We start from the raw sequence: 337,860 nt of genomic DNA on the forward strand, positions 1-337,860 counted from the left end.
GACGACGTGGCGCCCTGGTACAGCTATGTCGAAAAATATATCGGCGTGTCGGGTTCGCGCGAGAATCTGCCGTACCTGCCCGACAGCGAATTCCAGCCGCCGATGCCGATGAACGTCGCGGAGAAATGGCTGAAGCAGAAGCTGGAGACGCAGTTTCCGGGGCGCAAGCTGATCCACACCCGCCTGTCGAACATGACCGAGGACAAACCCGACCAGAACCGCAGCAAGTGCCAGTTCCGCAACCAGTGCGGCAATGGCTGTTCGTTCGGTGCCTATTTCTCGACGCAGGCGGTGACGCTGCCCGCCGCGCGGGCGACGGGGCGGTTGACGCTGCAATCCGATGCGGTCGTGACGAACCTCGAATATGACGCCGCGCGTAAGAAGGTGACCGGTGTCCGCTTCATCGATGCCAAGACCGGGCAGGCGCAGGTGGTGCAGGCCGGCATGGTGTTCCTGTGCGCGTCGGCGATGGCGTCGACCCAGATCCTGATGAATTCGCGGATGGCGGGCGGCGGCCGCAGCCATTTCGACAGCAGCGGGACGCTGGGCCGCTATGTCATGGACCATATCTTCCGCGTCGGCGCGTCGGGCGAGATTCCGGGCATGACCGACCTGATCGAGTTCGGTCGGCGGCCGGGCGGCGTCTATGTCCCGCGCTTCCGCAATCTGAACGGCGAAGAAGGCGTCGGCTTCCGCCGGGGCTATGGCTATCAGGGGAGCGCGCGGCGCGATCCGGCCGGCCCGGTCGGCTTCGGAAAGGACATGAAGCACGGGATGCGGCAATATGGCCCGTGGCAGTTCAACATGGGCGCTTTCGGCGAATGCCTGCCCTATGCCGACAACCGCGTATCGCTGCACGCGAACAAGGTCGACCGCTTTGGGGTGCCGCTGATGCGGTTCGACGTCACCTTCCGCGACAACGAACTGAAGATGATGGCCGATGCTCGGGTCGAGGGCGAAAAGATGCTGAAGGCCGCCGGACTGGTGAATGTCCACAGCTACGAAGGGGCGCATATCCCCGGCGACGCGATCCACGAAATGGGCGGCGCGCGCATGGGGGCGGACCCGCGCAAATCGGTGCTGAACCAGTGGAGCCAGGCGCATGATGCGTCGAACCTCTACGTCACCGATGGCGCGCAGATGGCGTCGGTATCGTGCGTCAATCCGTCGCTGACCTTCATGGCACTGACCGCGCGCGCGGCCGACCATGCGGTGCGGACGAAGGCCTGGGCGTGACGGCTTTGGGGTAACGGTGGGGCGCGCTCCACCGTTGCCCCACGCCCCCGTGGAGGCGGGGGTTCAGGGTTCCGCCGGTAACCGCTTGTTCTGCTTGGCTCTGGACCCCCGCCTGCGCGGGGGTACGGTTTGAGCGGTTTCGCAGAGGTCTGCAGTGTTAGAGCATGATGACTTCATGCTTACCCGTTTGTCCTGATTAGCCACTGAGCTTGTCGAACGGACGTATCGAAGGATCGTTGGCGGCAGATGCTTCGATACGGGTCTTCGACAAGCTCAGCCCCTACTGAGCACGAACGGGCAAGTTTCATTTCGTCATGGTCTAGCGATCAGTCGGCGTCGCTCGCTACGGACGGGCTGCTATCGGGCCGCAGGCCGAGCAGGATCAGCAGCGCCCCCGCAACACTTTCGCCATCGTCGGCCGCGACCTTTCGTACTTCGCCATCCCGCGCTTCGAAGCCGTTGTTTGCGCCCAGATTGTCGAACGGCATCAGCGTGACCGCTCCATCGCGGCGCTCCAGATCGACCCGTTTCGCATCGCGCATGAACGTCTTGAAGTTCTTGACCGCCGCCGCGTCCTGAAACGGGATGAATTGGCGCTTCCACTGATCGGGCGTCGGATCGGTCACATTGTCGCGGGATGCCGACAGGGCCTCGGTGATCGCCTGTGCGATGACGGCCTTCTTCGCGGACTTGCCGAACCATTTCGGATCGGTGGCGATGGTGTCGCCCGCTGCGGTGCGCGACACGGCCGCGATGATGATCCGGCCGTTGGTGAAATAGGCGACTGCCGATTGCTGCATCGCGCCGCTTTGCCCCCGAAGTCGGTCGGGGGCAAGTCGGCGTCAGGCGCCGCTCAGGTTTGCATCGCCGTCGGGCAGCGGGGTGTGAATGCCGCATTCCACCTTGTCGAACCCGGCCCAGCGTCCCGAACGCGGGTCTTCGCCCGGCTTCACCTGCTTGGTGCAGGGCTGGCAGCCGATCGAGGGAAACCTCCGTTCGACCAGCGGGTGGCGCGGCAGATCGTGTTCGGCGAAGTAGGCGTCGATATCCGCCGGGGTCCAGGTGATGAGCGGATTGACCTTCAACCGACCGATCGCATCCGACGTGTCGATTTCGAAGCGGGGGAGCGCGGTGCGCGTCGCGGACTGAAACGCCTTGCGCCCGGTGAAGCTCGCATCGAAGCCGAGCAGCCCGCGCGCCAGCGGTTCGACCTTGCGCAGATCGCAGCAGCCATCGGGGTCGTAGGACCAGCGCTCGCCCGTCGCGTCCCGCGCCGCCAGCAGGTCGGCATCGGGTGTCAGGTTGCGAAAATCGGTCAGCCCCAGCCTACGAACCAGCAGGTCGCGATAGGCGAGCGTTTCGGGGAAATGCTTGCCCGTTTCGAGGAACAGGACCGGCACCGAGCAATCGACGGAGGCGATCAGGTGCAGCAGCACCGCCGATTCCGCACCGAACGACGACACAGCCGCAACGCGGCCGAGCAGCCCTTCACCAAGCGCGCTCGCCAGCATCGCCTGCGTCGGCACGCCGTCGAAGCGTGCGTTCAGCGCCTCGGCATCGGCAGCGGTGAAACGTGGCGCGATATCGATCCGGTCGCGCAGGCGCAGGTCGGGATCGGCATCAGCCATGGCGCAGTTTCCACACCGGAACGTGCCCGTCCCCCGCCGATTGATAGACGTGATCGTAGCGGTCGAGCGCGCGGGTCAGTGCCGCCGGATCGACCGGCGCGGCGGGTGCGAAGCTGTCGAAACCGCAGCGGCGCATCAGCGGAATCTGATCGACCAGCACGTCGCCTTCCGCGCGTAGTTCGCCGGTATAGCCCGCTTCCCGCAGGATGCTTGCCGAGGAATAGCCGCGCCCGTCGCGGAACTTGGGAAAGCTGACCTCGACCAACGCCAGCCGGTCGATGTGCGGCAACAGCAGGCGGGCATCGTCGCCTGCCTCGATCCGCACCGCGGTCGCGTTCGATTGGCCGAGGAAAGCGTCGAGCGTCACGGCGGGTTCGTCATGCGCGGCATCGTCGCGCAGGCGTAGCGGCTCGCTCATGTGGCGGCTCCTTCGTTGGGAATGCGCGCGATAACCTTGATCTCGAACCGGAAGCCGGCGAGCCAGGTGACGCCGGCGGCGGTCAGCGCAGGCAGCGGGCCTTCGCCCCAGTACGCGGGGTGATGGGCGAACAGGAGCGGGAAAACGGCTTCGGGATCGGTCGTGAACAGCTGCACGTCGATCACGTCCGCCGGGGTGCAGCCTGCGCCGGCTAGCACATCACGCAGATTGGCAAAGGCCAAGGCGATCTCATCGGCCAGATCGGGCTCGGGCGTGCCATCGGCGCGGGCGCCGACCTGTCCGGATACGAACAGCAGGTCGCCAGCACGAACCGCGGGCGAATAGCCATGATCGGCGTAAAGCGTGTGGGGGTTCGCCGGGAAAACGGCGTTTCGCTTACCCATAAATGGCCTCCTTGAACGGTTCCATGCCGATCCGGCGATAGGTGTCGACGAAGCGCTCGCCCTCGGTCCGTTCGGTGAGATAGCGGTCGGTTACCCGCTCGATCGCGTCGACCACGCCGTCTTCGGAAAAGCCGGGGCCGGTGATCTTGCCAAGCGAGACGTCCTGCGCCCCCGATCCGCCGAGCAGCAGCTGGAAATTCTCGGTGCCCTTCCGGTCGACGCCCAGGATACCGATGTGCCCGGCATGATGGTGGCCGCAGGCGTTGATGCAGCCGCTGATCTTGAGCTTCAATTCGCCGAGATCACGCTGGCGCACCGGATCGGCGAAGCGGGTGGCGATCTTTTGTGCGAGCGGGATCGAGCGTGCATTGGCGAGGCTGCAATAATCGAGGCCGGGGCAGGCGATGATGTCGGTGATGAGGTCGAGATTCGCCTCGGCCAGCCCGATCGCGACCAGCCGGTCGTACACGGCGCGCAGATCGGTCGAGCGGACATGCGGCAGGACGATGTTCTGCGCATGGGTCACGCGCAGTTCGGCAAAGCTATATGCTTCGGCGAGGTCGGCCATCGCGTCGATCTGATCGGCTGACGCATCGCCGGGGATGCCGCCGGCGGGCTTCAGGCTGATCGTGACGATCGTGTAGCCGGCGCGCTTATGGGCATGGGTGTTCTGGTCGAGCCATGCCGCAAAGCCTGCATCGCCGCGGTCGACGGGCGCATCGCTTGTCGTGTCGGCAAAGGCGGGATCGGCGAAGAAGGCGGCGATGCGGTCGAATTCTGCCTGCGGCGGATCGATGCCCAGCGTCTTGATATGCGCGAATTCCTCGGCGACCTCGGCGCGATATTTATCGACGCCGATCTCGTGGATGAGGATCTTGATCCGCGCCTTGTACATATTGTCGCGCCGGCCGTAGCGGTTGTAGACGCGCAGGCACGCTTCGAGATAGCTCATCAGGTCACCGAGCGGCACGAAGTCGTTGACCAGCGGCGCGATCATCGGCGTGCGGCCCATGCCGCCGCCGACATAGACCTGCGCACCTGCCACGCCGTTCTGTTCGACGATGCGTAGGCCGATGTCGTGGAGGCGCATCGCGGCGCGGTCCTCGTCGGCGGCGATGACGGCGATCTTAAACTTGCGCGGCAGGTAGCTGAATTCAGGGTGGAAGGTGCTCCACTGGCGCAACAGCTCGGCCCATGGACGCGGATCGGTCAGCTCGTCGGCAGCGGCACCGGCGAACTGGTCGGAGCTGATGTTGCGGATGCAGTTGCCGCTGGTCTGGATGGCGTGCATCTCGACCTTGGCCAGCTTTTCGAGGATGTCGGGCGTGTCGGCCAGCTTGATCCAGTTGAACTGCAGGTTCTGGCGCGTGGTGAAATGGCCGTAATCGCGGTCATAGGTCCGCGCGATATCGCCCAGTACGCGCATCTGCGTCGACGAGAGCGTGCCGTAGGGGATCGCGACCCGCAGCATGTACGCATGCAGCTGGAGATACAGGCCGTTCATCAGCCGCAGCGGCTTGAACTGATCCTCGGTCAGATGGCCCGACAGGCGGCGTTCGACCTGATCGCGGAACTCGGCCACGCGGGCATCGACGATCGACTGGTCGTAGGTGTCGTACTGGTACATTGCTTCTTCCTAAATCCTCCCCGCCACGCGGGGAGGGGGACCGGCCGAAGGCTGGTGGAGGGGGAGTGCCGCACAACGCAGCCGTGGTGAAGCCGGACAGCCCCCTCCACCATGCTGCGCATGGTCCCCCTCCCCGTGCCGGGGAGGATCTATATCACCCATGCCCCTGCATCGGGGTCGGCGGGCTTTAGCGTCAGGTCGGCGCGAACCGTTGGACCCAGGGCCCGGATGCGGTCCTTGATATGCGCCGGGCGGGGGCCTTCGGGGGTCGCCACCGCGTCGATCACATAGGGCACGTTGACCCGCCGCGCCGCTTCCTCGACCAGCGCGATGCGGTCGCCGTCCGCGCCGACGTCGGCCGCATCCTCGACATGGCGCGACCAGTCGCTGCCGGTCCACCAGGTCACGTCGCCGCTGGCGAGGTCGTTTCCGGTCAGCAATTTCACGCCAGTACCTCCGCCGCCTTGGCCCATGCGCCCAATTTGTCCTCGGCATCGGCCAGCTGGACCACTTCGCCGACGACGATCACCGCCGGGCTTTTGACATCCTCCCGCGCGACCATCGGGCCCAAGTCGGCGAGCAGGGTACGCAGCGCGCGGGCGTCGGCATAGGTGCCGCGCTCCAGCACGGCAACCGGCATGTCGGGGGCGACACCATCGGCCATCAGCTTGTCGGCGATCGCCTCTGCCGTCGCGACGCCCATGTAGATCACCAGCGTGCGGCCATGCCCGGCGAGGCCCGACCAGTCCTGTTCGGAGAGGCCCTTGCACTGGCCGGCGACGAAGCTGACCGCCGAAGACCAGTCGCGGTGGGTCAGCGGCAGCATCGCGCCGGCGGCACAGCCAAGCGCGGCCGACACGCCCGGGATGACCTCGACCGGCAGTCCGGCGGCGCGCACCGCTTCGACTTCCTCGCCACCGCGGCCAAAAATGAACGGATCGCCACCCTTCAGCCGGACGACGATCGCGCCGGTCTTGACGTGCGCGACGATCAGCGCGTTGATCGATTCCTGCGGCAGCGTGTGGCGCGCGCGCTGCTTGGCGACCGAGATGCGCTGGGCACCGGCGGGGGCGAGGTCGAGCACGCGGCGGTCGATCAGCCCGTCATGGACGACGACATCGGCGGTCTTGAGCGCCTCCACCGCGCGCACGGTCAGCAGTCCCGGATCGCCCGGACCAGCACCGACAAGGATGACGCGCCCGCGCGCGGTCGGATCGAGTAGCGTAGCCATGCGACGCTAGATGCGACCGCGCCGGTGTTCAGGCAACCGACGCTTGCTTGGGCGCGGGGTAGGGATTGTTTAGGGCAGGGGCGCTATTCGTTGCGCAGCCCGATGCCGATCGAAGCGCGCGCCTGTTCCGCCTCGGCCGACACCACCGGATAGGCGCAGTAATCGGCGGCATAATAGGCCGACGGGCGGTGATTGCCCGACAGGCCGATCCCGCCGAACGGCGCACCGGAAGAAGCGCCGTTGGTCGGGCGGTTCCAGTTGACGATGCCGGCGCGGATATTGGCCCAGAACCGGTCGTAGAGCTGCGGGTCCTGCGACACGAGCGAGGCGGACAGGCCGTAGCGGGTGTTGTTGGCCTCTGCGATGGCGTCGTCGAAACTGTCGACGCGGAATACCTGCAGCAGCGGCCCGAACAGCTCGACATCGGCGCGTTCGGTCGCATCGGTCATGTCGATGATGCCGGGCGTCAGGAACGGCCGCCCCTCCACCAACCGCTGCATGAAGCGCAGCGGCCGTCCGCCATGCGCCGACAGCGACAGGAAGCTTTCGGTCAGCTGGTCGGCGGCTTCGTTGTCGATCACCGGCCCCATAAAGGGTGCCGGGTCGGCATGCGGTTCGCCGATGATAAGCCGTTCGCACAGCCGGTTGATCTCGGCCAGCAGCGGTTCGGCCAGGCGCCGCTCGACGATCAGGCGGCGCGCGGCGGTGCAGCGCTGTCCAGCCGAGGTGAAGGCGGACTGCACGACCAGCACGGCGGCGGAATAGACGTCGGGCGTGGACCACACGACGATCGGGTTGTTGCCGCCCATTTCAAGCGCGAGGATCTTGTCGGGGGTATCGGCGAACTGCCGGTTGAGCGCGATGCCGGTGCGCGCCGATCCGGTGAACAGCAACCCGTCGATATCGGGATGCGCGGCAAGGGCACGCCCCTCCTGCGCGCCGCCGATCAGCAGGCGGACGCAATCCTCGGGCACGCCGCTCGCGCGGTAGCAGTCGACGAGGAAGGCGCCGCTGGCCGGGGTCTTTTCCGAAGGCTTGAACACCACGGCATTGCCCGCGATCAGTGCGGGGATGATGTGGCCGTTGGGCAGGTGTGCCGGGAAATTATAAGGCCCGAGCACCGCCAGCACGCCGTGCGGCTTGTGCCGGAGCGCGGTGCGGGCGTTGAGCGGCGATTCCAGCCGGCGCTGGCTGGTGCGTTCGGCATAGGCGGTGACCGAAATGTCGACCTTGTTGACGACCGTTTCAACCTCGGTGCGCGCTTCCCATAGCGGCTTGCCGGTTTCGCGGGCGATGATGTCGGCAAAGGCTTCCGACCGGCTGCGCACGACATTGGCGAAGCGGCGCATCGCTTCGATGCGATAGGCGAGCGGCCGCGATGCCCAGCCGGCCCATCCCGCGCGGGCGGCGGCGACCTCGGTATCCACATCGCCGATCGGGCCGCGCCACAGCGTCGCGCCGGTGGCGGGTTCGGTCGAGACAAGTTCGGGCATGCTGATGGTCGTCCGGTTCCTGCTTTGCCGCTACCTTGAACCAGAATGCGGCACGATGCCAGTTTGCCGGCAAGAGGGTTGATATCAGGTAAGCGCCGCGCCCATCCGCCGGATTGCCGCTACCTTTGTGTCGAACAACGACCAATCGTCGCGATCGGCGATCGCCGCCCATATCGCCTCCACCTCGTCGATCAGCAGCGAACAGGGGGCGGCGTCGGACCAATAGGGGTGGCTGCGGTCGGAACGCGGGCGATAGTCGGACAGGCGGGCGCGCACCTCCTCGAACGCCGCCCATTCCTCTCCCTCGGGCAGCCAGCCGCCAGAGGCCTGGTGATAAAAGGCATCGATCGGCATCCGCGAGCGTGCCAATGCCGTCGTCACCGCATCGGCGAGGGCACGGTCGTCGGCATCGGTACGGGGCGTTACGCCCAGCCGCCACAGCACCGCTTCGGCCGCCGCCTTCGCATAGCGTTCGGGGAAGGTTTCGAGGATCGCGATCAGCGGCGGGGCATCGACGACGGTGCGCAGCGCGACCGCAAGCTGCATGGCGTTCCAGTGCATCGCGTCGGGCTGCCGGCCATAGGCATAGAGGCCGTGATGGTCGAAATAGGCTGCGGTGAACCCGGCGTCCCAAGTCGGCGCGAACCGCCACGGACCATAGTCGAAGCTCTCGCCGGTCAGGTTGATATTGTCAGTGTTCAGCACGCCGTGAACGAACCCGGCGGCCATGAACCGCGCGGCCAGCGTCGCGATGCGCCCGACCGCCTCGTCAAACAAGGCGATCGCAGGGTCGCTGCCGGGGGTTTGGTCGTAAAGGCGCGTCAGGACATAGTCGACCAGCCGCCGCATCGCGTCCGCGTCGCGTTCATAGGCCAGTCGCTGGAACGTACCGATGCGGACATGGCTGTGGTTCAGCCGGACCAGCACTGCCGACCGGGTGGGCGAGGGTTCATCTCCGCGCGTCAATGCCTCCCCCGTTTCGATCAGCGAGAAGCTGCGCGAGGTGGGCACGTTCAGCGCCTCCAGCATCTCGGTCGCCAGCACCTCGCGCACGCCGCCCTTCAGCGTCAGGCGGCCGTCGCCGAAGCGGCTGTACGGTGTTTGGCCCGACCCCTTGGTGCCGAGGTCGAGCAAACGGTCACGATGGTCGGTGACCTGCGCATAGAGAAATCCGCGCCCATCGCCGATATCGGGATTGTACGACTGGAACTGATGCCCGTGATAGCGCAATGCCAGCGGCTCGGGGAGGCTGGCGGGGAGGGGGGTGAAGCGGCCGAAATGGTCGATCCATTCGGCGTCGGAGAGGGAGATGCTTCGTTCCGTATCCCCGCGCAGGCGGGGATCCAGAGCCACAGACGCGGCCGCCGGTCCTACCCGGCGCTGGACCCCCGCCTGCGCGGGGGTACGGTCGGCTGCCGCGACGATGCCTACCTCCGCCGCCGCCCGATCGTTGCGGAAGCGCAGGATGTGTTCAGGAAACGCCGCCGCCGGCACGGCATCGTAGAACGCGTCTCCCAAATCAAGAATATCGGTGCGGGGACGGTAGCGAGCGGGTTGCGGGTTTTCGGCCATGCGGCGATATGGGGTGCGATGGCGCTTTTGGACAAGCAACGCTTCACCGATGGCTATTGGTGGTCGAACGACGGCCTCCGACTGCATTATCGCGACTATGGTGGGCCGGGGTGCGGGCAGGGGGGCGGCCCGGCGGATCGTCCGGCGATCCTGTGCCTGCATGGCCTCACCCGCAATGCGCGCGACTGGGAGGATGTCGCCGACCGGCTGGCCGGGCAGTGGCGGCTGATCGTGCCGGAGATGCGCGGGCGCGGCGAGAGCGGCTATGCCCGCGATCCGATGACCTATGTCCCGCTGGTCTATCTGCAGGATGTCGAGGCGCTGCTGAACCAGCTGGAACTGCCGCGCGTCGTCGCGTTCGGGACGTCGCTGGGCGGTATCCTGACCATGCTGCTGGCGGCGACCGATCGCGATCGGATTGCGGCCGCCCTGCTGAACGATGTCGGACCGGAACTGGACCCGGCGGGGCTGGGGCGGATTCGCGGCTATGTCGGCAAACAGGTCAGCCACCCGACCTGGATGCACGCTGCCCGCGCGCTGGCCGAGGGAAATGGCGATGCCTATCCCGCCTATGAGGTACAGGACTGGCTGCATATGGCGAAGCGCCTCCACCGGCTGAATTCGGCCGGGCGGATCATGCTCGACTACGACATGAAGATCGCCGAGCCGTTCCGCGTGCCGGGCAACGAGGCAGGTCCCGACATGTGGCGTGCCTATGACGCGCTGGCGGGCAAGCCGGTCGCGATCCTGCGCGGCGGCCTGTCCGACATCCTGCCTGCGCGGGTGGCCGACGCGATGGTCGAGCGGATCGACGGTGCGGAACTGACCACCGTCGCCGATGTCGGCCACGCGCCGATCCTGACCGAACCGGCATCGGTTGCGGCGATCGACCGGCTGCTGGCGCGGGTGGCGGCGGCGTGAGCGCACCGGTTCGCATCCTCCACCTCCATTCGTCGTTCGCGTACGGGGGTAAGGAAGCGCGCGCGATCCGGCTGATGCACGCCTGGGGCGACCGCGCGGTGCACACCATCGTGTCGGGCGTGCCGGAACGAACCGAGGCACGCTCGGCGATTGCCGACTATATCCGCTACGAAATCGCGCAGAACCCGCCGCCGCTGACCGGCAAGCCGTCGGTCGCGCGGTACGAGGCGATCGCGAAGTACATGCGCCGGTTCGACCTGGTGCTGACCTACAACTGGGGTGCGATCGACGGGGTGATGGCGAAGCGCGTCTTCGCCAAGGGCGCGCCCCCGGTCGTCCACCACGAGGACGGCTTCAACGAGGACGAGGCGACCCGGCTGAACCCGGTGCGTAACCTCTATCGCCGCTTTGCCCTGGGCGCGGCGGAGGCGCTGGTGGTGCCGTCGCAGCGGCTGATGCATGTCGCGCGCGGGCCGTGGAAGCAGCCGGAGCATCGCCTGCACCTGATCGGCAACGGCATCCCGGTCGACCGCTATGCCGAACCGGTCGCGGCGGATGCGATCCCCGGCCTGAAGCGCAAGCCGGGCGAGGTCGTGATCGGTACCGTTGCGGGACTGCGCGAGGTCAAGGATCTGCCGCTGCTGGTCCGCGCGGTCGGTGGAATCGCGGTGAAGGTCCGGCTGGTCATCGTCGGCGAGGGGCCGGAGCGGCAGGCGATCCTCGACGCGGCCGAGGCGATGGGCATCGACGACCGCGTGGTGCTGCCCGGCTTCTTGCCCGAACCCTATCGCTACATGGGGCTGTTCGACATCTTCGCGCTGTCGTCGCGGAGCGAGCAACAGCCGATTTCGGTGATGGAGGCGATGGCGACCGGCCTGCCGGTAGTGGCCCCGCCGGTCGGCGACATCATGGCGATGGTGGCCGAAGAGAACCACCCGTATATGGGCATCGACCGGCACGAGGTGCACCTGCGCGATCGGTTGCAGACGCTGGCGGTCGACGCCGCCGCCCGGCAGCGGGTGGGTGAGGCGAATCTGGCAAAGGCGCGCGCGGAGTTCGACGAGGCGAAGATGATCGCGGCGTACAAAGCGCTGTACGAGCGCGCGTTGCGACGGCCTGGAGCGTTGGGTTAGGACGTTGACCGCGGCACCTCGCCGTTACAGCCGGCCATCCGAAAGCGCTTGGCCGCGACGTCATACAGGATGCTGATCTGATCGCACCCGCCGTCGCTCATGATCGGAAAGACGTCCGGCGTGGAATGCCAGTATCGCTTGCCCGCTTCGCCCCATTGCTCCCGTGACAGGGCATCCAACGCCTCCGTTTCCGCAATTTCCTGCGGCGTGGCAGGACGGGAGCCGCTGACTGTCATCACTTCCATCCCGTCGCGCCAGTCGGTTGGGACGGAGGGAATGACATAGACCGCCTCCACCATCGTCGGGCCGCGAAAGGCATAGTGGCGCGCATAGTTTCGCAGGGGGGTGGCGTCGTTTGGCAACGGGATCGTCCGCTCGATCTCCTCCATCAATACCTGCTCACGGTTCGGCGGAGCGGCGCAACTTGCCGTGATGATGGTGAGGGAGGCGAGGCAAAGTCCGATCCGCATCGCGCACGGTAACGTGCTACCCAAAGGTGCGCACGCAATTTGCTCGCGTTCGGGCGCGGGTGGGATTAATGACGGCCTGATGCGGTGGCGCGGTGCGCCGGTTCCGCTGCGAAGTTCCCGTTGGAGGTCATGTTGTTCAAAGGTCTGTCGCCCATCGTCTATAACGGCCGCGAAGTCTGGCCGCTGATCGAAGGGGGCAAGGGCGTTGCCGCTACCAACCACGCATCGGCCGGCGCTTGGGCGGCGGCGGGCGGGATCGGCACCGTGTCGGCGGTCAATGCTGACAGCTATGATGCCGAGGGCAAGATCATTCCGCAGGTGTACAAGGCGCTGACCCGCCGCGAACGCCACGAAGAGCTGATCGAATATGCGATCGAGGGCGCGGTGCAGCAGGTGCGGCGCGCATGGGAGATCGCCGGCGGCAACGGCGCGATCAACATCAACGTCCTGTGGGAAATGGGCGGTGCCCAGCGCATCCTGCACGGCGTGCTGGAGCGGACGCGGGGACTCGTGTCGGGCGTCACCTGCGGCGCGGGGATGCCGTACAAGCTGTCGGAAATCACCGCTTCCTACGGCGTCAGCTACCTCCCGATCGTGTCGTCGGGCCGGGCGTTCCGCGCGCTGTGGAAGCGCGCCTATTCGAAGGCGTCGGAATGGCTGGCGGCGGTCGTCTACGAAGACCCGTGGCTGGCCGGTGGGCATAACGGCCTGTCCAATGCCGAAAACCCGCTGGAGCCGCAGGACCCCTATCCCCGCGTCCGCGACCTGCGCGCGACGATGCGCGAGGGCGGCATTTCCGACGATGTGCCGATCGTGATGGCCGGCGGCGTGTGGTACCTGCGCGACTGGAACGACTGGATCGACAACCCGGAGCTGGGCAAGATCGCGTTCCAGTTCGGCACCCGCCCGCTGCTGACGCAGGAAAGCCCGATCCCCGAGGAGTGGAAGGCGAAGCTGATGGAGATCGAGGAGGGCGAGGTGCTGCTGCACCGGTTCAGCCCGACCGGTTTCTATTCGTCGGCGGTGCGCAATCCGTTCCTGCGCAACCTGGAAGCGCGGTCTGAACGGCAGATCGCGTTTTCGACGCAAGAAGCGGGCGACCATGTGTTCCAGCTGGACGTGGGCGTGAAGGGCAAGAATTTCTGGGTGACGCAGGGCGACCTGCTGCGCGCGCGCGAGTGGTTCGGCGCGGGCTTCACCGATGCACTGAAGACCCCGGACAACACGCTGGTATTCGTGACACCCGAGGAAAAGGGCATCATTCGCAAGGATCAGGCGGATTGCATGGGTTGCCTGTCGCAGTGCAGCTTTTCGAGCTGGGCCGACAGCGAGACGAACTCGACCGGGCGGCTGGCCGATCCGCGCAGCTTCTGCATTCAGAAGACGTTGCAGGACATCGCCCATGGTGGCCCGACCGACCAGAACCTGATGTTCGCCGGCCACGCCGCCTACAACTTCAAGCGCGATCCGTTCTATTCCAACGGGTTCGTGCCGAGCGTGAAGCAGCTGGTCGATCGCATCCTGACCGGGGACTGATCGGCGACCCGCGCCGTCAGGGCACGAAGGTGACAGGCCGGGGTGGCGGATGCGCTGCCCCGGCCCTTTTTGCATCAGTCATCGACGACGGTGCCGACCACCGCGCCACCGACGCCGCCGACTGCCGCGCCCTTTTCGACATTGCCGCCGGTCGCCGCCGCGATGCCGGCGCCGCCCGCCGCACCGATGCCTGCGCCGCGCAGCGTCGAGCAGGCGGCAAGCGAGCTGCCAGCGGCGAGGGCGAGGACGATGGTTGCGAGCTTTTTCATAAGGTTACTCCGGTTTACGCTACGGCAGGCAAATGGTTTTGGCGCGGCCGGGGTTCCAAAGCATCGCCACGGCAATACAAAGAAACATTGCAGGTGCCATTCAGCTTGCGCAGGATAGACTGTGCCCATGAAGTCCGCGCTGATTGTCCGCCACGTCCCGTATGAAGGCTGCGCCGGGTACCGCGTGCCCGTCGAGGCGGCGGGATATGCCATCGACCGGATCGACGTGACCGATCCGGCGTTCGCCACCGCCGACCTGACCCGTCCCGACCTGCTGATCGTGATGGGCGGGCCGATGGGGGTCTATGACGTTGTCGACAACCCGTGGATACCGGGCGAGATCGCGGCGCTGTCGCGGCGGCTGGAGGCGGATCGGCCGACGCTAGGCATCTGTCTGGGGGCGCAGATGGTCGCGGCGGCGCTGGGGTCGCCGGTGTACAAGGGTACCGGTTGCGAGATCGGGTTCGGCGCCGTCGACCTGACGCCGGGTATCGAATCGCCGCTGGCGCATGTCGCGGGCGTGCCGGTGCTGCACTGGCATGGCGACACGTTCGATTTGCCCGAAGGGGCCGAGCTGCTGGCGACGACCGCGCGCTACCGGCAAGGGTTCCGGCGGGGTGCCAACCTGCTGGCGCTGCAATTCCATGCCGAGATGGGCGAGGATGCGCGGTTCGAGGCGTGGCTGGATTATCTCGACTGCCCGAAGCATCGGGACACGCTGACCGAGGAATATCGCACGCTGGGACCGGCGGCGGTGCGCGCGGGTCAGGCGATGATCGGCGAATGGCTAAGCGGCTTGGAAGGCTGAGCTTTTCGGCCAAAGTTTACTAAGTTCACACTCGTGCGCTGTTTGTGTGGCGTTTGGAATGGCGATGTCAAAGGGCGGGGTACAACCTTCTCAACCCCAAACACTGACAGGCTAACATTTTGTAGGAAAGTACTTCGTCAGTAGTCGGGTTGCATATCTTTGGCGAGTTCGACCGCGTATTTTGCCTGTCCCAGCGAGGGAGCGATTGCTGCCAGTTTTATCCCGCCAAGACGTTCGATTTCACGCAGCCCGATTTCGATGCCTTCGACCGCGCTGACGGCAGGCCCGATAACCCATTCAGGGCCGTAACTAATTTTTCGTTCATCGCTTTTGAAGAGTTTGGGAAGATGGCCAGTGGCCGCTTCGTAATCAGAATAAAATCTGGTCACAGGCAAAAGCATATCAGGATTCAGTAGTCCTAACTTTGGCGCGAGTGCGTTATAAAGTGTCGGTTCCCGGATGGGAAATATTTCTCGATAATATTCTGGAAGGTCATCGCCATATACGCCTCGTTCGATGAACCACCTACCGAGGCCACTTGCAATGGCTGCAATATTCTCTCTCAAAAGCAGGATCTCACCGTAAAGCGAGAGCGCAAGTGTGATAGCCTCTGCGTCGCGCAGTCTGTCGTCCCGTTTACGATTTAGATGCGCATTAAAAAGAGCGCCCGCAATAAGGCCTGCGAAGCCGAGGACCGATCCGATGACCGACTGCCAGCCTCTCAGTTCTTGATAAATCGACCAAGAGGTCATCGTAGCACCTACCGCAACCCATCCAGCACCTGATCCGGCGGCCTGTGTCCGTCCGCCCAGACGCGGATGTTGGTAATCACCTTTTCCCCCATCGCCACGCGGCCCTCCAGCGTGGCCGATCCCATGTGCGGGGTCATCACCACATTGGGCAGCGCCAGCAAACGGGGGTCGATGGCGGGTTCGTGCGCCCACACGTCCAGCCCGGCACCCGCCAACCGTCCACGCTCAAGCGCGTCGACCAGCGCCTCTTCGTCGACGATGCCGCCGCGCGAGGCGTTGATGAGGTAGACGTGGCGGCGCAGGCGGTCGATGCGGCGCGCGTCGAGCAGGTTTTCGCTATCGGCGTTGCGCGGTGTGTGGATCGTCAGCAGGTCGATGACGCCCAGCATTTCGTCGAGATCGCCGTGCCAGGTCGCGCCCAGTTCCGCCTCGACCGTTTCGGGCAGGCGGTGGCGGTTGTGGTAATGGATCGACAGGCCGAAGGCACGGGCGCGGCGGGCGACCGCCTGGCCGATGCGGCCCATGCCGATGATGCCCAGCGCCTTGCCGCCGATGCGGTGACCGAGCATCCCGCTGGGGCTCCACCCCTTCCATTCGCCCGAGCGGACCAGCTTTTCGCCCTCGGCCAGCCGGCGCGGTACGGCGAGGATCAGCGCCATCACCATGTCGGCGGTGTCTTCGGTCAGGACGCCGGGCGTGTTGGTGACCAGGATGCGGCGGGCATGTGCCGCCTTCAGGTCGATATGGTTCACGCCCGCGCCGTAATTGGCGATCAGGCGCAGGCGATCGGGCGCGGCGGCGATCAGGTCGGCATCGATCACGTCGGTGACGGCGGGGACCAGCACGTCGCAATCGGCCATGGCGGCGGCCAGTTCATCGCGCGACAGGGCGTGGTCGTCGGCGCTGAAGACCGTGTCGAACAGCGTCGCCATCCGCCCCTCGGTCGCGGCCGGCAGCCGCCGGGTCACCTGGACTTTGGGGGTGCGGGGCGGGGGGGATGCTGGGGCCATGGCATAGGGATTGGCGGTTGGGTCGCGCGGCGTCAACGGCTTGCCGTGGGGGCGTGGTTGCCGATAGAGGCAAGGGACGGACATTCGGGGAAAATATCATGCGCTTGGGCGGGCGGTCGGTCGTGGTGGCGACGATGCTGACGATAATGGCGGCAGGAGCTGCCGAGGCGCAGCGCCGCAAGACGCCCTATTATGCATCGATCGCGGCAGGCGAGGCGCGGATGCGCAGCGGGCCGGGCAAGAATTATCCGACGCAATGGGTCTATCGCCGCGCCGACATGCCGATCAAGGTGCTCGACATCTATCAGGACTGGCGCCGGGTCGAGGACCCCGACGGCACGCGCGGGTGGTTGCAGGTCGGGCTACTGAGCGACCGGCGCACCGGGTTCGTCGGGCGCGAGGTGATCGAGCTGCGCGCATCGCCGCAGGCGGGCGCGGCGGTGGTGTGGCGTGCCGCGCCGGGCGTCGTCGGGCGGCTGTCGCGGTGCAATGGCGCGTGGTGCTTCTTCGATGTGAAGGGGCGTGGCGGCTATGTCGAGCAGGCGCGGCTGTGGGGCGTCGATCCGGGCGAGACGATGTAGGGTCGCCTCGAGTATCCCCGCGCAGGCGGGGATTCAGGGTCGAGTCAACCGAGGCTTGCGCCTGTGGCCCTGGACACCCGCCTGCGCGGGGGTACGGCATCGGTGGGCTGGACCGGTTCGCAACTTGCCGAACTCAACCATTGTCCTCTGCCCCGCCCCAAGCGATAACAACGGTTACTACCGGCGCGAAGTGGCCGGATGAGGATACGGGGCACTATGGTAAAATGGTTGATGGGTGCGGCGTTGCTGGCGATGGGAACGGCCGGGATGGCGAGTGAACCGGTAAAGCCCGGCGATCTCACGCTGGAGCGGGTGTTCGCCAGCCCCGACCTGAACGGCAGCCAGCCGCAGAGCCTGAAGCTGTCGCCCGATGGCAAGTACGTCACGCTGCTGCGCAACCGCGCCGACGAACGCGAGCGGTTCGACCTGTGGGCGATGGACACGACCACCCGCGAATGGCGGATGTTGGTCGATTCGAAGAAGGTCGGCACCGGTGCCGCGCTGTCCGAAGCGGAAAAGATGCAGCGCGAGCGCGACCGTTCGCTGACCGGCAAGCGCGGTATCCTCGCCTATGACTGGGCGCCCGATGGCAAGTCGATCCTCGTCCCGCTGGACGGCGACCTGTATCTCGCGTCGATCGACGGCGAGGTCCGTCGCCTGACCAACAGCACCAGCGGCGAGCTGAACCCGGTGGTCAGCCCCAAGGGGAATTTCGTCAGCTTCGTGCGCGACCAGAACCTCGTCGCGCTCGACCTGAAGAGCGGCAAGGAAATCGCGCTCACCACCGAGGGCAAGGACAACGTCCATTTCGGCGAGGCGGAGTTCGTCGCGCAGGAAGAGATGAGCCGCCGCACCGGCTATTGGTGGTCGCCGAACGACCGGCTGGTCGCGGTCGAGCGCTTCGATGAATCGCCGGTCGGCATCGTCACCCGTTCGGCGATCGGCGCCGAGGGGACGAGCATCTACCAGCAGCGTTATCCCAAGGCCGGCACGCCCAACGTTCTCGTCGAGCTGTATGTGATGAAGCCGGACGGGTCGGGCAAGGTGAAGGTCGACCTTGGCCCCGATCCCGACATTTATCTGGCACGGGTCGACTGGACGCCGGATGGCAAGGCGCTGCTGGTCCAGCGGCAGGACCGAGCGCAGACGAAGCTCGACATGCTGAAGGTCGATCCGGCGACCGGTCGGTCGAGCGTGCTGTTCACCGAGGAGTCCGGCCCCAGGAGCTGGGTCAATTTGTCCGACGCCTATCATCTGATGAAGGACGGTAGCCTTGTCTGGTGGTCGGAGCGTGACGGGTACGGCCATCTGTACCGCTGGCAGGCGGGCAAGTGGACGCAGCTGACGAGCGGCAAGTGGATGGTCGCCGACCTGGCGGGGGTCGATGAGGCGAAGGGCCGCGTCTATTTCCTGGCGAACAAGGACGATGCGCTGGAGCGGCAGCTATACCGCGTCGACCTGAACAAGCCGGGCAGCGTCACACGGATGACCGAGGCCGGCTGGTCGTACGGCGCGTCGATGGATGGGAAGGCGTCGCGGCTGATCGTCACCCGCTCCAACCCCGACCAGCCGGCGCAGACCTATCTGGCGGATACGTCGGCGAAGCGGATCGCGTGGATCAACGAGAATGCGCTGACCGGCGACCAGCCCTATGCGCCCTATGTTGCCAGCCATCGCCCGACCCAGTTCGGTGAGATCAAGGCCGCCGACGGGTCGGTGCTGCACTGGAACATGATTACCCCGAAGCTGGAGCCGGGGAAGCGCTATCCGGTGTTCTTCTCGCACTATGGCGGCCCCGGCAGCCAGGTCGTGCGCCGGGCCTGGGGCGGGGCACTCAGGCAGTATCTGGTCGATCAGGGATGGATCTGGTTCGAGATCGACAATCGCGGGTCGCCCGAACGCGGCAAGGCGTTCGAGAACCAGATCTATCGCGCGATGGGCACGGTCGAGGTCGAGGATCAGATCGCCGGCGCGAACTATCTGAAGACGCTGCCGTTCGTCGCGCCGGACAAGATCGCGACCTATGGCTGGTCCTATGGCGGCTATATGACGCTGAAGATGCTGGAGAAGGCGCCGGGCGTGTTCGCCGCCGGCGTGGCTGGTGCGCCGGTGTCGCGCTGGGAACTGTACGACACCCATTATACCGAGCGGTATATGGGCGATCCGCGCACCGTGCCCGAAGCCTATGCTGCATCGGCGGCGGTGGCGGATGCGGCGAAGATCCGCGACCCGCTGCTGCTGATCCACGGCATGGCCGACGATAACGTCGTGCTGGAACATTCGACCGCGATGATGGCGGCGATGCAGAAGTCGGCGACGCCGTTCGAGCTGATGCTCTATCCCGGCCAGACCCACCGCGTCGGCGGACCCGGTGTCAGCGAGCATCTGTGGAAGACGATCCTGACCTTCCTCGACCGGCAGGTGAAGGACAAGCAGTAAGCTATTGCACCGACCATCGGCCCGTTGCCCGGTCGTACCGGGCGGCGGTGCCGATCTCGACCGCCTGCGGCGACCATCGTGTCGCCCCCGATCCGTCGAGATAGAAGGGCGGGCTGGTCGCCAACACGGTGCCGTCAGCGGCCGAGGACAGTCGTGCGACGGCATAGTCGGCCGAAGGGTGGCCGGTCAGTTGTTGCCAGCGATCCGGGCGGTAGAGTTCGACCCGCTCCTTGCGGTCGGGCGAGGTTTCCACCTCGATCAGTGCGCCCGGCGTCGCCCAGTGCAGTCCGGCCGTCGTTCCGATCGCGGTGCCCGCGACGAACGCGATGGCGACGATCGGCGCGGCCCACGACCGCCGGCTCATCGCGGTACCATGACGGTGCGGGGTCGGGCTAGGCGCCGCATCAATGTCGCTCAGATTCAACGACTTGGGTGGTGCAATCATCCCGTTCCTCCGATCCAGTCGGAATGATGCGCACCGTGCCGCCCGGAGGGCAAGCGCCGGGCCGCAGTCCGCCGCGTTCCCCGAACTGCTGGACTTTTCTTCCAAGGCGACTATGCGTTCGCGCAAGTTAAGAACGCGGAGTAAGCAAGTGGGTTATCGGGTAGTCGTCGCGGGCGCGACCGGCAATGTCGGGCGCGAAATGCTGAACATCCTTGCGGAGCGCGAGTTTCCGATCGACGATCTGGCGGTGCTGGCATCGTCGCGCTCGGCCGGCGACATGGCCGACTTCGGTGAGACCGGCAAGCAGTACAAGATCCAGAATATCGAGCATTTCGATCCCACCGGCTGGGACATGGCGCTGTTCGCGATCGGCAGCGAGGCGACGAAGGTCTATGCGCCCAAGTTCGCCGCCGCCGGCTGCACCGTGATCGACAATTCGTCGCTGTACCGGATGGACCCCGACGTGCCGCTGATCGTGCCGGAGGTGAATCCGGAAGCGATCGACGGATATCGCGTCAAGAACATCATCGCGAACCCGAATTGCTCGACCGCGCAGATGGTCGTCGCGCTGAAGCCGATCCATGATGCGGCAAAGATCACCCGCGTCGTCGTCGCGACGTACCAGTCGGTGTCGGGCGCGGGCAAGGCGGGGATGGACGAGCTGTTCGAACAGAGCCGCAACATCTTCGTCGGCGACAGCGCCGAGCCCAAGAAATTCACGAAGCAGATCGCGTTCAACGTGATCCCGCACATCGACAGCTTCCTCGACGACGGGTCGACCAAGGAAGAGTGGAAGATGGTGGTCGAAACCAAGAAGATCCTCGATCCGAAGATCAAGGTGACCGCGACCTGTGTCCGCGTGCCGGTGTTCGTCGGCCATTCCGAAGCGATCAACATCGAGATGGAAAACGAACTGTCGGCGGAAGACGCGCAGAAGATCCTGCGCGAAGCCCCCGGCATCATGCTGGTCGACAAGCGCGAGGACGGCGGATACGCAACGCCGATCGAATGCGTCGGCGACTTCGCGACCTATGTCAGCCGCGTGCGCGAGGATTCGACCGTCGAGAACGGCCTGGCGCTGTGGTGCGTGTCAGACAATCTGCGGAAAGGTGCCGCGCTGAATGCGGTGCAGATCGCCGAACTGCTCGGCCGCCGGCATCTGAAGAAGGACTGATCGGCGATCGGCTTCGTCCTCCGGCACCGGTCCGGCGGACGAAGCGGACGCGGATGGGCGAGGGCTGCGTACGGTGACGTGCCGTGGCCACGGTTGGCAAAGCCCATTTGCTAAGGCCGCCTTAACCAACCGATGCGCAATATCCGCATATGGACACGCAGGGTATCCGGGATGGCGCGCTATATGTCGGCGCGTGGGAGGCGATCTGCCGATCGCAGGCGGTGGTCGACTTCGCGCTCGACGGCACCGTGCTATGGGCCAACGACCTGTTCCTCGAAACCATGGGATATTCGCTGGTGCAGGTGCGCGGTCACCATCACCGCATGTTCTGTCGCGCGGAGGACAGCGGTTCCGCGACCTATGCGCAATTCTGGTGCAAGCTCGGCAGCGGGGCGTTCGACAGCGGGATGTACCGCCGCGTCGACCGGCAGGGCCGCGACGTGTGGTTGCAGGCGACGTATAATCCGATCCTCGACACCGACGGCAGGCCATCGTCCATCGTCAAGATCGCGACCGACCTGACCCGCCAGGTGCTGCTGGAACGCGAGGTGCAGACGCGCTTCGACGAAGGGCAGCGGTTTCAGGCGCGGCTGGAGGGGCAGGCGGACGCGTTGCGATCGGTCATGGCACAGCTGGCGGGGATCGTGACGTCGATCGGCGACATCACCGCGCAGACCCGGCTCGTCGCGCTGAACGCCGCGATCGAGGCGGCGCGGGCGGGCGAGGCCGGGACCGGCTTTGCGGTCGTCGCGCGCGAGGTGAAGTCGCTGGCCGAGGATATCCGCCACGCCACCGAACGCGCAGCGGCGATGCTGCGCGCGAACGACCAGATCGCGGCCATCGCCGCCTGATCGGTCAATAGCCGGTGTAGCGCCCCGGACGATGCCACGCGATCAGGATGCCGCTGATCGCCGCGGCGCTCACCGCCGACCAGGCAACCTTGCCCGGCGAGACCACCGCGAACGATGCGGCGAGGATGGCGAGGTCGATCGCGATCTGCGTGCGGCCGGCATTCCAGCCGCGCGTGCGTTGCAGCCATAGGGTGACGACGCCGGTGCCGCCGACCCCCGCATCGTGCCGGGCCAGCGCCAGGATGCCCATGCCGATCACCGTGCCCCCGGCGATGGCGGCAAAGGCGGGATGCACCTCCACGATGCGAAAGCCGTAGCGCGCCATGGTGGAAAACAGCGCGATCCCGCCATTGACCGCGATGGTGCGCCACATGAAGCGTGATCCCATCGCCCGGCGGGCAAAGAGGAAGAAGGGGATGTTGATGAGCGTGAACAGCACGCCGGTCGGCAACGGGACCAGATAGGACACCAGCAGCGCGACCCCGGCAATCCCCCCGGTCACCAGCCCAGCGGCATGCAACATGGCAAGGCCGAGCGCGATCATCACGCAACCGACGACCAGCGCATAGACATCTTCGGATCGGCTGTGCGGCACGCCGCTATGGGGCAGGGCGGGGGTGATGGCGTCGGTCTCCGGTCTGGCCGGCACCCTCTCCCGCTTGTTCTTTTGTTGCTTTGGATACTAACTTGATTTCGCGCGCTGGTGAAGTGGCAAATGCGTGCGCCGCCGGCTCGACAGGCGGGAATGGTCCGCGCATAGCCCTGTTTTCCCAAGCCCCGAACCAAGGACCGCCGGCCCGTGACCCAGACGCCCGTCACCACCCATCGCTTCGCCAGCTTCGACGGGGTGGAGATTGCCTGGCATGAAATGGGCGAGGGGCGGCCGGTCGTGCTGATCCACGGCTATTTCAGCGATGCCGACACCAACTGGATCAAATATGGTCATGCGGCGAAGATTGCGGCGCTGGGCCGGCGGGTGATCCTGCCCGACCTGCGCGCGCATGGCGCGAGCGCCCGGCCGCATGCCGCGGCGGCCTATCCGCCCGATGCGCTGGCGCGGGACGGCATGGCGCTGCTCGCGCATCTGGGGCTAAGTGACTACGACCTCGGCGGTTATTCGCTGGGCGCGCGGACGGCGGTGCGGATGGTGACGATGGGGGCCAATCCGGGGCGGCTGGTGCTGAGCGGGATGGGCCTCGAAGGACTGCTCGACACCGGGCGGCGTGCGGCGCATTTCCGGCGCATCCTGACCAACCTCGGCAGTTTCGAGCGGGGATCGCCGGAGTGGATGGCCGAAGCGTTCCTGAAGACCACCGGTGGCGATCCGGTGGCGCTGCTCGGCATTCTCGACACGTTCGTCGATACGTCGCGCGAGGCACTGGCGGCGATCGCGCAGCCGGTGCTGGTGCTGGCGGGCGAGGATGACGACGACAATGGCAGCCATGCCGCACTGGCGGAACTGCTGCCCGATGCGCGGCTGGTCGAGACACCGGGCAATCATATGAGCGCGGTGGTGAAGAAGGAACTGGGCGACGCGATCGCCGGGTTCCTGAGCTAAAAATCCTCCCCGGCACGGGGAGGGGGACCAGCCGCAGGCTGGTGGAGGGGGGTATCGGCATCCGCTACGGTTGCGTTGCGAGGCCACCCCCCTCCACCACCGCTGCGCGGCGGTCCCCCCTCCCCGCGGAGCGGGGAGGATCGTTACCTCACCGGCTGCTCGTACTGTTCCAGCACCCATTCCTCTTCCTGTGCGCCGGCGATCCAGTCCTGCATCCACGGGTGCTGCAACAGGGTGATGATATAGCCCATCGCAAAGCGCGGGCAGGGTAGCGAATAGGTGACGATGCGCGTCGCCACGGGGGCGAACATGATGTCGACCGCGCCGAAGTCGCCGAACAGATAGTCGCCGCCATGCCCGAAGCGTGCGCGGGCCTGCGCCCATAGCTCGTAGATGCGCGACAGGTCGGCCGCGACGTCGGCGTCAGGCTGGGTCGGGTCATAGACCTGGCGGACGTTCATGCTGTGCTTGCGGCGTAAGGGCGCGAAGCCCGAATGCATCTCCGCTGCCATCGACCGCGCCATGGCGCGTGCCGCCGGATCGGCCGGCCAGAATTTGTCGCCGCCCGACTTCTCGTTCAGATATTCGACGATCGCCAGGCTGTCCCACACGACGATATCGTCGCCGTCCCACAGGATCGGGACCTTGCCCGACGACGGGGCAAACTCGTCGCCCTCGCGGCGCTTGTCCCAATCGGCGTCGTACAGCGGCACGACGACCTCCTCGAACGGCAGGCCCGACAGCTTGGCCGCCAGCCAGCCGCGCAGCGACCAGGAGGAATAGGCCTTGTTCCCGATGATGAGCTTCAGCATGGGCCGGGTCGTGCCATGCGCGGACGGCCGTGTCGAGCGGTTGGAACCGGCCATGGAACGATCCGTTGGCAAGTGCATGGCGGATAACGACAAAAGCGGCGATCCGCACAGCGTGGGCGAGGTGCTCGACCGGCTGCGGGACCTCGGCGAACAGGCGGGCGACGACAAGGCGAAGCTGGGCGACGCGCTGGAGGCGCTGGGCCAGCGGGCGTACGGCCCGTTCTTCATCATCTTCCCGCTGATCGACATATCCCCGGTCGGCGGAATTCCGGGCCTGCCGACGGCGATGGCGGTGGTGATGATCCTGTTGGCGGCGCAGCTGGTGCTGGGGCGCAAGCACCTGTGGTTGCCGGGGTTCCTTGCCAATCGCGGGCTGAAGGGGGCGAAGCTGGTCAAGGTCGCCGACAAGACCCGGCCGATCGCCCGGCGGATAGACCAGTGGTTTCACGGCCGCCTGCCCGCGCTGACCAAGGGGCCGATGGTGAAGGTCGCAGGGGTCGCGGTGATCCTGCTGTGCCTGACCGTGCCGCCGCTGGAGCTGCTGCCCTTCGCCAGCACCGCGCCGATGGCGGCGATCATGGCGTTCGGGATCGCGTTGCTGGTGCGCGACGGGATGTTGATGATTGTCGCTTGCGCGCTGTCGGTGGGCGCGGTGGCGTTGGGGGCGGGGTTGTTCGTGTCGAGGGGCGGATAGAAACGCCGGTGTATCCCCGCGCAGGCGGGGGCCCAGAGCCACGAACGTCGCGCGCTATTACCCTGGATCCCCGCCTGCGCGGGGATACACCGGCCGTGTTCAGCCGATAGACTCGATCACCGCCGCGCGGAGTTCGGCGATGCCCATGCCCTTTTCGCTCGACGTCGAGATCACGTCCGGATGCGCGGCCGGCCGCTTGCGGACTTCCGCACCGACCTCCGCGTACACCGCTTCTAGTTCGGTCGCCTTGATCTTGTCGGTCTTGGTCAGGACGATGCGGTAGCTGGTCGCGGCCTTGTCCAGCATCTCGAACACCTCGCGGTCGACATCCTTGATGCCGTGGCGCGAATCGATCAGCACGAGGGTGCGCTTCAGAACCTGCCGCCCGCGCAGATAGTCGTTCACCAGATAGCGCCACTTGCGGACCATGTCCTTGGGCGCCTTGGCAAAGCCATAGCCCGGCATGTCGACCAGCCGGAATTTCAGCGGTTCGCCGATGTCGAAGAAGTTCAGCTCCTGCGTACGCCCCGGCGTGACCGAGGTGCGGGCGAGCGACGTGCGACCGGTCAGCGCGTTGAGCAGCGACGACTTGCCGACGTTCGAACGACCGGCAAACGCGATTTCCGGTACGTCTGGTGACGGCAGGTAATCGAGCGACGGCGCCGACTTCAGGAACTGGATCGGTCCCGCGAAAATCTTGCGTGCCGCTTCGATCTGGTCGGGATCGAAGCGGTCGTCACCGGGCGGGGGGGGCGGCAGGTCGTTCATTTCGCGGCGGCCTGTCGCATGCCCGGATGCCGCGAATAGAGCAGCTGCTGCTGCGCGATCGTCAGCAGGTTCGACGTGATCCAGTACACCTGCAGCCCGACCGCGAATGGGGCCATGATGAACATCAGCACCCACGGCATGAGGCCGAATACCTGCTTCTGCATGTCGTCCATCGGCGCCGGGTTCAGCTTGAACTGGAAGTACATCGAGATGCCAAGCAGCACCGGCACGATGCCGATCGCCAGGAAGTGCGGCGGCGTGAAGTCGAGATAGCCGAACAGGTTCAGGATCGTCGCCGGATCGGGCGCGGACAGATCCTTGATCCAGCCGACGAACGGCTGGTGCCGCATTTCGATGGTCAGCAACAGCACCTTGTACAGCGCGTAGAAGATCGGAATCTGGATCAGCGTCGGCAAACAGCCGGCGACCGGGTTCACCTTTTCCGTCTTGTACAGCGCCATCATCTCCTGCTGGAGACGCGGCTTGTCGTCCTTGTAGCGTTCCTGCAGCACTTTCAGCTTGGGCTGGATCGCGCGCATGGCGGCCATCGAGGCGAACTGGCGCTGGGCGATCGGGAACATCAGGCCGCGGATGGTCAGCGTCAGCAGGATGATCGCGACGCCGAAGTTGCCGACCATGCGGAACAGCCAGTCGAGATAGACGAAGATCGGTTCCTCGACGACGCGGAACCAGCCCCAGTCGATCGAGCGCGAGAAATAGGGCACGCCCTGTTCCTCATACGCGTTCAGGACCTTGTTCTCCTTGGCACCGGCAAAGAAGCGCGCGCTCTGCGTCATCGCCTGGCCGGGGTTCAGCGTGGCGAGCGTCGGCGAACGGTAATCCGCCTGGTGCCGCTGGTCGCCGCCCTTCAGCGTCAGGCCGTGCTGCACGTTCTGATCGGGGATCAGCGCGGTCATCCAGTAATGGTCGGTGAAGCCGAGCCAGCCGCCCTTTGCGCCGAAGGTCGTCGGCGTGGCGTCGATATCCTTGTAATCGACGTCGAACTTCACGCCGTTACCGGCTTCGTAGATCGGGCCGACCTGGATGGTCATCGTGTCCTTGTCGACCGGCGCGCCGCGGCGGCTGAGCAGGCCATAGGTCGCGACCTGCACCGGCTGCGCCCCGGTGTTCACGATGCTCTGGCGCACGGTGAACATGTAGTTGGCGTCGACCGCGATCTGCATCAGGTAGCGCTGGCTGCCCGCCTGCGTCGTCAGCGTAACCGGGGTGGTCGGGGTCAGCTTGGTACCGCTGGCGGTCCACAGCGCATCGGCGGGCGGCGGGGTGATGCCCGTGCCGCTCCAGCCGAACTGCGCGAAATAGGCATCGGCCGTGCCCGACGGCGACAGCAGCCGGACGGGGGGCGAATCCTTCGCGATCGTTTCCTTGTGGCGCAGCAGCACCAGGTCGTCGATCCGCCCGCCACGCAGGTTGATCGAGCCGCGCACCGCCGGCGTTTCGATCGCCACGCGCGGGGTTTCGCGCAGCACCTGCGCCCGGTCGCGAATCGCATTGGCGGTGTCGGCGGCAGGATCGGTCGCGGGATTGGCGACGGGCTTGCTCTTGCCGTCCTCCAGCTTCGTCACGGGCGGGTTCGCGGCCGGGAAGAAATGGTTGGCGATATACGGCCAGCCGAACAGCACCAGCGCAGCCAGTACCGCGAACAGCAGGAAATTCTTCTGGTCGTTCTTCACGCGAAATCCTTGACTGCGCAGACTCAGGGCACCGGATCGTGGCCGTGCCCACCCAAGGGGTGACAGCGCGCGATCCGTTTGGCGGCCAGCCACGCCCCCTTGATCGCGCCATAGCGGGCAAGGGCGGTGATTGCATAGGCCGAACAGGAGGGTTGATAGCGACACGACGGCGGCAGGATCAGCGAGGGACCCAATTGCCACGCGCGGGCGACCAGCATCAGCGCACGGGCGGCGATACCCGGACGGCCAGTACCCGAACGGATAGGGCCGCCGATGTCGGTCACCGGCGAACCTTGCGCAACGCCTTGGAAAGGTCGGCTTTCAGGTCGTCGAACGGGCGTTCGATGCCACTTGCCCGGCCGATCAGCACGTGATCGGCACCGGCAACGCCCTGTTCGGGCAGCAGCTCTGCAGCAAGCGCGCGAAAACGCCGTTTCATCCGGTTGCGGACGACGGCGTTTCCGACCTTTTTCGATACGGTAATGCCGATTCGCATCGCATGGGGCGGCGTATCGGCCAGTTCGTCCGGCTTGCGGTTGCGCACCAGCAGGACGAAGCCGGGCATCGGTGCCCGGCGTCCGCCATTCGCCGCCAGATAATCCCGGCGGCGAAGCATTTTGGTTAGGCCGACAGCTTCTTGCGGCCGCGGGCACGACGCGCGCGGATCACATTGCGGCCGCCCGGCGTCGCCATGCGCGAGCGGAAGCCGTGACGACGGGCCCGTACCAGGTTGCTCGGCTGAAAAGTCCGCTTCATTACTCATTCCCCGGGTATTCAAAACTGCCAGAACGTAAAAAGCCGCCAGTGACGGCGGCCGCGTGGGTGGTCCCTTAGCCATGGCGCCCATCCAAGTCAACGCCGACCGTCACACCCCGGCGCGCATTCGCCGCCGTTTGGCACTGGCCCGGCGCAGTGCCCGGTCGGACAGCGCGCGCAGGCGGGGATGCCGCCGCAGCCGCCGGGCAAAGCGGTGGCGTGCCCAGCGCGAATTGCGCAGGATCAACGCAGTACCGGCGGCGAAGGTGAAGATGCCGACGGGACCCGGCAGCACCGCAACCAGCGGTGTCACCAGGACCAGCAACACACCGAGGGTCACCAGCGCAATTTGCATCGACGACGTCCATGCCAGCCGTGTGTTGCGCTGACAAGACGGTCGCGACGGATCGTTCCCTCCACGCGGAAAGCGGCTATGGACGACCCACAGGGGCAAGTGGGGGCAAAGGCGGCATGGTCGCGATCGTATCGACGGCGGCGTATCTGGGGCTGGAGGCGCGGCGGGTCGAGGTGCAGGTGCAACTGGCCAGCGGCCTGCCGGCGTTCGTCGTCGTCGGCCTTGCTGACAAGGCGGTGGGCGAGAGCCGCGAACGGGTACGCGCCGCGATCGCCGCCATCGGCCTGTCGCTGCCGCCCAAGCGGATCACCGTCAATCTGTCGCCCGCCGATCTGCCCAAGGAAGGGTCGCATTACGACCTGCCGATCGCGCTGGGCCTGCTGGCGGCGATGGGGGTGGTCGATGCCGAGGCGCTGTCGGACTATCTGATCGTCGGTGAACTTAGCCTCGACGGGCGGATCGCCGGGTCGCCGGGCGTGCTGCTGGCGGCGATGCTGGCCAGTGGCGAGGGGCGCGCGCTGATCTGTCCGGGGAGCCAGGGGGCGGAGGCCGCCTGGGCCGGAACGCAGGTCGTCGCCGCGCCCGATCTGTTGTCACTGCTCAACCACCTGAAGGGCGAACAACTCCTGTCGATTCCGCAGCCCGGCGGCGCGGAGGAGGGATGGAGCGGCACCGATCTGCGCCAGGTGAAGGGGCAGGAAACCGCCAAGCGTGCGTTGGAGATCGCGGCGGCGGGGAATCACAATCTGCTGATGGTCGGGCCGCCGGGGGCGGGCAAGTCGCTGCTCGCGTCCTGCCTGCCGGGCATCCTGCCGCCGCTCGACCCGGCCGAGGCGCTGGAGGTGTCGATGGTGCAGTCGGTCGCCGGCACGCTGACCGGCGGGCGGATGACGCGCGTGCGGCCGTTCCGTTCACCGCATCATTCGGCGTCGATGGCGGCGCTGACCGGCGGTGGCCTGAAGGTAAAGCCGGGCGAGATCAGCATGGCGCATCTGGGCGTGCTGTTCCTTGATGAACTGCCCGAGTTTCAGCGCGCGGTGCTCGATTCGCTGCGGCAACCGCTGGAAACGGGCGAGGTCAGCGTTGCGCGGGCCAATGCGCATGTGACCTTTCCGGCGCGGGTGCAGCTGATCGCGGCGATGAACCCGTGCCGCTGCGGGCATCTGGGCGATCCGGCGCTGGCCTGCGCCCGCGCGCCGCGCTGTGCCGCCGATTATCAGGCGAAGGTGTCGGGGCCGCTGCTCGACCGGATCGACCTGTCGATCGAAATGGCAGCGGTCAGCGCCGCCGATCTGGTACTGCCGCCGCCCGCCGAAGGGTCGGCGGAGGTCGCCGCGCGGGTCGCGGCGGCGCGTCAGGTGCAGCGGGAACGCTATGCCGCCGATGGTATCCGGACCAATGCCGAGGCGGACGGCGCGGTGCTGGAACGCGCCGCCGCGCTCGATGAACCGGCCCGCGCGCTGCTGGCACAGGCGGCGGAAGCGATGCGGCTGTCGGCGCGGGCCTTTCACCGGGTGCTGCGGGTCAGCCGGACCATCGCCGATCTGGGCGGTACCGAGACGATCGGACGGGCGCAGGTGGCGGAGGCGCTCAGCTATCGCCGGCGGGCACCAGTCAATTGACCGGTTGCCTTGCCCGCCCTGGCTTGCGAAACATTGCGCAACAGTAACGAGGGGAATGTGCCGACATGGAATGGATGATCCTGCCGCTGCGACGGTATTTCGAGGTGCGCGGCCGTTCGCGTCGCCAGGAATATTGGATGTTCGTACTGTTCAGCTTCCTGGTCGGTGCCGCGACGACGATCTTCGACAATGTGCTGGGGTTCGGTTGGGAGGGAAGCGGTCCGCTGAATGCCCTGACCAGCCTGGCGCTGCTGGTGCCCAGTTTTACCGTCGCGTTCCGCCGGCTCCACGACACCGACCGCTCGGCATGGTGGATGCTGCTCATCCTCCTGCCGATCATAGGCTGGATATGGCTGTTCGTGCTGTATGTTTCGGAGGGGACGCGCGGGCCGAACCGGTTCGGGCCCGATCCCAAGGACCCCTATGGCAGCGCCGATATCGACCGCGTGTTTTCGTGACGGTTGCGGGGGCGCGTCGCTTCGGCTAACGCGCCCTGCGTGCCCCTGTGGTGAAATTGGTAGACGCGTCCGACTCAAAATCGGATTCCGCAAGGAGTGCTGGTTCGAGCCCGGCCAGGGGCACCAATTTCCGATCGCTCCCGACAAGTTAACCGGGTCTTAATGATCGATCTGATAGCGTGACGCGCATGAGCGATTCGCCCGACGATCCGTTCCCCTCGCGTCCGCGCCGGGACAGCGTGTTCCTGACCGCGCGTGTCGAATCGAGTGATGGCGTGGCCGAATGCCGGGTGCGCAACCTGTCCGAAGCAGGCGTCTGTATCGACAATTTGGTCGACCTGTCCCCCGGCGCGCGAGTGCTGGTGACGATGGGCACGCTCCACCACCTTGAGGGATGGGTCCGCTGGGCGCATGACGGCCGGGCGGGACTGGTGTTCGAACACGGACATATCGACGTCGCGGCGGCGCGGCGTCCACGCGGCACGGTCGCGGCGGTGCCGCAGCATGTGACGGGATGGCTGTCGCAGATGCACAATCCCTATCGGCGGGGCGACGGCTGACCAGGTTGGCGGTTCAATCGCCGCTGCGACAATATTGGTCGATAAACTGCTGATGCGTCGGCAGGCGGGCGACGGTCGCGGCGATGTTGGTGCGCAGCCCGTCGAGCGCGGCACTCAGTTCCCCCGGCGGCATCGCGCGCGCCAGCGGATGCCAGGCGGCGGGCGTCAGGCGCTGGCCCATCATCACCTGCGTCCATGATCCGGTGCGGAACAGGTCGTCGGCGGATTGATAGGTGTGCGCGCCTTCCGCAAACAGCGCGATGCGCTCGGCGAGGCTGTCGGGCGGGGCGATCTCGCGCCGTTCGCGCCAGAACGGCTCGGGCCGCTGGTTCAGGTGATAGTGGAGCAGCACGAAGTCGCGCACCGCCTCGATCTCCCGCCGCGACTGGTCGTTGAACCGGGTGCGCGCCGCGGCGCCGGGATGGCCGAAGGGGAGCAGCTGCACCAGCCGGGTCAGCGCGATCATCACCAGATGCAGGCTGGTCGATTCGAGCGGTTCGACGAACCCGCTCGACAAACTTAGCGCGATGCAGTTGCGCTCCCACATCGCCAGCCGTCGTCCGGTGCGAAAGCGGATGAGGCGCGGTTCGGTGAGCGGCTGTCCCTCGACCGACGCCATCAGCCGGTCGCGCGCGGCATCGTCGCCCAGATGGCGCGAGCTGTAGACGAGGCCGTTGCCGATGCGGTGCTGCAACGGGATCTGCCAGCGCCAGCCCGCGTCGTGCGCGATGGCGCGGGTATAGGGCAGCGCCGGGCCGGTGGCGCGGGTCTGCACCGCCAGCGCGCGGTCGGTCGGCAGCCAATGGCCCCAATCCTCGAACCCCACGCCCAGCGCCTGTTCGATCAGCAGCGCGTGGAAGCCGGTGCAGTCGAGGAACAGGTCGCCCGCCACCCGCTGCCCATCGTCCAGCACCAGCGCAGCGATGTCGCCGCTGTCGCCGTCGCGCTCGACCTGCGCGATCTTTCCCTCGATCCGTGTCAGGCCCTGCGCCTCGCTGCGCCCACGCAGATAGGCGGCGTAGCGGCCGGCGTCGAAATGATAGGCATAGTTGAGCGGCGTGTCGGGGCCACCGAGGAAGCGACCGGCCTCGGCCGCTTCATGTTCGAGGCAATAGGCACCGATATCGGCGGCCGTACCCTGTCGCTGTGCCTCCAGCCAGAAATGCTGGAAATCGCCCATCCAGGTCGATCGGCCCACTTCGCCGAAGGAGTGAAGATAGCGGTCGCCGGCGCGCGCCCAATGTTCGAAGGCGATGCCCAGTTTGAAGCTGGCCCCGGTCGCCGCCATGAAGTCGCGCTCGTCGAGGCCAAGCAGCGCGTGAAAGCTGCGGATGGTCGGGATCGTCGCCTCGCCCACGCCGACCGTGCCGATCGCTTCCGATTCGACCAATGTCACCTCGACCAGTCCCGCCAGCTGCCGCGTCAGCAACGCCGCCGCCAGCCAGCCGGCGGTGCCACCGCCGGCGATCACGATCCGCATCATCGGTTCAATCTCTGCAACAGTTTCGCGCGCAGCCGCCGGGCGGCGGCGGGGTCGAGGGGGGCGAGGTCGCCCTGCACCTCAGGCGGCAGATGGGCGCGCGCATCGCCGCCACCGCGCCAGATATAATGGTCGAACATCGCCGCCCACGCCGCGCGCTCCGCCGCCGGCCGTTCGCGCAGCGACAGCATCGCGTGGAGCAGGGTCGTCATCGGGCTGTCGGCAAAGGCGGGGGCGTCGTTCCACCAATAGTTTATCATGACGTTGAAGCGGTCCAGCGCCTCGACATTATGCCACCACAGCGCCGGGTAGAAGAGGACGTCGCCCTGTGTCAGGTCGGCAACCTGCGCCTGTCCCAGCGCGTCGGCGAAGCGGGGATAGCGATCGAGATCGGGCGCGCGCAGGTCGACCATGCTGACCACCTGTCCGCCGGGCGTCGGCTCCAGCGGGCCGGGATAGAGGTTCGCGACCTGATCGGGCGGGAACAGCGTGAAGCGGCGCTGCCCGACGAGGCAGACCGCAAGGTTGTTCGACAGGTCGTAATGCGTCGCGGCGATGGTGCGGTTGCCGATCCAGATGCTGGCCAGCGGCGCGGCTCGACCGGGGGTTGGCGGCGGCAGCGACAGGTCGTTGTCGCGGCGCAGGCCCGGCAGGTACGTGTCGAGATCGGTCGATCCGATGTAGAATGCCGGCGCATCCGGATCATCGAGATGCGCGGCGATCCGGTCGAGATAGGCCGACAATCCGACCCGCGCCGCATCGAAATTCAGTCCCGTCCAGTCGTCGCGGTAGAAGAAGCGCCCGCCGATCGCCGGCTCGCCGGTATAGCCGACGATCGGGCGCCCGCCGTCGAATTGCTTGAGATAGGCGATGGCCCGCTGCGCACCCTCCCGGCCCGCGGCGACCAACGGCCAATGGGCGGCGAACCCGCGCAGCACGACCGGTTCGTTCGCGGCGAGCAGCGACGGCAGGTCGATCGCATCCGCGCCATCGATGCTGCGAACCGGACGCGGCATGTCAGCCGCCGTGCCGCTGTTGCCGCCGGTCGATCAACCGGGGGATGTTGTCGAGCGACGCGCTGGCCATGAACGCCGCGCGCAGGGCTCCGCTGACATGCAGCGCCGCCAGCTGATCGGCGGTCAACGCGTCGAGGGCATCGTCGGCGACGACGAGGATGTCGGTGATGGCACAGTTCTGCCCATCACCCAGGTCGAGTTCGATATTGGTCGGGCGCAGCAGGTCGGCGGCCTGCCACGCGGCGAACAGGGGGGCATTGATCTGCTGCCCCTCGTGGATCACGTCCAGCACCCCCTCGACATGCGCCAGATAGGGCGCGGTGCCGCCGTGTGGCAGGTAGAGCGGATTGCCATCATCGCCGCGTGAGACACGCGCGTCGGTCAGGTCGATGGTGACACCGCCGCTGTCCCGATCGCGGCCGAAGGGGCCGCGCTGGCGGACGGCGGGGACATAGCTTGCCTGCCAATCGCCGCCGTCGCCGAGAAACAGATTGTCGTCGGCATCAAGGCCGAGCAGCGCGACGGCATAGAGGCTGCCCCGGTCGTCGCGGCGGAACAGGATCGGATAGTCGCGCTGTGCCGCTTCGAATTCATTGGGGAACAGCAGCACCTGGTTGACCGCATCGCCATGGTCGGCGCCGTGCGCAACCCGCACGGTCAGGTCGTGATGATCGACGTTATTGAGGGACACGGGGGGCATCGACACGCGGACCTTTCCTTGGGCTGGCGTGAGGGTAGGGCAATCGCGCGCGATGAAAAGGGGCGCCCTTGCGCGAAGGGCGCCCCTTTCCCGTCACTTGACCGCATCAGAAGCGATAGCGTGCCCCCAGCAGGAAGCGCGGCTTCAGTTCCTGGGCGAACACCAACGCGTTACGGTCGCGACCATATTGCACCAGCGGCTCGCTGGTCAGGTTCACCCCTTCGATCGACAGCGCCATGCGGTCGTTCAGGTCGTAGCTGATGTTGAAGTCCAGCGTGCCGAACGGCGCGACGAACAACGGGTTTCGGCTGTCGCCCTGATTGGTCGCGGCCAGGAACTTGTCGCGCCAGTTATAGGTCACGCGGGCGGACAGGCCGTTCTTGTCATAAATGATCGATCCGTTGGCGCTGTCGCCCAGCCCGGTCAGCGCGAACACATTGACGTTCGGATCGGCCGCGATGTCGGCGTTCACGTCGCCATAGACTTTCGTGTACGAGGCCTGGACACCGACGCCGGTGTTGCCGAAGAAGTACTGACCTGCGAGTTCGAAGCCATAGATATGGCCCTCGCGGTTGTTGATCGGCTGTTCCACGGCAAAGTTATACAGCGGGTCTTGGCCGTTAGCGTAGATGTCGATCGCCTGCAGGACGCTGTTCACATAATCCTGATTCAGCGCGCCGCCATTGACGCGATTTGCCTGGAACGTGGCATCGGCCTGGGCAGTGTTGCCGCCGTTCTGCTGAAGAAGTGCGGTGTAGGTGAACAGGTTCACGTCGCTCAGGTCGGCACCCAGCGCCTGTAGCCGCGCCAATGCGGTTCCCGAACGGGTGCCCGCCGCGCCCGACGACGGATCGCGCAGGTCGAACAGGCTGCGGTTGAACACGCCCTTGCCGATGAAGTTGCGCACCCGTTTGTCGAAGAACCCGACCGACACATAGCTCGACGGCTTGAAATACCATTCGACCGACAGGTCGAAATTGTCCGACACGAGCGGAAGCAGGCTGGCATTGCCCGACTGGCCGGTCGGACGGCCGCCCAGTGCAACCGGACGCGTCGGCGGGCCGGCCGTTGTCGACGCGAACAGGTCGCCGAAGTCGGGCCGGGCAAGCGTGCGGCTTGCCGACGCGCGGGCGATGAAGTTGTCGAACACCTCGATGTTAAAATCGACCGCCGGCAGCAGGTTGGTATAGTTGCCGCGCTGGACGACCGGCGAGCCGGAGGCTGCGACGACCGCCGAGAAGTCGTTATCCGCATCCCACTTCAGCGCCGACGGGATCGCCTGGATCGCGACAGAGCGGACCTTCGTTTCTTCATAGCGGGTGCCGAACAGCAGGTTCGCGGGGCGGCCGGCGATCTCACCCTTCCAGGTGATCTGCCCATAGACGCCCCAGACCTTCTCGCCGACCGTATCATTGTCGTTGGCGGTGGTCGAAATCGGGTTGGCGGCGTAGAAGTTCGAGAAGATGTCGTTCAGGACGACGGCGTTGCCGCGGAAGGCAGTGCGCTTCACATCGGCGGTGCTGAACTTGTCGAACTTGCAGTCGAGGCAGAAGGTCTTGACCACGTTCGACGCCAGCCGCTGGACGATGCCCGGATCGGTGATGCCCCAGTCGCCCAGCTGCTGCTGCGTCTGCACCCGCTGGCTGGTCATTTGCGAGTCGGTGTAGGTGCCGCCGAAATCGAACCGGCTGCCGCCGCCCAGGTCCCAGCCGAAATCTGCACGACCGCCGTTGATCCGCTGGCGTTGGGTGGCGGTGTTGGTGCGCGAAATCTGCGTGCCGACGTCGCCGAGGTCGAGGACGCCGTTGCCATTGCCGTTGATCGAATCGTTGATCGTCTGCGTCACGCGGGGGAAGCCGCTGCTATAATCGATCGCCTGGCTGCTGATGACCGGCGCGCCAAGCGACATCAATGTCACCGACGTTCCGTTGGGGGCATCGGGCGTCGACTTCGACACGGCATGATAGCCATCAACGTTCAGCGTCAGACGATCGGTCATCTGCCACTTGCCGTTCAGGCCATAGGACTGAAGCTGGGTCTTGGTGGCGCGGAACTGCTGCTCGAAGCCTTGGTCCTTCACGCCGTTGATCGTTTCCGAGATGAAATCGGGCGTGGCGATCACGTCGTTGCCGTTGAACTCGATCCGGCCGAACGGGCGGTTGAACCAGTTGGTCTGCTCGCTTCGCTGTTCCTCCAGCCGGTTCTGCGCGAACAGCGCGTCGGCGGTGAAGGTCAGCCGTTCGGTCGGGGCGAACTGCAGCACGGCCTGGCCGTTGATGCGTTCCCGCTTGTTTTCGGAAAACTGGTAGCGGCTGTCATTGGGGACCAGTGTGAATGGCGTGGTGGGCCGGTTCTCGATCTGGGTCTGGCCGTTGACGTAAGGACCGGCGGGGTTGAGCACGTCGGCGGTTGGGACCACCGTGAAATAGTTCGGCGCGCTCTGGGCCGAGGTGCTGTCGCGGCGCTGGAAGCTGCCGAAGACCGACAGGCCGAAGGTGCGCGCGTCGTTGCGCCAGCTGAGCAGACCCGACACTTCGGGAAGCACGCGGGCGCCTTCGCCCTCCATCGTGCTGACATCGTGCAGCGCCTTCACGCCGAACGAGCCGGTGACGCCATCCTCCCGCGAGTCCAGCGGCTTGCGGGTAACGACGTTGATCGCCGCGCCGATGCCGCCCGACGGGATGGAGGCGCGGCCGGTCTTGTAGACCTCCAGCGCCGATACGCCTTCCGATGCGAGATTCTGGAAGTCGAACGAACGCCCGGTGCCGCGTGCGAAATCGCCCGCGCCGCTGGTGTCGACGTTCGAGGCGGGGAGCTGGCGACCGTTCAGCGTGACGAGGTTGAACCCGCCCGAGAAGCCGCGCACCGACACCTGCGACCCTTCGCCGTTCACCCGGTTGATCGACACGCCGGTGATGCGCTGCAGCGACTCGGCGAGGTTGGTGTCGGGGAACTTGCCGATATCCTCGGCGCTGATCGCGTCGACCACGCCGGCCGAGTTGCGCTTGATATCGATCGCGCGGTTCAGCGAGGCGCGGATGCCGGTGACGACGATTTCCTCACCGTCCTGCACCGGGTCCTGGCCGGTCTGCTGCACGGTGCTGCCGGCGGTGCCTTCGGTGGCGCCGGGCTGGGCATTGACGGCGGTGTCGCCGGTCTGCGCGGCGGCGATGCCGGGTGCGACCAAAGCTGCGGCCAGAGTGATGGCGGAGGCGCTGCGCGCCAGATTGCCGAGAAGATGACCTCTCATGCGAAAACTCCCCTGATGTGTGGTGCGGTTCGTTCCGCCCATCGTGTCGCCGGATTGTCCGGTAATGGTATCGCTACCACTTTGTCCGGCGCTGTCAATTCGATGAATCGGATAACATCATGATCTGGAACGATAATATCCAGTATCCGAAACTGCGCCGATCGGTCGTGACGGTACGCAGTTCCACGCATCTTCGACATTAACCAGAAATTATACGGAGATCGGTACCTCGATATCCAAGCGAGCAATGCAGTCCGGGGGGATGTGACAAAGTTCGTTTGGAGCACATGAATGATGCGTTGGTTTCGCAAAGACGCCCCGATCCGTCTGAAGTTTACCGTGATGGGGACGGTCTATGCCTTGTTGGTGGCCGTGCCGGTCGCCACCACGGCGGCGGCGCTGGGCGGAATGGCGTCGGCGCCGATCCTGCTGGGTGCGGCAGTGGCGGCGTTGTGCGTCACTATCGTGCTGGCGGTCGTGTTCCGCAGCGCCGTTTGCAACCCCTATGTCGATTCGGTCGTGGGAATGGAGGCGATTGCCGCCGGCGATTTGTCGCGCACGATCGAGCATGCCGACCATCGCGACTGTATCGGCCGCATGGCGCGCGCGATGCAGGTGTTCCAGGCGAATGGCCAATCGGTAAAGGACGCGGCGACCGGCCAGAAGCAGGTGGTCGGCCGGCTGGGCGAGGGGCTGTCGCGCCTTGCCGCCAGCGACGTCAGCTATCGCATCGCCGACCCGTTCCCCGCCGATTACGAACGGCTGCGGATCGATTTCAATGCGGCGATGGACGCGGTGTCGGAAGTGCTGGCGGCAGTGCGCGAGGCGACCAGCGGCATCAACAGCGGTGCCAATGATATCCGCCAGGCATCCGACGACCTGTCGCAGCGTACCGAGCAGCAGGCCGCGAGCCTGGAGGAAACCGCCGCCGCGATGGACCAGATCACCGGCACGGTGCGCGAAACCGCCGCCGGCGCCACCCGCGCCCATGCGGTCGTCAGCGAAACCCGTGACGAGGCCGAACAGTCGGGCGATGTCGTCCGCCGCGCGGTCGACGCGATGCACGGCATCGAACGGGCATCGGGCGAGATCGGCGATATCATCACCGTCATCGACGGCATCGCATTCCAGACCAATCTGCTGGCGCTGAACGCCGGGGTCGAAGCCGCCCGTGCCGGCGACGCGGGCAAGGGGTTCGCGGTCGTCGCGTCCGAAGTGCGCGCGCTGGCGCAGCGTTCGGCCGACGCCGCCAAGGACGTGAAGGCCAAGATCAACGCATCGTCCGAACAGGTCGCGACCGGTGTCGAACTGGTCAGCGAAACCGGCAAGGCATTGCAGCGGATCATCGGGCGGATCGGTGAGATCAGCGCGCTGGTCGGCACCATCGCCACCTCGGCCGATCAGCAGGCGACCGGGCTGCAACAGGTCAACACCGCCGTCAACGAGATGGACGGCGTGACCCAGCAGAACGCGGCGATGGTCGAACAGGCGACCGCCGCCGCCCGCACATTGGCCGAAGAGGCGCAGGAGCTGGCGCGGCAGGTCGACCGCTTCACGCTGCGCCACGGCACCCATGCCGCGGCCAAGGTTGCTTCCGCTCCGCGCCATGCACCCACCCAGAGCGCCGTCCACCGGCTGCAGGCCCGTGTCGCGCAGGTCAGCCGCGACATGGCCCCGTCGTCGCCGCCACCCCGCCGCAAGGCCGCCGCCAGCGGCAGTGCCGCCACCGCGGCCGCGATGGTCGTGGATGACGACGACTGGACCGAATTCTGATCCCAATCCCTGCCAGCGACCTCCTTTTCCGGGATACGCCCATGACCATCGCTCTTCCTGCCGTACTCGATACCCCCGCCGCCGCCGCGCTGCGCCAGACGCTGCGCGATGCGATCGGCACCGGCACCCCGATCCTGCTCGATGCGTCGGGCGTGGAGCGGATCGGCCAGGCGTGCCTGCAGGTGCTGGCCGCCGCCGAAGTCGCGGCAGAGGAGTCCGGCCAGGATTTCCGCATCGTCGGCGCGAGCCCGGTGTTCGCCGACATGGCGACGCTGGCGGCCCTCGACACCCTTATCGCAGCCTGATCCGGAGCGAATTCCATGGACCTCGACGCAATCCAGCAGATCTTCTTCCAGGAGTGCGAGGAAGGCCTTGCCGCGATGGAAGGCAATTTCGCGTTGCTGCGCGACGGCGACCGCGATTCGGAAACGATCAACGGCGTCTTCCGCTGCGTCCATTCGATCAAGGGCGGGGCGGGCGCGTTCGGGCATGAACGATTGCAGGCCTATACCCACCAGTATGAGACGCTGCTCGACCTGATTCGCAACGGCACGCTGGACCTGACGCCCGCGCTGCTCGACGTGGTGGTCGGCGCGTTCGACGTGCTGGCCGACCATGTGGCGGCGGCGCGCGACGGCGATACGCCGCCGGCCGATGCGGCGATGCTGGAACGGCTGGTCGCGGCCGCCGGGGGCGATACGAAGTCCAAGGCCGCAGCGGCACCGGCGGCGGACGCCGCGCCGGCGGTCGCCATTTCCGACGATTTCGACGACCTGATGTCGATGCTGGGCGATGTGGCGCAGTCGGAGGACGGCGCGGATGCCGCCAATGGCTGGCGCCTGCGCTACACGCCGGGGGCCAAGGCGTTCGAGCATGGTGCCGAACCGCTGCTGCTGCTGCGCGAACTGACGATGCTGGGCGGCAAGGTGACGCTGTGCGACCGCGCCGCGCTGCCGCCGCTGGACATGATGGACCCCGAATGCGGCTATCTGGCGTGGGACGTGGCGTTGCCCGCCAGCGTTGCCGAGGATGATATCCGCGCGGTGTTCGAATTCGGCGATCCGAGTGCGATCACGCTGACGCGGGGCGATGCCGAACCAGCCATGGCGGAGGATAGCGTCGACGCGCTGTTCGACCTGCTCGATTCGATGGAGAGCGCGCCGGTAGCGGTCGTCGCCGAACCGGAAGTCGCCGCGCCGCCGCCGCCGCCACCTGCTCCCGCCCCGGTCGCCGCGCCGGCACCTGCGCCTGCTCCGGCACCCGTCGCGGCGGAACCGGCCGCGCCGCGTGCCGCTGCCCCGGCCGCTGCCGTCGCACCGCCTGCACAGACGATCCGCGTCGACCTCGACAAGCTCGACCGGCTGGTCAACCTGGTCGGTGAGCTGGTGATCACGCAGGCGATGCTGGCGCAGCGGCTGGCCGAAAACCAGATGGGCGGCATCTCGGAACTGAGCGACCTCGAACATCTGACGCGCGAGTTGCAAGAATCGACGATGGCGATCCGTGCGCAGCCGATGAAGACGGTGTTCAGCCGCGTGCCGCGCATCGTCCGCGAACTGGAGGGCGAGACCGGCAAGCGCGTCCGCTTGGAGGTAGATGGCGAGATGACCGAGGTCGACAAGACCGTGGTCGAACGCATCGGCGAACCGCTGACCCACCTGATCCGCAACGCCGTCGACCATGGCCTGGAAATGCCCGATGTCCGCGTCGCGGCGGGCAAGTCGGCCGAGGGCGTGGTCCGCCTTGCCGCCGCGCACCAGTCGGGCCGCATCGTCATCACCGTGTCCGACGACGGGCAGGGGATCAACCGCGCACGGGTGAAGGCGAAGGCGATCGAAAAGGGCATCATCCTGCCCGACGCAGTGCTGAGCGATGAGGAGATCGACAACCTGATCTTCGCGCCCGGCTTCTCGACCGCGGCGGCGATCACCAACGTGTCCGGACGCGGCGTCGGCATGGACGTGGTGCGCAAGAACATCCAGGCGCTGGGCGGCCGTATCGGCATCCAGTCGCGCGAAGGCTTCGGGTCGAGCTTTTCGCTCAGCCTGCCGCTGACGCTGGCGGTGCTCGACGGCATGATCGTGACCGTGGGCCAGCAGACCTTTGTCATTCCGCTCGGCCATATCGTCGAAAGCCTGCGCCCCGACGACGATACGCTCAGCCGGCTGGGGCCGGACGGGACGCTGCTCGACGTGCGCGGGTCGTACGTGCCGGTGCTGCGCATCGCCGACTATCTGGGCATCGAGGGGGCCGAGCGGAACCCGACCAACGCCGTGCTGATCGTGGTCGAGGGCGACCATGGCCAGGCCGCGCTGCTGGTCGATACCATCCAGGATCAGCGGCAGGTGGTCGTGAAGAGCCTGGAGGCGAATTACCAGGCGATCGACGGCGTGGCTGGCGCGACGATTCTCGGCGACGGGCGCGTCGCGCTGATCGCCGATGTCGATGCGCTGACGACGCGCGGCCGCTTCGCCAACCGTCCGACCGCGGCGATCGCCGCATGAACCGGGCCGCCGCCCTCGACAACAGCCGCGCGCGTGAATTCGAATTTCACCCCGGCGACCACCGCGCCATCGCGGCGCTGGTGTATGACGAGGTCGGCATCCTGCTGCCCGATGGCAAGGCGCAGCTGGTCTATGGCCGGATCGCGCCGCGCGTGCGGGCATGCGGCTTCGGCAGCTTCGCCGATTATGTGGCGCATATCGGCCGCGATGCCGAGGAACGCGGCCGGGCGATCGACGCGCTGACCACGAACCACACCAGCTTCTTTCGCGAAAACCATCATTTCGAGGATTTCGTGGAGCGGATCTGGCCGTCGCTGGCCGACCGGCTGGCAAAGGGTGGCCGGGTTCGGCTGTGGTCGGCGGCGTGTTCGAGCGGCGAGGAGCCCTATTCGTGGCTGATGGCGATGTTCGGCACCGACCGCGCCGCCGCCCAGCGACTGTTGAAGGCCGACCTGCGCCTGCTGGCGACCGACGTGTCGCCCAGCGTGCTGAACACCGCACGCGCCGGCCGGTATTCGAAGGAAACGATGCGGACCGTACCCGCATCGCTGCGTTCCGTGTGGACCGGGGGGGACGGCGACAGCCTTGTCGTCGATCCGGTCCTTCGCGAGGGAATCGCGTTCAAGCCGCTCAACCTGCTCGGCGACTGGCCGTTCAAGGGGCGGTTCGACACGATCTTCTGTCGCAATGTCATGATCTATTTCGACGAGCCCACAAAAGAACGCCTGCTGGCGCGGCTCGGCGAGCGATTGGAGGTTGGGGGGATGCTCTACATCGGTCATTCGGAGCGGCTGATCGGCGCGGTGCAGGACAAGTTCCGCTGCATCGGCCGCACCGCATATCAGAAGATCGCCGCATGAGCGTCCGCACCCTCATCGTCGATGATTCGATGGCGATGCAGGCGATCATCCGCCGCCGGCTGCTCGCCGATCCGGGGATCGAGGTCGTCGGCACCGCCGCGAGCGCCGACGAGGCACGCGCGCAGATCAAGGCGCTCGACCCCGATGTCGTGACGCTCGACATCGAGATGCCGGGGATGAGCGGGCTCGACTTCCTCGAACGGCTGATGCGGCTGCGCCCCACCCCGGTGGTCATGCTGTCGACGCTGACCGCGCAAGGGGCCGAGGCCAGCCTGACCGCGCTGGAACGCGGCGCGTTCGATTGTTTCGACAAGACGCGGCTGATGGCGGGCACCGATGCCGCCTGCACGTCGGAGCTGACCGAACTGGTCCGCGCCGCCGCCACCGCGCGCCCGGCCGCGCGTGCCACGCCGGTGCGGGCCGCCGCGCCGGTGCAGGAACGCGCAACCTATACCCCGCGTCCGGGCGCAATGATCGCGATCGGCGCGTCGACCGGCGGTGTCGAGGCGCTGATCGAGCTGCTGTCGGGCTTTCCGGCCAACTGCCCGCCGACCGTCATCGTCCAGCATATGCCGGCGACCTTTACCCCCAGCTTCGCCGCGCGGCTGAACCGGCTGTGCGCGCCTAGCGTCGAGGAAGCGCGCGCGGGCGCGCCGCTGGCGGTGGGCAAGGTCTATCTCGCACCCGGCGGCGAACGGCACATGGAGATCGGCGGATCGGGCGACCGGCGCCATTGCCGCCTGGTCGAAGGCGACAAGGTGAACGGCCATCGCCCGTCGGTCGACCGGCTGTTCCATTCGGTCGCGCGCCTGGCGGGCCGCGATGCGACCGCCGCGATCCTGACCGGCATGGGCTGTGACGGGGCGGAGGGGATGAAGGCGATGCGCGGCTGCGGATCGATGACCTTCGGCCAGGACAAGGCGACCAGCGTCGTCTACGGCATGCCCGCGATCGCGCAGCAGATCGGCGCGGTTACCGAACAGTTGCCGCTGCGCAAGATCGCCGCGCGCCTGCTGGCGGAATGCGCCGCATGAGCGCGCTGGCGACCCGTGACGGATTGCGGCGGGTAACCGTCGCGCAGGGTGAGACCCAGGTCAGCAACGAACGCGACGTCGTGCTGACGACGGTGCTCGGCAGCTGTGTCGCCGCGTGCTTCTACGACCCGATCGCCCAGATCGGCGGGATCAACCATTACCTGCTGGCCGACGGCAACGCGTCCGATCCGGCGTCGATGCAGCGTTACGGCGTGTATGCGATGGAAGTGCTGATCAACGCGATGCTGGCGCGCGGCGCCGCGCGGTCGCGGATGCGCGCGCGCATCTTTGGCGGGGCGACGATGCGCGCAGGGTTCCGCGATATCGGCGGCGCCAACATCGCCTTCGCCCGCACCTTCCTGCGCGACGAACGCATCGCGCTGGTCGGTGAGGATGTCGGCGGCACGCAGGCCCGCCGGGTCGAGTTTCGCGCGGCGGTCGGGTTGGCGCGATGCCGCTCGGTCGTCGATACCGCACCGCCGCCGATCGTCGTGCGCGCACCACCGCCACCGCCCGCCGCCGTCGGCGACGTGGAGTTTTTCTGATGACCGAATCTGCACCGAGGGAGCCTCTTACCGTGGCCAAGACGATCATGACCGTCGACGATTCGCCCAGCATGCGAATGTTGCTGCGGGTCGCGCTGACCGATCTGGGATACAGCGTCGTGGAGGCCGAGGACGGCGTTCATGCGCTGGAAAAGCTGGACGGGTTTCAGCCCGACCTGCTGATCACCGACATCAACATGCCGCGCATGGACGGGTTCGGCCTGATCGCCGAAGTCCGCGGGCAGGGGCGTCGCAGCCTGCCGATTCTCGTGCTAACTACCGAGAGTTCCGACGAAAAGAAGCAGCGTGCGCGTGACGCCGGTGCTACCGGCTGGATCGTGAAGCCGTTCCACCCCGAAAAGCTGGCCGCCGCGATCCGGCGCGTCCTGCACTGACCCCAAGCGCGATAAGGAAACTCCCATGTCCCGCCAACTTATCACCTTTCAGCTGGGCGACCAGATCCTGGGCGTCGACATCATGGCGATCCGCGAGATCCGCGCATGGTCGCCGGCCACCCCGCTGCCCAACGTGCCGCCCTATGTCCGCGGTGTCGTGAACCTGCGCGGCGTCGTGCTGCCGGTATTCGACCTGCGCCATCGGCTGAACTGGGGCGTGACCGACCCGTCGGCGCGCCACGTCATCATCGTCGTGCGGATCGGCGAACAGCTGCAGGGGATCATCGTCGATGCGGTGAACGACATCGTGTCGATCCACCCCGATGCAATGCAGCCCATCCCCGACATCGGCGATGCCGAGGCGTCGCGATTCCTCGAAGGGCTGGCGACGATCGACAATCGCATGATCCTGGTGCTGGCGCTCGACCGACTGGTCGACCAGCCGGTCGCCGAAGCCGCTTGAAGTACCGCGTAATCTTTTTGGGACAATCACATCATGGCTGCTAGCACCAAGGTCCTCGTCGTCGACGACTCCCTGACCATGCGGGCGCTCATTTCGGGCGCGCTGGAACGGATTCCGGGTGTCGAGGTCGTCGGACTGGCCGATGGCGCGGCCGAGGCGCGTTCGATGGTGGCGTCGCTCAAGCCGCACGTCATGACGCTAGACGTCGAGATGCCGGGGATGAGCGGCATCGAATATCTGGCCGAGATCATGGACACGAAGCCGATGCCGGTCATCATGTTCTCCACCCGCACGACCGACGGCGCGGGCGAGACGATCGAGGCGTTGCGCCTGGGGGCGATCGACTGCCTGCCCAAGCCGCGCGTGGCGGCGCCGGCCGAGCTGAACGCGATCATCGCGAAGCTCGGCAAGCGTATCAAGTCGGCGCGCAACGCCCCGGTAAAGGTGCCCAAGGTCGCGTCGGCCGCACGGCCGATCGACTGGAACGGCCGCCTGCTGGTGGTCGGCGGCGATGCGTCGAGCACCGCGTCGCTGTTCAACCTGTTCGGCCAGTTCCCGCCCAATTGTCCGCCGACGATCGTCGTCCAGCATCTGGGGCCGGGCCTGGTGAACGGCATGGTCGAAAAGCTGGGTTCGCAGGTCGCGCCGAAGGTCGTCGTCGCGCAGGAGGGCATGGCGATCGAACAGGGCACGATCTATTTCGCGCCGCAGGGCGATCATCACGTCGTGGTCGATGCATGGCCGTCGGGCAAGCTGCGCCTGCTGGCGCGCGATCCGGTGGCGGGTGAGCGGCCGTCGATCTCGCTGCTGTTCGCCGCTGCCGCCAAGGCGGCGGGTTCGAACGCGGCCGGCGTGCTGTTCCTCGACAGCAGCGAAGATGGCGGCGGCGGGCTGAAGGCGATGCTGGGCGCGGGCGGCTATGCCTTTGCGCCGGCCGAAAGCGGCGGTGGCCACACCCTGTCGCGCGGCATGGTGACGCAGCCCGTGGCGGCCGATGCGCTGGCCGCCGGCGTGCTGAAACTGTGCTCGAAATGAGCGCGCCGGCGATCTCCGTCGCCTCGCTCGAACTGGGCGAGGCGTTGGCCGGCGAGCTGGAGCGGGCGTCGCGCCTGCTCGGCGAGCTGGCCTTCGAGCTCGGCAGCGACGAAACGACGCTGCGCCGGCACCTGACCGGCCTGCAGTCGATCGATCATGTGACGCAGATCATGCTGAACATCGCGACGGTGCTGCGCGCGGGCGAGGGGACGGATCAGCTGGCCGGGGTGACGCTGGAGGATGTCGCGAGACGATTGCGCGCGAGCCTCAACTGATCGGCTGGTGCCCCGTGCAGGAATCGAACCCGCGTCTCTTCGTTACAAAGGAAGCCGTTTACCATTAACGTAACGGGGCACGCCAAAGGTCGCTTACCAAGCGGTGTGTCGAACCACAATCTCAAACCACGCCGAAGGTCCAGCCTTCGGTGCGCGCGACACGGGGCGACAGTGCCGGCGGCGACCACAGCGCCGGATCGTGCGCAACGCCGCGCAGCCACGCGGCGGTCAGCAGCGCATCGGTCGCATGATCGTCATAGCGGGGGGAGGGCGCGTGCGGCGCACTGCCCAATACCGCCAGCGCGGCGTCCAGCTGATCGGCATCGCGCAGCTTGCTGCGCCCGGCGCGGACCCCGGCGGCCCGTGCGGCGATGGTGGTGTAGATTTCGACGATCACCGGACCCGATGGCGGCAGCGGATCGAACGGCCAGACCGGTATCCGCCCCGCCAGCCGGTGCAGCACGCGCATTCCCGTCAGGCTCGATTTGCCGACCTGCGCCGCGCCGACCAGGTTGAAGCAACTGGTCGGAGAGAACCCTGCCGCGCGCTGCCGTTCCTCGCACAGTCGCAACCGCCCGCGTCCCTGTCCGAAGCGGTCGCCGAGCGCGCGATGCCGGCGGAAATGGCGCGACAGTTCGGCGTCGTCCACCACCGACGTCGCCGCCAGATGCGGATCGCCGGCGGCCATGGCATCGACCATCGCCCATAGCGCGCGGGCGTCGTCGGGCGAACCGGGCCAGTCGGGGAAATAGCCGCCGGCGTCGACGAAGGGCAAAGCGGGCGACAGGTCCAGCCCGATCAGCATGTCCGCCTGGGTATCCGCCAGCATCGTCAGCCAGTCGAGAATGCTCCCACGCGACCACCCACCGTCGCGGGTGACGAGCGCGGGGCCTTCGTCATGCGCCTCCGCCACCGCCAGCCCCGCCGGGCGCGCCACCGCCTGTCCCGACCAGTCGATCGCCGCGAACCGCGTGAAGCGGCGGGTCACGAAGTCTGTCGCCGTTCGTCCCACCACGCCATGCGTTCGGCGATGCGCTGTTCGAACCCGCGCCCGGTCGGTTCGTAGAAGCGCGCCGGGGGCATCTCCTCCGGCCAGTAATTCGCGCCCGAAAACCCGTCCTGCTGGTCATGGTCATAGGCATAGCCCTTGCCATAGCCGATGTCCTTCATCAGCCGGGTCGGCGCGTTCAGGATCGAGGGCGGTGGCATCAGCGATCCTGTCTCGCGCGCCGCCTTGAACGCCGCCTTCTGGGCCTTGTACGCCGCGTTAGATTTGGGCGCGGTGGCGAGGTAGAGGCAGGCCTGCACGATCGCCAGCTCCCCCTCTGGACTGCCGAGGAACTCGTAGGCGTCCTTGGCGGCAAGGCATTGCACCAGCGCCTGCGGATCGGCGAGGCCGATATCCTCGCTGGCGAAGCGGGTCAGCCGGCGCAGCACATAGAGCGGTTCCTCGCCCGCCGTCAGCATCCGCGCCATGTAATAGAGTGCGGCCTGCGGGTCCGATCCGCGCAGCGATTTGTGGAGCGCGGAGATGAGGTTGTAATGCCCCTCGCGATCCTTGTCATAGACCGCGACCCGCCGTTGCAGCAGCGCCGACAGCCCGGCGGGATCGAGCGGTTCGGGCAGTTGAATCGAGAACAATGTCTCCGCCTGATTGAGCAAAAACCGGCCATCGCCATCGGCGCTCGCCACCAATGCCGCGCGCGCCGCATCGGTCAGGGGCAGGGGCCGTTCCTCCAGCGCCTCGCCGCGTGCCAGCAGCTCGTTCAGCGCGTCGGCACCGAGGCGGTGGAGGATCAGCACCTGCGACCGGCTGAGCAGCGCCGCGTTCAGTTCGAACGACGGGTTCTCGGTCGTCGCGCCGACCAACGTCACCGTGCCATCCTCGACATAAGGCAGGAAACCATCCTGCTGCGCGCGGTTGAAGCGGTGGATCTCGTCCACGAACAACAGCGTATTGCGGCCCAGCCGGGCGTGGTCGCGCGCCTCGGCGAACACTTTCTTCAGGTCGGCGACACCGGAGAAGACCGCCGAAATCTGTGCATAGCGCAGGCCGACCGCATCGGCGAGCAGCCGGGCGATGGTGGTCTTTCCGGTGCCGGGCGGTCCCCACAGGATCATCGACGACAGTTTTCCCGCCGCCACCATCCGCCCGATCGCGCCCTCCGGCCCGGTCAGGTGATCCTGCCCGACGACATCGGGCAGGGTGGTCGGGCGCAGGCGATCGGCCAGCGGCCCAGCGGCGGGCGCGTCGGGAACGGGCGGAGCGAAGTCGGCGAACAGGTCGGACATGGCCCGAATATAGGCCTTCGCAAAAAACCGCCAAACGCCTCTTGCGAGAACCGTTTCAAGATATATCTCCGCGTCTAAGATATATCGGAGAATGCGAATGCGATTTGGAATGGGATATGCGTCATGGACCGGCGGGCCGGGTCCGGGTGGTCGTGGCCGGCATGGCGGCGGGCCGCGTGGCCGGGTGCTGGGCGGTGACGAACTGAAGCTGGTGCTGTTGGCACTGATCGCCGAGGCGCCACGCCACGGATACGACCTGATCCGCGCGGTTGAGGCGCGCACCGGGGGCGCCTATGCGCCCAGCCCCGGCGTGGTGTATCCCACGCTGACGCTGCTGACCGACATGGGACTGATCGAGGAACAGGCGAGCGAGGGAGCGCGCAAGCTGTTCGCCATTACCGAGGCGGGCAGTGCGCAGCTGGCGCAGGATGCCGAACAGGTCGCCGACCTCTTCGCGCGGTTGCAGGCGCTGGGCGAACATCGCGCCCGCACCGATGCCGGCCCGATCCACCGCGCCCGCGCCAATCTGCGCGCCGCGCTGCATCACCGGCTCGCCGGGCCGGACGTCGACACCGACACGCTCCACGCCATTGCCGCCATCCTCGATGAAGCGGCGCAGAAAGTTGAACGCCTATGACCGATTTTACGACCCACGCCGCGGTGCCAACTGCGCAGGCCAGCCGGTACCTCCAGCAGCTGTGCAAGCATTGGCAGCATAACCTGACCGTCGAGTTCGACGCCGACCACGGTACGGTGGTCTTTCCCCGCGACGCGCGCGGCGCCAGCCATCCCGGCGACGCGCTGGTAACGTTCGATGCCGCCGCAGATGCGCTGAACGTGCGGATCGACGCGACGTCGGCAGAGCAGCTGGACGGGCTGAAGGGGGCGGTCGCGCGCCATCTCGACCGGTTTGCGTTCCGCGAGGCGCCGCTGTCGTTCGACTGGCAATGATCCGTGGCCGCGTCTCGCGCGTTCGGGTCGCATGACCGACACGATCGAGACGCTCCGCGCCCGGATGGAAACCGCCGCCGCGGCGATGGATTTCGAAACCGCATCGCGGTTGCGCGACCGGATCACCCTGCTGCGTGGCGGTGCCGATCCAAAAGCCGCGCAAGCGGCGGACACGGCGGGGCTGACGCGGCAGGCGCCCGGCGCGATGGGACTGGGCACCAGCCGGCAACGGGTCGAACCGCCCGCCGGCTGGAAACCGCCGGCCAAGCCCGACCTGATGGTGACGCGCAAACGTTGAGGGCACGACTTTTCGTGGGCACGTCGAACCCGGCGCCCCCGGCGGCGTTCGAGCAGCCATGAAACGATATGTTGTAACTTCGCGTAATTCGGGGCATAGGGGTTCGATGCGCAGCACCACCGCCCGAACCTGGTTGCACGAAGGCCGACTCGACCGGTTCGGGATCATCCTGTCCGGCCTGTGCGCGGTGCACTGCGTGACGACCATCGCGGTCATGGCGCTGCTGGCGTCGGTCGGCGGCACGTTGCTGCATCCGGCGATCCACGAAATCGGCCTTGGCCTGGCCGTGCTCCTCGGCATCGTCGCGCTGGGTGCGGGCTTTTTGCGCCATGGGCAGCGGTTGCCGACGCTGATCGGTGGCATGGGCCTTGCCGTCATGGCGCTGGCGCTGACCCTGCCGCACGGCGTGCCGGAGGCGATCGCAACGCTCAGCGGCGTCGCGCTGCTGGCGCTGGGGCATCATCTGAACCGTCGTGCGCGCTGCTGAGCGGCTTGCCGCCTGTCGTTCGCGCGCCTATCTCGCTGACATGGCGCACGAACATCACGAACATCACGGGGCCGCGTGGAACAAGGCGGCGGAAGCCGCGCTGATTCGCGCCGGCGAGCAATGGACCGCGATGCGTGCCAGCATCTTTGACGTGTTGGCGTCGTTCGAAAAGCCGGCCTCCGCCTATGATATCGCCGATGCCGTGTCGAAGGCGCAGGGGCGGCGCGTCGCACCCAACAGCGTCTATCGCATCCTCGACCTGTTCGTGAACGCGAACCTGGCGCGCCGGGTCGAAAGCGCCAACGCCTATCTGGCGAATACCCATCCCGATTGCGTCCACGACTGCATCTTTCTCGTCTGCGACAAATGCGGACAGACGACGCATATCGATGACGACAAGATTACCGGAACCGTCCGTGCCGCAGCGTCGGGGGCCGGGTTCAAGCCGGTGCGCCCCGTTATCGAAGTGCGCGGAACTTGTGCAGCCTGCGTGCAGGATTGAACCTTTCCTGAACCATGCGCGCAGTTTGTCCCAACTGGTGCGCACCGGCAATCGACAGCGGGTTCCACCTGCGCTAGTCAGGCGCGATGGCCGATCCACTTAGCACGCCGCTGCTCGACACCGTTCAAACGCCCGCCGACCTTCGCAAGCTGGCCCCCGGTGACCTGCGGCAACTCGCCGACGAATTGCGGCAGGAAACGATCAGCGCGGTCGGCACCACCGGTGGGCATCTGGGGTCCGGCCTTGGCGTCGTCGAGCTGACCGTCGCGATCCATTACGTGTTCGACACGCCCGCCGACCGGCTGGTGTGGGACGTCGGCCACCAATGCTATCCGCACAAGATCCTGACCGGCCGCCGCGACCGCATCCGCACGCTGCGCCAGGGCGGCGGGCTGTCGGGCTTCACCAAGCGGTCGGAAAGCGAATACGACCCGTTCGGTGCGGCACACAGCTCGACCTCGATCTCGGCGGCGCTGGGCTTTGCCGTCGCCAACAAGATCGCGGGCACGCCGGGCAAGGGCATTGCCGTGATCGGCGACGGCGCGATGTCCGCCGGCATGGCCTATGAAGCGATGAACAACGCCGAACAGGCGGGCAACCGGCTGGTCGTGATCCTCAACGACAACGACATGTCGATCGCACCGCCGGTCGGTGGCCTGTCCGCCTATCTGTCGCGCATCGTGTCGAGCCGCGAGTTCCTGGGGTTGCGTGAGGCGCTCAAGAAGATCGCCCGCCGCCTGCCGCGCCCGCTGCACACCGCCGCGCGCAAGACCGACGAATTCGCCCGTGGCATGGCGACCGGCGGCACGTTGTTCGAGGAACTGGGCTTTTATTATGTCGGCCCGATCGACGGCCATAATCTCGACCATCTGATCCCGGTCCTCGAAAATGTCCGCGATGCCGAGGAAGGCCCGATCCTGGTCCATGTCGTGACCAAGAAGGGCAAGGGCTATGCCCCGGCCGAAGCGGCGGCGGACAAATATCACGGCGTCCAGAAGTTCGACGTCATCACCGGCACGCAGGTGAAGGCGCCGGCCGGGCCGCCGCAATATCAGAACGTGTTCGGCCATACGCTGAGCCAACTGGCCGATACCGACAGCCGCATCTGCGCGATCACTGCCGCGATGCCGTCGGGCACCGGGCTGGACCGATTTGCCAAGGAACATGGTGACCGCTTCTTCGACGTCGGCATCGCCGAACAGCATTCGGTGACCTTTGCCGCCGGTCTGGCGGCGCAGGGCATGCGGCCGTTCTGCGCGATCTATTCGACCTTCCTGCAGCGTGCCTATGATCAGGTCGTCCACGACGTCTGTATCCAGAACCTGCCGGTGCGCTTCGCGATCGACCGCGCCGGGCTGGTCGGGGCGGATGGTGCGACCCATGCCGGCAGCTTCGACGTGACCTATCTCGCGACGCTGCCGAACATGGTGGTGATGGCCCCGGCGGACGAGGCGGAACTGGTCCACATGACCTATACCGCTGCCGAATATGACGCCGGGCCGATCGCGGTACGTTATCCGCGCGGCAACGGCATCGGCGTGGCACTGCCCGAGGTCCCGCAGAAGCTGGAGATCGGCAAGGGGCGCCTGGTCCGTGAGGGCAGCAAGATCGCGATCCTGTCGCTCGGCACCCGGCTGGAGGAAGCGCTGAAGGCCGCCGATGCGTTAGAGGCCAAGGGGCTGTCGACCACCGTCGCCGACCTGCGCTTTGCCAAGCCGCTCGACGAAGCGATGATCCGCCGCCTGCTGACCACCCACGAAGTCGCGGTAACGGTCGAGGAAGGCGCGGTCGGGGGCTTGGGCGCGCATGTCCTGACCTTTGCCAGCGACAGCGGGTTGATCGATGCGGGGTTGAAGCTGCGCACGATGCGCCTGCCCGATACCTTCCAGGATCAGGACAGCCCACAGAAGCAGTATGACGAAGCCGGCCTGAACGCGCCGCAGATCGTCGACACGGTGTTGCAGGCGCTGCGTTGGAACGAGAGCGGAGCCACCGAAGTCCGCGCATGACCGGCGGACAGAAGGCGGCGGCGATCATTGCCCTGGCGGTGATCGCGCTCGCCTGGTTCAACTGGCGGATGTGGCGGCAGTTCAGCGCGGCCAAGGCGTATCGCGCGGGATGGAACGCAGCGGATTTCGACGCGATGGTGGCGGAGAATGGCGTAACGCCGGCCATCGCCGCGCTGACCCGCGATCTGGTCGCGCCTTGTTACGGAGAGGGCGTCGTCCCGCATCCCGACGACGATTTCGCCCGGTTCCTGATGATCGATGACGAAGAGGTCGCCGATATGGTCGAGGCAGCGTGGGCGCGGCTGGGGCTGGCGATGCCGACACGGGCTGATCCGGTCGAGCTGCCGCCGATGAAGGATGTGCGGGACTTGGCGGTCTATCTTCAATCGGTGGCCTGATCGTCACCCCGGACGTGATCCGGGGTGACGCCGTACGTCATCGCAGGAACTGCCCCTGCGCGGCATCGGTGGCGTTGATCGCCAGCACCGAGCGGGCATCGCTGGGCAGCCGGACATGGCCATGGCCGTCCCCAGATGCCGCGATCACCCGGTCGAGCAGTTCCTGGCCCTCTTCCCACCAGCCGATACCGCTGGCGGCATTCAGATGCCCCTGCGCGCCGGCATCGACGAAATGGCTGCCCCAATCGACCGCCATCGAATGCGCGCGCTCGATCGACACCCAGGGATCGTCGGTCGAGGCGACGACCAGCGAGGGGAAGGGCAGGGCGAAACGCGGCGTGGGGGCGAACCCCTGCAGCTCGACCGGTGCGCCCGCCCGGTCGACATCGGCCGGTGCCACCAGCAATGCGCCCGCGACCGGCCAGCCATAGGGCTGTCCCGACAGTTGCGCCCACCATGCGACGGCAAGGCAGCCGAGCGAATGCGCCGCCAACACCACCGGCGCCTGCGCCTGGCGGATCGCCTGATCCAGCTTCGTCACCCAGGCATTGCGCAACGGGCGCGACCACAGGCCCAGTTCGACCCGCGCGGTGTCGGGGCGCGATTGCTCCCACAGCGTCTGCCAGTGCGACGGGCCGGAACCGTTCAGGCCGGGCACGGTCAGCACCGTGGGCAGGCCGGTCAGGGGAGTCGAAAACTGTGCCATCGTCACGCTCCTGCTCATGGTGTTCAACGGGGTGGAAGCCGCCGGCCACGCTTAGGGACGGGGATCGGGTCCGGGCGGCTTCCTGTGGTCAATGTATTCCTACTCATCCGATAGGCAATAGCCAATCGACCAGTCGATGAAGGGTTGCGACGGGCGGAAAGCCGCGCCATGCGGGGCCATGGCAAAGCAACGTGCGGACCAGATGCTCGTCGATCGTGGCCTGGCCGAAAGCCGGACGCGGGCGCAGGCGCTCATCATGGCGGGGCTGGTATTCGTCGGTGATCGCAAGGTCGACAAGCCGGGGCAGCAATTCGCCCCCGATGTCGCGCTGGACGTGCGCGGGCGCGACCATCCGTGGGTGTCGCGCGGCGGGATCAAGCTGGCGCATGGCCTAGACCATTTCGGCTGGGACGTGACGCAGGCGGTGGCGATCGATGTCGGATCGTCGACCGGCGGCTTTACCGATGTGCTGCTGACGCGCGGCGCGGCGCGGGTCTATGCGGTCGACAGTGGCACGAACCAGCTGGCGTGGAAGCTCAGGCAGGACCCACGCGTCGTCGTCCATGAACAATTGAGCGCCCGGCTGCTGACCGAGGCGCAGATCCCCGAACCGGTCGATCTGGTGGTGTGCGACGCGAGCTTCATTGCGCTGGCCAAGGTGCTGGCGGTGCCGCTGACCTTCGTCAAGCCCGGCGGCCGGTTGCTGGCGCTGATCAAGCCGCAGTTCGAGGCGGGGCGCGAGGAGGTCGGCAAGGGCGGTGTGGTGCGCGATCCCGCGATCCATACACGCGTATGCGATGCGGTGGCCGACTGGCTGACTGGGCTTGGCTGGCGGGTCGCAGGGGTCGATCCCAGCCCGATTACCGGGCCAGAGGGCAATATCGAGTTCCTGATCGGTGCCCATGCGCCCGAATCGGCCGCTTTGACTTGCAATGACGCACCGCACACAGCAAGCACTGCGCCCTGAACGGCGGCGCAACGGGCGCGCCGGTACTGGGGTGCGGGATGAACGAGATCGCGTCGAAGTGGCAGTTGCGATCGGGATTTCTGCGGCGCGCGGTGGTTTGCGTGCCGTTAATCCTGTTGCTGGGATTCACGTCGGGGCAGCTGGTCGTCGCGGGCGATGCGAACGGCTGGTACCGGCTGCTCGACCTGCCGGCGATCCGGCCGCCCAACAGGGCGTTCCCGGTCGTGTGGACGATCCTGTACCTGATGCTGGGCTTTGCAATAGCCGTCGTGCTGAATGCGCGCGGCGCGCGGGGGCGGGGGATCGCCATCGCGTTGTTCGTCGCGCAGCTGGCAATGAACCTCGTCTGGTCGCCGCTGTTCTTTGGCGCGCATCAGGTGACGCTGGCGCTGTACCTGATCGTCGCGCTGTTCTTCACGGCCCTTGCCACCACCTTTGCCTTTGGCCGCATCCGGCCGCTCGCGGCGTGGCTGCTGGTGCCGTATCTGGTGTGGCTGGTGATCGCGTCGGCGCTCAACTGGCAGATCGATCGGCGCAATCCGAACGCGGAAACCCTTGTGCCGCCGGCCCATTCCACCCAAATCACGCTTTAGAAACGGTCGGCGCGACGGGCGCCTGGCTAACCGGAAGGATTTTCCATGCAGTCCGACAATCGCCTGTTCGACGATTTCGCCAAGTTCGTGAACGGCGCGGCCGGCACCATCGCCGGCATGGCGCGCGAGGGTGAGGCCGCCGCGCGCGAACGGGCCAAGACGTTCCTGGGTGGCATGGATTTCGTCAGCCGCGACGAATTCGAAGTGGTGAAGGCCATGGCCGTCGCCGCACGCGACGAGGCCGATGCGTTGCGCGCGCGGCTCGACGCGCTGGAGGGCAAGGCGGTCACCGGCGCCGCGCCGTCGGTCGACAGCACGGGTGCCGGCGAGGGCGCGCTCTGATCCATTGTCCTGCATCCCGCGCCGCGACGCGTGACGCAGGGCACGCGAGCGGTTAAAGACGTGGGGATGATATTGGACGAAGTGGAAGAGGACGGCGATGACGCCGTGCCGATCGACACGCTGGAGCGCTATTTCGCGGCGCATGGCTGGAAGCATGAGCGCGACGGTGACGAGATCGTCGCGCATGTGAAGGGCAGCTGGACCGAATTCGAACTGCGCGCGATCTGGCGCGGCGAGGACGGCGTGCTGCAATTCCTGGCGCTGCCCGACGTTCGCGTCGCCGACGAACGGCGCGCGGCGATCTATGAAACGATCGGCCTGATCAACGAACAGCTGTGGATTGGCCATTTCGAGCTGTGGTCGTCCAGCGGCATCCTGCTCTATCGCCACGCCGCGATGCTGCCCGAGGAGCCGGTGCTGACGATCGATCAGGCGGAGATGATGATCGACGCCGCGATCGATGAATGCGAACGCTTCTATCCGGTGTTCCAGTTCGTGCTGTGGGGCGGCAAGAGCCCGAAGGAAGCGATCGCCGCATCGATGATCGAGACGCAGGGCGAGGCATGAGCGCGCTGCCCGGATCGCTGTGGCTGATCGGCTGCGGCAATATGGGCGGCGCGATGCTGGAGCGGTGGATTGCCGATGGCGTCGATCCGGCGGCGATCACCGTCGTTACCCGATCGCCGCGCGCGGTGCCGGCCGGCGTGACCCACGCAACGACGCTCCCGCAGGACGGGCCGCCGGCCATCGCCGTGCTGGCGATCAAACCTCAACAACTCGACTCCGTCGCGCCTGATCTGGCCCCGCGCATCGCGGGCGCGCCGCTGCTGATCTCGATCCTTGCCGGGGTCGAGGAGGCGGCGCTGGCGCGGCGATTCGATGCCGACACCATCGTCCGCGCCATGCCGAGCCTGCCGGTCGCGATCGGGCAGGGGGTGGTCGCACTCCATTCGCATGGGCGGGACGATGCCGCCCGCGCCACCGCTGCCGGGCTGATGGCGCCGCTGGGGCTGGTCGAGTGGATCGACGATGCCGCGCTGTTCGATGCGGTGACGGCATTGTCGGGCTGTGGCCCGGGGTTTGTGTTCCGCTTCATCGACGCGCTTGCCGCTGCCGGCACCGCGCTCGGCCTGCCCGCCGATCAGGCACAGCGCCTCGCCATTGCCACGGTGCAGGGGTCGGCGACGATGGCCGCCGGGTCGGAAGCCTCGCCCGCGACGCTGGCCGATCGGGTCGCCAGCCCGGGCGGTTCGACGCGGCAGGGGCTGAACGTGCTTGACGACGGCGACGCGCTCAAGCGGTTGCTGGCGGCGACACTGGCGGCGTCCGAACGGCGCAATGCGGAAATGGCGGTGACGGCGCGGGGTTAACGCCCCAGCGCCGCGACGGCTGCCTTGTCACCCGCCGGGATCAACCCCTCCAGCACCGCCCAGAAGCCGCTGACCGCATCCTGCCCTGCGCCCGAATAGGCGCGCGACAATTTTGCGTTGAGCATCTCGTACAGCCGCGACTCCAGCGCCTGTCCCTCAACCGTCAGCTTCAACAGCCGTTGCCGTGCATCGCGGTCACCCGCCCGGCTTTCAACCAGCCCGCGCCCCGACAGGTCGTTCAGCACCCGCCCGAGCGATTGCTTCGTGATCGCCAGCAACCGCAGCAGCTCGCTGACCGACAAATCCGGCCGCCGCGCGATGAAATACAGCGCGCGGTGATGCGCCCGGCCCAGGTTCTGCGCCGCCAGTTCCTCGTCAATGCTCCGCGTCAAATGGCTATAGCCGAAATAGAGCAGCTCGATCCCGCGCCGCACCTCGGCCTCGCGCAGGAACAGGGCAGAGGCGGTCATGGGTTGCGCGGAAGATGGGGCAGTCATGTTGACCATTTGTGCCATCCGGCCTACCCCTCCGCAAGCATTCATCCAAGAGGACGCCATGACGCAGCCGAGCTTCGCCTTCGAACCCCATGCGACCCCGGTCGCGGCGAGCGAGCGGGCCGCGCGGATCGTCAATCCCGGCTTCGGCCGCGTCTTTACCGACCATATGGCGACGATCCGCTGGTCGGAGGGCAAGGGCTGGCATGACGCGAAGATCACCGCGCGCGCGCCGATCGTCATGGACCCGGCCGCCGCCGTCCTCCACTATGCGCAGGAAATCTTCGAAGGGCTGAAGGCTTATACGCTGCCCGACGGCGGCGTCGCGCTGTTCCGTGCGGAGCAGAATGCCGCACGCTTCCGCCGCTCGGCCCACCGCCTTGCCATGGCTGAACTGCCGGAGGATTTGTTCGTCGCCTCGTGCCGCGAACTGACGCTCGCCGAGCGTGACTGGATTCCGGCAGGCGAGGGCAGTGCGCTGTATCTCCGCCCGTTCATGATCGCGAGCGAGACGTTCCTCGGCGTGAAGCCGTCGGCCGAATATCTCTACTGCGTCATCGCCTCGGCGGTCGGTAATTACTGGCCGGGCGGTGCGAAGAGCATTTCGCTCTGGGTATCGAAGGAATTCACCCGCGCCGCGCCCGGCGGAACCGGTGATGCCAAGTGCGGCGGCAATTATGCCGCCAGCCTGCTCGCCCAGTCGGAAGCGATCCGCCAGGGCTGCGATCAGGTCGTGTTCCTCGATGCGACCGAGCGCCGCTGGGTCGAGGAACTGGGCGGCATGAACATCTTCTTCGTGTTCGACGACGGTACGATGCTGACCCCGCCGCTGACCGGCACGATCCTGCCCGGTATCACCCGCGATTCGATCCTGACGCTGGCACGCGACGCCGGGATCACGGTGCGCGAAGAGCGTTACTCGATCGATCAGTGGCAGGCGGATGCCGCCAGCGGCCGTCTGGTCGAGGCGTTCGCCTGCGGCACGGCCGCTGTCGTTACCCCGATCGGCAAGGTGTCGTCGGCGGACTTCAGCTTCCAGATCGGTGATGGCCAGCCGGGTGAGCGGACGCAGGCGCTGCTGAAGCAGCTGACCGACATCCAGCGCGGTCGCAGCAACGATCCGCATGGCTGGATGCAGCGCATCGGCTGACCCCAAAGCCCTCTCCCCTTGAGGGGAGAGGGGTTGGCGGCCGGACACGGCGTATGGGGAAGAGACGAGCGCTAAGCCCTTCCGCTCCTTCGCCCATCCCCTTGTTTCAAGCCTATAGAGAACCAAAGTCGCGAAGGCGTTGCCTCTAGGGACCAGTTCTCGACTACCACTTCTCGACAAGCGCGAATCTGTCTGAACCAAACGGGGTGGCATGAAAACCGACCTCCCGGCCAGCGCCGGGAGGACGGGTGTGTTGCTTTACAACACCTCGAACAACCCTGCAGCGCCCATGCCGCCGCCGACGCACATCGTGATGACGACGTACTTCACCCCGCGCCGCTTGCCTTCGATCAACGCGTGGCCGGTCATTCGCGCGCCCGACATGCCGTACGGGTGGCCGATCGAAATCGCGCCGCCATTGACGTTCAGCCGGTCGTTCGGAATGCCGAGCACGTCCTGGCAATGCAGCACCTGCACCGCGAACGCCTCGTTCAGTTCCCACAGGCCGATATCGTCGACCGACAGGTCGAAGCGTTCGAGCAGCTTAGGGACCGCATAGACCGGGCCGATGCCCATCTCGTCGGGCTTGGTGCCCGCAACTGCCATGCCGATATAGCGTCCCAGCGGCTGCAATCCGCGCGCTGCCGCCAGCGACTCCTCCATCAGCACGCAGGCCGACGACCCGTCCGACAGCTGGCTGGCGTTGCCGGCGGTGATGACCGCCTGTTCGCCCATGACGGGCTTCAGCGCCCGCAACCCCTCGATCGTGGTGTCGGCGCGGTTGCCCTCGTCCTTGGTCAGCGTGACCTCGTGGGCCGATACTTCCTTCGTCGCCTTGTCCACCACGTTCATCGTCGCGGTGACGGGTACGAGTTCGGCATCGAACAGCCCGGCGGCCTGCGCAGCGGCGGTGCGCTGCTGCGACTGGAGCGCATAGGCGTCCTGCCGCTCGCGCGAGATGCCGTAGCGCGCAGCCACGATCTCGGCGGTCTGGAGCATCGGCATGTAGATGTCGCCGTGCATCGCCAGCAGTTCGGGATCGGGCGCGACGAGCATCTGCGGCGTCTGGATGAGGCTGATCGACTCCACCCCGCCAGCGATGCAGATGTCCATCCGATCGTGGACGATCTGCTTGGCGGCGGTGGCAATCGCCATCAGCCCGCTGGCGCATTGCCGGTCGATCGACATGCCCGACACGCTGATCGGCAGGCCGGCACGCAGCGATGCGTTGCGCGCAATATTGTTCGCCTGATGCCCCTGCTGCATCGCCGCGCCCAGCAGCACGTCGTCGACCTCCGCCCCATAAATCCCGGCGCGCTCGACGGCGGCGCGGATCGAATGGGCGGCCAGCGTCGGCGCGGGCAGGTTGTTGAACGCCCCGCGATAGGCGCGGCCGATGGGCGTACGGGCGGTCGATACGATGACGGCAGAGCGCATGGGAAATCCTCGGGGCTTCAGGTGAAGAACTGGCTGATCCATTCGGCGATCAGCGCGGGCTTGTCGGTGCCGTCGACCTCGACGGCATATTCGGTCGTCTGCTGCCACTGGCCCGGCCGCTTTTCCTCCATCGCCAGCAGCGTAAAGCGACCGCGGATGCGCGCGCCGGAACGGACGGGGGTGAGGAACCGGGTGCGGTTGCCGCCGTAATTGACCTGCATCCGCGTGGCGGCGATCCGCGGCTGATCGCTCAGCGCCGCGAGGCGGGGCATCAGCGACAGCAGCAGGAAACCATGGGCGATGGTGCCGCCGAACGGCGTCGCGGCGGCGGCGATGGGATCGACATGGATGAACTGACGATCGCCGGTCGCATCGGCAAAGGCATCGATCATGCCCTGATCCAGCACGATCCAGTCGGATCGCCACGCCGTTCCGACCTGCGCCGCCAGTTCCTGTGCCGTGATGTCGGCCACTGCGATCCTCTCCCGATCTTTCGGGCGATCATAGTGCCGGTGGGGTGCGTCGCAAGCTGAAACGCACCAGGAAATCTAAAATTGGCCTGATGCTATAGGGTCGGGGCAGACCTGATCTTCGAAATCATGGCTGCGCTGGCGCCGGGTCGACGATCGTTCCGTCCGCCCGCGCGGTCAGGTTGACCTGCGTCGGATAGGCGATCTCGATCCCTTCGGCGGCGAAACGGCGCAGGATCGCAATGCCGACCGCCGTCCGCCCGTCGTAAAAGGCGGCATAGTCCGCGCCCGCTGAATCGAACAGCAGCTCGAAATCGATGCTGGATGCGCCGAACCCGATCAGACCGCAGCGCACGAAGGCCCGATCCTGCGCCTCGACCACCTCGCGCAGCATGGCGGGGATGCGCGCGCAGGTTTCGGCATCGGTCTGATAGGTGACGCCGAGCACGAAGGATGCGCGGCGATGCGCGCGGCGGGTGTTGTTGGTGATTTCCTTGTCGAGCAGGTTCTTGTTCGAAATGATCCGCTCCTCACCCGTAACCGAGCGGATGCGGGTCGACTTCAGGCCGATCTCGGCGATCGCGCCATTGGTCTGGTCGTAACTGACATTGTCGCCGCGCCGGAACGGTTTGTCGAAGATGATCGACAGCGCGGCGAACAGGTCGGCGAAGATACCCTGCGCCGCCAGACCGATCGCGATACCGCCGACCCCCAGCCCCGCGACGAGGCCGGTGACGTTCACGCCCAGATTGTCCAGCACCACGATAAGCGCGATGGCGAACAGCGCGAAGGTGACCAGCAAGCGGATCAGCCCCATGGCGGATGCCAGCGCCTCGCCATGGTAACTGTCGCTCGCCGTCCGCCGCTCGACCGCGCCCAATATAACCTCGCGCGCCCAGATCGCTGCCTGGAACACGGCGGCGACGGTGAAGAGGAATTCGATCGTTGCGGTAACCATCGGCGGTGCGCTCGCATAACCGTCGACCAGCTTGGCCGCGAGCATCACCATGAAGAACAGCCCGGTACGCCCGACGGCGCGGCCGGCGACGCTGCCCCAGCCGGCACGATCCTCCTCCGCCAGCTTCAGCGCCCAGCGGCGCAGCAGCAGCAGGGTGACGACGATCAGCGCGCCTGCGCCCAGGGCAATCAGCACTTGTAGCCAGTTCTCGGCGATCCAGCGTGCGCAGTCCTGTAGCAGCAGTCGCGCCTGCGCCTGTGCCTGGCCCGTATTGAAGCCCTGTTCGACCGTCGCGACCGGCGACGCTTTCTGTACGCTCATGAAATCCTTTCAGGCGGCGGCGGGCAGGCGCTCCTGCGCCTCCAGCAGCGCGATCAGTCCGCGTTCGTGGCGGCTGAGATATTTGGCGGTGCGCGGCAGGCGGAGCGTATCGCGAAACGCGCTCTGGCCGTCCTTGACCAGATCGATCAGCAGCGGATGGACATAGGATTTGCGGGCGATGGCGGGCGTATTGCCCAGCGCGTCGACCACTGGACCCAGCATCGTCTTGAGGGTGATGTCCGCATCCGCCTCGGCCAGCGTGGTGAAGGCCAGCACGCTTGCCCCCCAGGTGCGGAAATGCTTGGCGGTGAAATCGCCGCCCATCGCCACGCGGATATAGGCGTTGACGTCGCTCGAGGTGACCGGGTGCGTTTCGCCTGCTTCATCGACCCAGCGGAACAGATGCTGCCCCGGCAGGTCCTGGCATTTGCGCACGAAGCTGGCGAGTGAGCGGTCGGTGATGGTCAGCACGCGCATCTTGCCCGACTTGGCGCGGTATTGGAGCCGCAACTTCGTCCCGGCGAGTTTCGCATGCCGCTTGCGCAGCGTCGTCGCGCCGAAGCTCTTGTTGACCCGCGCATAGCCTTCGTTCCCGACGCGCACCCGCCCGAGGTCGAGCAGCCGCACCACCGCCGCCACCGCGCGGTCGCGTGATAGCGCACGCTTGGCCAAGTCCTGTTCGACCTGCGCGCGGAGTTTCGGCAGGGCGTGGCCGAACGCAGCGCATCGATCGTACTTGGCGCTTTCCTGCGCTGCGCGGAAATCGACGTGATAGCGATATTGCTTGCGACCCTTTTCATCCCAGCCGATCGCCTGGATATGGCCGGTGGGGTCGGGGCAGAACCACGCGTCGCGATAGGCTGGCGGCAGGCCGATGGCGTTCAGCCGGTCGACTTCGGCACGTTCGGTAATGCGCTCGCCATCGGCATCGTAATAGCCCCAGCCGCGCGTCAGCTTCTTGCGGGTGATGCCCGGCGCGTCGCAATCGGAAAAGACGCAGCCGGCGGGGCAGGGAATGTCGTCGTCGGTTGGTTCGATCGGGCTGTCCCTGCGCATGTCCCGATCAATGTTCGGCTCGTCGCTTCGTTCCGGAACCGGCGTGGGGCCAACCGGTTACGACCGGACCACCCCGCACAGGAGATTTCCCGATGGCCGACCTCGCCAATGCCCGCGTGCTGATCCTCGCCACCGACGGGTTCGAGGAATCCGAACTGTTCGATCCGCGTCAGGCGCTGCTGGATGCCGGCGCGACCGTGACGCTGGCGTCGATCAAGACCGACCCGATCCAGGGCGTCGTCCAAGACAAGGAAGACGCGCGGAAGATCACGCCCGACCTGACGCTGGATGCGGTCGATACCGAGGAATATGACATGCTGTTGCTGCCCGGCGGCGTCGCCAATCCGGATGCGTTGCGCATTCAGGAACGCGCGGTCGAGATCGTCAGCGAATTCATGGACGACGACAAGATCGTCGCCGCGATCTGCCACGCGCCCTGGCTGCTGGTGGAGGCCGATGTGGTCGACGGCCGCCGCGTGACCAGCTGGCCATCGGTGCGCACCGACCTGGAAAATGCCGGGGCCGAGGTGGTCGATGAAGAGGTCGTGATCGACGGCAACCTGATCACCAGCCGCAAGCCCGACGACATCCCCGCCTTTTCGAAGGCGGTGATCGAGGCGCTGCAGGAAGAACTGGCCGAGGCGTGAGGTAATGGGGGCGGGCGCTCGCTCGCCCCTCCACTGGCGTCACCCCGGATCAGGTCCGGGGTGACGACTTTGGTGAACGTCAGGCGGCAACCACCCGTCGCCGATCCCCAACCCGGTTAAGCCACGTCTGCGCCGGCCGTTCGACCCCGCGATACAGCAGCTCCGACGAGAGGATCACTGCAACGACATATAGTGCCAGCACCCATGCTGGCGCGTCGCTGGCATCCTGCACCAGCAGCAGCTTGAACACGAACCACAGCAGGAAGTGGCCGAGATAGGTCGCATAGCTGATCTCACCCAACCGATAGATCGGTGCCCATTCCAGCGGGTTGCCGCGCCGGCTCGACGTGATCCCGACCGCGAGCAGCAGGCATGCCAGCGCAGCCGGCAGCGACTGCGCCTCCGACAGCAGTTTCAGCCCCCATGCCGCTGCCAAGCCGAGCGCGAGGAGCACCGCGATCGCCGCAATGCGGTCGCACCCTTGCCAGCGCAGCCACAGTGCGCCGATCGCGGTCCCGGCCGCGAACTGGATCACGCAGCGTACGACCGCAAAGCGTTGCAGGTCGCTGCCCAGGCCATCCTGACCGCATAGCGGCAGGATACCGAACAGCAGCACCGCGACGAACCCGACCAGCACCACGCTCGGCAATTTCCGCCAATCGATGGCAACCGCCAGCAGCGGGAACAGCAGATAGGCGGCGGATTCGGCAGAGATCGACCATGCCGGATCATTCCACTTCAGCGGATCGACGAACCCCCAGCTTTGCAGCAGCATGACGTGGAGCGGCAGTTCGGCAAAGGGAAAGCGGTCGATATTGCGCCCGGTCGCCGCCAGCACGCTTGCCAGCGCGACCGCACAGGCCAATACGAACAGGTGCAGCGGCCAGATACGTGCCATCCGCTTCCACAGGAACCGGCCGGCGACAGGAAATCCACCCTCGGCAAAGCGGCGCCCCCATGACAGCCAGATCACGAAGCCCGACAGCAGGAAGAAGAAATCGACCGCCAGATAGCCCTTGGCGATGGCGGATTCGATCCCCGGATGCATTTCCGCCATTGATCCGCGCAGGTGGAACAGCACGACCCACCAGGCGGCAAGCCCGCGGGCACCGGTCAGCGCCTTCAACTCGTTCATGCGGTGACCGCCTCCTTCCTGCGACGCTGGATCGGGTTCCACGCCCGTTCGGATCGCTTGCGCGCCAGATAAGTGTCGAGCCCGATCTGCGCGCCGATCAGCATGAAGACGAATGGTTGAAAGGCGATGGCGACGAAATTCGCGCCGAACAGATAGACGATGTGCCCGTTCTGCAAAGCCGCCGCCAACGGCACGACCCACGCCTCATCCTCCGCCGCCTTTGCATAGCGCCGCCGCAGCACCTCCATTCGGAACAGCCCGCCGAGGTTGATGAGCAGCCAGATCGCGAGGCCCGGATAGCCCTGTTCACCCAGCATTTCGAAATAGGCCGAGTGATAGGCGCGCCCGGCATCGACCTCGAGGCTGCGCTCGACCGTCTGGTTGCCGCCCTCGCCGACGACCGCGACCTTTTCATAGCGAATGCGGTTCTGAAGATAGGCGACGAAGCCCCCGCCGAACGGGTTCTGCTTCACGTACTCGAGCGTCCACATCCACACCGCGAGGCGGGTCGAGGCCGAAGCATCGGACTGGTAGGTGCCGATCGTCTCCATCCGCTGGGTAAAGGCCGATGGCAGGAACGGCACCGCCATCAACCCCGCCGCGCCGGCCAGCGCCAGATAGGTCAGCCGCCGCTTCACGTCGCGCAGCATCAGCACGCCGAGCAGGACGATGCACAGCAGCCCGGTGCGCGTCGACGTGCCGACCGGGATCAACATGCACGAAAAGATCAGCGCATAGCAGAAGGCGCGTACCCGCCAGTCGGGCGGGAATATCGTGCCGAATTTGCTGAACCACAGGATCAGCGGGATGATCGCGATGGCGACCGTCGAGATCGTCGACCCTTCGTACAGGCCGGCATTGTTCGACACCATCAGGTTGAGTTCGCCGTACCCGCCGCCCGACCCCAGCGTCTTGATCCCCCCGACGATGATGATCGACGCGGCGGACAGCACCATGAACAGCAGCAGCGATTCGATCCGCAGTTTGGTGCGCAGCGTCAGCGGCAGGAAGATGGCGAAGGCCAGCGCTTTCCACACCCATTCCCATTTGAACTGCGCCTCGACCGGGAAATCGGCGGTCTTGGTCGTCCAGAAGCAATAGAGCAGCAGGGCGAGCATCAGGAGCTGGCGCGGCGCCATCCGCGTATCGCGCTTGTCGTCCACCGCAACCCACGCCAGCACGGCGAGGCCGCACGCGATCAGCGAGATCGGGATCGAATTGAGCAGGAGATAGGTCAGCCGCTGCGGCGATACGATGTCGATATAGACATAGGTCAGCACGAACACGAACGGCTTGCGAAACCCGGCCGCGAACAACAATCCCAGAAAGGCGACGAAGACGAGATCACGCACCGAAGCGATCCCGTCCTTTACGCGGGCTGTCGTCCCGCACCCGTTCGTCGTCGAGGTCGGGCCGCCGCAGCAACCGCCACGCCGCGAACAGCATCAGCAAATGGGTCAGCCCCAGCGAGAAATTGTCGATCATCGGCGCGGGAACCCTCAACGTCACCCGCAGCACTAGCGGATACGGGTTGATGCGACGTTAAGCGATTGGCGGAGCAGGGGCCAGGCACGCCGCCCTCCCGTCACTCCCACGCCCAACCACCCGTCACCCCGGATCAAGTCCGGGGTGACGAAGAAGGGGTTCAGATCACCAAGTCGTCATTCCCGCGAAGACGAGAATCCATACCGCAACGTCGCGGCCCCAGCGCCGCCGCTACCCGCGAACGATCTTCAGATACGCGTCCAGCACCGACTGGTTCGCCGTATCCCAGCGATAGCCCTTCGCCGCCTCATGCCCGGCCAGCCCCATGCGCCAGCGCAGGTCGGCATCCTCGCACAGCCGGGCGATCGCATCGGCATAGGCCGGCACGTCGCGCGGTGGCACCAGGAAGCCGGTCGTGCGGTCTTCGACCATGCCCACCGCGCCGGTCGCGCGCGCGGCGACGACCGGCACGCCGGCGGCCATCGCCTCCAGCGTGACGTTGCCAAACGTCTCGGTGATCGATGGGTTGAAGAACACGTCCATCGACGCGACCGCGCGGCCCAGATCGTCGCCCGCCTGAAACCCAGCGAATACGGCATGCGGCACGCGTTCGGCGAACCAGTCGCGCGCCGGACCTTCGCCGATCACCAGGATGCGGTGCTTCACGCCGCGCCGCTGCAATTCGGTGGCGACGTCGGAAAAGACATCCAGCCCCTTTTCCAGCACCAGCCGCCCGAGGAAGCTGACCGCCACCTCGTCATCGCCGATGCCCAGCGACCGCCGCCAGTCGAGGTCGCGCATCGCCGGGCTGAACCGCTGGTGATCGACCCCGCGCGACCAGATGCCGATCGGCGAGGTGACGCCCCATTCGCGCAGCAGGTCGGCCATGCCGCGTCCGGGTACCATCACCTGATCGGCGCGATTGTAGAACCGCTTCGACAGGGCGACTGCTACCGGCTCCAGAAACCCGATGCCGTAATATTGCGGATAGGTTTCGAACCGGGTGTGGAGCGAGGCGAGCGTGGCGATCCCCTTGTCCCGGCCCCAGCTGAGCGCCCGGTGGCCGAGAATGTCCGGCGCGGAGACATGGACGATATTCGGTGCGAACGCTTCCAGATCGGCGCGCGTCTTTGCGGTCAGGCCGCGCGCCAGCTTATATTCGCCGCGCCCGCCGGGCATTCCGTAGGCGGGTACGCTGACCAGATCGCCGGTCGGGGGAAAGGCCGGCTTGTCGGTCGTCGGCGAATAGACGCGCAGGGTGACGCCATGGTCGAGCAGGTGGCGCGCAAGCCGGTTCAGCGCCTGGTTGGCACCGTCACGGACATAATTGTAGTTTCCGCTGAACATCGCGACGCGGAGCTGGGAAGGCTTCATCCGCGTGCCCATAGCGCCGGAACGCCGGTCACGCCACCGGAACGCTTGGCCACCGCAACGGGTTGACCCGCCTGACAAACAGGAGCGGACACGATGAGCGACAGCTACAAGAAGGGTCAGACCGTCAAATGGACGTGGGGCAACGGCACGGCCGAGGGCAAGGTCGAGGAACGCTTCGAGAAGCGCGTCCAGCGCACGATCAAGGGCAGCAAGGTCGTGAAAAACGGTACGAAGGAAAACCCCGCTTATCTGATCGAACAGGAAGACGGCACCAAGGTTCTGAAAAGAGGCAGCGAACTCGACTAAAATCCTCCCCGGTACGGGGAGGGGTACGATCCGCAGGATGGTGAAGGGGGTGTCCACCCACGCGACGCGTGGTGGATATTCCCCTTTCGTTCCCCGTCTGCTACGGCCCGCGCATGGCCAAACCCCAGAAGCGCTATGTCTGCCAGCAATGCGGATCGGTTTCCTCGAAATGGGCGGGGCAATGTGCCGACTGCGGCGACTGGAACACGCTGGTCGAGGATGCCGGTGCGGTCGTCACGCCCTTTTCCGCGCGGCATAACCTGCAAAGCGGTGGACGGCCGATCCTGCTCTCGGGCCTCGACACCGACATCGCGTTGCCGGAACGTCTCCAGACTGGAATCGCCGAGCTCGACCGGGCGCTGGGTGGCGGGTTCGTCGAGGGATCGGCGACGCTGATCGGTGGCGATCCCGGCATCGGCAAATCGACCCTGCTGCTACAGGCCGCCGCCAGGCTGGCGTTGGCGGGGAAGGGCGTTGCCTATGTCTCGGGCGAAGAGGCGGCCGATCAGGTCCGCCTGCGCGCGCGTCGGCTGGGGCTTGGCAATGCACCGGTGCAACTGGCGGCGGCAACGTCGGTGCGCGACATCCTGACGACGTTCGGCGGATCGGCCGCGCCCGACCTGCTAATCATCGATTCGATCCAGACGATGCACAGCGACCTGATCGAAGGGGCACCGGGCACGGTCAGCCAGGTCCGCGCCTCCTCGGGAGAACTGATCCGCTTCGCCAAGGAACGCGGCACCGCCGTCGTGCTGGTCGGTCATGTCACCAAGGACGGGTCGATCGCCGGCCCCCGCGTGCTCGAACATATGGTCGACACCGTGCTGGCGTTCGAGGGCGAGCGCAGCCACCAGTATCGCATCCTGCGCGCGGTCAAGAACCGCTTCGGCGGGACCGACGAGATCGGCGTCTTCGCGATGGAAAGCGAAGGATTGTCCGAAGTTTCAAACCCTTCGTCGTTGTTCCTGACCAGCCGTGACGAGAATGTCACCGGCACCGTCGTCTTCCCGGCGCTGGAAGGTACGCGGCCGGTGCTGGTCGAGGTGCAGGCGCTGACCGTCCGCTTGGCGTCCGGCGCAACCCCGCGTCGGGCGGTGGTCGGTTGGGATTCGGGCCGCTTGGCGATGATCCTTGCGGTGCTGGAGGCGCGCTGCGGATTGGCGTTCGCTACCGCCGAAGTCTATTTGAACATCGCCGGCGGCTATCGCGTGACCGACCCCGCCGCCGACCTCGCCGTCGCGGCGGCGCTGGTGTCGGCACTGTCCGAGCGGCCGATCCCATCCGACGCGATCGTGTTCGGCGAAATCGCGCTGTCGGGGGAAGTGCGGCCGGTCGCGCACGGTGCGCTGAGGCTGAAGGAGGCGGGCAAGCTCGGCTTTTCCCGCGCGCTGGCACCTGCAGCGCAGGCGGAGGGTGGGGCGATCAAGCTGTCGGGGTTCAAGGATTTGCCGAGGTTCGTGGATTACATGCTGGGCCGCTAAATCCTCCCCGGCACGGGGAGGGGGACCGTCGCCGAAGGCGATGGTGGAGGGGGCTGTCCACGTCCACCACGGTTCCGTTCGCGGAACGCCCCCTCCACCAGCCTGCGGCTGGTCCCCCTCCCCGTGCCGGGGAGGATCAGTGATGCGATAGACACCACCACCTCGACAATCCCCCCGCCGCCCGGCATAGCCTCGCCCATGGGCCTGACCTCGCTCGACATCGCCGTCCTCTGTACCGTCGGCGGCGCGGCCGTGCTGGGCTTTCTGCGCGGCTTCGTCACCGAAGTCCTGTCGCTGGGCGCATGGGCGCTGGTCGTGCTGCTGCTGAAACTGTTCCACACGACCGTCGCCGCCGCGCTGGTCGGGCCGACCGGTACGGCGGGCGGCGCGGCGACGCTGGCGTTCGCGCTGATCGCGGGCACCGGCTATTTTGCCGGGCGGCTGGTCGCCAACGCCGTGGGCGCGCGCACCCGTGCCTCGGTCCTGGGGCCGGTCGATCGGGCACTGGGCTTCGGTTTCGGCGCGTTGAAGGGGTTGATCCTCGTTAGCCTCGCCTTCCTGCTGCTGCTGCTTGCCGCCGACTTCATCGGTGGCGGCCCGACGCGTCGCCCGTTGTGGATCAAGAACGCGCGCACCTATCCGCTGCTCAACGCCACCAGCATCAGCGTCGTCGACTTCATCGATCGCCGCCGGCGGGGCGAACCGGTGTTCGGCGAATAGAAAAAGGCGCCCCGCGACTCGCCACCGTCACGAACCCGCCCTACATCGGGCCGGTGAGCGCAAACCTGTACAATACCGAAATCCTCCGCCTTGCCGCCGAAACCGCGCAGGCCGTCCGCCTTTCCGACCCGCAAGCCTCCGTCGAAAAACGCTCGGCCGTTTGCGGCAGCCGGGTAACCGTCGATATCGCGCTCGGCGATGATGGTCGCGTCACCGGCGTCGGCATGCTGGTGCGGGCCTGCGCGCTGGGGCAGGCATCGTCGGCGCTGCTGGCGCGAGAAATTGTCGGAAAGACCCCTGCCGAGCTTGCCGTCGCCAGCAATGCGCTGTCCGCATGGCTGGCCGGGGAGGGGGATGTGCCCGACTGGCCCGGCCTGACGCTGTTCGAACCGGCCCGCCCGCACAGCGCGCGCCATGCCTCGATCCGCCTGGCCTTCGAAGCCGCCGCCGAAGCCGCCGCACAGGCCGCCGGTCAGCGGGCCGCCGCCTGATGGAACACGGCACCGCGTCGCTGCTCCATGATTTCGCGCCGTTGCTGGGCGCGGCGCTGGTCTTCGTTCTCATTTTCCGCAAGCTGGGCCTCGGTGCCACGCTCGGCTATCTCGTCGCCGGATCGGTGGTCGGGCCGCAGGTGCTGGGGCTGGTCGGCAATGCCGAATCCAAGCTGGCCATTGCCGAGCTCGGCATCACGCTGCTGCTGTTTCTCGTCGGTCTGGAACTGTCGCCCTCGCGCCTGTGGCAGATGAAGCGCGACATCTTCGGCCTCGGGTTGTTGCAGGTCGTGCTGTGCGGCGTCGCAATCACCGGCGTCGTCTGGCTTGCCACCCATTTCAGCTGGGCCGCGGCCATCGCGCTCGGCCTGCCGCTGGCGCTGTCCTCGACTGCGCAGGTTCTGCCGATGCTGCAATCGGCCGGCCGCATGAAGACGCCGTTCGGCGAACGCGCCTTTGCGATCCTGTTGTTTCAGGATTTGTCGATCGTCCCGCTCATCACCATCGTCGCCGCGCTGTCGCGCAATCCCGCCGATGCCGGTGGCCCGCCGGGGTGGCAATTGGCGCTGTGGACCGTAGGCGCGGTCGTCGGGCTGATCCTTGCCGGACGTTTCCTGCTGCGCCCGCTGTTCCGCCTGATCGGCAATATGGGCGAGCGCGAGATGTTCGTGTTCGCCGGGCTGTTCACCGTCATCGCCAGCGCGGCGGTGATGCAGGCGCTGGGCCTGTCGACGGCGCTGGGTGCATTCATCGCCGGCGTGATGCTGGCCGACAGCCCGTACCGCCACGAGCTGGAGGCCGATGTCGAGCCGTTCCGCTCGATCCTGCTCGGGCTGTTCTTCCTCGCGGTCGGCATGATGCTCGATCTGGGGGCAATCGTCGAACGGCCAGTGTTCGTCATCGGCATGGCGCTGGCGCTGATCGCGACCAAGGGGCTGGTGATCTTCGGCCTGGGGCGGCTGTTCGGGATGCCGTGGCGCGGCGCGCTGGCGCTGGGCCTGCTGCTCAGCCAGGGCGGTGAATTCGGCTTCGTCCTGTTCGCACAGGCGCAGAACGCGCTGCTGATTGCGCCGGAAGCGGCCAGCGTGTTCGGCGCGATCGTCACGCTGTCGATGGCCACCACGCCGTTCCTGATGATGGCGACGCGCAAGTTCCGCGCGGACCCCGCCCGAAAACGCGGCGAAACGCCCGAAGGTCCGCGCCACGACGGCGCCAGTGCGGTCGTCGCCGGCTATGGTCGCTTCGGACAGACCGTTGCCCAGATGCTGCTGGCGCAGGGGATCAGCGTCACCGTCATCGACCGCGATGTCGAGATGATCGAGATCGCCGACAGCTTCGGCATGAAGGTCTATTATGGCGACGGCACCCGCATCGACCTGCTGCGCCTCGCCGGGGCGCAGGATGCCGCGCTGCTGCTGTTCTGCGTCGATGGCGACCCGTTCGAAACCGACACGATCGAGGCGATCCATCAGGCGTTTCCCAATGCCGGCATTTTCGTGCGCGCCTATGACCGGCGCTCGGTCGTCAAGCTAGCCGGTGCTCCGGTACAGGGCGTGTTCCGCGAAGTGCTCGATTCCGCCGTCACCATGGCGCGCGCGGCGATGGTCAGCGTCGGCGTGGACGATGGCGAGATCGACCGGACCGAGGATCTGTACCGCAAGACCGATGCGAAACGCCTGTCGCAGCAGTCCGAAACCGGTGATCTGAAACAGGGCCGCGACATGATCTTCACCCATGCCCGCGTCGGCGCGACGTCGGACGCGCTACAGGGCGACGCGGAATGAAGAGGCGGCCGATCGGTGAGCGCGCGGGTTTCGCGGTGGCTGGGCTACGTTTGACGGCGATGGTCACCGATACAGGGGAGTTGTTGCGATGAACCTCCTGCTCCTCGCCGCTGCGCTTTCGGGTGCCATGGCGGTCGCCGCTGGGGCGTTCGGCGCGCATGGCGCTTCCGGCCCGGCGGCGGAATGGCTGAAGACTGGCGGGCAATATCAGCTCGCCCACGCCATTGCCGCGCTGGTCGCGATGAACCTTGGCGCGCGCGGGCCGGGCTGGCTGTTCGTCGCCGGCGGATTGCTGTTCGGCGGTTCGCTCTATGCCATGGCGCTGGGCGGCCCGCGTGGGCTGCTGGGGCCGATCACCCCGCTCGGTGGACTGGCGATGATCGTCGGCTGGCTCTGGCTTGGCTGGATCGCGCTGCGGCGATAGCCGGGCCGGAGCCGTCGCCGCCGAACAACGGATTCAGCCGACGCCGATGGTATAGGTATGAAACTGCGCGTCGCGTTCCCATCCGGCGCGGACGTACAGCGCGTGCGCCGCGCTGTTGTCGACCGCCGTCGATAGCGTCATCCGCGCTGCCCCGACCGACCGCGCATGGGCACAGGCCGCGTCGAGCAACGCCGCGCCGACGCCCCGCCCGCGCGCGTCCGGAGCGACGAACAGGTCGTTCAGGATCAGCGTCATCCGCATCCGCGCGGAAGAGAAACACGGATAGAGTTGCGTAAAACCGGCGCCGTCCGCTGCCAGCAGGATCACCGACTCTTCGCGATCGAGCCGTTCTGTCAGAAACCGCCGCGCCCCGTCCAGGTCGCTGTCGTACCCATAGAATTGGCGATAGGCATCGAACAACGGCACGATCCGGTCGATATCCTGCAACGTCGCACGGCAAATAGTCACCATGGTGTTCCTCGCTTCTCGGGACAGGAACACCTGCTCCCGCCCGTCCGTGGAATGCTGTTCCAACCGACGAATCATGCGATTTCCGATATTTGGCCGCATGTCGCCGCCAAATAGTCTACTGCGGTAACCTGAACGTACCGCAAACCTCGCCGAATTCCGCGCTATCGTCCGAAACGAACCTTGCCCGCCTGGGCCACCGCTTCGCGTGCAGCGGCCAGCAGCGCGCCGGCCTTCGCCTCGCACTCGCGCTGTTCATAGGCGGGATCGCTGTCGGCGACGATGCCCGCGCCCGACTGGACGTGCATCATCCCGTCCTTGACCACCGCCGTGCGCAGCACGATGCACGAATCCATCGATCCGTCGGGGCTGAAATATCCGACGCCACCGGCATAGGCGCCGCGTCGTTCGCGCTCCAGTTCGGCGATGATCTGGCAGGCCCGCACCTTTGGCGCACCCGACACCGTGCCCGCCGGAAAACCCGCGAACAATGCGTCCAGCGCATCGGCATCCGACCGCAGCGTGCCGACGACATTCGACACGATGTGCATGACGTGGCTGTAGAATTCGACGGTATAGCTGTCGGTCACCCGCACGCTGCCGGTCGAGGCAACCCGCCCGACATCGTTACGGCCGAGGTCGAGCAGCATCAGATGCTCGGCGCGTTCCTTGGGATCGGCGAGCAGGCTGGTGCGGTTCGCCTCGTCCTCCGCCGCCGTGCTGCCACGCGGACGGGTGCCTGCGATCGGGCGGATCGTGACCTCGCCATCGCGCAACCTGACCAGGATTTCCGGGCTGGAACCGGTCAAGGCAAAGCCCGGCAGGTCGAGATGATAGAGAAACGGCGACGGATTGATCCGCCGTAGCGCCCGGTACAGCTCGAACGGTTCGAGCGGGAACGGGGTGGTGAAACGCTGCGCCAGCACGACCTGAAAGATATCGCCCGCCGCGATATATTCCTTCGCCGCCGCGACCATCTCGCCATAGCGGCCGGCGGGCAGGGTGGGGGCAAGCGCCAGTTCGGGCACCTCCGCCAGTCGCGCGGGCGCGGGCAGGGCCGCCGCGTCCAGCGCCGCCGCCGTCGCCTCGATCCGCTCCGCTGCCATCTCGACGCTCGCCCCCGGCCAGACCGGCGCGACGACGAACAGCGTGTCGGACAGCCGGTCGAACACCAGCAGCACCGTCGGCCGTACGAACATCATGTCGGGCAGGCCCAGCGCGTCCTCCGCCGCCTGCGGCAGTGTTTCGACCAGCCCGACCGTTTCATAGCCGAAATAGCCGACCAGGCAGGCGAGCGCACGCGGCAGCGCGGGCGGCACGTCCATCCGGCACTGCCCGACCAGCGTCCGCAGCGCCGCCAGCGTCGGCTCGGCGCAGGGGACGAAGGCGTCGCGATCGGTCAGCCAGTCGGCGTTGATCGCCGCGGCATGACCGTCGCCACGAAACACCAGATCGGGGGCCAGCCCCAGCAGGCTGTAGCGGCCACGCACCGAACCACCCTCAACCGATTCGAGCAGGAAGTCGCCGCGTCCGGGCTGGATCAACTTCAGCGCGGCGGCGACCGGCGTTTCGGTATCGGCGACCCGCGTGGTCCACAGCAACGCCGGCCGCCCCGCCGTCAGCGCGGCGCGGGCGGCGTCCAGCCCCTCGATCCCGTTCATTGTGCCGGCGCGGGCGTGGCCCCGCCGACCAGTTCGTTGCGCACGCGATTGATCGTCTGCTCGTTGCGCTTCACGCCCACCTGCCGACGAACCGCCTCGACGAACTGTTCGGCATATTCGTTGCCGCTCATGCGACCCAGCTCGCGGCCGACGCCGGTGATCGCGGCCTTGTCGTTGCGGGCATCGCCGCGCTGGATGTCGCCCAGATAGACGATCAGCCAGCCTTCGCCGTTCGGCGCGGCGGTCAGCTTCGCCTTTTTGGGCGCCATCGAGAACATCAGCTGCAGCGCGGCCGGAACCTGCGCACCCAGCTGCGACAGCTGCGCGCGCGACGCAGTGACCGGGCGCGGCGCGGGCAGGCGGGTGCCCGACTGGGCGACGGCGGTGTTCAGCGGCATGCCGCCATTCACCTTGGTCAGGATCTGCTGCGCGACGGCACGGGCGGCCTTCAGCGCCTGATCCTGCCGGTACTGGCCGATCACCTGCTCGCGAATGTCGGCCAGCGGGCGGGGGGCAGCGCGGGTCACCTCACCGGTCGATACCAGCGCAAAGGTGCCATCGGCCGCCGTCTGCACGATCTGCGGTGCGTCACCCGATTCAGCCGCGAACCCGGCCTGCAGGATCGGGGTCAGCGCGGGATCGGGCTGGGCCGGCTTCAGCGGGTCGATGCCCTGCGCGGTGACCGGAGCGGTCGCCTGCGCCGACAGGTTCGAATCCTTGACGATTTCGTCGAAGGTCGCGCCGTCGGTGATGCCGCCGTCGATCTTTTCCTGAATCGCGCCCAGCGCCGTCGCGCCCTTGGTCTTGGTCAGCTCGGCGACCAGCTCGGGCCGGGCCTGCTCGATCGTCTTGCCCGGTACCTGCGTGACGGCATCGACCTTCAGCACGACGAAGCCCAGGGGCGACTGGATCGGCCCGACGACCGCCCCCTGCTGCGCGCCGAACGCGGCGTCGGCGACGGCCGGCGAGGTCTTGCCGGCAAGCTGCCCCTTGGTCTGTCCGGCGAAATTCGTCGCTTCGAGGCCGATCGCGCTGGCGGCGGCGCTCAGCGCCTGACCGCCGCGAACCGCCTGTGCCAGCTTGGTCGCGGCAGCCTGGTCGGCGACTACGACCTGCGACACGGTGCGGGTCTGCGACGCGGCAAAGCGGGCGGCGTTGGTGCGATAGGCTGCCTGGACTTCGGCATCGGTCGGCGCCGACTGCGCCAGCACGCTGGCCGGGGTCACGATCGCGTAGCGGATCACGCGACGCTCGGGCACGGTATAGCGCGCGCGGTTCGCGGTGTAATAGGCCTGCAGCTGCTGGTCGGTCGGTGCCGCCGGCGCAGGGAAGGCGGCGGTCGGCACGATCGCGACCTGCCCGCTGCGCGCTTCCTTCGCAAGCGAGGCGTAGGGCAGCGCCAGCTGCTGCGGCAGATAGCTGCTCTCCACGGTGCGGGCGAGCATCAGGCGGGTGAGGGTCGCGCGGCGGATATCGTCGCGCAGCTGCTGTGGCGTGATGCGCGCGCGCGCCAGCGCCTGTTCGAAGGTGCGCTGATCGAACTTGCCGTCCAGCCCCTGGAACGCCGGCAGGCTGGCGATCTGCCCGTCGACATAGCGGTCGGACACCACCAACCCGTGATCCTGCGCGAACTGGCGCAGCGCGGCGTCCGAAATCGCGCGGTTCAGCGATCCTTCGAAGCCGCCGCGCGCGATATATTGCGCGGTGTCCAGCCCCGGCTGCTGCTGCGCTGCCTGCTGCACGTCGCCCCGGATACGCTCGGTCAGCGCGGTGTCGGTGATCTTGTCGTCGCCGACCGTTGCCACGGTCGCCCCGTTGCCGCCCAGCGACGACGGGCGCAGGCCGTTGAGATCGGCCATGGCAAAGCCGATGGCGATGACCGCCAGCAACAGCAGGCCGACAAAGATGCCGACCTTCGACTTGGTCATGCGCCTGAAGAAACCGAGCATCCGTGCAACCGATCGAAAGGAATGAAAGGATGCCGCTTTAGAAGGCGGTCGCGCCCGCTTCAAGGTTGCGTGGGCCGCCACATGCGCTATCGGCTGTAGAACATGTAAAACACCTGGGGAGCCGTGGGTATGAGTCGTCGCAAGCTGGTAGCCGGCAATTGGAAGATGCACGGGCTTCGCGGGCAGCTGGCCGAAATCGCCGCGATCGATGCCGCCGCCGCCGCCGCGCCGGGGGTCGATGTGGCGCTGTGCGTGCCCGCGACGCTGGTCCACCCCGCGTCGGAGATCGCCACGACGATGCAGATCGGCGGGCAGGATGTCCATGCCAATGATCGCGGCGCGCATACCGGCTGCGTCTCCGCCGAAATGCTGCTCGAATCCGGCGCGACCATCGTCATCGTCGGCCATAGCGAGCGCCGCGCGGACCAGAACGAAACCAGCCACGACGCCTGGGCCAAGGCGGCAGCGGCGCGCCGCCACGGGTTGAACGTCATCCTGTGCTGCGGTGAGACCGAAGCGGAGCGCGATGCGGGGCGCGCCGAGCGCGTCGTGCAGGCGCAGATCGAAAAGTCGGTGCCGGAGGGGGCGAGCGGCGAATGGTTCACGCTCGCCTATGAACCGCGCTGGGCGATCGGCACCGGGCGCACCCCGTCGGCGGACGAGATCGCGCAGGTTCATGCGATCGCCCGTGCAAAGCTGCGTCAGATGGTCGGCGACGCCGCCGATGGCATCCGCATCCTCTATGGCGGGTCGGTGACCGGCGCCAATGCCGCGTCGATCCTGTCGATCGACGATGTGGATGGGGCGCTGGTCGGCGGGGCCAGCCTGACCGCCGAAAAGTTCGTGCCGATCATCGAGGCGGCGGCCAGCCTTTGATCGTCGGGCGACGGCGCGGGCGGAACGGCCCGCGTCAGTGTCGGTTCATCCGGGATATGCTACGGAGTCGATATTGCTCCAGCCGGGATGACGATCATGCGCCTGTTTAGTCTGCTCTCGATTGCCCTGGTCGCGGCCAGCGCGGCCCCGCTCACCGCACGCGAACGCGACAACGCAGCGGGGGAGGCGGCGCTGTCGCGGATCACCGAGCGGCGCGACGCCGGCAAGCCGGTCGACTGTATCAACCTGCGCGATATCCGGTCGAGCGAGATCGTACCGGACACTGCCATCGTCTATCGCATGAACAACGGCACGCTGTTCGTGAACCGGCCGCAGGGCGGCGGTATTCTCGACCGAGACGATATCCTGGTCACGCGCACGATCGGTACGCAATTGTGCCGGATCGATATCGTCAACCTGCTCGACCGCAATTCGCGGATGATGAGCGGATCGATCTCGCTCGGCGATTTCGTGCCTTACTCCAAGCTGCCGCCGCGTAATTGATCCCCTTGCGCCCGGCGGCCGCTTCGCCCATATGGCGCGCGGGAGTCGGGCGGACGATGCCGTCGCCAACCCGGTCAGGTCCGGAAGGAAGCAGCCGCAACGATTTCGCAGCGGGTCGTCCGGCTCCCACCTTTAACGCGGCGCGGCAAGTTCCAGCGCGCGGGTCATCAGACCGGTAAATTTCAGTGTATCGACCTCGTGCGCGGTGTCGTTGACGCCTGCGGTCAACGCATGCCAGCTGCCATCCTGTGCCTGCAGCAGGAACGTCATGGTCAGCACGCCGGGCTCCGACCCGCCCTTATAGCCGACATAGCGCCAGTGTGACGATGCCTCGGCAATACCCGGATTTTTCGACAGGACGGCGCGCAGCTCAGCGCCTGCGGGACCGTCCATATGCCGGCGCAGCCAGTCCATCGCGCGGATGAGGTCGTTCGGGCTGGCGAACCATTCCAGCTCGCCAATCCGCAGCGGCTTGCCATCCTGGAACAGGTCGCGCGGGATCGCAGCGATCGGCGCGTTGCGCACAGGGCCGTCGAGAAATGCCCGCCGTGCCGCCCGGTCCAGCGAGAGATAGCGGGTGCCGAGTGCCCCACCGTCCACGCCCTTGAGCTTGAACAACTCCAGCGCGCCGAGGAACGGCACGTTGCGCGCGCCGCCATCGGTAAAGCCGACGACCGGCAGCATCGCCTCCACCTTTGCCCGGCCGAGATGGAACAGCAGAATGTCGGTTGCGCTGTTGTCGCTGACCGAAATCATCCGCTCGGCCAATTCCTTCAGCGGGATGCGCGTGCCCTTTGGCTGCTGCGCATAGCCGCCGCCGGGCAGGGCCGACCCGTCCAGCGTCACGACGTCGCTCCATTTGCGCTCGCCGGCCTCGATCGAGCGGACCAGTTCCGCGAGGATGACCAGCTTGAACGCCGAACCGATCGCGATGGGCGTGGTGGCGTTGCGAGTGTTGCCCGTCCGGGGCGGGCCATCGCCCAGCCGCGCCACGGCAAACACGCTGGTGCCGGGCAACGTCGCGAGTTGACCGATCACGTCGTCGATCGAATGGGCCGCCGGGCCGAGCGGCTCGACCCCTCGGGTCAGCAGACCAATGACACGATGGTCGCCCGTGGGGTCCAGCGCCAGGTCGGCCTTCAGCGTACCCCGTTCATAGGGGATGCGGATATGGGCGGACCAGGCGCCAGTCGGCTCGATCGCACCGATCCCGGTGGGCTTGCCCAGCGCCTGGGCCAATTGCATGGCGATGGCGTCGAATTTCTCGCGCGGGACGGCGGCGCGAAACGACGGGGCGAAGGTCGCATCATACTCCCCCGCACCGCCCAGCAGCGCCACGATCTCGCGGGCGCGGGTGTCGATCGTCGGTTCGGCCGGTCGTGCCTGTACCGCCGGCTGAGCAAGCGCGGCGAGCATCATCAGCGTGGCGACCATCGATATCTTCCCCAAAACCCCTGTCGACGGCAGGTTGCGGCATCGGGATAGGGGCGTCAATCGCGCCCGTCAGGCGTCGATTACCTCCTCGTCCAACCTTGCGGCATTTTCCTGGATGAAGGCGAAGCGGTGTGCGGGATTGGTGCCCATCAGGCGGTCGACCAGATCCTTTACCGCCGCGCGTTCCTCATATTCCTGCGGCAGGGTGATGCGGATCATGCTGCGGCTCTTCGGGTCCATCGTCGTTTCCCGCAACTGGCCAGGATTCATCTCGCCCAGCCCCTTAAAGCGGGAAACCTCGACCTTCTTGCCCCGGAACGCGGTGCGTTCCAGCTCCGCACGATGGGCGTCATCGCGGGCGTAGAGCGACTTGGCACCGACGGTCAGGCGATAGAGCGGCGGCTGTGCCAGATACAGGTGCCCGCGCCGGACGATTTCCGGCATCTCCTGAAAGAAGAACGTCATCAGCAGCGTGGCGATATGCGCGCCGTCGACATCGGCGTCGGTCATGATGACGATGCGTTCATAGCGTAACGCATCGGGCTGGCAGTCCTTGCGCGTGCCGCAACCCATGGCGAGGACCAGATCGGCGATTTCCTGGTTCGCGAGAATCTTGGCGCTGGTCGCCGAGGCGACGTTCAGGATTTTACCGCGGATCGGCAAAATCGCCTGCGTCTTGCGGTCGCGCGCCTGCTTCGCCGAACCGCCGGCCGAATCGCCCTCGACGATGAAGAGTTCGGTGCCGGCGGGATCGTCGGAGGCGCAGTCGGTCAGCTTGCCGGGCAGGCGCAGCTTGCGCGAAGAGGTCGCGGTCTTACGCTTGACCTCGCGCTCGGCCTTGCGCCGCAGCCGTTCGTCCATCCGGTCGAGCACGAGGCCGAGCAGCGCCTTCCCCCGGTCCATATTATGGCTGAGGAAATGGTCGAAATGGTCGCGTACCGCCTTTTCGACCAGGCTCGCTGCCTCGACGCTGGTCAGGCGGTCCTTGGTCTGGCTCTGGAACTGCGGATCGCGGATGAACACCGACAGCATCAGCTCGCAACCGACCGTCACGTCGTCGGCGGTCATGTCCTTGGCGCGCTTGTTGCCGACCAGATCGGCAAAGGTGCGCAGGCCCCGTACCAGTGCCTGCCGCAGCCCCTGTTCATGGGTGCCGCCATCGGGTGTCGGGATGGTGTTGCAATAATAGCTGTAGCTGCCGTCGCTCCATAGCGGCCATGCCACCGCCCATTCGACGCGACCCTGCTCACCGGGGAAATCCTGCGTGCCCGTGAAGAAATCGGCCGTCGCACATTCACGACCGCCGACCTGTTCGCGCAAGTGGTCGGCGAGGCCGCCGGGGAACTGGAACACCGCTTCGGCCGGCACATCGGTGCCCTCGACCAGCTCGGGCGCGCATTTCCAGCGGATTTCGACGCCGGCGAACAGATAGGCCTTGGATCGCACCAGCTTGTGCAGCCGGGCGGGCTTGAACTGCAGGTCCGCGAAAATCTCGGTGTCGGGTGTGAACGCGACCAGCGTGCCGCGCCGGTTTGGCGCGGCACCGACATGTTCCAGCGGGCCGATCGTCTGCCCTTGCGAAAAGCGCTGGCGATAGAGCTGCCGGTCGCGGGCGACCTCGACCACCGTATCCACCGACAGCGCGTTCACCACCGAGATGCCGACGCCGTGTAGGCCGCCCGACGTCGCATAGGCTTTCCCTGCGAACTTGCCGCCCGAGTGCAGCGTGGAAAGAATGACCTCCAGCGCCGATTTGTCGGGAAATTTCGGGTGCGGATCGACCGGGATGCCGCGCCCGTTGTCGATTATGGTCAGCCGGTTGCCGACGTCCAGCTGCACCTCGATCCGGGTCGCATGGCCGGCGACCGCTTCGTCCATCGCGTTGTCGAGGACTTCGGCGGCAAGGTGGTGCAGCGCGCGTTCGTCGGTGCCGCCGATATACATGCCGGGCCTGCGGCGAACCGGTTCCAGCCCCTCCAACACCTCGATCGAGGAGGCGTCATAGGCGGGCGGGGTGGGGACGTTCGCTTCGAACAGATTTTCGGCCATGGCGGGCGTATAGAACGAAACGGGGCCATCCGCAAAGCGGGCGGTGGGCGGTCACCGCTGACGCGACGTCACCCCGGACTTGATCCGGGGTGCTGCATCTTTTCACGGTTGGTGAGGAAGCGAGACCCCGGGTGAAGCCCGGGGTGACGGTAATGTTACGGGGCGGGCATGGGCGAAGCCCATGCCGTCGGTCGCGGCTTTGTGCCGCGCCGGCCGGCCGAGCGCCGGTGCGCGTCCGGGTCTAGGCCCGGACTTGCGCGCTCGGCATCAGCGAACCCGCGGCCCACCATAAGGCAGCGGCGGCGGCGGACGGCGGTCGCGGCGGGGCAGCTGTGCCTGATACGCATGGCCGCAATGGTCGACGCAATAGGGGAAGCCGGGGTTCACCTTGTCGCCGCAAAAGTGGAAGTCCGGCTCGCCCGGATGCCCGATCGGCCATTTGCAGATACGGTCGTTCAGGTCGAGCAGCGTCGTCTTGCCCGCAATCGCATCGCTCGGCCGTGCCGGCACCAGCCGGCGCGGCGGAGCGGGGGTCAGCGGTGCGCTCTGCTCGCCCGGGTTTTGACGCAGGAAGCCGCCGGGGCCGACCGAGCGCATGACCGGTTCGGCGCGACGCGGCGCGGCAACCGGGGCGTCGTCGTCCTCTTCTTCCTGCTCGTCCGCCTGATCTTCTTCAGGAAGCGGGGTGAATGGGTCGTTCTCGACCGGCGCAGCTGCGACGGGTTCGGGCTTCGGCTCGGGCGCAGGTGCCGGCTTCGGAGCGGGCGGCGGAGGCGGCGGGGGGGCGGCGACGACCGGCGCGGGCTCCGGGGCGGCGGGCTTGGGCGCGGGTGCCGCTGCCTTGGCCGCGTCGTTCGACTTCACCGGCGACGGGCGCGACTGCAGGCCCAGGCGATGCGCCTTGCCGATCACCGCGTTGCGGCTGATCCCGCCCAGTTCCTCGGCGATCTGGCTGGCGGTCATGCCCGATTCCCACATCTTGGCCAGGGTCGCGATGCGTTCTTCGGTCCAGCTCATGCCCGTCTTCGTCCTTCACTTCGTCATTCGCGCAAACGACCATGATCCTTGCCGCCGCGCGCGCCAGCGATTAGGCGACACAGCCATGCAGGAACAATCCCCGTCGCGCGCAAAAATCATCATCGCCGACCCCGGCGTGCCGGTCATCCGGAACGTGAACTGGGGTGGGCTGCGCACGCTCTATATCAAGGAGGTGCGCCGTTTCTTCAAGGTGCAGCTTCAGACCATCTGGGCACCGGCGGTCACGACGCTGTTGTTCCTCGTGATCTTTTCGGTCGCGATGGGCGGGGCGGGGCGCAGCGTGCTGGGCGTGCCGTTCCCCGATTTCGTCGCGCCCGGCCTGATCGCCATGGCAATGCTGAACAATGCCTTTGCCAATTCCAGCTTTGCGCTGCTGGTCGGCAAGATCCAGGGCACGGTGGTCGATTACCTGATGCCGCCGTTGTCGACCGGCGAGCTGTTGGCGGCGCTGGTCGGGGGCGCCGTGACGCGTGCGTTCCTTGTCGGGATCGTGCTGTGGGGAGCGATGCTGCTCTATCCGGGCGTCCATGTGATGCCGCGCCATCCCGGTGCCGTGCTGTGGTTCGGGCTGTTCGGATCGACCTTCCTCGCGCTCGCCGGCGTGATGACCTCGATCTGGGCGGAGAAGTTCGACCATGCCGCCGCGATTACCAATTTCGTGATCGGGCCGCTGACGCTGTTGTCGGGCACCTTCTATTCGGTCGAGGCGCTGACGCCGACCTTCCGCTCGATCAGCCACCTGAACCCGTTCTTCTACATCATTTCGGGCTTCCGCTACGGATTCCTGGAGCGCGCCGATTCGCCGGTGCTGCTGGGCGGCGCGGTGATCTTGGCGGTCGATGTCGCGATGGCGATCGGCTGCTATGCGCTGCTGCGGTCGGGGTGGAAGCTCAAGAATTGACGAATCCGCATCAGGGGCGGTACAGCGCCGCTCCGGGCGGCCGGCATGGCCGCCTTTTTGCGTTTTGAACGCCGATATTTCTCATGAAGGAGCAGTTCGATGACGACCCCCGCGCTCATGCCCGTCTATCCACGGTGCGGCGTGCGTCCGGTCCGAGGCGAGGGCTGCTATCTTTATGGTGAGGACGGCACGCAATATCTCGACTTCGCTGCCGGCATCGCCGTCAATGCGCTGGGCCATGGCCACCCGCATCTGACGAAGGCGATTCAGGAGCAGGCCGCGACGCTGATGCATGTCAGCAACCTGTACGGCAGCCCGCAGGGCGAAGCGCTGGCGCAGCGGATCGTCGACCACAGCTTTGCCGACACGGTGTTTTTCACCAATTCGGGCGCCGAAGCGGTCGAGTGCGCGATCAAGACCGCGCGCCGGTTCCACTTCGCCAATGGCAACCCTGAGCGGCACACGCTGATTACCTTCAACCAGGCGTTCCACGGCCGGACGCTTGGCACCATCTCGGCCACCAACCAGGCCAAGATGCGCGACGGGTTCGAACCGCTGTTGCCGGGCTTCGGCTATGCCGAGTTCAACGATCTCGCCGGCGCGCTGGCGCTGATCGACGATCACACGGCCGGGTTCCTCGTGGAGCCGGTACAGGGCGAGGGCGGCCTGCGCACCGCGTCGCCCGAATTCCTGACCGGCCTGCGCAAGGCATGTGACGAACACGGCCTCTTACTGGTGCTGGACGAGGTGCAATGTGGCTATGGCCGCACCGGCACGCTGTTCGCGCATGAGCAATATGGCGTGACGCCCGATATCGTCTCGGCAGCGAAGGGTATCGGCGGCGGCTTCCCGTTCGGCGCGTGCCTCGCGACCGCCGAAGCGGCGAAGGGCATGGTCTTCGGCACCCACGGTTCGACTTACGGCGGCAACCCGCTGGCGATGGCGGCGGGGCAGGCGGTGCTCGATGTGATGCTCGACCCCGCGTTCTTCGCCCATGTGAAGGCGATGGGCGACCGGCTGCGCTCCAGTCTCGAACAGATGATCCCGAACCACGACCATCTTTTTCAGGAGGTGCGCGGCATGGGGCTGATGCTCGGTTTGAAGCTCAAGTCGGACAGTCGCCGTTTCGTGGCGCACCTGCGCGATCATCATAACCTGCTGACGGTGGCGGCCGGCGACAATGTCGTCCGCATCCTGCCGCCGCTGGTGATTGATGAGAGCCATATCGCGGAAGCGGTGGAGAAACTGTCGGCTGCCGCGCGGGTCTACGTGCCGGTCGCCGACGATTGATTGAATTTCCTCCCCGGCACGGGGAGGGGGACCATGCGAAGCATGGTGGAGGGGGGCCGCCCCGAAACGCAGCGCCGGTGGAGCACCCCCTCCACCGTCCTGCGGACGGTCCCCCTCCCCGTGCCGGGGAGGATTTTTACCCAGATGCGCCATTTCCTCGATCTCGCCTCGGCCGGTGCCGATGGCATCGCCGCTATTCTCAACGATGCGCTGGACGCCAAGGCCGCGCGCAAGGCCTGGCCGAAAGGGCGCGCCGATGCCGATGCCTCGCTCGCCGGCCACACGCTTGCCTGCGTGTTCGAAAAGTCGTCGACCCGGACGCGCGTGTCGTTCGACATGGCGATGCGCCAGCTGGGCGGGTCGGCGCTGGTGCTCGACGCCGGCACGTCGCAGCTGGGTCGCGGGGAAACGGTCGCCGATACCGCCCGCGTCCTGTCGGGCTATTGCGACGCGATCATGGTGCGCACGGACGACGCCGCCAAGCTGGACGAGATGGCCCGCTATGCGTCGGTCCCGGTCATCAACGGCCTGACCGACCATTCGCATCCGTGCCAGATCGTTGCCGACCTGTTGACCGTGATCGAGGCGGGCAAGGCGCTGCCGGGTCTGAAATGGGCATGGCTGGGCGACGGCAATAACGTCCTGCATTCGATCTTCGAGGCGGGTGCGCTGATGGGCTTCGATGTCGTCGCCGCCTGTCCCGAAGGCTATGACCCCGACCCGGCAGTGACCGCGGCAGCGGGCGGCCGCGCGACCATCACCCGCGATCCGGTCGCCGCGGTGCGCGATGCCGACGTCATCGTCACCGACACCTGGATCTCGATGGGACAGGCCCATGCCGAACAGAAGCTGGCAGCGATGGCGCCGTACCAGGTCGATGCCGCGCTGATGGCTCATGCGAAGTCCGACGCGGTGTTCCTCCACTGCCTGCCGGCGCATCGCGACGAAGAGGTGACGCCGGAGGTCATCGATGGCCCGCAGTCGCTGATCTGGCCGGAGGCGGAAAACCGCCTGCATGCGCAAAAGGCGATCCTGCGCTGGTGCTTCGGTCTAGTCAGCTGATCGCCCGATCAGCGTCGGCCCGTTCTGCCGGGCGGTTCGCGTGTCCATCTGGGGCGCGAACCGCCCGGTTTTTGCATGTGCGAACGCGGGAACCGTCAAAGCGCTTGCGAAACGCGGCGCGCGCTACCATGTGAGTGATCGATCACAGTTTGCCCGAATATGAGGGCAAGAGGAGCTTCCGTTTGTCCGATACCGTCCGCCTGCCCGACCTCGACCGTGCGATCGGGTTCACGCTGCCCGACCATCACGCACGCGGTCGCGTTGTGCGGCTGGGGCTGGTCGCGCAGTCGATCCTCGCTGCCCATGCCTATCCGGCGCCGATCGAAAAGCTGCTGGCCGAATCGCTCGCGCTGACCGCGCTGCTCGGCTCGACGCTGAAGGATGCCGAGGGTCAGCTGACGCTGCAGGCGCAGACGCAGGGCGGGATTATTCGCCTGATGGTGTGCGACTACAAGAATGGCGAGCTGCGCGGCTATGTCGATTACGACGCCGACCGCTTGGCCGAACTGGGCGAGGACCCGTCGCTATTCGCGCTGTTCGGGCAGGGGTATCTGGCGATCACCTTCGACCAGGTGACGTCGGGCGAGCGGTATCAGGGCATCGTGCCGCTGGACGGGGAATCGATCGCGCAAGCGGCGGAAAGCTATTTCCTGCAGTCCGAACAGATCCCGTCGCTGGTCCGCTTGGGCATCGGCGTCGACGACAATGGCCAGCGGATCGCCGGCGGCATTTTCCTCCAGCATCTGCCCGAGGGCGAAGAGGGGCGCGAGCGGCTGCACGTCCGGCTCGACCATCCCGAATGGCATCATGTCGAGGCGCTGGGCGCCACGATGGGTGCCGACGAACTCGCCGATCCGATGCTGCCGCTCGAGACGCTCGTCTGGCGCCTGTTCAACGAAGAGCGTGAGGTCCGGGTGCTGGCCAGCACGCCACTGTCGCGCGGCTGCCGGTGCGACCGCAACTATATCGCGGGGGTGATTTCGCGCTTCCCGACCGAGGAGCGGGCGGCGATGGCCGATGAACAGGGCATCATCACCGTCGATTGCGCCTTTTGCGCGACGAAATTTCCGCTCGCGCTGTCCGACATAGCGGCCTGACGCGACCAGGGGGGAAGGCATCATGGGGGGAAGTTTGCGGTGGGGGCTGGCGGCGGCGCTGGCCATCGCGTCGGGAGCGGTTGCGCAACCCGCAGCCGCGCCGTCGCTGATGGCGATGCAGCCGGTGGCCACCGGCCAATGGTCGCTGCGCAGTCCCGGATCGGCGGAGGCGGCGCGCGAAAGCTGCATCGCCGACACTGCCGTGCTGTTCCGCCTCCGCCTGCGGGCGGCGCAGTGCAGCCGGTTCGTGATCGAGGACACGCCGCGCATCGCCACCGTCCATTATACCTGTCCGGGCGCGGGGCACGTCCGCACGACGATCCATGTCGATACGCCCCGTGCGTTACGGATCGAGAGCGAAGGGATCGTCGATGGCATGCCGTTCGCCGATGCGTTCGAGGCGCGCCGTGTCGGCAGTTGCGGCGGGCGCGGCCGTTAAGCGCATGTTTAACCCCGATCGGATATCAGCAGGGCATGTCCTTACGGGCATGCATGTGATCCCTAAGCATGAAACCCCTTCGGGCCGCCGCTGTGCGGCCCGTCCTTTGTCGGGCGGTTGCCCTTCTGGCGCGAAGGCCTTAGCGAGCGCAGCATGACGATTACTCCCCTCAGCGTGGTGCTGGTGTCGGGTGGACTGGACTCGATGGTGTCGGCGGCGCTGGCGCGAGAGGCAGGCCACCGGCTGCTGGCGCTTTCGATCGATTATAACCAGCGCCATCTGGTCGAACTGGCGGCGGCGCGGCGGATCGCCAAGGCGCTTGGCGCCGAACGCCATGTCGTATTGCCGCTCGACCTGTCGACCTTTGGCGGATCGGCGCTGACCGACGCATCGATCGCGGTGCCGAAGAGCGGCGTGGAGCCAGACGTGATCCCCGTCACCTATGTCCCGGCACGCAATACGATCTTCCTCAGCCTGGCGCTCGGTTGGGCCGAGGCGGCGGGCGCGCGCGACCTGTGGATCGGCGTCAATGCGCTCGATTATTCGGGCTATCCCGATTGCCGCCCGGACTTCATCGCCGGGTTCGAGCAGCTGGCCGAACTCGCCACCCGCGCCGGTGCCGAGGGCGACCGGTTCCGCATCCACGCACCGCTGCAACATATGACCAAGGCCGATATCGCGCGCGAAGCGGATCGGCTGGGCATCGATGCCGGCATGAGCTGGTCCTGCTACGATCCGGTCGGCGACCTGCATTGCGGCCGCTGCGACAGCTGCCGGCTGCGCGCGCGCGGCTTTGTCGAGGCGGGGTTGCCCGATCCGACGCGTTATGCCGAGCGGCCTGACACCGGCCTATGACCTATTCCGTCAAGGAAATGTTCCTGACCCTGCAGGGGGAGGGGGTGCATGCCGGGCGTCGCGCGGTGTTCGTGCGCTTTGCCGGCTGCAATCTATGGACCGGGCGCGAGCAGGATCGTGCCAAAGCGATCTGCCGCTTCTGCGATACCGATTTCGTCGGGACCGATGGCGTGGGCGGGGGCAAGTTCGCCGATGCCGACGCGCTGGTCGCTGCGGTGAGCGCCGCGTGGGGCAGCGGTGACGTCCGCCGCTTCGTCGTGCTGACCGGTGGCGAGCCGATGTTGCAGATCGACGATGCGCTGGTCACCGCGCTGCACGAGGCAGGATTTACCATCGCGATTGAAAGCAATGGCACGATCGCGGCACATCCCGGCATCGACTGGATCTGCGTCAGTCCCAAGGCCGGCAGCGAGGTCGTGCAGCGGCAGGGTGACGAACTGAAGCTGGTTTGGCCGCAGGACGGCATCGACGTCGACGCGATCGAGCAGTGGGACTTCGCGCATCACCTGATCCAGCCGATGGACGCGGTGGGGATGGAGGAAATGCACCGCGACGCCGCGATAGACTTCGCGATGGACCGGCCGAAATGGCGCCTATCGCTTCAGACGCACAAGCTACTCGGCCTGCGCTGATCCCGCGTCAGCCCGCGCGGGCGGCGATGGTGATCTCGTAGGCCCCGGTCAGCGGATCATGGTGCAGCGGCGCGCGAAGCTGACGCGACAGGCCGAGGATGATCCGGCCATAGCGGCTGGCGATCAGCGCTTCGAGGTCCTCGCTCTCGACCAATGCCGGCGACGTCGTGCGCAGGACGGCGGTGTCGGTGCCCGCGACGTGGCGCAGCGAGACGCCGACCTGCGCCTGCGGGTTTACCGATACTGCCAGCTCGATCAACTCGGTCAGCAAAAACGACACCGCCACCGCGACGTCCTGCGTTACCAGCACCGATTCGATGTTCAGCGTGATGCCGAGCTTGGTCGCGGTGCCCGACGCGGTGGCCCGAATGTTGGACGCCAGCTCGCCGATGACCGATTTCAACTCCAGCCCGCGGTTTTCCTCCATCTCGGCATAATGATGCCGATGGACGACCGCCAGTGCATCAACCCGCCGCTGAATGGTGGCATAGGCATCGGCCGCTGCTTCACCATGCGCGCTACGGGCGTGAAAATTGATAAGGCTGGCAATGACCTGCAGGTTGTTTTTCACGCGATGATGCACTTCGCGCGTCAGCTTCGTCTGGCGCACCAGCCCGTCGGCCATCGATTGTTCGTGGCGCTCGACGGTATGGGTAAGTTCCTGGAACGTCTCGCCCAGATCGGCAATTTCCTGCGCTGGCACCGCGCCCAGATTGACGTCGGCCATGGGGGAGCCGGGGCGATAGCGTTCGATATCGTCGCGCAGGCGGCGGAGCGGCCGGATGAGCAGGCGATCGACCACGAACCAGCCGATGCCCGTCGCCGCGATCCACATGACCAGCGGCAGCAGCATCGCGATGATCGCCGACGAGGTGAAAGGCGCACGGCGCACGGCCATGGAAAATGCCAGATCGTCGATGCCGAGCGGAATGTCGACCCGTTCGCGCCGGTCGATCCCGCCCTGCGCCGCCAGCTGCGACAGGATCAGTTCGGAATCGGTGCCATGCAGCAGGCCACCTTCATAGGGCGAGGCGAAGCCGCTTGGCTGTGCCAGTTCGCGCAGCATCGTGACCGGGAAAAATGCGACCGCGCGCGCCGAACTGACACCGCGAATGTCGAGCACCAGCCCGGCGTCGGGTACGACCTGCGCCCGGACACCGCCGGCATCGGGGGCGCCGGCCATCCGCACCGGAATGGCGGTGCCGCAGACCAGCCGGCCATCGGCGGAATAGATGCCGAACCGCGCGCCGACCGAGGTCTGCTGGGCGAACACCCCCTCGACCCGCGCACAGCTGGGTGAATTGGCCGGATCGGTCGACATGGCGGTCATCGCCACGCGCAATGCCGTCATGTCGCCGACGAGTTCGATCGCAAGCGCGCGTGACGCTTCCGTCGCCGCGACACGCAACCGTGCGCGCAGATCGACATCGGCGACCCGCGATGTCTGCAACGTAGCGAACAAGGCAATCAGGGCCAGCGGCAAAAGCGCGGCGCTGAGGATCAGCATCAGTTTTGCGCCGGTGGGCGCACGGCGCAGGGCGGCGGCCGGACTCGGCGGCTTCCGCCGAACAGGGGTGGATGTCGTCACACCGTGTGAGCTATTTCAGCTTGCTCAGCAAGTCGAGCATCTCGTCCGGCACGGCCTCGCTCGCGGCGTCATGATAGACGGCGCGCAGCGCGTTGCCGAGGTTCGACGAATCCTTCTTGTCCGATGAAGGCGCCGCTGCTGGGTTCGCGCTCGACTGCCGCGCCGCCTTTTCACCATCCTTCACGAAGCAATGCCTTCCCCCGATACCCGGACCATATTCCCGGTACGAAACTGTCAAATCATGTTCCCGACGGCTTCAAGGCGACCTTGGCTGGGCACGTCTGGGCGGACATGAAACTAAAGACGCGCTCGTTGGTTCCATGACCTGACGCGAACTCGGGGGAGGCGTCTTCTCCTTGCCGTTTCGTGGCCGTTTTTGAGATTTGCGTCGTCGGCAATGCCGGTGGCGTGCCGAAGGAGAATTACCTGATCATGTCGCTCGGACAGCAGCTCGCGCCGCACCTTCCCTTCCTCCGGCGCTATGGCCGTGCGCTTACCGGCAGCCAGACCGAGGGCGATCAGTATGTTCGTGCGACGCTGGAAGCGATCGTCGCCGCGCCGGAAGAATTTCCCCGCGAGGTCGATCCCCGGCTGGGACTGTATCGCACGTTCCAAGCGATCTGGGCATCGTCCCAGCCCGAGGCATTCGGGGCGGCTAGCGCATCGGGAACTGACAACGAGGCGATCGCGCAGGCGCGGCTTGCCCGGATCGCCCCGCTGTCGCGTCAGGCGCTTCTGCTGACCGCGATGGAAGGCTTCACGACCGAGGACGCCGCCTATCTGATCGAGGCGAGCCCCGATGAGGTCGAGGAATTGGTCGCCGAAGCGCTCCGCGAAATCGAACAGCAGACCCGTTCGCGCGTGATGATTATCGAGGATGAGCCACTGATCGCCATGGACCTCGAACAGATCGTTCGCGATCTGGGCCATGACGTGACCGGCGTGGCGGTGACCCGCGACGAAGCGGTCGCGCTGGCGATGCAGGACCGGCCGGGGCTGGTGCTGGCTGATATTCAGCTGGCCGACGACAGCTCGGGCATCGACGCGGTGAAGGATATCCTGTCGGAATTCAACGTGCCGGTGATCTTCATCACCGCCTTCCCCGAACGTCTGCTGACCGGTGAGCGGCCCGAGCCGACGTTCCTCATCACCAAGCCGTTCCAGCGCTCGACGGTGAAGGCGGCAATCAGCCAGGCGCTGTTCTTCGACGAAGCGACCGTGCCGGAAGCGGCCGCATAACGGTACGGACCCAAAACGAACCTCGGGGGTTGATAGGCGATGGCAGACGATAACGACCGCATCCATGTCAGCGCCACCGAGGCGCGGGCCGGCGCAACGCCGGGGGTAACCCGCTATGTACTGGCGATATCCCTGATCGCGGCAATCGCGGTTATGGCGTACATCTTGCTGACCTGATCCCCGCCGCTGCGCGCCGTACCATCCGGCGCGCAGCGGCTGGCATTCCGCCAACGCCAACCCTATGTTCGGGTCTGCCCCACACCGGGCCGACTGCGTATCGAACGGATAAGAATGACTGAATCCGATATTAGCGAGGACGTGGCGGGCGAGGTGCGGGAGCATGTCGCGTTGCCGGACCCCGAGTTCAAGAAGCAGCTGGCACAGGTTATTCCGCACCTGCGCGCGTTCGGCAGGTCCTTGTCGGGCAGCCGCGATCTGGCCGATGATCTGGTGCAGGAAACGCTGTTGAAGGCATGGGCCGCGCGCCAGCGGTTTCAGGCCGGCACCAACATGCGCGCTTGGACGTTCATCATCCTGCGCAACCTGTACCTGTCCCAGATGCGTCGCGCCCGGTTTAAGGGCGAGTGGGACGATCTGGTGGCCGACCGCATTCTTGCGGCACCGGCCAGCCAGGATCGCCATGTCGAATTGGCCGACATGCAACGCGCGCTGCTGCACCTTCCGCAACCGCAGCGTGAGGCGCTGATCCTCGTCGGTGCCGGTGGCTTCGCGTACGAGGAAGCTGCCGAAATCTGTAACGTGGCAGTCGGCACCATCAAGAGCCGTGTCGCACGCGGCCGCGTCGCACTGGAAGCGTTGATGACGGAGGGCAAGCTGCCCTCGCGCGCGGAACAGCCTGATAATAATGGCCAGACCGTGCTTGATACGATCATGGGCGAAGTGGACGACCTCAGCCGCGAACGCTGAGGTCGCTTATTGCTCGGGCAGATCGTCGAGCGACTGGAGATACTCCCGCCAGTTCGTCGGCAATGCCGCATCCTGGCGATACACCTGCCGAAGCGCGTGACCCACGCCGTCGCCCGGATTGGGCGGACGCACGACCTGCCCCGCGAAGGGGCGTTTGCCGGGGGAGGGAACATGCGGTGCCATGTCCTTCCAACGACCGCTTGAGCGTTTCGTTTCATGCGCTTAACCGATAGGTATCGCAGTCCGTCGCATCGATGCCGGGGGAAGTGATGCAGTTATCGTCCGATCTGTTGGCGCGCGTCCGTGCCGGTTCGCCGTTCCTGTCGACGCTGATCGATCGCGAAGCGGACTTCCTGACCCGCATCGATGGGTTCGATGGCGACGTCCTTGCCGCGGTAGCAGCCGAACCGGACATGCCGCTGGCGAGGCAATTGCGGGTCGAGCGACGCCGCCTCGCGCTGCTGGTCGCGCTGGCCGACCTTTCGGGTGCCTATGACCTGACGCGCGTCACCCGAACGCTCAGCGACTTTGCCGATCTTGCCCTGCACCGCGCGATCGAACAGGCGATCGAGGAACGGACGCCGGGGGCCGAGCCGATCGGTTTCGTGGCGATCGGTCTGGGCAAACAGGGCAGTCACGAACTCAACTATTCGTCCGATATCGACCCGATCCTGCTCTACGAACCCGCCATCCTGCCCCGGCGCGAAAAGGATTCGCCGGCGGAAGCGGCGGTGCGCATCGCTCGACGTGCGGTCGAACTGCTCCAGTCGCGCGACGGCGACGGCTATGTCCTGCGGGTCGACCTGCGGCTGCGGCCTTCGCCAGAGGCCACGCCGATCGCGCTGCCGGTCGACGCCGCCGTTTCCTATTATGAGTCGGCGGCTTTGCCGTGGGAGCGGGCGGCATTCATCCGCGCTCGTGCCGTTGCGGGGGATTTGGCGCTGGGCAATCGCTTTCTGGAAGCGATCCGGCCGTTCGTCTGGCGTCGCGCACTGGATTACGGCGCGATCGGCGAGATCCGTGAGATCACGCGCCGCATCCGCGAACATTATGCGCAGGGACAGGCATTCGGTCCAGGCTATGACCTGAAGCGCGGACGCGGCGGCATTCGCGAGGTCGAATTCTTTGCGCAGGTGCATCAGCTGGTCCATGGCGGCCGCGATCCGGCCTTGCGAGCGCCGGCCACGCGTGACGCACTTGCCGCGCTCGCGACGGGCGGGCGCATCGCCGCTGATGAAGCCCGCACGATGGACGCCGCCTACACCCTTTTCCGCACCATCGAACATCGGCTGCAAATGGTCGACGACCGGCAGACGCACAGCCTCCCCGACCAACCCGAAGCGCTCGACCGGGTAGCGCGGCTGCATGGGGTGGACGATGCTGCGGCGCTGCTCGACTTGCTGGCGCCGCATGTCGCGGCGGTCGGCGCGATCTATGACCGGCTCGACGGGGCGACCACCGCGCGCCTGCCGGCTGACGCGCAATCGCTGGCGGAGCGGCTGGAGGCGCTGGGCTTTGCGTCAGGTGAGCAGGGTGCGCGGCGGATCGCCGATTGGCGCGGTGGGGGGTATCCGGCGTTGCGCAGTCCGGCGGCCCGTGCTGCGCTGGAGGACAGCCTGCCTGGACTGGTCGCCGGCCTCGCCACGGCCGCCGACCCGCAGGCCGCGCTGTTGCGGCTCGACGCGATGCTCGCGCGGTTGCCCAGTGCCATCAACCTGTTCCGCCTGCTCGAAGCGCAGCCGGCACTCGCCCGCCTGCTCAGCACGATCTTGTGCCACGCGCCGACGCTTGCCGAGGCGCTGGCCCGGCGCGCGGTGCTGCTGGACGCGTTGATCGACGCGCGCGCGCTGGAGCCGGTCGGCGATGTCGATGCGCTGGCCGCCGAGATGCGGGCGCGCGGTAGCGACGGCTATGAACGGCTGCTCGATCACGTCCGCGATGTCGTCAACGAAAAGCGCTTCATGCTGGGCGTGCAGGTCGTTGCGGGCACCAGCGACCCGCTTGCGGTGGCGGCAGGCTATGCGCGCGTGGCGGAGGCGGCGGTGCAGGTCCTCGCTGCCGCTACCATCGCGGAATTCGCGCAGCGTCATGGGCATGTGCTGGGCAGCGAACTGATCGTGCTTGCGCTGGGTCGGCTGGGCGGCGGCGCGCTGACCCATGCGTCGGACCTCGACCTGATCTATTGCTTCACCGGCGACTTCGCGGCGGAATCGGACGGGGAAAAGCCGCTCGGCGCGGTCCTCTACTACAACCGCCTTGCCCAGCGATTGACGGCGGCGCTGTCGGTGCAGACCGCCTCCGGGCCGCTCTATGAAGTCGATACCCGCCTGCGCCCGTCGGGTGCGCAGGGGCCGCTGGTCGTCTCGCTTGCGGGGTTAGAACGCTACCAGCGGGAGGATGCGTGGACGTGGGAGCATATGGCACTCGCTCGCGCGCGGCCGATCGTCGGGTCGGGTGAGGGGCAGGCACAGGCCGCCGCGATCATCGCGCGGGTGCTGGGCGGCGATCGTCCGCAGCGCGACGTTGCGGCGGAGGCGGTCGCGATGCGGGCGGAAATGGCGCGGCATAAACCCCCCGTGGGGCCGCTCGATGCAAAGCTCGTTACAGGTGGCCTCGTCGATCTCGAATTCGCCGTTCATGTTACGCAACTTACGACCGGTCGCGGTCTGGTGCCGCAGCTGGGCGCGGCTATCGATGCGCTGGCGGGGGAGGGGCTGCTACCCGGCACCCTGCGGCAGTCGCATGACTTCCTGACCCGGCTGCTGGTGACGATGCGGCTGGTCGCGCCTGACGGGCAGGTGCCATCCGACGCAACGCAACCGATCGTGGCAGCCGCGCTTGGCTGTCCCGACTGGCCGACGGCGCTTGCCCGGCTGGATGCGGTGCGGCAGACCGTCGGGGTGGTTTGGCAAGGCATTGTGACAGGAGCACAGGATGGAAATCGGTGACACCCTACCTGGTGGCAAGCTGACGGCTGCCGACGGCACCCGCCTCACACTGGCCGATCGCATCGGCCAGCCGCTGGTGCTGTATTTCTACCCCAAGGCCGACACGACCGGCTGTACGCGGGAGGCGCAGGATTTTTCGGCGCTGATGGACGATTTCCGCGCGCGCGGAGCGTCGGTGATCGGCGTTTCGCGCGACACCCCGGTAAAGCTCACGCGCTTCGCCGCCAAGCATGGGCTGACCGTCGAACTGGCTAGCGACGAGGACGGATCGGTGTGCGAGGCGTTTGGCACCTGGGTTGAAAAGCAGATGTACGGCCGGAGCTATATGGGCATCGAACGGGCGACATTCCTGTTCGACGCGGCGGGCAAGCTGGTGCGGCAGTGGCGCAAGGTAAAGGTCGCGGGACACGCTGCGGAAGTGCTGGCAGCGCTGCCGGCGTGAGCCGGGCGGATCGATTGCAATCCGGCGCTTTGCCGACCCAATATTCCCAGCATGGCTCTATGGTTAAACGGCTCGCCGTGCCTGTACGGCGGTTTAACGCGGGGGGAGGGGCCTGCGCTTGCGTGCCGTATCAAAAGTCCGGCAAGTGCAGCCTCGGTCAACGCGGTGGGGCATACCGTAAAGACATTGGGGTTCATCGTTCGTGTCGGCTCGTCCGGCGCGCAAACGCTCGGATAGCGGGACAGAATGTCGATTACCTCCGTATTTAAAAACAACGTCGCTCCGGTCGCGGGGTTCCGTTCGATCTTTCGGACCCGCCATTTTATCCTGCACGACGGCAAGCAGCTGCGCCGCCACACGATTTCCGGTCGGAACCAGGCCGCTGCCGCCGGTCTCGCCGCCGTCACCATCGCTTTCTCGGCCTATGGCATGGGGCAGGCGACGGTCGGCACCGCGATGGCGGGTGCGGTGGCCGGCGATGACAAGGTCGCGGTGATGCAACAGCAGGTCGATGCGATGCGCGCCGATGTCGCCCGGCTCCACGCCGATGCCCGCGCCCATGCCGAACGGCTCGACAAGCGTCAGGCGGCGCTCGCCGCGGTGCTGACCGGATCGGAAGATGCCAAGGCGCTGGCGCTTGCCGCGCTCGAGCAGAAGCCGGCGGGTGCCACCAACAGCGTGACCCGCCCGTTCGACCGCGTGGCCCGGCACCAGGCGGCAATGGCGGCGCAGGCAAAGGCGATTGCCGATGCGCGCTATGCCCAGACGGCGGGATCGCTGCGCAAGCTGGGCCTGAACCCGCGCCGGGTGATGCCGGCGATGGGTGGCCCCTATGAGCCGGTCGACGCCGCCACCGCCGCCGCGGCGGCTGCCGGTGCCGCCACCGCCGATGCGCAGGCCGACGCCCAGTTCCGCGCCTTGTTCATGAGCTGGAAGAAGCTCGATACCATCGAACAGGCCGCGATTTCGATCCCGTCCTATCAGCCGGTGCAGAGCCTTTCGTTCACCAGCAATTTCGGGGTCCGCTCCGATCCGTTCCGTGGCACCGCCGCGATGCACGCCGGGGTCGATATTCCCGGCCCGACCGGCACGCCGATCTACGCTACCGCCGACGGCATCATCTCGCGCGCCGAACGTGCCGGTGGCTATGGCAATCTGATCGAGGTCAACCACGGCAAGGGCATCGCCACCCGCTATGGCCATTTGTCGAAGATCCTCGTTCGCGACCATGAGCGCGTGAAGCGCGGCCAGATGATCGGCCTGATGGGATCGACCGGCCGCTCGACCGGCAGCCATCTCCATTACGAAGTCCGCATCGACGGGTCGGCGGTGAACCCGGCGCCGTATTTGCAGGCCGGGCAGCTCGCGATGGCAGCCGACCGTGCGCAGCGGCAGCGTCTGGCGATGGGTGGCCCCGCCGTCGCGGAGTGACGCGGACGCGACGACCGTTGCCGTCGCGTGACACTGCGCCTATCTCGGCGTGATGGATACGACCATGACCGACGTCACCCTGTCCGCCGCCGCCGCCGCGCGCGTCGCGGCCATCGCCGCGAAACAGGCCAAGCCAGCGATCCTGCGCCTGTCGGTCGAAGGGGGCGGCTGCTCCGGATTCCAGTATCGCTTCGGCCTTGCCGATGGCGTCGATGCGGAGGACAGCATCGCGCAGACCGATGGCGTGACGCTGGTGGTCGATCCGGTCAGCATCGATCTGGTGCGGGGCAGCGAGGTCGATTTCGTCGAATCGCTGGGTGGTGCGGCGTTCCGCGTGACCAATCCGCAGGCCGCATCCGGCTGCGGTTGCGGCACCAGCTTCGCGGTCTGACGTGCGGATCGTCTCCTACAACGTCAACGGCATCAAGGCGCGCCTGCCCCGGCTGATCGAATATCTGACCGAGGAACAGCCCGATGTGGTCTGTCTTCAGGAACTGAAATCCAGCGACGACACGTTTCCGGAAGCCGATATCCGCGCCGCCGGCTACGGTGCCATCTGGCACGGGCAAAAGGGGTTCAACGGCGTCGCGGTGCTGGCGCGCGGCACCGATCCGGTCGAACGGCAACGTGGGCTCACCGGGGAGCCAGAGGACGAGCATAGCCGCTATCTGGAGGCGGAGGTCGATGGCGTCGTCGTGGCGTCGATCTACCTACCCAATGGCAATCCGCAGCCTGGCCCCAAATTCGATTACAAGCTGCGCTGGATCGACCGGTTGCGCGCCCGCGCTGCCGAGTTGCTGGCAGAAGAGCGAGCGGTGGTGCTTGCCGGCGATTATAATGTCATCCCTAACGACGATGACGTGTTTTCAGTGCGGGCGATGCAGGCGGATGCGCTGATGCAGCCCGAATCGCGTGCCGGGTACCGCGCGTTGCTGGCGCAGGGCTGGACCGATTCACTCCGGACGCGCTTTCCCAAGGGCGGCGTGTGGACCTTCTGGGACTATCAGGCGGGTGCGTGGCAGCGCGATGCCGGGTTCCGTATCGATCACCTACTGCTCAGCCCGATCGCTGCGGATCGCTTCGTCGATGCCGGCGTCGATAAAAGTCATCGCGGTCGCGAAAAGGCCAGCGATCACGCGCCGACCTGGGTCCGCCTCCGGTGAAGCGCATCGCGCTTGCCATGGTCGGCATCGCAGCGTCGGTGCCGTCCGTGGCCGCCGCGCGCGATTATTGCCCGACCCGGCCCAGTCTGGGGCAATCGGCGTGCACCATTGAACCAGGCCATTTTGCGGTCGAGACCGCGCTGTCCGATTGGGAACGCTCGCGCGACAGCGACACGGTGGTGTTCGGCGATACGCTGTTCCGGTTGGGTATCAGTGATACGGCCGAATTGCAGGTCGAATGGACACCGCTCGGGATCGCGCGCGATCGCCCCGCCGGGCGCAACGTCGCGCGGACGGGCGATGTCCAGCTGGGCACCCGCATCGCGTTGCGAAACCCCGATGGAAAGGGCCTGTCCTATGGCCTGCAGCCTTCGGTAACGGTGCCGGTCGGGCGGTCGCCCATCGGCGGCGGCGGTTGGGGAGCGGGGATAGTGGCCCCGGTGTCCTATGATCTGACCGACCGGCTGAACCTGCAATTTTCCCCCGAAGTCGCATGGCTGCCGCGCGATAGTGGCAGGGGTAACCAGATGGTGACGACGGCGACGGTCGGGCTTGGCATCCTCCTGTCCGATGCTTGCCAATTGACGACCGAAGTGCAGTTCGAGCGGGCGGACAAGGTGACCGACCACCGGCTGGCGCTGGCGGTCGCATGGCAGGTGTCGGACGACCTGTTCCTCGATACCGGCGGTGCGGCGGGTCTTGACGACCATACGCCGGAGCTACGCCTGTATAGCGGGATTTCGCGGCGCTTCTGACCTTCGGTCTGCCGGGAGGTCCGGGCATGCGAATATGTGGCGCAGAATGCGGTGTATTAGCGATATACGTCACCTTTAATTTGTGACATGCCCGCTAAGTCACTGATAGGCAACGCTTCCCCATAACTGGCACAGACACTGCAATGTTGCCCGCAAGATCCGCCGCCTCGCTGCGGACATCTTCAGGGAGACCAGCCAATGTTTGCCGCGTATATCATCACGTCGAAGGTCCTCGGCCTCGTCACCGCCGCGTCGGCCTTTGCCGCCCAGCCGGAGGTGGCACCAGCCATCGCCGGCCTCACCGTCGCGGCCACCGAAGCAGTCGCCGCGACGCCGACCGTTCGTGAACGGCGCTACTGCATCAAGGACCGCCGCGAAGGCGCACCGCCGCGGCCGAAGATCTGCCGCACCCGCGACGACTGGCGGGCGCGGGGGTTCGATCCGCTGATCGCGCTCGGTCGGCTTTGAATTGGGATAATACCGCCGGGCTGGTGCGCCCGGCGGTGTCGATTACAGCGTGCGCTCGTACATCTGATACACGCGATTGACCTTGCTATCGATCGTCGTCGCGATGGCGTTCATGCCCTGATTGTCGTCGAGCACCCAACCGATCTCGCCGCGCGAGGCACCGAACTTGGCGACGGCATCGCGGCGGATATATTCGATCATCATGAAGGCCAGCTGGCTCGCCATGCGCGACGCCTGCAGCTTCTTGACGACCCCCATCAGCGGCACGCGCATCGTCCGCGCCTTGGGCGCGCGCAGCCACAGCAGCAGCTTCAGCCAGTTGAACGGCAGCAGCGATCCGCCCATGGGCTTCAGCGGCTCGTTCATATCGGGCAGCGTAATCATGAACGCGACGGGTTCACCGTCCAGCTCGGCGATGCGGATCAGGTCCTCGAACACCAGCGGCTTCAGCTTCTTGCCGACATCGTCCACTTCAGGTTGGGTCAGCGGCACGAAGCCCCAATTGTCCGACCATGCATCGTTCAGGATGCGCAGGATGATCTCCGCCTCATCGGCAAACTTCGCCTTGTTGACGCGGCGGATATGGATGCGCTGGTTCTTTTCGCCGGCGGCGACGATGCGCTGGACGATCGGCGGGAAATCCTTGGTGATGTCCAGCTCATAGGTAATCATCTGCTTGACCGGGACATAGCCGGCACCTTCGATCCAGCCGCGATAGGCGGGCAGGTGATGGCCCATCAGCACCGTCGGGCTATGGTCGTGCCCTTCGATCAGCAGGCCCGGCTCTTCCCAGACGGACAGGCTGCACGGCCCGATCGCGCGGTTCATGCCCTTGCCACGCAGCCAGCTTTCGGCCTGCGCGATCAGCGCGGAGGCCACCTCGGCATCCTCCGCCTCGAACATGCCCCAGAAACCAACGCCGGGGCCGAAACCCTTTTCGGTCGGCATGGTCAGCGCCAGCGTGTCGAGATGCGCGGACACCCGTCCGACGACCTGCCCGCCACGTTCGGCGATGTAGAGCTGCGCTTCGGCATGGCTGAACCAGCCATTCTTCTTGGGATCGATCTGCCCGGCGACCTCGCTCTTCAGCGGCGGGACCCAGTGCGGATCGTTGGCGTACAGCCGATAGGGCAGGGCGATGAATGCCTTGCGATCGGCAGCGGTAACGACCGGACGGACGGTGATCGACATGGCTATCCCCCAAACAGCAACGGGGCGGCAATGCGCCGCCCCGCCTCAAACTTCAAATGACAAATCGGTCATCCGGTCATCCACGATAGCGCGGATGCCCCTTTGCGACGCCGCCCGACAGCTCGGCGACCTTCGGATATTTCTTCGCGACTTCCTCGGTATAGCCGAGGTTGAAGACCGTCGGGCTCTTTTCCGGGCGTTCCGAACGCTCGTAATGGGTGCCGAAAATCTTGTCCCAAAAGAAGTTGGTGATGCCGAAATTGCCATGCTCGTCGTGGAAATGGTGCGCCATGTGCTTGCGCTTCCATTCTACCAGCAGCTTGTTCTTGGGCTTGTAGGCCAAATGCTGGATGCAGTGGCAGAATTCGTAGAAACAGGTGGTCAGCAGGCCAGCCGCCAGCGCCGCCATCGCCCCAGCGAACCCGCCAATGGCATAGCCAATCGGCGCAGTCGCGATCGCGATTGCGGGCAGCGTGGTGTGCAGCGCGCCGAACAGCACCTCGAGGTGGTTCGGGTCCTGATGGTGGTCGTAATGGATACGCTTCCACGTCGCGGCGAGCGGCGCGAACTTGAACATCCAGTTGGAATGCAGCACCCAGCGGTGCAGCACATACCACACGAAGGGATAGGCAAGAACTGCAACACCGACCGACGCCAGCGTCGGGACCAGCGGCGCGGGGCGCCATGCGAACAGCCCGATCGCGACGAACGACAGCGCGATATAGGCCATGATTGCCGGATACTGAAAATACGCAACGACAAGCTGCTTGAAGGTCATCTTGTCGAGATGGTGCGACTTTTTCCAGAAGCCCTGCTTCTCGGTGATCGCGTTCATCGGCCTAACTTCCTCAATCCATTCCTTTAACCGGACGATTCGCCCATCGTTTCCGCTCTGCCCGTGTTTTGCGGCCAAAGTGCGACGATCCTTGGGCTATTCCTCGGTCCGGATCAGCACCGCCTCACCGATCAGGAAAAACAGCAGGAACGGCGCCCAAGCCGCTAGGAACGGTGGGTAAGCCCCAAGGTTGCCCATCGCGAGAGCGAAATTGTCCGCCACGAAATAGGTGAACCCCAGCGCCATGCCAATGACGGCGCGGACAAACAACTTGCCCGAACGGGCAACACCGAACGCCGCGACCGCCGCCAGCAGCGGCATCAGGACCGCCGACAGCGGGCCAGATAATTTGTGCCACAGCGCCCCCTCCAGCGCCTTCGTGGGACGGCCGGCTTCGGTCAGGTCGTTGATCGCCAGCGACAACTGGCCGAACGACAGTCCGTCGGGGTCGACATTCTGCAGGGTGAACTGATCCGGCCGGACCCCGCCGGCGATCTTCAATGTCCCCAACCGCTCACGAATGCCGGTCGCAACGGTGAAGCGTTCGGCATTCTCGATTCGCCACGCGCCACCCTCGCGCCAGCCGCTGCTGGCAGTAACGAGCTCGCGCAGCGAACTGCCTTCGCGGTTGTACACGGTGATGCCACGCAGCCGTGTCGCTTCGCCGCGCCCCGCTACGCGCGCGACTTGGATCAGATTGTCGCCATCGCGCACCCAGACATTGGTCCGCTCGCCCCGGTCGACCGGCATCGGCCCGTAATCGACATTGTCCCAGACGGTCAGCGTCGCGGTTGCCCGCGCAACGACCCGGTCGTTGAATCCGAACGACAATGCCGCCACGCCAAAGCTTGCGAGGATCAGCGGCGCCAGCACCTGATGCGCCGACAGCCCGCCGGCCTTCAGGCTGATGATCTCGCTATTCTGGTTCAGCTGGGTCAGCGTCAGGATGGTGCCGAGCAGCACCGAAAACGGCAGAAAGCGCGCGATGATCTGCGGTGTGCGCAGCGAGACATAGCGCAGGATTTCCGCCTGTCCATTGCCCGGCACCGCCAGGATCTTGCCGCTTTCGCTGAGCAGATCGAGCGCCTGCAGCACCAGCACCAGCGCGAACAGGATCGCAAAGGTGCGGATCAGGAACAGCCGCGCCATGTAGACGGCGACCGTCGTGGAGGGGAAAAAAGCGCGCATCACGCCGCCGCCTTGCGACGACCGGGCAGATAGCGGCCGATGAACTTGCCGATCTTGGCGGCACCCCGCTCCAGCCCGCCGATCGGCTCGCCGCCTGGCACGCGCGCGACCACCCAGTACAAGCGGAATACCAGCGCGGTGAACAGCAGGAACGGGCCCCACAGCGCGATGATCGGATCGATCCGGCCAAGCCCGCCGACCGCTTCGCCATATTCGTTGACCTTGTGATAGGTCACGATCATCACGATCGACAGGAACACGCCCAGCGCCGAGGAAGAGCGCTTGGGCGGCACGCCCAGCGCCAGCGCCAGCATAGGTAGCAGGAACATCGTCGCCACCTCCGCCAGCCGGAAGTGGAAGTTCGCGCGCGCCGCGTCGCGATCCTCTTCGCTTACCTTTGGATTGTGGCCGGTGATCGCCAGCTGCGGCAGCGTCTGCTCGAGATCGCGTCCGCCACGCGGGCGGAAGCTGCCGAACTTGGGCAGGTCGATCGGCAGGTCGTGCGCGGTGAAGGTCAGCGTCCGCGGCACCCGGAAATCGGGGGCGTTATGGATCAGGGTGCCGTTGGTCAGGCGAAAAATGATGGTGTTGGGATCGTCGGTACGCAGGAACTGGCCGCGCTCCGCGGTGACGCCCAGCCATTGGCCGTTCGGGCGGCTCGCCTGCACGAAGATGCCGCGCAGGTCCGCGCCCGAATCACGGCTTTCCTCGATCCGCAGCGTCATGCGTTCGCCGAGCTTCGTGAATTCGCCGACCTTGATCGAGGCGCCCAGCGCCCCGGTGCGCAGTTCGAAGCGCAGCGCCTCATAATTATAGCGCGCCAGCGGCTGCACGAAGCCGACAATGGCAAGGTTCGCCGCCGCCAGCACCGTCGCATAGATGAATGGCACACGCAGCAGCCGCCAATAGCTCATGCCGACGCCCAGCATCACGTCGAGTTCGGAACTGGTGGCGAGCTTGCGGAACGCCAGCAGGATGCCGAGCATCAGCCCGATCGGAATGCCGAGCCCCAGATATTCAGGCAGCAGGTTGGCGAGCATCCGCCACACGACACTGACCGGGCCGCCCTCCGCCGCGACGAAATCGAACAGCCGCAGCATCCGGTCGAGGACGAGCAGCATCGCCGAAATCAGCAGCGTGGAGAACAGCGGCACCGCGATCAGCCGGGCCATGTAGCGATCGATCGATGGCATGGGCCAAGGCTATAGCGAAGGCGTGGCGGGAAGCTAGTCCTTACAAATCCTCCCCGGCACGGGGAGGGGGACCAGCGCAGCTGGTGGAGGGGGGCGTCCGCATACGGGACCGTTGCATTGGACGGCCAGCCCCCTCCACCACCGCTTCGCGGCGGTCCCCCTCCCCGCGGGCGGGGAGGATCTTTACGCGAGGACCCCGACCGCCTTGCCAGCGGCTTCGAACATGCCAAGGATCGTCTCGACCTGTTCCGCCGTATGTTCAGCGCACAGCGAGCAGCGCAGCAGGAAGGTGCCAGCCGGGGTCGCGGGCGGGCGGGCCATGTTCACGTACAGCCCGCCTTCGAGCAGCGCCTGCCACATCAAGACCGCCTGCTGCTGATCCTCGAGGATCACCGCGATGATCGCCGATTGCGGGGTGTCGGTGCCGAGCTTGAAGCCCAGATCCTTGAGGCCACCATGCAGCCGCTTCGAATTGCGCCACAGATGCGCGCGCTTGTCGCCAGCATGCATCAGCTTGCGGATCGAGGTCGCGGCGGTGGCGACGACCGAGGGCGGCAGCGACGCGGTGAAGACATACGGACGGCAGACCAGCCGCATCACGTCGAACTTCGGATGGTTCGACACGCAGAAGCCGCCGACCGTGCCGACCGATTTGGAGAAGGTGCCGACGACGAAATCGACGTCCTGCTCGACGCCCTGTTCCTCATACACGCCGCGGCCATTGGGACCGAAAAAGCCCATGCCGTGCGCTTCGTCGACCAGGACCATCGCGCCGTGCTTCTTCGCCACCGCGACCATTTCGGGCAGCGGGGCGATGTCGCCGAGCATCGAATAGACGCCCTCCAGCACGACCAGCTTGCCCGGCTCCTTGGGCAGGCGGCCCAGCCGCTTGTCGAGATCCTCGACCGAGTTGTGGCGGAAGCGGACGATTTCGGCATTGCCGAGCGAACAGCCGTCATAGATCGACGCATGGCTGTCGGCATCGAGGATGATATATTCGCCCTTACCCGCCAGCGTCGAGATGATGCCGAGATTGGCCTGATAGCCGGTCGAAAAGACCATGGCATGATCGGTGCCGTAGAATTCGCGCAGCGCCGCTTCGCAATCCTTGTGCGGATCGTAGGTGCCGTTCAGCACCCGGCTGCCGGTCGTGCCCGCGCCGAATTCGTCCAGCGCCTTCTTGCCCGCCGCCACGACGTCGGGGTCGAAGGTCATGCCCATGTAATTGTAGGTGCCGAGCAGGATCGTGTCCTTGCCCCGGATCACCGCCTGGGTCGGCGACGTCACCTTGTCCATCACGATCGCGAAGGGATCCCGCACGCCCGTCGCCAACAGTGCCTCGCGTTCGGCGATCAGCGCATCGAATTTGCTGAACAGGTCGCGTTCGGGCGCGATCGCTTCCGGCGACGTGGGCAGGGCGTGGGGCGTGGCGGCGGCTTCGGTCATGGTATCGGTCTTTCGGGGCCGGGCAGGGGGATCAGGCGGTCTTCAGCTTTTCGACGGCATCGGCCAGCTGGCCGACGGTTTCGATATCCGCCTGCATGTTCATGGTGATGACGATATCGAATTCGTCCTCCACCGCCGCGACGAAATCCATCACGGTCAGGCTGTCCCATTCGAGATCGCCGGCAAAGGTCGTCGCCTCGGTCAGTGCGACGCCCTTCTTGTTGAACGGTTCGATCAGGCTGGTGATCGTGGCGAGGGTGGCGGCGCGGTCGCTCATGCGGGTCTTTCCAGAATAGGTGATTGCGCGGGGCTATAGCAGACGATGCGCGCGATACCATGCCGCGGTGTCGGCAAGGCCGCGTGCCGTGTCGATCCGTGGCTCCCACAGGTCGGACGGTGGCCGGCGGGCGGGATCGGCGGTCCAGTCGGGATGGGCGAGATAGCTTGCCCGGTCGGGCGTCAGCTTGGCCGCGGCACCCCGCAACGTACGGTCGATCCGCGCGCCCAGTCGCAACAGGCCGGCGGGCAGGTGCATTGGCAACACCCGCCGCCCGACCGCCGCGCCGATCAGCCGGGCAAGGTCGGCATGGCTCAGCGGATTGCCGTCATCGACCTCCAGCACGGCACGCGGGCCATCCCGCTCGGCCAATGCCAGCAGCAGCCGCACGAGGTCGTCGACCGCGACCAACGCGACCCTGCCCGGCGGGGGCAGGAGGGCGAGGCCCATCTGCGCCATGCGGAACATGTCGCGCATCTCGGTATCGCCGGGGCCATAGACGCCGCTGGGCCGGACGATGGTCCAGTCGCGGTCGCTTACCCGCACCAGTTCCTCGCCCGCGCGTTTCGACGCCCCATAGGCCGAGAGCTGCGGCTCGCGTGCCGACAGCGAGGAGACATGGACGAAGCGCCGCACGCCCGCCGCCCGTGCCGCGTCCAGCACCGCCTGCGTCCCCGCGACATTGCCGGCGGTGAAGCCGGCGACATCGGGTGCGCTGACGACCCCGGCGACGTGCAGCACCATATCGGCCCCGGCCATCAGCTCGACCAGGCTGTCGGGCTTGTCGAGCGCGCCGCGCACCCAGTTGACGTTCGGTTCGGCTGGTTGCGCCCGGCGGGTCAGCGCGCGGATATGCCAGTCCTGCCCGACCGCCTGCGCGATCACGCGGCGACCGACAAAGCCGGTTCCGCCGGTCAGCGCCATCGTCCTCACAGCAACGCCATATGGTTGCGGTGGACCAGCGCCGACCGCGGCGAATAGCCCAGCAGCTCGGCCAGTTCCTCGCTGCGTCGCCCGACGATCCGCGCGGCCTCGCCGGCGTCGTATTCGGCGAGGCCCCGCGCGATCGCCCGCCCATCGGCATCGACGATCCGTACAAGATCGCCGCGCGCGAAATCACCGGCGACCTCGATCGCACCGGCGGGCAGCAGGCTGCGTCCGCTCGACAGCGCACGGGCGGCCCCAGCGTCGATCCGGATCGACCCACGATCGGTCAGCCCGCCCGACAGCCACGCCTTGCGCGCCGGCGCATTGCCGGCGGTGGCGAAGACCGTGCCATGGCCGGTCTCGCCGAACCGCGCGAGCGGATGGTCGATCCGGCCGGTGGTGATGGCAAGGTTCGCACCGGCGGCGGTGGCGATCCGTGCCGCCTCCACCTTCGACACCATCCCGCCCGATCCCATGCCCGACGACGACTTGCCGTCGGCCATCGCCATGATGCCGGCATCGATCTGCGCGACATGCGGGATCAGCCGGGCGTCGGGGTTGCTGTGTGGGTTTGAATCATACAGCCCGTCGATATCGGACAGCAGCACGACGCCGTTCGCGCGCGCCGCCGCACCGACCCGCGCCGCCAGCCGATCATTATCGCCAAAGCGGATTTCCTCGGTCGCCACGCTGTCGTTTTCGTTGACGACCGGCACCACGCCCAGCGTCAGCAACCGGCCGAGCGTCGCCGAGACATTCAGGTAGCGCCGCCGATCCTCCAGATCGTCGAGCGTCACCAGCAATTGCGCGGCGGTCAGGCCGTGCTGCCCCAGCAATTCGGCCCAGATGCTCGACAGTGCGATCTGCCCGGTGGCGGCCGCCGCCTGCGCATCCTCCAGGCTGGCCCGCCCGCCCTTGGGCAGTCCCAGCCGCCGCGCGCCAAGCGCGATCGCGCCCGACGATACGATGACGACCTGCTGCCCTGCGGCGACGCGCTGTGCGATATCGGCGACCAGCGATGCCAGCCATTCGCGCCGTGGCTGGCCGTCAGGCGCGACGAGCAACGCCGACCCGACCTTTACGATCAGGCGGGGGCAGGCTTGGGGAGAGAAACAATCCTCCCCGGCACGGGGAGGGGAACCAGCCACAGGCTGGTGGAGGGGGGTGTCCTGCTGCACAACGGCTGCGTTGCGCGGAGCGCCCCCTCCACCGCCTTGCGGACGGTCCCCCTCCCCGCGGAGCGGGGAGGATTTCGAACCACCTAGATCGGCGACCATTCGCGCGGTTCCTCGTCGTCACCGGTGTCCTGCGCGTGCATCTCGCCCGGCCCGATCGCCTCGATCAGCCGGTCGAGCACCGCTTCCAGCCCTTGGCCAGTCGCGCCCGACAGCGGCAGGACCTGTGCCCCGCTTTCGGCTTCCAGTTCGGCGATCAGCGCCTCGGTCAGTTCGTCGTCGAGCAGGTCGGCCTTGTTGAGCGCGATCACCTCGGGCTTGTCGGCCAGGTCGGCGCCATACGCCTCCAGCTCGCCGCGCACGATGCGATATGCCTCGACCGGATCGTCGGTATGGCTGTCGATCAGGTGCAGCAGCACCCGGCACCGCTCGATATGCCCCAGAAAGCGATCGCCGATGCCAGCCCCTTCGGCGGCACCTTCGATCAGGCCGGGGATGTCCGCCACGACGAATTCGCGCTGCTTGTGACTGACCACGCCCAACTGCGGCCGGGTGGTGGTGAAGGCATAGGCGCCGACCTTGGCATTGGCATTGGTCACGGCATTGATGAAGGTCGACTTGCCGGCATTGGGCAGTCCGACCAGCCCGGCATCGGCCAGCAGCTTCAGCCGCAGCCAGACCCATGCCTCGTCACCCGGCCAGCCGGTGCCGTGCTGGCGGGGCGCGCGGTTGGTCGACGTCTTGTAGCTGGCATTGCCGCGCCCGCCGTCGCCACCGCGCAGGAACACCTCGCGCTGGCCGGCATGGGTGAAGTCGGCGAGGACGGTTTCCTTGTCCTCCGACAGCACCTGCGTTCCCACCGGCACGCGGATGATGAGGTCGCGCCCGCCGCCGCCGGTGCGGTTCGCGCCGGAACCGCCCGACCCGCGCGGCGCACGGAAATGCTGGGTGTAGCGGAAATCGATGAGCGTGTTCAGGCCGGGCACGGCTTCGAAGATGATATCGCCGCCCTTGCCGCCGTTGCCGCCGTCGGGGCCGCCATATTCCATGAACTTTTCACGGCGGAAACTGACGGCACCGGGGCCGCCCCCGCCCGAACGGACGAAGATCTTGGCTTGATCGAGAAAATGCATGGCGTGCGCTTAGTCTGAGTCGCCCCAAGGGGGAAGGAGATTATGCTACAGCCGCCGGTAGAGCACCAGTGCGTCGACCTCGCCCAGCGTCGGATGATCGAACGCGCCTGGTAGCCGCCCGACCTGTTCGAAGCCTAGCGAGAGCCACAGACCGACCGCGCGGACATTGGTGGCGATCACGAAATTATACTGCATCGCGCGAAAGCCGGCGGCACGGGCATGGTCGAACGAATGCAGCGCCATCGCACGGGCAATGCCGCGCCCGGTTGCTGTGCCGAGTGTCGCATAGCCGCAATTGGCGACATGCTTGCCCCCGCCGGCCTTGTTCGCACGACAGAAATAGGTGCCGAGTACCTGGCCTGCGATCTCCGCGACGAACACCGCATGTCCGGGCGCGAACCAGAAGTCGAGCGCCTGTTCCGCGGTCATGGTGCGGTCGAGCGCATAGGTTTCGCCGGCACGGATGATCGGCAGCAGGATGTCGGCGATCGCCGCCGCATCGGCCGGCGTCGCGGCACGCACCAGCACGCTCATGCCTGCCCGCGCACCGCCATCAGGCTGCGCATCGCTAGCTCGCGCGCCCGTTCACGCGGCAGGCGCAGCGCCTTCGCCATCGGCCCGCCCAGCAACGCGTCGCCCAGCGCCATCAGCACCAGCTGCAGCGTCTCATCGGCCAGCGGCATCCCGCTCAGCGTATTTTCATGGCCCAGCCGATCGACTAGCGCATGGATCGCATCGAGGATCGGGTCGAGCGCATCGTCATTGCCCGACAGGATCATCCAGCTGGCGAGCGCCCCCGCGCCCTCACGGTCGAACGCATCGAACGTCAGGTCGACGATCTCCCGCGGGTCGTGGTCGCCATCGCGGGCGCGCAGCACCGCCGCGCCGATCGTCGCGGTGATCGACGTCGCCATCCGTTCCGCCAGCGCCTTTTGCAGCCCCGATGCCGATCCGAAATGGTGGAGCAGATTGGCGTGGGTCCGCCCGATCCGCGTCGCCACCGCCTTCAGCGTGACCGCCTGCGGCCCCGCCTCGATCAGCAGGTCGCGCGCCGCGTCCAGCGCGGCATCGCGCGACGCTTCGGGGGAAAGGCGACGGCGTGCTATTGACATTTTTGTAAGTAATTCGCAACGTGCATGCGATGATGTGGAGCAGAACCGTGTCGAAAGCAAAGACTCCCGCCGACCTGACCATCACGCCGCGCGACGTGCGCTTCGGGCGCGACGGCGGCTATCGGCGCTATTGGCTGAACGACGATCCGGTCGCCACCGCCTTCTACAACGCGTTGTCGGTCACCTTTCCGAAGGGGGAGGGCTTCTTCATCGACAGCGTGCGCCAGTTTCGCGACGATGTACCGCCGCGCCTTGCCGCCGAGATCCGCGCCTTCGTCAAGCAGGAGGTGATTCACACGCGCGAGCATGTCGCGTTCAACCGCCATGTTTCCGATCAGGGCTATGACACCTCCCGGCTGGAGGCGCGGGTCGATCGCGAGCTGGCGATCACGCGCGGCAAGCCGCCGATCGCCAATCTGGCGGCGACGATGTGCCTTGAGCATTTCACCGCGATCCTCGCCCATCAACTGGTCGCCAACCCACGCCATCTGGCGGGCGGCGACCAGGCCGCCGCCGATCTGTGGCGGTGGCATGCGATCGAGGAGATCGAGCACAAGGGCGTCGCCTACGACACCTGGTTGCATGCGACGCGCGACTGGAGCCGGTTCAAGCGCTGGCGGGTCAAGGCGGTCGTCATGCTGATCGTCACCGCGAAATTCTACCGCGGCCGGACGGCGGGCATGCTCGACCTGCTGGCGCAGGACGGGCTGAGCGGTGCACGTCTCAAATGGCGGTTGTTCGCCTATGCGTTCGGCCGGCCGGGGATGGCGCGCAAGGTCATGGGGCTGTGGTTCGCCTTCTTCCTGCCCGGCTTTCATCCGTGGAACCATGACGACCGCGCACTGATCGGGCTGGTCGACAGCGAGTTCGCGGCGGCCCGGCTCGCCAGCGCCTGAACCGCTTGCCCTGCGCGACGGTGCGGGGCAGGAGCGGCAAATGCGAACGGTATCGGAAGAAGCGGCGGTGCGGCTCTACCACCTCGACGACGAGGGTGGGGTGGCGACCACGATCCTGTACGGCACACTTGCCGAAGCGATGGCTGCCGCCGCGCGGGAGCCGGAGGAAATGCAGGCCGGGTTGTATTTGCAGACCAGCAGCGATGTCGTCGGCTATCTCGACCTTCTGGAAGGGTGACCGGGGCGACACTCGGCGCGCGCCCCGGCCGCCGACATCACTGATAGCCGCCTTCTTCCTCGCGTTCCTCGGCGGCCTCTTCCTGGACCTCTTCCATTTCCTTTTCCTGGGGCGTTTCGGGATCGATCATCGGGGCTTCCTCCGGATACGGCAGCAGCGCCGCCCGGCATCAACCAGCCGGGCGGGCACCGCGTTCCGTCACGATCAGGCCGCGAGCCGCCGGGCGTTGTGACGATCCGACAGGTCGATGGCGTAGTCGATCGTCTCGACCGTCATGCCCCGGCCAAGCGAACGGATCGTGCTGCAGGTACCGGTGGCGACGAAGCCCAGCCGCCGCAGCACGGCGCCCGACGCCGGATTGTCGACATAGTGACCGGCGACGACCCGCCCGATCCCCAGCGTCGCCGCGCTGTCCAGCACCGCACGCCCCGCCTCGGTCGCATAGCCGCGCCCCCATGCCGCGGGCGTGAGCCAATAGCCCAGCATATGTGGCACACCCTCCAGCGGGCCGATGCCGATCCCGCCGATCAGCTCGCAGCGTCCGCGATCATGGGCAAAGATCAGGAAGGTCAGGCCGGGATCGCCCGCCCATGTGCCGATGAACGCCTCCGCATCGGCCAGCGTGTAGGGCCATGGCGCACGCGACAGGTTGCGCACGATCGCCTCGTGACCGATCGTGGCCAGCAGGGCGGGAGCATCCTCGGGCCAGCCGGGGACGCAGGGTCAGGCGCTCGGTACGGGCGAACATCAGCGTCTCTCCAATACGCCGCGCCTCCGCAGGGAAGCGGGCAGGTGCCGGAGAGAGCAATAAAAAAAGGGAGCCGGGGTGACCCGCCTCCCTCTTTTTGGCTGGTTCCGTCGCCGGAACCCGGGTCACCCTGGTGGGCGACCCGTGTGGTAGCCCGTTATTCTGCGGCCTGAGCCAGCATCTCGACATACGCGAACTTGCGGCCGAGCTTGCCTTCCTTGAACGCCACGCGGCCATCGACCAGTGCGAACAGGGTGTGGTCCTTGCCCATCCCGACGTTCACGCCCGGATAGAACTTCGTGCCGCGCTGACGCACGATAATGTTGCCCGCGACCACTTCCTGGCCACCGAACTTCTTCACGCCAAGGCGACGGCCGGCCGAATCACGACCGTTACGCGACGAACCGCCTGCTTTTTTATGTGCCATGGTTCAAACTCCTCGTATTCGCTCGGGCGCTTATGCGGCGGCGCTGTCGTCGGCGCGCTTGTCGCCGATCGCGGTGATCTTCAGGATGGTGTGCTGCTGGCGATGACCGTTCTTGCGACGGTAGTTGTGCCGGCGGCGCTTCTTGAAGACGATGACCTTCTCGCCCTTCGCCTGCGCGATGATTTCCGCCGAAACCGTCAGCCCTGCGACCGACTTCAGTTCCGAACCTTCGCCAGCAAGGAGCACGTCACCGAGCGTCACGTTGCTGCCAGCTTCGCCGTCGAGCTTTTCGACGACGATCTTGTCTCCTGCGGCAACGCGATACTGCTTGCCGCCCGTGCGCACGATTGCGAACATGGCCCTTGCTTCTTTCCCAAATACAATATGTCCGCGTGGAGATACCCCACACGGCAAGTGGATCGTGACTAGGCAAGGTGATCCGCGCTGTCAATGGTGAAGGCGCGATTCGACCGCGAAACCGATGTTGCAGCGCCGCAACGGTAGTGTGACAATCGTGTGATGCGGAACGGGGAAGGGTTGCGTCAGAAAATTGCGGAGGAGAGGGTCGGCACGCAACGGTACGGGCAACTGCCCGCACCTGGGGGAGATTTTCATGCGTAAACCCGTTTTCACCGCGTTGTTTCTGACGAGCGCGCTGGCCGCCGTGCCGGCCTTTGCACAGGTCGCGGATGCGCCGCCGCCCGCCGATCAGGTACCCGCGGGCGAGGAAATCCTGGTCGTCGGCACGCGTGCGCAGGGCCGCACGGTCGCCGAAAGCCCGGTGCCGGTCGACGTCATCACCGGCGATGCGCTGGTCAACGCCGGCTACACCGAAACCAACAAGCTGCTGAACCAGCTGGTCCCGTCGTTCAACTTCCCGCAGCCCTCGATCACCGACGGCACCGACGTTGTGCGCCCGGCGACGCTGCGCGGCCTGTCGCCCGACCAGACGCTGGTGCTGGTCAACGGCAAGCGTCGCCACACCACCTCGCTGCTGAACGCCAATGGCTCGGTCGGGCGTGGTTCGTCGGCGGTCGACCTCAACACTATCCCCAGCCTCGCCATTGAGCGGATCGACGTGCTGCGCGACGGTGCCTCGTCGCAATATGGGTCGGATGCGATCGCCGGCGTCATCAATGTCCAGCTGAAGCGCCGCGAAGGCGGTCGCGCGACGATGACCTATGGCAAGTACGTCTCGTCGATGGAGGGCGTGGCCGAAGTCTCCGGAATCGCCCGACAGGCGAACGGCCAGCCGCAGGTCCGCGCCGACGGCACCTATGTGCTGGAGGAAACCGGCCGCGACCGCCAGGTCCGCGACGGCCGCACCGTGACGTTCGCCGCCAATATGGGCCTGCCGATGGGCGAAACCGCCTATCTGAACCTGACCGGCGAATATCGCGACCGCGAACCGACCAACCGTGCCGGCTATGACCCGCGCCGTTTCTATCCGCTGTCGACCACCGGGACGGTCGATGCGCGCGAGTTCGGCGCAAACCGCGTCAACCACCGCTATGGCGATGCGAAGACCACCGACTTCAACTTCTTCCTGAACGGCGGCGTCGATATCGGCGCCACGTCGGAACTCTACATCTTCGGCAGCTACGGCATCCGCGACGGCGAAAGCGCGGCCTTCTACCGCCGGGCGTCGGGTCGCGACACCAACAGCAACATTCAAGACCTGCGCAACTGTACCTTCACCGGCACGGTCTGCACGCCCTTCTATGCCGATGGGTTCCTGCCGCTCATCACCACCCAGATGGAGGATTTCTCCGGCGCACTGGGCGTGAAGGGCGAGGTGGCCGGGTTCAAATACGACCTGTCCTATGTCTATGGCACCAACAGCTTCGATTTCCGGATCGAGAACAGCTATAACGCGTCGTTCGGGCCGCAGTCGCAGCGTGCGTTCAACGCCGGCGGTACGCGGTTTGGCCAGCAGACCGTCAATCTCGACCTGCAGCGCGAGATCGCCGTCGGCTTCCTATCGTCGCTCTCGCTGGCGCTCGGCGGCGAATATCGTAACGAGAACTACAAGATCGTCGCGGGCGAATTCCAGAGCTATGCCGCCGGGCCGTTCGCGTTCACCAACGGCGCCGCTGCCGGGTCGCAGGGCTTCCCCGGCTTCTCGCCCAACAGCCGGGTGGATACGTCGCGCGACAGCTTTGCGGGCTATGCCGAACTGGACGCGAAGGTCAGCGACGCATTCAACGTCGTCGCCGCCGGCCGCTACGAACATTATAGCGACTTCGGCGATACGGTGAACGGCAAGGTCGCGGCACGCTTTGCCCCGACCGACTGGATCGCGGCACGCGGGTCGATTTCGACCGGGTTCCGTGCACCGAGCCTCGCGCAGCAGTTCTTCTCGTCCTTCGCGACGCAGAATATCGGCGGCACGCTGGTCGAAATCGGCACCTTCCGCGTCGGCGATCCGGTCGCCCGCGCGCTGGGATCGCGCCAGTTGCAGGCGGAAAAGTCGGTCAATATCGGTGGGGGCCTGACGCTCACGCCGTTGCGCGGGCTGACGCTGACGGCCGATTACTACAACATCAAGATTAACGACCGGATCATCCTGTCCGAAAACCTGCAGGGCAATGCAGTCGTCGCGGTGCTGCGCGCCGCCGGGATTCAGGACATCACCTCCGCCCGGTTCTTCATCAACGGCATCGACACCCGGACCCAGGGCGTGGAAGTGGTCGGCACCTACCGCGTGCCCGACCTCGGCATCGGCAGCGTCACGCTGACCGCCGGCTACAACTACAACCAGACCGACATCACCAACCGCTCCACGCTGTCGGCGATTCCGGGCGTCACGCTGTTCGGGCGGCAGGAATCGCTGCGCCTGACCGAAGGGCAGCCGCGATCGAAGGTCAATGTCGGGCTCGACTGGTCGCAGGGGATCTTCGGTATCACCGCGCGCACCAACCGGTTCGGTAACACGCTGTCGCCGGGTGGCGCGGTGGCGACCGATGTCGAGCTGGAACCGAAGTGGCTGACCGACCTCGAAGTCCGCGCGACGCCGGGGCAGTTCGAGCTGGCGATCGGTGCGAACAACCTGTTCGACGTCTATCCGACGCGCAACCCGATCCTGGGTGCGGCGGCAATCAACAACTACTTCATCCCGTACAGCAGCTTCTCGCCATTCGGCTTCAACGGGCGCTACCTGTACGCCCGTGCCGGTGTGAAGTTCTGATGCGACAGGGCGGGCAGGGGCATTGCTCCTGCCCGCCCATCCTGCCGGCCGGGTGCCTTACCCGTCCTGTTCGTCTGCGTCCGGCGCGGCGCGCAGTCGCCGCTGCTCGGTCAATACCTGCCACCCGGTCAGGAACAGCGCGCCCGCAACCGGGCCGACGACGATCCCGCTCAACCCCAGCAGGTCGATGCCGCCCAGCGTCGTGACCAGCACCAGCCAGTCGGGCAGGCCGGTATCGCGTCCGACCAGTACCGGGCGCAGGATATTGTCGGCGAGGCCGATCACCAGCACGCCCGACAGGATCACGACCACGCCCTGCCACACCGCGCCGGTCGCCAGCAGATAGATCGCGACCGGAGTCCAGATCAGCGCCGGGCCGACTGCCGGCAGCAGCGCGACGATCGCCATGACCACGCCCCACAGCAGGGCGGCGGGCAAGCCGACGATCCAGAAGGTAATCGCGCCGAGCGCCCCCTGCACCAGTGCGACGACGCCCGACCCCTTGATCGTCGCACGCACGACTGCGACGAACTTGTCGGCCAGCCGCCGGGCAACGGTTGGCTCCAGCGGGAGCGCGCGGACGATCGCCGGGCCGATCCGCTCACCATCGCGCAACAGGAAGTAGGTGACGTACAGCCCGACGCCGAACGCCAGCAGGAATGCGGCGGCATTGGCCCCGATCGACAGCGCGCTGCGGGCAAGCACGCTCGCGCTGGCGCTCGCCGCCTGCGAAATCTTCAGCTGGGCACGTTCGAAACTGCCGAACCCCGCGCTGTCGATCGCCCGCTGCACCTTGGCGGGCAGGGCGCCATGGACCTGTTCGAAATAGGTCGCGAAATTGATCTGGCCGGTGCGCAGCTGGCTGTAGACGCCGGCCGCCTGGTCGATGACCATGCTGACGATAATCATCGCCGGGATGACCACCGCGACCGTAATGATGAGCATGGTCAGCGCGGCGGCGAGGTTGCGCTGGCCCGGCCGCCAGCGCAGCAGGCGCTGAAACAGCGGCTGGAACAGCAACGCCGCCAGCCCCGCCCATAGCAGCGCGCCGATAAAACTCGATACGACGAAGGTAAGCGCGATGGTGACCAGCGCGAGAAAGATCAGGAACCCGCCGGATTCGACGCGCTGACGGACGATTGCCATGCTGGACAGCCTCGGTTTCGGTAAGGCCGGCGCGTGTCGCCGGACGGTTTCGTTGCGGGGGCGGAACGCCTTGGCAGCTTCTATGCTCCCTGCGCGCGCGTCGAAAGTCCGAAATCCTCAGGCGAAGAAGCGCGTCGGCACTGCGCCTTCGGCCCCGCCATCACGATCGCGGAGGCAACGCGCGCCAGTTGAGGACATGGGCGGTGGCCAGGATCACCGCGCCGATCGACGACACGATCCGCTCGGCGACTTCCGCCTCGACCGCAAACGCGCCTAGGCCGAGCAGCGCCAGTCCGGCCCCGGCCAGCAGCGCCGGCCCATGGCGACCGTGCCGGGCGTGCCGCGACGCCATCGCCAGCATGCTGGTCGGCACTGCGAAGGCAAAGGCGATGGCATGGAAGGACTCCGGCACGACCAGCATGGTGGCAAGGACCGGCAGGGCGACGAATAGCAGCGGCAGCGCGAGGCAATGGATGAGGCACAGGAGCGACGCGGTAACGGCAAAGCCGTCGAGCAGGCGCTGTCGACGCGGTGGCAGTTCGGGCAGGGCAGTGCTGGACGTCATGGACAATCGCCTCTAATGATATAAGGTAACATATCATGCTTATGATCGTCCGTGGCAATACCCCTCGATAACCGGTCGTCGCCTGCCGCGCGCCGTTGCTTCGATCGGGTTGCGTTCATCTCCGATGCCGCATGACCATGGTTCAGCCCGACGCGATGCTATACCATCGCATTCAACGCACCGATTCAACCAGATGAAGGACGCCCATGCATCGTCGTACCCTGTTAGTATCCGCTGCCATTCTGCCCCTGCTCAACACGCCGCTGCGTGCCGCCGAACCTGCCAATCCGCTGCTCGGTGACTGGGCCAACGGCATTCCGCCCTATGGGGCGATCCGTCCGGCGCATTACCGCCCGGCGTTCGATGCCGCGCTGAAGGCTGCGCGCGCCGATTTCCGCGCGATCACCGTTGCCCGGTCGGCACCGACCTTCGCCAATACGATCGAGGCGATGGAGCGGTCGGGCCAGCAGCTGACGCGCGTGTCGTCGGCCTTCTTCAACGTCTCCTCGGCCGATGCCACCCCGGAAATCCAAGCGGTTGAGGAAGCGGTCGTCCCCGAACTGACGCGATTTTCGAACGAAACCTCGCTCGACCCGGCGATGTTTGCGCGGGTCGACCGGCTGTACAAGGATCGCGCCTCGCTCGGCCTCGACCCGGAACAGGCGCGGCTGCTGGAGGAGACGTACAAGCGTTACGTCCGTGCCGGTGCCGCGCTGCCCCCGGCGACCCGTGCCCGCGTCGCCGCGATCAACGAGGAACACGCAAAGCTCGGCGTCCAGTTCGGGCAGAAGCTGCTGGCCGACCAGAAGGCGAGCAGCGTCCTGCTGACCGAGGCGGAGGTCGCGGGGCTGCCCGCCGACCTGAAGTCGGCCGCGGCGACCGCTGCGAAGGCAGAGGGCAAGGCCGGCTATCTGATCCCCGCCACCCGGTCGGCGGTCGAACCGTTCCTGACCGTCGCGACCAACCGCGCCGCCCGACAGAAGGTATTTGCCGCATTCGACAATCGCGGCGCCAATGCGAACGACAACAACACGTCGGCGATCATCCGCCGGTTTGTCGAACTGCGGATCGAGCGCGCGAAGCTGATGGGCGCGCAGAGCCACGCCGCCTTCGTGTTGCAGGATGCGATGGCCAAGACGCCAGAGGCTGCGACCGACCTGTTGATGCGCGTCTATCGCCCCGCGCTGACCCGCGCGCAGGAAGAGGAAGTGGCGCTGCTGAAGCTCGCCAGCGCCGATGGGGTGACGCGGATCGAGCCGTCGGACTGGCGTTTCTACGCCGAAAAGGAACGCCAGCGCCGCTACAGCCTCGATGAAGGCGCGGTGAAGCAGTATTTCCCGCTGGACGGCATGGTCGCCGCGCTGATGGACACGACGAAGCGGCTGTACGGCATCCAGTTCGTCGCGCGCAGCGACGTGCCGGTTTATGCCGATGGCATGAAGGTGTGGGAGGTGCGCGAGGGCAACGGCACGCCGATCGGCCTTTTCTATGCCGACTGGTTCGCCCGCCCGACCAAGCGGCCCGGCGCGTGGATGAACTCGCTGCGCGACCAGAGCACGCTGCTGGGACAGCAGGCGATCGTCGTGAACAATTGCAACTACACGCCCCCGGCGCCGGGTGAGCGTGCGCTTATCAGCCTCGACGATGCGGAGACGCTGTTCCACGAGTTCGGCCATGGCCTGCACGGCCTGTTCAGCAAGGTTCGCTATCCCAGCCTGTCGGGCACGTCGGTCACCCGCGATTTCGTGGAGTTCCCGTCGCAGGTGCACGAACACTGGGTCAGCGACCCGGCGATCCTGCGTGTCCATGCCCGCAACGCCGCCGGGCAGCCGATGCCGGAGGCGATGCTGAAGTCGCTGCTGGAAGCGCGCACCTTCAACCAGGGCTATCTGACGGTGCAGCAGCTGTCGTCGGCGATCCTCGACATGCGGCTGCATTCGCTGGGCGCGCTGCCCGCCGATTTCGATGCGGTGCGGTGGGAAAAGGCGCAGCTCGCCGATCTGGGCGTGCCGCACGCGGTGGGCATGCGGCATCGCCTGCCGCACTTCAGCCATATCTTCGACGGCGGCTATTCGGCGGGCTATTACGCCTATAACTGGGCCGAAGTGCTCGACGCCGACGGCTTTGCCGCGTTCGAGGAATCGGGCGACGTGTTCAACCCGGTGCTGGCGAAGAAGCTGCGCGACGAAGTATTGTCGCGGGGCAATTCGCGCGATCCTGCGGCCAGCTATGTCGCGTTCCGTGGGCGGATGCCCGACGCGACCGCATTGCTGCGCAATCGTGGCCTTGCCTGATCGGTGGCGGGTTCGCTTCGGGGAACCCGCGCCTGTCATCTGCCAGCCGGTGCGAAGTGTCGCGCCGTCGCTGGTGACCCCTACGAGAATCGAACTCGTGTTTTCGCCGTGCACTCACAAAAACGCTGTTTTCTGCGGGTTTGAGCGTTCGAAAAAGTTTTAGATTAGTGCAATGTCGTCCAATGTCGTTTGCACTCGATGAGCTGAGGATCGCTCCCTTTCAAAGCCCGAGTTGCGTGGCAGCAGCTACTCAACAAAGGGCGCTAGTGCCCCTAGCTCCGATGCCCAATCGAGGTTCAGCACCTGTGCTATGTCTAGGAACTCGATGACGTCGAGCCTCCGCTCTAGCGATTCATATTTCGAGACGAACTGCTGACGTCGACCTAATCGGGTGGCCAAATCCTGTTGGGTCAGCTTACGCGTTAAACGCTGCTGGCGCAGCTTCTCAATGAGCGCTCGATACCTCTCGTCATGAAGCCCGGTCACTCGCCTCGCCTTTCCAAGGCGGGTTGCCGTGTGCGAGGCTTTACCCCAAAAAGGGGTATCTAGCCGTGGGAGTTGTCTCCGAATGCGTCGCGTCGCGTTGTTTCTTGACCTGATTGATGATGAAGCTGACCTGGTGATCGCGGCAGTTTCTGAGACGCCCGTCCGCTTCGCTGGGCTTACCTTGGCTGAGGTCGTGCAACTCTCGATCAGCGACGCGCCCTCCGGCACACCAGATATGACGATCGCGCACGATGTCCGATCCGATGGAGCCCTATATGCCGGGGACCCTAAGTTCCACCTCGTGCGGCGTCCATGATAAGGGAAGGCCAGTCCGACGCGCCGAAGGACGGGCGTGCGGTAAGGCGGCAGTATGTGACACCTCCCGAACCGCGGTTCTTCGACCAGCCTACCGCTGCTGCATACCTTGGGATCAGCGAACGGCTTTTTGAGCAGCAATGGCGCGCCTATCAGCTCCCATATCCAAGAAAGATTGGACGCCGCTGCGTATGGGATCGAAAGGTTCTCGACCATTGGGCCGACGTCGTATCAGGCCTAGCTGCACCGAGCGACGCTACGTCCGAAATGGACGGTGGGTCTCTGCCTCGAAAACAGATCAAGAAAGCTTTACTTAAAAGTCGGCGACCCTAAGCAGTTAATAAAGAGAGTGGTCCACCCTATATGGTCGCACCGGTACTTCAAGATCTCGCGGGCAGCGCGTGCTAAGAGAGCTTGGCTTTTCTAAGGAGAGCTAGTGCCCCCGTTTTGATGAGTGCTTGCTTGTCTATCGAGCGCTCACCCATATCCACCACGACGGTTCTGGCCACCGCTGCAAGGAACGAAGTTCCTTCCACGAAGGTCTCGATTTTCTTTGTATCTTTTGAGAGATCAACCTTGAGTGAGAAGGACGCTGGGTCCTGCATAAAGAGCGCGCCGGTCTTCGTAAGCAGCGAGCCAGGAAACCTACGATCAATGGAGTAGGGATGCCATGCTCCATAGCCCTGTCTGTATTGGACTAAGTTACGGAACCGAGATAGCCAGTTCCCTCCGTTCGCGCCTTCGAGACAAAGGATGGATTTGATCCCGGCTATCTTTTCCACGAACACCTTGCGTTGAGGTTCGACCGGGAGAAGCGTCTCCGCTTGCGCGGTAAGGTAATCCAAGAACGGAAGGAACGAAAGCCATAGGGCTTCATGAGATCCCTTGCTGCTTACTGCTGCAAACGTCAAAGTAGCTGCTGCGGCGTCGAGCCTCACTGAATACAAGCCCGAATTGATTTTGTTTATCGAACCAGCGACCCCATACGCGTGAGCGCCGTCCAAAACTCGCGTGGTGTCCACAGCGTCTAAGTTCATGCAGCCCATGCCACATGATCTCATGACGCCGTGCGCACCGAAGTAGGCGGCATAGTATAGCTTTACGAGGGACCACGCTAAAGATCGGGGTGATCGATCAACTTCCGAGATGCTTATGACGGTTTCAAAGCATGCTGAAAGGGTCTTGTTTGCAGCTGCTGCAAACAGGGCGTGGGCGTCAGCAATGTCGGGTAGCGTTAAGATGAACCGATCTGGGCTCGAGACTTCGGTGACATAGTAATTTGGGCGCGCAAGCCATGAACCGACATGCAGGCTCGGATCGGCGCTCTGAGCTGCAATTCCTGACGCCAAGAAGCGACGTAGGGAGTCGGCGAACAGCGTCACGGATTTACAGCGAGAACCGCGGCTTTAGTGCGTCCTCCAGGATCTGTGCTACCGCCTTCGGGCTGTTACCTGCCTTAATCAGCTTTGCTGGGCTGACTCGCTCAATCATTGGAGCAACAACGTCGAAAAACTGCTCCTCCGCATATTCCTTCCCATATTTTTCCTGCACACGTTGAGTGACGGATGGAAAGGTCAACATGAACCCGCGGAACGTCGTAGGATCTACGATGTTGACGCCGCGCTCATGGATCTGGCTAGCAGACGTCACGGACCTAACATAGTTGGCTAGAATCCGGTAGACCTCCACTGTCTGTAGCGAAGATACTAGGGGCAACAGGGGGCGGACCCCATGATTAAAGGTTACTCGTGATATAAAGCCCTTGCGCTTTGCCGCCGAGCTCATCATTCCTAGGAGCGGACTACTCGCTGACTCATGGAAAAGATCGAAAAGGCGACCCAGCAGCTTCTCTTGATCGTCCTCGTAGTCCGCAAGCTTCTTAATGTCTAGTAAGAGCTCATTTGGAACTGGTCGCTGCTTAGTATTAACGTCGATAAAAAGGCGGGACTCTTCCGCCTTGGTCAATCCGTTGTATATAATCACGGGAACTCGGAGGTCGGACTGAGCAAGGGCGAAACCATAAACCCTATGCTGACCATCAATAATCAGGAAGCTCTTCGAAGCAGCTTTGAACTGGAGGGTCTTACCTCTCTCCAGCACCTCAATCTCAGCCTCTGGTTGCGCAGAGAGGATAATCGCGTTTGGGATCGTGCCGAGCCCGTGATCGATATAGTCGGCGATGTCCTGCGCACGCTTCTTGTCGAGCACGCGCTGGAAGCCCTCCATGGGGTCTTCTTCCCGCGTCGTGGCGTAACACGTCTGTGCTAGAACGTCCGAAGGCACGGTCAGAGAGTAAAAGCGGTGATTGCCCTGCGTCACCAGGCTGACCGAAAATCTCTGCGTCTTTACGCCATCTGCCATCGACATCCGCCTCTCCCGTTCTGATTAGCCCGGCCTGAGTAGTTCGTAAATCCGCTCGATGTGATCGCGCGAGTATTTTTGACGCGGCCGCTAACTCGTGTTTTCGCTCAGGAAACACGATGTGCTAGAATGCGGGCGATCAGTTCATTGGGCGGGTCTCTTGCTAACTAGCTGAAAAAACTCACATTTTTGGTCTGCAAAGGCTGAGATCAGCTAAGGATTGGGCGCACCAGACTGCATTAGGACGCACCTAGCAGCCCCGTCTAACACATTCGTCTAGAACATTTTTAGGTGATTTGAGGCTCTGTGTGTGCCTGCAAACACAAAGAAAATCGAACATTTTCAGCGTGTTAAACCGCTGGTGACCCCTACGAGAATCGAACTCGTGTTTTCGCCGTGGAGCGAACTTGTTGAATAAAATCAACGCTAGTTGCCCGATGTTGTTGGAAAGGCTCGCCATTAAGTATCAATGGCTTAGCGGGGGCGGGGCACCGTGGCGATGTCGGATTGCACGTACTGCTGCGCGATTTTCTCAGGTGTTCGTGCTTCGGAGGGCAATCTGAGAAACACCGTCCGCTCTGGGCGGACTTGTACGGGCGTTTGGCCCAACCCACACTGCCTTTCAGGCTGAGTATCGTTACAGTCCGTCGCAGGCGAACATGCTTTCGCCAGTTCGCTGGGAAACGCTAATGATCAATCTGAATACCGCTACCGCTGCGGAACTTGACGAAGTCCAGCAGTTACGCGGACACGGTTTTGAGATCGTAAGATACAGGGAGGAGCGTGGGCGCTTCGACGAAGTGCGACAACTCGAAGAGGTTCCCGGCCTGGCTGGCAAATGGAACGGTGCCGAGGAAAATGTTTCGCTAATGTAATTGGCGTCGTTGCTGAAAAGTTCAATCATAGAGAGGTAATCGGACTACTCGACTCCCGAAAGGGGCCATTCGTTGCGCCCTTCTTTCCTGTTTCCCCGTCCCCAACAGGCTTTTTCGATAAAATGCTATCAGGAACAGATTTTGAGAAAGCAGGGGCTGCCTGCGCCCGACCGTCGCTGCAGTCTGACGGGCGACCGTCCCGCTAGGTTTCGTTTGCGGGAAGGATGCGTCGCTTGCGCCAAGTCTTCTCGCTGGATGTTGGCACCATCTAGCAGTAAAGCGGTGATCGATCAGATTGAGAGGCGTCGGTGAAGCAAGGGGCATTGGCTGTGGCTCAGCGTCACTGGTTCTATCTCGTGCTTCCTCTCCTCCTCATCACCGCGCTGACCTTTCGGACGTCCTATCCCTGGCTGCTTGATCCGAAGCTAGGCGAGGCAGCGACAATCTTCGATTGGTGCGTGTTCGTGCCGCTGATCTACGCGGTGTGTTATCGGAACATGCCTCGCCGCGCTCTCGCGGTTCGGACATTGGCGATGGTTTGTGGCGGGATATGGATCGCGGCTAAGATCGTGCCTGATCAAGCCGAGACAATCCTGAGCGAATTGGGTTGGGTTCGCGGTCTCGGTATTGCTGTGTTAGCCGTTTTCGAGGGCGTGGCTTTCGTTGCGGTCCTGCGTATCTTGTTCGGTAGCGAACCCGATGCCGTTGCATTGGAGCGCCAAGGTATTCCTCCCTTACTGGTCAAGTTCCTGCTTGCCGAAGCGCGCTTCTGGCGCTGGGTATGGTTGAGGCTAAGAAGCATGAAGTGACGGCTGCGGCTTCAGGGGCGGGTTTCCCTAACTTCGATCCCGAGCCGAAAAACCGTTAGGATTGCGGTCTCTCCGCAATACTGGACAAGTCAGTGGCGGGGTCGATCGGCACGCCAGCTTCTTTGCGCTCGGAGTAGCGGTCGACGAGCTGGGCGGTATGCGGGCGCAGCAGCACCGTGAAGCGCACGAGCTCCTCCATCACGTCGACGATCCGGTCGTAATAGCTCGACGGCTTCATGCGCCCGACATCGTCGAACTCGGCGAACGCCTTTGCCACCGACGACTGGTTGGGGATCGTCACCATTCGCATCCAGCGGCCCAGCACGCGCAGCGTATTGACGCTGTTGAAGGACTGCGATCCCGCCGACACCTGCATGACCGCCAGCGTGCGGCCCTGCGTCGGGCGCATCCCGCCCATGCTGAGCGGCAGGTGGTCGATTTGCAACTTCATGATGCCGGTGATTTGGCCGTGGCGTTCGGGGCTGCACCACACCTGCCCCTCCGACCACATCGACAGCTCCCGCAACTCGTGGACGACCGGATGATCGTCGCCCGCGTGCTGGTCGGGCAGCGGCAGGGTGGATGGATCGAAAATACGCGTCTCGCACCCGAAGAAGCGGAGCAACCGCGCCGCCTCTTCGATGCACAGGCGCGAATAGGATCGCTCCCGAAGCGACCCGTAAAGCAGCAGGATACGGGGCGGCGGATCGCCAGCGCCCAGCCCGAGGGCGGGCCGATCAAGCGCATAGCGTCGATCGAGCGCGGGCATATGGTCGGCGTCGGGAAGGTCGCGCAGAGGCATCAGGCAATTCCCATTCGCAGCGCGAGCGCCGCCAAGGTGATGAGCAAAACGGGCACGGTCAGCGTGACCCCGACCCGGAAATAATAGCCCCACCCGATCCGCACGCCCTTCTGCCCCAGGACGTGCAGCCACAGCAGCGTCGCGAGCGAGCCGATCGGCGTCAGCTTGGGGCCGAGATCGCAACCGATCACGTTGGCGTAGATCATCGCTTCCCGGACGGCCCCGGTTGCGTGCGTAGCGTCGATCGACAGCGCGCCCACCAGCACGGTCGGCATGTTGTTCATCACCGACGACAGGACGGCCGCGATTACGCCCGTTCCCAGCGCCGCGCCCCACACACCGCCTTGCGCGGTGTAATCGAGCAGCGACGCCAGATGGTCGGTCAGACCCGCATTCCGCAGGCCATAGACGACCAGGTACATGCCGAGCGAGAAGATCACGACCTGCCACGGCGCGCCGCGCAGCACCTTGCGTGTCTCAATCACGTGGCCCCGCCCCGCGATCACCAGCAGCAGGACCGCGCCGGCAGCGGCGACGGCGCTGACCGGCACGCCGAGCGGTTCGAGCAGGAAGAAGCCGGCGAGCAGCAGGGCAAGGACGATCCATCCGGCGCGGAAGGTTGCGGCATCCCGGATCGCGGCATCGGGCGCGCGGAGCGCAGCCACATCGTAATCTTGCGGTATATCGCGCCGAAAGAAGATCAGCAGCGCGCCCAGCGTTGCGGCGATCGACACCAAATCGACCGGCACCATCACAGCCGCATAGTTGCCGAACCTGATATCGAAAAAGTCGGCCGACACGATGTTGACGAGGTTGGAGACGACCAGCGGCAGGCTGGCGGTGTCGGCGATGAACCCCGCCGCCATGACGAACGCCAGCGTCGCCTTGTCCTTGAACCCCAGCGCCCGCAGCATGGCGATGACGATCGGCGTCAGGATCAGCGCCGCGCCGTCATTGGCGAACAGCGCGGACACCGCCGCACCCAGCAGGACGATCAGGACGAACAGCCGGCGACCATGCCCCCCGCCCCAGCGCGCGACGTGCAGCGCTGCCCACTCGAAGAACCCGGCTTCATCCAGCAACAGGCTGATGACGATGATCGCAACGAACGCGGCCGTCGCATTCCAGACGATGCCCCATACCACCGGCACGTCGGACAGAGTGACCACGCCCGCAAGCAGCGCCACGACCGCCCCGCCCATCGCGCTCCACCCGATGTCGAGGCCCTTGGGTTGCCAAATGACGAGCGCAATCGTCGCGACGAAGATCAGGACGGCAAGGAGCATCAGACGACGCGCTGGCCCGACGCATCCACCACCTGTTCGCCGTCTTCCTTTGCGAACGCGCCGCGCTGGGCGCTCGGCAGCAGGTCGAGGATGGCTTCGGACGGGCGGCACAGCTTCACGCCGAGCGGTGAGACGACCAGCGGCCGGTTGATGAGGATCGGGTGCGCCATCATCGCATCGACCAGCGCGTCGTCGGACAGCGTCGTGTCGCCCAAGCCCAGCTCCGCATAGGGCGTGCCCTTCTCGCGCAGCAGATCGCGCGGCGTCATGCCAGCACGGTCGATCAGCTCAACCAGCAGTGCGCGCGCGGGCGGCGTCTTGAGATACTCGACGACATGCGGCTCGATGCCGGCATTGCGGATCAGCCCAAGGGTGTTGCGGGACGTGCCGCACTCGGGATTGTGGTAGATCACGATATCGACGGCCACGGGGCTTCCTTTCAGCAGCAGGGGGTGAGTTCGGCGATCAGCGGCGCGCAGACTTCCGCATTGCCCGCGCAACAGTCCTTCACGAGGAACAGCGTCAGCGCGCGCAGGCTGTTCAGGTCGGCACGGTAGATGATCGAACGACTATGGCGTTCGGAGCGGACCAGGCCGGCGCGGGCGAGGATGCCGAGGTGCGCCGACATGGTGTTTTGCGGCACGTCGAGTTGACGGGCGATTTCGCCTGCGGCGAGGCCGGCAGGTTCGTGACGGACCAGCAGGCGAAACACATCCAGGCGTGTTCCTTGTGCCAAAGCGCCCAGCGCGGCAATTGCTACATCGTTTTCCATATATCCAGCATAGACGATATTTAATCTTGGGCTACCCCCTTTCGGCCGGGTCGCGGCGGACAATGGCTCTCACAATTCGTGCGAAGAAAGGTTTCAAGAAGGCTGATGCATGATCGTTCCAGCGTCGTTCCTGGGAAAGGCTGTGCCGCGCTGCGTCGGCTATTGCCCTTGGCGTTCTCGCACTTGGACTTTCTGCGTTCTGCCACTAGGCGACGCATCCTCCCGCGCGCCCGCCCGTTTGCTATCACCTTTATCCGGGAAAGGATCCGCCATGCGAAATGTTCGACTACCATCGGGCGAGGCCGTACCTTCGCTGGGGCAGGGCACGTGGATGATGGCAGAGCAGGCCGATCGCCGCGATCATGAGATCGCAGCACTGCGCGCCGGCGTTGAGCTCGGTATGACGCTGATCGATACCGCCGAGATGTACGGCGACGGTGCGGCCGAGGTGCTTGTCGGTGAGGCGCTCGGGGCTGTGCGGGACGAACTTTTTCTAGTGAGCAAGGCCTACCCACAGAATGCTTCCCGGCATCGCTTGCAGGCGGCCTGCGAAGCGAGCCTGCAACGCTTGGGGACGGACCGCCTAGATTTGTACTTGCTCCATTGGCGCGGATCGGTGCCGTTGCACGAGACGGTCGAGGCGATGAACGCGCTGAAGTCCGCTGGCAAGATCCGACAATGGGGCGTCAGCAACCTCGATGTCGACGATATGCAGGAGCTGATCGACGCAGGGGGCGGGGAGTGCGCCGTGAACCAGATCCTGTACAATCTGAGTCGCCGAGCTCCTGAGCACGACCTCATACCTTGGCTCGTGGAACAGGGCATCCCAGTGATGGCATATAGTCCAGTCGAGCAGGGTCGGCTGCTGGATGATCCGACGCTGCGGCAGATTGCGGAAAGCGCCGGCGCGACGCCAGCTCAGGTCGCGCTCGCGTGGACGATGCGAAGCGGCGATGTGATCGCAATTCCGAAAGCTGGGACGGTCGAGCATGTGCGGGAGAACCGACAGGCGGCGGACCTTCATCTGTCAGAGGAGAACCTCGCCGCCCTCGAGCAAGCGTTCGCTCGGCCACTCGGCCGGTGCCCACTCGAAATGCTGTAGCGGCCGTGGCTGTCTTCTTCACGTCGGACACGCACTTTGGGGATCATCGCACGCTTAACATCCACAAGCGGCCGTTCGCGACCGTTGCGGATATGGACCGTGAGTTGGTTTCCAGGTGGAACGCAACTGTCACGCCGGACGACGAGGTCTGGCACCTCGGTGACGTTGCACGGCGTCCGCAGGACGTGTCGGGAATCCTGTCGGCGCTATATGGCAAGAAGCACCTCATTCGCGGGAACAACGACCCGGTCGCTACCGGGGAAGCGGCGGGCTGGTCGAGTGTTGCGGACTACACAGAATTGTCACTGGATGGGACGGCGGTGGTTCTCTGCCACTATCCCTTCCGAAGCTGGAACGGCCAGCATCGACGTTCGATCAATCTTCACGGCCACAGTCACGGTCGCTTGACGCGAATGCTGCGGCAGTTCGACGTGGGCGTCGACGCTCGAGATTTCCGTCCTGTCACTTTGGCGTCGCTTCTCATCGGATGAGGCAGGGCAGGGGAGAGGACCCGACTCAGGCGTCCTTATTGGCGTCGGGGCTGCGGGTTGTTTGGCCAGCTGGCTGCACCCTACCACCCCGCCTCGAGCCAGAGCCGCCGCGTGGTCGTAGATCGGTCGACGGCCGCAAGTCGCGTCCGCGTTGCGACCCCGGATTACACGCTTTTCCCCCCGCCTCGCCCGCGCGCTTTTCGTGGCGCTTTCGACGCATGCAGCGTCCCTGTCGAAACCGGCGGGTAAGCTGGGCGGATTGCTGCCATTCTTGGTCGCACCCGCGACGCAGATCGACGCAGCTGGACGGGATGCTAGCGACGGCCCGTGCGAACGCGTCCGATAGCGCCAAACCCGGCGCGCGATCGCCAGCGAAAACCAGTCAGCGAGTGCCCGAAAACGTCACCATCGTGTGTGTTTTGCAGGGTGGTTTAGTAGGCAGGGGGGAGGCGGGAAACTTCTTACCTGTCGAACAGTCGCGCAATTTCAATGACTTGGGGCGTTACAAAAACGCTTATCCCATCGTTACTGATAATAGACTTAGTTTCGAATATTTTGGTTTGAGAATATCGTGTCTTTACAGTGGGATAAGTGTTTTCGCCGGGGGCATGTAGGAAGCGATAACGCCGAGCGTGTTACATCGGAAATGGCGGATTTCCGCCGTTTTCCGGGGAGTAAAACCGGGGGATAAAGGAGATAAGACTTTTCCCGACCCCCCTCCCAAGCCGTGTTGTCGGCGGGAGGTTCGTCCTCGGCCGGCGACGACAGCGCACAGCAGAAGGGCCGGAGCGCGCATTCGCGTCCCGGCCCTTGCCTGTACTCCGTTCGCCCTTCGGGGCAAAGCTCAGTCGGTGTCTGTAAACACCCAACAGTGGATGCCGCCCCCGGTCAGGCGGCTGTTGACGGTCTTCGCCGCGATGTAGCGCGGGTCGCTTGCCCGCAGCGCCCGGCCCAGCTGGTTGTCGAGCTTTAGCGCGATACCCGCTCGCTTGAACTCCTCGGCCAGCGCGGTGCGGTTGATGGCTAGGAGGCCGCCGGTCCGGCTGTGATTGAAGACGACACCGCGCCGCTTCAGTTCGGCAATGCCCGCCCAGAAAGGTGCAACCGCATCAGAGGGATGCGGGGCATCGAAGCCCAGCTCATTCATCGCCGGTGGGGCCATGCCGATGTCGCGGCAGAGATCGCCGATCATCGTGTGGATGACGCGGCGTTCGGTCCGGTTGCGGGTGTGCTGCAGCTTCGCGGTCAGCCGTAGCACCTGGTTCTGGATCGCGATGCGCGACTGGATCGGCATCGCGGTCGGTAGCTGGGCAGCACCGTGGAAGTGATCGAACAGCACCCGAAATGCGCGGCGCTGATACGAGACGATGAGTTCGCGCTTGAGAGGATCGCGAACCCGATCAGGATGAAGCGTCACAAGCCACCCGTGAAACTGTTCGAGTTGGAGTGTAACCGCCTCTTGTTCACCACCTGCAGAAGGTATGTGCGTTACAAACATACCTTGTCGGATGGCGGGGTGCCGGTTGATACGTTGATACTGCCCGTTCCAATCGAGGCCGAGGGCCGCAACGATCGGCTTCATAACAACGAAAATGTCGGCATCTCGCTGGACTGTCGCGATTTGCTGCGTGTCGAATGGCACGAGCTCTACTCGGGTTGCCATGGCCTATCTCCTATGAGCTAGCCTCAACCGCGGCGGCCGTGGGAGAAGGTCATGTTGTCCAGCAGGGTGCCCAAGCGATCGCTGAGGACCAGCATCAGCGCTGACAGGTTGTGGCAGGTGATCTCTGGCGTCTCCGTTGCCCGTTCGAGACGGCCGTCGAACGCCAGTTCTGCGACGCCGGCGAGCGCGTCGCGCACCAGCGTAAGGTTCATGAACTCATTTTCGGTGATAGCGTAATGGCCTTCCTCGTTTAGGGAACGCCGGGTATTCTGGGCAGCAGCTTGGGCCATGGGGTACATCCTTGGTTCGAGTCAGGCCCAGTGCGAGGTTGCCGCCTTGCGCTGGGCCGTCTTTTTTTGATATCAATTAATTGTGATGTCAATAACTGATGCCAAAAAATCCCGGGGCCGTCCCCGTGTCGGTTCGATAGCTCTGTCCGTCCGTATGCCACCGGACGAATTAGCTCTACTTGATCAGTGGATCGCCGAGCAGGACGATGAGCCATCGCGTCCAGAAGCATTGCGGCGGCTTGCCAAGTTGGCGATCGCGCCTCGGTAATAAGCACCAGCTGGCAGCAATTCCGGACGGCAGTCCGGGCGGTTGCCCGTTGAAAGCCACGGCCATCTTCCGAACAATCGACAAGCAACCGAACGCCCTGCCGCGACGATTGTAGGGGGTCAGGAAGCACACATCACGCTGCGTTCAGCAGTGATAAGTGACTGTTTTTGCAGCGTTACGACCGGTTGCTAACTTGGCAGGCAGCTGCGTACGTTCGCCAACAACGGATTGTTGGATACTTTTCGGCGCCGTCGATCCACTTGCGTATCGCTCATTTCTGTCGATCCTGACCGTCGTGACCCCCGGTGGACGGGCGGCAGCAATCACAGGACGAACCAGTGCGAACGACCCTTTGCGCCCCCGAGGCAGCCACGGACGCGGCTTGCCCCTGCCCCAACTAAGCGGTCGTGCGGGATATCGATCGTGCCATCGCAGACCACCTGGGCGTGCTGGATGCCTGGATGGGTGCGCTGTGGCGCGTTCGCGATCGGGCCGAGTATGAGGGTGCCCTGCCCCCGCCGCGTCGTCCGACCACTGGATGCGCGGCGGCGGCGCACAGGGGGGACACATGAGTTTCGGACGCAAGGCGCTCAGCAAATCGATCTCGTTCGCGCCGGATCGCTACGCGTTGCTGAAAGACGAGGCGGACCGGGAGGGCATATCGTTCAGCGCGCTGATCGAGCGGTATCTGGCGAAGGCCATGGAGCAGCGTTCCGCTGCCGACGACGCCTTGCCTTCTTTGCCTGCCCCGTCAGTGGCGGCGGTCCCGGCGGTTCGCATAGAGCCAGCCCCGCCGGCACCCATCGAAATGGCGCCCCGCCCCGTACGCGTACTGGAGGCCGAGCCGACCGTAGATGGAGGACCGCCGCCGCGCAGTCGGCAACGCTACGCGTTCGAAGGCTCGACGGGGCTCGGTATGCTGATCGGCTTTATCGCGGCGCTCGCCGTGCTGTTGCTGGTCCCCGGTAATGGCGTCGTTGCGGAGAAGATCGCCCTGGCCGCGCTCGGGATGCGCGGCGACGGGTATGGCGCGGGGGTGATGTTGCTGAACCGGCACGCGGGCGAGGACGATATCACCCGCTACCTGTTCGCTACCGCCAACATTCCGGATAACCGCAAACGGCTGTTCGCCTGTGCCAAGCGCGCCGGCAAGGGCAGCGATTATCGCGAGCTTGAGCCGTGCCGGATCTACGTTCCCGGGCAGCGGCGCGAGCGCGAGTTGTTGCAAGGCATCGTTCGGTGACGTCCGGACGGCCGCCATGCTGACGCCGGCGGTCGTCCGATCCGCTTCCGGGGCGGCGAGCTACTATGCCGCCGATAACTATTACACCGACGGGCAGGCGACCGAGGCGAGCCTGTGGGTTGGCGAAGGGGCTGCGCAGCTGGGACTGACCGGTGAGGTCGGCCGTGAACCGTTCGAGGCGGTGCTGCGAGGCGAGCTTCCGAACGGGGCGACGATCCCGGGCGGGGCGAATGGCAAGCATCGTGCTGGCATGGACTTCACCTTCTCCGCGCCGAAATCGCTGTCGTTGCTAGCCTATGTTGGCGGTGACGCGCGGTTGCTGGCGGCGCACATGGCGTCGGTCCGGTCGACCGTCGGATGGATCGAGCGCAACCTTGCCGAGACGCGGATAGCGAAAGACGGCGCGCAGGAGACGGTGCGATCGGGCAACCTGGTCGTCGCGCTGTTCCAGCACGACACGAGCAGGGCGCTGGATCCGCAGGCGCATATCCATGCGATTATTGCCAACGCGACCCGGGGGCCGGACGGCAAGTGGCGGGCGGTTCACAACGACGCGTTGTGGGAGGGCTATTCGACTGCCGCCTCCGTCTACAACGCGGACCTGCGGCAACGGGTTGAGGCGCTGGGCTATGCGACCGAGCGCGTTGCCAAGCATGGTCAGTTCGAGATTTCGGGCATCCCTCGGGAGGTGATCGAGCGGTTCTCCACTAGGTCGGCCGAAATCGACGCGGCGATGAAGAGCATGAAGCACCAGACGCCTGAGGCCCGGTCGGCGGTGACGCTCGGCACCCGGGCCGCCAAACCGGCTGAGATCGACCGGGCGGAGTTGCGCGGAGAGTGGGTAGCGCGGGCGGAGAAGGCCGGTATTGATCTGCCGGCGATGGTGTCGGAAGCGAGCCGGATTGCGGCTCGCAGTCCGACGGCTTGGCGACGGTTGGTTGATGGTGCGCGCGGTGTCGGTGCACAGGGTCTCGCCCTGGCCGAACGGCTTGGCATTCGGGTCAAGACACCGGACCCGTTCGTGCCGGAGCGGACCGGGCGGTTGCACCCAACGGCCTTCGCGGCGGCGCATGCGGTTGCGTCGGCCGTTCGGCATCTGTCTGAGCGCGAGGCTGCTTTTCCGGCGCGGGAGGTGCTGAAGACGGCGCTCGATATGGGTGCGCCGGTCGGTGCGGCTGCGGTCGAGCAGCGGATGGCGACGCTGGTTGGTCGCGGATTGCTAGTCGCGGGTGCTGACGGGCGGATGATGACGACCAGTGCGGTTCTGACGACGGAGCAGGCGATTGTCGACGGTGTGGTCGATGGCAAAGGTGCTGTGGCCCCGGTTCTGGAACAGACCCTAGCAAAGGAACGTGTTGCCGCGGCTGCGCGGGCAGACGGGAGGCGTTTGAACGCTGGGCAGATGACCGCCGCCACCCGCATCCTATCGAGCGCTGATCGGATCGTCGCGGTTCAGGGCGTGGCTGGCGCTGGCAAATCGTCGATGCTGAAGCCTGCGCTGGCGATCGCCGCCGCAGAAGGGCGCGCAGTGCTTGGACTGGCGGTACAGAACACGGTTGCACGCCGGCTTGGGCAGGATACCGGCATTGAGGCGCGGACCGTCGCCTCGTTCCTCCACGAACATGACGGGCGCGATCGGGCCGACCAGCATGAGCGGCGATCCGCTGCAGCGCTCCGGGGGGCGGTGGTCGTCGTTGATGAAGCTTCGATGCTCGGCAACGACGCGATGCGGCGGCTTATCGACGTCGCCAATCGCTATGAGCTCGGCCGGCTCGTACTGGTAGGGGATAGTCGGCAACTTGGAGCGGTTGAAGCCGGGCGGCCGTTCAACATCGTCCAGCGTGCCGGCGACACGGCGTTCATGCCGACGAACCTGCGTGCCGCGAACGACGAGATGCGCGCGATCCATGCCGCCGCGCAGGCCGGCCGCGTCGGCGAGCTGATGGGGCTACTGAAGGCGGACACTGTCGAGGCACCAGGGAAAGGAGCCGAGACCGTCGCGCAGATGTGGATGGCCCTCTCGCCCGACGAACGCGAGCGCACCGGCATCTACACCTCCGGTCGCCAGTTGCGTGCCGACGTGAACAGTGAGGTGCAGCGGCTGCGGATCGCGGCCGGCGAGCTGGGCCAAATGCCGGCGCGATTGTCAGTCTACGATCCCGTTCACCTTAGCCGTGAGGAAGAGCGGATGGCACACCACTACACCCCCGGTCGCATTGTGGAGTTTGCCAAGGATTTGCCGAGCCAGAGCATCGAACGTGGCCTAGCGCTTGTCGTTCGATCGGAACGCGGGGTCGTCACGTTGCAAAGACGCAGCGGCGTCGAGCAGCGCTACCACCCGAGCAAGCTGGCGCCCAACCGCATCGAGGATGCAGTACGGGTGTATGAGTTGCGCAAGCTGACGCTGTTCGCCGGCGACCAGTTGCGCTGGACCAGCACCGATCATTCCCGCGGTTTAGTCAACGCCGACACCGCCACGCTGCGCGAGGTTCGGCCGGACGCGCTGCTGATCGAAACTAGCGGGGGCGACCGGATCGAGCTGGCACCGAAGGATCCGATGCTGCGGCGGATCGATCTTGCCTATGCCACCAGTGCTCATGCCGCCCAGGGCGCGACAAGCGATCGGGGTATCATCGCTGCCGACAGTCGTGAGGGACGCTTGATTTCTACCAGCCTAATGAGGGTGTTGGCCACACGCGTACGAGAAGGCGTGATGCTGGTCGTGGATGACGCCGCTCGGTTAGAGCGCGTTGTCGGACGCCGGGACGGTGTGAAGACAGAAGCGTCGAACGTAGAAAAAGCCGGCACGAAGACCGGGCGCCTACCAGAGAAGCAGATTGCGCTTGAGATGACCGGAAGGGTGAGGGAACGCTCGATCGAACTCGAAATGTAGTGGATGGGTGGAGAGCGGCTTGTCCGCTTTCGGGTGGCGCTCAAGCAAAGCAGACGCTCGTTCATGAGCTCGCGGCGGCAGCTGCCGACCAACTCGAGACGTTCAGCGCCCGTGTTGCGAGCGTCGGCTTTCGCAAAAACCCGCCATCCGGGTAGCACAAACCGGCCGGTCGGCTTTGCGCCCGAATTTCGGCGGTGAGAACGCCGATCGGCGGGCGCATGCAGGTGCTAACGCATTATATTCGGCCAATTGCCGAAACGCGGTTCTTTTTACTCTACGATAAGGCAAGTTGTTCCATTATATCTCCTTTCCTCATACCATGCAGCAGGGGATTTGCGCTGATTCATGGACGTCATTGATCTTCAGGGGGGTGTCGACAAAGCGCTGGACGCGCTTTTCGCTGATCGGCTGGCGCTTTTATGCGGGGCCGGATTGTCGATGGCGGCACCGAGCTCGGTGCCAAGTGCCGCGGCACTGGCCTGGAAGGCGAAGCAGAAATACGATGCGACCTATGGAGCCTCGCGCCCGGCGCTCGCTGAATCGATCGACGATCAAGCCGAATTCTTCTTTCAGCGCGGCGAGTTGGCCGACGTATATCTGAAATCCTACATCGACCATGATGCCTTTGCCGGCGTCCCCAACGACGGGCACCTCGCCGCCGCTGACCTTCTCCTCACCGGAGGTATCGGCACCGCCGTTTCAACAAACGTCGATACCTTGATCGAAGCGGCGGGCAATCTGCTGTTCGGCCACGTTGGTGCAGGCGTTAGTCGCGACAAAGTTGCCTCGCTCCCGGCAAATCGGTCGCCGCTGCTGAAAATTCATGGCTGCTGGAGCGATCCTGCCGGCACTGTTTGGGCAGCGGGACAGGTTGGGGCAGAACCGATCCAGACTCGCCTCGCGGAAGGAGCTGCTTGGCTGACCCAACGCCTGCTTGATCGTGATCTCGTGATCGTGGGCTATTGGACGGACTGGGATTATCTCAACCAAGTGCTGGAACAGGCCCTGGCAGCGGTCAGCCCGAGCCGGATCATCGTCATCGACCCCTGCGACACGGCTGCGTTTGAGACGAAGGCAAAGGCGCTGTATGATTTGGGCCAGAAGGCGACGAGCGGCTTTTTTCACGTCAAGGAATCGGGCGCGGTTTTTCTCAACCAACTGCGGATCGATTTCTCGCGATCGATGTTGCGCCGTATCCTGCATTCGGGGGCTGCGAGTTTCGAGGCACAGGGTGGGGCAGCGCCAAATCCTGCCTGGCTTGAGCCATTGTTAACCGACGCCCAAACACTTTGGCGTATCCGGCGCGATCTCGAGGGGGCGATGCCAAACGAACCCGCAAAGGGTCACCAGCCTATCGAGGAACCGCTTCTCGGTATGACACTGCTTCAGTTGCAAGCAGCCGGCGCCACGGCGGAAGATATCTGCTGGAATCTCGGCGGCAGCCGCATCCGCGTCCTGCGGTCGGTCAACCGGCCACTTCACGAAGTAGAGGCCGCCTATGCGCGTGAGATCGCGCCAGTCGTTGCACCCGAATATGTAATCGCCGTCGGCGCGGAAGCCTTGCCATTGCCGGCGAGCATCGCACGGGGCGGCGGCACAGGGTCCATTGTACGGGGATCGCCGACCAAGTGGAGGTCGAGACCCGATGCCGTCGCGGAGTTAGGCTTGTGAGCGTGTTGCCGATCGTGTCGCAGCAGTTGAGCGAGGCAGGATATTCTGTCGCTGCGCTCGAGGAACAGTCGCTCAAGTATCTCGCATTCGAAGGTGATACGGTCCTTGGCTTCGTCCTGTCGTTCCCAGACACAGGTAGCTTGATCGAACATTGGCGGTCGCACAGCCAGCAGATCCTCAAGGCCGCACAATTCGGCCTGCGTCGCGCGGAAGCTAAATCCTGGAATGCGTATCTGATACTGCTTTCAGCTGAGCCAGCGGACTATGCCGGCAGCGTGACCTTGAGCGCGATCGAAGAGGATCTGACCGGGACGCGGAAGATCGCGCGAGCCGGCATCAGTGTCGAGGAAGATGCCCGCGGCGCCCTGCTGCCTCTACTTGCCATCCAGAACGCACCGCAACTTGATGCGGTCGATATGGCCGCTGAAATTCGCCTGCGTACTACAGAGCTGCCGGTTGAACTCGTGGACGCTTTCGTCGGTGCCGCCTCCGATTCCGCAATACTTCAGATGCTGGAGGCTGGCCAATGAGGCTCAGCTACGTCCATCTTCATGGCTTCCGCGGTTACCGCGAACCCGTTCGTCTCGACTTTGCCGACAGCTTCACGATCATCGATGGCCGTAACGGTGTAGGCAAAAGCACGATTTTTGATGCTGTCGAGTTCGCGCTGACTGGCACGATCAGCAAGTATCTCGATGCCAAGGCGGACGGGGAGTCCGTGGCGGATTATCTCTGGTGGGCCGGACCTGAAGGACGAGACCAGGACCTATCGAAGCATTTTGTCAAGGTCGGCTTCTCGGATGACGATACCCAGTTCGCAATACGGCGAACCCCGCTCGACCCAAAGGACCTCGATGTCCGCGCCAGGGCTGAAAACCTGTTTCATCCCGACGCTGCGCCACGCGAGGCGATTGCGCAACTGTGCAACTCGACGATCATCCGCGATGAACATATCGCGCGCCTCAGTCTCGACCTGAAGGAGGGCGAACGCTTCACGCTCTTGCGCGATGCGATCGGCGCCGTCGATGCAGAGGACTGGATCAAACGCGCCCAGGCGCTCCATTCGGCGGCAGCCGGCAGGACGAAGACGGCACAGGCAGAGGTGGAGGCCGCAGGCAACGCTCAGGCCAATGCAGCACGGCAACTAGATCAGGCGCGCGCCTCGCTGCCAACCGCCGATATCACCGGACAAGCCAGCACACGCCTGCAACGGACCCTCGGCACGAGCGTTTCCGGCACCCAATTGTCGGACCTCGCACGCCAACGTCTCGCTGCCATCACGCTTGAGATCGAAGATCTCCAGTCGCTGATCGCGGGTTATGCTCGGTTCGAAAGTGCGCGGCGCGATCTACCGGAAATCGAAGCACGCGCATCCGAAGCATCCGTCACCGCGACACTGGCACAGCTCCGCTACGATAAAGCTGTGAGCGCGCTAGCCGCTGCGCCCGAGGCGACTGATCTCTCGGCCCAGGCACGGCAGCTGGAAAATCTGGTGGAAATGGGACGCCAGCTCGGCCTGCGCGACGGTCATTGTCCTCTCTGCGCGAGCGGGATCAGTCCCGATGACTTCAGTCATGGTCTGAATCAGGCGCTCAACATCGCCCGAGGGCTGGACACCCGGGCGGTTGAACAGGCCAAGAGGGAACGCGAACGCGACGCTGCCCGGCGCGAGGCGCAGACCACCGAACAGGCGTCACTCAGCGCCACGGCGCAGCGCGACCAGGTCGCCAGCTTGATAGCGGACTTTGAATCGCGGCTCGCCGCTGCCGGGCTGGAGAATGCCACCGCTGTCGAAGTCGAGAGCAGGCGCGCGAAAGTCGAGGCTGAGCAACAGACCATCGCCTCGGATGTACGTGTCTTCGACACACTTTCCATCGATCGCGTCATGACCCGCGTGACTGTGGAGCAGGCCGCAGCGGCCGACCGCGTGCGGTCGGCTGAGGTTCGCCTTGGTCGGGCGCGTACCGCCGAAACTCGGGCAAAGTCGATTTACGATGCCGCGCGTCGGGCCGCCGCCGAAACCCTGCAACTGCGCCTTGACCGGGTGATCCCGCTGATGTCGGAGCTGTACAAGCGGCTGCGACCCCACCCGGCTTGGGGCGATATCGAATATAGTGTGCGCGGTGATGTGAAGCGCTTCTTAACCTTGAAAGTCCATGGCGAGGTGAACCCTCAGTTCGTCTTTTCAAGCGGCCAGCGACGTGCGACGGGCCTCGCGTTTCTTCTGTCCGTCAATCTCTCGATCGCATGGAGCAAATGGCAGAGCATCCTGCTCGATGACCCGGTCCAGCATGTGGATGACTTCCGTACCGTCCACCTCGCGGAAGTGCTGGCACAACTTTGTTCGTCCGGCCGACAGGTCATTTGCGCAGTTGAGGACAGCGCACTCGCTGACTTGATGTGCCGCCGTTTGCCGTCCACGGTGGCGTGTCCTGGAAAACGAATTAGCCTTGGCGCCGACACCACCGGCGCGCTGGCGGTAGTGCATGAGCAAAACATCGCTACGCTCAGTCGACGTTCGCTGGTGCCAAGTGACACGTCGCTGAGTGCGTGACCGGAACTAGCGGAATTAGGCAGCCGCTCTCACGATCGGCAAACGTCCGGTTAAACCGGAATGGCGCTTGAAGCTGCTGTTCCACTGTCGGCCCAGGCTTCACTCATAGAGCAACGCCATGCGAACGAGCGCTGAGCGTCAACTGCTGGCAAAGGCCGACGTTCAATCTGTGACCTAGTAACGGCAGAAATGTCCCACGAAAGACCAGCAGCAGGCGACCAAAGTCAGTCGTTTACCAAAAGTACTGCGGAAGTTAGAATGCGACAGAAGCAGTGATCTTTGTGACATAGTGAAGCTGATTCTCTGAAGGCAAGAGCATTATGACGTCAGCGCGCGAGGGGATATTGCGTGATCTATGCTTGGATTGACGGCGTAAAGCGGCAACCGATCGCCAAGGGCGAGCGTACCGCCTGTAAGGATTGTGGCGGGCTCCTCACCTCCGTCATGCCCGCGCAGAACGTCAAGCACTGGCGGCATAAGGCGGGCGATTGCGACCGCTGGGTCGAAGCCGAAGGCCCCTGGCATCTGGGCTGGAAAGAGCGGTTCGATCTGGGATGCCGCGAAATTGGCCTATATGACGCCGCCGCTGGCGAGTGGCACCGCGCCGACGTGCTATGTGGTGCCGGCACGCCCAACGCGACCGTGCTGGAGTTGCAGCACTCCAGCATTAGCGAGCAGGAGCGCATGGAACGGGAGGCCTTCTATCGCCAGAAACACCGCATGTTCTGGCTCGTCCACCTGCATGATGAGCATAGCTTCACCGGTACCAGCTTCCGCCTCTCCCTCGGCCTTGGCGCGCGCACCGCGACCGTGGACGGCCACAATTTCGAGATCGTGCATTTTGCATCGCGGAGTAGCCAGTTCATTGAGAAATGGAAGCGGTCCACCGCGCAAGTCTTTTTCGACTATCAGGGCCATATCTTCTATCTCGCCAACGAGAGCGTCGCGGTGCGGGCCAACGGCGGACAGCCCCTCAAGAAAGGCTACTTCGCCTACTCCCGCCTGACGTCGGAAGAATTCATCCGCGCCGTCCACGGGGTGCGTTAACACCATGGCCGAGCAAGGCACCGGCCCGATGGTCGAAATGGGCCAAGGCCTCGACAGCTATATGGCCGCAGCCGACGAAACCGCGGCCGAACTGCTGGCCGGTGACGGCGGCTTGGTGGCCGCCCTCCGGCGCTATGACGATTATCTACGGCGGGACCTCTGGGCGCATGTGGCGCGATCATCTACCATCGGCTTCATCCTGCAAATGAACGCCTACATGGTGTTTCTCGCCGGCGTTCGAATGGCCTTGAGCGGCCATGCGGCCGCAGTCTTTCCCCTCCTTCGAACCGCCATAGAATCCGCTTCCTACGGCTTGCTTATCGAGCGCGATCCCGTCCTCGCCGACGTATGGACACACCGCCATCGCAGCGCAGTCGACAAAAGGGCCTGCCGCAAAGCCTTCACCTTCGATCAGGGCATCGTACACTTGAAGGACATGGCACCCGACGTCTACGACCTCGCTAAGCTCGCCTATGAAGGCGCGATTGACTTTGGCGCGCATCCGAATTTGAAGGGCGTTGCCGGCCACCTCTCGATCGACGAGAACCGTCCGGACGGCATGACCGCCGTTACCCTTACCAGCCTGTATGGATCGGGGCACGTCGAGACTGTGCGCGGCCTTTGTGCCTGCCTCGATTTCGGGTTTCCGATCATTGGCATGATTGCCCTCGCCACGCCCGATCCTGGCAAGGATCGGATAACGCGACTGATCATGGAACTGCAAGCGCTCAATGACCTGAAGAACGACGCCGTTGCGCCCTATCAGCGCCCTGAGTAGCTTTCCGCACCCGTAGGTTACCGCCGGCCTGTCAAGCTGGCACCACTGATTTGCGTGATCGCCGGAATTGCTTCGGTAAGTGACCGGCAGGTTGTATGCCGGAAGCCGTCAAACAGTTGGTTCCTAAAGAATGACCGCTAAGTCCCAGCTTCCGCCCTCGCGGTCGGTCGCGCACGCCCAATGAACGAATGTCCGAAGTTAGGAGACGAGCAAGGTGGTCTGAACGTCCATTTGTGGGTCGACGCGGCCGCTTGAGCTCAACTCAAGCCGTCGGCGTTTCGGCCACTTGCTCAGTCGCATCAAGGATCACCGCGGCCGCATCCGCTGGCGCATCCCACATCGGAAAGTGGCCACTGCCTTCGAACCAGTGAAGTTTGGCGGTTGGAAAGGCGGCTTGCGCGCGCGCAGCCTGCCTTGGGAGGCAGAGCCGGTCGTGCCTGCCCCACCCGATGACGATCCGGCCAGTAGTGGCGGCAGCGGGCCCGGTTTGTTCAGGCCCCGTTGCGAGGTTGTCGACCAGCGCGTCGAACGTCGGCGTCGTGCTGAGACCCTCTAGTTCTGTCGCGACCATCTGCCCGTCAAGCGCCCATGGACGCGCGGAGAGTTGGGCGAGGAGTGCCGTGCGCGATGCCGCGTTCCGGCTCAGTCCGGGCAGACTGGACCGGATTGCCCTCAGCAGGCGACCGGACGCGCCGATGGTGATCCTGAAGAAGGTCCGCTCCCAGCCGCGCCAGAAGCCGCCAGGATCGAGCGCGACAACATTGCCGACAACCCCGCGCCGCGCGAGCTCGAGCACGATCCGCGCACCCATGGAGCTGCCGACGACGTCTACGCCGGCTAAGCCGGCGCTCGCGATGTACCGCTCGACGCTGCCGACCAGACCTTCGAACGTCCCGCTATCCTCTTCCGCCGGCGTGGCACCGTGGCCGGGAAGATCGATCGCGATGACCTTCCGCGCGGCACTAAGCGGGTCCAGGATGGTGCCCCACGATCGCCAGCTCCCGCCAAGGCCGTGGATCAGGAGTAGCGTGCGTCCAGAGCCGCGCTCGATTTTGTTCATGCTGTGTCTGCCTCGTCGCTATGAAGTGCTCAACGAGCACGGTCAGTTCGCGGGCCCGGCCACCATCGATAAATTGGCGTGAAGCTCAGCGCGCAGACCTGCGCACGAGTTGCTTTCGGGCTGAAACGATCTGCCTCGCCAAAGCAGTGCGCTTGACCTGCAACGGGAGACTGCTTCCAAGCAGCGATACTCGCCCAAACCGTCCGCAAATGGGTCCTCGCGGCCGCAAGTCTGCCGGGTAGGTCGCGCGGCAGCCTTTCCTCGTTCAATTCGCTCCCAGCCGCCTATCTGCGGACCTTTCAGCGAGCGACCGGGTGGGCGCGAGCCGCGACCAAGAAGGCGAGGTCCCAAACGATCGCACCACCCGCAGCGCGATGCTCTGCCTCGATCCGCTCTGCCAGCGTGTCGGGGTCGATCTGCTCCACGGTGGCGATGCCCCGCTCGATTATTCGCGGCAGCATCGCCTGCATGAGTGTCGGGAGGAAGGAAGGCTGGTTGGGATTGAGCAGGATGGCTTCGCCGCGCGCCTCTTCGACCGAAAGCCCCAAGTGCTGCATCAGTTCGGCGAGCCGGAGCGCCAACCCCACATCGCCTCCTTCTGCTGCAACTGTGCTCCAGTTCCAGTCATAAAGCTGGCGGTGCAACGCAAGGTCCCCAAGTCCTGCGGGAAGGGCGGTGCGTGCATGTTCCTGAAATGCCAAGACGGCATTAGGATTGGCTATCGCCGCTAGCCGCTCCAATGTCTTGGCGGCATCCGGTAGGTACATCAGAACGCGACGGGCGACGATCGCGTCAAAACGTCCGAGATCGGGCAAGTCATTCGAAAGATCGACCACGCGGTACTGGATGTGCGCGATACCCAAGTCCGCGTCGGTTGCTCGCGCAGCCGCCAGTGCCTGTTCGCTACGGTCAATCGCCACGACCTCGCCGTCTGGCCCGGCAAGCCCAGCCACAAACCGACTGAGGTCACCATTGCCGCAACCGACATCCAGCACCCGGGCACCGGGAGTTATGCCGATGTCGCCGAAGAAGCGGGCGCTGGGGGCATTGGCCGGGTTGGGCGGGGAGTGCCGACGTGAGTGAGACATTGTCACATGATACAGATGGTCGCGCGCGTGCCAAGCCAAACTTCCCGCGGGTTCGGACAATCACGGACACGACGCGGAATGGCAGACCTACTTCTTGATGCGATGAACGAGTGTCCGAAGCTGCGGAGCAGGAAAGGGGGCCTGAACGTCCGGTAGTGGGTCCTCGCCGAGGCAAAGGGCGGGGCAGCTCCTGGCCGAAGTCGGCCGTTCGCCGCGAGGGCGCCAGGGCGGCTTCTGGTAAAATCGGCCGACAGTGCGCTGTCTAATTCGGAACCTGTCGACACACCAGTCCACCGGTTGACACGGAAACGGCTGCCTCCTCGGTATGCGGCCGCATGATGCGGCCGGCCGGCACCTGTGGCACTATCGTGAGATAGCCCGATCCGTTGAAGCCAGGGCTGCCACCGTCTCGCCGGTGTGGATCAGGTCGGAGTCAGTGATCCGCGAACGAAGGGCGGCACAGGCGATACGGTCGGTTATTGATTCTTCAACGCTGGCGGGCGGGGGCGGAGCCGCCGCCCGCCGCGATTTCAGGCCGTCAGGTCTAGGACGATGCGACCCTCGATCTGGCCCCGGCGCATTCGGTCGAACACTTGATTTACCTTGGCGAGCGGGGCGGTGGCGACGGTCGCCTTGACCTTGCCGTCGGCTGCGAAGTCGAGCGACTCCTGAAGGTCCAGCCGGGTGCCGACGATCGATCCGCGCACGGTGATGCCGTTCAGCACCAGCCCGAAGATGTTGAGCGGAAAGTCACCCGGCGGCAGGCCGTTGAGCGCGACGGTGCCGCCCCGCGCCATCATGCCCACGGCCTGCGCAAACGCCTTTTCGCTGACCGCCGTGACGAGCGCACCCTGCGCGCCGCCGCCGGTCTCGCGCTTGATCGCCGCCGCCGGGTCCGCCTCGGTCCGCGCATTGACGGTGACCTTCGCGCCCAGCCGCCGTGCGAGGTCCAGCTTGGCGTCGTCGACATCCACCGCCGCGACATTCAGGCCCATAGCGACTGCATATTGCACCGCCATATGGCCAAGCCCGCCGATGCCGGAAATGACCACCGTGTCGCCCGGTTTGGTATCGGTCATCTTCAACCCCTTGTAGACCGTCACCCCGGCGCACAGCACGGGCGCGATCTCGGTGAAGCCGATATTGGCGGGCAGATGGCCGACGAAATGCGGGTCGGCGATGACATAATCTGCAAAGCCGCCATTGACCGAATAGCCGGTGTTGAGCTGGCTCTCGCACAAAGTCTCCCACCCGCCCAAGCAATGCACGCAGTGGCCGCAGGCGGTGTAGAGCCAGGGTACGCCCACCCGGTCGCCTTCCTTGATGTGCTTGACGCCCTTGCCGACCGCCGAGACATAGCCGACGCCCTCATGACCCGGAATGAAGGGCGGGTTGGGCTTGACCGGCCAGTCGCCTTCGGCGGCATGCAGGTCGGTGTGGCACACGCCGGATGCCTGGATCGCGACCTGGATGAGGCCGTCGCCGACCTCCGGCACGGGGACTTCATCGATCGTCAGGGGTTGGCCGAACGCGCGCACGACGGCGGCCTTCATCGTCTTCGCCATGGTGTTTCTCCTGTTGGATGATGATGAGGCAGGGATGGGCGCACCCGCCGACCCCTGCCTTGGACGGGTATCAAAAGAAGCCGAGCTTCTTGGCCGAGTAGCTGACGAGCAGGTTCTTGGTCTGCTGATAGTGATCCAGCATCATCCGGTGCGTCTCACGCCCGATGCCAGAGCGCTTGTAGCCGCCGAACGCCGCATGCGCCGGATAGGCGTGGTAGCAGTTGGTCCACACCCGCCCCGCCTGAATCGCACGGCCCATGCGGTAAGCGCGGGTGCCGTCGCGGGTCCACACGCCCGCACCCAGGCCGTAAAGCGTGTCGTTGGCGATGCGCAGCGCCTCCTCATCGTCCTTGAAGGTCGCAACCGAGACGACGGGGCCGAAAATCTCTTCCTGGAAGACGCGCATCTTGTTGTGGCCGCTGAGCACGGTCGGCTTGACGTAATAGCCCTCCAGTCCCTGGGGCCGGTTGCGCGCGCCGCCGGTCAGCACCTTGGCCCCTTCGTCACGGCCGATGTCGAGATAGCCGAGGATCTTGTCCATCTGCTCCTGCGAGGCCTGCGCGCCGACCATGGTGGCGGGGTCGAGCGGATCGCCCTGGATCATCGCCTCGACCCGCGCGACCGCCTTTTCCATGAAGCGGTCGTAGATGGATTCGTGGACGAGGGCCCGGCTGGGGCAGGTGCAGACCTCCCCCTGGTTAAGCGCGAACATCGCAAACCCCTCGATCGCCTTGTCGAGATAGTCGTCATCCTCGGCGGCGACATCGGCAAAGAAAATGTTGGGGCTTTTGCCACCCAGCTCCAGCGTGACAGGGATCAGGTTTTCGGCGGCATAGGACATGATAAGTTGGCCGGTGCCGGTCTCGCCGGTAAAGGCGATCTTGGCGATGCGCGGACTCTGCGCCAGCGGCTTGCCCGCCTCGACGCCGTATCCGTTGACGATGTTCAGCACGCCCTCGGGCAGCAGGTCGGCGATCAGTTCCGCCAACACCATGATCGAGGCGGGGGTTTGCTCGGCGGGTTTGAGCACCACGCAATTGCCCGCCGCCAGTGCAGGCGCGAGTTTCCAGCAGGCCATCAGCAGCGGGAAGTTCCACGGGATGATCTGGCCGACGACACCCAGCGGCTCATGGAAGTGATAGGCGACGGTGTCGTGGTCGATCTCCGAAATGCCGCCTTCCTGTGCGCGGATGCAGCCCGCGAAGTAACGGAAATGGTCGATCGCCAGCGGCAGGTCGGCGGCGGTCGTCTCGCGGATCGGCTTGCCATTGTCCCAGGTCTCGGCGGTGGCGAGCAGCGACAGATTCTCCTCCATCCGGTCGGCGATGCGGTGGAGGATCAGCGCACGTTCGGCGACGCTGGTGCGGACCCAGCCATCCTTGGCCTTGTGCGCGGCGTCGAGCGCGAGTTCGACATCGGCGGCCTGGCTGCGCGCGACCTGACAGATTACCTGCCCGTCGATCGGCGATCGGTTGTCGAACCAGCGCCCTTCGACCGGATCGACCCAGCGGCCGCCGATGAAGTTGGGATAGCGCTGTTTGAACGGCGCGGTGCGGGCCTTGATGGCTTCCTGGATCGTCACACACTCTCTCCTTGGTCTGTTATGGGCCAAGGCTCTGCCTGTGCGGGCCTCGCGACAAGGTGATCCGCGACGAAGTGCGGGCGAAGTGATGGACTTTCCGGAATCGAGGCGTAGCATGTGTCGCACGGCGCGACGCCAAAGCTGCGCCAGTGTCGCAAATTGCGACAATAGGAGAGGGTGCGGCGATGGACGGCGCCGGGATAGAGCAAGGGCGGCGAGCCTATTTCAACGAGGGGCAGTTGCCGCTGGAAAGCGTGCGCCAGCCGGTGCTGCGCTCTTGGCTGCGCTGCACCGACATGGGGCTGGCACAGGGGCGGCCGCGTGGTGACGGGCCGCTGAGCGAAAGCGAGTTGAATACGCTGCGCCAGCGTCGCGAGTCGCTGCGCCGCCTGTGCCGTCCCGAGCTGGAAATGCTGGCGGGGGAGGCGCGCGATACGGGCAGCGTCGTAATTCTGGCCGATGCGGACGGCATGATCCTCGACACGATCGGCGACACCGGCTTCCTGTCACGCGCGGCGCAGGTGGCGCTCCGGCCCGGCGTCTCCTGGACCGAGGCGAGCACCGGCACCAACGCGATCGGCACCGCGATTGCCGAGCGTCGTCCGATCGCCGTCCATGGCCCCGAGCATTTCTTCGCTGAACACGCGGTTTTAAGCTGTGCGGCGACGCCGATCCTCGATCCGCGTGGCGCAATCGTCGGGGCGCTCGACATTTCGGGGCCATCGGCGCGCGGCCATGGCCATGCGCTGGGGCTGATCCGGCTGGCGGTCGACCAGATCGAGCATCGGCTGTTCCGCGACCGGTTTGTCGATTGCCGCGTGCTGCGGATGCATGACGATGCGGCGATGCTGGGCACCGCGCGCGAGGGGATATTGGTTTTCCGCAACGACCGGCTGCTCGCCGCCAACCGGCGCGGACTTTCGCTGGTCGGGCGCAGCTGGGACGCGCTGGACGATGCGGCACTCGGCGAACTGGTCGACATTCGGGGGCAGGCGGCGCGGGGCCGATTGCGCCTGGCCAACGGCGCGACACTGATTGGCGGCTGGGATGCCGAAGGGCGGGGCGGCGGCGTCGAAATGCCCCCGACCGTTCGCCCATTGGCCGATGACCGGGCAGAGGCGATCGACGCGGCGCTGGCGGTGCATGACGGCAATGTCTCGGCGGCGGCGCGGCAACTGGGCGTCCACCGCAGCACCATCCACCGGCATCTTGCCCACCAGCGCTGAGGCGGCACGGCGCTTTAACCATCGTCAATGCGGAGGCCGCGTCTCTTCGTCACCAGGGGGGCGAAGGAGAAGACTCGTCATGAATCGCAACCTGCTTCAAGGCAGCGTCGTGCCGTTCGCGCGGCGTTGGCACATCATCCAGGAAATCGACCTGATCCGCTTGCTGCAGGAGCATCGTCGTCGGCTGGCGCTGTGCGAGCACGCGCCTTGCCCGATCGCCCCGCGCCGCGCTTCTGTGCGCTGGTCGCGGAGCGGTTACCCTTGGAGGACTATTGCGCAAGGTAGGCGTCTGCGGCGTCCGCTTCCAACCTCCATTCAGCGCAAATCGTTTATTTCAAGCGATCGCCGGGCGACTGCTGCTTCCGCGATGAACAAATGGCGGAAATTGGGACGGGGGAGGGAGCCCGCACATGGCCACTTGTGGGTCATTCCGAATGTGATCCGAAGAAGGAGAGTTGCCGAACGATGCCATTGAGCGCAGCCGTGCAACCCTGGGCGCGACCGATATCGTGATCGGTGCTGGCAGAACTCCAGAACATGTCTAGCGGCCACCGTTCCGGGCAATGCGCGATCAGGCACCGTAGTGCGAGCCGCACTTCGATAGTGTCGACCTTTCCCTTGCCCGATCTAGCGGCGGCTGCGCGCAGGATGTGAAGTGACAAGTCGATGATAATCCGCTGATGACGCATGACCGATCAATGGAAGTCGCGCGATTTGATCCGCACTACCTGCTCAGGATCTAAGCCGTTGTCGTGCGGTGGCCAGTAGCTGTCGCGCGGACCAGGCCGCCAGCCGGCATCGCCCCGGTCGGGCGACCCGGCATGGCGAGCGCCGTCGCCGCGTCCGGTGGCGTGTGGAAAGTCCATCTGCCCGACCTGAGCAAGAAGCCCGCCATAGTCGATGATCCGGTCGCAAATGACGTGCGTCACTAGCCCCTCGCGTTGAACCCGACCCTTCATTCCGATCATGGCGGCCGACATGACGGTGCGGCGCTGTGCTTCAAAACGATCAGGCCACAGGATGCCGTTACCGATGCCGGTTTCGTCCTCGATGGTGATGAAGAGGACGCCCTTGGCGCTGCCGGGCTTCTGTCGGACCAGAATGATGCCCGCGACCTCTACACGGCGCCCATCCTTGATGTGGGCTAGATCGGCGCAGCGAACGATGCCGCGCCGGGTCAGGTCTCGGCGCAGGAAGGTAAGGGGGTGCGCCCGCAGCGAAAGTTCCAGCGCGCGGTAATCTTCCACCACTTCGCGGCCCTCAGTCAGCGGGCGAAGCGACACGTCGGGCTCTAGTCCCTCCGGGCTGAACGAGGCCGTCCGAGTATCGGCGGCAGCGAATAGGGGCAGGGGAGCCTCGCTCAGCCCCTTCACCTTCCATAGCCCCTGACGCCGGTCCTCGCCCAACGCATGGAAGGCATCCGCTTCGGCCAGCCGTTCGATCGCGGCCCTCGGAACGCCGGCACGACGCCAAACCTCCTCAACCGAACCAAAAGGTGCGTCCCCCCGTGCGGCGACGATCGCCGCCCCGTGGGCATTGGCCAGGCCGCGCACCTGCCGCAGTCCCAGCCGGACGGCAAGGTATCGCCCACGCGACGATTCCAGCGTACAGTCCCAACGACTGGCGTTGATGCAGGCGGGCCGAACCTCGACGCCGTGTTCGCGCGCGTCTCGAACGATCTGTGCCGGAGCGTAGAATCCCATCGGTTGGGCGTTGAGCAATGCCGCGCAGAAAACCTCGGGATGATGGTGCTTCATCCAGCAGGAAGCATATGCAATCTTGGCAAAGCTGGCGGCGTGGCTCTCGGGGAAGCCGTACGAGCCGAACCCCTCAATCTGCTTGAAGGTGCGCTCGGCGAAGTCGCGGGGATAGCCGCGCGACACCATCCCCTCGACCAGCTTGTCGTAGAAGTGGCTGACACCGCCGGTGAATTTGAAGGTGGCCATCGCGCGGCGCAACTGGTCGGCCTCGACCGGCGTGAACCCTGCGCCGACGATGGCGACCTTCATCGCCTGTTCCTGGAACAGCGGCACGCCGAGCGTCTTCTCGAGCACGGCGCGCAGTTCGGGACGCGGATAGTCCGGCTTCTCGCGTCCCTCGCGGCGGCGCAGATAGGGGTGGACCATGTCGCCCTGAATGGGACCCGGCCGCACGATCGCCACTTCGATGACGAGATCGTAGAAGCGGGCTGGCTTCATGCGCGGCAGCATCGACATCTGCGCCCGGCTCTCAATCTGGAAGGTGCCGAGGGTGTCGGCCTTCTGGATCATGGCATAGACGTCCGGATCGTCGTCCTGCAGGTCAGCCATGCCGATACGGACGCCTTTCGCCTCTTCCAGCATGTTGAACGCGCGGTTCATGCAGCCAAGCATGCCGAGGCCGAGGACATCGACCTTCATAAACTTCAGCGCATCGATGTCGTCCTTGTCCCATTCGATCACCTGCCGGTCGACCATCGCGGCGGGTTCGATGGGTACGAGATCGTCGAGACGATCGTGCGTCAGGACGAAGCCTCCCGGATGCTGCGAAAGATGGCGCGGCACACCGATCAGCTGTCGGGCCAGTTCGAGCGCCAACCGCAGGCGCCGGTCGTTCATGTTCAAGCCGAGTTGGTTGACCTGCTTCTCGCCGACGCCTTCCTGACTCCATCCCCAGATGAGGCCAGCCAGCGCCTTGGTCAGGTCTTCGGGCAGGCCGAGCGCCTTGCCGACCTCGCGCACCGCGCCACGTGCCCGGTAGCGGGTGACAACGGCCGTCAGCGCGGAATGATTGCGACCGTACGTTTCATATATCCACTGGATAATCTCTTCACGCCGCTCATGCTCGAAGTCGACGTCGATATCGGGCGGTTCGCGGCGCTCGCCGGACACGAACCGTTCGAACAGCAGTTCGTGTTTTATCGGATCGATGCTGGTGATCCCAAGGACGAAGCAGACGCAGCTGTTGGCGGCAGATCCGCGTCCTTGGCATAGGATGCCCCGCCGTCGGCTCTCAGCGACGATGCTGTTCACCGTCAGGAAGTACGGCGCATAGCCCAACTCGCCGATCAGCGTCAGTTCGTGGCCGATCTGCTGGCGATATGCGTCCGGCACCCCGTCGGGGAACATTCGTTCGACCGCCGTCTGCGTCAGCTGTTCGAGGGCCCCCTGGGCGGTCAGCCCATCGACGACGCGCTCATGGGGATACTGGTAGCTGAGCTGACCCAGATCGAAGGTGCAGCGCGCGGCAATTTCGGCGGTGGCATGGATTGCGTCGGGAAAGGCCGCGAACCGGCGTTCCATCTCGTCGGGCGATTTCAAATGCCGGTCGGCATGGCGTTCGCGGCGAAAGCCGAGCGTATCGACGGTACATTTTTCGCGAATGGCGGTGACGACGTCCTGCAGCAGCCGTGCTTCCGGCGCATGATACAGGATGTCGCCAACAGCGACGGTCGCCACATGCGCCGTCTTTGCCTGTGCCGAAAGCTCGTGGAGACGCAACGCATCGTCCGGACGCCGGCGGAACGTCAAGCCCAGATAGCCGCGATCGGCGAACGTCGCGCTCAGTTCGATCAGATGATCAGCTGTCCCTGCGTCGGGTTCGAACGGCAGCAGGATCGCGATCAGCCCCTCGTTCCAGGCGACGACGTCAGACCAACCCAGCGTACAGCCGCCCTTACCGGCGCGTGATTTCCCAAGTGTCAGTAACCGGGTCAACCGGGACCACGCAGCCTTGTCGGTCGGGTACAGAAGCAGCGCCCGGCCATCGGTCAGATCGACCCGTGCGCCAGGTATCAGACGAACACCGGTCGCCTTCTGCGCTTCCCATGCCCGTACCAAGCCGGCGACGCTGCCTCGGTCGGCGACACCCAGTGCGCTGTGCCCCTGCAATGAGGCTGCGGCGAACAGTTCGTCTGGGCTGGATGCGCCGCGCAGGAACGAGAAGTGGCTGGTCACCTGCAGTTCGACATAGGTCGCCATCAGCCGAACATCCCGTGCAGATACCAGCTGAGATCGCCGGTCGCCTGATCGACGCCGTCGCCTCGGCGGAACAGCCAGAAGCGGGCGCCGCTATCGTCCTCGACCTGGAAATAGTCGCGGACCGCCCAGACCTCCCCGTCGCGCCGCCACCATTCGCCATGAATGCGTTCGGGCCCATCCCCGGCTACAACCGCGTGAACCTTGCCACGCCATGTGAACCGGCGCGGTGGCGCGTCAGGCAGTAGGGCCAGGACACCAATGAGTGGCTCGGGACGCGCCAGCAGTCTCACGGGCCGCCGCCACGCGGGCCAGCCGTGCGGTACATCGAGCGGCGATACCCGACGCACGGCCCGCTCGGGTACGTCGCTTTCGATCGGTGCTAGTGTGAAAACCGCAGCCTCGCCGACCCGTCCGGCGATCTGGTCGACCAGCATCGCGACATCGGGCACGGCATCATCGCCGGCGAGGTTCACCGCCAGCGCAGTCGCACCGAGTGGATCGGTACGCGGTGCGAAGAGACGCATCGCCTCGATACCGTCGCCCGGATCGATCCGTTCGATTCGCAGGTGGAAGAGCCGGGCAAGGTGGGTCGCATCGCGCGTCGCGCGCGCGGTGCCTACGGAGAGGCGCTGTTCGCTGCCGTCGATCCGCTCGATGGTGAGGACAAGCGCACGTGCGCCGCGTCCCTGCTCCCGAAGCTGACGGACGATATCAGCGAGCAGATCGCCGATCACCTGTTCGATCGCGTCCGCCGTGCCGACCGGTTCGAGGAGGCAACGGCGCGTTGCAGGTACTTCTTCCGGCACCACCGGAGCGAACGGTTCGGGTACGCGACCCAGCGCCTCATCCAGGCGGCGCACGCTTGAGATGCCCAATCGCCGGGCCAACGGGCCGCGCGGCAGCGGCAGCAGGTCGGCGATGCGGTCGAGGCCGAAGCGGTTGGCCGCCGTTACTGCTTCGGGCGTCAGACGTAGGGCAACTGGCGGTAGTGACGCCAATGCCTGCGCTTCCTGTCCGTTTGGAATCACGGCGACAGCATCGCTTCCGAACCGCGCAAGGGCATGCGCGGCTCCAGGTGTTCCCGCTACCGCGACCCGCCCGGTCAGACCGAAGCGTCGGCAGAACCGAACCAGCCGCTGGCAGAAGCGTGCTTCGCCACCATGAAGATGCGCGGCACCGGTCAGGTCCAACCACAGGCCGTCCGGTCCGCTGACCGCCGCGATCGGCGTCCAGTGCCGCACGGCATGGTGCGCCAGATCATCCAGCAGCGCCAGATCCGCATCCGGATCGCCAGGACGAATGTCGAGATCGGGAATAAGGGCGCGGGCCTGCGTCACTGCCATGCCCGGGGTCAGGCCCAATGCAAGTGCTGCCGGACAGGCTGCTGCGATCACCTGCCGGTGACCAATCTGTTCGCTGAGGATTAGCGGTACGTCATGCGTGACAGCGGGCGGCGGTGGCGCATTGCGGATGCCATTTGGGGAAGGTCGCTTGAACGGATGCTCCGCAGCCTCGGAACGCCGGCCCAGTTCGCGCATCTGCGGTCGCTGATGGAGCGGTAGTGCGGCCACCTGCTGTTCGATCACCGCACGTGACGTTTCCTGCGCCCAGCGGGCACCAGGACGCCATCCGCCGCCCCGCGGGACCGAACAGGCACCGGGGTCGTCGTCGATCGGAAGCTCCGGCGCGACCTGTGGTTCAGGCAGCGCGCGCGGTCGCTCCAGCCGCCGCAGTCGCTCGATCGCGAGATGCGGCAGGTAGAGCGAGGCGACCCGTGTCATCGCACGCCTCCAATTCCATCGTGAAACCCGGGCCGCCACGCTGGCGGGCCAGCTCGACCATCCAGCGCGCACGGCCGACGCCGGGAGCCGGCAGTCGGGTGGACGGCGCGCTGGCAATCCGCCACCGGGTCATCGCGGCCGACAGTTCAGTGAGCGGACATACGCCCTGACGCCGCCACCGCCGCGACAGCAAGGCCGGCGTGTTGCCGGTCACCGCCGCCAGTTGCAGCCGCCGCGTCGCGACCATGTCGGCGCGCTTCACTTCGCCGACAACCGCAGCCAGTCCGCCGTGGCGAAGGCCGTCCTCCATCACCGCCAGAACGTCCTTGTCCTCACGGACCTCGGCGAAGAGTAGGGTCGCAGGGTTCAGCCCGGCCTGTTCAAGGCCTGGAGCATACAGATCGAACCGCGTCAGCGCCCACAGCACGCGCCTCCCGCTACGTGCGGCTGCGCGTGCCGCGACGCCGACAGCGAAAAGCGTTGCAGCGGCGTCGTCGGTCAGCGTCGGGGTAGTCGATGTCACTTCGTGCAACCCGTTCAGTGCAATGCCGCCGTCCGTCAGTCGCGCGTCGAGTGGATCGATATCGAACGGCAGCACATCCGTTTGACCAACCCGCACGTCCCCAATCGCATCACGCAGACGCGCCAGTATCTGGGCTGAAGGGGCTGTTGCGGACATGGCTGCTGCGACTCATCTGTTCGCTATATGTTCTCTTCATTCCGTTGTCGGGTCAAGTCATCGAGATCGGTAACGTACGGTCAAAAATGGGACGAAGGAGTGACGAACGGTCGATAGGGTCACCAGCGCCTAGCCTCGCTGCGTCCAACCCACCAGAAAGTGGCGTTGGGTGACTGCAGGGTTCAGCAAGAGCGCCGGCCCGTTAAGCAGCTGGAACGTTTCTTATAAGACGTCAGCCCTCCACACGACCCGCCCGACAACGTCCAGTTCGTCCTTGCCAGCATGATCATCGGGAATGGCCCGGTTGTCCGCCATCAGCACGAAGCTCCCATCGGGTTTGGCACGGACGCGCTTGACCGCGATCATGCCCTGGACGGCAACGACGTAGATCTCGTCCTGCATTGCGATCCGGTCCTGGGCCCGGTCGACGAGGCACAGCGTGCCATGGCGCAGCGTCGGCTCCATGACGTCGCCCTGCATCTCGAAGGCAAAGACCTGGTCGAAGCGACCGCGGATCATCGGCTCGATCCGCTCGCGCCGGAACGGCTCGAACCGCGGAGTGGCGGTGGTGCTGGGGCCGCCGACGAGCTCGCTGAGGTCCATCAGGGGCACGAACACCTGCCCGAACTGCTCAAGCACCGTTTCAAGCGTCGGCAGCGGCACGGCGCCCTCGGACGGGTCCTCGGTCTCGCCGATGAGATAGGCCGGCGTGGTGCTCAGCTCACGGGCGATACGGTGGAGGTGCGAAGTCCGCTGCGAAGCGCCGGATACAAGCTTGGCGATGGTGGGCTGAGCAAGGCCAAGCCGCCGCGCCAGTTCGGCCTGCGACATGCCGACTTCGTCCATGCGGGCCTTCAGGCGAGTTGCGAGCGTCATCCCGTCCATCTATCACTCCAGTTATGGCGCGCTACTGCATAGCGGCTATTGACCAATGTATTCCTGTGGCTAATAGTACGCCTATGCAGACGCTACCTCCCGACTCCGGTCACCTCACCCCGCACGAAGCGCTGCTGGAGGCGGTTCGCATCGCCGGCGGCCAGAACAAGATCGCCGCCGTATGCGACGTCAGCCAGCCTTCGGTGTTCCGTTGGATCCACAAGCACNCACCTCACCCCGCACGAAGCGCTGCTGGAGGCGGTTCGCATCGCCGGCGGCCAGAACAAGATCGCCGCCGTATGCGACGTCAGCCAGCCTTCGGTGTTTCGCTGGATCCACAAGCACAAGCAGGCGCCTGCCGCCCGGGTGCTGGCGATCGAGGCGCGTACCGGTGTCTCGCGTCATCTGCTGCGGCCCGACATCTATCCCCGCGATGGTGCGGCAGGGGCGGTGGTAGCGGCTGTGCCGGGCGCCGTCGCATGTAATCCGGGCGGTGTTTTCTATCGCCCGCATACCGCCAACGATAACTGCTGCTGTCCCTGCCATCGGCGGGACTGATCCGCTGAACCTCTGACGACCGACCGGCGGTGCCGGTCGCATTGCTGCTCTACCGCCTCCCGCTCTTCCGACCTTCCCCATTCCCAGCCACCCGGTAGCAGGATCCCATGCGCCCCGATCTGCTGTCCGATGTCACCACCAGGCTGATGGCCGAGTTCGGCTTCGTCACCAATGGTGCGTGGCTGCAGAAGGGCCGCTGCCCGGAATGCTCGAAGCGTGAGGTCTACGCGAAAGCCGAGAAGCCATGGCTGTTGAAGTGCGGGCGTTTGGAGCGCTGCGGATGGGAGGTTCACGTAAAGGACCACTACCCTGAGCTCTTCGACCATTGGTCCAACCGCTATCAGGCCAGCGACAACAATCCGACGGCGGCGGCCGACGCCTATCTGCAGCACGGCCGTGGCCTGTCGCTGCTTGGCATCCGCGATGCCTACACGCAGGAGTATTTTCGCCAGGGCGACATCGGTTCGGCCACGGTGCGCTTCGCGCTGCCGGGCGGCGGATGGTGGGAGCGGCTCATCGACCAGCCCTCGCGCTTCGACCGCAAGGCCCGCTTCGCGCCCGGCAAGAGCTATGCGGGTCACTGGTGGGCACCACCATGGCAAACGATGCCCAAGCTCGCTGGCGCGCTCGAGATATGGATCTGCGAAGGCATCTTCGACGCGATCGCGCTGAACAATACCGGTGTGACCGCTGTCTCGGCGATGAGCTGCTACAACTACCCGGCGCTGGCGCTGGCCGAGCTGCGCAAGGCGATCGCTAACGGGCCGACCCCGAACCTGCGGCCCAAGCTCATCTGGGCGTTCGATGTCGGCAAGGCGGGGGCCGAGTACACCCGCCGCTTCGTGGCACAGGCCCGGCTCGAGGGTTGGGAATGTGGCGCGGCGCAGCCGGTGGCGGAAGGCGAGGGTGGCAAGCTCGACTGGAACGACCTCGCGCTACGCGACAGGTTGGGCGCCGACAAGCTCGACACCTACCGCTGGAATGGCGACATCCTCATCGCCGGTACCGCCATCGACAAGGCGCATCTGATCTGGTGCCGTGAGGGTTGGGCGAGCTTTCCGTTCACCTTCGAGACGCGGCAGTTCTGGGCAAGCTTCGATGCCGCGCGCATTGCCGAGACCATTGCCTCCTATGCCGACAACCCGCAGGTCCGTGACCTCGACCCCGAAGCCAAGCGTGAGCTGGCAGCCCGTGAAGCAGGGCTGGTCCGCGAGATCGCCAACTGCACCTTCCGGGCACTTTACTATCAGCGCGACGAGGCCACCGACGACAGCTGCTACTATCTTCGCGTCGACTTCCCCGTCCGCCAGAACCGCATCAAGGGCACCTTCTCCGGCGCGGCGCTCGCCGCCGGTGCCGAGTTCAAGAAGCGGCTCATCAGCCTCGCTCCGGGCGGCATCTGGACCGGCACGACCCAGCAGCTCGACCGGATCATGCAGCGCCAGCTGGCGGGCATCCAGACCGTCGAGGCGATCCACTTCACCGGCTACTCGGCCGAGCATGGCGCGTACGTCTTCGGTGACATCGGCGTTGCCAGCGGACGGGTCGTTACCCGCAACGAGGACGACTATTTCGAGTTCGGCCGCCACGCGGTGAAGCTGCGCTCGAACGAGCAGCTGCTGCGCCACATCCGCTACGATCCGGACCAGCTCAACACCCAATGGGTCGAGCCGCTCATCACCGCCTACGGCCCTAAAGGCCTCGTCACGCTTGCCTTCTGGTTCGGGGCACTGTTCGCCGAGCAGATCCGCGCCGAGCAGCAGAGCCTCGCCTTCCTCGAGATCACCGGTATTCCGGGGTCAGGAAAATCGACGCTGATCGAGTTCTTGTGGAAACTGTACGGCCGCGCCGGGTTCGAAGGGAACGACCCGGCCAAGACCACCACCGCCGCGATGGCGCGGATCCTCGGCAAGGTCTCCAACATGCCGGTCGTGCTGATGGAGGGGGACCGCGACGCCACCACCCCGCACGCCAAGCGGTTCGAATGGGACGAGCTAAAGACCGCCTATAACGGCCGCTCGGTCCGCGCCCGGGGCGTCGCCAATGGCGGCATGGAGACCTTCGAGCCGCCGTTCCGCGGCGCGATCGTCATCGAGCAGAACGATCCGGTCAACGCGTCCCCCGCCATCCTCGAGCGGATCATGCACATGGAGTTCGACAAGACCGGTTGGGGGCCGAACACCAAGGCGGCGGCCGAGACGCTCGCGCGGATGCCGATCGAGGACGTCTCCGGGTTCATCGTCCATGTCGCCCGGCGCGAGGTCGAGCTGCTCAAGGTCTACCGGCAGAGCTTCCACGCGGCCGAAAAGGTGATGCTGGCGCAGCCTGAGGTTCGCAACGGCCGCTTGGCCAAGAACCATGCCCAGCTCGTCGGCATGCTCGACGCCCTGGCGACCGTCGTGCCGATTCAGTCGCGCGACCACCAGGCCGCGCGGCACCTCATCGAGCGGATGCTGCTCGAGCGGCAGCGGGCGATCGCGGGCGATCATCCGATGGTCGAGCTGTTCTGGGAACGGTTCGACTACATCCAGGGCTGCGAGCCGCCCGGCTTCAGCAGTCCGATCGACCACAGCCGCAACCCGGATGTGATCGCGGTCAACCTTACCCAGTTCGAGCAGATCTGCGGCGAGCGGCGGCTACCGCTGCCGCCGATGCTCGAGCTCAAGCGCCACCTCAAGACATCGCGCATCCGCAAGTTCGTCGGCGCCAAGACCGTGAACTCGCGCGCCGACCGCATCCTGCATTGCTGGTGCTTCGAACAGGCGGGGAAGGGGAGTGCCCATGAACGCTGACCGCCTTCGCATTTTGCCCGACTGGCCCGCGCGGATGACCGCTGACGTCGCCGCGACCTACATGGGCGTGTCCAAGACCACCTTCCTTAACCGCTTTGGCACATGTGGCGTACGCGAGGGATCGAACGTGCTTTGGGCACGGATCCAGCTCGACCGCCTGATTGCCAAGCAGTTCGCTATCACGCAGCTTCCGCAAGGAAACGGCGGAGATGACAGTTGGGACGACTTACGTTGAAGAATGTCACCGAACGCAAAGGCTTGCTGTATTTCCGGCGCAAGGTCGCCGGGAAAGATACGTACATCCGACTACCGGCGATCGACGGTCCCGACTTTGCCGCTGAATATGCTCGTCTTTCGACACCGGATACCGATCGACCGCGGCCAGCGGCAGGAAGCATGTCGGCGCTGGTTCAAGCCTTTCGCGCCAGTCCGGAATTTCGTGCGCTCGGATCAACGACTCGCACCAACCAAGCCCGCTATCTGGATATGATCATGTTGGAGCATGGCCATCGCAGCGTAGCGGGCGTTCGGCCGGCCCATGTCTACCTGATGCGTGACAAAATGGCTGATCTTCCGGGCAAGGCGAACGCTTGGTTAAGCGTGTTTCGTTCCCTCATGAGCTATGCCACCCGTCTCGACCAGCGCGCCACAAACCCTGCTTCGGGGATTAAAATGCTTCCGTTGGGCGAGCACGAGCCATGGCCGGCCGATTTGCTTCGGGTTGCTTTAGAAGAAGCGACACCCATGACCCGCCTCGCGATCGTGACCGGCCTATGTTCAGGTCAGCGGGTCAGCGACTGCATTCGGATGCAGTATGGATGGATCGATAGCGGCATCATGGAGCTGAACCAGCAGAAGACGGGAAAGCTCGTTGCTATTCCAATGCACGGGTTCTGGCTCGACGAGCTCCAGCAGCTGCCGCGTAGGTCCGTCACGCTTCTTTACGAGCGCAGCGGTTCCCCGTTTCAGACAACCGGAGCGATCCAAGCCCGACTTCGAGACCTGATGGCCAGTCGCGCGGTACGCGAAGTCCATGCGGACCTTGTGGCCCGCGAACTGATTGCAGCCGACTCCACCTTCTCGTTTCACGGGCTTCGGAAAAATGCCTGCTGCTACCTTCTCGAATTGGGGCTCAGCGACACGGAAGCAGGAAGCATTCTCGGCATGTCGAGCGAAATGGTGCGACATTATGGGAAGCGAGCCAGAGCGCTCATGATCGCCCGCGGAGCCGCCGAACGAGTGACCGGGGGCAAAATCATTCCGATGGCGGGGGCAACTCCCCTCAAGCGACGTTCGGAAAATGGCTGATTTCTGCGCTTGGTGACCCCTACGAGAATCGAACTCGTGTTTTCGCCGTGAGAGGGCGACGTCCTAACCGCTAGACGAAGGGGCCGTTTGCGGGAGGGGCGCTCGTACGCCGCAATGCCGGTGCCGTCAAGCGGCGAGCGGTACCCTGACCGACGAAATCACCGGCAGGAGAGTTTTGATTTGATACGTATACTGTTCATCCCAGCGAAACCTTTCGATCGATCGCGCTTTGATCCGGCTGAACCATTCACCGCAAGGCGCTTCCCATGGCCAAGGCCGTTCCCGTTATCCTCTCGCTGATCCCGCTCGCTGCCGTGATCGGCGCCTGCGTGGCCTGTCCCTGACCGCCGTCGCGCTTTCGTGCGAAAGGCAAAGAAAAAGGCCGCTGGATCGCTCCGGCGGCCTTTTCTATTGGTCGAACGCGTCGGGGCTTAGTCCTGCGCTTCTTCCGTGTTCGCGTCGTCGCGGGCGATTTCGCCCGGCTCGGCGTTGGGATCGTAATCCTCGGTGAAGCCGGCGTCGTCACGCTCGAACATCGACGCCATGACGTCGACGCCCTGCGCCTGCATTTCGGCTTCTTCCGGCGAACGGGCTACGTTCACCTTGACGGCAACCGACACTTCCGGGTGCAGCGCGACCTTCACGTCGTGCAGGCCGATTGCCTTGATCGGACGGTCGAGGGCAACCTGCGACTTGTCGACCTTGTGGCCGTCGGCGACCAGCGCGTCGACCAGATCGCGAACCGCGACCGAACCGTACAGCTGACCGGTGTTCGATGCCTGACGGATCAGCGTGACCGAAACGCCTTCCAGCGTCTTGGCTTCGGCTTCCGCGTCGGTGCGACGGGCGGCGTTGTCGGCGACGATCCGCTCGCGGTTCGCTTCGAACACCTTCTTGTTGGCTTCGTTGGCGCGCAGCGCCTTCTTGCGCGGCAGCAGGAAGTTACGGGCGAAGCCGTCCTTTACCTTCACCACGTCGCCGATGGCGCCGAGCTTCTCGACGCGTTCCAGCAGAATGACGTCCATGTCGGGCGCTCCTTACTTAACGATGTAGGGCAGCAGGCCCAGATGGCGGGCGCGCTTGATGGCCTGGGCCAGTTCGCGCTGCTTCTTGGCGCTCACCGAAGTGATGCGCGACGGGACGATCTTGCCGCGTTCGGACACGAAGCCCTGCAACAGACGAACGTCTTTGTAATCGATCCGGGGAGCGTCCTTGGCGGAGAAGGGGCAGCTCTTGCGGCGGCGGAAAAACGGACGTGCCATGGTGCTGCTCCTTACGCTTCGACTTCGGCCGACGGCTCGCGCTCACGGCGCGGACCACGGTCGTCACGATCACGGCCACCACGACGGTCGCCACGCTCCGAACGCTCGCTCTTGCGCATCATCACGGTCGGACCTTCCTCGTGGCCGTCAACCTTGACGGTCATGAAGCGGATCACGTCTTCGTTGATCTGCGTCTGGCGCTCCAGCTCGGCCACGACGTCACCCGGCGCGTCGATTTCGAGCATGACGTAATGCGCCTTGCGGTTCTTCGCGATGCGATAGGCGAGGCTGCGCAGGCCCCAGGTTTCGGTCTTCACGACCTTGCCGTTCATATCCTGAACGATCTTCGTGGCGGTTTCCGCCAGCGCGTCCACCTGCGCCTGTGCCAGATCCTGGCGCGCAAGGAACACGTGCTCGTAGAGAGCCATGGTTCTTTCTCGTCTGTTGGCCGATCGCTGACGCCGCGCCCATCGCGGTCGCCCCTCCGGCTGTCGTCTTCAAATGCAGTCCGGGGCGGCAGGACATGCCCGCCACCCCGGATGCGCTCCCCTTACCCGAATCGGGCGCGAAAGCAAGGTCAGTTGGCGATCGCGCCGCCGATCACTGCGCCGATCAGCCCGCTGGCGATCGCCACCAGCACCGCGTCGTTGCCCGACTGCACCCACTGGTAGCCGCGCGGGGGAGCGTAGACGCCGCGCTGGCGATAGGCGCGATAGTCGATCTGGCGATAATTCTGCGCCCGGTTGCGGTCGAACCGCTGGCCGCGCTGCCACTTGGCATAGCGTGCCGGCTGCTGGCGGACGACGGTCTTGCGGACATTCTGGCCAAAGCGGTTCTTTTCGACCACGACCGTCCGGCCGGGGCGCTCCTTGATGACGGTGCGGCTCTGCGCCGACGCGGCCATCGGGGTCGCGAGCAACGAGGCGGTCATCGCGGCGAGGATCAGCTTCTTCATCTTCGGTCTCCTTCGATTTGCTGTTGGAGCCAAGATGGGGAGGGGCTGTAACCGGGGTTTGTCAGTCCCGTTGCGAAATGGTCACATTATGTCGCAATGCGCCCTCTTGCGTTCAGCTTGGCCGACGGACTACCCCGCGCGGCTTGGATTTGCAGGAGACGTCGGCGATGCGCGCATTCATCTTTCCGGGGCAGGGGAGCCAGTCGGTCGGCATGGGCGCCGCGCTCGCCGCCGCCAGCCCTTATGCCCGTGAGGTGTTCCAGGAGGTCGACGAGGCGCTGGGGCAGAATCTCTTTCGCCTGATGACCGAAGGCCCCGATGCCGATCTGCTGCTGACCGAAAATGCCCAGCCCGCGATCATGGCGAATGCCATCGCGACGCTCCGGGTGCTGGAGCGCGAGGGCGGTATCCGCCTGGCGGACAAGGCGGATTTCGTCGCGGGGCATTCGCTGGGCGAATATACCGCCTTGTGTGCTGCGGATGCGCTCGACCTGTCGACCGCCGCCCGGCTGCTAAAGCTGCGGGGGCAGGCGATGCAGGCGGCGGTGCCGGTGGGCGAGGGCGCGATGGCCGCGTTGCTGGGTGCCGATCTGGCCAAGGCGCAGGCGCTGGCCGAAGCAGCGGCCGAGAGCGAGGTCTGCACTGTCGCCAACGACAATGATCCGTCGCAGGTCGTGATCTCGGGCGCAAAGGCCGCGATCGATCGCGCCGTGCCGCTGGCAAAGGAAATGGGAATCAAGCGCGCGGTCGTGCTGCCGGTGTCGGCGCCGTTCCACTGCCCGATGATGCAGCCCGCCGCCGACGCGATGGCTGCGGCGCTCGCCGATGTCGCGCTCTCGGCGCCGGTCGTGCCGGTCTATGCCAACGTCACCGCCGCACCCGTCGCCGATCCGGAAACGATCCGCCGCCTGCTGGTCGAGCAGGTGACCGGCATGGTCCGCTGGCGGGAATCGGTGCTGGCGATGCAGGATGCTGGCGTCGGCGATTTCGTGGAACTGGGCGGCAAGGTCCTTGGCGCGATGGTCAAGCGCATCGCGCCGGACGCGACCGCGACCAGCGTGGTGACGATGGCCGATATCGAGGCGCTGGTGGGGCGGCTCTGAGCCGGATTTTTGGAGAATGACGATGTTCGATCTTACGGGAATGACCGCCCTCGTGACCGGTGCCAGTGGTGGCCTTGGTTCGGCGATTGCCAGGGGCCTCGCCGCGCAGGGGGCACGGTTGGCGCTGTCCGGTTCCAATGCGGCCAAGCTGGAGGCGTTCGCCGCCGAACTGGGTGGCGACCATGTGCCGCTCGTCTGCGACCTGTCGGATGGCGCGGCGGTCGACGCCCTGGTGCCGCAGGCGGTGGCGGCGCTCGGCAAGCTCGATATCCTCGTCAACAACGCCGGGGTGACGCGCGACAACCTCGCCATGCGGATGAAGGACGACGAATGGGATCAGGTGATCCGCGTCAACCTGGAGGCGGCGTTCCGCCTGTGTCGCGCCGCCGCCAAGCCGATGATGAAGGCGCGCTTCGGCCGGATCGTGTCGATCACGTCGGTCGTCGGGCAGACCGGCAATCCGGGGCAGGCGAACTATGCCGCGTCGAAGGCGGGGCTGGTCGGCATGTCGAAGGCGCTGGGTCAGGAACTGGCGAGCCGGGGCATTACCGTCAACTGCGTCGCGCCGGGCTTCATGGCGTCGGCGATGACCGACGTGCTGCCCGAAGCGCAGAAAGCCGCCCTGCTGGGCAAGATTCCGGCCGGGGCGTTGGGCAAGGGCGATGACGTCGCCGCCGCCGTCGCCTATCTCGCCAGTCGGGAAGCCGGTTATGTGACCGGCCAGACGATCCATGTGAATGGCGGGATGGCGATGGTATGAGCGTGATGCTGATGGCGGCGATGTTGGCCGCGGGTGATGCCAATGTCGTCAAATGCACCGTGGCAAAGCTGCCCAAGGGCGATCTGGCGAAGATGCAACAGGGCATGATCGTGGGTGTGCTGGAGGGCAAGAAACCCTCGCCCGCCACCGATGCGCTGGTCAAGGCCGCGCGGCGCCAGGCCGCGACCTGCCAGCCGGGCACCGGCAAGGCGGATGCGCGCGCTGGCGATATCGTCGTGACCAGCATTGCCGTCGAGGCGTTGGCATCGGGGCTGTCGGCCAAGGGCGTCGATCCGGTCGCGGTCAACCGTCGCCTCAGCCAGACGTCGCCCGCCGTGCTGAACGCGTTTCTGGCGCGCAAGCAGACGCCCGAGGTGGATGCGTTCATGGACGGCCTGATGAGCCTTGCGGGTGCCAAGAAGGCCGACACGCGAATCCAGCGGCTGATGGGCGGATATGCCTTCAACGCGGCGACGCTGGCACGATTGTTCGCTGCCAAGGGTTAATGCGTCCGCACCCGCGCTCTTGCGCGCGGGCCGGACGCGCTTTAGGGGCGTTCAGGTAATAAACACCCCGGTATCTGAAGAGGGAATGAATATGAGCGAGACCGCCGAACGCGTGAAGAAGATCGTCGTCGAGCATCTCGGCGTCGAAGCGGAAAAGGTTACCGAAGACGCGAGCTTCATCGACGATCTGGGCGCGGACAGCCTCGACATCGTCGAGCTGGTCATGGCGTTCGAGGAAGAATTCGGCGTCGAGATCCCCGATGATGCCGCCGAAAAGATCACGACCGTCAAGGACGCGATCACCTATATCGACGAGCACAAGGGCTGATCCGGCCGGGGCGGCTCCGCCGCCCTGCCGATTGCCATGATTTCACGGCCCCCCGTCCCGGCGAACAGCCATGGGCGGGGGGTCGTTCGTTACGTATCTGAACGGAGAGAATGCCATGCGCCGCGTAGTCGTGACCGGCCTCGGCCTCGTGACCCCGCTGGGTGCCGAGGTCGAAACCGCCTGGAAGAACCTGATCGCCGGCAAGTCGGGCGCGGGGCCGATCACGCATTTCGATGCGTCGAACCAGAAGTGCCAGATTGCGTGCGAGGTGAAGCCGGCGGGCCATGAATATGGGTTCGATCCCAACAAGCGGGTCGATCACAAGATTCAGCGGCAGGTCGATCCGTTCATCATCTATGGCATCGATGCCGCCGGACAGGCGCTGGAAGACGCCGGGCTGACCGAGATGGACGAGGCGACGAAGCTGCGCGCCGGCGTCTCGATCGGGTCGGGTATCGGCGGCCTGCCGGGTATCGAGATCGAATCGGTCAACCTGCACGAGCGGGGCCCCGGCCGAGTCAGCCCGCACTTCGTCCATGGTCGCCTGATCAACCTGATTTCCGGTCAGGTGTCGATCAAGTACGGCCTGATGGGCCCGAACCATGCGGTCGTCACGGCGTGCTCGACCGGTGCGCATTCGATCGGCGACGCGGCACGGATGATCCGTGACGACGATGCCGACATCATGCTGGCGGGCGGCGCGGAGAGCACGGTCAACCCGCTGGGCGTCGCTGGTTTCGCCCAGGCACGCGCGCTCAACATGAGCATGAACGACCGTCCGACCGAGGCCAGCCGCCCCTATGACAAGGGCCGCGACGGTTTCGTGATGGGCGAGGGCGCGGGTGTCGTCGTGCTCGAGGAATATGAGCACGCCAAGGCGCGCGGCGCGAAGATCTATGCCGAGGTCGTCGGCTACGGCCTGTCGGGCGACGCCTATCACGTCACCGCGCCGCATCCGGAGGGCAAGGGTGCCGAGAATGCGATGCGCATGGCGCTGCGCAAGGCCGGCATGGAGCCGTCGGACATCGACTATATCAACGCGCACGGCACCTCGACCATGGCCGACACGATCGAACTCGCCGCCGCCAAGCGCGTGTTCGGCGACGACCTGTCGGGTGCCTCGATGAGCAGCACCAAGTCGGCGATCGGCCACCTGCTGGGCGGCGCGGGCGCGGTGGAGAGCATCTTCTGCATCCTGGCGCTGCGCGACCAGATCGTGCCGCCGACGCTCAACCTCGACAATCCGGACGACGGCACCGAGGGTGTCGACCTGGTGCCGCATGTGGCCAAGAAACGGCAGGTGCGCGCGGTGCTGAACAACTCGTTCGGCTTCGGCGGCACCAACGCCTCGCTGGTGATGAAGGCGATCTGACGCGATGCGCCGGATTGGATGCCTTGGCCTCATCCTCGGGCTGCTCGTGATCGGCGGGCTGTTCATGGTGATGCAGAGCTGGGGCGGGGCCGGTCCGGCGCAGCGCACGTTGACGGTGACGGTGCCGCAGGGGGCGAGCCTTGCCTCGGCGGCCGAGCAACTGGAAGACGCCGGCGCGATACCGTCCGCCGGTCGCTTCCGCCTGTTCGCGCGGTTCCTCGGCAGCGGTGATCCGATCCGCGCCGGGGAATATCGCATCCCCAAGGGGTTGAGCCAGGCCGATGTCCTGAAGCTGTTGCAGGGCGGTCGCACGCTGCAACGCTTCGTGATGGTGCCCGAAGGCTGGCCTTCGGTGCTGGTGCAGGAGGCGGTGGCGAAGGCGCCGCAGATGGAGGGTCCCGCGCCGCTCCCGGCGGAGGGTAGCATCCTGCCCGATAGCTATAGTTACGAACGTGACGGCGACCGGCAGGTGTTGGTGAAGCGGATGCAGGCGGCGATGGACCGCTACCTCAACGCCGCATGGAAGAAGCGCAAGCCGACCAGCGTCGTGAAGACCCCGCGCGAGGCGATCATCCTGGCGTCGATCGTCGAGAAGGAAACCGGCAAGGCATCGGAACGCCGCATGGTCGCGGCGGTCTATTCCAACCGTTTGCGCATGGGCATGCGGCTGCAGGCCGATCCGACGGTCATCTATCCGATCACCAAGGGCAAGCCGCTGGGTCGCCGCATCCGCAAGTCGGAGCTGCAGGCGAAGAACGGCTACAACACCTATGCGTCGGCCGGGCTGCCGGTCGGGCCGATCGCTAATCCGGGCAAGGCGTCGATCGAGGCAGTGCTCGATCCGGAAAGCACGAAGGCGCTGTACTTCGTTGCGGACGGCACCGGCGGGCATGTGTTCGCCGACACGCTGGCCGAACATAACGCCAATGTGAAGAAGTGGTACGAAATCCGCCGCGCGCGGGGCGAGATGTAACACCACCAAACTCCTCCCCATTATGGGGAGGGGGACCATCCGCAGGATGGTGGAGGGGGATCGCCGCAAACGCCGACGGTGCGTACGGGGCCAACCCCCTCCACCATGCTACGCATGGTCCCCCTCCCCGCGAGGCGGGGAGGATTTTAGGCCCGCAACCCCGCTGCCGCATGTGCGCGCGTCTCGGTCTCGGCATGGGTCGCGCCGACGATCCAGCTGCCGCCGACGCACAGCACCGGGTCGAACGCCAGCCATTCCGGCGCACTCGCTTCGGTGATGCCGCCGGTCGGGCAGAACTTCGCCTGATAGAAGGGCGCGGCAAGCGCCTTCAATGCCTTCAGCCCGCCCGAAGCTTCTGCCGGGAAGAACTTGAAGTGGGTGAGACCGAGGTCGAGGCCGCGCATGATGTCGCCGGCGTTGGCGATACCCGGCAGGAACGGCACCTTGCTGTCGATGATCGGGCGGGCGATGGTTTCGGTGAGGCCGGGGGAGACGATGAATTCGCTGCCGGCGTCCATCGCCTGGCGGAACTGGTCGGGGCTGACGACGGTGCCGGCACCGACGATCGCGCCCTCGACCTTCTTCATCTCCGCGATCGCTTCCAGTGCGGCGGGGGTGCGCAGCGTGACCTCGAGGACGCGCAGGCCGCCCTTGACCAGCGCCTCGGCCATCGGCCGCGCCTGTGCGGCGTCGTGGACGACCAGGACCGGGATGACCGGGCTGGTCTGCATGATGTCGGAAATGGTGACGGTCATCGTGCGTGCTCCTGCGCGAATGCGGCGGCGGCCCCGAACAGGCCGGGCTGGGGATGGGTGATGAGTTTGACCGAGATACCGGCCATCAGCTGCTGGAAACGCCCCTTGGCGGTGAAGCGCGTGCCGAAGCCGGATTCGAGCAGATGGTCCTTCAGCCGCAGGCCGAGCCCGCCGGCGATGACCACCGCCTTTGCCCCGTGTGCCAGCGCGAGGTCGCCAGCCACGGCACCCAGCGTCAGGCAAAAGCGGTCGAGCGCGGCGACGGCAATGCTGTCGGTGCCGTCGAGCGCGGCGGTCCAGATCGTCTTGTCGTCGCTATGCGGTACCGACACGCCCTCGATCTCGGCCAGGGTCTCGTACCAAGCGACGATCGACGGGCCGGCGCAGGCGCGCTCGGTCGACCCGCGACCATGCGCGCGCCGCAGCCGCCGGAGCAGCGCATCCTCGATCCCGTCGAGCGGGGCGAAATCCTGATGCCCGCCCTCGGTCTCCAGCACATGATAGCGATCATGCGCGCGCAGCAGCTGCGCGACGCCGAGGCCGGTGCCGGGGCCGCAAATGGTGACGACGCCCTTGTCGGGCAGCGGCCCTTCCGGCCCGCACAGATGGATGAAGTCGCTGTCCGCGACCTGCGCCACGGCATGGCCGACCGCGCCGAAATCGTTGATGATAGTCCAGGTATCGACGCCCAGCCGCTCCTTCATCAGCGGCGGGCGGATGATCCACGGATTGTTGGTGAACTTGATCAGCGTGTCGTTGACCGGCGACGCGACGGCAAGGCTGGCCGCGGTCGGCAGGGGGCGGCCCAGGTCCCGTTCGAACGCGCGCCACGCGAGTTGCAGGCTGCCATGTTCGGCGACCTTTTGCGTGATCGGTTCGCCCAGCGACACGACCCGGCCGTCCTCGACCTCGGCGATCGCAAAGCGGGCGTGGGTGCCGCCAATATCTACCGCAACGACTTCCATGAATCTCTCCATCAGTCCGTATCCCCGCGCAGGCGGAGATCCAGAGTCGCGCACGCTGGCGCTTGTTACCCTGGACCCCCGCTTTCGCGGGGGTACGGGTCGGTCTATTGTTACAGCCCCGCTGCGGCCAGCATCGCCGAACCGCCGGCTTCCGCCTCGCTCGCGCCCTGTCGCATCATTGCGAACAGCTCGCGGCCGGTGCCGTCGGCCGGCGGCGGGACGGGCGCGTGATCGCGCGCCGCCCATTCGTCGGCGGGGACCAGGGCCTCCAGCGTGTTGGCGTTCGCGTCGAGGCGGATGGCGTCACCGTCGCGCAGCTTGCCGATCGGACCGCCGCCCAGCGCCTCCGGCGACAGGTGGATCGCGGCGGGCACCTTGCCCGAGGCGCCCGACATGCGGCCATCGGTGACCAAGGCCACGCGGAAGCCGCGATTTTGCAGCACGCCGAGCGGCGGGGTCAGCTTGTGGAGTTCGGGCATGCCGTTGGCCTTTGGCCCTTGATGCCGGACGACAACCACGACGTCGCGGTCGAGCTCGCCCGCCTTGAACGCCGTCTGGACCGCCGCCTGGTCGCTGAACACGCGGCACGGAGCCTCGATGACCCAGCGATCGGGGTCGACCGCCGACACCTTGATACAGGCGCGGCCGATATTGCCCTGGAGGATGCGGAAGCCACCTTCCTCGGCGAAGGGCGCTTCGATCGTACGGACGATGGTGTCGTCGCCGCTGACCGGGGCATGGTCCTTCCAGACGAGCTTGTCGTCCTCGATCGTGGACTGGCGGCCATAGGCGGCCATGCCGTCTTTCGCGATGGTCAGCACGTCGCCGTGCAGCAGGCCGCCGCGCAGCAGTTCGCGAATGACGAACGACGGGCCACCGGCATCCTCGAACCCGTTCACATCGGCCGACCCGTTGGGATAGACGCGGGTCAGCAGCGGTACGACCTCGCTCAGGCGGTTGAAGTCGTCCCAGTCGATGATGATCCCGGCACAGCGCGCGATGGCGGGCAGGTGGATCAGGTGGTTGGTCGACCCGCCGGTGGCGAGCAGCACGATGGCGGCGTTCACGATCGCCTTTTCATCGACCACCCGGCCGATCGGGCGATAATCGTCGCCGTCCCAGCCGATTTCGGCGAGGCGGTGGACGGCATAGCGGGTCAGCTCCTGCCGGCGCTTGGTGCCCGGATTGGCGAAGGCCGCGTCGGGCACATGCAGGCCCATCGCCTCGACCATCATCTGGTTCGAATTGGCGGTGCCGTAGAAGGTGCAGGTGCCCTTGCCATGATAGGCGGCGATTTCGGCGTCGAGCAGTTCCTCACGGCCGACCTTGCCCTCGGCATAGGCTTCGCGCACCGCTGCCTTCTGCTTGTTGGGAATGCCCGAGCGCATCGGGCCGCCGGGGATCAACACCATCGGCAAATGGCCGAAGCGCAACGCGCCCATCAGCAGGCCCGGCACGATCTTGTCGCAGATGCCGAGCAGCGCCGCGCCCTCGAACGTCCCATGGCTGAGCGCCACCGCCGTCGACAGCGCGATGGTGTCGCGGCTGAACAGCGACAGCTCCATGCCCGGGAAACCCTGCGTCACGCCGTCGCACATCGCCGGCACGCCGCCCGCGACCTGTGCGGTCACGCCCGCTTCGCGTGCCCAGACCTTCATCTGTTCGGGGTAGCGGTAATAGGGCGCGTGCGCCGACAGCATGTCGTTATACGCCGTCACGATGCCGATGTTCATCCGGTTGGCCGGACGCATCGCGTCGCGGTCTTCATCGGTGCCGGCATAGGCGTGCGCCAGATTGGCGCAGCCGAGCATCGGCCGGTCGACGCCGCTCTCGCGCTCGCGGTCGATCAGCGCGAGATAGGCGGCACGCTTTTCGCGCGACGCTTCGATAATGCGGTCGGTGACGGCGGCGATCGTGGCGTTGAGGGCCATTAGCGGCTCCAATGAATATCGACGGGGAGTTCGACTTCGGCCAGCACGCGGCCGATCGGATAGGACGAGGATGCGCCCTGATCGATCGCGCGTTCAAGCACCGATTTCTTTTCGTCGCCGGTGATCGCGATCATCAGCGCACGGGCCGAGGCGATCGCGGCGTGGCTGAGCGTTACGCGGGCAACGGGCGCCTCGGGCGGCAGCGGATCGGGCATCACGCCCAGCGCGCGGCGTTCCTTCGGCCCGGTTAGCGCCTCGGTCAGGTCGGGGCCGGGGAAGATCGACGCGGTATGGCCGTCGGCACCCATGCCCAGCAGGCACAGGTCGAGCGGCCAGTGCAGGTCCTGCAACCGTGCGTCCGCCGCACGGCCGGCGGCCTTGTAGTCCGCTGCCTTTTCGGCGGTCAGCGGGATAACGCGTGCGCCCTTGGGCAGGAAGATCTTGGCGAGGCCGGTGACGTTCGACAGCGCGTCGCCCATCGGCACGATGCGGTCGTCGGTCGGGACGATCGTCACCCGCTTCCAGTCGAGCTTGGCCTTGACCAGCTTGTCGTAGATCGGGGCAGGGGTGCGACCGCCTGCGAGTGCGATTACCGCCGCGCCGCGCGCGTCGATCGCCGATTCGATGATGAACTGGATATCGCCGGCAAGTGCCTCGGCAAATTCGGTGGATTCGTCATATTCCCACCATTCGATCTCGGTCATTCTGCAATCCCGTGTGGTTTTCCGTTTCGTTCGAGCTTGCCTGAGAACCGGTTCTCGACGGACGCATCTCGACTTCGCTCGATGCTGCTCGAACTGAACGGGGTATATAGGGTGGAAGGGGAGCGTCTCACACGCTCACTCGTTCCACGTCACCCCGTCGCGTTCGGTCAGCGCGACGCTGGCATTCGGGCCCCAGCTGCCCGAGGCATAGCCCTTGGGCTTTGTGTCGTTCGCCTTCCACCCTTCGCGGATCGCATCGATCCACGTCCACTGCGCCTCCACCTCGTCGCGGCGGACGAACAGCGTCGGGTCGCCTTCGATCAGGTCGAGCAGCAGGCGTTCATAGGCGATGCGGCGGCGGGTGCCGGCAAAGGCGGTGGTGAGCGACAGGTCGAGCGGCACTTCGCGCAGCCGCACGCCGTCGCGGTCGAGGCCGGGTTCCTTGGCCATCACCAGCAGGCGGACATATTCCTCCGGCTGCAGGCGGATGACCAGCGTGTTGGGCTGCAGCTGCCCGCCGCGATCGGCGAAGATCGAGTGCGGCACCGGCTTGAACTGGATCGAGATTTCCGAATGGCGATCGGTCATCCGCTTGCCGGTGCGCAGGTAGAAGGGCACGCCCTGCCAGCGCCAATTGTCGACATGCGCCTTCACCGCGACGAAGGTTTCGGTGTTCGAATCCTTGCCCAGTTCCTCGTCATAGCCGCGCACGATCTCGCCCTTCACCGCGCCGGCGTCGTACTGGCCGGTGACGGTGTGGGTGTTGACCTCTTCGGGGCCGATCATGCGCAGCGAGCGCAGGACCTTGACCTTTTCGTCGCGGATCGATGTGCCGTCGAAGCGGGCGGGCGGCTCCATCGCGATCAGCGCGACGAGCTGCAGGACATGGTTCTGCACCATGTCGCGCAGCGCCCCTACCTCGTCATAGTATCCCGCGCGCCCTTCGAGGCCGACGGTTTCCGAAATGGTAATCTGCACATTGTCGATGCCGCGCGCATTCCACACCGGCTCGAACATCGCGTTGCCGAAGCGCAGCGCGAGGATGTTCTGGACCGTTTCCTTGCCCAGATAATGGTCGATCCGGTAGGTCCGCTCCTCGGGGAAGGCGGCAGCGACCAGGTCGTTGATTTCCTGGCTGGACTTCAGGTCCTTGCCCAGCGGCTTTTCAAGGCTGATGCGGACCTTGGGACCGGCAAGGCCGGCGCTCTTCAGGCCGGTGATCGTCGGGCCGAACAGCCACGGCGCGGTCGACAGGAAGATGGCGAGGCCGCCCGAAATATCGCCCAGCTTTTCCGCGAGGGCGGCAAAGCCATCGACGTTCGACGCATCGAGCGGCTGGTAGTGGAGGCGGGCGAGGAAGCCATCGATCGCCGCCTCGTCCTTGCGGTCGTCAGGCAGGAACTGGTCGAGCGCATGCTTCGCGAAATCGCGGAAACCCGCATCGTCATGTTCGTGCCGCGCGGTGCCGGTGATGGTCAGCCCATCGGGCAGCAGACCGTCGGCGTGCAGGCCATAGAGCGAGGGGAGGAGCATCCGTTGCGACAGGTCACCCGTCGCGCCGAACAGCAGCAGCTTCGCTACCGGGTCCCTCGTCATGCCAACTCCTGCTATCTAACCGTGATCGAGCGCGCCTCTAGCAGCCTATTTCGCGAACGCGAAGGCGGCATAGGTATGCGGTGCGCAAAGATCGCCTGGATCGTTACGAAATTGCGTTCGCCGTCACAGCGTCAGCCCGGCGGTCTGGTCGAAACCGGCCATCAGGTTGAAATTCTGCACTGCGGCACCGGATGCACCCTTGCCCAGATTATCCAGCGTCGCGACCAGCCGCGCCTGACCGGTATCCATGTTGCCGAACACGCGCAGCGTCAGCCGATCGGTACCGGCATCGGCCTCGATCGGGATCGCGCTGTCGTCGCCCGGCAGGACGCGGACCACCGGCGATTCGCGATAGGCCTCCTGCAACGCCGCCTCGATCGCCGACAGGCTGGGGCGGCGGTGGAACGCGAACAGCGGCAGCGGCACTTCGACCACCATCCCGCGATAGGTGCGCGCGACCGAAGGCTGGAACAGCGGCGGATGGGCGAGGCGGGCATGGCGCTGCATCTCGGGCACATGCTTGTGTGCGAGCGACAGGCCGTAGCCGAGCCATGCGGTATCGGTCTCGCCATTCTCGAACGCCGCGATCATCGCCTTGCCGCCGCCCGAATAGCCCGACACCGCGTTGACGCTGACGGGCCAGTCATGGGGCACGAGGCCGGCGCGTACCAGCGGACGGACGAGCGCGAGAAAACCTGTCGGGTAGCAACCCGGATTGGACACGCGCATCGCGGTCGCGATTGCGCCGGGCTGCGACGGCTCCAATTCGGCCATGCCATAGGTCCAGCCATCGGCGACCCGATAGGCGGTCGAGGCGTCGATCACCCGCGTCCGGTCGTTGTCGATCATCGCCACCGCGTCGCGTGCGGCATCGTCGGGCAGGCAGAGGATGACGAAATCGGCGTCGTTCAGCGCCTCGCGCCGCGCCGACGCATCCTTGCGGCGGGTCTCATCGAGGGTGATGAAGTCGACCTCGGGCCGGTCGCCGAGCCGGTCGGCGATTTCAAGGCCGGTGGTGCCGGCGGCACCGTCGATAAAGACGCGAACAGTCATGCAGGGCGCCTCCGGGCACGAATGGGACCGAACCGGTCGAGCGCGGTCACGGAATCGCACCGCACGGTATCGGTGACGTGGATGACGGTCGTGTCGTCGACCAGCATCGCGACATGATCGGCAAAGAACAGGAGGTCGCCCCGGCGGAGCGTGTCGCCTTCGGCAAGCGCGGTGCCGACGCTGTCTGCCTGCAGGTCGAGAAAGCGGGGCGGGGGTGCGCCGGCCAGTGACCCTGCGAGGAAAATCAGCCCGGCGGCATCGACACCCGCGCCCGAACGTCCGCCCATGACGAATCCCGTTCCCAGCAGGCGCATCGCCTGGTCGACGGCATCGCCGGACTCGTCGGACAAGGGACGCAGTGCCGCCGCGGCGACATAGCCGCCATCGACCTCCACCCAGTCGTCATTGGCCGGTGTCGCGGCGACCCGGCTGCCCATCGGCAGCGACAGGGGCAGGGGGCGCGTCGTCGAGGCATCGGCGTGAACGATAGCCTGCCGTGCCACGACGATGTGCGAGGCGGGATATTCGTCGATCAGGTTGCTGCGCGTCACGAAGCCGACCGTGCCGTCGATCGGCGAGCGGCCCCAGCCATGGGTCGAGGTGAATTCGAGCACATCGAACGGCTCGCCCGGCAGGATTTGCGACAGGACGGCACCGTCCGGGGACTCGGTGATCGGCGTGACGGTGCCTACCATCCGGCGCGTCGGCACGGCGTAATGGGGAGCGAACACGCGGTCGGCGAGTCGGATGTCGGCAAGGTCGCGTCGCACGGCATCGGTGCGAGGGTCGATCGCGACCGACCGCGTGCGCAGCGCGAAGCGGTTACGCGCTGGCGTGTCGCCGGTGATAGTCGCCGACGCCGTCGCCGCCCATGAACTGCCCGAACTCTGCAAGAAAATTTGCCCCTTCGCTGGTCTGCGCAACGAAGATATTCCGTTTGTCGGCATCGTCGCGTTGGCGGCGGAGATAGCCGAGCGTGCCCAATCTGTTCAAGGCGCGCGTTACGACCGGCTTCGACACGTTCAACGCACGGGCCAGGCCGCGGACGGTATGGGGGCCGGGTTGCAGATAGACGATCATCATCAACGCCATCTGGCGGTTGGTCAGGTCCGGCTCTCCCGAGCGGACATAATCGACCAAGCCGTCCATCCATTTCTTGAGGGGGATCGTGGGGAACATCGCTGGAACCTAACGTCAGTACAAGGCCGTAGGGCGGGGTCGAAAGATGAACGTCGCAATCGCGCGCTTGGTTTCCCGGTCGATACGATAATGTTACGGATGGACCGTTGGCGCTCCATTGATCGCGGGCGTTCCCTCGCCTATGTGGCGCGCTTCGACACCCGCACTCCTTTCTTTCGGAAATGTTCCTCGACCATGTTCACCTTCCTGCTCGTCGTTCATGCGATCATCGCCGCGCTGCTCGTGACGGTGATCCTCATGCAGAAGTCGGAAGGCGGCGGGCTGACCACCGGTGGTAGCCCGTCGGGCCTGATGTCGGCGCGCGGGGCGGCCGATTTCCTGACGCGGGCGACCGCGATCCTGGCGGGGCTGTTCATCGCGATGAGCATCGCGCTGGCAATTATCGCTGCGAATCGGGGCGGGGCGTCGATCGATACGTCGCTGGCACGGCCGACGACTCCGGCTCCGGCAGCGGGTGCGCCGGCAAATCCGGCGGCCCAGCCGGGCGGCAACCCGGCCCCCGCCGACAACGGCGCGGTCCCGCTGGCCCGCTAAACACCCCTTTTCATCCACCAGTCCGTCGTATTTCGCGGGCGCAGGGCAATCCTGCGCTTGGCGGCGATGGCGTTCGACGCTAGGCGATGCTTCCCATGGCGCGGTATATCTTCATCACCGGCGGCGTGGTTTCGTCGCTCGGCAAGGGCCTCATGGCGGCCTCTCTCGCAGCACTCTTGCAGGCACGCGGCTACAAGGTCCGCATCCGCAAGTTTGACCCCTATCTCAACGTCGATCCGGGCACGATGTCGCCCTATCAGCACGGCGAAGTCTATGTGACCGATGACGGGGCGGAAACCGACCTCGACCTCGGCCACTATGAGCGCTTCACCGGCGTCGCGGCGCATCAGTCGGACAATGTGACCTCGGGCCGCATCTACCAGACGATCATCCAGCGCGAACGGCGCGGCGATTATCTCGGCGCGACGGTGCAGGTCGTTCCGCACGTCACCGACGCGATCAAGGCGTTCGCGCAGGCCGATACCGTCGACGACGACGGACAGGACCTCGACTTCGTGCTGTGCGAGATCGGCGGCACGGTCGGCGACATCGAATCGCTGCCGTTCATCGAGGCGATTCGCCAGTTGAAGAACGAACTGGGTCGCGGCCGTTCGATCAGCATCCATGTCACGCTGGTGCCGTATATCGCGGCGGCAGGCGAGCTGAAGACCAAGCCGACGCAGCATTCGGTGCGCGAACTGGCCGCACTGGGCGTGCAGCCCGACGTGCTGGTCTGCCGCTGCGAAAAGCCGTTGCCGGCGAGCGAGCGCGCAAAGATCGCGTTGTTCTGCAACGTGCCGGCCGGCGCGGTCATTCCCGCGCTCGACGCGCCCAGCATCTATGCGGTGCCCGAGCAATATCATGCCGAGGGTCTGGACGCCGAAGTGCTGCGTGCCTTCGGGATCGAGCCCGGCGATGCCCCCGACCTGTCGCGTTGGAGCGACATCATGGATCGCCTCCAGAATCCCGAAGGCGAAGTCACGATCGGCGTGGTCGGCAAATATGTCGGGCTGCAGGATGCGTACAAGTCGCTGAACGAGGCGCTGGTCCATGGCGGCATCGCGAACCGGGTGAAGGTCAAGATCCGCTGGATCGACGCCGAGCTGTTCGAAGGCGATCATGATATGGTCGCGGCCGAGCTGGAGCCGTGCCATGCGATCCTGGTCCCCGGCGCGTTCGGCGAACGCGGTGCCGAGGGGAAGATCGCCAGCGTCCGTTTCGCACGGGAACGCAAGGTGCCGTATTTCGGCATCTGCTTTGGCATGCAGATGGCCTGCATCGAGGGCGCGCGTTCGACCGGCGGCATCGCCAATGCGTCGTCGACCGAGTTCGGGCCGACTGAGCAGCCGGTGGTCGGCATGATTACCGAATGGATGTCGCCGGAGGGTATCCAGAAGCGCGAGTCGGATGGCGATTTGGGCGGCACGATGCGGCTGGGCGCCTACGAAGCGTCGCTGGCTGGCAATTCGGTCGTCGCGTCGATCTATGGCGGAACCACGATCAGCGAGCGGCATCGCCATCGCTATGAAGTGAACACCGCCTATCGCGAGATGCTCGAATCGGGCGGGCTGGTATTCTCGGGCATGTCGCCCGACGGGATGCTGCCGGAAATCGTCGAGCGGCCCGATCATCCGTGGTTCGTTGGCGTGCAGTTCCATCCGGAACTGAAGTCCAAGCCGTTCGACCCGCATCCGCTGTTCGCGAGCTTTATCGGCGCGGCGGTGAAGCAGTCCCGGTTGGTTTGAGGCGAACCCATAGTCCCAACCGTAACGTCACCCCGGGCTTGACCCGGGGTCCCGCTTCTTTTTCGAACGTCACGTAACCGGCAAGAAGCGGGACCCCGGATCAAGTCCGGGGTGACGGTCGGGTTGTGGCAACGGCGTTAGAATCATGACGGGCGCCCGAACCAGATAGGTCCGGGCGCCCGCCTGCGTCAGGAAGGGTCGCTTAGGCGGCGTTTGCCGAATCGTCGCCCTTCGCGGCATCGTTGGCGATCACCGGCTGGGTGGCCGATGCGCCGATCGCCACGCGGCGCGGCTTCATCGCGTCGGGTACTTCGCGACGCAGTTCGATGGTCAGCAGGCCATCGGCCAGGTCGGCGCTTTCCACGACGATGAAGTCGGCCAGTTCGAACCGGCGTTCGAAGCTGCGGTTGGCGATGCCCAGATGCAGGACCGCGCTCTTCTGCGCATCGGTCTGATCGGCCTTTCGCCCTGAGACGACGAGCAGATTCTGCTGGGCGGTGATCTCCACCTCATCCTGCTTGAAGCCGGCGACCGCCAGCGTGATGCGATAGCGATCCTCGGCGACGCGTTCGACGTTGAAGGGCGGATAATTCTCGCCCGTGCTGGCGCGGGTGTTGTTCTCGAGCAGGTCGAACAAGCGGTCGAAACCGATGGTCGAGCGGCGATAGGGGGTGAAATCGAACGTACGCATGTCAAATCCTCCATGTCGAAGCGAGTTGCTCGAAGGCGGCATCCGGATAGGCGATGCCGGTTCGTGAACGGCCCCGCAGGCACCGTTCACGAACCGATATGGTTCAAAGATCGAAGCTTTCAAGAGGTTGGCGAAGGTTGTGCGATCCGGCATTTCGGGACGACCGATCGGGGAGGGGAAAGCGGGTCGCGGAAGGTTGCACCGGGCGCCGAAGTTGGCGCGGACGGGGATATCGGCGGTCGGTGGCGGAGGAGGCGTGGGGCGCGGAAGGTTGCGGGTGCGCCGATGTGCGCGCGCAGGCCCTGAAACGGCAAACGGCCGGACTGTTACCAGCCCGGCCGCCTGCGTGACGATCGCTCGTCAGCCCCCTTGGTTGCCACCGCTTCTACGCCCCTTCCCCCCTTCCAGGGCGGAGCCGGTTGGCCTCCCCGAACCGTGGCCTGTGTTGCCTGCGCTTCGTGGGGACGTCGTAGGATGCCTGTGCCCGCCTGTCACCGGGGGAGCGGCATGTTTGCTACGGTTTTGCTAACCATGTGTCGATTCCGCAACAGCATGGATTGCGGACGCGGCATCGCCTACCTACAGCGCCAACTTCGGCTTGCCTGTCAGGATATCGACCGCCCCTATGCTGTTATCGCGTTACGAGCGGATGATCGCCCGCCGCTACCTGCTCCCTGGCCGGGGGGAGGCGTTCATCGCACTGGTCGCCTCGATCAGCCTCGTCGCGGTCATGCTGGGCGTCGCCGCGCTCGTCATCGTCATGAGCGTGATGAACGGCTTTCGCGCCGAGCTGTTCGACAAGATCGTCGGGCTGAACGGCCATGCGCTGATCCAGGGGTATAACAACCAGCTGCCCGACTGGCGCAACATCGCCGCCGAGGCCAAGCGGACGCCGGGGGTTACCAGCGCCACGCCGCTGATCGAACAGCCGCTGTTTGCGACCTATAACGGCCGGTCCGAATTCATCCTGATGCGCGGCATGCGGATCGAGGATATTCGCGACAATCCGACCATCCGCGACAATGTGAAGCTGGGCGCGCTCCGCTCGATTACGCCGGGCAGCGGCAATGTCGTGATCGGCAGCCGGCTGGCACAGGCGCTGGGCGTCACCATTGGCAGCGAGATCACGATCATCAGCCCGCAGGGGCCGACGACGCCGTTCGGCACGATGATCCGTCAGGTGCCGTACCGGATCGCCGCGATCATCGAGGTCGGGGTGTATGACCTCGACAAGGCATATGTCATCATGCCCATCGAGGATGCGCAGATGCTGCTGCTGAGTGGCGATACGGTCGGGTCGATCGAACTGGAGACGACCGATCCCGACAAGGTGGGACAGATCGTCGCGCCGCTGGCCCGCAAATATGTCGCCAGCGCACAGATCGTCGACTGGCGGCAATTGAACGGCGAGCTGTTCCAGGCGCTGGCGGTCGACCGGATCGTGACCTTTACCGTGTTGTCGATCCTGATCCTGATTGCGGTGTTCAACATCCTGTCGTCGCTCATCATGCTGGTCCGCGCGAAGACACGCGACATCGCGATCCTCAGGACCATGGGGGCGACGCGCGGCGGGCTGCTGCGCATCTTCATGACGGTCGGCACGACGATCGGTGCGCTGGGCGTGGGGGCGGGGCTGATCCTTGGCTTCGTGTTCCTGGCGTTCCGGCAGCAGATCCTGGGGGCGGTCGGTGCGGTGACGGGTATCGATATCTGGGACCCGACGATGCGCTATCTGACCGAACTCCCGTCGAAGCCCGATCCGGTCGAGATCATCGTCATCGCGGTGGTTGCGCTGCTCTTCTCGTTCCTCGCCACGCTGTATCCGGCGTTCAAGGCGGCCAATACCGACCCCGTGCAGGTGCTGCGTTATGACTGAGCCGGTTCTGGAAACCCGCAATCTGCGGCGCAGCTTCACGCAAGGGTCAGCGACGATCGACGTGCTGCGCGGGGTCGAGCTGGCCGTCGCGCCGGGCGAGATCGTCGCGTTGCTGGGGCCATCGGGGTCGGGCAAGTCGACGCTGTTGCAGGCGGTCGGCCTGCTGGAAGGCGGATTCGAGGGCGAAATCCTGGTGTGCGGCGAACAATTGGCCAAGGCCGGCGCGAACCGCCGGACCGAGGTGCGACGCGACCGGATGGGCTTCATCTATCAGTTCCACCACCTGCTGCCCGATTTCAACGCGGTCGAGAATGTCGTGCTGCCGCAGCTGGTGCGTGGTGCCGAACGCGACGTGGCGGATGCGCGGGCGACCGAGTTGCTGAGCGCATTGGGCCTGTCCAAGCGGCTGCACCATCGGCCGAGCCAGCTGTCGGGCGGCGAGCAGCAGCGCGTCGCGGTGGCGCGGGCGCTGTCGAACCGGCCCGCGCTGGTGCTGGCCGACGAGCCAACCGGCAATCTGGACGAGGCAACCGCCGACGTGGTGTTCGCCGAGTTCCTGCGGCTGGTGCGCGGGCAGGGTTCGTCGGCACTGGTCGCGACGCACAACGAACGACTGGCCAGCCGGATGGACCGGGTGGTGCGGCTGCATGATGGGGTGTTGCGGTGAGCGACCTGTACGACCTTCCGGTGCGAACCGCCGATGGCGCGGAGACGACGCTGGCGGATTATCGCGGGCAGGTGCTGCTGATCGTCAACGTCGCGTCGAAATGCGGGTTCACGCCGCAATATGCGGGGCTTGAGGCGCTGCATCGGCGGTTCGGGCCGCAGGGCTTCGCGGTGCTGGGATTTCCCTGCAACCAGTTTGGCGGGCAGGAACCGGGCGATGCGGCGGAAATCGCGCAATTCTGTTCGCTGACCTATGACGTCAGCTTTCCGGTGTTCGAGAAAGTGGACGTGAATAGGGCCGATGCCGCGCCGCTGTTCAGCGCGCTGAAAAAAGCAGCGCCCGGTGTGTTGGGCAGCGAGGCGGTGAAGTGGAACTTCACCAAGTTCCTGATCGGGCGCGACGGGCGGGTTACGCGGTTCGCTCCGACGACCAAGCCGGAGGAGCTGGAAGGGGCGGTTGCCTCGGCGCTGGGCTAGTCCCGCCATCGCTGTGCTCCCGCGCAGGCGGGAGCCCAGGGTTCCACAAGCTGTCGTTTCTTGTTTGGCTCTGGACCCCCGCCTGCGCGGGGGTACGTTTGCTTTTGGAACGGCTTACGCCGCATGCTCCCGCCTGTCCGACAGCGCGCCGATGATCGCGACGATCCCGCCGAACAGGAAGCTCGCGCCGAGGATATAGCCCGGCAGCGTCAGCGCGGACCACGGTACCGTGGTGTAGAGCAGGATCGCCAGCACGACATTCAGCGCGCCGAGCAGCAGCATCGGCACGCGCAACCGCCGAAACCGTGCGCCGACGATCAACTCCATGATCCCGCGGGCCGCGAGCCAGACGATCATCAACAGCGTCAGCGACAGCGCCCCGCCGACCGGCATCAGCAGCATGTAACCGCCGGCAATCACCGACAGCAGCCCGAACAGCGCGGCATAGCCCCGTCCATTACGCCCCCGGAACGCGGCGATCAGCGACGCGATGCCGCCCACCAGAAAGAAGAAGCCGACGATCATCGTCGCCGCCAGCGTCGCGGGGAACGGCGCGGCGAAGGCGAGGAGGCCGATCAGCACCGACACGATACCGTAGGCGAGGCTCCAGCCCCATCCGGGGCCGCCGGTACGGACGTTGCGGGCGAAATCGGTCATCGTCATGCTCCTGGTTGCCACCGGAACGGGTGCGGTTCGTCGTGGTTCCGCCGTTGCTCCACTGGCCGAATCATGCCCGGATGGTTACGTCGTGCGGATGGCGCATTCCGGGTTCGTACCGCTTCGTATCTTTTCGTCCTTCACCATGCTGGAGGGCGCGATCGATCCGAAGGCGATTGCCAAGGCTGCGCGCAAACTGGGCTTTCCCGCTGCCGGGCTGTCGGATCGCAACGGGCTATATGCCGCGATGGCGTTTTCCGATGCGTGCAAGGATCAGGGCGTGCAGCCGGTGGTCGGCACGCTGCTGGCCGTCGCGCGGCCGGGCGGGGTCGAGGGTGTCGAGCCGGACATCGACTGGCTGCCGCTGTTTGCGCAGGACGCGCGCGGGTACGACAATATCTGCGCGCTGGTGTCGATGGCGCATCTTGACCGGCCGGTGGAAATTCCCGCGCATGTGCCGATCGACGCGCTGATCGGGCGTAGCGACGGGCTGGTCGCGCTGACCGGCGCGGGCGACGGTGCGCTGGCGCGGTTGTTCGCCGCCGGGCGCGAGGATGAGGCGCTGGCCTATGCCGACCGGTTGCAGGCGCTGTTCGGCGACCGGCTCTATGTCGAACTGGCGCGGCGGGGCGAGAGTGTCGAACAGCGCGCCGAGCCGCATCTGCTCGACCTCGCCTATGCACGCGACCTGCCGCTGGTCGCGACCAATCCGTGCTGCTTTGCCGAGGCGGATTTCCACGATGCGCACGACGCGATGCTGTGCATCGCATCGTCCAGCTATGTCGCGAGCGAGGATCGCCAGCGCTCGTCGCCCGAGGCGTGGCTGAAGCCTGCGCCCGTCATGCAGGAGATGTTCGCCGACCTGCCGGAAGCGCTGGCAAATACGCTGGTCGTGGCGCAGCGTTGCGCGGTCGCCGCGCCCAAGCGCAAGCCGATCCTGCCCAGCCTTGCCGGCGACCGCGAGGGTGAGGCGCTGAAACTGCGCGTCGATTCGCGCGCCGGGCTGGTCGATCGCCTGCGCAAGATCGTCGCGCTGGAAGAGGGCATGGTGACCGCCGAGGTCGCGGTCGAGGCGCCCGCGCCGTGGGAGGATGCGGCGACGCCGGCGGTTACCGGCACGATCCCCGAATTGTCCGAGGACGAACTGGTCGCGCGCTTCCCCGACTATTTCAGCCGGCTGGATTTCGAGCTGGACGTCATCTGCCAGATGGGGTTTCCGGGATACTTCCTGATCGTCGCCGACTTTATCAAATGGGCGAAGGACCATGATATTCCGGTTGGGCCGGGCCGTGGGTCGGGTGCGGGTTCGGCGGTCGCCTGGGCGCTGACCATCACCGATCTCGATCCGATCAAGCTGGGGCTGCTGTTCGAACGCTTCCTGAACCCGGAACGCGTGTCGATGCCCGACTTCGACATCGACTTCTGCGAAACCAGGCGTGGCGAGGTCATCCGCTATGTCCAGCAGAAATATGGCCGCGATCAGGTGGCGCAGATCATCACCTTCGGAAAGCTGAAGGCGCGCGCGGTGCTGAAGGATACCGGCCGCGTGTTGCAGATGAGCTATGGCCAGGTCGATCGCCTTGCCAAGCTGGTGCCGAACCATCCGACCGATCCGTGGACGCTTGACCGCGCGATCAACGGCGTGTCGGAACTGCACCAGCAATATGAGCGCGAGGCGGATGTGCGCCGGCTGCTCGACCTTGCCATGAAGCTGGAGGGGTTGCCGCGCCACTCGTCCACCCACGCGGCGGGCGTGGTGATCGGCGACCGGCCGTTGGCGCAGCTGGTGCCGCTGTACCGCGACCCCCGTTCCGACATGCCGGTCACGCAGTTCGACATGAAATATGTCGAGGGTGCGGGGCTGGTGAAGTTCGACTTCCTTGGCTTGAAAACCCTGTCGGTGCTGAAGTTCGCGGTCGAGCTATTGGCGCGGCGGGGGATCGTGGTCGATCTCGACAGCCTGTTGTGGGACGATGCGGCCACCTACGAACTGCTCAAGCGCGGTGATACGGTCGGCGTGTTCCAGCTGGAGTCGGAGGGGATGCGGCGCACGCTGACCGCCGTGCGGCCGACCAATTTCGGTGACATCATCGCGCTGGTGTCGCTGTACCGGCCGGGACCGATGGACAACATTCCGTCGTTCGGCGCGCGCAAGGCCGGGCGGGAGGAGATCATCTATCCCCACGACCTGCTGGAGCCGATCCTGAACGAGACGTACGGCATCTTCGTTTATCAGGAACAGGTGATGCAGGCCGCGCAGATCCTGGCGGGATACTCGCTGGGCGGCGCGGACATGCTGCGGCGCGCGATGGGCAAGAAGGTCAAGGCGGAGATGGACGCGCAGCGATCCATCTTCGTGAAGGGCTGTGCCGAGGTGAACGGCATTAAGGAGGCGAAGGCCAACGAGCTGTTCGACTTGATCGACAAGTTCGCCGGATACGGCTTCAACAAGAGCCACGCGGCGGCCTATGCGCTGCTGGCGTATCAGACGGCGTGGCTGAAGGCGCATCATCCGCATGAGTTCTTCGCGGCATCGATGGCGTTCGATTATGCGCAGACCGACAAGCTGGCGATCTTCGTCGACGATATGAAGCGGCTGCGCATCGACTGCCTGCCGCCGTGCATCAACGCCAGCGACGCGACCTTCGGCGTCGAGGAGACCGACGGCAACTTGGCGGTGCGCTACGCCCTGTCGGCGCTCAAGGGCGTGGGCGAGCGGGCGATGGAGCTGATGGTCGAGGAGCGGGCGGCGAAGGGGCCGTACAAGTCGCTCGACGATTTCGCGACGCGGGTCGATCCGAAGCTGCTCAACAAGCGGCAGATCGAGACGCTGGCGGCGGCAGGCGCGTTCGAATGCGTCGTCGGCGACCGGGCGGGCGTCCATGCGCTGGCCGATACGCTGATGGCGACGGCGCAGCGGACCGAGGCGAACCGGTCGAGCGGGCAGGGTGGCCTGTTCGGCGAGGCGAGCGGCGCGACCGAGGCAGCGATCCGCCTGCCCGACGTGCATTGGACGCTGACCGAGGCGATCGCGGCGGAAAAGGACGCGTTCGGCTTCTATTTCTCGGCGCATCCGCTGGATCGCTATGCCCATCTGGCCAGTGCGCATGGCGCGCGCAAGATCGCCGATCTGGCCGATACGCCGGTGCCCGAGGGCGGGCGCGTCGGCGCGACGGTGGCGGCGCTGGTCGAGGATGCGCGGTGGCGGACCTCGGCGCGGGGCAAGCGCTATATGATGGCGACGCTGTCGGACGCGACGGGGCAGGTGCCGGTGACGTGTTTCGACGAAGGGCCGGCGAACGACCTGGAGGCGGCGGGCAAGGTCGGCGGCTGCGGGTTGTTCACGCTCGAACTCGACCGGCGCGCCGGCGACGAAAGCGCGCGGGCGACGGTCAAGTCGCTGAAGCCGTTCGACGTGATCGCCCGCGACGTGCGGTTGCGGCTGGACCTGACGATCGAGGATGCTGCCGCCTATCCGGCACTCGCCGGGCTGGTGCAGCATGAGCGCGGCGCGCGGGGCGAAATCTGGGTTTCGGTGCCCGCCGCGCACGGAATCGAAGCACGGGTATGCCTGGGCCGCGATTTCCGGATCGATGGCGAGCTTGCCGAACGGGTCGGCAGGCTGCAAGGTGTCACCCAGGCGGCGTTCGATACGGTGAAGGCACCGCTCGCCGCCGTAGGATAGGGGCAGCATGGCCCCGTTCGCGAAGGAGAGTGTGCGTGCTGGGCGGAATGCAGGATTTCGAACTTCGAGTACCGCGGCTGCTCGATCATGCCGAGCGCGAGCATGGTGGTCGGGAGATCGTGACCCGCTGGGCCAATGGCAGCGAGACGCGGACCAACTGGGCGGGAATCGCGCACGACGCGCGGCGGCTGGCGCAGGCGCTGGAACGGATCGGCATCAAGCCTGGCGACCGGGTGGCGACGATGGCGATGAACCACGCCCATCACCTGATCGCGTGGTATGGCGTGATCGGGATGGGCGGGATCATCCACACGATCAACCCGCGCCTGTTCGACGACCAGCTAACCTATATCGCCGATCATGCCGGCGACCGGGTGCTGCTGTACGATGCGGCATTCGCGCCGATCATCGAACGGATGAAGCCGCGCCTGACCGGGATCGAACATTTCATCGTCATGGACGGCGAGGGGCCGGATAGCTTCGCCGCGCTGATCGCGCCCGAGAGCGGCGATTATGCCTGGGTCGAGGGCGACGAACGCGACCAGTGCATGATCTGCTATACCAGCGGCACGACCGGCGACCCGAAGGGCGTGGTCTATACCCATCGATCGAACGTGCTACACGCCATTGCCGAGCTGCAACCCGACGAGTTCGACCTGTCGCAGCGTGCCGTCTGCCTGCCGGTCGTGCCGATGTTCCACGCGGTCGGCTGGGGCCTGCCCTTTGCCGCACCGGCGGTGGGGGCGAAGATCGTGTTTTCGGCGGTCAACGATCCCGCCGTGCTGTGCGACCTGATGAACCGCGAACGGGTGACGCATTCGGCGGGCGTGCCGACCGTGTGGTTCGCGATGTTCCAATATATGGACGCGACCGGCCACAGCCCGGAGCATCTGAAGGTCGTGACGATCGGCGGATCGGCCGCGCCGCGCGCGATGATCGAGCGGCTGATGCGGATGGGCGCGCGGGTGAACCATGCGTGGGGCATGACCGAAACGTCGCCGATCGGGACGATGGGTGCGCCGGGTCCGGACTGGGACGACCTGAGCTTCGATCAGCGGGTGGATCAGGTGTGCCGGCAGGGCAAGGTGCCGTTCGGCGTCGAACTGCGCACCGTCGATGACGAGGGTGCGGTGCTGCCGCGCGACGGCGTGACGTCGGGCAGTTTGCAGGTGCGCGGGCCGTGGGTCCTCAAGCGCTATTTCCGTGACGAGGGTGGCGACGCGCTGACGGCGGATGGCTGGTTCGATACGGGCGACGTGGCGATGCTCCATCCCGACGGAACGATGCAGATCACTGACCGTGCGAAGGACGTCATCAAGTCGGGCGGCGAATGGATCAGCTCGGTCGATCTGGAGAATGCCGCGGTCGGCTGCGCGGGCGTGGCCGAAGCGGCCGCGATCGGCGTGCCGCATCCCCGGTGGGACGAGCGTCCGATCTTGCTGGTGGTCCGGCGCCCCGGCGCGGCGGTCGAGGCGGATGCGATCATGGCGCATCTGGCGACGAAGGTCGCGAAATGGTGGCTGCCCGACCGCGTGATCTTCGTCGACGCTCTGCCGCACAGCGCGACGGGGAAGCTGAAGAAGGCGGCGTTGCGCGAGGAATATCGCGGGGTGCTGGCGTAGCGGCGATGGCTTGCTCCGGCCCGGTTCGGATGCAATAGACCGCGCCGGGTGTTCGGCGCAGTGATGCGCCGGGCAGGGTATTCGCGCTGGTCGGGCCGCCAGTGCCGCCCCCGTGTGGCTGGAGCGCCGATGCCCCCGATTTCCCCGAAGCGCCCGAGTGCGCTGCGCCGTTTCCTCCATTCGCAGGCCGCCGCCGGCATCGTCCTGATGGGTGCGGCGCTGGTCGCGTTGCTGATCGCCAATTCGCCGTTTGGCCCGGACTATGACGCGTTGCTGCACGTCCATCTGGGCCCGCTGTCTATCGGGCACTGGATTAACGACGGGCTGATGGCGGTCTTCTTCCTGCTGGTCGGGCTGGAGATCAAGCGCGAGATGCTGGATGGCCAGCTGTCGTCCTGGTCGCGGCGGGTGTTGCCGGGGATCGCGGCGGCCGGTGGCATGGTCGTGCCGGCGCTGATCTATCTGGCGTTCAATCGCGGGCCGACCGTGACCGGATGGGCGATCCCGGCTGCGACCGATATCGCCTTTGCATTGGGCGTGATCGCGCTGCTGGGGAAGCGGGTGCCGGGGTCGCTCCGGGTGTTTCTGGCCGCGCTGGCGATCATCGACGATCTGGGCGCGGTGGCGATCATCGCGTTCTTCTATACCGCCGGCCTGTCGCTGCCTGCGCTGGCTGGGGCGGCGGTCGCGCTGCTGGTACTGGTCGCGATGAACCGGTGCGGGGTGCGGCGGCTTGCCCCTTATCTGATCGTCGGTGCTGTGCTGTGGGTGCTGGTGCTGTGGTCGGGCATCCACGCAACGCTGGCCGGGGTGATGCTGGCGCTGACCATCCCGATGGAGCGGACGCCGGCGCGGTCGGATCGCGACTGCGTCAGCCCGCTGCACCGGTTGGAACAGGCGCTGCATGTCCCGGTCGGGTTCCTGATCGTTCCGGTCTTTGGCCTGGCCAATGCCGCGGTGCCGGTACTGGGACTGCCGCCCGGCGCACTGGCCGCGCCGGTGACGCTGGGCGTCGCGGCGGGGTTGTTGATCGGCAAGGTCGTCGGCGTGTTCGGTTTTGCGACCCTCGCCATCCGGCTCGGCGTGGCGGATTGCCCGGCCGGGGCGAGCCGGTTGCAGCTGCTGGGCGTCGCGATGCTGTGCGGCATCGGCTTTACGATGAGCATCTTCATCACGCTGCTCGCCTTTCCCGGCGACCTGTTGTTGCAGGCGGAGGCAAAGATCGGCGTGCTGGCGGGATCGCTGGCGGCGGGCGTGCTGGGCTATATCGTCCTGCGGCTGGCCCGGCCCGAGCCGTCGGCAATCCCGGTCACAGTGCCGGGTCGGTGAACAGCCCGGTCATCACCGTCGAGGCGTAGAAACCGACCGCCCGGTCGCGCGGCATGGTTGAGGCCCAGCTGCGCATGTCGAACGCGGCATTCTGGAGCGCCATCAGCGCCTGCGCCGCGATCAGCGGGTCGACCGCGCGCACCGACCCTTCAGCGATGCCGTCGCTGATCGTGCCGGCAAAGCGGCGGGCGATGCGGTTGGAACGGTCGACCATCGCCTGTCGCACGCCACCGGGCAGCCCGGCGAGCGCGGTGGTGCGCAGCAGCGGGCCCTGTTCGGTGAACTGCGCGTCGACCAGCGTGGCAAGCGTGCTGGACAGGCGCTGCCAATGGCTGCCGCCGTCGCGATCGGCGGCGCGCTGCGCGGCGGAGATCGTGTCGAAACTGCGCTGGTAACAGGCGGCGACCAGATCGTCCTTGGCATCGAGATGATGGTAGAACGACCCCTTGGTCACGTTGAGTTCGGACGCGATCCGCTGGACCGAGGCACCGCGATAGCCCAGTTCGTTGATGAGCCGGGTGGCGGCACGCAGGAATGCGTCGCGCGCCGGCTCCGCATCGGCCTGTTCCAGCACCAGCGGTTGCGGGTCCCAGCGCTGGCCGGGACCGGCAAGGCCGTGGGTGAACACATCCATCAGCCGCGCCTGCACGCGGTCATACTGGTCGGGTTCGTAGCGATCCAGCCAGACGGTCAGCCAGAAGCAATTCTCCAGCAGCATGTGCGCGCGGGCGCCCTGCACATCCTTGGCGATGCGGTCGCGCGGTTCGCCCCACAGGGTGCGCGTCTTGCGGAACACCTCGCGCCAGCCGGCGAGCAGGCGCGCCTTGAACGGGTCTTCCATCGCGCGCAGGTCGGACAGCATCGCGACGGGGCGTTCCTCGCCCGCTTCGATCCGACGCTGGCGGTCGAAATGGATGGCGAGGAACTTTGCGACGCGGGCCTGCGGGGTGGGTTCGCGGAGCGATTCGTCGAGCGTCGCCTGCAGCCAGTCGAGCGTGTGGTCGAACGCGGCGGCGGCCAAATCCTCCTTGCGCTTGAAATAATAGGTGACGCTGGTGGTATTGAGGCCCACCCGGCGTGCGACGTCGGCAAAGGTCATGCCCTTGGCACTCGCCTCGTTGATCGCCTCCGCCGCGGCGGCAAGGATGGCGTCGCGCTTGGCGCGGTAGCGTTTGGTGGCCCCGTCGGTCGTCGTCATGGCGCAACCCTAGCAGATCGGGTGTGGACCCCAAGCCCCATTGTTGCACCATGCCGCGACGTCATCCGCGCTTTACCGAATATCCGGTATGGCATAGACCGGGCAAAACAGTTGCAACGGGAGACGGATGTTGGACTTTCGGTTCAGTGCGCGCGAAACCGAATATCGCGACCGCGTTGCGGCATTCATCGCCGAACATGTTGCCCCCGCCGACCATGATTATCACCGGGAGGTCGCGAGCGGCGACCGCTGGGCCCCGGTCGCGATGCTGGAGCCGCTGAAGGACAAGGCAAAGGCCGCCGGCCTCTGGAACCTGTTCATGCCGCCCCATTCGGGCGCGCCGGTGGTGGATGAGAGTTTCGCATTTGAGGGGACGCAGCTGTCCAACGTCGAATATGCGCTGTGTGCCGAGGAGATGGGCCGGTGGCATTGGGCGAGCGAGGTGTTCAACTGCTCCGCGCCCGACACCGGCAATATGGAGGTGCTGCACCGGTACGGCACGCGCGACCAGAAGGAGGCGTGGCTGCGGCCGTTGATGGACGGCACGATCCGTTCCGCATTCCTGATGACCGAGCCGGCGGTGGCGTCGTCGGATGCGACCAATATCGAGACGCGGATCGTGCGCGATGGCGATGAGTATGTGATCGACGGGCGCAAATGGTGGTCGTCGGGCACCGGCGATCCGCGCTGCAAGGTGGCGATCGTGATGGGAAAGACCGATCCGAATGCGCGCCGGCACCAGCAACAGAGCATGATCCTGGTCCCGATGGATACGCCGGGCGTGCGGATCGAACGGATGCTGCCCGTCTATGGATACGACCACGCCCCGCACGGCCATGGCGAGGTGGTGCTGGAGCAGGTGCGGGTGCCCGCCGCGAACCTGTTGCTGGGCGAGGGGCGCGGGTTCGAGATCGCGCAGGGGCGGCTTGGGCCGGGGCGTATCCACCATTGCATGCGGACGATCGGCGTTGCGGAAATGGCGCTGGCGGCGATGACGAAGCGACTGCAATCGCGCGTGGCGTTCGGCAAGGCGATCGCGGAACACTCGATCTGGGAACAGCGGGTTGCCCGCGCGCGGATCGATATCGAGATGACGCGGCTGCTGTGCCTGAAGGCGGCCGACATGATGGACCGTGCGGGTAACAAGGCGGCGCAGGGCGAGATCGCGATGATCAAGGTGCAGGCACCGACGATGGCGCTGCAGATCCTCGACGATGCGATCCAGGCGCATGGCGGGGGCGGCGTGTCGGAGGATTTCCCGCTGGCCGCGGCGTGGGCCGGGGTGCGCACGCTGCGCTTTGCCGATGGGCCGGACGAGGTGCACAACCGCGCCATCGCCCGCGCCGAATTCGCGAAGGTGGCCGATGGCCGGTGACCTCGACCTTGCGCGGATGGAGCCGTGGCTGGCGGCGACGGTGGGTGCGGGACCGGTCGAGATTACGCGCTATCCGGGCGGGCAGAGCAATCCGACCTACCGCGTCGACCTGTCCGCCGGGTCGTTCGTGTTGCGGCGGAAACCGTTCGGGCCGCTCTTGCCCAGCGCCCATGCCATCGAGCGCGAATTTGCCCTGATTTCCGCGCTGCACCCGACAGGGTTTCCGGTGCCCCGTCCGATTGCGCTGTGCGAGGATGCCGACGTGATCGGTGCGCCCTTCTACCTGATGGAGCGGGTCGCGGGGCGGACGATCTGGGACGGGTCGATGCCGGACATGACGCCGGCCGAGCGGCGGGCGCATTATGATGCGATGATCGACGCGTTGGCCGCGCTGCACGCGATCGATCCGGTTGCGGTGGGCCTTGGCGATTATGGCAAGCCCGGCAATTATTTCGAGCGGCAGGTGGCGCGCTGGACCCGGCAGTATCGCGCGAGCCAGACGGACGACCTCCCCGATGTCGAGCGGCTGATCGAATGGTTGCCGCGCACCGTCCCGACGCAGGATCGCACCGCGATCGTCCATGGTGACTACCGAATCGACAATCTGATCTTTGCCGAAGGGGAGCCGCGCGTCGTCGCGGTGCTCGACTGGGAGTTGTCGACGCTGGGCGATCCGCTGGCCGACTTCACCTATCTGCTGATGAACTGGGGCACCGAGCCGGACGGTCGGTCGGGAATCAAGGGGCTGGCCGGCGGCGACAGTGGCATCCCGACGATGGGCGAGGTGGTGGCGCGCTATTGCACCGCGACAGGCCGGGCGGACGTGCCGAAGCTGGAATGGTATTTCGCCTATAACCTGTTCCGCCTGACCGGGATCGTTCAGGGCATCAAGCAGCGCGTGCGCGACGGCAATGCCGCCAGCGCGCAGGCGGCGGCAATGGCCGAGCGCGTGCCGATGCTGGCGGCGATGGCATGGGATTTCGCGAAGAAGGCAGGCGCGTGATGCGGTTCGATGGCAAGTCGGTATTGGTCACCGGTGCGGGATCGGGGATCGGGCGGGCGACCGCTTTGGCCTTTGCTCGTGAAGGGGCCGGGGTGGTGTGCGGCGATGTTGCGCAGGCAGACGTAACGGCCGCGATGATCGGCGACATGGGCGGCCGCGCGGTCGCCTGTGCCATGGATGCCGGCGAAGACGCGGATGTCGCGCGGGTGATCGCGCTGGCGGTTGAGACGTTCGGCGGGATCGATGTGGTGCATGCCAATGCCGGCATCTCCGGTGGGATCGCCGGGCTGTTCGACACGACGGCGGAGGACTGGGCGGAGATTTTGCGGGTCAATCTGATCGGCCCGTTCCTGGCGATCCGCCATGCCGCGCCGATCATGGCAGCGGCGGGCGGCGGGGCGATCGTGTGTACCGCCAGCGTGGCCGGGCTGCGATCGGGCGCGGGCGGGGCACCCTATTCGGCGTCGAAGGCGGGGGTCATCAACCTGGTTCAGACCGCCGCGCAACAGCTGTCGGGATCGGGCGTGCGGGTGAATGCGATATGCCCCGGCCTGATCGAAACCGGCATGACCGCGATGGTGTACGACCATGCCCGCCAGCATGGCAAGGAAGCGCGGATCGGGCGGCTGAACCCGCTGCGCCGGGGTGGCGAGCCGGAGGAGGTGGCGGCGGTGGTGCTGTTCCTCGCCTCAACAGAGGCCAGCTATGTCAACGGACAGGCATGGGCGGTCGATGGCGGGTTGTCGTCGAGCCATCCGGTCACACGGCAGGATTACGGGCGTACCGCCGTCTGATCGGGCGGAACGAAGTGGGTGGCCGGCGCTTCTCGTTGCAAGATGCAAGGAGTTTGCCACATGACCGCCACGCTGAAACCGCCGATCCGCTATTCGGCCGGGCTGGAACAGCCGCAGCCCGATGAGGCGGCGACGGTCGCGCAGATGGAGCAGTCGTTCGACACCATCCTCGAAACGACGTCCAAGGATTATGGCAAGGCGGTGCGCGCGGTCCATGCCAAGGGGCACGGCATCCTGAAGGGCGAGCTGACCATCCATGACGACCTGCCGCCGGAAGTGGCGCAGGGGCTGTTCGCGACGCCGGGGACGCATCCGGTGGTGATGCGGTTTTCGACCAATCCGGGCGATATCCTCGACGATGCGATCGGTTTGCCGCGCGGTCTCGCGTGGAAGGTGTTGGACGTCGACGGCGAACGGCTGCCGGGCGCGGAAGGGCGGACGCAGGATTTCGTGATGGTCAACGCGCCGGCCTTTGCCGCGCCGACGCCGCAGAAATTCGCGGGCAACCTCAAGCTGCTGGCGAAGACCACCGACAAGGCGGAATGGGCCAAGAAGGCGCTGTCCTATGTCCTGCGCGGGGCCGAGGCGGCACTGGAGGCGGTCGGGACCGAGAGCACGTTGCTGAAGACGATGGGCGGATCGAAAAACGTCCACCCGCTGGGCGAGACCTATTTCTCCGCCACGCCATTTCGCCACGGCGCGTTCGTCGCGAAATATCAGCTGGTGCCGGTGTCGCCCGACCTGATCGCGCTGACCGATACGGTGATCGACACCAGCGGTCGTCCGGACGCGATCCGCGAGGATATGCAGGCGGATGCGGGCAAGGTGCGCGGCGCGTGGGAGGTCCGCGTGCAGCTGCTGCGCGATACCGACGCCCAGCCGATCGAGGATGCGGCGACGCCGTGGCCGGAGGAGGTCAGCCCGTACCTCACCGTCGCGACGATCCGCACCGATCCCCAGGACAGCTGGTCGGCGGACAAGGTGGCCGAGGTTGATGAAAATCTGCGGTTCAGCGTGTGGACCGGGCTTGCCGCGCATCAGCCGCTGGGCGGGGTCAACCGGGTGCGCAAGCCGATCTATGACCATTCGGCGGACTATCGCCGGCGGTTCAACGGGTGTCCGTTGCACGAGCCGGGTTGAACCAGCCCAAATCGTGCTCCCGCGCAGGCGGGAGCCTAGGGCGGCAAATAGCAGCTTCGGGACAGAGTAATCCTGCGCGCCCGCCTGCGCGGGGGTACGATCGCAATGGAATGCGCTATTCCCGCACCCGCACCAACCCCTCCTGCGCGACGCTGGCCACCAATCGCCCGTAGCGGCTGAAGAAACGGCCGCGGTTGAAGCCGCGGGCGTGGCCGGCCCAGGGGCTGTCGGTCTGGTAGAGGAGCCAGTCGTCGGCGCGGAACGGTTCGTGGAGCCACAGCGCATGGTCGAGGCTGGCGGTCTGCATCTTGTCCATCATCCAGTGGATGCCGTGCGGCAACATGCAGGTGCCGAGCAGCATCATGTCGCTGGCATAGGCCAGGATCGCGCGGTGCAGCGTCATGTCGTCGCCGATCGGCGCGGCGGCGCGGAACCAGCCATGCTGGAGCGGCGCGCGGCGGCTCGGGTCGGTCCAGTGTTCCGCCTCGACCGGACGGATTTCGATCGGGCGGGCGCGCAGGAATAGGCGGCGATATTTCTCGGGGATACGCTCCTGCATCGCCTCGCGCAGGTCGCGGTCGGTCGGCAAAGCCTCCGGCGGTGGCACGTCGGGCATCGCGTCCTGATGCGCTAGACCCTCTTCGGGCAGCTGGAACGACGCCGCCATGTTCAGGATCGCCTGCCCACGTTGCATTGCAATGACGCGGGCGTTGGCGAAGCTGCGTCCGGCGAAATCGCGCACCACGCGGTAGACGATCGGATGCTGCTCGTCGCCTGCGCGCAGGAAATAGGCGTGGAGCGAATGGGCGATCTTTTCCCCGCCGATCGAACGCTGGGCGGCCTGCAATGCCTGTGCGATCACCTGTCCGCCGAACACGCGACCGACCCCGCCGGGATTGCGGGCGCCACGATACAGGTCGGTGTCGATCTCCTCGATATCGAGCAGGCGGACAAGGCCAGCGATCAGGTCGGCAGGCGTTGGCTCCATCAATAGCCCCCGGCGCGGGCCACGCGGTCGCCGTGATAGCCGATATCGCCGAACATCTCGGTCAGGACGCGGGCGCGCTTCATGAAGAAGCCGATGTCCGCCGCGTCGGTCATGCCGATGCCGCCATGCATCTGCACCGCCTCCTGCACCGACAGCGTGGCGGCCATGCCGGCCATTGCCTTGGCCACCGATACGGCGAGGTCGGCATCGGCATGCGCGTCATCAAGCAGCTGCTGCGCCTTCAGCACGGCGGCGCGGGCGACCTCCAGTTCCGAATAGAGGTGCGCGGCGCGGTGTTGCAGCGCCTGGAAGCTGCCGATGGTCTGGCCGAATTGCTTGCGCTGGCGCAGATAGTCGAGCGTGCGGGTGGCGGCGCCGTCACCGACCCCGAGCGACTCCGCCGCAGCGCCGGTGCGGGCGGCGGACAGCAGGCGGGCAAGCGGGGTGCCGCCGCCATCGACGTCGCCGACCACCGCGTCGCCATCGACCATCACATCGAAGGTCAGCCGCGCGGCGATGCTGCTGTCGACCAGCCGGCGCGGATCGGCGGTCAGGCCCGGCGTGTCGGCGGGGAGCGCGAACAGGGTCAGGCCGTCCTTGTCCTCCGCGCTGCCGGCGGTGCGGGCGACGACGAGGATCAGGTCGGCGACATGGCCGTGGGTCACGAACTGCTTGGTGCCCGACAGGCGGAAGCCGTTGCCGGCGCGCTCGGCCTTCAGGGCGATGCGGTCGTCATGCTTGGCGCGCTCGTCGATGGCGAGCGCCGCGACGGTCTTGCCGACGGCGATTGCGGGCAGCCAACGCTCGCCCGCCGTCGTCCCGGTCAGCGCGGCGACGGCGGCGACCGAGGTGGTGAGGAAGGGGGAGGGCGACAGGTTGCGACCGATCTCCTCCAGCACGATCCCGGCCTCGACATGGCCGAGGCCCAGCCCGCCGGCGCTTTCGGGCACCATCATGCCGGTAAAGCCCATCTCGGCGAACTTCGCCCACAGGTCGCGGTCGAACCCGGTCGGATCGTTGGCATCGCGCAACGTGCGCAGGTGCGCGACCGGGGCGGCTTCGCTCAAAAACTCGCGCGCGGTGTCGGCGAGCATCGTCTGATCTTCGTTCAGAAACAGGGGCATGGTGGCAATTCCTGGCAGAAGGTCACTGGGTCGGCAGGTCGAGGATACGACGCGCGACGATGTTGAGCTGGATTTCGGACGTGCCGCCCTCGATCGAATTGGCCTTGGTCCGCAGCCATGTGCGGGCGGCGGCCCCGTCGTTGCTGTCGGCACCCTCCCATTCGAGCAGGTCGCTGCCGCCCGCCGCCATCGTCAGTTCGTGGCGGGTCTTGTTCAGCTCGGTCCCGACATATTTCATCATGCTGGGCTGGGCAGGGTGCGCACGGTTGGCCTTCAGTTCGTCGCGGAAACGTTCGGACATGGCGGCGAAGGCGCGGGCGCGGACGTCGAACGTCGCGATCGCCGCGCGGAGCATCGGGTCGGCCAGCCGGCCTTGCGCGTCCAGCCCGACCGTCGCCACCGCGCGATCGATCAGCGGGCGATCGTCGGTCAGCCCCATGCCGGAAATCATCTCCCGCTCATGGCCGAGCAGATACTTCGCGACGTCCCAGCCCTTGTTCCGCTCGCCGACCAGATTGGCCTTGGGCACGCGCACATCGTCGAAGAAGGTTTCGCAGAAGGGGGAGTTGCCGGAAATCAGCTTGATCGGGCGGGTGGTGACGCCGGGCGAGGCCATGTCGAACAGCAGGAAGCTGATGCCGCCCTGCTTGGTCGTGCGGTCGGTGCGGACGAGGCAAAAGATCCAGTCCGCCTTGTCGGCATAGCTGGTCCACACCTTCTGCCCGTTGACGATGAAGTCGTCGCCATCCTCGACCGCGCTGGTCTGAAGGCCCGCGAGGTCGGAGCCGGCGCCGGGTTCGCTATAGCCCTGGCACCAGCGGATTTCGCCGCGGGCGATCCTGGGTAGATGCTCCTGCTTCTGCGCCTCGGTGCCGTACTTTAGCAGTGCGGGGCCGAGCATCGAGATACCGAACGAATAGAGCGGGTTGCGGGCATGTATTGCCGCCATTTCCTCGCGTAATATCTTCGCTTCCGCCGGCGACAGGCCGCCGCCGCCATAGGCCGTCGGCCAGTCGGGCACGGTCCAGCCGCGCGCGGCCATCCGGTCGAGCCAGAGTTTCTGGTCGGGATTGGCATAGGTCGGGTTACGCCCGCCCCAGGTCACGTCCCTGTCCGAACGAACCGGCTCACGCATCGAGGGCGGGCAGTTCTCTTCCAGCCACGCGCGAGTGTCGGCGCGGAATTGGGCAAGATCGCTCATGCCGAGAACCTCCCGCCCTGCTCGGCCTTTTCGCGCAGCAGCGGGGAGACCTCGAAACCGTGGCGGTCGAGGCCTTCGACGATCTTTTTCAGCCCCTCGGTATCGGCCCAGAACATCGGCCCGCCGCGATAGACCGGCCAGCCATAGCCATAGATCCAGACGACATCGATATCGGACGCGCGCTGCGCCTTGCCCTCCTCCAGAATCTTCGCGCCCTCGTTGACCATGGTGTAGAGTGTGCGTTCGACGATTTCCTGATCGGTGACATCGTGCTGCGGGGTGTTGGTCCGCTGGCGGAAATCGTCGATGACCTCGGCGACGCGCGGGCTGTTCGACGGCGTGCGCTTCGCATCGTAATCGTAGAAGCCGGCCTGCTTCTTCTGGCCCCAGCGGCCCTCCGCAGCGAGGGCGTCGCGGAGATTCTCGATCCGGTTCGGGTCGCGGTGCCAGCCGATGTCGACGCCGGCCAGGTCGGCCATCTGGAACGGCCCCATCGGCATGCCGAAGGCGACATGGACGCGATCGACCTGTTCGGGCGTTGCGCCCTCCAGCAGCAGCTTCATCGCCTCGACCTGACGCGGCTCCAGCATGCGGTTGCCGATGAAGCCGTGGCAGACGCCGGCGATCACCGCGACCTTGCGGATCTTCTTTGCCAGCGCCATCGCGGTTGCCAGCACGTCGTCGGCGGTCGCATCGCCGCGCACGATCTCCAGCAGTTTCATGACATTGGCGGGCGAGAAGAAATGCAGGCCCACCACGTCCTGCGGCCGCTTCGTCGCGCCGGCGATGACGTTGACGTCGAGATAGCTGGTGTTCGAAGCCAGGATCGCACCGGGTTTGCAGATCGCGTCAAGCTTCCCGAAAATGTCCTGCTTGACCGACATTTCCTCATATACCGCCTCGATCACCAGATCGACATCGGCCAGCGCGTTCAGGTCGAGCGTGGGGGTGAGCAGGCCCATCGCCTGATCAACCTGTTCGGGCTTCATCCGCCCCTTGGCAGCGGTCGCGTCGTAGTTCTTGCGGATGGTCGCGGTACCGCGGTCGAGCGCGTCCTGCTGCATCTCGACGATGGTGACGGGGATGCCGGCCGACAGGAAGTTCATCGCGATGCCGCCGCCCATCGTGCCCGCGCCGATGATGCCGACCCGGTGGATCGGGCGGAGCTTCACGTCGTCGGCGATCCCGTCGATCTTCGATGCCTTGCGTTCGGCAAAGAAGATGTGGCGCTGTGCGGCCGACTGGACGCCGAACATCAGCTGCATGAACTGCTGCCGTTCGAATTCGGCCCCTTCCGCATAGGGGGTTTCGGTCGCCTTCACGATGCAGGCGATGTTGGTGGCGGGGGCGTCGAAGCCCCGGAAACGGCGGGCATTCGCCTGTTCGAACGCGGCGACGGCTTCCGGATCGGGCGAAAGCGAGCGTTCGGACGCGCGGGGGATGGGGCGGACGTCGGCGACGTCGCGGGCGAAGGCGATGGCGTCGGTGAGCAGGCTGTCCTCGTCGGCCAGCCGGTCGACGATGCCGGCATCCAGCGCCTTCCTGGCCGAAATCGGATCGCCCTTCGCCACCATCTCCAGCGCGACCGCGACACCGGCCAGACGCGGCAGGCGCTGGGTGCCGCCGGCGCCGGGGAGCAGGCCGAGCTTCACCTCGGGCGTGCCGAGCTTCGCACTGGGGACGGCGATGCGATAATGGCTGGCGATCGCGACCTCGCACCCGCCGCCCAGCGCCGTTCCGTGGATCGCGGCGACGACCGGCTTGTCCGATGCCTCGATCTGGTCGACCAGCGTGGGCAGCATCGGTTCGACCGGCGGCTTGCCGAATTCGGTGATGTCGGCCCCGGCGAAGAAGGTCCGCCCGGCGCAGGCGATGACGACCGCGCGCACCGCATCGTCGGCGGCGGCTTCCTCGATCGCGGCCTTCAGCCCGGTGCGGACGGCGGCCGAAAGGGCGTTTACCGGCGGATTGTCGGCCAGTACGACCAGGACGTCGCCATGGCGTTCGGTGGTCACGGACATGTCGGGCCTTCTCCATAAGTTGCCATACCGGTCCTTCTAAACGCCGGCAGTGTTGCCGCATTCTATTGCCTTTCGCGGAATGACAATCAATAGTGCGCAGCATCGAAAAGCGGAGCGGCGGGGCAAACCCGACCTTCGACAATAGTGCGGGAGCGGTTGCGTGGCAGGTGACGAAGCAACGATGGCGGTGCCGTCCGACTGGCCGCGCATGTCGATGGCGCAGGTGCAGGCCGCGCTGACCGCGCCGGGCCAGCCGTTCGAGATGGATAGCGCCTTGATCGACGGGATCGAGACGCGCGTCTGGAAGAATGCGCCGGCCAATCTGACGCAGCTGATCGCGCTGTCGCGCACCCATGGCGACCGGCTGGCGACGATCCATGAGGATCAGCGTGTCACCTATGACGCGCAATATCGCGCCATCGCGACATTGGCCGCCGAGCTGGGCGCGATGGGGGTCGGCAAGGGGGACCGGGTGGCGCTGGCGATGCGCAACATGCCCGAATGGCCGGTCGCCTTCTTCGCGATCGTGGCGACGGGAGCGATCTGTGTGCCGCTCAACGCGTGGTGGAGCCCGCAGGAGCTGGCCTACGGCGTCAATGATTCGGGTGCGCGGGTGTTGATCGTCGACCGGCAGCGGCATGATCGGCTGGGCGGCGATTATGGCGCGATGCCGGGGCTGGAGCAGGTTATCGTAGCACGGGCGCGGGTGCCGCTGACCGGTATCGAGCGGCGGCTGGAGGACGTGATCGGCGATTGTGCCGGGTATGCGACCTTGCCCGAGGTGCCGCTGTCCGACGTCGTGATCGCGCCCGACGATCCGGCAACGATCTTTTACACCAGCGGCACGACCGGGCGGCCGAAGGGGGCGCTGGGCACGCATCGCAACCTGTCGACCAATATCCTGTCGGCGGCCTATGTCGCCGCGCGGTCGTATCTGCGGCGCGGCGAGATGCCGCCCGAGCCACAGCCGAAGGTCGGGTTGCTGGTCATCCCGTTCTTTCATGTGACGGCGTGCAGCGCATCGTTGATGGGGGCGCTGGTTGGCGGCACGACCTTGGTGCTGATGCGCAAATGGGATGCGGGTGAGGCCCTAAAGCTGATCGAGCGGGAGCGGGTGCAGGTGACCGGCGGGGTGCCGACCATCGCGTGGCAGTTGCTGGAGCATCCCGATCGCGCGAACCACGACCTGTCGTCTCTGGAGGTCGTACAATATGGCGGCGCGCCGTCCGCGCCCGATCTGGTGAAGCGCATCTATGAGGTGTTCGGCGCGCTGCCCGGCAATGGCTGGGGCATGACCGAGACGATGGCGACCGTCACCCAGCATGTCGGCGAGGATTATCTGGCCCGCCCGACCAGCTGCGGCGCGCCGGTGCCGGTCGCCGACCTGAAGATCGTCGGCCCCGATGGCACGACCGAACAGCCAGTGGGGGCGGTCGGCGAGCTGTGGGCGCGGGGACCGATGATCGTGCGCGGATACTGGAATGCACCGGAGGAGGCCGCGCAGACCTTCATCGACGGCTGGGTCCGGACCGGCGACCTGGCGCGGCTGGATGACGAGGGGTTCTGCACCATCGTCGACCGGGCGAAGGACATCATCATCCGTGGCGGCGAGAATATCTATTCGATCGAGGTCGAGGACGTGCTGTACGCGCATCCGTCGGTCACCGACGCCGCGCTGGTTGGCGTGCCCGACCGGGTGCTGGGCGAGGTGCCGGCCGCCGTCGTTCACCTGTGCCCCGGCTGCGAGGCGAGCGAGGGCGAGTTGCAGGACTTCGTTCGTGCGCGGCTTGCCGGCTTCAAGGTGCCGGTGATGGTGCGGTTTTCCGACACGGTGCTGCCGCGCAACGCCAATGGGAAGATTTTGAAGAGCGAGCTTCGTCAGATGTTTGCCGCGCCGGGCCAGGCATAGCAGCGCTATGCCGCGCATCAAGGCGCGGCCGGCCGGCGGCGCGGGGAGCGCCGTCCGACGGCACGGGCTTTGCCCGTGGCGTGGCTGAGGCTGCGAAAAACGGCCAAAGTTCACTAAGTTCACACTCGCGACGCAATTCACGCCGCGCTGCTATTCAGTTGCAATAACGATCGCTCCAGCAGCCGCGGCGTTGATCTTGGCCCGTATCGACGGTGATTCCAGCCTTCACTGGGATTGACGTCCAAGGCATCGGAATGCGCAGGGCTCGTGCAGCGCGCGAAGGCAATCGGACCGGTCAAAGAGCGGGCGCGCCATGCGGCCGGGGCGGATCATGGCGGGGCGGTGCCGTGTAGGAAAGCGCCTTCCGCGCCGCTCTTCGCAAACGCGGCGAAAACTGCTAGGCGGCGCGCCATGCTCAATCTGAACGGTATCACGGTGCGCCTGGGCGGGCGGACGATCCTCGACAATGCCAGCGCGGCGCTGCCACCGGGCAGCCGGGTCGGGCTGATCGGGCGCAATGGCGCGGGCAAGTCGACGCTGGTGCGGGTGATCGCGGGACAGCTCGAACCCGACAACGGCGTGGCGGAAATGCCGCGCGGGTCGCGGCTAGGCTATGTCGCGCAGGAAGCGCCCGCCGGACAGGCGACGCCGTTCGAAACCGTGCTGGAAGCCGATGTCGAGCGTGCGAAGCTGATGCACGATGCCGAGACGGTGACCGATCCCGACCGGCTGGGGGATATTCACGAACGGTTGCTGGCGATCGACGCGTACGGCGCGCCGGCGCGGGCAGCGCGGATTCTGGTCGGGCTTGGCTTCGACGAGGAAATGCAGGGCCGGCCGCTGGAGAGCTATTCGGGTGGCTGGCGGATGCGCGTGGCGCTGGCGGCGTTGCTGTTCAGCCAACCCGATGTGCTGCTGCTCGACGAACCGTCGAACCACCTCGACCTCGAAGCGGTGATGTGGCTGGAGGATTTCCTAAAAGGCTACAAGGCGACGATCGTCGTCGTCAGCCACGAACGCGATTTCCTGAACAACGTAGTCGACCATATCCTGCACCTGCACCAGGGCAAGATTACGCTCTATCCGGGCGGCTATGACGCGTTCGAGAAGCAGCGCGCCGAACGACTGGCGCAGCTGGAGGCGGCGCGCGTCAACCAGGCGGCGCAGCGGGCCAAGCTGCAGGAATATGTCGCCAAGAACTCGGCGCGAGCCTCGACCGCGAAGCAGGCGCAGTCGCGGCTGAAGATCCTCGCCAAGATGAAGCCGATCGCGGCGATGGCGGAGGACCCCAGCCTGTCGTTCGACTTTCCCGATCCCGACGAGCTGCGCCCGCCGCTCATCACGCTCGACATGGCGAGCGTCGGGTATAACGATACGCCGATCCTCAAGCGGCTGAACCTGCGCATCGATCCCGAGGATCGCATCGCGCTGTTGGGCCGCAACGGCAACGGCAAGACGACGCTGGCGCGGCTGCTGGCGGCGCAGTTGGCGCCAATGGACGGCGATATGAACGCCGCGGGCAAGATGAAGGTTGGCTATTTCACCCAGTATCAGGTCGAGGAACTGAGCACCGACGACACCCCGCTGGAGCATATGACGCGCCAGATGAAGGGCGCGTCGCCCGCTGCTGTCCGGGCGCAGCTGGGGCGGTTCGGTTTTTCGGGCGACAAGGCGATCACGCTGGTCGGCAAACTGTCGGGTGGCGAGCGGGCGCGCCTCGCGCTGGCGCTGATCACCCGCGATGCGCCGCACATGCTGATCCTCGACGAACCGACCAACCACCTGGACGTCGATGCGCGTGAGGCGCTGGTGCAGGCGCTCAACGCCTATACCGGCTGCGTGCTGCTGGTCAGCCACGACCGCCACATGCTGGAGGCGACCGCCGACCGCCTGGTGCTGGTCGATGAGGGGACCGCGAAGGAGTTCGACGGGACGATCGACGATTATATCGCGCTGATCCTCGGCAATTCGGCGAAGGAAAAGGCGGCCAAGGCCAACAAGAAGAACGACCGCAAGGCCGCCGCCGAAGCGCGCGAAAAGGCGCAGGTGCTGAAGAAGGGCGCGCAGGCGATCGAACGCGATCTGGCGCGGCTGACCGAACAGCGCGATGCGCTGGACGCGGCGATGGCGGGGAACGCGATCCCGGCACTGGCGAAGCTGACCATGGCGCAGCTGATGAAGCGCCGCGCGAGCCTCGATACCGAGATCGAGGTGGCGGAGACGAAGTGGATGGAGGCGAACGAAGCGTTGGAGGCTTTGGCGGCGTAGTTGCTGTTGGTGTAACCTATATGGCGGCGAGGGGCTTATGCGTAAGCGGACGATGTGCGCTTCTCTGGCGCCACTGTTCCTGATCCTGACGACAGCATGTGGGGAAGTCGGTCGGGACGCAGGCTCCAATGGAGGCTCCGATGCAGGCTGGGAATACCGGCCGGAGCACCACGGGTACTCGACTCGTCTAGACTATCGGTGGGGTGATCAAGAGCAGACTGTTTTCTCTGCCTCTTGCCGAGGCGCTCCGAGCTACGCACTTGTCTCAGGCGGTTATTCGATGGCCGCGCGAGAATTCACCCTTACCGTGGACGATCGGGTCTGGTCTCTGCCAACCTCTGGGGATGCGCTCGAAGTAGACCGCTACGCGCCGGCCTCGGTGATCAGCGCCGCCGAGCACCGTATCGTCTTTGCGGTGGGAGAATGGCGGCGCGAATTGCGCCCCGCACCCATCTTGAAGACATTCGTGCAAGACTGCGCCCGACGATCGCTGCCGGGGAACCGGGGCGTCAGACGCGCTTCGTAGACCGGTCCGCCGGACCTTTCTGAGATACATTCGGACAAAGGTCATTTGCACGACAGGCGACACCGCCGCCACCACCCGCTAAGACACCCCCAATGTCCGACTCCTTCCTCGCCCTCGACATCCCCGAACAGCCTGCCGCCGCGCAGCCCTACCGCGTGCTGGCGCGCAAATATCGGCCGCAGACGTTCAGCCAGCTGATCGGGCAGGATGCGATGGTCACGACGCTGGGCAATGCGATCAAGCGCGGGCGGCTGGCGCACGCCTTCCTGCTGACCGGCGTGCGCGGGGTCGGCAAAACGTCGACCGCGCGGCTGATCGCCAAGGCGCTGAACTGTATCGGGCCGGACGGACAGGGCGGGCCGACGATCGATCCGTGCGGGGTGTGCGAGCCGTGCCGGGCGATTGCCGAGGGGCGGCATATCGACGTGATCGAGATCGACGCCGCGTCGAACAACGGCGTCGACAGCGTGCGCGAAATGACCGAGGCGGTGCGCTATGCCGCGGTGTCGGCGCGCTTCAAGATCTACATCATCGACGAAGTGCACATGATGTCGACGCCAGCGTTCAATGCGCTGCTGAAGACGCTGGAAGAGCCGCCCGCGCACGTCAAGTTCCTGCTGGCGACGACCGAGGTGCACAAGGTGCCGGTGACGGTGTTGTCGCGCTGCCAGCGGTTCGATCTGCGGCGGATTCCGGCCGATCTGCTTAGCCAGCATTTCGCGCATGTCGTGGAAGCCGAGGGGGTCGAGGCCGAGCCGGAGGCGCTGCAACTGATCGCGCGCGCGGCCGAAGGGTCGGCGCGCGACGGGTTGTCGATCCTCGACCAGGCGATCGCGCATGGCGGGCTGGACGGCGAAGGCGTGCGCGCCGATGCGGTGCGGCAGATGCTGGGCCTGTCGGATCGCGGGGCGATCCGCACGCTGTTCGACCTGTTGCTGAAGGCCGATGCGCCGGGGGCGCTCAAGGCGCTGCGCGCGCAATATGATCTGGGCGTCGATCCGGCGTCGGTGCTGCGGACGCTGCTGGAAACGGTGCATGCGGTGACGATCGTCAAGGTCGGCGGCGACCGCGGTCCGGGCCAGTCGGCGGAGGAGCGCGACGCGTTCGATGCGTGGAGCGCGCTGTCGTTTCCGATGCTGCACCGGTTGTGGCAGTTGCTGCTGAAGGGCCATGAGGAAGTGTCGCGCGCGGCGCTGCCGATCGAGGCGTGCGAAATGGCGTTGCTGCGGATCGTCCATGCATCGTCGCTGCCCGATCCGGGGACGCTGGCGAAGCAGCTGGCCGCCGGGCAGGTGCCGGCGATCGGGGCGCCTGCCGCTCCGGCACCTGCGCCGGCCGCCGAACCGGTGGCGGTGGCCGATCCGCTGCCCGAGACGGCCGAGCAGATTGCGGCGTTGCTGTCGAAGCATGGGCGCCATTCGCTGGAGGCGCAGTTTCGCAATTGCGCGCGGCTGATCCGGCTGGAGCCGCAGCTGGTCGAGCTGGGCGGGGCGCGGCCCTTGCCCACCGACTTTACCCGTGATCTGGAAAATGCGCTGAAGGGGATCACCGGCAGCCATTGGCGCGTTCTGATCGGCGAGGGTGCGGGGGAACCGACCTTGCGCGAACAGGAAACGGCCAAGGCGGAATCGGAACGCGAACAGGTTCTCAAGTCGCCGCTGGTACAGGCGGCACTGGCGGCGTTTCCGGACGCCACCCTCGATCATTGGCAACGCAGCGACGGGAGTATCGCGCGATGAAGAATCTCGACGACATCATGGCCATGGCGCAGAACGTGCAGAACGAACTGACCAAGGCGCAGGCGAACCTCGACACGATCGAGGTGGACGGACAATCGGGCGGCGGGCTGGTGAAGGTCCGCGCGTCGGCCAAGGGGCGCATCCTGGGCGTCGATATCGACGATTCGCTGCTCCAGCCGGGCGAGAAGCAGATGCTGGAAGACCTGATCGTCGCGGCGTTCAACGATGCGCGGGCGAAGGCGGATGCGGCGAGCTCGACCGAAATGTCGAAGCTGACCAACGGCCTGCCGCTGCCGCCGGGGTTCAAGCTGCCATTCTGAGCGGTTCGGTACGCTGCTGGAACAAGCGGCTGGCGTGACGGTTCTTGGGCACATCAACCTGACAGGGAGAGGATGCCATGGACCGCGACCGGATCGAAACGAACCCCAATGGCGCACCGCAGACGGTCATCGTCGAACGGCGCGGATCGGGCGGCGGGCTGTTGATTGGCCTCGCCATCCTGCTCGCGGTGATCGTCGGCGCCTATTTCTTGCTGAACAACGCGAACAACGACAATGCCCGGACCGGCGCGGTGACGTCGGCGGCTAAGAGCGTTGGCGCTGCGGCGGACAAGGCAGGCGACGCGGTGGATCGGGCGACCAAGTAAGGTCGGTGCGGCATCCATGTGCCACGAACGTCACTTCAGCCTTCGCTGGGGTGACGTCTTTTGTTGCGCGGTGCCGTCGGCCAATTCGTCATGCCGGCGCAGGCCGGGATCCATGGATACGGGGCGGTTCGATGGAGCCGCCGGCGTTTCGTGACCATGGATCCCGGCCTTCGCCGGGATGACGGGGGGGCGGTTATTTGAGGCAGCTGTCCAGCCGTTCGCGCTGCACGATGCCGATGCGGCGTTCGATTGTGCGGGCGTAGCGGCGGGTGAAGCCGGTCGGGGCGATGCCGGCGCGCTTTTTGGGCAGCGGTAGCACTGCGGCGATCTGGGCCGCTTCGCGTGCGCCCATCTTGTCGGCGCCGTGCTTGAAATAGCGGCGGGTGCCGGCCTCCACGCCGTAGGTGCCGATGCCGGTTTCGGCGACGTTCAAATAGACCTCCATGATCCGCCGCTTGCCCCACATCGCTTCGATCAGGACGGTGAAATAGGCTTCCATTGCCTTGCGGAAATAGCCGCCGCCCTGCCATAGAAAGACGTTCTTCGCGGTCTGCTGGCTGATGGTCGATCCGCCGCGGATGCGTCCGCCCTCGGCGTTGCGGCGGGCGGCGTTGGCGATGGCGAGATAGTCGAAGCCGTTATGCGCGCAGAAGCGGCTGTCTTCGCCGGCGATGACCGCGCGGGGCATGTCGGGGTCGATCTTCGACAGCGGGCGCCACGATTTGGTGACGCCGTGGCCGGTCGGCACGTCGCCCAGCATGGTGATGGTGATCGGCGGGGGGACGAACCGCAGGATCAGGACCCAGAGGACCGAGAGGATTACGAAGCCGAGGACGAGTTTGATGGCCCAGCCGGTAAGGCGGCGGCCCCAGTTGCTGTGGTTAGCGGTGGACTTTGGGCGGGATGCGGAGCGGGCGGGCATGGAAGCTCGCTAGCGGTAGCAAGCGGGGAAGGGCAAGGTGGCAACTGGCGTTGTTGCAGGAGCCGTGGGCGACATGGGTTATGGATCCCGGCCTTCGCCGGGATGACGAAGGGGCGGTGGGGATGACAGAGCGGGGCGGCGGGTTTGGCCCGCCACCCCGCTCAGCTTACACCGCTGCCAGCATCCGGCGGTCGCCGGCGAGGCGCATCATTGCCTTTTGCAGCTTTTCGAACGCGCGCACCTCGATCTGGCGGACACGTTCGCGGCTGACGCCGTAGACCTGACTCAGTTCCTCCAGCGTCTTGGGATCATCGGTCAGGCGGCGTTCGGTCAGGATGTGCTTCTCGCGGTCGTTCAGGTCGTCCATCGCCTCGACCAGCATGCCGTGGCGGACATCGGCCTCCTGCGCCTCGGCGACGACCGAATCCTGCAAGGGGCTGTCATCGGCCAGCCAGTCCTGCCACTGGCTCTCGCCATCCTCGCGCATCGGGACGTTGAGCGACGTGTCGCCGCCCATCGCCATGCGGCGGTTCATCGACGTCACCTCGTCCTCGGTCACGCCGAGGTCGGTCGCGATCTTGGCGAGGTGTTCGGGCGAGAGGTCGCCATCTTCGAACGCGTCGAGCTTCGACTTCATCCGGCGCAGGTTGAAGAACAGCTTCTTCTGCGCCGCCGTGGTGCCCATCTTCACGAGGGACCACGAGCGCAGGATGAATTCCTGGATAGAGGCGCGAATCCACCACATCGCGTAGGTCGCAAGGCGGAAGCCCCGGTCGGGTTCGAATTTCTTCACCCCCTGCATCAGCCCGATATTCCCTTCGGAAATCAGTTCGCTGACCGGCAGGCCATAGCCGCGATAGCCCATGGCGATCTTTGCGACGAGGCGCAGGTGCGAGGTGACGAGCTGGGCTGCCGCTTCCGGATCGCCATGTTCCTGAAACCGCTTGGCGAGCATATATTCCTGCTCGGGCGCGAGGATCGGGAACTTGCGGATCTCCGAGAGATAGCGGTTGAGGCTCGCCTCGCCGCCAAGCGCCGGGATCGTCGCCGGGACGTTGCTGCCAGTTGCCATCGCGTGAAACTCCCTTTGTCCTTGTAGCGACGCCGCAGTGCGGAATCGCCGAAACCTATACGTGAAGATGGTCCAACAGTTCCTGCATGTCTGCCGGAAGGTCACTATCGAACGACAAAGCGTTTTTTGTGACCGGATGGATGAACCCCAGATGGGCGGCGTGCAATGCCTGTCGGGCGAAATCGAGCGTTTCCAATTGCGCCTTCAATGCTGGTCGCCGTCCGGCATAGACCGGATCGCCCAGCAGCGGGTGGCCGATCGACGCCATGTGCACCCGCACCTGATGGGTACGCCCGGTTTCCAGCCGGCATTCTATCAGCGATGCGCCGTTCAGTTGCCGAAGTTTGCGAAAGTGGGTCACCGCATGTTTCGCGGTGGGGCTGTGGACGATCGCCATCTTCTTGCGATCGCTGGGGGATCGCGCCAGCGGGGCGTCGATCGTTCCCGCCGAAGTTAATACCCGGCCCGCCGCGATCGCGAGATAGCGCCGGTCGATGCTGTGATCCTTGAACTGCCGCGCCAGCCCTTCGTGCGTCACGTCGTTCTTGGCGACGACCAGCAGGCCCGACGTATCCTTGTCGATGCGGTGGACGATGCCCGGCCGCGCGACGCCGCCGATCCCCGACAGCTTGCCCGCGCAGTGGTGGAGCAGCGCGTTGACCAGCGTCCCGTCGAGATTGCCGGCGGCCGGGTGGACGACCAGACCGGCGGGCTTGTCGACGACGATCAGGTGGTCGTCCTCATAGGCGACGACCAGCGGAATATCCTGCGCGACAGTATCCAGCGGCACGGCAGCGGGCAGGGTGATGATGAAGACCTGTCCGGCGGTGACCTTCCGCTTGCCGTCCGCCACCGGGCCGTCGGTCCCGTGGACATGGCCGGCGGCCATCAGCGCCTTGATCCGTTCGCGCGACAGGTCGGCGACGACATCGGCCAATGCCTTGTCGATCCGTTGCCCGTGCGCCGCGTCGGTGATGCGCGCCTCGATCGTGGAAACCCCCCGGTCCATTGGGTAGGAGATGGCGATGGAACCGGAATTTTCAAGCGATCTGCTGGAGCGACTGTTACGGGACGCCAACGAAAGTCCGGTCGAGATATGCGGCATCCTGCGGGGAACGGGCGGGCACATCGCCGTGGCGGAACCGGCGGGAAATGTCGCGGCCGATCCGGCGCGGCATTTCGAAATCGACCCGGCGGCGCTGTTCGGTGCGCTGCGCGATGCCCGGCGGGGCGGGGCGGCGGTGCTCGGCTGGTATCATTCGCATCCCTCGGGCAGCGCCGACCCGTCGCCGACCGATGCGGCGCAGGCGGCGGCGGACGGGATGTTGTGGCTGATCGTGGGCGGCGGGACCGCGCGGCTGTGGCGGGCGGTCGCCAATGGCGCACGGTACGGCCGGTTCGATCCGGTCGCCTTCGCGGTATCCACCGGTGGCCACGTTGAAAAAAACTGCGAAGCGGTGCACATGGACGGGGCCGGGCGGACGATGACGTTCGCCAAAGCACAAGGGTCGTCGCATTGAACATCAGCCCAGCCGATTTCGCCAGCCTGCTGTGTTCGCGATTGTGCCATGACCTGCTCAGCCCTGTTGGCGCGCTCAACAATGGGTTGGAGTTGCTGGCCGACGAACATGATCCGGACATGCGCGCCCGCTGCCTCGAACTGCTGGCGGACAGCGCGCGGGCTTCGGCCAACAAGCTGAAATTCTTTCGCTTGGCGTTCGGTGCGTCGGGTGGCCTGGGTGATTCGATCGATACGCGCGAAGCCCGCGCCGCATTGGAGGGGCTGTTCGGCGACAACCACCGGGTGCAGCTCGGCTGGATGGTCGATGCGCCGTCGCTGCCCAAGCCCGCGGTGAAAGTGCTGCTGAACCTCGCGCTGATCGCGGGCGACGCGCTGGTGCGCGGCGGGCAGCTGGACATCGGAGCGGAGCGGACGGCGAACGGCATCGATATCGCGGTGCGGGCCGATGGTCTGCGTATCGTGCTGGACGCCGAATTGCGCGGCGCGTTGCTGGGCGATGCCGCAATGATGACGCCGCGCGCCGCCGCCGCCTGCCTGGCGCGTGAGCTGGTCGAACAGAGCGGCGGTACGTTGCAGGTGTCGCCGGTGGATTCGCCGGTGCTGCTGTTCGGGGCGTCGCTGGTCACGGGGTGACGTTCGGTGCGGTGGAGGGGAGAACGATCCCGTTCCCGCACTAACCACGTCTTAACCTGATCCCGCCCATGGTCGCGCCACAACCGGGCGGGGCCGCATGGACGATCTGTTACAGGAATTCATTGCGGAGACGCGCGAGACGCTGGAGGCGTTGTCGACGGAGGTCGTCGCGTGGGAGGCTGCGCCCGACGATCGCGCGCGGCTGGATGCCATTTTCCGCTTCGTCCATACGGTAAAGGGCAGCTGCGGCTTCCTCGACCTGCCGCGCCTGCTGCGCCTCAGCCATGCCGCCGAGGATACGCTGTGCGAGGTGCGCGACGGCAAGCGGCGGCCGGACCGGTTCCTGGTCGACGCCGTGCTGGCGATCATCGACCGGATCGGCGAACTGGTCGAGGCGATCGACGCCGGCCTGCCGCTGACCGACGAGGGCGAGGACGAGCTGATCGCCGCGCTGGCACCGGGCGCAAGCGTCGCGCAGGCGATGACCCCGCTGGCGGCGGCTGCGATCGCGCAGGGCCGCGCGCCGCTGCGCAGCGTCCGGCTGAACGTCGACCTGCTCGACCGGATGATGAGCGGCATGTCGGACATGGTGCTGGTCCGCAATGAATTGATCCGGCGGCTGCGCGACCTCGACCTCGATCCGGCGGTCGAAGGCGCGCTGGAGCGGCTGTCGGCGTCGGTCGCCGACATGCGCGACGCGGTGACGCGGACGCGGATGCAAAAGATCGAGACGCTGTTCTCCCCGCTGCCGCGCATCGTGCGCGACACGGCGGCGGCGGTGGGCAAGGCGGTGACGCTGAGCGTCGATGGCGCCGATGTCGAGCTGGACCGCGAGATGATCGAGGTGATGCGCGACCCGCTGGTCCACCTGGTCCGCAACGCGATCGACCATGGGATCGAGCCGCCGGCCGAGCGCCGCCGCGCGGGCAAGCGCGAGAGCGGGCGGCTGCACGTCGCCGCGCGGCAATCGGGCAACCAGATCGTCATCGAGATCATCGACGACGGGCGCGGCATCGATACCGAGCGGCTGATCGCGAAACTGGCGGGCAGCGGGCAGCGCAGCGAGGCGGAGCTGCGGCGGCTGACCGCGCGCCAGCAATGCGAGCTGGTGTTTGCGCCGGGGCTGTCGTCGCGCGACGTCGCGACCGAGATTTCGGGGCGGGGCGTCGGCATGGACGTGGTGCGCGCGGCGATCGACCAGATCGGTGGGCGGATCACGCTGGACAACAAGCCCGGCCGCGGGCTGCGCATCGCGGTGCAGGTGCCGCTGACGCTGTCGATCGTGTCGACCATCGTCGTGCGCGCGGGCGAGCATCGCTTCGCCATCTCGCGCCAGACGATCGGCGAGATCGTGCGGGCGCGGGGCGCAAACTTCCGCATCGACCAGCTGGGCGATATCCGCATCGCGCAGATTCGCGACCGGCGCCTGCCGGTGGTCGACCTGTGCGCGGTGCTGGGCGTCGAACCGCGTCCCGATGCGGCGGGCAAGATGATGGTGGTGGTCGGCATCGGCGCGGGCGACTTTGCGGTCGCGGTCGACGAGGTGCTGGATACCGAGGAACTGGTGGTGAAGCCCGCCGCGCCGGCAGTGATGGCGACGGGGCTGTTCGCCGGACAGACGCTGCCCGATACCGGACAGCCGATGCTGATGCTCGATTGCGCCGGGGTGGCGCATGCCGCCGGGCTGACCTTTGCCGATGCGATGGACCGCGAACTGGCGGCCGAGGCGGAGGCGGTCGAGGAACCGGGCATCGCCGCGCTGCTGTTCGACGACCTCGACGGGCGGCGGCGGGTGATCCCGCTGGCGGTGATCGACCGGATCGAGCGGATTCGCGCGGGCAGCCTGCAACGCAGCACCGGGCGCATCTGGCTGGCGATCGACGGGCGGGTGCTGCCGGTGGTGGCTACCGCGGACGATGCGGTCGACCGGGTGACGACGGTCCTGCGGCTGACCGACGGCATGGTCGAACTGGCCTATGCCATCGACGATGCGGTGGACATCGTGATGCTGCCCGAACTGGCGGCATCGGCGGCGGAATTCGGGCCGAGCGGGGGTATCGTGCTGCTGGAGGGCGAACAGGTCGAACAGGTCGATCCGCTGTGGCTGTTCCAGCGCCATGCCCATGCGGTCGCACCGGCGATGGGGAAAGCGGTCGCCGCACGGCCGACCTGCCTGCTGGCCGATGGCGGGACGGGATGGATGCGTACCTTCCTGCGGCCGATGCTGGAGCAGGCGGGCTACCGTGCGGTCGAGCGGCTGGCGGAGGACGAACGGCCCGCGCTGGTGCTGGCGCAGGCGGAGGATTCGTCGGCGGTGGTCCCCGGCGGGCGGACGCCGGTCGTCCGACTGCGCGCATCGGTCGCCGATACCGGCGATGGCAGCATCTATCGCTACGACCGCGAAGGCGTGTTGCAGGCGGTGCGACAGGCGGTGGGGAAGTGACGATGCAGCAGCTGTTCCTCCTTGCCCGTGTCGCCGGACAGGATGTCGCGATTCTGTCGGATCATGTCGAATCGGTGGTGGATATCACGGCGGTGTCGCCGGTGCCGCGCACGGCACGCGCGGTGTGCGGCCTTGCCGCGCTGCGCAGCCGGGTGGTGACGGTGATCGACACCGCGACCGCGATCGATCCGGCGCACCCCTCGTCCCCGCGCCGTCGGGCGGTGGTGACGCAGGTCGACGGCCATCATTACGCTCTGCTGGTCGACATGCTCGACGATGCCTATCGCTGCGAATTGCGGCCGCTGACGTCGGGCCTGATGCCCGGCGCGGCATGGGCGGCGGTCGTCGCCGGGGTGATCGACCACGACGATCGCGCGGTCCTCGTCCTCGACCTGTCCGCCGTCGTCGCGCGGACGGCCGGCGGCGAACGCGTCGCTGCCTGATCCCTTTAACGGCCTGCTTACGAACTGCCGCTAGGCTGGCCTGGTATACAGTAGGATGTCGTCATGAAGAACTGTCTGGTCGTCGATGATTCGAAGGTGATCCGCAAGGTCGCCCGGCACATCCTGGAAACGTTGCAGTTCGAGGTCCGCGAAGCGGGCGACGGGCGCGAGGCGCTGGACCGTTGCGCTGAACAGCAGCCCGATGTCATCCTGCTCGACTGGAACATGCCGGTGATGAGCGGCATGGATTTCCTGCGCGCGCTGCGCGAAAGCGACGGCGGGCAGCACCCCAAGGTGGTGTTCTGCACCACCGAGAACGGCATGGCCTATATCCGCGCCGCGATCGAGGCCGGGGCCGACGAATATGTGATGAAGCCGTTCGATCGCGAGACGCTGGAGAGCAAGCTCCAGATCGTCGGCGTCGCGTAACGACGACGGACGTGGTCGCGGCCTGTCCCAAACCGGCGGCGTCCGTATCCGGGGCGCTGCGCGTCTTGATCGTCGATGATTCGGCGGTCACGCGCTGCGTCATCGCCCGGATCGTCGATGCGATCCCCACCTATGAAGTGATCGCGGCGGTCGGCAGCATCGCGCAGGCGCTGGCCGTGCTGGGCGACCGGCCGGTCGACCTGATCCTGCTCGACATCAACCTGCCGGGGACCGATGGGCTGACCGGGTTGCCGGCACTCACCGCGCTTGCCCCCGATGCGCGGGTCATCGTCCTGTCGGGCAGTTGCACCGCCGGATCGCCGACGGCGCTGCATGCGATGGCGCTGGGCGCGGCGGCGACGCTTGCCAAGCCCGAATCGTCGCCGCTGGCCGGCAATTTCGCCCATCGGCTGACTGCGCTGGTCGCCGATGTGATGGCGACGACACCACGATCGGCGGTCGCCTCGGCGGCGCGGGGCGATGTGTTCGACATCATCGCCATCGGCGCCTCGACCGGCGGCATCCACGCGATGGCCCCGCTGCTGCGCGCGCTGCCCGACGACCTCGACGTGCCGATCCTGATTACCCAGCATCTGCCGGGATCGTTCACCGGCTATTTCGCGCAGCAGTTGGCGACGCTGGCCCGGCGGCCGGTCGACGTGGCGCGCGACAGCCTGCGCATCCAGCGCGGACGGATGATCCTGGCGCCGGGCGACGCGCATATCCGCGTCGTATCGACAACCGACGGGGCGGCGACCCGGCTCGACCGCGCGCCTGCGATCAGCGGCTGCATGCCCTCCGTCGACCCCATGTTCGAATCGGTGGCCGAGGTATTCGGGCAGCGCGCGCTGGGTGTCGTCCTGTCGGGCATGGGCCGCGACGGATGCCGCGGTGCCGAACGCATTCGCGCGGCCGGCGGCGTGGTCGCGGTGCAGGACCAGAACAGCTCCGTCGTCTGGGGCATGCCCGGCGCCATCGCCGAAAGCGGCCTCGCCTCCACCATCGGTACCCCCGACCAGCTGGGCGCGTTCATCGCCCGCAGAAAGCGTTCCGCATGACGATGCCGCAGGCCGCACCCCCGATGAGCCACGCCGCGCACAAGATCGTCAGCCTGCTGGAACAGCGTACCGGGCAACAGCTCGACGCCGGGCGGGCATGGTGGATCGACAGCGCGTTGCAGCCGATGCTGCGCGAACGCGGCCTTGCCTCGCTGGACGAACTGGTCGCGCGGATCGCGGCGGGCGGGCGCTGCGAAGCGGGGCTGGCCGACCTGGTGGTTGATGCGCTGCTGAACCAGGAAACGTCGTTTTTCCGCGATTCGTCGGTGCTCGACCAGTTGATCGGCGCGGCGCGCGACATGGCGGGCGACACACAACGCCGGCTGCGCGTCTGGTCGGCGGCGTGTTCGACCGGGCAGGAGCCGCTGTCGCTGGCGATGCTGTTCGCCGAGGCGCAGGAGCAGGGCGGGATGGCGCTTCCCGAAATCCGCGCGACCGATATCTCCGCGCGCGCGCTGCTGCGGGCGCGGTCGGGCCGCTATACCCAGTTCGAAATCCAGCGCGGCCTGTCGATCCGGCGGATGATGCGCTGGTTCGAACTGCGCGACGAGCTGTGGGAGGCGAGGCCGGAACTGCGGCTGCGCCTGCTCTATAGCCAGCAGAACCTGATGTCCGACCCGATGCCGGCCGGAAAGTTCGATATCGTGCTGTGCCGCAACGTGCTGATGTACCTGTCGCCGGCGGCGCGGCGGGCGGTGCTGGAACGGATCGCAGGCGTGCTGCGCCCCGGCGGGCTGCTGGTGCTGGGGGCGGGCGAAACGGTGATCGGGCATAGCGACGCGCTGGTCCCGTCCGAACGCTATCGCGGCATGTACCGGCTCGCCGCACACTGAAAGGTTTTTTGGAAATGCGCTGAAGACGCATTTCTACGGTGCCGGCCCGCTCCCCCTCCCGACCACCCACAATGTATCTTGATGGGTGGCCGGGAGGGGGAGCGGGCCGGCACCGCCTGAAATTGGCGCTCTCGCCAATTTCCAAACCGACTCCGAGCCCTGCCCGGCAGGCTTGCCTTTCCCCGCGTCCCGCCGCAAGCGAGTGGCAGGATGGGCGAGGGGAGGGCCGGGATGGACATGATCGATACGCCGTCGCCGAACTTCGGCGAACGCAGCCTGCCGATCACCATGATCGTCCTGCACTATACCGGCATGACCGACGCGGCGTCGGCGATCGCGCGGCTGACCGATCCGGCGGCGCAGGTGTCGGCGCATTACCTGATCGACGAGGACGGCACGATCTACCGCATGGTCGCGGAGGACAAGCGCGCGTGGCACGCCGGCCGGGCGCACTGGCGCGGGATCACCGACGTCAACAGCGCGTCGATCGGCATCGAACTGGTCAATCCGGGGCATGAATGGGGCTATCGTGCCTTTCCCGATGCGCAGGTCGACGCGCTGATCCCGCTGGTGCACCAGATCAAGGACCGGCACGCGATCACGCGCGGCAATGTCGTCGGCCATTCGGATATCGCGCCGCTGCGCAAGCAGGACCCGGGCGAGCTGTTCCCGTGGAACCGGCTGGCGCGGTTGCGGCTGGCGCTGCCCCGCCCGACCTGCAACCTGATGGACCCCGGCTGGAGCGATGCCGGGTTCCTGCTGGCGCTCGAACGTTTCGGCTATGACGTGGCCGATGCGACCGCCGCGGTCACCGCGTTCCAGCGGCGGTTCCGGCCGGAAATGGTCGACGGGATCATCGATGGCGAATGCCGCATGCTCCTGCTCGCGCTGTTGCTGCCAAAGCCGCAAGGCGACGATTGAACCGACGCGCCCGGTCGGCTAGGGGCGTTCGGGTCAGAGGGTCGGGCGGCCGCGTCACGCGTCATGCGTGCCGAGGAAAGTCCGGGCTCCACGGAAACAACGGTGCCGGGTAACGCCCGGCGGGCTTCGCAGGCTTCGGCATGCGGGGTTCAGGGACAGTGCCACAGAGAGCAGACGGCCTTTGGCTTCGGCCGGGTTACGGTGAAAGGGTGCGGTAAGAGCGCACCGCGCGGCCGGTAACGGCAGCGGCATGGCAAACCCCACCGGGAGCAAGACCGAATAGGGGCGGCATGGAGTGCGCAAGTGCTCCGGGGCATGTTCCGGCCCGCTGCCCGGGTTGGTTGCTAGAGATGGCGCGCAAGCGTCGTCCAAGAGGAATGGTCGCCTATCCCGTTTCGGCGGGTGGACAGAACCCGGCTTACAGACCCTCTGACATTCGCACGCGACAATGGGTTGCGTGGGTGACACGGCGGCTTATCTCGACAGCAATGGCACGACACACGCGATCGAACGACTGGGGCTTTCCCCGCTGGCGCGGCTATAGCGAGGGCCGGGAGGCGCAGACGGTGAAGCTGTGCGACCGGCACGGCTGTACCGAACCCGGCAAATGCCCGGCGCCCAAATCGCCCAACAGCCCCGACCGCTGGTATTTCTGCGAAGCGCATGCGGCGGAGTACAACAAGGGCTGGAACTACTTCGAGGGGCTGAACGAGGAAGAGGCCAAGGCACGCGAGGCCGAGGAACGCCGCACCGCCAATGGCTATGCCGCGTCCGCCTCGAACGCCTGGGCAGGATCGGGCGACGGCACCCGCTCGCGCGACGAGATGCGCGCGCTCGAGGTGCTGGAATGCGATCCCGATGCCGATTTCGACACGATCCGCCTCGCGTGGCGCAAGCTCGCCAAGGTGTTCCACCCCGATGTCCGGCCCGGCGATGCCGAGGCGGCGAAGAAATTCCACGCGATCCAGGCGGCCTATGACGTGCTGCGCGTCGCGGAAGAACGCCGGGCCTGGAAACCGGCGTGAGGACTGGCGTCCGGTCCCGCTGGGACAAGGCGGTGCTGGTCTGCGCCAAGTGTTCGAAGAAGCTGGACGGCGGGTTCGGTGATGCAGGCAAGCCGCTGGCCAAGGCGCTGCGCCGGCATTTGAAGCTGAAGAACGGTCCCAAATCGCGTGCGGGCGTGGTCGAGGTGAAGTGCCTCGACGTGTGTCCCAAGGGCGCGGTGGTGGTGGTCGACAGCGCGCGGCCGAACGACTGGCTGCTGGTGCGACCGGGCGACGATCTGGACGCGGTGGCCGGGCGGCTGGGGCTGGATTAGCCGCCGATCGTGATCCGCCAGATATCGGGCGGCGTGCCGAATCGGCTCGGCAGTTCGCTGGTGCCCAGTCCCGCGCCGACGACCAGCACCCGCCCCTTTTCCCGAACCACGCCGCAGCCATAGCGCGCGCCGTAATTGGAACCATAGGTCAGCGCGCCGAGGATCGGCAGCCGGACCTGCCCGCAATGGGTATGCCCCGCGAGCATCAGGGCGACCTTGCCCGACAGCTTCTTGAACGGATCGGGATTGTGGCTGAGCACGATCGGGAACCCGCCGATCCGCTGCAGCGCGGCGAGTGTCGCGGGCAGATCGGCATGGTCGGTGGTCGCATCGTCCAGCCCGCCGATCGCCAGCGGCCCCGCACGCACCGCATCGTTGGCAAGCGGTTCGACCCCCGCCGCGCGCAGCGAATGCCGCATCTCGGCCGCGCCGCGTTCGTGATCGTGGTTGCCCAGTACCGCAAAGGTGCCCAGCCGGGGGCGGAGCGCAGCGAAGGGCGCGATCGCCACCTGCGCGGGATAGGTGCGCGTCGACGCCGCCTTGTCGCTCACATAATCGCCCGCCAGCAAGACGACATCGGGCTTCAGCATATTCACCTGCGCCACGATCCGCGCCAGCCGTTCGGGCGGCATGTCGGGGCCGGCGACGTGGCTGTCGGTCAGGAGCACGACCGAGGTCGGCGCGATCGGCGCGGGGAGGTGCAGGTCGCGCACGATCGGGTCGGCCAGCGCGTTGCGATATCCTGCCGCAGCGGTCGCGACGCCGAACACGGCCGTCGCCGCCGCGATCCAGCCGATCCGGCGCTTCACGCCAGCCGTGCCGCCGTTTCCCGGATCAGCGCGATCATGTTGGGAATACCCTGCGTCCGGTTGGAGCTGAGCTGGTTGCGCAGGTCGAACGGGGCCAGCGTCTCGGCGATGTCGGTGTCGAGGATCGTCTTTGCCGGCTGATCCTGTACGGTCGCCAGCACCAGCGCGATAATCCCCTTGGTAATCGCGGCGTTGCTGTCCGCCAGGAAGTGGAGCGTGCCATCCTCGCGGGGCTGGGGATAGACCCAGACCGATGCCGAACAGCCGCGGACCAGCGTCGCATCGGTTTTCAGCGGATCGGGCATCGGCTCCAGCTGGCGCCCCAGGTCGATCAGGAGCCGGTAACGGTCGTCGCCGTCGAGGAAGTCATATTCTTCGCGGATGTCGTCGATGCTCTGCATGACGCCGCTATAGGCGTTTGGCCTTACAGTTCCACCCCGGCGGCGATCGCTTCGAGCTTACGGATGCGTTCCTTCAGGTCGGCGATCTCGATCCGGGTGCCGGCATTGGGGGTCGGCTGCTGGGTCACGTGGTGATCGCCCAGCCGCTGCTGCTGGAGCGAGAGCCAGCCGCGCCATCCCGCCAGCGCCGTGACCGCAAGGATCGTGACGGCGGCCAGCGTGGTGATGGCAAGGGCGAGGGTAAGCGTGAGGTTCATCGGACGGTCCCTTCGCTTGGGGTCAGTTGAGAGGTTTGTCGCGCAGCCGCTCGATCTCGTCGGAGAGGTCGACGCCACGGTCGGTGATGATGCGTTCGAGGACGCGGACGCGCTGTTCCAGCCGTTCGGTCTGCGCGGCGTACTGCGCGGCCTTTTCGGCGGTTTCGGTACCGCGGACCTGCAATTCCCGCTCCTTCAGCTCCAGCCACGGCTGGAAGACCAGTTTGCTGAGGATCGCGACGATCGGGATCATCAGGGCAAGGGCGGGGATGAGAAAGGGGCTCATGACAGGTCCTTTCAGTTCGCGCGGCTGCGCAGTTGCTCGATCTCGCGGTCGAGGCTGTGGGCGCCGTCGGTCACGATCCGTTCGACATTGGCCAGCCGGTCCTTGATCGATCCCAGCTCGGCCTTCAGCTGGCCGTTTTCCTGGCTCAGCAGCTTGACCCGTTCGACCGTCTCGTCGTTGGCGACCGGGTAGACGTTCTGGCCCCAGCTGCCCTGCAGCGGATAGCCGTTCTTGACGCGCAGCCAAGTGGTGACCACCCACGCCACCATGATGGCAAGGCCGAGCAGGACGATCATCGGAACGAGGTCGGGATTGTTGGTCAGCATGATCTTGGTCCTCGAAGCTTAGCGCAGCGCGTCGATTTCGCGGGCAGTACGGGTGGCAGGGTCGGTCGCGATGCGTTCGAGAACGGCGATGCGTTCCTCGAGACGCAGGACCTTGGCCTGCAACTGCTCGTTCTGCTGCGCCATCAGCCATGCCTGACGCTCGGCATCGGGGTTGCCGCTGCGGACGCGTTCGTCCTCCTTGGCGATCCCGTGTTTTGCCCGGATCGATGCCTTCACGACACCGGCGATCATCGCCATCGCGATGATGGCCAATACGAAACCCGGTCCACCCCAATTCATCGTCTCTCTCCCCAAATCGTCCCGGCAGGGATCGGATCAGCGCAGGCTGTCGATCTCGTCCGCCAGACGGGTGTTGCGGCTGGTATAATACATTTCGATATCGGCAAGGCGACGGTCGATATCGCGGAAGGTCGAGCGCATTTCCGATGCCGAGCGGGTCGGGTTCGACCGGACGCCCTGCCAGAATTTCTCGTCCTCGCGGCTTTCATACAGGCCGTACGGCTTCTTCGGGGCCATCCATGCGATCATGAAATACGCGATGGCCGTCCAGGGAAAGCCGCCGACCAGCGTCAGCATCACCGTGCCGATGCGGATCCACATGACCTCGACACCGGTATAGTCGGCGATGCCGGCGCACACGCCCGACATCTTGCCATTCGCCTTGTCGACATAGAATTTGGTGCGTGCGCCGGACATCAGTCCCTCCGTGAGTAGTCGTTGTTGCGGAAATCGCTTTCCGGATATTCCCGGCGCGGCGTCGAAGGGCGGAAGTCCGGATTGTCGGCGGCGATGATCCGCTCGATCGTCTGGAGCCGCTCTTCGAGCCGGCGGGCGGTGACGTGCATGTCGTCGAGCAGTCGCTCGTCCTCGTTGGTCAGCGTCGGCGACTGTTTCCACTTCGTGATGTAGTGGAGGATCAGCCACGGCAGACCGATGAAGAGGACGCTGATCGCGACCGCCGCGGTCAGGAATTCGCCCATCGTCTCAGCCCTCCCGGTTCAGGCGGGCCTTGAGCGCGGCCAGTTCGGCGTCGATCTTGTCCGACGACCGCAGTTCCGCGATCTCGTCCTCGAGCGACTTGCCACCCTGGCCCATGCCGGCCGCTTCGGCGCGACCTTCGGCCAGGTCGGCCCGGCGTTCGAGCACGTCGAAGCGGCTGAACGCTTCGGCGGTCTTCGACCCGGCATACATCTCGCGCAGCTTGGTGCGGTTGTTGGCGCTTTCCATCCGGGTCTGGATGGCGTTCTGCCGGGTCCGCGCCTCGCGCAGCTTGTTCTGCAGCTTGGCGATGTCGGCTTCCGACGCGCGCAGCGCATCGTCGAGCACGACGATCTCGGCGTTCAGCTGTTCGATCATGTCGACCGCCTTCTGCCGTTCGACCAGCGCGGCCTTCGCCAGGTCTTCGCGGTCCTTGCTCAGCGCCAGCTCGGCCTTTTCGGTCCAGCTGTCCTGCAGCTTGTCCAGCTTGGCGATATGGCGGCGCATTTCCTTCTGGTCGGCGATGGTGCGCGCGGCGGACGCGCGGACCTCGACCAGCGTTTCCTCCATTTCGAGGATGATCATGCGGATCATCTTCGCGGGGTCTTCGGCCTTGTCGAGCAGGTCGGTGACGTTGGCGGCGATGATGTCGCGGGTGCGGGAAAAGATACCCATCGAGTTACTCCTGGAAAAACTGGGGTGGCCGGAACGGAACGGGGCAGAACCGCCCCGGCCTGCCGTCACGCCATCGGCGTTGCGGCAACGGGTGTGGCGATCGGACCGGAAGCGGTCGTCATGCCGAAGGCGAAGATGCTGACCGCGACGGCACCGATCAGGCTGAGGATCGATTGGCGGACGGTCACATTCTGGTTGACGCGGATCACGGTAATGCTCCCTGAAGCTTGATTGTCTGCGCCCTGTACCGGGCTTGCAAGATACATTGCAGGAGGCGTGCCAATTAAGAAAATGACGGTTTTGCGTCACTTTTCGCCGGTTGGTGACCGTGGCGAATTTGGCGCTTGCGAATGTTTGGGAAAATACGCCACACATCGGCGATGGAACGCGCAAGCCAGGTCGTCGGCCAATCCGGCCCCTTTCTCGATGCACTGGAGCGCGCCAGCCGCGCCGCCCAGCTCGACCGTCCCGTGCTGGTGATCGGGGAGCGGGGGACGGGCAAGGAACTGGTCGCCGAACGCCTCCACCGCCTGTCCGGCCGCTGGGACCAGCCGCTGGTCGTGATGAACTGCGCCGCGCTGCCCGAAACGCTGATCGAGGCGGAGCTGTTCGGCCATGAAGCGGGCGCGTTCACCGGCGCGACCAAGGCGCGCACCGGGCGGTTCGAGGAAGCCGATGGCGGCACGCTGTTCCTCGACGAACTGGGCACGCTGTCGATGGGTGCGCAGGAGCGGCTGTTGCGTGCGGTCGAATATGGTGAGGTGACGCGGATCGGGTCGTCGCGGCCGATCCGGGTTGATGTCCGCATCGTCGCGGCGACCAACGAACATCTGCCCGACCGGGTGGAGCGCGGCACGTTCCGCGCCGACCTGCTCGACCGGTTGAGCTTCGAGGTGGTCACCTTGCCCCCTTTACGCGCGCGACCGGGCGATATCATGGTGCTGGCCGATTTCTTCGGACGGCGGATGGCTGCCGAGATCGGCCGCGACGAATGGCCGGGCTTTGGCCCCAATGCGGTCGACCAGTTGATGGAGCATCGCTGGCCGGGCAATGTCCGCGAACTGCGCAATGCGGTGGAACGCTCGGTCTATCGCTGGGAGCGGCCGGGGCCGATCGATCTGGTCGAGGTCGATCCGTTCGCCTCCCCCTTTCGCCCGCGCACCGCCAGCACGCCGCCGCCGGCTGCCGTCACGGGCGAAGCAGGCGACGCGCCGGAGGTGGCCGACGACAATGGCGATGATTTCAAGACGCGGGTGAACCGGTTTGAACGGCAGCTGCTGACCCGTGCGATGGCCGAGGCGCGCTATAACCAGCGGACCTGTGCCGATACGCTGGGGCTGACCTATGACCAGTTGCGCCACGCCCTGAAACGCCACGGATTATTGGGGCAGGGCGGCTGACCGACCCTTGTGCACGGGTCCCCGCGTCCTAGATGTTGCCCGAGCGTAACGACCGGAGCCGATCGGCCCATGCTTCGTTCGGTCGACCAGAGCTTAACGCCCAAGGAGGAACCCTCATGGCTTTCGAACTTCCCCCGCTGCCCTATGCCTATGACGCGCTGGAGCCGACCATCGACAAGGAAACGATGACGCTGCACCACGACAAGCATCATCAGGCCTATACCGACAAGCTGAACGAAGCCGTGTCGGAAGACGCGAGCCTTGAAGGCAAGTCGATCGAAGAGCTGATGGCGAACATGTCGGGCGCGCCGGCGAAGCTCCGCAACAATGGCGGCGGCTATTGGAACCACACCTTCTTCTGGGAAACGATGAAGGGTGGCGGTTCGCAGCCGTCGGGCGCGTTAAAGGACGCCATCGACGACCAGTTCGGTGGCCTCGACGCGCTGAAGGAACAGTTCAACACGGCGGGTGCGAACCAGTTCGGGTCGGGCTGGGCATGGCTGATCGTCGGGCAGGACGGCAAGCTCGCCATCACCTCGACCCCAAACCAGGACAATCCGTTAATGGACGTCGCCCCGGTGAAGGGCACGCCGATCCTGGGCAACGACGTGTGGGAGCACGCTTATTACATCACCTACCGCAATGCGCGCCCGGCGTATCTGAAGGCGTGGTGGGACGTGGTCGACTGGGACAAGGTCGGCCAGCGCTACGACGCAGCGGTGAAGTAATTCACCACCAAAGCCCTCTCCCCTTCAGGGGAGAGGGTTGGGAGAGGGGGCTGTCCGCAAGGACGGTCCCCTTTTTCATGCACCCGGCGCCCGCGGAAGCCCCTCTCCCCGACCCTCTCCCCAGAAGGGGAGAGGGAGCAAGGTCAGTCCGCCGGCGGCAGCGGGGCGTCCTTCTCCAACTGCAACCCATGGCGCAGCAGCATCGGGATATTCGCCGCCGCAAAGATCAGCGTCAGCGGTACCGCGCCCCACAGCTTGAACCCGACCCAGAAATCCCAGGTCGAATGCCGCCATACGACCTCGTTAAGCACGGCCATGAACGCGAAGAAGATCGCCCAGTTGATCGTGAGCTTGCGCCACCCGGTCGCGCTGAGGCCCGGATAGGCGGTTTCCAGCAGCTGTTGCAGCAGCGGGCGTCCGGTCACGAGGCCGAAGGTCAGGATCGCCGAGAACATCGCATAGACGATCGTCGGCTTCATCTTGATGAAGGTATCGTCGCGGAAATAGAGCGTCAGCGCGCCGAACACGACGACCAGCCCCGCCGAGAGCCACAGCATCGGCGAGATATGGCCGGTCTTCCACTTCGACACGATGATCGCAACCACGCTGGCGATCATGAAGGCGGTGCTGGCGATGATGACCTGCGCCAGCGAATCGACCATATCGGGCAGGCCGATCTTGCTCGCCAGCAAATTGGCGATGAAGAAGACCAGCAGCGGCCCGTAATCGAGCGCCATGCGGAACAGCGGCGATACCGGAGGTTTGGCGTCGGTCGTCATTTGCGCACCCGTTCTACGCCCGCGATGATGCGGGACACTTCATGCGCATCGAACCCGCGCAGGTCGTCGGCGGTTTCTCCGACGCCGATGGCATGGATCGGCAAGCCGAACTTTTCCGCCGCCGCGACCAGCACGCCGCCGCGCGCGGTGCCGTCGAGCTTGGTCATCACCAGGCCGGTGACGCCGGCGGTTTCCTTGAACACCTCGATCTGGTTGAGCGCGTTCTGCCCGGTCGTCGCGTCGAGCACGAGGACGACATCGTGCGGTGCCGCGGGGTTCAGGCGCCCCAACACGCGGCGGACCTTGGCCAGCTCGTCCATCAGCTCGCGCTTGTTCTGGAGGCGGCCGGCGGTATCGACGATCAGCACGTCGATGCCGGTGGCGGTCGCCTGCTTGACCGCTTCATAGACGATGCCGGCCGCGTCGCCGCCTTCGGCACCGCTGACGATCGGCACGCCGATCCGTTCGGCCCAGGTCCTGAGCTGGCCAATGGCGGCGGCGCGGAACGTATCGCCCGCCGCCAGCATCACGCCATAATCCTGCTCGACCAGCGTCTTGGCCAGCTTGGCGATGGTCGTCGTCTTGCCAGAGCCATTGACGCCGATGACCAAGATCACCTGCGGACGCGGAAAAGCTTCGATTTCCAATGGCTTGGCGACCGGAGTCAAGACCTTTTCGATCTCTTCCGCGACGACCAGCCGGATGCCCAGCTCCTCCATGTTGCGCTCATACTGCCCTTCGGACAGGCGGGTGCGGACGCGGGCGGCGGTGGCGGGGCCGAGGTCGGAGGCGATCAGCGCCTCCTCGATCTCGTCCAGCGTCGCCTCGTCCAGCCGGGCGGCGGACAGGCCGACCAGATTGCCGGTCAGGCGGTCGGAGGTCTTTTTCAAGCCGCCGAGCAGGCGTTCGTGCCACGAAAGGCTCATAGGGGCATGCCGATCAACTGATCGCCTTCGATGTGAGTGAGCCGCGCGGTCACGATGCGACCGGGCGGGCAGGGGGGAAGCTGGACGTCGGCAAAGCCGGGACTATGCCCGCGCGTGCCGGGTCGTTCGACCAGGATGTCGGTAACACTGCCGATCTGTTCGGTCAGCCACGCGCGGTGCCGGCGACTGGCGGCGTCGCGCAGCGCCTGCGCCCTCGCCTTGGCGATGGGCGGCGGCACCTGCGGCATCCGCGCGGCGGGCGTGCGGGCGCGGGGGGAATAGGGAAAGACATGGGCGTGGACGATCGCGCAATCGTCGATCAGCGCGAGCGTGTTCGCCGCCATCGCATCATCCTCGGTCGGGAAACCGGCGATCAGGTCTGCGCCGATCGCGATATCCGGCCGCGCGTTCTTCAGCCGCTCGACCAGCTGCACCGCGTCGGCGCGGCTATGGCGACGGCGCATCCGCTTGAGCACCATGTCGTCGCCCGCCTGGAACGACAGATGGGCATGCGGCATGACCCGTGGCTCTTTCGTCAGCAATTCGAACAGCTTGGCATCGATATTTGCCGGATCGAGCGAGGAGAGGCGCAGGCGGCGGAGCGACGTGCGGACGACAATCGCTTCGACCACATCGCCCAGCCGAGGCGTATGGGGCAGGTCATCGCCATAGCTCGACAGGTCGACCCCGGTCAGCACGACCTCGGCATGGCCGGCGGTAACCAGTGCATCGAGCTGCGCCACGATGGCGTCGATATCGGCCGAACGCGACGGGCCGCGCCCGGCGGGGATCGCGCAAAAGGTGCAGGCATGGTCGCAGCCATTCTGCACCTCGACAAAGGCGCGGGTCTGCCCTTCGAAACCGCCGGCCAATTGCGGCGCGGTGTCGAGCATGCGCTCGATCTCGCGGACGATCACCGGTTCGCTCGATCCCCATGCGGCGGGGCTCAGCTTGTCCGAATTGCCGATGACGCGGGTCACCTCCGGCATTGCGGCAAAGCTGGCCGGGTCGATCTGCGCCGCGCAGCCGGTGACGATCAGCTCGCTGGCCGGACGCTCGCGCCGTGCCCTGCGGATCGCGCGCCGGGTGGCGGCGACGGCATCGTTGGTGACGGCGCAGCTGTTGACCACCACCACGTCGCGCGCGCCGACGATACCACGGATCGCATCGCTTTCCGCGATGTTCAGCCGGCAGCCGAGCGTTATGATGGCGGGACCACAGGAGGATGGCATGGGCGACGATCTAGGGACAGCGACCGGGGAAGTCCACGGACAGGCGCGCGAAGTGCTCGACTTCTGGTTCGATCAGGTCGGTCCCGAGCGCCATTTCGCCAAGGACGACGCGCTGGACGCGGAAATCGCCACGCGGTTCGGGGCATTGCAGCGGCAAGTGCTGGCCGGCGAGGCGGCGGGCTGGCGCGACGATCGCGACACGCTGCTGGCGGCGGTGATTGTGCTCGACCAGTTTTCGCGCAACCTGTTCCGCGGACAGGCGGCGGCGTTCGCGGCCGATCCGCTGGCGCTGGAATTGACGCTGATCGGTATTGCGCGCGGTGACGATCACGCCTTGCCGCCGGAGCGCCGGGCGTTCCTGTATATGCCGCTGATGCATAGCGAGGATGCCGGGGTATCGCGCTTTTCGCTGCGGTGTTTCGAGGCGCTGGGCAACCCCAACAACCTGACATTCGCACGCGATCATGCCGAGGTGCTGGGACGCTATGGTCGTTATCCGTCGCGCAACGCGGCACTCGGCCGGGTGTCGACCGAGGCAGAGGCCGCGTATCTCAGCCGACCTGACGCCGGCTGGTGAGGTCGGGCAAGTCGGGCTCCACCACGCCGCCGCTATGCAGCAGCCCGCGCGCGGCCAGCATCCGGCGGGTGTCGGCGATCGATAGCGGCTTGCCGTAATTCCACCCCTGCGCCTTGGCACAGCCGAGTGCCGCCAGCCGTTCGGCGATGGTGTCGGTTTCGACCCCCTCGGCGGTGACCGGCAGGTTCAGGTTTGCGCCAAGGCCAATGATCGCGTTCACGATCGCCGCCGAATCGGCATTGTCGAGCAGCGAGAGGACAAAGCTCTTGTCGATCTTGATCCGGTCGAATGGCAGCGCGCGCAGGTGGGCGAGCGAGGAATAGCCGGTGCCGAAATCGTCGAGCGCCAGGCGGACGCCCTGATTCTTGAGCGAGCCGACGATCGACTGAGCCAGCGCGAGGTTGTCGAACAGCGCGCTTTCGGTGATCTCGATCTCCAGCCGGTTGGGCGCGAAGCCGCCCTCGACCGTCGCCTTGATGATCTTTTGCGCCAGCCATGCATCGCGCAGCTGGGTGGGCGAGATGTTGACCGACAGCGAGAGCGTCGGATCCCAGTCGCGCGCGGCGGCGAAGGCCTGTCGCATGATCGACAGCGACAATTCGGCGATCAGCCCCGATTCTTCGGCAACGGGAATGAAGCGATCGGGCGGGATGACGCCCTGCGTCGGGTGAATCCAGCGCGCCAGCACCTCGAACCCGCACAGCCGGCCGTTGGTCAGGTCGATCTGCGGTTCGAAATAGGGGACGATCTGTCCGGCGGGAATGGCGAGGCGCAGGCCGTTTTCGATGTCGTTGCGATCGATCAGCGCATGTTCCATCGCGCGGTTGAACCAGGTGACGCCGCCGCGTCCCGATTTCTTGGCGCAATACATCGCGATATCCGCCGACCGCAGCAGCGTGTCGATGCCCGCACCGTCGAAATCGGATCGCGCGACGCCGATCGAACTGGTCAGGTGGATGCGCCGGTCATCGACCTCGATCGGCTGCGACAGCGCGGCGATGACGCGTGAGGCGACATGATCGACGGTCGACGGGTCGCGCGCGTCGAATACGAACGCGCAGGCAAAGGCGTCGCCGCCGAATCGCGCGGTCAGCGCAGCCGTCGGCATCACGCCGGCGATCGCCTGTGCCGCCGCACGCAAAACCGCGTCGCCGGTTTCATGGCCGTGCATGTCGTTGACCATCTTGAAATGGTCGAGGTCGACGATCATCAGCGCGACCGCCTGTTCCCGGCGCATCGCGGCACCCAGCAGCGCGGCACCCGCTTCGCTCAGCGAACGACGGTTGAGGAAACCGGTCAGCGGATCGCGCGAGGCGAGCATCCTGGCGCGTTCTTCCGCCGCCGATCGGCCATGCATCTCGATCTCGACCGCGCGGTGCCGCCGCCAGCCGAAGACGACGAGAAGTGCGTTGAGGAGCAGTGCCACGACCAGCGGCCGCTCGACCGGGGCCCCGCCGAAATAGCGATGGTCGAGCACGCCGGAAATGACGGCGATGCCGAGGCCGATGAACAGCAGAATCGCGCTGACACAGATCGGCAGCGTCCAGCGGCTGCCCCGCTGTCGCGCATCCGCCGGAGCCATGCCCTCCGTTCCGCGTTGCCGATCCCAATCCATATCCGAGGGTTATCGACGCCGATCGGTGTAGAAGATGTTAAAGCCGGCGTTCGGCCCGTCGATGCTCCGGCTCCGGTCGTCGCGACCCGTCGCTGCGACTTGCATGGCTGCCGCAGATGCTTTATCGGCCCCGGATCGTTTCCGTGAGGAATCGTTCAGTAATGCCGCCCAAGGGCGACGCCGGCCGGCGAGGTTTCGTCCGCCGGCGTGTTTTGCTTGAGCGATTTTCGCGGGAAACCGGAATTGGAGTGCGCGCGTGTTCGAAAGTCTGAGTGACCGGCTGGGAGGGGTGTTCGATCGGCTGCGCGGTCGCGGCGCGCTGACCGAGGCCGATGTCCGGACGGCGATGCGCGAAGTCCGCGTGGCGCTGCTGGAAGCCGACGTCGCGCTGCCCGTCGCACGCGAATTCGTCGACAAGGCGACCGAGGCCGCCGTCGGCCAGAATGTCCTGCGCTCGATCACGCCGGGGCAGCAGGTCGTCAAGATCGTCCACGACGCGCTGGTCGACATGCTGGGCCCGGACACGGCCGAGCTGGACGTCTCCGTTACGCCGCCCGCCGTCATCATGCTGGTCGGGCTTCAGGGCTCGGGCAAGACGACGACCACCGCGAAGCTCGCCAAGCTGCTGAGCAAGCGCGAGGGCAAGAAGGTGATGATGGCGTCGCTCGACGTCAATCGCCCGGCGGCGCAGGAACAGCTGGCGGTGCTGGGCACCCAGGTCGAGGTCACGACCCTGCCGATCGTGCAGGGGCAGCAGCCGGTCGACATCGCCCGTCGCGCATTGCAGGCGGCGAAGCTGCAGGGCTTCGATGTCGTCATGCTCGATACTGCTGGTCGTCTGCACGTCGACCAGGCGCTGATGGACGAGATGAAGGCCGTCTCGGACATTGCCCAGCCGAATGAGACGCTGCTGGTCGTCGACTCGCTGACCGGTCAGGACGCGGTCAACGTCGCGCAGAACTTTTCCGAACAGGTGCCGCTGACCGGCGTCATCCTGACCCGCATGGACGGCGATGCGCGCGGTGGCGCCGCGCTGTCGATGCGCGCGGTCACCGGCAAGCCGATCAAGTTCGCGGGCACCGGCGAAAAGCTGGACGCGATCGAGCCGTTCCACCCGAAGCGGGTCGCGGGCCGCATCCTCGGCATGGGCGACGTCGTGTCGCTGGTCGAAAAGGCGGCGCAGTCGATCGAGGCCGAAGATGCCGAGCGGATGGCCGGCCGTCTTGCCAAGGGTCAGTTCGACATGAACGACCTGCGCGGGCAGCTGGCGCAGATGCGGCGCATGGGTGGCCTCGGCGCGCTGGCCGGCATGATTCCCGGCATGAAGAAGGCGCAGGCGGCGATGGCGTCGGGTGCGGTGGATGAAAAGATCCTGCTGCGCATGGACGCGATGATCACGTCGATGACCGCGAAGGAACGCGCCAAGCCCGAACTCATCAATGCCAAGCGCAAGATCCGGATTGCCAAGGGGTCGGGCACGACGGTGCAGGACATCAACAAGCTGTTGAAGATGCACCAGGAAATGCAGACCGCGATGAAGAAGCTCAAGAAGATGGGCGGCATCAAGGGCATGATGGCGATGCTGGGCAAGGGCGGCATGGGCGGCCTTGGCAATGCGCTGGGCGGTCCCGGCCTTGGCGACCTGATGAGCAAGGCGGGTGGCGAAATGCCGGGCCTGCCGGGTCTCGGCGGTGGCATGGGTGGCAAGGGCGGCGGCATGCCGCAGCTGCCCCCCGGCTTCGAAAACCTTATCAAGAAGAAGTAATCGCCGGTCGGAACCGGCTTACATAGACCAACGAAGGAAGAAGAATAATGGCACTCAGCATCCGTCTGTCGCGTGGTGGCTCGAAGAAGCGTCCGTATTACCGCATCGTCGTCGCCGATGCGCGCAGCCCGCGTGACGGCCGCTTCATCGAGAAGATCGGCACCTATAACCCGCTGCTGGGCAAGGAAGACGAAAAGCGCGTCGTGCTCGACGCCGAGCGTGCGACCCACTGGCTGGGCGTTGGCGCGCAGCCGACCGACCGCGTTGCCCGTTTCCTCGACAAGGCCGGCGTGAAGGAACGCGCCGCTCGCAACAACCCGACCAAGGGTAAGCCCGGCGAGAAGGCCGTCGAGCGTGCGGAAGAGCGCGCCGAAAAGGCGAAGGCAGCTGAAGAAGCCGCTGTCGCTCCGGCCGAAACCGCCGAAGCGTGATTGGGTGTGCCGGCCCGTCGTTCGCGGTGGGCCGGCACCTTTTGATCGGCGTCATGCGTTCCCGCTCACCCCGAGCAGGAGCATGACGCATGACCGATCCCGAAGAACAGTCAGCCCATGACGAAGACGCCACCAACATCGGCCAATCGGCGGAAGACCCCGCCGAAGGCAGCGACGACGCCCCCACCGGCGGCGAAGGCTCGCCCGACGCCTGACGTCGATCGCAGCCGCGTCGTGCTGGCGGCGATCGCCGGTGCGCACGGGTTGCATGGCGAGGTGCGGCTGAAGCTGTTCACCGACGACCTGTCGACCTATTCGACGCTGAACGGTGGCGCGCTGACCCTTGTGTCGGTGCGTCCCGCGACCAATGGCGTCATCGGCCGGTTCCGCGAAATCGCTGACCGTACCAAGGCGGAGGCGATGCGCGGCACCGAGCTGTGGATCGCTCGCGACCAGCTGCCGCCGCTCAGCGATGGTGAATATTATCACGCCGACCTGCTCGGCCTGCCCGTCGTTTCGACCACGGGCGAGGGGTTGGGACAGGTCGTGGCCATCGACGATTTCGGCGCGGGCGACGTGATCGAGATCGAGCGGCCCGGCGGCAAGCGTTTCATGGTGCCGATGCAGCCGCATGCCGTGCCCGAATGGAATGCCGAGCGGCTGGTGGTCGAGGCGTTGTTCGCCGTCGACTGATCGCTACCGCGCTGCGGCGGCGGCGAATGCCCGGCGCAGCGTATCGGGCGCATCGGCCAGCCGCCGCTCGATCCGCGCCAGCACCGCATCGCCGTCGTTCAGCGACCGCGTGGCGCGCTCCATGCTCCAATAGCCGAATTCCCGTGCCGCGACGGTGCGATCCGACAGGATCGTCAGGTCGCGATGCCGCGGGTCGCCCGCGATCCGGGCATAGGTTGCCGCGACGCTGGACTGCGGCCCTTCGATCACCTGTAGGAAATGGTCGCCATCGTGCCACAGCACGCCGGTGATCCCGTCGACCGCGTTGTTGTGGCGGGACTGTTGCAGGATCTGATCGACATCGACACCGGGCGCGCCACGGCTGACATAGAAAATCTGGCGAAGTGTCGTCTCGGTCACGATTGATCGGATACGATCACCCCGGTCGCCAATCAAGCCTGATGCGTAACGATCAGCGGTCCCGTGATGGTACGGTCGGTGGCGGACCCGTCTCCGCATCGGGGTCGACCAATTTGGTGACGATCCGCCCGATCAGCGTCACCGGATCGCGCCCCCGCCCATAGCCATAGGCCTCCGCCTCGCGCTGTGAACAGCGGCGCTGGCCCCGAAAGATGCCGCAGCCCGACAGGAACGGGTCCTGCACCGATGGCGCGGGCACCTCGCCGATCACCGCGCCTTGTTCGCCGACCTCGCGGGTCGTCGGCAGCGGCAGGCGGTAGCGCGCGTCGCGATCACGGTCGCCGCAGACGACGATTTCCCCGGCACCGGTCGCAGCGCAGTTTCGCGCCGCCTCCCGTTCGGCAGCGGCGGCAAGGATGCGGTCGACCGATTGCGCCTTGACCGACAGGGCGGGCAACAGCGCAGCGATCAGGAACAGGCGTCTCGGCATCCGCCCCATGGCTACCGCGCGGCGGCGGTGGCGACAAGCTATCAGCGGCGGATTGGGCGACGCTCGGCCAGCGTGTTGCGGATGGTGGTCGCCGCGACACCGGCCTCGCCCATGGCGTGGCTGATCTGGTCGAGGCCCTTCACGACGTCGCCCGCGGCAAACAGGCCGGGGATCGACGTGCGCTGGTGGTCGTCGACCTCCAGACAACCATCCTCGCTCGCCCGCGCGCCCGCCGCGATCGCCAGTTCGGAACGGATGTGCGATCCGAGCGCCGGATACACGCTGTCGAACGACAGCTCGCCCTCGGCAGTACGGACCACGAAGCGTTCGCCGTCGATCCGGTAATCGCCGCACGGGCCATCGACCCGGCGGATGCCGCCCGCATCCAGCGCCGCCCGGCACTCGTCGTCGAGTGCGTGGTCGCTGTCGGGCGCGATCAGCGTCACATCGGCGGTATAGCCGCGCAGGAACAGCGCCTCGCGCATGCCATGATCGCCGGTGCCGATCACGCCGACCCGGCGGTCGGTCACCTCATATCCGTCGCAGATCGGGCAATAGCGCAGCAACCCGCGTCGCAGCGCGTCGTCGTGCACCGCATTATCCAGCCCGGCAGGGCGGTGATTGACCACCCCGGTCGCCAGCAGCGCGGTGCGCGCCCGCAGGACGCTGTGGTCGGTGCGGACGCGGAAATCGTCGCCGTCGCGCTCAATCGCGGTCACCGTCGCCGCTTCGCAGGTCGCGCCGAATTCGCGTGCCTGGTCGTGCATCCTGGCCAGCAGCTCCGTCCCCGGAATGCCGCCGGGATAGCCCGCATGGTTATGCGTACGCGGGATCATCGCCGCCCGGCTCGACCCGCAATCGAACAGGCGGATCGTCAGGTGAAACCGCGCGAGATAGATCGCGGCGGTCAACCCGGCGGGACCCGCACCGATGATGGCGCAGTCGACCGTGGCGGGTTCGGGGGAGGGGGCAGGCATGACCCAGCAAATGACGGGGTGGGGGCTTTCGTTCCCCCGAACAAGCGGGCAGAGGCTGTCACCATGACCTTTGCCGCGACCGTCCTGACGCTCTATCCCGAAATGTTTCCCGGCCCGCTGGGAATGTCGCTCGCCGGTCGGGCGCTGCGCGAGGAACGCTGGTCGCTGGACGCGGTGCAGATCCGCGACTTCGCCACCGACAAGCATCGCTCGGTCGACGATACCCCGGCGGGCGGTGGCGCGGGCATGGTGCTGCGCGCGGACGTGCTGGCATCGGCGCTCGACAGCGTGAGCGATGGTCGCCCGGTCCTGGCGATGACGCCGCGTGGAAAGGCGCTGACCCAGGCACGGGTACGGGAACTGGCCGATGGCCCCGGCGCGATCATCCTGTGCGGCCGGTTCGAAGGGTTCGACGAACGCCTGTTCGACGCGCGCGATATCGAACCCGTCGCGATCGGCGATTATGTCCTGTCGGGCGGCGAAATGGGGGCGCTGGTACTGCTGGATGCTTGCGTTCGGCTGTTTCCCGGCGTAATGGGCGCGGCTTCGAGTGGTATCGAGGAGAGCTTCGAAAGCGGCCTTCTCGAATATCCTCAATATACCCGACCCTATGACTGGGAAGGGCGTGTGATCCCCGAAGTGTTGCGATCGGGGGATCATGCGCGGATCGCGGCGTGGCGCAAGGCACGGTCCGAATCCGATACACGGCTATGGCGGCCGGACCTGTGGGAGCGTCATGTCGACGCTCGGGTCCGTTCGCCCTCTGGTGCGCACAACCAAGACGAAGGTCAGAAGAAATGAACCTCCTCCAGACGCTCGAAGCGGAACAGATCGCCAAGTTCCTCGAGTCGAAGAAGCTCCCCGAGTTTCGCGCCGGTGACACCCTCAAGGTCGGCGTGAAGGTCGTCGAAGGCGAGCGGACCCGCGTGCAGAACTACGAAGGCGTGTGCATCGCGCGTTCGAACGCCGGCATGGGTTCGTCGTTCACCGTCCGCAAGATGAGCTTCGGCGAAGGCGTCGAGCGCGTTTTCCCGCTCTACTCGCCGAACATCGATTCGATCGAAGTCGTGCGTCGCGGTGTCGTGCGTCGCGCGAAGCTCTATTATCTGCGTGGTCGCACCGGCAAGTCGGCGCGTATCGCCGAGCGTCGCGATCCGCGTCCGGCCAAGGCGACCGCCGCCGAGTAATCGGCTGCACGCATTGCGTCACGGATCAGGGGCGCGGTGGCCATGGGCTGCCGCGCCCTTTTTCGTGGGCATGGCGGATCGTCCTTGCCGCTAAAAGGCGCGTGCCCGTCGGGCACGCGTCTAATCCAGTCGAAAGATGTCTTCCGGCTCCCCGTCCGGCCCGGTGTCCTGACCGAAGGGGATGAACCCGCACTTGCGCAGGATCGCACCCGACGCGGCGTTCGAACGGACGATGGTTCCAAAGATCGGCCGGCGGCGGTGCAGTGTCAGGAACTGTGCGACGGCGGCCTGCCCGATCCCCCGGTGCCAATATGCCCGGCCGAACCAGTAAGCGATCTGCTGCCGGCCCTCTTGCGGGAACGCCGAGACATAGCCCGCGACCGCATCGTCGACCTCGGCCGTCATCACCACATTCTGCGGATCGGCGATGATCCTGCGCCAATGATCGTCGAATGCGGTTCGGGTCCGTGGCGTGAACCCCGCCATTGCTGCCGCCTCCGCATCGCGTTGATGGTCGAAGAAGGTGGCCAGGTCGCTGTGTCGAACGGCCCTGAGATCGATCGTCATGGCAGTGGTCCGGTGCCGGGTGTCAAACCGGCCACGCTATCTCAGGCCTCGTCCGGCGTCGCGATCGGGGCCGATACCGTGAAGCGCAGGCCCGGCGCATTGTCGCTTTCCTCGATCGTGCCGTCGAGCCGCTTGACCATCGCGCTCAGCATCCGCGTGCCAAAGCCCGTGCGGTTGCCGCTGCGCCCCTGTCCCCGGTCGGCGACGGTCAGGCGGAAGCGGTTGCGGACCTTTTCCAGCGAGATCGAAATCGGTCCCGGCTGCCCGCCATAGGCATATTTCTGCGCATTGATGACCAGTTCGACCAGCACCAGCCCGATCTGCACCGCCGCGTCGGCGGTGATGAGCAGCGGCGCCAGGTCCATCGTCAGTCGCCCGGTCCATTCGGCGCCCATCGACGACTGCATCTCGGCCAGCAGGTCCTCAATATAGCGGCCGAGATCGATGACCGTGACGGTATCTTCGGAATAGAGCCGGCGATGGACCAGCGCGACGGCCGACAGCCGCCGCTGCGCCTCACCCAGATGGCGGGTCAGCGTCGCGTCGTTTTCGGCATGGGCCTGCATCGCCAGGAACGCGACGACCAGCTGCAGGCTGTTCTGCACCCGGTGGTTCACTTCCTTGATGAGCGTTTCCTGCTGCGCGAGCAGTGCATCCTTGTCGGTGACGGCACGGGTCAGTTCGCGGTTCAGCTCGCCGATCCGACGCCGCTGGCGTGCGTCGAACAACAGGCGCGACAGGCGATGCGCCGCCTCGATCTCCGCCGGGCTCCATGGGCGGGCACGGCCGCGAATCTCCTCGCTCCACGCCGCGAAGGAGGCGCGGGGGGTCAGCGGCTGGTCCGGTGCCTGTCCGACCGCCTTGTGCGGATTGCCGGCCCATTGGATCGTCTGCAGCGTCTCGGCGCGGAACCACAGCAGCACCACCGGCTCGTCGGTCGACAGGGTGATGGCGAGCAGCCCGCTGGCGAGGTCGCGATAGGCGCGCGCACCCGGCAGCCGCTGTTCCAGCGCAGCACTGTGGAGCAGGATATTCCCCTGCGCCCGCACCCATTGCAGGATGTCGGCGACGGCTTCGGGCGGCGGGACGGTGCCGCTGGAATTCAGCGTCGCCCCGCGTTGCAGCACGAAGCCATCGGCGTGCAGTAACCGTTGCAGGTCGCTGCCGATCAGCGCCGACATCTGGTCCGGATCATATTCCTGGGACAGCCGCTGCGCCAGGGCGTCCTCTGCGGTGCGCAGGCGCAGCCGTTCGCGATATTCGGCCGCCTCTTCCTTGGCAGTCACCTGCTGCGCGAACGACGCGGCGATCAGTTCGCACGTCTTGCGTTGCAGATAGGACAGGCCGCGCGGGCTGCGATGGTGGCACGCGACCAGCCCCCACAGGATTCCGTCCTTGACGATCGAGACCGACGCCGACGCCGCGACGCCCATGTTCTTCAGATACTGGACATGGACCGGCGATACCGCCCGCACGCCGACATTGCTGAGGTCGATGCCGATCAGCGCAGGATCGATGCCGGTGATCGGCGCCGGTACATAGGTCGCGTCGGGAATGACGCGGACCCGGTTGCGGATATACAGCGCGCGCGCCTGACGCGGAATGTCCGATGCCGGGAAATGGTGGTTCAGGAACCCGTCCATGTCGGGGGCATGGCGTTCGGCGACGACCTTCCCCGAATCATCGTCGAGGAAGCGATAGATCATCACCCGGTCGAACCCGGTCAGTCGCGAAAAGATGGTCGCGGCGCGCGCCGACAGGTCGTCCAGATCGACCGCGCGCGAAAATTCCTCGCCACCATGTTCGATCCACGTCAGCGCGTCGTCGGTGCCCGGCTCTCCGGTGGCGGTCGGCTCCAGCTCGATCAGCCAGAAGCGGCCTTCGCGGCTGGCGACGGCGGACAGTCCCCGTGCGGCGACCATGCCGAGCACGACCGGCCCAGCGATGGTCGAGCGGAGCAGCGTCAGCCCGGCCTCGCCGATCAGGTCGTGGATCGATCCGCCCAGCCATTGGTTCCCGAGCAGCGACGTGACATCGCCTGCGCCGCCGACGATCGCGCCCTCGGCCGGATCGACGATCAACAGCATGCCGTGGGGCTGGATTGCCCCTGGCATATGGATCGGTTCGCGGTCGCAGATCGTCAGGTCGTGCCCCAGGGTCGATGGCGATGTCGCCATCCCCGCATCCTGGGCAGTTGCACTGGTCGCCAAGCGTAGCCCTTTCGTCATCCAATGGCTGCCCGGCGACTGGGATCGTGGCAGGAACATATTGCAGTATAACCGAAACCGAAGTTCATCAACCGGTACCGGTCGGGCCGTCGAGCACCTGCCGGATGCGCTGGGCCAGATCGGCCCGTCGATACGGCTTTCCGATCAGGTCGAATTCGGTGCCGCGCGCGTCGACCCGCTCGATCGACGCCTCGGCATAGCCGGTGGTCAGCAGCACCTTCATCCGCGGGCGCAGCCGCCGTGCCTCCCGCGCGACCATCACCCCGTTCATGCCGCCGGGCATGATAAGGTCGGTGAAGAGCAGGTCGATCGCCGTGTCGCCTTCCAGCACGGCGATCGCCTCCGGGCCATTGCCGGCGCGCAGCACGGCATAGCCGAAATCCTTCAGGATCGCTTCGGCAAGGTCGCCCAGGTCGCGCTGGTCCTCGACCACCAGCACGGTTTCATGGCCGCGCAGGTCGCTGTCGCTGCGGGCGCGGCGCTGGCGGATCGGCTCGGGGACCGACGTGGCGGCAGGAAACAGCAGCGAGACGGTGGTGCCCTGGCCTTCGTGCGATGCGATGTGCAGCGCGCCATCGGACTGCTTCATGAAGCCATAGACCATCGACAGGCCAAGCCCGGTGCCCTTGCCCTGGTCCTTGGTCGTGAAGAACGGCTCGGTCACGCGGGCGCGGACCTCCTCCGACATGCCGCTGCCGGTGTCGGCGATCGACAGGGCGACGAAGGTCCCGCTCAGCTTGTCGCCATAGCGCGGGTCGCTGCCGTCCAGCTCGACATGCTCGGCCGACAGGGTGATCGTGCCGCCATCGGGCATCGCGTCGCGGGCGTTCATGACGATGCCGATGATCGCCGCCTCGGCCTGCACCGGATCGATACGGGCGTTGCAATGGTCGCCGCACGGCTTAACCTCGATCGTGATCGGCGCGTCGCCGATCGTGCGTCGGAGCATCGGCAGCAGCGCCCGCACCAGATCGTCGATGTTGGTGACCCGGCCCGACAGCTTCTGCCGCCGGGAAAAGGCGAGCAGCTGCTGCGTCAGCTCGGCCCCGCGATCGGCCGCATCCATGACCGCGCGGAGCGACCGGCGGGCGCGGTCGGGGGGCAGTGCGTCGTTCCGGTCGAGCTGGTTGAGCAGGACGTCGGCAAACCCCTGGATCACGGTCAAGAGGTTGTTGAAGTCATGCGCGATCCCCCCGGTCAGCTGCCCCACCGCCTCCATTTTCTGCGCCTGGCGCAGCGCCTCCTCGGCATCGCGGCGGCGGGTGACGTCTAGCTGCGATGCGAAGTGATAGCGCAGTGTACCGTCGGCATCGAACACCGGCGAGATGAACAGCGCGTTCCAGAACGAACTGCCGTTCTTCTTGTAGTTGACAATCTCGACCGAGGTTTCGCGCCGTTCGCGGATCGCGCGGGCGATTTCGGCCACCGTGTCGGGATCGGTGTCGGCCCCCTGCAGGAACCGGCAGTTATGCCCCAGCACCTCCTCCGCGCTATAGCCCGTCATGTTCAGGAACGCCGGGTTGGCAAAGACGATCGGGTTGTCGGGCAGATTGGGATCGGTCACGATCATCGGCATGCGCGTGGTCTTGACCGCGGCAAAGAAGATGCCATTGCCCGGATCGTGCATTTCGCGACCCGACATCGCCGCCTGTCGCTGCACGATGTCGAGCGGCTTTTCCGGGCTGGGGGGAGAGGACATCGGCAGGCCTGTGGGTTCGAGGACGTTCGACAAAGGTCGCGAACGAGCGATTTGGTTCCGTAACGATCGGACCCGGCCGCGCGGTCCGATCGTTCCTGCATGATGAACCCCCTGCGACAGACTATTGCCCGCCAAGTCCGTGGGCTGACCGGGGCTGGCGACGGCGCGATCGACCTTCGGCGGCCACCGGGTGATGACGGTCTGTTCGGGCCGGGATCGGTCAGCTGGCGGGTGCATGGCGATTTTTCGTCGATGATGATCGGCGGCACGACGGCGCTGCTGATGCAGATGCTGCATCCAGGGGCCTTGGCTGGGGTGTGGGACCACAGCAATTTCCGCCGCGATATGCTGGGGCGGCTGAAACGCACCGCGCAGTTCATCGCCGGCACCACCTATGGCAGCACGGCGGAGGCCGGGCGGCTGATCGATCATGTCCGGCAGATCCACGACCGGGTGCACGGGGTGCTGCCCGACGGTACGCCGTATGACGCCAATGATCCGCACCTGCTGACCTGGGTCCATGTCGCCGAGACGGACTCGTTCCTGCGCGCCTATCTGCGTTACCGCGATCCGCACCTGTCGCGCGCCGATCAGGACCGCTATTTCGCCGAGAATGTCGTCGTGGCCGAGCGGCTGGGCGCGCGCGACGTGCCCGATAGCCGCGCGGCGGTGGACGCATGGCTGCTGAAGGTGCGCGGCGAGCTGTGCTGCGACCATCGGACCCGGACGGTGCGCGACGCGCTGTTGCAGCAACCGTTGCCGAACCCGTTCCTGAAAGGGTTCGGCGCGCTCAATACCGCGGCGGCGATCGACCTGCTGCCCCCCTGGGCGCGGGCGATGCTGGAACTGCGCAGCACCGCGCCGCTGGGCGTCCGTGCCGGGGCGCAGGGCATGGCGCGGATGCTGCGTTGGGCCTTAAACGGATCGGCGTCGGAAAAGACGGCACGGGCGCATCGTTAGAGCGGCGGCAGCCCTGCGCGCAATTCCTCGACCCACGCCGTCGCCACGCCGTCCGACGGCGCGCGCCAGTCACCGCGCGGCGACAGCGCGCCGCCCGCCGACACCTTCGGCCCGTTGGGCAGCGCCGATCGCTTGAACTGGCTGGTCTGGAAGAAGCGCCAGAGGAACTTCTCCAGCCATCTGGCGATGGTCGGCAGGTCGTAGCTGCCCTTCGCCGCTTCCGGAAAGTCGATCGGCCAGCGGCCGGCGGCGGCATCGCGCCACGCGTGCCAGCACAGGAACGCGACCTTGGACGGCCGCTGCCCATAGCGGACGATATGGTGGAGGAAAAAATCGTTCAGCGCATAGGGGCCGACGCGATCCTCCGTGCTCTGCATCCGGCCATCGGCGTCGGCAGGCACCAACTCGGGCGAAATTTCGGTGTTCAGGATCGCGTCGAGCACCGCGTCGGTGTCGCGGTCGAACTGATCGGTGTGGATCGTCCAGCGGATAAGGTACTGGATCAGCGTCTTGGGCACGCCGGCATTGACGCCATAATGGCTCATATGGTCGCCGACGCCATAAGTGCACCAGCCCAGCGCCAGTTCGGACAGGTCGCCGGTGCCCAGGACCAGCGCCTCGCGCTGGTTCGCCAACCGGAACAGGTAATCGGTGCGCAGCCCGGCCTGCACATTTTCGAACGTTACGTCATAGACCGGTTCGCCGCTGGCAAAGGGGTGGCCAATATCGCCCAGCATCTGCCGCGCGGCGGGGCGGATATCGATCTCGTCGCTGGTGATGCCGAGCGCGCGCATCAGCTTCCACGCATTGCCCTTGGTCGCCTCGCCGGTCGCGAAGCCGGGCATGGTGAAGCCCAATATGTCGGTGCGCGGCCGCTCCAGCCGGTCGAACGCCTTGGCCGCCACGATCAGTGCATGGGTGGAATCAAGCCCGCCCGACACGCCGATCACCAGCCGCTTCGTACCCGACGCGACCAGCCGCTTGCGTAAGGCTTCGACCTGAATGTTGAACGCTTCGTAGCAGTCATCGTCCAGCCGCTCGGGCGTGTTGGGGACGAAGGGATAGCGGCGTACGGCACGCCGCAGGCCGATATCGCCCTCCGCCGGGGCATGGTCGAACCCGATCCGGCGGAACCGCGTCTCCGGATGGCTGCTGGCCGCTGCGCAGTCGTTGAACGTGCCGGTACGCATCCGCTCTAGCCGCAGCCGCGCCAGATCGATATCGGCAAAGGCGATGCCGGCGGACTGGTCGAACCGGTCGGACTGGACCAGCAATTCGCCCAGTTCGTGCACCGACCCCTGGCCGTCCCATGACAGGTCGGTCGTACTCTCGCCGATGCCCGCCGCGGCATAGATATAGGCGGACACGGTGCGCGCCGATTGCGACGCGCACAACATCTCGCGGTCGCGCGCCTTGCCGATCACGATGTTCGACGCCGACAGGTTGCACAGCACCAGCGCCCCGGCCATCGCCCCGGCGGTCGACGGGGGCAGCGGCGACCAGAAATCCTCGCAAATCTCGGCATGGAACACGAAGTCGGGTGGGGTATCGGCGGCAAACAGCAGGTCGGTCCCGAACGGCACCGTCTGTCCGCACAACGCCATGGTCAGGCCGGTCAGCCCGACGCCGGGCGCGAACCAGCGCTTCTCATAATATTCGCGGTAATTGGGCAGATAGGTCTTGGGCACGACGCCGAGGATGCGTCCGCACGATACCGCCACCGCGCAGTTGTACAGCCGCCCGTTGCGCCGCAGCGCGGCCCCCAGCAACAGCACCGGGCGCAGATCGGCGCTGGCCACGATCACCGCCGCCAGCGCCGCTTCGGTCGCATCGCACAGCGCGTCCTGCAGGTGCAGATCGTCGATCGCGTAGGAAGTGAGGTTCAGTTCGGGAAAGACCAGCAGGTCGGCGCCCGCCTCATGCCCCTGACGTGCAAGCTCGATCGCGGCACGGCCCCCGGCGGCGGGGTCGCCGACATGCGCGGGCGGAGTGCAGGCCCCGACGCGCAGCAGGCCGTGGGTGTGGATCGAATGGAACGGGTGCGTGGTCATGGCCGCACCCTAAGGACCCTCACCGCGCCCAACAAGGATCGTCGTGCAGGACCACGCCGAAAGGGCAGGGGTTGGCAATGGCGTACCGCCTCAGCACCCAACCCGTCACCCCGGATCAAGTCTGGGGTGACGCTTGGGGCATGGTGTCTACCCGTCAAACCTTGGCGGCGTAGATCATCCGGCCTTCGCCGAGCAGGTCGAACACGCGTGCCAGATCGCCCTCGGCCACCGCGAAGCACCCTTGGCTACGGCCCAGCTTGCCGTGCTGCGCGATCATTTCCGGATTGGCATACCATGCGCCATGGACGACGATCGCACGCATCAGGGCGTTGTCGTTCGTGTGGTCCAGCCCGACCAGCCGCTGCGACCGGCCATGCTTGCCGACATAATAATTGTCGGTGATGAAAGCGCCTTCCGACGTGGCATTGGAATCGGGCACGTTGCTGAATCGGGTCAACGATCCGCAATGCGCCGGGTCCGATCCGCTGCCGTGCGCGACGCGCATCGCCGACACGACGCCGCTGTGCATGTCGATGAACTGGAACCGGGGATGGGCAGAATCGACCGCGAAGTCGGCGATGGCGATACGGTCGGTACGCGCGATCCGTCCCGAATGGCGGTCCATCGACGCCAGCGCGCGTTCGAACAGCCGCGGATTGACCGTCGCAGGTGCACGCATCTGCTTCACCGGAGCGGCCGGCACGGGTGCCGAGGCAAAGCGATGCTGCGGCGGTACGATGGGGGCGTTTTGCGCGATGGGCACGATCGAATTCGTCGTGCAGCCCTGTGCGAGTACGGCACCGGCCAATCCGCCTGCCGCTTTCAGCACCGCTCGCCGCGATCGAACTGCTTCGTCCCGCATCCAAATCCTCGCCAAATTGTTGAGGGTTAGAGATACGGGCGAACCGCCTTCCATTCAATTAACACATGTGCAAGCGTTCCGCCGCTTGTCGCGCGGATGGAACGTACGGTCGACTCTGACAGTTATGGTTACCGCGAGATTTGCCATTCGCCGCGCGCTGCGGGATAATGGCGGGATGACGGTTCTACTGCGCCTTTGTCCGTTGCTGGCGATCCTGCCGCTGCCCGCGATGGCACAGGTGCCGGCGGCGCTCGCGGTGGAACAGGCGGCGGTGGCCATGCGGCCGGGCGACCATCGCTGGGCCGATGATCCGGCATTGCCGGGACCGGTCAGCATTGTCGTCAGCGTGCCGATGCAGATGGCGTTCGTTTATCGCGGCGACCGGCTGATCGGTGCGACGACGGTTTCCACCGGCAAGCCGGGCAAGATGACGCCGATCGGCGAATACACCATCCTGCAGAAGCGCCCGTTCCACCGATCAAACCTGTATAACAATGCGCCGATGCCGTTCATGCAGCGGCTGACCTGGGACGGGGTGGCGCTCCATGCCGGCAATTTGCCCGGCTTTCCGGCGTCGCATGGCTGCATCCGGATACCGACCGCGTTCGCGCGCCAGTTGTTCGAAGCGACGCAGCTGGGTGGACAGGTGGCGGTGGTGAACGACGTCATCGCGTTTCCCGCCTATCGACCGGCCGATACCACGCCGCAGCTGTCGGTGGACGCGATCGGGACGCTGGCCAGCCGTGACGATCGGGTGAGTGCCGGGACGGGCCGCAATGCCCCGCGCTGACCGGTGGGCATCGGGGCTGGGCCTGCTATTGCTGGCGGGCTGCAACGGGGGAGGGACAGCCCCGGCGGACCCGATCGCGTCGCCCACGCCGTCTCCCTCCGCGACGCCGCCAATAGCCACCACCGTCGCCAGTTCGGTGCCGGAACGGCTGACGGTAACGACCAACGAACCCTTTTACTCGGTCGGCATCGCTGGTGACGTGCTGACGCTGAGCGGCGTCGATGCCCCTGCGCGGCGTTTGGCCGTCGTCGCGCGCCGGGCCAGCGCCGATGCGCGCGAATGGGATGCGGGGCAGGGCGTCCGCGTGCGAGTGGTTCGCGCGCCGTGCGAGGACGATATGTCGGGTGCGCCACGCGATTTTACCGCGACGCTCACCATCGACGGGCGCACCGTGCGCGGCTGCGGCTTCGTCGGCAAACCCTCGCCGCCACCGGGGGAGGCGACCGCTGCGCCAAACAACATTCCGGCGCGGTTCGTCGGCCAGTGGAACCGCGATGCCGCCGCCTGTGCCCGCCCGGCAGCCTCGATCGAAGGCGTACGGGTCGCCCCGGGCGAATTATGGTTTCACGAGAGCGTCGGCACCGTGAAGCGCGTCGAGCCGCTCGGTACCGATCAGGTCCGGATCACCGCCGATTATGAGGGCGAGGGCCAGCGCTGGACCACGACGCAGACGTTGCGGGTCGCGGGCGACCGCCTGACGATCGTCACCGATGGACAGCCGTTCAGCCGGATACGCTGTCGGGGATAGCGGTCGCCAGCGCGATCGCGCCGAGCAGCTGTTCGCTGGTGAATGGCTTGGTCAGTACCGGCACGCCGATCTGCGTGTCGCCGATCTCGGCGAACCCGGTGATGAGCAGGACCGGCGTGTCCGGGCAGCAGGCGCGCACGCGGGCGGCTACGTCGATCCCCGACATGTCGGGCATGGCATAATCGGTCAGCACCATGTCGAACCGCTCGCCCGCCTCCAGCACGGCGACCGCGCGCGTCGCCGAATCATGGACGACGACGCTGTGGCCGGCGGCCTCCAGCTGCGCGGCGACGACGGCACGGACTTCGGGATCGTCCTCCACCAGCATCAGGCGGCGGGGGGTGATCCGGTCGCTTGCCGGCGGACTGACCGCGATCGGCCCGGCATTGATCCGCGGCAGCCATAGGTGGATGCTGGTGCCGCGCCCGACTTCGCTGTCGATCGTCACCTCGCCGCCGGCCGCCCGCGCCATCGCCCGGACCATCGGCAGGCCGAGACCCGTCCCGGCCCCTTGCGCCTTGGTCGTGAAGAACGGTTCGAACACCCGCTCGCGTACCGCGCTGTCCATGCCGCTGCCGGTATCGCTGACCGAAATGCGGACGAACGGCCCGGCAAAATCGGGCAGGAACGCCGCGGCCTCCGCGATATTCGCCGTGCCGATCCGCACCGTCCCGCTGCCGTCCATCGCATCCCGCGCATTGATCGCGAGGTTGAGTATCGCCAGCTCAAACTGCCCAACATCCGTCCGCACCACCCAGGCAGGCTCGGCAAAGTCATAGGCGACGCCGATGCGTCCCGCGGCGGTGCGGACGATCAGTTCCTCGATCGACTGGATCACGTCGTCGGGCCGAAAGATTTCGGCGGCAAGGTCGCGCTGCCGACTGAAGCTCAACAGACGGCGGGTGATGGCACTGCCGCGCCCGGCCGCCTCGGTCGCCGCGCCCAGATAGCGCCGCAGCCGGTCGCGATCGTCGATCCGCCGTTCGGCAAGTTCGAGGTTGCCGATGATCGCCGCCAGCAGATTGTTGAAATCATGCGCGATCCCGCCGGACAAGGTGCCCAGCGCCTCCAGCTTTTCGGACTGGTGGTGACGCCGTTCGGCCAGCCGCCGGTAGGTGTCGTCGCGTTCGATCTTCAACAGGTAGCGCTGCGTCCCGATGGCGAACGGGATGCGGGTGATGTGCGTCCAGCGATCGCCCGACGGCTGGGGCAGTTGTCGGTCCTCGCTATCGCTGTCGTCCTGCGCGACGATGGCGAGGTCGCGGGGGTCAATACCTTCCGGCGGTGCCGTGCCACGGACCACCTGGCCATCGCGATCAAGAATCGTCACGATATCGCCTGACCCGTCGGCAAGGGCGCGAAAGGCGGCACGCTCGAACGCCAATGCCTGCCGCAACGCGAAACGGTCGGCGGCAGCCGCGATCATCGCGATCAGCGCCTCGGCATCCCAGGGCTTGTTCGCATAGCCGCTGATCGCCCCGTCGTTGAGCGCGGTCACTACCGCCGTCAGGTCGGCATAGCCCGTCAGCAGGATCGCCTCCGCGTTGGTCTGCCTGCGCACGCGGGCAAGGAACTGGCTGCCGGTCAGCTCCGGCATCCGTTGATCCGACACGATCACGGCGATGTCGGGATGGGTCCGGACCAGCTCCAGCGCCTCGACCGGCGAGGCGGTCGACAGGATGCGGTAGCGGTCCTCCAGCAGATCGCCGAGCGCGACGAGGATTTCGGGCTCGTCATCGACCAGCAGCAACAGGGGCAGGGAACCGGACATTTCCATTACGGCCGTTCTGGTATCTGGATCGTGAAGGAAGCGCCACCCTGCGCGGCGCGGTCGATGGCGATGGTACCGCTGTGCGATCGCACGACGCCATACGCGATGGCGAGGCCGAGGCCGGTTCCCGCCCCGACATCCTTGGTGGTAAAGAACGGTTCGAACACCCGTTCGCGCCGGTCGTCGGGGATGCCCGGCCCGTTGTCGTCGATCTGGATGCGGAACATGCCGTCGGCAGAGCCGGTCGCGATGACGATCCGTCCGCTTGCCGGGTCCACCGCGTCGGCGGCGTTGGCGACGATGTTCATCACGACCTGATTGACCAGTGCGCCGGAGCATTCGAGCATCCGTATCGGGCCATAGTCGCGGACGACCTCCACAGTGCCCAGACGCGGCGCGAGCAGCGTCAGCACCGCATCGATCGCATCGGGAATGTCGATCAGCGACACCTCACCATCGTCCAGTCGCGAAAAACGGCGCAGCTTCACGACCAGTTCCTGAATGCGGGTGAGGCCTGAGCGGATCGACTGCAACCGATCCGATGCCTTGGTCAGCAACGCGGTGCGCGCCGCGTCGTCGGCGCTGGCGGCCGTAGCGACGGCGCGCTCGACCGTCGCCTGATGGGCGAGGATGAACGCCAGCGGGTTGTTGATCTCGTGCGCGATGCCGGCGACCAGTTCGCCCAGCGACGCCATCTTGGCTGATTGGACCAGTTGCGCCTGCGTCTCGCGCAGCAGGGCATTCGCGCCGGCAAGTTCGTCGTTGGCGCGGGCGAGCCGTTCGGCCGAGTCCGCTTCGGCGCGCGCCTGTGCCAGCGCGATCGCCTGCGCCCGTTCGCGTGCGATGCCGGCCGCTTCCTCGTCGCGGGCCAGCTTGCGGCGGACGATCGCACGGATTCGGACGAGCAGCATGTCGCCATCCTGCCCGCGCGACACGACATCATCCGCGCCCGCGGCCAGCCCCGCCAGCACCGTCGCCGGTTCGGCATCCTCGGTCAGCGCGACCAGCGCGATGCCGCTCGCCCGTTCGGTTCGGCGCCGATCCAGCGTGGCCGACAGACCGAAGCCGGGCGCGTCGATCGGTTCCACGACAAGGATACCGTCGGCGCTGTCGTCGTCGATCGCCGCAATCGCATCGGCAATCGCCGCGACATGGACGACCTGATAGCCCTCGGTCGCCAGCTGCGTGACCAGCCGATCCGTGGGATCGGTCGGCGGTGCCAGCAGCAGCAGCCGGGCCTGGCGCAGCGATGCCGCCGGGCCGTCGCCGACCGGCCGTGCCCGCACCTGTCGCAGCAGGGCGCGGACGCGCGACAGGATCAATTCGGCCCCGCCGCGTTTCGGCACATAGGCGTTGGCGCCGCTGTCGAGCCCCTGCCGTTCGACATCCGACGCATCGTCGCCGGTCAGCATCAGGATCGGCAGCGTCCGCGTCGCCCCCGTCTGCCGAACGATCCGGACCAGTTCGTCACCGTTCATGCCCGGCAGGCGATAGTCGACGACCAGCAGGTCGGGTCGGCTGTGGTTCAGCGTCTCAAGGGCGGCTTCGGCGTCGCGCGTCCGATCGATGCGAAAACCCGCGCGCTCGAACATCCGCCGCAGCTGCAGCGCCTGCGTATCCGAATCTTCGATCAGCAGGATCGCCGCGTCTTCGCTCACCGCGCGCGGTCCACGATGCGGCGGATGTGCGGTGCGATCAGGTCGAGCGGCAGCGACAGCGCGCCCGCCCGCTGCGCGGCGGCGGGCATGCCATAGACGACCGAGGTGCTGGCATCCTCCGCCACCGCCTGTCCTCCGGCGGCGAGCAGCGCGCGGACGCCGGTCGCGCCATCCTCGCCCATGCCGGTCAGCACCACTGCCAGCGCCGCCCCGTCGATCGCTGTCGCCGCGCTTTCGATCAGGCGGGTGGCGGACGGGCGTTGCCCACCCACGGGACCGTCGGTTGCGACGCGCATGGTGCCGCCCCGCGCGAGCATCAGATGGGCGTCGCCGGGCGCGACATGGATCGTGCCTGCGCGCGGCACTTCGCCGCTCCGGGCAATCTCGACCCGCTGCGGTACTACGCTGTCGAGCCAGCTGGCAAAGCCCGCCATGAAGCTCGCCCCCATGTGCTGGACCAGCAATATCGGCACGGGAAGGTCGGCGGGCAGCGCGCCGAACAGTCGCGCAAGGGCGGGGGGCCCACCGGTCGATGCGGCGACCAACAGGACCGAAGGAGGGCGCAGGCGGGGCGGCTGTACCGGCGTTGCCGAAGCGGCCGGCATCCGGCGCCGGACGACCGCGACCTCGCTCATGATCGCCAGCTGGGTACGGATTTCGTGCGCCACCTGCGCATAGGCGGCATCGCCCAGACCGACCGGCTTTTCGACGACCGACAGCGCACCGGCGCGCAGCGCGTCCATGCTGGTCCCCATCGCGCCTCCGTCCATGCTGGCGGAAATGACGACGATCGGGGTTGGATGCGCGGCCATGATCCGCCGTGTCGCCTCCAACCCGTCGATGCCGGGCAGGCGGATATCCATCGAGATGACGTCGGGCCGGAGCGCCGGCAGCGCCTCGATCGCTTCCTCGGCGGTGGCGAAGCTGGCGGCGACGGTCAGGCGCGGATCGCTGCCGACGATATGGGTCAGCAACGTCCGCACGACCGTCGAATCCTCGACGATCATCACGCGCGCGGGGGTGGGACGAACGGCCATCGCGTCAGATCAGCTGCTGGACGACGCCGATCAACATGCCCTGATCGAAATCCTGCTTGGTGACATATGCATCGGCGCCTAGGCTCAGGCCACGTTCGATGTCGTCAGGGCTGTTGCGCGATGTCATCATGATGACCGGTAAAGTTTTGAGCGCCGGATCGTTCCGTATCGCCGCCAGCAACGCGAAACCATCCATGCGCGGCATTTCCACATCGGCGACCACGAGATCGATCGCGTCGATGCCGGAGCGCAGCCGCTCCAGCCCGGCAAGACCGTCGACCTCGATCAGCACGCGGTAGCCCTGCGCCTCGAGGATGCTGCGCTCCAGCGTGCGGGTGGTGATCGAATCGTCGACGACCAGGATCGTCCGCTGCGGCGTCTCCGTCTTTTGCACGCTCAGGGGGCGGGCGGCTCGGCCGGTGGCGCGATCGCGTACCAGCTGCGCCGGATCGAGCACCAGCACGACCTCTCCGTTCAGCAATACCGTGCCTAGCACGAGCGGCAGGTCGGCAGCGATGGTGGCGGCATCGCCGACCAGCAGCGCGCGAACGTCGCTCAGCGCGTCGACGATCATCACCCGGCGGATGCCGTCGCTTTCCAGCACGACCGCGCGCAGCGTCGCGTCGGTGTCCGACTGCGCGACGCCCAGCACGTCGCCCAGTCGGGACACGGGCAGCGGACAGCCGTCGACCGCCAGCATCACTTCCCCGCCACTCGGCGACAGATCGGCCTGGGTGATCTGCAGCACCGACCGCACCACATCGGACGGCAGCGCGCATCGCACGTCGCCGACCTCGACCAGCAACAGCGTGCGGCGGGTCAGCGTGACGGGAACGGCGATGGTCACCACGGTGCCGCCGCCTGATCCGGGCATGATGCTGGCCGATCCGTGCAGCCGCCGCGCGACCTCCGCGACCACCGACAGGCCGATGCCGCGTCCGGCAACCTCGTCCAGCCGATCGGCGGTGGACAGACCCTGTTCGAACAGCAGGGCGTGGAGCGCCGCACCGCGCGGGGGCGGTGCATCAGCGGGGATCAGTCCGGCGGCGCGCGCGCGGGCCACGATCGCATCGTCGTTCAGGCCGGCGCCATCGTCGCGCACCGCAATGGTCAGCCGTCCGCGATCGATGCGGGTATCGATCGTGATCGTGCCCGCATCCTCTTTTCCCGCGCGACGGCGATGCTCCGGCGTCTCGATCCCGTGGCGCACCGCATTGCGCAGGACGTGGAGCAGCGGATCGCGCAGGGCATTCAGGATCCGGCGATCGGCCTCGCCATCGGCATCGTTCGTCCGCAGCCGGGCGACCTTGCCCTCGGCCGTCGCCAGTTCGCGAACGGCGCGCTCATAGCCGTCGAACAGGGTGGCGACCGGTTGCAGGAGCAGGCGTTCGCCGTCGCGCTCCAGCTCGGCGCTCGACCGGTCGAGCGCGTCGCGCAACCGGCCGTGGAGGCGGCGGATGCGGTCAAGCTCGGTGGTGGCCTGGCGGAGCCGGCGGGCGGCCTCGCCATCACCGGTCGTCAACAGCAGCGGCGAGAGCGCGGCCAAGTCATCAGCCAGCGCGCCTAGCCGGTCGGCGACCATGCCCTGTTCGGCGATCTGCGTCGCCATGACGTGCAGTGACCGCCCCAGCTTTTCGACGCTTTGACCGGAGATCGCGACCCGCCGGTCGGGCTCCGCCTCGTTCGCGGTGTCCGGCGTATCCGTCGCCGCACCATCCTCGATCGCATCGGCGAGACGGCGAAGTTCGGTGATTGCCGCGGTGTCCATCGCGCGGTCACCGCGCTCGATGGCGAGGATCAGCGCTTCGGCCTCATGGGCGGCGGCTTCGCTGGCGGGCAGTTCGACGGCGCGCGCCGCTCCCTTCAGGCTGTGCGCCCGGCGGCTGAATTCGCGCAGGTCGACCGGGCGGCCGGCATCCGCATCGGCCAGCGCCGCGCGGATGCCGGCCATATGCTCGGCCAGTTCCGACGCGAATGCCGCCAGCAATTCGGCCTGAAGCTCGTCCACCTCCGCGTCCGATCCGTTACAGGCGGTAGCGATCGGTCAGACCGACCAGCGTGCGCGACAGTTCGCCCAGGTCGCTTGCCGCCTGGTCCAGCTGGCGGGTCGATGCGGCGGTCTGTTGCGATGCCTCGCGGATGTTCTGCAGCGCGATGGTCACCTGTTCGATGCCGATCTGCTGCTGGTTGGTCGAGGCGACGATCTGCTGGAACGTCTGCACATTTTCCTGCACGCGGGTCGCCAGTTCCTCGATCGCGGCATGGCCGGCATCGGTACGCTCCTTGCCCGACGTGACGCGCTTCACCGCTTCCTCGGTCAGCATCACCGACGAATTGATCCCGCGCTGGATATCGCCCAAGATCGACCGAACGTTGCGGGTCGCGCCCTTTGCCTGATCGGCTAGCTGCTTCATTTCCGATGCAACGATCGCGAAGCTGCGCCCCTGTTCGCCCGCTGCCGCCGCCTCGATCGAGGCGTTGAGCGCGAGGAGGTGCGAGCGTTCGGACACGTCGTTGACCGTCGCGATGATGTCGCCGATCGCCTGCGTCTTTTCCGACAGCGCGACGATGTTGGCGGCAACCGCTTCCGCCTGTTCGCGGATTGCGTCCATCGCACGCGCGGTGTCGGCGACGGCGGTCAGGCCCGCGTCGCTGACCTGCGCGGTCGCCTGTGCCTGGGCGATAACCTCCTGCGCGCGGCGGGTGATCTGCGCGCCGCTATGCGTGATCTCGTCGACGGTCGCGGCGGTTTCCTGCACCGCGGCCAGCTGTTCCTCGACCGATGCCGCCTGTTCCTGCGTCGAGGCGCGGATTTCGGTCGTCGCGGCATTCAGGTCGTTGGTTGCCGCCCGGTTCTGCGTCGCAATGGTGCGCAGGCCGCCCACCATGTCGTTGAGCGTCCGCCCCAGCCGCCCCAGTTCGTCCGAGCCGGTCGCATCGGTGGTCGTCGACAGGTCGCCGCCGCCGATCCGGCCGACGAAGGACATGAACGAATCAAGCGGCCGGACGATCGAACGCCGAGTCGTTACCGCGACGGCAATCGCGATGGCGATGGCGACGATCAGCCCGATGATGATCGAGATCCGGCTCATGCCATACACATCGCGCGTCGCGTCGCGCCCGCGTTCGATCGCGACGTTCAGCGTATCGCGCGCTTGGCCGATGCGTGCGACGGTGACCGCATGGTCGCGAACGATATCCGGTTCGATCGCCAGCACGCCCGCCCGGTCGCCGGCGCCGACCGCCGCCAGCTGGGTTTCGACATCGGTACGCGTCTGCGCCAGCGCGCGTTCGCCCTCGGCCAGCTGTCGCACCATCCGCGCCCAGAGTTCCGAGCGCTTGCCGGTGACCGAATTGTCGCGATAGGTTTCCGCCGCGCGTTGCTGTTCGATGATGCCGCGTTGCGCCTCGTCGATGGCGTTGCGCCATCCGGTCGTCGCTTCGCGGACACGGGTGGTGTCGCCGGTCAGGAACGCCTGTACCAGGCTGGCCCGCTGTTCGACCTTGCGCGACAGGGCGTGGTCGATCCGGTTCAGCGCCTCCATCGAGGCGAGGTCGCGTTCGACGATCAGGTCGACGGTCTGGCGGACCTCGCCGATCTGGACCAGGGCATAAACGCCGAGCGCGAGGAGGATCGCGGTCAGGGCCGCGAAACCGGCGGCGATCCGGGTAGAGACGGACAAACCTTATCCTTCCTGAAGACGGGCGGGGAGTAGTCGTTCGATCAGCACGATAGGATCGATGCGTGTCAACCGTTCGTCGCCATCGATGACGAGCGTCGAGAGCGTGGGGGTAGCGTCCTGCCGGGGCATCGTCACGACCCCCGCCACCGCATCGACCGACAGCGCGATCCGCGGCGCGTCGTGCCGCAGGACGATCATCGTCGCGGCGCCCGCCGCGTCGCGGTCGAGCAGGGTGGCGAGCGCGAACAGGTTCACCACCGTGCCCCGCCACGCGACCAGCCCGCTCAAGGGCGCGGAAGCGCCGGGCAGGCGCGTGACCTTCGGCAACGGGGCGACCGCGCGTACGCAGTCGATCGGCAGACCGTGCGCCACCCCGCCCAATTCGAACACCAGCAGCGTTTCGGTCGGCCGGTCATCGGCCTGCCGTGCCTGCGCGTGCCTGCGCTGACGCGCGGCGAGGATCGCGGCGATCGCATCGGCATCAAGGCCGTCGGCGGACAGGATGGGTGCGTTCATTGCCCGGTTCCGATCGCATGGCGGATGGCGGCGGTCATCGCGCCGGCGGTCATCCCGTCGCCTTCGGCCAGTTCGGTATCGGGGGCAAGGGCGCTGGCGACGCGCAACGCATTGGTCAGGCTACGGCGACCATCGGGCGTGCGTCCCTGCGCCAGCAGGTAATGGCCGAACTGGTAATGCGCCATGGCAAAAGACCGATCGAGATACAGCGCGTCGCGAAACGCCCGCTCGGCGCGGTCCTTGTCGCCCGATGCCAGTGCGTCGAGCGCGATGAAATAATGGGCGACGGCATCGGGGGCGCGGACGACCTTTGGCTCGGGTGCCGGAACGGGTGGCACCGCTGTCGCCCGGATCGGGGCGGGGCGGGGCGCGCGTGGTGCGGGAGGCGGCGGCACAAGCGGCGCAGGTGGGGGCACGGGCCTCTGCCGCGTGCCCGGCGCGCGGTAGGTCAGGATGCCCGCGGTCAGGTCGCTGTCGGCCACCGCGTCGAAGCCGGGATTGGGTTCGGCATGGCCGAGCAGCAGGATACCGTCGGTCGCCAGTCGCGCGACCAGTGCGCCGACGATCGCGGTCGAGTCATCCTGCGAAAAATAGATCAGGACATTGCGGCACAGGATCAGGTCGTAATCGCTGAACCCCAGCGGCGCGGCGGCGTCGATCATCGCCAGCAGGTTGTGGCGTTCGAACCGGGCAAGCCCACGATACCGGTCCTTCAACCGATAGCGCTCGCCGGTTCGGTCGAACAGCCGCGTGCGCTCGCCTTCGCCCATCGTGCGCAGCGCCCAGGACGAATATTCCGCCCGGCGCGCCGCCTCCAGCGCCGCTTCGTCGATATCGGTGCCGGTCAGCGCGATGCGCCAGTCGGCGATCGCGTCGCCCAGCAGGTCGGTGAGCAGGATCGCGACCGAATGCGCCTCCGCCCCGGTCGAGCAGCCGACGCTCCAGATCCGCAGCCGGCGGTCCTCCCGGTGGCGGTCGATCATCGCGGGCAGGATATGGGTCTTCAGCGCCTCGAACTGTTCGGCGAACCGAAAGAAGAACGTCTCGTTGATCGTGACCGCGCTTTCGAGCAGCGGCCATTCGGGGTCGGCCGGATCGCGCAGTCGCGCGCGATAGTCGCCGATCGTAACATCGCCGGTCGCGACCATCCGCTGCGCTACGCGATCGGCGAGCTGGGCGTCCTTGTCCGCATAATAATGGTGGCCGGTTCGCGCGATCACCAGTGCCTTCACCTCGGCAAAGGCGTCGTCGCCGATCATGCCGCGCTCCATTGGTCGCGGCGTTCGGCGGCGGCGGCGGTCAGCACCGCCAGCACCGCGCGTTCGCTGTCCAGCAGCAGCCGGTCGGGCGCGACGACATGGGCGATGCCGCTGGTCGCCAGCGGCAGTTCGCCGACGATCGCGGCGTTCAGGCTGTGACCGGTGGCGAGGGACCCGACCGCACCGGACGCCACATCCTCTGCCCGGTCGACCAGCAGGCAGATATCGTCACGCAACCGGACGAGATGCGCCGACAGATCGATCGTTGCCGGCGCGTGCTGTGGGTCGAGCAGCACGCGCGGCGCCAGCACCGGCACCGGCCGCCCCTGCAGCGTCACGAAGCCGAGCAGCGGGCGCGGGAGGCCCGGCGGCACGTCGATCGGCAGCAGCGGCAGCACCTCGCGCACCGCCGCCATGGGCAGCGCGAGGCGGGTATCGCCGATGCGCAGGATCAGGAACGATGCGGTCATCACCGGTCGGCTATATCGTGCTTCGCCAGCAGCGCCAGATCGGCCGGGGTGTTGACGTTCGCAATTTCGGACGGGCCGCTGATGCCCTGCGCGCCGATCCGGTCGGCAAAGGCTCGCACCGACCGCGATCCCCCTGCCGCCAGCAATGCGTCGAGCGTGGTCGCCGCCGTTGCGGGCCACCACCCCACCACCGGCAGGTCGGACAGATACACCGCCGGCCCGGCGGCCGACAGGTACCGGCGCAGCTCGGCGGGCAGCAGGGGGGCGTCGCACGGCACGGTCAGCACCTGCGCAAAGCCGTGGGTCGCCGCATGATGCAGCGCTGCCCCGATCCCACCCAACGGTCCCAAATCAGGGGCGGGGCGGTCGGCGATGCTGGCGATGCCGGAATGCGCCCGGCCGACCACGACCAGTGCATCGACCTGGGGGGCAAGCGCATCGACCACCCGGTCGATCAACGCCCGCCCACCGAGCGTCGCCAGCGCCTTGTCGCTCCCGAACCGGGTCGAGCGTCCGCCAGCAAGGATCGCCCCTAGGATCACGACGCCAGCACCGCGTCGCCCCGCACCGATGTACGCAGCGACAGGCCGGCGGCGGCGGCACGGTCGACCGCAAGCGTGGTCGCCGCCGACAGCGTCGCGAGCAACGGACAGCCGGCCAGCACCGCCTTTTCGACCAGTTCGAACGAACAGCGCGACGAGAGCAGGGCAAAACCGCCGTCCCAGTCGAGGCCGCTGCGCCGCATCGCGCCGATTAGTTTGTCGAAGGCGTTGTGCCGCCCGACATCCTCGCGCACCAGCCGGATCGTGCCGTCCGGCGCACACAGCGCGGCGGCATGGGTGGCGCCGGTCGTCCGGGCCAAAGGCTGGTGATCGCGCAGCGCCGCCGCCGCCCCAAGGATCGCCGCCGGGGAAGCCGTGCTTGTCGCGGACAAGGGCGGCAGCGGCCGCAGCGCCTGTTCGAGATTTTCGATCCCGCACAGCCCGCACGACGATTCCGACACCCGATGCCGCACACGATCGGCCACCCGATCGTGGCGCGCAGGCGTGAGGGTGACGCGCAGCAAGGTGCCCGCCGCAACCCCGTGCGCCGTCACGTCGATCACTTCCCTTGCATTGTCGACCAGCCGCTCGGCGAGCAAAAAGCCATACGCCAGGTCGGTCAGGTCGGCGGGCGTCGCCATCAGCACCGCGTAGCCCAACCCATTGACCTCGACCGCGACCGGTGCCTCGACCGCGACTGCGCGTTCCTGTCTTTCGGCATCCCCCGATGCGGCCACCCGGTCGAACCGCCGGGTGGCATGCCCCCCCTGGTCCATCAGGCGACGATACGCACCGGCACCGCCTTTGCCGCCGGCGTCTGCGACCCGAAATCATGCCAGCCCAGCGGGATCAGCGGGTTGAGTTCGGGATAATAGCCCGCGATGCAGCCATCGGGCAGGTCGAACGGCACGACCTTCAGGCCCGAAACGCGGCGATCGATTCCGTCGTCGCCGTCGCCGACGATGGTCACGACCTGCCCCTTGTGCAGACCGGCCTTCTCGATCTCCTTCGGGTTCATCAGCACGACGTCGCGCGTGCCAGTGATGCCGCGAAAGCGGTCGTCATAGCCATAGATGGTCGTGTTGAACTGGTCGTTCGACCGCAGCGTCACCAGCCGCAACCGGCCCGGCGCATCGGGAATGTTGGTGCCCGACAGCGAACGCGGCACGGTAAATTCCGCCTTGCCGCTCTCCGTCTTCCACACGCGCTCGCGTGCGGAATTACCGCGATAAAAGCCGCCGGGCGTGAACATCCGTTCCTCGAAATCGTGGAACTGGTCGGGATAGGTATCCTCGATTAGCTTGCGGACCTTGGCATAGTCGCCGGTCCATCCGTCCCAGTCGACCTTCGGATTGGGGTCGAGCGTCGCCTTCGCGATGCCGGCGACGATCGCGACCTCGGACTTTAGATGCTCGCTCGCCGGTTCGTGCGTCGCGATCGATCCGTGGATGTGGCTGAACGTATCCTCGATCGTGACAATCTGTTCGCCGCCTGCCTGCTGGTCGACCTCGGTCCGCACGAGGCAGGGGAGGAGATAGGCGACCTTGCCGTTGATAAGGTGGCTGCGGTTCAGCTTCGTCGCGATCTGCACCGTCAGGCGCATCTGCGGCCACGCCGCTTCGATCCGTCCCAGATCGGGGATCGCGCGCAGGAAATTGCCGCCCAGCGACAGGAAGGCGTCGATCTCGCCCTTCAGGATGCCTTCGCAGGCGGTGACGGTGTTGTGGCCATGGTCCATCGGCGGTTCGAAATCGAACAGCTCACGCAGGCGATCCATCGGCACCAGTTCGGGCTTTTCCGAAATGCCGACGGTGCGCTGGCCCTGCACATTGCTGTGCCCGCGTACCGGCGACATGCCGGTGCCGACGCGCCCGATATTGCCCTTCATCAGCAGCAGGTTGACATAGGTCGCGACGTTATCGAACCCGTTCACCTGCTGCGTCAGGCCCATGCCGTAGATGCCGATCGTGCGATCCGCCTCGACATAGACCTGTCCCGCCGCCTCGATATCGGCACGGGGCAGGCCGCTTTCGCGTTCGATATCGGCCCAGTCGGTCGCGCGGACCATTGCCTCGAATTCGGCCCAGCCATGGGTGTGCTGTTCGATGAAGTCGATGTCGAGCACATGGACCTGATGCTCGGCCCAGCTCTTGTCCTCGGCGGCCAGCACATGCTTGGCGAGGCCGATCATCACCGCGACGTCGCCGCCGGGCTTTACCTGATGATATTGGCAGCTGATCTTCGTCTCGCTGCGCGTCGCCATCTCGAACGGGTTCTGCGGATCGGTGAAGGCGATCAGGCCCGGTTCCTTGACCGGGTTAAACGTCACGATCTTGCATCCGCGCTTCACCGCGTCGCGCAAGGGGTGGAGGAAGCGCGGACTGTTCGACCCGGTATTCTGGCCGAAGAAGAACATCGCATCGCAATGTTCGAAATCGTCGAGGATCGAGGTACCGACCGGCGCGCCGATCGTCTTCTTGAGCGCGACCGAGGTCGTCTCATGGCACATGTTCGAGCTGTCGGGCAGGTTGTTGTGGCCGTAGAGGCGGGCGAACAGCGCGTATAGATATGAGGTTTCGAGGCTGGCCCGACCCGACGCGTAGAAGATCGCCTTCTTCGGGTCTATGGCGCGCAATTCCGCGCCGATCGCGGCGAACGCCTCGTCCCAGCCGCATTCGACATAATGGTCGGTGGCATGGTCGTAGCGCATCGGGTGCGTCAGCCGCCCGACATGTTCGAGGTCGAAATCCTTCCACGTCTTCAATTCGCTGACCGAATGTTCGGCAAAGAATTCGGGCGTGCAGCGATTGGGCGTCAGGTCCCAAAGGGTCGCCTTGGCGCCGTTTTCGCAGAATTCGAACGGGTGCGGCTCGGCCGGCTTGCCCCATGCGCAGGACGTGCACATGAACCCTTTGGTCTTGTTCTGCCGGGCGAGTTGCGCCAGCGCGGCGGGGCGGTTACGCTCCTTGGCAAGGACCTTCGACATCCCCTTGACCGAGCCCCAACCGCCTGCCGGGCCGTCATATCCCACCACATCGTCCCGATCCGCCACGGCAATTCCTTTTCTACGCCTGTGGCGTAGGCTACGCCGGGCGGGGCGATAAGGTTCCGGTCCTCAGTTGACTATTTCGAGCGCCAGCGCGGTCGCCTCACCCCCGCCGATGCACAGCGAGGCAAGTCCGCGCCGCTGCACGCGCGTCTCCAGTGCCGACAACAGCGTCGCCAGCACCCGTGCACCGCTCGCCCCGATCGGATGGCCAAGCGCGCAGGCACCGCCGTGCACGTTGACCCGGTCGTGGGGCAGGCCCAGGTCGTGCATCGCCGCCATGGTGACGCAGGCGAAGGCCTCATTCACCTCGAACAGATCGATCGCGTCCGCGCTCCAGCCGGCCCGCTCCATTACGTGGCGCATTGCGAAGACCGGGGCGGTGGCGAAGCGGGCGGGGGCATGGGCGTATCCGGCGTGGGCGACGATCCGCGCGATTGGGGTTAGTCCCAGCCGCTCGGCGACCGAGGCGCGCGCCAGCACCAGCGCCGCCGCGCCGTCGGAAATCGAAGATGCGTTGGCGGCGGTGATCGTGCCGTCCTTGGCAAAGGCGGGCTTCAGCGCCGGAATCTTTGCCACGTCGCCACGCGCGGGCTGTTCGTCGAGGCGGACGGTGGTCGTGCCCTTTCGCCCGGCGATTTCCATGGCCACGATCTCGCGATCGAATGCGCCCGACGTCTGTGCCGCTTGCGCGCGCTTGAGCGATTCGATCGCGAAGGCGTCCTGCGCCTCGCGGGTGAAGCCATAGGCGGCGGCGGTTTCCTCGGCAAAGCTGCCCATCAGCCGGCCGGGTTCATAGGCATCCTCCAGCCCGTCGAGATACATATGGTCGAGCAACCGGTCATGGCCGATCCGCGCGCCGCTGCGGTGGCGCTGCGACAGATAGGGGGCATTGGTCATGCTCTCCATGCCGCCCGCGACGACGATATCGGCCGAGCCGGCGGCGATGCTGTCGGTGGCCATCATCACCGCCTGCATCCCCGATCCGCACATCTTGTTGACGGTCGTCGCCTCGACATGCTCCGGCAACCCCGCACCCAGCGCCGCCTGCCGCGCGGGGGCCTGTCCCAGCCCGGCGGGCAGGACGCAGCCCATGTAGATGCGCTCGACCGCTTCGCCCGACAGGCCGGCCCGCTCGACCGCTGCACCGACCGCCGTCGCGCCCAGCTGCGTCGCGGTGGCGCCCGACAGCGCCCCCTGGAAACTGCCCATCGGCGTGCGGGCATAGGACAGGATGACGACGGGATCGGACATGGAACGCTCTCCGGGGATTATCTTGTTTCGTTTGTTATCATCTAGGGCGATGGCCGCGCCGCCGCAATCGCGCTAGGCCGCCGGCCATGATCCTTGCGCTGCCTCCCGCTTTCTGGCCGATCCTGTTGGGAACGCTGGGCGCAGTGTTCGGCAGCTTCATCGCGACGATCGCCATCCGCTGGCCGGCGGGACGATCGGCGCTGGCAGGGCGGTCGATGTGCGACGGGTGCGGGCGCACGCTGACCGCGATGGAGCTGATACCGATCATCAGCTTTGTGCTGCTGCGGGGGCGGTGCCGGACGTGCGGGACGCGGATCGCGCCGGGACATGCCGTTACCGAGTTTCTGGGCGCCGGAATCGGGGTCGTCGCCGGACTGGTCGCGCCGGGGTGGGAGGGCGTGGCCGGCGCCGCGTGCGGCTGGCTGTTGCTGGCGCTGGGCGCGATCGACCTTGCAGCCTTCTGGTTGCCCGATGTGCTGACGGGAGCGCTGGCGGTGGTGGCACTGGCCGGCGGCGTGGCGGGGCTGGGTGCCGATCTGGAGGCGCGGCTGATCGGCGGCGTTGCGGGGTTCGGGGTGCTGTGGCTTGCGGCGGAGGGGTATCGCAGGGTGCGCGGGCGGATCGGGCTGGGCGGTGGCGATCCGAAGCTGTTCGGGGCGATCGGCCTGTGGCTCGGTTGGCGCGCGCTGCCACAGGTGCTGCTGATCGCGTCCGTGGCAGGGTTGGCGGTCGTGCTGACCCTCGCGTTGCTCGGTCGCCGGATGACGGCAGCCGACCGGTTGCCATTGGGCACGCTGCTCGCCGGGGCCGCGTTTCTCAGCTGGGCGGTCTAGGCCGGTTCGATCCGATATTCGATGGGCTTGAAACTGCCGCCGTTCGACGCCGGTGCCGAACAGGCGGTAAGGCCGATCACCAGATCCATCGCCGCGCGGAACGTGATCGAATCGCCCGCCTTGCTGAGCGGCGGCAGGACACTGAGACGCCCTGTCGCGCCATCGACCGGCACGTTCATGAAGCAGTTGAACGCCACCGGGATGCGATCGGGCTGCACGCCATACGGCTCCAGCGCGGCGGCGAGATTGCCGAAACACCCGCGGTGCGGCGGCAGGTCGGGATAGAAATGGTGGAATGTGTCGTAGGAACACGGCGTCAGCAGAAAGTCGTGGGTGCCGACGGTATCGTCGACGATCTCCAGCATTACCCGGCTGCGGTTCGAATAGAGCGCGTGGCCGGTGGTCAGACGGATCGTCTCGGCATAATCCAGCGTGCGACCGGAAGAGATCACCTCGTCCAGATCATCGGCGCTGAACGCCAGCAGGTCGGCGACCTGACATCCGCGCGGATCGATCACGACCAGCGTATCGCCCTTGGCCAGCCGGAACGCGGTGCCCGATCGTTCGGGAATGGAGACGTTCACTTCGGCGCGCCGGTATAGTGGAACGGGCAGGCCCAGCGGTCGTCGACCGCCCGGCCGCTATATTGCCGCGCCTCGCTGGTGGCGCCATGGCGGGCGAGCATCGGGTTGCGGCTGCCGGCCAGTGCTTCGTCCCGTACCAGGATTTTCTCGCGCATCGTCTCGTACTTGCCCTCCGCGCGCAGTCGTTCGAACTGGTCGTGCAGGTTGAAGACGAGCGTCGGCCGTTCGAACCGACGCGCGGGGCGGCTGGCGCGGGGGTGGAGGCCGACGATGAAGAATGCCTCGCCACCGAAGCTCAGCGAAAAATGGGGGTTGTCAGGGTCGGCGCTGACCCGCGCGTCGTAATCCTGCCCGCGCCACACATCCTTGTCCGACAGCGACTGTACCCGCTGCCACAGCGCATGTTCGAATTGCGGTTCGCTCAGGTCGTCCGGCCCTTCGAAGATCACCGCGAAGCTGCGATACATCGCCCGGTCGCGGCGATAATCCTCCGCCAGCCGCATCAGCGCGTCGTGGATGCGGACATCGTCCCACGCGCTGTCGATCCGGGAGCAGGCGAGAACGTCGAGCGTGCCCCGCGCCATGGCCGATTTCGCCCCGACACAGGGAAAGGCGCGATCGTCGATATGGTCGAACAGCAGCGCTTCGAGGCTGTCCTGCGCCTCGTGCTTCCAATTGAACATTGCGGAGGTCCCGGCTCGTGAATGGACCATCATTACGTTTCGCGTGCGATACCGGTTCCGCCGGTTGACGGGCGGCGGGGACAGCGGCAACAATCGCCGCCGTGAACAAACGACTGCTTCTGGACGACTTCCTTCCGTATCGCCTGTCGATTGCATCGAACCGGGTGTCGGACGCCATCGCCTCCACCTACCGCTCGCTGTTCGGCCTGCGTATCCCCGAATGGCGGCTGGTCACGGTCATCGCGGAACATGACGGCATCACGCAGCAGGCGTTGTGCGTCGCCACCCGGATGGACAAGGTGACGGTCAGCCGCGGCGCGATCGCGCTGGTCGATCGCGGGCTGGTCGAACGCAGTGCGAATGCCGGCGACCAGCGGTCCCACCTGCTGCGGCTCACGAAATCCGGCCGGGCGCTGTACGATGAGGTCGCGCCCAAGGCGTTGCTGATCGAGCAGGAACTGTTCGCATCGTTCAGCGCGCAGGAAATCGACGTCCTGCGCGACATGCTGGCCCGCGTCCAGGCGGCGGCCGATGCGATGGAACAGCGTACCACTGGTCAGTAACGGTCGCGCCGCGGCTTCATCTGACGCGTGCTGGGCAGGCTGTCGGCAAGGCGCGCGCCGCGCTTTCCCATCGGCAGCGGGYGGCCCACCGTCGAGTCCACCGCCGTCTGTCGTTCGGCCTCCGCATTGATCTCCGCGCCGATCAGGATCGCGAAGCTCGATACGAACAGCCACATCAGTAGCACGACGACCGCACCCAACGCGCCATAGGTCGCGTTGTAATTGGCGAAATTAGCGGCGTAGAGCCCGAACAGCACGGTGGCGAGCAGCCAGAGCAGAGTGGCGGCGACCGATCCGACCGACAGCCAGCGCCATTTGGCCCGTGCCCGATCCGGCCCATAGCGATAGGCGAAGGCAATCGCGGCGCTGGCGATCAGCGCGGCGACCAGCCACGTCGCCCCCTGCACGACGATCGCGCCGGCGGTGCCGAGGAACGCGGTCTCGCTGCGAATCCAGGCCAAGACGCCGGCCGACAGGATGCCGACGACGCCGGCAAAGATCGCCGCGATTGTCAGCATCGCGGACAACAGCGTCGTGATGACGATGCTGCGCTCGTCTTCTTCCTCATAAATCACGTTCAGTGCCTGGATGATCGCGCTGGCGGCCCGCATTGCGCCATAGATCGACAGCAGCAATGCGATGAACAGGCCCAGGCCCGCCTGGGTCGATGCGGTGGTGACGACCGCGATCAACTGGTCGGAGATCAGCCGGGCGGCGTCGGCCGGCACCAGTTCGAAGATCGTTTCCATATGCCGCGCGACCGTGGCGGGATCGGCGATCAGCCCATAGGTCATGACGATCGCACCCAGGAGCGGCACGAACGAAAGAAAGGCGTAGAAGGCAACCCCGGCGGCCATCAGCGACAGGTTGTGATAGCCGACCATCGTGTAGACGCGGAAGAAGATCGCACGCCATGCGGGCCACGGATGCTGCCATGGATGTTCGGATGCGCTGCCCGGAATGGTGACCGGGTCGATCGGCGGTACGGTATCGGTCAACGCTGCTCCCCTTGCTGCCATCGACCAACGCGGCGGCGGCAGGATCGGATGCAGTGAAATTTCGATATGAACCAATTCGTTCGCATGGCGTTTTCGGTTCACGGGGGTTGTGTGTCGCAACGTCCGCCAAGGGGACGGGGACAAAGTTTTGGGGGAATTTCGCGCCTCGACGGTGGTTGCGCTGCTTGCCAGTACGATGATGATCCCGGTCGCACGGGCACAGGACCGCGTTTCGCCGCCGACGACCGCCACCACCACCGCGCAACCGCCGGTCGAGCCGATCGTTCCCGATCGCGAGTTCGAGGCGGCGCTGCCCACCCTTTCCAGCGATATCAACGCGCCGCTTGAGCCTCTGTCGGGATTCGATGCCAAGCCGTCGCCGCCGCCGCCGGTCCAGCCGCTGCCGGCACCAACCGTGCCCGCGACCGAAGCGCAGCGCCCCGCCGAAACCCTGCCCGATGCGGTACAGCCCGAAGCGCCCGAGCTTGCCCAGCCGCTGACGCCGCTGTCGTCGTTCAACGTGACCCCGGTCGAAGTCGCCGGGGTGGACGACAAGCGCGCGGTCGAAATCCGCTACGATACCGTCATCAAGGGCCTCGACGCGATCGACGGCGAAACGCAGTTCCGTGCGCTGTCGGCGCTGCGCGAAGGCGATGGCAAGGCCGCGAACGCCGCAATGGTGCAGGCCCGTGCGAAGGAGGACGAGCAGCTCGCCGTCCGGATCATGCGCGCCAAGGGCTATTATGACGGCACCGCGACCTCCGCGATCGAAACGCCACCGGGTCAGAAGGTGCGCGCGGTCGTCACCGCCCTTCCGGGTAAGCAGTTCACCCTGGGCTCGATCCGCATCGATACCCAGCCGACCGTCCCGCCGAACCTGGTCCAGCGCGAACTGCCGCTGAAAGTCGGCGATCCGATCGACGCCGAACGCATCCAGGCGGCAGAGGCCAATGTCAGCCTGAAGCTGCCGCAGCAGGGCTATCCGTTCGTCCAGGTTGGAGAGCGTGACATCCTGCTCGACGATACGACCGTCACCGGGGCCTATACCCTGCCGGTAACAACCGGGCCGCGGTCGTCGTTCGGCACCTATTCCACGACGGGCAAGCTCGCCTTCGATGCCGAGCATGTCGGCGTGCTCGCCCGGTTCAAGCAGGGCGAACTGTACGACAATCGCAAGGTCGACGACCTGCGCGCGGCGCTGGTGTCGACCGGGCTGTTTTCGGGCGTATCGGTCGAACCGCAGCGCACCGGGCAGGTCGCGCCGGACGGCACCGAATATGTCAATCTGCTGGTCAAGCAGGACGCCGGGCCGGCGCGGACGCTGGCTGGCGAAGCGGGCTATGGCACGGGACAGGGTATCCGCCTCGAAGGATCGTGGACGCATCGCAATCTCTTCCCACCGGAAGGTGCGCTGATCGTACGCGGCGTGGCGGGAACGCAGGAACAGGGGGCGGGCGTCACGTTCCGCCGCTCGAACGCCGGACGGCGCGACCGGACCTTCCAGATCCTCGCCAATGCCAGCCGCAGCAATTACAACGCGTTCGAGGCGTTCACGGGCACGCTCGGCATCCGCTGGTCGTATGATTCCACGCCGATCTGGCAGAAGCGTTTTACCTATGCCTATGGCGCCGAACTGATCGGCACCAACGAAGACACCTATGACTTCGACGTCGGCGCGCGTCGTCGCAAGACCTATGGCATCGCCGCGCTGCCGCTGTTCGCCGGGTTCGACACGTCCGACAATCTGCTGAACCCGACCAAGGGCTTCCGACTGAAATTGAACGCCAGCCCCGAAGCATCGGTGCAGGGGGCCGCGCGTCCCTATGGCCGGTTCATGGTCGAAGGAACCGCGTACTACCCGATCGGCGAGAGCATCGTCATCGCCGGTCGTGCCCGCGCCGGATCGATCCAGGGAATCGCGCGTGACGACCTTGCCCCGTCGCGGCGTTATTATGCCGGTGGCGGCGGGTCGGTGCGCGGCTTCGGCTTTCAGGAGCTTGGACCCCGCACGCCGGAGGTGGACGAGGATGGCAACAGCCTTAACCGGCCGATCGGTGGGCGCAGCCTGAACGAATTTGCGCTGGAGGCGCGCTATCGCTTCGGCAATTTCGGGATCGTGCCGTTCATCGACGCGGGCCAAGTGTATGAATCGAGCCTGCCCAAAGGTTCCGACCTCCGCTTCGGCGCGGGGATCGGCGGCCGTTTCTACACCAATTTCGGCCCGATGCGGGTCGATGTCGCGACGCCGATCGCTAGGCGACCCGGAGAATCCAAGATCGCGCTCTATATCTCGATCGGGCAGGCATTCTGATGACCGACATCGACATGCCCGCCACCGAAACCGTCGTCGTGCGTGACCGCCCGCTATGGGTCAAAATCCTGAAATGGATCGGCATCGCGATCGTCGCGCTGCTGCTCCTGATCGTGGCGCTGGTGTTCAGTTTGAACACCGGGCCGGGGCGCGGGTTCGTTGTCGGCAAGCTCGACGGCTACACCACGGCGTCGGGGCTGAAGGTCAATATCGGACGGATCGATGGATCGCTCTACGGCGCGATGACGGTTCGCGACCTGCGGCTGAGCGATACGAAGGGTGTCTTCGCCTATTCGCCGGCGATCGCGGTTGACTGGCGGCCCTTCGCCTTTGCAAACGGGCATGTTGATATCCGCAGCCTGACCAGCCCGCTGGTCCGCTACGCCCGCAATCCGGTGCTGAAGGACACGCCGCCGAGCGATCCCAACGCGCCGCTGCTGCCCGACTATGACATCGACGTGAGCCGCCTGGTGGTCGACCGGATCGAGGTCGGGCCGGCGGTGACCGGGCAGCGCCATATCGCGAAGCTCGACGGCGAGGTACATATCGCCGACCGCCGCGCACAGCTGACCGCCAATGCCGCGACCATTGCCGCGCCGGGCGTGGCCGGCGGCGACCGGGTTGCACTGAAGCTGGATGCCGTTCCCGACGATAACCGATTCGACGTCGATGCACGGATCACCGGGCCGGCCAATGGCATGATCGCCAGCTTGGCCGGGCTGAAGGCGCCGATCGTCGCCACGGTCGACGGGCAAGGCGACTGGGCCAATTGGCGCGGACGACTGGCCGGGACGCTCGGCGGACAGCCGCTGGCCGACCTGGCGCTGACCGGGCGCGATGGTCGTTTCACGGTGCGCGGATCGACGCGGCCGGGGCTGATCCTGCAGGGACCGGTCGAGCGGCTGACCGCACCGCGCATGGATGTGGCGATCGACGCCGCGCTGGCAAACCGCAAGGCCGATACGCGTATCCAACTGCGTTCCAGCGCATTGGCGGTGAACGCTACCGGTTTGCTCGATCTGGGCAACAGCCGGTTCGGTAATTTCCGCACCGAAGCGATGCTGCTGACGCCCGGCGCGATCGCAACGAACCTGAACGGTCGATCGGTGCGCGCCGCCGTCGTGCTGGACGGTGCGTTCGCCACGCCGACCGTGGATTACAAGGTACAGGCCGCCGCACTGGGCTTCGGCGAAACCGTCGTTGAACAGCTATATGCCGAGGGCAAGGCGACAGTCGATGCCAACCGCATCCTGATCCCGATCGCGGCGAAAGCGCGCCGGATTTCCGGGCTGAACGCAGCCGTCGGCGGGCTGGTCACCAATGTCGCGCTGAACGGCGATCTGGCCATTTCGGGCGATCAGGTGCTGTCCGACAATCTGCGCATCCGATCCGACCGGATCGATGCGACCGCGATCGTCGCCGCGAACCTGACAACCGGGCGCTACACCGGCGCGCTCAAGGGGCGGATCAACGATTACGAGGTCGCCAGCATCGGCATCCTGAACCTGACGACCGATGCCAGCCTCTACGCCGCGCCGAATGGCGGCTTCGGGATCAAGGGCCGGGTCGTGGCGCAGACGACGCGGCTGTTCAACGAAGGCATCCGCAACTTCCTGGGCGGCAATGTCACCACCACGCGGGCGGATGTCGGGGTGGGGCCGGACGGGATCGTCAGTTTTGCCAATGTGCGGATGAACGCGCCGCAGTTCCGCATCACCAACGGATCAGGCCGGTATGATCCGGCCGGGCCGCTGCTGTTCGATGCCGGTGCCTATTCGACGCAATATGGTCCGCTCACCGCACGGGTGACCGGCACCGTCGCCGCGCCGCAGGTGCTGCTGCAGGCCGCACGACCGGGCGTCGGCGTCGGGCTGATCGGATTGGAGGCGCGGGTGCGCGGGCAGGGTGATCGCTATGCGATCCAGGCGACGGGCAACACCGATTACGGCCCGTTCCGCGCCGACGTGCTGCTGTCGACGGCGCCGCGCCTGGCGGCCGACATCCGGTCGGCGACCTTTGCCGGCATGAACATCGACGGCCGGATCGAAGCAACCGACGCCGGGCCGTTCGCGGGCCGGGTGAATTTCGCCGGATCGGGCGTCGCGGGCATCGCCCGCTTGTCGGCGCAGGGCAAGTTTCAGCGCGCCGACGTCAATGCGCAGGCATCGAACGCGGTGATCCCTGGCAATATGGGCCTGCGGATCGGTCGCGCGATCGTGACCGGCAGCGCGGTGCTGTACGACCAGCCGGAAATCGTCGCCGACGCCCAGGTCGCCAACCTGTCGATGGGCGATTTCGTGGTCCAGCGCAGCCGCGCCAAGATCAACTATCGCGGCGGCAACGGAACGGCGCAGCTGTTCGCCGAAGGATCTTCGGGCGTCCCGTTCCGGGTCGCGGCCAACGCGCGGCTCCGGCCGAACGACTATCTGGTCGCGTTGCAGGGTGTGGCCAATTCGATCCCGTTCAAGACGGTCAATCCGGCGCGGATCACTTCGGTACCGGGCGGCTATCGCCTGTATCCGACCCGTATCGATTTCGCGCAGGGTTCGATCCGTGCGGCGGGTGTCTATGGCAATGGCATGTCGATCCAGACCCGGCTCGACCGGCTGGACCTGAGCATCGTCAACGCCTTCGTCCCCGATACCGGCCTTGGCGGCACCGCGACCGGCAGCCTCGATTTCGCGCAGGCGGCGGATCAGAGCTTCCCGCGCGCCGATGCCCGGCTGACCATCCGCAATTTCCAGCGGACCAGCCTCGCCTCGATCTCCGAACCGGTCGATATCGTCTTCGCCGGCGATCTTCGTCCCGAAGGCGGCAGCGGACGGGCGCTGATCCGACGTGGCACGACGACGGTGGGGCGGATGGTCGCGAACCTCCGGCCGCTGCCGCCGGGCAGCGGATCGTGGGTCATGCGGATGCTGGCGGCGCCGCTGTCGGGCGGTATCCGGTACAATGGACCGGCGGGCGTGCTGTTCTCCTTCGCAGGGCTGGCCGACCAGCAATTGTCGGGACCGATCGGCCTTGCCGCCGATTTCGGCGGACGGGTGCAGGCACCGCAGCTGACCGGCATCGTCCGGGCGAACAACCTGACCTATGAGAATGAGACGCTGGGCACCCGGCTGACCAATCTCGGCATCGACGGGCGGTTCACCAACGATCGGTTCGAACTGACCCAGATGCGGGCGCGTGCCGGCGAAGGGACGGTCGCGGCACAGGGCACGGTCGGGCTGGCGGCCAACAGTGGCTTTCCGATCGATATCAAGGCACAGCTGCGTAATGCCCAGCTCGCGCGGAGCGACGCACTGGGTGCATCGGCGACCGGCGATATCCGTATCCAGAACGGGCGCGACGGCGGGCTGATCTCGGGCGATATCATCATCCCCGAGGCACGGTACCAGATCATTCGCCAGGGTGCGGCCGAAGTACCGGAGCTGACCGGGGTCCGGCGCAAGAGCGATGCGAACCGGCCGGACGCCGTGCAGCAGCGGCAGGCGGCGGTATCTGCCGGCCTGTTCCGCCTCGCGCTGCGGGTGCGAGCCGACAACCGGCTGTTCGTGTCGGGCATGGGGCTGGAATCGGAATGGCAGGCGAACCTGCGCGTCGCCGGCACGTCCGCCGCACCGACGATCAACGGGCAGTTGCAGCTCGTGCGCGGGACCTATTCGTTCGCCGGCAAGCGGTTCGAGGTCGAACGCGGCATGATCCGGTTCGAGGGCGAGGATTATATGAACCCCGTCATCGATATCGTCGCATCGACCACTGCCGAGGGGATCACTGCCACGATCAACGTGTCGGGCACCGCGCAGGCACCGCAGATCGCGTTCAACTCCACGCCGTCGCTGGCGCAGGACGAGGTGCTGTCGCGGCTGTTGTTCGGTAGTTCGGTGACGAACCTGTCGGCGACCGAGGCGATCCAGCTGGCGGCGGCGTTGAACTCGCTGCGCGGCTCGGGCGGCGGCGGACTGAATCCCCTGGGCAAGCTGCGCTCGGCGACCGGGTTCGACCGGCTGCGCGTGATGGGCGGCGATGAGGCGAGCGGGCGTGGTACGTCGCTGGCGGCGGGCAAGTACCTGACCGACGATATCTATGTCGAGATCATCACCGACGCGCGCGGCTTTACCGCCACGCAGATTCAGATCGCGCTGACCAAGACGCTGAGCCTGTTGTCGCAGACCGGATCGTTCGGCGGGTCGAACGCATCGCTGCGCTACAGCCGCGATTATTGATGGGCGGCGGCGGGTGACACCGCCGCCGGTTCAGCGTTTGCGGGGCACGCCGCCGGCCAGCGCCGCGATCATGGCATCGCGCAGCGGCTTGGGGCGAAGCTCCATGTCATAGGGGCAGCCGCGCGCGACTGCACCGTCGGGACGCGGTTCGAACCCGCGCAGCCAGCTGTAGCGGTCGCTCAGGCCCCAGGCGAGGACGTCGCCCAGCTGCGGATAGGACAGCATGATGTCCAGATAGGCGCGCGTAAAGTCGGCGACGCCGCGGTCGCGTGGGGCCACAGCGACGGGCAGGCCGCGATCGCGCACGTCGAATTCGGTAATGACCAGCCGGTATCCCATCGCCACCACCCGGTCGAGGAACCGCCGCCATTCCGGTTCCAGCCGGTGGGCGACCGCACCGGCATCGGTGGTCGGCTGGAACAGGCCGATATGCGACTGCACGCCCAGCGAATCGACCGGCGTGCCCCGCTTGCGGAACGCCTCCAGCAGCGACAGCACGCCGGCGCGATGCTTCTCGTTGCCGTCTTCCCAGCTCATATAATCGTTATAGACCAGCTCGGCATGCGGCGCGGCGGCGCGGGCGGTGCGGAAGGCGTGGTCGAGGACATTGGCCGTCCCGCCCATCGCCCGCGACAGCGACGTTTCGCGCAAGTCGCCGCTATCGGGATCGACCGCCTCGTTCACCACGTCATAGCTGTCGATCTTGCGACCATAGCGTTTGGTGACGGTCTCGATATGCTGGTCGAGGATGCCCGCCGCTGCCGTCGCAGGGCGCTGCCCGAAGTCCTGGTTGTTGAGCCACGCCGGAAACCACTTTGAATAGGCCCAGTAGAGCGTGTGCCCGCGCATCGCGAAGCCGTGCCGCATCGCCCAATCGACCATCGCGTCGAATTGGGCAAAGTCGAACCGGTCGGCGGCGGGGCGGAGCGCCTGCCACTTCATCTGGTTTTCGGCGACCAGCACCGCACAGTCGCGTTGCAGCAGCGCGGCATAGGCCGGATTGTTGAACGACGCGGCGTCGCGTCCGGGCGGGGCCCAGGCGAAGGCGGAGCCGAAGCGGCGCCCGCGCTGTGCGGCGGCGGCGTTCGGCGTCAATACCGCCGCGGCTGCGGACACGCCTTGCGCGGCCAACATCGCGGCACCTCCGGCCAATATGCTGCGGCGATCGATCATGGTCATCAGGCTCTCCCATTCCCACGTTCTTCGACGTGGTAGCGTTACCATGTCCGGGATGATATCCCCGAGTCAACGCCGTCGGTCAGACGGGAGGAAGGGATGCAGGATGCTGAGAGCGATCGGGTGGGCGGTGCTGCTGTGCATGGCGTGGACGGCGCCGGCCCATGCCGAGGACGGTTATGACCTGTGGCTGCGCTATCGGACGCTGCCGACATCGCAGGCGGCGGCGGTCGCTGTGAAGGCGAGGGTGGTCGTTAGGGACGAGCAGGATGCCACGATCGCGCACGCGGCGGCGGAGCTGGAGCGCGGACTGTCGGGGCTGACCGGTCGGCAGGTTGCGACCGGTGCGGTGGCGGACGGGGCAATTCTGATCGGGACTGCCCGGTCGGGGCGGATCGCGGCGTTGCGCCTGCCGCTGTCGGAAGTAGGGCCGGAGGGCTATGTGCTGCGGTCGGCGGTGGTCGACGGGCATGCCATCACGGTGATCGCGGCGAACCGGCCGGTGGGGGTGCTGTATGGCGCGTTCCAGCTGTTGCGGATTGTCCAGACCGGGCAGGCTCTCGACCGGCTGTCGATTGTCGAACGGCCGCGGCTGGCGCTCAGGGTGCTGAACCATTGGGATAATCCCGACCGCTATGTCGAGCGTGGCTATGCGGGGCAATCGCTGTGGGACTGGCAGAAACTGCCGGGCTTCAGCGACCCGCGCTATACCGATTATGCGCGGGCCAATGCGTCGGTCGGGATCAACGGGACCGTGCTGAACAACGTCAATGCCAGCCCGGATATGCTGACCCCGGCGTTTCTGGAGAAGGTCGAGCGGTTGGCGGTGATCTTTCGCCCATGGGGCATCCGCGTCTACCTGTCAGCGAAGTTTTCGGCACCGATCGAGGTCGGGGGCCTGAAGACCGCCGACCCGCTCGACCCGCAGGTCGCGGCGTGGTGGCGGGCGAAGGCCGACGAAATCTATGCCCGCATCCCCGATTTCGGCGGCTTTCTGGTGAAGGCCAATTCGGAGGGGCAGCCGGGGCCGGGGGATTATGGCCGGAGCCATGCCGAGGGGGCAAACATGCTGGCCGCCGCGCTCAAGCCCCATGGCGGGGTCGTGATGTGGCGGGCGTTCGTCTATGCCCATGACAAGCCGGAGGATCGTGCGAAGCAGGCCTATAGCGAGTTCCAGCCGCTCGACGGGACGTTCGCAGACAATGTGATCGTGCAGGTGAAGAACGGGCCAATCGATTTCCAGCCGCGCGAGCCGTTCCATCCGCTGTTCGGGGCGATGCCGCGCACGCCGCTGATGATGGAAGTGCAGATCACCAAGGAGTATCTGGGGTTCGCCACCCACCTCGCCTATCTGGGGCCGATGTGGGAGGAGGTGTTGCGGAGCGACACCTGGCGCCCGCGAAAGGGTGTGACCGTTGCCGACGTGCTGGCGCGCCCGGTTGGGCTGAGCGGGATGGCGGGGGTGGCCAATGTCGGGAGCGATCGCAACTGGTCGGGGTCGCAGTTCGATCAGGCGAACTGGTATGCCTTTGGGCGGCTGGCGTGGAACCCAGACGATCGAGCCGACGCCATCGCGCGCGACTGGGCGGCGATGACGTGGGGGCAGGCGGTGGCCGAGCCGGTGGCGGCGATGATGCTGCGGTCGCGGCAGGCGGTGGTCGATTACATGATGCCGCTGGGGCTGCACCACCTGTTCGCGACCGGGCATCATTACGGGCCGGGGCCATGGGTCGACGATCTGGCGCGGCCGGATTGGAACCCGGTCTATTATCACAAGGCCGACCGCGTGGGGGTTGGGTTCGACCGGACGCGGAGCGGTAGCGATGCGGTCGGGCAATATGCACCGGCGCTGGCGAAGCGGTGGGGCGATCCGGCGACGGTGCCCGAGGACCTGTTGCTGTGGTTCCACCATGTGCCGTGGGAGCGGCGGATGGCGTCGGGGCGGACGCTGTGGGAGGAATTGGTCGGGCGGTACGACCGGGGCGTGGCCGAGGTCGCGGCGATGCAGGGGCAGTGGGCGGCGCTCAAAGGAAAGGTGGATGACCAGCGCCATGCCGAGGTCAGCCAGTTCCTGACGATCCAGCGGGCCGAGGCGCAGTGGTGGCGGGATGCCTGTATCGCCTATTTCGCCCAGGTGTCGGGGCGGGCGTTGCCGGCAGGTGTGGTGCCGCCGGCGCATCCGCTGGCGTGGTACAAGGCGGTTCGGACCCCCTATGCGCCAGGGAATGGGCGGTAGGGTTTCCGCTGTTCTAACGAAGAAGGGGGACCCCGGCGCAAGGCCGGGGTGACGGTAAGTTCACTGGTCCGCGTCAAACGGACCAGCACCCGTGATTTAGCATTTTGGCTAAGTGACTGTCAGCCAAAGGCTATTTGGCCAAAGTTCACAAAGTTCACACTCGCCGCGTTTTCGCGATCAAATGTGCTGTTGCGAATTAGTAGCGGCGCAGCAGTCCGGCCAGCTTGCCCTGCACCCGCACCTGTTCGGGGCGGTAGCGTTGCGGGTCGTAGCTGCGGTTGGCGGGGTCGAGACGGATCATCGCGCCTTCGCGACGGAAATATTTCAGCGTCGCCTCGCTATCCTCGATCAGCGCGACCACGATTTCGCCGTCGCGTGCGGTTTCGGTGCGGCGGACCAGGGCATAGTCGCCGTCGAGGATGCCGGCCTCCACCATCGAATCCCCGGCCACTTCGAGTGCGTAGTGATCGCCGGCACCGAGCAACGCGGCGGGAACGGGTAGCGTCGCCTGCCCCTCGATCGCCTCGATCGGGACACCGGCAGCGATGCGGCCGTGCAACGGCAGCTCGACGACATCGTTGGCCGGTTGCGGGGCAACACGGGGTGCTGCGGCAGGCTTTGCCACCGGCTTCTTCGCGACCGGGCGGTCGGGCATCCGCAGCACTTCCAACGCGCGGGCGCGATTGGGCAGGCGGCGGATGAATTCGCGTTCCTCCAGCGCCGAGATCAGGCGGTGGACGCCCGACTTCGACTTGAGGTCGAGCGCTTCCTTCATTTCCTCGAACGAGGGGGAGACCCCGGTTGCCTTCAACCGGTCGTCGATGAAGCAGATCAACTCGTGCTGCTTACGCGTCAGCATAAACGTCCTCCGTCGGAACAGACGTGGAACCAATAGGAAACGATTTATAAGCCGTCAAGCGAGTTGCAGGATTTCCGCCGAGTCGCCCGCATCAGCCGCCGGGGCGTGGGGCGCACGCACGATGAGGCAGTCGGAACGGGCGAGCGTGCGCAGCATCGAGCTGTCCTGAATGGCGGCGGTCGACACCTGTCCATCGATCAGCGTGGCGCGCAGATAGTCCTGCCGCGCACCATTGGCCGGCAGCGGATGGGCAAGGGCCGCGCGGGTGCTGCGGGGCATCGGGTCGGCGGCGCCGGCGATGCGGGCGGCGAGCGGGCGGACGAACAGCAACGCGGTGATGAACGACGACACCGGATTGCCGGGCAGGCCGAGGACGGCGGCGTCGCGCAGCCGGCCCGCCAGCATCGGCTTGCCCGGCCTGAGCGCGATCCGCCAGAAATCGAGTTCGCCGCCCGCCGCCGCCAGCGCGGGGCGAACGAGGTCATGGTCGCCGACCGATGCGCCGCCGGTGGTGACCAGCAGGTCGCAGTCGACCGCCGTGAACGCATCGACCAGCGCGTCCATCCGGTCGGGCAGGATGCCGAGGTCGATGCGCTCGACGGGCAGGTCGGCGAGCAGGCCGGCGAGCATCAGCCCGTTGGACTCAGGCAACTGGTCTTCGCGCAACGCCTGTCCAGCGGGGACCAGTTCGTCGCCGGTCGCGGCGATGGCGATGCGGGCGCGGCGACCGACCGACAGCATGCCGTGACCGGCGATCGCGGCGAGTGCGGCGCGGGCGGGGGTGATGCGATCGCCGGCGGCGATCAGCAGCTCGCCTTCACGGAAATCGAGGCCGGCGCGGCGGACATTGCCGCCGCGTACCGGGCCTTCGCCTGACAGGTGCAGGCGGGTGCCGTCGCGCGTCGCCTCCTCCTGGACGAGCACGCAATCGGTGCCGGCGGGCATCGCCGCGCCGGTGAAGATGCGGGTCGCCTGTCCGACGGCGACGGTGCCGGGAAAGGCGGCACCGGCGGCGCTTTCGCCGATCACTTCCCACGGGCCGGGCAGGTCGTCGAAGCGGATCGCGTAGCCGTCCATCGCCGAGAGCGGGCGGGCGGGCTGGGTGCGCAGCGAGATGATGTCGGCGGCGGCAAAGCGGCCGAGCGCTTCGGTCAGGGGGAGGGTTTCGGGTGTCGCGGGGCGGGCGAGGGCGAGGATGCGGGCCTGCGCTTCGGCGACGGGGAGGAGGGACATGCGCTGGGCCTTTGCGTCTGATCGTCACCCTCGGCCTGATCCGGGGTTCCGGTTTCTCGTTCGGAGAGAAGTAAGAAGCGGGACCCCGGGTCAAGCCCGGGGTGACGGTTGGGGTGGAGGTGGTTGCACCGCCGCCGCGCGGGAAACCGGCGCTTAGCCCCGAACCCAGTCTCCGGACTTGCCGCCCTGCTTTTCCAGCAGGCAGATGCCGTCGATCACCATCGCCTTGTCGATCGCTTTCGCCATGTCATAGATGGTGAGGAGTGCGGTGGAAGCTGCTGTCAACGCTTCCATTTCCACCCCGGTCTTGCCATCGGTCGCGGCCGTTGCGGTGACGCGGATTGCGTCGGCTTCGAATGCGAAATCGACCGACGCTTTGGTCAGCGGCAGCGGGTGGCACAGCGGGATCAGGTCGCTGGTGCGCTTGGCCGCCATGATGCCGGCGACGCGGGCGACGGCGAGGACGTCACCCTTTTTCACCAGCCCGTCGCGGATCGCGGTCAGCGCCTCGGCGGCCATCACGATGCGGCCGGTGGCGATGGCTTGGCGTCGGGTCGCAACCTTGCCACCGACATCGACCATGCGCGCGCTGCCATCGGCGTCGAGATGGGTCAGGCTCAAGCGATCATCGCCCGCGTCGCCGCCTCGACATCGGCGTGCCGCATCAGCGCCTCGCCGATCAGGAAACAGCGGACGCCGTGTTCGGCCATCGCATCGAGATCGGCGCGGGACGTCAGGCCGCTTTCGGCGACAAAGGTGCAGCCGGCGGGGGCATGGCCGACCAGTTCATAGGTCCGCTCAAAGCTGACCGAGAAGTCCTTGAGATTACGGTTGTTTACCCCGATTAGCCGCGACTGCAGCGCCAGCGCGCGGTCCAGTTCGGCGCGGTCGTGGACCTCGACCAGCACGTCCATGCCCCGCTCGATCGCGGCGGCTTCGATCTCCGCCATTTGCGTGTCGGATAGTGCGGCGACGATGATGAGGATCGCGTCGGCACCGAGCGAACGGGCCTCGGCAACCTGCCAGGGATCGACGTTGAAGTCCTTGCGCAGCACCGGCAGGTCGCACGCGGCACGGGCGGCAACCAGATACTCGTCGGCGCCCTGGAAATAGTCGATATCGGTCAGGACCGAGAGGCAGGCGGCACCGCCGGCCTGATAGGCGCGGGCGTGGGCCGGGGGATCGAAATCGGCGCGGATCAGCCCCTTGGACGGGCTGGCCTTCTTGATCTCGGCGATCAGCGCGTGGCCGGGCCGGGCGTCGAGCGCGGCGCGGAAGCCGCGCGGGGCGCTCTGTTCGCTGGCGCGTGCGTCGAGGTCGGCAATGCTGGCGCGGGCGCTGCGGGCGGCGACTTCGGCGCGCTTGGTGGCGAGGATGGTGTCGAGCATCGTCATGAATAGGCGATCCATTGGTCGAGCAGGCGGTCGGCCGCGCCCGAATCGATGACCTCGGCGGCGCGTTGGGCACCGTCTGTCAGGTCGGTGGCGGTATCGGCGATCATTAGCGCTGCGGCGGCGTTGAGCAGCACCGCGTCGCGATAGGGACCCTTCTCGCCCCGCAGCAGCGCGCGGAGCGCGGCGGCGTTGTGATGGGCATCGCCACCGCGGATCGCGCTGATCGGGTGGCGGGACAGGCCGGCGTCTTCCGGCACGATGCGGTCGGCCATGGTCATGCCGACGGGCACGACGATGGTCGGGCCGGCACCGGAGATTTCGTCCAGCCCCTCCTCCCCCGACACGATCAGTGCGGTTTCAGCGCCGAGCAGTTCCATCGCCTCGGCATAGACCGCCGCGTAATCGGGGCGGGCGATGCCGATCAGCTGGCGGGTGGTGCGTGCCGGATTGGCGAGCGGGCCCATCAGGTTGAAGATGGTGCGCCGCCCGATCCGCTGGCGGATGGGGGTGATGCGCTTCATCGCCGGATGGTGGTTGGCGGCGAAGAGAAAGGCGATGCCGATATCGCCCAGCGTCGCTTCGGCCATCGCGCCGGCCCGCCCCATGTCGAGGCCGAGTGCTTCCAACGTGTCGGCGGCGCCGGCCTTGCTGGAGGCGGCGCGGTTGCCGTGCTTGGCGACGGGGACGCCGCTGGCCGCTACGACCAGGCTGACGGCGGTGGAGACGTTCAGGGTATGGTGGCCGTCGCCGCCGGTGCCGCAGACGTCGATGGCGTCCGCCGGGCCGTGGATCGGGATCATGCGGTGGCGCAGCGCGCGGGCGGCCTCGGCAATCTCGATGCTGGTCTCGCCGCGAATGGCGAGGTCGATCAGGAAGGTGGCGATGGCGTCGTCCGACACCGTTCCGTCGAGGATCGCGGCGAAGGCTTGCGCCGCGCTTTCGTGGGCGAGCGGCGTCGACGGATCGGGGAGGAGCGCGGTGACGGTCATGCCGGCATCGTCGCGGGAAGCCCTGCGTCCTTCAGGAAATTGGCGAGCATCGCGTGGCCATGTTCGGTGGCGATGCTTTCGGGGTGGAACTGCACGCCGTGGATGGGGAGTTCGCGGTGGCGGAAACCCATGACGCTGCCGTCCGACGCGGTGGCGTTGACCGCCAGCACGTCCGGAATATCGGTCACGATCAGCGAGTGATAGCGCGTCGCGGTGAAGGGCGAGGGGAGGCCGGCGAAGACGCCGGTGCCGTCATGCTCGATCGGCGAGGTCTTGCCGTGCATCAGCCCGCCGCGCACGACCTTTCCACCGAAATGCTGGCCGATCGCCTGATGGCCGAGGCAGACGCCCAGCAGCGGGCGCTGCGCCTCGGCACAGGCAGCCACCAGGTCGAGCGAGATGCCGGCCTCGGTCGGGGTGCAGGGGCCGGGCGAGATCAGGAAACCCTGCGCGTTGCTGGCCAGCGCCTGTGCCGCGGTTATGCTGTCGTTGCGCTCGACGCGGACCTCCACGCCCAGTTCCATCAGGTAATGGACCAGATTCCAGGTAAAGCTGTCGTAATTGTCGATGACGAGGATCATGGCACCGCCATAGCGTCCTGTGGGCAGCGTGCAACGGCAGGAATCTTTGCGCGTTCATGTTCTGGTCATCGGTGCGGTCGCGTATGGATGGCGGGTCAGGAGATACGAATATGGCGCGTTGGGTATGGGCGGGATTGGCGCTGGCGATTACGACGCCGGCGCTGGCACAGGATGCACCCGCCGATCCGCCGCCGCAGCGCGTGCGCAACGCCACCGTCTATGGCAAAGACGCCTGTCCCAAGCCTGCCAGCGACGACGAGATCGTGGTATGCGCCCGGCTGGATGAGGGGGAGCGCTATCGCATCCCCAAGCGATTCCGCGCGCCGCCGGACAGGTCGTCGGCGGGTGCCAGCTGGGCGGTCAGGGCCGACAGCGCGATGGAAGAGGCGCGGGTCGGGCGGCCGAACAGCTGTTCGGTGGTCGGAACCGGCGGGCAGACCGGCTGTACCCAGGCGATGTTGCGCAACTGGTTCGCATGGCGGCGCGACCAGCAGGCGCAACAGCGCGATATCCCCTGACATTCAGGCGGCGTCGTTCACCGGCGCCAGGCTGTCGTCGTAGCGATAGAGCCGGCCGGCGCGTTTCGCGGCGTAGAGCGCGGCATCGGCGCGGCGGCGCAACTGGTCGAGGGTCGCAGCATCCTCCGGAAAACAGGCATAGCCGATGCTGGCGCCGACTGGAGCGGCTATGTCGTCATCAATGCGGTAGCGCCGGGCGGACAGTGCGTGATGCATCCGTTCGGCAAGTGTTTGGGCGGCGTCGGGCGGCAGGTCGCGGATCGCCACGATGAATTCGTCGCCGCCCAGCCGCGCGATGGCGGCGGTGTCGGGTGCGACCTGGCGCAGCCGTGCGGCGACCTCCACCAGCACGCTGTCGCCCGCGGCATGGCCGTAGCGGTCGTTGACGGGTTTGAACCGGTCGAGGTCGATGCACAGCAGCACCAGCGGGCGATGCGGCGGGGCGGCCAGCCGCGCTAGCGCATCGTCGAGGCCGTGCCGATTGACGAGCCCGGTCAGCGGATCATGGCTGGCGAGGTGGCGCTGTCGCTCGGCGGCTTCGAGCGATAGCGCCAGCATCCGCCCGAAACTGCCCAGCAGCGCGCGCACGCCGATGAACAGCGGCAGGGTCATCGGCAGGAGCATCCACAGCAGCAATTCGCCCGACAGGGCGAGGCCGACCTTGAACGGCAGGTCGCACAGCATGACCATCAGCGTCGCCATCCGCGGCATCGCGTAATTGCGGGCGCAGATCGGCGCGACGAGGCCGAGGATGAAGGCGGTGGCGATCGTCGTCAGCACCAGATCGCCGGTCAGCGCGATGACGAGCGCCGACAGCCCCTGCAACGCGCACCAGCCGATCGAGAGCAGCATCGATCCCTCGATCGTCGGCAATTGTCCGGCGCGATAGGCGTGGCGGACCTGCCCGATCGTCCGGAGGCGCAGGAGCAGCACGACCACTTCGAGAAGGGAGAAGACCCAGAAGATCGACAGCCCGGTGCGCAGCGCAGCGGCAATGCTGATGGTGATGCCGGTGAGTGCGCCCATGACCACGACCTTGGGCGCGGCCAATATCGCGGCGTAGAGCATCGGTCGCGCCGCGTCGGGCACGGCCACGACCGGATCGGCCAGCCATGCCAGCGCCCCGTTCCCGCCCGCCAGCCGCGCCTCTCGCTGATGCTCCATTCCGCCGATCCCGACCGCATGCGATCCGTCGGGATATACCATGAAAGCCTGTGATCCGGTTAATCCGCCTTGCCCGTCCGCCGGCAGCGGTCGGAGCAATAGACGACATTATCCCAGTCGCGCGCCCATTTCTTGCGCCAGGCAAAGGGGCGGTCGCAGACCGGGCAGACCTTCGTCGGCAGGTCGCGCTTGGCAACGCCCTGCGGCATCAGCGGGGCTGCCGGTCGAGAAAGGCGGCGACCTGTCCCAGATCGACCGAGCGGTCGAGATAGGTCTGGCCGATGCCGCGTGCGAGCAGGAAGGGGAGCGTGCCGCCCTCGCGCTTCTTGTCGTGGAGCATGTGCCCGACCAGCGTGTCGCCCGAAGCGGTGATGCCGGCGGCGGCAAGGCCGTCGGGCAGGCCGGCGGCGCGCAGATGCGCGGCGACCCGCTCCGCATCCTCGGCGCGGCACAGCCCCTGCTCGGCGCTATAGGCAAAGGCCAGCGCCATGCCGGCCGCGACGCCTTCGCCATGCAGCAGCGATCCGTCGAAGCCGGCTTCGGCCTCCAGCGCGTGGCCAAAGGTGTGGCCGAGGTTCAGCAGCGCGCGGGTGCCGGTCGTCTCGCGTTCGTCGGCGCCGACGATCCGCGCCTTGGCCGATACCGAGCGGGCGATGGCATGGGTGCGGGCCTGCGGATCGCCCAGCAGCAGCGCAGTGCCGTGCGATTCGCACCACGCGAAGAAATCGGGATCGTCGATCAGGCCGTATTTCACGACCTCGGCATAGCCGGCGCGTACTTCGCGTGCGGGCAATGTGTCGAGGGTGGTCGGGTCAATGAGCACCAAAGCGGGCTGGTGGAACGAGCCGACCAGGTTCTTGCCGGCGCGGGTGTTGATCCCGGTCTTGCCGCCGACCGACGAATCGACCTGTGCGAGCAGCGTCGTCGGCACCTGTACGAAGCCGCAGCCGCGTTTCAGGATGGCGGCGGCGAACCCGACCAGATCGCCGATCACCCCGCCGCCGAGCGCGACGATATGGTCGCCGCGCTCCACGCCCAGCGCTAGCAGCGAATCGAGCAGCGATTCGAGCGTCGCCCAGCTTTTCGAACCTTCCCCCGCCGGAATCTCGATCGCCTCGCTGGCGATGCCCGACGCGGTGAGCGAGGCGCGCAGCGTCGCGAGGTGCATGGGCACCTGCGCGTCCGCCACGATCACCATCCGCCGTCCGCGCGCGATCGGCCCCAGATGGTCGCCCGCCCGCGCCAGCACGCCGTCCTCGATCACGATATCGTAGCTGCGGGTGCCGAGGTCGACGGGAATGACGGTCATTGGCCGATGGCTTTCAGGATAGCGGTGACGGTGGCGTCGTGCGGCGCGTGCTGGCTGACGATATGGATCGGCGCAAGAGCGTAGACCGGGTTTCGCACGCGGGCGAGTTCGGTCAGCACCTTTTCCGGATCCTTGCCGCGTAGCAGCGGGCGGGTGTCGCGGCGGCGCACCCGGTCGGCCAGCACCGCGGGCGAGGCGTCGAGCCAGATCGCCAGCGCCTGTCCGAGAATCAGGTTGCGGGTATCGGGCTGCATGAACGCGCCGCCGCCGGTCGCGATGATTTTCGGCGTGCCGTCGATCAGCCGGGCGATGACCCGGCGTTCGCCGTCGCGGAAATGTTCCTCGCCGAACCGTTCGAAGATTTCGGCGATGGTCATGCCGGCGGCATGTTCGATTTCATTGTCGGCATCGACGAAATCGAGCTTCATCCGCTGCGCCAGGCGGCGGCCGACGGTGGATTTGCCGACGCCCATCAGCCCGACCAGCACGATCGGGCGGCCGGTCCAGCGGGGGGCGGGGTGGGGCAGGGAGTCTTGAATTTGCAGCATTGCGGGAGGGGCTATACAGCCGCCCCGCCGATCGGGCAAAAGGCGCGTCGCCGTCTTTTTCCCTGGCCCATCGTATTCGGGACGATCTGATCCATGTCGCGTTCGCTTGTCATTCTTATCGTCGTCGTCGTCGCGCTGGTCGCGGGCATGTTCGTGCTGGCAGGGCGGTCGACCGAGCAGCAGCCGACCCAGATCGAAAAGGCGGTTTCGCTTGAAAACCTCGCCAACTGACCGGTTGCGCATCGGGATCGCTGCCGCCGCGCTGATCGCGGTCGCGGTGCCGGCGATCGGACAGGACGTGCCCGAATCGCTGTTGCCGCCGGGCTTCGGCGATGCACCGGCCCCGGCGCCCACGCCGACCCCGCGTGCGAGCGGCCGGCCGGCCGCGCCCGCTGTACCCGGCACCCCTAATTTCGCGCCGGCCGCGCCGATCGTTCAGCCATTGCCCGGTGTTCCCGGCATTCCGGGGGCCGAGCCGTCGCCGGTGCCGAGTGCCACCGCGACACCGACCCCGATCAGCCCCGAAGCGCTGCGCCAATATGAGCTGCCCGATTATGCGCGGCGCTCGACCGCCAGCATCGGCATCGCCGGACAGGGCGGCGCGTTCGGCGGCAACGCCTTTGGCACGAGCGACGGGCCGTGGCTGCAGCGCATCATGCGCTCGCTCGACGCGCCGGTCGCGTCGCGCTGGGTCTCGATCGCGCTGCGCCGGGCGCTGGTGTCCGACATCGCCACCCCGACGGGCGTCGATGGCGCGGATTTTGCCGCCGAGCGCGCGTGGCTGCTGGTGCGGATGGGCGAAGCCGCCCCGGCGCGCGCACTGGTCCAGTCGGTCGATATCGATAACTATACGCCCAAGCTCTACCAGATCGCGATGCAGGCGATGCTGGCGACCGGCGATCCGGGTGGCCTCTGCCCGCTGAACGCGCCGGCGATGCGGGTGTCGAACGAACGCGGTTGGCGGCTGGCCAACGCCATCTGCCTCGGCCTGTCGGGTGAGGCGGCGCAGGCCGGGCGGATCGTCGATCAGGCGCGGCGACAGGCGCCGGGCGGCGGCGCGATCGACGTCGCGCTGGCCGAGAAGCTGGTCGGCAAGGGCGCGCAGGGCCGCCGGGCCGCGACGATCGAATGGGATGGTATCGACCGGCTGACCGCGTGGCGCTACGGCATGGCTGCCGCCAGCGCGACGCCGGTCCCCGCCGGCCTGTTCGGCGGCGTTGGGCCACAGGTCCGCTACTGGCACGCGACCGCGCCGCAATATGCGCCGAACCTGCGGCTGGCCGATGCCGATCTGGCCGCTGCGCAAGGGGTGGTGTCCAGCGAGGCGCTGGTCGACCTCTATGCCCAGCTGACCACCGACGAGGATGCGACCAGCACGCAGACCGCGCTGGCGAGCGATTTGCGCACCGCCTTTACCGGCAGCGATACCGATCGGCTGGCGATGCTACGCCAGTTCTGGGAACCGGCGATCACCACGCCGCTCGGCTATGCACGGCGCGTGCTGACCGCGCGGGCGGCGGCGATGATCGCGCCGGTCGCCGATCATGCCGGCGATGCCGATCAGCTGATCGCGTCGATGCTGACCGCCGGGCTGGATCTGCCGGCGCTGCGTTGGCGCGGGGTCATTCCGGTGGGCAGCGATGGCTGGGCAATGCTGACCGTCGCCGACCCGATGGGACGATCGGTCGCGGCGGGCGCGGTGTCCGACTATGCCGGGCAGAATGCGCGGAAGGGGCAGTTGCTGTTCGCCGCGCTCGCCGGGCTGGGCCGGCTGCCGCGCGATCAGGTGCAGGGCATGGCGCGCGAGTTGAACGTCGCGGTCGGCGCGCGCAATTCGTGGACCGATGCGATCGACCGGGCCGGCGTGAATGGCGAGGGGGGCACGGTGCTGCTCCTCGCCGCCACCGGCATGCAGACGTCCGACTGGCGCGGCGTGCCGGCAGAGGCGCTGTTCCACATTGTCGCGGCACTGCGCGCGGCGGGGCGTGAGGGTGAGGCGCGGATGATCGCGGCTGAATCGATCGCGCGGTCGTGACGGGTCGGGCGTGACCGCGCCCGGCAGCGACCGGGTATTGATCGACCGCTTTCTGGAAATGATGGCGGCGGAGGCGGGGGCGGCGCGCAACACGCTGTCCGCCTATCGCACCGATTTGTCGCTGGCGTCCGATGCGCTGGGCGGGCGGCTGGCCGGGGCGGATGCGGATGCGATCGGGCGGCTGGCCGATGGCTGGGCCGATCTCGCCAAGTCGACGGTGGCGCGCAAGGCGGCGGCGCTGCGGCGGTTCTTTGCGTTCTTGGCGGAGGAAGGGCTTAGGGCCGACGATCCGGGGGCGGCGCTGCCCCGGCCCGGAACATCGCGCGGGCTGCCCAAGACTCTGTCGAACCGCGATATCGATGCGATGTTTGCCGCGATCGATGCGCGGATCGCGCGGGTGCCGCCCGACCGCAACGACCTGCGGCTCTCCGCGCTGTTCGAGTTGCTCTATGGATCGGGGCTGCGCGCGACCGAACTGGTTTCGCTGCCGCGCGGGAGCATCGTGTCGGATCGGCCGTATATGATCCTGAAGGGGAAGGGCGGGCGCGAGCGGATGGTGCCGCTGTCCGACCGGTCGCGGGCGGCGGTGGCACGCTGGCGGGCGCATGTGCCGGCGGACAGCCCCTGGCTGTTCCCGTCGGGCAAGGGGCATTTGTCGCGGATGCGGCTGTACCAGATCGTGCGCGCGCTGGCCGGGGAAGCGGGGATCGCGCCCGACCGGATCAGCCCGCACGTGCTGCGCCACGCGTTCGCTACGCACCTGTTGGAAGGGGGCGCGGACCTGCGCGCGTTGCAGGCGATGCTGGGCCATGCCGACATCGCGACCACCGAAATCTATACCCATGTCGATGCATCGCGGCTGGTGCAGCTGGTGGGCGAACTCCACCCGCTGATTGACGCCGGGCGGACACGGCCATAGGGCGCGGACCATGGCTACTTTCCTCGATTTCGAAAAACCCATCGCCGAGTTGCAGGCGCGCATCGACGAACTGCGCGACACCGCCGCCGATGGGGAACTGGACATCGCGACCGAGATCGGGCGGTTGCAGACGAAGTCCGACCGGCTGCTTCGCGAAACCTATGCGAAGCTGACCCCGTGGCAGAAGACGCAGGTCGCGCGCCATCCGGAACGGCCGCATTTCAAGCATTATGTCGCGAGCCTAGTCGAGGACTTCATGCCGCTGGGCGGGGACCGTGCCTTTGCCGACGATCAGGCGATCCTGGGCGGGATCGGGCGGTTTCGCGGGCGCAAGGTCATGGTGATCGGCCATGAAAAGGGCGACGATACCGCGACGCGGCTGCGCCACAATTTCGGCATGGGCAAGCCTGAGGGGTATCGCAAGGCGATCCGCCTGATGCAGCTGGCCGATCGGTTCGGCCTGCCGGTGGTAACGCTGGTCGATACGTCGGGCGCGTTTCCCGGCATCCAGGCCGAAGAGCGCGGGCAGGCGGAGGCCATCGCGCGCTCGACCGAGGCGGCGTTGAACCTCGGCGTGCCGATGGTGTCGGCGATCCTGGGCGAAGGGGGTTCGGGCGGCGCGATCGCGCTGGCGGCGGGCAACAAGGTGCTGATGATGGAGCACGCGGTCTATTCGGTGATCTCCCCGGAAGGCTGTGCGTCAATCCTGTGGCGGACGGCGGACAAGGCGCCCGAGGCGGCCGAAGCGATGCGGGTGACGGCGCAGGACCTGAAGTCGCTGGGCGTCATCGACCGGATCGTGGCCGAACCGCTGGGCGCGGCGCATCGCGATCCGGCAGCGGCGATCGCGGCGCTGGGCGATGCGATCGATGGCGAGTTGAACGCGCTGTCGGCGCAGGACGGCGCAGCGCTGCGGCAGTCGCGGCGCAAGAAATTCCTGGCGATGGGGCGCCTGTAACCACTCGCGCTGTCCGGCGACGCTGTTGCGTACGGACAAAAAAAATAGGGTGGTGGGACCCCCGTCCCGCCACCCTATCCTTGGTGCGAAGGGTCTTACGACGCCTTCATGTTGGCAGTGACGTTGCCGAAGGTCAGCTTCAGCTGGTTGCCCAGGCCCTGCATCGCGGCGATCGCGGCGACGGCGATCAGCGCTGCGATCAGGCCGTATTCGATGGCCGTCGCGCCCTTGCTGTTCTTCAGGAAGGTACGGATCTTCTGCATAATCTGCTCCATGGTTCTGCGTGCTTCAATTCCCGGCCGTTCGAAACCAGGTTCCGTTCGGCAAAGCCAAAGTACCGGGAGCGCGGTTGACAAAACTTTAAAGAAATCGTGAGGAAATCATTTTGATGGTTAACCTTGCGGTCCGGTTTGCGTCACATTCAATGTGATGCCATTCCACAGATCGCTGGTAGTCTTGCCCAATGCAGCAATCGCGGCGATCAAGCCGATCACGATCAGGGCGAGGATCATGCCGTATTCGATGGCGGTCCCGCCGCGCTGGTCCCGCCACAGGCTGCGCAGCAGGCGCAGAGATGAACGCATGACGGAAGACTCCCGATGGCTGTAGCGCCGATCCCTATCCCGAACGAGGTTAAGAAAGTGTCGTCCGCCCCGGCCCGCATATTACTGGTAACCGCCGCCGCGATGATCGACGGCGACGGGCGCGTGCTGGTCCAGCAGCGTCCGCCGGGCACGGCGATGGCCGGTCTGTGGGAATTTCCCGGCGGCAAGGTGGAAGCTGGCGAGACGCCCGAGGCGGCGCTGGTCCGCGAACTGGACGAGGAACTGGGGATCGTGGTCGATCACCAGTGCCTGGCGCCGGCCGCCTTTGCCAGCGAGGCGCTGGGCGAGCGGCACCTGTTGCTGCTGCTCTATGCCCTGCGCAAATGGCACGGGATACCGGTCGCGCGGCATGCGACGGCGCTGCAATGGCTGCGGCCGGTGCAGTTGCACGCACTGCCGATGCCGCCCGCCGACCGGCCGCTGATCGGACTGCTCGAAGCGCTGGTCTAGGGCGCGCCCGGCCGACCCAGCGTGTCGGCGAGCGAGGCGGTGGCGCTGCCGCGACGCGCCGGTTGCGGCTGGCTGGGCGCGGGGGCCCAGCCGGTCAGGTAGATGACCTCAAACGCTTCGGCGGTGCGGCCATCGGAATCGGCGCGATCGGCAAAGGCCGAGGCGGCGGCGACCAGCCCGGCGCGGCCGAGCGGGGCCGGCTCCAGCAGGCCGGTCGCGCCCATGCCGCGCAGGTCGTCGACCAGCTTGCCAAGCCCCGCATAGCGCACGGTCAGCGTTTCGGAATCGGCGACGGGCAGCGCGAAGCCGGCGCGCACCAGCAGGTCGCCGGCCGAGCGCAGGTCGATCTGTGGATGAACCCGCGCCGCTGGGCGATCCGCCTCGGCCGCCAGCAGCGACTGGCGCAGCGTCGCGAGCGTGCGCCCCCCGGTGAAGGCGGCGAGGAACAGTCCGTCGGGGCGCAGGCTGCGGCGGATCAGCGTCAGCGCGCCGGGGAGGTCGTTCACGCTGTCGAGCACGCCGACCGACACCACCAGATCGAACGCGCCGTCGGCGAAGGGCAGCCGGTCCTCGTCCCCCTGCACGCCGTGCGCGGCGCGGGCAAAGGCGAAGCCGGGATCGAACCGCGCGATCCGCGCGCCGGGCGGCGGGGTGAAGGCAGCATCGGCGCAGCCAAGGTCCAGGACGTCCGAGAAACTGCGCGTCACCGCCTGCAACCGGTCCTCGATCCCCTCCAGCATATAGCGGTGCAGGAAATCGGCGCGGGCGAAGTCGGACTGGGCGCGGTCGCGGTGCAGGCGGCGGCGGGGGCGGGCAAAGAGATCGGGGGTACTCACGCCGCGCCTTGTGCCGGGCGGCGGGCGCGGCGACAAGGGCACGCGATGCGTCTTGCCCACCTGCCCGCCGCCGCCATCGCGCAACTGGTCGCCCTTGCCATCCCGCCGCGCTGTCCGGGGTGTGGCGTCGTGGTGGAGGCGGATCATCGCTTTTGCGCGGGATGCTGGGCGGGGTTGCGGTTTCTGGGCAACCCGGCCTGTGCCGCGTGCGGCGCGCCGATGGCGGTGGATCAGGGGCCGGGGATGCGCTGTGCCCCCTGCCTGCATCAGCCACCGGTGCATGACGGGGTGCGGGCGGCGGTCGCCTATGGTCCGGTCGCGCGCGATGTGGCGCTGAAGCTGAAATATGGCGGGCGGCTGGCCCTGGCGACGACGATGGCGCGGTTGATGGTCCGGCATCTGGCGGCGGATGCCGATTGCCTGATCCCGGTGCCGCTCCACCGGCGGCGGCTGTGGTCGCGGGGGTATAACCAGTCGGTGCTGATCGCCGCCGCGCTCGGGCGGATGCACGGCGTATCCGTGCTGCGCGACAGCCTGCGCCGGACCCGTCCAACGCCGCCGCTCCGCGGCATGAGCGGACGGGCGCGGGCAACGGCGGTGCGCGGTGCCTTTATCGTCGCCGATCCGGCGGCGGTCGCCGGGCGTTCGGTGGTGCTGATCGATGACGTCCATACCAGCGGCGCAACGGTCGACGCCTGTACCACGGCACTACGCCGGGCAGGCGCGCGGCGGGTCACGGTCCTGTGCTGGGCACGGGTCGTCGGCACGGATGAGTGACGGATGATTGACAAGGGGCCGAAGCGGACACACCTGATGTCCATGGCAAGCATCCTCATCTACACCAAGGCCTTCTGCCCCTATTGCACGCGCGCCAAGCGGCTGCTCGACGGGAAGGGCGCGGCCTATGAAGAGATCGACATCAGCATGGGCGGCCCGAAGCGGCAGGAAATGCTGGCGAAGTCCAATGGCCGTACGACGGTGCCGCAGATCTTCATCGGCGATACTCACGTCGGCGGGTCGGACGATCTGGCGGCGCTGGAGCGCGAGGGCAGGCTGGACGCGCTGCTGACGGCATGAGGCTCGCCCTGCTCCAGATGACCGCCGGCATCGATCCCGATGCCAATGCCGCGGTGCTGGTGGACGCGATCGAACGGGCGGGCGCGGGTGGTGCGGCAATGCTGTTCACGCCCGAAATGTCCGGGCTGATCGATCGCGACCGCGCGCGTGCCGCCGCGTCGATCACGACCGAAGCCGGCGACCGGGTGCTGCGCGCGGTGTGCGCTGCGGCTGCGCGGGCGGGCATCTGGGTCCATCTGGGGTCGCTGGCGATCCGGCGCGACGATGGCCGGTTGGCCAATCGCGGCTATGTGATCGACGGCAACGGCGCGGTCCGCGCGACCTATGACAAGCTGCACCTGTTCGACGTGACGTTGCCCAGCGGCGAAAGCTGGCGTGAGTCGGCCAGCTATGCGCCGGGCGAGCGTGCCTGTGTCGTCGCGACGCCGGCGGGGGCGATGGGGTTGTCGATCTGTTACGATCTGCGCTTTGCCGACCTGTTTCGCGCGATGAGCGATGCGGGCGCGACGATCCTGTCGGTGCCGGCGGCCTTCACCGTGCCGACGGGGCAGGCGCACTGGCACGTCCTGCTACGCGCGCGGGCGATCGAGGCGGGGGCGTTCGTCGTCGCGGCGGCGCAGACCGGGGTTCATGCCGATGGCCGCGCGACCTTTGGCCATTCGTTGGTCATCGATCCATGGGGCAAGGTGCTGCTCGACATGGGCGAGGCGGCGGGGATCGGCATGGTCGAGGTCGACCCGGATCAGGTCGCGGCGGTGCGGGCGCGGGTGCCGGTGCTCGATCATCGTCGCCCGATCCCGCCGGTAGACATCGTCGGATGATCGTGTTCGACCTGCGCTGCGGCAACGCGCATATCTTCGAGGCTTGGTTCGCATCGAGCGATGCCTATGCCGAACAGCGCGAACGGTCGCTGATCCGCTGTCCGATGTGCGACGACGCGCGGATCGACAAGGCAGTGATGGCCCCGAACATCGCGGCCAAGGGCGACCGGCCGGCGGGACCGCCGCCCGAGGCGATGAAGGCTGCGCTGGCGGCATTGGCGAAGGCGCAGCAGGAGGCGTTGTCGGGCAGCGAATGGGTTGGCCGCGCCTTTGCCGATCGCGCGCGGGCGATGCATGTCGGCGATGCCGATCATGCACCGATCCACGGGCAGGCGACCCGCGAGGAGGCAAAGGCGCTGGTCGAGGAAGGCGTGCCGATCGCGCCGCTGCCGCTGCCGATCGTGCCACCGGAGCGGGCGAATTAGCGGCTTTACAGCCAATCTTATCCGTTCGGCTCTCGACAAGCTCGAACCTGCGCTCGAAGCAAACGGATTGGGTCAAGGAAGCGGGCGTGGTGCCGACGCATCCCATTACTTCGCGAAACTGGTGGCCTCGGAGGGACTCGAACCCCCGACGCCCGCTTTAGGAAAGCGGCGCTCTGTCCAGCTGAGCTACGAGGCCACGCGCACGCTGTAGAATGCCCGTGGCCGCGACGCAATCCGGTCGATCAGCTGCCGCATTCCCACCGGCCACCGCGATAGATGCGTTCGCCGCCATCGGGCGTGCGCATCGTCAGCGTGGCGGGCCATTGGCGGGTCGAATCGGCCGCGGGATCGGCATTGGTGGCGGGGCGGTCGACGGTGAAGGCCACCTTGTCGCCGGCAAGGATGCCGCCATTCTGGATCGCCTCGCGACCCGGCGTCGCGGCGGTGATCCGGCGCAGGCGTTTGTCGAACTTGACGAGGCCATCGCCTTGGTCGCGGACCTGCAGCAGCACGGGGCCGCGCGGGACGGTGCGGAACGAACAGCCCGACCCCAGGAGGTCCTTGTCCTTGAAATCGGCATAGACCATCGGCTGCAATTCAGGCGCCGCGTGTGGCTCGGTCGCTTCGGGCAGGCCCTTTGCCGCCGCCGGCTGCGGGGTCGATGCCGGCGCGGCACCGCCGACCGACCCCACCAGGCGGACAGGATCGGCCGCATTGGCGGCGGCGGGGGGCTCGGCGGAGCAGGCGGTCACCGCCGCTGCGGCGAGGAGGCAGGCGATGGTGCGGATCATGGCGTTGCAACGTCCCGCATCGCGCCGCCGTTCCGTCATCCGCGCGCGATCAGCGACAACACTTCCTTGCGACTGCGCTCGTCCTCACGGAAGATGCCCATCATCCGGCTGGTCGTCATGGTGACGCCGGGCGTGCGGACCCCGCGCGACGTCATGCAGCCATGCGTCGCCTCGATCACCACCGCGACGCCGCGCGGGCGCAGGCCGTTCCAGATACAGTCGGCGACCTCGGCAGTCAGCCGTTCCTGCACCTGCAATCGCCGGGCATAGCCGTGGAGGACGCGAGCGAGCTTCGAGATGCCGACGACATGGTCCTTGGGCAGATAGGCGATATGCGCCTTGCCGATGATCGGGGCCATGTGATGTTCGCAGTGCGACTGGAACGGAATGTCGCGCAGCAGCACGATCTCGTCATAGCCGCCCACTTCCTCGAACACGCGGCCCAGATGGTGCGCAGGGTCCTCGGCATAGCCCTGCGTATATTCGCGCCATGCGCGTGCGACGCGCAGCGGCGTGTCGCGCAATCCTTCGCGGGTCGGGTCGTCGCCGGTCCAGCGCAGCAGCGTGCGGATCGCCTCCACCACGTCGTCGGGTACCGGAATCTTGGGCGCGGGGCCCAGCAGTTCGCAGGCGTCGCTGTCGTCGTTCGCGTCACACATGGTATCGTTCCATTCCCGATCTTCGACTCAACAGTGGCAGCGGGGGCGATCCCCTGTGGTGCGGCGACTGTGGCTTCCATACCCGTTCGCCGATGAAAGCGTGCTGTTGATGCAGGTTGCCCGTTGACGCGGGATAGATGCTTCGTCACCAAATGCAACATGCATAGCCGGACCATATCGGCAGCTGAGGAAGAGGGGATGCCATGAAGAAGTTCCACCTGCTGACCGCGACCGCCCTGTCGATGGTCGCCGGCGCCGTCCCGGCATGGGCGCAGACCACGCCGTCCGCGCCCGCCGCTTCGCCTACCGCGCCAGCCGCGCCGGATGACGCTACGGCACAGGGCGACGACGACTGGGGGAACGAGATCATCGTGACCGCCAACCGTCGCGCCGAACCGATTCAGGACGTGCCGATCGCGGTGACGGCGGTGAATGCACAGCTGCTGGACGATGCCGGCGTGCGCGATATTCGCGGCCTCGAACAGCTGGCGCCTTCGCTCCAGACCACGACCGGCCAGTCGTCGGCGACCGCGACTTCGCTGTCGATTCGCGGCGTCGGCACGGCGGGCGACAATCCCGGCTTCGAACCGGCGGTAGGCGTGTTCATCGACGGCGTGTTCCGCTCGCGCGCGGGCATCGCCATCGCCGAGCTGCCCGAGGTCGAGCGCGTCGAGGTGCTGCGCGGGCCGCAGGGCACCCTGTTCGGCCGCAACACCTCGGCCGGTGCGCTGTCGGTGACGACCGCGATGCCGAAATTCGACCTCGGCGGCTATGTCGAGGGTGAATATGGCAATTTCAACGCGTATGAATTGAAGGGCGCGCTGACCGGGCCGGTCAGCGAACAGCTCGCGCTGCGCGTCGACGGCGGATATCGCAAGCGCGACGGCTATATCGAGGACGTCAATTCCGACCGCGCGTTCAACGACATCAACCGCTGGTATGTCCGCGGCCAGGCGCTGTACGACACATCCGCATTCAGCTTCCGTCTGATCGGTGATTACTACAAGACCGACGAGCAATGCTGCGGCGTGGTCAGTGGGACCCGTGGGGCAACGGCGGCGGCGATCCAGGCGATTGCGGCGCAGCAGGGGCGCACCGGCATCTATACCGGCGCGCCGTCGGAGCGGAAAATGGCCGCATCGCCCAACCGCGACTATAAGGAAGCGGTGCGCGACTGGGGCGTGTCGGGCGAGATGAACGCCGATATCGGCGACCTGAAGCTGACCTCGATCAGCGCCTATCGCGACTTCCGCGTGCTGCGGAACCAGGACATCGATTATTCGGGCATCGATCGCGCCTATCGCGAGGGCTACAAATCGTCGCTGCGCGATATCACGCAGGAATTGCGGTTGCAGGGGCAGCTGTTCGACGGGAAGCTCGATTTCCTGGTCGGCGGCTTCTACCTGAACGAACAGCTGAAGCTGCGCGACACGGTGCGGTTGGGCAACGACGCCAATCGCTATGTCGACACGCTGCTGGCCGGGGTGCTCGGCGCGCCGCCGTCGGCGGGCGGTATCGGGCGGCAGGCGCAGTTCTTCGGCAGCTTCAACGTGCCGACCTTTACCCAGCTGGTGACGTCGTTGCGCGGTGGCGCGGCGCTGCCGACCGGCACCGTGCCGCTGTTCGGGCAGTTGCTCTACGCGCAGAGCCCGCAGTTGCAGGCGGCGGCCCCGCCCGGATCGGCGCTGTTCAACTATCTGAACACGCCGCTGACGCCGAACGTCGCGGGACAGGGCAACAATAACGACGATTTCCAGGTCGATACCAACGCCTTTGCGCTGTTCACGCACAACATCATCAATTTCAACGACAAGCTCTCGCTGACGCTGGGCCTGCGCTATAATTACGAGCGCAAGGAGCTGGCGGCGTCGATCAACAGCAATCCGGCGGCGTGCGGGTTCTTCCTCGGCAACGATCCGCGCGCCGTGACCTATCGCAACCTGATCCGCCAGGCGAGCCCGGCGCTGTTCCAGAACCTGTTCCTGCTCAGCTGCAATCCGGCGGTGTCGAGCGAGTTCAACGGCAATTACAGCCACAAACGGTCGGAAAGCCGCCTGACCGGCACCGCGAAGCTCGCCTACAAGCTCACCCCCGACATCCTGACCTATGCAAGCTATGATCGCGGGTTCAAGTCGGGCGGCTATAACCTCGACCAGGCGAGCTTCAACACGACGGTGCTGGGCGGGGACGGTGCGCAGGCGACCGATCTTGAATTCGGGGCGGAGACGGTCGACAGCTACGAACTGGGCTTCAAGACCAGCGTGACGCGTCAATTCTCGTTCAACGCGGCGTTCTTCTATCAGAAATTCAAGGGGCTGCAGTCGCTGATCTTTGCCGGCAACAGCTTCGTCGTGCAGAACGTGCCGAAGTCGACGGCAAAGGGGGTCGAGATTGAATCGCTGATCCAGCCGATCCGCGAGCTGAGCTTCCGCCTGGGCTACACGCTGCTCAACGCGTCCTATGATGCCGGCAATGATTTCACCGGCACGCCGCTGCAGAACCAGAATGGCCGCCAGTTCCTGAACCAGCCGCGCAATGTCGTGACGGTTGCAGCGACGTGGACCCCGCGCCTGACCGACAACCTCAACATGCTGTTCCACGTCGATATGCGGTATAACAGCGACGTATCGATCGTGCGTGACGGGACGGGCCGGACGACGGTCGGCAACGACGGCTATCCGCTCCTCAACGGCAAGATCGGCCTTGCGACCGACGATCGCCGCAAGCAGCTGGAGTTCTTCGTCGAGAATATCACCAACCAATATTACAACATTTCGGGCTTCGCGATCCCGGAACAGACCGGCACCTATGGCGTCTATCCCGCCATGCCGCGTTTCTACGGCGTGCGCGCGCGGTTCGGGTTCTGAGCCGATCGCGGCCGAAAAGCGCGGTCGACGGGGGGATTTCGTGGGATTGACGGTACGTTTCGTCGCAATTCCCCCGCGACAAGCGGTTCGGAACCTTGCATAACCATCGACCTGCCGCGCTGAAGAAGCGCGGTTCGCAGGGGGACTAGGAGGAATATTATGGCCAAGGAAACCACGACGACCGGCGGCGCCCGGGGCGGAATCGCGAAGCCGGTGACGCCGTCGGCCGATCTGGCGAAGATCACCGGATCCGACCCGCTGCCCCGCAGCGAAGTCGTCAGCAAGATGTGGGAATACATCAAGAAGCACGACCTGCAGAATCCGAAGGACAAGCGCGAAATCCTGGCGGACGAAACGCTGGAAAAGCTGTTCGGCAAGAAGTCGTGCTCGATGTTCGAAATGAACAAGCTGCTGAGCGCGCACATGAAGTAACCGACGGGTGCCGGCATCGGCACCGTCCGTTCGCGAAAGCGCCGTCCGGGGGGATGCCTCCGGACGGCGTTTTCGTTTCGTTACAAAGCGTTGCCGCCGCAGATTGCGGAACGCCGCCCCGCCGTGATCGGTTATGTCCGGATCGGACGAACGTCCACACGGTTACCGGCCAATATGGGGCGGGACCGTCCGCAGCGGGATGAAGGAGAGAAGGGATGATGGTCGGAATGGTCGGGCTGTTGCTGGGCGCGGCGATCGCGGCGCCGGACGGCGGTATGGCGCACAGCATGCGCATCGATCATCGCAGCGGCACCGTGCAGTCGGATTACACCGCCGATGTGCGGGTGACCCATCAGCAGGTCGGAACGGTCGGTGCCGGAGGGCGTCCGTCGACGCTGCGCTGCGTGTGGCGCGCTGGACTGGTTGTCGAACGACAGGCGCGGCATGCGTCGGGATCGACGCTGGCGCGGTCCTTCACCCATGATGCGGCGATCGAAGGTAGCCGTCCCGGTTGGTGCAGCGCGCAGAAGGCGGCGATCGCCCAGGAGGTTGCGCGCCGTGACGCGGTGCTGCAGGCGCGGCTAGTGCAGCTGGCGGAGGAAGATCACCCGGTACTGCATGCCGAAATCGACCGGATGCATGGGACGACGCAGGCAGGATGATCGGACGGATCGCATTTGGCGTCGCATCGCTGCTGGTGACGGCAGCGGCGCAGGCGCAATCCTTACCCTCGGTCGGGGTCGAAGCGACCACCGACGAGCGGCGACGCGGGTTGAGCTGGAGCGAGGGGCGGGCGTCGGTGTCTGGCGATGCCGCGCTGACGCTGGGCATGGTCGATCTCGACGCACGGGTCGCGGCGCTGCGCGGATCGGTACGGCACGACGGGGCCGATGCGGTGGCCGATCTGGGCGCGGCGATCGGCGGCGATGTCGGGCCGTTCGCCCTGCGCGGGCGGGCGATCGGCCATGTCTTTGCCGGCGCGGCGCGGGGCATGGACTATGCCGAGTTCGGCGGCGATGCCCGCTATACGCTGGGTCCGGTCGAACTGACTGCCGGGGCGCTCTACGCCCCCCCGCAGCGGGCGATCGGCGGCAGCAACCTGTATCTGTCGGCGCAGGCGGTGGCGGGGTTGCCGATGACGCCGTTCACGCTGATCGGCGGCGTCGGGCGATCGTCGGGCGCGGTGGACGACGCGGCGCGGGCGGATCGGCTGCGGCCCGGTGGGACCTATTTCGATTGGCGGCTGGGGGTCGAGCATGTGACGGGGCCGCTGACGCTGGCGATCGATTATGTGGGGACCGACCTGACCGACGACCGCGCGGTCGCGCCGATTGGCGACCGGCGGCATAGCGGCGACCGTATTCTGGGCCGGGCACGCTTCGCCTTCTAGCGGAGCGACCCGCCGCACGCCGCCGCTATACCGGGTCGTCGATCCGGCGCAGGCGGCGGATGCGGGGTTCGCGCTCCAGATCGGCCTGTTCACGGATCGTCTGGCGCAGTTCGTCACGCTTTTCGTGGATCGATGCGATGACCGGCCCCATCGCAACGCCCAGGTCGACGAGCACCGCTTCCGACAATTGCAGCGAGCTTTCGAGGGTTTCGGGGACCGCGTCGCTGACCCCGGCGGCATAGAGTTCGGCGGCGTGGGTCGCGTCGCGGGCGCGGGCAAGGATGGTGAGGTTCGGCACCCATCCCCGGACGCGCCGGGTCAGGCGCACGGTCAGCACCGGATCGTCCATCGTCAGCACCAGTGCGGACGCCCGGCCAAGGTCGAGCCGGTCGACCAGTTCGGAACGGGAAACGTCGCCGAACAGGATCGGATGCCCCTCCGCACGGGCCGTCGCCACGTTATCGATATCCGAATCGACCGCGATATAGGGCTTGCCATGGGTCTTGAGCATCTCGGCAACCAGGCGCCCGACACGGCCGAAGCCGATGATGACGACGCGCCCCGCCGCGGTGTCGACCGGCGCCTCCTCGGGCGATCCGACGCGGTGTTCGATCCGCCGCGACGCGCGCTTGCCCAGCGTCGCCAGCAGCGGTGTGATGGTCAGCCCGATCGCGGTAACCGTTTGCCAGAAGGCGGCGGTCGAGGGCTGGATCAGCTGTGCCTGCGTCGCGGCGGTCAGCACGATCAGCGTCGTTTCCGAGGGGCTGGACATCAGCAGGCCGGTTTCGGTCGCGGTGCCCGGCCGCACGCCGTTGAACCAGAGCAGGCCACCGGTCACTGCCGCCTTCAGCACCACCACCCCGGCGATCGCGCCCAGCAATTCGGGCCAGTTGTCGACGATGGTCCCGAGGTCGAGGCTCATGCCGACGGTGATCAGGAACACGCCAAGCGCCAGCCCCTTGAACGGGGCGGTGATGACCTCGACCTCGCTGTGATATTCGGTTTCGGCGATCAACAGCCCGGCGAGCAGCGCGCCAACGATCGGCGAGAGGCCGGCGGCGGTGGTGACCAGGCTGGCGACGATCACGACCAGCAGGCTGGCCGACAGGAACAGTTCGGGGCTCTTGGTCCGTGCCGCCTGCGCAAACAGGCGCGGCAGGAACAGGCGACCGGCGGCATAGAGGCCGACGACGCTGAGCGCGCCCCACATCAGCGTATTGGCGAGCCCGGCCCAGCCCTCGTCGGTCGCGGTCGGGGCCAGCGCGCCCAAGGCGAAGATGATCGGGACCAGCGCCAGATCCTCGAACAGCAGCATCGAAAAGGCGGGGCGGCCGACCGGGCCGGTGGTGCCTGCCATCGGCAACACCAGCGCGGTCGAGGACAGCGCGAGCGCGAGGCCCAGCCCGATCGCGCCGGCGGTCGCTTGTCCCAGCACCATCAGGGCGATACCGATCAGCAGCGCCGACCCGAAGAGTTCGGCAGCACCCAGCCCGAACACCTGTCGCCGCATCGCCCATAGCCGCTTGAACGACAGTTCGAGCCCGATCGAAAACAGCAGTAGCACGATGCCGAATTCGGCAAAGGGTTCGATCGAATGGCGGTCGGTGATCGTGATGTGGAACAGCCACGGCGCCCGGTCGACCAATGCGCCCAGGCCGAACGGGCCGACCAGCACCCCGACCAGGATGAACCCGATCACCGGGTTGACGCGAAACCGGGCAAAGGCGGGAATGACGAGGCCCGCGGCCCCTAGGATGACCAGCGAATCGCTGAACGGCGTCGAATCAATCGGCAATGGCATGGGGCCATTGTTGCGGACGCGGCACGGATGCAGCAACCGCTAACGTACCAACGGCGCCCATCCGTTTGGATGGACGCCGCCGGAAACGTGCGGGGAAGCGAGGGGCTTAGCCCTGCGCGCCCATCGCCGATTCGAGGTTGACGCGAACCTGTTCGAAGAACTGTTCGGTGGTCATCCACGGCTGATGCGGGCCGATCAGGATCGCAAGATCCTTGGTCATGTGGCCGGCCTCGACGGTCTCGATGCAGACGCGCTCCAGCGTCTCGGCGAACTTCGTCACGTCGGGCGTGCCGTCGAACTTGCCGCGATACTTCAGGCCGCCGGTCCATGCGAAGATCGACGCGATCGGGTTGGTCGAGGTCGCCTTGCCCTGCTGATGCTGGCGATAGTGGCGGGTGACGGTGCCGTGCGCCGCTTCCGCTTCGATCGTCTTGCCGTCCGGCGACATCAGAACCGAGGTCATGAGGCCGAGCGAACCGAAGCCCTGCGCGACCTGATCCGACTGTACGTCGCCGTCATAGTTCTTGCAGGCCCAGACGAACTCGCCGTGCCACTTGAGCGCCGAGGCAACCATGTCATCGATAAGGCGATGCTGATATTCGATGCCGGCGGTCTGGAACTTGTCCTTGAACTCGGCGGCGAATACTTCCTCGAAGATATCCTTGAAGCGGCCGTCATAGGCCTTCAGGATGGTGTTCTTGGTCGACAGGTACACCGGCCAGCCGCGGCCGAGGCCGTAGTTCATCGACGCGCGAGCGAAATCGCGGATCGATTCGTCGAGGTTGTACATGCCCATGGCGACGCCGGCGGCGGGGAAGTCGAACACTTCCTCCTCGATCACCTGGCCGTCGGTGCCTTCCCACTTCATGGTCAGCTTGCCGGCACCCGGCACCTTGAAATCGGTCGCCTTGTACTGGTCGCCGAACGCATGGCGGCCGACGACGATCGGCTTGGTCCAGCCCGGAATCAGGCGCGGCACGTTCGAGATGACGATTGGTTCACGGAAGACGACGCCGCCCAGGATGTTGCGGATCGTGCCGTTGGGCGAACGCCACATCTTCTTCAGGCCGAATTCCTCGACGCGCTGTTCGTCGGGGGTGATCGTGGCGCACTTTACGCCGACGCCATACTTCTGGATCGCCTTCGCGCTGTCGACGGTGATCTTGTCGTCGGTCTCGTCGCGCTTCTCGATACCCAGGTCGTAGTAGTCGAGATCGATCTCGAGATAGGGCTGGATCAACCGCTCGCGGATCCATGCCCAGATGATGCGGGTCATTTCGTCGCCGTCGATCTCCACGACCGGGGTTTTGACCTTGATCTTCGCCATGCGCCTGTTCTCGATATAGTTGCGGTTGGGCTGGGCCTTACGGGGTCGTTGCCGCGGGATCAACCGCACGGGAGTGCAGGGCGGTTGTCAGCACGACCCGCCTTGGCTACACCACGCTTCATGGCATCGCTCGAAAAGCCCGCGGTCGGCAACACGACCGTCAAGTGGCGCTGGCCCTCGGTTCATCCCGAAGGGCGCAAATACGTCCTTATCGCCGCCGTCGTCACCGCCTTCTTCGCCTTCATGGCGTGGGAGACGCTCGCATGGCCGATGGGGCTGGTCACCTTGTGGGTCGCGTCGTTCTTTCGCGATCCGATCCGCACCACGCCGCAGGGCGAGGGGTTGATCGTCGCACCCGCCGACGGGCTGGTCACGATGATCCAGCGGGTCGAGCTGCCGCCGGAGCTGCGCGGGCCCAACGGTCTGGGCGATCAGCCGCTGGTGCGCGTATCGATCTTCATGTCGGTGTTCGACGTCCACATCAACCGCACCCCGATCGCCGGCACCATCCGGCAGGTCGTTTATATCTCGGGCAAATTCTTCAACGCCGATCTCGACAAGGCGAGCGACGAGAATGAGCGCCAGCATGTCGTGGTCGAGGGGCTGGATGGCCAGCGCGTCGGGTTCACGCAGATCGCGGGTCTTGTCGCGCGCCGGATCGTCGCGTTCGTGAAGCCGGGCGATTTCGTCGCCGCCGGACAGCGGGTCGGCCTGATCCGTTTCGGCAGCCGGGTGGACGTGTATCTGCCCGAGGGCACCGAGCCGCAGGTCGCGCTGGGCCAGCGCAGCGTTGCCGGTGAAACCGTGCTGGGCCGCGCCGGTATCGCCGCCGCCACCGGCATCGCGCAATGACGATGCGTCGTCCGCTTCCCGTGCGGGGCATCCCGCTGCGCGCCGTCGCCCCCAATGCCGTCACCGCATTGGCGCTGTGTTCCGGCCTGACCGGCATTCGTTTCGCGATCGGGGGAGAGTGGGAACGCGCCGTCCTGATGGTCCTGCTCGCCGGTGTGCTCGACGGGTTGGACGGGCGCGTCGCGCGGCTGGTCCGCGGCGAGAGCAAGTTCGGCGCGGAGCTCGATTCCCTGTCCGACGCGATCTCGTTCGGCGTGTCGCCCGCGCTCATCATGTATCTCTGGGCGCTGCTGGCCGAACCGCGGATCGGCTGGATCGTGTCGCTGGTTTATGCGGTGTTTACCGCGCTGCGCCTTGCCCGCTTCAACGCGCGGATCGATGCTGACGATCAGCCGCACAAATCAGCGGGCTTCCTGACCGGCATTCCGGCGCCGGCCGGTGCCGGGCTGGCGATGCTGCCGCTCTATATCTGGATCTGGTCGGGCGAGGAGTTGTTCCGCTCACCCTGGCTCGTGGCGCCATGGGTGGCGTTTGTCGCGTTCCTGATGGTGTCGAGCCTCGCGACCTATAGCTGGTCGTCGCTTAAGCTCCGTCGCAACATCCGGTTCGAAGCGATCGTCGGGGTGGTGATCGTCGCAGCGGCGCTCGTCTCCGCCCCGTGGCAGACGCTGACGGCGGTTTGCGTCGCCTATCTGGCGACGCTCCCGTTCAGCATTCGCAGCTATGCACGAATCAGGCGGCAGCGCGAAGCGGCTGCGCCACGACCGTAATCGGACGCTGACGGATAACGCCGCGCCGCGAAGTCAGATGTACCGGCGGCAGCGGATCGATCGTCCATTCCGGGCCGCGCATCAGCAGGCGGAGGATGCGGTCCTTTGCCGGCAGGACCGTGGCGAAGATCGTAGCGACGGCGATAACGAAGCCGGCGGCGAACAGTGCAGAAACCAACAGGGCCATCTCGAAACTCCCCGATCATGCGATCATGAAATCGCAAGGTCCCTCAACAAGTTATGTGAGGTCTTGTTCCATGATCCGTGTCTGGACCGGTTATGTTCTCATATCGTTCCACCGTCAAGTCTTGATCGTTTCGGTTCGTTACGCTAAAGGCCGCCGCCTCAACCCCACATGGGAAGCGCTCATACCGGTGCCCGGGCCTTTGGCCTGACTAGGGTTCCTGCTTCCCAGAGGATCAACCGGAAGGAATTATCCTATGGCGGCACCCGTCGTCACCATGCAGGCGCTGCTCGAATCGGGCGCGCACTTCGGCCACCAGACCCACCGCTGGAACCCGAAGATGAAGCCGTACATCTTTGGCGATCGTAACGGCGTCCACATCCTCGACCTGTCGCAGACCGTGCCGCTGTTCGCGCGCGCCCTGGAATTCGTGTCGTCGACCGTGGCATCGGGCGGCAAGGTCCTGTTCGTTGGCACCAAGCGCCAGGCGCAGGAGCCGATCGCGGAAGCAGCGCGCAAGTCGGGCCAGCATTTCGTGAACCACCGCTGGCTGGGCGGCATGCTTACCAACTGGAAGACGATCAGCAACTCGATCAAGCGCCTGAAGGCCCTTGAAGAGCAGCTGTCGGGCGACACGCACGGCCTGACGAAGAAGGAAGTGCTGAACCTGACCCGCGAGAAGGACAAGCTCGAGCTTTCGCTTGGCGGTATCCGCGATCTGGGCGGCATTCCCGACATCATGTTCGTGATCGACGCGAACAAGGAAGAGCTGGCGATCAAGGAAGCCAACACGCTGGGTATCCCGGTCGTTGCGATCCTCGATTCGAACGTGTCGCCGGACGGCATCGCGTTCCCGGTTCCGGCGAACGACGACGCAAGCCGTGCGATCCGCCTGTACTGCGAAGCGATCGCGATCGCCGCGACCCGTGGCGGCCAGCAGGCGATGGCCCATTCGGGCCGCGATCTGGGCGCGATGGACGAGCCGCCGGCCGAGGAAGCGCTGACCGCCGAGCCGACCGCGCAGCCGGAAGCCGCTGTCGAAGCGTAAGCTGTCACGGAACTGACGTGCGGGCGGGGCAGGGCGGAACACGCGCTGCCTCGCCCGCAAGCATATCGAACACCAATCAGGAGCCTGATCATGGCAGAAGTTACCGCCGCCGCCGTCAAGGAACTGCGTGAGCGCTCGGGCGCCGGCATGATGGACTGCAAGAAGGCGCTGTCCGAGAACAACGGCGACATGGAAGCCGCCGTCGACTGGCTGCGCACCAAGGGCCTTGCCGCCGTCGCCAAGAAGTCGAGCCGCACCGCGGCCGAAGGTCTGGTCGGCGTTGCCGTCGCCGGCACCAAGGGCGTGGCGATCGAAGTCAACAGCCAGACCGATTTCGTCGCCAAGAACGACCAGTTCCAGAGCTTCGTGCGTGACGTCGTCGCGATCGCCTTGGAAAAGGGTGATGACGTCGAGGCGCTGAAGCGCCAAGCGATGCCGAACGGCGGCACCGTCGAGGACGCGCTGGTCGCCAACATCTCGACCATCGGTGAAAACCAGGTCCTGCGCCGCGCGAAGTCGGTCGAAGTCGCCAAGGGCGCGATCATTCCCTACGTCCACAACTCGGCGGGTCCGGGCCTCGGCAAGATTGGCGTGCTGGTCGCGCTGGAATCGGATGCCGGCGTCGACGTGCTGGAGCCGCTGGGCAAGCAGATCGCGATGCACATCGCCGCTGCCTTCCCGCTGGCGCTGGACGAGAGCGGTCTCGACCAGGACATCCTGGAGCGTGAGCGCCAGATCGCGACCGAAAAGGCCGCCGATTCGGGCAAGCCGGCCGACATCATCGCCAAGATGGTCGAAGGTTCGGTGAAGAAGTTCGCGAAGGAAAACGCGCTGCTGAGCCAGCCGATCGTCATGGACGGCAAGACGCCGGTCGCCGATGTCGTTGCCAAGGCGGCCAAGGACGCCGGCACGACCATCGTGCTGAAGGACTATGTCCGCTTCCAGCTCGGTGAAGGCATCGAGAAGGAAGAAACCGACTTCGCCGCCGAAGTCGCCGCGACGGCCGGCCTGACCAAGTAAGGTCGACCGCCGACAGGCAAAAGGCAGGGGCCGCAAGTGCGATAGGCGCTTGCGGCCCCTGTCGTATCCGGCCGTCATGTCCGGGGCATCCGTCCCTGAGGGGCAATGCCCGCTTGGCTTTGCGGGCGGTCGCGGCTAGGGTCCGGCGCGCTTCTGATAGACCAACTTTGCAGGTTCCATGACCCGTCCTCGCTTCAACCGTATCCTCCTGAAACTGTCCGGCGAAGTGCTGATGGGCTCCGGCCAGTTCGGCATCGATCCCGCGATGTGCGACCGCGTTGCCCGCGAGATCAAGGCCGCACGGGGTGAGGGGCACGAGGTGTGCGTCGTCGTCGGCGGCGGCAATATCTTCCGTGGTGTTGCCGGTGCGGCGCAGGGTTTTGAACGGGCGAGCGCCGATTACATGGGCATGCTCGCGACCGTGATGAACGCGCTCGCCATGCAGAACGCGCTGGAGCAGATCGGTGTCGAGACGCGGGTGCAGTCGGCGATCCCGATGGCATCGGTGTGCGAACCCTATATCCGCCGCCGCGCCGTGCGCCACATGGAGAAGGGCCGCGTCGTGATCTTCGCCGCCGGCACCGGCAGCCCGTTCTTCACCACCGACACCACCGCCGCGCTGCGCGCCGCCGAAATGGGCTGCGAAGCGCTGTTCAAGGGCACCAGCGTCGATGGCGTCTACGATGCCGACCCGAAGAAGGTGCCGACCGCGACCCGCTATGACACGCTGGGCTTCGGCCGCGTGCTGGCCGACGACCTGAAGGTCATGGACGCGTCGGCCGTGGCACTGTGCCGCGACAACAATATCCCGATCGTCGTCTTCAACATCCGTGACGAAGGCAACCTTGCCGCCGTGCTGGCGGGCGAAGGTGTGTCGACGATCGTCCAGAACAACGCTTGATTCAGAAGGAAGTCGGTTATGGCCGCATATAACAAGGCCGATCTGGAGCGCCGGATGGCCGGTGCCGTGGAATCGTTGAAGGGCGACCTGAGCGGTCTCCGCACCGGTCGCGCGTCGGTTTCGCTGCTCGATCCGGTTACCGTCGAGGTGTACGGCGCGCACATGCCGCTGAACCAGGTTGCGACCGTCTCGGCGCCCGAGCCGCGCATGCTGTCGGTGCAGGTGTGGGACAAGTCGAATGTCGGCCCGACCGACAAGGCGATCCGCTCGGCGGGCCTCGGCCTCAATCCGATCGTCGATGGCCAGACGCTGCGCCTGCCGATCCCCGATCTGACCGAGGAGCGCCGCAAGGAGCTGGCGAAGCTGGCCGGCAAGTACGCGGAATCGGCGCGCATCGCGGTGCGCAACGTCCGTCGTGACGGCATGGAAAGCCTGAAGACCGACGAGAAGAAGGGCGTCTATTCGGAAGACGAGCGCAAGAAGCTCGAAACCGAAGTCCAGAAGATGACCGATGCGACGATCGCCGACCTCGATGCTGCCGCAAGCGCGAAGGAAAAGGAAATCCTCGGCAAGTGACGTCGTTCGCCGCGCGCGCTCCGGCATCGGCGGCTGATTCCGCCGCACCGGGCCTGCCTTCCTCTTCCGTCATCCCCCGTCATGTGGCGATCATCATGGACGGCAACGGCCGCTGGGCAAAGGCCCGGCGGCTGCCGCGCGTGGCCGGCCATCGGCAGGGCGTGGAAGCGGTGCGGCGCATCACCCGTGCGGCGCGCGAACAGGGGATCGAGGCGCTGACGCTCTATGCCTTCTCCTCCGAGAATTGGCGTCGTCCCGAAGAGGAAATCGGCGACCTGATGGGGTTGCTGCGCCATTTCCTGAAGAACGAGATCAAGGAGCTGACGCGCGAAGGCGTGCGGCTGCGCATCCTGGGCAATTACCGTGCGCTGAAGGCCGATCTGGTCGAGCTGATCGATGATGCGGTCGCGCGGACGGCGACGAACACTGGGCCGATCCTCGCTATCGCGCTGAACTATGGTGCGCAGGCCGAGCTGGTCGCGGCGGCGCGGCGGCTGGCGGAAAAGGTCGCGGCGGGGATGCCGGTGTCGGCGATCGACGAGGCGGCGATCGATCGCGAGCTCGATACCGATGGCCTGCCGCCCCTCGACCTGATGATCCGCACGTCGGGCGAACAGCGCCTGTCGAACTTCCTGCTGTGGCAGGCCGCATATGCCGAGTTGCTGTTCGTCGACACGCTATGGCCCGATTTCGATGGCGAGGCGCTCGCGCAGGCGATCGCGGCCTATGGCCAGCGGCAGCGCCGGTTCGGGGGCCTGTGATCCCCGATCCCGCCGCCGATCCGGTAGCGCGGCGCAAATCCGACCTTGCCACGCGCACGCTGGCCAGTGTCGGGATGATCGCGGTGGCCGCCACTGCGCTGTGGCTGGGCGGGTTGGTCTTCTGGCTGCTGGTCGCGATCGGCACGCTGTTCATGATGGCCGAATGGGCCGACCTGCACAAAGTGTCGCGCGAGCATAAGCGGCTGGCCCAGCTGGCGCTCACCGTGCCGCTGGCGATCCTGTCGCCGCTGGCGGCGGGCGCGAGCTTCCTGGCGCTGGGGCTGATCGTCGGCGCGGCGTTCTTTGTCGTCATCATCACGCGGTTGCCGGGGCTGGCGCGCGGCATCGTCTATTGTGGGGCGCCGGCGCTGGCGGTCGTGTTCCTGCGCGGGCAGGGTGGCGGGCTGCTGCTCGCCTTCTGGGCAATGGCGCTGGTGTGGGCGTGCGATATCGGGGCGTATTTTGCGGGCCGGTCGATCGGCGGGCCGAAGCTGGCACCGACGATCAGCCCCAACAAGACCTGGGCCGGGCTGATCGGCGGCGTGATCGCCGCGTCGGTGCTGGCGGGCGGGCTGCATGTTGCCGGGTTGCCGCTGCTGCTGATGCTGGTGACGCCGCTGCTGGCGGTGCTGGCGCAGATGGGCGACCTGTATGAGAGCCAGCTGAAGCGCAAGGCAGGGGTCAAGGACTCGGGCAACGTCCTGCCCGGCCATGGCGGCGTGATGGATCGATTGGACGGATTGGTTCCCGTCGCGCCCGCTGCGGCGCTGATGGTCTTGGCGGGGCTGTATCTGGCATGAAGCGGGTTACCATTTTGGGCGCGACCGGATCGGTCGGCACGTCGACGCTCGACCTGATCGAACGCACGCCGGATGCCTTCGCGGTCGAGGCGCTGACCGCGCATCGCGATGTGGGCAAGCTAGCTGCGGCGGCGCGGCGGGTTGGTGCGAAGCTGGCGGTGGTCGGCGACGAGGCGTGCCTGCCGGTGCTGCGCGAGGCATTGGCCGGCAGCGGGATCGAGGCGGCGGGCGGTGCGCAGGCGGTGATCGATGCCGCGGCGCGGCCGGTCGACTGGACGATGGCGGCGATCGTCGGCACGGCGGGGCTGAAGCCGGTGATGGCGGCGCTGGCGCGCGGCGGCGCGGTCGCGCTGGCTAACAAGGAAGCGCTGGTATCGGCGGGCGAGGTGATGGCGGCGGCGGCGGGGCAGGCCGGTACCACGCTGTTGCCGGTCGATAGCGAACACAACGCGGTCTTCCAGTGCCTCGACGACTGTCCGCCCGAACGCATTCGCCGCATCATCCTGACGGCGAGCGGCGGGCCGTTTCGCGAACGGTCGCTGGCCGAGATGCAGGGGATCACGCCCGAACAGGCGGTGGCGCATCCCAACTGGTCGATGGGCGCCAAGATCTCGGTCGATTCGGCGACGATGATGAACAAGGGTCTCGAACTGATCGAGGCCTATCACCTGTTCCCGGTGACCCCCGAACAGCTCGACGTGCTGGTCCATCGCCAGTCGGTGATCCATTCGATGGTCGAATATGTCGACGGGTCGACGCTGGCGCAGCTGGGGTCGCCCGACATGCGCGTCCCGATCGCGCACGCGCTGGCATGGCCCGACCGGATGGAGACGCCGTGCGAGCGGCTCGACCTCGCACGGATCGGGCGACTGGATTTTGAGGCGCCGGACATGGTGCGCTTTCCGGCGTTGGCGCTGGCCCGTGCCGCGCTGTCGGCGGGCGGCGGGCGGCCGGCGATCCTGAATGCGGCGAACGAGGTGGCGGTCGCCGCCTTTCTCGACCGGCGAATCGGCTTCCTCGAAATTGCCGCAATCGTCTCGGATGTTCTCGACCGCTTCGATCCGCCGAAGCCGCAGACGATCGACGCCGTGCTGGCGATCGATAGCGAAGCACGGGGCTTGGCGGGCGAGCGTGTGAAGGACAGCGTCGCTTGATCGAATCCCCCGGACTGTTGATGACGATCATCGCGTTCCTGCTGGTGCTGGGGCCGTTGGTATTCCTGCACGAGCTGGGCCATTACGCCGCCGGACGCTGGTTCGGGGTGAAGGTCGATGCCTTCTCGGTCGGGTTCGGGCGGGAGGTCGCCGGGTTTACCGACCGGCATGGTACCCGGTGGAAGTTCGGCTGGTTGCCGCTGGGCGGCTATGTCCGCTTTGCCGGCGACATGAACCCGGCGTCGCAGCCCGATGCCGAATGGCTGCAACTGCCCGCGCACGAACGCGCCCGGACGTTTCAGGCGAAGCCGGTGTGGCAGCGGGCGATTATCGTCGCCGCCGGCCCGGCGGTGAACCTGCTGCTGGCGGTCCTGATTCTGGGTGGCTTCGCCGCGGCGTACGGCGTGGATCGCACGCCGGCGACGATCGGCGGCGTGGTGCAGGGCAGCGCAGCCGACCGCGCCGGATTGCAGCCGGGTGACCGGATCGCGTCGCTCGACGGGCGATCGATCGAGACATTTTCCGACCTGTCCTTCTACACCGCGATGCATCCGGGCGAGCGGGTGACGGTCGATTATGTGCGCGGCGGTGCGCTCCGCTCGGCCGACGCGGTGATCGGATCGGTGGTGCAGCGCGATCGCTTCGGCAACGAGGCAAAGATCGGCCGCTTCGGGATCGAGCGCGGCGCGCCGGTCTATGCGCCGCTGCCGCTGTGGCAGGCCCCGGTCGAGGGAACGCGCATGGTCGGATCGATCCTGCGCGGCACCGTCGACGGCTTGGGGCAGATTATCACCGGTCGCCGGTCGATGGAGGAAATGGGCGGTCCGCTGCGCATCGCCAAGACGTCGGGCGAACAGCTTTCGCTGGGCTGGCCGGCGCTGGTGACGTTCGTGGCGTTCGTTTCCATTAATCTGGGATTCATCAACTTGTTGCCAGTTCCGATGCTCGATGGCGGGCATCTGTTCTTTTACGCCATCGAAGCGATAAAGCGCGGGCCGGTGCGCCCGCAGACGATGGAGTGGGCATTTCGCGGCGGATTGGCGCTGTTGCTGGCGCTGATGATATTCGTCACGGTGAACGACCTGGGGGCGTTCGGCGTGTGGCGTGGGCTGGCCGGCTTGATCGGCTGACGCGGTTAGGGCAGGGCGCATTCGTCCTGTTTGGAAAGTTCCTCCGGTTGGGGTGGGTTTGGTGACGGCAAGCAAGTTTTCGATTTATGGCGCACATGGCGTGGCGCTGCTCGCGAGCACGATGCTCTCGGGCACGGCGGCATCGGCACAGACGCGTCCCGCTGCCGCTGCTCCGGCAGTCCAGCCGCCTGCCGTGCAGGCGCCCGCCGTTCCCGCCGCCCCGGTGCGGACCATCCGTTCGCTCCGGGTCGAGGGTGCGCAGCGCATCGAACCGGACACGGTGCTGTCCTATACGAAGCTGCGCGTCGGCAGCCCCTACACCGCGGAAACGCTCGATCAGGCGATCAAGGACCTTTACGCGTCCGACCTGCTCGCCAATGTCGAGATCGAGGGTGCCGAGACCAGCGACATCATCGTCCGGGTCCGCGAGAACCCGATCATCAACCGCGTGGTGCTGGAAGGCAACAAGCGGCTGAAAGACGACAAGATCACCAAGGAGATCAAGCTCGCCCCGCGGCAGATCTTCACCCGCACCGCCGTCCGTGCCGACGTCGCGCGCATCGTCGAGCTGTACCGCCGGCAGGGCCGGTTCGCGGCGAATGTCGAGCCGAAGATGGTCATGCTCGACCAGAACCGCGTCGACGTGATCTTCGAAATTCAGGAAGGGCCGAAATCCAAAGTCCGCCAGATCAACATCCTCGGCAACGAGGTATTCAGCGACAGCGAGCTGCGCGGCGAGATGGCGACCAAGGAGTCGCGTCCGTGGCGCGTCTTCAGCTCGAACACGAGCTATGACCAGGATCGTCTGGCCTATGACCAGCAGAAGCTGCGCCAGTTCTACCTGACCAACGGCTATGCCGATTTCCGCGTCATCTCGGCGGTCGCCGAACTGACGCCGGACAAGGAAGACTTCATCATCACCTATGTGGTGGAAGAAGGTAAGCGGTACAAATTCGGCGACGTGGCGGTCGAAAGCGCGATCCGCGATTTCGACAGCGCGGCGTTGACCAAGACGCTGCCGATGAAGAAGGGCGATTGGTACAACGCCAAGCTGTCCGAAGACGCGATCGACCAGTTGAGCGAATATGCCGGCCTGTTCGGATATGCGTTCACCGATGTCCGCCCGGAATATCAGCCCGATCGTGAAAAGCTCACGATGGGGATCACGTTCTTCCTGAACGAAGCGAACCGGACCTATGTCGAGAAGGTCGACATCACCGGCAACACGCAGACTCAGGACCGCGTGATCCGCCGCGAATTCCGCGTGGCCGAAGGGGACGCGTTCAACGCGTTCCTGGTCAAGCGGTCGCAGGATCGCATCAACTCGCTGGGCTATTTCCAGGAAAAGTTCGAGATCGAGCGCAAGGAAGGTTCTTCGCCCGACCGCATCATCCTGGCGGCGAACGTCGAGGAAAAATCGACCGGCGAGCTGACGCTCTCGGCGGGTTTCTCCAGCCTCGAACGCTTCATCATCCAGGCGTCGATCCGCCAACGGAATTTCCGGGGCAAGGGGCAGGACCTGCAGGCGTCGGTCAACTATTCGACCTATCAGAAGTCGGTCGAGCTGGGATTCACCGAGCCGTATCTGTTCGACAAGAACGTGGCGTTGGGCGGCACGATCTTCCGCCGCGACTTCAACTCGTTCAACTTCCTCGGCACCGGCCGCAACTCGCTCTATTCGCAGGTGTCGACCGGCGGGCAGATCGTGGCGAGCGTGCCGTTGACCGAATTCTGGACGCTGTCGGGCCGGTACCAGCTGAGCCAGGATAATGTCGGGCTGGACGAAAATACCTACTTTACCAACGGTGTCTGCGACCCGTTGAAGGCGGGACGGTATCTGTGCGATTCGATCGGTAACCGCCTGTCGAGCATCGTCGGTGCGAACCTGATCTTCGACAATCTCAACAACCGCCTGCGCCCGTCGCGCGGCCAGCGGCTGGTCACCGGTGTCGATTTTGCCGGCCTGGGCGGCGACGTCCGCTATGCCCGTGTGCGGGGGGATTTCGACAAATACTGGAATCTCGGCGGGTTCGTCCTGTCGGCAGGCATCGAGGGCGGATACATTCACGCCTTGCAGAAAAAGCCGGGCGAGGGGATCGACGCGGTTCGCATCGTCGATCGCTTCTATCTGGGTGAACCGCAGTTCCGCGGCTTCGACATTCGTGGCGTCGGCCCACGCATCCAGCGCCAGCAATATACCGGATCGGTCGCTGGCGGCGATCAGGCGCTGGTCACCGCGCGCGATCAGGTGCTGAACGATCCGCTGGGCGGCAAGGCCTATTATCTCGGCAAGCTCGAACTGGAGCCGCCGCTGGGATCGGGCATTGCCGAACTCGGCCTGCGTCCGTCGATATTCATCCAGGCCGGTGCGCTGTTCGGCGTTACCCGTCCGTTGCCGACGGTGCAGTTCCAGCAGGCGAAGAATGCCGACGGCACGCTGCAGTTCAACAAGGACGGGTCGCCGTCGCTGTTGCCGTTCACGACCAACACGACGGTCAACGGCCAGCAGGTGTACAACAACCAGTTTACCGACGCGTCGGGGCAGGCGGCGTTCCGGCAGACGACCTGTTCGGTCGGCTATTCGGCGACGATCGGCGGCACCTGCGCCGGCGGCGAAACCAATACGATCGCCACGTCGACGACTGCGCCTTTCCTCGAACAGTTCCTGGGCGATTCGGCCAAGCCGCGCCTGTCGATCGGTATCGGCGTGAACTGGAATTCGCCGTTCGGGCCGCTGCGCATCGACCTTGCCAAGGCGTTGCTGAGCCAGCCGGGCGACGACAAGAAACTCATCACTTTCAACGTAGGAACCCAATTCTGATGCGTAGCTTCACCAAGGCGGCTGTTGCCGCATTCGTCTTCGCGCTCCCGACCGCCCCGGCTTTCGCCCAGGCGCTGCCCGATGCGAAGATCGCCATCGTCGATTCGGAGCGGATTTTCCGCGACTGCACCGCGTGCAAGGCGGCGACCGCCCAGCTGCAGACCCAGCGCACCCAGCTGCAGTCGCTCGCGACCTCGCTCGGCCAGCCGCTGCAGACCGAAGCGCAGTCGCTGCAGACTGCCGTGACCGCTGCCAAGGGCAACCCGGACGCAGCGCTCCAGACCCGCATCCGCACGTTCCAGCAGAAGCAGCAGACCTCGCAGCAGCAGATCGAGCAGCAGGAACAGCAGGTCCAGCGCAACATCGCCTATGTGCGTGAGCAGATCGGCACGAAGCTGGGTCCGATCATCACCCAGGTCGCGCAGCAGCGTGGCGCGACGCTGGCCGTCGACAAGGGCAGCAGCTTCTACAACGCGCCGGCGACCGAAATCACCGATGCGGTGCTCGCCGCGCTCAACGCGCAGCTGCCGAGCGTCAGCGTGACCGCCCCGGCACAGGCCGCCCCGGCCGCCGGCGCACGTCCGGCCCCGGCAGGCCGCTGATCGATGGAAGGGGAAGCGACCTCGATCGGACCGCTCGACATCACGCGCGTGATGGCGGCGATCCCGCATCGCTATCCCATGTTGCTGGTCGACCGTGTCGCGGAGTTGATCCCCGACCGGTCGATCACCGCGATCAAGGCAGTGACGATCAACGAAGGCTTCTTCCAGGGGCATTTCCCCGGCCGTCCGATCATGCCGGGCGTGCTGATCGTCGAGGCGCTGGCGCAGGCCGCCGGCATCCTGGCGGTCGAAAGCCTCAGCCTCGCCGGGTCGGGCAAGCTGGTCTATTTCATGTCGATCGACGGCGTGAAATTCCGCAAGCCGGTTGAACCGGGCGTCCTGCTGACGCTGGAGGCCGAATTCGTGCAGAAGCGTTCGCGCGTCTGCAAGTTTTCGGGGAAGGCCCGAATCGACGGTGAACTGGCGGCCGAATGCGAATTCACCGCCATGATCGCCGACCCGCCCAAGGCGTAAGCCGACAGCGATCATTGCTATTATGGGCGCGTCCGTGTACGGGCGCGCCTTCCCATTTCCAAGGCTGGTCGGAACCAGCCGCCTGTGGAGACGACCGATGAAGAAAGAAACGCACCCCGACTATCACACCATCAAGGTCCAGATGACCGATGGCACGGTGTTCGAGACCCGTTCGACCTGGGGCAAGGAAGGCGATCTGATGACGCTGGACATCGATCCGCTGGCGCACCCGGCATGGACCGGTGGCCGTGGCCAGATGCTGGATTCGGGTGGTCAGGTCGCGCGCTTCAACAAGCGTTTCGGCGGTCTCTCGCTCGGCAAGAAGTAAGTCGCGGGCGGCGTTGCGCCGCTGCGATGTGCTCGAAAAGGGCTGCGGTGGCGTTCGCTACCGCAGCCCTTTTTGCGTTTGGAGCCGGGAGCGTCACTTTCCCCGTTCAATCCCGTAAAGACAGACAGTCCGGGCGCTTCGTGGTTGGCGCGACGGTACTGATCCACCCCGCTCGTCACCCCGGACTTGATCCGGGGTCCCGCTTCTGCGGCGGTAGGAAGAAGAAGCAGGACCCCGGGTCAAGCCCGGGGTGACGGAGGCGGGGTGGTTCCTGCCGACGGTCCGGGGATTGCGGTAGTCGCAATCCCCCCGTGACGTGTTTACCGCCCGCGATTATCGAGCGTGGCCGGGGCGACCCGCACCGTCGCCCGCTCGGCAATATCGGTCGCCGAGTGCGCCAGCAGCAGCTGGTATTCGCCACCGGCAATGTTCCACCCGCGCGTCTTGCTGTCGAATGTCGCCAGCAGGCGCGGATCGACGGTCAGCGTCACGCTCCGGCTCTCGCCCGGTGCCAGATCGACCTTGGTGAAGCCGCCGAGCCGCTTGGGCGCTTCCCAGCCGCTGCCCGCGACATAGAGCTGGGCCAGCCCCTTGCCGCGCAGCTTGCCGCTGTTGGTGATGGTGAAGGTCGCCGACACGCCCTTGCCCTGCGGCGCGGCGGTCAGCTTGCCCAGCGTGAAGTTCGTGTAGGACAGGCCATAGCCGAACGGGAACAGCGGCTGGGCCCCGGTCTTGTCGAACCATTTATACCCGACCGCGGCCCCCTCGACGTCGTAATTGCCGATCGGGTGCGAATCGCGGTCGAGCTTGGGATCGCCCTCGATCACGGGACGCGGCAGCTGGGCGAGCGACGCGGGGAAGGTCGCGGGCAGATGGCCCGAGGGATTGACCTCGCCGGTCAGGACGCGGGCGATCGCCTCGCCGCCCGAGGTACCCGAATACCATGCCTCCAGCACCGCGCCGACCCTGGGCAGCCACGGCATCAGCACCGGGCCGCCGGTTTCGAGGACGACGACGGTGCGCTTGTTGGCGCGTGCGACGGCATCGATCAGCGCGTCCTGCTGATTCGGCAGGTTCAGGTTCGGTGCATCGATCGACTCGCCGGTCCATTGTTCGCCGAACACGATCACGACATCAGCCTTGCGCGCGGCGGCGGTGGCGGCGCGAACGTCCTTGCCGTCGATATAGGTGACGGTCGCCTGGGTGCGGGACTGCAACGCCTTCATCGGCGAGGAGGGGTGGTAGAGCTTCGGCCCCGGAAAGCCGCTCGGAAATTCGTCGGGCACGGCGAGGCCGTTCACCGGGCCGCCATGCGGATAGACCTGGCTCGACCCGCCGCCCGACAGGACGCCGACATCGGCATGCGCGCCGATCACGAGGATCGATTTGGCCGTGGTCGACAGCGGCAACAGGCCCGGCGTGTTCTTCAGCAGGACGATGCCTTCCTCGGCATCGGCGCGGGTGACGGCGGCGTGCGCGGCATAATCGATCGTGGTCGCACGGTCGCCCGCGACCTGTTTGTCGAACAGGCCGTTGTCGAACATCGCCCACAGGACGCGGCGGGCCATGTCGGTCGCGCGTGCTTCCGGAACATAGCCGTTGTTCACCGCTTCGCGCAGCGCATCGGCGAAATAGGGCGAACGATCGAACGCCCAGCCCGATTGCTGGTCCAGCCCGGCATTGGCCGCCTGCGTCGTCGAATGGGTGGCGCCCCAATCCGACATCACGAAGCCCTTATAGCCCCAATCCTGCTTCAGCGTCTTGTTGAGCAGCCAGTCATTCTCACACGCATAGAAGCCGTTGACGCGGTTATAGGCGCACATCACCGACCCCGGATTGCCGATTTCCAGCGCGAATTCGAACGCCAGCAGGTCGGATTGGCGTGCGGCCTGCTCGCCGATCTTGTGGTCGATGTTGAAGCGGTTCGTTTCCTGCCCGTTGAAGGCATAATGCTTCATCGTCGAGACGACGTTCTGCGACTGGATGCCCTTGATCTCATGGCCGGTGATGATGCCGGCGAGCAGCGGATCTTCGCCGCCATATTCGAAATTCCGCCCGTTACGCGGTTCGCGCATCAGGTTCATGCCGCCAGCCAGCTGCACGTTGAAGCCGGACAGGAACGCCTCGTTCCCGATCATCGCGCCGCCGGCCTGGGCCAGTTCCGGGTTCCACGTCGCCGCGGTGGCGATGCCCGAGGGGAGCGAGGTGCGCAGGCGCGGGGTCGGCGTGCGCTGGCTGGCGACACCGACGCCGGCATCGGTCTGCCACTGGCTGGGGATGCCGAGGCGCGGGATGCCGGGGACGATGCCGGCCGAATCGGGCAAACCGTCCTTTGGCATCTGCCAGTTCTTGATCGGGCTGCGCTGCCACTCCGCCTTGGTCGAGAAATAGCCGAAGGTCAGCTGCAGCTTTTCATCGAGCGTCATCTCCTTCAGCAGCAGCTCGGTACGGGCTGCCGCGTCGAGCGCCGTGTTCATCCACGGTCGCGCGGCGGGGCCGTCGGTCGGGGCAGTGGCGGCCTTTGGCGCGTTATTGGTGGTCTGCGCCAGCGCCGGGGTGGCGAGCGCGCTGCCGGCGAGCAGCGAGCCGGCCAGAAGGCGCAGCAGGGCGGTGCGGGGAGTGGCGGGCATCGGTTGCTTTCTGATGAAGGAGAAACGGATCGGGCTGTTGGATAGGATTGAGTGAACGTTCACAATGTCGCGAATCCACGCAGTTGTCGATACCGGCATCATGGTTCTCCCCATCCCCTGTCGCGCCGTCCCCCGGCGGTCTGTCGTGGATACTGATAGCGTTGTCAGCCTTGCCAGCGCAACCGCTCTGCCGTTCCCTGCGCGCGGTCGGGCGGCGAGGGCGAAACGCGATTGCCGTGCGGCGACCGGATGGTAGATCGTCCCGGAAATGTCATCATCAGCGTTCAGGAACCATCGCATGTCTTCGCTTCTGACCCGTCGCGGCTTTGTCGGCGCGACTGCCCTGCTGGTGGGGGCACCTGCGATCCTGCGCGCGCAACAGCTGTTCGCGGCCTATCCGTTCCGGCTGGGCGTCGCGGCGGGTGATCCGTCGAGCGACGGGTTCGTGCTGTGGACGCGGCTGGCCCCCGATCCGCTGGCCGAACATGGCGGCATGCCGATGGCGGCGATGCCGGTGGAATGGATCGTCGCCAGTGACGAGGGCATGCGCAACGTGCTCGCGAAGGGGGAGGCGATCGCCCGCCCCGAATTGGGCCACAGCGTGCATGTCGAGGTCGCCGGGCTGCAACCCGCCCGACCCTATTGGTATCGGTTCCAGATCGGGCGCGAACGGTCGCAGCGGGGGCGGGTGCGGACCTTGCCGGCGGCGGGTACGCCGGTCGACCGGGTACGGTTCGCCGTGGTGGGGTGCCAGAATTACGAAGCCGGCCTGTTCACCGCTTATCGCCACATGGCGCTGGAGGAGGTCGATTTCGCCTTTCACTATGGCGACTATATCTATGAGGGGCGCACGACGCCGGGCAGCATCGGCCATGACGGCCTTCCGCGCCGGGTAGTGCGCGAACATCTGGGCCAGGACCTGTACGATCTTGCCGATTTCCGGCGGCGCTATGCCCAGTACAAGCTGGACCCCGATTTGCAGGCGGCGCATGCGGCGACGGCGTGGTTCCCGACGTTCGACGATCACGAGGTCGAGGATAACTGGGTCGGCCTGGCCGACAAACGCGGGACGCCGCCGGAAATCTTTGCGCTGCGCCGCGCGGCGGCGTTTCAGGCATGGTATGAGCATTCCCCGGTACGGCGCAGCGCCTTTCCGACCGGCGACGGTATCCAGGCGTATCGCCGGGCGACGATCGGCAATCTGGTCGACCTGCATCTGCTCGACACGCGCAGCTATCGCAGCGACCAGCCATGCGATGACGGGTTCGAGCCGGTTTGCGCCGGGGTGCGCGATCCGAATGCGCAGGTGCTGGGGCCGACGCAGGAACAGTGGCTGGGCCGCAATCTTGCCCAGCGGGCGGCGCGGTGGAATGCGATCGCGCAGCAGGTGATGGTGATGCCGCTCGACCGGCGGGATGCGGACGGCGCCGTGCCGATCCGCAACATGGACAGCTGGGCCGCCTATGATGCGCCCCGCGAACGGTTCCTGCGGCAGCTGAAGGGGCAGAACGCCGTCGTCCTGACCGGTGACGAGCATCAGACCTTTGCCGGCGAACTGCGCACCAATGCCGGTACCGGCGACAAGGTGGCGGTGGAGCTGGTCACCACGTCGATCTCGTCCGGCGGCGACGGGGCCGATGTGCGGGCGGGCAACGAACGGCTGATGACGAACAACCCGTATCTGAAGTTTACCGGCGACCGGCGTGGCTATGCGGTGTGCGACGTGACGCGCGACCGCTGGGTGACGCAGGCGCGGGCGGTGCGCAGCGTGAGCGAGCCGGATGCCCCGGTATCGACGCTGGCGACCTTCACCATTCCGGCGGGAGAGCCCACACTGTCGATCGCCTGATCGTCAGTCGTCCGCCGCCGGGGCCGTGTCGAACATGGCATAGCGTTCGCGCCACGCCGCAACCTCGTTTGCCAGCGAGGGCGGCGGCGTGGCGGACACGATGTGGCGGGCGACGTCGGCGGCGGGGTGCATGAGCATCTTTTCCTGCCCGTCGCTGAACCATACCGGCACCAGCCGGTCGCACAGCTGGTCGAGCATCGCGGCGGCCATGCCGCTGCGGATCGCGTCGCTGCCGGGCAGCATCCGGACGTTGATCGACACCGCCTCCAGCGGACTGGACGGACGATCGACGAAGTTGAGCGAGACGAGCAGCCCCGATCGATCCGGCCGCGCCGCATCGGGCAGGTCGGCGCGGCGGCGCCAGACGCAGAACCAGGTCCGGCAGATATGCGGCCGGGTGGCGTGGATCGCACAGCCGCCCGTCGACAAATGGCGGCAGGGCGTGCCGGCGGGCTTGGCGAAGTCGGGGGAGTTCACCGTCAGGTGCGTGCAGCAGGCGGTACAGTCGCCGCACGCCCGCCCCGGCACCACCGGCCCGATCAGCATCGTTTCGATATCGGGATCGGTCGGGGCAGGGGTCATGTCGTGCCTATAGCCGCTGCACCCGGCGCGGCCAAATCGTCGGCCTGCGCTGGCCTGTCCGGTGTCTTGTCCGGTATAGCCGGTGGTCCACGTGGAAAGGGAAGGGCTGCGGTGAAGCTGTTGATCGTCGAGGATGACCGCGCGTTCGCCGCAGCGATGCGGGCCGAGCTGGAAACGCTGTCGCATGACGTCACGGTCGCCGGTACCGGGCCGGACGCGCTGGCGGCGGTCGAGGCCGGCGATTTCGATGCGGTGGTGCTCGATTCGATGATCCCGCTGCTCGACGGGCCGACGGTGGTGCAGCGGCTGCGCGCGCGGGGGCATCGCCTGCCGGTGCTGATGCTGACGGCGCTGGGTCACGCCAGCGACAAGGTGGGCGGGCTGGAGGCCGGGGCCGATGACTATGTGGTGAAGCCCGCGCCGGCGATCGAGATCGATGCCCGGCTGCGGGCGTTGATCCGTGCGCGCGGGTGGCGCGACGACGTGGTGGAGACGCTGCGCGCCGCTGATATCACCCTGCAACCGGCACAGCATCGCGCATGGCGGGGCGAACGGCCACTGGTCCTGTCGAACCTCGAATTCAAGCTGCTGGCCGAGCTGGTGCGCCATGCCGGCGGGTTCGTGACGCGGGCGATGCTGATCGAGCGCGTCTGGGGCTATGATTTCGAACCGGCGACCAACATCGTCGACGTGCAAATTCGCGCGCTGCGGCGCAAACTCACCGCCGATGGCGAGGACGATCCGATCGTGACGAAGCGCGGCGTCGGCTACAGCCTGCGCGCCTGACATGCTGCGGCTGCGCACGCTGACCGCGATCTTCCTGACGGCATTCGCGGTCGTGACGGTGGTGACCGGCTATGCCACCTTCCACGCGTCGCGCACCGCGATCGTGTCGCTGGTCGACCGGCGGATCGACTCCGTCGCCGATGCGCTGCTGGAGGATGTGGCGCCGGGCGACGCCGATGCGATCCTGCGCCGGATCGTCGCCTTTTCCAGCCGGCGGGACAGCGGCGATATCGGGTTCGAGCTGCTGGATGCCGCCGGGCACCGGCTGGGCGGCAACGTCGCGCTGGCGCGACCACTTCGATCCGGCTTTTCCGACGTGAGCCGGACGGACGGGATTACCGGGCTGAGCGTCGGGCGGGCCGAGACGCGATCGGTCGGGGGCGGACTGACCCTCATCACCGTCGCCGAGACGGAGCCGATCGATGGCTATGACGCGATCCGCCTGCGCAACTATCTGATCGGGTTCGGCCTGATCGCGGCGGTCGTGCTGGCAGGAACGGCGACGTTCGGGCTGGTCGTGCGACGCCGGATCGATGCCACGCGGACGACCGCGCTGGCGATCATCGACGGCGATCTGTCGCACCGCGTCCCGGTGGCGGCGAACGGCGGCGTATTCGCCGCGCAGGCAGAGGCGATCAACCGGATGCTCGACCGGATCGCGACGCTGGTCGACGGGCTGCGGCATGTTGCCAACGACGTCGCGCACGACCTGCGCACGCCGCTGGCCCGGTTGCGCAGCAGGTTGACGGTTGCCGCCGAAGGCACGCCGTCGGACGAGCTGGATGCCGCCATCGAGCAGTGCGACGAATTGCTGGCGATCTTTGGCGCGATCCTGCGCATTGCGGAAATCGATACCGGCGACCGGCGCAACGCGTTCGGCCGGGTCGCGCTGCACGACCTTGCCGGCGAGGTGGTGGACACGCTGTCGGACGCGGCGCAGGACGAGAAGCGCACGCTGGCGACGGGGACGCTGCCCGCGATCACCATCGCGGGTGACCGGCAGTTGCTGAGCCAGGCGCTGTACAATCTGGTGGAGAACGCGCTGCACCACACCCCGCCGGGGACGAGGGTGACGGTATCGCTGGCGGTGACCGGCGATGCGGTCAGCCTCAGCGTCGCGGATAGCGGGCCGGGGATCGCCGAGGGGGACAGGGCGCTGGCCCGGCGACGCTTCGGGCGGCTGGAGGCCAGCCGGCATCGTCCGGGCCATGGGCTGGGCCTGCCGATCGTGGATGCGATCGCGCGCCTCCACGGCGGCAGGCTGGAACTGGCGGATGCGCGGCCGGGGCTGGCGGCCGCGCTGGTCCTGCCGATCAGAAGTTGATGAGCCCCTCCACGCCGAAGGTGCGCGGCGCGTTGAAGTTGCCATAGTCGCCCAGCACGTTGTTGATGCTGCCCGACGTCACATTGGTCGTCGGTGCGCCCGGCAGGCTGTTCGACGGATCGCGACGATAGACATATTGCTCGTCGAACAGGTTGCGACCCCATAGCGCGACGGTCAGCTTCTGATGCCCTTCGCCCAGCGCGATGTCGGCCAGCGCGACCCGGCCGTTGACGATGAACGACGCGTCGTTCTTCGTCGCGAACTGGTCGAACGCCTGCGTCGCCTGCGCATAGTTGCCGTCGAGGTGGAAGCGCAGCTTGTTCCCCGTGTCGAGCGGCAGGGCATAGTCGATCGACCCGCTGGCGGCGTTGCGGGGCGTGAAGACGATGTAGAAGTTCTGATAGACCTGCGTGGCTGTCGTCACCCCGGCGGCGTTCGTCACGCTGTTGGTGATGAGGACCGGCGGAATGCGGGTATAGGTATAGGCGTAGGAGGCGTTCAGCGTCAGGTTGTCGATCGGCTGGACAGTCAGTTCCGCCTCGATCCCGCGAATCTTGGTCGTGCCCGGCGCGTTGATCGTGACCAGGTTGTTGAAATTGCCGGTCGCGGTCGACTGGATCGAGCTGATGTCGACCTGGCTGTCCTTGCGATCCATGATGTAGGCGGCAAGGTTCAGGCGCGCGCGCTTGTCCCAGAAGTCCGACTTCATGCCGACTTCGTACGACTTCACGCCCTCCGGATCGAACGCCTGATAGTTGGACGTGCGCGAGCTGGCACCGCCCGCACGGTATCCGGTCGCGTATTTCGCATAGACGTGCACATTGTCCGCCGCGTCATAGGCGAGCGTGACCATCGGGTTGAACCGGTTCCACGTCGCATCCAGCGGGGTGTAGCCGTTGCGCGCCGCAGCGGCGGTGTTGGTGTCGTAGTTGATGTTGCGCGAGAAATGCAGCTCGCCACGCTTGGTATCGTGGGTGTAGCGGCCCCCGGCGGTCAGGTGCAGTACGTCGGTCGCGTTCCATGTGACCTGACCGTAAGCGGCATAGCTTTTCGACCAGACTTCCGACGCGCGGTCGATCGAGCGGCAACCCGGCTGCGATCCGGCAGGCGCGGTGGTGCCGCCAACGGGCAGATTGTTCACTACCGTGAAGCCGGTGGTGATGACTGCGCACGGATTGACGATGCTGATCCGCCCGGTCGCCGCATTGTAGAAGTTCGAATTGGGCGTCGCGGCGTCGTCGCTGACATGTTCGTTGAAATAGAACAGTCCGGCAACATAATCGAACCGGTCGACGGTGCCGACCGCCTGGAATTCCTGGCTGAACTGGCGCTGGCGCAGATCGGCCAGCGAATAGCGGCTGAACAGCTGGCCGTTATACAGCGTGCCGTCGATCACGACGTTGCCGGGGTTGAAGACGGGCACGCGGTGTGCGCCGCCCGAATTGTCCCACTGGGTCGCATCGACGCCGCGCCATGCGGTGATCGACCGCAATTCGATTTCGGGCGACAGCTTGTACTTCAGCAGGTTGGTGAAGCCGTGGGTTTCATCGACGCTCGGCTGCTGCGGCACGCCGATATCGGCGGTCTTCATCCGGCTGGTGCCGTTGACGACGACGCCGGGCATCAGCGGCTTCACCGTGCCGGTGAGCGCCGTATAGGCGGTGCCGGGCAGGGTACAGGCCGGGACCGCCGACTGGGCACCGGCGACGCAGCCATTGGGGTTGTAGTTCAGCAGCTGGCTGTAGAAGGGCGAATTCTTGTCGATGCCGTAATCGTAGGAGAAGTCTTCGGTCAGGCCATCGATCGGTGCCCAGCGGACGGCGGCGCGGGCGCCACGGCGATCGAAATAGTTGAAGCCGGTCTGGCCCGCCAACGGGTTCTTCGTGGTCGGCCCCTGATACTGGACGATGCCGTCCAGCTTCACACTGACATTCTCATACGCCGGCAGGTCCAGATGCACTTCGCCGTTATAGCCGCCATAGTTGGCGACGCCGGCGCGGATGCGGCCCTCGAACTCGCCCGAGGGGGCGCGGGTGACGATGTTCAGCGCGCCGCCTTCGGTATTGCGGCCGAACAGCGTGCCCTGCGGCCCTTTCAGGACCTCGATCCGCTCGACATCGAACAGTGCGGCGTTGAGGCCATGCTGGCGGCCGAGATAGACGCCATCGACATAGATGCCGACGCCCTGTTCGCGCGCCGGCTGGTTGGCGTCGAGCGGCACGATGCCGCGAATGCCGACGGTCAGCGCGCTCTGCCGCGCTTCGAACGTGGCGACGCGCAGCGAGGGGACGGCACCGTCGGCCAGATCGTACAGGCTCTGGACGTGGCGATCGATGAGGGCAGGGGCGCCCAGCACACTGATCGCGACCGGGGTCTTTTGCAGGTTCGTTTCCCGGCGCGTCGCGGTCACCACGATGTCGGGGATCGCGGAGGCGTCGTCGGTCGCCGGCGCTTCGGGCGCGGCGGTAACGGGCGCGGGAACCGCGTCTTCCGGCGCGGCAGCCTGTGCCGCGACCGGCACCAGCAGCGCGGCGGCACCCATGAGAAGGCGTGCGCGCACACCCGAACGAACGATCATCTGTAAATTCCCCTTTGGGCCGATACGGCTCGGAAGGGGCCAGTACTGCGATTCGAAGGCTGTCCGGTGACGGTTCGGTGACATGCGAAGACGTCGTTATTTCATCTTCGCTTCATGTTTGGCATTTTGCAATATTCAGGAAGAATACGCCAAGTGCATCACCGGTATAGCCTGTATCGCCACACATTTATTTACTCAGGTGTCGGTTCTCAGGCGATATCCGACGCCGAGCTCATTGGCGATGACGCTGCCAACCGGATCGGGTACTTCGAGTTTCTGGCGCAGGTTACGGATAATGATGCGCAGATATTCGATGCGCGGGTCTTCATCGCCGCCCCAACAAGAGGTGAGCAGCCGTTCATGCGTCACGATCCGCCCGATATGGCGGGCAAGCTGGGCCAGCACGTCATGTTCCTTGCGGGTCAGATGCACCTCCACCCCGCCGCGCAGCACGATGCGCCGGTCGAGATCGATGCGCAGGTCGCCGCGTTCGATGATCTGCGGCGCTGGATCGTTTGCGCGGCGATGGCGCAGCGCGACGCGCAGCCGGGCCAGCAGTTCCTCGGTATCGAACGGCTTGGTCACGAAATCGTCGGCGCCAAGGTCGAGGGCCGATACTTTCTCCTCCACCGCGTCGCGGGCGGACACGACCAGCACGACGGCATCGCCGTGTGTGCGCAGCAGCGGAATGATGCTCAGCCCGTCGCGGTCGGGAAGGCCGAGGTCGAGCAGGATCGCATCGGGCCGCTCGGCCGCTGCAACCTGTAGCGCGTCGCGGCCATTGCCCGCCTCGACCACGGCATAGTCGGCCCGGACGAGTGTGTTGCGCAGCAGGCGGCGGATGGCGGGTTCGTCGTCGACGATCAGGATCTTCGCGGGCATCAGTGGTCGGCCCCGGTCGGCAGGTCGCGCAGCAGCGACGCGGGCGGGAACAGCAGGGAGAATATCGCGCCCTCGCCATCGGCGCGGTTGGCGGCGGTGACGCTCAGCCCCATCGCCTCGGCAAATGCCTTGACGATGGCGAGGCCCAGCCCGGTGCCGCCGACCGATCGGTCGGTGCCTTCCAGCCGGGTAAAGGTATCGAACACGCGTGCCTCCTGTCCGGGGGGCAGGCCCGGTCCCTGGTCGCGCACCGACAGGCTGATCTCGCCATAGCGATTGCGCCCCTCGATCACGATTTCGGTCCCCGGATCGGCATAACGCCCGGCATTGTCGAGCAGATTGAGCAGGCAGTGGTGCAGCAGCTGCGGGTCGACCCGTACTAGCGGCAGGTCGGGCGGCACGTCCAGTCGGACGTCATGCCCCTCCAGCGCGCCGCGCGCATCGTGCGCGGCACCCGCCACCGCATCGCTCAGGTCGGTGGCCTCCACCTTCAGCCGGATCGCGCCGGCCTCTACGCGCGCCATGTCGAGCAGGTTCGATACGAACCGGTTCAGCCGCGCCGATTCCGACCGGATCGTGCCGACCAGTTCGGGCGTGACGCCGTGCGAAAGCTGGTCGGCGGCGACCATGACGGCGGTCAGCGGCGTGCGCAGGTCGTGGCTGACCGACGACAGCAGCGCCGCGCGCAACCGGTCGCGGGTCCGCACCGCGTCGACGTCGCGCATCTCCGCCTGCAGTCGCAGCCGTTCGAGGACGAGCGCGGATTGGTCGGCAAGGCTGGAGAGCAGCGGCAGCTGGTCGGGGCGGACGGGATTGCCACCGGTTTCGTTGGCGATCGCGAGCACGCCCACTACCCGTTCGCCGGCCTTCAGCGGGTGGAACAGCCATTCGGAGGCGGTGAGGGTGCCCGATCCCTTGCCCGCCGGGGTGCCGGTGTCATAGGCCCAGTTCGCGGCGGCATGGTCCATCGTGTCGAGGCGATAGGCCGGGTCGGTCGCGGCGAGGATGCCGATATCGCGGCCCCCTTCCGGCCCCAGCAGCAGCACCTGCACCCCCAGCAGCCGGCGTACATCGTCGCAGATCATCTGCGCGGCGGCATCGATGTCGTTGACGCCGGCGATCTGGCGCAGGAATCCGGCCAGGGTGGCGTTGGTGCGCGCGCTGGCGGCGGCAAGGTCGGCCTGCGCCCGCACCCGCGACGTCAGCTGGCTGGTGACGACCGCCACGCCGAACAGCACCACGACCGACACGATGTTTTCGGGATTGCTGATGCTGAGCGTGCCGACCGGCGGCAGGAAGAAGAAGTTGTAGGCAAGGCTGGACGCCAGCCCGGCGAACAGCCCGGTGCGCAGCCCGTGCAGGCTGGCCGCGACCATCACCGGCAGCAGGTACAGCATGCCGATATTGCCGAGTTCGAGGATGTGGAACAGCGTGCTGGCAATCGCGGTGATCCCCGCGATCATCGCCGTGGTGATCGCATAACCGCCGGCCGTGCCCCAGCCGGGCGACGGCCGCTGTCGCACAGGTTCGCGCGGGGCTTCGCCGGTAACGGGCAGGACATGGACCGTCACCCCCGGCGTATCGCGCACCAGCCGGTCGACGACCGATCCGTGGCGCAGTTCGAACCAGCGTGACCGGTTCGATTTGCCCAGTACCAACTGCGTCGCGCGGGCATCGGTCAGGAAGCCGCGAATCCCCTCCACCACGTTGGGCGCAGGCACGGTGGCGACCGCGGCACCCAATTGCGTCGCCAGCGTCATCGTCGCCGCCACGCGGGCGTGCTGCGCAGGCGAGAACGCAGCGGTGCGCGGGGTTTCGACGAACAGCGCGGTCCACGGGCCATGCAGGCCGTCGGCAACGCGCTTGGCCGCGCGGACCAGATTGTCGGCGCCGGGCAGTTCGTTGATCGCGACGACGATCCGGTCGCTGCCGGCCCAAGTGCCGCCGAGCCCCAGTGCGCGCACATCGTCGAGCATCCGTGCATCGACCGCCTGCGCCGCGCGGCGCAGCGCCAGTTCGCGCAAGGCGGACAGGTTGGATTTGGAAAAGAAATGGTCGAGCGCCCGCGTCGCCTCCTGCGGCAGATAGACCTTGCCCGCCTTCAGCCGGTCGATCAGCTCGTCGGGCGGAATGTCGACCACCTCCAGCTCGGCGGCTTCGAGGATGCTGTCGGGCACCGTTTCGCGGACGCGGACGCGGGTGAAGCTGGCCACCACGTCGTTGAGGCTTTCGACATGCTGGATGTTGAGCGTCGAATAGACCGAGATGCCCGCCGCCAGCAGCTCCTCGACATCCTGATAGCGTTTGGGATGGCGGCTGCCGGGCGCATTGGTGTGGGCGAGTTCGTCGACCAGCACGAGGCGGGGGCTGCGCGCGAGGATGGCGTCGATGTCCATCTCGCCCAGCGTCCGGCCTTCATAGGCGATGTCGCGGCGGGCGATGATCTCGTGGCCGCGGGTCAGCGCCTCGGTTTCGACCCGGCCGTGCGTTTCGACGACGCCGACCACCACGTCGACTCCGTCGCGTTTGCGCGCCGCCCCTTCGGACAGCATCTCATAGGTCTTGCCGACCCCCGGTGCTGCGCCGAGGAAAATCTTCAGCCGCCCACGCCCTTCCTGCGCGGCGGCGCGCAGCAGGGCGTCGGGGTCGGGACGGTGCGGGTCGGCTGCCGGCATCAGCGCGGGGCAGGGGCCATGCGGTCCAGCGCCTGGTTGAGCGCGAGGACGTTGACGGTGGGATCGCCGAGGATCGAGTCATCGCTCTGCTTTTCGATCAGAGTGCGGACGGCCTCGACCCCGATGCCGCGCACGCGGGCGATGCGGGGGGCCTGTGCCAGCGCGGCGGCTGGCGACAGGTCGGGGTCCAGCCCCGAACCGCTGGCGGTGACGAGGTCGGCGGGCAGGGCGCCGGTGACGCCTGCATCGCGCTGCTTCGCGACATCGGTCGTCACCCGCTCGATCAACGCCTTGGACGTCGGGCCGAGGTTCGATCCGGACGAGGCGAGCCCGTCATAGCCCTTGCCGGCGGCCGAGGGGCGCGTCTGGAAATAGCGGTCCGTGGTGAACGCCTGTCCGACGACGCTCGACCCGACCACGCGGCCGGTCGTGTCGCGGACCAGGCTGCCGTTCGCCTGTGCCGGGAACAGCGCCTGTCCGATCCCGGTCATCGCCAGCGGATAGCCAAGGCCGAGCAACGCGGCGAACAGCAGCGTCATCACGATGGCCGGCCGCAGCGCGGAGGAAAAATCCTTGTTCATGTCCGTCTTCCTTACGCCAGGCCGAGGCCGCTGACGACGATATCGATGATCTTGATCCCGAAAAACGGCGCGACGAGGCCGCCCAGACCATAGATGGCGAGGTTGCGCGACAGCAGCGGTCCCGCCGCCATCGGCTTGTAGGTCACGCCCTTCAGCGCCAATGGCACCAGCATCGGGATGATGACCGCGTTGAAGATGATCGCCGACAGGATCGCCGATTGCGGCGAGGCCAGCCCCATCACGTTCAGCACGCCCAGGGTCGGGTAGAGCGCGACGAACATCGCCGGGATGATCGCGAAATATTTCGCAACATCGTTGGCGACCGAAAAGGTCGTCAGCGCCCCGCGGGTCATCAGCAACTGCTTGCCCAGCCCCACGACCTCGATCAGCTTGGTCGGATCGCTGTCGAGGTCGACCATGTTGCCAGCCTCGCGCGCCGCCTGCGTGCCGGTATTCATCGCCACGCCGACATCGGCCTGCGCGAGGGCGGGGGCGTCGTTGGTGCCGTCGCCGCACATCGCGACCAGCTTGCCACCGGCCTGTTCCTTGCGGATCAGCGCCAGCTTGTCCTCCGGCGTCGCCTGCGCAAGGAAGTCGTCGACCCCGGCTTCGGCGGCGATGGCGGCGGCGGTCAGCGGGTTGTCGCCGGTAATCATCACCGTGCGGATGCCCATCGCCCGCAGCTCGCCGAAGCGTTCGCGGATGCCGGCCTTGACCACATCCTTCAGGAAGATCGCACCGAGCAGCCGCCCGTCCATCGCGACCGCCAGCGGCGTGCCGCCCGCACGAGCGATTTCGTCGGTGATGCGGCGCAGTTCGGTGGCGGCGGCGGTTTCGCCCGATCCGGCATTGGCGCGCAGAATCGAATCGACCGCCCCCTTCTGGATCAGTGAACCACCGACCTGGACCCCCGAAATGCGGGTCTGGGCGGTGAAGGGAATGACCTCCGCGCCGGCGGGCAGTTCGGTGATCGCCACGCGGAACCGGTCGCGGGCGAGGACGACGATCGAGCGCCCCTCGGGCGTTTCGTCGGCCAGGCTGGCGAGCAGCGCCGCTTCGGCCAGTTCGGCCTCGCTGGTGCCGCCGACCGCGCGGAACTCGGACGCCTGCCGGTCGCCGATGGTGATCGTGCCGGTCTTGTCGAGCAGCAGCACGTCGACATCGCCCGCCGCCTCCACCGCGCGACCCGACTTGGCCAGCACGTTGAACCGGACCAGCCGGTCCATGCCGGCGATGCCGATCGCCGACAGCAGCGCGGCGATGGTCGTGGGGATCAGGGTGATGAGCAATGCGGCGAGGATCGCGACCGGGATATTGCCGCCGGCATAGCTGGCGAAGCCCGGAACGGTGGCGACCGCGATCAGGAAGATGATGGTGAGGCCGACCAGCAGCAGCGTCAGCGCGATTTCGTTCGGGGTCTTCTGCCGCTCGGCCCCCTCGACCAGCGCGATCATGCGGTCGAGAAAGCCCTTGCCCGGCTCGACGGTCACGCGGACGCGGATTTCGTCGGAGATGACGCGGGTGCCGGCGGTGACGGCGGAACGGTCGCCGCCCGCCTCGCGGATCACCGGCGCGCTTTCGCCGGTGATCGCCGCCTCGTTGACCGAGGCGACGCCCGCCACGACCTCGCCGTCCGACGGGATCAGGTCGTTGGTTTCGACCAGCACCACGTCGCCGACGCTGAGCGCGCTGGCGGGGACATTTTCATACTCGCGCCCGTCACCGCGCAGCCGCTTGGCGGTCAACTCCGCCTTGGTCGCGCGCAGCGACGCGGCCTGCGCCTTGCCGCGCCCTTCGGCCAGCGCTTCGGCAAAGGTGCCGAACAGCACGGTCAGCCACAACCATACGACCAGCTGCAGCTTGAACCCGGCGGTCAGGCCGTCGTTGCCGACGACGAGCAGGATGGTGAGCAGCGCCGCGACGGCCGCCGTCACGAACATCACCGGATTGCGCACCAGTTCGGCCGGGTGCAGCTTGACGAACGATGCCTTGATCGCCGGCACGACCAGATCGGCCGTGAACAGGCTCTTGCTTTGGGATTTCGCCACGATGGGCCCCCTTAGAAGGATTGACCGCGGATCATCGCGAGATGATCGGCGATGGGACCGAGCGCGAGGCTCGGCAGGAAGGTCAGGCCGCCCAGTACCAGGATGATGCCGACCAGCAGCCCCACCCACAGTCCGCCGGTCGTCGGGAACGAGCCCGAGCTTTCCGGCGTGTACTTCTTGGCCGCCAGACTGCCGGCGATCGCCAGCATCGGCACGATCACGAAGAACCGGCCCAGCCACATCGCAACGCCCAGCATCCCGTTATACCAGGGGGTGTTGGCGGTCAGACCGGCAAAGGCCGACCCGTTGTTCGCGACCGCGCTGGTAAAGGCGTAGAGGATTTCGCTGAACCCGTGCGGCCCCTTGTTGAGGGGGCCAGCCAGCCCCTGGTCGAGCACCGATGACAAGGCGGTGAGGCCGAGGATGGCGAGGGGCAGGACGGCGATGGCCAGCACCGCCAGCTTCACTTCGCGCGCCTCGATCTTCTTGCCGACATATTCGGGCGTGCGCCCGACCATCAGGCCGGCGACGAACACCGCGAGGATCGCGAAGAGCAGGAAGCCGTAGATACCCGCACCCACGCCGCCGATCACGACCTCGCCCAGCTGCATGTTGAACAGCGGGATCAGGCCGCCGAGTGCAGTATAGCTGTCGTGCATCGCATTGACCGCGCCGCATGACGCCGCCGTCGTGATGACCGTGAACAGCGAGGAGGCAGCGATGCCGAAGCGGACTTCCTTCCCCTCCATATTGCCGCCCGCGACGCCCAGCTGGTGCAGCATCGGGTTGCCGGCAGCCTCCGCCCAATAGGCGACGGTCGTTCCGGCAAGGAAGAGGATCATCATCGCGGCGAGGATCGCCCAACCCTGCCGCGGGTTGCCGACCGCCTTGCCGAAGGTCCAGGTGAGGCCGGTCCCGATCACGAAGATCGACAGCATCTGGATGAAGTTGGTCAGCGCGGTGGGGTTTTCGAACGGATGTGCCGAATTGGCGTTGAAGAAGCCGCCACCATTGGTGCCGAGCATCTTGATCGCTTCCTGGCTGGCGACGGGGCCGAGCAGGATCGACTGGCGCGCGCCCTCCAGCGTCTGGACATCGACGACGCCGGCCAGCGTCTGCGGCACGCCGCTGGCGATGTAGAAGATCGTCAGCGCGATGCACAGCGGCAGCAGCAGGTAAAGCGTGATGCGGGTGACATCGGCCCAGAAATTGCCGATCGCCTTGGCCTCGCGCCGGGCAAAGCCGCGGAAGAGGGCAAAGGCAAGCGCGATGCCGGTCGCTGCCGACAGGAAGTTATGGATGGTCAGCCCCAACATCTGGGACAGGTTCGACATGGTGCTCTCGCCACCATAGCTTTGCCAGTTGGTGTTGGTGGTGAAGCTGATCGCGGTGTTGAACGACAGATGCTCGCCGACCGCCGCCAGCCCCTGCGGGTTGCCCGGCAGCACCGCCTGCAGGCGCAGCACGGCATAGGTGAAGAACATCAGCACCGCGTTGAACACCAGCATGTGCACGGCATAGCGCCGCCAGCCCTGTTCCTGGGTCGGGTCGATGCCGGACAGGCGGTAGAAGCCGCGCTCGACGGGGCCGAGCAGGCGGTGGAGCGGGGTGCGGCGCCCTTCGTAAAGTGCGTGCAGCCAGAGGCCCATCGGCTTGGCGAGTGCCAGCAGGATGCCGACAAAGCCAAGGATCAGGAGCCAGCCCTGAATGGTCATGAAACCGCTCCCTTCAGAAGCGTTCGGGGCGGATCAGTACCGCCACCAGATAGATGAGCAGCCCGAGCGCGGTGATCGCGGCGAGCCAGAGGTCGAGGGTCATTGCCGCCCCCTCACGCGTTGTCGCACAGGCGGACATAGGCGAGCGCTAGCGCGACCAGTCCGACCATGATGGCGACCCAGAGCAGATCCTGCATGGCTGTCTTCCCTGTGTCAGAAGGCTGCGGTCAGCGCGACGACGACCGTCCCGCCGGCGATGTTGCCGGTGCCGTCCTGTCCCCGGCTGAAGCTCGGGCGCAGATAGGCGGCGTCGCGGTTGGAAATGTCGGTGTCGACATAGCTGACGTTCAGCGTGAGGTTGCGATAGGTCGCGTCCGTGCCCACCGACCAGTCCCAGTAGCTGCCGGTCGGCGACACGGCGGTGGCGTTCGGGCCAAGACCATCCTGACCCCAGCTATGGCCGATATGCGCCTTCGCGGTGATTGGGCTGCCGGTGACGGGCAGGGCGGCATCGCCCCACAGGTACAGATTATCGTCCTTCGCGCCCGGCCGGGTATAGACGCCGCTGGCCGCATCGGCACCGGTCGCATACCATTTGCCGATCGCCTGCTGCTTTGGCGCATAGGCCGCCCCGGCGGTCAATGTCGTCGGGCCGGCGGTGCCAGTCAGCTTGGCATAAGGCTCGGCAAAGTCGGTCTTGTCCGCGCCGCCGGGATAGACATACCAAGTGAGGCCGACGTCGAGTGTCGCGCCATCGGCGATCGCGGTCTTGTATCCGGCGATCAGGTCCAGTTCCATGTTCGCGCCGCCGAAGGTGCCCCATCCGGCCAGGTTCGACGCCCAGGTGCCGATATAGGCGCCGCTGTCATGGGCGATGGTGATCCCGCCCTGCACCGCCATTTCCTGGTCCGACTGTGACACGCCGCGAAAGCGATAGTCGGAGGCGATCGCGGCCGACCCGCTGATGGTTACGGCGGCTGGCGGGTCGGTCGGCTCGGGTGCGGTCTGCGCATGCGCGGCGACCGGGAATGCTGCCAGCACGACGGCGATGGCGGCAGGACGGAACTTCATGGTTGCTACCCCTATGGCGCGGCATCCGTCACACGACGAAGCCTTACGGGGTGCGCGATTAGGCGCAGGGGGCGTAGCAATTCGAGAGCGATTCCCGGCAATCGCATAGTGCTGGCATATAGTGGCGGCTACCGTCGCCGGACGGGTGCCGATCCGGACGCCGCCACGCCGGGGCGCGGCGGCGTATCGGGGAGCGTCAGTTGCCCTTGGTTCCGGTGGCGGCGGGTACGCCCTCAATGCTGCCGGCCTTCACCTGTGCGGTCGACGCGGCGAGCGCACCGCCGATCGGTTCGGCCCGGCCGCCGAGGCATTTCGCGAGGAAATTCTCGGTCACGGCATTGAACGCGATGTTGTTCGCCGGGCGCGCGAACCCGTGCCCTTCATCGGGGAAGACGACATAGGTGACGGGGATTTTCCTTGCCTGCATTGCGGCGACGATCTGGTCGCTTTCCGCCACGTTGACGCGCGGATCGTTGGCGCCCTGTCCGATCAGCAGCGGCCGTTTTATCGCATCGGCGTAGGTGAGGGGGCTGCGTTCCTTCAGCAGCGCCTGTCCCTCAGGCGTGCCCGGATCGCCCATCCGGCGATACATCTGCTGCTTGCCGGCTTCCCAATAGGGCGGAATGGTCTTGAGCAGGGTGAACAGGTTCGACGGCCCGACGATATCGACACCGCAGGCAAAGGCATCCGGCGTCATCGTCAGCCCGGCAAGCGTCGCATAGCCACCATAGGAGCCGCCCATGATCGCAACCTTGTCCCGGGTCGTGACGCCGCGCTTCACCGCCCAATCGACCGCATCGAGCAGGTCGTCGTGCATCTTGCGGCCCCATTGCTTGTCACCGGCCTGGACGAACTTCTTCCCGAAGCCGGTCGAGCTGCGATAATTGACCGACAGCACCGCATAGCCGCGATTGGCGAGCCATTGGTGATAGGCGTTGAAGCCATAGGTGTCGCGCGCCCATGGGCCACCATGGACGAGCAGGACCATCGGCGTCGCGGCGGTCGCGCCCTTCGGACGGGTGAGGTAGCTGACCATCGACAGCCCGTCGCGGGTCGGAATGTCGACCGCCTCCATCCCCACCAGCGGCGCACCGACCAGATCGGGGCGGGGGGTGTAGAGTTGGGTCAGCTTGCGAGCGCGCCGGTCATACAGCCAGGTGGACGACGGTGCGCTGACCGGATCGAAGGTGACCAGCCACTTGTCATCGGCATTGGTGCGGCTGCCGATGTAGAATTCGCCCTTGTCCTGCGCCTTCAGGAAGGCGAGGTCCGCCTTCACCGCATCGCCGACCGGGACATATTCGTTGCGGTGGAAATAGACCGAATAGGCTTCGATCACGCCGGTCGTCGGATTGGTCAGCCCGCCGCCCACATCGGCACGATCGCTGGAGCCGATGGTACTGAACTTGCCGGTCGCCATGTCCTGCGCCAGCAACGCCCGCGTGTCCCGCCCACGCGCGTCGGTCCAGTACAGCGTCTTGCCATCGACCGTGAATCCGAGCGGGCTCGTCGAGGAGGCATCCTCGTAATCGACGCGGGTGAACGGGGTCGCCTCCACCTTGTTGTCGACCACGCGGTAATAATCGATGCCGCTGTCGGGGCGCGGTTTGGCGACGATGCGCACGCGCAGCTGATCGTCGGTCACGAAGTCGGCATAGCCGTCATTCTGGAACACCGGGGTCAGCTTGCCGGTGGTCAGGTTCAGCTCCTGCACGTCGTGCCAGCGCGGGTCGCGATTGTTCACGCCGATCAGGATGCGGTCCTTGATCGTGTCGGACATGCCGATCACCTGCACCGTGGTCTTTTCGAACGGGGTCAGCGCCTTTTCCTGGCCGGTCGTCAGGTCGACGCCATAGAGCAGGAAATTCTCGTCGCCGCCCTTGTCGTTGACGAAAAGGATCTGTCGCGAATCCGGCGCCCAGAAATAGGAGCGGATCGGCCGCTTCGTCTCGGCGGTCAGCGCACGGGCGTCGGCCGGTCGATCGACCGGCGCGACCCAGATGTTCTGCACCCCATCGCGCGGGGCGATAAAGGCCAGCCATTTGCCATCGGGCGACAACTGCCCGGCGGTACGCACCGGATTGCCGAACAGCTTGGTCCGCTCGATCACCGGAACGCCCGGCCCCGGTGCCGCCGCGTGGGTTGCCCCCGCCAGCCCCGCAACCGCCACGCCAGCCAACGCACCCCAAAATGCTACCTTGCGCATATCATCCCCCGACAATGTGTGTTGGCAGTACATCACACATGCCGACAGCCAACAAGGGGATCGCGGCGGCCACCGGATTGCGAGCGCAACGACGTCATGCTATCGGCCATGCCGTCCGCAGCGGAATGCGGACGTTACGGAGACGTACCTTGTTCGACCTTGCCGCCCATCGCGGTGCACGGGTCGGCGGTCTCCGGCCTTTCGCGTAAACGTCCCACGACGTCTGCGGCGGGCCGGCATCCGCCCCCGCCGCATCTAACCTTCTTCTAAAGGAATGCCGTCGCTGCGCTGCGTTGCGAGCGGGGGCGATAGACGCGTGGAACCGACATGGACGAACTGGATATCGTTCGGGGCATGATGCTCCGGACGGCGGGCGCGTTGCCCGCCACGGCACCGCTTGCCAAGGCGCTGCTGCAATGGGCGCAGCCGCATGGCCCCTGGCTGGCACCCGATACGCAAGAGGAACTGGGCTGGGACGTGCTGGTGACGGCGCTTTCCGCGCCACGGGGCGCATCGGTGCGGACGGAGGCGTTGGCGCTGGCCGAGATGCTCGCGCGGTCGCTTGCCTTGTCGCCGGTCGATGCCGCGTTGCTGCGGCTGATGGTCGCGTGCGACCGCCTGCCGCGCGTGGGCAGTCTTGCGCGGTTGCTCAGCCTGCACGGCCACGACCTGCCGCACCTGCTGGGCAGCCTGGCCGGGGCGGGGCCGGAGGACGCCGAGCGTGCGGCGCGGCGCAGTGCGATCACCCGGCTCGGACTGGCATCGTTCACCACGAACCGCGAGGGCGAGGCGGATATCGGCATCCGCTGGACGTTGCGGCGTTTGCTCGACCGGGCGCCGCCGTCGGAGGAGGCGATGCTCGAGACGCTGGTCGGCATGCGGCAGACGGCGACGCTCGACCTGGCAGCGTTCGCTCATGTCGAACCGGTCGACTTTCTGGTCCGCCTGCTGCGCGGTACGCTGTCCGCCGGGGCGGCAGGGATCAACATCCTGATCTATGGCCCACCCGGCACCGGCAAGACCGAACTGGCCCGTACGCTGGTCAATGCCGTCGGCGCGACACTCCACGGGGTCGGAGAGGCGGATGAGGATGGTGATGAACCCACTCGCTGGGAACGGGTGACGGCGCTTGCCCTGGCGCAGCGGCTGCTCGGCGGGCGGGGGCCGGCGGTGCTGCTGTTCGACGAAATGGAGGACCTGATCGGTGATGCCAGTCCGTCGTCGGGCGGCGACTGGGTGGATCGGCGACAGGGGAGCAAGGTGTTCGTCAATCGTCTGCTGGAAACCAACCGGGTGCCGGTGATCTGGACGACCAATGCTATCGGCAACGTCGATCGCGCGATCCTGCGCCGGATGAGCTTCGTCCTGCGGCTGGACCTGCCGTCGCGCGCGTCTGCAGCGGCGATGCTCGATCGGGTCGCGCGCGAAGAACAGGTGACTCCCGGCGCTGCCTTCGACACGTTGCTGAACATCGCCCCGGAAGCGGCCACGGTGCTTCGAACCGCGACACGTGCCGGGAAACTGGCGGGGGAGACGGATGGCGTCGTTGTCGCGGCAGAAGCGCTGGTGCGCGCGATGCGTGGCGGCACCCTGCCTCCACCAGAGCCGACGGCATTCGACCTCACGCTGTTCGAGACCGATCGGCCGATCGATCGCTTGTTCGCTGCCTTGGCGTCGAAGGGGGCGAACGACGTGTCGCTCCTCCTGACCGGGCCGCCCGGCACCGGGAAGACGGCATTCGCTCATCATCTCGCACGGGCGCTCGACCGGCCCCTGCTGGTCAAGCGGGCGTCCGACCTGTTGTCGAAATGGGTGGGCGAAACGGAGGCGCAGATCGCCGAGGCGTTCGCCGAAGCGCGCCGGCGGGAGGCTGTTTTGCTGTTCGACGAAGCGGATTCGCTGCTGTTCGATCGCGCCACCGCCCGGACGAGTTGGGAGGTGGGGCAGGTCAACGAGCTGCTGACATGGCTGGACCTGCATCCGTTGCCGGTGGTCGCGGCCACGAACCACGAAGCTGGCCTCGACCCCGCGACGCTGCGCCGGTTCGTCTTCAAGCTGCGCCTACAGGCGCTTGGCCCCGAACGATCCGCGGCGGCATTCCTGCGGTTCTTTGGCACGCCGGCTCCTACGGCGCTGGCAGAGGTCGATGGTTTGACGCCGGGGGATTTTGCTGTGGTCGCGCGGCAACTGCGCTACTCGCCGGCGGCAGGCGCGGCGGAACTGGTCGAATTGCTGAAGGCGGAGGTTGCCGCAAAGCCGGGCGTTTCCGCTCGGCTGGGGTTCTGATGCCGTCCGCCGGAACGCGATGTCGAAGGGTGTCGCGTTCCGGCTCCCGCCGGGCATCGAAGGGGGAAATCGCAAGCGGGATGACATTTGTGGAACTTTTTTGCGAAACTTTGTTGACAGCAGAGCCGACCCCCCGTAGAGGGCTGTTCACCGGACGGGGCGAGTTACTCGCTTCTACCGAGACACTGAAAAGGCGAAGCAAGTGCCCTTCCAAAAGAGGGGTAGCGAAGCGACGCCGGTTTCTTTGTCTGGATCTTTGAAATTGTTGATGAGATGAAGGGACATGTGGGCGGCGGCTTGCGGTCTTGCGCATTCAAGGTGCGTGATGATCGTTTTAAAGCTAAGTCGGCTCNTCTTTGAAATTGTTGATGAGATGAAGGGACATGTGGGCGGCGGCTTGCGGTCTTGCGCATTCAAGGTGCGTGATGATCGTTTTAAAGCTAAGTCGGCTCATATGTCTTATTACAACCACCATATTGTAATGTGCAGAGCCGGCTCCTTGAAGTGAGCCGAGTGCATCGGGTTATTCCACCTGGTGTATTTGGAACATCAAACTTGAGAGTTTGATCCTGGCTCAGAACGAACGCTGGCGGCATGCCTAACACATGCAAGTCGAACGATGCTTTCGGGCATAGTG

General features: G+C 66.4%; 336 protein-coding genes, 4 tRNA genes, 1 rRNA gene and 2 other RNA genes (1 of these 343 cut by a window edge). 171 read left to right on the forward strand and 172 right to left on the reverse strand.

Features of this window, described 5'->3' with window-relative positions; genetic code table 11:
• On the forward strand, positions 1-1,236 hold the 3' portion of the coding sequence (locus tag ASE67_RS10700; protein ID WP_055760588.1) for a GMC oxidoreductase. Its footprint begins 441 nt before the window's first position; only the last 1,236 of its 1,677 coding nucleotides appear in the window; its start codon lies beyond the left edge, outside the window; the stop codon is at positions 1,234-1,236.
• Between the two features lie 326 nt (positions 1,237-1,562).
• On the opposite strand, the gene ASE67_RS10705 is transcribed toward ASE67_RS10700, so the two are convergent.
• From ASE67_RS10705 to ASE67_RS10745, 9 genes are all read right to left on the reverse strand, one after another.
• The gene (locus ASE67_RS10705) at positions 1,563-2,036 is read right to left on the reverse strand and encodes a hypothetical protein (RefSeq protein WP_055760591.1); all 474 of its coding nucleotides are present in this window, start codon (positions 2,034-2,036) and stop codon (positions 1,563-1,565) included.
• Between the two features lie 42 nt (positions 2,037-2,078).
• Complete coding sequence (locus ASE67_RS10710; RefSeq protein ID WP_055760594.1) at positions 2,079-2,864, reverse strand: phosphoadenylyl-sulfate reductase; 786 nt, start codon at positions 2,862-2,864, stop codon at positions 2,079-2,081.
• A complete protein-coding gene (locus ASE67_RS10715; protein ID WP_055760596.1) occupies positions 2,857-3,282 on the reverse strand; it encodes a DUF934 domain-containing protein in 426 nt (141 codons plus the stop codon). The genes ASE67_RS10710 and ASE67_RS10715 overlap by 8 nt, the downstream gene beginning before the upstream one ends.
• Positions 3,279-3,686 carry a Rid family hydrolase gene (locus ASE67_RS10720; RefSeq protein ID WP_055760598.1) on the reverse strand — a complete coding sequence of 136 codons (408 nt, stop codon included), beginning with the start codon at positions 3,684-3,686 and terminating at the stop codon, positions 3,279-3,281. The genes ASE67_RS10715 and ASE67_RS10720 overlap by 4 nt, the downstream gene beginning before the upstream one ends.
• Positions 3,679-5,313: a nitrite/sulfite reductase gene (locus ASE67_RS10725; protein ID WP_055760601.1), complete on the reverse strand. Its 1,635-nt coding sequence runs from the start codon at positions 5,311-5,313 to the stop codon at positions 3,679-3,681. The genes ASE67_RS10720 and ASE67_RS10725 overlap by 8 nt, the downstream gene beginning before the upstream one ends.
• A gap of 149 nt (positions 5,314-5,462) precedes the next feature.
• Complete coding sequence (locus ASE67_RS10730; protein WP_055760604.1) at positions 5,463-5,759, reverse strand: DUF2849 domain-containing protein; 297 nt, start codon at positions 5,757-5,759, stop codon at positions 5,463-5,465.
• A complete protein-coding gene (gene cobA / locus ASE67_RS10735; RefSeq protein ID WP_055760608.1) occupies positions 5,756-6,544 on the reverse strand; it encodes a uroporphyrinogen-III C-methyltransferase in 789 nt (262 codons plus the stop codon). Before cobA ends, ASE67_RS10730 begins: the two co-directional genes overlap by 4 nt.
• An 83-nt stretch (positions 6,545-6,627) precedes the next feature.
• Positions 6,628-8,037 carry a succinylglutamate-semialdehyde dehydrogenase gene (astD, locus tag ASE67_RS10740; protein WP_055760611.1) on the reverse strand — a complete coding sequence of 470 codons (1,410 nt, stop codon included), beginning with the start codon at positions 8,035-8,037 and terminating at the stop codon, positions 6,628-6,630.
• Between the two features lie 84 nt (positions 8,038-8,121).
• A complete protein-coding gene (locus ASE67_RS10745) occupies positions 8,122-9,609 on the reverse strand; it encodes a protein adenylyltransferase SelO family protein (protein WP_055760615.1) in 1,488 nt (495 codons plus the stop codon).
• A gap of 18 nt (positions 9,610-9,627) precedes the next feature.
• Between ASE67_RS10745 and ASE67_RS10750 the strand changes: the two genes are divergently transcribed.
• Entirely contained in the window at positions 9,628-10,530 is a 903-nt protein-coding gene (locus ASE67_RS10750) for an alpha/beta fold hydrolase (RefSeq protein ID WP_055760616.1), read from the forward strand.
• A complete protein-coding gene (locus ASE67_RS10755) occupies positions 10,527-11,663 on the forward strand; it encodes a glycosyltransferase (RefSeq protein WP_055760619.1) in 1,137 nt (378 codons plus the stop codon). The genes ASE67_RS10750 and ASE67_RS10755 overlap by 4 nt, the downstream gene beginning before the upstream one ends.
• On the opposite strand, the gene ASE67_RS10760 is transcribed toward ASE67_RS10755, so the two are convergent.
• Entirely contained in the window at positions 11,660-12,133 is a 474-nt protein-coding gene (locus ASE67_RS10760) for a hypothetical protein (RefSeq protein WP_055760622.1), read from the reverse strand. The two genes, ASE67_RS10755 and ASE67_RS10760, sit on opposite strands and share 4 nt — an antisense overlap.
• Before the next feature lie 132 nt (positions 12,134-12,265).
• Here ASE67_RS10760 and ASE67_RS10765 point away from each other — a divergent pair, with 132 nt between their 5' ends.
• Complete coding sequence (locus ASE67_RS10765) at positions 12,266-13,669, forward strand: NAD(P)H-dependent flavin oxidoreductase (RefSeq protein WP_055761604.1); 1,404 nt, start codon at positions 12,266-12,268, stop codon at positions 13,667-13,669.
• 74 nt (positions 13,670-13,743) lie between these two features.
• On the opposite strand, the gene ASE67_RS10770 is transcribed toward ASE67_RS10765, so the two are convergent.
• Positions 13,744-13,938, reverse strand: a complete 195-nt coding sequence (locus ASE67_RS10770; protein WP_055760625.1) for a hypothetical protein — start codon at positions 13,936-13,938, stop codon at positions 13,744-13,746.
• Positions 13,939-14,065: 127 nt separating this feature from the next.
• On the opposite strand from ASE67_RS10770, the gene ASE67_RS10775 reads away from it, so the two are divergent.
• The gene (locus ASE67_RS10775; RefSeq protein ID WP_055760627.1) at positions 14,066-14,746 is read left to right on the forward strand and encodes a glutamine amidotransferase-related protein; all 681 of its coding nucleotides are present in this window, start codon (positions 14,066-14,068) and stop codon (positions 14,744-14,746) included.
• Positions 14,747-14,883: 137 nt separating this feature from the next.
• Here ASE67_RS10775 and ASE67_RS18205 read toward each other — a convergent pair whose 3' ends face one another.
• Both ASE67_RS18205 and ASE67_RS10785 read right to left on the reverse strand, forming a co-directional pair.
• Positions 14,884-15,498: a hypothetical protein gene (locus tag ASE67_RS18205; protein WP_156348587.1), complete on the reverse strand. Its 615-nt coding sequence runs from the start codon at positions 15,496-15,498 to the stop codon at positions 14,884-14,886.
• Positions 15,499-15,506: 8 nt separating this feature from the next.
• Positions 15,507-16,508: a 2-hydroxyacid dehydrogenase gene (locus tag ASE67_RS10785; RefSeq protein WP_055761607.1), complete on the reverse strand. Its 1,002-nt coding sequence runs from the start codon at positions 16,506-16,508 to the stop codon at positions 15,507-15,509.
• A gap of 98 nt (positions 16,509-16,606) precedes the next feature.
• On the opposite strand from ASE67_RS10785, the gene ASE67_RS10790 reads away from it, so the two are divergent.
• Both ASE67_RS10790 and ASE67_RS10795 read left to right on the forward strand, forming a co-directional pair.
• Positions 16,607-17,089 (forward strand): SH3 domain-containing protein, encoded by a 483-nt coding sequence (locus ASE67_RS10790; RefSeq protein ID WP_055760633.1) that lies wholly within the window; start codon positions 16,607-16,609, stop codon positions 17,087-17,089.
• A gap of 216 nt (positions 17,090-17,305) precedes the next feature.
• A complete protein-coding gene (locus ASE67_RS10795; RefSeq protein WP_055760636.1) occupies positions 17,306-19,528 on the forward strand; it encodes a S9 family peptidase in 2,223 nt (740 codons plus the stop codon).
• A gap of 1 nt (position 19,529) precedes the next feature.
• On the opposite strand, the gene ASE67_RS10800 is transcribed toward ASE67_RS10795, so the two are convergent.
• Positions 19,530-19,892, reverse strand: coding sequence for a hypothetical protein (locus tag ASE67_RS10800; protein ID WP_055760639.1), 363 nt, complete (start codon positions 19,890-19,892; stop codon positions 19,530-19,532).
• A 229-nt stretch (positions 19,893-20,121) separates the two neighbouring features.
• Here ASE67_RS10800 and ASE67_RS10805 point away from each other — a divergent pair, with 229 nt between their 5' ends.
• Positions 20,122-21,147, forward strand: coding sequence for an aspartate-semialdehyde dehydrogenase (locus ASE67_RS10805; RefSeq protein ID WP_055760643.1), 1,026 nt, complete (start codon positions 20,122-20,124; stop codon positions 21,145-21,147).
• A gap of 149 nt (positions 21,148-21,296) precedes the next feature.
• A complete protein-coding gene (locus ASE67_RS18785; protein ID WP_055760646.1) occupies positions 21,297-21,998 on the forward strand; it encodes a methyl-accepting chemotaxis protein in 702 nt (233 codons plus the stop codon).
• A gap of 4 nt (positions 21,999-22,002) precedes the next feature.
• Here ASE67_RS18785 and ASE67_RS10815 read toward each other — a convergent pair whose 3' ends face one another.
• On the reverse strand, positions 22,003-22,647 hold the full coding sequence (locus ASE67_RS10815) for a YitT family protein (RefSeq protein WP_082457065.1): 645 nt from the start codon (positions 22,645-22,647) through the stop codon (positions 22,003-22,005).
• A gap of 150 nt (positions 22,648-22,797) precedes the next feature.
• On the opposite strand from ASE67_RS10815, the gene ASE67_RS10820 reads away from it, so the two are divergent.
• Positions 22,798-23,556: an alpha/beta fold hydrolase gene (locus ASE67_RS10820; protein ID WP_055760649.1), complete on the forward strand. Its 759-nt coding sequence runs from the start codon at positions 22,798-22,800 to the stop codon at positions 23,554-23,556.
• Positions 23,557-23,699: 143 nt separating this feature from the next.
• On the opposite strand, the gene ASE67_RS10825 is transcribed toward ASE67_RS10820, so the two are convergent.
• Positions 23,700-24,368 carry a glutathione S-transferase family protein gene (locus ASE67_RS10825; RefSeq protein WP_200922221.1) on the reverse strand — a complete coding sequence of 223 codons (669 nt, stop codon included), beginning with the start codon at positions 24,366-24,368 and terminating at the stop codon, positions 23,700-23,702.
• A gap of 52 nt (positions 24,369-24,420) precedes the next feature.
• On the opposite strand from ASE67_RS10825, the gene ASE67_RS10830 reads away from it, so the two are divergent.
• Positions 24,421-25,062 (forward strand): exopolysaccharide biosynthesis protein, encoded by a 642-nt coding sequence (locus ASE67_RS10830; protein WP_235511874.1) that lies wholly within the window; start codon positions 24,421-24,423, stop codon positions 25,060-25,062.
• A 99-nt stretch (positions 25,063-25,161) separates the two neighbouring features.
• Here the strand turns inward: ASE67_RS10830 and yihA are convergent, their stop codons facing one another.
• The 6 genes from yihA to ASE67_RS10860 form a co-directional block, all read right to left on the reverse strand.
• Positions 25,162-25,830 (reverse strand): ribosome biogenesis GTP-binding protein YihA/YsxC, encoded by a 669-nt coding sequence (yihA, locus tag ASE67_RS10835; RefSeq protein ID WP_055760655.1) that lies wholly within the window; start codon positions 25,828-25,830, stop codon positions 25,162-25,164.
• A complete protein-coding gene (gene yidC / locus ASE67_RS10840; RefSeq protein WP_055760658.1) occupies positions 25,827-27,524 on the reverse strand; it encodes a membrane protein insertase YidC in 1,698 nt (565 codons plus the stop codon). The genes yihA and yidC overlap by 4 nt, the downstream gene beginning before the upstream one ends.
• Before the next feature lie 23 nt (positions 27,525-27,547).
• A complete protein-coding gene (yidD, locus tag ASE67_RS10845) occupies positions 27,548-27,760 on the reverse strand; it encodes a membrane protein insertion efficiency factor YidD (protein WP_055761616.1) in 213 nt (70 codons plus the stop codon).
• Positions 27,761-27,804: 44 nt separating this feature from the next.
• Positions 27,805-28,140, reverse strand: a complete 336-nt coding sequence (rnpA, locus tag ASE67_RS10850) for a ribonuclease P protein component (RefSeq protein ID WP_055760661.1) — start codon at positions 28,138-28,140, stop codon at positions 27,805-27,807.
• Between the two features lie 5 nt (positions 28,141-28,145).
• Positions 28,146-28,280: a 50S ribosomal protein L34 gene (rpmH, locus tag ASE67_RS10855; RefSeq protein WP_055760664.1), complete on the reverse strand. Its 135-nt coding sequence runs from the start codon at positions 28,278-28,280 to the stop codon at positions 28,146-28,148.
• A 109-nt stretch (positions 28,281-28,389) separates the two neighbouring features.
• A complete protein-coding gene (locus ASE67_RS10860; protein ID WP_055760667.1) occupies positions 28,390-28,635 on the reverse strand; it encodes a hypothetical protein in 246 nt (81 codons plus the stop codon).
• Between the two features lie 116 nt (positions 28,636-28,751).
• Between ASE67_RS10860 and ASE67_RS10865 the strand changes: the two genes are divergently transcribed.
• The 4 genes from ASE67_RS10865 to ASE67_RS10880 all read left to right on the forward strand — a co-directional run bounded on the left by ASE67_RS10865 (position 28,752) and on the right by ASE67_RS10880 (position 31,275).
• On the forward strand, positions 28,752-30,257 hold the full coding sequence (locus ASE67_RS10865; protein WP_055760671.1) for a YifB family Mg chelatase-like AAA ATPase: 1,506 nt from the start codon (positions 28,752-28,754) through the stop codon (positions 30,255-30,257).
• A 65-nt stretch (positions 30,258-30,322) separates the two neighbouring features.
• Positions 30,323-30,715: a DUF805 domain-containing protein gene (locus tag ASE67_RS10870; protein WP_055760674.1), complete on the forward strand. Its 393-nt coding sequence runs from the start codon at positions 30,323-30,325 to the stop codon at positions 30,713-30,715.
• 41 nt (positions 30,716-30,756) lie between these two features.
• A tRNA-Leu gene (locus ASE67_RS10875) sits at positions 30,757-30,841 on the forward strand.
• Positions 30,842-30,903: 62 nt separating this feature from the next.
• Entirely contained in the window at positions 30,904-31,275 is a 372-nt protein-coding gene (locus tag ASE67_RS10880) for a PilZ domain-containing protein (protein ID WP_055760676.1), read from the forward strand.
• Positions 31,276-31,288: 13 nt separating this feature from the next.
• Here ASE67_RS10880 and ASE67_RS10885 read toward each other — a convergent pair whose 3' ends face one another.
• The 4 genes from ASE67_RS10885 to ASE67_RS10900 all read right to left on the reverse strand — a co-directional run bounded on the left by ASE67_RS10885 (position 31,289) and on the right by ASE67_RS10900 (position 37,721).
• Entirely contained in the window at positions 31,289-32,758 is a 1,470-nt protein-coding gene (locus ASE67_RS10885) for a tryptophan halogenase family protein (RefSeq protein ID WP_055760679.1), read from the reverse strand.
• Entirely contained in the window at positions 32,755-33,771 is a 1,017-nt protein-coding gene (locus ASE67_RS10890) for a cupin-like domain-containing protein (RefSeq protein WP_055760683.1), read from the reverse strand. Before ASE67_RS10890 ends, ASE67_RS10885 begins: the two co-directional genes overlap by 4 nt.
• Before the next feature lies 1 nt (position 33,772).
• Positions 33,773-34,471: a SapC family protein gene (locus tag ASE67_RS10895; protein WP_055760686.1), complete on the reverse strand. Its 699-nt coding sequence runs from the start codon at positions 34,469-34,471 to the stop codon at positions 33,773-33,775.
• 106 nt (positions 34,472-34,577) lie between these two features.
• Complete coding sequence (locus tag ASE67_RS10900) at positions 34,578-37,721, reverse strand: TonB-dependent receptor (protein WP_082457066.1); 3,144 nt, start codon at positions 37,719-37,721, stop codon at positions 34,578-34,580.
• Between the two features lie 291 nt (positions 37,722-38,012).
• Between ASE67_RS10900 and ASE67_RS10905 the strand changes: the two genes are divergently transcribed.
• Genes ASE67_RS10905 through ASE67_RS10950 form a run of 10 tightly spaced genes read left to right on the forward strand, consistent with a single transcriptional unit; the run spans position 38,013 to position 46,605 of the window.
• Complete coding sequence (locus ASE67_RS10905; RefSeq protein ID WP_055760689.1) at positions 38,013-39,494, forward strand: methyl-accepting chemotaxis protein; 1,482 nt, start codon at positions 38,013-38,015, stop codon at positions 39,492-39,494.
• Positions 39,495-39,535: 41 nt separating this feature from the next.
• Positions 39,536-39,799: an STAS domain-containing protein gene (locus tag ASE67_RS10910; RefSeq protein ID WP_055760692.1), complete on the forward strand. Its 264-nt coding sequence runs from the start codon at positions 39,536-39,538 to the stop codon at positions 39,797-39,799.
• Between the two features lie 15 nt (positions 39,800-39,814).
• Entirely contained in the window at positions 39,815-41,998 is a 2,184-nt protein-coding gene (locus ASE67_RS10915; protein WP_055760695.1) for a chemotaxis protein CheA, read from the forward strand.
• A complete protein-coding gene (locus tag ASE67_RS10920) occupies positions 41,995-42,858 on the forward strand; it encodes a CheR family methyltransferase (protein WP_055760698.1) in 864 nt (287 codons plus the stop codon). The genes ASE67_RS10915 and ASE67_RS10920 overlap by 4 nt, the downstream gene beginning before the upstream one ends.
• Positions 42,855-43,892, forward strand: a complete 1,038-nt coding sequence (locus tag ASE67_RS10925; protein WP_055760701.1) for a protein-glutamate methylesterase/protein-glutamine glutaminase — start codon at positions 42,855-42,857, stop codon at positions 43,890-43,892. The genes ASE67_RS10920 and ASE67_RS10925 overlap by 4 nt, the downstream gene beginning before the upstream one ends.
• Complete coding sequence (locus ASE67_RS10930) at positions 43,889-44,437, forward strand: chemotaxis protein CheD (RefSeq protein WP_055761621.1); 549 nt, start codon at positions 43,889-43,891, stop codon at positions 44,435-44,437. The genes ASE67_RS10925 and ASE67_RS10930 overlap by 4 nt, the downstream gene beginning before the upstream one ends.
• A 32-nt stretch (positions 44,438-44,469) precedes the next feature.
• Positions 44,470-44,832: a response regulator gene (locus ASE67_RS10935; RefSeq protein ID WP_055760704.1), complete on the forward strand. Its 363-nt coding sequence runs from the start codon at positions 44,470-44,472 to the stop codon at positions 44,830-44,832.
• A gap of 25 nt (positions 44,833-44,857) precedes the next feature.
• Complete coding sequence (locus ASE67_RS10940; RefSeq protein WP_055760706.1) at positions 44,858-45,295, forward strand: chemotaxis protein CheW; 438 nt, start codon at positions 44,858-44,860, stop codon at positions 45,293-45,295.
• Positions 45,296-45,328: 33 nt separating this feature from the next.
• The gene (locus ASE67_RS10945) at positions 45,329-46,330 is read left to right on the forward strand and encodes a chemotaxis protein CheB (RefSeq protein WP_235511875.1); all 1,002 of its coding nucleotides are present in this window, start codon (positions 45,329-45,331) and stop codon (positions 46,328-46,330) included.
• Positions 46,327-46,605 (forward strand): hypothetical protein, encoded by a 279-nt coding sequence (locus tag ASE67_RS10950; RefSeq protein WP_055760711.1) that lies wholly within the window; start codon positions 46,327-46,329, stop codon positions 46,603-46,605. The genes ASE67_RS10945 and ASE67_RS10950 overlap by 4 nt, the downstream gene beginning before the upstream one ends.
• 5 nt (positions 46,606-46,610) lie before the next feature.
• On the opposite strand, the gene ASE67_RS10955 is transcribed toward ASE67_RS10950, so the two are convergent.
• The 3 genes from ASE67_RS10955 to ASE67_RS10965 form a co-directional block, all read right to left on the reverse strand.
• Positions 46,611-46,684: transfer RNA gene (locus ASE67_RS10955), tRNA-Thr, on the reverse strand.
• A 42-nt stretch (positions 46,685-46,726) separates the two neighbouring features.
• On the reverse strand, positions 46,727-47,593 hold the full coding sequence (locus ASE67_RS10960) for a hypothetical protein (RefSeq protein WP_055760714.1): 867 nt from the start codon (positions 47,591-47,593) through the stop codon (positions 46,727-46,729).
• Entirely contained in the window at positions 47,590-48,897 is a 1,308-nt protein-coding gene (locus tag ASE67_RS10965; RefSeq protein WP_055760717.1) for a replication-associated recombination protein A, read from the reverse strand. The genes ASE67_RS10960 and ASE67_RS10965 overlap by 4 nt, the downstream gene beginning before the upstream one ends.
• Positions 48,898-48,994: 97 nt before the next feature.
• Between ASE67_RS10965 and ASE67_RS10970 the strand changes: the two genes are divergently transcribed.
• From ASE67_RS10970 to ASE67_RS11000, 7 genes are all read left to right on the forward strand, one after another.
• Entirely contained in the window at positions 48,995-49,534 is a 540-nt protein-coding gene (locus ASE67_RS10970) for a PadR family transcriptional regulator (protein WP_055760720.1), read from the forward strand.
• Entirely contained in the window at positions 49,531-49,848 is a 318-nt protein-coding gene (locus ASE67_RS10975; RefSeq protein WP_055760723.1) for a DUF2218 domain-containing protein, read from the forward strand. The genes ASE67_RS10970 and ASE67_RS10975 overlap by 4 nt, the downstream gene beginning before the upstream one ends.
• 31 nt (positions 49,849-49,879) lie before the next feature.
• Positions 49,880-50,146: a UvrB/UvrC motif-containing protein gene (locus ASE67_RS10980; RefSeq protein WP_055760726.1), complete on the forward strand. Its 267-nt coding sequence runs from the start codon at positions 49,880-49,882 to the stop codon at positions 50,144-50,146.
• A gap of 106 nt (positions 50,147-50,252) precedes the next feature.
• Entirely contained in the window at positions 50,253-50,633 is a 381-nt protein-coding gene (locus ASE67_RS10985; protein WP_055760729.1) for a MerC domain-containing protein, read from the forward strand.
• A 40-nt stretch (positions 50,634-50,673) separates the two neighbouring features.
• On the forward strand, positions 50,674-51,135 hold the full coding sequence (locus ASE67_RS10990) for a Fur family transcriptional regulator (protein WP_055760732.1): 462 nt from the start codon (positions 50,674-50,676) through the stop codon (positions 51,133-51,135).
• An 86-nt stretch (positions 51,136-51,221) separates the two neighbouring features.
• Positions 51,222-53,144, forward strand: coding sequence for a 1-deoxy-D-xylulose-5-phosphate synthase (gene dxs / locus ASE67_RS10995; RefSeq protein ID WP_055760735.1), 1,923 nt, complete (start codon positions 51,222-51,224; stop codon positions 53,142-53,144).
• The gene (locus ASE67_RS11000) at positions 53,141-53,542 is read left to right on the forward strand and encodes a hypothetical protein (RefSeq protein WP_055760738.1); all 402 of its coding nucleotides are present in this window, start codon (positions 53,141-53,143) and stop codon (positions 53,540-53,542) included. Before dxs ends, ASE67_RS11000 begins: the two co-directional genes overlap by 4 nt.
• Before the next feature lie 37 nt (positions 53,543-53,579).
• Here ASE67_RS11000 and ASE67_RS11005 read toward each other — a convergent pair whose 3' ends face one another.
• Positions 53,580-54,248 (reverse strand): RBBP9/YdeN family alpha/beta hydrolase, encoded by a 669-nt coding sequence (locus ASE67_RS11005; RefSeq protein ID WP_055760741.1) that lies wholly within the window; start codon positions 54,246-54,248, stop codon positions 53,580-53,582.
• A 178-nt stretch (positions 54,249-54,426) separates the two neighbouring features.
• Between ASE67_RS11005 and ASE67_RS11010 the strand changes: the two genes are divergently transcribed.
• The 5 genes from ASE67_RS11010 (at position 54,427) to proC (ending at position 57,520) form a co-directional block, all read left to right on the forward strand.
• Positions 54,427-55,215 (forward strand): TlyA family RNA methyltransferase, encoded by a 789-nt coding sequence (locus tag ASE67_RS11010; RefSeq protein WP_200922205.1) that lies wholly within the window; start codon positions 54,427-54,429, stop codon positions 55,213-55,215.
• A 38-nt stretch (positions 55,216-55,253) separates the two neighbouring features.
• Positions 55,254-55,808 carry a TspO/MBR family protein gene (locus ASE67_RS11015; RefSeq protein WP_055760744.1) on the forward strand — a complete coding sequence of 185 codons (555 nt, stop codon included), beginning with the start codon at positions 55,254-55,256 and terminating at the stop codon, positions 55,806-55,808.
• 45 nt (positions 55,809-55,853) lie between these two features.
• Positions 55,854-56,150 carry an accessory factor UbiK family protein gene (locus tag ASE67_RS11020; protein ID WP_055760747.1) on the forward strand — a complete coding sequence of 99 codons (297 nt, stop codon included), beginning with the start codon at positions 55,854-55,856 and terminating at the stop codon, positions 56,148-56,150.
• A 66-nt stretch (positions 56,151-56,216) separates the two neighbouring features.
• Positions 56,217-56,717, forward strand: coding sequence for a YbjN domain-containing protein (locus tag ASE67_RS11025; protein ID WP_055760750.1), 501 nt, complete (start codon positions 56,217-56,219; stop codon positions 56,715-56,717).
• Positions 56,714-57,520: a pyrroline-5-carboxylate reductase gene (gene proC, locus ASE67_RS11030; protein WP_055760752.1), complete on the forward strand. Its 807-nt coding sequence runs from the start codon at positions 56,714-56,716 to the stop codon at positions 57,518-57,520. Before ASE67_RS11025 ends, proC begins: the two co-directional genes overlap by 4 nt.
• Here the strand turns inward: proC and ASE67_RS11035 are convergent.
• Positions 57,517-57,990, reverse strand: coding sequence for a MarR family winged helix-turn-helix transcriptional regulator (locus tag ASE67_RS11035; protein ID WP_235511876.1), 474 nt, complete (start codon positions 57,988-57,990; stop codon positions 57,517-57,519). The two genes, proC and ASE67_RS11035, sit on opposite strands and share 4 nt — an antisense overlap.
• Positions 57,991-58,075: 85 nt before the next feature.
• On the opposite strand from ASE67_RS11035, the gene ASE67_RS11040 reads away from it, so the two are divergent.
• Complete coding sequence (locus tag ASE67_RS11040) at positions 58,076-59,164, forward strand: branched-chain amino acid aminotransferase (protein ID WP_055760758.1); 1,089 nt, start codon at positions 58,076-58,078, stop codon at positions 59,162-59,164.
• Positions 59,165-59,422: 258 nt separating this feature from the next.
• Here the strand turns inward: ASE67_RS11040 and ASE67_RS11045 are convergent, their stop codons facing one another.
• From ASE67_RS11045 to ASE67_RS11060, 4 genes are all read right to left on the reverse strand, one after another.
• Positions 59,423-60,601: an acetyl-CoA C-acyltransferase gene (locus tag ASE67_RS11045; RefSeq protein WP_055760761.1), complete on the reverse strand. Its 1,179-nt coding sequence runs from the start codon at positions 60,599-60,601 to the stop codon at positions 59,423-59,425.
• A 17-nt stretch (positions 60,602-60,618) separates the two neighbouring features.
• Positions 60,619-61,074 (reverse strand): MaoC family dehydratase, encoded by a 456-nt coding sequence (locus ASE67_RS11050; RefSeq protein ID WP_055760763.1) that lies wholly within the window; start codon positions 61,072-61,074, stop codon positions 60,619-60,621.
• 124 nt (positions 61,075-61,198) lie between these two features.
• On the reverse strand, positions 61,199-62,350 hold the full coding sequence (locus ASE67_RS11055; RefSeq protein ID WP_082457067.1) for a mechanosensitive ion channel family protein: 1,152 nt from the start codon (positions 62,348-62,350) through the stop codon (positions 61,199-61,201).
• 9 nt (positions 62,351-62,359) lie between these two features.
• Entirely contained in the window at positions 62,360-63,406 is a 1,047-nt protein-coding gene (locus ASE67_RS11060; protein WP_055760766.1) for a DNA topoisomerase IB, read from the reverse strand.
• A gap of 92 nt (positions 63,407-63,498) precedes the next feature.
• On the opposite strand from ASE67_RS11060, the gene ASE67_RS11065 reads away from it, so the two are divergent.
• A complete protein-coding gene (locus ASE67_RS11065) occupies positions 63,499-64,053 on the forward strand; it encodes a type 1 glutamine amidotransferase domain-containing protein (RefSeq protein WP_055760769.1) in 555 nt (184 codons plus the stop codon).
• 79 nt (positions 64,054-64,132) lie between these two features.
• Here ASE67_RS11065 and ASE67_RS11070 read toward each other — a convergent pair whose 3' ends face one another.
• From ASE67_RS11070 to ASE67_RS11080, 4 genes are all read right to left on the reverse strand, one after another.
• Positions 64,133-65,188, reverse strand: coding sequence for an acyltransferase family protein (locus tag ASE67_RS11070; protein ID WP_055760772.1), 1,056 nt, complete (start codon positions 65,186-65,188; stop codon positions 64,133-64,135).
• Entirely contained in the window at positions 65,185-66,540 is a 1,356-nt protein-coding gene (locus tag ASE67_RS11075) for a DUF5935 domain-containing protein (RefSeq protein ID WP_055760775.1), read from the reverse strand. The genes ASE67_RS11070 and ASE67_RS11075 overlap by 4 nt, the downstream gene beginning before the upstream one ends.
• A complete protein-coding gene (locus ASE67_RS18455) occupies positions 66,533-66,673 on the reverse strand; it encodes a hypothetical protein (RefSeq protein WP_200909272.1) in 141 nt (46 codons plus the stop codon). Before ASE67_RS18455 ends, ASE67_RS11075 begins: the two co-directional genes overlap by 8 nt.
• Positions 66,674-66,904: 231 nt before the next feature.
• Entirely contained in the window at positions 66,905-68,047 is a 1,143-nt protein-coding gene (locus ASE67_RS11080; RefSeq protein ID WP_055761629.1) for a glycosyltransferase family 4 protein, read from the reverse strand.
• Positions 68,048-68,140: 93 nt separating this feature from the next.
• Here ASE67_RS11080 and ASE67_RS11085 point away from each other — a divergent pair, with 93 nt between their 5' ends.
• The 6 genes from ASE67_RS11085 (at position 68,141) to ASE67_RS11110 (ending at position 73,253) form a co-directional block, all read left to right on the forward strand.
• Positions 68,141-68,353 (forward strand): DUF2945 domain-containing protein, encoded by a 213-nt coding sequence (locus tag ASE67_RS11085; RefSeq protein WP_055760778.1) that lies wholly within the window; start codon positions 68,141-68,143, stop codon positions 68,351-68,353.
• A 113-nt stretch (positions 68,354-68,466) separates the two neighbouring features.
• Positions 68,467-69,834, forward strand: a complete 1,368-nt coding sequence (gene radA, locus ASE67_RS11090) for a DNA repair protein RadA (protein ID WP_055760781.1) — start codon at positions 68,467-68,469, stop codon at positions 69,832-69,834.
• A gap of 198 nt (positions 69,835-70,032) precedes the next feature.
• Entirely contained in the window at positions 70,033-70,554 is a 522-nt protein-coding gene (locus ASE67_RS11095) for a CvpA family protein (protein ID WP_055760784.1), read from the forward strand.
• A 53-nt stretch (positions 70,555-70,607) separates the two neighbouring features.
• Complete coding sequence (locus ASE67_RS11100; RefSeq protein ID WP_055760787.1) at positions 70,608-71,045, forward strand: iron-sulfur cluster assembly scaffold protein; 438 nt, start codon at positions 70,608-70,610, stop codon at positions 71,043-71,045.
• A complete protein-coding gene (locus tag ASE67_RS11105) occupies positions 71,045-72,829 on the forward strand; it encodes a cation:proton antiporter domain-containing protein (RefSeq protein ID WP_055760788.1) in 1,785 nt (594 codons plus the stop codon). Before ASE67_RS11100 ends, ASE67_RS11105 begins: the two co-directional genes overlap by 1 nt.
• Positions 72,830-72,917: 88 nt before the next feature.
• Entirely contained in the window at positions 72,918-73,253 is a 336-nt protein-coding gene (locus ASE67_RS11110) for a DUF423 domain-containing protein (RefSeq protein ID WP_055760791.1), read from the forward strand.
• Between the two features lie 33 nt (positions 73,254-73,286).
• Here ASE67_RS11110 and ASE67_RS11115 read toward each other — a convergent pair whose 3' ends face one another.
• The 3 genes from ASE67_RS11115 to ASE67_RS11125 form a co-directional block, all read right to left on the reverse strand.
• A complete protein-coding gene (locus ASE67_RS11115) occupies positions 73,287-73,724 on the reverse strand; it encodes a GNAT family N-acetyltransferase (RefSeq protein WP_055760794.1) in 438 nt (145 codons plus the stop codon).
• A gap of 161 nt (positions 73,725-73,885) precedes the next feature.
• Positions 73,886-75,382, reverse strand: coding sequence for an anthranilate synthase component I (trpE, locus tag ASE67_RS11120; RefSeq protein ID WP_055760797.1), 1,497 nt, complete (start codon positions 75,380-75,382; stop codon positions 73,886-73,888).
• Positions 75,379-77,331, reverse strand: a complete 1,953-nt coding sequence (locus ASE67_RS11125; protein ID WP_082457068.1) for a peptidylprolyl isomerase — start codon at positions 77,329-77,331, stop codon at positions 75,379-75,381. The genes trpE and ASE67_RS11125 overlap by 4 nt, the downstream gene beginning before the upstream one ends.
• Positions 77,332-77,460: 129 nt before the next feature.
• On the opposite strand from ASE67_RS11125, the gene tpiA reads away from it, so the two are divergent.
• From tpiA to ffs, 3 genes are all read left to right on the forward strand, one after another.
• Complete coding sequence (tpiA, locus tag ASE67_RS11130) at positions 77,461-78,207, forward strand: triose-phosphate isomerase (protein ID WP_055760804.1); 747 nt, start codon at positions 77,461-77,463, stop codon at positions 78,205-78,207.
• Between the two features lie 96 nt (positions 78,208-78,303).
• Positions 78,304-78,711, forward strand: a complete 408-nt coding sequence (locus tag ASE67_RS11135; protein WP_055761631.1) for a hypothetical protein — start codon at positions 78,304-78,306, stop codon at positions 78,709-78,711.
• Positions 78,712-78,748: 37 nt separating this feature from the next.
• Positions 78,749-78,845: signal recognition particle sRNA small type (gene ffs / locus ASE67_RS17765), an RNA gene on the forward strand.
• On the opposite strand, the gene ASE67_RS11140 is transcribed toward ffs, so the two are convergent.
• The 3 genes from ASE67_RS11140 to ASE67_RS11150 all read right to left on the reverse strand — a co-directional run bounded on the left by ASE67_RS11140 (position 78,844) and on the right by ASE67_RS11150 (position 83,211).
• The gene (locus ASE67_RS11140; protein ID WP_055760807.1) at positions 78,844-80,145 is read right to left on the reverse strand and encodes a serine hydrolase; all 1,302 of its coding nucleotides are present in this window, start codon (positions 80,143-80,145) and stop codon (positions 78,844-78,846) included. The two genes, ffs and ASE67_RS11140, sit on opposite strands and share 2 nt — an antisense overlap.
• 69 nt (positions 80,146-80,214) lie before the next feature.
• Complete coding sequence (parE, locus tag ASE67_RS11145) at positions 80,215-82,194, reverse strand: DNA topoisomerase IV subunit B (protein WP_055760810.1); 1,980 nt, start codon at positions 82,192-82,194, stop codon at positions 80,215-80,217.
• Between the two features lie 267 nt (positions 82,195-82,461).
• Positions 82,462-83,211: a GcrA family cell cycle regulator gene (locus ASE67_RS11150; RefSeq protein ID WP_055760814.1), complete on the reverse strand. Its 750-nt coding sequence runs from the start codon at positions 83,209-83,211 to the stop codon at positions 82,462-82,464.
• Positions 83,212-83,296: 85 nt separating this feature from the next.
• On the opposite strand from ASE67_RS11150, the gene ASE67_RS11155 reads away from it, so the two are divergent.
• From ASE67_RS11155 to queE, 7 genes are all read left to right on the forward strand, one after another.
• On the forward strand, positions 83,297-84,133 hold the full coding sequence (locus ASE67_RS11155) for an ABC transporter permease (protein WP_055760817.1): 837 nt from the start codon (positions 83,297-83,299) through the stop codon (positions 84,131-84,133).
• Between the two features lie 99 nt (positions 84,134-84,232).
• Complete coding sequence (locus ASE67_RS11160; protein WP_055760820.1) at positions 84,233-85,423, forward strand: aspartate aminotransferase family protein; 1,191 nt, start codon at positions 84,233-84,235, stop codon at positions 85,421-85,423.
• Between the two features lie 144 nt (positions 85,424-85,567).
• Complete coding sequence (gene argF, locus ASE67_RS11165) at positions 85,568-86,485, forward strand: ornithine carbamoyltransferase (protein ID WP_055760823.1); 918 nt, start codon at positions 85,568-85,570, stop codon at positions 86,483-86,485.
• Between the two features lie 182 nt (positions 86,486-86,667).
• Positions 86,668-87,582, forward strand: coding sequence for an Hsp33 family molecular chaperone HslO (gene hslO / locus ASE67_RS11170; RefSeq protein ID WP_082457108.1), 915 nt, complete (start codon positions 86,668-86,670; stop codon positions 87,580-87,582).
• 22 nt (positions 87,583-87,604) lie between these two features.
• On the forward strand, positions 87,605-88,021 hold the full coding sequence (locus tag ASE67_RS11175) for a hypothetical protein (RefSeq protein ID WP_156348588.1): 417 nt from the start codon (positions 87,605-87,607) through the stop codon (positions 88,019-88,021).
• A gap of 153 nt (positions 88,022-88,174) precedes the next feature.
• On the forward strand, positions 88,175-88,876 hold the full coding sequence (queC, locus tag ASE67_RS11180; protein WP_055760829.1) for a 7-cyano-7-deazaguanine synthase QueC: 702 nt from the start codon (positions 88,175-88,177) through the stop codon (positions 88,874-88,876).
• Entirely contained in the window at positions 88,873-89,508 is a 636-nt protein-coding gene (gene queE / locus ASE67_RS11185; RefSeq protein ID WP_055760831.1) for a 7-carboxy-7-deazaguanine synthase, read from the forward strand. The genes queC and queE overlap by 4 nt, the downstream gene beginning before the upstream one ends.
• A gap of 7 nt (positions 89,509-89,515) precedes the next feature.
• On the opposite strand, the gene ASE67_RS11190 is transcribed toward queE, so the two are convergent.
• A complete protein-coding gene (locus ASE67_RS11190; RefSeq protein ID WP_082457069.1) occupies positions 89,516-91,015 on the reverse strand; it encodes a sensor histidine kinase in 1,500 nt (499 codons plus the stop codon).
• Between the two features lie 91 nt (positions 91,016-91,106).
• Entirely contained in the window at positions 91,107-91,280 is a 174-nt protein-coding gene (locus tag ASE67_RS18395; protein WP_162233494.1) for a NepR family anti-sigma factor, read from the reverse strand.
• 248 nt (positions 91,281-91,528) lie between these two features.
• Here ASE67_RS18395 and ASE67_RS11195 point away from each other — a divergent pair, with 248 nt between their 5' ends.
• From ASE67_RS11195 to ASE67_RS11205, 3 genes are all read left to right on the forward strand, one after another.
• A complete protein-coding gene (locus tag ASE67_RS11195; protein WP_055761637.1) occupies positions 91,529-92,335 on the forward strand; it encodes a response regulator in 807 nt (268 codons plus the stop codon).
• A 39-nt stretch (positions 92,336-92,374) separates the two neighbouring features.
• On the forward strand, positions 92,375-92,512 hold the full coding sequence (locus tag ASE67_RS18460; RefSeq protein WP_055760838.1) for a hypothetical protein: 138 nt from the start codon (positions 92,375-92,377) through the stop codon (positions 92,510-92,512).
• Between the two features lie 114 nt (positions 92,513-92,626).
• Positions 92,627-93,262 carry a sigma-70 family RNA polymerase sigma factor gene (locus ASE67_RS11205; protein ID WP_055760840.1) on the forward strand — a complete coding sequence of 212 codons (636 nt, stop codon included), beginning with the start codon at positions 92,627-92,629 and terminating at the stop codon, positions 93,260-93,262.
• Between the two features lie 6 nt (positions 93,263-93,268).
• On the opposite strand, the gene ASE67_RS18215 is transcribed toward ASE67_RS11205, so the two are convergent.
• The gene (locus ASE67_RS18215) at positions 93,269-93,445 is read right to left on the reverse strand and encodes a hypothetical protein (protein WP_156347551.1); all 177 of its coding nucleotides are present in this window, start codon (positions 93,443-93,445) and stop codon (positions 93,269-93,271) included.
• 86 nt (positions 93,446-93,531) lie between these two features.
• On the opposite strand from ASE67_RS18215, the gene ASE67_RS11210 reads away from it, so the two are divergent.
• From ASE67_RS11210 to ASE67_RS11240, 7 genes are all read left to right on the forward strand, one after another.
• Positions 93,532-96,210: a bifunctional [glutamine synthetase] adenylyltransferase/[glutamine synthetase]-adenylyl-L-tyrosine phosphorylase gene (locus ASE67_RS11210; RefSeq protein WP_235511877.1), complete on the forward strand. Its 2,679-nt coding sequence runs from the start codon at positions 93,532-93,534 to the stop codon at positions 96,208-96,210.
• Positions 96,197-96,652: a peroxiredoxin gene (locus ASE67_RS11215; protein WP_055760847.1), complete on the forward strand. Its 456-nt coding sequence runs from the start codon at positions 96,197-96,199 to the stop codon at positions 96,650-96,652. The genes ASE67_RS11210 and ASE67_RS11215 overlap by 14 nt, the downstream gene beginning before the upstream one ends.
• Positions 96,653-96,898: 246 nt before the next feature.
• Positions 96,899-98,083 (forward strand): M23 family metallopeptidase, encoded by a 1,185-nt coding sequence (locus tag ASE67_RS11220; RefSeq protein ID WP_055760849.1) that lies wholly within the window; start codon positions 96,899-96,901, stop codon positions 98,081-98,083.
• Between the two features lie 64 nt (positions 98,084-98,147).
• Entirely contained in the window at positions 98,148-98,474 is a 327-nt protein-coding gene (locus tag ASE67_RS11225) for a HesB/IscA family protein (protein WP_055761641.1), read from the forward strand.
• 1 nt (position 98,475) lies between these two features.
• Positions 98,476-99,246: an exodeoxyribonuclease III gene (gene xth, locus ASE67_RS11230; RefSeq protein WP_055760852.1), complete on the forward strand. Its 771-nt coding sequence runs from the start codon at positions 98,476-98,478 to the stop codon at positions 99,244-99,246.
• Positions 99,243-100,001, forward strand: coding sequence for a transporter (locus ASE67_RS11235; RefSeq protein ID WP_055760855.1), 759 nt, complete (start codon positions 99,243-99,245; stop codon positions 99,999-100,001). The genes xth and ASE67_RS11235 overlap by 4 nt, the downstream gene beginning before the upstream one ends.
• A 198-nt stretch (positions 100,002-100,199) precedes the next feature.
• On the forward strand, positions 100,200-100,469 hold the full coding sequence (locus ASE67_RS11240) for a hypothetical protein (protein ID WP_055760859.1): 270 nt from the start codon (positions 100,200-100,202) through the stop codon (positions 100,467-100,469).
• Between the two features lie 42 nt (positions 100,470-100,511).
• Here the strand turns inward: ASE67_RS11240 and ASE67_RS11245 are convergent, their stop codons facing one another.
• From ASE67_RS11245 to ASE67_RS11295, 11 genes are all read right to left on the reverse strand, one after another.
• Positions 100,512-101,660 carry a hypothetical protein gene (locus ASE67_RS11245; RefSeq protein ID WP_055760863.1) on the reverse strand — a complete coding sequence of 383 codons (1,149 nt, stop codon included), beginning with the start codon at positions 101,658-101,660 and terminating at the stop codon, positions 100,512-100,514.
• A 76-nt stretch (positions 101,661-101,736) separates the two neighbouring features.
• On the reverse strand, positions 101,737-102,495 hold the full coding sequence (locus tag ASE67_RS11250; protein WP_082457070.1) for a sterol desaturase family protein: 759 nt from the start codon (positions 102,493-102,495) through the stop codon (positions 101,737-101,739).
• A gap of 96 nt (positions 102,496-102,591) precedes the next feature.
• Positions 102,592-103,683, reverse strand: coding sequence for an LPS export ABC transporter permease LptG (gene lptG, locus ASE67_RS11255; protein WP_055760868.1), 1,092 nt, complete (start codon positions 103,681-103,683; stop codon positions 102,592-102,594).
• Entirely contained in the window at positions 103,683-104,876 is a 1,194-nt protein-coding gene (gene lptF / locus ASE67_RS11260) for an LPS export ABC transporter permease LptF (protein WP_200922207.1), read from the reverse strand. The genes lptG and lptF overlap by 1 nt, the downstream gene beginning before the upstream one ends.
• A gap of 183 nt (positions 104,877-105,059) precedes the next feature.
• Positions 105,060-106,322 (reverse strand): serine palmitoyltransferase, encoded by a 1,263-nt coding sequence (gene spt / locus ASE67_RS11265; protein ID WP_082457071.1) that lies wholly within the window; start codon positions 106,320-106,322, stop codon positions 105,060-105,062.
• 31 nt (positions 106,323-106,353) lie between these two features.
• Positions 106,354-106,599 (reverse strand): acyl carrier protein, encoded by a 246-nt coding sequence (locus ASE67_RS11270; protein ID WP_055760871.1) that lies wholly within the window; start codon positions 106,597-106,599, stop codon positions 106,354-106,356.
• A 33-nt stretch (positions 106,600-106,632) separates the two neighbouring features.
• Positions 106,633-107,523: an NAD-dependent epimerase/dehydratase family protein gene (locus ASE67_RS11275; RefSeq protein WP_055760874.1), complete on the reverse strand. Its 891-nt coding sequence runs from the start codon at positions 107,521-107,523 to the stop codon at positions 106,633-106,635.
• A gap of 5 nt (positions 107,524-107,528) precedes the next feature.
• Complete coding sequence (gene proB, locus ASE67_RS11280) at positions 107,529-108,674, reverse strand: glutamate 5-kinase (protein ID WP_055760876.1); 1,146 nt, start codon at positions 108,672-108,674, stop codon at positions 107,529-107,531.
• Between the two features lie 113 nt (positions 108,675-108,787).
• Positions 108,788-109,834, reverse strand: a complete 1,047-nt coding sequence (gene obgE, locus ASE67_RS11285; RefSeq protein ID WP_055760879.1) for a GTPase ObgE — start codon at positions 109,832-109,834, stop codon at positions 108,788-108,790.
• A 45-nt stretch (positions 109,835-109,879) separates the two neighbouring features.
• Entirely contained in the window at positions 109,880-110,368 is a 489-nt protein-coding gene (locus ASE67_RS11290) for a GNAT family N-acetyltransferase (protein ID WP_055760882.1), read from the reverse strand.
• On the reverse strand, positions 110,365-110,946 hold the full coding sequence (locus tag ASE67_RS11295; RefSeq protein WP_055760885.1) for a TetR/AcrR family transcriptional regulator: 582 nt from the start codon (positions 110,944-110,946) through the stop codon (positions 110,365-110,367). Before ASE67_RS11295 ends, ASE67_RS11290 begins: the two co-directional genes overlap by 4 nt.
• Positions 110,947-110,978: 32 nt before the next feature.
• Between ASE67_RS11295 and ASE67_RS11300 the strand changes: the two genes are divergently transcribed.
• Together ASE67_RS11300 and ASE67_RS11305 are read left to right on the forward strand one after the other, a co-directional pair.
• Entirely contained in the window at positions 110,979-111,842 is an 864-nt protein-coding gene (locus ASE67_RS11300) for a metal-dependent hydrolase (protein ID WP_055761650.1), read from the forward strand.
• Between the two features lie 40 nt (positions 111,843-111,882).
• Positions 111,883-112,080 carry a hypothetical protein gene (locus tag ASE67_RS11305; protein ID WP_055760888.1) on the forward strand — a complete coding sequence of 66 codons (198 nt, stop codon included), beginning with the start codon at positions 111,883-111,885 and terminating at the stop codon, positions 112,078-112,080.
• Between the two features lie 204 nt (positions 112,081-112,284).
• On the opposite strand, the gene ASE67_RS11310 is transcribed toward ASE67_RS11305, so the two are convergent.
• The 3 genes from ASE67_RS11310 to rplU form a co-directional block, all read right to left on the reverse strand.
• Entirely contained in the window at positions 112,285-112,737 is a 453-nt protein-coding gene (locus ASE67_RS11310) for a GNAT family N-acetyltransferase (RefSeq protein ID WP_235511879.1), read from the reverse strand.
• Between the two features lie 248 nt (positions 112,738-112,985).
• A complete protein-coding gene (gene rpmA / locus ASE67_RS11315) occupies positions 112,986-113,255 on the reverse strand; it encodes a 50S ribosomal protein L27 (protein ID WP_055760892.1) in 270 nt (89 codons plus the stop codon).
• Positions 113,256-113,285: 30 nt separating this feature from the next.
• Complete coding sequence (rplU, locus tag ASE67_RS11320; RefSeq protein ID WP_055760895.1) at positions 113,286-113,612, reverse strand: 50S ribosomal protein L21; 327 nt, start codon at positions 113,610-113,612, stop codon at positions 113,286-113,288.
• A gap of 256 nt (positions 113,613-113,868) precedes the next feature.
• On the opposite strand from rplU, the gene ASE67_RS11325 reads away from it, so the two are divergent.
• Complete coding sequence (locus tag ASE67_RS11325; protein WP_055760898.1) at positions 113,869-116,442, forward strand: TonB-dependent receptor plug domain-containing protein; 2,574 nt, start codon at positions 113,869-113,871, stop codon at positions 116,440-116,442.
• A 57-nt stretch (positions 116,443-116,499) separates the two neighbouring features.
• On the opposite strand, the gene ASE67_RS11330 is transcribed toward ASE67_RS11325, so the two are convergent.
• The gene (locus ASE67_RS11330; RefSeq protein ID WP_055760901.1) at positions 116,500-117,588 is read right to left on the reverse strand and encodes an AI-2E family transporter; all 1,089 of its coding nucleotides are present in this window, start codon (positions 117,586-117,588) and stop codon (positions 116,500-116,502) included.
• A 160-nt stretch (positions 117,589-117,748) separates the two neighbouring features.
• The gene (locus ASE67_RS11335) at positions 117,749-118,153 is read right to left on the reverse strand and encodes a MerC domain-containing protein (RefSeq protein WP_055760904.1); all 405 of its coding nucleotides are present in this window, start codon (positions 118,151-118,153) and stop codon (positions 117,749-117,751) included.
• A 206-nt stretch (positions 118,154-118,359) separates the two neighbouring features.
• Between ASE67_RS11335 and ASE67_RS11340 the strand changes: the two genes are divergently transcribed.
• Positions 118,360-120,447, forward strand: a complete 2,088-nt coding sequence (locus tag ASE67_RS11340; protein ID WP_082457073.1) for a M3 family metallopeptidase — start codon at positions 118,360-118,362, stop codon at positions 120,445-120,447.
• 246 nt (positions 120,448-120,693) lie between these two features.
• Here ASE67_RS11340 and ASE67_RS18600 read toward each other — a convergent pair whose 3' ends face one another.
• The gene (locus ASE67_RS18600; protein ID WP_055760907.1) at positions 120,694-120,933 is read right to left on the reverse strand and encodes a helix-turn-helix domain-containing protein; all 240 of its coding nucleotides are present in this window, start codon (positions 120,931-120,933) and stop codon (positions 120,694-120,696) included.
• 82 nt (positions 120,934-121,015) lie between these two features.
• Between ASE67_RS18600 and ASE67_RS18605 the strand changes: the two genes are divergently transcribed.
• Complete coding sequence (locus tag ASE67_RS18605; RefSeq protein WP_055760910.1) at positions 121,016-121,249, forward strand: hypothetical protein; 234 nt, start codon at positions 121,016-121,018, stop codon at positions 121,247-121,249.
• Between the two features lie 403 nt (positions 121,250-121,652).
• Here the strand turns inward: ASE67_RS18605 and ASE67_RS18220 are convergent, their stop codons facing one another.
• Together ASE67_RS18220 and ASE67_RS11360 are read right to left on the reverse strand one after the other, a co-directional pair.
• Complete coding sequence (locus ASE67_RS18220; protein ID WP_156348589.1) at positions 121,653-122,630, reverse strand: hypothetical protein; 978 nt, start codon at positions 122,628-122,630, stop codon at positions 121,653-121,655.
• 4 nt (positions 122,631-122,634) lie between these two features.
• A complete protein-coding gene (locus ASE67_RS11360) occupies positions 122,635-123,615 on the reverse strand; it encodes a DGQHR domain-containing protein (protein ID WP_200922208.1) in 981 nt (326 codons plus the stop codon).
• Between the two features lie 683 nt (positions 123,616-124,298).
• On the opposite strand from ASE67_RS11360, the gene ASE67_RS11365 reads away from it, so the two are divergent.
• Together ASE67_RS11365 and ASE67_RS11370 are read left to right on the forward strand one after the other, a co-directional pair.
• On the forward strand, positions 124,299-124,484 hold the full coding sequence (locus ASE67_RS11365; protein WP_055760919.1) for a helix-hairpin-helix domain-containing protein: 186 nt from the start codon (positions 124,299-124,301) through the stop codon (positions 124,482-124,484).
• Between the two features lie 329 nt (positions 124,485-124,813).
• The gene (locus ASE67_RS11370) at positions 124,814-125,293 is read left to right on the forward strand and encodes a hypothetical protein (protein ID WP_055760922.1); all 480 of its coding nucleotides are present in this window, start codon (positions 124,814-124,816) and stop codon (positions 125,291-125,293) included.
• Positions 125,294-125,348: 55 nt separating this feature from the next.
• Here the strand turns inward: ASE67_RS11370 and arsH are convergent, their stop codons facing one another.
• Genes arsH through ASE67_RS11390 form a run of 4 tightly spaced genes read right to left on the reverse strand, consistent with a single transcriptional unit; the run spans position 125,349 to position 128,153 of the window.
• The gene (arsH, locus tag ASE67_RS11375; RefSeq protein WP_055760927.1) at positions 125,349-126,095 is read right to left on the reverse strand and encodes an arsenical resistance protein ArsH; all 747 of its coding nucleotides are present in this window, start codon (positions 126,093-126,095) and stop codon (positions 125,349-125,351) included.
• Complete coding sequence (locus ASE67_RS11380) at positions 126,095-127,381, reverse strand: arsenic transporter (protein WP_055760930.1); 1,287 nt, start codon at positions 127,379-127,381, stop codon at positions 126,095-126,097. The genes arsH and ASE67_RS11380 overlap by 1 nt, the downstream gene beginning before the upstream one ends.
• Entirely contained in the window at positions 127,381-127,809 is a 429-nt protein-coding gene (arsC, locus tag ASE67_RS11385) for an arsenate reductase (glutaredoxin) (RefSeq protein ID WP_055760932.1), read from the reverse strand. Before arsC ends, ASE67_RS11380 begins: the two co-directional genes overlap by 1 nt.
• An 11-nt stretch (positions 127,810-127,820) precedes the next feature.
• Entirely contained in the window at positions 127,821-128,153 is a 333-nt protein-coding gene (locus ASE67_RS11390) for an ArsR/SmtB family transcription factor (RefSeq protein WP_055760935.1), read from the reverse strand.
• Between the two features lie 271 nt (positions 128,154-128,424).
• Between ASE67_RS11390 and ASE67_RS11395 the strand changes: the two genes are divergently transcribed.
• Positions 128,425-129,255: an aldo/keto reductase gene (locus ASE67_RS11395; RefSeq protein ID WP_082451050.1), complete on the forward strand. Its 831-nt coding sequence runs from the start codon at positions 128,425-128,427 to the stop codon at positions 129,253-129,255.
• Between the two features lie 5 nt (positions 129,256-129,260).
• Positions 129,261-129,746, forward strand: coding sequence for a metallophosphoesterase family protein (locus ASE67_RS11400; RefSeq protein WP_055760937.1), 486 nt, complete (start codon positions 129,261-129,263; stop codon positions 129,744-129,746).
• Between the two features lie 844 nt (positions 129,747-130,590).
• On the opposite strand, the gene ASE67_RS17775 is transcribed toward ASE67_RS11400, so the two are convergent.
• Positions 130,591-131,409, reverse strand: a complete 819-nt coding sequence (locus tag ASE67_RS17775) for a phage antirepressor N-terminal domain-containing protein (protein ID WP_082457075.1) — start codon at positions 131,407-131,409, stop codon at positions 130,591-130,593.
• Positions 131,410-131,432: 23 nt separating this feature from the next.
• Complete coding sequence (locus ASE67_RS11415; RefSeq protein WP_156348590.1) at positions 131,433-131,699, reverse strand: hypothetical protein; 267 nt, start codon at positions 131,697-131,699, stop codon at positions 131,433-131,435.
• A gap of 836 nt (positions 131,700-132,535) precedes the next feature.
• On the opposite strand from ASE67_RS11415, the gene ASE67_RS11420 reads away from it, so the two are divergent.
• From ASE67_RS11420 to ASE67_RS11450, 7 genes are all read left to right on the forward strand, one after another.
• Entirely contained in the window at positions 132,536-133,210 is a 675-nt protein-coding gene (locus tag ASE67_RS11420; protein ID WP_055760948.1) for a hypothetical protein, read from the forward strand.
• 16 nt (positions 133,211-133,226) lie between these two features.
• Positions 133,227-136,103, forward strand: coding sequence for a MobF family relaxase (mobF, locus tag ASE67_RS11425; RefSeq protein WP_055760951.1), 2,877 nt, complete (start codon positions 133,227-133,229; stop codon positions 136,101-136,103).
• Between the two features lie 345 nt (positions 136,104-136,448).
• The gene (locus tag ASE67_RS11430) at positions 136,449-137,774 is read left to right on the forward strand and encodes an SIR2 family protein (RefSeq protein ID WP_055760954.1); all 1,326 of its coding nucleotides are present in this window, start codon (positions 136,449-136,451) and stop codon (positions 137,772-137,774) included.
• Positions 137,771-138,304, forward strand: a complete 534-nt coding sequence (locus tag ASE67_RS11435; protein ID WP_055760958.1) for a hypothetical protein — start codon at positions 137,771-137,773, stop codon at positions 138,302-138,304. The genes ASE67_RS11430 and ASE67_RS11435 overlap by 4 nt, the downstream gene beginning before the upstream one ends.
• Positions 138,301-140,328 carry an AAA family ATPase gene (locus tag ASE67_RS11440; RefSeq protein ID WP_055760961.1) on the forward strand — a complete coding sequence of 676 codons (2,028 nt, stop codon included), beginning with the start codon at positions 138,301-138,303 and terminating at the stop codon, positions 140,326-140,328. The genes ASE67_RS11435 and ASE67_RS11440 overlap by 4 nt, the downstream gene beginning before the upstream one ends.
• A gap of 348 nt (positions 140,329-140,676) precedes the next feature.
• Positions 140,677-141,375 (forward strand): competence protein CoiA family protein, encoded by a 699-nt coding sequence (locus ASE67_RS11445; protein ID WP_055760964.1) that lies wholly within the window; start codon positions 140,677-140,679, stop codon positions 141,373-141,375.
• Positions 141,376-141,379: 4 nt separating this feature from the next.
• Positions 141,380-142,153, forward strand: coding sequence for a hypothetical protein (locus ASE67_RS11450; protein WP_200922209.1), 774 nt, complete (start codon positions 141,380-141,382; stop codon positions 142,151-142,153).
• A 262-nt stretch (positions 142,154-142,415) separates the two neighbouring features.
• Here ASE67_RS11450 and ASE67_RS11455 read toward each other — a convergent pair whose 3' ends face one another.
• The 4 genes from ASE67_RS11455 to adh all read right to left on the reverse strand — a co-directional run bounded on the left by ASE67_RS11455 (position 142,416) and on the right by adh (position 147,448).
• Positions 142,416-143,213: an alpha/beta fold hydrolase gene (locus ASE67_RS11455; RefSeq protein ID WP_055760968.1), complete on the reverse strand. Its 798-nt coding sequence runs from the start codon at positions 143,211-143,213 to the stop codon at positions 142,416-142,418.
• Between the two features lie 299 nt (positions 143,214-143,512).
• The gene (locus ASE67_RS11460) at positions 143,513-144,301 is read right to left on the reverse strand and encodes a class I SAM-dependent methyltransferase (protein WP_082457076.1); all 789 of its coding nucleotides are present in this window, start codon (positions 144,299-144,301) and stop codon (positions 143,513-143,515) included.
• 530 nt (positions 144,302-144,831) lie between these two features.
• The gene (locus ASE67_RS11465; protein WP_055760973.1) at positions 144,832-145,866 is read right to left on the reverse strand and encodes a zinc-dependent alcohol dehydrogenase; all 1,035 of its coding nucleotides are present in this window, start codon (positions 145,864-145,866) and stop codon (positions 144,832-144,834) included.
• A 70-nt stretch (positions 145,867-145,936) separates the two neighbouring features.
• Positions 145,937-147,448 carry an aldehyde dehydrogenase gene (adh, locus tag ASE67_RS11470; RefSeq protein WP_055760976.1) on the reverse strand — a complete coding sequence of 504 codons (1,512 nt, stop codon included), beginning with the start codon at positions 147,446-147,448 and terminating at the stop codon, positions 145,937-145,939.
• 185 nt (positions 147,449-147,633) lie between these two features.
• Between adh and ASE67_RS11475 the strand changes: the two genes are divergently transcribed.
• Complete coding sequence (locus ASE67_RS11475) at positions 147,634-148,674, forward strand: sigma-54-dependent Fis family transcriptional regulator (protein WP_055760980.1); 1,041 nt, start codon at positions 147,634-147,636, stop codon at positions 148,672-148,674.
• A 79-nt stretch (positions 148,675-148,753) separates the two neighbouring features.
• Positions 148,754-149,149 (forward strand): hypothetical protein, encoded by a 396-nt coding sequence (locus ASE67_RS18400; protein WP_162236338.1) that lies wholly within the window; start codon positions 148,754-148,756, stop codon positions 149,147-149,149.
• Positions 149,150-149,369: 220 nt separating this feature from the next.
• Here the strand turns inward: ASE67_RS18400 and ASE67_RS11480 are convergent, their stop codons facing one another.
• From ASE67_RS11480 to ASE67_RS11495, 4 genes are all read right to left on the reverse strand, one after another.
• Positions 149,370-152,633: an error-prone DNA polymerase gene (locus ASE67_RS11480; protein ID WP_055760983.1), complete on the reverse strand. Its 3,264-nt coding sequence runs from the start codon at positions 152,631-152,633 to the stop codon at positions 149,370-149,372.
• Positions 152,633-154,219 carry a Y-family DNA polymerase gene (locus tag ASE67_RS11485; RefSeq protein ID WP_327196675.1) on the reverse strand — a complete coding sequence of 529 codons (1,587 nt, stop codon included), beginning with the start codon at positions 154,217-154,219 and terminating at the stop codon, positions 152,633-152,635. Before ASE67_RS11485 ends, ASE67_RS11480 begins: the two co-directional genes overlap by 1 nt.
• A 112-nt stretch (positions 154,220-154,331) precedes the next feature.
• The gene (locus ASE67_RS11490) at positions 154,332-155,093 is read right to left on the reverse strand and encodes an ImuA family protein (protein WP_082457079.1); all 762 of its coding nucleotides are present in this window, start codon (positions 155,091-155,093) and stop codon (positions 154,332-154,334) included.
• A 222-nt stretch (positions 155,094-155,315) separates the two neighbouring features.
• A complete protein-coding gene (locus ASE67_RS11495) occupies positions 155,316-155,978 on the reverse strand; it encodes an XRE family transcriptional regulator (RefSeq protein WP_055760990.1) in 663 nt (220 codons plus the stop codon).
• Positions 155,979-156,236: 258 nt separating this feature from the next.
• Between ASE67_RS11495 and ASE67_RS18850 the strand changes: the two genes are divergently transcribed.
• The 4 genes from ASE67_RS18850 to ASE67_RS11515 all read left to right on the forward strand — a co-directional run bounded on the left by ASE67_RS18850 (position 156,237) and on the right by ASE67_RS11515 (position 160,627).
• Positions 156,237-156,527 carry a transcriptional regulator gene (locus ASE67_RS18850; RefSeq protein WP_443025577.1) on the forward strand — a complete coding sequence of 97 codons (291 nt, stop codon included), beginning with the start codon at positions 156,237-156,239 and terminating at the stop codon, positions 156,525-156,527.
• 107 nt (positions 156,528-156,634) lie between these two features.
• Positions 156,635-159,319: a toprim domain-containing protein gene (locus ASE67_RS11505; RefSeq protein WP_055760995.1), complete on the forward strand. Its 2,685-nt coding sequence runs from the start codon at positions 156,635-156,637 to the stop codon at positions 159,317-159,319.
• On the forward strand, positions 159,309-159,554 hold the full coding sequence (locus ASE67_RS11510; protein WP_055760998.1) for a hypothetical protein: 246 nt from the start codon (positions 159,309-159,311) through the stop codon (positions 159,552-159,554). The genes ASE67_RS11505 and ASE67_RS11510 overlap by 11 nt, the downstream gene beginning before the upstream one ends.
• Positions 159,551-160,627 (forward strand): tyrosine-type recombinase/integrase, encoded by a 1,077-nt coding sequence (locus ASE67_RS11515; protein ID WP_055761001.1) that lies wholly within the window; start codon positions 159,551-159,553, stop codon positions 160,625-160,627. The genes ASE67_RS11510 and ASE67_RS11515 overlap by 4 nt, the downstream gene beginning before the upstream one ends.
• Positions 160,628-160,637: 10 nt before the next feature.
• On the opposite strand, the gene ASE67_RS11520 is transcribed toward ASE67_RS11515, so the two are convergent.
• From ASE67_RS11520 to ASE67_RS11540, 5 genes are all read right to left on the reverse strand, one after another.
• Positions 160,638-160,712: transfer RNA gene (locus tag ASE67_RS11520), tRNA-Glu, on the reverse strand.
• A gap of 346 nt (positions 160,713-161,058) precedes the next feature.
• Complete coding sequence (rplI, locus tag ASE67_RS11525) at positions 161,059-161,652, reverse strand: 50S ribosomal protein L9 (RefSeq protein ID WP_055761004.1); 594 nt, start codon at positions 161,650-161,652, stop codon at positions 161,059-161,061.
• A 12-nt stretch (positions 161,653-161,664) separates the two neighbouring features.
• Positions 161,665-161,889, reverse strand: coding sequence for a 30S ribosomal protein S18 (gene rpsR, locus ASE67_RS11530; RefSeq protein WP_010543816.1), 225 nt, complete (start codon positions 161,887-161,889; stop codon positions 161,665-161,667).
• 11 nt (positions 161,890-161,900) lie between these two features.
• Complete coding sequence (rpsF, locus tag ASE67_RS11535) at positions 161,901-162,317, reverse strand: 30S ribosomal protein S6 (protein WP_055761007.1); 417 nt, start codon at positions 162,315-162,317, stop codon at positions 161,901-161,903.
• Positions 162,318-162,466: 149 nt separating this feature from the next.
• On the reverse strand, positions 162,467-162,844 hold the full coding sequence (locus ASE67_RS11540) for an RcnB family protein (RefSeq protein WP_055761010.1): 378 nt from the start codon (positions 162,842-162,844) through the stop codon (positions 162,467-162,469).
• 167 nt (positions 162,845-163,011) lie between these two features.
• Here ASE67_RS11540 and fabD point away from each other — a divergent pair, with 167 nt between their 5' ends.
• The 6 genes from fabD to mltG all read left to right on the forward strand — a co-directional run bounded on the left by fabD (position 163,012) and on the right by mltG (position 167,886).
• Entirely contained in the window at positions 163,012-163,947 is a 936-nt protein-coding gene (gene fabD, locus ASE67_RS11545; RefSeq protein ID WP_055761665.1) for an ACP S-malonyltransferase, read from the forward strand.
• A 22-nt stretch (positions 163,948-163,969) separates the two neighbouring features.
• Entirely contained in the window at positions 163,970-164,707 is a 738-nt protein-coding gene (gene fabG, locus ASE67_RS11550; protein WP_055761668.1) for a 3-oxoacyl-[acyl-carrier-protein] reductase, read from the forward strand.
• Positions 164,704-165,213 (forward strand): hypothetical protein, encoded by a 510-nt coding sequence (locus ASE67_RS11555; protein ID WP_055761012.1) that lies wholly within the window; start codon positions 164,704-164,706, stop codon positions 165,211-165,213. Before fabG ends, ASE67_RS11555 begins: the two co-directional genes overlap by 4 nt.
• A 91-nt stretch (positions 165,214-165,304) precedes the next feature.
• The gene (locus tag ASE67_RS11560; protein ID WP_055760552.1) at positions 165,305-165,541 is read left to right on the forward strand and encodes an acyl carrier protein; all 237 of its coding nucleotides are present in this window, start codon (positions 165,305-165,307) and stop codon (positions 165,539-165,541) included.
• 115 nt (positions 165,542-165,656) lie between these two features.
• A complete protein-coding gene (gene fabF / locus ASE67_RS11565) occupies positions 165,657-166,913 on the forward strand; it encodes a beta-ketoacyl-ACP synthase II (protein WP_055761671.1) in 1,257 nt (418 codons plus the stop codon).
• A 4-nt stretch (positions 166,914-166,917) separates the two neighbouring features.
• The gene (gene mltG, locus ASE67_RS11570; protein WP_055761014.1) at positions 166,918-167,886 is read left to right on the forward strand and encodes an endolytic transglycosylase MltG; all 969 of its coding nucleotides are present in this window, start codon (positions 166,918-166,920) and stop codon (positions 167,884-167,886) included.
• 146 nt (positions 167,887-168,032) lie between these two features.
• Here mltG and eda read toward each other — a convergent pair whose 3' ends face one another.
• The 8 genes from eda to ASE67_RS11610 form a co-directional block, all read right to left on the reverse strand.
• On the reverse strand, positions 168,033-168,641 hold the full coding sequence (gene eda, locus ASE67_RS11575; RefSeq protein WP_055761017.1) for a bifunctional 4-hydroxy-2-oxoglutarate aldolase/2-dehydro-3-deoxy-phosphogluconate aldolase: 609 nt from the start codon (positions 168,639-168,641) through the stop codon (positions 168,033-168,035).
• Positions 168,638-169,606, reverse strand: a complete 969-nt coding sequence (locus tag ASE67_RS11580) for a glucokinase (protein ID WP_055761021.1) — start codon at positions 169,604-169,606, stop codon at positions 168,638-168,640. The genes eda and ASE67_RS11580 overlap by 4 nt, the downstream gene beginning before the upstream one ends.
• A gap of 110 nt (positions 169,607-169,716) precedes the next feature.
• Entirely contained in the window at positions 169,717-171,537 is a 1,821-nt protein-coding gene (edd, locus tag ASE67_RS11585) for a phosphogluconate dehydratase (RefSeq protein WP_055761023.1), read from the reverse strand.
• Positions 171,537-172,241: a 6-phosphogluconolactonase gene (gene pgl, locus ASE67_RS11590; RefSeq protein WP_055761026.1), complete on the reverse strand. Its 705-nt coding sequence runs from the start codon at positions 172,239-172,241 to the stop codon at positions 171,537-171,539. Before pgl ends, edd begins: the two co-directional genes overlap by 1 nt.
• Before the next feature lie 135 nt (positions 172,242-172,376).
• Positions 172,377-173,837: a glucose-6-phosphate dehydrogenase gene (zwf, locus tag ASE67_RS11595; protein WP_055761029.1), complete on the reverse strand. Its 1,461-nt coding sequence runs from the start codon at positions 173,835-173,837 to the stop codon at positions 172,377-172,379.
• A gap of 123 nt (positions 173,838-173,960) precedes the next feature.
• Positions 173,961-174,890 carry an N-acetyl-gamma-glutamyl-phosphate reductase gene (argC, locus tag ASE67_RS11600; RefSeq protein WP_055761032.1) on the reverse strand — a complete coding sequence of 310 codons (930 nt, stop codon included), beginning with the start codon at positions 174,888-174,890 and terminating at the stop codon, positions 173,961-173,963.
• Positions 174,887-175,783 carry a C40 family peptidase gene (locus ASE67_RS11605; RefSeq protein ID WP_162236345.1) on the reverse strand — a complete coding sequence of 299 codons (897 nt, stop codon included), beginning with the start codon at positions 175,781-175,783 and terminating at the stop codon, positions 174,887-174,889. The genes argC and ASE67_RS11605 overlap by 4 nt, the downstream gene beginning before the upstream one ends.
• Positions 175,713-176,039, reverse strand: a complete 327-nt coding sequence (locus ASE67_RS11610) for a MarR family transcriptional regulator (protein ID WP_055761039.1) — start codon at positions 176,037-176,039, stop codon at positions 175,713-175,715. Before ASE67_RS11610 ends, ASE67_RS11605 begins: the two co-directional genes overlap by 71 nt.
• Before the next feature lie 225 nt (positions 176,040-176,264).
• Here ASE67_RS11610 and secG point away from each other — a divergent pair, with 225 nt between their 5' ends.
• Together secG and ASE67_RS11620 are read left to right on the forward strand one after the other, a co-directional pair.
• The gene (secG, locus tag ASE67_RS11615) at positions 176,265-176,624 is read left to right on the forward strand and encodes a preprotein translocase subunit SecG (RefSeq protein ID WP_055761042.1); all 360 of its coding nucleotides are present in this window, start codon (positions 176,265-176,267) and stop codon (positions 176,622-176,624) included.
• A gap of 95 nt (positions 176,625-176,719) precedes the next feature.
• Entirely contained in the window at positions 176,720-178,369 is a 1,650-nt protein-coding gene (locus ASE67_RS11620; protein ID WP_055761046.1) for a CTP synthase, read from the forward strand.
• 202 nt (positions 178,370-178,571) lie between these two features.
• Here ASE67_RS11620 and ASE67_RS11625 read toward each other — a convergent pair whose 3' ends face one another.
• Positions 178,572-179,060 carry an Hsp20 family protein gene (locus tag ASE67_RS11625; RefSeq protein WP_055761049.1) on the reverse strand — a complete coding sequence of 163 codons (489 nt, stop codon included), beginning with the start codon at positions 179,058-179,060 and terminating at the stop codon, positions 178,572-178,574.
• A 625-nt stretch (positions 179,061-179,685) separates the two neighbouring features.
• Between ASE67_RS11625 and ASE67_RS11630 the strand changes: the two genes are divergently transcribed.
• Genes ASE67_RS11630 through ASE67_RS11640 form a run of 3 tightly spaced genes read left to right on the forward strand, consistent with a single transcriptional unit; the run spans position 179,686 to position 182,079 of the window.
• Complete coding sequence (locus ASE67_RS11630) at positions 179,686-180,936, forward strand: lipoprotein-releasing ABC transporter permease subunit (RefSeq protein ID WP_055761052.1); 1,251 nt, start codon at positions 179,686-179,688, stop codon at positions 180,934-180,936.
• Entirely contained in the window at positions 180,929-181,603 is a 675-nt protein-coding gene (locus tag ASE67_RS11635) for an ABC transporter ATP-binding protein (RefSeq protein WP_055761054.1), read from the forward strand. Before ASE67_RS11630 ends, ASE67_RS11635 begins: the two co-directional genes overlap by 8 nt.
• Positions 181,600-182,079 (forward strand): glutathione peroxidase, encoded by a 480-nt coding sequence (locus ASE67_RS11640; RefSeq protein WP_055761057.1) that lies wholly within the window; start codon positions 181,600-181,602, stop codon positions 182,077-182,079. The genes ASE67_RS11635 and ASE67_RS11640 overlap by 4 nt, the downstream gene beginning before the upstream one ends.
• A 114-nt stretch (positions 182,080-182,193) precedes the next feature.
• On the opposite strand, the gene ASE67_RS11645 is transcribed toward ASE67_RS11640, so the two are convergent.
• Positions 182,194-182,736, reverse strand: coding sequence for an HdeD family acid-resistance protein (locus ASE67_RS11645; protein ID WP_235511880.1), 543 nt, complete (start codon positions 182,734-182,736; stop codon positions 182,194-182,196).
• A gap of 97 nt (positions 182,737-182,833) precedes the next feature.
• Here ASE67_RS11645 and dnaE point away from each other — a divergent pair, with 97 nt between their 5' ends.
• The 3 genes from dnaE (at position 182,834) to nhaA (ending at position 189,372) form a co-directional block, all read left to right on the forward strand.
• Positions 182,834-186,421 (forward strand): DNA polymerase III subunit alpha, encoded by a 3,588-nt coding sequence (gene dnaE, locus ASE67_RS11650; RefSeq protein WP_055761061.1) that lies wholly within the window; start codon positions 182,834-182,836, stop codon positions 186,419-186,421.
• 47 nt (positions 186,422-186,468) lie between these two features.
• Positions 186,469-188,043 (forward strand): long-chain fatty acid--CoA ligase, encoded by a 1,575-nt coding sequence (locus ASE67_RS11655; protein WP_055761063.1) that lies wholly within the window; start codon positions 186,469-186,471, stop codon positions 188,041-188,043.
• Positions 188,044-188,172: 129 nt separating this feature from the next.
• Positions 188,173-189,372 (forward strand): Na+/H+ antiporter NhaA, encoded by a 1,200-nt coding sequence (gene nhaA, locus ASE67_RS11660; RefSeq protein WP_055761674.1) that lies wholly within the window; start codon positions 188,173-188,175, stop codon positions 189,370-189,372.
• On the opposite strand, the gene ASE67_RS11665 is transcribed toward nhaA, so the two are convergent.
• Entirely contained in the window at positions 189,353-190,570 is a 1,218-nt protein-coding gene (locus ASE67_RS11665; RefSeq protein WP_055761066.1) for a TetR/AcrR family transcriptional regulator, read from the reverse strand. The two genes, nhaA and ASE67_RS11665, sit on opposite strands and share 20 nt — an antisense overlap.
• A 130-nt stretch (positions 190,571-190,700) precedes the next feature.
• Here ASE67_RS11665 and ASE67_RS11670 point away from each other — a divergent pair, with 130 nt between their 5' ends.
• Genes ASE67_RS11670 through ASE67_RS11685 form a run of 4 tightly spaced genes read left to right on the forward strand, consistent with a single transcriptional unit; the run spans position 190,701 to position 194,882 of the window.
• Complete coding sequence (locus tag ASE67_RS11670) at positions 190,701-191,945, forward strand: acyl-CoA dehydrogenase family protein (RefSeq protein WP_055761676.1); 1,245 nt, start codon at positions 190,701-190,703, stop codon at positions 191,943-191,945.
• Positions 191,935-192,948: a phosphotransferase family protein gene (locus ASE67_RS11675; protein ID WP_055761069.1), complete on the forward strand. Its 1,014-nt coding sequence runs from the start codon at positions 191,935-191,937 to the stop codon at positions 192,946-192,948. Before ASE67_RS11670 ends, ASE67_RS11675 begins: the two co-directional genes overlap by 11 nt.
• Positions 192,948-193,742, forward strand: coding sequence for an SDR family NAD(P)-dependent oxidoreductase (locus tag ASE67_RS11680; protein WP_235511892.1), 795 nt, complete (start codon positions 192,948-192,950; stop codon positions 193,740-193,742). Before ASE67_RS11675 ends, ASE67_RS11680 begins: the two co-directional genes overlap by 1 nt.
• A 60-nt stretch (positions 193,743-193,802) precedes the next feature.
• Positions 193,803-194,882, forward strand: a complete 1,080-nt coding sequence (locus ASE67_RS11685; protein ID WP_055761075.1) for a catalase family protein — start codon at positions 193,803-193,805, stop codon at positions 194,880-194,882.
• Between the two features lie 115 nt (positions 194,883-194,997).
• On the opposite strand, the gene ASE67_RS11690 is transcribed toward ASE67_RS11685, so the two are convergent.
• The 4 genes from ASE67_RS11690 to ASE67_RS11705 are packed head-to-tail and all read right to left on the reverse strand — an operon-like array spanning position 194,998 to position 200,216.
• On the reverse strand, positions 194,998-195,870 hold the full coding sequence (locus tag ASE67_RS11690; RefSeq protein WP_200922210.1) for an acyl-CoA thioesterase: 873 nt from the start codon (positions 195,868-195,870) through the stop codon (positions 194,998-195,000).
• Positions 195,870-196,994, reverse strand: coding sequence for an acyl-CoA dehydrogenase family protein (locus ASE67_RS11695; RefSeq protein WP_055761082.1), 1,125 nt, complete (start codon positions 196,992-196,994; stop codon positions 195,870-195,872). The genes ASE67_RS11690 and ASE67_RS11695 overlap by 1 nt, the downstream gene beginning before the upstream one ends.
• 22 nt (positions 196,995-197,016) lie before the next feature.
• Entirely contained in the window at positions 197,017-198,195 is a 1,179-nt protein-coding gene (locus tag ASE67_RS11700) for an acyl-CoA dehydrogenase family protein (RefSeq protein WP_055761085.1), read from the reverse strand.
• Positions 198,192-200,216 (reverse strand): 3-hydroxyacyl-CoA dehydrogenase NAD-binding domain-containing protein, encoded by a 2,025-nt coding sequence (locus ASE67_RS11705; protein ID WP_055761088.1) that lies wholly within the window; start codon positions 200,214-200,216, stop codon positions 198,192-198,194. Before ASE67_RS11705 ends, ASE67_RS11700 begins: the two co-directional genes overlap by 4 nt.
• A 181-nt stretch (positions 200,217-200,397) precedes the next feature.
• Here ASE67_RS11705 and ASE67_RS11710 point away from each other — a divergent pair, with 181 nt between their 5' ends.
• The 5 genes from ASE67_RS11710 (at position 200,398) to ASE67_RS11730 (ending at position 207,304) form a co-directional block, all read left to right on the forward strand.
• Positions 200,398-202,125 carry a class I adenylate-forming enzyme family protein gene (locus ASE67_RS11710; protein ID WP_055761093.1) on the forward strand — a complete coding sequence of 576 codons (1,728 nt, stop codon included), beginning with the start codon at positions 200,398-200,400 and terminating at the stop codon, positions 202,123-202,125.
• Positions 202,126-202,536: 411 nt separating this feature from the next.
• Complete coding sequence (locus ASE67_RS11715; RefSeq protein ID WP_055761096.1) at positions 202,537-204,393, forward strand: ABC-F family ATP-binding cassette domain-containing protein; 1,857 nt, start codon at positions 202,537-202,539, stop codon at positions 204,391-204,393.
• 618 nt (positions 204,394-205,011) lie between these two features.
• Positions 205,012-206,658, forward strand: coding sequence for a DNA polymerase III subunit gamma/tau (locus ASE67_RS11720; RefSeq protein WP_055761098.1), 1,647 nt, complete (start codon positions 205,012-205,014; stop codon positions 206,656-206,658).
• On the forward strand, positions 206,655-206,978 hold the full coding sequence (locus tag ASE67_RS11725) for a YbaB/EbfC family nucleoid-associated protein (protein WP_055761101.1): 324 nt from the start codon (positions 206,655-206,657) through the stop codon (positions 206,976-206,978). The genes ASE67_RS11720 and ASE67_RS11725 overlap by 4 nt, the downstream gene beginning before the upstream one ends.
• A gap of 77 nt (positions 206,979-207,055) precedes the next feature.
• Positions 207,056-207,304 (forward strand): hypothetical protein, encoded by a 249-nt coding sequence (locus tag ASE67_RS11730; protein ID WP_055761104.1) that lies wholly within the window; start codon positions 207,056-207,058, stop codon positions 207,302-207,304.
• A gap of 193 nt (positions 207,305-207,497) precedes the next feature.
• Here ASE67_RS11730 and mtgA read toward each other — a convergent pair whose 3' ends face one another.
• The 3 genes from mtgA to ASE67_RS11745 form a co-directional block, all read right to left on the reverse strand.
• Positions 207,498-208,226 carry a monofunctional biosynthetic peptidoglycan transglycosylase gene (mtgA, locus tag ASE67_RS11735; protein WP_055761106.1) on the reverse strand — a complete coding sequence of 243 codons (729 nt, stop codon included), beginning with the start codon at positions 208,224-208,226 and terminating at the stop codon, positions 207,498-207,500.
• A 166-nt stretch (positions 208,227-208,392) separates the two neighbouring features.
• Positions 208,393-209,298 carry an RNA polymerase sigma factor RpoH gene (rpoH, locus tag ASE67_RS11740; protein ID WP_055761109.1) on the reverse strand — a complete coding sequence of 302 codons (906 nt, stop codon included), beginning with the start codon at positions 209,296-209,298 and terminating at the stop codon, positions 208,393-208,395.
• A gap of 55 nt (positions 209,299-209,353) precedes the next feature.
• Complete coding sequence (locus tag ASE67_RS11745; protein ID WP_055761112.1) at positions 209,354-210,307, reverse strand: RluA family pseudouridine synthase; 954 nt, start codon at positions 210,305-210,307, stop codon at positions 209,354-209,356.
• 16 nt (positions 210,308-210,323) lie between these two features.
• Here ASE67_RS11745 and ASE67_RS11750 point away from each other — a divergent pair, with 16 nt between their 5' ends.
• From ASE67_RS11750 to ASE67_RS11795, 11 genes are all read left to right on the forward strand, one after another.
• Positions 210,324-210,818, forward strand: a complete 495-nt coding sequence (locus tag ASE67_RS11750; RefSeq protein ID WP_082457109.1) for a Mov34/MPN/PAD-1 family protein — start codon at positions 210,324-210,326, stop codon at positions 210,816-210,818.
• On the forward strand, positions 210,815-211,453 hold the full coding sequence (locus tag ASE67_RS11755) for a histidine phosphotransferase family protein (RefSeq protein ID WP_055761114.1): 639 nt from the start codon (positions 210,815-210,817) through the stop codon (positions 211,451-211,453). The genes ASE67_RS11750 and ASE67_RS11755 overlap by 4 nt, the downstream gene beginning before the upstream one ends.
• 97 nt (positions 211,454-211,550) lie before the next feature.
• Entirely contained in the window at positions 211,551-213,896 is a 2,346-nt protein-coding gene (locus ASE67_RS11760; protein ID WP_055761117.1) for a chemotaxis protein CheA, read from the forward strand.
• 2 nt (positions 213,897-213,898) lie between these two features.
• Entirely contained in the window at positions 213,899-214,339 is a 441-nt protein-coding gene (locus ASE67_RS11765) for a chemotaxis protein CheW (protein WP_055761121.1), read from the forward strand.
• A gap of 63 nt (positions 214,340-214,402) precedes the next feature.
• Positions 214,403-214,768: a response regulator gene (locus tag ASE67_RS11770; RefSeq protein ID WP_055761124.1), complete on the forward strand. Its 366-nt coding sequence runs from the start codon at positions 214,403-214,405 to the stop codon at positions 214,766-214,768.
• Between the two features lie 65 nt (positions 214,769-214,833).
• A complete protein-coding gene (locus ASE67_RS11775) occupies positions 214,834-215,826 on the forward strand; it encodes a chemotaxis protein CheB (protein WP_235511881.1) in 993 nt (330 codons plus the stop codon).
• The gene (locus ASE67_RS11780; RefSeq protein ID WP_235511882.1) at positions 215,823-216,659 is read left to right on the forward strand and encodes a CheR family methyltransferase; all 837 of its coding nucleotides are present in this window, start codon (positions 215,823-215,825) and stop codon (positions 216,657-216,659) included. The genes ASE67_RS11775 and ASE67_RS11780 overlap by 4 nt, the downstream gene beginning before the upstream one ends.
• A 231-nt stretch (positions 216,660-216,890) precedes the next feature.
• The gene (locus tag ASE67_RS11785; protein ID WP_055761131.1) at positions 216,891-217,580 is read left to right on the forward strand and encodes an N-acetylmuramoyl-L-alanine amidase; all 690 of its coding nucleotides are present in this window, start codon (positions 216,891-216,893) and stop codon (positions 217,578-217,580) included.
• A gap of 33 nt (positions 217,581-217,613) precedes the next feature.
• Positions 217,614-218,017, forward strand: an RNA gene (gene rnpB / locus ASE67_RS12370) — RNase P RNA component class A.
• A gap of 51 nt (positions 218,018-218,068) precedes the next feature.
• On the forward strand, positions 218,069-218,605 hold the full coding sequence (locus ASE67_RS11790) for a J domain-containing protein (protein WP_055761135.1): 537 nt from the start codon (positions 218,069-218,071) through the stop codon (positions 218,603-218,605).
• Positions 218,602-218,898 (forward strand): (2Fe-2S) ferredoxin domain-containing protein, encoded by a 297-nt coding sequence (locus ASE67_RS11795; RefSeq protein ID WP_200922211.1) that lies wholly within the window; start codon positions 218,602-218,604, stop codon positions 218,896-218,898. The genes ASE67_RS11790 and ASE67_RS11795 overlap by 4 nt, the downstream gene beginning before the upstream one ends.
• On the opposite strand, the gene ASE67_RS11800 is transcribed toward ASE67_RS11795, so the two are convergent.
• From ASE67_RS11800 to ASE67_RS18230, 10 genes are all read right to left on the reverse strand, one after another.
• Positions 218,895-219,707: a metallophosphoesterase gene (locus ASE67_RS11800; protein WP_235511883.1), complete on the reverse strand. Its 813-nt coding sequence runs from the start codon at positions 219,705-219,707 to the stop codon at positions 218,895-218,897. The genes ASE67_RS11795 and ASE67_RS11800 overlap by 4 nt on opposite strands.
• A complete protein-coding gene (locus ASE67_RS11805; RefSeq protein WP_055761141.1) occupies positions 219,704-220,108 on the reverse strand; it encodes a SufE family protein in 405 nt (134 codons plus the stop codon). The genes ASE67_RS11800 and ASE67_RS11805 overlap by 4 nt, the downstream gene beginning before the upstream one ends.
• 23 nt (positions 220,109-220,131) lie before the next feature.
• Entirely contained in the window at positions 220,132-220,365 is a 234-nt protein-coding gene (locus ASE67_RS11810) for a hypothetical protein (protein ID WP_055761144.1), read from the reverse strand.
• A 22-nt stretch (positions 220,366-220,387) separates the two neighbouring features.
• Positions 220,388-220,651, reverse strand: a complete 264-nt coding sequence (locus tag ASE67_RS11815; RefSeq protein ID WP_055761146.1) for a hypothetical protein — start codon at positions 220,649-220,651, stop codon at positions 220,388-220,390.
• Positions 220,652-220,662: 11 nt separating this feature from the next.
• Entirely contained in the window at positions 220,663-220,947 is a 285-nt protein-coding gene (locus tag ASE67_RS11820) for a hypothetical protein (RefSeq protein ID WP_443024636.1), read from the reverse strand.
• Between the two features lie 48 nt (positions 220,948-220,995).
• Entirely contained in the window at positions 220,996-221,277 is a 282-nt protein-coding gene (locus ASE67_RS11825) for a hypothetical protein (RefSeq protein WP_055761151.1), read from the reverse strand.
• Positions 221,278-221,313: 36 nt separating this feature from the next.
• Entirely contained in the window at positions 221,314-221,694 is a 381-nt protein-coding gene (gene pspC / locus ASE67_RS11830) for an envelope stress response membrane protein PspC (protein ID WP_055761154.1), read from the reverse strand.
• A complete protein-coding gene (gene pspB / locus ASE67_RS11835; RefSeq protein ID WP_055761157.1) occupies positions 221,694-221,978 on the reverse strand; it encodes an envelope stress response membrane protein PspB in 285 nt (94 codons plus the stop codon). Before pspB ends, pspC begins: the two co-directional genes overlap by 1 nt.
• Positions 221,979-221,982: 4 nt before the next feature.
• Entirely contained in the window at positions 221,983-222,651 is a 669-nt protein-coding gene (pspA, locus tag ASE67_RS11840) for a phage shock protein PspA (RefSeq protein ID WP_055761160.1), read from the reverse strand.
• 65 nt (positions 222,652-222,716) lie between these two features.
• The gene (locus tag ASE67_RS18230) at positions 222,717-222,860 is read right to left on the reverse strand and encodes a hypothetical protein (RefSeq protein ID WP_156348592.1); all 144 of its coding nucleotides are present in this window, start codon (positions 222,858-222,860) and stop codon (positions 222,717-222,719) included.
• Positions 222,861-223,031: 171 nt separating this feature from the next.
• Here ASE67_RS18230 and pspF point away from each other — a divergent pair, with 171 nt between their 5' ends.
• Both pspF and ASE67_RS11850 read left to right on the forward strand, forming a co-directional pair.
• Complete coding sequence (gene pspF, locus ASE67_RS11845; protein WP_055761162.1) at positions 223,032-224,051, forward strand: phage shock protein operon transcriptional activator; 1,020 nt, start codon at positions 223,032-223,034, stop codon at positions 224,049-224,051.
• A gap of 116 nt (positions 224,052-224,167) precedes the next feature.
• Positions 224,168-224,779 carry a superoxide dismutase gene (locus tag ASE67_RS11850; protein ID WP_055761165.1) on the forward strand — a complete coding sequence of 204 codons (612 nt, stop codon included), beginning with the start codon at positions 224,168-224,170 and terminating at the stop codon, positions 224,777-224,779.
• 143 nt (positions 224,780-224,922) lie between these two features.
• On the opposite strand, the gene ASE67_RS11855 is transcribed toward ASE67_RS11850, so the two are convergent.
• Genes ASE67_RS11855 through mtaB form a run of 3 tightly spaced genes read right to left on the reverse strand, consistent with a single transcriptional unit; the run spans position 224,923 to position 227,716 of the window.
• The gene (locus ASE67_RS11855; RefSeq protein ID WP_055761168.1) at positions 224,923-225,558 is read right to left on the reverse strand and encodes a septation protein A; all 636 of its coding nucleotides are present in this window, start codon (positions 225,556-225,558) and stop codon (positions 224,923-224,925) included.
• Positions 225,555-226,484 carry a signal recognition particle-docking protein FtsY gene (ftsY, locus tag ASE67_RS11860; protein ID WP_055761172.1) on the reverse strand — a complete coding sequence of 310 codons (930 nt, stop codon included), beginning with the start codon at positions 226,482-226,484 and terminating at the stop codon, positions 225,555-225,557. The genes ASE67_RS11855 and ftsY overlap by 4 nt, the downstream gene beginning before the upstream one ends.
• Positions 226,481-227,716 carry a tRNA (N(6)-L-threonylcarbamoyladenosine(37)-C(2))-methylthiotransferase MtaB gene (mtaB, locus tag ASE67_RS11865; protein WP_055761176.1) on the reverse strand — a complete coding sequence of 412 codons (1,236 nt, stop codon included), beginning with the start codon at positions 227,714-227,716 and terminating at the stop codon, positions 226,481-226,483. The genes ftsY and mtaB overlap by 4 nt, the downstream gene beginning before the upstream one ends.
• On the opposite strand from mtaB, the gene ASE67_RS11870 reads away from it, so the two are divergent.
• Positions 227,715-228,293 (forward strand): DUF924 family protein, encoded by a 579-nt coding sequence (locus ASE67_RS11870; RefSeq protein ID WP_055761179.1) that lies wholly within the window; start codon positions 227,715-227,717, stop codon positions 228,291-228,293. The two genes, mtaB and ASE67_RS11870, sit on opposite strands and share 2 nt — an antisense overlap.
• Here ASE67_RS11870 and ASE67_RS11875 read toward each other — a convergent pair.
• Complete coding sequence (locus tag ASE67_RS11875; RefSeq protein ID WP_235511884.1) at positions 228,268-229,875, reverse strand: putative bifunctional diguanylate cyclase/phosphodiesterase; 1,608 nt, start codon at positions 229,873-229,875, stop codon at positions 228,268-228,270. The genes ASE67_RS11870 and ASE67_RS11875 overlap by 26 nt on opposite strands.
• A 289-nt stretch (positions 229,876-230,164) precedes the next feature.
• Between ASE67_RS11875 and ffh the strand changes: the two genes are divergently transcribed.
• The 4 genes from ffh (at position 230,165) to rimM (ending at position 232,797) form a co-directional block, all read left to right on the forward strand.
• Positions 230,165-231,673, forward strand: a complete 1,509-nt coding sequence (gene ffh / locus ASE67_RS11880) for a signal recognition particle protein (protein ID WP_055761184.1) — start codon at positions 230,165-230,167, stop codon at positions 231,671-231,673.
• 47 nt (positions 231,674-231,720) lie between these two features.
• Entirely contained in the window at positions 231,721-232,104 is a 384-nt protein-coding gene (rpsP, locus tag ASE67_RS11885; RefSeq protein WP_055761188.1) for a 30S ribosomal protein S16, read from the forward strand.
• Between the two features lie 89 nt (positions 232,105-232,193).
• A complete protein-coding gene (locus ASE67_RS18735) occupies positions 232,194-232,319 on the forward strand; it encodes a hypothetical protein (protein WP_268795045.1) in 126 nt (41 codons plus the stop codon).
• Between the two features lie 19 nt (positions 232,320-232,338).
• The gene (rimM, locus tag ASE67_RS11890) at positions 232,339-232,797 is read left to right on the forward strand and encodes a ribosome maturation factor RimM (RefSeq protein WP_055761191.1); all 459 of its coding nucleotides are present in this window, start codon (positions 232,339-232,341) and stop codon (positions 232,795-232,797) included.
• A 3-nt stretch (positions 232,798-232,800) separates the two neighbouring features.
• On the opposite strand, the gene ASE67_RS11895 is transcribed toward rimM, so the two are convergent.
• From ASE67_RS11895 to ASE67_RS11905, 3 genes are read right to left on the reverse strand one after another with little or no spacing between them, the layout of a single operon-like run.
• Positions 232,801-233,196, reverse strand: a complete 396-nt coding sequence (locus ASE67_RS11895) for a BLUF domain-containing protein (RefSeq protein WP_055761194.1) — start codon at positions 233,194-233,196, stop codon at positions 232,801-232,803.
• Between the two features lie 52 nt (positions 233,197-233,248).
• Positions 233,249-233,686, reverse strand: coding sequence for a hypothetical protein (locus tag ASE67_RS11900; protein ID WP_055761197.1), 438 nt, complete (start codon positions 233,684-233,686; stop codon positions 233,249-233,251).
• A gap of 41 nt (positions 233,687-233,727) precedes the next feature.
• Entirely contained in the window at positions 233,728-234,663 is a 936-nt protein-coding gene (locus ASE67_RS11905) for an NAD(P)/FAD-dependent oxidoreductase (RefSeq protein ID WP_055761199.1), read from the reverse strand.
• Between the two features lie 63 nt (positions 234,664-234,726).
• Between ASE67_RS11905 and trmD the strand changes: the two genes are divergently transcribed.
• Together trmD and rplS are read left to right on the forward strand one after the other, a co-directional pair.
• On the forward strand, positions 234,727-235,464 hold the full coding sequence (gene trmD / locus ASE67_RS11910; RefSeq protein ID WP_055761202.1) for a tRNA (guanosine(37)-N1)-methyltransferase TrmD: 738 nt from the start codon (positions 234,727-234,729) through the stop codon (positions 235,462-235,464).
• Complete coding sequence (rplS, locus tag ASE67_RS11915; RefSeq protein ID WP_055761205.1) at positions 235,461-235,850, forward strand: 50S ribosomal protein L19; 390 nt, start codon at positions 235,461-235,463, stop codon at positions 235,848-235,850. Before trmD ends, rplS begins: the two co-directional genes overlap by 4 nt.
• A 120-nt stretch (positions 235,851-235,970) precedes the next feature.
• Here the strand turns inward: rplS and ASE67_RS11920 are convergent, their stop codons facing one another.
• From ASE67_RS11920 to ASE67_RS11930, 3 genes are all read right to left on the reverse strand, one after another.
• Positions 235,971-236,417, reverse strand: a complete 447-nt coding sequence (locus ASE67_RS11920) for a GNAT family N-acetyltransferase (RefSeq protein WP_055761208.1) — start codon at positions 236,415-236,417, stop codon at positions 235,971-235,973.
• Between the two features lie 41 nt (positions 236,418-236,458).
• The gene (locus ASE67_RS11925) at positions 236,459-238,594 is read right to left on the reverse strand and encodes a histidine kinase dimerization/phosphoacceptor domain -containing protein (RefSeq protein WP_055761210.1); all 2,136 of its coding nucleotides are present in this window, start codon (positions 238,592-238,594) and stop codon (positions 236,459-236,461) included.
• A gap of 118 nt (positions 238,595-238,712) precedes the next feature.
• Entirely contained in the window at positions 238,713-240,344 is a 1,632-nt protein-coding gene (locus tag ASE67_RS11930) for a histidine kinase famiy protein (RefSeq protein ID WP_055761686.1), read from the reverse strand.
• 102 nt (positions 240,345-240,446) lie between these two features.
• Here ASE67_RS11930 and ASE67_RS11935 point away from each other — a divergent pair, with 102 nt between their 5' ends.
• A complete protein-coding gene (locus ASE67_RS11935; RefSeq protein WP_055761689.1) occupies positions 240,447-241,304 on the forward strand; it encodes an oxygenase MpaB family protein in 858 nt (285 codons plus the stop codon).
• Here ASE67_RS11935 and ASE67_RS11940 read toward each other — a convergent pair.
• A complete protein-coding gene (locus tag ASE67_RS11940) occupies positions 241,301-243,355 on the reverse strand; it encodes an NAD(+) synthase (protein WP_055761213.1) in 2,055 nt (684 codons plus the stop codon). The genes ASE67_RS11935 and ASE67_RS11940 overlap by 4 nt on opposite strands.
• 154 nt (positions 243,356-243,509) lie before the next feature.
• Positions 243,510-244,184: a murein L,D-transpeptidase catalytic domain family protein gene (locus ASE67_RS11945; protein ID WP_235511885.1), complete on the reverse strand. Its 675-nt coding sequence runs from the start codon at positions 244,182-244,184 to the stop codon at positions 243,510-243,512.
• A 208-nt stretch (positions 244,185-244,392) separates the two neighbouring features.
• Between ASE67_RS11945 and ASE67_RS11950 the strand changes: the two genes are divergently transcribed.
• Together ASE67_RS11950 and ASE67_RS11955 are read left to right on the forward strand one after the other, a co-directional pair.
• On the forward strand, positions 244,393-245,007 hold the full coding sequence (locus tag ASE67_RS11950) for a L,D-transpeptidase family protein (protein ID WP_082457086.1): 615 nt from the start codon (positions 244,393-244,395) through the stop codon (positions 245,005-245,007).
• Positions 244,994-245,755, forward strand: a complete 762-nt coding sequence (locus ASE67_RS11955) for a hypothetical protein (RefSeq protein ID WP_156348593.1) — start codon at positions 244,994-244,996, stop codon at positions 245,753-245,755. Before ASE67_RS11950 ends, ASE67_RS11955 begins: the two co-directional genes overlap by 14 nt.
• Here the strand turns inward: ASE67_RS11955 and ASE67_RS11960 are convergent.
• From ASE67_RS11960 to ASE67_RS12015, 12 genes are all read right to left on the reverse strand, one after another.
• Complete coding sequence (locus ASE67_RS11960) at positions 245,730-247,526, reverse strand: response regulator (RefSeq protein ID WP_162236346.1); 1,797 nt, start codon at positions 247,524-247,526, stop codon at positions 245,730-245,732. The two genes, ASE67_RS11955 and ASE67_RS11960, sit on opposite strands and share 26 nt — an antisense overlap.
• 5 nt (positions 247,527-247,531) lie before the next feature.
• Entirely contained in the window at positions 247,532-249,184 is a 1,653-nt protein-coding gene (locus ASE67_RS11965) for a response regulator (RefSeq protein ID WP_055761226.1), read from the reverse strand.
• The gene (locus tag ASE67_RS11970; RefSeq protein WP_200922212.1) at positions 249,181-250,221 is read right to left on the reverse strand and encodes a chemotaxis protein CheB; all 1,041 of its coding nucleotides are present in this window, start codon (positions 250,219-250,221) and stop codon (positions 249,181-249,183) included. Before ASE67_RS11970 ends, ASE67_RS11965 begins: the two co-directional genes overlap by 4 nt.
• Before the next feature lie 4 nt (positions 250,222-250,225).
• Complete coding sequence (locus tag ASE67_RS11975) at positions 250,226-252,229, reverse strand: hybrid sensor histidine kinase/response regulator (protein WP_055761231.1); 2,004 nt, start codon at positions 252,227-252,229, stop codon at positions 250,226-250,228.
• A 16-nt stretch (positions 252,230-252,245) separates the two neighbouring features.
• The gene (locus tag ASE67_RS11980) at positions 252,246-253,904 is read right to left on the reverse strand and encodes a methyl-accepting chemotaxis protein (RefSeq protein WP_055761235.1); all 1,659 of its coding nucleotides are present in this window, start codon (positions 253,902-253,904) and stop codon (positions 252,246-252,248) included.
• Positions 253,905-253,907: 3 nt separating this feature from the next.
• The gene (locus ASE67_RS11985; RefSeq protein WP_055761238.1) at positions 253,908-254,420 is read right to left on the reverse strand and encodes a chemotaxis protein CheW; all 513 of its coding nucleotides are present in this window, start codon (positions 254,418-254,420) and stop codon (positions 253,908-253,910) included.
• Positions 254,417-255,679 (reverse strand): CheR family methyltransferase, encoded by a 1,263-nt coding sequence (locus tag ASE67_RS11990; RefSeq protein ID WP_200922213.1) that lies wholly within the window; start codon positions 255,677-255,679, stop codon positions 254,417-254,419. The genes ASE67_RS11985 and ASE67_RS11990 overlap by 4 nt, the downstream gene beginning before the upstream one ends.
• A complete protein-coding gene (locus ASE67_RS11995) occupies positions 255,676-256,149 on the reverse strand; it encodes a chemotaxis protein CheW (RefSeq protein ID WP_055761243.1) in 474 nt (157 codons plus the stop codon). Before ASE67_RS11995 ends, ASE67_RS11990 begins: the two co-directional genes overlap by 4 nt.
• A complete protein-coding gene (mobA, locus tag ASE67_RS12000; protein WP_055761246.1) occupies positions 256,149-256,691 on the reverse strand; it encodes a molybdenum cofactor guanylyltransferase in 543 nt (180 codons plus the stop codon). The genes ASE67_RS11995 and mobA overlap by 1 nt, the downstream gene beginning before the upstream one ends.
• Positions 256,688-257,467, reverse strand: coding sequence for a formate dehydrogenase accessory sulfurtransferase FdhD (gene fdhD, locus ASE67_RS12005; protein ID WP_055761249.1), 780 nt, complete (start codon positions 257,465-257,467; stop codon positions 256,688-256,690). The genes mobA and fdhD overlap by 4 nt, the downstream gene beginning before the upstream one ends.
• Positions 257,467-259,743 carry an FdhF/YdeP family oxidoreductase gene (locus ASE67_RS12010; protein ID WP_055761253.1) on the reverse strand — a complete coding sequence of 759 codons (2,277 nt, stop codon included), beginning with the start codon at positions 259,741-259,743 and terminating at the stop codon, positions 257,467-257,469. Before ASE67_RS12010 ends, fdhD begins: the two co-directional genes overlap by 1 nt.
• A gap of 63 nt (positions 259,744-259,806) precedes the next feature.
• Positions 259,807-260,991, reverse strand: a complete 1,185-nt coding sequence (locus ASE67_RS12015) for an acetyl-CoA C-acyltransferase (protein ID WP_055761256.1) — start codon at positions 260,989-260,991, stop codon at positions 259,807-259,809.
• 86 nt (positions 260,992-261,077) lie between these two features.
• On the opposite strand from ASE67_RS12015, the gene ASE67_RS12020 reads away from it, so the two are divergent.
• Positions 261,078-261,824 (forward strand): prepilin peptidase, encoded by a 747-nt coding sequence (locus ASE67_RS12020; RefSeq protein ID WP_055761259.1) that lies wholly within the window; start codon positions 261,078-261,080, stop codon positions 261,822-261,824.
• Here the strand turns inward: ASE67_RS12020 and ASE67_RS12025 are convergent.
• On the reverse strand, positions 261,821-262,408 hold the full coding sequence (locus tag ASE67_RS12025) for a DUF1989 domain-containing protein (RefSeq protein ID WP_156348594.1): 588 nt from the start codon (positions 262,406-262,408) through the stop codon (positions 261,821-261,823). The genes ASE67_RS12020 and ASE67_RS12025 overlap by 4 nt on opposite strands.
• Positions 262,405-263,091: a guanitoxin biosynthesis heme-dependent pre-guanitoxin N-hydroxylase GntA gene (gntA, locus tag ASE67_RS12030; protein ID WP_200922214.1), complete on the reverse strand. Its 687-nt coding sequence runs from the start codon at positions 263,089-263,091 to the stop codon at positions 262,405-262,407. The genes ASE67_RS12025 and gntA overlap by 4 nt, the downstream gene beginning before the upstream one ends.
• Before the next feature lie 101 nt (positions 263,092-263,192).
• Here gntA and ASE67_RS12035 point away from each other — a divergent pair, with 101 nt between their 5' ends.
• Positions 263,193-263,654, forward strand: a complete 462-nt coding sequence (locus ASE67_RS12035; RefSeq protein ID WP_235511886.1) for a MarR family winged helix-turn-helix transcriptional regulator — start codon at positions 263,193-263,195, stop codon at positions 263,652-263,654.
• Here ASE67_RS12035 and ASE67_RS12040 read toward each other — a convergent pair.
• Positions 263,648-264,652, reverse strand: a complete 1,005-nt coding sequence (locus tag ASE67_RS12040) for a YihY/virulence factor BrkB family protein (protein WP_235511887.1) — start codon at positions 264,650-264,652, stop codon at positions 263,648-263,650. The two genes, ASE67_RS12035 and ASE67_RS12040, sit on opposite strands and share 7 nt — an antisense overlap.
• A 196-nt stretch (positions 264,653-264,848) precedes the next feature.
• Here ASE67_RS12040 and ASE67_RS12045 point away from each other — a divergent pair, with 196 nt between their 5' ends.
• The gene (locus ASE67_RS12045) at positions 264,849-266,963 is read left to right on the forward strand and encodes an autotransporter assembly complex protein TamA (RefSeq protein WP_082457111.1); all 2,115 of its coding nucleotides are present in this window, start codon (positions 264,849-264,851) and stop codon (positions 266,961-266,963) included.
• Entirely contained in the window at positions 266,963-271,189 is a 4,227-nt protein-coding gene (locus ASE67_RS12050) for a translocation/assembly module TamB domain-containing protein (RefSeq protein ID WP_055761268.1), read from the forward strand. The genes ASE67_RS12045 and ASE67_RS12050 overlap by 1 nt, the downstream gene beginning before the upstream one ends.
• A 30-nt stretch (positions 271,190-271,219) precedes the next feature.
• Here the strand turns inward: ASE67_RS12050 and ASE67_RS12055 are convergent, their stop codons facing one another.
• A complete protein-coding gene (locus tag ASE67_RS12055; RefSeq protein ID WP_055761271.1) occupies positions 271,220-272,368 on the reverse strand; it encodes an endo-1,4-beta-xylanase in 1,149 nt (382 codons plus the stop codon).
• A gap of 103 nt (positions 272,369-272,471) precedes the next feature.
• On the opposite strand from ASE67_RS12055, the gene ASE67_RS12060 reads away from it, so the two are divergent.
• Positions 272,472-274,601, forward strand: a complete 2,130-nt coding sequence (locus ASE67_RS12060) for an alpha-glucuronidase family glycosyl hydrolase (protein WP_055761273.1) — start codon at positions 272,472-272,474, stop codon at positions 274,599-274,601.
• 196 nt (positions 274,602-274,797) lie between these two features.
• Here ASE67_RS12060 and lexA read toward each other — a convergent pair whose 3' ends face one another.
• The 6 genes from lexA to ASE67_RS12090 form a co-directional block, all read right to left on the reverse strand.
• Positions 274,798-275,460 (reverse strand): transcriptional repressor LexA, encoded by a 663-nt coding sequence (lexA, locus tag ASE67_RS12065; protein ID WP_055761276.1) that lies wholly within the window; start codon positions 275,458-275,460, stop codon positions 274,798-274,800.
• Positions 275,461-275,514: 54 nt separating this feature from the next.
• Positions 275,515-276,693, reverse strand: coding sequence for a molybdopterin molybdotransferase MoeA (locus ASE67_RS12070; RefSeq protein WP_055761279.1), 1,179 nt, complete (start codon positions 276,691-276,693; stop codon positions 275,515-275,517).
• Between the two features lie 153 nt (positions 276,694-276,846).
• Positions 276,847-277,314, reverse strand: a complete 468-nt coding sequence (gene moaC / locus ASE67_RS12075) for a cyclic pyranopterin monophosphate synthase MoaC (protein WP_268795367.1) — start codon at positions 277,312-277,314, stop codon at positions 276,847-276,849.
• The gene (gene trpC, locus ASE67_RS12080) at positions 277,311-278,087 is read right to left on the reverse strand and encodes an indole-3-glycerol phosphate synthase TrpC (RefSeq protein ID WP_055761282.1); all 777 of its coding nucleotides are present in this window, start codon (positions 278,085-278,087) and stop codon (positions 277,311-277,313) included. Before trpC ends, moaC begins: the two co-directional genes overlap by 4 nt.
• Positions 278,084-279,076: an anthranilate phosphoribosyltransferase gene (gene trpD, locus ASE67_RS12085; RefSeq protein WP_055761285.1), complete on the reverse strand. Its 993-nt coding sequence runs from the start codon at positions 279,074-279,076 to the stop codon at positions 278,084-278,086. The genes trpC and trpD overlap by 4 nt, the downstream gene beginning before the upstream one ends.
• Entirely contained in the window at positions 279,073-279,657 is a 585-nt protein-coding gene (locus tag ASE67_RS12090) for an anthranilate synthase component II (protein ID WP_055761290.1), read from the reverse strand. The genes trpD and ASE67_RS12090 overlap by 4 nt, the downstream gene beginning before the upstream one ends.
• A 110-nt stretch (positions 279,658-279,767) precedes the next feature.
• Between ASE67_RS12090 and ASE67_RS12095 the strand changes: the two genes are divergently transcribed.
• A complete protein-coding gene (locus ASE67_RS12095) occupies positions 279,768-280,175 on the forward strand; it encodes a hypothetical protein (RefSeq protein ID WP_082457087.1) in 408 nt (135 codons plus the stop codon).
• 3 nt (positions 280,176-280,178) lie between these two features.
• Here the strand turns inward: ASE67_RS12095 and ASE67_RS12100 are convergent, their stop codons facing one another.
• Genes ASE67_RS12100 through ASE67_RS12110 form a run of 4 tightly spaced genes read right to left on the reverse strand, consistent with a single transcriptional unit; the run spans position 280,179 to position 283,196 of the window.
• A complete protein-coding gene (locus tag ASE67_RS12100; protein WP_055761296.1) occupies positions 280,179-281,381 on the reverse strand; it encodes a GGDEF domain-containing protein in 1,203 nt (400 codons plus the stop codon).
• Between the two features lie 17 nt (positions 281,382-281,398).
• Positions 281,399-281,548, reverse strand: a complete 150-nt coding sequence (locus ASE67_RS17790) for a DUF2256 domain-containing protein (RefSeq protein WP_082457088.1) — start codon at positions 281,546-281,548, stop codon at positions 281,399-281,401.
• Entirely contained in the window at positions 281,548-282,648 is a 1,101-nt protein-coding gene (aroB, locus tag ASE67_RS12105) for a 3-dehydroquinate synthase (protein WP_055761299.1), read from the reverse strand. Before aroB ends, ASE67_RS17790 begins: the two co-directional genes overlap by 1 nt.
• Positions 282,645-283,196, reverse strand: coding sequence for a shikimate kinase (locus ASE67_RS12110; RefSeq protein WP_055761302.1), 552 nt, complete (start codon positions 283,194-283,196; stop codon positions 282,645-282,647). Before ASE67_RS12110 ends, aroB begins: the two co-directional genes overlap by 4 nt.
• Before the next feature lie 93 nt (positions 283,197-283,289).
• Here ASE67_RS12110 and ASE67_RS18470 point away from each other — a divergent pair, with 93 nt between their 5' ends.
• The 4 genes from ASE67_RS18470 to ASE67_RS12125 are packed head-to-tail and all read left to right on the forward strand — an operon-like array spanning position 283,290 to position 287,108.
• Entirely contained in the window at positions 283,290-283,427 is a 138-nt protein-coding gene (locus ASE67_RS18470) for a hypothetical protein (protein ID WP_200909265.1), read from the forward strand.
• Entirely contained in the window at positions 283,408-285,231 is a 1,824-nt protein-coding gene (locus ASE67_RS12115) for a hypothetical protein (RefSeq protein WP_055761305.1), read from the forward strand. Before ASE67_RS18470 ends, ASE67_RS12115 begins: the two co-directional genes overlap by 20 nt.
• A gap of 10 nt (positions 285,232-285,241) precedes the next feature.
• Positions 285,242-286,150 (forward strand): tyrosine-type recombinase/integrase, encoded by a 909-nt coding sequence (locus ASE67_RS12120; RefSeq protein ID WP_268795368.1) that lies wholly within the window; start codon positions 285,242-285,244, stop codon positions 286,148-286,150.
• Positions 286,151-286,160: 10 nt separating this feature from the next.
• A complete protein-coding gene (locus ASE67_RS12125) occupies positions 286,161-287,108 on the forward strand; it encodes an acetyl-CoA carboxylase carboxyltransferase subunit alpha (protein WP_055761309.1) in 948 nt (315 codons plus the stop codon).
• Positions 287,109-287,203: 95 nt separating this feature from the next.
• Here the strand turns inward: ASE67_RS12125 and ASE67_RS12130 are convergent, their stop codons facing one another.
• Both ASE67_RS12130 and ASE67_RS12135 read right to left on the reverse strand, forming a co-directional pair.
• Positions 287,204-287,371 carry a Flp family type IVb pilin gene (locus ASE67_RS12130; RefSeq protein ID WP_055761707.1) on the reverse strand — a complete coding sequence of 56 codons (168 nt, stop codon included), beginning with the start codon at positions 287,369-287,371 and terminating at the stop codon, positions 287,204-287,206.
• Positions 287,372-287,500: 129 nt separating this feature from the next.
• Complete coding sequence (locus ASE67_RS12135; RefSeq protein ID WP_055761311.1) at positions 287,501-287,692, reverse strand: Flp family type IVb pilin; 192 nt, start codon at positions 287,690-287,692, stop codon at positions 287,501-287,503.
• Positions 287,693-287,794: 102 nt separating this feature from the next.
• Here ASE67_RS12135 and ASE67_RS12140 point away from each other — a divergent pair, with 102 nt between their 5' ends.
• Complete coding sequence (locus tag ASE67_RS12140) at positions 287,795-288,163, forward strand: (deoxy)nucleoside triphosphate pyrophosphohydrolase (RefSeq protein WP_055761314.1); 369 nt, start codon at positions 287,795-287,797, stop codon at positions 288,161-288,163.
• Here the strand turns inward: ASE67_RS12140 and ASE67_RS12145 are convergent.
• On the reverse strand, positions 288,160-288,999 hold the full coding sequence (locus ASE67_RS12145; RefSeq protein WP_055761709.1) for a class I SAM-dependent methyltransferase: 840 nt from the start codon (positions 288,997-288,999) through the stop codon (positions 288,160-288,162). The two genes, ASE67_RS12140 and ASE67_RS12145, sit on opposite strands and share 4 nt — an antisense overlap.
• Before the next feature lie 45 nt (positions 289,000-289,044).
• On the opposite strand from ASE67_RS12145, the gene ASE67_RS12150 reads away from it, so the two are divergent.
• From ASE67_RS12150 to ASE67_RS12165, 4 genes are read left to right on the forward strand one after another with little or no spacing between them, the layout of a single operon-like run.
• On the forward strand, positions 289,045-289,776 hold the full coding sequence (locus ASE67_RS12150; protein WP_055761318.1) for a ComF family protein: 732 nt from the start codon (positions 289,045-289,047) through the stop codon (positions 289,774-289,776).
• A 42-nt stretch (positions 289,777-289,818) separates the two neighbouring features.
• The gene (gene grxC, locus ASE67_RS12155; protein ID WP_055761713.1) at positions 289,819-290,076 is read left to right on the forward strand and encodes a glutaredoxin 3; all 258 of its coding nucleotides are present in this window, start codon (positions 289,819-289,821) and stop codon (positions 290,074-290,076) included.
• Positions 290,073-290,897 carry a carbon-nitrogen hydrolase family protein gene (locus ASE67_RS12160; protein ID WP_055761321.1) on the forward strand — a complete coding sequence of 275 codons (825 nt, stop codon included), beginning with the start codon at positions 290,073-290,075 and terminating at the stop codon, positions 290,895-290,897. Before grxC ends, ASE67_RS12160 begins: the two co-directional genes overlap by 4 nt.
• Complete coding sequence (locus tag ASE67_RS12165; protein ID WP_055761324.1) at positions 290,894-291,322, forward strand: DUF1178 family protein; 429 nt, start codon at positions 290,894-290,896, stop codon at positions 291,320-291,322. The genes ASE67_RS12160 and ASE67_RS12165 overlap by 4 nt, the downstream gene beginning before the upstream one ends.
• 119 nt (positions 291,323-291,441) lie before the next feature.
• On the opposite strand, the gene ASE67_RS12170 is transcribed toward ASE67_RS12165, so the two are convergent.
• From ASE67_RS12170 to folE, 3 genes are all read right to left on the reverse strand, one after another.
• Positions 291,442-291,518, reverse strand: a tRNA-Arg gene (locus tag ASE67_RS12170).
• A gap of 46 nt (positions 291,519-291,564) precedes the next feature.
• Positions 291,565-292,152 (reverse strand): hypothetical protein, encoded by a 588-nt coding sequence (locus tag ASE67_RS12175; protein WP_055761326.1) that lies wholly within the window; start codon positions 292,150-292,152, stop codon positions 291,565-291,567.
• The gene (folE, locus tag ASE67_RS12180) at positions 292,149-292,772 is read right to left on the reverse strand and encodes a GTP cyclohydrolase I FolE (RefSeq protein ID WP_055761329.1); all 624 of its coding nucleotides are present in this window, start codon (positions 292,770-292,772) and stop codon (positions 292,149-292,151) included. The genes ASE67_RS12175 and folE overlap by 4 nt, the downstream gene beginning before the upstream one ends.
• A gap of 203 nt (positions 292,773-292,975) precedes the next feature.
• On the opposite strand from folE, the gene ASE67_RS12185 reads away from it, so the two are divergent.
• From ASE67_RS12185 to ASE67_RS12200, 4 genes are all read left to right on the forward strand, one after another.
• A complete protein-coding gene (locus ASE67_RS12185; protein WP_055761332.1) occupies positions 292,976-295,639 on the forward strand; it encodes a TonB-dependent receptor in 2,664 nt (887 codons plus the stop codon).
• Between the two features lie 159 nt (positions 295,640-295,798).
• Entirely contained in the window at positions 295,799-296,071 is a 273-nt protein-coding gene (locus ASE67_RS12190; protein ID WP_055761337.1) for an SWIB/MDM2 domain-containing protein, read from the forward strand.
• Positions 296,072-296,286: 215 nt separating this feature from the next.
• On the forward strand, positions 296,287-296,733 hold the full coding sequence (locus ASE67_RS12195; protein WP_055761340.1) for a hypothetical protein: 447 nt from the start codon (positions 296,287-296,289) through the stop codon (positions 296,731-296,733).
• Positions 296,730-297,461 (forward strand): TorF family putative porin, encoded by a 732-nt coding sequence (locus ASE67_RS12200; protein ID WP_055761343.1) that lies wholly within the window; start codon positions 296,730-296,732, stop codon positions 297,459-297,461. Before ASE67_RS12195 ends, ASE67_RS12200 begins: the two co-directional genes overlap by 4 nt.
• A gap of 25 nt (positions 297,462-297,486) precedes the next feature.
• Here ASE67_RS12200 and ASE67_RS12205 read toward each other — a convergent pair whose 3' ends face one another.
• Together ASE67_RS12205 and ASE67_RS12210 are read right to left on the reverse strand one after the other, a co-directional pair.
• Entirely contained in the window at positions 297,487-299,262 is a 1,776-nt protein-coding gene (locus ASE67_RS12205) for a cation:proton antiporter domain-containing protein (RefSeq protein WP_055761716.1), read from the reverse strand.
• Positions 299,263-299,368: 106 nt separating this feature from the next.
• Positions 299,369-300,589 carry an NADP-dependent isocitrate dehydrogenase gene (locus ASE67_RS12210; protein ID WP_055761346.1) on the reverse strand — a complete coding sequence of 407 codons (1,221 nt, stop codon included), beginning with the start codon at positions 300,587-300,589 and terminating at the stop codon, positions 299,369-299,371.
• 120 nt (positions 300,590-300,709) lie between these two features.
• On the opposite strand from ASE67_RS12210, the gene ASE67_RS12215 reads away from it, so the two are divergent.
• Both ASE67_RS12215 and ASE67_RS12220 read left to right on the forward strand, forming a co-directional pair.
• Entirely contained in the window at positions 300,710-301,441 is a 732-nt protein-coding gene (locus tag ASE67_RS12215) for a phosphatidylserine decarboxylase (protein ID WP_055761348.1), read from the forward strand.
• Positions 301,438-302,211, forward strand: a complete 774-nt coding sequence (locus ASE67_RS12220) for a CDP-alcohol phosphatidyltransferase family protein (RefSeq protein ID WP_055761351.1) — start codon at positions 301,438-301,440, stop codon at positions 302,209-302,211. The genes ASE67_RS12215 and ASE67_RS12220 overlap by 4 nt, the downstream gene beginning before the upstream one ends.
• Here ASE67_RS12220 and ASE67_RS12225 read toward each other — a convergent pair.
• On the reverse strand, positions 302,174-302,398 hold the full coding sequence (locus tag ASE67_RS12225) for a hypothetical protein (RefSeq protein ID WP_055761354.1): 225 nt from the start codon (positions 302,396-302,398) through the stop codon (positions 302,174-302,176). The genes ASE67_RS12220 and ASE67_RS12225 overlap by 38 nt on opposite strands.
• 253 nt (positions 302,399-302,651) lie before the next feature.
• Here ASE67_RS12225 and rpsB point away from each other — a divergent pair, with 253 nt between their 5' ends.
• From rpsB to rpmE, 12 genes are all read left to right on the forward strand, one after another.
• Entirely contained in the window at positions 302,652-303,443 is a 792-nt protein-coding gene (gene rpsB, locus ASE67_RS12230) for a 30S ribosomal protein S2 (RefSeq protein ID WP_055761356.1), read from the forward strand.
• 90 nt (positions 303,444-303,533) lie between these two features.
• Positions 303,534-304,463: a translation elongation factor Ts gene (gene tsf, locus ASE67_RS12235; RefSeq protein ID WP_055761358.1), complete on the forward strand. Its 930-nt coding sequence runs from the start codon at positions 303,534-303,536 to the stop codon at positions 304,461-304,463.
• Between the two features lie 178 nt (positions 304,464-304,641).
• Positions 304,642-305,364 (forward strand): UMP kinase, encoded by a 723-nt coding sequence (gene pyrH / locus ASE67_RS12240; protein WP_055761362.1) that lies wholly within the window; start codon positions 304,642-304,644, stop codon positions 305,362-305,364.
• A gap of 18 nt (positions 305,365-305,382) precedes the next feature.
• The gene (gene frr / locus ASE67_RS12245; RefSeq protein WP_055761366.1) at positions 305,383-305,940 is read left to right on the forward strand and encodes a ribosome recycling factor; all 558 of its coding nucleotides are present in this window, start codon (positions 305,383-305,385) and stop codon (positions 305,938-305,940) included.
• Complete coding sequence (locus ASE67_RS12250; RefSeq protein ID WP_055761368.1) at positions 305,937-306,701, forward strand: isoprenyl transferase; 765 nt, start codon at positions 305,937-305,939, stop codon at positions 306,699-306,701. Before frr ends, ASE67_RS12250 begins: the two co-directional genes overlap by 4 nt.
• Positions 306,698-307,501, forward strand: a complete 804-nt coding sequence (locus ASE67_RS12255) for a phosphatidate cytidylyltransferase (RefSeq protein WP_268795369.1) — start codon at positions 306,698-306,700, stop codon at positions 307,499-307,501. Before ASE67_RS12250 ends, ASE67_RS12255 begins: the two co-directional genes overlap by 4 nt.
• On the forward strand, positions 307,498-308,655 hold the full coding sequence (locus ASE67_RS12260; RefSeq protein ID WP_055761371.1) for a 1-deoxy-D-xylulose-5-phosphate reductoisomerase: 1,158 nt from the start codon (positions 307,498-307,500) through the stop codon (positions 308,653-308,655). Before ASE67_RS12255 ends, ASE67_RS12260 begins: the two co-directional genes overlap by 4 nt.
• The gene (locus ASE67_RS12265) at positions 308,652-309,785 is read left to right on the forward strand and encodes a M50 family metallopeptidase (protein ID WP_055761374.1); all 1,134 of its coding nucleotides are present in this window, start codon (positions 308,652-308,654) and stop codon (positions 309,783-309,785) included. Before ASE67_RS12260 ends, ASE67_RS12265 begins: the two co-directional genes overlap by 4 nt.
• 61 nt (positions 309,786-309,846) lie before the next feature.
• Entirely contained in the window at positions 309,847-312,606 is a 2,760-nt protein-coding gene (gene bamA / locus ASE67_RS12270) for an outer membrane protein assembly factor BamA (protein WP_055761721.1), read from the forward strand.
• A complete protein-coding gene (locus ASE67_RS12275; protein ID WP_055761377.1) occupies positions 312,606-313,208 on the forward strand; it encodes an OmpH family outer membrane protein in 603 nt (200 codons plus the stop codon). Before bamA ends, ASE67_RS12275 begins: the two co-directional genes overlap by 1 nt.
• Before the next feature lie 3 nt (positions 313,209-313,211).
• Positions 313,212-313,682, forward strand: coding sequence for a 3-hydroxyacyl-ACP dehydratase FabZ (fabZ, locus tag ASE67_RS12280; protein ID WP_055761380.1), 471 nt, complete (start codon positions 313,212-313,214; stop codon positions 313,680-313,682).
• A gap of 97 nt (positions 313,683-313,779) precedes the next feature.
• Positions 313,780-314,010: a 50S ribosomal protein L31 gene (gene rpmE / locus ASE67_RS12285; protein WP_055761384.1), complete on the forward strand. Its 231-nt coding sequence runs from the start codon at positions 313,780-313,782 to the stop codon at positions 314,008-314,010.
• Positions 314,011-314,330: 320 nt separating this feature from the next.
• On the opposite strand, the gene ASE67_RS12290 is transcribed toward rpmE, so the two are convergent.
• A complete protein-coding gene (locus ASE67_RS12290; protein ID WP_055761386.1) occupies positions 314,331-316,640 on the reverse strand; it encodes a beta-glucosidase family protein in 2,310 nt (769 codons plus the stop codon).
• 298 nt (positions 316,641-316,938) lie between these two features.
• On the opposite strand from ASE67_RS12290, the gene ASE67_RS12295 reads away from it, so the two are divergent.
• Positions 316,939-318,489, forward strand: a complete 1,551-nt coding sequence (locus ASE67_RS12295) for an alkaline phosphatase D family protein (protein ID WP_055761389.1) — start codon at positions 316,939-316,941, stop codon at positions 318,487-318,489.
• 3 nt (positions 318,490-318,492) lie between these two features.
• Here ASE67_RS12295 and ASE67_RS12300 read toward each other — a convergent pair whose 3' ends face one another.
• Entirely contained in the window at positions 318,493-319,071 is a 579-nt protein-coding gene (locus ASE67_RS12300) for a YkgJ family cysteine cluster protein (protein WP_055761392.1), read from the reverse strand.
• A gap of 111 nt (positions 319,072-319,182) precedes the next feature.
• Between ASE67_RS12300 and ASE67_RS12305 the strand changes: the two genes are divergently transcribed.
• Together ASE67_RS12305 and ASE67_RS12310 are read left to right on the forward strand one after the other, a co-directional pair.
• Complete coding sequence (locus ASE67_RS12305) at positions 319,183-319,857, forward strand: response regulator transcription factor (protein WP_055761394.1); 675 nt, start codon at positions 319,183-319,185, stop codon at positions 319,855-319,857.
• Between the two features lies 1 nt (position 319,858).
• Positions 319,859-321,181, forward strand: a complete 1,323-nt coding sequence (locus ASE67_RS12310) for a HAMP domain-containing sensor histidine kinase (RefSeq protein WP_055761397.1) — start codon at positions 319,859-319,861, stop codon at positions 321,179-321,181.
• On the opposite strand, the gene ASE67_RS12315 is transcribed toward ASE67_RS12310, so the two are convergent.
• From ASE67_RS12315 to ASE67_RS12355, 9 genes are all read right to left on the reverse strand, one after another.
• Complete coding sequence (locus tag ASE67_RS12315; protein ID WP_055761400.1) at positions 321,171-323,759, reverse strand: TonB-dependent receptor; 2,589 nt, start codon at positions 323,757-323,759, stop codon at positions 321,171-321,173. The two genes, ASE67_RS12310 and ASE67_RS12315, sit on opposite strands and share 11 nt — an antisense overlap.
• Before the next feature lie 195 nt (positions 323,760-323,954).
• Positions 323,955-324,641 carry a response regulator transcription factor gene (locus tag ASE67_RS12320; protein ID WP_055761403.1) on the reverse strand — a complete coding sequence of 229 codons (687 nt, stop codon included), beginning with the start codon at positions 324,639-324,641 and terminating at the stop codon, positions 323,955-323,957.
• Positions 324,641-327,316 (reverse strand): sensor histidine kinase, encoded by a 2,676-nt coding sequence (locus ASE67_RS12325; RefSeq protein ID WP_055761407.1) that lies wholly within the window; start codon positions 327,314-327,316, stop codon positions 324,641-324,643. The genes ASE67_RS12320 and ASE67_RS12325 overlap by 1 nt, the downstream gene beginning before the upstream one ends.
• The gene (gene kdpC / locus ASE67_RS12330; protein ID WP_055761410.1) at positions 327,316-327,897 is read right to left on the reverse strand and encodes a potassium-transporting ATPase subunit KdpC; all 582 of its coding nucleotides are present in this window, start codon (positions 327,895-327,897) and stop codon (positions 327,316-327,318) included. Before kdpC ends, ASE67_RS12325 begins: the two co-directional genes overlap by 1 nt.
• An 11-nt stretch (positions 327,898-327,908) precedes the next feature.
• A complete protein-coding gene (gene kdpB / locus ASE67_RS12335; protein ID WP_055761414.1) occupies positions 327,909-329,945 on the reverse strand; it encodes a potassium-transporting ATPase subunit KdpB in 2,037 nt (678 codons plus the stop codon).
• An 11-nt stretch (positions 329,946-329,956) separates the two neighbouring features.
• Positions 329,957-331,660, reverse strand: coding sequence for a potassium-transporting ATPase subunit KdpA (gene kdpA / locus ASE67_RS12340; RefSeq protein ID WP_055761418.1), 1,704 nt, complete (start codon positions 331,658-331,660; stop codon positions 329,957-329,959).
• Between the two features lie 13 nt (positions 331,661-331,673).
• The gene (kdpF, locus tag ASE67_RS12345; protein ID WP_055761421.1) at positions 331,674-331,763 is read right to left on the reverse strand and encodes a K(+)-transporting ATPase subunit F; all 90 of its coding nucleotides are present in this window, start codon (positions 331,761-331,763) and stop codon (positions 331,674-331,676) included.
• Positions 331,764-331,873: 110 nt separating this feature from the next.
• The gene (locus ASE67_RS12350; RefSeq protein WP_055761424.1) at positions 331,874-332,731 is read right to left on the reverse strand and encodes a TorF family putative porin; all 858 of its coding nucleotides are present in this window, start codon (positions 332,729-332,731) and stop codon (positions 331,874-331,876) included.
• Positions 332,732-332,927: 196 nt separating this feature from the next.
• Entirely contained in the window at positions 332,928-334,937 is a 2,010-nt protein-coding gene (locus tag ASE67_RS12355; RefSeq protein WP_082457092.1) for a S9 family peptidase, read from the reverse strand.
• A gap of 327 nt (positions 334,938-335,264) precedes the next feature.
• Here ASE67_RS12355 and ASE67_RS12360 point away from each other — a divergent pair, with 327 nt between their 5' ends.
• Positions 335,265-337,223, forward strand: coding sequence for an AAA family ATPase (locus ASE67_RS12360; protein WP_055761430.1), 1,959 nt, complete (start codon positions 335,265-335,267; stop codon positions 337,221-337,223).
• 551 nt (positions 337,224-337,774) lie between these two features.
• Positions 337,775-337,860: ribosomal RNA gene (locus ASE67_RS12365) — 16S ribosomal RNA — on the forward strand; the annotation flags it as partial.

Source organism: Sphingomonas sp. Leaf23 (genome assembly GCF_001421585.1).
GTDB lineage: Bacteria > Pseudomonadota > Alphaproteobacteria > Sphingomonadales > Sphingomonadaceae > Sphingomonas.

Bases quoted from the DNA above. Each gene is read 5' to 3' on its own strand.
- ASE67_RS10705 (WP_055760591.1), bottom strand. From the start codon at position 2,036: ATGCAGCAATCGGCAGTCGCCTATTTCACCAACGGCCGGATCATCATC.
- ASE67_RS10710 (WP_055760594.1), bottom strand. From the start codon at position 2,864: ATGGCTGATGCCGATCCCGACCTGCGCCTGCGCGACCGGATCGATATC.
- ASE67_RS10715 (WP_055760596.1), bottom strand. From the start codon at position 3,282: ATGAGCGAGCCGCTACGCCTGCGCGACGATGCCGCGCATGACGAACCC.
- ASE67_RS10720 (WP_055760598.1), bottom strand. From the start codon at position 3,686: ATGGGTAAGCGAAACGCCGTTTTCCCGGCGAACCCCCACACGCTTTAC.
- ASE67_RS10725 (WP_055760601.1), bottom strand. From the start codon at position 5,313: ATGTACCAGTACGACACCTACGACCAGTCGATCGTCGATGCCCGCGTG.
- cobA (WP_055760608.1), bottom strand. From the start codon at position 6,544: ATGGCTACGCTACTCGATCCGACCGCGCGCGGGCGCGTCATCCTTGTC.
- astD (WP_055760611.1), bottom strand. From the start codon at position 8,037: ATGCCCGAACTTGTCTCGACCGAACCCGCCACCGGCGCGACGCTGTGG.
- ASE67_RS10745 (WP_055760615.1), bottom strand. From the start codon at position 9,609: ATGGCCGAAAACCCGCAACCCGCTCGCTACCGTCCCCGCACCGATATT.
- ASE67_RS10750 (WP_055760616.1), top strand. From the start codon at position 9,628: ATGGCGCTTTTGGACAAGCAACGCTTCACCGATGGCTATTGGTGGTCG.
- ASE67_RS10760 (WP_055760622.1), bottom strand. From the start codon at position 12,133: ATGCGGATCGGACTTTGCCTCGCCTCCCTCACCATCATCACGGCAAGT.
- ASE67_RS10770 (WP_055760625.1), bottom strand. From the start codon at position 13,938: ATGAAAAAGCTCGCAACCATCGTCCTCGCCCTCGCCGCTGGCAGCTCG.
- ASE67_RS10775 (WP_055760627.1), top strand. From the start codon at position 14,066: ATGAAGTCCGCGCTGATTGTCCGCCACGTCCCGTATGAAGGCTGCGCC.
- ASE67_RS18205 (WP_156348587.1), bottom strand. From the start codon at position 15,498: ATGACCTCTTGGTCGATTTATCAAGAACTGAGAGGCTGGCAGTCGGTC.
- ASE67_RS10785 (WP_055761607.1), bottom strand. From the start codon at position 16,508: ATGGCCCCAGCATCCCCCCCGCCCCGCACCCCCAAAGTCCAGGTGACC.
- ASE67_RS10790 (WP_055760633.1), top strand. From the start codon at position 16,607: ATGCGCTTGGGCGGGCGGTCGGTCGTGGTGGCGACGATGCTGACGATA.
- ASE67_RS10795 (WP_055760636.1), top strand. From the start codon at position 17,306: ATGGTAAAATGGTTGATGGGTGCGGCGTTGCTGGCGATGGGAACGGCC.
- ASE67_RS10800 (WP_055760639.1), bottom strand. From the start codon at position 19,892: ATGAGCCGGCGGTCGTGGGCCGCGCCGATCGTCGCCATCGCGTTCGTC.
- ASE67_RS18785 (WP_055760646.1), top strand. From the start codon at position 21,297: ATGGACACGCAGGGTATCCGGGATGGCGCGCTATATGTCGGCGCGTGG.
- ASE67_RS10825 (WP_200922221.1), bottom strand. From the start codon at position 24,368: ATGCTGAAGCTCATCATCGGGAACAAGGCCTATTCCTCCTGGTCGCTG.
- ASE67_RS10830 (WP_235511874.1), top strand. From the start codon at position 24,421: ATGGAACGATCCGTTGGCAAGTGCATGGCGGATAACGACAAAAGCGGC.
- yihA (WP_055760655.1), bottom strand. From the start codon at position 25,830: ATGAACGACCTGCCGCCCCCCCCGCCCGGTGACGACCGCTTCGATCCC.
- rnpA (WP_055760661.1), bottom strand. From the start codon at position 28,140: ATGCTTCGCCGCCGGGATTATCTGGCGGCGAATGGCGGACGCCGGGCA.
- rpmH (WP_055760664.1), bottom strand. From the start codon at position 28,280: ATGAAGCGGACTTTTCAGCCGAGCAACCTGGTACGGGCCCGTCGTCAC.
- ASE67_RS10860 (WP_055760667.1), bottom strand. From the start codon at position 28,635: ATGCAAATTGCGCTGGTGACCCTCGGTGTGTTGCTGGTCCTGGTGACA.
- ASE67_RS10865 (WP_055760671.1), top strand. From the start codon at position 28,752: ATGGTCGCGATCGTATCGACGGCGGCGTATCTGGGGCTGGAGGCGCGG.
- ASE67_RS10870 (WP_055760674.1), top strand. From the start codon at position 30,323: ATGGAATGGATGATCCTGCCGCTGCGACGGTATTTCGAGGTGCGCGGC.
- ASE67_RS10880 (WP_055760676.1), top strand. From the start codon at position 30,904: ATGAGCGATTCGCCCGACGATCCGTTCCCCTCGCGTCCGCGCCGGGAC.
- ASE67_RS10885 (WP_055760679.1), bottom strand. From the start codon at position 32,758: ATGATGCGGATCGTGATCGCCGGCGGTGGCACCGCCGGCTGGCTGGCG.
- ASE67_RS10890 (WP_055760683.1), bottom strand. From the start codon at position 33,771: ATGCCGCGTCCGGTTCGCAGCATCGATGGCGCGGATGCGATCGACCTG.
- ASE67_RS10895 (WP_055760686.1), bottom strand. From the start codon at position 34,471: ATGCCCCCCGTGTCCCTCAATAACGTCGATCATCACGACCTGACCGTG.
- ASE67_RS10900 (WP_082457066.1), bottom strand. From the start codon at position 37,721: ATGAGAGGTCATCTTCTCGGCAATCTGGCGCGCAGCGCCTCCGCCATC.
- ASE67_RS10905 (WP_055760689.1), top strand. From the start codon at position 38,013: ATGATGCGTTGGTTTCGCAAAGACGCCCCGATCCGTCTGAAGTTTACC.
- ASE67_RS10910 (WP_055760692.1), top strand. From the start codon at position 39,536: ATGACCATCGCTCTTCCTGCCGTACTCGATACCCCCGCCGCCGCCGCG.
- ASE67_RS10915 (WP_055760695.1), top strand. From the start codon at position 39,815: ATGGACCTCGACGCAATCCAGCAGATCTTCTTCCAGGAGTGCGAGGAA.
- ASE67_RS10920 (WP_055760698.1), top strand. From the start codon at position 41,995: ATGAACCGGGCCGCCGCCCTCGACAACAGCCGCGCGCGTGAATTCGAA.
- ASE67_RS10925 (WP_055760701.1), top strand. From the start codon at position 42,855: ATGAGCGTCCGCACCCTCATCGTCGATGATTCGATGGCGATGCAGGCG.
- ASE67_RS10930 (WP_055761621.1), top strand. From the start codon at position 43,889: ATGAGCGCGCTGGCGACCCGTGACGGATTGCGGCGGGTAACCGTCGCG.
- ASE67_RS10940 (WP_055760706.1), top strand. From the start codon at position 44,858: ATGTCCCGCCAACTTATCACCTTTCAGCTGGGCGACCAGATCCTGGGC.
- ASE67_RS10945 (WP_235511875.1), top strand. From the start codon at position 45,329: ATGGCTGCTAGCACCAAGGTCCTCGTCGTCGACGACTCCCTGACCATG.
- ASE67_RS10950 (WP_055760711.1), top strand. From the start codon at position 46,327: ATGAGCGCGCCGGCGATCTCCGTCGCCTCGCTCGAACTGGGCGAGGCG.
- ASE67_RS10965 (WP_055760717.1), bottom strand. From the start codon at position 48,897: ATGTCCGACCTGTTCGCCGACTTCGCTCCGCCCGTTCCCGACGCGCCC.
- ASE67_RS10970 (WP_055760720.1), top strand. From the start codon at position 48,995: ATGCGATTTGGAATGGGATATGCGTCATGGACCGGCGGGCCGGGTCCG.
- ASE67_RS10975 (WP_055760723.1), top strand. From the start codon at position 49,531: ATGACCGATTTTACGACCCACGCCGCGGTGCCAACTGCGCAGGCCAGC.
- ASE67_RS10980 (WP_055760726.1), top strand. From the start codon at position 49,880: ATGACCGACACGATCGAGACGCTCCGCGCCCGGATGGAAACCGCCGCC.
- ASE67_RS10985 (WP_055760729.1), top strand. From the start codon at position 50,253: ATGCGCAGCACCACCGCCCGAACCTGGTTGCACGAAGGCCGACTCGAC.
- ASE67_RS10990 (WP_055760732.1), top strand. From the start codon at position 50,674: ATGGCGCACGAACATCACGAACATCACGGGGCCGCGTGGAACAAGGCG.
- dxs (WP_055760735.1), top strand. From the start codon at position 51,222: ATGGCCGATCCACTTAGCACGCCGCTGCTCGACACCGTTCAAACGCCC.
- ASE67_RS11000 (WP_055760738.1), top strand. From the start codon at position 53,141: ATGACCGGCGGACAGAAGGCGGCGGCGATCATTGCCCTGGCGGTGATC.
- ASE67_RS11005 (WP_055760741.1), bottom strand. From the start codon at position 54,248: ATGGCACAGTTTTCGACTCCCCTGACCGGCCTGCCCACGGTGCTGACC.
- ASE67_RS11010 (WP_200922205.1), top strand. From the start codon at position 54,427: ATGGCAAAGCAACGTGCGGACCAGATGCTCGTCGATCGTGGCCTGGCC.
- ASE67_RS11015 (WP_055760744.1), top strand. From the start codon at position 55,254: ATGAACGAGATCGCGTCGAAGTGGCAGTTGCGATCGGGATTTCTGCGG.
- ASE67_RS11020 (WP_055760747.1), top strand. From the start codon at position 55,854: ATGCAGTCCGACAATCGCCTGTTCGACGATTTCGCCAAGTTCGTGAAC.
- ASE67_RS11025 (WP_055760750.1), top strand. From the start codon at position 56,217: ATGATATTGGACGAAGTGGAAGAGGACGGCGATGACGCCGTGCCGATC.
- proC (WP_055760752.1), top strand. From the start codon at position 56,714: ATGAGCGCGCTGCCCGGATCGCTGTGGCTGATCGGCTGCGGCAATATG.
- ASE67_RS11035 (WP_235511876.1), bottom strand. From the start codon at position 57,990: ATGACCGCCTCTGCCCTGTTCCTGCGCGAGGCCGAGGTGCGGCGCGGG.
- ASE67_RS11040 (WP_055760758.1), top strand. From the start codon at position 58,076: ATGACGCAGCCGAGCTTCGCCTTCGAACCCCATGCGACCCCGGTCGCG.
- ASE67_RS11045 (WP_055760761.1), bottom strand. From the start codon at position 60,601: ATGCGCTCTGCCGTCATCGTATCGACCGCCCGTACGCCCATCGGCCGC.
- ASE67_RS11055 (WP_082457067.1), bottom strand. From the start codon at position 62,350: ATGAGCGTACAGAAAGCGTCGCCGGTCGCGACGGTCGAACAGGGCTTC.
- ASE67_RS11060 (WP_055760766.1), bottom strand. From the start codon at position 63,406: ATGCGCAGGGACAGCCCGATCGAACCAACCGACGACGACATTCCCTGC.
- ASE67_RS11065 (WP_055760769.1), top strand. From the start codon at position 63,499: ATGGCCGACCTCGCCAATGCCCGCGTGCTGATCCTCGCCACCGACGGG.
- ASE67_RS11070 (WP_055760772.1), bottom strand. From the start codon at position 65,188: ATGAACGAGTTGAAGGCGCTGACCGGTGCCCGCGGGCTTGCCGCCTGG.
- ASE67_RS18455 (WP_200909272.1), bottom strand. From the start codon at position 66,673: ATGATCGACAATTTCTCGCTGGGGCTGACCCATTTGCTGATGCTGTTC.
- ASE67_RS11080 (WP_055761629.1), bottom strand. From the start codon at position 68,047: ATGAAGCCTTCCCAGCTCCGCGTCGCGATGTTCAGCGGAAACTACAAT.
- ASE67_RS11085 (WP_055760778.1), top strand. From the start codon at position 68,141: ATGAGCGACAGCTACAAGAAGGGTCAGACCGTCAAATGGACGTGGGGC.
- radA (WP_055760781.1), top strand. From the start codon at position 68,467: ATGGCCAAACCCCAGAAGCGCTATGTCTGCCAGCAATGCGGATCGGTT.
- ASE67_RS11095 (WP_055760784.1), top strand. From the start codon at position 70,033: ATGGGCCTGACCTCGCTCGACATCGCCGTCCTCTGTACCGTCGGCGGC.
- ASE67_RS11105 (WP_055760788.1), top strand. From the start codon at position 71,045: ATGGAACACGGCACCGCGTCGCTGCTCCATGATTTCGCGCCGTTGCTG.
- ASE67_RS11110 (WP_055760791.1), top strand. From the start codon at position 72,918: ATGAACCTCCTGCTCCTCGCCGCTGCGCTTTCGGGTGCCATGGCGGTC.
- ASE67_RS11115 (WP_055760794.1), bottom strand. From the start codon at position 73,724: ATGGTGACTATTTGCCGTGCGACGTTGCAGGATATCGACCGGATCGTG.
- trpE (WP_055760797.1), bottom strand. From the start codon at position 75,382: ATGAACGGGATCGAGGGGCTGGACGCCGCCCGCGCCGCGCTGACGGCG.
- ASE67_RS11125 (WP_082457068.1), bottom strand. From the start codon at position 77,331: ATGCTCGGTTTCTTCAGGCGCATGACCAAGTCGAAGGTCGGCATCTTT.
- tpiA (WP_055760804.1), top strand. From the start codon at position 77,461: ATGAGTCGTCGCAAGCTGGTAGCCGGCAATTGGAAGATGCACGGGCTT.
- ASE67_RS11135 (WP_055761631.1), top strand. From the start codon at position 78,304: ATGCGCCTGTTTAGTCTGCTCTCGATTGCCCTGGTCGCGGCCAGCGCG.
- ASE67_RS11140 (WP_055760807.1), bottom strand. From the start codon at position 80,145: ATGGTCGCCACGCTGATGATGCTCGCCGCGCTTGCTCAGCCGGCGGTA.
- parE (WP_055760810.1), bottom strand. From the start codon at position 82,194: ATGGCCGAAAATCTGTTCGAAGCGAACGTCCCCACCCCGCCCGCCTAT.
- ASE67_RS11150 (WP_055760814.1), bottom strand. From the start codon at position 83,211: ATGAGCTGGACCGAAGAACGCATCGCGACCCTGGCCAAGATGTGGGAA.
- ASE67_RS11155 (WP_055760817.1), top strand. From the start codon at position 83,297: ATGCAGGAACAATCCCCGTCGCGCGCAAAAATCATCATCGCCGACCCC.
- ASE67_RS11160 (WP_055760820.1), top strand. From the start codon at position 84,233: ATGACGACCCCCGCGCTCATGCCCGTCTATCCACGGTGCGGCGTGCGT.
- argF (WP_055760823.1), top strand. From the start codon at position 85,568: ATGCGCCATTTCCTCGATCTCGCCTCGGCCGGTGCCGATGGCATCGCC.
- ASE67_RS11175 (WP_156348588.1), top strand. From the start codon at position 87,605: ATGGGGGGAAGTTTGCGGTGGGGGCTGGCGGCGGCGCTGGCCATCGCG.
- queC (WP_055760829.1), top strand. From the start codon at position 88,175: ATGACGATTACTCCCCTCAGCGTGGTGCTGGTGTCGGGTGGACTGGAC.
- queE (WP_055760831.1), top strand. From the start codon at position 88,873: ATGACCTATTCCGTCAAGGAAATGTTCCTGACCCTGCAGGGGGAGGGG.
- ASE67_RS11190 (WP_082457069.1), bottom strand. From the start codon at position 91,015: ATGCTGATCCTCAGCGCCGCGCTTTTGCCGCTGGCCCTGATTGCCTTG.
- ASE67_RS11195 (WP_055761637.1), top strand. From the start codon at position 91,529: ATGTCGCTCGGACAGCAGCTCGCGCCGCACCTTCCCTTCCTCCGGCGC.
- ASE67_RS18460 (WP_055760838.1), top strand. From the start codon at position 92,375: ATGGCAGACGATAACGACCGCATCCATGTCAGCGCCACCGAGGCGCGG.
- ASE67_RS11205 (WP_055760840.1), top strand. From the start codon at position 92,627: ATGACTGAATCCGATATTAGCGAGGACGTGGCGGGCGAGGTGCGGGAG.
- ASE67_RS18215 (WP_156347551.1), bottom strand. From the start codon at position 93,445: ATGGCACCGCATGTTCCCTCCCCCGGCAAACGCCCCTTCGCGGGGCAG.
- ASE67_RS11210 (WP_235511877.1), top strand. From the start codon at position 93,532: ATGCAGTTATCGTCCGATCTGTTGGCGCGCGTCCGTGCCGGTTCGCCG.
- ASE67_RS11215 (WP_055760847.1), top strand. From the start codon at position 96,197: ATGGAAATCGGTGACACCCTACCTGGTGGCAAGCTGACGGCTGCCGAC.
- ASE67_RS11220 (WP_055760849.1), top strand. From the start codon at position 96,899: ATGTCGATTACCTCCGTATTTAAAAACAACGTCGCTCCGGTCGCGGGG.
- ASE67_RS11225 (WP_055761641.1), top strand. From the start codon at position 98,148: ATGACCGACGTCACCCTGTCCGCCGCCGCCGCCGCGCGCGTCGCGGCC.
- ASE67_RS11240 (WP_055760859.1), top strand. From the start codon at position 100,200: ATGTTTGCCGCGTATATCATCACGTCGAAGGTCCTCGGCCTCGTCACC.
- ASE67_RS11245 (WP_055760863.1), bottom strand. From the start codon at position 101,660: ATGTCGATCACCGTCCGTCCGGTCGTTACCGCTGCCGATCGCAAGGCA.
- ASE67_RS11250 (WP_082457070.1), bottom strand. From the start codon at position 102,495: ATGAACGCGATCACCGAGAAGCAGGGCTTCTGGAAAAAGTCGCACCAT.
- lptG (WP_055760868.1), bottom strand. From the start codon at position 103,683: ATGCGCGCTTTTTTCCCCTCCACGACGGTCGCCGTCTACATGGCGCGG.
- lptF (WP_200922207.1), bottom strand. From the start codon at position 104,876: ATGCCATCGATCGATCGCTACATGGCCCGGCTGATCGCGGTGCCGCTG.
- spt (WP_082457071.1), bottom strand. From the start codon at position 106,322: ATGACCGAAGCCGCCGCCACGCCCCACGCCCTGCCCACGTCGCCGGAA.
- ASE67_RS11270 (WP_055760871.1), bottom strand. From the start codon at position 106,599: ATGAGCGACCGCGCCGCCACCCTCGCCACGATCACCAGCCTGATCGAA.
- ASE67_RS11275 (WP_055760874.1), bottom strand. From the start codon at position 107,523: ATGGCGCTGACCGGCGGAACCGGCTTTGTCGGTCGCCGCGTGATCGCG.
- obgE (WP_055760879.1), bottom strand. From the start codon at position 109,834: ATGCATTTTCTCGATCAAGCCAAGATCTTCGTCCGTTCGGGCGGGGGC.
- ASE67_RS11290 (WP_055760882.1), bottom strand. From the start codon at position 110,368: ATGAGCGTGCTGGTGCGTGCCGCGACGCCGGCCGATGCGGCGGCGATC.
- ASE67_RS11295 (WP_055760885.1), bottom strand. From the start codon at position 110,946: ATGTCAATAGCACGCCGTCGCCTTTCCCCCGAAGCGTCGCGCGATGCC.
- ASE67_RS11300 (WP_055761650.1), top strand. From the start codon at position 110,979: ATGTGGAGCAGAACCGTGTCGAAAGCAAAGACTCCCGCCGACCTGACC.
- ASE67_RS11305 (WP_055760888.1), top strand. From the start codon at position 111,883: ATGCGAACGGTATCGGAAGAAGCGGCGGTGCGGCTCTACCACCTCGAC.
- rpmA (WP_055760892.1), bottom strand. From the start codon at position 113,255: ATGGCACATAAAAAAGCAGGCGGTTCGTCGCGTAACGGTCGTGATTCG.
- rplU (WP_055760895.1), bottom strand. From the start codon at position 113,612: ATGTTCGCAATCGTGCGCACGGGCGGCAAGCAGTATCGCGTTGCCGCA.
- ASE67_RS11325 (WP_055760898.1), top strand. From the start codon at position 113,869: ATGCGTAAACCCGTTTTCACCGCGTTGTTTCTGACGAGCGCGCTGGCC.
- ASE67_RS11330 (WP_055760901.1), bottom strand. From the start codon at position 117,588: ATGGCAATCGTCCGTCAGCGCGTCGAATCCGGCGGGTTCCTGATCTTT.
- ASE67_RS11335 (WP_055760904.1), bottom strand. From the start codon at position 118,153: ATGACGTCCAGCACTGCCCTGCCCGAACTGCCACCGCGTCGACAGCGC.
- ASE67_RS11340 (WP_082457073.1), top strand. From the start codon at position 118,360: ATGCATCGTCGTACCCTGTTAGTATCCGCTGCCATTCTGCCCCTGCTC.
- ASE67_RS18605 (WP_055760910.1), top strand. From the start codon at position 121,016: ATGCGTCGCGTCGCGTTGTTTCTTGACCTGATTGATGATGAAGCTGAC.
- ASE67_RS11360 (WP_200922208.1), bottom strand. From the start codon at position 123,615: ATGTCGATGGCAGATGGCGTAAAGACGCAGAGATTTTCGGTCAGCCTG.
- ASE67_RS11365 (WP_055760919.1), top strand. From the start codon at position 124,299: ATGATCAATCTGAATACCGCTACCGCTGCGGAACTTGACGAAGTCCAG.
- arsH (WP_055760927.1), bottom strand. From the start codon at position 126,095: ATGCCTCTGCGCGACCTTCCCGACGCCGACCATATGCCCGCGCTCGAT.
- ASE67_RS11380 (WP_055760930.1), bottom strand. From the start codon at position 127,381: ATGCTCCTTGCCGTCCTGATCTTCGTCGCGACGATTGCGCTCGTCATT.
- ASE67_RS11390 (WP_055760935.1), bottom strand. From the start codon at position 128,153: ATGGAAAACGATGTAGCAATTGCCGCGCTGGGCGCTTTGGCACAAGGA.
- ASE67_RS11395 (WP_082451050.1), top strand. From the start codon at position 128,425: ATGCGAAATGTTCGACTACCATCGGGCGAGGCCGTACCTTCGCTGGGG.
- ASE67_RS17775 (WP_082457075.1), bottom strand. From the start codon at position 131,409: ATGGCAACCCGAGTAGAGCTCGTGCCATTCGACACGCAGCAAATCGCG.
- ASE67_RS11415 (WP_156348590.1), bottom strand. From the start codon at position 131,699: ATGGCCCAAGCTGCTGCCCAGAATACCCGGCGTTCCCTAAACGAGGAA.
- ASE67_RS11420 (WP_055760948.1), top strand. From the start codon at position 132,536: ATGAGTTTCGGACGCAAGGCGCTCAGCAAATCGATCTCGTTCGCGCCG.
- mobF (WP_055760951.1), top strand. From the start codon at position 133,227: ATGCTGACGCCGGCGGTCGTCCGATCCGCTTCCGGGGCGGCGAGCTAC.
- ASE67_RS11430 (WP_055760954.1), top strand. From the start codon at position 136,449: ATGGACGTCATTGATCTTCAGGGGGGTGTCGACAAAGCGCTGGACGCG.
- ASE67_RS11440 (WP_055760961.1), top strand. From the start codon at position 138,301: ATGAGGCTCAGCTACGTCCATCTTCATGGCTTCCGCGGTTACCGCGAA.
- ASE67_RS11450 (WP_200922209.1), top strand. From the start codon at position 141,380: ATGGCCGAGCAAGGCACCGGCCCGATGGTCGAAATGGGCCAAGGCCTC.
- ASE67_RS11455 (WP_055760968.1), bottom strand. From the start codon at position 143,213: ATGAACAAAATCGAGCGCGGCTCTGGACGCACGCTACTCCTGATCCAC.
- ASE67_RS11460 (WP_082457076.1), bottom strand. From the start codon at position 144,301: ATGTCTCACTCACGTCGGCACTCCCCGCCCAACCCGGCCAATGCCCCC.
- ASE67_RS11465 (WP_055760973.1), bottom strand. From the start codon at position 145,866: ATGGCGAAGACGATGAAGGCCGCCGTCGTGCGCGCGTTCGGCCAACCC.
- ASE67_RS11475 (WP_055760980.1), top strand. From the start codon at position 147,634: ATGGACGGCGCCGGGATAGAGCAAGGGCGGCGAGCCTATTTCAACGAG.
- ASE67_RS18400 (WP_162236338.1), top strand. From the start codon at position 148,754: ATGAATCGCAACCTGCTTCAAGGCAGCGTCGTGCCGTTCGCGCGGCGT.
- ASE67_RS11480 (WP_055760983.1), bottom strand. From the start codon at position 152,633: ATGGCGACCTATGTCGAACTGCAGGTGACCAGCCACTTCTCGTTCCTG.
- ASE67_RS11490 (WP_082457079.1), bottom strand. From the start codon at position 155,093: ATGTCCGCAACAGCCCCTTCAGCCCAGATACTGGCGCGTCTGCGTGAT.
- ASE67_RS11495 (WP_055760990.1), bottom strand. From the start codon at position 155,978: ATGGACGGGATGACGCTCGCAACTCGCCTGAAGGCCCGCATGGACGAA.
- ASE67_RS11505 (WP_055760995.1), top strand. From the start codon at position 156,635: ATGCGCCCCGATCTGCTGTCCGATGTCACCACCAGGCTGATGGCCGAG.
- ASE67_RS11510 (WP_055760998.1), top strand. From the start codon at position 159,309: ATGAACGCTGACCGCCTTCGCATTTTGCCCGACTGGCCCGCGCGGATG.
- rplI (WP_055761004.1), bottom strand. From the start codon at position 161,652: ATGGACGTCATTCTGCTGGAACGCGTCGAGAAGCTCGGCGCCATCGGC.
- rpsR (WP_010543816.1), bottom strand. From the start codon at position 161,889: ATGGCACGTCCGTTTTTCCGCCGCCGCAAGAGCTGCCCCTTCTCCGCC.
- rpsF (WP_055761007.1), bottom strand. From the start codon at position 162,317: ATGGCTCTCTACGAGCACGTGTTCCTTGCGCGCCAGGATCTGGCACAG.
- ASE67_RS11540 (WP_055761010.1), bottom strand. From the start codon at position 162,844: ATGAAGAAGCTGATCCTCGCCGCGATGACCGCCTCGTTGCTCGCGACC.
- fabD (WP_055761665.1), top strand. From the start codon at position 163,012: ATGCGCGCATTCATCTTTCCGGGGCAGGGGAGCCAGTCGGTCGGCATG.
- fabG (WP_055761668.1), top strand. From the start codon at position 163,970: ATGTTCGATCTTACGGGAATGACCGCCCTCGTGACCGGTGCCAGTGGT.
- ASE67_RS11555 (WP_055761012.1), top strand. From the start codon at position 164,704: ATGAGCGTGATGCTGATGGCGGCGATGTTGGCCGCGGGTGATGCCAAT.
- ASE67_RS11560 (WP_055760552.1), top strand. From the start codon at position 165,305: ATGAGCGAGACCGCCGAACGCGTGAAGAAGATCGTCGTCGAGCATCTC.
- fabF (WP_055761671.1), top strand. From the start codon at position 165,657: ATGCGCCGCGTAGTCGTGACCGGCCTCGGCCTCGTGACCCCGCTGGGT.
- mltG (WP_055761014.1), top strand. From the start codon at position 166,918: ATGCGCCGGATTGGATGCCTTGGCCTCATCCTCGGGCTGCTCGTGATC.
- eda (WP_055761017.1), bottom strand. From the start codon at position 168,641: ATGACCGTCACCATTTCCGACATCATGCAGACCAGCCCGGTCATCCCG.
- ASE67_RS11580 (WP_055761021.1), bottom strand. From the start codon at position 169,606: ATGGAAGTCGTTGCGGTAGATATTGGCGGCACCCACGCCCGCTTTGCG.
- edd (WP_055761023.1), bottom strand. From the start codon at position 171,537: ATGGCCCTCAACGCCACGATCGCCGCCGTCACCGACCGCATTATCGAA.
- pgl (WP_055761026.1), bottom strand. From the start codon at position 172,241: ATGACCGAGATCGAATGGTGGGAATATGACGAATCCACCGAATTTGCC.
- zwf (WP_055761029.1), bottom strand. From the start codon at position 173,837: ATGACGAGGGACCCGGTAGCGAAGCTGCTGCTGTTCGGCGCGACGGGT.
- argC (WP_055761032.1), bottom strand. From the start codon at position 174,890: ATGACTGTTCGCGTCTTTATCGACGGTGCCGCCGGCACCACCGGCCTT.
- ASE67_RS11610 (WP_055761039.1), bottom strand. From the start codon at position 176,039: ATGGACGGCTTGGTCGATTATGTCCGCTCGGGAGAGCCGGACCTGACC.
- secG (WP_055761042.1), top strand. From the start codon at position 176,265: ATGTTCACCTTCCTGCTCGTCGTTCATGCGATCATCGCCGCGCTGCTC.
- ASE67_RS11620 (WP_055761046.1), top strand. From the start codon at position 176,720: ATGGCGCGGTATATCTTCATCACCGGCGGCGTGGTTTCGTCGCTCGGC.
- ASE67_RS11625 (WP_055761049.1), bottom strand. From the start codon at position 179,060: ATGCGTACGTTCGATTTCACCCCCTATCGCCGCTCGACCATCGGTTTC.
- ASE67_RS11630 (WP_055761052.1), top strand. From the start codon at position 179,686: ATGCTGTTATCGCGTTACGAGCGGATGATCGCCCGCCGCTACCTGCTC.
- ASE67_RS11635 (WP_055761054.1), top strand. From the start codon at position 180,929: ATGACTGAGCCGGTTCTGGAAACCCGCAATCTGCGGCGCAGCTTCACG.
- ASE67_RS11645 (WP_235511880.1), bottom strand. From the start codon at position 182,736: ATGACCGATTTCGCCCGCAACGTCCGTACCGGCGGCCCCGGATGGGGC.
- dnaE (WP_055761061.1), top strand. From the start codon at position 182,834: ATGGCGCATTCCGGGTTCGTACCGCTTCGTATCTTTTCGTCCTTCACC.
- ASE67_RS11655 (WP_055761063.1), top strand. From the start codon at position 186,469: ATGCAGGATTTCGAACTTCGAGTACCGCGGCTGCTCGATCATGCCGAG.
- nhaA (WP_055761674.1), top strand. From the start codon at position 188,173: ATGCCCCCGATTTCCCCGAAGCGCCCGAGTGCGCTGCGCCGTTTCCTC.
- ASE67_RS11665 (WP_055761066.1), bottom strand. From the start codon at position 190,570: ATGACGACGACCGACGGGGCCACCAAACGCTACCGCGCCAAGCGCGAC.
- ASE67_RS11675 (WP_055761069.1), top strand. From the start codon at position 191,935: ATGGCCGGTGACCTCGACCTTGCGCGGATGGAGCCGTGGCTGGCGGCG.
- ASE67_RS11680 (WP_235511892.1), top strand. From the start codon at position 192,948: ATGCGGTTCGATGGCAAGTCGGTATTGGTCACCGGTGCGGGATCGGGG.
- ASE67_RS11685 (WP_055761075.1), top strand. From the start codon at position 193,803: ATGACCGCCACGCTGAAACCGCCGATCCGCTATTCGGCCGGGCTGGAA.
- ASE67_RS11690 (WP_200922210.1), bottom strand. From the start codon at position 195,870: ATGGAGCCAACGCCTGCCGACCTGATCGCTGGCCTTGTCCGCCTGCTC.
- ASE67_RS11695 (WP_055761082.1), bottom strand. From the start codon at position 196,994: ATGCCCCTGTTTCTGAACGAAGATCAGACGATGCTCGCCGACACCGCG.
- ASE67_RS11700 (WP_055761085.1), bottom strand. From the start codon at position 198,195: ATGAGCGATCTTGCCCAATTCCGCGCCGACACTCGCGCGTGGCTGGAA.
- ASE67_RS11705 (WP_055761088.1), bottom strand. From the start codon at position 200,216: ATGTCCGTGACCACCGAACGCCATGGCGACGTCCTGGTCGTACTGGCC.
- ASE67_RS11710 (WP_055761093.1), top strand. From the start codon at position 200,398: ATGGCGGTGCCGTCCGACTGGCCGCGCATGTCGATGGCGCAGGTGCAG.
- ASE67_RS11715 (WP_055761096.1), top strand. From the start codon at position 202,537: ATGCTCAATCTGAACGGTATCACGGTGCGCCTGGGCGGGCGGACGATC.
- ASE67_RS11720 (WP_055761098.1), top strand. From the start codon at position 205,012: ATGTCCGACTCCTTCCTCGCCCTCGACATCCCCGAACAGCCTGCCGCC.
- ASE67_RS11725 (WP_055761101.1), top strand. From the start codon at position 206,655: ATGAAGAATCTCGACGACATCATGGCCATGGCGCAGAACGTGCAGAAC.
- ASE67_RS11730 (WP_055761104.1), top strand. From the start codon at position 207,056: ATGGACCGCGACCGGATCGAAACGAACCCCAATGGCGCACCGCAGACG.
- mtgA (WP_055761106.1), bottom strand. From the start codon at position 208,226: ATGCCCGCCCGCTCCGCATCCCGCCCAAAGTCCACCGCTAACCACAGC.
- rpoH (WP_055761109.1), bottom strand. From the start codon at position 209,298: ATGGCAACTGGCAGCAACGTCCCGGCGACGATCCCGGCGCTTGGCGGC.
- ASE67_RS11745 (WP_055761112.1), bottom strand. From the start codon at position 210,307: ATGGACCGGGGGGTTTCCACGATCGAGGCGCGCATCACCGACGCGGCG.
- ASE67_RS11750 (WP_082457109.1), top strand. From the start codon at position 210,324: ATGGAACCGGAATTTTCAAGCGATCTGCTGGAGCGACTGTTACGGGAC.
- ASE67_RS11760 (WP_055761117.1), top strand. From the start codon at position 211,551: ATGGACGATCTGTTACAGGAATTCATTGCGGAGACGCGCGAGACGCTG.
- ASE67_RS11765 (WP_055761121.1), top strand. From the start codon at position 213,899: ATGCAGCAGCTGTTCCTCCTTGCCCGTGTCGCCGGACAGGATGTCGCG.
- ASE67_RS11770 (WP_055761124.1), top strand. From the start codon at position 214,403: ATGAAGAACTGTCTGGTCGTCGATGATTCGAAGGTGATCCGCAAGGTC.
- ASE67_RS11780 (WP_235511882.1), top strand. From the start codon at position 215,823: ATGACGATGCCGCAGGCCGCACCCCCGATGAGCCACGCCGCGCACAAG.
- ASE67_RS11785 (WP_055761131.1), top strand. From the start codon at position 216,891: ATGGACATGATCGATACGCCGTCGCCGAACTTCGGCGAACGCAGCCTG.
- ASE67_RS11790 (WP_055761135.1), top strand. From the start codon at position 218,069: ATGGCACGACACACGCGATCGAACGACTGGGGCTTTCCCCGCTGGCGC.
- ASE67_RS11805 (WP_055761141.1), bottom strand. From the start codon at position 220,108: ATGCAGAGCATCGACGACATCCGCGAAGAATATGACTTCCTCGACGGC.
- ASE67_RS11810 (WP_055761144.1), bottom strand. From the start codon at position 220,365: ATGAACCTCACGCTTACCCTCGCCCTTGCCATCACCACGCTGGCCGCC.
- ASE67_RS11815 (WP_055761146.1), bottom strand. From the start codon at position 220,651: ATGAGCCCCTTTCTCATCCCCGCCCTTGCCCTGATGATCCCGATCGTC.
- ASE67_RS11820 (WP_443024636.1), bottom strand. From the start codon at position 220,947: ATGATCGTCCTGCTCGGCCTTGCCATCATGGTGGCGTGGGTGGTCACC.
- ASE67_RS11825 (WP_055761151.1), bottom strand. From the start codon at position 221,277: ATGAATTGGGGTGGACCGGGTTTCGTATTGGCCATCATCGCGATGGCG.
- pspC (WP_055761154.1), bottom strand. From the start codon at position 221,694: ATGTCCGGCGCACGCACCAAATTCTATGTCGACAAGGCGAATGGCAAG.
- pspB (WP_055761157.1), bottom strand. From the start codon at position 221,978: ATGGGCGAATTCCTGACCGCGGCGGTCGCGATCAGCGTCCTCTTCATC.
- pspA (WP_055761160.1), bottom strand. From the start codon at position 222,651: ATGGGTATCTTTTCCCGCACCCGCGACATCATCGCCGCCAACGTCACC.
- pspF (WP_055761162.1), top strand. From the start codon at position 223,032: ATGGAACGCGCAAGCCAGGTCGTCGGCCAATCCGGCCCCTTTCTCGAT.
- ASE67_RS11850 (WP_055761165.1), top strand. From the start codon at position 224,168: ATGGCTTTCGAACTTCCCCCGCTGCCCTATGCCTATGACGCGCTGGAG.
- ASE67_RS11855 (WP_055761168.1), bottom strand. From the start codon at position 225,558: ATGACGACCGACGCCAAACCTCCGGTATCGCCGCTGTTCCGCATGGCG.
- ftsY (WP_055761172.1), bottom strand. From the start codon at position 226,484: ATGAGCCTTTCGTGGCACGAACGCCTGCTCGGCGGCTTGAAAAAGACC.
- ASE67_RS11870 (WP_055761179.1), top strand. From the start codon at position 227,715: ATGGGCGACGATCTAGGGACAGCGACCGGGGAAGTCCACGGACAGGCG.
- mtaB (WP_055761176.1), bottom strand. From the start codon at position 227,716: ATGCCATCCTCCTGTGGTCCCGCCATCATAACGCTCGGCTGCCGGCTG.
- ASE67_RS11875 (WP_235511884.1), bottom strand. From the start codon at position 229,875: ATGGCTCCGGCGGATGCGCGACAGCGGGGCAGCCGCTGGACGCTGCCG.
- rpsP (WP_055761188.1), top strand. From the start codon at position 231,721: ATGGCACTCAGCATCCGTCTGTCGCGTGGTGGCTCGAAGAAGCGTCCG.
- ASE67_RS18735 (WP_268795045.1), top strand. From the start codon at position 232,194: ATGACCGATCCCGAAGAACAGTCAGCCCATGACGAAGACGCCACCAAC.
- ASE67_RS11900 (WP_055761197.1), bottom strand. From the start codon at position 233,686: ATGCCGAGACGCCTGTTCCTGATCGCTGCGCTGTTGCCCGCCCTGTCG.
- ASE67_RS11905 (WP_055761199.1), bottom strand. From the start codon at position 234,663: ATGCCTGCCCCCTCCCCCGAACCCGCCACGGTCGACTGCGCCATCATC.
- trmD (WP_055761202.1), top strand. From the start codon at position 234,727: ATGACCTTTGCCGCGACCGTCCTGACGCTCTATCCCGAAATGTTTCCC.
- rplS (WP_055761205.1), top strand. From the start codon at position 235,461: ATGAACCTCCTCCAGACGCTCGAAGCGGAACAGATCGCCAAGTTCCTC.
- ASE67_RS11920 (WP_055761208.1), bottom strand. From the start codon at position 236,417: ATGACGATCGATCTCAGGGCCGTTCGACACAGCGACCTGGCCACCTTC.
- ASE67_RS11925 (WP_055761210.1), bottom strand. From the start codon at position 238,594: ATGGCGACATCGCCATCGACCCTGGGGCACGACCTGACGATCTGCGAC.
- ASE67_RS11930 (WP_055761686.1), bottom strand. From the start codon at position 240,344: ATGTCCTCTCCCCCCAGCCCGGAAAAGCCGCTCGACATCGTGCAGCGA.
- ASE67_RS11935 (WP_055761689.1), top strand. From the start codon at position 240,447: ATGAACCCCCTGCGACAGACTATTGCCCGCCAAGTCCGTGGGCTGACC.
- ASE67_RS11940 (WP_055761213.1), bottom strand. From the start codon at position 243,355: ATGACCACGCACCCGTTCCATTCGATCCACACCCACGGCCTGCTGCGC.
- ASE67_RS11950 (WP_082457086.1), top strand. From the start codon at position 244,393: ATGACGGTTCTACTGCGCCTTTGTCCGTTGCTGGCGATCCTGCCGCTG.
- ASE67_RS11955 (WP_156348593.1), top strand. From the start codon at position 244,994: ATGCCCCGCGCTGACCGGTGGGCATCGGGGCTGGGCCTGCTATTGCTG.
- ASE67_RS11960 (WP_162236346.1), bottom strand. From the start codon at position 247,526: ATGTCCGGTTCCCTGCCCCTGTTGCTGCTGGTCGATGACGAGCCCGAA.
- ASE67_RS11970 (WP_200922212.1), bottom strand. From the start codon at position 250,221: ATGGCCGTTCGTCCCACCCCCGCGCGCGTGATGATCGTCGAGGATTCG.
- ASE67_RS11985 (WP_055761238.1), bottom strand. From the start codon at position 254,420: ATGAACGCACCCATCCTGTCCGCCGACGGCCTTGATGCCGATGCGATC.
- ASE67_RS11990 (WP_200922213.1), bottom strand. From the start codon at position 255,679: ATGATCGGCGACGACGCCTTTGCCGAGGTGAAGGCACTGGTGATCGCG.
- ASE67_RS11995 (WP_055761243.1), bottom strand. From the start codon at position 256,149: ATGACCGCATCGTTCCTGATCCTGCGCATCGGCGATACCCGCCTCGCG.
- fdhD (WP_055761249.1), bottom strand. From the start codon at position 257,467: ATGGACCAGGGGGGGCATGCCACCCGGCGGTTCGACCGGGTGGCCGCA.
- ASE67_RS12015 (WP_055761256.1), bottom strand. From the start codon at position 260,991: ATGTCCGATCCCGTCGTCATCCTGTCCTATGCCCGCACGCCGATGGGC.
- ASE67_RS12020 (WP_055761259.1), top strand. From the start codon at position 261,078: ATGATCCTTGCGCTGCCTCCCGCTTTCTGGCCGATCCTGTTGGGAACG.
- gntA (WP_200922214.1), bottom strand. From the start codon at position 263,091: ATGTTCAATTGGAAGCACGAGGCGCAGGACAGCCTCGAAGCGCTGCTG.
- ASE67_RS12045 (WP_082457111.1), top strand. From the start codon at position 264,849: ATGATGATCCCGGTCGCACGGGCACAGGACCGCGTTTCGCCGCCGACG.
- ASE67_RS12050 (WP_055761268.1), top strand. From the start codon at position 266,963: ATGACCGACATCGACATGCCCGCCACCGAAACCGTCGTCGTGCGTGAC.
- ASE67_RS12055 (WP_055761271.1), bottom strand. From the start codon at position 272,368: ATGACCATGATCGATCGCCGCAGCATATTGGCCGGAGGTGCCGCGATG.
- ASE67_RS12060 (WP_055761273.1), top strand. From the start codon at position 272,472: ATGCTGAGAGCGATCGGGTGGGCGGTGCTGCTGTGCATGGCGTGGACG.
- lexA (WP_055761276.1), bottom strand. From the start codon at position 275,460: ATGCTGACGCGTAAGCAGCACGAGTTGATCTGCTTCATCGACGACCGG.
- ASE67_RS12070 (WP_055761279.1), bottom strand. From the start codon at position 276,693: ATGTCCCTCCTCCCCGTCGCCGAAGCGCAGGCCCGCATCCTCGCCCTC.
- trpC (WP_055761282.1), bottom strand. From the start codon at position 278,087: ATGACGATGCTCGACACCATCCTCGCCACCAAGCGCGCCGAAGTCGCC.
- trpD (WP_055761285.1), bottom strand. From the start codon at position 279,076: ATGACCGTCACCGCGCTCCTCCCCGATCCGTCGACGCCGCTCGCCCAC.
- ASE67_RS12090 (WP_055761290.1), bottom strand. From the start codon at position 279,657: ATGATCCTCGTCATCGACAATTACGACAGCTTTACCTGGAATCTGGTC.
- ASE67_RS12095 (WP_082457087.1), top strand. From the start codon at position 279,768: ATGGCGCGTTGGGTATGGGCGGGATTGGCGCTGGCGATTACGACGCCG.
- ASE67_RS12100 (WP_055761296.1), bottom strand. From the start codon at position 281,381: ATGGTATATCCCGACGGATCGCATGCGGTCGGGATCGGCGGAATGGAG.
- ASE67_RS17790 (WP_082457088.1), bottom strand. From the start codon at position 281,548: ATGCCGCAGGGCGTTGCCAAGCGCGACCTGCCGACGAAGGTCTGCCCG.
- aroB (WP_055761299.1), bottom strand. From the start codon at position 282,648: ATGACCGTCATTCCCGTCGACCTCGGCACCCGCAGCTACGATATCGTG.
- ASE67_RS12110 (WP_055761302.1), bottom strand. From the start codon at position 283,196: ATGCTGCAAATTCAAGACTCCCTGCCCCACCCCGCCCCCCGCTGGACC.
- ASE67_RS18470 (WP_200909265.1), top strand. From the start codon at position 283,290: ATGTCGCGTTCGCTTGTCATTCTTATCGTCGTCGTCGTCGCGCTGGTC.
- ASE67_RS12125 (WP_055761309.1), top strand. From the start codon at position 286,161: ATGGCTACTTTCCTCGATTTCGAAAAACCCATCGCCGAGTTGCAGGCG.
- ASE67_RS12130 (WP_055761707.1), bottom strand. From the start codon at position 287,371: ATGCAGAAGATCCGTACCTTCCTGAAGAACAGCAAGGGCGCGACGGCC.
- ASE67_RS12135 (WP_055761311.1), bottom strand. From the start codon at position 287,692: ATGCGTTCATCTCTGCGCCTGCTGCGCAGCCTGTGGCGGGACCAGCGC.
- ASE67_RS12140 (WP_055761314.1), top strand. From the start codon at position 287,795: ATGATCGACGGCGACGGGCGCGTGCTGGTCCAGCAGCGTCCGCCGGGC.
- ASE67_RS12150 (WP_055761318.1), top strand. From the start codon at position 289,045: ATGCGTCTTGCCCACCTGCCCGCCGCCGCCATCGCGCAACTGGTCGCC.
- grxC (WP_055761713.1), top strand. From the start codon at position 289,819: ATGGCAAGCATCCTCATCTACACCAAGGCCTTCTGCCCCTATTGCACG.
- ASE67_RS12160 (WP_055761321.1), top strand. From the start codon at position 290,073: ATGAGGCTCGCCCTGCTCCAGATGACCGCCGGCATCGATCCCGATGCC.
- ASE67_RS12165 (WP_055761324.1), top strand. From the start codon at position 290,894: ATGATCGTGTTCGACCTGCGCTGCGGCAACGCGCATATCTTCGAGGCT.
- ASE67_RS12175 (WP_055761326.1), bottom strand. From the start codon at position 292,152: ATGACGGAACGGCGGCGCGATGCGGGACGTTGCAACGCCATGATCCGC.
- folE (WP_055761329.1), bottom strand. From the start codon at position 292,772: ATGTGTGACGCGAACGACGACAGCGACGCCTGCGAACTGCTGGGCCCC.
- ASE67_RS12185 (WP_055761332.1), top strand. From the start codon at position 292,976: ATGAAGAAGTTCCACCTGCTGACCGCGACCGCCCTGTCGATGGTCGCC.
- ASE67_RS12190 (WP_055761337.1), top strand. From the start codon at position 295,799: ATGGCCAAGGAAACCACGACGACCGGCGGCGCCCGGGGCGGAATCGCG.
- ASE67_RS12195 (WP_055761340.1), top strand. From the start codon at position 296,287: ATGATGGTCGGAATGGTCGGGCTGTTGCTGGGCGCGGCGATCGCGGCG.
- ASE67_RS12200 (WP_055761343.1), top strand. From the start codon at position 296,730: ATGATCGGACGGATCGCATTTGGCGTCGCATCGCTGCTGGTGACGGCA.
- ASE67_RS12205 (WP_055761716.1), bottom strand. From the start codon at position 299,262: ATGCCATTGCCGATTGATTCGACGCCGTTCAGCGATTCGCTGGTCATC.
- ASE67_RS12210 (WP_055761346.1), bottom strand. From the start codon at position 300,589: ATGGCGAAGATCAAGGTCAAAACCCCGGTCGTGGAGATCGACGGCGAC.
- ASE67_RS12215 (WP_055761348.1), top strand. From the start codon at position 300,710: ATGGCATCGCTCGAAAAGCCCGCGGTCGGCAACACGACCGTCAAGTGG.
- ASE67_RS12220 (WP_055761351.1), top strand. From the start codon at position 301,438: ATGACGATGCGTCGTCCGCTTCCCGTGCGGGGCATCCCGCTGCGCGCC.
- ASE67_RS12225 (WP_055761354.1), bottom strand. From the start codon at position 302,398: ATGGCCCTGTTGGTTTCTGCACTGTTCGCCGCCGGCTTCGTTATCGCC.
- rpsB (WP_055761356.1), top strand. From the start codon at position 302,652: ATGGCGGCACCCGTCGTCACCATGCAGGCGCTGCTCGAATCGGGCGCG.
- tsf (WP_055761358.1), top strand. From the start codon at position 303,534: ATGGCAGAAGTTACCGCCGCCGCCGTCAAGGAACTGCGTGAGCGCTCG.
- pyrH (WP_055761362.1), top strand. From the start codon at position 304,642: ATGACCCGTCCTCGCTTCAACCGTATCCTCCTGAAACTGTCCGGCGAA.
- frr (WP_055761366.1), top strand. From the start codon at position 305,383: ATGGCCGCATATAACAAGGCCGATCTGGAGCGCCGGATGGCCGGTGCC.
- ASE67_RS12260 (WP_055761371.1), top strand. From the start codon at position 307,498: ATGAAGCGGGTTACCATTTTGGGCGCGACCGGATCGGTCGGCACGTCG.
- ASE67_RS12275 (WP_055761377.1), top strand. From the start codon at position 312,606: ATGCGTAGCTTCACCAAGGCGGCTGTTGCCGCATTCGTCTTCGCGCTC.
- fabZ (WP_055761380.1), top strand. From the start codon at position 313,212: ATGGAAGGGGAAGCGACCTCGATCGGACCGCTCGACATCACGCGCGTG.
- rpmE (WP_055761384.1), top strand. From the start codon at position 313,780: ATGAAGAAAGAAACGCACCCCGACTATCACACCATCAAGGTCCAGATG.
- ASE67_RS12290 (WP_055761386.1), bottom strand. From the start codon at position 316,640: ATGCCCGCCACTCCCCGCACCGCCCTGCTGCGCCTTCTGGCCGGCTCG.
- ASE67_RS12295 (WP_055761389.1), top strand. From the start codon at position 316,939: ATGTCTTCGCTTCTGACCCGTCGCGGCTTTGTCGGCGCGACTGCCCTG.
- ASE67_RS12300 (WP_055761392.1), bottom strand. From the start codon at position 319,071: ATGACCCCTGCCCCGACCGATCCCGATATCGAAACGATGCTGATCGGG.
- ASE67_RS12310 (WP_055761397.1), top strand. From the start codon at position 319,859: ATGCTGCGGCTGCGCACGCTGACCGCGATCTTCCTGACGGCATTCGCG.
- ASE67_RS12315 (WP_055761400.1), bottom strand. From the start codon at position 323,759: ATGATCGTTCGTTCGGGTGTGCGCGCACGCCTTCTCATGGGTGCCGCC.
- ASE67_RS12320 (WP_055761403.1), bottom strand. From the start codon at position 324,641: ATGCCCGCGAAGATCCTGATCGTCGACGACGAACCCGCCATCCGCCGC.
- ASE67_RS12325 (WP_055761407.1), bottom strand. From the start codon at position 327,316: ATGCCGGCAGCCGACCCGCACCGTCCCGACCCCGACGCCCTGCTGCGC.
- kdpC (WP_055761410.1), bottom strand. From the start codon at position 327,897: ATGAACAAGGATTTTTCCTCCGCGCTGCGGCCGGCCATCGTGATGACG.
- kdpA (WP_055761418.1), bottom strand. From the start codon at position 331,660: ATGACCATTCAGGGCTGGCTCCTGATCCTTGGCTTTGTCGGCATCCTG.
- kdpF (WP_055761421.1), bottom strand. From the start codon at position 331,763: ATGACCCTCGACCTCTGGCTCGCCGCGATCACCGCGCTCGGGCTGCTC.
- ASE67_RS12350 (WP_055761424.1), bottom strand. From the start codon at position 332,731: ATGAAGTTCCGTCCTGCCGCCATCGCCGTCGTGCTGGCAGCATTCCCG.
- ASE67_RS12355 (WP_082457092.1), bottom strand. From the start codon at position 334,937: ATGCGCAAGGTAGCATTTTGGGGTGCGTTGGCTGGCGTGGCGGTTGCG.
- ASE67_RS12360 (WP_055761430.1), top strand. From the start codon at position 335,265: ATGGACGAACTGGATATCGTTCGGGGCATGATGCTCCGGACGGCGGGC.